Source organism: Citrobacter sp. SX206 (assembly GCF_024181025.1).
Taxonomy (GTDB): Bacteria; Pseudomonadota; Gammaproteobacteria; order Enterobacterales; family Enterobacteriaceae; genus Citrobacter; species Citrobacter youngae.
In genome coordinates, this window is sequence record NZ_CP049738.1 from 287,160 (window position 1) to 748,532 (window position 461,373).

General features: G+C 52.1%; 443 protein-coding genes, 7 tRNA genes, 4 rRNA genes, 1 other RNA gene, 7 pseudogenes and 1 riboswitch (2 of these 463 running past the window's edge). Of the genes and pseudogenes, 271 read left to right on the plus strand and 191 right to left on the minus strand.

Annotated elements, in window-relative coordinates; genetic code table 11:
• The 9 genes from livG to ugpQ all read left to right on the plus strand — a co-directional run.
• Positions 1–181 carry the final stretch of a high-affinity branched-chain amino acid ABC transporter ATP-binding protein LivG gene (gene livG, locus G8S19_RS01360; protein WP_061068754.1) on the plus strand. Its footprint begins 587 nt before the window's first position, so only the last 181 of its 768 coding nucleotides appear in the window; its start codon lies off the left edge, out of view; its stop codon occupies positions 179–181.
• Positions 182–198: 17 nt separating this feature from the next.
• Entirely contained in the window at positions 199–912 is a 714-nt protein-coding gene (livF, locus tag G8S19_RS01365) for a high-affinity branched-chain amino acid ABC transporter ATP-binding protein LivF (RefSeq protein ID WP_086523486.1), read from the plus strand.
• Between the two features lie 101 nt (positions 913–1,013).
• Positions 1,014–1,295: a hypothetical protein gene (locus G8S19_RS01370; RefSeq protein WP_061068753.1), complete on the plus strand. Its 282-nt coding sequence runs from the start codon at positions 1,014–1,016 to the stop codon at positions 1,293–1,295.
• A gap of 115 nt (positions 1,296–1,410) precedes the next feature.
• Complete coding sequence (locus G8S19_RS01375; protein ID WP_048213579.1) at positions 1,411–1,818, plus strand: hypothetical protein; 408 nt, start codon at positions 1,411–1,413, stop codon at positions 1,816–1,818.
• Positions 1,819–2,061: 243 nt separating this feature from the next.
• The gene (gene ugpB, locus G8S19_RS01380) at positions 2,062–3,378 is read left to right on the plus strand and encodes a sn-glycerol-3-phosphate ABC transporter substrate-binding protein UgpB (protein ID WP_016151119.1); all 1,317 of its coding nucleotides are present in this window, start codon (positions 2,062–2,064) and stop codon (positions 3,376–3,378) included.
• Between the two features lie 100 nt (positions 3,379–3,478).
• Positions 3,479–4,366 carry a sn-glycerol-3-phosphate ABC transporter permease UgpA gene (gene ugpA / locus G8S19_RS01385; RefSeq protein WP_003837841.1) on the plus strand — a complete coding sequence of 296 codons (888 nt, stop codon included), beginning with the start codon at positions 3,479–3,481 and terminating at the stop codon, positions 4,364–4,366.
• Positions 4,363–5,208, plus strand: a complete 846-nt coding sequence (gene ugpE, locus G8S19_RS01390; protein WP_003837843.1) for a sn-glycerol-3-phosphate ABC transporter permease UgpE — start codon at positions 4,363–4,365, stop codon at positions 5,206–5,208. Before ugpA ends, ugpE begins: the two co-directional genes overlap by 4 nt.
• Before the next feature lie 2 nt (positions 5,209–5,210).
• Entirely contained in the window at positions 5,211–6,281 is a 1,071-nt protein-coding gene (locus tag G8S19_RS01395) for a sn-glycerol-3-phosphate import ATP-binding protein UgpC (protein ID WP_016151118.1), read from the plus strand.
• Entirely contained in the window at positions 6,278–7,021 is a 744-nt protein-coding gene (gene ugpQ / locus G8S19_RS01400; protein WP_016151117.1) for a glycerophosphodiester phosphodiesterase, read from the plus strand. Before G8S19_RS01395 ends, ugpQ begins: the two co-directional genes overlap by 4 nt.
• On the opposite strand, the gene G8S19_RS01405 is transcribed toward ugpQ, so the two are convergent.
• Positions 7,018–7,458, minus strand: a complete 441-nt coding sequence (locus G8S19_RS01405) for a DUF2756 family protein (protein WP_003023456.1) — start codon at positions 7,456–7,458, stop codon at positions 7,018–7,020. The genes ugpQ and G8S19_RS01405 overlap by 4 nt on opposite strands.
• A 117-nt stretch (positions 7,459–7,575) precedes the next feature.
• On the opposite strand from G8S19_RS01405, the gene ggt reads away from it, so the two are divergent.
• Complete coding sequence (ggt, locus tag G8S19_RS01410) at positions 7,576–9,321, plus strand: gamma-glutamyltransferase (RefSeq protein WP_253685977.1); 1,746 nt, start codon at positions 7,576–7,578, stop codon at positions 9,319–9,321.
• Positions 9,322–9,384: 63 nt separating this feature from the next.
• Here the strand turns inward: ggt and yhhY are convergent, their stop codons facing one another.
• Entirely contained in the window at positions 9,385–9,873 is a 489-nt protein-coding gene (gene yhhY, locus G8S19_RS01415) for an N-acetyltransferase (RefSeq protein ID WP_253685979.1), read from the minus strand.
• A gap of 470 nt (positions 9,874–10,343) precedes the next feature.
• Between yhhY and G8S19_RS01420 the strand changes: the two genes are divergently transcribed.
• The 5 genes from G8S19_RS01420 (at position 10,344) to gntU (ending at position 15,430) form a co-directional block, all read left to right on the plus strand.
• Positions 10,344–11,381, plus strand: a complete 1,038-nt coding sequence (locus G8S19_RS01420) for an oxidoreductase (RefSeq protein WP_199969609.1) — start codon at positions 10,344–10,346, stop codon at positions 11,379–11,381.
• 123 nt (positions 11,382–11,504) lie between these two features.
• Complete coding sequence (gene yhhW, locus G8S19_RS01425; RefSeq protein WP_016151113.1) at positions 11,505–12,200, plus strand: quercetin 2,3-dioxygenase; 696 nt, start codon at positions 11,505–11,507, stop codon at positions 12,198–12,200.
• A gap of 222 nt (positions 12,201–12,422) precedes the next feature.
• Entirely contained in the window at positions 12,423–13,418 is a 996-nt protein-coding gene (gntR, locus tag G8S19_RS01430) for a gluconate operon transcriptional repressor GntR (RefSeq protein ID WP_003023473.1), read from the plus strand.
• A gap of 141 nt (positions 13,419–13,559) precedes the next feature.
• Positions 13,560–14,090, plus strand: coding sequence for a gluconokinase (gene gntK / locus G8S19_RS01435; RefSeq protein WP_003023475.1), 531 nt, complete (start codon positions 13,560–13,562; stop codon positions 14,088–14,090).
• Entirely contained in the window at positions 14,090–15,430 is a 1,341-nt protein-coding gene (gntU, locus tag G8S19_RS01440) for a gluconate transporter (RefSeq protein ID WP_003023477.1), read from the plus strand. Before gntK ends, gntU begins: the two co-directional genes overlap by 1 nt.
• 82 nt (positions 15,431–15,512) lie before the next feature.
• Here gntU and G8S19_RS01445 read toward each other — a convergent pair whose 3' ends face one another.
• Both G8S19_RS01445 and yhgN read right to left on the minus strand, forming a co-directional pair.
• Positions 15,513–15,959 carry a hypothetical protein gene (locus tag G8S19_RS01445; protein ID WP_116360411.1) on the minus strand — a complete coding sequence of 149 codons (447 nt, stop codon included), beginning with the start codon at positions 15,957–15,959 and terminating at the stop codon, positions 15,513–15,515.
• A 1,031-nt stretch (positions 15,960–16,990) separates the two neighbouring features.
• Entirely contained in the window at positions 16,991–17,584 is a 594-nt protein-coding gene (gene yhgN, locus G8S19_RS01450; RefSeq protein ID WP_003023480.1) for an NAAT family transporter YhgN, read from the minus strand.
• Between the two features lie 190 nt (positions 17,585–17,774).
• Here yhgN and asd point away from each other — a divergent pair, with 190 nt between their 5' ends.
• The 6 genes from asd (at position 17,775) to glgP (ending at position 28,523) form a co-directional block, all read left to right on the plus strand.
• The gene (gene asd, locus G8S19_RS01455) at positions 17,775–18,881 is read left to right on the plus strand and encodes an aspartate-semialdehyde dehydrogenase (protein WP_003837862.1); all 1,107 of its coding nucleotides are present in this window, start codon (positions 17,775–17,777) and stop codon (positions 18,879–18,881) included.
• A 273-nt stretch (positions 18,882–19,154) separates the two neighbouring features.
• Positions 19,155–21,341 carry a 1,4-alpha-glucan branching enzyme gene (gene glgB / locus G8S19_RS01460; RefSeq protein WP_253685981.1) on the plus strand — a complete coding sequence of 729 codons (2,187 nt, stop codon included), beginning with the start codon at positions 19,155–19,157 and terminating at the stop codon, positions 21,339–21,341.
• Positions 21,338–23,314 (plus strand): glycogen debranching protein GlgX, encoded by a 1,977-nt coding sequence (glgX, locus tag G8S19_RS01465; protein WP_253685983.1) that lies wholly within the window; start codon positions 21,338–21,340, stop codon positions 23,312–23,314. Before glgB ends, glgX begins: the two co-directional genes overlap by 4 nt.
• Positions 23,315–23,327: 13 nt before the next feature.
• Entirely contained in the window at positions 23,328–24,623 is a 1,296-nt protein-coding gene (gene glgC / locus G8S19_RS01470; protein ID WP_048213568.1) for a glucose-1-phosphate adenylyltransferase, read from the plus strand.
• Positions 24,623–26,056: a glycogen synthase GlgA gene (gene glgA, locus G8S19_RS01475; RefSeq protein WP_061068744.1), complete on the plus strand. Its 1,434-nt coding sequence runs from the start codon at positions 24,623–24,625 to the stop codon at positions 26,054–26,056. Before glgC ends, glgA begins: the two co-directional genes overlap by 1 nt.
• A gap of 19 nt (positions 26,057–26,075) precedes the next feature.
• Complete coding sequence (glgP, locus tag G8S19_RS01480) at positions 26,076–28,523, plus strand: glycogen phosphorylase (RefSeq protein WP_124021960.1); 2,448 nt, start codon at positions 26,076–26,078, stop codon at positions 28,521–28,523.
• 90 nt (positions 28,524–28,613) lie between these two features.
• Here the strand turns inward: glgP and glpD are convergent, their stop codons facing one another.
• The gene (gene glpD / locus G8S19_RS01485; RefSeq protein WP_048213565.1) at positions 28,614–30,122 is read right to left on the minus strand and encodes a glycerol-3-phosphate dehydrogenase; all 1,509 of its coding nucleotides are present in this window, start codon (positions 30,120–30,122) and stop codon (positions 28,614–28,616) included.
• A 197-nt stretch (positions 30,123–30,319) separates the two neighbouring features.
• Here glpD and glpE point away from each other — a divergent pair, with 197 nt between their 5' ends.
• The 3 genes from glpE (at position 30,320) to G8S19_RS01500 (ending at position 32,326) form a co-directional block, all read left to right on the plus strand.
• Positions 30,320–30,646, plus strand: coding sequence for a thiosulfate sulfurtransferase GlpE (glpE, locus tag G8S19_RS01490; protein WP_048213564.1), 327 nt, complete (start codon positions 30,320–30,322; stop codon positions 30,644–30,646).
• A 75-nt stretch (positions 30,647–30,721) separates the two neighbouring features.
• On the plus strand, positions 30,722–31,552 hold the full coding sequence (glpG, locus tag G8S19_RS01495) for a rhomboid family intramembrane serine protease GlpG (RefSeq protein WP_048213800.1): 831 nt from the start codon (positions 30,722–30,724) through the stop codon (positions 31,550–31,552).
• Between the two features lie 15 nt (positions 31,553–31,567).
• On the plus strand, positions 31,568–32,326 hold the full coding sequence (locus tag G8S19_RS01500) for a DeoR/GlpR family transcriptional regulator (RefSeq protein ID WP_003023499.1): 759 nt from the start codon (positions 31,568–31,570) through the stop codon (positions 32,324–32,326).
• 41 nt (positions 32,327–32,367) lie between these two features.
• On the opposite strand, the gene malT is transcribed toward G8S19_RS01500, so the two are convergent.
• On the minus strand, positions 32,368–35,073 hold the full coding sequence (gene malT / locus G8S19_RS01505) for an HTH-type transcriptional regulator MalT (RefSeq protein WP_048213563.1): 2,706 nt from the start codon (positions 35,071–35,073) through the stop codon (positions 32,368–32,370).
• A 627-nt stretch (positions 35,074–35,700) separates the two neighbouring features.
• On the opposite strand from malT, the gene malP reads away from it, so the two are divergent.
• A complete protein-coding gene (gene malP / locus G8S19_RS01510) occupies positions 35,701–38,094 on the plus strand; it encodes a maltodextrin phosphorylase (protein WP_253685985.1) in 2,394 nt (797 codons plus the stop codon).
• Between the two features lie 9 nt (positions 38,095–38,103).
• The gene (gene malQ / locus G8S19_RS01515; protein ID WP_126320136.1) at positions 38,104–40,191 is read left to right on the plus strand and encodes a 4-alpha-glucanotransferase; all 2,088 of its coding nucleotides are present in this window, start codon (positions 38,104–38,106) and stop codon (positions 40,189–40,191) included.
• A gap of 45 nt (positions 40,192–40,236) precedes the next feature.
• Here the strand turns inward: malQ and gntT are convergent, their stop codons facing one another.
• From gntT to gntX, 3 genes are all read right to left on the minus strand, one after another.
• On the minus strand, positions 40,237–41,553 hold the full coding sequence (gene gntT, locus G8S19_RS01520) for a gluconate transporter (RefSeq protein WP_032950402.1): 1,317 nt from the start codon (positions 41,551–41,553) through the stop codon (positions 40,237–40,239).
• Between the two features lie 368 nt (positions 41,554–41,921).
• Entirely contained in the window at positions 41,922–42,497 is a 576-nt protein-coding gene (nfuA, locus tag G8S19_RS01525) for a Fe-S biogenesis protein NfuA (protein WP_003023509.1), read from the minus strand.
• Positions 42,498–42,555: 58 nt separating this feature from the next.
• Positions 42,556–43,239 carry a DNA utilization protein GntX gene (gntX, locus tag G8S19_RS01530; protein ID WP_115642746.1) on the minus strand — a complete coding sequence of 228 codons (684 nt, stop codon included), beginning with the start codon at positions 43,237–43,239 and terminating at the stop codon, positions 42,556–42,558.
• 37 nt (positions 43,240–43,276) lie between these two features.
• Between gntX and bioH the strand changes: the two genes are divergently transcribed.
• Positions 43,277–44,047, plus strand: coding sequence for a pimeloyl-ACP methyl ester esterase BioH (bioH, locus tag G8S19_RS01535; protein ID WP_253685987.1), 771 nt, complete (start codon positions 43,277–43,279; stop codon positions 44,045–44,047).
• A 43-nt stretch (positions 44,048–44,090) separates the two neighbouring features.
• Here bioH and G8S19_RS01540 read toward each other — a convergent pair.
• From G8S19_RS01540 to greB, 6 genes and pseudogenes are all read right to left on the minus strand, one after another.
• Positions 44,091–44,846: pseudogene (locus tag G8S19_RS01540) on the minus strand (Rpn family recombination-promoting nuclease/putative transposase); the annotation flags it as partial.
• Between the two features lie 161 nt (positions 44,847–45,007).
• Positions 45,008–45,244: a [Fe-S]-dependent transcriptional repressor FeoC gene (gene feoC / locus G8S19_RS01545; RefSeq protein ID WP_003023516.1), complete on the minus strand. Its 237-nt coding sequence runs from the start codon at positions 45,242–45,244 to the stop codon at positions 45,008–45,010.
• Between the two features lie 11 nt (positions 45,245–45,255).
• A complete protein-coding gene (feoB, locus tag G8S19_RS01550; protein WP_253685989.1) occupies positions 45,256–47,574 on the minus strand; it encodes a Fe(2+) transporter permease subunit FeoB in 2,319 nt (772 codons plus the stop codon).
• 18 nt (positions 47,575–47,592) lie between these two features.
• Positions 47,593–47,820 carry a ferrous iron transporter A gene (gene feoA / locus G8S19_RS01555; protein ID WP_003023519.1) on the minus strand — a complete coding sequence of 76 codons (228 nt, stop codon included), beginning with the start codon at positions 47,818–47,820 and terminating at the stop codon, positions 47,593–47,595.
• Between the two features lie 374 nt (positions 47,821–48,194).
• Positions 48,195–50,528 (minus strand): Tex family protein, encoded by a 2,334-nt coding sequence (locus G8S19_RS01560; RefSeq protein WP_253685991.1) that lies wholly within the window; start codon positions 50,526–50,528, stop codon positions 48,195–48,197.
• A 117-nt stretch (positions 50,529–50,645) separates the two neighbouring features.
• Positions 50,646–51,119 (minus strand): transcription elongation factor GreB, encoded by a 474-nt coding sequence (greB, locus tag G8S19_RS01565; protein ID WP_079934290.1) that lies wholly within the window; start codon positions 51,117–51,119, stop codon positions 50,646–50,648.
• Positions 51,120–51,344: 225 nt separating this feature from the next.
• On the opposite strand from greB, the gene ompR reads away from it, so the two are divergent.
• Both ompR and envZ read left to right on the plus strand, forming a co-directional pair.
• The gene (ompR, locus tag G8S19_RS01570; protein WP_001157751.1) at positions 51,345–52,064 is read left to right on the plus strand and encodes a two-component system response regulator OmpR; all 720 of its coding nucleotides are present in this window, start codon (positions 51,345–51,347) and stop codon (positions 52,062–52,064) included.
• Positions 52,061–53,413 (plus strand): two-component system sensor histidine kinase EnvZ, encoded by a 1,353-nt coding sequence (envZ, locus tag G8S19_RS01575; protein ID WP_048213556.1) that lies wholly within the window; start codon positions 52,061–52,063, stop codon positions 53,411–53,413. Before ompR ends, envZ begins: the two co-directional genes overlap by 4 nt.
• Positions 53,414–53,524: 111 nt before the next feature.
• Here envZ and pckA read toward each other — a convergent pair whose 3' ends face one another.
• Complete coding sequence (gene pckA, locus G8S19_RS01580) at positions 53,525–55,147, minus strand: phosphoenolpyruvate carboxykinase (ATP) (protein ID WP_048213555.1); 1,623 nt, start codon at positions 55,145–55,147, stop codon at positions 53,525–53,527.
• A gap of 378 nt (positions 55,148–55,525) precedes the next feature.
• Here pckA and G8S19_RS01585 point away from each other — a divergent pair, with 378 nt between their 5' ends.
• On the plus strand, positions 55,526–57,244 hold the full coding sequence (locus G8S19_RS01585) for a DUF4153 domain-containing protein (protein WP_137346490.1): 1,719 nt from the start codon (positions 55,526–55,528) through the stop codon (positions 57,242–57,244).
• Between the two features lie 94 nt (positions 57,245–57,338).
• On the opposite strand, the gene hslO is transcribed toward G8S19_RS01585, so the two are convergent.
• The 4 genes from hslO to igaA all read right to left on the minus strand — a co-directional run bounded on the left by hslO (position 57,339) and on the right by igaA (position 61,520).
• Positions 57,339–58,217, minus strand: coding sequence for an Hsp33 family molecular chaperone HslO (hslO, locus tag G8S19_RS01590; RefSeq protein WP_005121631.1), 879 nt, complete (start codon positions 58,215–58,217; stop codon positions 57,339–57,341).
• A gap of 24 nt (positions 58,218–58,241) precedes the next feature.
• Positions 58,242–58,643 (minus strand): ribosome-associated heat shock protein Hsp15, encoded by a 402-nt coding sequence (hslR, locus tag G8S19_RS01595; RefSeq protein WP_048213553.1) that lies wholly within the window; start codon positions 58,641–58,643, stop codon positions 58,242–58,244.
• A gap of 10 nt (positions 58,644–58,653) precedes the next feature.
• Entirely contained in the window at positions 58,654–59,322 is a 669-nt protein-coding gene (yrfG, locus tag G8S19_RS01600) for a GMP/IMP nucleotidase (RefSeq protein ID WP_253685993.1), read from the minus strand.
• A 62-nt stretch (positions 59,323–59,384) separates the two neighbouring features.
• A complete protein-coding gene (gene igaA / locus G8S19_RS01605) occupies positions 59,385–61,520 on the minus strand; it encodes an intracellular growth attenuator protein IgaA (protein ID WP_124021954.1) in 2,136 nt (711 codons plus the stop codon).
• 322 nt (positions 61,521–61,842) lie between these two features.
• Between igaA and nudE the strand changes: the two genes are divergently transcribed.
• On the plus strand, positions 61,843–62,403 hold the full coding sequence (nudE, locus tag G8S19_RS01610) for an ADP compounds hydrolase NudE (RefSeq protein WP_048213799.1): 561 nt from the start codon (positions 61,843–61,845) through the stop codon (positions 62,401–62,403).
• A gap of 112 nt (positions 62,404–62,515) precedes the next feature.
• On the opposite strand, the gene mrcA is transcribed toward nudE, so the two are convergent.
• The gene (gene mrcA, locus G8S19_RS01615; RefSeq protein ID WP_048213550.1) at positions 62,516–65,068 is read right to left on the minus strand and encodes a peptidoglycan glycosyltransferase/peptidoglycan DD-transpeptidase MrcA; all 2,553 of its coding nucleotides are present in this window, start codon (positions 65,066–65,068) and stop codon (positions 62,516–62,518) included.
• Positions 65,069–65,188: 120 nt separating this feature from the next.
• Between mrcA and G8S19_RS01620 the strand changes: the two genes are divergently transcribed.
• The 12 genes from G8S19_RS01620 to trpS all read left to right on the plus strand — a co-directional run bounded on the left by G8S19_RS01620 (position 65,189) and on the right by trpS (position 75,360).
• Entirely contained in the window at positions 65,189–65,968 is a 780-nt protein-coding gene (locus G8S19_RS01620; RefSeq protein ID WP_253685995.1) for a DNA utilization protein HofM, read from the plus strand.
• Positions 65,968–66,507: a PilN domain-containing protein gene (locus G8S19_RS01625; RefSeq protein ID WP_253685997.1), complete on the plus strand. Its 540-nt coding sequence runs from the start codon at positions 65,968–65,970 to the stop codon at positions 66,505–66,507. The genes G8S19_RS01620 and G8S19_RS01625 overlap by 1 nt, the downstream gene beginning before the upstream one ends.
• Positions 66,491–66,958: a hypothetical protein gene (locus G8S19_RS01630; RefSeq protein ID WP_061068729.1), complete on the plus strand. Its 468-nt coding sequence runs from the start codon at positions 66,491–66,493 to the stop codon at positions 66,956–66,958. The genes G8S19_RS01625 and G8S19_RS01630 overlap by 17 nt, the downstream gene beginning before the upstream one ends.
• On the plus strand, positions 66,948–67,352 hold the full coding sequence (locus G8S19_RS01635) for a HofP DNA utilization family protein (RefSeq protein ID WP_075551437.1): 405 nt from the start codon (positions 66,948–66,950) through the stop codon (positions 67,350–67,352). Before G8S19_RS01630 ends, G8S19_RS01635 begins: the two co-directional genes overlap by 11 nt.
• Positions 67,264–68,502: a DNA uptake porin HofQ gene (gene hofQ / locus G8S19_RS01640; RefSeq protein WP_253685999.1), complete on the plus strand. Its 1,239-nt coding sequence runs from the start codon at positions 67,264–67,266 to the stop codon at positions 68,500–68,502. Before G8S19_RS01635 ends, hofQ begins: the two co-directional genes overlap by 89 nt.
• 404 nt (positions 68,503–68,906) lie before the next feature.
• Entirely contained in the window at positions 68,907–69,428 is a 522-nt protein-coding gene (gene aroK / locus G8S19_RS01645; RefSeq protein WP_003023552.1) for a shikimate kinase AroK, read from the plus strand.
• Between the two features lie 57 nt (positions 69,429–69,485).
• A complete protein-coding gene (aroB, locus tag G8S19_RS01650) occupies positions 69,486–70,574 on the plus strand; it encodes a 3-dehydroquinate synthase (RefSeq protein ID WP_048213545.1) in 1,089 nt (362 codons plus the stop codon).
• A 96-nt stretch (positions 70,575–70,670) separates the two neighbouring features.
• A complete protein-coding gene (damX, locus tag G8S19_RS01655) occupies positions 70,671–71,963 on the plus strand; it encodes a cell division protein DamX (RefSeq protein ID WP_061068727.1) in 1,293 nt (430 codons plus the stop codon).
• 117 nt (positions 71,964–72,080) lie between these two features.
• Entirely contained in the window at positions 72,081–72,917 is an 837-nt protein-coding gene (gene dam / locus G8S19_RS01660; protein WP_253686001.1) for an adenine-specific DNA-methyltransferase, read from the plus strand.
• Between the two features lie 17 nt (positions 72,918–72,934).
• Positions 72,935–73,612: a ribulose-phosphate 3-epimerase gene (gene rpe, locus G8S19_RS01665; protein ID WP_040231743.1), complete on the plus strand. Its 678-nt coding sequence runs from the start codon at positions 72,935–72,937 to the stop codon at positions 73,610–73,612.
• Positions 73,605–74,363, plus strand: coding sequence for a phosphoglycolate phosphatase (gene gph / locus G8S19_RS01670; protein WP_048213542.1), 759 nt, complete (start codon positions 73,605–73,607; stop codon positions 74,361–74,363). The genes rpe and gph overlap by 8 nt, the downstream gene beginning before the upstream one ends.
• The gene (gene trpS, locus G8S19_RS01675; RefSeq protein WP_101743303.1) at positions 74,356–75,360 is read left to right on the plus strand and encodes a tryptophan--tRNA ligase; all 1,005 of its coding nucleotides are present in this window, start codon (positions 74,356–74,358) and stop codon (positions 75,358–75,360) included. Before gph ends, trpS begins: the two co-directional genes overlap by 8 nt.
• Positions 75,361–75,430: 70 nt before the next feature.
• Here trpS and G8S19_RS01680 read toward each other — a convergent pair whose 3' ends face one another.
• From G8S19_RS01680 to tsgA (G8S19_RS01705), 6 genes are all read right to left on the minus strand, one after another.
• Positions 75,431–75,598, minus strand: a complete 168-nt coding sequence (locus G8S19_RS01680) for a YhfL family protein (RefSeq protein WP_048213798.1) — start codon at positions 75,596–75,598, stop codon at positions 75,431–75,433.
• A gap of 256 nt (positions 75,599–75,854) precedes the next feature.
• Positions 75,855–77,228, minus strand: a complete 1,374-nt coding sequence (cysG, locus tag G8S19_RS01685) for a siroheme synthase CysG (RefSeq protein ID WP_253686003.1) — start codon at positions 77,226–77,228, stop codon at positions 75,855–75,857.
• Between the two features lie 164 nt (positions 77,229–77,392).
• Complete coding sequence (nirC, locus tag G8S19_RS01690; protein ID WP_101743305.1) at positions 77,393–78,199, minus strand: nitrite transporter NirC; 807 nt, start codon at positions 78,197–78,199, stop codon at positions 77,393–77,395.
• Positions 78,200–78,474: 275 nt separating this feature from the next.
• The gene (gene nirD, locus G8S19_RS01695; protein WP_005121659.1) at positions 78,475–78,801 is read right to left on the minus strand and encodes a nitrite reductase small subunit NirD; all 327 of its coding nucleotides are present in this window, start codon (positions 78,799–78,801) and stop codon (positions 78,475–78,477) included.
• Positions 78,798–81,341 (minus strand): NADPH-nitrite reductase large subunit, encoded by a 2,544-nt coding sequence (nirB, locus tag G8S19_RS01700; RefSeq protein ID WP_101743306.1) that lies wholly within the window; start codon positions 81,339–81,341, stop codon positions 78,798–78,800. Before nirB ends, nirD begins: the two co-directional genes overlap by 4 nt.
• A 271-nt stretch (positions 81,342–81,612) precedes the next feature.
• Entirely contained in the window at positions 81,613–82,794 is a 1,182-nt protein-coding gene (gene tsgA / locus G8S19_RS01705) for an MFS transporter TsgA (RefSeq protein WP_048213538.1), read from the minus strand.
• Between the two features lie 264 nt (positions 82,795–83,058).
• On the opposite strand from tsgA (G8S19_RS01705), the gene ppiA reads away from it, so the two are divergent.
• From ppiA to G8S19_RS01730, 5 genes are all read left to right on the plus strand, one after another.
• Complete coding sequence (ppiA, locus tag G8S19_RS01710; RefSeq protein ID WP_003023595.1) at positions 83,059–83,631, plus strand: peptidylprolyl isomerase A; 573 nt, start codon at positions 83,059–83,061, stop codon at positions 83,629–83,631.
• Positions 83,632–83,737: 106 nt separating this feature from the next.
• The gene (locus tag G8S19_RS01715; protein WP_071887396.1) at positions 83,738–83,905 is read left to right on the plus strand and encodes a YhfG family protein; all 168 of its coding nucleotides are present in this window, start codon (positions 83,738–83,740) and stop codon (positions 83,903–83,905) included.
• Complete coding sequence (locus tag G8S19_RS01720; RefSeq protein ID WP_199954714.1) at positions 83,895–84,497, plus strand: putative adenosine monophosphate-protein transferase Fic; 603 nt, start codon at positions 83,895–83,897, stop codon at positions 84,495–84,497. Before G8S19_RS01715 ends, G8S19_RS01720 begins: the two co-directional genes overlap by 11 nt.
• A gap of 31 nt (positions 84,498–84,528) precedes the next feature.
• Positions 84,529–85,092: an aminodeoxychorismate synthase component 2 gene (pabA, locus tag G8S19_RS01725; RefSeq protein ID WP_124021948.1), complete on the plus strand. Its 564-nt coding sequence runs from the start codon at positions 84,529–84,531 to the stop codon at positions 85,090–85,092.
• Between the two features lie 85 nt (positions 85,093–85,177).
• Positions 85,178–86,395, plus strand: a complete 1,218-nt coding sequence (locus G8S19_RS01730) for an aspartate aminotransferase family protein (RefSeq protein ID WP_048213535.1) — start codon at positions 85,178–85,180, stop codon at positions 86,393–86,395.
• Between the two features lie 94 nt (positions 86,396–86,489).
• Here G8S19_RS01730 and G8S19_RS01735 read toward each other — a convergent pair whose 3' ends face one another.
• Together G8S19_RS01735 and crp are read right to left on the minus strand one after the other, a co-directional pair.
• Positions 86,490–88,577, minus strand: a complete 2,088-nt coding sequence (locus G8S19_RS01735; protein WP_253686600.1) for a YccS/YhfK family putative transporter — start codon at positions 88,575–88,577, stop codon at positions 86,490–86,492.
• A 51-nt stretch (positions 88,578–88,628) separates the two neighbouring features.
• Complete coding sequence (crp, locus tag G8S19_RS01740) at positions 88,629–89,261, minus strand: cAMP-activated global transcriptional regulator CRP (RefSeq protein WP_000242758.1); 633 nt, start codon at positions 89,259–89,261, stop codon at positions 88,629–88,631.
• Positions 89,262–89,567: 306 nt separating this feature from the next.
• Between crp and G8S19_RS01745 the strand changes: the two genes are divergently transcribed.
• The gene (locus tag G8S19_RS01745) at positions 89,568–89,972 is read left to right on the plus strand and encodes an OsmC family protein (RefSeq protein ID WP_043018552.1); all 405 of its coding nucleotides are present in this window, start codon (positions 89,568–89,570) and stop codon (positions 89,970–89,972) included.
• 98 nt (positions 89,973–90,070) lie between these two features.
• Here G8S19_RS01745 and G8S19_RS01750 read toward each other — a convergent pair whose 3' ends face one another.
• The 4 genes from G8S19_RS01750 to G8S19_RS01765 all read right to left on the minus strand — a co-directional run bounded on the left by G8S19_RS01750 (position 90,071) and on the right by G8S19_RS01765 (position 94,214).
• Positions 90,071–90,940: a phosphoribulokinase gene (locus G8S19_RS01750; RefSeq protein ID WP_048213534.1), complete on the minus strand. Its 870-nt coding sequence runs from the start codon at positions 90,938–90,940 to the stop codon at positions 90,071–90,073.
• 53 nt (positions 90,941–90,993) lie between these two features.
• Positions 90,994–91,212 (minus strand): YheU family protein, encoded by a 219-nt coding sequence (locus tag G8S19_RS01755; protein ID WP_101743234.1) that lies wholly within the window; start codon positions 91,210–91,212, stop codon positions 90,994–90,996.
• Positions 91,209–92,231, minus strand: coding sequence for a hydrolase (locus G8S19_RS01760; protein WP_253686005.1), 1,023 nt, complete (start codon positions 92,229–92,231; stop codon positions 91,209–91,211). The genes G8S19_RS01755 and G8S19_RS01760 overlap by 4 nt, the downstream gene beginning before the upstream one ends.
• An 81-nt stretch (positions 92,232–92,312) precedes the next feature.
• Positions 92,313–94,214, minus strand: coding sequence for an ABC transporter ATP-binding protein (locus G8S19_RS01765; protein ID WP_048213531.1), 1,902 nt, complete (start codon positions 94,212–94,214; stop codon positions 92,313–92,315).
• Positions 94,215–94,346: 132 nt separating this feature from the next.
• On the opposite strand from G8S19_RS01765, the gene kefG reads away from it, so the two are divergent.
• The 4 genes from kefG to slyD all read left to right on the plus strand — a co-directional run bounded on the left by kefG (position 94,347) and on the right by slyD (position 97,613).
• Positions 94,347–94,898 carry a glutathione-regulated potassium-efflux system ancillary protein KefG gene (gene kefG, locus G8S19_RS01770; protein ID WP_048213530.1) on the plus strand — a complete coding sequence of 184 codons (552 nt, stop codon included), beginning with the start codon at positions 94,347–94,349 and terminating at the stop codon, positions 94,896–94,898.
• Positions 94,898–96,703: a glutathione-regulated potassium-efflux system protein KefB gene (kefB, locus tag G8S19_RS01775; RefSeq protein WP_048213529.1), complete on the plus strand. Its 1,806-nt coding sequence runs from the start codon at positions 94,898–94,900 to the stop codon at positions 96,701–96,703. The genes kefG and kefB overlap by 1 nt, the downstream gene beginning before the upstream one ends.
• Positions 96,704–96,712: 9 nt before the next feature.
• On the plus strand, positions 96,713–96,913 hold the full coding sequence (locus tag G8S19_RS01780) for a YheV family putative zinc ribbon protein (protein WP_048213528.1): 201 nt from the start codon (positions 96,713–96,715) through the stop codon (positions 96,911–96,913).
• Positions 96,914–97,007: 94 nt separating this feature from the next.
• Positions 97,008–97,613, plus strand: a complete 606-nt coding sequence (gene slyD, locus G8S19_RS01785) for a peptidylprolyl isomerase (protein ID WP_003023634.1) — start codon at positions 97,008–97,010, stop codon at positions 97,611–97,613.
• Positions 97,614–97,810: 197 nt separating this feature from the next.
• Here the strand turns inward: slyD and G8S19_RS01790 are convergent, their stop codons facing one another.
• Positions 97,811–98,029, minus strand: a complete 219-nt coding sequence (locus G8S19_RS01790) for a protein SlyX (RefSeq protein ID WP_003023639.1) — start codon at positions 98,027–98,029, stop codon at positions 97,811–97,813.
• Between the two features lie 232 nt (positions 98,030–98,261).
• On the opposite strand from G8S19_RS01790, the gene fkpA reads away from it, so the two are divergent.
• The 11 genes from fkpA (at position 98,262) to bfr (ending at position 106,469) form a co-directional block, all read left to right on the plus strand.
• The gene (fkpA, locus tag G8S19_RS01795) at positions 98,262–99,080 is read left to right on the plus strand and encodes an FKBP-type peptidyl-prolyl cis-trans isomerase (RefSeq protein WP_048213527.1); all 819 of its coding nucleotides are present in this window, start codon (positions 98,262–98,264) and stop codon (positions 99,078–99,080) included.
• 167 nt (positions 99,081–99,247) lie between these two features.
• A complete protein-coding gene (locus G8S19_RS01800) occupies positions 99,248–99,970 on the plus strand; it encodes a transcriptional regulator (protein WP_003023643.1) in 723 nt (240 codons plus the stop codon).
• On the plus strand, positions 99,970–100,356 hold the full coding sequence (gene tusD, locus G8S19_RS01805) for a sulfurtransferase complex subunit TusD (protein WP_005121677.1): 387 nt from the start codon (positions 99,970–99,972) through the stop codon (positions 100,354–100,356). The genes G8S19_RS01800 and tusD overlap by 1 nt, the downstream gene beginning before the upstream one ends.
• Entirely contained in the window at positions 100,356–100,715 is a 360-nt protein-coding gene (gene tusC / locus G8S19_RS01810) for a sulfurtransferase complex subunit TusC (RefSeq protein ID WP_253686007.1), read from the plus strand. The genes tusD and tusC overlap by 1 nt, the downstream gene beginning before the upstream one ends.
• A gap of 7 nt (positions 100,716–100,722) precedes the next feature.
• Complete coding sequence (gene tusB, locus G8S19_RS01815; RefSeq protein WP_003023651.1) at positions 100,723–101,010, plus strand: sulfurtransferase complex subunit TusB; 288 nt, start codon at positions 100,723–100,725, stop codon at positions 101,008–101,010.
• Positions 101,011–101,135: 125 nt separating this feature from the next.
• Positions 101,136–101,510: a 30S ribosomal protein S12 gene (rpsL, locus tag G8S19_RS01820; protein ID WP_003023654.1), complete on the plus strand. Its 375-nt coding sequence runs from the start codon at positions 101,136–101,138 to the stop codon at positions 101,508–101,510.
• Between the two features lie 95 nt (positions 101,511–101,605).
• Positions 101,606–102,076 carry a 30S ribosomal protein S7 gene (gene rpsG, locus G8S19_RS01825; RefSeq protein WP_003023657.1) on the plus strand — a complete coding sequence of 157 codons (471 nt, stop codon included), beginning with the start codon at positions 101,606–101,608 and terminating at the stop codon, positions 102,074–102,076.
• Between the two features lie 96 nt (positions 102,077–102,172).
• Positions 102,173–104,287, plus strand: a complete 2,115-nt coding sequence (gene fusA, locus G8S19_RS01830; RefSeq protein ID WP_003023659.1) for an elongation factor G — start codon at positions 102,173–102,175, stop codon at positions 104,285–104,287.
• Positions 104,288–104,356: 69 nt separating this feature from the next.
• Entirely contained in the window at positions 104,357–105,541 is a 1,185-nt protein-coding gene (gene tuf / locus G8S19_RS01835) for an elongation factor Tu (RefSeq protein WP_003031109.1), read from the plus strand.
• A 185-nt stretch (positions 105,542–105,726) separates the two neighbouring features.
• Positions 105,727–105,921, plus strand: coding sequence for a bacterioferritin-associated ferredoxin (gene bfd, locus G8S19_RS01840; protein WP_003031111.1), 195 nt, complete (start codon positions 105,727–105,729; stop codon positions 105,919–105,921).
• 71 nt (positions 105,922–105,992) lie between these two features.
• Positions 105,993–106,469 carry a bacterioferritin gene (gene bfr, locus G8S19_RS01845; RefSeq protein WP_040232010.1) on the plus strand — a complete coding sequence of 159 codons (477 nt, stop codon included), beginning with the start codon at positions 105,993–105,995 and terminating at the stop codon, positions 106,467–106,469.
• On the opposite strand, the gene G8S19_RS01850 is transcribed toward bfr, so the two are convergent.
• Positions 106,466–106,933, minus strand: a complete 468-nt coding sequence (locus tag G8S19_RS01850; RefSeq protein ID WP_048213524.1) for an A24 family peptidase — start codon at positions 106,931–106,933, stop codon at positions 106,466–106,468. The two genes, bfr and G8S19_RS01850, sit on opposite strands and share 4 nt — an antisense overlap.
• A 380-nt stretch (positions 106,934–107,313) precedes the next feature.
• On the opposite strand from G8S19_RS01850, the gene rpsJ reads away from it, so the two are divergent.
• The 31 genes from rpsJ (at position 107,314) to arfA (ending at position 122,151) form a co-directional block, all read left to right on the plus strand.
• Positions 107,314–107,625: a 30S ribosomal protein S10 gene (gene rpsJ / locus G8S19_RS01855; protein ID WP_001181005.1), complete on the plus strand. Its 312-nt coding sequence runs from the start codon at positions 107,314–107,316 to the stop codon at positions 107,623–107,625.
• Between the two features lie 32 nt (positions 107,626–107,657).
• Positions 107,658–108,287: a 50S ribosomal protein L3 gene (gene rplC / locus G8S19_RS01860; protein WP_003031117.1), complete on the plus strand. Its 630-nt coding sequence runs from the start codon at positions 107,658–107,660 to the stop codon at positions 108,285–108,287.
• A 10-nt stretch (positions 108,288–108,297) separates the two neighbouring features.
• A complete protein-coding gene (rplD, locus tag G8S19_RS01865) occupies positions 108,298–108,903 on the plus strand; it encodes a 50S ribosomal protein L4 (protein ID WP_003031119.1) in 606 nt (201 codons plus the stop codon).
• Entirely contained in the window at positions 108,900–109,202 is a 303-nt protein-coding gene (gene rplW / locus G8S19_RS01870; protein WP_000617546.1) for a 50S ribosomal protein L23, read from the plus strand. The genes rplD and rplW overlap by 4 nt, the downstream gene beginning before the upstream one ends.
• A 17-nt stretch (positions 109,203–109,219) precedes the next feature.
• On the plus strand, positions 109,220–110,041 hold the full coding sequence (rplB, locus tag G8S19_RS01875; protein ID WP_000301869.1) for a 50S ribosomal protein L2: 822 nt from the start codon (positions 109,220–109,222) through the stop codon (positions 110,039–110,041).
• A gap of 16 nt (positions 110,042–110,057) precedes the next feature.
• Positions 110,058–110,336, plus strand: coding sequence for a 30S ribosomal protein S19 (rpsS, locus tag G8S19_RS01880; protein ID WP_001138115.1), 279 nt, complete (start codon positions 110,058–110,060; stop codon positions 110,334–110,336).
• A 14-nt stretch (positions 110,337–110,350) separates the two neighbouring features.
• On the plus strand, positions 110,351–110,683 hold the full coding sequence (gene rplV, locus G8S19_RS01885; protein ID WP_000448832.1) for a 50S ribosomal protein L22: 333 nt from the start codon (positions 110,351–110,353) through the stop codon (positions 110,681–110,683).
• A gap of 17 nt (positions 110,684–110,700) precedes the next feature.
• Entirely contained in the window at positions 110,701–111,402 is a 702-nt protein-coding gene (gene rpsC / locus G8S19_RS01890; protein WP_000529945.1) for a 30S ribosomal protein S3, read from the plus strand.
• A 12-nt stretch (positions 111,403–111,414) separates the two neighbouring features.
• Positions 111,415–111,825 (plus strand): 50S ribosomal protein L16, encoded by a 411-nt coding sequence (rplP, locus tag G8S19_RS01895; RefSeq protein WP_000941208.1) that lies wholly within the window; start codon positions 111,415–111,417, stop codon positions 111,823–111,825.
• A complete protein-coding gene (gene rpmC, locus G8S19_RS01900) occupies positions 111,825–112,016 on the plus strand; it encodes a 50S ribosomal protein L29 (protein WP_000644742.1) in 192 nt (63 codons plus the stop codon). Before rplP ends, rpmC begins: the two co-directional genes overlap by 1 nt.
• Positions 112,016–112,270: a 30S ribosomal protein S17 gene (gene rpsQ, locus G8S19_RS01905; protein WP_003031120.1), complete on the plus strand. Its 255-nt coding sequence runs from the start codon at positions 112,016–112,018 to the stop codon at positions 112,268–112,270. The genes rpmC and rpsQ overlap by 1 nt, the downstream gene beginning before the upstream one ends.
• A gap of 163 nt (positions 112,271–112,433) precedes the next feature.
• Entirely contained in the window at positions 112,434–112,805 is a 372-nt protein-coding gene (rplN, locus tag G8S19_RS01910; RefSeq protein ID WP_000613954.1) for a 50S ribosomal protein L14, read from the plus strand.
• Between the two features lie 10 nt (positions 112,806–112,815).
• Positions 112,816–113,130 (plus strand): 50S ribosomal protein L24, encoded by a 315-nt coding sequence (gene rplX / locus G8S19_RS01915; RefSeq protein WP_003031122.1) that lies wholly within the window; start codon positions 112,816–112,818, stop codon positions 113,128–113,130.
• A gap of 14 nt (positions 113,131–113,144) precedes the next feature.
• Positions 113,145–113,684: a 50S ribosomal protein L5 gene (gene rplE / locus G8S19_RS01920; RefSeq protein WP_003031123.1), complete on the plus strand. Its 540-nt coding sequence runs from the start codon at positions 113,145–113,147 to the stop codon at positions 113,682–113,684.
• 14 nt (positions 113,685–113,698) lie between these two features.
• Positions 113,699–114,004 (plus strand): 30S ribosomal protein S14, encoded by a 306-nt coding sequence (gene rpsN, locus G8S19_RS01925; RefSeq protein WP_003031125.1) that lies wholly within the window; start codon positions 113,699–113,701, stop codon positions 114,002–114,004.
• A gap of 30 nt (positions 114,005–114,034) precedes the next feature.
• Positions 114,035–114,427, plus strand: a complete 393-nt coding sequence (gene rpsH / locus G8S19_RS01930) for a 30S ribosomal protein S8 (RefSeq protein ID WP_003031127.1) — start codon at positions 114,035–114,037, stop codon at positions 114,425–114,427.
• A 12-nt stretch (positions 114,428–114,439) separates the two neighbouring features.
• On the plus strand, positions 114,440–114,973 hold the full coding sequence (gene rplF / locus G8S19_RS01935) for a 50S ribosomal protein L6 (protein ID WP_048213523.1): 534 nt from the start codon (positions 114,440–114,442) through the stop codon (positions 114,971–114,973).
• A gap of 9 nt (positions 114,974–114,982) precedes the next feature.
• On the plus strand, positions 114,983–115,336 hold the full coding sequence (gene rplR, locus G8S19_RS01940; protein ID WP_000358960.1) for a 50S ribosomal protein L18: 354 nt from the start codon (positions 114,983–114,985) through the stop codon (positions 115,334–115,336).
• Between the two features lie 14 nt (positions 115,337–115,350).
• Positions 115,351–115,854, plus strand: a complete 504-nt coding sequence (gene rpsE / locus G8S19_RS01945; protein ID WP_003031131.1) for a 30S ribosomal protein S5 — start codon at positions 115,351–115,353, stop codon at positions 115,852–115,854.
• A 3-nt stretch (positions 115,855–115,857) separates the two neighbouring features.
• Positions 115,858–116,037 (plus strand): 50S ribosomal protein L30, encoded by a 180-nt coding sequence (gene rpmD / locus G8S19_RS01950; RefSeq protein WP_001140434.1) that lies wholly within the window; start codon positions 115,858–115,860, stop codon positions 116,035–116,037.
• Positions 116,038–116,040: 3 nt separating this feature from the next.
• Positions 116,041–116,475, plus strand: coding sequence for a 50S ribosomal protein L15 (gene rplO, locus G8S19_RS01955; protein WP_003031132.1), 435 nt, complete (start codon positions 116,041–116,043; stop codon positions 116,473–116,475).
• Between the two features lie 7 nt (positions 116,476–116,482).
• Positions 116,483–117,814: a preprotein translocase subunit SecY gene (gene secY / locus G8S19_RS01960; protein WP_001118864.1), complete on the plus strand. Its 1,332-nt coding sequence runs from the start codon at positions 116,483–116,485 to the stop codon at positions 117,812–117,814.
• A 30-nt stretch (positions 117,815–117,844) separates the two neighbouring features.
• Complete coding sequence (rpmJ, locus tag G8S19_RS01965; RefSeq protein WP_000868187.1) at positions 117,845–117,961, plus strand: 50S ribosomal protein L36; 117 nt, start codon at positions 117,845–117,847, stop codon at positions 117,959–117,961.
• Positions 117,962–118,107: 146 nt separating this feature from the next.
• Complete coding sequence (gene rpsM, locus G8S19_RS01970) at positions 118,108–118,464, plus strand: 30S ribosomal protein S13 (protein WP_003031135.1); 357 nt, start codon at positions 118,108–118,110, stop codon at positions 118,462–118,464.
• Positions 118,465–118,480: 16 nt separating this feature from the next.
• Entirely contained in the window at positions 118,481–118,870 is a 390-nt protein-coding gene (rpsK, locus tag G8S19_RS01975; RefSeq protein WP_003031137.1) for a 30S ribosomal protein S11, read from the plus strand.
• Between the two features lie 33 nt (positions 118,871–118,903).
• The gene (gene rpsD, locus G8S19_RS01980; RefSeq protein WP_003031138.1) at positions 118,904–119,524 is read left to right on the plus strand and encodes a 30S ribosomal protein S4; all 621 of its coding nucleotides are present in this window, start codon (positions 118,904–118,906) and stop codon (positions 119,522–119,524) included.
• Between the two features lie 25 nt (positions 119,525–119,549).
• The gene (rpoA, locus tag G8S19_RS01985) at positions 119,550–120,539 is read left to right on the plus strand and encodes a DNA-directed RNA polymerase subunit alpha (RefSeq protein ID WP_003031139.1); all 990 of its coding nucleotides are present in this window, start codon (positions 119,550–119,552) and stop codon (positions 120,537–120,539) included.
• A 40-nt stretch (positions 120,540–120,579) separates the two neighbouring features.
• Positions 120,580–120,963 (plus strand): 50S ribosomal protein L17, encoded by a 384-nt coding sequence (gene rplQ / locus G8S19_RS01990; protein ID WP_001216370.1) that lies wholly within the window; start codon positions 120,580–120,582, stop codon positions 120,961–120,963.
• Between the two features lie 107 nt (positions 120,964–121,070).
• Positions 121,071–121,439, plus strand: coding sequence for a DUF1992 domain-containing protein (locus tag G8S19_RS01995; RefSeq protein ID WP_003845236.1), 369 nt, complete (start codon positions 121,071–121,073; stop codon positions 121,437–121,439).
• Positions 121,440–121,449: 10 nt separating this feature from the next.
• Complete coding sequence (zntR, locus tag G8S19_RS02000) at positions 121,450–121,875, plus strand: Zn(2+)-responsive transcriptional regulator (protein WP_048213521.1); 426 nt, start codon at positions 121,450–121,452, stop codon at positions 121,873–121,875.
• Between the two features lie 57 nt (positions 121,876–121,932).
• Entirely contained in the window at positions 121,933–122,151 is a 219-nt protein-coding gene (arfA, locus tag G8S19_RS02005) for an alternative ribosome-rescue factor ArfA (RefSeq protein ID WP_048213520.1), read from the plus strand.
• Here the strand turns inward: arfA and mscL are convergent.
• The 5 genes from mscL to def form a co-directional block, all read right to left on the minus strand.
• On the minus strand, positions 122,148–122,561 hold the full coding sequence (mscL, locus tag G8S19_RS02010; protein ID WP_135911303.1) for a large-conductance mechanosensitive channel protein MscL: 414 nt from the start codon (positions 122,559–122,561) through the stop codon (positions 122,148–122,150). The two genes, arfA and mscL, sit on opposite strands and share 4 nt — an antisense overlap.
• Positions 122,562–122,702: 141 nt before the next feature.
• Positions 122,703–124,079, minus strand: coding sequence for a Trk system potassium transporter TrkA (gene trkA / locus G8S19_RS02015; protein ID WP_003031153.1), 1,377 nt, complete (start codon positions 124,077–124,079; stop codon positions 122,703–122,705).
• A 21-nt stretch (positions 124,080–124,100) separates the two neighbouring features.
• Positions 124,101–125,390, minus strand: coding sequence for a 16S rRNA (cytosine(967)-C(5))-methyltransferase RsmB (gene rsmB / locus G8S19_RS02020; protein WP_124022084.1), 1,290 nt, complete (start codon positions 125,388–125,390; stop codon positions 124,101–124,103).
• A gap of 53 nt (positions 125,391–125,443) precedes the next feature.
• A complete protein-coding gene (fmt, locus tag G8S19_RS02025; protein ID WP_101743187.1) occupies positions 125,444–126,391 on the minus strand; it encodes a methionyl-tRNA formyltransferase in 948 nt (315 codons plus the stop codon).
• Positions 126,392–126,405: 14 nt separating this feature from the next.
• Entirely contained in the window at positions 126,406–126,915 is a 510-nt protein-coding gene (def, locus tag G8S19_RS02030) for a peptide deformylase (RefSeq protein WP_040232019.1), read from the minus strand.
• 129 nt (positions 126,916–127,044) lie between these two features.
• On the opposite strand from def, the gene dprA reads away from it, so the two are divergent.
• From dprA to G8S19_RS02060, 6 genes are read left to right on the plus strand one after another with little or no spacing between them, the layout of a single operon-like run.
• Positions 127,045–128,169: a DNA-protecting protein DprA gene (gene dprA, locus G8S19_RS02035; RefSeq protein WP_048213517.1), complete on the plus strand. Its 1,125-nt coding sequence runs from the start codon at positions 127,045–127,047 to the stop codon at positions 128,167–128,169.
• Complete coding sequence (gene smg / locus G8S19_RS02040; protein ID WP_005134083.1) at positions 128,141–128,614, plus strand: DUF494 family protein Smg; 474 nt, start codon at positions 128,141–128,143, stop codon at positions 128,612–128,614. The genes dprA and smg overlap by 29 nt, the downstream gene beginning before the upstream one ends.
• A gap of 26 nt (positions 128,615–128,640) precedes the next feature.
• Positions 128,641–129,183 (plus strand): type I DNA topoisomerase, encoded by a 543-nt coding sequence (locus G8S19_RS02045; protein WP_048213516.1) that lies wholly within the window; start codon positions 128,641–128,643, stop codon positions 129,181–129,183.
• 3 nt (positions 129,184–129,186) lie between these two features.
• Entirely contained in the window at positions 129,187–129,759 is a 573-nt protein-coding gene (tsaC, locus tag G8S19_RS02050; protein WP_048213515.1) for an L-threonylcarbamoyladenylate synthase type 1 TsaC, read from the plus strand.
• A 1-nt stretch (position 129,760) separates the two neighbouring features.
• Positions 129,761–130,582 carry a shikimate dehydrogenase gene (gene aroE, locus G8S19_RS02055; RefSeq protein WP_116361274.1) on the plus strand — a complete coding sequence of 274 codons (822 nt, stop codon included), beginning with the start codon at positions 129,761–129,763 and terminating at the stop codon, positions 130,580–130,582.
• Positions 130,579–130,836: a DUF1488 domain-containing protein gene (locus G8S19_RS02060; protein ID WP_116361273.1), complete on the plus strand. Its 258-nt coding sequence runs from the start codon at positions 130,579–130,581 to the stop codon at positions 130,834–130,836. Before aroE ends, G8S19_RS02060 begins: the two co-directional genes overlap by 4 nt.
• Here G8S19_RS02060 and G8S19_RS02065 read toward each other — a convergent pair.
• On the minus strand, positions 130,812–131,366 hold the full coding sequence (locus G8S19_RS02065) for a gamma carbonic anhydrase family protein (protein ID WP_048213512.1): 555 nt from the start codon (positions 131,364–131,366) through the stop codon (positions 130,812–130,814). The genes G8S19_RS02060 and G8S19_RS02065 overlap by 25 nt on opposite strands.
• 469 nt (positions 131,367–131,835) lie before the next feature.
• Here G8S19_RS02065 and G8S19_RS02070 point away from each other — a divergent pair.
• The 7 genes from G8S19_RS02070 (at position 131,836) to rrf (G8S19_RS02100) (ending at position 137,280) form a co-directional block, all read left to right on the plus strand.
• A 16S ribosomal RNA gene (locus G8S19_RS02070) occupies positions 131,836–133,375 on the plus strand.
• 71 nt (positions 133,376–133,446) lie between these two features.
• Positions 133,447–133,523, plus strand: a tRNA-Ile gene (locus G8S19_RS02075).
• Positions 133,524–133,634: 111 nt separating this feature from the next.
• Positions 133,635–133,710, plus strand: a tRNA-Ala gene (locus G8S19_RS02080).
• Between the two features lie 206 nt (positions 133,711–133,916).
• Positions 133,917–136,823 (plus strand): 23S ribosomal RNA (locus G8S19_RS02085).
• Between the two features lie 96 nt (positions 136,824–136,919).
• A 5S ribosomal RNA gene (rrf, locus tag G8S19_RS02090) occupies positions 136,920–137,035 on the plus strand.
• Positions 137,036–137,049: 14 nt separating this feature from the next.
• Positions 137,050–137,125 (plus strand) — tRNA-Thr (locus G8S19_RS02095).
• 39 nt (positions 137,126–137,164) lie between these two features.
• Positions 137,165–137,280, plus strand: a 5S ribosomal RNA gene (rrf, locus tag G8S19_RS02100).
• The 16S, 23S and 5S rRNA genes sit together here with 3 tRNA genes alongside, the layout of an rRNA operon.
• A 149-nt stretch (positions 137,281–137,429) precedes the next feature.
• Here rrf (G8S19_RS02100) and G8S19_RS02105 read toward each other — a convergent pair.
• From G8S19_RS02105 to G8S19_RS02135, 7 genes are all read right to left on the minus strand, one after another.
• Positions 137,430–138,188: an amino acid ABC transporter ATP-binding protein gene (locus tag G8S19_RS02105; protein WP_061068714.1), complete on the minus strand. Its 759-nt coding sequence runs from the start codon at positions 138,186–138,188 to the stop codon at positions 137,430–137,432.
• Between the two features lie 7 nt (positions 138,189–138,195).
• A complete protein-coding gene (locus G8S19_RS02110) occupies positions 138,196–139,299 on the minus strand; it encodes an amino acid ABC transporter permease (RefSeq protein ID WP_048213471.1) in 1,104 nt (367 codons plus the stop codon).
• A gap of 9 nt (positions 139,300–139,308) precedes the next feature.
• Entirely contained in the window at positions 139,309–140,490 is a 1,182-nt protein-coding gene (locus G8S19_RS02115; RefSeq protein ID WP_101741933.1) for an amino acid ABC transporter permease, read from the minus strand.
• Between the two features lie 69 nt (positions 140,491–140,559).
• Positions 140,560–141,585: an amino acid ABC transporter substrate-binding protein gene (locus tag G8S19_RS02120; RefSeq protein WP_199970434.1), complete on the minus strand. Its 1,026-nt coding sequence runs from the start codon at positions 141,583–141,585 to the stop codon at positions 140,560–140,562.
• Between the two features lie 460 nt (positions 141,586–142,045).
• Positions 142,046–142,267 carry a membrane protein gene (locus tag G8S19_RS02125; RefSeq protein WP_048213468.1) on the minus strand — a complete coding sequence of 74 codons (222 nt, stop codon included), beginning with the start codon at positions 142,265–142,267 and terminating at the stop codon, positions 142,046–142,048.
• Between the two features lie 269 nt (positions 142,268–142,536).
• Positions 142,537–145,650, minus strand: coding sequence for an efflux RND transporter permease subunit (locus G8S19_RS02130; RefSeq protein WP_115642772.1), 3,114 nt, complete (start codon positions 145,648–145,650; stop codon positions 142,537–142,539).
• An 11-nt stretch (positions 145,651–145,661) separates the two neighbouring features.
• The gene (locus tag G8S19_RS02135; RefSeq protein WP_101741930.1) at positions 145,662–146,822 is read right to left on the minus strand and encodes an efflux RND transporter periplasmic adaptor subunit; all 1,161 of its coding nucleotides are present in this window, start codon (positions 146,820–146,822) and stop codon (positions 145,662–145,664) included.
• A 412-nt stretch (positions 146,823–147,234) separates the two neighbouring features.
• On the opposite strand from G8S19_RS02135, the gene envR reads away from it, so the two are divergent.
• Entirely contained in the window at positions 147,235–147,891 is a 657-nt protein-coding gene (gene envR / locus G8S19_RS02140; protein WP_061068709.1) for an acrEF/envCD operon transcriptional regulator, read from the plus strand.
• Between the two features lie 53 nt (positions 147,892–147,944).
• Here the strand turns inward: envR and G8S19_RS02145 are convergent, their stop codons facing one another.
• The 12 genes from G8S19_RS02145 to G8S19_RS02200 form a co-directional block, all read right to left on the minus strand.
• Positions 147,945–148,109, minus strand: coding sequence for a DUF2556 family protein (locus tag G8S19_RS02145; protein ID WP_048213464.1), 165 nt, complete (start codon positions 148,107–148,109; stop codon positions 147,945–147,947).
• Positions 148,110–148,191: 82 nt separating this feature from the next.
• On the minus strand, positions 148,192–149,076 hold the full coding sequence (gene yhdJ / locus G8S19_RS02150) for an adenine-specific DNA-methyltransferase (protein WP_253686602.1): 885 nt from the start codon (positions 149,074–149,076) through the stop codon (positions 148,192–148,194).
• A gap of 87 nt (positions 149,077–149,163) precedes the next feature.
• Positions 149,164–149,460: a DNA-binding transcriptional regulator Fis gene (gene fis / locus G8S19_RS02155; protein ID WP_000462905.1), complete on the minus strand. Its 297-nt coding sequence runs from the start codon at positions 149,458–149,460 to the stop codon at positions 149,164–149,166.
• A gap of 25 nt (positions 149,461–149,485) precedes the next feature.
• A complete protein-coding gene (dusB, locus tag G8S19_RS02160) occupies positions 149,486–150,451 on the minus strand; it encodes a tRNA dihydrouridine synthase DusB (RefSeq protein ID WP_003025224.1) in 966 nt (321 codons plus the stop codon).
• Between the two features lie 360 nt (positions 150,452–150,811).
• Entirely contained in the window at positions 150,812–151,693 is an 882-nt protein-coding gene (prmA, locus tag G8S19_RS02165) for a 50S ribosomal protein L11 methyltransferase (protein ID WP_003025221.1), read from the minus strand.
• An 11-nt stretch (positions 151,694–151,704) separates the two neighbouring features.
• Positions 151,705–153,156 carry a sodium/pantothenate symporter gene (gene panF, locus G8S19_RS02170; protein WP_048213463.1) on the minus strand — a complete coding sequence of 484 codons (1,452 nt, stop codon included), beginning with the start codon at positions 153,154–153,156 and terminating at the stop codon, positions 151,705–151,707.
• Entirely contained in the window at positions 153,146–153,388 is a 243-nt protein-coding gene (locus G8S19_RS02175) for a YhdT family protein (RefSeq protein ID WP_048213462.1), read from the minus strand. The genes panF and G8S19_RS02175 overlap by 11 nt, the downstream gene beginning before the upstream one ends.
• 107 nt (positions 153,389–153,495) lie before the next feature.
• Entirely contained in the window at positions 153,496–154,845 is a 1,350-nt protein-coding gene (gene accC, locus G8S19_RS02180) for an acetyl-CoA carboxylase biotin carboxylase subunit (protein ID WP_003025213.1), read from the minus strand.
• A 10-nt stretch (positions 154,846–154,855) separates the two neighbouring features.
• A complete protein-coding gene (gene accB / locus G8S19_RS02185; RefSeq protein WP_005121378.1) occupies positions 154,856–155,326 on the minus strand; it encodes an acetyl-CoA carboxylase biotin carboxyl carrier protein in 471 nt (156 codons plus the stop codon).
• A 392-nt stretch (positions 155,327–155,718) separates the two neighbouring features.
• Positions 155,719–156,318 (minus strand): protein-methionine-sulfoxide reductase heme-binding subunit MsrQ, encoded by a 600-nt coding sequence (gene msrQ / locus G8S19_RS02190; protein ID WP_048213461.1) that lies wholly within the window; start codon positions 156,316–156,318, stop codon positions 155,719–155,721.
• Positions 156,319–157,323: a protein-methionine-sulfoxide reductase catalytic subunit MsrP gene (msrP, locus tag G8S19_RS02195; RefSeq protein ID WP_048213460.1), complete on the minus strand. Its 1,005-nt coding sequence runs from the start codon at positions 157,321–157,323 to the stop codon at positions 156,319–156,321.
• A 119-nt stretch (positions 157,324–157,442) separates the two neighbouring features.
• The gene (locus G8S19_RS02200; protein ID WP_172742026.1) at positions 157,443–158,417 is read right to left on the minus strand and encodes an MDR family oxidoreductase; all 975 of its coding nucleotides are present in this window, start codon (positions 158,415–158,417) and stop codon (positions 157,443–157,445) included.
• A 225-nt stretch (positions 158,418–158,642) separates the two neighbouring features.
• Here G8S19_RS02200 and csrD point away from each other — a divergent pair, with 225 nt between their 5' ends.
• The 8 genes from csrD (at position 158,643) to tldD (ending at position 171,088) form a co-directional block, all read left to right on the plus strand.
• Positions 158,643–160,583, plus strand: coding sequence for an RNase E specificity factor CsrD (gene csrD / locus G8S19_RS02205; protein ID WP_048213458.1), 1,941 nt, complete (start codon positions 158,643–158,645; stop codon positions 160,581–160,583).
• A 306-nt stretch (positions 160,584–160,889) separates the two neighbouring features.
• Entirely contained in the window at positions 160,890–161,933 is a 1,044-nt protein-coding gene (gene mreB / locus G8S19_RS02210) for a rod shape-determining protein MreB (protein ID WP_000913396.1), read from the plus strand.
• Positions 161,934–161,996: 63 nt separating this feature from the next.
• Positions 161,997–163,019, plus strand: coding sequence for a rod shape-determining protein MreC (gene mreC / locus G8S19_RS02215; protein ID WP_040234170.1), 1,023 nt, complete (start codon positions 161,997–161,999; stop codon positions 163,017–163,019).
• Complete coding sequence (gene mreD / locus G8S19_RS02220) at positions 163,020–163,508, plus strand: rod shape-determining protein MreD (protein ID WP_040234168.1); 489 nt, start codon at positions 163,020–163,022, stop codon at positions 163,506–163,508. It abuts the gene before it with no gap.
• 7 nt (positions 163,509–163,515) lie between these two features.
• Positions 163,516–164,109, plus strand: coding sequence for a nucleoside triphosphate pyrophosphatase (locus tag G8S19_RS02225; RefSeq protein WP_003025192.1), 594 nt, complete (start codon positions 163,516–163,518; stop codon positions 164,107–164,109).
• Entirely contained in the window at positions 164,099–165,568 is a 1,470-nt protein-coding gene (gene rng / locus G8S19_RS02230; RefSeq protein WP_253686010.1) for a ribonuclease G, read from the plus strand. Before G8S19_RS02225 ends, rng begins: the two co-directional genes overlap by 11 nt.
• A 111-nt stretch (positions 165,569–165,679) precedes the next feature.
• Positions 165,680–169,480 carry an AsmA2 domain-containing protein YhdP gene (gene yhdP, locus G8S19_RS02235; protein WP_253686012.1) on the plus strand — a complete coding sequence of 1,267 codons (3,801 nt, stop codon included), beginning with the start codon at positions 165,680–165,682 and terminating at the stop codon, positions 169,478–169,480.
• A gap of 162 nt (positions 169,481–169,642) precedes the next feature.
• Positions 169,643–171,088 carry a metalloprotease TldD gene (gene tldD, locus G8S19_RS02240; protein WP_003025183.1) on the plus strand — a complete coding sequence of 482 codons (1,446 nt, stop codon included), beginning with the start codon at positions 169,643–169,645 and terminating at the stop codon, positions 171,086–171,088.
• Positions 171,089–171,174: 86 nt separating this feature from the next.
• On the opposite strand, the gene aaeR is transcribed toward tldD, so the two are convergent.
• Positions 171,175–172,104, minus strand: a complete 930-nt coding sequence (aaeR, locus tag G8S19_RS02245) for an HTH-type transcriptional activator AaeR (protein WP_038634351.1) — start codon at positions 172,102–172,104, stop codon at positions 171,175–171,177.
• A gap of 184 nt (positions 172,105–172,288) precedes the next feature.
• Between aaeR and aaeX the strand changes: the two genes are divergently transcribed.
• From aaeX to aaeB, 3 genes are read left to right on the plus strand one after another with little or no spacing between them, the layout of a single operon-like run.
• Positions 172,289–172,492, plus strand: a complete 204-nt coding sequence (aaeX, locus tag G8S19_RS02250; RefSeq protein ID WP_003025177.1) for a p-hydroxybenzoic acid efflux pump operon protein AaeX — start codon at positions 172,289–172,291, stop codon at positions 172,490–172,492.
• A 7-nt stretch (positions 172,493–172,499) separates the two neighbouring features.
• Positions 172,500–173,432 carry a p-hydroxybenzoic acid efflux pump subunit AaeA gene (aaeA, locus tag G8S19_RS02255; RefSeq protein WP_003025174.1) on the plus strand — a complete coding sequence of 311 codons (933 nt, stop codon included), beginning with the start codon at positions 172,500–172,502 and terminating at the stop codon, positions 173,430–173,432.
• Positions 173,433–173,437: 5 nt separating this feature from the next.
• The gene (aaeB, locus tag G8S19_RS02260; protein WP_048213453.1) at positions 173,438–175,408 is read left to right on the plus strand and encodes a p-hydroxybenzoic acid efflux pump subunit AaeB; all 1,971 of its coding nucleotides are present in this window, start codon (positions 173,438–173,440) and stop codon (positions 175,406–175,408) included.
• A 40-nt stretch (positions 175,409–175,448) separates the two neighbouring features.
• Here aaeB and G8S19_RS02265 read toward each other — a convergent pair whose 3' ends face one another.
• The 3 genes from G8S19_RS02265 to xapA are packed head-to-tail and all read right to left on the minus strand — an operon-like array spanning position 175,449 to position 178,499.
• Positions 175,449–176,351: a LysR family transcriptional regulator gene (locus tag G8S19_RS02265; RefSeq protein ID WP_048213452.1), complete on the minus strand. Its 903-nt coding sequence runs from the start codon at positions 176,349–176,351 to the stop codon at positions 175,449–175,451.
• 58 nt (positions 176,352–176,409) lie between these two features.
• The gene (gene tsgA, locus G8S19_RS02270; protein WP_061068701.1) at positions 176,410–177,615 is read right to left on the minus strand and encodes an MFS transporter TsgA; all 1,206 of its coding nucleotides are present in this window, start codon (positions 177,613–177,615) and stop codon (positions 176,410–176,412) included.
• 50 nt (positions 177,616–177,665) lie between these two features.
• On the minus strand, positions 177,666–178,499 hold the full coding sequence (xapA, locus tag G8S19_RS02275) for a xanthosine phosphorylase (RefSeq protein ID WP_048213450.1): 834 nt from the start codon (positions 178,497–178,499) through the stop codon (positions 177,666–177,668).
• A 418-nt stretch (positions 178,500–178,917) separates the two neighbouring features.
• On the opposite strand from xapA, the gene G8S19_RS02280 reads away from it, so the two are divergent.
• Positions 178,918–179,202, plus strand: a complete 285-nt coding sequence (locus tag G8S19_RS02280) for a hypothetical protein (protein WP_048213449.1) — start codon at positions 178,918–178,920, stop codon at positions 179,200–179,202.
• 49 nt (positions 179,203–179,251) lie between these two features.
• On the opposite strand, the gene yhcN is transcribed toward G8S19_RS02280, so the two are convergent.
• Both yhcN and argR read right to left on the minus strand, forming a co-directional pair.
• Complete coding sequence (gene yhcN, locus G8S19_RS02285; RefSeq protein WP_005121357.1) at positions 179,252–179,518, minus strand: peroxide/acid stress response protein YhcN; 267 nt, start codon at positions 179,516–179,518, stop codon at positions 179,252–179,254.
• A 377-nt stretch (positions 179,519–179,895) separates the two neighbouring features.
• Complete coding sequence (gene argR, locus G8S19_RS02290; protein ID WP_003025162.1) at positions 179,896–180,366, minus strand: transcriptional regulator ArgR; 471 nt, start codon at positions 180,364–180,366, stop codon at positions 179,896–179,898.
• 436 nt (positions 180,367–180,802) lie between these two features.
• Between argR and mdh the strand changes: the two genes are divergently transcribed.
• Positions 180,803–181,738 (plus strand): malate dehydrogenase, encoded by a 936-nt coding sequence (gene mdh / locus G8S19_RS02295; RefSeq protein ID WP_040234161.1) that lies wholly within the window; start codon positions 180,803–180,805, stop codon positions 181,736–181,738.
• 142 nt (positions 181,739–181,880) lie between these two features.
• On the opposite strand, the gene degS is transcribed toward mdh, so the two are convergent.
• The 3 genes from degS to zapG form a co-directional block, all read right to left on the minus strand.
• Positions 181,881–182,948: an outer membrane-stress sensor serine endopeptidase DegS gene (gene degS, locus G8S19_RS02300; RefSeq protein WP_005121354.1), complete on the minus strand. Its 1,068-nt coding sequence runs from the start codon at positions 182,946–182,948 to the stop codon at positions 181,881–181,883.
• Between the two features lie 89 nt (positions 182,949–183,037).
• Positions 183,038–184,405, minus strand: coding sequence for a serine endoprotease DegQ (gene degQ / locus G8S19_RS02305; RefSeq protein WP_137364768.1), 1,368 nt, complete (start codon positions 184,403–184,405; stop codon positions 183,038–183,040).
• 168 nt (positions 184,406–184,573) lie between these two features.
• The gene (zapG, locus tag G8S19_RS02310) at positions 184,574–184,972 is read right to left on the minus strand and encodes a Z-ring associated protein ZapG (protein WP_048213446.1); all 399 of its coding nucleotides are present in this window, start codon (positions 184,970–184,972) and stop codon (positions 184,574–184,576) included.
• A 192-nt stretch (positions 184,973–185,164) separates the two neighbouring features.
• Here zapG and zapE point away from each other — a divergent pair, with 192 nt between their 5' ends.
• From zapE to sspB, 5 genes are all read left to right on the plus strand, one after another.
• The gene (gene zapE / locus G8S19_RS02315; RefSeq protein ID WP_142879354.1) at positions 185,165–186,292 is read left to right on the plus strand and encodes a cell division protein ZapE; all 1,128 of its coding nucleotides are present in this window, start codon (positions 185,165–185,167) and stop codon (positions 186,290–186,292) included.
• 218 nt (positions 186,293–186,510) lie between these two features.
• Positions 186,511–186,939: a 50S ribosomal protein L13 gene (gene rplM / locus G8S19_RS02320; RefSeq protein ID WP_003025141.1), complete on the plus strand. Its 429-nt coding sequence runs from the start codon at positions 186,511–186,513 to the stop codon at positions 186,937–186,939.
• A 15-nt stretch (positions 186,940–186,954) separates the two neighbouring features.
• Positions 186,955–187,347: a 30S ribosomal protein S9 gene (rpsI, locus tag G8S19_RS02325; protein ID WP_003025138.1), complete on the plus strand. Its 393-nt coding sequence runs from the start codon at positions 186,955–186,957 to the stop codon at positions 187,345–187,347.
• A 317-nt stretch (positions 187,348–187,664) separates the two neighbouring features.
• Positions 187,665–188,303, plus strand: coding sequence for a stringent starvation protein SspA (gene sspA, locus G8S19_RS02330; RefSeq protein WP_048213444.1), 639 nt, complete (start codon positions 187,665–187,667; stop codon positions 188,301–188,303).
• A 5-nt stretch (positions 188,304–188,308) separates the two neighbouring features.
• Entirely contained in the window at positions 188,309–188,806 is a 498-nt protein-coding gene (gene sspB, locus G8S19_RS02335) for a ClpXP protease specificity-enhancing factor (RefSeq protein WP_048213443.1), read from the plus strand.
• Positions 188,807–188,850: 44 nt separating this feature from the next.
• On the opposite strand, the gene dcuC (G8S19_RS02340) is transcribed toward sspB, so the two are convergent.
• Positions 188,851–190,218, minus strand: coding sequence for an anaerobic C4-dicarboxylate transporter DcuC (gene dcuC / locus G8S19_RS02340; RefSeq protein ID WP_048213442.1), 1,368 nt, complete (start codon positions 190,216–190,218; stop codon positions 188,851–188,853).
• 360 nt (positions 190,219–190,578) lie between these two features.
• Between dcuC (G8S19_RS02340) and nanR the strand changes: the two genes are divergently transcribed.
• From nanR to nanQ, 6 genes are all read left to right on the plus strand, one after another.
• Entirely contained in the window at positions 190,579–191,370 is a 792-nt protein-coding gene (gene nanR / locus G8S19_RS02345) for a transcriptional regulator NanR (protein WP_048213441.1), read from the plus strand.
• A 134-nt stretch (positions 191,371–191,504) separates the two neighbouring features.
• Positions 191,505–192,398, plus strand: coding sequence for an N-acetylneuraminate lyase (gene nanA / locus G8S19_RS02350; protein WP_116361149.1), 894 nt, complete (start codon positions 191,505–191,507; stop codon positions 192,396–192,398).
• A gap of 110 nt (positions 192,399–192,508) precedes the next feature.
• Positions 192,509–193,999: a sialic acid transporter NanT gene (nanT, locus tag G8S19_RS02355; RefSeq protein WP_061068696.1), complete on the plus strand. Its 1,491-nt coding sequence runs from the start codon at positions 192,509–192,511 to the stop codon at positions 193,997–193,999.
• 47 nt (positions 194,000–194,046) lie between these two features.
• Positions 194,047–194,736: an N-acetylmannosamine-6-phosphate 2-epimerase gene (locus tag G8S19_RS02360; protein ID WP_253686014.1), complete on the plus strand. Its 690-nt coding sequence runs from the start codon at positions 194,047–194,049 to the stop codon at positions 194,734–194,736.
• A complete protein-coding gene (nanK, locus tag G8S19_RS02365) occupies positions 194,733–195,602 on the plus strand; it encodes an N-acetylmannosamine kinase (RefSeq protein ID WP_115601390.1) in 870 nt (289 codons plus the stop codon). The genes G8S19_RS02360 and nanK overlap by 4 nt, the downstream gene beginning before the upstream one ends.
• A gap of 2 nt (positions 195,603–195,604) precedes the next feature.
• Positions 195,605–196,072, plus strand: a complete 468-nt coding sequence (nanQ, locus tag G8S19_RS02370) for an N-acetylneuraminate anomerase (protein WP_116361161.1) — start codon at positions 195,605–195,607, stop codon at positions 196,070–196,072.
• A gap of 67 nt (positions 196,073–196,139) precedes the next feature.
• Here the strand turns inward: nanQ and G8S19_RS02375 are convergent, their stop codons facing one another.
• The 5 genes and pseudogenes from G8S19_RS02375 to gltB all read right to left on the minus strand — a co-directional run bounded on the left by G8S19_RS02375 (position 196,140) and on the right by gltB (position 204,904).
• A complete protein-coding gene (locus G8S19_RS02375; protein WP_142879355.1) occupies positions 196,140–197,420 on the minus strand; it encodes a cytosine deaminase in 1,281 nt (426 codons plus the stop codon).
• The gene (codB, locus tag G8S19_RS02380) at positions 197,410–198,660 is read right to left on the minus strand and encodes a cytosine permease (protein WP_253686016.1); all 1,251 of its coding nucleotides are present in this window, start codon (positions 198,658–198,660) and stop codon (positions 197,410–197,412) included. Before codB ends, G8S19_RS02375 begins: the two co-directional genes overlap by 11 nt.
• Positions 198,661–198,782: 122 nt before the next feature.
• Positions 198,783–198,917: pseudogene (locus G8S19_RS22450) on the minus strand (DUF1016 domain-containing protein); the annotation flags it as partial.
• Between the two features lie 95 nt (positions 198,918–199,012).
• The gene (locus G8S19_RS02385; protein ID WP_253686018.1) at positions 199,013–200,431 is read right to left on the minus strand and encodes a glutamate synthase small subunit; all 1,419 of its coding nucleotides are present in this window, start codon (positions 200,429–200,431) and stop codon (positions 199,013–199,015) included.
• A 12-nt stretch (positions 200,432–200,443) separates the two neighbouring features.
• A complete protein-coding gene (gene gltB / locus G8S19_RS02390; protein WP_016151061.1) occupies positions 200,444–204,904 on the minus strand; it encodes a glutamate synthase large subunit in 4,461 nt (1,486 codons plus the stop codon).
• A gap of 684 nt (positions 204,905–205,588) precedes the next feature.
• Between gltB and G8S19_RS02395 the strand changes: the two genes are divergently transcribed.
• The 4 genes from G8S19_RS02395 (at position 205,589) to mtgA (ending at position 210,651) form a co-directional block, all read left to right on the plus strand.
• Entirely contained in the window at positions 205,589–206,518 is a 930-nt protein-coding gene (locus G8S19_RS02395) for a TIGR01212 family radical SAM protein (RefSeq protein ID WP_003839924.1), read from the plus strand.
• Between the two features lie 197 nt (positions 206,519–206,715).
• On the plus strand, positions 206,716–209,052 hold the full coding sequence (gene arcB, locus G8S19_RS02400) for an aerobic respiration two-component sensor histidine kinase ArcB (protein ID WP_048213431.1): 2,337 nt from the start codon (positions 206,716–206,718) through the stop codon (positions 209,050–209,052).
• A gap of 229 nt (positions 209,053–209,281) precedes the next feature.
• Entirely contained in the window at positions 209,282–209,935 is a 654-nt protein-coding gene (elbB, locus tag G8S19_RS02405; protein ID WP_048213430.1) for an isoprenoid biosynthesis glyoxalase ElbB, read from the plus strand.
• Entirely contained in the window at positions 209,932–210,651 is a 720-nt protein-coding gene (mtgA, locus tag G8S19_RS02410; protein WP_101741916.1) for a monofunctional biosynthetic peptidoglycan transglycosylase, read from the plus strand. Before elbB ends, mtgA begins: the two co-directional genes overlap by 4 nt.
• 11 nt (positions 210,652–210,662) lie before the next feature.
• Here the strand turns inward: mtgA and npr are convergent, their stop codons facing one another.
• From npr to G8S19_RS02465, 11 genes are all read right to left on the minus strand, one after another.
• Entirely contained in the window at positions 210,663–210,935 is a 273-nt protein-coding gene (npr, locus tag G8S19_RS02415) for a PTS phosphocarrier protein NPr (protein ID WP_003828770.1), read from the minus strand.
• Positions 210,932–211,786, minus strand: coding sequence for an RNase adapter RapZ (rapZ, locus tag G8S19_RS02420; protein WP_048213428.1), 855 nt, complete (start codon positions 211,784–211,786; stop codon positions 210,932–210,934). Before rapZ ends, npr begins: the two co-directional genes overlap by 4 nt.
• A 45-nt stretch (positions 211,787–211,831) precedes the next feature.
• Entirely contained in the window at positions 211,832–212,323 is a 492-nt protein-coding gene (gene ptsN / locus G8S19_RS02425; RefSeq protein WP_048213427.1) for a PTS IIA-like nitrogen regulatory protein PtsN, read from the minus strand.
• 83 nt (positions 212,324–212,406) lie between these two features.
• The gene (gene hpf / locus G8S19_RS02430; RefSeq protein WP_005121327.1) at positions 212,407–212,694 is read right to left on the minus strand and encodes a ribosome hibernation promoting factor; all 288 of its coding nucleotides are present in this window, start codon (positions 212,692–212,694) and stop codon (positions 212,407–212,409) included.
• 22 nt (positions 212,695–212,716) lie between these two features.
• Complete coding sequence (gene rpoN / locus G8S19_RS02435) at positions 212,717–214,150, minus strand: RNA polymerase factor sigma-54 (RefSeq protein WP_048213426.1); 1,434 nt, start codon at positions 214,148–214,150, stop codon at positions 212,717–212,719.
• A gap of 46 nt (positions 214,151–214,196) precedes the next feature.
• Complete coding sequence (gene lptB / locus G8S19_RS02440) at positions 214,197–214,922, minus strand: LPS export ABC transporter ATP-binding protein (RefSeq protein ID WP_048213425.1); 726 nt, start codon at positions 214,920–214,922, stop codon at positions 214,197–214,199.
• Between the two features lie 6 nt (positions 214,923–214,928).
• The gene (gene lptA, locus G8S19_RS02445; RefSeq protein ID WP_048213424.1) at positions 214,929–215,483 is read right to left on the minus strand and encodes a lipopolysaccharide ABC transporter substrate-binding protein LptA; all 555 of its coding nucleotides are present in this window, start codon (positions 215,481–215,483) and stop codon (positions 214,929–214,931) included.
• A complete protein-coding gene (lptC, locus tag G8S19_RS02450; protein WP_048213423.1) occupies positions 215,452–216,027 on the minus strand; it encodes an LPS export ABC transporter periplasmic protein LptC in 576 nt (191 codons plus the stop codon). Before lptC ends, lptA begins: the two co-directional genes overlap by 32 nt.
• Positions 216,024–216,590, minus strand: coding sequence for a 3-deoxy-manno-octulosonate-8-phosphatase KdsC (gene kdsC, locus G8S19_RS02455; protein ID WP_005121322.1), 567 nt, complete (start codon positions 216,588–216,590; stop codon positions 216,024–216,026). Before kdsC ends, lptC begins: the two co-directional genes overlap by 4 nt.
• A 20-nt stretch (positions 216,591–216,610) precedes the next feature.
• Entirely contained in the window at positions 216,611–217,597 is a 987-nt protein-coding gene (gene kdsD, locus G8S19_RS02460; protein WP_048213422.1) for an arabinose-5-phosphate isomerase KdsD, read from the minus strand.
• Between the two features lie 13 nt (positions 217,598–217,610).
• A complete protein-coding gene (locus G8S19_RS02465) occupies positions 217,611–218,588 on the minus strand; it encodes a calcium/sodium antiporter (RefSeq protein ID WP_048213421.1) in 978 nt (325 codons plus the stop codon).
• Between the two features lie 214 nt (positions 218,589–218,802).
• Between G8S19_RS02465 and mlaF the strand changes: the two genes are divergently transcribed.
• The 7 genes from mlaF (at position 218,803) to murA (ending at position 223,651) form a co-directional block, all read left to right on the plus strand.
• Positions 218,803–219,615, plus strand: a complete 813-nt coding sequence (mlaF, locus tag G8S19_RS02470) for a phospholipid ABC transporter ATP-binding protein MlaF (protein WP_048213420.1) — start codon at positions 218,803–218,805, stop codon at positions 219,613–219,615.
• 7 nt (positions 219,616–219,622) lie between these two features.
• On the plus strand, positions 219,623–220,405 hold the full coding sequence (gene mlaE, locus G8S19_RS02475; RefSeq protein WP_048213419.1) for a lipid asymmetry maintenance ABC transporter permease subunit MlaE: 783 nt from the start codon (positions 219,623–219,625) through the stop codon (positions 220,403–220,405).
• A gap of 4 nt (positions 220,406–220,409) precedes the next feature.
• Positions 220,410–220,967: an outer membrane lipid asymmetry maintenance protein MlaD gene (gene mlaD, locus G8S19_RS02480; protein ID WP_048213507.1), complete on the plus strand. Its 558-nt coding sequence runs from the start codon at positions 220,410–220,412 to the stop codon at positions 220,965–220,967.
• Between the two features lie 18 nt (positions 220,968–220,985).
• Positions 220,986–221,621 carry a phospholipid-binding protein MlaC gene (gene mlaC / locus G8S19_RS02485; RefSeq protein ID WP_253686020.1) on the plus strand — a complete coding sequence of 212 codons (636 nt, stop codon included), beginning with the start codon at positions 220,986–220,988 and terminating at the stop codon, positions 221,619–221,621.
• Positions 221,621–221,914 carry a lipid asymmetry maintenance protein MlaB gene (mlaB, locus tag G8S19_RS02490; RefSeq protein WP_101741914.1) on the plus strand — a complete coding sequence of 98 codons (294 nt, stop codon included), beginning with the start codon at positions 221,621–221,623 and terminating at the stop codon, positions 221,912–221,914. The genes mlaC and mlaB overlap by 1 nt, the downstream gene beginning before the upstream one ends.
• Positions 221,915–222,083: 169 nt before the next feature.
• Positions 222,084–222,338 (plus strand): BolA family iron metabolism protein IbaG, encoded by a 255-nt coding sequence (gene ibaG / locus G8S19_RS02495; protein WP_005121314.1) that lies wholly within the window; start codon positions 222,084–222,086, stop codon positions 222,336–222,338.
• Between the two features lie 53 nt (positions 222,339–222,391).
• Complete coding sequence (gene murA / locus G8S19_RS02500) at positions 222,392–223,651, plus strand: UDP-N-acetylglucosamine 1-carboxyvinyltransferase (protein WP_048213416.1); 1,260 nt, start codon at positions 222,392–222,394, stop codon at positions 223,649–223,651.
• A gap of 57 nt (positions 223,652–223,708) precedes the next feature.
• Here the strand turns inward: murA and sfsB are convergent, their stop codons facing one another.
• On the minus strand, positions 223,709–223,993 hold the full coding sequence (gene sfsB / locus G8S19_RS02505) for a DNA-binding transcriptional regulator SfsB (protein ID WP_048213415.1): 285 nt from the start codon (positions 223,991–223,993) through the stop codon (positions 223,709–223,711).
• 222 nt (positions 223,994–224,215) lie between these two features.
• Positions 224,216–225,187: an octaprenyl diphosphate synthase gene (gene ispB / locus G8S19_RS02510; protein WP_048213414.1), complete on the minus strand. Its 972-nt coding sequence runs from the start codon at positions 225,185–225,187 to the stop codon at positions 224,216–224,218.
• A gap of 258 nt (positions 225,188–225,445) precedes the next feature.
• On the opposite strand from ispB, the gene rplU reads away from it, so the two are divergent.
• The 4 genes from rplU to cgtA all read left to right on the plus strand — a co-directional run bounded on the left by rplU (position 225,446) and on the right by cgtA (position 228,314).
• Entirely contained in the window at positions 225,446–225,757 is a 312-nt protein-coding gene (gene rplU / locus G8S19_RS02515; RefSeq protein WP_003025032.1) for a 50S ribosomal protein L21, read from the plus strand.
• A gap of 19 nt (positions 225,758–225,776) precedes the next feature.
• Complete coding sequence (gene rpmA, locus G8S19_RS02520; protein WP_003025030.1) at positions 225,777–226,034, plus strand: 50S ribosomal protein L27; 258 nt, start codon at positions 225,777–225,779, stop codon at positions 226,032–226,034.
• Positions 226,035–226,160: 126 nt separating this feature from the next.
• On the plus strand, positions 226,161–227,126 hold the full coding sequence (locus tag G8S19_RS02525) for a DMT family transporter (protein WP_048213413.1): 966 nt from the start codon (positions 226,161–226,163) through the stop codon (positions 227,124–227,126).
• 15 nt (positions 227,127–227,141) lie between these two features.
• Positions 227,142–228,314 carry an Obg family GTPase CgtA gene (gene cgtA, locus G8S19_RS02530; RefSeq protein WP_003828732.1) on the plus strand — a complete coding sequence of 391 codons (1,173 nt, stop codon included), beginning with the start codon at positions 227,142–227,144 and terminating at the stop codon, positions 228,312–228,314.
• A gap of 98 nt (positions 228,315–228,412) precedes the next feature.
• Here the strand turns inward: cgtA and dacB are convergent, their stop codons facing one another.
• Positions 228,413–229,846, minus strand: coding sequence for a serine-type D-Ala-D-Ala carboxypeptidase (gene dacB / locus G8S19_RS02535; protein WP_253686022.1), 1,434 nt, complete (start codon positions 229,844–229,846; stop codon positions 228,413–228,415).
• Positions 229,847–230,094: 248 nt separating this feature from the next.
• Between dacB and greA the strand changes: the two genes are divergently transcribed.
• Positions 230,095–230,571, plus strand: coding sequence for a transcription elongation factor GreA (greA, locus tag G8S19_RS02540; RefSeq protein WP_003025019.1), 477 nt, complete (start codon positions 230,095–230,097; stop codon positions 230,569–230,571).
• 155 nt (positions 230,572–230,726) lie between these two features.
• On the opposite strand, the gene yhbY is transcribed toward greA, so the two are convergent.
• Positions 230,727–231,020: a ribosome assembly RNA-binding protein YhbY gene (gene yhbY / locus G8S19_RS02545; protein WP_003025016.1), complete on the minus strand. Its 294-nt coding sequence runs from the start codon at positions 231,018–231,020 to the stop codon at positions 230,727–230,729.
• A 125-nt stretch (positions 231,021–231,145) separates the two neighbouring features.
• Here yhbY and rlmE point away from each other — a divergent pair, with 125 nt between their 5' ends.
• From rlmE to glmM, 4 genes are all read left to right on the plus strand, one after another.
• On the plus strand, positions 231,146–231,775 hold the full coding sequence (gene rlmE / locus G8S19_RS02550; RefSeq protein ID WP_004106110.1) for a 23S rRNA (uridine(2552)-2'-O)-methyltransferase RlmE: 630 nt from the start codon (positions 231,146–231,148) through the stop codon (positions 231,773–231,775).
• A 99-nt stretch (positions 231,776–231,874) separates the two neighbouring features.
• A complete protein-coding gene (gene ftsH, locus G8S19_RS02555; protein ID WP_048213411.1) occupies positions 231,875–233,806 on the plus strand; it encodes an ATP-dependent zinc metalloprotease FtsH in 1,932 nt (643 codons plus the stop codon).
• A gap of 217 nt (positions 233,807–234,023) precedes the next feature.
• Positions 234,024–234,872 carry a dihydropteroate synthase gene (gene folP / locus G8S19_RS02560; protein WP_048213410.1) on the plus strand — a complete coding sequence of 283 codons (849 nt, stop codon included), beginning with the start codon at positions 234,024–234,026 and terminating at the stop codon, positions 234,870–234,872.
• Positions 234,865–236,202: a phosphoglucosamine mutase gene (glmM, locus tag G8S19_RS02565; RefSeq protein WP_124022166.1), complete on the plus strand. Its 1,338-nt coding sequence runs from the start codon at positions 234,865–234,867 to the stop codon at positions 236,200–236,202. Before folP ends, glmM begins: the two co-directional genes overlap by 8 nt.
• Positions 236,203–236,252: 50 nt before the next feature.
• On the opposite strand, the gene dcuC (G8S19_RS02570) is transcribed toward glmM, so the two are convergent.
• Both dcuC (G8S19_RS02570) and iadA read right to left on the minus strand, forming a co-directional pair.
• Positions 236,253–237,719, minus strand: coding sequence for a C4-dicarboxylate transporter DcuC (dcuC, locus tag G8S19_RS02570; RefSeq protein ID WP_253686024.1), 1,467 nt, complete (start codon positions 237,717–237,719; stop codon positions 236,253–236,255).
• Between the two features lie 10 nt (positions 237,720–237,729).
• Positions 237,730–238,863 (minus strand): beta-aspartyl-peptidase, encoded by a 1,134-nt coding sequence (gene iadA, locus G8S19_RS02575; RefSeq protein WP_101741909.1) that lies wholly within the window; start codon positions 238,861–238,863, stop codon positions 237,730–237,732.
• 148 nt (positions 238,864–239,011) lie between these two features.
• Here iadA and G8S19_RS02580 point away from each other — a divergent pair, with 148 nt between their 5' ends.
• The 3 genes from G8S19_RS02580 to G8S19_RS02590 all read left to right on the plus strand — a co-directional run bounded on the left by G8S19_RS02580 (position 239,012) and on the right by G8S19_RS02590 (position 240,501).
• Positions 239,012–239,905: a LysR family transcriptional regulator gene (locus G8S19_RS02580; protein ID WP_061068684.1), complete on the plus strand. Its 894-nt coding sequence runs from the start codon at positions 239,012–239,014 to the stop codon at positions 239,903–239,905.
• 167 nt (positions 239,906–240,072) lie between these two features.
• The gene (gene secG / locus G8S19_RS02585; RefSeq protein ID WP_006687886.1) at positions 240,073–240,405 is read left to right on the plus strand and encodes a preprotein translocase subunit SecG; all 333 of its coding nucleotides are present in this window, start codon (positions 240,073–240,075) and stop codon (positions 240,403–240,405) included.
• Positions 240,406–240,414: 9 nt separating this feature from the next.
• Positions 240,415–240,501, plus strand: a tRNA-Leu gene (locus G8S19_RS02590).
• 189 nt (positions 240,502–240,690) lie between these two features.
• Here the strand turns inward: G8S19_RS02590 and argG are convergent.
• Positions 240,691–242,034, minus strand: coding sequence for an argininosuccinate synthase (argG, locus tag G8S19_RS02595; RefSeq protein WP_005131837.1), 1,344 nt, complete (start codon positions 242,032–242,034; stop codon positions 240,691–240,693).
• 334 nt (positions 242,035–242,368) lie between these two features.
• Here argG and G8S19_RS02600 point away from each other — a divergent pair.
• The 12 genes from G8S19_RS02600 to mtr all read left to right on the plus strand — a co-directional run bounded on the left by G8S19_RS02600 (position 242,369) and on the right by mtr (position 256,239).
• Positions 242,369–242,445 (plus strand) — tRNA-Met (locus tag G8S19_RS02600).
• A 207-nt stretch (positions 242,446–242,652) separates the two neighbouring features.
• Positions 242,653–243,105 carry a ribosome maturation factor RimP gene (gene rimP, locus G8S19_RS02605; protein WP_003024996.1) on the plus strand — a complete coding sequence of 151 codons (453 nt, stop codon included), beginning with the start codon at positions 242,653–242,655 and terminating at the stop codon, positions 243,103–243,105.
• 28 nt (positions 243,106–243,133) lie between these two features.
• Entirely contained in the window at positions 243,134–244,621 is a 1,488-nt protein-coding gene (nusA, locus tag G8S19_RS02610; protein ID WP_043017784.1) for a transcription termination factor NusA, read from the plus strand.
• 24 nt (positions 244,622–244,645) lie between these two features.
• Positions 244,646–247,336: a translation initiation factor IF-2 gene (infB, locus tag G8S19_RS02615; RefSeq protein WP_048213393.1), complete on the plus strand. Its 2,691-nt coding sequence runs from the start codon at positions 244,646–244,648 to the stop codon at positions 247,334–247,336.
• Positions 247,337–247,482: 146 nt separating this feature from the next.
• Positions 247,483–247,887: a 30S ribosome-binding factor RbfA gene (rbfA, locus tag G8S19_RS02620; protein ID WP_003024988.1), complete on the plus strand. Its 405-nt coding sequence runs from the start codon at positions 247,483–247,485 to the stop codon at positions 247,885–247,887.
• Positions 247,887–248,831 (plus strand): tRNA pseudouridine(55) synthase TruB, encoded by a 945-nt coding sequence (gene truB, locus G8S19_RS02625; protein ID WP_048213392.1) that lies wholly within the window; start codon positions 247,887–247,889, stop codon positions 248,829–248,831. The genes rbfA and truB overlap by 1 nt, the downstream gene beginning before the upstream one ends.
• Before the next feature lie 273 nt (positions 248,832–249,104).
• A complete protein-coding gene (gene rpsO, locus G8S19_RS02630) occupies positions 249,105–249,374 on the plus strand; it encodes a 30S ribosomal protein S15 (RefSeq protein ID WP_000059465.1) in 270 nt (89 codons plus the stop codon).
• Between the two features lie 246 nt (positions 249,375–249,620).
• The gene (gene pnp, locus G8S19_RS02635; protein WP_047408353.1) at positions 249,621–251,753 is read left to right on the plus strand and encodes a polyribonucleotide nucleotidyltransferase; all 2,133 of its coding nucleotides are present in this window, start codon (positions 249,621–249,623) and stop codon (positions 251,751–251,753) included.
• A gap of 109 nt (positions 251,754–251,862) precedes the next feature.
• Complete coding sequence (gene nlpI / locus G8S19_RS02640) at positions 251,863–252,747, plus strand: lipoprotein NlpI (protein ID WP_040234121.1); 885 nt, start codon at positions 251,863–251,865, stop codon at positions 252,745–252,747.
• Positions 252,748–252,853: 106 nt separating this feature from the next.
• A complete protein-coding gene (yrbN, locus tag G8S19_RS02645; protein ID WP_010723222.1) occupies positions 252,854–252,934 on the plus strand; it encodes a protein YrbN in 81 nt (26 codons plus the stop codon).
• Entirely contained in the window at positions 252,927–254,849 is a 1,923-nt protein-coding gene (gene deaD, locus G8S19_RS02650) for an ATP-dependent RNA helicase DeaD (protein ID WP_124022161.1), read from the plus strand. Before yrbN ends, deaD begins: the two co-directional genes overlap by 8 nt.
• A gap of 145 nt (positions 254,850–254,994) precedes the next feature.
• On the plus strand, positions 254,995–256,239 hold the full coding sequence (gene mtr / locus G8S19_RS02655; RefSeq protein WP_124022160.1) for a tryptophan permease: 1,245 nt from the start codon (positions 254,995–254,997) through the stop codon (positions 256,237–256,239).
• Positions 256,240–256,326: 87 nt separating this feature from the next.
• Here the strand turns inward: mtr and G8S19_RS02660 are convergent, their stop codons facing one another.
• From G8S19_RS02660 to G8S19_RS02670, 3 genes are all read right to left on the minus strand, one after another.
• The gene (locus G8S19_RS02660; RefSeq protein ID WP_032938295.1) at positions 256,327–257,334 is read right to left on the minus strand and encodes an LLM class flavin-dependent oxidoreductase; all 1,008 of its coding nucleotides are present in this window, start codon (positions 257,332–257,334) and stop codon (positions 256,327–256,329) included.
• Between the two features lie 78 nt (positions 257,335–257,412).
• Positions 257,413–258,309: a U32 family peptidase gene (locus G8S19_RS02665; RefSeq protein ID WP_124022159.1), complete on the minus strand. Its 897-nt coding sequence runs from the start codon at positions 258,307–258,309 to the stop codon at positions 257,413–257,415.
• Entirely contained in the window at positions 258,300–259,295 is a 996-nt protein-coding gene (locus tag G8S19_RS02670; protein WP_115642792.1) for a peptidase U32 family protein, read from the minus strand. Before G8S19_RS02670 ends, G8S19_RS02665 begins: the two co-directional genes overlap by 10 nt.
• Positions 259,296–259,515: 220 nt before the next feature.
• Here G8S19_RS02670 and G8S19_RS02675 point away from each other — a divergent pair, with 220 nt between their 5' ends.
• Together G8S19_RS02675 and G8S19_RS02680 are read left to right on the plus strand one after the other, a co-directional pair.
• A complete protein-coding gene (locus G8S19_RS02675) occupies positions 259,516–260,040 on the plus strand; it encodes an SCP2 domain-containing protein (protein WP_061068678.1) in 525 nt (174 codons plus the stop codon).
• Positions 260,034–260,537 carry a GNAT family N-acetyltransferase gene (locus G8S19_RS02680; protein WP_003024966.1) on the plus strand — a complete coding sequence of 168 codons (504 nt, stop codon included), beginning with the start codon at positions 260,034–260,036 and terminating at the stop codon, positions 260,535–260,537. Before G8S19_RS02675 ends, G8S19_RS02680 begins: the two co-directional genes overlap by 7 nt.
• On the opposite strand, the gene G8S19_RS02685 is transcribed toward G8S19_RS02680, so the two are convergent.
• Entirely contained in the window at positions 260,524–260,832 is a 309-nt protein-coding gene (locus G8S19_RS02685) for a GIY-YIG nuclease family protein (protein ID WP_269149339.1), read from the minus strand. The genes G8S19_RS02680 and G8S19_RS02685 overlap by 14 nt on opposite strands.
• Positions 260,833–260,875: 43 nt before the next feature.
• On the opposite strand from G8S19_RS02685, the gene G8S19_RS02690 reads away from it, so the two are divergent.
• Both G8S19_RS02690 and G8S19_RS02695 read left to right on the plus strand, forming a co-directional pair.
• The gene (locus tag G8S19_RS02690; protein WP_048213383.1) at positions 260,876–261,304 is read left to right on the plus strand and encodes a YhbP family protein; all 429 of its coding nucleotides are present in this window, start codon (positions 260,876–260,878) and stop codon (positions 261,302–261,304) included.
• Positions 261,305–261,341: 37 nt separating this feature from the next.
• The gene (locus G8S19_RS02695; RefSeq protein ID WP_101741900.1) at positions 261,342–261,977 is read left to right on the plus strand and encodes an NAD(P)H-binding protein; all 636 of its coding nucleotides are present in this window, start codon (positions 261,342–261,344) and stop codon (positions 261,975–261,977) included.
• A gap of 93 nt (positions 261,978–262,070) precedes the next feature.
• Here G8S19_RS02695 and dolP read toward each other — a convergent pair whose 3' ends face one another.
• From dolP to G8S19_RS02715, 4 genes are read right to left on the minus strand one after another with little or no spacing between them, the layout of a single operon-like run.
• Positions 262,071–262,646: a division/outer membrane stress-associated lipid-binding lipoprotein gene (gene dolP, locus G8S19_RS02700; protein WP_048213381.1), complete on the minus strand. Its 576-nt coding sequence runs from the start codon at positions 262,644–262,646 to the stop codon at positions 262,071–262,073.
• A 9-nt stretch (positions 262,647–262,655) separates the two neighbouring features.
• A complete protein-coding gene (gene diaA, locus G8S19_RS02705) occupies positions 262,656–263,246 on the minus strand; it encodes a DnaA initiator-associating protein DiaA (protein WP_048213380.1) in 591 nt (196 codons plus the stop codon).
• Positions 263,247–263,280: 34 nt separating this feature from the next.
• Entirely contained in the window at positions 263,281–263,676 is a 396-nt protein-coding gene (locus G8S19_RS02710) for a YraN family protein (RefSeq protein WP_124022155.1), read from the minus strand.
• On the minus strand, positions 263,634–265,685 hold the full coding sequence (locus tag G8S19_RS02715; RefSeq protein ID WP_253686026.1) for a penicillin-binding protein activator: 2,052 nt from the start codon (positions 265,683–265,685) through the stop codon (positions 263,634–263,636). Before G8S19_RS02715 ends, G8S19_RS02710 begins: the two co-directional genes overlap by 43 nt.
• A gap of 63 nt (positions 265,686–265,748) precedes the next feature.
• Between G8S19_RS02715 and rsmI the strand changes: the two genes are divergently transcribed.
• Entirely contained in the window at positions 265,749–266,612 is an 864-nt protein-coding gene (rsmI, locus tag G8S19_RS02720; protein WP_003024942.1) for a 16S rRNA (cytidine(1402)-2'-O)-methyltransferase, read from the plus strand.
• A gap of 113 nt (positions 266,613–266,725) precedes the next feature.
• On the opposite strand, the gene G8S19_RS02725 is transcribed toward rsmI, so the two are convergent.
• The 8 genes from G8S19_RS02725 to garD form a co-directional block, all read right to left on the minus strand.
• A complete protein-coding gene (locus G8S19_RS02725; protein WP_048213375.1) occupies positions 266,726–267,499 on the minus strand; it encodes a DeoR/GlpR family DNA-binding transcription regulator in 774 nt (257 codons plus the stop codon).
• 111 nt (positions 267,500–267,610) lie between these two features.
• On the minus strand, positions 267,611–268,654 hold the full coding sequence (gatD, locus tag G8S19_RS02730; protein ID WP_137364784.1) for a galactitol-1-phosphate 5-dehydrogenase: 1,044 nt from the start codon (positions 268,652–268,654) through the stop codon (positions 267,611–267,613).
• Positions 268,655–268,698: 44 nt separating this feature from the next.
• On the minus strand, positions 268,699–270,072 hold the full coding sequence (locus G8S19_RS02735) for a galactitol-specific PTS transporter subunit IIC (RefSeq protein WP_253686028.1): 1,374 nt from the start codon (positions 270,070–270,072) through the stop codon (positions 268,699–268,701).
• Between the two features lie 4 nt (positions 270,073–270,076).
• A complete protein-coding gene (gatB, locus tag G8S19_RS02740; protein WP_003828616.1) occupies positions 270,077–270,361 on the minus strand; it encodes a PTS galactitol transporter subunit IIB in 285 nt (94 codons plus the stop codon).
• Between the two features lie 29 nt (positions 270,362–270,390).
• A complete protein-coding gene (gene gatA / locus G8S19_RS02745; RefSeq protein WP_253686030.1) occupies positions 270,391–270,855 on the minus strand; it encodes a PTS galactitol transporter subunit IIA in 465 nt (154 codons plus the stop codon).
• A gap of 14 nt (positions 270,856–270,869) precedes the next feature.
• Entirely contained in the window at positions 270,870–272,141 is a 1,272-nt protein-coding gene (gatZ, locus tag G8S19_RS02750) for a tagatose-bisphosphate aldolase subunit GatZ (RefSeq protein ID WP_061068671.1), read from the minus strand.
• A 133-nt stretch (positions 272,142–272,274) separates the two neighbouring features.
• A complete protein-coding gene (locus G8S19_RS02755; RefSeq protein ID WP_061068670.1) occupies positions 272,275–273,129 on the minus strand; it encodes a tagatose bisphosphate family class II aldolase in 855 nt (284 codons plus the stop codon).
• Between the two features lie 179 nt (positions 273,130–273,308).
• Positions 273,309–274,880 carry a galactarate dehydratase gene (gene garD, locus G8S19_RS02760; protein WP_253686032.1) on the minus strand — a complete coding sequence of 524 codons (1,572 nt, stop codon included), beginning with the start codon at positions 274,878–274,880 and terminating at the stop codon, positions 273,309–273,311.
• 411 nt (positions 274,881–275,291) lie between these two features.
• Here garD and garP point away from each other — a divergent pair, with 411 nt between their 5' ends.
• From garP to G8S19_RS02855, 19 genes are all read left to right on the plus strand, one after another.
• Positions 275,292–276,626, plus strand: coding sequence for a galactarate/glucarate/glycerate transporter GarP (gene garP / locus G8S19_RS02765; protein WP_253686034.1), 1,335 nt, complete (start codon positions 275,292–275,294; stop codon positions 276,624–276,626).
• A 15-nt stretch (positions 276,627–276,641) separates the two neighbouring features.
• On the plus strand, positions 276,642–277,412 hold the full coding sequence (gene garL, locus G8S19_RS02770; RefSeq protein ID WP_048213367.1) for a 2-dehydro-3-deoxyglucarate aldolase: 771 nt from the start codon (positions 276,642–276,644) through the stop codon (positions 277,410–277,412).
• Positions 277,413–277,440: 28 nt separating this feature from the next.
• On the plus strand, positions 277,441–278,331 hold the full coding sequence (gene garR / locus G8S19_RS02775; RefSeq protein WP_115642797.1) for a 2-hydroxy-3-oxopropionate reductase: 891 nt from the start codon (positions 277,441–277,443) through the stop codon (positions 278,329–278,331).
• Positions 278,332–278,396: 65 nt separating this feature from the next.
• Positions 278,397–279,542 carry a glycerate 2-kinase gene (garK, locus tag G8S19_RS02780; protein ID WP_253686036.1) on the plus strand — a complete coding sequence of 382 codons (1,146 nt, stop codon included), beginning with the start codon at positions 278,397–278,399 and terminating at the stop codon, positions 279,540–279,542.
• A gap of 32 nt (positions 279,543–279,574) precedes the next feature.
• Positions 279,575–279,951, plus strand: an RNA gene (gene rnpB / locus G8S19_RS02785) — RNase P RNA component class A.
• Positions 279,952–280,539: 588 nt separating this feature from the next.
• The gene (gene hdcC, locus G8S19_RS02790; protein WP_048213364.1) at positions 280,540–281,892 is read left to right on the plus strand and encodes a histidine-histamine antiporter; all 1,353 of its coding nucleotides are present in this window, start codon (positions 280,540–280,542) and stop codon (positions 281,890–281,892) included.
• 40 nt (positions 281,893–281,932) lie between these two features.
• Positions 281,933–283,069, plus strand: coding sequence for a histidine decarboxylase (locus G8S19_RS02795; protein ID WP_048213363.1), 1,137 nt, complete (start codon positions 281,933–281,935; stop codon positions 283,067–283,069).
• 212 nt (positions 283,070–283,281) lie between these two features.
• Positions 283,282–284,664: an amino acid permease gene (locus G8S19_RS02800; protein ID WP_048213362.1), complete on the plus strand. Its 1,383-nt coding sequence runs from the start codon at positions 283,282–283,284 to the stop codon at positions 284,662–284,664.
• On the plus strand, positions 284,661–285,929 hold the full coding sequence (gene hisS / locus G8S19_RS02805; protein ID WP_253686038.1) for a histidine--tRNA ligase: 1,269 nt from the start codon (positions 284,661–284,663) through the stop codon (positions 285,927–285,929). Before G8S19_RS02800 ends, hisS begins: the two co-directional genes overlap by 4 nt.
• A gap of 148 nt (positions 285,930–286,077) precedes the next feature.
• The gene (locus tag G8S19_RS02810; RefSeq protein ID WP_124021451.1) at positions 286,078–287,916 is read left to right on the plus strand and encodes an ATP phosphoribosyltransferase regulatory subunit; all 1,839 of its coding nucleotides are present in this window, start codon (positions 286,078–286,080) and stop codon (positions 287,914–287,916) included.
• Between the two features lie 674 nt (positions 287,917–288,590).
• Entirely contained in the window at positions 288,591–289,529 is a 939-nt protein-coding gene (tdcA, locus tag G8S19_RS02815; RefSeq protein ID WP_048213359.1) for a transcriptional regulator TdcA, read from the plus strand.
• 98 nt (positions 289,530–289,627) lie between these two features.
• Positions 289,628–290,617 (plus strand): bifunctional threonine ammonia-lyase/L-serine ammonia-lyase TdcB, encoded by a 990-nt coding sequence (gene tdcB / locus G8S19_RS02820; RefSeq protein ID WP_048213358.1) that lies wholly within the window; start codon positions 289,628–289,630, stop codon positions 290,615–290,617.
• Between the two features lie 22 nt (positions 290,618–290,639).
• Positions 290,640–291,971 carry a threonine/serine transporter TdcC gene (gene tdcC, locus G8S19_RS02825; protein ID WP_005131699.1) on the plus strand — a complete coding sequence of 444 codons (1,332 nt, stop codon included), beginning with the start codon at positions 290,640–290,642 and terminating at the stop codon, positions 291,969–291,971.
• Positions 291,972–292,002: 31 nt separating this feature from the next.
• On the plus strand, positions 292,003–293,211 hold the full coding sequence (tdcD, locus tag G8S19_RS02830) for a propionate kinase (protein ID WP_137376534.1): 1,209 nt from the start codon (positions 292,003–292,005) through the stop codon (positions 293,209–293,211).
• Between the two features lie 28 nt (positions 293,212–293,239).
• Positions 293,240–295,534, plus strand: a complete 2,295-nt coding sequence (gene pflB / locus G8S19_RS02835; protein ID WP_048213356.1) for a formate C-acetyltransferase — start codon at positions 293,240–293,242, stop codon at positions 295,532–295,534.
• Positions 295,535–295,547: 13 nt separating this feature from the next.
• Positions 295,548–295,943, plus strand: coding sequence for an enamine/imine deaminase (locus tag G8S19_RS02840; protein ID WP_048213355.1), 396 nt, complete (start codon positions 295,548–295,550; stop codon positions 295,941–295,943).
• A gap of 87 nt (positions 295,944–296,030) precedes the next feature.
• Positions 296,031–297,395 (plus strand): L-serine ammonia-lyase, encoded by a 1,365-nt coding sequence (tdcG, locus tag G8S19_RS02845; protein ID WP_061068663.1) that lies wholly within the window; start codon positions 296,031–296,033, stop codon positions 297,393–297,395.
• 283 nt (positions 297,396–297,678) lie between these two features.
• The gene (locus G8S19_RS02850) at positions 297,679–299,010 is read left to right on the plus strand and encodes an amino acid permease (RefSeq protein ID WP_048213353.1); all 1,332 of its coding nucleotides are present in this window, start codon (positions 297,679–297,681) and stop codon (positions 299,008–299,010) included.
• A 24-nt stretch (positions 299,011–299,034) separates the two neighbouring features.
• Complete coding sequence (locus tag G8S19_RS02855) at positions 299,035–300,345, plus strand: serine dehydratase subunit alpha family protein (protein ID WP_253686040.1); 1,311 nt, start codon at positions 299,035–299,037, stop codon at positions 300,343–300,345.
• Positions 300,346–300,399: 54 nt separating this feature from the next.
• Here the strand turns inward: G8S19_RS02855 and G8S19_RS02860 are convergent, their stop codons facing one another.
• Positions 300,400–300,549, minus strand: coding sequence for a hypothetical protein (locus G8S19_RS02860; protein WP_086523462.1), 150 nt, complete (start codon positions 300,547–300,549; stop codon positions 300,400–300,402).
• Positions 300,550–300,575: 26 nt separating this feature from the next.
• The gene (locus G8S19_RS02865; RefSeq protein ID WP_101742427.1) at positions 300,576–301,277 is read right to left on the minus strand and encodes a pirin family protein; all 702 of its coding nucleotides are present in this window, start codon (positions 301,275–301,277) and stop codon (positions 300,576–300,578) included.
• Positions 301,278–301,381: 104 nt separating this feature from the next.
• Between G8S19_RS02865 and yhaJ the strand changes: the two genes are divergently transcribed.
• Positions 301,382–302,278, plus strand: coding sequence for a DNA-binding transcriptional regulator YhaJ (gene yhaJ, locus G8S19_RS02870; protein ID WP_048213350.1), 897 nt, complete (start codon positions 301,382–301,384; stop codon positions 302,276–302,278).
• A gap of 37 nt (positions 302,279–302,315) precedes the next feature.
• Here the strand turns inward: yhaJ and G8S19_RS02875 are convergent, their stop codons facing one another.
• From G8S19_RS02875 to exuT, 11 genes are all read right to left on the minus strand, one after another.
• A complete protein-coding gene (locus G8S19_RS02875; protein ID WP_101742428.1) occupies positions 302,316–302,681 on the minus strand; it encodes a DUF805 domain-containing protein in 366 nt (121 codons plus the stop codon).
• A 457-nt stretch (positions 302,682–303,138) separates the two neighbouring features.
• On the minus strand, positions 303,139–304,125 hold the full coding sequence (gene yqjG / locus G8S19_RS02880; RefSeq protein WP_101742429.1) for a glutathionyl-hydroquinone reductase YqjG: 987 nt from the start codon (positions 304,123–304,125) through the stop codon (positions 303,139–303,141).
• Between the two features lie 71 nt (positions 304,126–304,196).
• Positions 304,197–304,589: a DoxX family protein gene (locus tag G8S19_RS02885; protein ID WP_048213347.1), complete on the minus strand. Its 393-nt coding sequence runs from the start codon at positions 304,587–304,589 to the stop codon at positions 304,197–304,199.
• 175 nt (positions 304,590–304,764) lie between these two features.
• A complete protein-coding gene (locus tag G8S19_RS02890; RefSeq protein ID WP_048213346.1) occupies positions 304,765–305,064 on the minus strand; it encodes a YqjK-like family protein in 300 nt (99 codons plus the stop codon).
• Positions 305,064–305,459 (minus strand): phage holin family protein, encoded by a 396-nt coding sequence (locus tag G8S19_RS02895; protein ID WP_048213345.1) that lies wholly within the window; start codon positions 305,457–305,459, stop codon positions 305,064–305,066. Before G8S19_RS02895 ends, G8S19_RS02890 begins: the two co-directional genes overlap by 1 nt.
• Positions 305,460–305,461: 2 nt before the next feature.
• Positions 305,462–305,767 carry a YqjD family protein gene (locus tag G8S19_RS02900; protein ID WP_003024832.1) on the minus strand — a complete coding sequence of 102 codons (306 nt, stop codon included), beginning with the start codon at positions 305,765–305,767 and terminating at the stop codon, positions 305,462–305,464.
• 33 nt (positions 305,768–305,800) lie between these two features.
• A complete protein-coding gene (locus G8S19_RS02905) occupies positions 305,801–306,169 on the minus strand; it encodes a DUF1090 domain-containing protein (protein WP_048213344.1) in 369 nt (122 codons plus the stop codon).
• Between the two features lie 148 nt (positions 306,170–306,317).
• Entirely contained in the window at positions 306,318–306,701 is a 384-nt protein-coding gene (gene mzrA, locus G8S19_RS02910; protein ID WP_048213343.1) for an EnvZ/OmpR regulon moderator MzrA, read from the minus strand.
• A gap of 3 nt (positions 306,702–306,704) precedes the next feature.
• Complete coding sequence (yqjA, locus tag G8S19_RS02915; RefSeq protein ID WP_005131462.1) at positions 306,705–307,367, minus strand: DedA family general envelope maintenance protein YqjA; 663 nt, start codon at positions 307,365–307,367, stop codon at positions 306,705–306,707.
• Between the two features lie 349 nt (positions 307,368–307,716).
• Positions 307,717–308,493: a transcriptional regulator ExuR gene (gene exuR, locus G8S19_RS02920; RefSeq protein ID WP_005131459.1), complete on the minus strand. Its 777-nt coding sequence runs from the start codon at positions 308,491–308,493 to the stop codon at positions 307,717–307,719.
• 134 nt (positions 308,494–308,627) lie between these two features.
• On the minus strand, positions 308,628–309,929 hold the full coding sequence (gene exuT / locus G8S19_RS02925; RefSeq protein WP_048213342.1) for a hexuronate transporter ExuT: 1,302 nt from the start codon (positions 309,927–309,929) through the stop codon (positions 308,628–308,630).
• 474 nt (positions 309,930–310,403) lie between these two features.
• Between exuT and uxaC the strand changes: the two genes are divergently transcribed.
• From uxaC to G8S19_RS02940, 3 genes are all read left to right on the plus strand, one after another.
• Positions 310,404–311,816, plus strand: a complete 1,413-nt coding sequence (uxaC, locus tag G8S19_RS02930; RefSeq protein WP_048213341.1) for a glucuronate isomerase — start codon at positions 310,404–310,406, stop codon at positions 311,814–311,816.
• A gap of 160 nt (positions 311,817–311,976) precedes the next feature.
• Entirely contained in the window at positions 311,977–313,464 is a 1,488-nt protein-coding gene (locus G8S19_RS02935) for a UxaA family hydrolase (protein ID WP_048213340.1), read from the plus strand.
• A 134-nt stretch (positions 313,465–313,598) separates the two neighbouring features.
• The gene (locus G8S19_RS02940; protein WP_048213339.1) at positions 313,599–314,153 is read left to right on the plus strand and encodes a YgjV family protein; all 555 of its coding nucleotides are present in this window, start codon (positions 313,599–313,601) and stop codon (positions 314,151–314,153) included.
• Between the two features lie 16 nt (positions 314,154–314,169).
• Here G8S19_RS02940 and sstT read toward each other — a convergent pair whose 3' ends face one another.
• The 4 genes from sstT to G8S19_RS02960 all read right to left on the minus strand — a co-directional run bounded on the left by sstT (position 314,170) and on the right by G8S19_RS02960 (position 318,467).
• On the minus strand, positions 314,170–315,414 hold the full coding sequence (gene sstT / locus G8S19_RS02945; RefSeq protein ID WP_101742431.1) for a serine/threonine transporter SstT: 1,245 nt from the start codon (positions 315,412–315,414) through the stop codon (positions 314,170–314,172).
• A gap of 242 nt (positions 315,415–315,656) precedes the next feature.
• Positions 315,657–316,625 carry a TerC family protein gene (locus tag G8S19_RS02950; RefSeq protein ID WP_199970366.1) on the minus strand — a complete coding sequence of 323 codons (969 nt, stop codon included), beginning with the start codon at positions 316,623–316,625 and terminating at the stop codon, positions 315,657–315,659.
• 270 nt (positions 316,626–316,895) lie between these two features.
• The gene (locus G8S19_RS02955) at positions 316,896–317,894 is read right to left on the minus strand and encodes a Gfo/Idh/MocA family protein (protein WP_101742432.1); all 999 of its coding nucleotides are present in this window, start codon (positions 317,892–317,894) and stop codon (positions 316,896–316,898) included.
• Positions 317,895–317,963: 69 nt separating this feature from the next.
• Positions 317,964–318,467, minus strand: a complete 504-nt coding sequence (locus G8S19_RS02960) for a M48 family metallopeptidase (RefSeq protein ID WP_101742433.1) — start codon at positions 318,465–318,467, stop codon at positions 317,964–317,966.
• Positions 318,468–318,551: 84 nt separating this feature from the next.
• Here G8S19_RS02960 and rlmG point away from each other — a divergent pair, with 84 nt between their 5' ends.
• On the plus strand, positions 318,552–319,688 hold the full coding sequence (rlmG, locus tag G8S19_RS02965; protein WP_115642805.1) for a 23S rRNA (guanine(1835)-N(2))-methyltransferase RlmG: 1,137 nt from the start codon (positions 318,552–318,554) through the stop codon (positions 319,686–319,688).
• A 54-nt stretch (positions 319,689–319,742) separates the two neighbouring features.
• Here rlmG and G8S19_RS02970 read toward each other — a convergent pair whose 3' ends face one another.
• From G8S19_RS02970 to ygjG, 3 genes and pseudogenes are all read right to left on the minus strand, one after another.
• Complete coding sequence (locus G8S19_RS02970; protein WP_253686042.1) at positions 319,743–321,761, minus strand: NADPH-dependent 2,4-dienoyl-CoA reductase; 2,019 nt, start codon at positions 321,759–321,761, stop codon at positions 319,743–319,745.
• A 145-nt stretch (positions 321,762–321,906) separates the two neighbouring features.
• Positions 321,907–322,308, minus strand: a pseudogene (locus tag G8S19_RS02975) (alpha-glucosidase); the annotation flags it as partial.
• Between the two features lie 70 nt (positions 322,309–322,378).
• Positions 322,379–323,758, minus strand: coding sequence for a putrescine aminotransferase (ygjG, locus tag G8S19_RS02980; RefSeq protein WP_167335587.1), 1,380 nt, complete (start codon positions 323,756–323,758; stop codon positions 322,379–322,381).
• Between the two features lie 430 nt (positions 323,759–324,188).
• On the opposite strand from ygjG, the gene G8S19_RS02985 reads away from it, so the two are divergent.
• Positions 324,189–325,709, plus strand: a complete 1,521-nt coding sequence (locus G8S19_RS02985; protein ID WP_101742437.1) for a PAS domain-containing methyl-accepting chemotaxis protein — start codon at positions 324,189–324,191, stop codon at positions 325,707–325,709.
• A 317-nt stretch (positions 325,710–326,026) separates the two neighbouring features.
• Positions 326,027–327,592, plus strand: a complete 1,566-nt coding sequence (locus G8S19_RS02990; protein ID WP_048213330.1) for a methyl-accepting chemotaxis protein — start codon at positions 326,027–326,029, stop codon at positions 327,590–327,592.
• Here the strand turns inward: G8S19_RS02990 and G8S19_RS02995 are convergent.
• Complete coding sequence (locus G8S19_RS02995) at positions 327,589–328,266, minus strand: PadR family transcriptional regulator (protein ID WP_005131432.1); 678 nt, start codon at positions 328,264–328,266, stop codon at positions 327,589–327,591. The two genes, G8S19_RS02990 and G8S19_RS02995, sit on opposite strands and share 4 nt — an antisense overlap.
• 238 nt (positions 328,267–328,504) lie before the next feature.
• On the opposite strand from G8S19_RS02995, the gene G8S19_RS03000 reads away from it, so the two are divergent.
• Positions 328,505–329,287: a siderophore-interacting protein gene (locus tag G8S19_RS03000; RefSeq protein WP_115601434.1), complete on the plus strand. Its 783-nt coding sequence runs from the start codon at positions 328,505–328,507 to the stop codon at positions 329,285–329,287.
• Here G8S19_RS03000 and G8S19_RS03005 read toward each other — a convergent pair.
• Positions 329,284–330,132: a helix-turn-helix domain-containing protein gene (locus G8S19_RS03005; RefSeq protein WP_371925574.1), complete on the minus strand. Its 849-nt coding sequence runs from the start codon at positions 330,130–330,132 to the stop codon at positions 329,284–329,286. The genes G8S19_RS03000 and G8S19_RS03005 overlap by 4 nt on opposite strands.
• 67 nt (positions 330,133–330,199) lie before the next feature.
• Here G8S19_RS03005 and cfa point away from each other — a divergent pair, with 67 nt between their 5' ends.
• Positions 330,200–331,354 carry a cyclopropane fatty acyl phospholipid synthase gene (gene cfa / locus G8S19_RS03010; RefSeq protein WP_048213327.1) on the plus strand — a complete coding sequence of 385 codons (1,155 nt, stop codon included), beginning with the start codon at positions 330,200–330,202 and terminating at the stop codon, positions 331,352–331,354.
• A gap of 90 nt (positions 331,355–331,444) precedes the next feature.
• Here cfa and G8S19_RS03015 read toward each other — a convergent pair whose 3' ends face one another.
• The gene (locus G8S19_RS03015; RefSeq protein ID WP_253686046.1) at positions 331,445–333,103 is read right to left on the minus strand and encodes a glycerone kinase; all 1,659 of its coding nucleotides are present in this window, start codon (positions 333,101–333,103) and stop codon (positions 331,445–331,447) included.
• 560 nt (positions 333,104–333,663) lie between these two features.
• Between G8S19_RS03015 and G8S19_RS03020 the strand changes: the two genes are divergently transcribed.
• Positions 333,664–334,761 (plus strand): glycerol dehydrogenase, encoded by a 1,098-nt coding sequence (locus G8S19_RS03020; RefSeq protein ID WP_005131422.1) that lies wholly within the window; start codon positions 333,664–333,666, stop codon positions 334,759–334,761.
• Between the two features lie 92 nt (positions 334,762–334,853).
• Positions 334,854–336,779: a dihydroxyacetone kinase operon transcriptional regulator DhaR gene (gene dhaR / locus G8S19_RS03025; protein ID WP_253686048.1), complete on the plus strand. Its 1,926-nt coding sequence runs from the start codon at positions 334,854–334,856 to the stop codon at positions 336,777–336,779.
• Here the strand turns inward: dhaR and G8S19_RS03030 are convergent.
• The 4 genes from G8S19_RS03030 to G8S19_RS03045 are packed head-to-tail and all read right to left on the minus strand — an operon-like array spanning position 336,757 to position 339,272.
• On the minus strand, positions 336,757–337,287 hold the full coding sequence (locus tag G8S19_RS03030; protein ID WP_124021440.1) for a cob(I)yrinic acid a,c-diamide adenosyltransferase: 531 nt from the start codon (positions 337,285–337,287) through the stop codon (positions 336,757–336,759). The genes dhaR and G8S19_RS03030 overlap by 23 nt on opposite strands.
• Positions 337,288–337,641 (minus strand): glycerol dehydratase reactivase beta/small subunit family protein, encoded by a 354-nt coding sequence (locus G8S19_RS03035; protein ID WP_124021439.1) that lies wholly within the window; start codon positions 337,639–337,641, stop codon positions 337,288–337,290.
• A gap of 16 nt (positions 337,642–337,657) precedes the next feature.
• On the minus strand, positions 337,658–338,821 hold the full coding sequence (dhaT, locus tag G8S19_RS03040; RefSeq protein WP_048213323.1) for a 1,3-propanediol dehydrogenase: 1,164 nt from the start codon (positions 338,819–338,821) through the stop codon (positions 337,658–337,660).
• A gap of 22 nt (positions 338,822–338,843) precedes the next feature.
• Positions 338,844–339,272: a heme-binding protein gene (locus tag G8S19_RS03045; RefSeq protein WP_061068649.1), complete on the minus strand. Its 429-nt coding sequence runs from the start codon at positions 339,270–339,272 to the stop codon at positions 338,844–338,846.
• Positions 339,273–339,665: 393 nt separating this feature from the next.
• Here G8S19_RS03045 and G8S19_RS03050 point away from each other — a divergent pair, with 393 nt between their 5' ends.
• The 5 genes from G8S19_RS03050 (at position 339,666) to G8S19_RS03070 (ending at position 344,619) form a co-directional block, all read left to right on the plus strand.
• Complete coding sequence (locus tag G8S19_RS03050) at positions 339,666–341,333, plus strand: propanediol/glycerol family dehydratase large subunit (RefSeq protein ID WP_101742441.1); 1,668 nt, start codon at positions 339,666–339,668, stop codon at positions 341,331–341,333.
• Positions 341,334–341,344: 11 nt separating this feature from the next.
• Positions 341,345–341,929 carry a propanediol/glycerol family dehydratase medium subunit gene (locus G8S19_RS03055; RefSeq protein ID WP_040230555.1) on the plus strand — a complete coding sequence of 195 codons (585 nt, stop codon included), beginning with the start codon at positions 341,345–341,347 and terminating at the stop codon, positions 341,927–341,929.
• Positions 341,930–341,931: 2 nt separating this feature from the next.
• Positions 341,932–342,360, plus strand: coding sequence for a diol dehydratase small subunit (locus tag G8S19_RS03060; protein ID WP_124021438.1), 429 nt, complete (start codon positions 341,932–341,934; stop codon positions 342,358–342,360).
• A gap of 10 nt (positions 342,361–342,370) precedes the next feature.
• Positions 342,371–344,182, plus strand: a complete 1,812-nt coding sequence (locus G8S19_RS03065; RefSeq protein ID WP_253686050.1) for a diol dehydratase reactivase subunit alpha — start codon at positions 342,371–342,373, stop codon at positions 344,180–344,182.
• 113 nt (positions 344,183–344,295) lie between these two features.
• Positions 344,296–344,619 (plus strand): DUF1889 family protein, encoded by a 324-nt coding sequence (locus G8S19_RS03070; RefSeq protein WP_001573898.1) that lies wholly within the window; start codon positions 344,296–344,298, stop codon positions 344,617–344,619.
• A 230-nt stretch (positions 344,620–344,849) separates the two neighbouring features.
• Here the strand turns inward: G8S19_RS03070 and G8S19_RS03075 are convergent.
• Positions 344,850–344,925 (minus strand) — tRNA-Ile (locus tag G8S19_RS03075).
• Between the two features lie 124 nt (positions 344,926–345,049).
• Between G8S19_RS03075 and mug the strand changes: the two genes are divergently transcribed.
• Positions 345,050–345,556, plus strand: a complete 507-nt coding sequence (gene mug, locus G8S19_RS03080; protein ID WP_048213266.1) for a G/U mismatch-specific DNA glycosylase — start codon at positions 345,050–345,052, stop codon at positions 345,554–345,556.
• A gap of 45 nt (positions 345,557–345,601) precedes the next feature.
• Here the strand turns inward: mug and rpoD are convergent, their stop codons facing one another.
• The 3 genes from rpoD to rpsU all read right to left on the minus strand — a co-directional run bounded on the left by rpoD (position 345,602) and on the right by rpsU (position 349,874).
• Positions 345,602–347,446 (minus strand): RNA polymerase sigma factor RpoD, encoded by a 1,845-nt coding sequence (gene rpoD, locus G8S19_RS03085; protein WP_048213265.1) that lies wholly within the window; start codon positions 347,444–347,446, stop codon positions 345,602–345,604.
• A gap of 232 nt (positions 347,447–347,678) precedes the next feature.
• Positions 347,679–349,424 carry a DNA primase gene (gene dnaG, locus G8S19_RS03090; protein ID WP_048213264.1) on the minus strand — a complete coding sequence of 582 codons (1,746 nt, stop codon included), beginning with the start codon at positions 349,422–349,424 and terminating at the stop codon, positions 347,679–347,681.
• Between the two features lie 234 nt (positions 349,425–349,658).
• Entirely contained in the window at positions 349,659–349,874 is a 216-nt protein-coding gene (gene rpsU / locus G8S19_RS03095) for a 30S ribosomal protein S21 (RefSeq protein WP_001144069.1), read from the minus strand.
• A 236-nt stretch (positions 349,875–350,110) separates the two neighbouring features.
• Here rpsU and tsaD point away from each other — a divergent pair, with 236 nt between their 5' ends.
• The gene (gene tsaD / locus G8S19_RS03100; protein ID WP_003024694.1) at positions 350,111–351,124 is read left to right on the plus strand and encodes a tRNA (adenosine(37)-N6)-threonylcarbamoyltransferase complex transferase subunit TsaD; all 1,014 of its coding nucleotides are present in this window, start codon (positions 350,111–350,113) and stop codon (positions 351,122–351,124) included.
• Between the two features lie 37 nt (positions 351,125–351,161).
• Here tsaD and ureG read toward each other — a convergent pair whose 3' ends face one another.
• From ureG to ttdA, 10 genes are all read right to left on the minus strand, one after another.
• A complete protein-coding gene (ureG, locus tag G8S19_RS03105; RefSeq protein WP_124021435.1) occupies positions 351,162–351,779 on the minus strand; it encodes an urease accessory protein UreG in 618 nt (205 codons plus the stop codon).
• 9 nt (positions 351,780–351,788) lie between these two features.
• Positions 351,789–352,460 carry an urease accessory protein UreF gene (locus tag G8S19_RS03110; protein ID WP_124021434.1) on the minus strand — a complete coding sequence of 224 codons (672 nt, stop codon included), beginning with the start codon at positions 352,458–352,460 and terminating at the stop codon, positions 351,789–351,791.
• Positions 352,460–352,918: an urease accessory protein UreE gene (gene ureE / locus G8S19_RS03115; protein ID WP_003024684.1), complete on the minus strand. Its 459-nt coding sequence runs from the start codon at positions 352,916–352,918 to the stop codon at positions 352,460–352,462. The genes G8S19_RS03110 and ureE overlap by 1 nt, the downstream gene beginning before the upstream one ends.
• An 8-nt stretch (positions 352,919–352,926) precedes the next feature.
• Positions 352,927–354,630, minus strand: a complete 1,704-nt coding sequence (gene ureC / locus G8S19_RS03120; RefSeq protein ID WP_124021433.1) for an urease subunit alpha — start codon at positions 354,628–354,630, stop codon at positions 352,927–352,929.
• The gene (locus G8S19_RS03125; RefSeq protein WP_124021432.1) at positions 354,623–354,943 is read right to left on the minus strand and encodes an urease subunit beta; all 321 of its coding nucleotides are present in this window, start codon (positions 354,941–354,943) and stop codon (positions 354,623–354,625) included. Before G8S19_RS03125 ends, ureC begins: the two co-directional genes overlap by 8 nt.
• A gap of 9 nt (positions 354,944–354,952) precedes the next feature.
• A complete protein-coding gene (locus G8S19_RS03130) occupies positions 354,953–355,255 on the minus strand; it encodes an urease subunit gamma (protein WP_003024678.1) in 303 nt (100 codons plus the stop codon).
• Positions 355,256–355,265: 10 nt separating this feature from the next.
• Complete coding sequence (locus tag G8S19_RS03135) at positions 355,266–356,090, minus strand: urease accessory protein UreD (RefSeq protein ID WP_197724099.1); 825 nt, start codon at positions 356,088–356,090, stop codon at positions 355,266–355,268.
• Positions 356,091–356,212: 122 nt separating this feature from the next.
• The gene (locus G8S19_RS03140) at positions 356,213–357,676 is read right to left on the minus strand and encodes an anion permease (RefSeq protein WP_124021430.1); all 1,464 of its coding nucleotides are present in this window, start codon (positions 357,674–357,676) and stop codon (positions 356,213–356,215) included.
• 48 nt (positions 357,677–357,724) lie between these two features.
• A complete protein-coding gene (gene ttdB, locus G8S19_RS03145) occupies positions 357,725–358,330 on the minus strand; it encodes a L(+)-tartrate dehydratase subunit beta (protein WP_101742461.1) in 606 nt (201 codons plus the stop codon).
• Positions 358,327–359,235, minus strand: coding sequence for a L(+)-tartrate dehydratase subunit alpha (gene ttdA / locus G8S19_RS03150; protein ID WP_116360749.1), 909 nt, complete (start codon positions 359,233–359,235; stop codon positions 358,327–358,329). The genes ttdB and ttdA overlap by 4 nt, the downstream gene beginning before the upstream one ends.
• A 212-nt stretch (positions 359,236–359,447) precedes the next feature.
• Between ttdA and G8S19_RS03155 the strand changes: the two genes are divergently transcribed.
• Complete coding sequence (locus G8S19_RS03155; protein WP_124021429.1) at positions 359,448–360,389, plus strand: LysR family transcriptional regulator; 942 nt, start codon at positions 359,448–359,450, stop codon at positions 360,387–360,389.
• A gap of 31 nt (positions 360,390–360,420) precedes the next feature.
• Here G8S19_RS03155 and plsY read toward each other — a convergent pair whose 3' ends face one another.
• Positions 360,421–361,038 (minus strand): glycerol-3-phosphate 1-O-acyltransferase PlsY, encoded by a 618-nt coding sequence (plsY, locus tag G8S19_RS03160; RefSeq protein WP_003024662.1) that lies wholly within the window; start codon positions 361,036–361,038, stop codon positions 360,421–360,423.
• Positions 361,039–361,144: 106 nt separating this feature from the next.
• Here plsY and folB point away from each other — a divergent pair, with 106 nt between their 5' ends.
• Both folB and bacA read left to right on the plus strand, forming a co-directional pair.
• Entirely contained in the window at positions 361,145–361,513 is a 369-nt protein-coding gene (folB, locus tag G8S19_RS03165; protein ID WP_003838117.1) for a bifunctional dihydroneopterin aldolase/7,8-dihydroneopterin epimerase, read from the plus strand.
• Positions 361,514–361,603: 90 nt separating this feature from the next.
• Positions 361,604–362,422, plus strand: a complete 819-nt coding sequence (gene bacA, locus G8S19_RS03170) for an undecaprenyl-diphosphate phosphatase (RefSeq protein WP_048213256.1) — start codon at positions 361,604–361,606, stop codon at positions 362,420–362,422.
• Positions 362,423–362,483: 61 nt separating this feature from the next.
• Here bacA and G8S19_RS03175 read toward each other — a convergent pair whose 3' ends face one another.
• Both G8S19_RS03175 and G8S19_RS03180 read right to left on the minus strand, forming a co-directional pair.
• A complete protein-coding gene (locus tag G8S19_RS03175) occupies positions 362,484–363,725 on the minus strand; it encodes a multifunctional CCA addition/repair protein (RefSeq protein WP_124021427.1) in 1,242 nt (413 codons plus the stop codon).
• Between the two features lie 61 nt (positions 363,726–363,786).
• Entirely contained in the window at positions 363,787–364,407 is a 621-nt protein-coding gene (locus tag G8S19_RS03180; RefSeq protein WP_048213254.1) for a TIGR04211 family SH3 domain-containing protein, read from the minus strand.
• Between the two features lie 241 nt (positions 364,408–364,648).
• On the opposite strand from G8S19_RS03180, the gene G8S19_RS03185 reads away from it, so the two are divergent.
• The 3 genes from G8S19_RS03185 to hldE all read left to right on the plus strand — a co-directional run bounded on the left by G8S19_RS03185 (position 364,649) and on the right by hldE (position 370,409).
• A complete protein-coding gene (locus G8S19_RS03185) occupies positions 364,649–365,950 on the plus strand; it encodes an inorganic triphosphatase (protein WP_124021426.1) in 1,302 nt (433 codons plus the stop codon).
• Positions 365,951–366,075: 125 nt separating this feature from the next.
• Entirely contained in the window at positions 366,076–368,916 is a 2,841-nt protein-coding gene (glnE, locus tag G8S19_RS03190; protein ID WP_253686052.1) for a bifunctional [glutamate--ammonia ligase]-adenylyl-L-tyrosine phosphorylase/[glutamate--ammonia-ligase] adenylyltransferase, read from the plus strand.
• A gap of 59 nt (positions 368,917–368,975) precedes the next feature.
• Positions 368,976–370,409 (plus strand): bifunctional D-glycero-beta-D-manno-heptose-7-phosphate kinase/D-glycero-beta-D-manno-heptose 1-phosphate adenylyltransferase HldE, encoded by a 1,434-nt coding sequence (hldE, locus tag G8S19_RS03195; protein WP_048213251.1) that lies wholly within the window; start codon positions 368,976–368,978, stop codon positions 370,407–370,409.
• A gap of 124 nt (positions 370,410–370,533) precedes the next feature.
• Here hldE and G8S19_RS03200 read toward each other — a convergent pair whose 3' ends face one another.
• The 3 genes from G8S19_RS03200 to G8S19_RS03210 all read right to left on the minus strand — a co-directional run bounded on the left by G8S19_RS03200 (position 370,534) and on the right by G8S19_RS03210 (position 373,137).
• Entirely contained in the window at positions 370,534–370,593 is a 60-nt protein-coding gene (locus G8S19_RS03200) for a type I toxin-antitoxin system Ibs family toxin (RefSeq protein WP_137346154.1), read from the minus strand.
• 210 nt (positions 370,594–370,803) lie between these two features.
• Complete coding sequence (locus tag G8S19_RS03205; protein ID WP_124021424.1) at positions 370,804–372,483, minus strand: flotillin family protein; 1,680 nt, start codon at positions 372,481–372,483, stop codon at positions 370,804–370,806.
• A gap of 24 nt (positions 372,484–372,507) precedes the next feature.
• Positions 372,508–373,137 (minus strand): OB-fold-containig protein, encoded by a 630-nt coding sequence (locus tag G8S19_RS03210; RefSeq protein WP_115601456.1) that lies wholly within the window; start codon positions 373,135–373,137, stop codon positions 372,508–372,510.
• A 260-nt stretch (positions 373,138–373,397) separates the two neighbouring features.
• Between G8S19_RS03210 and glgS the strand changes: the two genes are divergently transcribed.
• A complete protein-coding gene (gene glgS, locus G8S19_RS03215; RefSeq protein WP_086523459.1) occupies positions 373,398–373,604 on the plus strand; it encodes a cell surface composition regulator GlgS in 207 nt (68 codons plus the stop codon).
• Positions 373,605–373,637: 33 nt separating this feature from the next.
• Here the strand turns inward: glgS and ubiK are convergent, their stop codons facing one another.
• Positions 373,638–373,934 carry a ubiquinone biosynthesis accessory factor UbiK gene (gene ubiK, locus G8S19_RS03220; RefSeq protein WP_048213247.1) on the minus strand — a complete coding sequence of 99 codons (297 nt, stop codon included), beginning with the start codon at positions 373,932–373,934 and terminating at the stop codon, positions 373,638–373,640.
• Positions 373,935–374,066: 132 nt separating this feature from the next.
• Positions 374,067–374,216, plus strand: a riboswitch (FMN riboswitch).
• 106 nt (positions 374,217–374,322) lie between these two features.
• Here ubiK and ribB point away from each other — a divergent pair.
• The gene (gene ribB / locus G8S19_RS03225; RefSeq protein WP_048213246.1) at positions 374,323–374,976 is read left to right on the plus strand and encodes a 3,4-dihydroxy-2-butanone-4-phosphate synthase; all 654 of its coding nucleotides are present in this window, start codon (positions 374,323–374,325) and stop codon (positions 374,974–374,976) included.
• Between the two features lie 83 nt (positions 374,977–375,059).
• Here ribB and dsbI read toward each other — a convergent pair whose 3' ends face one another.
• The 4 genes from dsbI to zupT all read right to left on the minus strand — a co-directional run bounded on the left by dsbI (position 375,060) and on the right by zupT (position 379,650).
• On the minus strand, positions 375,060–375,737 hold the full coding sequence (dsbI, locus tag G8S19_RS03230) for a protein-disulfide oxidoreductase DsbI (protein ID WP_048213245.1): 678 nt from the start codon (positions 375,735–375,737) through the stop codon (positions 375,060–375,062).
• Between the two features lie 14 nt (positions 375,738–375,751).
• A complete protein-coding gene (locus tag G8S19_RS03235) occupies positions 375,752–376,420 on the minus strand; it encodes a thiol:disulfide interchange protein DsbA/DsbL (RefSeq protein WP_061068601.1) in 669 nt (222 codons plus the stop codon).
• A 23-nt stretch (positions 376,421–376,443) separates the two neighbouring features.
• Entirely contained in the window at positions 376,444–378,240 is a 1,797-nt protein-coding gene (locus G8S19_RS03240; RefSeq protein ID WP_253686054.1) for an aryl-sulfate sulfotransferase, read from the minus strand.
• 636 nt (positions 378,241–378,876) lie between these two features.
• On the minus strand, positions 378,877–379,650 hold the full coding sequence (zupT, locus tag G8S19_RS03245) for a zinc transporter ZupT (RefSeq protein WP_253686056.1): 774 nt from the start codon (positions 379,648–379,650) through the stop codon (positions 378,877–378,879).
• A 147-nt stretch (positions 379,651–379,797) separates the two neighbouring features.
• Between zupT and ygiD the strand changes: the two genes are divergently transcribed.
• Entirely contained in the window at positions 379,798–380,586 is a 789-nt protein-coding gene (gene ygiD, locus G8S19_RS03250; protein WP_253686058.1) for a 4,5-DOPA dioxygenase extradiol, read from the plus strand.
• Positions 380,587–380,629: 43 nt separating this feature from the next.
• On the opposite strand, the gene G8S19_RS03255 is transcribed toward ygiD, so the two are convergent.
• From G8S19_RS03255 to tolC, 3 genes are all read right to left on the minus strand, one after another.
• A complete protein-coding gene (locus tag G8S19_RS03255; protein ID WP_048213241.1) occupies positions 380,630–381,790 on the minus strand; it encodes a glutathionylspermidine synthase family protein in 1,161 nt (386 codons plus the stop codon).
• Between the two features lie 5 nt (positions 381,791–381,795).
• On the minus strand, positions 381,796–382,473 hold the full coding sequence (locus tag G8S19_RS03260) for a DUF1190 family protein (protein WP_003024591.1): 678 nt from the start codon (positions 382,471–382,473) through the stop codon (positions 381,796–381,798).
• Between the two features lie 157 nt (positions 382,474–382,630).
• Positions 382,631–384,124, minus strand: a complete 1,494-nt coding sequence (gene tolC / locus G8S19_RS03265; RefSeq protein WP_124021422.1) for an outer membrane channel protein TolC — start codon at positions 384,122–384,124, stop codon at positions 382,631–382,633.
• Positions 384,125–384,323: 199 nt separating this feature from the next.
• Here tolC and nudF point away from each other — a divergent pair, with 199 nt between their 5' ends.
• The 5 genes from nudF to parE are packed head-to-tail and all read left to right on the plus strand — an operon-like array spanning position 384,324 to position 388,729.
• A complete protein-coding gene (gene nudF, locus G8S19_RS03270; protein ID WP_040233966.1) occupies positions 384,324–384,956 on the plus strand; it encodes an ADP-ribose diphosphatase in 633 nt (210 codons plus the stop codon).
• Positions 384,953–385,375: a DUF1249 family protein gene (locus G8S19_RS03275; protein WP_124021421.1), complete on the plus strand. Its 423-nt coding sequence runs from the start codon at positions 384,953–384,955 to the stop codon at positions 385,373–385,375. Before nudF ends, G8S19_RS03275 begins: the two co-directional genes overlap by 4 nt.
• A 24-nt stretch (positions 385,376–385,399) precedes the next feature.
• Positions 385,400–386,227 carry a 3',5'-cyclic-AMP phosphodiesterase gene (gene cpdA / locus G8S19_RS03280; RefSeq protein WP_124021420.1) on the plus strand — a complete coding sequence of 276 codons (828 nt, stop codon included), beginning with the start codon at positions 385,400–385,402 and terminating at the stop codon, positions 386,225–386,227.
• Complete coding sequence (gene yqiA, locus G8S19_RS03285; protein ID WP_003024575.1) at positions 386,227–386,808, plus strand: esterase YqiA; 582 nt, start codon at positions 386,227–386,229, stop codon at positions 386,806–386,808. Before cpdA ends, yqiA begins: the two co-directional genes overlap by 1 nt.
• Before the next feature lie 28 nt (positions 386,809–386,836).
• Complete coding sequence (gene parE, locus G8S19_RS03290) at positions 386,837–388,729, plus strand: DNA topoisomerase IV subunit B (RefSeq protein WP_003024571.1); 1,893 nt, start codon at positions 386,837–386,839, stop codon at positions 388,727–388,729.
• Positions 388,730–388,836: 107 nt separating this feature from the next.
• On the opposite strand, the gene G8S19_RS03295 is transcribed toward parE, so the two are convergent.
• The 4 genes from G8S19_RS03295 to qseB form a co-directional block, all read right to left on the minus strand.
• On the minus strand, positions 388,837–389,151 hold the full coding sequence (locus G8S19_RS03295; RefSeq protein ID WP_003024557.1) for a putative quinol monooxygenase: 315 nt from the start codon (positions 389,149–389,151) through the stop codon (positions 388,837–388,839).
• 30 nt (positions 389,152–389,181) lie between these two features.
• Positions 389,182–389,763, minus strand: a complete 582-nt coding sequence (locus G8S19_RS03300; protein WP_003838153.1) for an NAD(P)H-dependent oxidoreductase — start codon at positions 389,761–389,763, stop codon at positions 389,182–389,184.
• A gap of 109 nt (positions 389,764–389,872) precedes the next feature.
• Positions 389,873–391,222, minus strand: coding sequence for a quorum sensing histidine kinase QseC (qseC, locus tag G8S19_RS03305; RefSeq protein ID WP_101742474.1), 1,350 nt, complete (start codon positions 391,220–391,222; stop codon positions 389,873–389,875).
• Positions 391,219–391,878 (minus strand): quorum sensing response regulator transcription factor QseB, encoded by a 660-nt coding sequence (gene qseB, locus G8S19_RS03310; RefSeq protein WP_253686060.1) that lies wholly within the window; start codon positions 391,876–391,878, stop codon positions 391,219–391,221. Before qseB ends, qseC begins: the two co-directional genes overlap by 4 nt.
• A gap of 152 nt (positions 391,879–392,030) precedes the next feature.
• Between qseB and G8S19_RS03315 the strand changes: the two genes are divergently transcribed.
• The 5 genes from G8S19_RS03315 (at position 392,031) to G8S19_RS03335 (ending at position 399,582) form a co-directional block, all read left to right on the plus strand.
• Positions 392,031–392,426: a YgiW/YdeI family stress tolerance OB fold protein gene (locus G8S19_RS03315; RefSeq protein ID WP_005123105.1), complete on the plus strand. Its 396-nt coding sequence runs from the start codon at positions 392,031–392,033 to the stop codon at positions 392,424–392,426.
• A gap of 118 nt (positions 392,427–392,544) precedes the next feature.
• Complete coding sequence (gene parC / locus G8S19_RS03320; RefSeq protein ID WP_253686062.1) at positions 392,545–394,803, plus strand: DNA topoisomerase IV subunit A; 2,259 nt, start codon at positions 392,545–392,547, stop codon at positions 394,801–394,803.
• A 196-nt stretch (positions 394,804–394,999) separates the two neighbouring features.
• Complete coding sequence (gene plsC, locus G8S19_RS03325) at positions 395,000–395,737, plus strand: 1-acylglycerol-3-phosphate O-acyltransferase (RefSeq protein WP_040233973.1); 738 nt, start codon at positions 395,000–395,002, stop codon at positions 395,735–395,737.
• A gap of 71 nt (positions 395,738–395,808) precedes the next feature.
• A complete protein-coding gene (gene ftsP, locus G8S19_RS03330) occupies positions 395,809–397,221 on the plus strand; it encodes a cell division protein FtsP (RefSeq protein WP_005123112.1) in 1,413 nt (470 codons plus the stop codon).
• Between the two features lie 189 nt (positions 397,222–397,410).
• Entirely contained in the window at positions 397,411–399,582 is a 2,172-nt protein-coding gene (locus G8S19_RS03335; protein WP_115642835.1) for a YgiQ family radical SAM protein, read from the plus strand.
• Between the two features lie 94 nt (positions 399,583–399,676).
• Here the strand turns inward: G8S19_RS03335 and G8S19_RS03340 are convergent, their stop codons facing one another.
• The 4 genes from G8S19_RS03340 to yqhD all read right to left on the minus strand — a co-directional run bounded on the left by G8S19_RS03340 (position 399,677) and on the right by yqhD (position 403,915).
• Positions 399,677–400,132, minus strand: coding sequence for an HIT family protein (locus G8S19_RS03340; protein WP_032937388.1), 456 nt, complete (start codon positions 400,130–400,132; stop codon positions 399,677–399,679).
• A 44-nt stretch (positions 400,133–400,176) separates the two neighbouring features.
• Positions 400,177–401,631 (minus strand): DASS family sodium-coupled anion symporter, encoded by a 1,455-nt coding sequence (locus tag G8S19_RS03345; protein WP_048213231.1) that lies wholly within the window; start codon positions 401,629–401,631, stop codon positions 400,177–400,179.
• Positions 401,632–401,819: 188 nt separating this feature from the next.
• Positions 401,820–402,647, minus strand: coding sequence for a 2,5-didehydrogluconate reductase DkgA (dkgA, locus tag G8S19_RS03350; RefSeq protein ID WP_048213230.1), 828 nt, complete (start codon positions 402,645–402,647; stop codon positions 401,820–401,822).
• 104 nt (positions 402,648–402,751) lie between these two features.
• Positions 402,752–403,915, minus strand: a complete 1,164-nt coding sequence (gene yqhD / locus G8S19_RS03355; protein WP_048213229.1) for an alcohol dehydrogenase — start codon at positions 403,913–403,915, stop codon at positions 402,752–402,754.
• 193 nt (positions 403,916–404,108) lie between these two features.
• Here yqhD and G8S19_RS03360 point away from each other — a divergent pair, with 193 nt between their 5' ends.
• Entirely contained in the window at positions 404,109–405,008 is a 900-nt protein-coding gene (locus tag G8S19_RS03360) for an AraC family transcriptional regulator (RefSeq protein ID WP_048213228.1), read from the plus strand.
• Positions 405,009–405,077: 69 nt separating this feature from the next.
• On the opposite strand, the gene yghB is transcribed toward G8S19_RS03360, so the two are convergent.
• Together yghB and metC are read right to left on the minus strand one after the other, a co-directional pair.
• Positions 405,078–405,737, minus strand: a complete 660-nt coding sequence (gene yghB / locus G8S19_RS03365; protein ID WP_048213227.1) for a DedA family general envelope maintenance protein YghB — start codon at positions 405,735–405,737, stop codon at positions 405,078–405,080.
• Between the two features lie 131 nt (positions 405,738–405,868).
• Positions 405,869–407,056 (minus strand): cystathionine beta-lyase, encoded by a 1,188-nt coding sequence (gene metC / locus G8S19_RS03370; protein ID WP_115642836.1) that lies wholly within the window; start codon positions 407,054–407,056, stop codon positions 405,869–405,871.
• A 251-nt stretch (positions 407,057–407,307) separates the two neighbouring features.
• Between metC and exbB the strand changes: the two genes are divergently transcribed.
• Together exbB and exbD are read left to right on the plus strand one after the other, a co-directional pair.
• Entirely contained in the window at positions 407,308–408,042 is a 735-nt protein-coding gene (gene exbB / locus G8S19_RS03375) for a tol-pal system-associated acyl-CoA thioesterase (RefSeq protein ID WP_048213225.1), read from the plus strand.
• 6 nt (positions 408,043–408,048) lie between these two features.
• Positions 408,049–408,474 carry a TonB system transport protein ExbD gene (gene exbD / locus G8S19_RS03380; RefSeq protein ID WP_048213224.1) on the plus strand — a complete coding sequence of 142 codons (426 nt, stop codon included), beginning with the start codon at positions 408,049–408,051 and terminating at the stop codon, positions 408,472–408,474.
• A gap of 75 nt (positions 408,475–408,549) precedes the next feature.
• Here exbD and G8S19_RS03385 read toward each other — a convergent pair whose 3' ends face one another.
• Both G8S19_RS03385 and G8S19_RS03390 read right to left on the minus strand, forming a co-directional pair.
• Complete coding sequence (locus tag G8S19_RS03385; protein WP_048213223.1) at positions 408,550–408,957, minus strand: hypothetical protein; 408 nt, start codon at positions 408,955–408,957, stop codon at positions 408,550–408,552.
• 1 nt (position 408,958) lies between these two features.
• Complete coding sequence (locus G8S19_RS03390) at positions 408,959–409,363, minus strand: hypothetical protein (RefSeq protein ID WP_137363721.1); 405 nt, start codon at positions 409,361–409,363, stop codon at positions 408,959–408,961.
• Between the two features lie 103 nt (positions 409,364–409,466).
• Between G8S19_RS03390 and G8S19_RS03395 the strand changes: the two genes are divergently transcribed.
• Positions 409,467–409,970 (plus strand): ESA_00282 family adhesion-associated protein, encoded by a 504-nt coding sequence (locus tag G8S19_RS03395; RefSeq protein WP_319026329.1) that lies wholly within the window; start codon positions 409,467–409,469, stop codon positions 409,968–409,970.
• Positions 409,971–410,047: 77 nt separating this feature from the next.
• Here the strand turns inward: G8S19_RS03395 and G8S19_RS03400 are convergent, their stop codons facing one another.
• Positions 410,048–411,088, minus strand: a complete 1,041-nt coding sequence (locus G8S19_RS03400) for an aldo/keto reductase (RefSeq protein WP_005123138.1) — start codon at positions 411,086–411,088, stop codon at positions 410,048–410,050.
• A 155-nt stretch (positions 411,089–411,243) separates the two neighbouring features.
• On the opposite strand from G8S19_RS03400, the gene yghX reads away from it, so the two are divergent.
• The 11 genes from yghX to hybG all read left to right on the plus strand — a co-directional run bounded on the left by yghX (position 411,244) and on the right by hybG (position 421,112).
• A complete protein-coding gene (gene yghX / locus G8S19_RS03405) occupies positions 411,244–412,131 on the plus strand; it encodes a YghX family hydrolase (protein ID WP_048213220.1) in 888 nt (295 codons plus the stop codon).
• A gap of 215 nt (positions 412,132–412,346) precedes the next feature.
• On the plus strand, positions 412,347–413,987 hold the full coding sequence (locus G8S19_RS03410; protein ID WP_048213219.1) for a methyl-accepting chemotaxis protein: 1,641 nt from the start codon (positions 412,347–412,349) through the stop codon (positions 413,985–413,987).
• 85 nt (positions 413,988–414,072) lie between these two features.
• Entirely contained in the window at positions 414,073–414,360 is a 288-nt protein-coding gene (locus G8S19_RS03415) for a DUF2623 family protein (RefSeq protein WP_048213218.1), read from the plus strand.
• A 188-nt stretch (positions 414,361–414,548) separates the two neighbouring features.
• Entirely contained in the window at positions 414,549–415,667 is a 1,119-nt protein-coding gene (gene hybO, locus G8S19_RS03420; protein WP_016154493.1) for a hydrogenase 2 small subunit, read from the plus strand.
• Between the two features lie 2 nt (positions 415,668–415,669).
• Positions 415,670–416,656, plus strand: coding sequence for a hydrogenase 2 operon protein HybA (hybA, locus tag G8S19_RS03425; protein WP_005123143.1), 987 nt, complete (start codon positions 415,670–415,672; stop codon positions 416,654–416,656).
• The gene (gene hybB, locus G8S19_RS03430; RefSeq protein WP_006688074.1) at positions 416,646–417,824 is read left to right on the plus strand and encodes a Ni/Fe-hydrogenase cytochrome b subunit; all 1,179 of its coding nucleotides are present in this window, start codon (positions 416,646–416,648) and stop codon (positions 417,822–417,824) included. Before hybA ends, hybB begins: the two co-directional genes overlap by 11 nt.
• The gene (gene hybC / locus G8S19_RS03435) at positions 417,821–419,524 is read left to right on the plus strand and encodes a hydrogenase 2 large subunit (RefSeq protein WP_003024476.1); all 1,704 of its coding nucleotides are present in this window, start codon (positions 417,821–417,823) and stop codon (positions 419,522–419,524) included. Before hybB ends, hybC begins: the two co-directional genes overlap by 4 nt.
• Positions 419,524–420,018 carry a HyaD/HybD family hydrogenase maturation endopeptidase gene (locus G8S19_RS03440; RefSeq protein WP_061068591.1) on the plus strand — a complete coding sequence of 165 codons (495 nt, stop codon included), beginning with the start codon at positions 419,524–419,526 and terminating at the stop codon, positions 420,016–420,018. The genes hybC and G8S19_RS03440 overlap by 1 nt, the downstream gene beginning before the upstream one ends.
• Positions 420,011–420,499 carry a hydrogenase-2 assembly chaperone gene (gene hybE, locus G8S19_RS03445; protein WP_005123148.1) on the plus strand — a complete coding sequence of 163 codons (489 nt, stop codon included), beginning with the start codon at positions 420,011–420,013 and terminating at the stop codon, positions 420,497–420,499. The genes G8S19_RS03440 and hybE overlap by 8 nt, the downstream gene beginning before the upstream one ends.
• Positions 420,492–420,833, plus strand: a complete 342-nt coding sequence (hypA, locus tag G8S19_RS03450; protein WP_003828349.1) for a hydrogenase maturation nickel metallochaperone HypA — start codon at positions 420,492–420,494, stop codon at positions 420,831–420,833. Before hybE ends, hypA begins: the two co-directional genes overlap by 8 nt.
• Positions 420,834–420,863: 30 nt before the next feature.
• Positions 420,864–421,112, plus strand: coding sequence for a hydrogenase maturation factor HybG (gene hybG, locus G8S19_RS03455; RefSeq protein ID WP_048213216.1), 249 nt, complete (start codon positions 420,864–420,866; stop codon positions 421,110–421,112).
• Between the two features lie 95 nt (positions 421,113–421,207).
• Here hybG and yghU read toward each other — a convergent pair whose 3' ends face one another.
• Complete coding sequence (yghU, locus tag G8S19_RS03460) at positions 421,208–422,074, minus strand: glutathione-dependent disulfide-bond oxidoreductase (protein WP_253686064.1); 867 nt, start codon at positions 422,072–422,074, stop codon at positions 421,208–421,210.
• A 217-nt stretch (positions 422,075–422,291) separates the two neighbouring features.
• On the opposite strand from yghU, the gene G8S19_RS03465 reads away from it, so the two are divergent.
• The 12 genes and pseudogenes from G8S19_RS03465 (at position 422,292) to G8S19_RS03520 (ending at position 437,494) form a co-directional block, all read left to right on the plus strand.
• Positions 422,292–424,580, plus strand: coding sequence for an FdhF/YdeP family oxidoreductase (locus G8S19_RS03465; protein ID WP_124021415.1), 2,289 nt, complete (start codon positions 422,292–422,294; stop codon positions 424,578–424,580).
• Positions 424,581–424,733: 153 nt separating this feature from the next.
• Positions 424,734–426,596, plus strand: coding sequence for a bifunctional glutathionylspermidine amidase/synthase (gene gss / locus G8S19_RS03470; protein WP_124021414.1), 1,863 nt, complete (start codon positions 424,734–424,736; stop codon positions 426,594–426,596).
• 466 nt (positions 426,597–427,062) lie between these two features.
• The gene (gene tssB, locus G8S19_RS03475; protein ID WP_003024448.1) at positions 427,063–427,560 is read left to right on the plus strand and encodes a type VI secretion system contractile sheath small subunit; all 498 of its coding nucleotides are present in this window, start codon (positions 427,063–427,065) and stop codon (positions 427,558–427,560) included.
• Positions 427,561–427,625: 65 nt separating this feature from the next.
• Positions 427,626–429,155, plus strand: a complete 1,530-nt coding sequence (gene tssC, locus G8S19_RS03480; protein WP_003024445.1) for a type VI secretion system contractile sheath large subunit — start codon at positions 427,626–427,628, stop codon at positions 429,153–429,155.
• A 23-nt stretch (positions 429,156–429,178) separates the two neighbouring features.
• Positions 429,179–430,186: pseudogene (tssK, locus tag G8S19_RS03485) on the plus strand (type VI secretion system baseplate subunit TssK); the annotation flags it as partial.
• Positions 430,187–430,233: 47 nt separating this feature from the next.
• A complete protein-coding gene (locus G8S19_RS03490; protein ID WP_253686066.1) occupies positions 430,234–430,674 on the plus strand; it encodes an SUMF1/EgtB/PvdO family nonheme iron enzyme in 441 nt (146 codons plus the stop codon).
• Positions 430,675–430,685: 11 nt separating this feature from the next.
• On the plus strand, positions 430,686–431,654 hold the full coding sequence (locus G8S19_RS03495; RefSeq protein WP_115642850.1) for a formylglycine-generating enzyme family protein: 969 nt from the start codon (positions 430,686–430,688) through the stop codon (positions 431,652–431,654).
• 42 nt (positions 431,655–431,696) lie between these two features.
• Positions 431,697–434,027 (plus strand): hypothetical protein, encoded by a 2,331-nt coding sequence (locus G8S19_RS03500; protein ID WP_124021407.1) that lies wholly within the window; start codon positions 431,697–431,699, stop codon positions 434,025–434,027.
• Positions 434,027–434,863 carry an SUMF1/EgtB/PvdO family nonheme iron enzyme gene (locus G8S19_RS03505; protein WP_253686068.1) on the plus strand — a complete coding sequence of 279 codons (837 nt, stop codon included), beginning with the start codon at positions 434,027–434,029 and terminating at the stop codon, positions 434,861–434,863. Before G8S19_RS03500 ends, G8S19_RS03505 begins: the two co-directional genes overlap by 1 nt.
• Before the next feature lie 6 nt (positions 434,864–434,869).
• Positions 434,870–435,718 (plus strand): STY4528 family pathogenicity island replication protein, encoded by an 849-nt coding sequence (locus G8S19_RS03510; protein ID WP_253686070.1) that lies wholly within the window; start codon positions 434,870–434,872, stop codon positions 435,716–435,718.
• A 134-nt stretch (positions 435,719–435,852) separates the two neighbouring features.
• Entirely contained in the window at positions 435,853–436,395 is a 543-nt protein-coding gene (locus G8S19_RS03515) for a hypothetical protein (RefSeq protein ID WP_253686072.1), read from the plus strand.
• Positions 436,358–437,494, plus strand: a complete 1,137-nt coding sequence (locus tag G8S19_RS03520; protein ID WP_253686074.1) for a hypothetical protein — start codon at positions 436,358–436,360, stop codon at positions 437,492–437,494. The genes G8S19_RS03515 and G8S19_RS03520 overlap by 38 nt, the downstream gene beginning before the upstream one ends.
• A gap of 104 nt (positions 437,495–437,598) precedes the next feature.
• Here G8S19_RS03520 and G8S19_RS03525 read toward each other — a convergent pair whose 3' ends face one another.
• The gene (locus tag G8S19_RS03525; protein WP_253686076.1) at positions 437,599–438,387 is read right to left on the minus strand and encodes a hypothetical protein; all 789 of its coding nucleotides are present in this window, start codon (positions 438,385–438,387) and stop codon (positions 437,599–437,601) included.
• Positions 438,388–438,548: 161 nt separating this feature from the next.
• Here G8S19_RS03525 and G8S19_RS03530 point away from each other — a divergent pair, with 161 nt between their 5' ends.
• The 7 genes and pseudogenes from G8S19_RS03530 to G8S19_RS03560 all read left to right on the plus strand — a co-directional run bounded on the left by G8S19_RS03530 (position 438,549) and on the right by G8S19_RS03560 (position 444,909).
• Entirely contained in the window at positions 438,549–439,301 is a 753-nt protein-coding gene (locus G8S19_RS03530) for a PFL_4669 family integrating conjugative element protein (RefSeq protein ID WP_253686078.1), read from the plus strand.
• Complete coding sequence (locus G8S19_RS03535) at positions 439,288–439,851, plus strand: hypothetical protein (RefSeq protein ID WP_253686080.1); 564 nt, start codon at positions 439,288–439,290, stop codon at positions 439,849–439,851. Before G8S19_RS03530 ends, G8S19_RS03535 begins: the two co-directional genes overlap by 14 nt.
• Positions 439,848–441,851: a DNA topoisomerase III gene (locus G8S19_RS03540; protein ID WP_253686082.1), complete on the plus strand. Its 2,004-nt coding sequence runs from the start codon at positions 439,848–439,850 to the stop codon at positions 441,849–441,851. Before G8S19_RS03535 ends, G8S19_RS03540 begins: the two co-directional genes overlap by 4 nt.
• Positions 441,852–442,149: 298 nt before the next feature.
• Entirely contained in the window at positions 442,150–442,779 is a 630-nt protein-coding gene (locus G8S19_RS03545; RefSeq protein ID WP_253686084.1) for a hypothetical protein, read from the plus strand.
• A 336-nt stretch (positions 442,780–443,115) separates the two neighbouring features.
• A pseudogene (locus G8S19_RS03550) lies at positions 443,116–443,366 on the plus strand (DUF3577 domain-containing protein); the annotation flags it as partial.
• The gene (locus G8S19_RS03555) at positions 443,365–443,826 is read left to right on the plus strand and encodes a hypothetical protein (protein WP_253686086.1); all 462 of its coding nucleotides are present in this window, start codon (positions 443,365–443,367) and stop codon (positions 443,824–443,826) included. The pseudogene G8S19_RS03550 and the gene G8S19_RS03555, both read left to right, overlap by 2 nt.
• 120 nt (positions 443,827–443,946) lie before the next feature.
• Positions 443,947–444,909, plus strand: coding sequence for a site-specific integrase (locus tag G8S19_RS03560; RefSeq protein ID WP_253686088.1), 963 nt, complete (start codon positions 443,947–443,949; stop codon positions 444,907–444,909).
• A 222-nt stretch (positions 444,910–445,131) separates the two neighbouring features.
• On the opposite strand, the gene G8S19_RS03565 is transcribed toward G8S19_RS03560, so the two are convergent.
• Positions 445,132–445,207: transfer RNA gene (locus G8S19_RS03565), tRNA-Phe, on the minus strand.
• A 105-nt stretch (positions 445,208–445,312) separates the two neighbouring features.
• Positions 445,313–446,020 (minus strand): DUF554 domain-containing protein, encoded by a 708-nt coding sequence (locus tag G8S19_RS03570; RefSeq protein WP_253686090.1) that lies wholly within the window; start codon positions 446,018–446,020, stop codon positions 445,313–445,315.
• Between the two features lie 469 nt (positions 446,021–446,489).
• Here G8S19_RS03570 and G8S19_RS03575 point away from each other — a divergent pair, with 469 nt between their 5' ends.
• Positions 446,490–448,625 (plus strand): ornithine decarboxylase, encoded by a 2,136-nt coding sequence (locus tag G8S19_RS03575; RefSeq protein WP_253686092.1) that lies wholly within the window; start codon positions 446,490–446,492, stop codon positions 448,623–448,625.
• Between the two features lie 52 nt (positions 448,626–448,677).
• Here G8S19_RS03575 and G8S19_RS03580 read toward each other — a convergent pair whose 3' ends face one another.
• The 4 genes from G8S19_RS03580 to mutY all read right to left on the minus strand — a co-directional run bounded on the left by G8S19_RS03580 (position 448,678) and on the right by mutY (position 452,666).
• Entirely contained in the window at positions 448,678–449,934 is a 1,257-nt protein-coding gene (locus G8S19_RS03580) for a nucleoside permease (RefSeq protein ID WP_142879079.1), read from the minus strand.
• A 210-nt stretch (positions 449,935–450,144) separates the two neighbouring features.
• Entirely contained in the window at positions 450,145–451,230 is a 1,086-nt protein-coding gene (gene mltC / locus G8S19_RS03585) for a membrane-bound lytic murein transglycosylase MltC (RefSeq protein WP_049001609.1), read from the minus strand.
• An 86-nt stretch (positions 451,231–451,316) separates the two neighbouring features.
• Positions 451,317–451,586, minus strand: a complete 270-nt coding sequence (locus G8S19_RS03590) for an oxidative damage protection protein (protein WP_003027126.1) — start codon at positions 451,584–451,586, stop codon at positions 451,317–451,319.
• 27 nt (positions 451,587–451,613) lie between these two features.
• Positions 451,614–452,666, minus strand: a complete 1,053-nt coding sequence (gene mutY, locus G8S19_RS03595) for an A/G-specific adenine glycosylase (RefSeq protein ID WP_253686604.1) — start codon at positions 452,664–452,666, stop codon at positions 451,614–451,616.
• Positions 452,667–452,826: 160 nt separating this feature from the next.
• Between mutY and trmB the strand changes: the two genes are divergently transcribed.
• From trmB to ansB, 4 genes are all read left to right on the plus strand, one after another.
• Entirely contained in the window at positions 452,827–453,546 is a 720-nt protein-coding gene (gene trmB, locus G8S19_RS03600; RefSeq protein ID WP_003027117.1) for a tRNA (guanosine(46)-N7)-methyltransferase TrmB, read from the plus strand.
• Positions 453,546–453,872: a YggL family protein gene (locus tag G8S19_RS03605; RefSeq protein ID WP_003027115.1), complete on the plus strand. Its 327-nt coding sequence runs from the start codon at positions 453,546–453,548 to the stop codon at positions 453,870–453,872. Before trmB ends, G8S19_RS03605 begins: the two co-directional genes overlap by 1 nt.
• Positions 453,873–453,921: 49 nt before the next feature.
• Positions 453,922–454,641 carry a DUF2884 domain-containing protein gene (locus G8S19_RS03610; RefSeq protein ID WP_048213199.1) on the plus strand — a complete coding sequence of 240 codons (720 nt, stop codon included), beginning with the start codon at positions 453,922–453,924 and terminating at the stop codon, positions 454,639–454,641.
• A gap of 188 nt (positions 454,642–454,829) precedes the next feature.
• A complete protein-coding gene (ansB, locus tag G8S19_RS03615; protein ID WP_253686094.1) occupies positions 454,830–455,876 on the plus strand; it encodes an L-asparaginase 2 in 1,047 nt (348 codons plus the stop codon).
• A 115-nt stretch (positions 455,877–455,991) separates the two neighbouring features.
• Here ansB and hemW read toward each other — a convergent pair whose 3' ends face one another.
• Genes hemW through G8S19_RS03640 form a run of 5 tightly spaced genes read right to left on the minus strand, consistent with a single transcriptional unit; the run spans position 455,992 to position 459,298 of the window.
• Positions 455,992–457,128 carry a radical SAM family heme chaperone HemW gene (hemW, locus tag G8S19_RS03620; protein ID WP_253686096.1) on the minus strand — a complete coding sequence of 379 codons (1,137 nt, stop codon included), beginning with the start codon at positions 457,126–457,128 and terminating at the stop codon, positions 455,992–455,994.
• Positions 457,121–457,714 carry an XTP/dITP diphosphatase gene (locus G8S19_RS03625; protein WP_115642890.1) on the minus strand — a complete coding sequence of 198 codons (594 nt, stop codon included), beginning with the start codon at positions 457,712–457,714 and terminating at the stop codon, positions 457,121–457,123. Before G8S19_RS03625 ends, hemW begins: the two co-directional genes overlap by 8 nt.
• A 7-nt stretch (positions 457,715–457,721) precedes the next feature.
• Positions 457,722–458,012 carry a DUF167 family protein YggU gene (gene yggU, locus G8S19_RS03630; protein WP_005123286.1) on the minus strand — a complete coding sequence of 97 codons (291 nt, stop codon included), beginning with the start codon at positions 458,010–458,012 and terminating at the stop codon, positions 457,722–457,724.
• Positions 458,009–458,575, minus strand: a complete 567-nt coding sequence (locus tag G8S19_RS03635) for a YggT family protein (protein ID WP_003825417.1) — start codon at positions 458,573–458,575, stop codon at positions 458,009–458,011. Before G8S19_RS03635 ends, yggU begins: the two co-directional genes overlap by 4 nt.
• An 18-nt stretch (positions 458,576–458,593) precedes the next feature.
• Positions 458,594–459,298: a YggS family pyridoxal phosphate-dependent enzyme gene (locus G8S19_RS03640; RefSeq protein ID WP_253686098.1), complete on the minus strand. Its 705-nt coding sequence runs from the start codon at positions 459,296–459,298 to the stop codon at positions 458,594–458,596.
• A 17-nt stretch (positions 459,299–459,315) separates the two neighbouring features.
• Between G8S19_RS03640 and G8S19_RS03645 the strand changes: the two are divergent.
• A pseudogene (locus tag G8S19_RS03645) lies at positions 459,316–459,441 on the plus strand (type IV pili twitching motility protein PilT); the annotation flags it as partial.
• A 516-nt stretch (positions 459,442–459,957) separates the two neighbouring features.
• Positions 459,958–460,377, plus strand: coding sequence for a DUF3828 domain-containing protein (locus tag G8S19_RS03650; protein WP_048213194.1), 420 nt, complete (start codon positions 459,958–459,960; stop codon positions 460,375–460,377).
• Positions 460,378–460,382: 5 nt separating this feature from the next.
• Here the strand turns inward: G8S19_RS03650 and G8S19_RS03655 are convergent.
• A pseudogene (locus G8S19_RS03655) lies at positions 460,383–460,553 on the minus strand (YggS family pyridoxal phosphate enzyme); the annotation flags it as partial.
• A gap of 17 nt (positions 460,554–460,570) precedes the next feature.
• Here G8S19_RS03655 and G8S19_RS03660 point away from each other — a divergent pair.
• Positions 460,571–461,373 carry the 5' portion of a type IV pilus twitching motility protein PilT gene (locus tag G8S19_RS03660; protein ID WP_253686100.1) on the plus strand. 178 nt of this gene lie beyond the right edge of the window, so only the first 803 of its 981 coding nucleotides appear in the window; its start codon is at positions 460,571–460,573; its stop codon lies off the right edge, out of view.

The following is a 461,373-nucleotide window of genomic DNA, read 5'->3' on the forward strand; positions in this document are numbered from 1 at the left end:
TGCTGAGCTGCGCGATCATCACGACACCACCATCCTGCTCATTGAGCACGACATGAAGCTGGTGATGGGCATTTCAGACCGTATTTACGTGGTGAACCAGGGGACGCCGCTGGCGAACGGGACACCGGAGCAGATTCGTAACAACCCGGACGTGATCCGCGCCTATTTAGGCGAAGCATAATGGTGGTGAGGCATAAGATGGAAAAAGTCATGTTGTCTTTTGACAACGTCAACGCCCACTACGGCAAGATCCAGGCTCTGCACGATGTCAGCTTGTATATCAACCAGGGTGAAATCGTGACGCTTATCGGTGCCAACGGTGCGGGGAAAACCACGCTGCTCGGGACGCTGTGCGGCGATCCTCGGGCAACAAGTGGGCGTATTGTCTTTGATGGTAAAGATATTACCGACTGGCAGACGGCAAAAATCATGCGTGAAGCGGTGGCGATTGTCCCGGAAGGGCGTCGCGTGTTTTCCCGTATGACGGTGGAAGAGAACCTGGCGATGGGTGGTTTCTTTGCCGAGAAAGGCCAGTTTCAGGAACGTATCAAGTGGGTGTATGACCTGTTTCCTCGCCTGCATGAGCGCCGTATTCAACGTGCGGGAACGATGTCCGGCGGCGAACAGCAGATGCTGGCGATAGGCCGTGCGCTGATGAGCCAGCCGAGGCTGCTACTGCTTGATGAACCGTCGCTGGGTCTGGCGCCGATTATCATCCAGCAGATCTTTAACACCATTGAGCAACTGCGCGAGCAGGGGATGACGATTTTCCTCGTCGAACAAAACGCCAACCAGGCACTGAAACTCGCCGACCGTGGGTACGTGCTGGAAAACGGCCACGTGGTGCTGGAAGATACCGGTGATGCATTGCTGGCTAACGAAGCGGTGCGTAGCGCTTATTTGGGCGGTTAACAGTTATCTAAATAGACAAGGGGCTCATCAGGCCCCTTTTTTATTGCGCTATGTTATTATTGATAATGATTATCAATAATAAAAATGAACATGGAGAAAGGATGACACGTTCAGGTGCCTGTATGGCTATTGGAAGTCTACTATTGGCCGGCTCATTCAGTGCGCAGGCAGTGAAAGAGCAAACTTTCGATCCGCGCGATCCTGCAATCTGGCAAGAAAAGCCGGTCAACCCGTCAGCACAATCCAATTCACCCTGCGAGGTATTCAGCAGTTCTGTGTGTCCGGGCTGGGAAGATGAAAAATCGGATATCCAGCGTGACCGTGAGCGGCGGGAACAGCAGCGTTTACAGAACGAATATGAACGCCGCTGGCGAAGAGAGTAAGACTGGAAAGGCAATCATTCATACCTGCAAGGATTGCGAGTTCTGTCCCAGCATTTGTGCACTATATTCTGTATAATCAATAGCTTGATTTATATTTTATATCAATGGTAATTGCATGAATGATTCACCGCATCAAACTAATGTGCAGCCCATGCCCGCAATTGATGGCGTCACGGTTTCCTTTAATGGGCTGAACTATCTGCGTCCAGAACTCCTGCTGGATTTTGTCAGTATTAGTCCATCACCATTGCTCGCCGTAACGCCTGTAGCGCTGCTGTATTCCTCTGTGGGCGTGCTTCAGCAAGTCGATTTGCGCAAGCTGCCGGTGGAAGTCTGTGGGCGCGTGGTTTATCCCATCTCTTCGCTGAAGCTTCCTGCATTACGGGGAAAACTCATCATCAACGCCCAGTCACGGCGACTCAAGTTTCTGGAAAGCCTGGTGGCGATATCTCCGGAAGATAACATTCATGGTATGCAGATCCTGGGTCTGGCGCTGGAATTCACGTTTGCACAGCCTGCCTGATCTTACCAGGGTGACAAAACCTTCTTTATTCACCGGGTAAAGCATACCGCTACCCGGCTTTGTTGTGCACCACTCCGCATTTTCCTGTCACTACGCTTTCACCGCCTTGCCATCTGTTTGTCGCCTTACTATCTTTTTTTTGTAATAAAAAAGTTATTTTTCTGTCATTCGAGCATGTCATGTTACCCCCGCGAGCATAAAACGCGTGATATCGCGCATCCGGCACAACAAGAGAGATAACCGATGATATCGTTACGACATACAGCTTTAGGACTGGCACTTAGCCTGGCGTTTGCAGGTCAGGCACTGGCGGTCACCACCATCCCATTCTGGCACTCAATGGAAGGCGAACTGGGTAAAGAAGTTGATTCTCTGGCGCAACGTTTTAATGCCGCCAATCCCGACTACAAAATTGTTCCGCAGTACAAAGGCAACTACGAGCAGAGCCTGAGTGCAGGAATTGCCGCTTTCCGTACCGGAAACGCGCCCGCGCTGCTACAGGTTTATGAAGTGGGTACAGCAACGATGATGGCTTCGAAAGCCATTAAACCGGTCTATGAAGTATTCAAAGAGGCTGGTATTAACTTCGATGAGTCTCAGTTCGTACCGACGGTATCCGGTTATTACACCGACTCTAAAAGCGGACATTTGCTTTCTCAACCGTTTAACAGCTCCACTCCGGTGCTGTACTACAACAAAGATGCCTTTAAAAAAGCTGGTTTAGACCCTGAGCAGCCGCCGAAAACCTGGCAGGACCTGGCGGAGTACACCGCGAAGCTGAAAGCGGCAGGCATGAAGTGCGGTTACGCCAGCGGCTGGCAGGGATGGATTCAGATTGAAAACTTCAGCGCCTGGAACGGTCTGCCGGTAGCAACCAAAAACAACGGTTTTGACGGTACTGACGCAGTGCTGGAGTTCAATAAACCGGAACAGGTAAAACATATCGCTCTGCTGGAAGAGCTGAACAAAAAAGGCGATTTCAGCTACTTCGGGCGTAAGGACGAATCCACTGAGAAGTTCTATAACGGGGATTGCGCCATTACCACCGCGTCTTCCGGTTCTCTGGCTGACATCCGCCATTACGCGAAATTCAACTATGGCGTCGGGATGATGCCGTACGATGCCGATGTGAAGGGCGCGCCGCAGAACGCCATTATCGGTGGAGCCAGCCTGTGGGTGATGCAGGGTAAAGACAAACCCACCTACGAAGGCGTGGCGAAGTTCCTCAACTTCCTGGCGAAGCCTGAAATTGCTGCCGAATGGCACCAGAAGACTGGCTATCTGCCGATCACCACCGCGGCCTACGATTTGACCCGTGAGCAGGGCTTCTATGAGAAGAATCCGGGGGCGGATATCGCTACGCGTCAAATGCTCAACAAGCCGCCGTTGCCGTACACCAAAGGGCTGCGTCTGGGCAACATGCCGCAGATCCGCACCATCGTGGATGAAGAGCTGGAAAGCGTCTGGACCGGGAAGAAAACCCCGCAGCAGGCGCTGGATGCCGCCGTTGAGCGTGGCAATCAGTTACTGCGTCGCTTTGAGCAATCGACCAAATCGTAATGTGAAATGCCGGGTGACGGCTGCGCCTTACCCGGCCTACAAATGCGCGTAGGCCGGATAAGCGTAGCGCCATCCGGCGCTGTTCAGGAATCAAACTTCCATGTCTTCATCCCGTCCGGTGTTCCGTTCGCGCTGGCTTCCCTATTTACTGGTGGCTCCGCAGCTGGTTATCACCGTTATTTTCTTTATCTGGCCTGCCGGTGAAGCGCTGTGGTACTCGCTACAATCCGTTGATCCGTTTGGTCTTTCCAGCCAGTTTGTCGGACTGGAAAACTTTGTCGCGCTGTTTCATGACCCGTACTACCTCGACTCATTCTGGACCACCATTAAGTTCAGTACGTTAGTCACGGTAAGCGGTCTGCTGGTGTCGTTATTTTTTGCGGCGTTGGTGAATTACGTGGTGCGCGGCAGCCGTTTTTACCAAACGCTGATGCTGTTGCCTTACGCCGTTGCGCCCGCCGTTGCTGCCGTATTGTGGATCTTCCTGTTTAACCCCGGGCGCGGGTTGATTACCCATTTTCTCGGTGAGTTTGGCTATGACTGGAACCATGCGCAAAACAGCGGTCAGGCAATGTTCCTGGTGGTGTTTGCGTCGGTCTGGAAGCAGATTAGTTACAACTTCCTGTTCTTCTTTGCCGCACTGCAGTCTATTCCTCGCTCGCTGATCGAAGCCGCCGCGATTGACGGTGCGGGGCCGGTTCGCCGCTTCTTTAAACTGGCGCTGCCGCTCATTGCCCCGGTGAGCTTCTTCCTGCTGGTGGTGAATCTGGTGTATGCCTTCTTTGACACCTTCCCGGTGATTGATGCTGCCACTGCAGGCGGGCCGGTACAGGCGACCACGACGCTGATTTATAAGATCTATCGCGAAGGTTTTGTCGGGCTGGATCTGGCTTCTTCCGCTGCACAATCGGTGGTGCTGATGTTCCTGGTCATTATTTTGACGGTGGTGCAGTTCCGCTATGTGGAAAGTAAGGTGCGTTACCAATGATTGAGAACCGTCGTGGGCTGACAATATTCAGCCATGCCATGTTGATTATGGGGATCATGGTGATCCTGTTTCCGTTGTACGTCGCGTTTGTCGCGGCGACGCTGGACAACAAAGCGGTGTTTGAGACGCCGATGACACTGGTTCCCGGCTCGCAACTGCTGGAAAACATGAAATACATCTGGGTCAACGGCGTGGGCGTCAACAGCGCGCCGTTCTGGCTGATGATGCTCAACAGTTTCATCATGGCGTTCAGCATTACGGTAGGGAAAATTACCGTCTCTATGCTCTCCGCATTCGCCATCGTCTGGTTTCGCTTTCCGCTGCGCAACCTGTTCTTCTGGATGATTTTTATCACCCTGATGCTACCGGTTGAGGTGCGTATTTTCCCGACGGTAGAAGTGATCGCCAATCTGAAGATGCTCGACAGCTATGCGGGTCTGACACTGCCGTTGATGGCATCTGCGACAGCGACTTTCCTGTTCCGTCAGTTCTTTATGACCCTGCCGGATGAACTGGTTGAGGCGGCGCGTATTGACGGCGCGTCACCAATGCGTTTTTTCCGCGATATCGTACTACCGTTGTCAAAAACCAATCTGGCGGCGCTGTTCGTTATTACCTTTATCTACGGCTGGAACCAGTATTTGTGGCCGTTGTTAATTATTACCGACGTCAATTTGGGCACTGCGGTGGCGGGTATCAAAGGCATGATTGCCACCGGTGAAGGCACAACGCAGTGGAACCAGGTAATGGCAGCCATGCTGCTGACGCTCATCCCTCCGGTAATCATCGTGTTAGCCATGCAGCGTGCCTTCGTACGTGGCCTGGTCGATAGTGAGAAATAAAAATGGCTGGTTTAAAACTACAGGCAGTAACCAAAAGCTGGGACGGCAAAACCCAGGTGATTAAACCGTTGACGCTGGACGTCGCGGACGGGGAATTTATTGTGATGGTTGGGCCATCCGGCTGCGGTAAGTCTACGCTGCTGCGGATGGTGGCCGGGCTTGAACGGGTAAGCGGCGGCGATATCTGGATTGATAATAAACGCGTCACCGAGATGGAGCCGAAGGATCGCGGCATTGCGATGGTCTTTCAAAACTATGCTCTCTACCCGCATATGAGCGTGGAAGAAAACATGGCCTGGGGGCTGAAAATCCGCGGGATGGGCAAGGAGCATATTGCTGAGCGGGTAAAAGAGGCGGCACGTATTCTCGAGCTGGGTGAGCTGCTCAAACGTCGTCCGCGCGAACTTTCCGGCGGCCAGCGCCAGCGCGTAGCGATGGGACGAGCGATTGTGCGTGACCCGGCGGTATTCCTGTTCGATGAGCCGCTTTCTAACCTTGATGCCAAGCTGCGCGTACAGATGCGTCTGGAGTTACAACATCTGCATCGCCGACTGAAAACCACCTCGCTGTACGTGACGCACGACCAGGTTGAAGCGATGACCCTCGCCCAACGGGTGATGGTGATGAACAAAGGCATTGCCGAGCAGGTAGGGACGCCGGTTGAGGTGTATGAAAAGCCTGCCAGCCGCTTTGTGGCGAGCTTTATCGGCAGCCCGGCGATGAATCTGCTCGACGGGCGCATCAGCGCTGCGGGTACCCATTTTGAGCTGGAGGGCGGCATGACGTTGCCCATCGGAAGAAGCGCCAGGGAGTGTATTGGGCGTAACATGACGCTGGGTATCCGCCCGGAGCATATTGCGCTAAGCTCGCAGGCTGAAGGCGGCGTGCCGCTGGTTGTCGACACGCTGGAAATGCTGGGTGCGGATAATCTGGCACATGGACGTTGGGGTGAGCAAAAGCTGGTGGTGCGGTTGGCGCATCAGCATCGCCCGACGGCAGGTAGCACGCTGTGGCTGCATCTGCCAGAAAATCATCTGCATCTTTTTGATGGCGAAACAGGACAACGTGTATGAGTAACTGGCCTTACCCCCATATTGTCGCCCATCGTGGCGGCGGTAAGCTGGCACCGGAAAATACCCTGGCGGCGATCGACGTGGGGGCGCGATACGGGCATACCATGATTGAGTTTGACGCTAAATTGTCGAAAGACGGTGAGATCTTCTTACTGCATGACGACAACCTGGAACGCACCAGCAACGGCTGGGGCGTGGCTGGCGAATTGAACTGGCAGGATCTATTGCGCGTGGACGCCGGCGGCTGGTTTAGCGGTGAGTTTAAAGGCGAACCGTTGCCGCTGCTCTCGCAAGTTGCTGAGCGCTGTCGCCAGCACGGCATGATGGCAAATATTGAGATCAAACCCACCACCGGGACGGGGGCGCTCACCGGGAAGGTCGTGGCGCTGGCCGCGCGGGAACTGTGGGCGGGAATGACGCCACCACTGTTGTCATCCTTTGAAATTGATGCGCTAGAAGCGGCGCAGCAGGCGGTGCCTGAACTGCCGAGAGGTTTGCTGCTGGATGAATGGCGCGAAGACTGGCGCGAGCTGACCACGCGGCTTGGCTGCGTCTCTATTCATCTTAATCATAAGCTGCTGGATGAGGCGCGCGTGGATGCGCTGCGCGATGCGGGGCTACGTATTCTGGTGTATACCGTCAACCGACCCCAGCGCGCGGCGGAACTGCTGCGCTGGGGTGTGGACTGCATCTGTACCGATGCCATTGATACGATTGGCCCGGATTTCCAGCCCTGTTAAGGCCCAATCGTTTTTAACGGAACGTTAGGCTGCGGCGTGCTGGAGGGCTTCAGCATGTCGCCGTTCTTTTTCTCCGACAGCATATGTTGCTTATTGAGCGAGCTGTCCGGATTACGGGTTCCACTCAACATCCCACCGTTACTGTTAGGCAGCATTTGCTGCTGTCCAGGATTCAACTCGCCCGGCTGAGACTGCAGCACGCGCTGGGTGTTCGTGTTGATTTGGTTTTCCATATGCTGTTGCTGCATGCGCGTCTGCGTTTGCAACTGCTGGTTGAGCATCCCTTTCTGCTGAATCTGCTGTGATTGCATTTGGGTTTGCATACGCTGCTGACTCGGGATCTGATAACCGGGTTGATTCGGGTTATTCATGGTGTTGATGGGCTGTGCAAAGCCAGCAAACGGCAAGAGCATGGCTAAAAGTAAGAGTCGTTTCATCGCTTTTCTCCTCTCGGGGATCGTTTAAGTTTACTCCTTTCTCGCCGTTACGATGATTATTTCAGAGTTATGCACCAGGCTTATTGGGGGCCGACCCCGTACATCTGGAGAATAACGATGATAAAACCGACGTTTTTACGCCGGGTAGCCATTGCTGCTCTGCTCTCAGGAAGTTGTTTTAGCGTGGCTGCCGCACCGGCTGCGCCACCGCCGGTATCCTACGGCGTTGAGGAAGATGTGTTCCATCCCGTTCGTGCTCAGCAGGGGATGGTGGCTTCCGTGGATGCTTTAGCCACCCAGGTTGGGGTGGATATTCTTAAACAGGGCGGGAATGCCGTTGATGCCGCCGTTGCCGTTGGCTACGCGCTGGCGGTGACGCATCCGCAGGCGGGCAATCTGGGCGGCGGTGGGTTCATGCTGCTGCGAACCAAAGACGGAAACACCACGGCGATTGATTTTCGTGAAATGGCCCCTGCTGGCGCGACCCGCGATATGTTCCTTGATGAGCAGGGTAACGCCGATGCGAAAAAGTCGCTGACGTCGCATCTGGCATCAGGTACGCCGGGTACGGTGGCGGGTTTCTCGCTGGCGCTGGAGAAATACGGCACGATGCCGCTGAACAAAGTCGTGCGCCCGGCAATGAAGCTGGCGGAAGAAGGCTTTGTGGTTAACGACGCGCTGGCTGACGATCTGAAAACCTATGGCAGCGAAGTGCTCCCTAATCACGAGAACAGCAAAGCCATTTTCTGGAAAGACGGCGAGCCGCTGAAAAAGGGCGACAAGCTGGTGCAAACGAACCTGGCGAAAAGCCTGGAGATGATTGCCGAGAACGGTCCGGATGCGTTTTATAAAGGGGCAATTGCCGATCAGATAGCCGGGGAAATGCAGAAAAACGGCGGGCTGATGACCAAAGAGGATTTAGCCAGCTATAAAGCCGTGGAGCGTACGCCGATTAGCGGCGACTATCGCGGATATCAGGTCTTCTCCATGCCACCGCCGTCCTCTGGCGGGATTCACATCGTGCAGATCCTCAATATTCTCGAAAACTTCGATATGAAGAAGTACGGGTTTGGCAGCGCTGATGCCATGCAGGTAATGGCTGAAGCGGAGAAATATGCCTACGCCGACCGCTCGGAGTATCTGGGCGACCCGGATTTTGTGAAGGTGCCGTGGCAGGCGCTGACCAACAAAGCCTATGCCAAATCGCTTGCCGATCAGATTGATATCAATAAGGCGAAGCCTTCCAGCCAGATCAAGCCCGGCAAGCTCGCGCCGTATGAAAGTAATCAGACCACCCATTTCTCGGTGGTGGATAAAGACGGTAATGCCGTGGCGGTGACGTATACGCTGAACACCACCTTCGGCACCGGGATTGTGGCGGGTAACACCGGCATTCTGCTTAATAACGAAATGGACGATTTTTCCGCCAAGCCGGGCGTGCCGAACGTTTATGGGCTGGTGGGCGGTGATGCTAACGCGGTTGGGCCGAAGAAGCGTCCGCTGTCATCAATGTCGCCGACTATCGTGGTAAAAGACGGGAAAACCTGGCTGGTTACCGGCAGCCCTGGTGGGAGCCGAATTATCACTACCGTGCTGCAAATGGTAGTCAACAGCATTGATTTTGGAATGAACGTCGCCGAAGCGACCAACGCGCCGCGTTTCCACCATCAGTGGTTGCCCGATGAACTGCGCGTTGAGAAAGGGTTTAGCCCGGACACCATTAAGCTGCTGGAGCAGAAAGGGCAGAAAGTCGCGCTGAAGGAAGCGATGGGCAGCACGCAGAGCATTATGGTAGGACCGGATGGCGCACTGTATGGCGCGTCCGACCCGCGTTCCGTGGATGATTTAACGGCGGGATACTGATGGTATTGCCGGGTCTGCCGTTGATGCAGGCCCGGCGAGTGCTTCCTGACGGTTTCTTACCCGTTATTTCACGCGCGCCATAAAGTAGGCATCAACATACTCACCGTTGCGCAGGCCGTATTTCTTACCGGTGCCTTCGATTTCAAAGCCGTACTTCTTATAGACTGCTACAGCAGGCTCATTATCAACAAATACCGTTAGCTCAATACGCTCGACACGTAGCCAGTTGTCGCACATGTCGATCATCGTGCGGATGAGGGCGCTGGCAACGCCGCGATTGTGCCACCGGGCATCCACGCAGATACCAAAATCGGCCACGTGGCTGCGGCGCGGGCGCTGAGCAACGTCGATGCAGAGATGTCCCACGACGATATCGTCAATGCAGGCAACCAGCTGTTTAACCCCGGCTTGCTCGGTTAGCCGCGCTTGCCACATTTCGAGGGAAGGATGAGGAACCTGTAGCGTGTTGTGGTACACCTCCGGCTGGGCGTGGATCTGACGAATTGCGTCGTAATCTTTCGGTTCAGCGTGGCGTATCACTATCTCACTCATTCCTTATCTCCTTCAGGGTTAATTGAGTCTTTACCCTCGCTGAGAAAGAAAATTCCGTCAACTGCATTTTTTTTGCAAAAAGAAGTAGACAAGTGCGAATGAGAATGATTATTATTGCTCTGCATTCAGGGGAACCCCTACGGAGAACCTGAAAGCACGACATTGCTCACATTGCTTCCAGTATTACTTTAGCCAGCTTTTGCTGGCTTTTTTTTTTGGGGTTTTGTTTCAGCCTGGCTTACTTGCCATTTTGTCCCCGGGAAGTGCTCGTGCTCCTCACGTACATTTAGTACGCTCCGGGCCCTGCGCGCTTGCCGTGAACAAACTGCCTGCGACGCCGACGGCCGATCTTGAGGCGTCTGCTTTTGTAGGCCGGATAAGGCAACGCCGCATCCGGCAAAGAATCCAACATTCAGTCTCCAGCCGCTTTGCGCTATGGTGTAGATAATCATCTTCAAAAGGACTGTCTCATGACCTTACACTGCGCATTTATTGGTTTTGGTAAAAGTACCACTCGCTACCATTTGCCGTACGTCCTCAACCGCAAAAATAGCTGGCATGTCGCGCACATCTACCGTCGCAGCGCCAAGCCGGAAGAGCAGGCGCCGCAGTATTCGCATATTCACTTCACCAGCGACCTCGACGAGATCTTAAACGATCCGCAGGTGAAGTTAGTGATCGTTTGTACCCATGCTGACAGCCATTTTGACTACGCCAAACGTGCGCTGGAGGCGGGTAAAAACGTGCTGGTTGAGAAACCGTTCACGCCGACGCTGGCAGAAGCAAAAGTGCTGTTCGAACTGGCGCAAAGCAAAGGGCTGACTGTTACGCCGTACCAGAATCGTCGTTTTGACTCCTGCTTCCTTACCGCCAAAAAGGCGATTGAGAGCGGCAAGCTCGGCGAAATTGTTGAGGTTGAAAGCCATTTCGATTACTACCGTCCGGTGGCGGAAACTAAGCCGGGATTGCCGCAGGACGGCGCATTTTATGGCCTGGGCGTACACACCATGGATCAGATTATCTCGCTGTTCGGCCGCCCCGATCATGTGGCCTATGACATCCGCAGCCTGCGTAATAAAGCGAACCCGGATGATACCTTTGAAGCGCAACTGTTCTACGGTGACCTGAAAGCCATTGTTAAAACCAGTCATCTGGTGAAAATCGACTATCCGAAGTTTATCGTTCACGGCACCAAAGGCTCGTTTGTGAAGTACGGCATCGACCAGCAGGAAACCAGCCTGAAGGCCAATATCATGCCGGGTGAGCCCGGTTTCGCTGCTGACGATTCCACCGGGGTATTGGAGTACGTCAACGATGACGGCCTGACGGTGAGAGAAGAGATGAAACCGGAAGTCGGGGACTATGGTCGCGTCTATGATGCGCTATACCAGACGCTGAACGCCGGTATGCCTAATTACGTCAAGGAATCTGAAGTTCTTACCAACCTGGAAATCCTCGAACGCGCCTTTGAACAGGCAACGCCTGCCACGATAACCCTCGCCAAATAGCGTTAAACGACTCCTCTGGGCTTGTTCATATTTTTTGAACAGAGGAGTCAATTTTCACCCTCTATGATCCCAGGCAGATTGAGTCCACACTTACTCCATCGAAAACATCTGGGGGTGAACACAATGATCTATTTACGCAAAGCTAACGACCGCGGTCATGCGAATCATGGCTGGCTCGATTCCTGGCATACCTTCTCTTTTGCCAACTACTATGACCCGAACTTTATGGGGTTCTCGGCACTGCGCGTGATTAACGATGACGTGATTGACGCAGGCCAGGGCTTTGGCACTCACCCCCATAAAGACATGGAAATCCTGACCTACGTGCTGGAAGGCGCGGTAGAACATCAGGACAGCATGGGCAACAAAGAGCAGGTTCCTGCCGGTGAGTTCCAGATTATGAGCGCCGGGACGGGGATCCGTCACTCGGAGTACAACCCGAGCAATACTGAGAAGCTGCATCTGTATCAGATCTGGATCATGCCGCAGGAAAACGGTATTACGCCGCGCTATGAACAGCGCCGTTTCGATGCCGCTCAGGGTAAACAACTGGTGCTGTCGCCTGATGCCCGCGATGGCTCGCTGAAAGTGTACCAGGATATGGAGCTGTACCGTTGGGCGTTACTGAAAGATGAGCAGTCGGTGCATCAGATTGCCGCTGAACGTCGCGTCTGGATCCAGGTCGTTAAAGGCAACGTCACCATTAACGGAACCAAAGCGACCACCAGCGATGGTCTGGCAATCTGGGATGAACAGGCAATTTCTATTCATGCCGACAGCGACAGCGAAGTGTTACTGTTTGACCTGCCGCCTGTATAAAAATACACGGCATCCTTCAAGCCGCATCTGTGTTGGCTTTCCTCGCTCACCCCGGTCGCGTACTTAATGTACGCTCCCGGGGATTCACTACGTCGCCGCCTTGATGCAACTCGAATGATTTTGTGTATTTCTCACAATAAAAACTCCTTTTTTTCTCTGCAAAGGTTCATGCACGTCCGTGGTAAACTGGGGGAATCTATCCCTTTTTAACGCTTCAGGACGATGAAAAAGAAAAGACCCGTACTTCAGGATGTAGCCGACCGCGTGGGCGTGACCAAAATGACGGTCAGTCGCTTTTTGCGTAACCCGGAGCAGGTCTCCGTGGCGCTGCGGGGCAAAATTGCCGCTGCACTTGATGAGCTGGGTTATATTCCCAATCGCGCTCCTGATATCCTTTCTAACGCTACCAGCCGTGCTATCGGCGTGTTGTTACCGTCTCTCACTAACCAGGTTTTTGCTGAAGTGTTACGCGGCATTGAGGCCGTCACCGACGCCCATGGTTATCAAACTATGCTTGCGCACTACGGCTATAAGCCAGAGATGGAACAAGAGCGCCTGGAATCGATGCTGTCGTGGAATATCGATGGTCTGATCCTCACCGAACGTAGCCATACGCCTCGTACGCTGAAAATGATTGAGGTCGCCGGTATCCCGGTGGTTGAGCTGATGGACAGCCAGTCCCCGTGTCTGGATATCGCCGTCGGTTTCGACAACTTCGAAGCCGCACGCCAGATGACTGCCGCTATCATCGCCCGCGGGCACCGTCATGTTGCCTATCTTGGCGCACGTCTTGATGAACGTACTATCATCAAACAGAGAGGCTACGAGCAGGCAATGCGCGATGCCAATCTGGTGCCGTACAGCGTGATGGTGGAACAGTCTTCTTCCTACTCATCCGGTATTGAACTCATCCGTCAGGCGCGGCGCGAATACCCGCAGCTCGACGGCATTTTCTGTACCAACGATGACCTGGCGGTAGGGGCGGCCTTCGAATGCCAGCGTTTAGGGCTGAAAATCCCGGATGACATGGCGATTGCCGGATTCCACGGTCACGACATCGGGCAGGTGATGGAGCCGCGTCTGGCGAGCGTGCTCACGCCGCGTGAACGGATGGGCAGCATTGGCGCTGAACGTCTGCTGGCGCGCATCCGTGGTGAAGCAGTCACACCTAAAATGTTAGATTTAGGTTTCACCTTGTCACCGGGCGGATCTATTTAAGCCAACAAGTTTGAAGTAGCTCACACTTATACACTTCGAGCACGAATGGATATTGCTTCTCTATTTATCCGGCTGGACAATGTTACCGATAACAGTTACCCGTAACAATTTCCAGATTCTTGTACCAGTGGGGGCAACGCTTTGAGCACGACTAATCATGATCACCACGTTTACGTTCTGATGGGCGTATCGGGCAGCGGTAAATCTGCTGTCGCCAGCGAAGTGGCGCATCAACTGCAGGCCGCGTTTCTTGATGGCGATTTTCTCCATCCGCGCAGCAACATCATGAAAATGGCTTCCGGTGAGCCACTCAACGATGATGACCGTAAACCGTGGTTACAGGCGCTGAATGACGCCGCTTTTGCGATGCAGCGTACCAACAAGGTTTCGCTGATCGTCTGTTCCGCTCTGAAAAAAGTCTACCGCGACCAGCTGCGCGACGGTAACCCGAACCTCTCTTTCATCTATCTGAAAGGGGATTTTGACGTTATCGAAAGCCGCCTGAAAGCGCGTAAAGGCCACTTCTTCAAAACGCAGATGCTGGTGACCCAGTTTGAAGCGCTGGAAGAACCGGGTGCAAATGAAAACGATGTACTGGTGGTCGATATCGATCAACCACTGGACGGTGTGGTCGCCAGCACCATTGAGGTTATTAACCAGGGCAGTAAGTAGTGAGTACATTAACGCTTGTTTTAACAGCAGTAGGGTCCGTTTTATTACTGCTGTTTTTAGTGATGAAGGCGCGTATGCACGCCTTCCTTGCTTTGATGGTGGTGTCTATTGGTGCAGGTCTCTTTTCCGGTATGCCGCTCGATAAAATCGCCGCGACTATGGAAAAAGGGATGGGAGGCACGCTCGGTTTCCTGGCGATTGTTGTGGCGTTGGGGGCGATGTTCGGCAAGATTTTGCATGAGACCGGCGCAGTCGATCAAATTGCCGTCAAAATGCTGAAATCCTTCGGCCACAGCCGCGCGCATTACGCGATTGGCCTGGCCGGTCTGATTTGCGCGCTGCCGCTGTTCTTTGAGGTGGCGATTGTGCTGCTGATCAGCGTGGCGTTCTCGATGGCGCGTCACACCGGTACCAACCTGGTTAAATTAGTCATTCCGTTGTTTGCAGGCGTAGCGGCGGCTGCGGCGTTTTTACTGCCGGGGCCAGCGCCGATGTTGCTGGCTTCGCAGATGCACGCTGACTTTGGCTGGATGATCCTGATTGGCCTGTGTGCCGCGATTCCGGGCATGATTATCGCCGGACCGCTGTGGGGCAATTTCATCAGCCGTTACGTTGAGCTAAACATTCCTGATGACATTACCGAGCCGCATCTGGGCGAAGGTAAAATGCCGTCCTTCGGCTTTAGCTTGTCGCTGATCCTGCTGCCGCTGGTATTAGTTGGTCTGAAAACCATCGCCGCGCGCTTTGTGCCGGTTGGTTCTTCAACTTACGAATGGTTTGAGTTTATCGGTCACCCGTTTACCGCGATTCTGGTTGCCTGTCTGGTGGCGATTTACGGTCTGGCGATTCGCCAGGGTATGCCAAAAGACAAAGTGATGGAGATCTGCGGTCATGCGCTGCAACCAGCGGGGATTATCCTGTTGGTGATTGGTGCAGGTGGCGTGTTTAAACAGGTGCTGGTTGATTCCGGCGTCGGTCCGGCGCTGGGCGAAGCGTTAACCGGAATGGGGCTGCCGATTGCCATTACCTGCTTCGTACTGGCGGCGGCGGTGCGTATCATTCAGGGTTCCGCGACTGTGGCCTGCTTAACGGCGGTCGGTCTGGTGATGCCGGTGATTGAACAGCTAAACTTCTCCGGCGCACAGATGGCGGCACTGTCTATTTGTATCGCAGGCGGCTCGATCGTGGTCAGCCACGTTAACGACGCCGGTTTCTGGTTGTTCGGTAAATTTACCGGCGCAACGGAAGCACAAACGCTGAAGACCTGGACGATGATGGAAACCATCCTCGGCACGGTCGGCGCAATTGTCGGTATGATTGCTTTCCAGCTGTTGAGCTGAGTCCTGTTGCCCGGTGGCGCTTGCGCTTACCGGGCCTGAATTCATTGCACACCGTAAGCCGGGTAAGCGTCACCCGGCTTTTTTACAGCATTACCATGCCTTCATCTGTTTTTAACCAGCGCGGCGCTTTCAGCGTGTCGGCGAAATAACCCACCAAATCCTGCAGCAAATCACCTGCTACTCGCTCCATATCATCAGAAAGCGTTTTGCTCATCAGCAAATGCGTCAAAAGCTGGCAGTAACGCCCCATCTGGTCTGGCTCAGGCTCGAAAAGGGGAAAACGGGTCGGGAATGTTTCTACCGTCAGACTGGCCTGCAGATGCTGCGGTACAGGCTCCGTTAAGGTCGGTTGCAATAACGCGAGACAGGCCGACAGACGTGCACAAATCGCCAGTTTTTCAACCGGGTCATGGCATTCAACCAGTCCTTCGACAAAACGCTCGCAGTTATCCGCCAGTTCGGTGAAGTCCGTGGCATGGCTAAAGGGCAGGGTAAATAAAGAGTGTGAAAAGAGAGGGGTAGTCGCCATAGGGCAGCCTCCAGTATGTTTTATTTAAACCACCACCGGAGAGGCTAATCTCGCGGGTGGCAGAATCGAGCGGAGTTAGCCTTACCGGTCATACTGGATACCGGCGCGTCTTGCGACGCCCCCGCTCGACCCGCCATTGAGACGAAATCGGTCGCACGACATAGAAGTATATGTCGCCAGTATGATTTTCAGAAGGCTAATTCTGACACCTGATTTTGCAGGTGCAGCGAGAAGATAAGGCTAATTCACGATGCTGACAAGAGGGCATTCCGGAAGGCGCTCCGCAGAAATGAAAATACGTTATATCAGCGACTTAAAAGCATAAGGAATACCTGAAATTACAGCGCAATGCCGTTCAGTTAAGCATGTAGGGTGAACATGTGATTATTGCTCAGGTTTCCGTTCACCTCAGTGGTGTCATTTCTTTGAAGCGCTGATACCCGTGAACGTGCAAGGGAGGCTCACCGCCGCCTCCCTTGCAACCCAGGCTCCCGGCGGGAAAATCGTCGCTGCGCGAGTTATTCGTCTTATTCCGTCTGCCTGTCGGGTCGGGGCCGAGCCTGCGTCCCTGCAGGCCGTCCCCTTTGCCCGCATCCTTGCGGGCAGACCCGGTCAGCCGTCAACGCCTCATCGATTTTCAGCCGGACCGGTGTCATCGCTTCAACGCTCTGACTTCCAGTTAAATTTGTTTTGCTGTCCAAACCTGTTCAAATAAAAACGCAGATGGTCAGGTGTGGGCTGGTCCGGCTGAAAATTGCCGACGTGTTTCCGTAAGGCCGGGAGAACCCGCAGGGATGCGGGTTCAGGGCGCGTTTTGCATGGACGCTGCCTCGCGCCCGGCCCGGTAGCCTGGAGGAATAAGTGGAGGGAACCACGAAGTGGCAATTTTCCTGCCGGGAGCCGGGATTGTTAAGGGGGCTGCGTAGCCCCCTTAACACGTTCACCTATGAAGAAACTCCAGAGAAGCAACGAACATAACGTGAACGGAACCGTTCTCCGGGTAACATGGTATTTGCTCCAAAAAGGAGAAATTACCCCTTCATCCACATCCGTACGCCATCGAGGAACATCTGGGTGGCCATCATCACCAGAATCAGCCCCATCAGGCGCTCCAGCGCGTTCACCCCTTTCTCCCCCAGCAGACGTAAAAACAGCGACGACTGCAACAGAATCACAAACGTACCGCCCCAGGCGATCAGCAGCGCAATCACCAGATGCCCCATCTGGTTCGGGTACTGATGCGACAACAGCATTAATGAGGCCAGGATTGTCGGACCGGCTACCAGCGGGATCGCCAGCGGCACGATAAACGGCTCTTCACCCGCCGGAAGCCCGGTGCTATTCCCGGTGGCGCTGGGGAAAATCATCTTAATGGCGATCAGGAACAAAATGATGCCCCCGGAAATCGACACGGTTTCCGCGCGCAGATTCAGAAATGCCAGAATTTTCTCGCCCGCAAACAGGAATATCAGCATCACCAACAGCGCAATGAACAGCTCGCGAATCATAATCGCGCGGCGGCGTTTTGGTTCGGTATGTTTCAATACGGACATGAAAATGGGCAGATTTCCGAGTGGATCCATAATCAGGATCAATAAAACTGCCGCTGAAATGATTTCATTCATAACTCAAATTCCCTGATAATTACCACGGACTTTCTGCTTGCTTGCGCAGCGGGATAAGTCGCATTACTGATGGCTTCGCTATCATTGATTAATTTCACTTGCGACTTTGGCTGCATTTTGTATGGTGAAGGATATGCCACCAGGACACTGGCATACATACACAGCACACATCTCTGCAGGAAAAAACGCTATGAAAAATGTTGGTTTTATCGGCTGGCGCGGTATGGTCGGCTCTGTTCTCATGCAACGCATGGTTGAGGAGCGTGACTTCGACGCCATTCGCCCTGTTTTCTTTTCTACTTCCCAGCTCGGGCAGGCGGCACCGACATTCGGTGGAACCGCGACCGGCACGCTTCAGGACGCTTTTGATCTGGATGCGCTGAAGGCGCTCGATATCATCGTGACCTGTCAGGGCGGCGATTATACCAACGAAATCTATCCAAAGCTTCGTGAAAGCGGTTGGCAGGGTTACTGGATTGACGCGGCCTCTTCGCTGCGTATGAAAGACGACGCCATCATTATTCTCGATCCGGTTAACCAGGATGTCATCACCGATGGCCTGAATAAAGGTATTAAGACCTTTGTCGGCGGTAACTGCACCGTTAGCCTGATGCTGATGTCCCTTGGTGGCCTGTTTGCCAATGACCTGGTCGACTGGGTCTCCGTGGCGACCTATCAGGCGGCTTCCGGCGGCGGCGCGCGTCATATGCGCGAGCTGTTGTCTCAGATGGGTCATCTGTATGGCCATGTGGCCGAGGAGCTGGCGACCCCTTCCTCTGCTATTCTCGACATCGAACGTAAAGTGACGACCCTGTCCCGTAGCGGTGAACTGCCGGTTGATAACTTTGGCGTACCGCTGGCCGGTAGCCTGATTCCGTGGATCGACAAACAGCTCGATAACGGTCAGAGCCGTGAAGAGTGGAAGGGACAGGCGGAAACCAACAAAATTCTCAACACGTCTTCCGTGATCCCGGTTGATGGTCTGTGCGTGCGCGTCGGCGCGTTGCGCTGCCACAGCCAGGCGTTCACCATCAAACTGAAAAAAGATGTGTCTATTCCGACCGTGGAAGAACTGCTGGCGGCGCACAACCCGTGGGCGAAAGTAGTACCAAACGATCGTGAAATCACCATGCGTGAGTTAACCCCGGCGGCCGTTACCGGCACGTTGACCACGCCAGTAGGTCGTCTGCGTAAGCTGAATATGGGACCGGAGTTCCTGTCAGCCTTTACCGTAGGTGACCAGCTGCTTTGGGGTGCTGCGGAGCCATTGCGCCGCATGTTACGTCAACTGGCGTAATGGTTTGTTAATGATCAAAGGGTGCTGAGTCACCCTTTTTTTTGCGTAATACAGGAGTAAGCGCAGATGTTTCATTTTTTACCAGGAGTAAGATAAAGCATTGGCTATTCTTTAAGGGTGACTTAGTACCGGAGGTATTAAGTTGTTGCCTGAAGGTGGGACGACGCAGAGAGGATGCACAATTGTGCTGCGCCGTTCAGGTCAAAAAAAGTGTCGCTACCTGATGTCGAAAATCAGTTGGAAGGGGTGACACCATAAAACAGGAAGACAACCATGTCCGTTCGTATCGATAGAGACGTGATTAATGCGCTAATTGCAGGCCATTTTGCGGATCCTTTTTCCGTACTCGGTATGCACCAAACTGACGCTGGACTTGAAGTCCGCGCCTTATTACCTGACGCCACCGAAGTGTGGGTGATCGAACCCAAAACCGGACGCAAAGTCGGCAAGCTGGATTGCCTCGACTCTCGTGGCTTTTTCTGTGCAGTACTTCCCCGCCGTAAAAATTTCTTTCGCTATCAGTTGGCCGTTGTCTGGCATGGACAGCAGAATCTGATTGATGACCCTTATCGTTTTGGCCCGCTGATCCAGGATATGGATGCCTGGCTGTTATCTGAAGGTACGCACCTGCGACCTTACGAAACGCTGGGTGCGCATGCGGATACCATGGATGGCGTCACCGGTACGCGCTTCTCCGTCTGGGCGCCTAACGCGCAACGCGTGTCAGTGGTGGGGCAGTTCAACTACTGGGATGGCCGCCGCCACCCGATGCGCCTGCGTAAAGAGAGCGGTATCTGGGAGCTGTTTATCCCCGGTGCCCAGCAGGGTCAGCTGTATAAATATGAGATGATCGATGCCAACGGTAAGCTGCGAATCAAAGCGGACCCTTACGCGTTTGAAGCGCAAATGCGCCCGGAAACCGCATCGCTTATCTGTGGTTTGCCGGAAAAAGTGGTGCAAAGCGAGGAGCGTAAAAAAGCCAACCAGTTTGATGCGCCGATTTCTATCTATGAAGTGCACCTGGGGTCATGGCGTCGTCATACCGATAACAACTTCTGGCTGAGCTACCGCGAGCTGGCGGATCAGCTGGTGCCTTATGCCAAGTGGATGGGCTTTACCCATCTCGAACTGTTGCCGATTAACGAACACCCGTTTGACGGCAGTTGGGGTTATCAGCCTACCGGCATGTACGCGCCGACCCGCCGTTTCGGCACGCGCGATGACTTCCGCTATTTTGTCAATGCCGCGCATCAGGCGGGGCTGAACGTCATTCTTGACTGGGTTCCGGGCCATTTCCCGTCGGACGACTTTGGTCTGGCACAGTTTGATGGCACTAATCTATACGAGCACAGCGACCCGCGTGAAGGGTATCACCAGGACTGGAACACGCTGATCTACAACTATGGTCGCCGTGAAGTCAGTAACTATCTGGTGGGCAACGCCCTGTACTGGATTGAGCGCTTTGGTATCGATGCGCTGCGCGTCGATGCCGTGGCATCGATGATTTATCGAGACTACAGCCGTAAAGAAGGGGAATGGGTTCCGAACGAATTTGGCGGTCGTGAAAACCTCGAAGCCATTGAGTTCTTGCGCAATACCAACCGTATTCTTGGCGAACAGGTGCCTGGTGCGGTGAGCATGGCGGAAGAGTCCACTGATTTTGCTGGCGTTTCAAGACCGCAGGACATGGGCGGTTTAGGGTTCTGGTATAAGTGGAACCTCGGCTGGATGCACGACACGCTGGACTACATGAAACTGGACCCGGTTCATCGTCAGTACCATCACGACAAGCTGACCTTCGGTATGCTGTACAACTACACCGAAAACTTTGTTCTGCCGCTGTCGCATGACGAAGTGGTACACGGTAAAAAATCCATTCTCGATCGCATGCCGGGAGACGCATGGCAGAAGTTTGCCAACCTGCGCGCCTACTACGGCTGGATGTGGGCCTTCCCGGGCAAGAAACTGCTGTTTATGGGCAACGAGTTTGCTCAGGGACGCGAATGGAACCACGACGCCAGCCTCGACTGGCACCTGCTGGAAGGCGGCGACAACTGGCACCACGGCGTACAGCGTCTGGTGCGCGATCTGAACCACACCTACCGTCATCACAAAGCGCTGCACGAGCTCGACTTTGACGCCTATGGCTTTGAGTGGCTGGTGGTGGATGACAACGAACGTTCGGTGCTGGCTTTCGTGCGTCGTGACAAGGTCGGCAATGAAATCATCGTGGTTAGTAACTTTACGCCTGTGCCCCGCCACGGCTATCGCTTCGGTATCAATCAGCCGGGGAAATGGCGTGAGATCCTCAATACCGATTCGATGCATTACCACGGCAGCAATACCGGCAATGGTGGGGCAGTGCACAGTGATGAAATCGCCAGTCATGGTCGTCGGCATTCACTGAGCCTCACGTTGCCGCCGTTGGCAACGATCTGGCTGGTTCGGGAGGGGGAATGACGCAACTGGCAACCGGCAACGCCACCCCCCATGGTGCAACGTATGACGGCCATGGTGTCAATTTCACACTCTTCTCGGCCCACGCTGAACGCGTTGAATTATGCGTATTTGACGAGGACGGTTGCGAACTCCGCTACGACCTGCCGGGGCGTAGCGGTGATGTCTGGCACGGCTATCTGGCCAACGCCCGGCCCGGTCTGCGCTATGGCTATCGCGTCCATGGCCCATGGCAACCGCAGCAGGGCCACCGGTTTAACCCAGCCAAGCTGCTGCTCGACCCTTGCGCGCGTCGGGTAGAGGGCGAGTTAAAAGATAACCCGCTGCTGCACGGCGGGCTAAATGAACCGGATCACCGTGATAACGCCGCCATCGCGCTGAAGGGCGTGGTGGTGTCCGACCATTATGACTGGGAGGATGATGCCCCGCCGCGCACGCCGTGGGGCAATACCGTGATTTACGAAGCGCATGTCAAAGGGCTGACGTATTTGCATCCTGACCTGCCGGAAGAAATTCGCGGAACCTACAAAGCGCTGGGGCATCCGGTAATGATCGACTATTTCAAGCGTCTCGGCATTACCGCGCTGGAGCTGCTGCCGGTGGCGCATTTTGCCAGCGAACCGCGACTTCAGCGGCTGGGCCTGTCGAACTACTGGGGCTACAACCCGGTGGCGATGTTCGCGCTGCATCCGGCCTATGCCTGCTCGCCAGAGAGTGCGCTTGATGAGTTTCGCGACGCGGTAAAAGCGCTGCACAAAGCGGGGATTGAGGTCATTCTCGATATCGTTTTGAACCACAGCGCCGAGCTGGATCTCGACGGTCCCGTCTTCTCGCTGCGCGGAATTGATAACCGTAGCTATTATTGGATCAGGGATGATGGCGATTACTACAACTGGACCGGTTGTGGGAACACCCTAAATCTGAGCCATCCTGGCGTTGTGGAATACGCATGTGAATGCCTACGTTACTGGGTTGAAACCTGCCATGTGGATGGTTTTCGCTTTGATTTGGCTTCCGTCATGGGGCGTACACCTGCGTTTCGTCAGGATGCGCCGCTGTTTACCGCGATCCAAAACTGTCCGCTGCTCTCACGCGCTAAGCTGATTGCGGAACCGTGGGATATTGGTGAAGGCGGGTATCAGGTGGGGAATTTCCCCCCTCCGTTTGCCGAGTGGAATGACCATTTCCGCGATGCGACGCGACGCTTTTGGCTCCAGCGTAATCTCTCGTTGGGCGAGTTTGCCGGGCGTTTTGCCGCATCCAGCGATGTGTTTAAACGCCAGGGTCGCAAACCCAGCGCCACGGTCAATCTGGTGACCGCGCACGACGGTTTTACGCTACGCGACTGTGTGTGCTTCACAAATAAGCACAATGAAGCGAATGGTGAGGAAAATCGCGACGGCACTAGCAATAACTACAGCGACAATCATGGTAAAGAAGGATTAGGCGGCACGCTGGACCTGATTGAACGGCGGCGCGACAGCGTTCATGCGCTGTTAACCACGCTGTTGCTCTCCCAGGGGACGCCGATGTTGCTGGCGGGCGATGAGCATGGTCATAGCCAGCACGGCAACAATAACGCTTACTGTCAGGATAACGCCTTAACCTGGCTGGACTGGCAGCAGGCAAACAGTGGGCTAACCACATTTACTGCCGCGCTGATTCATCTGCGCCGGCAAATACCCGCATTAACGGGTAATTGCTGGTGGGAAGAGGGCGATGGCAATGTTCGTTGGCTGAATAAGTACGCACAACCCTTAAGTGCGGATGAGTGGCAAAACGGCCCGAGGCAGATGCAAATCCAGCTTTCAGACCGTTTTCTGATTGCAATAAACGCCACGCTTGAGGTGACAGATATCGTTTTACCTGAAGGGGAATGGCACGCCATTCCCCCATTTGCCGGAGAGGATAATCCGGTGCTTACGGCTGTCTGGCAGGGACCTGCGCACGGACTGTGTGTGTTCCAGAGAAGATAAAAAGGAGTTAGTCATGGTGAGTTTAGAGAAGAACGATCGTGTAATGTTGGCGCGCCAGCTGCCATTAAAATCTGTTGCCCTGATCCTGGCCGGTGGCCGCGGAACCCGTCTGAAAGATTTAACCAACAAACGAGCCAAGCCTGCCGTGCACTTTGGCGGTAAGTTCCGCATTATCGATTTTGCTTTATCCAACTGTATTAACTCCGGGATCCGCCGTATCGGCGTGATCACTCAGTACCAGTCCCACACGCTGGTGCAGCATATTCAGCGCGGCTGGTCGTTCTTTAGCGAAGAGATGAACGAGTTCGTCGATCTGCTGCCTGCCCAGCAGAGAATGCAGGGTGAAAACTGGTATCGCGGCACGGCGGACGCGGTGACCCAAAACCTGGATATCATTCGACGCTATAAAGCGGAATATGTGGTGATCCTCGCGGGCGATCATATTTATAAGCAGGACTACTCACGCATGCTGATCGACCACGTCGAGAAAGGCGCGCGCTGCACCGTGGCCTGTATGCCTGTGCCGATCGAAGAAGCCAGCGCGTTTGGCGTGATGGACGTGGACGACACCGATAAAATTATCGAGTTCGTTGAAAAACCCGCCAACCCGCCAGCGATGCCTAACGATCCGACCAAATCGCTTGCCAGTATGGGGATCTACATCTTCAACGCCGATTATCTGTATGAACTGCTGGCGGAAGATGATCTCGATGAAAAATCCAGTCACGATTTTGGCAAAGACATCATTCCAAAAATCACCGAAGCTGGCATGGCATATGCGCATCCATTCCCGTTGTCCTGCGTGCAGTCTGACCCGGAGTCCGAACCGTACTGGCGCGATGTGGGGACGCTGGAAGCCTACTGGAAAGCGAACCTCGATCTGGCTTCGGTGACGCCTGAACTGGATATGTACGACCAGGACTGGCCAATCCGTACGCATATGGAATCGCTGCCGCCGGCGAAATTTGTTCAGGACCGTTCCGGTAGCCACGGAATGACGCTGAACTCGCTGGTTTCTGGCGGATGCATAATTTCAGGTTCGGTGGTGGTGCAGTCCGTTCTGTTCCCGCGTGTGCGGGTGAATTCATTCTGTAACATTGATTCGGCAGTGTTATTACCTGAAGTGTGGGTGGGACGTTCATGCCGCTTACGTCGTTGCATTATTGACCGCGCCTGCGTTATTCCTGAAGGCATGGTAATCGGTGAAAACGCGGAAGAAGATGCACGTCGTTTCTACCGTTCAGAGGAAGGTATTGTGCTGGTCACGCGTGAAATGCTGCGCAAACTGCAAATCAAACAGGAGCGATAATGCAGGTTTTACACGTTTGTTCAGAGATGTTCCCCCTGTTAAAAACCGGGGGACTGGCGGATGTTATTGGGGCGTTACCTGCGGCACAAATTGCGGACGGTGTGGATGCCCGCGTATTGCTTCCGGCGTTTCCTGATATTCGTCGCGGCATTCCCGATGCGCAGGTCGTGACGCGTCGGGATACCTTCGCCGGACGGATAACGCTGTTATTCGGACATTACAACGGCGTCGGCATTTATCTGATTGATGCGCCACATCTCTATGACCGTCCCGGGAGCCCGTATCACGATACGAACCTGTTTGCGTATACCGATAACGTGCTGCGTTTTGCGCTGTTGGGTTGGGTCGGCTGTGAAATGGCCTGCGGCCTTGATCCATTCTGGCGCCCGGATGTGGTGCATGCGCACGACTGGCACGCTGGCCTGGCGCCGGCGTATCTGGCGGCGCGCGGCCATCCGGCGAAATCGGTGTTCACCGTACACAACCTGGCGTATCAAGGCATGTTTTATGCAAAGCATATGGATGACATCCAATTGCCATGGTCGTTCTTTAATGTGCACGGGTTGGAGTTTAACGGCCAGATTTCGTTCCTGAAGGCCGGGTTGTACTACGCCGACCACATTACGGCGGTCAGTCCGACCTACGCGCGGGAAATTACCGAGGCGCAGTTCGCCTACGGCATGGAAGGTTTGTTGCAGCAGCGCCATCGCGAAGGGCGTCTTTCCGGCGTGCTGAACGGCGTTGATGAAAAAATCTGGAGCCCGGAAACCGATCTGCTGCTGGCGTCGCGCTATACGCGTGACACGCTGGAAGATAAGGCGGAGAACAAACGGCAGCTACAGATCGCGATGGGACTTAAGGTTAACGATAAAGTGCCGCTGTTTGCTGTCGTGAGTCGCCTGACCAGCCAGAAAGGGTTGGATCTGGTGCTGGAAGCGTTGCCGGGGTTGTTAGAGCAGGGCGGACAACTGGCGTTGCTCGGCGCGGGCGATCCGGTTTTACAGGAAGGTTTCCTCGCCGCGGCGGCGGAACATCCGGGGCAGGTGGGTGTGCAGATCGGCTATCACGAAGCCTTCTCGCACCGCATCATGGGTGGGGCCGATGTCATTTTGGTTCCCAGCCGTTTTGAACCGTGTGGCTTAACGCAGTTGTATGGACTGAAATACGGCACGTTGCCGCTGGTGCGACGTACCGGTGGGCTGGCTGATACGGTGTCTGATAGTTCGCTGGAGAACCTGGCGGACGGTATCGCCAGTGGGTTTGTATTTGAAGATAGTAATGCCTGGTCGCTGCTACGGGCGATCCGGCGTGCTTTCGTATTGTGGTCCCGGCCTTCGCTGTGGCGGTTTGTACAACGTCAGGCCATGACCATGGATTTTAGCTGGCAAGTCGCGGCGAAGTCATACCGTGAGCTTTACTATCGCTTGAAATAGTTATCCAGGAATCACCTATATGAATGCTCCATTTACTTATGCATCGCCCACACTCAGCGTAGAGGCACTTAAGCATTCTATTGCCTACAAGCTGATGTTCACGATTGGTAAAGACCCGGTCATTGCCAATAAACATGAGTGGCTGAACGCCACATTGTTCGCGGTGCGCGATCGTCTCGTGGAGCGCTGGCTGCGTTCTAATCGTGCGCAATTATCCCAGGAAACTCGTCAGGTCTATTACCTGTCTATGGAGTTCCTGATTGGCCGCACGCTTTCCAATGCACTGTTATCGTTGGGGATTTATGACGATGTCAAAAATGCGCTGGAAGGCATGGGGCTGGATCTTGAAGATCTGATCGACGAAGAAAACGACCCGGGTCTTGGCAACGGTGGCCTCGGGCGCCTGGCGGCCTGCTTCCTGGACTCGCTGGCAACGCTGGGACTGCCGGGACGTGGCTACGGTATTCGCTATGACTACGGCATGTTCAAGCAAAACATTGTTGATGGCCGACAGAAAGAGTCGCCGGACTACTGGCTGGAATACGGTAACCCATGGGAGTTCAAACGCCACAATACGCGCTACAAAGTGCGTTTTGGCGGGCGTATTCAGCAGGAAGGCAAGAAAACGCGCTGGATAGAAACTGAAGAGATCCTCGCGGTTGCCTACGACCAGATTATCCCCGGTTACGACACTGATGCCACCAACACGCTGCGCCTGTGGAATGCACAGGCCAGTAGCGAAATCAACCTTGGTAAATTCAATCAGGGCGATTACTTTGCGGCGGTGGAAGATAAAAACCACTCCGAGAACGTTTCCCGCGTGCTGTATCCGGATGACTCCACCTATTCGGGACGCGAGCTGCGCTTGCGTCAGGAGTATTTCCTGGTCTCCGCCACGGTGCAGGATATCCTGAGTCGTCATTACCAACTGCACAAAACCTACGACAACCTGGCGGACAAAATTGCTATTCACCTCAATGACACCCATCCGGTGCTGTCGATCCCTGAGCTGATGCGTCTGCTGATTGATGAGCACAAGTTTAGCTGGGACGATGCCTTTGAGGTGTGCTGTCAGGTCTTCTCGTATACCAACCATACGCTGATGAGCGAGGCGCTGGAAACCTGGCCGGTGGATATGCTGGGTAAAATTCTGCCGCGCCACCTGCAAATCATCTTTGAGATTAACGATTACTTCCTGAAAACGCTGCAGGAGCAGTATCCGAGCGATACGGGTCTGTTGGGGCGGACGTCGATCATCGATGAATCCAACGGCCGCCGGGTGCGTATGGCATGGCTGGCGGTGGTGGTGAGCCACAAGGTTAACGGCGTGTCGGAACTGCACTCCAACCTGATGGTACAGTCGCTGTTTGCTGACTTTGCGAAGATCTTCCCGACCCGCTTCTGCAACGTTACCAACGGCGTGACGCCGCGTCGCTGGCTGGCGCTGGCTAACCCGCCGCTCTCTGAGGTGCTGGATGAGAATATTGGCCGCACCTGGCGTACCGATCTCAGCCAGTTGAGCGAGCTTGAACAGCACTGTGATTTCCCGTTGGTGAACCAGGCGGTACGCCGAGCGAAGCTGGAGAACAAAAAACGTCTGGCCACGCTCATTGCCCAGCAGCTTAACGTGGTAGTGAATCCGAAATCGCTGTTTGATGTGCAGATCAAGCGTATTCACGAATACAAACGTCAGTTGATGAACGTGCTGCATGTGATCACTCGCTACAACCGCATTAAGGCCGATCCTGACGCTGAGTGGGTGCCGCGTGTGAATATCTTCGCCGGTAAAGCGGCTTCGGCCTATTACATGGCGAAGCACATCATTCATCTGATCAACGACGTCGCGAAAGTGATCAACAACGATCCGCAAATTGGCGATAAACTGAAAGTGGTGTTTATCCCTAATTACAGCGTTAGCCTGGCGCAGGTGATTATTCCTGCTGCCGATCTGTCTGAGCAGATTTCACTGGCCGGGACCGAAGCCTCCGGGACCAGTAACATGAAATTTGCGCTGAATGGCGCGTTGACCATCGGTACGCTGGATGGTGCCAACGTCGAGATGCTGGAACATGTGGGCGCAGAAAATATCTTTATCTTTGGTAATACGGCGGAAGAGGTTGAAGCCTTACGTAGTCAGGGCTACAAGCCGCGTGAGTATTATGAGAAAGACGAAGAGCTGCACCAGGTGCTGACGCAGATTGGCAGCGGCGTATTTAGTCCTGAGGAGCCGGGACGCTATCGCGACCTGGTGGACTCATTGATCAACTTTGGCGACCACTATCAGGTGCTGGCGGATTATCGCAGCTATGTTGATTGCCAGGATAAGGTTGATGAACTGTATCGTCATCCGGAAGAGTGGACCACCAAGTCGATGATTAATATCGCCAACATGGGCTACTTCTCGTCGGACAGGACGATCAAAGAGTACGCCGAAAACATCTGGCATATTGATTCGGTGCGGTTGTAAAACACGAGGCCGGGGGCGCTTCGCTTGCCCGGCCTACGTTTATGCACTTTTGTAGGCCGGATAAGGCGTCGCCGCCATCCGGCATTTTTATCAGGACGCCAGCGACAGCTGGTGCTTCTCAATGTATTCAGCCAGCCACTGGGTCATGCGTGACTGCTGCTCAGCGTTCAGCCACATACCTTCTTTCGTGCGACGCCACAACGCATCTTCCGCACGACGAACCCATTCGTGATCGACCAGATATTTCAGCTCGGCCTCATAAAACTCATGGCCAAAGTCTTCACCTAACTCGGCAAGCGAGGTGGCTTCGCCGATGACCCATTCGGTGTTGCTGCCGTAGGTGCGAGAATAATGGCGCGCCAGCGACTCGGTCAGGAACGGGTAGCGACGGCGCAGTTTGGCCGCGTAGTCTTCGCGATCGCCGCCAATGTCACCGCCTGGCAGAATGCACTCTTTGGTCCATGCAGGCCCAATGCCCTGATAGTACGACGCCAGTTTTTCCATCGCATGTTCAGCCAGCTTACGGTAGGTCGTCAGCTTGCCGCCAAAGACCGACAGCAGCGGCGCTTTGCCGTTTTCATCATGGATATCCAGCGTGTAATCACGGGTGATAGCCTGCGGCGAGTCGGACTCGTCGTCGCACAGCGGGCGCACGCCTGAGTAAGTCCAGACGATATCATCACGGCCCAGCTGTTTCTTAAAGTGCGCGTTGTAGACCTTCAGCAGGTAATTGATTTCACTCTCATCAATTTTCACCGCTTTTGGGTCGCCTTTGTATTCGACGTCGGTCGTCCCGATGATCGAGAATTCGTCCATCCATGGGATGACAAACACAATACGTTTATCTTCGTTTTGCAGGATGTAAGCCTGTTTCTGGGTATGGACGCGCGGCACCACGATGTGGCTGCCTTTAATCAGGCGAATACCGTACGGCGATGGCAGGTGCATGCCGTCGTCGAAGAACTCTTTCACCCACGGGCCGGTGGCGTTGACCAGACCGCGCGCCTGCCAGGTGTGCTTTTTGCCGGTATCGATATCTTCGGCTTCAACAATCCACAAACCGTTTTCACGGCGAGCGGAGGTGGCGCGCGTGCGGGTTAACACTTCTCCGCCTTTGCGTACGACCATTTGGGCATTTGCCAAAACCAGTCGTGCATCGTCTACCCAGCAGTCAGAATATTCGAAACCGCGCACAATCTCGGGTTTCATTACGGAATCCGCGCCAAAACGCAAACCGGTAGAACCTGGCAAACTGGTGCGTTTGCCCAGATGATCGTACATAAACAGACCAATACGGATCATCCACGCCGGACGCAGGTGCGGGCGATGGGGCAGACGAAAGCGCATTGGGAAGGCGATATGTGGTGCCATTTTCAACAGCACTTCACGTTCGGCCAGCGCTTCGCTCACCAGACGAAATTCGTAGTGTTCCAGGTAGCGCAGGCCACCGTGGATGAGTTTGGAGCTGGCGGAGGAGGTCGCGCAGGCTAAATCCTGTGCTTCCAGCATCAGTACGGATAATCCGCGTCCAGCGGCATCTGCCGCGATACCGGCACCGTTGATGCCTCCACCTATCACAATCAGATCTTTGGTTTCCATGCTGGCCTCTCGCACTTTCGTTATAGCTCATTAATGTTCGTTATCGAGCATAATAGCAAAGAATCGCGCCATTGGTAACATCGGATAAACAATTTACAGTGATACATATAACATTATGGTGTTTAACTGCCGTCGGGACGTACACTAAGAAGTAACATGTTCGAAAAGCGTCACCTGCTAATAAAGAAGAGAGAGCAATGGATCAGTTTGAATGTATTAATGTCGAAGAAGCGCATCAGAAGCTGCATCAGGGAGCTGCGGTGTTAGTGGATATCCGCGATCCGCAAAGCTATGCCATGGGGCACGCCCCGCAGGCGTTTCATCTGACGAACGACACGCTGGGGTCATTTATGCGTGAGCATGATTTCGACACCACCGTGTTGGTGATGTGTTATCACGGCAACAGCAGTAAAGGCGCGGCGCAATATCTTCTGCAGCAGGGTTATGACGCGGTTTACAGCGTTGACGGCGGCTTCGATGCCTGGCATCGACATTTTCCGGCAGAAGTGGCATACGGTTCGTAAGCTAACAAAGATGCAGCCTGAAACGGGCAGGATATATATACTGTCCTCTTTTGTGTGGATGAAGCGACAGCAACCATGTTGATGATTACCTCTTTTGCTAACCCCCGCGTGGCGCAGGCATTTGTTGATTATATGGCGACACAGGGCGTTATCCTGACGATTCAACAACATCAGCAAACGGATGTCTGGTTGGCGGATGAGTCCCAGGCTGAGCGCGTGCATGCTGAACTGGCGCGATTTCTGGAGAACCCGGGCGATCCGCGCTATCTGGCGGCAAGCTGGCAGTCAGGGCAGACCGACAGCGGTTTGCGCTATCAACGCTATCCGTTTCTTGCCACGTTGCGCGAACGTGCGGGTCCGGTGACCTGGGCGGTGATGGCCGCGTGTGTGCTGGTGTTTATCGCAATGAATGTGATGGGTGACCAGGCGGTTATGCTCTGGCTGGCATGGCCGTTTGATCCTACGCTGAAATTTGAATTCTGGCGTTATTTCACCCACGCGTTTATGCACTTCTCACTGATGCACATTCTGTTCAACCTGCTGTGGTGGTGGTATCTCGGCGGTGCGGTTGAAAAGCGTCTGGGCAGTGGAAAACTGATTGTTATTACCGTGATCAGCGCCCTGTTGAGCGGTTATGTTCAGCAGAAATTTAGCGGCCCGTGGTTTGGTGGATTGTCTGGCGTGGTATATGCGCTGATGGGCTACGTGTGGTTGCGCGGCGAGCGCGATCCGCAGAGCGGTATTTTCCTGCAGCGTGGTTTGATTATCTTTGCGTTGATGTGGATTGTTGCCGGCTGGTTTGATTTGTTCGGCATGTCGATGGCGAACGGCGCGCATATCGCCGGGCTGGCCGTCGGTCTGGCAATGGCATTTGCTGATACTATTCATGTGCGAAAACGAACGTAATTTCAGGGAACCATAATGAAGCAAACACAACGACATGACGCGATCATCGAACTGGTAAAAAAACAGGGATACGTCAGCACCGAGGAGCTGGTGGAGCATTTCTCCGTCAGCCCACAGACGATTCGCCGCGATCTCAACGATCTGGCCGATCAGAACATGATTTTGCGCCATCACGGCGGCGCGGCGCTGCCCTCCAGCTCGGTCAACACGCCATGGCATGACCGTAAAGCGACGCAGACGGCGGAAAAAGAGCGCATTGCCCGCAAAGTCGCCACGCAGATCCCGAATGGCTCCACGCTGTTTATTGATATCGGCACCACGCCGGAAGCGGTCGCTCATGCGCTGCTTAATCACAGCAACCTGCGCATTGTGACCAACAACCTCAATGTGGCGAATACGCTGATGGCAAAAGAGGATTTCCGCATTATTCTGGCCGGTGGCGAACTGCGTAGCCGTGACGGCGGTATTATGGGCGAAGCGACCCTCGACTTTATTTCACAGTTCCGTCTGGACTTTGGCATCTTAGGGATAAGCGGTATCGACAGCGATGGTTCGCTGCTGGAATTTGATTATCACGAAGTTCGCACCAAACGCGCCATTATTGAGAATTCACGTCATGTGATGCTGGTGGTGGATCATTCGAAGTTTGGGCGTAATGCGATGGTGAACATGGGCAGTATCAGCATGGTGGATGCAGTATATACCGACACGCTACCGCCTGCTGGCGTGATGCAGGTCATTGCTGACCATCATATCCAGTTAGAGTTGTGCTAAGCGGGTTCCAGGCCTGATACGCATAGCGCATCAGGCGTTAACTAAACGCCATACCCCATCATCTTCAGCAGTTTCTGCGCATGTTGCACCGCATCCTGGCGGTGCGCCACGCCGAGCTTTTGGTACAAATTGCGGATGTGCGTCTTAATGGTCGTCGCGGCAACAGCCAGCTCACCGGCAATCTGCTCGTTGCTGTAGCCAGAATAAATCAGACCGAGAACCTGCCATTCACGCTGGGTCAGCGGGCTGGTACGGATCAGCTCCGGGACGTCCGGGTGGGTGAGCAGGCGTTCAACGAATCCTTCATCAAAGTGGGCGAATTTGTGGCGGTGATGCTGGTTAATCTCGCGCAAAATACGCTGCGCACGATGCTGTTCAAGTTCCGGTAATGTGTTGAGCTGAATCAGCTGGCGTAACTGCTGCGCCATGGCCTCGCCTTCGATCACAAAGTGGCTGATGAACCCGGTGCGGTTCGCCAGTTGCAGGGCGTCGAGCAACACCCGCTGTGCGTCATTTTTGCGCCCCGCCTGCCAGTACAATTGATTAAGCAGCAGCAGGTTACGGTTCAGATCGCTCATCAGGCGCAGATTGCGCGCATTTTCATTCAACTCTTCCAGCACAATCTCAGCCGGTTCAAACTCGCCCAGCAGGATCTGCGCACGGGCGATGTTGCGCCACTGTCCTTGCAGGAAGTGGTTATTGGCGAATTCCGGTTTCGGCGTGTGGCGCAGCCAGTTGGCGGCTGAATTTTTGTCGCCGACCATTTGCCAGTAAATCACCCGGACTTTATCAGCGTTCGAGATCCAGTCGCTGTGATAGTGGCCATTACCCAGCAGGTTTTCCAGACGGTTGAGCAGGCTACGCGCGTTGTCCAGATCGCCACGCGCCAGCGAACACTGAACCTGCAGCGCCAGACACTGTAGCTGCTGCTGCGGCTGGAAGGTGGAAAGTAGTTCAATACCCGAGCGAGCAGACGCTTCCGCTTCGTCCAGGCGCGCCCATGCCCACAGGAGCTGCGCACGAATGCGCACCAGGAACTCGTGCATCGGCAGCTGTTCGAGGTGCTGCTCTTTGATCAGTTGGAACGCTTTTTCCTGGATTTCCCAGGCGGCCTGCAAAAAGCCCTGGGCAAACAAGATTTCACTTTGCTGAATAAGACTCCACAGGGCGTAATGCCAGACGTCATGATGGCGCGCCATTTGTTCGGTTTGCTGCATCAACGCCAGAGAACGCGTGAGGTCGCCCTTACAGTGCAGAACTTCGCCGTGTACCGAGGTGGCGACAATTCGGCTATAGAACCAGGCGATGGGTAATTCATCCAGCGCCAGTTTCGCCAGACGCTCGGCTTCATCAGGATTTCCGTCGTTAATCGCGACCTGCGCTCGCAGGGCGTTAAATTCAGCATGTAGCGTCTGTTCCATATCGCCTTTCATTTCCTGCTCAGCGCGCGCCAGCAGGGTATTCACCTCGCCGTAGCGGTGCTGGCTTTGCATCAGCCAGGCTTGCAGCAGAACCAGACGCGGATTTTCCAGCAGGCTTTCCCACGGCAGAGCTTTCAATGATTCTTCAAGTAATGCCAGTTCGCTGTGGTTAAACAGCCCCCACGCATGATTGAGCAGAATGTCGCGCAGCATATGGGCGTCGCCTGCCGCCAGCGCGTGGTGGATGGCTTCGGTCGGAAAACCTTGCGCCATCCAGCTTTCAGCGGCGGCGCGGTGTATTTCGGGAAGTTCGGTAGCTAACTCCCACTGGCAACGCTGGCGTAAAAAGCTGCCAAATAGCGGGTGATAGCTAAACCATTCGCCGACATCATCCATCCGCTGCAGGAATAATCCCTGGCGCTCAATTTCCTCCAGCCGCATTTGGCCGTTTTCTTCGCCCGTGACCCGAACAATCAGCGCATCGTTCATCGAGCGCAGGATGGCGCTTTTTAGCAGGAAATGGCGGGTTCCGATATCGACGCTGTCCAGGACTTCATCGACCAGATAATCGGATAAATGGCTGGCGTTGATACCGGCCAGACGTCGTGCCGACTGGTGGGCGGAATGGTTGTTCTGACGGGCAGATAAGGCGATCAGCTGTAACGCCGTGGCCCAGCCTGCAACGTCATCGCACATGCGGCTACTTTCCGCAGCCTCAATCGGGGAGGACAGGCGACGGTCAAAGAATTGTTTGGCTTCCTGGTGGTTAAACGCCAACTGCTGACTGCCGATTTCCAGCAGTTGATCGCGTACGCGCAGGTTGGCAATGCCCAGTTGCGGTAGGTTTCGCGACAGCACGACTAACGTCAGATTCTCCGGCTGATGGCGCAGGAAAAAACGCATCGCTTCGTGGATGGCTGGATTGGAGATCAGATGATAATCATCCACGACCAGATAGAGTGGACGATGCCACTCTGCCAGTTCAATGAACAACTGGGCAAACAGTGAAGTCAGGCTGGCATACTGGCGTTTTTGCACCATGGCTTCGCTGGTGGTGCAGTGCCCACCGGTCGCCTGTTGGATTGCCGCAATCAAATAGCTGGCGAAGCGCTCTTGCTGGTTATCGCCTTCATCCAGGGAATACCAGCCTAATTCGTTCTTCCCCGCCGCCCATTGTGAAACAAGCGTTGTTTTTCCATAACCAGCAGGACTTGTTATCAGGGCAAGCCTGAAATTGTTCGCGCCGGAAAGTTTAGCCAACAGGCGCTCACGAACCACCGTATGGTCGAGTCGAACCGGACGACTTAATTTAGACGGAATCAACATAAGTTAGTCACTTCACTGTGTGAATATGGGGGAAAACGATTTTTTTTGCGCTTCGTAATTAATAGATATAAGGTCGGCCAGAACGGGATTTATTGCAAGCTAAGCGGACTTTTTGTGTGTCTGATTTTGCACTATGTCACAAATCTATACATCTATTGCAATAATTGTTTTAAAGAGTCGCAACAGGCATGGTGACTGGATCCAGCGTTATTTTTACGGGGCGGAATAACTCCTCTTCTTTTATATGGTTACTGTGGTGATGAATAAAAGTCGATGAATTTTGTGCTCGACTTAAAACTTTCATGTGAAATATCTCAAGCAGAATGTGTATTTCAGGTTAGAAACTATTTCTCCGTTTACATATTTTTTCTAAATGTCATCTTCCTGTTTGATATTGTCTGGATAATCCCTTTTGATTAATGCGAAAACCGCGATGCATTTCAGGGGTATGCGCAGAGCCTGCGTATTTATCAGCCATAATACCCCTCGTAAAGTGGCGGCGATCACATTTTAACGCTCATCCCCGCTCCTCCTCCCTACCTAATCCCTGGCAGGATGAGGAAGGTCAACAACGAGCCTGGCAAACTAGCGATAACGTTGTTTATTACCTAAGGACCTGGAATCCCTATGTCACAGCCTACTTTCAACAAAGATCAATTTCAGGCTGCCCTGACGCGTCAGTGGCAGCGCTTCGGTTTATCGTCGGCTCACGAAATGACGTCGCGCCAGTGGTGGCAGGCCGTGAGTGGGGCGTTGGCTGAGTTACTCAGCGCCCAGCCTGCGGTGAAACCGGCAAAAAATCAGCGCCATGTTAACTATATCTCAATGGAGTTTTTGATTGGCCGTCTGACGGGGAACAACTTGCTCAACCTGGGCTGGTATCAGGCGGTGAGCGACGAGCTGAAAGCACACGACATCAACCTGACCGACTTGCTGGAAGAAGAAACCGATCCGGCGTTGGGGAACGGGGGGCTGGGCCGTCTGGCTGCGTGTTTCCTCGACTCGATGGCAACGGTTGACCAGTCGGCGACGGGCTATGGCCTCAACTATCAGTACGGCTTATTCCGTCAGTCATTTGTTGATGGGCAACAGATGGAAGCTCCGGATGACTGGCATCGCGGCAGCTACCCGTGGTTCCGCCACAACGAAGCGCTGGATGTGCAGGTAGGGATTGGCGGCAAGGTCAGCAAACAAGGCCACTGGGAGCCGGGATTCATCATCACCGGTCAGGCCTGGGATCTACCGGTTCTCGGCTACCGCAACGGCGTGGCGCAGCCGCTGCGTCTGTGGCAGGCCAGCCATGCGCATCCGTTTAACCTGACCAAATTTAACGACGGTGATTTCCTGCGCGCCGAGCAGCAGGGTATCGACGCTGAAAAACTGACCAAAGTGCTGTACCCGAACGACAACCACACGGCGGGTAAAAAGCTGCGCCTGATGCAGCAGTACTTCCAGTGCGCCTGCTCCGTAGCCGATATTCTGCGCCGCCATCATCTGGCGGGACGTAAACTGCACGAACTGGCCGACTACGAAGTTATTCAACTGAACGACACCCACCCGACTATTGCGATCCCTGAACTGCTGCGCGTGCTGATCGATAAGCACCAGATGAGCTGGGACGATGCGTGGACGATCACCAGCAAGACGTTTGCGTATACCAACCACACTTTGATGCCAGAGGCGCTGGAGTGCTGGGATGAGAAGCTGGTGAAAGCGCTATTACCGCGCCATATGCAAATCATCAAAGAGATTAACGACCGCTTTAAGACGCTGGTCGATAAAACCTGGCCGGGTGATGCTGAAGTCTGGGCGAAGCTGGCGGTGGTGCACAACAAACAGGTGCGCATGGCCAACATGTGCGTGGTCAGCGGCTTTGCGGTTAATGGTGTGGCGGCGCTGCACTCCGATCTGGTGGTGAAAGATCTGTTCCCGGAATATCACCAACTGTGGCCGAACAAATTCCACAACGTCACCAATGGGATTACCCCACGTCGCTGGATTAAGCAGTGCAACCCGGCGCTGGCTGCGCTGCTGGATAAATCGCTGAAAAAAGAGTGGGCCAACGATCTCGACCAGCTGATTAATCTGGAAAAATACGCTGACGACGCGAAGTTCCGTCAGCAGTATCGTGACATCAAGCTGGCGAACAAAGAGCGCCTGGTGAAGTTTATTAAAGCGCGTACCGGTATTGAAATAACGACTAACGCTATCTTTGATATTCAGATTAAACGTCTGCATGAGTACAAGCGTCAGCACCTCAACCTGCTGCATATTCTGGCGTTGTACAAAGAAATCCGTGAGAACCCGCAGGCAGATCGTGTGCCGCGCGTATTCCTGTTTGGTGCGAAAGCGGCTCCAGGTTACTACCTGGCGAAAAATATCATCTTCGCCATCAACCAGGTTGCACAAACTATCAATAACGACCCGAAAGTTGGCGACAAGCTGAAGGTCGTGTTCCTGCCGGATTACTGCGTCTCGGCGGCGGAAATGCTGATCCCGGCGGCAGATATCTCTGAGCAGATTTCAACCGCAGGGAAAGAGGCTTCCGGCACCGGTAACATGAAGCTGGCGCTGAACGGTGCGTTAACCGTCGGTACGCTGGATGGCGCAAACGTCGAAATCGCCGAAAAAGTGGGCGACGAGAATATCTTTATCTTTGGTCATACCGTGGAAGAGGTGAAGGTGCTCAAAGCCAAAGGCTACGACCCGGTGAAATGGCGTAAAAAAGACAAAGTGCTGGATGCTGTCCTGAAAGAGCTGGAAAGCGGGAAATACAGCGACGGAGACAAGCATGCCTTTGACCAGATGCTGCACAGTATCGGCAAGCAGGGCGGCGACCCGTATCTGGTGATGGCGGACTTTGCGGCTTACGTTGAAGCGCAGAAGCAGGTTGACGTGTTGTATCGTGACCAGGAAGCCTGGACCCGGGCAGCGATTCTGAATACTGCCCGTTGCGGCATGTTCAGTTCAGACCGCTCCATCCGCGATTATCAGGCGCGTATCTGGCAGGCGAAACGCTAAGGAATCGCGATGGAAAGCAAACGTCTGGATAATGCCGCGCTGGCGGCGGGGATCAGCCCCAATTACATTAACGCTCACGGCAAACCGCAGTCTATTGGCGCCGAAACCAAGCGGCGTTTGCTTGACGCCATGCATCGCACCACCGCTGCCACTCAGGTGGCGGTAACTCCGGTGCCGAATGTCATGGTTTATACCGCCGGTAAGAAAATGTCGCTGGCGGTTGAGGGAAGCGGAGAGTTTAGCTGGCTGCTGACCACTGAAGATGGCGTACAGCACAAAGGGCATGCCATCGGCGGCAAATCTTTTCACCTTCCGACGAAACTGTCGGAGGGCTATCACACGCTGACATTGACGCAGGGCGAGCTGCGCACCCACTGTCGTGTCATTGTGGCGCCAAAGCGCTGCTATGAACCGCAGGCGCTGCTGGAGGGGCAAAAACTGTGGGGCGCATGCGTTCAGCTCTACACCCTGCGTTCAGAGAAAAACTGGGGGATTGGCGACTTTGGCGATCTCCGCGCCATGCTGGTAGATGTGGCGCAACGCGGCGGCGCGTTTATCGGGCTTAATCCTATTCACGCGCTGTATCCGGCGAACCCGGAAAGCGCCAGCCCGTACAGCCCGTCATCACGTCGCTGGTTGAACGTCATATATATCGACGTCAACGCAGTGGAAGATTTTCATCTGAGCAAAGAGGCGCAAAGCTGGTGGCTGAAGCCCACAACTCAGCAAACCCTGCAACGTGCGCGCGATAGTGAGTGGGTTGATTATTCTGCTGTTACCGCACTGAAGATGACGGCGCTGCGCATGGCGTGGAAAAATTTCTCTGCACGTGACGATGAGCAGATGGCGGCATTTCGCCAGTTTGTGGCTCAGGAAGGAGTTAGCCTCTACTGGCAGGCAGCCTTTGATGCGCTGCATGCGCATCAGGTGAAAGAGGACGCATTGCGCTGGGGATGGCCGGTGTGGCCGGAAGCTTTCCAGTCAGTGGACTCGCCAGAGGTAAAACGCTTTTGCGAAGAACATCGTGACGATGTGGATTTCTACCTGTGGTTACAGTGGCTGGCGTATACCCAGTTTGCTGACTGCTGGAAAACCAGCCAGAGTTTTGCGATGCCGATTGGACTGTATCGCGACCTGGCGGTTGGTGTGGCAGAAGGTGGGTCAGAGACCTGGTGTGACCGTGAACTGTATTGTCTGAAAGCCTCAGTTGGCGCGCCGCCGGATATTCTTGGGCCGCTTGGGCAAAACTGGGGGCTGCCGCCGATGGATCCGCACATCATTACGGCACGCGCCTACGAACCGTTTATCGAACTGCTGCGCGCCAATATGCAGAACTGCGGCGCGCTGCGTATCGACCATGTTATGTCGATGCTGCGTCTGTGGTGGATCCCCTACGGTGAAACTGCCGATCACGGCGCTTACGTGCACTATCCGGTCGACGATCTGCTTTCAATTCTGGCGCTGGAAAGTAAACGTCACCACTGCATGGTAATTGGTGAGGATCTGGGTACCGTTCCCGTGGAGATCGTCAGCAAGCTGCGCGACAGCGGCGTGTACTCCTACAAAGTGCTTTATTTCGAGAATGACCATGAGAAAAACTTCCGTGCGCCGAAAGCGTACCCGGAACAATCAATGGCAGTCGCGGCGACGCATGACCTTCCTACGCTTAAAGGTTATTGGGATAGCGGCGATTTGACGTTGGGTAAGGCGCTGGGCCTGTACCCGGATGAAGTCGTGCTGCGGGGGTTGTATCAGGATCGGGAGCTGGCGAAACAGGGGCTGTTGGACGCGCTGCACAAATACGGCTGCCTGCCAAAACGTGCTGGTCACAAGGCGTCACTGATGTCGATGACGCCGATTCTTAATCGCGGCATGCAACGCTACATCGCTGACAGCAACAGCGCGTTGCTGGGCCTGCAACCGGAAGACTGGCTGGATATGGCTGAACCGGTCAACATTCCGGGGACCAGCGACCAGTACAAAAACTGGCGGCGTAAGCTCACCGCCACGCTGGAGCAGATGTTTGCAGATGAGGGCGTGAACAAGCTGATTAAGGATTTGGATAAGCGGCGAAAAGCAGCGGCGAAGAAGAAGTAAAGAAATTAAGCCGGGTAGGCGCTAGCGCCACCCGGCTTTTTTACATCAGATTGCCATATTTAACAGCAGGCACCCTACCAGGCCGCATACTGAAATAATGGTTTCCAGCATTGACCATGACTTGATGGTTTCACCGATAGTCAGGTTGAAGTACTCCTTGAACAGCCAGAAGCCAGGATCGTTCACGTGGGAGAAAATGACAGAACCGGAACCGACTGCAATAACCATTAGCTCAGGGCTTACGCCGGTCGTTGCAATTAGTGGTGCCACAATCCCGCCAGCGGTGATTGCCGCAACGGTTGCTGAACCCAGTGCGATACGCAGGACCGCCGCAATAGACCATGCCATCAGCAGTGGAGACACGTTAGAGCCATGCATCATTGAAGCGATGTATTTGTCCACGCCGCTATCAACCAGGACCTGTTTGAAGGCACCGCCACCACCGATAATCAACAGCATCATCGCGATGATTTTGATTGAGGACACCAGCGTGTCGTTAATCTGATCCATCGAACGTCCACGGTTCAGACCAAACGTGAACATAGCAATCAGCACCGCGATAAGCGTTGCCATAACCGGGTCACCGAGGAATTCTGCAACAGTCAGGAAAGCATGTCCTTTCGGCAGGATCATCTCTGCCACGGCGCGCATCGCCATCAGGATCACCGGGACCAGAGAGGTCCAGACGCTGACGCCAAAGCCTGGCATCTCTTCTTCAGTGAAGGTTTTCGCGCTGTACAGACCTTCCGGGATCGGCTTATCGATACCTTTCAGGAAACGTGCGTAAACAGGACCGGCGAGAATAACGGTCGGGATTGCCAGAATCGTACCAAACAGCAGGGTTTTACCCATATCTGCATGGAAAATAGTGGCGATAGCAGTCGGACCCGGGTGCGGCGGCAGGAAGCCGTGCGTTACGGACAGCGCGGCAGCCATCGGCACGCCAACGTACAGCAGCGGGATATTGGCAGCAGCGGCAATGGTGAACACCAGCGGCAGCATCAGTACGAAACCAACTTCGTAGAACAGGGCAAAACCAACGGTGAAGCCGGTTAATACTACCGCCCACTGAATATGTTTTTTGCCGAATTTAGCAATCAGGGTGGTTGCGATGCGCTGTGCGCCGCCGCAGTCCGCCAGCATTTTGCCCAGCATGGCGCCAAAACCCATAATCAGGGCGAGGCTGCCAAGGGTTCCGCCGACACCGGCTTTAATCGAACCAATGACTTTATCCAGTGGCATCCCTTGCATCAATCCGACAGCAAGCGCCACCAGGACGAGAGCGATGAAACCGTTCATTTTGAAACGGATCATCAGGAGGAGTAACAAGATTACACCGATAGCAACGATGACTAATGGCATGATTTACCTGGCCTTTACTTTGTTATGGGTAACGTCAGTGTTTAGATGACAAATTCAGATTGTCCCGACCGGGAACAGCGTATTCACAGCACCAATGCTGATTGCCCGTAAAACTAATCAGTTTCGCTGGCTGTTATGTGCGTCTTGGGTGCTGATACGAATGATACGGGTAACATACTGCGCTTGAGAATCACCTGGACAGGCAAAATTTAAATTATGAGAGGCTGGTCAAATTATGAGGGGGATTGTTGCAGGGTACGTGCAGAGAAATGTAAGGGCGTAGGCCGGATAAAGCGTTTACGCTGCTATCCGGCATCAATGCCCGATGGCGACGCGGATGCGTCTTACCGGGCCTACAAGTCTGGTCGCTAGTAGTAAGAGTGCTCGCCACGCTGGTGTTCGGTTAAATCGCGAACGCCTTTCAGTTCCGGGAATTCAGCCAGCAGCTGCTTCTCGATACCTTCTTTCAGCGTCACATCGACCATTGAACAGCCGTTACAGCCGCCGCCAAACTGCAGAATGGCGTAGCCTTCATCGGTGATTTCCATCAGAGAGACGCGACCACCGTGGCCTGCCAGCTGCGGGTTGATCTGCGATTGCAGCATGTACTCCACGCGTTCCATCAGCGGTGCATCATCGGCAACTTTACGCATTTTGGCGTTTGGCGCTTTCAGGGTCAGCTGGGAGCCTAACTGGTCGGTAACGAAATCGATTTCTGCATCTTCCAGATACGGTGCGCTCAGTTCATCAACATATGCGGTCAGCAGGTCAAATTTAATGGCGGTGTCGGTTGCTTCCACGGCGTCCGGCGGACAATAAGAAACGCCGCATTCAGCGTTAGGCGTGCCGGGATTAATCACAAATACGCGGATTTGTGTCCCTTCTTCCTGATTTGCCAGCAGTTTGGCAAAGTGCGCTTGTGCAGCATCGGAAATATGGATCATAGTAATGGCCTAATAGTTGACTATTTTACTTGGTTATAATACGCCCATCATCGAGGCTCTACAAGGTTCGACACAGGCACCATACCTGGACAGTCGCCGCGCCGTTGCGTAAAAGCAGCTGCGCGATTTCCGCGACGGTACTTCCGGTAGTGACGACATCATCCACAATAACCATATGGAGTCCCTGCACCGGCAATTCAAGGCGAAAGGCGTTTTTCAGGTTACGTTTACGCAATCGGGCGCTGAGATGGTGCTGTGTGGCGGTTGCCCGAACCCGCGATATGGTCCGGCTGTCCCAGTCGCAGCCCAGCCAGCGCGCCAGTGGGCGACACAGTAATTCGCTCTGATTAAACCCCCTGCGCCAGTGCCGTCGCTGCCAGAGCGGTACGCTGATGAGCCTGTCTGGCAGAGGAAGACCGCTGACGCGCCGTGCCTGCAATACCTCCAGCAACAGCAGACGTGCCAGCGCAGGGGCTATTTCGCTGTACCGTGAAAATTTAAGCTGGTGGATAAGCCCGCTTACTGGCGGAACATAATCGCTGACTGAAACCAGGCGCTGCCACGGCGGTGGTTTTTGTAGGCAACGACCACAGGGAAGCGAGGTGTGAATGGCCGGTAGCCCGCACTGTGGGCACAGGCTGTCATGCTGGCGTACTGCCCGTGTGCAGACAGAGCAAATTCCCCAATGCCCCAACCTCAGCGGCATTCGGCATAGCCAGCATAATCCTGGTACTGTTAGCATAGAGACATCCTTGTTAGCTAAAAGAGAACAGTAACTGATGAATGACATCTGGTGGCAGACCCAGGGTTCGGGAAATTGCCATCTTGTGCTGCTGCACGGATGGGGACTGAATGCAGAGGTGTGGCATTGCATAAGCGAGGAACTGAGCTCGCATTTCACGCTGCATCTTGTCGACTTACCGGGATTTGGCCGCAGCCAGGGTTTCGGCGCGATGTCGCTGGAAGAGATGGCTGAGCGAGTATTAAAACAGGCACCGGAGAAAGCTATCTGGCTCGGCTGGAGTCTGGGCGGGCTGGTCGCGAGTCAGGTAGCGTTAACCCATCCTGAGCGTGTTCAGGCGCTGGTGACCGTCGCGTCTTCCCCTTGCTTTAGCGCGCGGGATGAGTGGCCGGGTATCAAGCCAGAGGTGCTGGCAGGCTTCCAGCAGCAGCTGAGCGAAGATTTCCAGCGTACAGTGGAGCGTTTTCTGGCGTTGCAAACGATGGGCACGGAAACCGCACGTCAGGATGCGCGAGCGCTGAAGAAAACGGTGTTGGCATTACCCATGCCGGACGTCGAGGTACTTAATGGCGGGCTGGAGATCCTGAAAACGGTCGATTTGCGTGAGCCGTTGTGCTCGGTGGAAATGCCTTTCCTGCGGTTGTACGGCTATCTTGACGGGCTGGTTCCGCGCAAAGTCGTCCCAATGCTCGATGCCCTCTGGCCGCAGAGCGAGTCTTTGGTGTTTGCTAAGGCGGCGCATGCACCGTTTATCTCGCATCCCGCCGAGTTCTGTGCAGCACTGGTGGCGTTAAAACAGCGGCTATAAATCCGCTGTTTTGCCCGGTAGAATCATGCTGCCGGGCTGGGGATTAATGGCTGCACGTAGCCAGATCCTCAGCAGTCAGGCCGGTGATTCTGCAGATAGTCAGCGGGTCTATGCCATCAACCTGCATGGTTGTTGCAATGCGCAGAGCTTCCTCACGTTAGCCTTGTTGCAAACCCTCTCGTAACCCCTCTTGTAATCCCTCTCGTAACCCTTTCCTGTGACCTTCCTGAAGACCATTAAGGTGCCCTTCCTGACGTAATCTTTCGGCAATAGTCATCAACTTTTCCTTGTGTTGAGGTAAACGTTCGGCGACCTGGTGAATAAATTCGCTAAAACGCGCGGTGTCTCCGGCTTGCATCAGGTAATTAAACAGGGCTTTCAACTGGTTGTCATTAGCGTGTCCTTTAACAAGCAGGATGGCCAGTTTTTCTACCAGCCCCATCAAATCGCGTTTACGGATATGTTTTTGGATGAGTTCCAACAGCGCCATCCGGCGATGCTGCATAATCTCGTCATCGGACACAACGGTGATATCGATCAGTGGAAACGCGGTGCTATAAAGTTGTCTGGCGGACTCCGGGTCATCAAACTCGTCCAGCCAACAAAGTGAATAGGGGTATGGGCTTGCTGAACCATGATAAAAAAGCATGGGTATCACCAGCGGGAGTTTCTTGTGGCCTGCAGCCAAATGACGATGCATTACCGCAATAGCATAACGCATTAGCCGAAATGCCATGTGAGCATTGGCGCTGCTTTGATGTTCAATAATGGTGTAAATGTAACCATCACCTTCGCGGGTAGCTGGCTGGAGGATAGATCTTTTTTGCTGAAATAATGAAATCTATGTGGAATCCATTACGCAAAAAAGCCGGATATCTGCATAAACGAATTATCCGGCCTGGACGTTTGCACCATTTGTAGGCCGGATAAGCGTAGCGCCATCCGGCAAAGAGCATCTGATTAGCGTAAAGCCCACCATTCGCGCAGGCAGGCTTTGCCTTCCGGGCAACTCTTGCAGCTTCCGGAAAGACACCCGTCGGCATCCTCCTGAATCCGCACCGCTTTGCCCATTTTTTCTAACTGATTCAGCATGGCGTCAATCATCGGCTGCGGGGTGTGCAGCGTGTGGCTAATTTGTGTTGCCTCCATACGCCCCCGCAAAGCCAATAAGTCACGAACCTGAATAAGTGATGCCATTGTCGATAACCTTAGTGGCAATCGCCAGTGGTGCTGGAGCAGCAGGAACTTGCCGTTCTGTTGGTCGCCAGCAGTGCGAGGTCTACGCGGCTACGAGCTCGACGCAGCAGGCCCAGCAGCACGATGTTAAACAGGATGACCGCTAAAATGCACACCAGGCTGTAGGTCGGGTGTTCCTTGTAGCTGACCGTCTGATAAAACAGCGTCGACAGCGAATAAGCGATATTCAGCCCCCACAGAACCGAGAAGCCCATCCAGCCACGGCTGGATTCACGTGCGATAGCGCCCATCACTGAAATGCACGGCACATACAGCAGAACAAAGATCAGGTAGCTGTACGCGGCGGCGGCGCTGCCAAATTTCTCGCCCATCACGCCCATTGCGCCCGTCGCCATTTCGCCGTCGCCCTTGCTGGCTTCGATAGGGTTAGCCAGTACGCTCAGGCTGAAGGTGTCTTTCAGGCTTTGCCAGGTTTCATCCACCGCACCGAGCAACTCGTCGCCAAGATGGAAATCTGCCGGATTGAACTCTTCTTCCTGAATGTTTTCTGCGGTATAGAGCGTGTTCAACGTACCCACCACCACTTCTTTCGCCATCGCGCCGGTGAACAAACCTACGGTTGCCTGCCAGTTATCTTCGTGAACGCCAATCGGTTTAAACACAGGGGTAATAACGCGGCTAACGGAGGCCAGAGCAGAGTCGTTGATGTTGTCGACGATTTTCCCGCTCAGCGAGAAGCTGTTAAACGCGCTGAGGAAAATGCTGACGATGATGATGACTTTACCCGCACGCAGAACGAAGCCTTTCAGGCGTTGCCAGGTCTGAATGATCAGACTCTTGATGTGCGGCACGTGGTACACCGGCAGCTCCATCACGAACGGTGTTGCTTCACCACGCATGATGGTGTGTTTGAGCATCAGGCCGGTCAACACCGCCATCACGATACCCAGCACATACAGTGAGAAGACCGCCAGCGCGCCGTTCTGACCAAAGAACGCCGCGGCAAAGACGGCGAAAATCGCCAGACGTGCGCCGCAGGACATAAACGGCGCCATCATGATGGTCATCAGACGTTCACGCGGGGCGTCCAGCGTACGTGCGCCCATCACGGATGGTACGTTACAACCAAAGCCGACGATCAGCGGGACAAACGATTTGCCCGGCAGTCCCAGCGCCTGCATCAGACGGTCCATCACAAACGCGGCGCGCGCCATGTAGCCGGAGTCTTCAAGGAAGGAGAGGAACAGGTACATCATGCCGATTTGCGGTACCAGCGGCAGCACGGTGTTAATCCCGCCGCCAAGGCCCTGGGCCAGGAAGATAGTAAGCCAGTCCGGGAAGTGCAGCGTGTAGCCAATCCACTGAATACCATGAATAAAGAGCGCTACGGAGCCGACGTCAAACAACGGTTGCAGCGCGCCGCCGATGTTAATGGCGAGCAGGAACATCAAGTACATCACGAACAGGAAGATCGGTAGCCCGAGGAAGCGGTTGAGAACGATTTTATCTACCGCGGTGGTGAAACGGCTCGGTTCTGCCGTCAGAGTATTGCTGACGGTATCGCAGATAGCGGCAATACACTGATAGCGCGCATCGGCGATGTGTAGCGCCGGATCGTCCATAGTCTCGCTCAGGCGTGCGATGGAGGCATCGAGATTTTGCGCGGCGTCACCCGCATAGGCGCGGCTGTAGATATCGCCTTCCAGCATCTGCAGGCCCAGCCAGCGGCGCTGTTTGAGCGGCATATCTTTGGCCATCGCGTCGGCAAGAGAGTCCGCTTCCTGCAGCAACGGCTGGGCATAATGGACCAGCTCGACGGTGTCGTTTTCTTTGTAGCGGTCGATCGCCAGCTTCAGCGCTTCAATGCCGCGGGCGCGGGTGGAAACCAGCGGGACCACCGGGCAGCCAAGACGTGCTGAGAGGGCGTCGATATCAATACGGATTTGCTGCTTTTCAGCGATATCCAGCATATTTAACGCGACGATGCAGGGGATGCCCAACTCAAGCAGTTGCAACGTCAGGTAGAGGTTGCGTTCAAGGTTTGAAGCATCGACCACGTTGATCAACAGATCTGCGTCGCCGCTCAAAATATAGTGACAGGCAATCTGCTCATCGAGAGAGGTCTGGGATGAGATTGTCGTCAGAGAATAGGTGCCAGGTAAATCCACCAGTGTGACCTGATGGTCCGTTGTGGCGAAATGGCCTTCTTTACGCTCAACGGTAACGCCAGCCCAGTTGCCTACACGCTGGCGCGCGCCGGTGAGTTGGTTGAATAAAGTTGTCTTGCCGGAATTAGGATTACCAATTAAACCAATGGTTAGTTTTTTCATTTTTATAGACTCACTGTATTAACAGGAAACCGCTTCCACTTCTAATAACGCCAGATCTTTCTTACGCAATACCAGACTTACGCGACGCGTTTCGATATGGATAGGATCGCCGAGCGGGGCGACGCGTACCACGTTGAAGGAGGAGCCGGGCAGCATGCCAAGTGACAACAGTTTCTGACGATAAGCTGGGCTGATTTCACGGGCAAAGCCGGTAATTTTCCACGCACTGTCAGGAGTGAATTGCATAGGGACCTACTTATATCTCGCTAACTGGATGATTACCTCATGGGGCGACAGGGCGGCATGAGACCAGATGATTAGCCAACGTAAGGAAAGAGTAAATAATCAACAAAACAATGATAATGAGAATGGTTTCTATCATCAATAGAATAAATGTGACGGAATGTACAATTGGATAATAATTTGAGCCAATTTTGATATTCCTCAATATTTATTCTGGTTGGGAACGAATGGTTCGCGGAGGTAATTATTGAGAATCTTAATGTTTAATTAAGGTTTCATCTGTTAATAAAGTGATAAATATATTGTAGTGAAAAGCGGGGAATATATTAAATATGCCGGATAAGGTGTTGAAACCGTTATCCGGCACAAAGGTCACACTAGCGTTTTTTACCCATTGCCGCCGCCAGCGCATCCATCATGGCGCTGTTGCCCGCAGGTTGGGCGTCACGACCGCGAGGTTTCGCGGCTTTAGGGGCCGGACGATTGCCCTGAGCGCGATCGTTGTTCCCGCCGCCGCGACGCGCATTGGTTTCACCCGGCTGCTCGTCCAGACGCATGGTCAGCGCGATACGCTTGCGTTGCAGGTCAACTTCCAGCACTTTCACCTTCACAATGTCGCCCGCTTTCACCACGGTGTGTGGATCGTCGACGAACTTAGTCGACAATGAAGAGATATGCACCAGACCGTCCTGATGAACGCCGATATCGACAAACGCGCCGAAGTTGGTGACGTTGGTGACGGCCCCTTCCAGAATCATCCCCGGCAGCAGATCGTTCATGGTTTCGACACCATCGGCAAACTGTGCGGTTTTAAATTCAGGACGCGGGTCGCGGCCCGGTTTTTCCAGCTCTTTGATGATGTCGGTGACGGTCGGCACCCCGAAACGTTCATCGGTGAAATCGGCAGCTTTCAGATTGCGCAGTTCGTCGCTGTTGCCCATCAGGTCACGCAACGATTGCTCGGTGGCGGCCAGAATGCGTTCCACGATCGGGTAGGCTTCCGGGTGAACGGTGGAGGCATCCAGTGGGTTATCGCCATGGTTGATGCGCAGGAAGCCCGCGCACTGTTCAAAGGCTTTTGGCCCCAGACGGCTGACTTTCAGCAGTTGCTGACGGTTCTGGAACTGACCGTTCTCATCGCGCCAGGCGACGATGTTTTGCGCCATCATGCGCGTCAGGCCGGCCACGCGGGTCAACAGCGGAACGGAAGCGGTATTGAGATCGACGCCGACGGCGTTTACGCAGTCTTCCACCACCGCATCCAGCTTACGCGCCAACTGCGTCTGGCTAACGTCGTGCTGATACTGGCCCACACCGATGGATTTCGGATCGATTTTCACCAGCTCAGCCAGCGGATCCTGCAGACGACGGGCGATAGACACTGCGCCACGCAATGAAACGTCGAGATCCGGGAATTCCTGCGCCGCCAGCTCGGAAGCAGAGTAAACCGATGCCCCGGCTTCGCTGACGATCACTTTCTGTGCGGTGACTTTCGGGAACTGTTTCTGCACGTCGAGGAAGAAACGTTCGGTTTCACGCGACGCCGTACCGTTACCAATCGCCACCAGTTCAACGTTGTATTTTTCACACAGCGCCGCTACAGCAACGGCGGCTTTGGCGGCCTGACCGGTGTGTGGATAAATGGTGTCGGTCGCGACCAGCTTGCCGGTGCCGTCAACAACCGCCACCTTCACGCCGGTACGCAGACCGGGATCGAGGCCCATGGTGGCACGCAGACCCGCAGGCGCGGCCATCAGCAGATCGTGCAGGTTACGGGCGAAGACGTTAATCGCTTCATCTTCGGCACGTTCACGCACGGTGCCCATCAGCTCGGTTTCGAGGTGCATCAGCACCTTAATTCGCCATGTCCAGCTGACCACGCCTTTGCGCCAGCTGTCGGCTGGGGCGTTGTTCAGGCGCAGTCCCAGGTGATCCTGGATAATCTGCTCGCCGTGGCTCTCTTTTGGCGGCTCATCGAATTGCGGATCGGCATTCAGCGAAAGCTGAAGCACGCCTTCGTTACGGCCACGGAACATGGCCAGCGCACGGTGAGACGGCACGGTAGAGATCGGTTCGTGGTGATCGAAGTAGTCGCGGAACTTCGCGCCTTCCTCTTCTTTACCGCTTACCACGGTGGAGACCAGGTGGGCGTTTTTCCACAGGTAATCACGCACTTTCGCCAGCAGGGCGGCGTCTTCTGCGAAGCGTTCCATCAGAATGTAGCGTGCGCCGTCGAGTGCGGCTTTGGTATCCGCCACGCCGTTGTCGGCGTTGAGGTATTTAGCGGCTTCCGTTTCCGGGTCGTGAGACGGCTCGTTCCACAGCAGGTCTGCCAGCGGCTCAAGGCCTGCTTCAATGGCGATCTGCCCACGGGTACGGCGCTTAGGTTTGTACGGCAGATAGAGATCTTCGAGTTCGGTCTTACTTAACGTGCCGTTGATCGCTTTCGCCAGATCGTCGGTCAATTTGCCTTGCTCGCCGATAGATTTCAGGATTGCCTGACGGCGGTCTTCCAGTTCACGCAGATATCCCAGACGGGTTTCCAGATTACGCAGTTGCGTATCGTCCAGACCGCCGGTGATTTCCTTACGATAACGTGCGATAAACGGCACGGTGTTCCCTTCGTCAAGCAAGCGAACGGCAGCTTCTACCTGTTCAGCACGAGCCTGAATTTCACCTGCGATAATGCGGCAGAAAGAATCATTCATCATGGATAGCTTCGTCTATAGGATAAAAAATCAGGGGATAGTTATACGGATTGACTGGCAAAAATGCCAGTCATCTACGGGGGCTTCGGATTGTTCCGGTCTCATTTAACGTATTCAATCTCATTTAACGTATTCAATCTCATTCACGTACCAGTTGGCTTCCCCGCCAGGGGTGTTCACCACCGCGAGATCGCCGACCTCTTTTTTCAGCAGCGCCCGCGCCATCGGCGAATCGATAGAGATGTAATCTTTACGGCCGAAGATCTCATCGTAGCCGACAATGCGGAATTTGCGGATGTCGCCATCGTCATTTTCAATCTCAACCCATGCGCCAAAGAAGACTTTGCCTTCCTGCTGCGGGGAGTAATCGACGATTTTCAGATTCTCCATGCACTTGGTCAAATATCGGACGCGGCGGTCGATCTCACGCAGGCGCTTTTTATTATACTGGTAGTCGGCATTTTCGCTGCGGTCACCCAGACTTGCGGCCCAGGTAACTTTTTTGGTGACTTCCGGGCGCTCTTCACGCCAGAGATAATTCAGCTCTTGTTTGAGTTTTTCATACCCTTCACGGGTTATCAGGGGCGTTTTCATCTTATTGTTTTACCTTCGACTCTGTGATGATGCGCACAATTAGTATTACGCGAGCATATCAACAGAATAAATAATGTATTGCGAGAAACATTGTATACTTAAGCTGCTGTTTAATATGCTTTGTAACAATTTAGCCTGGAATTCATACCAGAATTCGCTGGTGACTCACGCTAGCTTTCTTAAGAATATACACTTAATTGTTGCGAACCTTTGGGAGTAATAACAATGCAAGAGAACTATAAGATTCTGGTGGTCGATGACGACATGCGCTTGCGTGCGCTTCTGGAACGTTATTTGACCGAGCAGGGCTTCCAGGTTCGAAGCGTCGCAAACGCTGAGCAGATGGATCGTCTGCTGACCCGTGAGTCTTTCCACCTGATGGTGCTCGATTTAATGCTGCCGGGAGAAGATGGCCTGTCTATTTGCCGTCGCCTGCGCAGCCAAAGCAACCCGATGCCGATCATTATGGTGACGGCGAAGGGCGAAGAAGTGGACCGTATCGTTGGACTGGAAATCGGCGCTGACGATTACATTCCGAAACCGTTTAACCCGCGTGAACTGCTGGCGCGTATCCGCGCTGTACTGCGTCGCCAGGCGAACGAACTGCCGGGCGCGCCTTCCCAGGAAGAAGCGGTCATTGCGTTTGGTAAGTTCAAACTGAACCTCGGTACGCGTGAAATGTTCCGCGAAGATGAGCCTATGCCGCTCACCAGCGGTGAATTTGCGGTGCTGAAAGCGTTGGTAAGCCACCCACGTGAACCGCTGTCCCGCGACAAGTTGATGAACCTCGCCCGTGGTCGTGAATATTCTGCGATGGAACGTTCTATCGACGTCCAGATTTCCCGTCTGCGTCGTATGGTGGAAGAAGACCCGGCGCACCCTCGTTATATTCAGACCGTATGGGGTCTGGGCTACGTCTTTGTTCCGGACGGTTCTAAAGCATGAGGCGAATGCGCTTCTCGCCACGAAGTTCGTTTGCTCGCACGTTATTGCTTATCGTCACCTTGCTGTTTGCAAGCCTGGTGACGACCTACCTTGTGGTGCTGAACTTCGCGATTCTGCCGAGCCTCCAGCAGTTTAATAAGGTCCTGGCCTACGAAGTCCGTATGCTGATGACTGATAAACTGCAACTGGAGGACGGTACGCAACTGGTAGTGCCACCTGCATTTCGTCGGGAAATTTACCGTGAGCTCGGTATTTCCCTCTATTCCAACGAGGCCGCTGAAGAAGCCGGTCTGCGTTGGGCGCAACACTATGAATTCTTAAGCCACCAGATGGCGCAGCAACTGGGCGGCCCGACGGAAGTCCGCGTTGAGGTGAACAAGAGCTCGCCGGTCGTGTGGCTGAAAACCTGGCTGTCGCCCAACATCTGGGTACGCGTGCCGCTTACGGAAATCCATCAGGGTGATTTCTCACCGCTGTTCCGCTATACGCTGGCGATTATGCTGCTGGCTATCGGTGGCGCGTGGCTGTTTATCCGTATTCAGAACCGACCGTTGGTGGATCTTGAACATGCTGCGTTACAGGTGGGGAAAGGCATTATTCCGCCGCCGCTGCGCGAGTACGGCGCCTCTGAGGTGCGCTCTGTTACGCGAGCCTTCAACCATATGGCCGCCGGCGTAAAACAGCTGGCCGATGACCGTACGCTGTTAATGGCGGGCGTGAGCCATGATTTACGCACCCCGCTGACGCGTATCCGTCTGGCGACGGAAATGATGGGCGAAGAAGACGGATACCTCGCGGAGTCCATCAATAAGGACATTGAAGAGTGTAATGCCATTATCGAACAGTTCATCGATTATCTGCGCACGGGTCAGGAGATGCCGATGGAGATGGCCGATCTGAACTCGGTATTAGGTGAAGTGATCGCGGCAGAAAGTGGTTACGAGCGTGAAATTGATACTGCATTACGCCCAGGCGTCATTCAGGTGAAGATGCACCCACTGTCTATCAAGCGCGCGGTTGCTAATATGGTGGTTAACGCCGCTCGCTACGGTAATGGCTGGATTAAGGTCAGTAGCGGTATGGAAGCGCATCGCGCCTGGTTCCAGGTCGAAGATGACGGGCCGGGTATCAAACCGGAACAGCGTCAACACCTGTTCCAGCCGTTTGTGCGCGGTGACAGCGCGCGTAGCACCAGCGGCACGGGCCTGGGACTGGCGATTGTACAGCGTATTATTGATAACCATAACGGTATGCTGGAAATTGGCACCAGTGAGCGAGGCGGGCTGTCGATACGCGCCTGGCTTCCGGTTCCATTCACGCGCACGCAGGGGACAACGAAAGACGCGTAGAAAAAAGGGAGGCTAAATGCCTCCCTTTTTATTTCGCTAACCGACTGATGTCGCTGCGCTTATCAGTTGCAGTAGGCCGGATAAGGCAAAGCCGCCATCCGGCACTTTTCGTTACAGCTTCGGTCCGGCGCTAACCAGCGCTTCGCCCGCAGGGGTGTCGGTGTACTTCTCGAAGTTCTCGATAAACAGTTTCGCCAGTGCGTTGGCTTTTTCTTGCCACTGCTCCGGGGATGCGTAGGTATTACGCGGATCGAGAATACGCGTATCCACACCCGGCAGCTCGGTTGGGATTGCCAGGTCAAACATCGGCAGACGGAACGTTTCCGCGTTATCCAGAGATCCGTTCAGGATGGCGTCGATAATCGCACGGGTATCTTTGATTGAGATACGCTTGCCGGTGCCGTTCCAGCCGGTATTCACCAGATAAGCCTGTGCACCAGCCGCCTGCATGCGTTTCACCAGTACTTCTGCGTACTGCGTTGGGTGCAGCGACAGGAATGCCGCGCCGAAACAGGCAGAGAAGGTTGGCGTAGGCTCAGTGACGCCACGCTCGGTGCCAGCCAGTTTGGCGGTAAAGCCAGACAGGAAGTGGTACTGGGTTTGGTCCGCCGTCAGGCGAGAAACCGGTGGCAGTACGCCAAATGCGTCGGCGGTCAGGAAGATGACTTTGGTTGCATGACCCGCTTTTGACACCGGCTTAACGATATTGTCGATGTGATAAATCGGGTAGGACACGCGGGTGTTCTCGGTTTTGGAACCATCATCGAAGTCGATAGAACCATCTTCGCGCACGGTGACGTTTTCCAGCAGGGCATCACGGCGGATTGCGTTGTAGATTTCCGGCTCAGCATCTTTAGACAGTTTGATGGTCTTCGCGTAGCAACCGCCTTCGAAGTTAAATACGCCGTCGTCATCCCAGCCGTGTTCGTCATCGCCAATCAGGCGGCGTTTCGGGTCGGTGGACAGCGTGGTTTTACCGGTACCGGACAGGCCAAAGAAGACCGCCACATCCCCTTTTTCACCGACGTTTGCCGAGCAGTGCATGGATGCAATGCCTTTCAGCGGCAGCAGGTAGTTCATGACGGAGAACATACCTTTCTTCATCTCGCCGCCGTACCAGGTGCCGCCAATCAGCTGGATACGCTCAGTCAGGTTGAAAGCCACGAAGTTTTCGGAGTTCAGACCCTGCTCTTTCCATTGTGGGTTGGTGCACTTAGCGCCGTTCATCACGATGAAATCCGGTTTGAAATCAACCAGCTCTTCGTCGCTCGGGCGGATGAACATATTTTTGACAAAATGTGCCTGCCAGGCGACTTCGGTAATGAAGCGCACGGAAAGACGGGTATCCGCATTAGCACCGCAGAAAGCATCAATGATAAACAGACGTTTGCCGGAGAGTTGATGGGTGACTAACCCTTTCAAATGCTGCCAGGTTTCCTGGGAAAGCGGTTTGTTGTCGTTCTTACCTTTACCTTTGTCGGACCACCAGAGTGTATCTCGTGTGGTGTCGTCACGGACAATGTACTTATCCTTTGGCGAACGTCCGGTAAAGATACCGGTATCAACTGCAACGGCGCCCAGATTCGTTAACACGCCACGCTCATAACCTTCCAGGTTTGGATCAAGTTCTTCCTGATAAAGCGTGTCGTAGTCTGGATTGTAAACGATATCCTGAACGTCATTGATACCATAAGCCTTGAGATCTTGCGGGGTTAAACTGTTGTTCACACGCATTTCACTGCTCCTTAGCCAATATGTATTACCTGGAATAGTAAGGTTTTTTAGGGATTGCTAACCGCGACAAGGCTCATAGATTTACGCATCCGGTGATTCCACGAATAACCGAATACGCTGCGACTCCTGTCACAAAGAGGCGGATATTATGGCAGGAAACCCTTTTTTGTTGTGGAAAATGTTCTTAAAACGTTAATAGAGAGTGTTTTTGGCGGGAATCTTGTGAGTGTAATCGCATTCATGTAAGAAAAAAACGTAACTCAAACATAAACAATATCGATTCACCTCGCGCAGCTGGGCTCCGAAATGGACCGACAAATACTCATATTTGTGAAGTTGATGCGATAATTAGATTTTCTCTTCTTTCTGGAAAACGACATGGACAGTGTTGAGCTTTCACCAACGACCCGCTGGGGCATGATCTTTATCGGACTGCTACAAGGGTGTGTGTGCTACCTGCTGATGGCGTATCTTGCGCCGCAGAACAGTGACTGGCTGTTCTACGGGATGCCCGTAACGATTGCGCTCTCCTCTGCGCTTTTGCTGACTGTCGTCTCATTTAAGCAACGTGCTCTATGGTGCTGGATGGCGTTGATCTGTGTGGTTGTGCTGGCGATGAGTGTGTGGCTGAAGTGGAGTGTGGCAGACAGTGACAGATGGCGGCAGGATGACATTTTTTTTGCCTACGGCTGGCGCTTACTGTTGATGGCGATGCTGGCTTTGCCGTGGATTCAATATCAACTTCACGCCCGTCGTGAACAGGCTCGCTATCCGCAGTTTTATACCTACCTGTGGCTTAACTCGCTGACGCTGCTGATCGCTTTTGTGGCCAACGGCCTGTTCTGGCTGGTGCTCCTGCTGTGGAGTGAAATGTTTCAACTGGTCGGAATCACCTTCTTCAACACGCTTTTCTTTGAGACTGACTGGTTTGTTTATTTGGCTTTAGGTCTGATCACCGCACTGGCAGTAGTGCTGGCACGTACGCAGTCGCGTCTGGTTGCTGCGGTGCAAAAGTTGCTGACGTTCCTTGCCACAGGTTTACTCCCGCTGGTTGCACTGTTAGCGCTGATGTTTATGCTGACCCTGCCTTTTAGCGGACTGGACGCTATCTCACAGCGCGTGTCAGCGGCTGGCCTGATGTCCACGTTGACGCTGATCTTCCTGTTGCTGATGGCCATTGTGCGCGAGCCGCACAAAGAGGCGTTACCTTATCCTGGCGCATTACGTTACTTGATTAACGCTTCACTGGTTGTTGCTCCTCTCTATATGCTGATTGCCGGTTGGGCCATGTGGCTGAGAATTCATCAGTATGGCTGGACGCCTGAGCGTTTGTATGGCGCATTGGTGGTCTTTGTATTACTGGTGTGGTCCCTCGGCTATCTGGTCAGTATTTTGCGCGCTGGAGGCAACCCGCTCGATATTCAGGGAAAGGTCATTCTTGGCGTTTCGCTCCTGACATTGGGCCTGTTGATTCTGCTGACGTCGCCGGTCATTGATGTCTGGCGTATTAGCGTCAACAGCCATATGGGGCGCTACTACAGCGGGAAAATTACGGCTGACCAGGTCAGTCTGTATATGCTGGATCACAGCGGAAAACCCGGTCGCGCCGCACTGGAAGCATTGCAAAAAGACGATGCATTCAACAAAGACAGCAAGCGCAGGCGTGATTTAAATGCCATCCTGCGGGGGCATCGCGATCCGGTAAATGAGCTGACGGCAACGCAGTTAGCGCCGAAGGTGATGATTGCACCGGGAAGCAAGAAGCCCGATGACGCGTTTTGGACGTTTTTAAAGGGGCAGCGCTACCGGATCGCCTCCTGTATTGAGCAGGATGCGTGTGTGTTGGTGGATCAGGATCTCAACGCGGATGGGCAGCCCGAGCAAGTATTGTATGCTTTTGGCGATGGGGAGAGCCTGGTCTTTGGCGTTAAGGAGAACAAATGGGTGTTGATCGCGACAGCCCGGCTACCGGAGGGATTCAATAAGGATCAACTGCTGCAGGCGCTGGCGAATCATCAACTGGATTCGGCTTCAAGAGTCTGGCGGGATATCACCATTAATGGCAAACGACTGCCGATGACTTATTACAATGAGTGAATCTGTTGCCGGATGGCGGCGCGAGCGCCTCATCCGGCCGACAAAAGTTTTACCGTAGGCCCGATAAGCGTTGCGCCACCGGGCAAAACGGGGATTAATGCACCTGTGGATCGGCAGGGGAGGCGTTGCTGCGGATCTCTGCAATATCCATGGCGTTAAACAGATAGTGGCTACCGCAATAATCGCAGTGCATATCGATTTCACCTTCTTCTGCCAGAATGCTGTCAACTTCTTCATCCGGCAGCGTTTTCAGAGCGCCCGCGCAGCGTTCGCGTGAACAGGTGCATTTGAACTCAACATCCTGAGGATCGTAGAGGGTGACTTCTTCTTCGTGGTACAAACGCCACAGAACTTCGTTGGCTGGCAGCGTCAGCAACTCTTCGGCTTTGATGGTTTCTGTCAGTGCGGCAAGGTGATCGAAATCATCTGCCTGTGCGTTTTGCGCTGGCATGACCTGCAACAGCATACCGCCAGCAGCAGGTTTACCGTCGACGTCGCCAGTGCGGATAAACAGACGCGTCGGCAGCTGTTCTGAACGCATGAAGTAATCTTCCAGGCAGGCCGCCAGCGTGTCACCTTCCAGACCGACCACGCCCTGATAGCGTTCGCCTTCTTCCGGTGTAATAGTGATCACCAGATAGCCGTTGCCAACCAGTGTTTTCAGATCGGCATCTTCAGGGATATCGCCTTGTATACGAGCCACGCCGCGCATCTGCTGGTTGTTGTTGCCGTTAATGACCGCCAGGCTCAACGGACCGTCGCCCTGCAGCTGTACGGTGATATCACCGGCAAACTTCAGCGTCGCGGTCAGCAGGCTGGTGGCAACCAGCAGCTCCGCCAGCACGGTTTTGACCGGCTGTGGGTAAGTATGATTTTCGAGGATCTGTTGCAGGGTTTGCGAAACGGTTACCAGTTCGCCGCGCACGGCAAAGTTTTCAAACAGATAACGATGTAATTGGTCATGTTGCGGCATAATCATCTCTCTTGCAGGTGACAGTCACTCGCTGTCGCCATGTTTAAATCGTAACAGGTCGCGGCGCTCTTTTTTGTCCGGTCGCCTGTCCGGGTGCGGCATGGTTAACGCGTTAAGTTTACGCGCCAGCGCCATTTTTTCGCGTTTTTCCACGCTTTCTGCGGTTTCTTCATACAGCATAACGGCTTCAGTTGCCGGGCGGCGCTGCTCGCTAATGGCTTTAATAATGACCGTTCGTTCGTCATTTCCCTGGCGCAGGGTGAGGGTGGCATTTAGCTCGACAATCTTACTCGGCTTGCTGCGCTGCCCGTTGTAATGCACCTTACCGCCTTCAACCATTTCGCGGGCGACTGCGCGCGTTTTATAAAAGCGTGCTGCCCACAGCCATTTATCCAGCCTGACTTCGACAGGGGGCTTCTCTTTCATGGCGTCTCCTTCACATCAGTGAGGGGATCAGTCGGCGGTAGTCATTCAGTGACGGATGGCGTGCGTACTGTTTTTCCGCTGTACCTGAGTCGGGATTGGTTACGCCGAAGCAGTAACGAATGCCGAATTGAGCAGCGGCGTCGAGAATTGGTTCGCTGTCGTCAATAAACAACGTCTTCTCTGCACTCATTCCCGTTTCTTCAGCGACAGCGTGCCATAACCGCTGATCCTCTTTGGGATAACCAAATGTGTGGGTGGAAAGTAATAAATCAAGGTGTGAGGCCAGACCGGTATGCTGAAGCTTCACCGCCAGGTTATGCGGATGCGCATTGGTGAGCAAAATACGACGTTTGCCGCTCGCTTTTAGGGCATCAAGGAACGGTACCGTATCTTCACGCAGTACGGCGCGTGGTCCCTGTGCGGTTGTCATGGCGCATATATCCAGACCCAGGCGTTCGCTCCAGTAATCCAGGCAGTACCAGTTTAGCGTATGCTGTACGGCATGATACTGCTGACGAATAAATTCCTGGGCTTCCTGGGGAGAGATACCCTGCTGCGCGCCGTAGGTTTCCGGCACCAGTTTTTGCCAGAAATAGTTATCGAATGCCAGATCGAGCAGCGTACCGTCCATATCCAGCAGAACGGTGTCGACGTCCTGCCAGGCAATATCTATGTGCATGGAAACTCCCCAGAGGAAAATAAGATGCGCGACAGGGTAGCATATTCCGTCGCGCGGGCGTGTTATCGAATCAGGCTTTCTGGGTCTTCAAGCAGCGTTGGATTCAGGCAACTCTCGTAATATTCCTGAATTTCCGCGATGCGCGAACGATGACGCTGGTAGCGTCTGAATGCCTGAACGCTGTTGTAGATAGCGCATCCCAGCATGGAGAGCATCAGCAGCGTGGTGCCAAGGTAACGCCATAAACCTGAACGATCCGGGATCCGGTGCAGGCCAATGTGCTGGGTACCGTTGGCGTCGGTCGAGATGTTGGTGACAATCCCTTCAGCGCGAAATGGCGTTTGCATCAACATCTGGGCAAGGCGCTGGAAAGCGTTCCATTGCTCTTGTGGCGGATAGTCGTACAACGAGGTCGCCGGCCAGGGCTGATCAACCAGGTCGCTGCCTTCGTCACTGATAATCAGGAAACCACCGGGGGCAGGGCTATTCAGTGCCTGAGCCGCCCGGGCGGTCTCGCGTGAAATGAACGGTGCCGTAGAAGTATTCACCAGGTTATCCAGTGATTCGGCGCTTACCGGGCGCAACAGCACATTCACACCATCCAGTTTCCCGGCGTTTGCTCGCTTAACCAGAGCGTTCCAGTCCTTACTGTTACCCAGGTTAACCAGGGCATTTTTCAGGCGTACGCATTCATCTTCGGCGGCACACAAATCGGCGGTTTTCAGGACAATATCGCCAAAATCATCCAGCAATACCATGCCGGACTTCTGAATGGCTGAGCGTAATGATGAGCTGACGCGAGAGTCATCGTCGGGTTTGGGATGCAGTTGGCGGCTAACGCTTTGGGTCAGTGCGGTCGCCTTATTGACCAGGTCTGACTCAGGCAGCGGCAGGGCGCGCGCGTCATTCCAGATAATCTGCGAACAATCAAATGGCATAAAAGGTGTCGCGGGTTGTGCGTTCCAGCTCCCCTGAGTGTGGATGTTACACATCCCTGTGCCACTCAGATGCAGCGTGTCGCCCACGCGAACGCCTGCCTTTTCCAGTTGCTTTACGCTGGTGGCCTCAACAGTTTGCGCCCCTTTCATCCAGGAAAGCGTAAGTTTAATTGGCATATCCAACGGGACCCAAAACAGCAGCATTAGCAATACCAGCAACGAACCGCCGGCAACGACGGCGCTGCGTAGCCAGTGTTGCAACGGGAAGTTTTTCACCTCGTCATGCAAAGATAAAAAACGCCCCTGGCGGACAACATGGCGATCCAGATAGATATCAATATCCGTTTGCTGGCCAAGGTCCTGTGCAATGTAAGGTTGCCAGTGTGGTGGATAAATCAGGTCAATAATACCCAGGGAGATATTATTAATTTGCTCCTGATCGTTTTCACCAAACAGCCCCCAGCGACGTGGAGTGCCACGCAGACAGTGGATTTCTCGTAGAGCCGTTTTAGACGGTGGTGCAAACAGGCCCCACAGGCCCGCAGCCAGCAGCAACACCGCGCCACCGGCGGTCCACGGTACGAACGTGTCTGGCATGATTAAACAGAAAAAGAACAGCAGGAATGAGGCAGCAATCAGTAACGCTTCGCGCAATCCCGACGGGCGGCTGAGAGCATATTCTTCATGCGTTTCCTGACGAATATTCAGCAGTTCAATCTGCTCGCTTTCTTCACCACGAATAGATGCCTGAGTAGACGCGGTGTGCTGTAGGGCGTAGCCGCGCGCTTCCTGCATATACTCTTTCAACGTATGACCGTTCAACGAGATAACCAGCGGCAGCGTATTGGTGTGGATCAGCTCAACGCTGTTTTCGTCATTGATGTATTGTTCCCAGAAGGGAGGCAAATGCACTTCGACGGAGTCGAGATAGTAGCGCCATTTATTCGGATCGTCGGTGGTGATGCCATAGCGCGTAATTGAATGCGTCAGTACGATGACGCTATTACTTTGGGCATTCAGGGTTAACGATACCGGTGCCGAACTGGCACCTGTTGGGCCAGGTACTTGCTGAATTTGACTGAGGTTTTCGAGATAGTTTTCGACCGCGCCACGTTCTTCGGGTGTTAGTTTACGCTTAGAGGCGTCAGAGAAGACGTTGCTCAACGGTAATTTTTGTTGTCTGAATTTTGATCTGAATCGCCACCCTGCAAGCAATGAGCAGGCCAGCAAAGCAGCTAAAAAAATCAGAATGGTGCTCATGCTTTCCCCATCTTACTTAGTCTGTCAGGCGTGGTCAGTCGCACCCTGTTCAATATTCGTGATTCTGTGGTTGGCTATCGGCAAGTGTGGAGTTGAACTTGAGCATCTTTAAGTACAGCCCAATAAATGCGAATAATAGCAAAATCACCAAAAACGGAATATCAGCAAATTCCTGGAGTTATTTCAACCTATTGACTTTTAATTTGAAATAGGGATTAACTTTTAGTACGTTACATAAATGTAAATAAACGGCAATTCACATTGCCGAAACCGTGCTGTATATCGCACAATAACCCCAGATTTCACAGCAAAGATCCTCATGATGAGCAAATCATTACAAAAGCCCACGATTTTGAAAGTGGAAACCGTCGCACAATCCCGGCTATTTAAAGTCGAAAGCGTGGACCTTGAGTTCAGCAACGGCGTACGTCGTGTTTATGAGCGTATGCGCCCATCCACGCGCGAAGCGGTAATGATTGTGCCGATTGTGGATGACCACCTGATCCTCATTCGCGAATATGCGGTCGGAACTGAATCCTACGAGCTTGGTTTTTCCAAAGGGTTAATCGATCCGGGTGAAAGCGTGTTTGAAGCGGCTAACCGGGAACTGAAAGAAGAAGTGGGATACGGTGCGAAGGACCTGACGTTTTTGAAAAAACTCAGCATGGCGCCTTCCTATTTCTCCAGCAAGATGAATATTGTGGTCGCTGAGGATCTTTATCCTGAGTCGCTGGAAGGTGATGAGCCCGAGCCATTGCCACAGGTGCGCTGGCCGCTGGCGCATTTGATGGATCTGTTAGAAGACCCTGACTTCCACGAAGCGCGTAATGTCAGTGCGCTGTTCCTGGTACGCGAATGGCTGAAAGGGCAGGGGCGGTTTTAATCGACATTGCCGGATGGTGGATGTCGCCTTATCCGGCCTACAAAATCCAGCAATATCAAATAATTGTGCCGAAAATGTAGGCCGGATAAGCGAAGCGTCATCCGGCAAAAGATTAGAACAACTCGTGCGTCTCACCATTATCAATAATGGTTGTCCCCACCTCATGTACCGCCTGTTGCGTTGGCTGAGTACCTTCAATGAAATACTCTGCACGGCTGTTACCGCCGTTTGCCAGTTGGCCGGTGCTACGATCGATATTGACCGTAACGATACCCGGTGGTGGTGTCAGCGGCTGCTCAGGAACACCTTCTAATACACTCTTCATGTAGGCATCCCATGCAGGCTGCGCACTCTTGGCACCGCCTTCGTAGCCGGAGATTTGGTCTTTGATCGCGCCGGATGCCGTCGTATGTCCGAGATCGCGGCGATGATCATCAAACCCGATCCATACCGAGGTCACCACCCCTGGGCCGTAGCCGGAGAACCATGCATCTTTCGAGCTGTTGGTTGTCCCGGTTTTCCCGCCGATGTCATGGCGCTGTAAATCGCGTCCTGCACGCCAGCCGGTTCCCATCCAGCCTGGTTCACCAAAGATATTGGTGTTCAACGCGCTCTTGATCAGGAAGGCCAGCGGCGTGTTGATGACGTGCGGTGCGTATTCTTGCGTGCCGCTTTGTGCGACCAGCGCCTGGTTAGCTTGCTCAAGCTGTGGCATTGGCACGGCGGCGTTTTGTTGTTCCTGAGATACCGCAACATCTTCAACGTTACTGTTTTCCAGCACGTTAGACTTCTGCGTATCGCCGTAAATTACCGGGATATCACATTCCGGGCAGGCAATTTTTGGCTTCGCCTCAAAGATAACGCCACCCATATCGCTTTCAATCTTACTGATGAAATACGGGTCGACCAGGAACCCGCCGTTTGCCATTACCGCGTAACCGCGAGCAACCTGCAGCGGAGTGAACGAGGCTGAGCCCAGCGCCAGTGATTCAGTATGCACAATATTCTGTGCCGGAAAGCCGAAACGCTGCAGATACTCTGCCGCGTAATCCACACCCATTGCGCGCATGGCACGAACCATCACCACGTTTTTCGACTGGCCGAGCCCCTGACGTAAGCGGATAGGGCCAGCATATTGCGGCGGTGAGTTTTTTGGCTGCCAGTCAGAACCTGCACCGGCATCCCAACGGGAAATCGGTACGTCATTCAGCATACTTGCCAGCGTCAGGCCTTTATCCATCGCGGCGGTATACAGGAAAGGTTTGATGTTAGAACCCACCTGGCGTAACGCCTGGGTGGCACGGTTAAACTTGCTCTGGTTGAAATCAAAACCCCCCACCAGTGCCAGCACTGCGCCGTTTTGCGGGTTAATCGAAACCAGTGCGGAGTTAACGTCCGGCACTTGCGCCAGCCACCAGGCATCTCCCACCTGGCGTACCCAGATTTGCTGGCCAGTCTGTACTACGTCGGTCACTTTACGCGGTGTTGGGCCTTGTTGAGTATCCGAACGATAAGGACGCGCCCAGCGCATACCTTCCATACGTAATGACACCGATGTTCCATCCGCCAACGCAGCGGTCGCTTCCTGTGGGTTGGCGCTGGTGACAACCGCGGGCAGCAGCGGGCCGTAGGTCGGTAGCGCTTTTAGCGTATCGGTGATTTTTTTGCTGTCCCAACTGCTTTCGCCCACTTTCCACAGCACGTTCGACGGGCCGCGGTAGCCGTGGCGCATGTCGTAATCCATCACGTTGTTGCGTACTGCCTGCTGAGCTGCCTGCTGTACTTTGCGTGTAATGGTGGTGGTGATGCGATACCCGTCTTCATAGGCTTTCTCACCATAACGGTTATACATCTCCTGGCGCACCATTTCAGACAGATACGGTGCAGAGAAAGCGATTTCCGGCGCGTGGTAGTTGGCGTCAATGGCCTCGCCTCGCGCCTGATCGTACTGGGCCTGGGTGATGTAGTTTTCGCTCAACATACGCGACAGTACAACGTTACGGCGCGCAGTTGCCCGGTCCATCGAATAGAGCGGGTTGAAGGTTGACGGCGCTTTTGGCAGACCGGCGATCACCGCGATTTCACTTAAGCTGAGTTGATCAACTGTCTTGCCGAAATAGACCTGCGCGGCAGCACCCACGCCATAGGCGCGATACCCCAGATAGATCTTGTTCAGATAAAGCTCGAGGATCTCGTCTTTACTCAGCAATTGCTCAATACGAATAGCCAGGAACACTTCTTTGATCTTACGCATCAGCGTACGTTCCGGACTCAGGAAGAAATTTCTCGCCAACTGTTGGGTAATGGTACTGGCCCCTTGTGAGGCGTGGCCGGAGAACAACGCGACGCTGGCCGCACGGAAGATCCCCACCGGGTCCACCCCGTGGTGCTCATAGAAGCGGCTGTCTTCTGTGGCGATAAAGGCTTTAACCATTACCGGCGGCATTTGATCCAGCGTAACCGGAATTCGACGTTTCTCGCCATATTGCGCGATGAGTTCGCCGTCAGCACTGTAAACCTGCATTGGGATCTGCAGACGCACATCTTTTAGCGTCGCGACGTCAGGTAATTGTGGCTCGATATAGCGATAGAGGCCATAGATCGAGCCTGCTCCCAGCAGGATGCAACATACTGCAAGGATTAATAAATACTTTACGAACTTCACTGGAGATTTCCCATTTAGTGGCATTTGGGCAGTTTATAAACAAACGCGCGGTAGTATAAAGGCAAGCCAGACGCATTGATATACCCGTTGAAGGAACGGGTGATAAGGAGATCATCAGCAATGGCTTTTCGTATATGGAAAATTGGTCTGCATATTCAGCAACATGATGCGCTGGCTGTCGCTATCGTTCGTGACGCATCCGGTTGGATCCTACAACGCTGGTGGCGTATGCCGCTGGCACATCAGGTTGTCGTCGATGGGCACATTCGTGAGCCGGAACAGCTTACTGCGGTGCTCCTGCCGTGGAGCCGTGAACTACCGCACAGGCACCATATTCACCTTTCTTTTCCTGCCAACAGGACGTTACAAAAAAAGTTACCCCGTCCAGCAATGACCCTACGCGAACCAGAGCAAACGGCATGGTTGTCTGGGGCAATGGCTCGCGAACTGGATATGGAGCCGGAAGCGCTGCAGTTTGATTATAGCGAAGACACGCTAAGCCCGGCGTTCAACGTGACGGCGGCACAAAGCAAAGAAATATCGGCACTCCTGACACTGATGCATCCCCTGAAAGTACAGGTTACGGCCATTACGCCGGATGCCAGCGCCTTGCAGCGATTAATTCCTTATTTACCCGTGCATCAATCGTGTCTGGCATGGCGTGACGATACCCAATGGCTCTGGGCGAGCCGCACGGCATGGGGACGTAAATCGACGGGGGAAATTGACGATATTGACGCGCTTGCCGCGGCATTATCTCTTTGCCCTGTGGATATTGCGCTATGTGACGCTGGTGGCTTTGATCCCTTTAATGCGGTGTCCGTCCGCCAGCCACCGATTCCAACGGAAAGCCACAATTTTGCTGTTGCGCTTGGGCTGGCGATGGGAGGTGTGTACTGATGACGGCGAACATCAATCTTTTGCCCTGGCGTCAGTCGCGGCGGTATGCCCGTCTGCAATGGTGGGGAGCATTATTGAGTGGATCTTTACTGGTTATTGTGGGTATCGCGTTGGGTTATTACGCACTTTCTCGGGTAGATAATCGGGTCGATTTACTGCTGGCTGATGCCGAAAAAAAGCGGGCTGAAACCCTGATAGCGCTCAAGCCGCGCCTGCAACAGCGTCAACAACAATGGCAGCAGGCGCAACAAAGAGAAAAACGGCGTGAACAGATGCGAAGCTGGCAGTCTGTTTTACAAGGGGTGGCCGAGTTGCTGCCAGAACAGGCGTGGTTAACAGGAATGACCTGGCAGCAGGATACGCTGGAGCTGACAGGGCTGACGCTGAACGTTGCTGCGCTTCATAGACTGGAGACGCAATTACGTAAACACCCTGGGTTTCAGTTGGGAAGCTCAGGGGAAACGCGACAAGATGCGCAGGGACACTGGCAGTTTCACTATCGTCTGATACGGAGTGTTATGCATGCAGGCGCTTTGTGATGGCTGGTTAGCGCAGACGCCGCGGTTTCGACTTTTGTGCTGGGGCGGCTGGATGTTGGTTCTGATCGCGGCTGCGCTGTTGTGCCTTTATCCTGTAGAGCAACAACGGAAAGCGCAGCAGGCAGCATTAGTCCGTCAACGCGTGGCGATTCAAGATCAATGGCGCAATCTGTATCTGCTGGCGTCATCGGTTGAACAACCCTTTTCTCCCTCTGAAGCGAGGCCGGTTCCTTTTTCCCCATTGGTATATCAAAGCTCTCTTACACGTCTGATCCACTGGCAGCCCTCCGTACGGGGAGGCGAACTGGCGCTGAAAACTGCGTGGGATGCAGTCCCACACGTGTTTGCCCTACTGGCGGAACAGGGAATGAGTACGAGTCAGTTTTCTCTTAGTGCAGAAGATGCTGATGTGTTGTTGACGATACACCTGGAGCGTCTGAATGATGACTAAGCGCTGGCTGTTCGCGTGTTTTAGCGTGCTGTTGTTGACCGGCATGCGCAATCCCTTTCAGCCGCCAGAGGATCTCTGCCGGATGGCTGAGTTGTCGGCATGGCGTTATCAGGGGGCGGTGATCCAGGGAGGACGCTCAATTGGTTTTATGCAGGATGGTCAACACAAATGGCGGAGGGTCGAGCAGCGAGATGTTCTGAATGGCATCTGGAGGGTATCTCAGGTGACAGCCCAAAGCGTAACTATCGACACAGGGAATGATTGTGAGCCATCACGGTGGCAGTGGCAACGACAAGGAGAGGCGAATGAAGCGGTGGATAGTCATCGTGCTGATGACCGTAATACCCAGCGTGCTGGCTGGGAAAGCACAAAACGTGACGCTGGTGGTCGATGATGTGCCCGTTGTACAGGTGCTGCAGGCGCTGGCGGTGCAGGAGAAGAAAAATCTGGTGGTGTCACCGGATGTTAGCGGTGTGCTGTCATTGCATCTGACGAATGTGCCCTGGAAACAGGCCTTGCAGACGGTGGTGAAAAGCGCCGGGCTGGTATTACGCCAGGAGGGTAATATTCTGCATGTGCATTCTGTTCAATGGCAGAGTGAAAATGCGGCCCGCCAGGAAAACGAGCGGGCACGGATTCAGGCCAGCTTGCCGCTGGAACATCGCAGCATCATTTTGCACTATGCCGATGCATCCGAGTTGGCCAAAGCCGGTGAAAAACTGCTGAGTACTAAAGGAAGTATAACGGTCGATAAACGTACCAACCGCTTACTGCTGCGAGACAATTCTGTTGCGCTAAACACACTGGAACAGTGGGTGGCGCAAATGGACTTGCCCGTTGAACAGGTCGAGCTGGCGGCGCATATCGTCACGATTAATGAAAAAAGTTTGCGTGAGCTGGGGGTTAAGTGGTCGCTGGCAGATGCACAATTGCCAGGGGCGGTGGGGAATGTCACCACGCTTGCCAGCGACCTTTCTGTGTCTACTGCAACATCGCGGGTGGGATTTAATATTGGCCGCATTAATGGTCGTTTGCTGGAGCTTGAGTTGTCCGCATTGGAGCAAAAACAGCAGCTCGACATCATTGCCAGTCCTCGATTACTGGCTTCTCATCTGCAACCTGCCAGTATTAAGCAGGGCAGTGAAATCCCGTATCAGGTCTCCAGCGGTGAAAGCGGCGCGACTTCCGTCGAATTTAAGGAAGCGGTGCTGGGGATGGAGGTAACGCCGACCGTGCTGCAGAAAGGGCGGATCAGACTGAAACTGCATATTAGCCAGAATGTCCCCGGGCAGGTGCTACAGCAAGCGGATGGCGAAGTGCTGGCCATCGATAAGCAGGAAATTGAAACCCTGGTGGAGGTTAAGAGCGGTGAAACGATCGCGTTGGGCGGGATTTTTTCACATAAAAATAAATCAGCAGCTGACAGTGTGCCGTTACTCGGCGACATTCCGTTGCTCGGTCATTTTTTTCGTCATGATGGTAAAGAAGATGAGCGGCGTGAGTTAGTGGTTTTTATCACGCCCAGACTGGTCCCAACAGAATAACTTATGCATGAAAACCCGTTGTTTTCGCGCTGAACACGTTTCAGGGATTTGACGTGCGGGTGTATTTAGCATACAAGGAGTACCGATTTGAGTGTCGGGACTTTTCTGTACTTATGCAGCAGTGAATACGCTTCGCCTTTCCGGTGGTGTGTCATAGGCTTATTTGGCGTCATTTGGCTACACGATACGTCATCAGGTCAGATGTTTGCAGGGTAGCATGCCTGCCACGACCAGAAATGCGTAAGGTTTGGTGATTTATTCAGTTGCCAAACCCGCTTGAGTATTGAGATAATTTTCAGTCTGACTCTCGCAATATCTTATGAGGTTTCAGTTCATGTCCTGCTGCGCTGGGTGTCTGCGAAGCGGGTTTACCATTAACGAATAGTCTTAGTAGTACCGAAAAAATGGCAGAGAAACGCAATATCTTTCTGGTTGGGCCTATGGGTGCCGGAAAAAGCACTATTGGGCGCCAGTTAGCTCAACAACTCAATATGGAATTTTACGATTCTGATCAAGAGATTGAGAAACGAACCGGAGCTGATGTGGGCTGGGTCTTCGATGTAGAAGGTGAAGACGGCTTCCGTGATCGCGAAGAAAAAGTCATCAACGAGTTGACGGAAAAACAGGGTATTGTGCTGGCAACTGGCGGTGGCTCTGTAAAATCACGTGAAACACGTAACCGTCTTTCCGCGCGTGGCGTCGTGGTCTATCTTGAAACGACAATTGAAAAACAGCTTGCACGTACTCAACGTGACAAGAAACGCCCGCTGCTGCAGGTAGAATCGCCGCCGCGTGAAGTTCTGGAAGCATTGGCCGATGAACGCAACCCTCTGTATGAAGAGATTGCCGACGTGACCATTCGCACCGACGATCAGAGCGCGAAAGTCGTAGCAAACCAGATTATTCATATGCTGGAAAGCAACTAATTCTGGCTGAATACACACTCGTCTGCGGGTACAAGTAACTAAGGTGGATGTCGCGTAATGGAGAGGATTACAGTCACTCTCGGGGAACGTAGTTACCCTATCACCATCGCGGCTGGTTTGTTTGATGAGCCAGCTTCATTCTTACCGCTGAAATCGGGCGATCAGGTTATGTTGGTGACCAACGAAACCCTGGCTCCCCTTTATCTCGATAAGGTTCGCGGCGTACTTGAACAGGCGGGTGTTAACGTTGATAGCGTTATCCTTCCCGATGGCGAGCAGTATAAAAGCCTGGCGGTGCTGGATACGGTCTTCACTGCGTTACTGCAAAAACCGCATGGTCGCGATACCACGCTGGTCGCACTTGGCGGCGGCGTGATTGGCGATCTTACCGGTTTTGCAGCAGCCAGCTATCAGCGTGGTGTTCGTTTTATTCAAGTCCCGACAACGCTGTTGTCGCAGGTTGACTCCTCCGTAGGCGGTAAAACCGCCGTAAACCATCCCCTCGGTAAAAACATGATTGGCGCGTTTTACCAACCTGCTTCCGTGGTGGTGGATCTCGACTGTCTGAAAACGCTTCCTGCGCGTGAATTGGCATCGGGCCTGGCGGAAGTGATCAAATACGGCATCATCCTTGACGGTGAATTTTTTAGCTGGCTGGAAGACAATCTGGATGCGTTGTTGCGTCTGGATGGTCCGGCAATGGCGTACTGTATTCGCCGTTGTTGTGAGCTGAAAGCAGAAGTTGTCGCAGCGGACGAGCGCGAAATGGGCTTACGTGCTTTACTGAATCTGGGACACACGTTTGGCCATGCTATCGAAGCTGAAATGGGTTATGGCAATTGGTTACATGGTGAAGCCGTCGCAGCAGGTATGGTAATGGCTGCCCGCACGTCAGAACGTTTGGGCCAGTTTACCTCCGCTGAAACGCAGCGCATTATTACGCTGTTGCAGCGCGCAGGTTTACCGGTGAATGGGCCGCGTGAAATGTCTACACAGGCTTATTTACCGCACATGCTGCGAGATAAAAAAGTGTTGGCGGGAGAGATTCGTTTAGTGCTTCCGCAGGCGATAGGGAAGAGTGAAGTGCGCGGCGGAGTGTCGCACGAGGTGGTTCTTAACGCGATTGCTGATTGCCAGCAGGCGTAACAACAAGAAAGGTCAGGCTTGCGTTGTAAAGCGTAAGTCTTTTAGCTTCAGGTTATGTGCAAAGTCGTAAGCATTAACCTTTGAGTGGGGTGTTAAATGGATGAATTCAAACCAGAAGACGAGCTGAAACCCGATCCCAGCGATCGTCGTACTGGTCGTTCTCGTCAATCGTCTGAACGCGATAATGAGCCGCAAATCAATTTTGATGATGTTGATCTGGATGCCGACGATCGCCGTCCTGCGCGGGCACGTAAAGAGCGTGATGAAGAGCAGGACATTGAAGAAGACTATGAATCTGATGACGATGTTGTGGATGAAGAACGTGTAGAACGTCGCCCACGCAAGCGTAAAAAAGCGGTCAGTAAACCAGCCTCCCGTCAGTACATTATGATGGGTGTGGGTGTTCTGGTACTGCTGCTGCTAATTGTCGGTATCGGTTCTGCGCTGAAGGCCCCCTCATCTTCCTCTTCCAGCGAGCAGGCTGCGTCTGGTGAGAAGAGCATCGATCTTTCTGGCAGCAATGCGACGGATCAGGCGAACACCACAATGCCTGCGACGGGTGCTGAGCAGACCGCTGGCAATACGCAGCAGGATGTTTCTCTGCCGCCGATTTCCTCTACCCCGACTCAAGGCCAGGCACCTGCCACAGCGGAAGGTCAGCAGCGCGTCGAAGTTCAGGGCGATCTGAACAATGCACTGACGCAGCCGCAAGGTCAGGCACAGGTTAACAACGTCGTAGTCAACTCTACGCTGCCAACTGAACCTGCTACCGTAGCACCAGTTCGCAATGGCAATGCAGGGCGTCAGACTGCGAAGACTGAGCCAGCAGAACGTACTGCAGTTGCACATCAGGAACGCAAACAGGCTGTTATTGAGCCGAAGAGCAAGCCGCAGACCACGGTAAAAGCGACGCCGACAGAGCCAAAACCTGTTGCCCAGGCGAAACCAACCGCAACTGCGCCGACGACCACAACCAAAGCGCCTGTGGTAACCGCTACGCCGAAAGCGACTGTTGAGCCGAAAGCAACCGCGACGACGCCAGCCCAGACTGCAACACCTGCACCAACGACAGCAACACCGGTTGCGGGTGGTGCGAAAAGTGCAGGGAACGTTGGCGCGTTAAAATCAGCGCCATCCAGTCACTACACGCTGCAGCTCAGCAGTTCCTCTAACTACGACAACCTGAATGGTTGGGCGAAGAAAGAGAACCTGAAGAACTACGTGGTGTACCAGACGACGCGTAACGGTCAACCGTGGTATGTTCTGGTGACGGGCGTGTATGCGTCTAAAGAAGATGCAAAACGTGCAGTGTCTACGTTACCCGCCGACATTCAGGCGAAAAACCCGTGGGCAAAACCGCTGCACCAGGTTCAGGCCGATTTGAAGTAAGATAGGATATGTTCTGCAATGGTTTGCTGTTTCGCCCAATTGCGGGACAAAGACTAAAGCGCAGGATGCTGTCGGAGCTTTCTCCACAGCCGGAGAAGGTGTAATTAGTTAGTCAGCATGAAAAAAAATCGCGCTTTTTTGAAATGGGCAGGGGGGAAATATCCCCTGCTTGATGACATCAAACGGCATTTACCTCAGGGTGAATGCCTGATTGAACCCTTCGTGGGTGCAGGGTCGGTGTTTCTCAACACCGACTTTTCTCGTTATATTCTTGCCGATATCAACAGCGACCTTATCAGTCTCTATAACATCGTGAAGACGCGTACCGATGAGTATGTGCAGGCTTCACGTGAGCTGTTTATGCCTGAAACGAATCAGGCTGAGGTGTACTACCAGTTCCGGGAAGAATTTAATGCCTGCCAGGACCCGTTCCGACGTGCAGTGCTGTTCTTATATCTCAACCGTTTTGGCTATAACGGGTTATGCCGTTATAACCTGCGTGGTGAGTTTAACGTCCCCTTTGGTCGTTATAAAAAACCTTACTTCCCGGAAGCCGAGTTGTACCATTTTGCTGAAAAAGCGCAAAATGCAGAGTTCCATTGCCTCTCCTATGAAGAGTGCATGGATCGCGCGGATAGCAACTCTGTGGTCTACTGTGACCCGCCATATGCACCGCTCTCGGCGACGGCAAATTTCACCGCGTATCATACCAACAGCTTTAGCCCGAAAGAGCAGGCGCATCTGGCCGAGATGGCAGAAAAGCTGGTCAGTAAGCAGATCCCGGTGTTAATTTCGAATCATGACACGCCGGATACCCGCGAATGGTATCGAGCGGCGAAACATTTTCAGGTCAAAGTGCGGCGCAGTATAAGCAGCAACGGCGGCACACGTAAAAAGGTGAACGAACTGCTGGCACTATACAAACCAGGAGTCGCAACGCCTGCGGAAAAATAATTCTCAAGGAGAAGCTGATGAAACAGTATTTGATTGCCCCCTCAATTCTGTCGGCTGATTTTGCCCGCCTGGGTGAGGACACCGCGAAAGCGCTGACCGCGGGTGCTGATGTCGTTCACTTCGACGTCATGGACAACCACTACGTGCCGAACCTGACCATCGGCCCGATGGTACTGAAATCGCTGCGTAAATATGGCATCACCGCTCCGATTGATGTTCATCTGATGGTGAAGCCCGTTGATCGTATTGTCCCGGACTTCGCCGCCGCTGGCGCCAGCATCATTACTTTTCACCCGGAAGCCTCCGAGCATGTTGATCGCACTTTACAGCTGATCAAAGAGCATGGCTGTAAAGCGGGGCTGGTGTTCAACCCGGCAACACCGCTGAGTTATCTGGACTACGTCATGGATAAGCTCGACGTGATCCTGCTGATGTCCGTTAACCCAGGCTTTGGTGGACAGTCCTTTATCCCGCAAACGCTGGATAAGCTGCGCGAAGTGCGCCGTCGCATTGATGAATCTGGCTATGACATCCGTCTGGAAGTGGACGGCGGCGTTAAGGTGAACAACATTGGTGAAATCGCGGCTGCCGGTGCGGATATGTTTGTCGCAGGCTCTGCTATTTTCGACCAACCAGACTACAAAAAAGTCATTGATGAAATGCGCAATGAACTGGCGAAGGTAAGTCATGGATAAATTTCAGGACATTCGGGGCGTAGCATTTGACCTCGACGGTACGCTGGTTGACAGTGCGCCGGGATTAGCCGCAGCGGTGGATATGGCGCTGTATGCGCTGGAACTGCCGGTTGCCGGAGAAGAACGCGTTATCACCTGGATTGGTAACGGTGCAGACGTACTGATGGAGCGCGCGCTGGCGTGGTCTCGTCAGGAGCGCGCGACATTACGTAAAACGATGGGTAAACCGCCCGTTGATGATGATATTCCCGCTGAGGAACAGGTCCGGATTTTGCGTAAGCTGTTCGACAGATACTACGGCGATGTCGCAGAAGAGGGGACATTCCTGTTCCCTGATGTTGCCGACACGCTGGGCGCGCTGCATGCGAAAGGATTGCCGCTGGGTCTGGTGACCAACAAACCGACCCCGTTTGTCGCGCCATTACTCGAAGCATTAGATATCGCCAAATACTTTAGCGTGGTCATCGGTGGTGACGACGTGCAGAATAAAAAACCGCATCCGGATCCGCTGCTGCTGGTGGCAAGCAAGCTTGGCATCAAGCCTGAGCAAATGCTCTTCGTAGGGGATTCACGCAATGATATTCAGGCGGCAAAAGCTGCTGGCTGTCCGTCCGTTGGCCTGACCTATGGCTACAACTACGGTGAGTCGATCGCGCTGAGCCAGCCCGACGTTATTTACGACCGTATTAATGAACTACTGCCCGCTCTCGGGCTTCCGCATAGCGAAAATCAGGAATCAAAAAATGACTAAGCCCATCGTTTTTAGTGGCGCACAGCCCTCAGGTGAATTGACCATTGGCAACTATATGGGTGCGCTGCGTCAGTGGGTGAGCATGCAGGATGACTACCATTGCATCTACTGCATCGTTGACCAACATGCTATCACCGTTCGTCAGGACGCTCAGCAGTTGCGTAAAGCAACGCTGGATACGCTGGCGCTGTACCTGGCATGCGGTATCGATCCTGAAAAAAGCACCATTTTCGTCCAGTCTCATGTGCCGGAACACGCACAGTTAGGTTGGGCGCTGAACTGCTACACCTATTTCGGTGAGCTGAGCCGTATGACCCAGTTCAAAGATAAATCCGCACGCTATGCGGAGAACATCAACGCCGGGCTGTTTGATTACCCGGTGCTGATGGCGGCGGATATTCTGTTGTATCAGACCAACCAGGTACCGGTTGGTGAAGATCAGAAACAGCATCTGGAACTGAGCCGTGATATCGCTCAACGTTTTAACGCCCTGTACGGCGATATCTTTAAAGTGCCTGAGCCGTTTATTCCGAAATCCGGTGCGCGCGTCATGTCGCTGTTGGAGCCGACGAAGAAAATGTCCAAGTCGGATGACAACCGCAATAACGTGATCGGCTTGCTGGAAGATCCGAAATCAGTGGTTAAGAAAATCAAACGCGCGATGACCGACTCGGAAGAGCCGCCTGTTGTTCGTTACGATGTGAAAGAAAAAGCGGGCGTCTCCAACCTGCTGGATATCCTCTCTGCCGTTACTGGCCAGAGCATTCCTGAGCTGGAACAGCACTTTGAAGGCAAAATGTATGGTCATCTGAAAGGTGAAGTCGCAGAAGCTGTCTCCGGCATGCTGACGGAGCTTCAGGAGCGCTATCACCGTTTCCGTAACGATGAAGCCTTCCTGCAGAAAGTGATGAAAGAGGGCGCGGAAAAAGCCAGCGCGCGTGCCTCTGTTACGCTGAAAGCCGTGTATGAGGCTATTGGCTTTGTTGCCAAGCCGTAATACTTTTTGCATTGCTGAAAAAACCGGGAATTTCCCGGTTTTTTTGTATCTGCGCAAAGAGATTTATTGATTATTCAGCCACTGCGCCGCAACCGCCAATCATTTTAGAAATTGAAATAGCCGGGTGCAGCAGGTAATCATACGAGCAGGTTTTATTACGGTTTTCAATATGACCCGTACAAGCGGTCAACGTCGTCAGAATCCCTGCCACAAGGGCAATTTTTGCAATCTTAAGCATAACGAAATCCTTGTAGATATAACTATTTATATATATGAAAAAAATGGAAAAAATCCATTTTCCGCCGGTGAAAATATCAAGTAATGGAACAAGGAGGTAGTCCAGATAAGGACTACTCAAAGACAAGGAAATATGCTTTGAAAAACAGGTGAGAAATAAAAACGGCAGTCAGGAAAGAGATTCCAGGACTGCCGTTTGTGTTAATTAGCGGAACGATTTCAGAACGGTATACCGTTGGTTATTTCGCTGATGTGAATCAATGGTTCGAGAACCAGTTCAGCTTATCGCGTAATCCCACTACACGACCCACGATAATCAGCGCCGGGCTTTCAACCTGTTTTGCCAGTTCACCGAGCTGTGTCAGCACACCACTGACGACGCGCTGTGTTACGGCAGTACCATTCTCGACCAGAGCAACCGGCATATCGGCTTGCATACCAAACTCGATGAGTTTTTCCTGAATCGTTGCCGCCTGATTCAGTCCCATATAGAACACCAACGTTTGTTTCTCTGCTGCCAGGTTCTCCCAGTCCAGCTCACCGCCTGTTTTCAGGTGCCCGGTGACCAGGCGTACGCTCTGCGCATAATCGCGATGAGTCAGTGGGATACCGGAATAAGCAGAACAGCCAGAAGCCGCTGTAATGCCTGGCACGACAGAGAATGGAATACCGGCATGACACAGGGTTTCCAGCTCTTCGCCACCGCGGCCAAAGATGAATGGGTCACCGCCTTTCAGTCGCACCACGCGCTTGCCTTGTTGCGCTTCACGCAGCAGGATCTGGTTGATCTCTTCCTGCGGAACGCAGTGATAACCCGCACGTTTGCCTACGAACACACGATCTGCATCGCGGCGTACGAGGTTCATGATGTCGTCAGAAACCAGACGGTCATATACCACAACATCAGCTTGCTGGATCTGCTGTAGCCCTTTCAGCGTCAGCAGGCCGGCATCGCCAGGACCGGCGCCAACCAGCACCACTTCACCACGATGGTCCAGAGGTTCACTGAGCAACTGCTCGGTGGTTTCCTCGATGGCTTTCTGATCGCTATTCGCAAGCGACTGCGCCAGGCGGTCGTTAACGAACAATTTTTCCCAGAAGCGGCGACGTTCACCCATGCTGGCAAACTGTTGCTTCACCCGGGAGCGCAACTTGCCGGCATATTGTGCGACCTGGCCCAAATGCTGAGGCAACACGGATTCGAGTCTTTCACGCAGCAGGCGGGCAAGAACAGGGGATGTACCGCCTGAGGAGACCGCCACCATCAGCGGAGAGCGGTCGATAATGGAGGGCATGATAAAACTGGCCGCTTTTGGCGCATCGACCACGTTACAGAAAATACGGCGTGTCTCTGCGGCATTGCTGACGCTAAGATTAACGGCATCGTCGTCAGTAGCGGCGATAGCCAGCCAGCAAGAGTCGAGCAGGGCTTCATCGAATGGCCCCTCAACCAGCGTCAGCATGCCTTCATTTGCCCATACGGTGAACTGCGGAATAAACGCCAGCGCATTAACCGTTAAACGGGCGCCAGCTTCCAGCAGTAACCGCGCTTTGCGTTCTGCGACATCACCACCGCCGACGATCAAGCAGTCGCGGTCACGTAGTTGACAAAATATAGGCAAATGGTCCACGACATTACCCCTTAATTAATTATTGGCAGCAGCCTCAGAATCTACCCATTAGGCTATCTTATTTGTCAGTTTGCCCCTGGGCAGTGCTCACAATCCTCACGTACTGCATGTACGTTCCGGTTGTTCCGCGCTGTCCGTGTTCAAACTGCCTGCATCGAATACGCCTACTGGGCAAGATTTTCAGCTTGATTGATTTTTGCCGGAGCCGGACGCTCCGATTTTGGCGTAGCATACCAATAACCCAATCCCATGAATACGACACCGGACAAAGTATTACCGAGTGTCACCCACAGAAGGTTATGACCAATTCCGGACAGGGTATAAGCTTCGCTGTGATGGCCAAACCAGGAAAGGGCAAACAGCGTCATATTGGCAACGGAGTGTTCATAGCCGGACGCGATAAACGCCAGCAGACACCACCAGATAGCGAGGAATTTTGCCGCGCCTTCGGTACGGATTGCCATCCATATTGCCAGACAAACCAACCAGTTACACAGTGCGCCTTTAAAGAACAGCACCGTTGCAGGCGCGGTGGTTTTCGCCAGCGCGACCGAATGGACGATGCTGGTATCGACCGGCAGCAGACTGCCGCCTCCCCAGCTATAAAGCAGGGCGACAAACACGGATCCGACCAGATTTCCCAACCAGGTTTGCGGCAGGATAGCCCACATTTGGCCGTGGCTGATGGTGCCCGCTTTGACGCCGAGCGTCAGGAACATGGTGTGACCGGTAAACAGCTCTGAACCGGCAATAATAACCAGCGTTAAGGCGATACCAAAGGTTGCACCCATCACCAGCGGACGCACGGACGGGTCAAGCAGATTACCGAGCGTAAAAATAAGAATGATGCCGAGGCCAACGTAGGCCCCCGCCATTGCCGAACTGACCCAGAATCCGAGCGGGTTATTAGCCGACAGGCGTGCGATGCGCGCAGCGTTAGCTGCACACTTATTGATAGTGTCTGTGAACATGTGTTGATTATCCTTTTCTCACTTCATCCTTTGCACTGCGTCTTTGTTGGCTACTGAGTTACTCGTCTCGTCCTGAGACTCGCCCTTACGGGCCGTCGCTGTGCGACGTTCAAATCTGTTCCTGACAGATTTGTCGCTCACCCCAGTCACATAGTGAACTATGCTCCTGGGGGTTTGCTCAGTTGCCGCCGCGATGCAGCACAAATGATTTTGTGATAACAATTACAATGAAAAAAATACAAAAAAGGGGAGGCGTTGCGCCTCCCAAAAATTAATTAACCGCGCAGTTGTACCGTGCCGTCTTTCACTCGCGCTTCGTAATGTTTCACGGAGAATTGTTCGTCTTCCATGCACAGCCCATCGCTTAAACGAAAGCGTTGTTTCTTCAGCGGACTGGCGACCCACAATTCGCCCTGATGTTCAGCAATCAACCCACGCGACAGTACGCTGGACTCAAAGAATGGGTCGATATTGCTGATCGCAAACACCTGATCGCTGTGATACGGGCGGAAAATAGCAACCTGCTCAGTACCTAACAGGGCGCAGACGCCTGTCGCAGGCAGAATGTCATCGATTTTGCAGATGTTTTTCCACTGGCTCATGCGTTTTCCTCCACCAGAGTCACCGGAATACGCTCATAAGGCGTAGCCGGACGATGTTGTTCGCGCTCAGGTACAACCTGAACATTCGGATCGCGTTGATCGCTGTTGATAAAGTGTTTAAAGCGAACCTGTGCGGATGGGGTGTTAACGGTTTCTGTCCACTCGCAGACCACCGCTTCACGCAGACGAGCCATCTCTTCTTCCAGGTGCTGGTTCAACCCCAGTTTGTCGTCGATGATGACTGATTTCAGATACTCGATGCCACCTTCCAGGTTATCTAACCACGGTGCAGTACGGGTCAGTTTGTCCGCAGTACGGATGTAGAACATCATAAAGCGGTCAAGGTACTTGAGCAGCGTTTCACGATCGACATCGGCCGCCAGCAGGTCTGCATGACGCGGTTTCATCCCGCCGTTACCACAAACGTACAGGTTCCAGCCTTTCTCAGTGGCGATGATACCCACGTCTTTGCCCTGAGCTTCCGCACATTCGCGGGTACAACCGGAGACGCCGAATTTCATTTTGTGCGGGGTACGAATGCCTTTGTAGCGATTTTCCAGCTCCACGCCGAAACCGACGCTATCGCCGACGCCATAACGACACCAGGTGCTACCGACGCAGGTTTTCGCCATACGCAGTGCTTTGGCGTACGCATGACCGGTTTCAAAGCCCGCTTCAATCAGCTGACGCCAGATTTCCGGCAGGTCATCTTTCTGCGCGCCGAACAGACCGATACGCTGAGAACCGGTGATTTTGGTGTATAGGTTAAATTCGCGCGCAATACGACCGACAGCCACCAGGCCTTCCGGGGTAATTTCACCGCCCGCAGAGCGCGGGATCACGGAGTAGGTACCGTCTTTTTGGATATTGGCCAGGAAGTTGTCGTTGGTGTCCTGCAGCGGCGTGTGCTGTGGTTTGAGGATGTACTCATTCCAGCAGGACGCCAGCAGGGAACCGACGGTAGGTTTGCACACTTCACAGCCGTAACCTTTACCGTGTTTAGCCAGCAACTCTTCGAAAGTTTTAATGCCTTCTACGCGGATCAGGTGGAACAGTTCCTGACGTGAATACGGGAAGTGTTCACACAGGTTGTTATTCACTTCGATACCCTGTTTCGCCAGTTCGGCGTTCAGAACCTGCGTCACCAGCGGGATACAACCGCCGCAGCCGGTACCGGCTTTGGTTTCGGCTTTCAGCGCCGCAACGGTGTGACAACCTTTGTTGATAGCGGCAATCAGCATGCCTTTGGTGACGTCAAAACAGGAACAAATCTGCGCGCTGTCCGGCAGTTTATCCACGCCGATAGACGGCTTACCGCTGCCCGCGTGTGCTGGCAGAATCAGTGAGTCCGGGTTTTCTGGCAGTTCGATGGCGTTCAGCACCAGCTGTAGCAGGTTGCCGTAATCGCTGGTATCACCGACCAGAACCGCACCCAGCAGGGTTTTGTTATCTTCACTAACGATGAGGCGTTTGTAGACTTCTTTGCTTTCGTCGAGGTAAACATAGCTACGCGCTCCCGGTGTACGACCGTGCGCATCGCCAATCCCGCCGACATCCACGCCGAGCAGCTTCAGCTTGGCGCTCAGGTCCGCGCCTTCAAAAGCGTTTTCGGTTTCGAGAATATGGTCAACGGCAACCTGTGCCATTTTGTAGCCCGGGGCCACCAGACCATACACGCGGTTGTTCCAACTGGCGCATTCGCCAATCGCATAGATATCCGGGTCAGAGGTCTGGCAAGAATCGTTGATCACGATCCCGCCGCGCGGCGCGACGTCCAGGCCGCACTGAGTTGCCAGTTTGTCGCGTGGACGAATACCGGTAGAGAAGACGATGAAATCAACTTCCAGTTCGCTACCGTCGGCAAAACGCATGGTTTTGCGCGCTTCGGTGCCTTCCTGGACGATCTCTTTGGTGTTTTTGCTGGTGTGCACACGCACGCCCATGCTTTCAATTTTGCGACGTAACTGCTCGCCACCCATATGATCCAGCTGTTCAGCCATCAGCATCGGGGCGAATTCAATGACGTGAGTTTCAACGCCGAGGTTTTTCAGGGCACCAGCGGCTTCCAGACCCAGCAGGCCGCCACCGACAACGGCGCCGCGTTTGCTACGGCGCGCGCAAGATTCAATGGCGTTGAGGTCTTCAATGGTACGGTAAACGAAGCAGTCCTGGGTTTCCGAACCTTTAATCGGTGGGATCCACGGGTAAGAGCCCGTCGCCATGATCAGCTTATCGTAATAGACCGTACGACCTGCGCTGGAGTGGATTACCTTCTCCTGGCGGTTGATGGTAATTGCGCGTTCGCCCACTAACACCTTAACGCCGTGCTTCTCATAGAATCCTTCACGCACCAGAGAAAGCTCTTCGGCGGTGTGGTGGGAGAAGTAGGAAGACAGGTGTACACGGTCGTACGCTTTGCGGGGTTCTTCACAGAAGACGGTAATATCAAAATTGGCAGCGTCGGATTTATCAAGAAGATCCTCAATAAAGCGATGGCCGACCATACCATTACCGATAATAGCGAGTCTGACTTTGCTCATTTTTGCCTCGATTTCTTTTCTATTACTGCCTACCTTAACGATTCAGCAACCGCACTTATTGATACAAATCAAATTCGGCCTTATATACTCCTTAAGGGGTATATGACTGATTTAACTGCATTTTTATAAGTTACGGAATTAACTGGCTTTTCGTGTTTGTATAAAAAGCGCACAATTTAAGGGGTTTTTGTAAGAATTGGCCTACATGACCAGTGAAAGGAAGAGGGCGCGAGAGTGTGCCGGATAGCACAGATATCATCCGGCAGTGAGATTAATGCGTGGCTGGCGCGTTATGCTGGCGATGACGCGTGACGAACCCAAGAATAAAGCACATCACGAATACGACGGCATACAAACCGTTCGCCGTCTGCAATGCCGCCAGCGGGCCGCTGTGCGCCACAATAGGACCGGTGACCACGAAGGTGAGCATAGTACCGATGGTGCCGCAGGTCAGAACGAAGTTAACCAGTTTTGGTGAGGCGACCTTCGTCTGCTGTGAGCCGAGGGTAATAATGGTGGTATAAATCGCGCTGGAGAAGAAGCCCAGCGTCAGAATGAACCACGGCATATGTTCCGGCGTACCCGTGATAAACAGATACATCAGCACGGTGGCCAGACCCGCCAGTACGGTCAGGATGCGTTGCAAATCGAAGAAACGCAGAATGAAGCTAAACGCCCACATGCCAACCATGTAAGACATCCAGAAGTCGCTGACCAGTTTACCTGCGTCGTTCAGGCTCATACCCAGGCTTTTGGCGTATTCCGGAACCCAGGAGATAAAGCCCAACTGACCGAGGATGTAGCACAGCGCGGCGATCGCCAGGAACAGCACACCAATCCCCCATTTTTCTTTCACTACCGGCGCGTCCGGTTGCTGCGCGTGTTTACCCAGTGCCGGGAATTCACAACCGAAGGTCAGCAGGAAAATAGCGACGTAGACCAGGCCGATGCAGGCATAGACCCAATACCACTCGATGCTACGTGCTAACAGATATGCTGCCACCATTGGGAAAATCATGCCTGCCATGCTGAAGAAGGAGTCGGTAAACAGCAGGCGGGAACCGCGCTGGCGACCTTCGTACATCTGGGTCACCAGGAATGTACCAATCGACATGGTGATACCACTCACCACACCCAGCACAAACATGGCCGCAGAGAACAAGGCCAGGCTGTGGCTGAGCATCAGTCCGGCGACCGCCAGGACCATCAGGATGAAGCCAAAACGCAATTGCGTTTTCAGCGGCACGATTTCCATCAGCCAGGCATTCAGAAAAATAGAGATCAGGATACCTGCATTCAGGAAGGTGAAAGTGTTACTCATACTGGAAACGGGCAAATGGAAATAGTCTGCGATGTTTCCCATCACCATCCCGGTGACAATGACCAACGCACCTGTCAGGGCGTAGGAGAGAAAGCTAATCCATGTGAGCTTAATGCGATTGCTGTTAGTCATGACTGGCCTGTATAGAAGTGTAAGGCGCATTAACGGCGCCGTGAGCGGGCAGATTTTAGGCGTTTTAGTGATGTATTTAAATGTTTTTTGGTAATTACTGAGTCTGTTACATTTTTGTATGTGATCGTGATCACATAGGTATTTACGGCTATGAGGTTACATTTGTTTCAAGTACGTAAAATTAGGTAAAGGGATGGCCTTGTTCATGAAGGCTCTTTAGAATCAATCCACTTGCTTCATTTCTGCTCTTGTTAAGGAATTCTCATGCTCAAATCGACTCTGGCGGCTGTTGCAGCTGTTCTCGCTCTTTCTGCTCTCTCTCCCGCAGCGCTGGCAGCGAAAGGGGATCCGCATGTCCTGCTGACAACCTCTGCTGGTAACATTGAGCTGGAGCTGAACAGTCAGAAAGCCCCGGTTTCAGTGCAAAACTTTGTCGATTATGTCAACAGCGGTTTCTATAACAACACTACGTTCCACCGTGTGATCCCTGGCTTCATGGTGCAGGGTGGTGGTTTTACCGAGCAGATGCAGCAGAAGAAACCTAACCCGCCAATCAAGAATGAAGCCGATAACGGACTGCGTAACACCCGTGGCACGATTGCTATGGCGCGCACTGCGGATAAAGACAGCGCGACCAGCCAGTTCTTTATCAACATTGCGGACAATGCATTCCTCGATCACGGCCAGCGTGATTTTGGCTACGCTGTCTTTGGTAAAGTTGTGAAAGGTATGGATGTCGCGGATAAGATCTCTCAGGTTCAGACCCACGATGTCGGTCCTTACCAGAATGTTCCGTCAAAACCGATTGTTATCCTTTCAGCCAAAGTCCTGCCGTAATCGTATTTTGCGCGGGCAGCGCTTGCCCGCGTTCTCTCCCTTCTCTGCGTAACCCGAAATTGCTGCTTATACTTGTGGCAAGTGTCGGCTCATTCAGGGAGGTCACGTGAAAAAACTCACCGATAAACAAAAGTCCAGGATCTGGGAACAACGGCGAAATGCCAATTTCCAGGCAAGCCGGCGACTGGAAGGCGTGGATATTCCACGGGTTACTCTGAGCGCTGAAGACGCCCTGGCGCGTCTTGAAGAATTGCGGAGGCACTATGAGCGATAAATTCGGTGATGGACGTGACCCCTATTTATATCCGGGCCTGAATGTCATGCGTAACCGGCTGGGGGTTCATCAGGCGCAGCGTCTGGCGCAGGCAGCTTATGAGTTGACGGCGCTGCGCGCGGCAACTATCGAATTGGGCCCGCTTAAACGGGGTTTGCCGCATCTGTGTGCTATTCATCGCCAACTCTATCAGGATATTTTTGACTGGGCGGGACATCTGCGAGAAGTCGATATCTACCAGGGCGATACCCGCTTTTGCCATTTCGCTTATATCGAGAAAGAGGGCAATGCACTGATGCAGGACCTGGAAGATGAGTCCTGGCTGGTGGGATTACCGGAAGACAAGTTTGTCGACCGCCTCGCACACTACTACTGTGAAATTAATGTGCTGCACCCGTTTCGCATCGGCAGTGGTCTGGCGCAGCGTATTTTCTTCGAACAGTTGGCGATTCATGCCGGGTATATACTCAACTGGGAGGGCATCCAGGTTGAGGAGTGGAACCAGGCAAATCAAAGCGGTGCCATGGGGGACCTGTCCGCACTGCAGGCGATATTTCGTAAAGTGGTAAGCGAAGCCCTGGAAACTGAGTAGAATAGCGCGGTTCTTCTGTACCGGAGCCGCCATGATCCTGCTTATCGATAACTACGATTCTTTTACCTGGAACCTGTATCAATACTTCTGCGAACTGGGCGCAGATGTCCTTGTCAGGCGCAACGACGCGCTGACGCTGGCGCAAATTGATGCGCTGAATCCGCAGAAAATAGTGATTTCCCCGGGACCCTGTACGCCGGATGACGCCGGTATTTCGCTGGAGGTTATTCGCTATTTCGCAGGGAAGATCCCTCTGCTGGGTGTTTGTCTGGGCCATCAGGCGATGGCGCAGGCCTTTGGCGCGACCGTGGTGCGGGCGGCGAAAGTGATGCATGGTAAAACGTCGCCGATTACGCATAACGGGCAGGGCGTTTTTCAGGGGCTCGCCAATCCATTAACGGTAACGCGCTACCATTCGTTGGTGGTCGCACCTGAGACGTTGCCTGAGTGCTTTGAGGTGACCGCCTGGAGTGAAACGCAGGAGATCATGGGTATTCGCCACCGGGAGTGGGATATGGAAGGGGTGCAGTTTCACCCGGAGAGTATTCTCAGCGAACAGGGGCATCAGCTGCTGGCTAATTTCCTCAACCGGTGATTTGTGGTTGCTATTCAGTGATTTTTTATTCATATTTTGTGATTATAATTTCACTAGCATTTCTGCTTAACAGGGTGGTAATGACATGGCAACTGAACAAACTGCAATTACACGCGCGACATTCGATGAAGTGATTCTGCCGATTTATGCACCGGCTGAGTTTATCCCTGTAAAAGGGAAAGGGAGTCGAGTATGGGATCAACAGGGTAAAGAGTACGTTGATTTCGCGGGTGGTATTGCAGTTACCGCGTTAGGGCATTGCCATCCGGCGCTGGTTGAGGCGTTAAAAACTCAGGGCGAAACCCTGTGGCATACCAGCAATGTTTTTACCAACGAACCGGCGTTGCGCTTAGGCCGTAAAATCATTGATGCAACCTTCGCCGAACGCGTACTGTTCATGAACTCCGGTACCGAAGCTAACGAAACCGCCTTTAAGCTGGCGCGCCACTATGCCTGCGTGCGCCATAGCCCGTTCAAAACCAAGATTATTGCCTTCCATAACGCGTTTCACGGTCGTTCGCTGTTTACCGTATCCGTCGGCGGGCAGCCGAAATACTCCGACGGCTTTGGACCCAAACCGGCGGATATCATCCATGTACCGTTTAACGATCTGCATGCGGTCAAAGCGGTGATGGACGATCATACCTGTGCGGTGGTGATCGAACCTATTCAGGGCGAGGGTGGCGTTACTGCGGCAACGCCGGCATTCCTGCAAGGTTTGCGTGAACTTTGTGATCAGCACCAGGCATTGTTGGTATTTGATGAAGTACAGAGCGGAATGGGGCGTACCGGCTCACTGTTTGCCTATATGCACTACGGCGTGACGCCGGATATCCTGACCAGCGCCAAGGCGCTCGGCGGCGGCTTCCCGGTGAGCGCGGTACTGACCACCCAGGAGATTGCCTCCGCGTTCCACGTGGGTTCACACGGCTCCACATACGGCGGTAACCCGCTGGCCTGCGCGGTTGCGGGAGCTGCGTTTGATATCATCAACACGCCGGAAGTGCTGGAAGGTATTCAGGCCAAACGTCAGGCGTTTGTTCAGCATTTGCAGAAAATTGACCAACAGTTCGACATTTTCAGTGATATTCGCGGGATGGGATTGCTGATTGGCGCCGAACTTAAGCCGCAGTTTAAAGGCCGGGCGCGTGATTTCTTGTACGCCGCGGCGAATGAAGGCGTGATGGTACTGAATGCCGGGCCGGACGTGATGCGTTTTGCGCCGTCGCTGGTGGTGGAGCAGGCTGATATTGATGAAGGGATGCAGCGCTTCGCGCAGGCCGTGGCGAAAGTGGTGGGTTGATGGATTGCCGGATGGCGCTACGCTTATCCGGCCTACGAATCACACCTTACCCCGTAGGCCGGATAAGGCGTTACGCCGCCATCCGGCAACTCTCTTAACCCTTCATATCCCGCAGTCGGCGGCTCAGCCAGATCCCGTGATGCGGTCGCTGACGCCATGCTACCGACGAAATGGTGTGCATGGTATTCAGATGCCCCAATATCCGCTGTAGGTGCTGCTCAAGGGTGCTTAAAGGCCCATGGGACAGCATCTCTGGCGCCTCGAGAATATTCACATCGCCGGAGCTTCCGGGGCCGTCATATTCCAGCCGCTGCTGACAGCGCTGGATCGCAATTTCGCAGGATTCCAGATACCGCTGCGCCAAATCCGGCGTCAGCATCGTATGTTCCCTTGCCAGCGTAGTCATTGCGTTGATGTGTTCGACGATGAACTGGCTATGCGTAACCCACAGTTTCATGTCCGCCAGATAGTGCGAGTTGAACCCAGGCTCCTGCATCGCCTGGTTAAGTGAGTTGAACAGCGTGTTATGCGCCTGGTTGACCCGCATGCGTTGATACGCCAGCGGTGTGGCCTGGGGATCGTTGCTCAGGATCAGGCGAATGGCCTCCTGATCGGCTTCTAACGCATCGTGGGCGTTTTTACGCAGTAAACCGCTCTGCCACTGCGGCCACAGCCAGAGCATCCCGCCAAAAGCGATCAGGCAGCCAGTGATCGTATCGATAAACCGCGGCACGATAAACTGTTCCCCGTTCAGCGTCAGCAGTTGCAGGGTATATACCGCGGTGACCGTAAAGCCGACGGTAGCCCAGCCGTAGTTTTTGCGGATGGTCAGATAACTCACCAGGGTTATCAGCAGCATGCCTGCCAGCGTGTAACCTTCCTGAATATGAAAGTGCAGCGTGACGCCAGCGATCACCAGGCCGACGAGCGTCCCTACTGAACGGTGTAAAATACGTACCCGGGTTGCCCCGTAGCCATTTTGCGTGACGAACAGGATTGTCATCAAAATCCAATAGGGTTTTGGCAGGTGTAAGGCGCTGCCCATCAGGCTGGCAATGCTCAACATGACGCTGATGCGTCCGGCATTACGCAGCGCAGGGGATTTCAACGACAAATAGCTTTTCAGGGCAGGGATCAGCGGCAGCCGACGCTGCTTGTCAGCCATTAAATCACGGGCATACAGTGGTCGCTGGGTGCGTAGCACACGGGCAATACGGCTGAAGTGCCAGTAGCAAAATTGACCTACCGGATTGTCCGGATGCTGGTTGGCGATTTTCTCCAGCGTGCCAATCTGCTTTTCCATTGAGAAACGGGTCGGTAAGCGGTGATATAAAATATCATCGGCCAGTACGCGAAGGCGTTCGGCGACGGTGCGCGCATTCCAGCGAATCACCTGTTCGGCGTGGCTACGTTCAACCAGCTTTTGCACTTCTTCCGGCTGGTGGAGGCTAACGGAAATATGTTCCTGTAAATCGAGCGCCTCCTGAAAGGCACGTAGCAGGCGCTTATAATCGTTGTTGCGATGCGCCGACAGCATATGCATTTGCTGATAGCACTGGGTAATTAAATCCACCGCTTTTTGTTGGCGCACCAGCAGGGGAGGAAGCGCTTTTTCGGGATCGGCATGCTGGGTCAGCATGCTGTACTTGGCCTCACAGTAATCGGCTAATTCGCGGTACAACAAACTGAGCGATTCACGCAGCGGCTGCTCGCGCCACATCCAGAACCAAAACCAGTTGAACAGGCCGTACCACAATGTGCCCAGCGCGTAGATCAGCAGTGGCTCCCAGACGGGCATGTTCCCGGCCAGGCTGAGCGTGAAAATTGCCGCGATAAGCGAGGCAGGTAGTAGTCGCGCATGCAGAGGGCCTAATTCTGCGGTTACACCAAGAATTAGCGTCAGGCCGGTGAGGATCAGCGGCAGCGGTATATCTTTTGCCAGCAGTAACTGCATGATCAGACTGCATCCGGCAAACAAAGACGCGCCAATCACTAAGCGTTTGAAAAAGCGCTTATGCGGGGTATCAAGACCGGCAATATTGCAGCAGGCAGGGACGAGGGAGAATAAGAGCCCCAGATGAAGCTGACCAATGATAAGGCCGACAGCCACAGGTAAACATAGCACCAGCGTCTGTCGTAGTGCGTAGTTGATCTCGGGGTGATAAATCAGTCTTCGCCACATCGGAGCAAACAAAAATGGCGCATTACTACGTAACACGCCATGTCGATGGGATTAACGCGTGCCGTAGACGACGATGGTCTTACCATGCGCGGAGATCAGATTCTGATCTTCCAGCATTTTCAGGATACGACCAACGGTTTCACGGGAACAGCCAACGATCTGGCCAATTTCCTGGCGGGTAATTTTAATCTGCATGCCGTCCGGGTGAGTCATTGCGTCAGGCTGTTTCGCCAGATTCAGCAGAGTCTGGGCGATACGACCAGTTACGTCGAGGAAGGCAAGGTTGCCTACTTTTTCAGACGTTACCTGCAGACGACGAGCCATCTGAGAAGACAGACGCATCAGAATATCTGGGTTGACCTGGATTAATTGGCGAAATTTTTTGTAGGAAATTTCAGCGACTTCACATGCGGTTTTGGCACGTACCCAGGCGCTACGTTCCTGGCCTTCTTCGAAGAGGCCTAATTCACCAATAAAATCGCCCTGATTCAGATAAGAGAGGATCATTTCTTTCCCTTCTTCATCTTTGATCAGCACTGCCACTGAGCCTTTAACGATGTAATACAACGTTTCCGCTTTTTCACCCTGGTGAATCAGCGTGCTCTTCGATGGGTACTTATGAATATGGCAATGAGACAAGAACCATTCGAGAGTCGGGTCTGTTTGCGGTTTGCCAAGCACCATGCGCGGTTATCCTCTGTTATAAGCTGTCTCCAGAGCCAAAAAACAACCTGTCTCTGGGTTTGCAAAAATGTGCTTCCCGCTACCTGGGAAGGGGGCTGTCAATACGTGCGACGGCCTGTAATGTGATGTCCTCTGCATACATGCAGTACGTCAATGTATTACTGTAGCATCCTGACTGTTTTAGCATAGCTTTCGCCGTGTGTCTCCTGGTGTCTCGCTTCAGCATGACGCAGGTCGCCTTCCATTGCGAGAATTGTTATGTACGCGTAATCTGTCAGGAAAATTGAAACATTGGAGTTACGAAATATGCAAGCGCGTGTAAAGTGGGTTGAGGGGTTAACCTTCCTCGGTGAGTCCGCCTCAGGCCACCAAATTTTGATGGACGGTAACTCTGGTGATAAAGCGCCGAGCCCGATGGAAATGGTCTTAATGGCTGCGGGCGGTTGCAGCGCAATTGATGTGGTGTCGATCCTGCAAAAGGGGCGTCAGGATGTGACCAACTGCGAAGTGAAGCTGACCTCCGAGCGTCGTGATGAAGCGCCGCGCCTGTTCACCCATATCAACCTGCATTTCATTGTAACGGGTAACGACCTGAAAGATGCGTCTGTGTCTCGCGCAGTTGACCTCTCGGCGGAGAAGTATTGTTCCGTAGCGCTGATGCTGGAAAAGGCGGTGAACATTACCCATTCTTATGAAGTCGTTGCCGCGTAATTGCTGATGCCGGATGGCGGCGTTGCCTTATCCGGCCTACAGGATGATGTTGAGTCGTAGGCCGGATAAGCGAAGCGCCATCCGGCGCTTTCCACATATCACTCTATCTTTTTACCTTCCATCAGTCGCTGGACCAGCGGTAGCATAATCAATTCCATCGCCAGACCCATCTTGCCGCCCGGCACGACCAACGTATTGATATGCGAAATGAATGAGCCCTGCAGCATGGCCAGTAGCCAGGGATAATCGATGCCTTCCAGATTACGAAAATGAATCACGACAAAGCTTTCATCCAGTGACGGAATGCTCCTGGCGGCAAAGGGATTAGAGGTATCGACGGTCGGTACGCGTTGGAAGTTAATATGCGTGCGGGAAAACTGTGGGGTGATGTAATTGATGTAATCGTCCATTGAGCGCACCACCGAGTCCATTACCGCTTCACGTGAATGCCCGCGTTCGCTGGTATCGCGGGTCAGCTTCTGGATCCACTCCAGGTTTACGATCGGCACCACGCCAACCAGCAGATCGACATGCCGGGCCACGTTTTGCTGTGGGGTGACAACGCCACCGTGCAGTCCCTCATAGAACAGGACATCCGTCGGTTCAGGCAGCGGCTGCCAGGGCGTAAATGTCCCCGGAACCTGATTCCACGGTACGGCCTCATCGTAGGTGTGCAGATATTTACGCGACTGACCTTTGCCCGTCTGGCCGTATTCAATAAAGGTTTGCTCCAGCAGACCGAAGTCGTTAGCTTCGGGGCCGAAATAGCTGATATGCCGCCCGGCATCGCGTGCTTTGCGAATCGCCATGTCCATTTCCGGACGGGTATAGCGATGAAAACTGTCACCTTCCACCTCGGCGGCGCGCAGATTTAACTGCGCGAAAATTTTACGAAACGCAAGGCTGGTGGTGGTGGTCCCCGCGCCGCTGGATCCTGTTACCGCAATCACCGGATGTTTGGCAGACATAACAACTCCATGAAATGGTTGTAATTATAGTAAAGTCGGCCGGCGGCTACGGGTTACTCGTGAATCTGCTTCCTCGGCATAATGTTGACCGTTTCATGCAGTTCGGACCACACCAGCACGGCCTCACCTGATTGTAGTTGGCGTTTGACGTCGGCGACTTTTTGTTCGAGCGAGCGTTCATGTTCACCATAATCGGTGCCTTCGCGCAAGACAAAGCTTTCAATCAGATTGTCCAGCGAGTCCGGGGAGATGTCTTGCCAGGGGATGATCATGATGACGCCTCCAGATACGTTGTCAGCCAGTCCGGGATTCTGGATTCCAGCCACATCTCCGGATGGCGTATCGTACCACCAATGAATCCGACATGGCCGCCGTGTTCGGTGAGCTGATATTCCACCTGTGAGGGCAGATTTTCCGGTTCAAGGATCACATGACTATCCATAAACGGATCGTCCTTGGCATGAATAATCAGCGTGGGTTTGGCTATCTGATTAAGCAGCGGCATGGCGCTACACTGACGGTAATAGTCTATCGCATCGGCGAAACCGTGAATTTTGGCGGTGATCAGATCGTCAAAATCGCGAATGCGACGCAGAGATTTCAACTGGGCCAGACTCACCGGCAGCGAGCCAGGATAAGCCTCAAGCTTACGCGAGGCATTGGCTTTCAACAGGTTAAGCAGGTAGCGCTGATAGACCTTGGAGAATCCTTTGTCCATATGGTAACTACAGGCTTCCAGCACGAAAGGCGCGGAGACGATAACCGCGGCATCAATGGGGATCGTGTTCCCTTCTTTTGCCAGCAGGCAGGCCAGCATGTTTCCACCGAGCGAATAGCCAACCGCAGCGGTGGGTACACGACCGAACTCACGCTCCAGCCAGTGTAAAAACCAGGTGCCGTCTTCTGTTTCACCAGAGTGATAAATACGATTCAGGCGATTTGGCTCGCCGCTACAGCCACGAAAATGCATCACCACGCCCAGCCAGCCGCGCTTTTGTGCTGCTTCAATCAGGCCGTGGGCGTACGGGCTGTTCAGGCTGCCTTCCAGACCGTGAAAAACCACCAGGCGCGGCTTGTGTTTCGCCTGTTGCGGATCTTCGCTCCATGCCAGATCGACGAAATCGCCGTCGGGCAATTCCAGACGCTGCCAGTGGGCATCGAACTTCACCTTGCGGCGAATTAAACGCGGCAGCATCGTCTGTAAATGACGGTTACTGATACCGCGCATCGGGCGGAATTCTCGCGAATCGTCGGTAGGTGGGGTCATTTCTGTGGACGTGATTTCAACCATAACACCAGAGCAATTAATAATCGGAAAGAATAACTATACCGTGCGCAGCGCGTGCGGGTTAGCCAATATGTGATTTTGTGCTTACTCGGCCAGCATCTGCTCAAGCTGCTCCTGCGCGTCCAGCCAGGCCATCTCACACTCTTCCAGCCCGGACTTCGCGCTTGCCTGTTGTTGCAGACATGCCGTGAGCTCAGCTTTACGGCTTTGGTCGTACAGTTCGCTGTCGCCGAGTTTCTCTTCCGCCTGTGCCAGCTGTGCGTGCAGTTTCTCCATCTCTTTTTCCAGACGAGTAATCTCTTTACGCAGCGGTTGCGTCAGGGTGCGCAGTTCCGCTTCGCGACGCTTCTGGTCTTTACGCGCCTGGGCGCTGTTAACGCTCTCTTTCGCCGGTTCGTCGCCCTGGCTTTCCTGTTTTTGCACATCGCTCAGCCACTGCTGATAATCCTCCAGATCGCCGTCAAACGGCTCGACTTTCTTGTCGTGTACCAGATAGAGGTCGTCGGTGGTGGAGCGAATCAGGTGACGGTCGTGCGAAACCACGACCAGCGCGCCTTCAAAATCGATCAGCGCTTCGGTCAGCGCCTGACGCATATCTAAATCCAGGTGGTTGGTCGGTTCATCGAGCAGCAGTAGGTTCGGGCGCTGCCAGACGATCAACGCCAGCACCAGACGCGCTTTTTCGCCACCGGAGAAGCGACGGGTTTCTTCGCTGACTTTATCGCCCTGGAAGCCGAATCCGCCGAGGTAGTCTCGCAGTTTCTGCTCAAGCTCCTGCGGCGCCATGCGCGCCAGGTGCTGGATAGGCGATTCATCGGCGCGTAAAAACTCCAGCTGGTGCTGAGCGAAGTAGCCCAGCTTGATGCCTTTCGCCAGGCCAATCTCGCCGCTGATGGGGGCCAGTTCGCCGGCCAGCAGCTTAATCAGCGTTGATTTACCCGCACCGTTGCGGCCTAACAGGCCGATGCGAGAACCCGGCACCAGATTCAGTTTGATAGAGTCGAGGATTGTGCGATCACCGTAGCCAGCACTCACTTTTTCCATTTTCAGCAGCGGATTAGGCAGGCTTTCAGGTTCACGGAAGCTGAAATGGAACGGGTTATCGACATGGGCTGGAGCGATAAGCTCCATACGCTCCAGCATTTTGATACGGCTCTGCGCCTGCTTTGCTTTGGTGGCTTTAGCACGGAAACGATCGATATAGCTTTGCAGATGCGCCACACGCTCCTGCTGGCTTTCGTACATGGCCTGTTGCTGCGCGAGGCGGGTCGCACGCTGGATTTCAAACGCGCTGTAGTTGCCGGTGTACTCGAACATGGTTTGTTGTTCGATATGGATAATTTTATCCACCACCGGATCGAGGAAGTCGCGGTCGTGGGAGATCAAAATCAGCGTGCCCTGATAGCTTTTCAGCCATCTTTCCAGCCAGATCACCGCGTCGAGATCGAGGTGGTTGGTCGGTTCATCGAGCAGCAGCAGGTCTGAACGGCAAATCAGCGCCTGTGCCAGGTTGAGACGCATACGCCAGCCGCCGGAGAAGTCGCTGACCGGGCGCTCGAGCTGCTCGTTAGAGAAACCGAGGCCGTGCAGCAGGCTGGCGGCGCGTGAACGTACGGTCCAGGCGTCAATGGCATCCAGTTTTCCATGGACGGTGGCAATGGCGTGTCCATCGTTACGTTCATTGGCATCGTTTAACTGGGCTTCCAGTTGGCGATATTCGCGGTCGCCATCAATCACGTATTCCAGCGCAGGCTGTGGTAACGCAGGCGTTTCCTGATTCACCCATGCGAGCTGCCAGTTTCCCGGGAACGTAAATCCGCCGGCGTCAGCGCTGATTTCATTTTTCAGCAATGCCAGCAGGGTAGATTTACCGCAGCCATTTTTACCCACCAGGCCAACCTTCTGCCCGGGATTAATGGTGGCCGTGGCATTGTCCAGCAAGACGCGCACGCCGCGACGAATTTGTAACGATGAGAAAACAATCATAAGGCGCCGTATGTTCAGACTATGTTAATTTATCATTATGATAATGTAATGTGTGGGCCGTTTGCCGCACCGAGGCGCAATGGTAGCCCAAAACGCCGAAAATAGACAAAAGACAAAACCGGGAGGGGGATGATGTCCCAGCCAGCGAAAGTGTTGCTGCTGTATGCCCATCCGGAATCTCAGGACTCGGTCGCGAACCGGGTTCTGCTTAAACCGGCCATACAGCTCAGTAATGTTACCGTGCACGACCTATACGCGCACTATCCCGATTTTTTTATCGATATTTCTCACGAGCAGGAACTGCTGCGTGAGCATGATGTGATTGTTTTTCAGCATCCGCTTTACACCTATAGCTGTCCGGCGCTGTTAAAGGAGTGGCTTGACCGCGTACTGAGCCGCGGGTTTGCCAGTGGCCCCGGAGGGAATCAACTGGCGGGAAAGTACTGGCGGAGTGTGATCACTACCGGCGAACCGGAAAGCGCCTACCGCTATGACGCGCTAAACCGCTATCCGATGAGTGATGTGCTGCGCCCTTTCGAGCTAACGGCAGGAATGTGCCGGATGCACTGGATGAGCCCCATCATCGTTTACTGGGCCAGACGGCAAACGAAGCAGGAGCTGGACAGCCATGCGAAAGCGTATGGTGACTGGCTGGCGAATCCGATCCCTGTGGGAGGCCGCTGATGGAGGGTTCTGATTTATTGACTGCAGGAGTGCTGTTCCTTTTCGCGGCGGTGGCTGCGGTGCCGTTGGCATCGCGGCTGGGTATTGGACCGGTGTTGGGTTATTTGCTGGCGGGGATCGCTATTGGCCCATGGGGACTTGGATTCATCAGCGATGTGGATGAAATTCTGCACTTCTCCGAGCTGGGCGTGGTCTTCCTGATGTTCATCATCGGGCTGGAACTTAACCCGGCCAAACTATGGCAATTGCGGCGTTCAATTTTTGGTGTCGGTGCCGCGCAGGTGTTACTTAGCGCGCTTGTCCTGGCAGGGTTATTGATGCTCACTGACTTTTCCTGGCAGGCGGCAGTGGTTGGCGGCATTGGTCTGGCGATGTCATCGACCGCAATGGCGTTACAGCTGATGCGGGAAAAAGGGATGAACCGCAGCGAATCCGGACAACTGGGCTTTTCGGTGCTGTTGTTCCAGGATCTGGCGGTGATCCCGGCGTTGGCGCTGGTTCCGCTGTTAGCAGGATCAGCCGATGAACATTTTGACTGGATCAAAGTGGGCATGAAAGTGTTGGCTTTTGCTGGCATGTTGATTGGCGGACGCTATCTGCTGCGTCCTGTATTTCGCTTTATTGCGGGGTCCGGCGTGCGGGAAGTGTTCACCGCTGCGACGCTGCTGTTGGTGCTGGGTTCTGCTTTATTTATGGATGCGCTGGGGCTGTCGATGGCGCTGGGAACGTTTATCGCTGGCGTGCTGCTGGCGGAAAGCGAATACCGACATGAACTGGAAACGGCGATTGATCCCTTTAAAGGGCTTTTGCTCGGGTTATTTTTCATCTCTGTGGGGATGTCACTTAACCTTGGCGTGCTTTATACCCATATTTTGTGGGTAGTGGCGAGCGTGATAGTACTGGTCATCGTGAAGACGCTGGTGCTCTATGTGTTGGCGCGGCTGAACGGCATGAGAAGCTCGGAGCGGATGCAATTTGCGGGGGTGCTAAGCCAGGGTGGAGAATTTGCCTTCGTGCTTTTTTCAACAGCATCTTCCCAGCGGCTGTTTCAGGGCGATCAAATGGCACTTTTGCTGGTAACCGTCACGCTGTCGATGATGACCACGCCACTGCTGATGAAGCTGATTGATAAATGGCTCTCCCGCCAGTTTAACGGCCCGGATGAAGAAGATGAAAAACCCTGGGTGGAAGACGATAAGCCGCAGGTGATTGTGGTGGGGTTTGGGCGCTTTGGTCAGGTCATCGGTCGCCTGTTAATGGCCAATAAGATGCGTATTACCGTTCTGGAACGGGATATTAGTGCGGTGAATCTGATGCGTAAATATGGCTATAAAGTCTATTACGGCGATGCCACACAGGTGGAGCTTTTACGTTCCGCTGGCGCAGAGGCGGCGCAGTCTATTGTGATCACCTGCAATGAACCTGAAGACACGATGAAGCTGGTGGAATTGTGCCAACAACATTTTCCGCATTTGCATATTCTTGCGCGAGCGCGCGGACGTGTAGAGGCGCATGAGTTATTACAGGCAGGTGTCACGCAGTTTTCCCGTGAAACTTTCTCGAGCGCACTGGAACTGGGGCGCAAAGCGCTGGTGTCGTTGGGGATGCATCCGCATCAGGCGCAGCGTGCCCAGTTGCATTTTCGTCGACTCGATATGCACATGCTACGGGAATTGATCCCAATGCACACCGATACGGTGCAAATCTCTCGTGCCAGAGAGGCCCGACGCGAGCTGGAGGAGATTTTCCAGCGGGAGATGCAGAAAGAACGGCGCCAGCTGGATGGCTGGGATGAATTTGAGTAGAGGATAACCATGGCAATTCGTAAACGTTTTATTGCAGGCGCAAAATGTCCGTCCTGCCAGGCGCAGGATTCGCTGGCGATGTGGCGTGAAAATAATATCGATATTGTTGAGTGTGTTAAGTGCGGTCATCAGATGCGCGAGGCTGATAAACAGGCCCGCGAGCACGTTCGCAAAGAAGAGCAAGTGATCGGGATTTTTCATCCGGACTAGCGATATGCCGCAGCTTTTTTTAAGCTAGAGGGTACACGGGTGCAGAATTCCGCTACAATCTGCGCCACTATTCTTTCCATGCTCAGGAGATATCATGAAAGTAGCAAAGGACCTGGTGGTCAGCCTGGCCTATCAGGTACGTACAGAAGACGGTGTGTTGGTTGATGAGTCTCCGGTGAGTGCACCGCTGGACTACCTGCATGGTCACGGTTCCCTGATTTCTGGCCTGGAAACAGCGCTGGACGGTCATGAAGTTGGCGATAAATTCGACGTTGCTGTAGGCGCAAACGACGCTTACGGTCAGTATGATGAAAATCTGGTGCAGCGCGTTCCTAAAGACGTCTTCATGGGCGTTGACGAACTGCAGGTTGGCATGCGTTTCCTGGCTGAAACTGACCAGGGGCCGGTACCGGTAGAAATTACCGAAGTGGAAGACGACCACGTTGTGGTTGACGGTAACCACATGCTGGCTGGCCAGAATCTGAAATTCAACGTCGAAGTTGTCGCGATCCGCGAAGCGACCGAAGAAGAACTGGCTCACGGCCACGTTCACGGTGCGCACGGTCACGACCACGATCATGACCACGGTCATGACGGTTGCTGCGGTGGTCACGGTCACGACCATGGTCACGAGCACGGCGGCGAAGGCTGCTGCGGCGGTGGCGGTAAAGGTAACGGCGGCGGTTGCGGTTGCCACTAATACCCTTCGTCTTTCAACTCACAGCGGTGTTGGCTGCGCTTTCAAATCCCGGTCGCATAGTTATCTATGCTCCCAGGACTTCCTCAAGCTTGCCGCCTTGCTGTGATTTGAAATTCTTTGGGTATATGTGAGTAGATCCGATAAGCGTTATCGCCTTCGGACACAAAAAGCGGGGATATCCCCGCTTTTTTTACGTCTCAATAATGTGGCGGAGGGGTCTCTTCAGACTGCGACGCGATGTGGGACGGTTGCGTTGCTTTGAGCTTTTCCGTCAGCAGACGCAGATGGTCGCGCAGTTTGGCCATTTCCAGTTCATGCGCGGTCACCGTCACGTTGAGCTCTTCAATGGTTATCTCCTGAAATGCCAGGCGACTTTCCAGTTCAGCCAGGCGAGTTTCCATTGTTGTATCCTGCATGATTCACCTCTTTCTTTTTTCTCCGGCAGATCGCGGACTGCGGCGAATTCTACTTAACTTTGCCTGTTTGCACAGCACTCAATCTTCGGTAACGAAACTAATTTAAACAAAAAGAGTCTGAAAAGTGGTGATAATAGGGCGTGCCTGTATGTTGATTTGTTCTGCAACGCTTTATAGTACATTTTTATGTTAGTTAACCCTGGGGTGAGATGCCCCGGCCCTGGAGATATGGATGAAATCACTGTTTAAAGTAACGCTGCTGGCGACCACAATGGCTGTTGCTCTGCATGCCCCGATCACCTTCGCTGCTGATGCTGCGAAACCAGCCGCTACTGCTGACAGCAAAGCAGCATTCAAGAATGACGACCAAAAAGCCGCTTACGCGCTGGGCGCGTCCCTGGGTCGTTATATGGAAAACTCCCTGAAAGAACAGGAAAAACTGGGCATCAAACTGGATAAAGATCAGTTGATCGCGGGTGTTCAGGATGCGTTTGCAGATAAGAGCAAACTGTCTGACCAGGAAATCGAACAAACTCTGCAGGCATTTGAAGCGCGCGTGAAGAGCTCCGCTCAGGCAAAAATGGAAAAAGACGCGGCTGACAACGAAGCCAAAGGTAAAGTATACCGCGAGAAATTTGCTAAAGAGAAAGGCGTTAAAACCTCTGCCACTGGCCTGGTCTACAAAGTAGAGAAAGAAGGTACCGGTGCCGCTCCGAAAGACAGCGATACCGTGGTTGTTAACTACAAAGGTACGCTGATCGATGGTAAAGAGTTTGATAACTCTTATACCCGTGGTGAGCCGCTCTCTTTCCGTCTTGACGGCGTGATCCCGGGCTGGACTGAAGGCCTGAAAAACATCAAGAAAGGCGGCAAAATCCAGTTGGTTATCCCACCGGATCTGGCATACGGTAAAACTGGCGTTCCGGGCATCCCGGCAAACTCCACGCTGGTCTTTGATGTTGAGCTGTTAGATATCAAACCGGCACCAAAAGCCGATGCGCAGCCAGAAGCTGCACCGGCTGATAAAGCTGCAGACAGCAGCAAAAAGTAAGAGAACAAAAACCGCCGCCCACAGGGCGGCGGTTTTTTATTATCGACAGGATATAATTAATACTGGAAAGCGCCTTGTGCGCTGTATTACTTTAGATGCCCCTATAATAGTGATGAGCCTGCCCTGACAACATAACGACAGGCTCCTGAAAAGGAGTGCTTTTTTTCATGTCCAGGTCGCTTTTAACCAACGAAACCAGTGAGCTAGATTTACTGGATCAACGTCCTTTCGATCAAACCGACTTCGATATCCTTAAATCCTATGAAGCGGTAGTGGACGGGTTGGCGATGCTCATTGGTTCCCATTGTGAAATCGTATTGCACTCTTTGCAGGATTTGAAATGCTCGGCCATTCGCATCGCTAACGGTGAACACACGGGCCGTAAAATTGGCTCGCCGATTACCGACCTTGCGTTGCGTATGCTGCATGATATGACGGGTGCGGATAGCAGCGTGTCGAAGTGTTATTTCACACGCGCGAAAAGCGGTGTCTTGATGAAGTCGGTGACGATTGCCATTCGCAACCGTGAGCATCGCGTGATTGGTCTGCTGTGCATCAACATGAACCTTGATGTTCCTTTCTCGCAGATAATGAATACCTTTATCCCACCGGAGACCCCGGAAGTGGGATCAGCCGTGAACTTCGCGTCCTCAGTCGAAGATCTGGTGACGCAGACGCTGGAGTTCACCATTGAAGAAGTGAACGCCGATCGTAATGTCTCCAACAATGCCAAGAATCGTCAGATTGTCCTGAATTTGTATGAGAAAGGCATCTTCGATATTAAAGATGCGATCAATCAGGTCGCCGATCGTCTGAACATCTCTAAGCACACGGTCTACCTCTATATTCGCCAGTTCAAAAGCGGTGATTTCCAGGGGCAAGATAAGTAATGCGTTTTGCCATCATGGTAACCGGGCCCGCCTACGGCACACAGCAAGCGAGTAGCGCATTGCAATTTGCGCATGCGCTACTCGAAGAAGGACACGAGTTGTGTAGCGTTTTCTTTTATCGTGAGGGCGTGTATAACGCGAACGTTCTGACATCGCCCGCCAGTGATGAATTTGATTTAGTTCGAGCCTGGCAAAAGCTTCACCAACAGCATGGTGTGGCGCTGAATATCTGTGTTGCGGCAGCCTTGCGGCGTGGTGTTGTTGATGAGACTGAAGCAACACGGCTAGGGTTGTCTGGTGCTAATTTACAATCAGGATTTACTCTCAGCGGTCTTGGATCGCTGGCTGAAGCATCCCTGACGTGCGATCGCGTGGTGCAGTTTTAATGAAACGTGTTGCCTTTGTTTTTTCTACTGTGCCGCACGGCAGCGCATCCGGCCGCGAAGGACTGGATGCTTTACTGGCGACATCTGCATTAACGGAAGACCTCGGCGTGTTTTTTATCGGCGATGGCGTTTTTCAAATCCTCCAGGGACAACAACCGGATGCCGTGCTGGCGCGAGACTATATCGCGACCTTCAAACTGTTAGGGTTGTACGATATCGATCAATGTTGGCTCTGCGCTGCCTCATTACGCGAGCGGGGCTTTCAGCAGGGGAGTAATTTTGTGATCGATGCGACAGCGCTTGAACCGGAAGATTTACGCCGTGAGTTAGGCAACTATGACGTCATTTTAAGGTTTTGAGACTCCCATGCTGCACACACTACATCGCTCCGCGTGGCTTACCGATTTCTCCTCTCTTCTTCGTCTGATTGATAAAGACGATGAACTTTTATTGCTCCAGGATGGCGTGACGGCAGCAATCGAAGGAAGCCGTTTCCTTGAAAGTCTGCAAAATGCCTCCATTAAGGTCTATGTACTGGAAGAAGACATTAAGGCTCGCGGGTTGAGTGGTCAAATTTCAGACAGTGTCGTCAGGGTTAGCTATACTGACTTCGTCAGACTTACGGTGAAGCATCCCAGCCAGATGTCCTGGTAATTGTGGGATCGTTGTATATTTCTTGACACCTTTTCGACACCGACCTAAAATTCTGCGTCCTCATATTGTATGAGGTCGTTTTATTACGTGTTTACGAAGCAAAAGCTAAAACCAGGAGCTATTTAATGGCAACAGTTAACCAGCTGGTACGCAAACCACGTGCACGCAAAGTTGCAAAAAGCAACGTGCCTGCGCTGGAAGCATGCCCGCAGAAACGTGGCGTATGTACTCGTGTATATACTACCACTCCTAAAAAACCGAACTCCGCACTGCGTAAAGTTTGCCGTGTTCGTCTGACTAACGGTTTTGAAGTGACTTCCTACATCGGTGGTGAAGGTCACAACCTGCAGGAGCACTCAGTGATCCTGATCCGTGGCGGTCGTGTAAAAGACCTCCCGGGTGTTCGTTACCACACCGTTCGTGGTGCGCTTGACTGCTCCGGCGTTAAAGACCGTAAGCAATCACGCTCCAAGTATGGCGTGAAACGTCCTAAGGCTTAATGGTTCTCCGTTAAGTAAGGCCAAACGTTTTATATTAATGTCAAACTAAACTCTTAGAGTTTTGGACAATCCTGAATTAACAACGGAGTATTTCCATGCCACGTCGTCGCGTCATTGGTCAGCGTAAAATTCTGCCGGATCCGAAGTTCGGATCAGAACTGCTGGCTAAATTTGTAAATATCCTGATGGTAGATGGTAAAAAATCTACTGCCGAAACTATCGTATACAGCGCGCTGGAGACCCTGGCTCAGCGTTCTGGTAAAAACGAACTGGAAGCTTTCGAAGTAGCTCTCGAAAACGTGCGCCCGACTGTCGAAGTTAAGTCTCGCCGCGTTGGTGGTTCTACTTATCAGGTACCAGTTGAAGTCCGTCCGGTCCGTCGTAATGCTCTGGCAATGCGTTGGATCGTTGAAGCTGCTCGTAAACGCGGTGATAAATCCATGGCTCTGCGCCTGGCGAACGAACTTTCTGATGCTGCAGAAAACAAAGGTACTGCAGTTAAGAAACGTGAAGACGTTCACCGTATGGCAGAAGCCAACAAGGCGTTCGCACACTACCGTTGGTAATCCCTTCGGAGTTTTAGTCACCAGGCGGGCGCTTCTAGTAAGCAGCCCGCTTTGGGCTACTTAAATTGAACGCCTAAAAGATAAACGAGGAATCAAATGGCTCGTACAACACCCATCGCGCGCTACCGTAACATCGGTATCAGTGCGCACATCGACGCCGGTAAAACCACTACTACCGAACGTATTCTGTTCTACACCGGTGTAAACCATAAAATCGGTGAAGTTCATGACGGCGCAGCCACCATGGACTGGATGGAGCAGGAGCAGGAGCGTGGTATTACTATCACCTCCGCAGCGACTACTGCATTCTGGTCTGGTATGGCTAAGCAGTACGAACCGCATCGCGTAAACATCATCGACACCCCGGGGCACGTTGACTTCACAATCGAAGTAGAACGTTCCATGCGTGTGCTTGATGGTGCAGTAATGGTTTACTGCGCAGTTGGTGGTGTTCAGCCTCAGTCTGAAACCGTATGGCGTCAGGCAAACAAATATAAAGTTCCGCGCATTGCGTTCGTTAACAAAATGGACCGTATGGGTGCGAACTTCCTGAAAGTTGTTGGTCAGATCAAAACCCGTCTGGGCGCGAACCCTGTTCCGCTGCAGCTGGCAATTGGCGCTGAAGAAGCGTTCACCGGTGTTGTTGACCTGGTGAAAATGAAAGCCATCAACTGGAACGAAGAAGATGCAGGCGTAACCTTCACTTATGAAGATATCCCGGCTGACATGCAGGAACTGGCTGAAGAATGGCACCAGAACCTGATCGAGTCCGCTGCGGAAGCTTCAGAAGAGCTGATGGAGAAATACCTGGGTGGTGAAGAACTGACTGAAGAAGAGATCAAAAAAGCTCTGCGTCAGCGTGTTCTGAACAACGAAATCATCCTGGTAACCTGTGGTTCTGCGTTCAAGAACAAAGGTGTTCAGGCGATGCTGGATGCGGTAATTGATTACCTGCCATCCCCAGTCGACGTACCTGCGATCAACGGTATTCTGGACGACGGTAAAGATACTCCTGCTGAGCGTCATGCTAGCGATGACGAGCCGTTTGCTGCTCTGGCATTCAAAATCGCTACCGACCCGTTCGTGGGTAACCTGACCTTCTTCCGCGTGTACTCTGGTGTGGTTAACTCCGGTGACACCATCCTGAACTCCGTGAAAACTGCACGTGAACGTTTCGGCCGTATCGTACAGATGCACGCTAACAAACGTGAAGAGATCAAAGAAGTTCGCGCGGGCGATATCGCTGCTGCTATCGGTCTGAAAGACGTGACCACTGGTGACACTCTGTGTGACCCGGATCACCCGATCATTCTGGAACGTATGGAATTCCCTGAGCCGGTAATTTCCATCGCGGTAGAACCGAAAACCAAAGCTGACCAGGAAAAAATGGGTCTGGCTCTGGGCCGTCTGGCTAAAGAAGACCCGTCATTCCGCGTATGGACTGACGAAGAATCTAACCAGACCATTATCGCTGGTATGGGTGAGCTGCACCTCGACATCATCGTTGACCGTATGAAGCGTGAATTCAACGTTGAAGCGAACGTCGGTAAACCTCAGGTTGCTTACCGTGAAGCGATTCGCGCGAAAGTTACCGATATCGAAGGTAAACACGCTAAGCAGTCTGGTGGTCGCGGTCAGTACGGTCATGTTGTTATCGACATGTACCCGCTGGAGCCGGGTTCAAACCCGAAAGGCTACGAGTTCATCAACGACATCAAAGGTGGTGTAATTCCTGGCGAATACATCCCGGCCGTTGATAAAGGCATCCAGGAACAGCTGAAATCTGGCCCGCTGGCTGGTTACCCGGTTGTTGATCTGGGCGTGCGTCTGCACTTCGGTTCTTACCATGACGTTGACTCCTCTGAGCTGGCGTTTAAACTGGCCGCTTCTATCGCCTTCAAAGATGGCTTTAAGAAAGCGAAACCAGTTCTGCTTGAGCCTATCATGAAGGTTGAAGTAGAGACTCCGGAAGAGAACACCGGTGACGTAATCGGTGACTTGAGCCGCCGTCGTGGTATGCTTCGTGGTCAGGAATCCAACGTCACTGGCGTTGTTATCCATGCTGAAGTTCCGCTGTCTGAAATGTTCGGATATGCAACCCAGCTGCGTTCTCTGACCAAAGGCCGTGCTTCTTACTCCATGGAGTTCCTGAAGTACGACGATGCGCCGAACAACGTTGCTCAGGCCGTTATTGAAGCCCGTGGTAAATAATCCACAGGATTAAAACCTAAGTCCCGTGCTCTCTCCATAGGGGAGAGCACTATAGTAAGGAATATAGCCGTGTCTAAAGAAAAATTTGAACGTACAAAACCGCACGTTAACGTCGGCACCATCGGCCACGTTGACCACGGTAAAACTACCCTGACCGCTGCAATCACTACCGTACTGGCTAAAACCTACGGCGGTGCTGCTCGTGCATTCGACCAGATCGATAACGCGCCGGAAGAAAAAGCTCGTGGTATCACCATCAACACTTCTCACGTTGAATATGACACCCCGACTCGCCACTACGCACACGTAGACTGCCCGGGCCACGCCGACTATGTTAAAAACATGATCACCGGTGCTGCGCAGATGGACGGCGCGATCCTGGTTGTTGCTGCGACTGACGGCCCGATGCCGCAGACTCGTGAGCACATCCTGCTGGGTCGTCAGGTAGGCGTTCCGTACATCATCGTGTTCCTGAACAAATGCGACATGGTTGATGACGAAGAGCTGCTGGAACTGGTAGAAATGGAAGTTCGTGAACTTCTGTCTCAGTACGATTTCCCGGGCGACGACACTCCGATCGTTCGTGGTTCTGCTCTGAAAGCGCTGGAAGGCGAAGCAGAGTGGGAAGCGAAAATCATCGAACTGGCTGGCTTCCTGGATTCTTACATCCCGGAACCAGAACGTGCTATCGATAAGCCGTTCCTGCTGCCAATCGAAGACGTATTCTCCATCTCCGGTCGTGGTACCGTTGTTACCGGTCGTGTAGAACGCGGTATCATCAAAGTTGGTGAAGAAGTTGAAATCGTTGGTATCAAAGAGACTGCCAAGTCTACCTGTACTGGCGTTGAAATGTTCCGCAAACTGCTGGACGAAGGCCGTGCTGGTGAGAACGTTGGTGTTCTGCTGCGTGGTATCAAACGTGAAGAAATCGAACGTGGTCAGGTACTGGCTAAGCCGGGCTCTATCAAGCCGCACACCAAGTTCGAATCTGAAGTGTACATTCTGTCCAAAGACGAAGGCGGCCGTCATACTCCGTTCTTCAAAGGCTACCGTCCGCAGTTCTACTTCCGTACTACTGACGTGACTGGTACCATCGAACTGCCGGAAGGCGTAGAGATGGTAATGCCGGGCGACAACATCAAAATGGTTGTTACCCTGATCCACCCGATCGCGATGGACGACGGTCTGCGTTTCGCAATCCGTGAAGGCGGCCGTACTGTTGGTGCGGGCGTTGTTGCTAAAGTAATGAGCTAATTATTGATTAATTAGCTTTGAGCTTAAAAAGGGCGCTTCGGCGCCCTTTTTGCTGCCTGCAATTTAGTAGCTGTCATATTTATTCGCATTTTTTATTCATTCTCCCGCCGCGTAAATAACGTTGCGCTATTGTAATCATAACTATTCTCATTTACACTTTGCACAGAAATTGAACGGGAGCGATCATGTACGTTTGTTTGTGTAATGCGATAAGTGATAAAAAAATACGTCAGGCTGTTCGCCAGTTTCACCCTCAGTCCTTTCAGCAATTACGTAAATTTATTCCTGTAGGAAATCAATGCGGTAAGTGCATTCGTGCTGCTCGTGAAGTCATGCAGGATGAATTAACGCAAATGCCAGAATTTAAAGAGATCGCCTAAGTCACACTCTTTTTTTTGACATCCCTGTAGCCCCATCTACGCTCTAAGAGTGGAAGCGGAGGGACTATAAAATGAAAGGTGATGTTAAAATCATAAATTATCTCAATAAACTATTGGGAAATGAGCTTGTCGCGATCAACCAGTATTTTCTCCATGCTCGTATGTTTAAAAACTGGGGACTGACTCGCCTCAATGATGTTGAGTACCATGAATCTATCGATGAGATGAAACACGCTGATAAATATATTGAGCGTATTTTATTCTTAGAAGGTCTCCCAAACTTACAAGATCTAGGTAAGTTGGGGATTGGTGAAGATGTTGAAGAGATGCTGCAATCTGATCTTCGACTCGAGCTTGATGGTGCGAAAGATTTACGCGAAGCCATTGCTTACGCCGATAGCGTTCATGACTATGTTAGTCGGGACATGATGATTGAGATCCTGACCGAAGAAGAAGGGCATATCGATTGGCTCGAAACGGAGTTGGATCTGATTGGAAAACTTGGATTGCAAAACTATCTGCAATCGCAAATTAAGGTCAGCGACTAACCGCCCTGTATCAGATTTAGCCAGCCAACAACAAAACCCGCAGCCGCCAGATATGGCCCAAAAGGCAGCGGGTTTTTTAGTTTCTTTTTTCCATGCGTTATAAATGCTACACCTGTCATGCAGCAAGCCAGCCCGGCGGCAAGTAAGATCAACAGAGGTAATGAGTCCCATCGATGCCACGCGCCAAGTGCGGCGAGAAATTTTACGTCTCCATAGCCTAATCCTTCTTGATGCCATGCCAGGCGGTATCCCCAATAGAACAGAGAAAATACACCATACCCTGCAATGGCTCCCCAAAGTGCATCGGACAACTGTGTGGGGTTGCAACATTGATGAAAAAGAAGACCACTCCAGAGAAGAGGGCAGGTGAATTTGTCGGGCAATAGGCCAGTACGCAAATCCTGAACCCCAAGCAGTCCGGATAGAGAGATATAAATCAGCAAAAAGGGAAGTTCAGTATTCATGTCTCAATCCGATGCGAGAAAGAGCTAACTATCAGGCAAGTAGCGCTAACTGCACAACGCCCGAATATCCATTTTGCTGGCGTCTTTCCAGGGAATTTGCGCCGCGTAAAAGCGTATACAATCAGAGTGGAATAGCACTCGCATCTGCGTAAGAGTGATTAATTTCTACGCGGCACTTGCTTAAGACTGAGATTTACGTATAATGCGCGGGCTTGTCTAATATTGACAGCGGTTCGATATGAGCCACCGGTACTGCGAAAGCAATACCAGACAATGTTCCCAATCGGGGAACTCTGTAAGAACGGTTACACTCTCCCATCAATCGTAATGGGTTTGAGGAGTAACTATTTCGTCTATAAAATAATTGGAGCTCTGGTCTCATGCAGAACCAAAGAATCCGTATCCGTTTGAAAGCGTTTGATCATCGTCTGATCGATCAATCAACCGCGGAAATCGTCGAGACTGCCAAGCGCACTGGTGCGCAGGTTCGTGGTCCGATCCCGCTGCCGACCCGCAAAGAGCGTTTCACCGTTCTGATCTCCCCGCACGTCAACAAAGACGCGCGTGATCAGTACGAGATCCGTACTCACAAGCGTCTGGTTGACATCGTTGAGCCAACTGAAAAAACCGTTGATGCTCTGATGCGTCTGGACCTGGCTGCCGGTGTAGACGTGCAGATCAGCCTGGGTTAATCAGGTCATCGAGCGATTGAGAGGTTGATACAATGATTGGTTTAGTCGGTAAAAAAGTGGGTATGACCCGCATCTTCACTGAAGATGGCGTATCTATCCCAGTAACCGTTATCGAAGTTGAAGCAAACCGCGTTACTCAGGTTAAAGATCTGGCTAACGATGGCTATCGCGCTGTTCAGGTTACCACCGGTGCTAAAAAAGCTAACCGCGTAACTAAGCCGGAAGCTGGCCACTTTGCTAAAGCTGGCGTAGAAGCTGGCCGCGGCCTGTGGGAGTTCCGTCTGGCAGATGGTGAAGAATACACCGTTGGTCAGAACATTAGCGTTGAACTGTTTGCTGACGTTAAAAAAGTTGACGTAACCGGTACCTCTAAAGGTAAAGGTTTCGCTGGTACCGTTAAGCGCTGGAACTTCCGTACCCAGGACGCTACTCACGGTAACTCCTTGTCTCACCGCGTTCCGGGTTCTATCGGTCAGAACCAGACTCCGGGCAAAGTGTTCAAAGGCAAGAAAATGGCAGGTCAGCTGGGCAACGAACGTGTAACCGTTCAGAGCCTGGACGTAGTACGTGTTGACGCTGAGCGCAACCTGCTGCTGGTTAAAGGTGGTGTTCCGGGTGCGACCGGTTGCGACCTGATCGTTAAACCAGCTGTGAAGGCGTAAGGGGATAGCAATGGAATTAGTATTGAAAGACGCGCAGAGCGCGCTGACTGTTTCCGAAACTACCTTCGGTCGTGATTTCAACGAAGCGCTGGTTCACCAGGTTGTTGTTGCTTATGCAGCTGGTGCTCGTCAGGGTACTCGTGCTCAGAAGACTCGTGCTGAAGTAACTGGTTCAGGCAAAAAGCCGTGGCGCCAGAAAGGTACCGGCCGTGCGCGTTCAGGTTCTATCAAGAGCCCGATCTGGCGTTCAGGTGGCGTGACCTTCGCTGCTCGTCCACAGGACCACAGTCAAAAAGTTAACAAAAAGATGTACCGCGGCGCGCTGAAAAGCATTCTGTCCGAACTGGTACGTCAGGATCGTCTGATCGTTGTCGAATCATTCTCTGTAGAAGCGCCTAAAACTAAGCTGCTGGCACAGAAACTGAAAGACATGGCTCTGGAAGATGTGCTGATCATCACCGGTGAGCTGGACGAAAACCTGTTCCTGGCTGCGCGCAACCTGCACAAGGTTGACGTACGCGATGCAACTGGTATCGACCCGGTTAGCCTGATCGCCTTCGACAAAGTCGTAATGACTGCTGATGCTGTTAAGCAAGTTGAGGAGATGCTGGCATGATTCGTGAAGAACGTCTGCTGAAAGTGCTGCGCGCACCGCACGTTTCTGAAAAAGCGTCTACTGCGATGGAAAAAACTAACACCATCGTTCTCAAAGTTGCTAAAGACGCGACCAAAGCAGAAATCAAAGCTGCTGTGCAGAAACTGTTTGAAGTCGAAGTCGAAGTCGTTAACACCCTGGTAGTTAAAGGGAAAGTTAAACGTCACGGACAGCGTATCGGTCGTCGTAGCGACTGGAAAAAAGCTTACGTCACCCTGAAGGAAGGCCAGAATCTGGACTTCGTCGGCGGCGCTGAGTAAGTCGGAGGAGTAATACAATGGCAGTTGTTAAATGTAAACCGACATCTCCGGGTCGTCGCCACGTTGTTAAAGTGGTCAACCCAGAGCTGCACAAGGGCAAACCTTTTGCTCCGCTGGTTGAAAAAAACAGCAAATCCGGTGGTCGTAACAACAATGGCCGCATCACCACTCGTCACATCGGTGGTGGTCACAAGCAGGCTTATCGTATTGTTGACTTCAAACGCAACAAAGACGGTATCCCGGCAGTTGTTGAACGTCTTGAGTACGATCCGAACCGCTCCGCGAACATCGCGCTGGTTCTGTACAAAGACGGTGAACGCCGTTACATCCTGGCCCCTAAAGGCCTGAAAGCTGGCGACCAGATTCAGTCTGGCGTTGATGCTGCAATCAAAGCAGGTAACACCCTGCCGATGCGCAATATCCCGGTTGGTTCTACCGTTCATAACGTAGAAATGAAACCAGGTAAAGGCGGTCAGCTGGCACGTTCCGCTGGTACTTACGTTCAGATCGTTGCTCGTGATGGTGCTTATGTCACCCTGCGTCTGCGTTCTGGTGAAATGCGTAAAGTCGAAGCAGACTGCCGTGCAACTCTGGGCGAAGTTGGCAATGCTGAGCATATGCTGCGCGTTCTGGGTAAAGCAGGTGCTGCACGCTGGCGTGGTGTTCGTCCTACCGTTCGCGGTACTGCGATGAACCCAGTCGACCACCCACATGGTGGTGGTGAAGGTCGTAACTTTGGTAAGCACCCGGTAACTCCGTGGGGCGTTCAGACCAAAGGTAAGAAGACCCGCAGCAACAAGCGTACTGATAAATTCATCGTACGTCGCCGTAGCAAATAATTTTAGAGGATAAGCCATGCCACGTTCTCTCAAGAAAGGTCCTTTTATTGACCTGCACTTGCTGAAGAAGGTAGAGAAAGCGGTGGAAAGCGGAGACAAGAAGCCCCTGCGCACTTGGTCCCGTCGTTCAACGATCTTTCCTAACATGATCGGTTTGACCATCGCTGTCCATAATGGTCGTCAGCACGTTCCGGTATTTGTTTCCGACGAAATGGTCGGTCACAAACTGGGTGAATTCGCACCGACTCGTACTTATCGCGGCCACGCTGCTGATAAAAAAGCGAAGAAGAAATAAGGTAGGAGGAAGAGATGGAAACTTTAGCTCAACATCGCCATGCTCGTTCTTCTGCTCAGAAGGTTCGCCTTGTTGCAGACCTGATTCGCGGTAAGAAAGTGTCGCAGGCCCTTGATATTCTGACCTACACCAATAAGAAAGCGGCTGTACTGGTTAAGAAAGTCCTGGAATCTGCCATTGCTAACGCTGAACACAACGATGGCGCTGACATTGACGATCTGAAAGTTACGAAAATTTTCGTAGACGAAGGCCCGAGCATGAAGCGCATTATGCCGCGTGCAAAAGGTCGTGCAGATCGCATCCTGAAGCGCACCAGCCACATTACTGTGGTTGTGTCCGATCGCTGAGACTCTGGAGACTAGCAATGGGTCAGAAAGTACATCCTAATGGTATTCGCCTGGGTATTGTAAAACCATGGAACTCAACCTGGTTTGCGAACACCAAAGAATTCGCTGACAACCTGGACAGCGATTTTAAAGTACGTCAGTACCTGACTAAGGAACTGGCGAAAGCGTCTGTATCTCGTATCGTTATCGAGCGTCCGGCTAAGAGCATCCGTGTGACCATTCACACTGCTCGCCCGGGTATCGTTATCGGTAAGAAAGGCGAAGACGTAGAAAAACTGCGCAAAGTCGTAGCGGATATTGCTGGCGTTCCTGCTCAGATCAATATCGCCGAAGTGCGTAAGCCTGAACTGGACGCAAAATTGGTTGCTGACAGCATCACTTCTCAGCTGGAACGTCGCGTTATGTTCCGTCGTGCTATGAAGCGTGCTGTACAGAACGCAATGCGTCTGGGCGCTAAAGGTATCAAAGTTGAAGTTAGCGGCCGTCTGGGCGGCGCGGAAATCGCACGTACCGAATGGTACCGCGAAGGTCGCGTACCTCTGCACACTCTGCGTGCTGACATCGACTACAACACCTCTGAAGCGCACACCACTTACGGTGTAATCGGCGTTAAAGTGTGGATCTTCAAAGGCGAGATCCTGGGTGGTATGGCTGCTGTTGAACAACCGGAAAAACCGGCTGCGCAACCTAAAAAGCAGCAGCGTAAAGGCCGTAAATAAGGAGCGTCGCTGATGTTACAACCAAAGCGTACAAAATTCCGTAAAATGCACAAAGGCCGTAACCGCGGTCTGGCTGCTGGCGCGGATGTTAGCTTCGGCAGCTTCGGTCTGAAAGCTGTTGGCCGTGGTCGTCTGACTGCCCGTCAGATCGAAGCAGCACGTCGTGCTATGACCCGTGCAGTTAAGCGTCAAGGTAAGATCTGGATCCGTGTATTCCCGGACAAACCGATCACTGAAAAGCCGCTGGCAGTGCGTATGGGTAAAGGTAAAGGTAACGTGGAGTATTGGGTTGCCTTGATTCAGCCGGGTAAAGTCCTGTATGAAATGGACGGCGTACCGGAAGAGCTGGCCCGTGAAGCATTCAAGCTGGCAGCAGCGAAACTGCCGATTAAAACCACCTTTGTAACTAAGACGGTGATGTAATGAAAGCAAAAGAGCTGCGTGAGAAGAGTGTTGAAGAGCTGAACACCGAGCTGCTGAATCTGCTGCGTGAGCAGTTCAACCTGCGTATGCAGGCTGCAAGTGGCCAGCTGCAACAGTCTCACCTGTTGAAGCAAGTGCGTCGTGATGTCGCACGCGTTAAGACTTTACTGACTGAGAAGGCGGGTGCGTAATGACCGATAAAATCCGTACTCTGCAAGGTCGCGTTGTTAGCGATAAAATGGAGAAATCCATTGTTGTTGCTATCGAACGTTTTGTGAAACACCCGATCTACGGTAAATTCATTAAGCGTACGACCAAACTGCACGTACATGACGAGAACAACGAATGCGGTACTGGTGACGTGGTTGAAATCCGCGAATGCCGTCCGCTGTCCAAGACCAAGTCCTGGACGCTGGTTCGCGTTGTAGAGAAAGCCGTTCTGTAATACAGTAGGCATTCTCAACGAATAAACGGCTCAGCGATGAGCCGTTTATTTTTTCTACCCATATCGTTGAAGCGGTGTTATAATGCCGCGCCCCCGATATGGGGCTTTTTTAACGACCTGATTTTCGGGTCTCAGTAGTAGTTGACATTAGCGGAGCACTAAAATGATCCAAGAACAGACTATGCTGAACGTCGCCGACAACTCCGGTGCACGTCGCGTAATGTGTATCAAGGTTCTGGGTGGCTCGCACCGTCGCTACGCAGGCGTCGGCGATATCATCAAGATCACCATCAAGGAAGCAATTCCGCGTGGTAAGGTCAAAAAAGGTGATGTGCTGAAGGCGGTAGTGGTGCGCACCAAGAAGGGTGTTCGTCGCCCGGACGGTTCTGTCATTCGCTTCGATGGAAATGCATGCGTTATTTTAAACAATAACAGCGAGCAACCTATCGGTACGCGTATTTTTGGGCCGGTAACTCGTGAACTTCGTAACGAGAAGTTCATGAAAATTATCTCTCTGGCACCAGAAGTACTCTAAGGAGCGAATCATGGCAGCGAAGATCCGTCGTGATGACGAAGTTATCGTGTTAACCGGTAAAGATAAAGGTAAACGCGGTAAAGTTAAGAATGTCCTGTCTTCCGGCAAGGTCATTGTTGAAGGTATCAACCTGGTTAAGAAACATCAGAAGCCGGTTCCGGCCCTGAACCAACCAGGCGGCATCGTAGAGAAAGAAGCAGCTATTCAGATCTCTAACCTTGCTATCTTCAACGCGGCAACCGGCAAGGCTGACCGTGTAGGCTTTAGATTCGAAGACGGCAAAAAAGTCCGTTTCTTTAAATCTAACAGCGAAACTATCAAGTAATTTGGAGTAGTACGATGGCGAAACTGCATGATTACTACAAAGACGAAGTAGTCGCTAAACTCATGACTGAGTTTAACTACAATTCTGTCATGCAAGTCCCTCGGGTCGAGAAGATCACCCTGAACATGGGTGTTGGTGAAGCGATCGCTGACAAGAAACTGCTGGATAACGCAGCAGCTGACCTGACAGCAATCTCCGGTCAAAAACCGCTGATCACCAAAGCACGCAAATCTGTTGCAGGCTTCAAAATCCGTCAGGGCTATCCGATCGGCTGTAAAGTAACTCTGCGTGGCGAACGCATGTGGGAGTTCTTTGAGCGCCTGATCACTATTGCTGTTCCACGTATCCGTGACTTCCGTGGCTTGTCCGCTAAGTCTTTCGACGGTCGTGGTAACTACAGCATGGGTGTCCGTGAGCAGATCATCTTCCCAGAAATCGACTACGATAAAGTCGACCGCGTGCGTGGTTTGGATATTACCATTACCACTACTGCGAAATCTGACGAAGAAGGCCGTGCTCTGCTGGCTGCCTTTGACTTCCCGTTCCGCAAGTAAGGTAGGGTTACTGAATGGCTAAGCAATCAATGAAAGCACGCGAAGTAAAGCGCGTAGCTTTAGCTGATAAGTACTTCGCAAAACGCGCTGAACTGAAAGCTATTATCTCTGATGTGAACGCGACCGACGAAGATCGTTGGAACGCAGTTCTCAAGCTGCAGTCTCTGCCGCGTGATTCCAGCCCGTCCCGTCAGCGTAACCGCTGCCGTCAAACAGGTCGTCCGCATGGCTATGTGGGCAAGTTCGGGTTGAGCCGTATCAAACTGCGTGAAGCCGCCATGCGCGGTGAAGTACCAGGCTTGAAAAAGGCTAGCTGGTAATTACCAATTGAATCACGGGAGTAAAGACAGATGAGCATGCAAGATCCGATCGCGGATATGCTGACCCGTATCCGTAACGGTCAGGCCGCGAATAAAGCTGCGGTCACCATGCCTTCCTCCAAGCTGAAAGTGGCAATTGCCAACGTGCTGAAGGAAGAAGGTTTTATTGAAGATTTTAAAGTTGAAGGCGACACCAAGCCGGAACTGGAACTTACTCTCAAGTATTTCCAGGGTAAAGCTGTTGTAGAAAGCATTCAGCGTGTCAGTCGCCCAGGTCTGCGCATTTATAAGCGTAAAGACGAGCTGCCGAAAGTTATGGCTGGCATGGGTATCGCAGTTGTTTCTACCTCTAAAGGTGTTATGACTGATCGTGCAGCGCGCCAGGCTGGTCTTGGTGGCGAAATTATCTGCTACGTAGCCTAATCGGAGGAAAAAATGTCTCGTGTTGCTAAAGCACCGGTCGTTATTCCTGCCGGCGTTGATGTAAAAATCAACGGTCAGGTTATTACGATCAAAGGTAAAAACGGCGAGCTGACTCGTACTCTCAACGATGCTGTTGCAGTAAATCATGCAGATAATGCACTGACCTTCGGTCCGCGTGATGGTTACGCAGATGGATGGGCTCAGGCTGGTACCGCGCGTGCCCTGCTGAACTCAATGGTTGTCGGTGTTACCGAAGGCTTCACTAAGAAGCTTCAGCTGGTTGGTGTAGGTTATCGTGCAGCGGTTAAAGGGAATGTAGTAAACCTGGCTTTAGGTTTCTCTCACCCAGTTGACCATCAGCTGCCTGCGGGAATCACTGCAGAATGTCCGACTCAGACTGAGATCGTGCTGAAAGGCGCTGATAAACAGCTGATCGGTCAGGTTGCAGCAGATCTGCGCGCCTACCGTCGTCCTGAGCCTTATAAAGGCAAGGGTGTTCGTTACGCCGACGAAGTCGTGCGTACCAAAGAGGCTAAGAAGAAGTAAGGTAACACTATGGATAAGAAATCTGCTCGTATCCGTCGTGCGACCCGCGCACGCCGCAAGCTCCAGGAGCTGGGTGCAACTCGCCTGGTGGTACATCGTACCCCGCGTCATATTTACGCACAGGTAATTGCACCGAACGGTTCTGAAGTTCTGGTAGCTGCTTCTACTGTAGAAAAAGCTATCGCTGAACAATTGAAGTACACCGGTAACAAAGACGCTGCTGCAGCTGTAGGTAAAGCTGTTGCTGAACGCGCTCTGGAAAAAGGCATCAAAGATGTATCCTTTGACCGTTCCGGGTTCCAATATCATGGTCGTGTCCAGGCACTGGCAGATGCTGCCCGTGAAGCTGGCCTTCAGTTCTAAGGTAGAGGTGTAAGATGGCTCACATCGAAAAACAAGCTGGCGAACTGCAGGAAAAGCTGATCGCGGTTAACCGCGTATCTAAAACCGTTAAAGGTGGTCGTATTTTCTCCTTCACAGCTCTGACTGTAGTTGGTGATGGTAACGGTCGCGTTGGTTTTGGTTACGGTAAAGCGCGTGAAGTTCCAGCAGCGATCCAGAAAGCGATGGAAAAAGCCCGTCGCAATATGATTAACGTCGCGCTGAACCACGGCACCCTGCAGCACCCGGTTAAGGGTACTCACACGGGTTCTCGTGTATTCATGCAGCCGGCTTCCGAAGGTACCGGTATCATCGCCGGTGGTGCAATGCGCGCCGTTCTGGAAGTCGCTGGAGTTCGTAACGTTCTGGCTAAAGCGTATGGTTCCACTAACCCGATTAACGTGGTTCGTGCAACTATCGATGGTCTGGAAAATATGAAATCTCCGGAAATGGTCGCTGCCAAGCGTGGTAAATCCGTTGAAGAAATTCTGGGGAAATAAACCATGGCAAAGACTATTAAAATTACTCAAACCCGCAGTGCAATCGGTCGTCTGCCGAAACACAAGGCAACGCTGCTTGGCCTGGGTCTGCGTCGTATTGGTCACACCGTAGAGCGCGAGGATACTCCTGCTGTTCGTGGTATGGTCAACGCGGTTTCCTTCATGGTTAAAGTTGAGGAGTAAGAGATGCGTTTAAATACTCTGTCTCCGGCCGAAGGCTCTAAAAAAGCGGCTCGCCGCCTGGGTCGTGGTATCGGTTCTGGCCTCGGTAAAACCGGTGGTCGTGGTCACAAAGGTCAGAAGTCTCGTTCTGGCGGTGGCGTACGTCGCGGTTTCGAGGGTGGTCAGATGCCTCTGTACCGTCGTCTGCCGAAATTCGGCTTCACTTCACGTAAAGCAGCGATTACAGCCGAAGTTCGTCTGTCTGACCTGGCTAAAGTTGAAGGCGGTGTTGTAGACCTGAACACGCTGAAAGCAGCCAACATTATCGGTATCCAGATCGAGTTCGCGAAAGTGATCCTGGCTGGTGAAGTCACTACTCCGGTAACTGTTCGTGGCCTGCGTGTTACTAAAGGCGCTCGTGCTGCTATCGAAGCTGCTGGCGGTAAAATCGAGGAATAAGTAGCAGATGGCTAAACAACCGGGATTAGATTTTCAAAGTGCCAAAGGTGGCTTAGGCGAGCTGAAACGCAGACTGCTGTTTGTAATCGGCGCGCTGATTGTGTTCCGTATTGGCTCTTTCATTCCGATCCCTGGTATTGATGCCGCTGTACTTGCCAAACTGCTTGAGCAACAGCGAGGCACCATCATTGAAATGTTTAACATGTTCTCTGGTGGTGCACTCAGCCGTGCTTCTATCTTTGCTCTGGGGATCATGCCGTATATTTCGGCGTCGATCATTATCCAGCTGCTGACGGTGGTTCATCCAACGCTGGCAGAAATTAAGAAAGAAGGGGAGTCTGGTCGTCGTAAGATCAGCCAGTACACCCGTTACGGTACTCTGGTGCTGGCTATATTCCAGTCGATCGGTATTGCTACCGGTCTGCCGAATATGCCTGGTATGCAGGGCCTGGTGATGAACCCAGGCTTCGCATTCTATTTCACCGCTGTTGTAAGTCTGGTTACAGGGACGATGTTCCTGATGTGGTTGGGTGAACAGATTACTGAACGTGGTATCGGCAACGGTATCTCAATCATTATCTTCGCCGGTATTGTCGCGGGACTCCCGCCAGCCATTGCCCATACTATCGAGCAAGCGCGTCAAGGCGACCTGCACTTCCTCGTGTTGCTGTTGGTTGCAGTATTAGTATTCGCAGTGACGTTCTTTGTTGTATTTGTTGAGCGTGGTCAACGCCGCATTGTGGTAAACTACGCGAAACGTCAGCAAGGTCGTCGTGTCTATGCTGCACAGAGCACACATTTACCGCTGAAAGTGAATATGGCGGGGGTAATCCCGGCAATCTTCGCTTCCAGTATTATTCTGTTCCCGGCGACCATCGCGTCATGGTTCGGGGGCGGGACTGGTTGGAACTGGCTGACAACAATTTCGCTGTATTTGCAGCCTGGGCAACCGCTTTATGTGTTACTCTATGCGTCTGCAATCATATTCTTCTGTTTCTTCTACACGGCGTTGGTTTTCAACCCGCGTGAAACAGCAGATAACCTGAAGAAGTCCGGTGCATTTGTACCAGGAATTCGTCCGGGAGAGCAAACGGCGAAGTATATCGATAAAGTAATGACCCGCCTGACTCTGGTTGGTGCGCTCTACATTACCTTTATCTGCCTGATCCCGGAGTTCATGCGTGATGCAATGAAAGTACCGTTCTACTTCGGTGGGACCTCACTGCTCATCGTTGTTGTCGTGATTATGGACTTTATGGCTCAAGTGCAAACTCTGATGATGTCAAGTCAGTACGAGTCTGCATTGAAGAAGGCGAATCTGAAAGGCTACGGCCGTTAACAGTCGCCCGAGAAGTTACGGAGAGTAAAAATGAAAGTTCGTGCTTCCGTCAAGAAATTATGCCGTAACTGCAAAATCGTTAAGCGTGATGGTGTCATCCGTGTGATTTGCAGTGCCGAGCCGAAGCATAAACAGCGCCAAGGCTGATTTATTCGCATATTTTTCTTGCAAAGTTGGGTTGAGCTGGCTAGATTAGCCAGCCAATCTTTTGTATGTCTGTGCGTTTCCATTTGAGTATCCTGAAAACGGGCTTTTCAGCATGGTGCGTACATATTAAATAGTAGGAGTGCATAGTGGCCCGTATAGCAGGCATTAACATTCCTGATCAGAAACATGCTGTGATCGCATTAACTTCGATCTACGGCGTCGGCAAGACCCGTTCTAAAGCCATTCTGGCTGCCGCGGGTATCGCTGAAGATGTTAAGATCAGTGAGCTGTCTGAAGAACAAATCGACACGCTGCGTGACGAAGTTGCCAAATTTGTCGTTGAAGGTGATCTGCGCCGTGAAGTTAGCATGAGCATCAAGCGCCTTATGGATCTTGGTTGCTATCGCGGTTTGCGTCATCGTCGTGGTCTCCCGGTTCGCGGTCAGCGTACCAAGACCAACGCACGTACCCGTAAGGGTCCGCGCAAACCGATCAAGAAATAATCGGGGTGATTGAATAATGGCAAAGGCACCAATTCGTGCACGTAAACGTGTAAGAAAACAAGTCTCTGACGGCGTGGCTCATATCCATGCTTCTTTTAACAACACCATCGTTACCATTACTGATCGTCAGGGTAACGCACTGGGTTGGGCAACAGCCGGTGGTTCCGGTTTCCGTGGTTCTCGCAAATCCACTCCGTTTGCAGCTCAGGTTGCAGCAGAGCGTTGCGCTGAAGCCGTAAAAGAATACGGTATCAAGAATCTGGAAGTTATGGTCAAAGGACCGGGTCCAGGTCGCGAATCTACTGTTCGTGCTCTGAACGCCGCTGGTTTCCGCATCACTAATATTACTGATGTGACTCCGATCCCTCATAACGGTTGTCGTCCGCCGAAAAAACGTCGCGTATAACGCTGTCGTTTCTAGGATTGTTGGAGAAAGAAAATGGCAAGATATTTGGGTCCTAAGCTCAAGCTGAGCCGTCGTGAGGGCACTGACTTATTCCTTAAGTCTGGCGTTCGCGCGATCGATACCAAGTGTAAAATTGAACAAGCTCCTGGCCAGCACGGTGCGCGTAAACCGCGTCTGTCTGACTATGGTGTGCAGTTGCGTGAAAAGCAAAAAGTTCGCCGTATCTACGGTGTGCTGGAGCGTCAGTTCCGTAACTACTACAAAGAAGCAGCGCGTCTGAAAGGCAACACCGGTGAAAACCTGTTGGGTCTGCTGGAAGGTCGTCTGGACAACGTTGTATACCGTATGGGCTTCGGTGCCACTCGTGCAGAAGCACGTCAGCTGGTCAGCCATAAAGCAATTATGGTAAACGGTCGTGTTGTTAACATCGCTTCTTATCAGGTTAGTCCGAATGACGTTGTTAGCATTCGTGAGAAAGCGAAGAAGCAGTCTCGCGTGAAAGCCGCTCTGGAGCTGGCTGAGCAGCGTGAAAAGCCAACCTGGCTGGAAGTTGATGCTGGCAAGATGGAAGGTACGTTCAAGCGTAAGCCGGAGCGTTCTGATCTGTCTGCGGACATTAACGAACACCTGATCGTCGAGCTTTACTCCAAGTAAAGCTTAGTACCAAAGAGAGGACACAATGCAGGGTTCTGTGACAGAGTTTCTAAAACCGCGCCTGGTAGATATCGAGCAAGTGAGTTCGACGCACGCCAAGGTGACCCTTGAGCCTTTAGAGCGTGGCTTTGGCCATACTTTGGGTAACGCACTGCGCCGTATTCTGCTCTCATCGATGCCGGGTTGCGCGGTGACCGAGGTTGAGATTGATGGTGTACTACATGAGTACAGCACCAAAGAAGGCGTTCAGGAAGATATCCTGGAAATCCTGCTCAACCTGAAAGGGCTGGCGGTGAGAGTTCAGGGTAAAGATGACGTTATTCTTACCTTGAATAAATCTGGCATTGGCCCTGTGACTGCAGCCGACATTACCCATGATGGGGATGTCGAAATCGTCAAGCCACAGCACGTGATCTGCCACCTGACCGATGAGAATGCATCTATTAGCATGCGTATCAAAGTTCAGCGCGGTCGTGGTTATGTGCCGGCTTCTACCCGAATTCATTCGGAAGAAGATGAGCGCCCAATCGGCCGTCTGCTGGTCGACGCATGCTACAGCCCTGTAGAGCGTATTGCCTACAATGTTGAAGCAGCGCGTGTAGAACAGCGTACCGACCTGGACAAGCTGGTCATCGAAATGGAAACCAACGGCACAATCGATCCTGAAGAGGCGATTCGTCGTGCGGCGACCATTCTGGCTGAACAACTGGAAGCTTTCGTTGATTTACGTGATGTACGTCAGCCGGAAGTTAAAGAAGAGAAACCAGAATTCGATCCGATCCTGCTGCGCCCTGTTGACGATCTGGAATTGACTGTCCGCTCTGCTAACTGCCTCAAAGCAGAAGCTATCCACTATATCGGTGATCTGGTACAGCGTACTGAGGTTGAGCTTCTTAAGACGCCTAACCTTGGTAAAAAATCTCTTACCGAGATTAAAGACGTGCTGGCTTCCCGTGGACTGTCTCTGGGCATGCGCCTGGAAAACTGGCCACCGGCAAGCATCGCTGACGAGTAACCGGATCACAGGTTAAGGTTTTACTGAGAAGGATAAGGTCATGCGCCATCGTAAGAGTGGTCGTCAACTGAACCGCAACAGCAGCCATCGCCAGGCTATGTTCCGCAATATGGCAGGTTCACTGGTTCGTCATGAAATCATCAAGACGACTCTGCCGAAAGCGAAAGAGCTGCGTCGCGTAGTTGAGCCGCTGATTACTCTTGCCAAGACTGATAGCGTAGCTAATCGTCGTCTGGCATTCGCCCGCACTCGTGATAACGAGATCGTGGCAAAACTGTTTAACGAACTGGGCCCGCGTTTCGCGAGCCGCGCCGGTGGTTACACTCGCATTCTGAAGTGTGGTTTCCGTGCAGGCGACAACGCGCCGATGGCATACATCGAGCTGGTTGATCGTTCAGAGAAAACAGAAGCTGCTGCAGAGTAATCTGTAGTAACGTAAAAAAACCCGCCTCGGCGGGTTTTTTTATATCCGTCATATCCCCACTTATCTACAATATCTGTACTCTTTTTGTTCATCCCCTGGAGTGTTGTATGTGGTTACTGGACCAGTGGGCAGAGCGCCATATTATTGATGCACAATCTAAAGGTGAGTTTGATGATTTACCGGGAACGGGCGAACCGCTGACTCTTGACGATGACTCCCATGTCCCGCCTGAACTCCGAGCCGGATACCGTTTATTAAAAAATGCAGGTTGCCTCCCTCCTGAGCTCGAGCAACGCAGAGAAGCAATACAGCTGCTTGAAATACTCGCGGGGATCCGCAAAGATGATCCAAGTTATCCGGAGGTGAGCCGAAGACTGTCGCTGCTGGAACTTAAACTTCGGCAGGCTGGACTCAGCACCGAGTTTTTGCGCGGTGACTACGCAGATAAGCTGCTAAAAAAGATCAACGATGAATAGCGGAGAGAGCATGTACCGAATTGGTGAAATAGCGAAACTGGCTGACGTGACGCCAGATACTATCCGCTACTATGAAAAGCAGCAGATGATGGAGCATGAAGTGCGTACTGAAGGCGGATTTCGCCTCTATACAGAAAGCGATCTTCAGCGCCTGAAGTTTATTCGTTATGCCCGCCAGCTTGGTTTCACTCTGGAGTCGATCCGCGAATTGCTTTCGATCCGTGTTGATCCCGAACACCATACCTGTCAGGAATCAAAAGGGATCGTCCAGGAAAGACTGCAAGAAGTCGAAGCACGTATTGCCGAACTTCAGACGATGCAGCGGTCTCTGCAGCGATTGAATGATGCATGCTGCGGCAAGGCACATAGCAGCGTGTACTGCTCTATTCTTGAAGCTCTTGAGCAAGGCGCCAGTGGAACAATATCAGGCTGTTGATTTCTTGAACTGCCGGGTCTACACTCGCGGCGTAAATTACTACAAACTGGAGATATTATGAGTCGTTATCAGCACACCAAAGGGCAGATAAAAGACAACGCCATTGAGGCGCTTCTGCATGACCCACTGTTCAGACAGCGCGTTGAGAAGAATAAAAAAGGTAAAGGTAGTTATCTGCGTAAAGGTAAACATGGCAATCGGGGTAACTGGGAGGCCAGTGGCAAGAAAGTGAATCACTTTTTTACCACTGGCCTTCTGGTTTCAGTGAGTGCTTAAGAACGGTTATTTTGTTCTTTCAGCAGGTCACGAATTTCACTCAGCAATACTTCTTCTTTCGAGGGAGCTGGCGGTGCAGTCGGCTCTTCCGCTTTTTTACGATTCAGTTTGTTGATCAGTTTGATTGCCATAAAGATAGCAAACGCCACAATAATGAAATCAAATACGTTCTGAATAAATACACCGTAATGCATAACGACAGCCGGGATGTCTCCCTGCGCATCGCGTAATGTCAAAGCAAACTGTTTAAAATCGATCCCACCAATTAACAACCCCAGTGGCGGCATGATGATATCGGCAACCAGCGATGAAACAATCTTACCGAATGCCGCACCAATAATGACACCCACTGCCAAATCGACAACATTCCCGCGCATCGCGAATTCGCGAAACTCTTTAATAATGCTCATTTTATTCTCCCTATGCAGCTGACGTTTATAAGTTTAACAAATGTTTAGGCAATTTCCATTTATGTATTGCCGAAAGGAAAATTTATTAGACCATGAAATATAAAGGGAAATAAAAAGGGCGCTGTATTCGCGCCCAAATTATTACAGGAAGAAAGGACTTGGCTGGAATAGTCGCTCGACGTCAGTAATAAACTTTTTGTCTGTCAGGAACATGATAACGTGATCACCCTGCTCAATACGCAGGTTGTCATTGGCTATCATCACGTCGTTACCTCGCACTACCGCACCAATAATGGTACCGGGTGGAAGTTTAATTTCATCAATTGAGCGTCCCACAACCCGAGATGTTGTTTCATCCCCGTGTGCGACGGCTTCAATGGCTTCCGCGACGCCACGGCGTAGTGAAGAAACGCCGACAATGTCAGCTTTACGTACGTGACTGAGCAGCGCGGAGATGGTCGCCTGCTGTGGTGAAATAGCAATATCGATCACGCTACCTTGCACCAGATCGACGTATGCTCTGCGTTGGATTAACACCATCACTTTCTTGGCACCCATCCGTTTGGCAAGCATCGCCGACATGATATTCGCTTCATCATCGTTGGTCACTGCGATAAACAGATCAACTTGATCAATATGTTCTTCAGCCAGCAGCTCTTGATCCGAGGCATCACCGAAAAAGACGATCGTATTTTGCAATTTCTCCGCAAGCTCGGATGCCCGTTGCTGATTGCGCTCGATCAGTTTGACGCTGTAATCTTTTTCCAGACGTCGGGCCAGACCAGCACCGATATTACCGCCACCCACTAACATAATACGCTTGTAGGGTTTTTCCAGACGCTGCAGTTCACTCATTACGGCGCGAATATGCTGTGATGCCGCAATAAAGAACACTTCATCACCCGCTTCAACGATCGTAGAACCTTGTGGACGGATTGGTCGATCATGACGGAAAATCGCCGCAACGCGGGTATCGATGTGTGGCATATGTTCACGCATTGTCGACAGTGCATTGCCGATCAATGGTCCGCCGTAATAGGCTTTTACTACTGCCAGACTGACTTTACCTTCGGCAAAATTGACTACCTGTAATGCACCCGGATATTCAATCAGTCGATAAATGCTATCGATAACCAGTTGCTCCGGCGCAATCAGGTGATCGATAGGTACCGCATCGGATTGGAATAGCTTGTCCGCATCACGAACATAATCCGGTGAACGAATACGGGCGATGCGATTAGGCGTATTAAACAGTGAATAAGCTACCTGGCAGGCAACCATATTTGTTTCATCTGAGCTGGTTACGGCAACCAGCATATCGGCATCGTCGGCCCCAGCTTCACGCAGTACGCGAGGATGTGAACCGTGCCCTTGCACGACGCGGAGATCAAACTTGTCCTGCAGGCTGCGCAGGCGTTCACCATTGGTATCGACTACCGTGATATCGTTGTTTTCTCCGACCAGGTTTTCAGCCAGCGTACCGCCAACTTGCCCTGCGCCCAGAATGATAATTTTCATCAGTCGCGACCCGTTATCTCATCACTTTTTGATTAGCTTAGCGTAAAAGAAGCCATCGCCATCTTCCGCACCTGGTAAATTCTGACGTCCGGGTTTTTCCGGCGTACCGGTTTCGCTTAATACCGCATCCGGCGTGCGTGCCAGGAAGGCGGTAATTTGCTGCTGGTTTTCTTCTGGCAGGATAGAGCACGTTGCATAAACCAGCGTGCCGCCAGGTTTAAGATGTAACCAGGTTGCATTCAGGATCTCGGCCTGCAATTGGGCAAGTTCGGCAATATCCCGGTCGCGGCGCAGCCATTTGATATCCGGATGGCGACGAATCACCCCGGTGGCAGAACACGGAGCATCCAGCAAAATACGGTCAAACTGTTGTTCGCCACACCATTGTTGTGGATATCGACCATCACCCTGTTTTACGGTTGCATTCATGCCGAGGCGTTTCAGATTGTCGTAAACGCGCGATAAGCGTTTCTCATCGACATCGACGGCCATCACGTTAGCTTGCGGAGCAACTTCCAGAATGTGCGTCGTTTTACCGCCCGGCGCGCAGCACAGGTCGAGGATCTGTTCACCGTTCTCCGGCAACAGATAAGTTACACATCCTTGAGCTGAAGCATCCTGGACGGTTACCCAGCCTTCATCAAAGCCTGGGAGGGCGTGTACAGGAGCCGGCGTTTCCAGACGCACTGCATCCGGATAATCCGGATGTGGGAAGCCGGTTAATCCTGCTTCGCTAAGCAGGTCCAGCCAGGCGTCGCGCGTATGGTGGTTACGATTGACACGCAGCCACATCGGTGGTCGCTGATTATTGGCTTCAAGAATAGCTTCCCACTGCTGTGGATAGGCATTTTTGATACGCTTAACCAGCCATGAAGGGTGTAAAAAACGCAGTTCGCTTTGCGCAAATTCGGTGAGCAACTCTTCCTGGCGGCGCTGAAACTGGCGTAATACACCGTTAATTAGCCCTTTCAACTGAGGTCGTTTGATAATGACTGCACCTTCGACGGTTTCAGCAAGCGCAGCATGTGGTGGAATACGGGTATGCAGTAGCTGGTAGAAGCCCACCATGATCAGATAGTGAACGGTGCGCTGTTTGCCCGTCATTGGACGTTCCATCAGCTGCTGGATCATCCACTCCAGTTGGGAGAGCGTGCGTAATACGCCGAAGCAAAGTTCCTGCAACAGCGCCTTATCTTTGTCGGCTACTTTTTGCTGCATGGCGGGCAGTACGTTACTCAACGATTGGCCCTTTTCGACAACCTGTTCGACAGCCTGGGCCGCCATACTGCGTAAATTAAGATGTTTTTTCATAAGCGCAAAAATAAAAATGCCCGGAGGCTCCGGGCTTTAAAAGAGATGAACCGTCAGATCAGACGATTCCCGGGCACAAACCACTCCCGACGCGAATTGAGCAGATCCTGTGCGCTCATCGCTTTCTTACCGGCAGGCTGTAAAGCGATGAGATTCAGGATGCCGTCGCCTGTTGCGACCTGGATGCCCTGCTTTGTCGCCTCGAGGATGGTGCCTGGTGCAGACTGTGTGTTCACAGCAATAACAGAAGCTTGCCAGACTTTCACCGGCTGACCGTCGATTTCTAGCCAGCTCATTGGCCACGGATTAAAGGCACGAATGCAACGTTCCAACTGAGCAGCAGAAAGCGACCAGTCGATACGTGCCTCTTCTTTGCTGAGTTTTTCTGCATGTGTCACCAGAGATTCATCCTGAACAACTGGTTTTATTGTGCCAGCAGCAAGCTGTTTTAGCGTTTCAATCAGCCCCTGAGGCCCCAAATCTGCCAGTTTATCGTATAACGAACCGCTGGTATCTTCCGCCGTAATCGGGCAAGACAGCTTAAGCAGCATATCTCCGGTGTCGAGGCCAACATCCATCTGCATGATGGTTACACCTGTTTCGGTGTCGCCTGCCCACAATGAACGCTGGATCGGTGCGGCCCCACGCCAGCGTGGAAGCAGAGAACCATGAACGTTGATGCAACCCAGACGCGGCATGTCCAGTACGGCTTTTGGCAGAATCAGGCCATATGCCACCACCACCATTACATCAGCGTGCAGATCAGAAACCAGTTGTTGGTTTTCCTGGGGACGAAGAGATACAGGTTGGAAAACGGGTATCCCTTTTTCTTCCGCCAGCACTTTTACCGGGCTGGGCATCAGCTTTTTACCACGTCCCGCAGGGCGGTCCGGTTGGGTAAACACCCCAACGACGTTATGTCCAGAAGACAACAGCGCGTCGAGATGACGCGCTGCAAAGTCAGGTGTACCCGCAAAAATAATACGTAGTGAGTCTGACACGTTGATTCTTGTCCTTAAGCTCGGGCGTTCAGGCGGTCGAGTTTTTCAACTTTCTGACGAATACGTTGTTGCTTCAACGGAGACAGATAATCGATAAACAGTTTACCGACCAGGTGATCCATTTCATGTTGGATGCAGATAGCCAACAGGCCATCGGCCTCCAGTTCAAAAGGCTTACCGTCGCGATCGAGCGCACGAATTTTTACTTTTTCAGCGCGCGGTACTAATGCACGTTGTTCAGGAATAGACAGGCAGCCTTCTTCAATGCCCGTTTCACCGTCTTTTTCCAGCAACTCTGGGTTAATGAGTACCAGACGCTCGTCACGGTTTTCAGAGACATCAATAACAATGATGCGCTGATGAATATCGACCTGTGTTGCGGCCAGACCGATACCTTCTTCGGCGTACATCGTTTCGAACATATCATCAACGATACGCTGAATTTCTGCATTCACTTCTTCAACCGGCTTTGCGACTTTGCGAAGACGCTCGTCCGGAATATGTAACACTTGCAAAACTGACATAGTTATCCAGAGTTGTGTTCAGGAATTGGAAAGATTATTACCTCTATTCTAGACAAAACCCGCTCTGATTGACAGCATCAGTGACCAATCGCAAAGATTGCCAGGACTGCTTGTGGCAGGGGAACAGGGATGACCCATATTGAGATTTGGTTACGTTTAGCACAAGTGAATGAACTGTATGGTGATGAGATGGTGCGCACTGCTCGCTGGCTTATCGCTCAACCGAGTATTAACAATACGGTACTTCGGCATGCAGGGTTCACTCCTCGCCAGGTCGAACGTTTTCTGGCCTTTTCTGAACAGTCACTGGAAAAAACGCTGCGTTGGCTTGAGTTACCCCATCATCATCTGGTTTTTGCCGACAGCAAGTATTTTCCGCCGCAACTGCGTGCTATTGAGGATTACCCTGGCGTACTTTTCATTGCTGGCCGCCCTGAGTGTCTTCACTCATTTCAAGTTGCTGTTGTCGGCAGTCGGCAGTACTCCTGGTATGGCGAACGATGGGCGCGGTTGTTCTGCGAAAAGCTTTCAGCATGTGGTGTGACGATCACTAGCGGACTGGCTAAAGGGATTGACGGTGTGGCGCATACTGCAGCGATAAACACACACGGGGCCAGTATTGCGGTACTGGGAAATGGTTTGGAAACTATATATCCACGGCGACATGTTCGTCTTGCCGAAAGTTTGATAGAGGCCGGAGGTGCTCTGGTGTCCGAGTTTCCTTTGGATATGCTCCCTTTACCGCGTAATTTTCCCCGACGAAATCGCATTATTAGTGGTCTAAGTAAGGGAGTACTGGTTGTTGAAGCGGCACAGCGTAGTGGCTCATTAGTCACTGCACGCTGTGCGCTGGAACAAGGACGGGAGGTTTTTGCTTTGCCTGGACCGATAGGGAGTCCGGGAAGTGAAGGTCCCCATTGGCTCATTCAGCAGGGAGCCATGCTTGTGACGGCACCAGAGGAAATACTGGAAAGTTTGCAATATGGGCTGCAATGGCTGCCAGATGAGCCTGAAAAATCAATTTATTCGCCGGATCACGAAGAGGTGGCATTGCCATTTTCAGAGCTCCTGGCTAACGTAGGAGATGAGGTAACACCTGTTGACGTCGTCGCTGAACGTGCCGGCCAACCTGTGCCAGAGGTAGTGGCTCAACTGCTCGAACTGGAGTTAGCAGGATGGATCGCAGCTGTACCCGGCGGCTATGTCCGATTGAGGAGGGCAAGCCATGTTCGACGTACTAATGTATTTGTTTGAGACATATATCCATAACGAAGCTGAGCTGCGTGTGGATCAGGACAAACTGGAACGGGATCTTACCGACGCTGGTTTTGATCGTGAAGACATCTACAACGCGTTACTGTGGCTGGAAAAGCTTGCTGATTATCAGGACGGCCTTGCAGAACCTATGCAGCTTGCATCAGATCCCCTTTCTGTACGTATTTATACTGCAGAAGAGTGCGATCGGCTGGATGCGAGCTGTCGGGGGTTCCTGCTATTCCTGGAGCAGATTCAGGTGCTAAACCTCGAAACGCGAGAAATGGTGATAGAGCGCGTACTTGCGCTGGATACGGCTGAGTTTGATCTGGAAGACCTGAAGTGGGTGATCCTGATGGTTCTGTTCAACATTCCAGGCTGCGAAAATGCCTATCAGCAAATGGAAGAATTACTCTTTGAAGTGAATGAAGGTATGCTGCATTAATCAATCTTCATTCAGTATGAGTTGTTATGGCTAAATCAGCACTGTTTACGGTGCGTAAAAACGAGCCCTGCCCACAATGTGGGGCTGAACTGGTTATTCGTTCCGGGAAACACGGCCCGTTTCTTGGTTGCTCACACTATCCAGAATGCGATTATGTCCGTCCGCTGAAATCATCTGCGGACGGACATATAGTCAAAGTTCTGGAGGGTAAATTCTGCCCTGCATGTGGCGCTGAACTGGTGCTGAGGCAGGGACGATTCGGTATGTTTATTGGGTGCAGTGATTACCCTGCCTGCGATCACACTGAGCTTATCGATAAGCCTGATGAAACCGCAGTAGTGTGCCCCCAATGCCAGACGGGCCACTTGGTTCAGCGGCGTTCACGTTATGGCAAAACCTTCTACTCCTGCGATCGCTATCCGGAGTGTCAGTTTGTCATTAACTTCAAACCGTTAGCGGGAGAGTGTCCAGAGTGCCACTATCCGCTACTCATCGAAAAGAAAACCGCGCAGGGTGCGAAGCATTTCTGTGCCAGTAAACAATGTGGAAAGCCGATCCCGGCGGAATAAAAAGTGAATAAAAACCTGCCTACGGACCCCATCGCTGCCGCGATAGAGGTTCTGCAACAAGAAAATGTCATCGCTTATCCAACAGAAGCCGTTTTTGGTGTCGGTTGCAATCCTGACAGCGAAACGGCGGTAATGCGTCTGTTGGAACTCAAACAACGTCCAATTGATAAAGGTTTGATTTTGATTGCAGCAAGCTTTGATCAACTCAAACCGTATATTGATGACAGTATGCTCACCGATGCTCAACGTGAAGCAGTTTTCGCTCGCTGGCCTGGCCCTGTCACTTTCGTTTTCCCGGCTCCTGCGACAACGCCGCGTTGGCTAACCGGTCGTTTTGATTCGCTCGCCGTGCGCGTCACGGATCACCCGCTGGTGGTTGCATTGTGCCAGGCTTATGGCAAGCCATTAGTTTCTACCAGTGCCAATCTGAGTGGACTGGCACCCTGCAGAACGGTAGAGGAAGTACGAGCGCAGTTCGGGGAAGATTTTCCAGTGGTTGAAGGTAATACCGGCGGACGTTTGAATCCCTCGGAAATCAGAGATGCTTTGACGGGTGAACAGTTTCGACAGGGGTAATATGAAAGAAGCCTATGCTGTTTTTGGTAATCCGGTAGCACACAGCAAATCGCCTTTTATTCATCAGCAATTTGCAGAGCAGCTGAAGATTGATCACTCTTATGGTCGGGTGTTGGCGCCGATCAATAACTTTGTGAATACGCTCAATGCCTTTTTTGCTGATGGGGGGAAAGGGGCTAATGTTACCGTTCCTTTTAAAGAAGAGGCTTTTGCGCGTGCTGATGAACTAACAGAGCGGGCATCGCTGGCTGGGGCGGTCAATACTCTAAAACGGCTGGAGGATGGGCGTTTACTGGGTGATAACACCGATGGTATCGGCCTGCTTAGCGATCTTGAGCGTTTGTCTTTCATTCATCCCGGGTCTCGTATCCTGTTGATTGGGGCTGGTGGAGCGTCCCGTGGCGTGTTGCTGCCTCTCCTGTCTATGGATTGCGCGGTGACTATTGTTAATCGCACCGCCTCACGTGCTGAAGAATTGGCGCAGATCTTCTCCCATACCGGCAGCGTTCAGGCGGTAGGAATGGATGAGCTGGATAATTACACCTTCGATCTGATCATCAACGCAACGTCCAGTGGTATTAGCGGTGATGTTCCAGCCATTCCTGCATCGCTTATTCATTCTTCGGTTTATTGCTACGACATGTTCTATCAAAAGGGGAATACTCCGTTCCTTTCCTGGTGCGTATCGCATGGTGCAAAACATTGTGCTGATGGTTTGGGAATGCTGGTGGGGCAAGCGGCACATGCTGTTTTGCTCTGGCATGGTGTACTACCGGAGATTGAGCTTGTGATTAAAACACTGCAACAGGAACTTTCTGCATGAATCAGGCGATTCAATTCCCTGATAGGGAAGAGTGGGTGGCGGATATTAATTCCGTCGTCTTCCCGGCGATGGTTCATGGTATGCAGCTAAAATGTGCCATAAAAGGAGAGACGCTGGCGCATCGCTTTGGCGGCGACACGCCTGAACAGTGGCTTGAAACTTTTCGCGAATATCGCTGGGATCTGGAAGAAGAGGCTGAAGCATTGATCCAGACCCAGCAGGAAGATTCTCAAGGTTGGGTCTGGTTATCCTGACCTAAATACTCATCTTTCCACTTCACGTAGTTGTCAGCAGAATACTGTAGGCCTGCTTTCTCTTCATCAGTTAGTGGGCGGATTTGTTTAACCGGGCTTCCCAGATACAGATATCCGCTTTCCAGGCGTTTGTTTTGTGGAACCAGGCTCCCAGCCCCAATCATAACGTCGTCTTCTACGACTACGCCATCCAGCAGAATCGATCCCATACCGACTAAAACGCGGTTGCCAATGATGCAACCGTGTAGCATGACTTTATGACCAACCGTAACGTCCTCACCCACGATCAGTGGATTACCCTGCGGATTAGACGTGGATTTATGCGTGACATGGAGAACGCTGCCGTCCTGGATGTTTGTACGGGCACCAATTTGTACATAGTTAACGTCGCCACGAATGGCAACCAGTGGCCAAATCCCGACATCATCAGCCAGACGAGCATCGCCAATGACAACACTACTACTATCGATCATGACGCGTTTGCCGATCTGTGGGAAAAGATCCTTATAAGGACGCAGTACATCAGACATGTTTACCTCAATGAAAATAGGGCGGTAATGAAGACTTTGGTTGGATTATTGAGACTGTGCAAGTGGTTTAGCTATCAAAAATCAGCCAAATTGCACAGGAATGTAGCGAAAGGAGTGAAAAACAAGCATTCGGCAAAAAAGATCCAAAAAACACTTGTGCTAAAAAATGGGATCCCTATAATGCGCCTCCATCGACACGGCGGATGTGAATCACTTCACACAAACAGCCGGGCCGGTTGAAGAGAAAAACCTGAAAATGAGGGTTGACTCTGAAAGAGGAAAGCGTAATATACGCCACCTCGCGACAGAGCGCTAAAGCGCGTCGCAACTGCTCTTTAACAATTTATCAGACAATCTGTGTGGGCACTCGAAGATACGGATTCTTAACGTCGCAAGACGAAAAATGAATACCAAGTCTCTGAGTGAACACGTAATTCATTACGAAGTTTAATTCACGAGCATCAAACTTAAATTGAAGAGTTTGATCATGGCTCAGATTGAACGCTGGCGGCAGGCCTAACACATGCAAGTCGAACGGTAGCACAGAGAGCTTGCTCTTGGGTGACGAGTGGCGGACGGGTGAGTAATGTCTGGGAAACTGCCCGATGGAGGGGGATAACTACTGGAAACGGTAGCTAATACCGCATAACGTCGCAAGACCAAAGAGGGGGACCTTCGGGCCTCTTGCCATCGGATGTGCCCAGATGGGATTAGCTAGTAGGTGGGGTAACGGCTCACCTAGGCGACGATCCCTAGCTGGTCTGAGAGGATGACCAGCCACACTGGAACTGAGACACGGTCCAGACTCCTACGGGAGGCAGCAGTGGGGAATATTGCACAATGGGCGCAAGCCTGATGCAGCCATGCCGCGTGTATGAAGAAGGCCTTCGGGTTGTAAAGTACTTTCAGCGAGGAGGAAGGCGTTGTGGTTAATAACCGCAGCGATTGACGTTACTCGCAGAAGAAGCACCGGCTAACTCCGTGCCAGCAGCCGCGGTAATACGGAGGGTGCAAGCGTTAATCGGAATTACTGGGCGTAAAGCGCACGCAGGCGGTCTGTCAAGTCGGATGTGAAATCCCCGGGCTCAACCTGGGAACTGCATCCGAAACTGGCAGGCTAGAGTCTTGTAGAGGGGGGTAGAATTCCAGGTGTAGCGGTGAAATGCGTAGAGATCTGGAGGAATACCGGTGGCGAAGGCGGCCCCCTGGACAAAGACTGACGCTCAGGTGCGAAAGCGTGGGGAGCAAACAGGATTAGATACCCTGGTAGTCCACGCCGTAAACGATGTCGACTTGGAGGTTGTGCCCTTGAGGCGTGGCTTCCGGAGCTAACGCGTTAAGTCGACCGCCTGGGGAGTACGGCCGCAAGGTTAAAACTCAAATGAATTGACGGGGGCCCGCACAAGCGGTGGAGCATGTGGTTTAATTCGATGCAACGCGAAGAACCTTACCTACTCTTGACATCCAGAGAACTTGGCAGAGATGCTTTGGTGCCTTCGGGAACTCTGAGACAGGTGCTGCATGGCTGTCGTCAGCTCGTGTTGTGAAATGTTGGGTTAAGTCCCGCAACGAGCGCAACCCTTATCCTTTGTTGCCAGCGATTCGGTCGGGAACTCAAAGGAGACTGCCAGTGATAAACTGGAGGAAGGTGGGGATGACGTCAAGTCATCATGGCCCTTACGAGTAGGGCTACACACGTGCTACAATGGCGCATACAAAGAGAAGCGACCTCGCGAGAGCAAGCGGACCTCATAAAGTGCGTCGTAGTCCGGATTGGAGTCTGCAACTCGACTCCATGAAGTCGGAATCGCTAGTAATCGTGGATCAGAATGCCACGGTGAATACGTTCCCGGGCCTTGTACACACCGCCCGTCACACCATGGGAGTGGGTTGCAAAAGAAGTAGGTAGCTTAACCTTCGGGAGGGCGCTTACCACTTTGTGATTCATGACTGGGGTGAAGTCGTAACAAGGTAACCGTAGGGGAACCTGCGGTTGGATCACCTCCTTACCTTAAAGAAACGTTCTTTGTAGTGCTCACACAGATTGTCTGATGAAAATTAGCAGTAAGAAAATCTCTGCAGGCTTGTAGCTCAGGTGGTTAGAGCGCACCCCTGATAAGGGTGAGGTCGGTGGTTCAAGTCCACTCAGGCCTACCAAATTCGCTGCCGTGCTGCGTTGCGGCGACGCTCGCATACTTCAGTATGCTTCGTGTCACCACGCCTTGCCCGACACCGAATTAACGGTAACAGAGAAAACAGTTTTACGATGGGGCTATAGCTCAGCTGGGAGAGCGCCTGCTTTGCACGCAGGAGGTCTGCGGTTCGATCCCGCATAGCTCCACCATCTTTACTGCAAAAACACAAGAAAACTTCAGAGTGTACCTGAAAAGGTTCACTGCGAAGTTTTGCTCTTTAAAAATCTGGATCAAGCTGAAAATTGAAACGACACACTGTTTCATTTCTCCGTAATAAGAAATGAAAAATGGTGTGTTCGAGTCTCTCAAATTTTCGCAACACGGTGGTGTTTTACGAAACATCTTCGGGTTGTGAGGTTAAGCGACTAAGCGTACACGGTGGATGCCCTGGCAGTCAGAGGCGATGAAGGACGTGCTAATCTGCGATAAGCGTCGGTAAGGTGATATGAACCGTTATAACCGGCGATTTCCGAATGGGGAAACCCAGTGTGTTTCGACACACTATCATTACGTGAATACATAGCGTAATGAAGCGAACCGGGGGAACTGAAACATCTAAGTACCCCGAGGAAAAGAAATCAACCGAGATTCCCCCAGTAGCGGCGAGCGAACGGGGAGCAGCCCAGAGTCTGAATCAGCTTGTGTGTTAGTGGAACGGTCTGGAAAGTCCGACGGTACAGGGTGATAGTCCCGTACACCAAAATGCACAGGTTGTGAACTCGAAGAGTAGGGCGGGACACGTGGTATCCTGTCTGAATATGGGGGGACCATCCTCCAAGGCTAAATACTCCTGACTGACCGATAGTGAACCAGTACCGTGAGGGAAAGGCGAAAAGAACCCCGGCGAGGGGAGTGAAAAAGAACCTGAAACCGTGTACGTACAAGCAGTGGGAGCCTCTTTATGGGGTGACTGCGTACCTTTTGTATAATGGGTCAGCGACTTATATTCTGTAGCAAGGTTAACCGAATAGGGGAGCCGAAGGGAAACCGAGTCTTAACTGGGCGTTAAGTTGCAGGGTATAGACCCGAAACCCGGTGATCTAGCCATGGGCAGGTTGAAGGTTGGGTAACACTAACTGGAGGACCGAACCGACTAATGTTGAAAAATTAGCGGATGACTTGTGGCTGGGGGTGAAAGGCCAATCAAACCGGGAGATAGCTGGTTCTCCCCGAAAGCTATTTAGGTAGCGCCTCGTGAACTCATCTTCGGGGGTAGAGCACTGTTTCGGCTAGGGGGTCATCCCGACTTACCAACCCGATGCAAACTGCGAATACCGAAGAATGTTATCACGGGAGACACACGGCGGGTGCTAACGTCCGTCGTGAAGAGGGAAACAACCCAGACCGCCAGCTAAGGTCCCAAAGTCACAGTTAAGTGGGAAACGATGTGGGAAGGCACAGACAGCCAGGATGTTGGCTTAGAAGCAGCCATCATTTAAAGAAAGCGTAATAGCTCACTGGTCGAGTCGGCCTGCGCGGAAGATGTAACGGGGCTAAACTGTGCACCGAAGCTGCGGCAGCGACACTATGTGTTGTTGGGTAGGGGAGCGTTCTGTAAGCCGTTGAAGGTGTGTCGTGAGGCATGCTGGAGGTATCAGAAGTGCGAATGCTGACATAAGTAACGATAATGCGGGTGAAAAACCCGCACGCCGGAAGACCAAGGGTTCCTGTCCAACGTTAATCGGGGCAGGGTGAGTCGACCCCTAAGGCGAGGCCGAAAGGCGTAGTCGATGGGAAACAGGTTAATATTCCTGTACTTGGTGTTACTGCGAAGGGGGGACGGAGAAGGCTATGTTAGCCGGGCGACGGTTGTCCCGGTTTAAGCATGTAGGCGGAGGTTCCAGGTAAATCCGGTACCTTTTTAACGCTGAGGTGTGATGACGAGGCACTACGGTGCTGAAGTAACAAATGCCCTGCTTCCAGGAAAAGCCTCTAAGCATCAGGTAACACGAAATCGTACCCCAAACCGACACAGGTGGTCAGGTAGAGAATACCAAGGCGCTTGAGAGAACTCGGGTGAAGGAACTAGGCAAAATGGTGCCGTAACTTCGGGAGAAGGCACGCTGATATGTAGGTGAAGTGATTTACTCATGGAGCTGAAATCAGTCGAAGATACCAGCTGGCTGCAACTGTTTATTAAAAACACAGCACTGTGCAAACACGAAAGTGGACGTATACGGTGTGACGCCTGCCCGGTGCCGGAAGGTTAATTGATGGGGTTATCCGTAAGGAGAAGCTCTTGATCGAAGCCCCGGTAAACGGCGGCCGTAACTATAACGGTCCTAAGGTAGCGAAATTCCTTGTCGGGTAAGTTCCGACCTGCACGAATGGCGTAATGATGGCCAGGCTGTCTCCACCCGAGACTCAGTGAAATTGAACTCGCTGTGAAGATGCAGTGTACCCGCGGCAAGACGGAAAGACCCCGTGAACCTTTACTATAGCTTGACACTGAACACTGGTCCTTGATGTGTAGGATAGGTGGGAGGCTTTGAAGTGTGGACGCCAGTCTGCATGGAGCCAACCTTGAAATACCACCCTTTAATGGCTGGTGTTCTAACGTGGACCCGTAATCCGGGTTGCGGACAGTGTCTGGTGGGTAGTTTGACTGGGGCGGTCTCCTCCTAAAGAGTAACGGAGGAGCACGAAGGTTAGCTAATCCTGGTCGGACATCAGGAGGTTAGTGCAAAGGCATAAGCTAGCTTGACTGCGAGAGTGACGGCTCGAGCAGGTGCGAAAGCAGGTCTTAGTGATCCGGTGGTTCTGAATGGAAGGGCCATCGCTCAACGGATAAAAGGTACTCCGGGGATAACAGGCTGATACCGCCCAAGAGTTCATATCGACGGCGGTGTTTGGCACCTCGATGTCGGCTCATCACATCCTGGGGCTGAAGTAGGTCCCAAGGGTATGGCTGTTCGCCATTTAAAGTGGTACGCGAGCTGGGTTTAGAACGTCGTGAGACAGTTCGGTCCCTATCTGCCGTGGGCGCTGGAGAATTGAGGGGGGCTGCTCCTAGTACGAGAGGACCGGAGTGGACGCATCACTGGTGTTCGGGTTGTCATGCCAATGGCATTGCCCGGTAGCTAAATGCGGAAGAGATAAGTGCTGAAAGCATCTAAGCACGAAACTTGCCCCGAGATGAGTTCTCCCTGAGACTATAAGTCTCCTGAAGGAACGTTGAAGACGACGACGTTGATAGGTCGGGTGTGTAAGTGTAGCGATACATTGAGCTAACCGATACTAATGAACCGTGAGGCTTAACCTTACAACGCCGAAGATGTTTTGGCGAAGAGACAGACATCAGATTCAGCTTGATTACAGATGACATCAGAACGCAGAAGCGGTCTGATAACAGAATTTGCCTGGCGGCTGTAGCGCGGTGGTCCCACCTGACCCCATGCCGAACTCAGAAGTGAAACGCCGTAGCGCCGATGGTAGTGTGGGGTCTCCCCATGCGAGAGTAGGGAACTGCCAGGCATCAAATTTAGTGTGCTGATATGGCTCAGTTGGTAGAGCGCACCCTTGGTAAGGGTGAGGTCCCCAGTTCGACTCTGGGTATCAGCACCAGTTTTTCGGGTTAAAGTTTGGCACTTAGTAAAGAATTTGCCTGGCGGCTGTAGCGCGGTGGTCCCACCTGACCCCATGCCGAACTCAGAAGTGAAACGCCGTAGCGCCGATGGTAGTGTGGGGTCTCCCCATGCGAGAGTAGGGAACTGCCAGGCATCAAATAAAAGCGAAAGGCCCAGTCGAAAGACTGGGCCTTTTTGCTTTTTTAACGTATCAGGGAAAATAGGCCGGATACGCGTAAACGCTTTACCCGGCCCACGAGGTTGATATTTCTGTCGGTCTGATACGTGCAGGCAATTGGGCGTTAATGTATAACCTGCGATAAAAAGGCACGGGTTCGTTCGGATTTAGGATGGGCAAAAAATTCATCTGGAGGCGCCTGTTCGACAATCTCTCCAAGATCCATAAAGATCACCCGATCCGCTACCGTGCGGGCGAACCCCATTTCATGTGTTACACACAGCATTGTCATTCCCGATTGCGCCAGGCCAATCATCGTATCCAGCACTTCCTTTACCATTTCGGGATCTAACGCTGACGTGGGTTCGTCAAACAGCATGATTTTGGGTTTCATACACAGCGAGCGCGCAATAGCGACACGCTGTTGCTGACCACCGGAAATTTGCCCGGGATATTTATGTGCATGTTCAGCAATGCGGACCCGCTCAAGGTAGTGCATTGCCAGCACTTCGGCTTCTTTCTTCGGCATCTTTTGCACCCAAATAGGAGCCAGTGTGCAGTTTTGCAGAACCGTTAAATGAGGGAAGAGATTAAAGTGCTGAAAGACCATGCCAACTTCCTGTCTGACACGTTCGATATTGCGGATATCTTCGTTGAGCTCGATTCCATCCACGACAATACGCCCTTGCTGATGTTCTTCCAGATGGTTAATACAGCGAATAGTCGTCGATTTTCCGGAACCAGAAGGCCCGCACAATACGATACGTTCTCCCTGTTTTACCTGCAGGTTGATATTTTTCAGGACATGAAACTGCCCATACCATTTGTTGACGTTTTCCAGCGTAATCATCGCGTCAGTGGACGGCATTACTAGTTGGCTCATAAATTCCTCAGTGCGGTGTACGCCCGGTGTTAAAACGTTTTTCCAGATGCTGGCTATAACGCGACATGCTGAAACAGAAAACCCAGTAAATCAGTGCAGCGAAAACATATCCTTCTGTCGACATTCCCAGCCAGGCCGGGTCGACAGTTGCTTGCTGGACGCTGCTAAAGAGATCAAACAGGCCGATGATAATGACCAGGCTGGTATCCTTGAATAGCGCGATGATGGTATTGACCAGGCCGGGAATGACCAGCTTCAGCGCCTGGGGAAGAATAACCAACCCCTGCGTTTTCCAGTACCCAAGCGCCAGTGATTCAGCCGCTTCATATTGACCTTTTGGTAAGGCCTGTAATCCTCCGCGTACCACTTCAGCAACATAGGCTGACTGGAAGAGAATGACACCAACCAGTGCCCGAATAAGTTTGTCGATAGTTGTACCCTCCGACATAAATAGCGGGAGCATGACTGAGGACATAAACAGGACGGTTATAAGCGGCACACCACGCCAGAACTCAATGAAAATGACCGATAAAACACGCACGATCGGCATATGAGAACGGCGGCCTAACGCCAGTAAAATGCCCCACGGAAGCGCGCCTGCAATACCCACGGATGCGATGATAAGCGTCAGTGTTAATCCACCCCACTGGCGAGTTTCTACGCGCTCAAGCCCGAAAAAACCCCCGTACATTAGCCACCAAACCACCACTGGATAAATGACGGCCCAGACGGCGATATAGCGGCCACGGTGAGGGATGATTTTCAAGAACATCGGGATGAAGGAAAGCAGACCAATAATCAGAGCCAGATTGACGCGCCAGCGTTGATCGTGTGGATACAGTCCATACATAAATTGCCCGAAGCGTTCATGGATGAAAACCCAGCAAGCCCCTGCTTTTGTACAATCGGCCCGGCTAGAACCGACCCAGTTGGCCTGCAGGAATGCCCAGTTCAACAGCGGGGGAAGGAACGACCAAATAAGCCACACGCATAGCAATGTGAGCAGGCTGTTTGACCAACTAGAGAACAGGTTTTTACGTACCCAAAATAGAATGCGACTTGCCTGGTTACTGCTCGGGCGCGCGGGGCGAGACAGCAGTGCTTTTGTCATCATGGCTCCTTAGCGCTCAATCAGTGCGATGCGGCGGTTATAAATATTCATCAACAGAGAAATGCTCAGGCTGATGATCAGGTACACCGACATGGTGATGGCGATAGTTTCGATGGCCTGTCCTGTTTGATTGAGCACAGTACCGGCAAACAATGACACCATATCCGGATAGCCAATGGCGGCTGCGAGAGAGGAGTTCTTGACGATATTCAGATACTGGCTGGTCAATGGGGGAATGATGACGCGCAGCGCCTGTGGGATGATCACCTGGCGCAGCGTTACCGGATTTGGCAGGCCCAGCGAGCGTGCTGCTTCATGTTGGCCATAAGGAACAGCCTGAATCCCCGCCCGGATAATTTCAGCAATAAACGCTGAGGTATACACCGAAAGCGCCAGCGTCAGGGCAGCCAGTTCGGGAATAAGCACCATACCGCCACGGAAGTTAAACCCGCGTAGTTCAGGGATATCCCAGTGCAGCGCCGCACCGAAAATCCAATGTGAAATCATCGGTAGAAACACGATTAGCATCAGGGCTGTTGGCCATGTTCGGCGCAACTGGCCTGTTTTGGTCTGGTGCATTTTGTTGAAGCGAAATAACCCAATGGTGATGATGACGGCAAGCATGATTGCGGCACAGAAGGTAATCAGGCCTTCTCCCATCTGTGGTGCCGGAATGTAGAGCCCGCGATTGCTCAGAAAGACCAGATCCAGGGCACTAACAGCCTGCCGCGGTCCGGGCAAATTCCGCAATACGGCAAAATACCAAAAGAAGATCTGCAGCAATGGCGGGATATTGCGGAACGTTTCGATATAAATCGTAGAGAGCTTTCGTAGTAACCAGTTATCCGACAGCCGTGCCAACCCGAGAAAAAAGCCGAGAAATGATGCGAAAACAATGCACAACGCAGAGACTAATAGCGTATTAAGCAGACCGACGATAAAGACGCGGCCATATGTATCGCCTTGCTCGTAATCAATCAGATGCTGGACGATACCAAATCCGGCACTGCGTTCGAGAAAAGAAAATCCCGAGGTAATACCGCGACTGCTCAGGTTATTAATGGTGTTATGAATGAGATAGATCGCAATGCTAACGACCGCAATCACAGCGAGTATTTGAAATAACCAGGCGCGGACCGCAGGGTTAGAAAAGGATAACGATCCTTTTACGTTTGAGCGGCGATGGGACATAAGAAAACCTCGGTAACTATGACTCTGGGCTGAGCGCCGCAGTTGCGGCGCTCGTTGCATCACTGCGCATTAGCGCACGGGTGGTGCATACTGAATGCCACCGTTATTCCAGAGGTTGTTCTGCCCACGCTTGATCTTCAGCGGGCTTTCCGATCCAACGTTACGCTCAAAGATCTCCGAGTAGTTACCTACCTGCTTGATAATGTTGTAAGCCCATTTGTTATCAAGTTTCAGATCCTTGCCATAATCCCCCTCTTTACCTAGCAGGTGCGCCATATCCGGTGTTGCAGGATTTGCCGCTTTTTCGTCAACATTTTTCGAGTTAACCCCCATCTCTTCGGCGTTCAGCATAGCGAACAACGTCCAGCGAACAATCGAGAACCACTCGTCGTCACCACGACGCACGACTGGCCCCAGTGGCTCTTTAGAAATAACTTCTGGCAGTACAATCCATTCTGCGGGGTTGCTCAGTTTGATCCGCAGGGCGTACAACTGAGACTGGTCGGAGGCAAGCGTATCGCAGCGCCCTGATTCGAGAGCTTTAGCGGACTCATCAGAACGGTCAAAGGTGACAGGGGTATACTTCATTTTATTGGCTTTAAAGTAGTCGGCCACATTCAGTTCAGTATCTGTTCCTGCCTGAATACAAACCGTTGCGCCATCCAGCTCTTTAGCGCTCTTCAGGCCCGCTTTATTGTGGGTAAGAAAACCGATGCCGTCGTAATACGTTACGCCAGTGAAAGACATTCCCATTCCGGCATCGCGAGAAGAGGTCCATGTGGTATTACGGGAAAGCATATCGACCTCACCAGACTGTAACGCGGTGAAGCGTTCTTTGGCTGTGAGTGGGGTATATTTTACTTTGCTGTCATCACCAAATACGGCAGCGGCAACGCCACGACATACATCGACATCAATACCTGAGAACTTACCGCTTGCATCAGCGTAAGAAAAACCAGGCAGGCCATCACTGATACCACATTGCACAAAACCCTTTTTCTGTACGGCATCGAGAGTTGCGCCGGCATGTGCCTGATTTGTAACCGCAAGCAGCACGCCGGCCGCAGCCAGGCTGGCTATTATCATCTTTTTCATAGAGCATCCTGTGTGGAGGAATTATTGTTATGGAAACGTTCTTAAAACGTCTTTTACCTGTCTGTGGCTATGGCCATACTCTTCTAAGCAAAGGTAGTGCCAGGTTTTTGCGCACGATTATTCGACGCAATATGCAGAGTGTAGACAGGAAAGAATAAATGCAGCGCCCTGAAGTGGTGCAAAATTGAAACGTAAGCCACATTTCGGCGCAAAAAATTTAAAAATAAGACAGGACGCATGATAACGATTTCGGGCGTGAATATCCGTAGCGTGAGAATAATGAAAGGGATGTGCGTTATAACGAAGAATACAGAAAATGCTAATTTGAGTTCATGGATATGTGAAGCGAATCTATAATAATTTTATTTTATGAATGATGCCATGAACTAACATTTTGTCTTATATTAAGATTTAATTCGTATTGCTAAAAGCGCGGTAACGGCCGCGCTTTTATGATTTTTTATTTCGTCAAGGCAACTATCCCAAGCGTCAAGCCGGCAACAGCGGCTGCACCACCGGCTATCGCTCCTGCAGTTTCCCAGTTATCCTGCGTGGTGCCTTTCATACAGGTATTGGTATGAACCAGACGCCCTTGATCGTCATAGACAGGCACACAAGGGGAATCGTGTGCACAGCCAGCCAGTAATGCGGTAAGCAGTGCAACGGGTATTAATCTTTTCATGGTGTTACCTCAAAAATAAGCGTTTCGCTAATTGAGCAAAGGTAAACGCTCAGCCATCTGCGAACTCGACTGCTATTTTACCACTGCTTAAAAAAAGACTGACATGAGGAATAATCTCAATTCATGTGGATTGTAAAAATAATGGATAAAATGGGGCACCTGAAAGTTTGTTCTGCAATGCTTCAGCAAAATTAAATGTCTATCTCATTAATAAATAAAGAACTCATCATCATGTAAAAAGGCGTCTATGGACGCCTTTATTTTACAAATTATTCGTGGTGCCGGCTAAAACGCCGTTTAACGACAACGAAGAAGACGGGAACGAAGAAGATCGCTAACAATGTTGCGGTGAGCATCCCCCCCATAACACCGGTACCAACAGCATTCTGCGCACCGCTACCTGCACCATGGCTGATAACCAGAGGCATAACCCCCAGAATAAACGCCAGGGATGTCATCAGGATTGGACGAAGACGCATGCGCGATGCCTCCAGAGTGGCTTCTATCAATCCTTTGCCCTCTTTATCCATCAGGTCTTTGGCAAATTCGACGATCAGGATGGCGTTCTTCGCCGAGAGGCCAATAGTGGTTAACAGACCCACCTGGAAGTAGACGTCGTTATTCATCCCACGCACTGATGCAGCTAACAGTGCGCCTACCACACCGAGCGGTACAACCAGCATGACGGAGAAGGGAATCGACCAACTCTCATACAACGCGGCCAGGCAAAGGAAGACGACGATTAGCGAGATGGCATAAAGTGCAGGTGCCTGGTTACCCGACAGTCGTTCCTGATAAGACATACCCGTCCAGTCATGACCAATACCGTTTGGCAGCTTTTCTGCGAGGCTTTCCATTAGTGCCATTGCTTCACCCGTACTTCGACCCGGCGCGGCTTCCCCCAGTATTTCCATCGATGGCATGCCGTTGTAACGCTCCAGGCGCGGTGAGCCGTAAACCCAATGCGATGCGCTGAACGCAGAGAACGGAACCATTTCGCCATTGGCACTGCGGATATACAGATTACTGATGTCCGTTGGCAGCATGCGGTATTTAGCATCCGCCTGAACGTACACTTTCTTCACTCGGCCGCGGTCAATAAAGTCATTGACGTAATAGCCGCCCAACGATGCAGAGATGGTCTCGTTAATGTCCGACAGCGAAACGCCCAGTGCTTGTGCTTTCTCCTGATCGACATCCAGTTTGAACTGAGGGGTATCTTCCAGGCCGTTCGGACGCACGCGGACTAACAAATCTGGGTGTTTAGCCACCATACCCAGCAGTTGGTTACGGGCTTGCGTTAATGCCGTATGTCCCAGACCGCCCTGATCGATCAGCTCGAAGTCGAAGCCGGTTGCAGTACCCAATTCAACAATCGCCGGCATGTTGAAGGGGAAGACCAGGCCATCGCGGATTTGGCTGAAGGCGCGAGTGGCGCGTGCAATAACCGCTTCGGCGCTGTTTTCCTCTCCGCTACGCTCATCCCAGGGCTTGAGGCTGACGAACGCCAGACCTGAGTTTTGTCCCTGACCGCTGAAGCTAAAGCCGTTAACCGTGAAGACGCTTGCGACGTTAGCTTTCTCATTGTTCAGATAATACTGGGTGACCTGATCCAGCACTTTCTGGGTGCGCTCTTGTGTTGCCCCCGCCGGGAGCTGAATCATAGTCATAAATACGCCCTGATCTTCTTCCGGCAGGAAGGAGGTCGGCAGACGCATAAACAGCACCGCCATTCCGATCACGATGATCAGGTAGACAACCAGGTAACGCCCGGTTTTACGCACAATACCGCTGACACTATTGGTGTAGTGGTTGACGCTGTGATCGAATTTGGCATTAAACCAGCCAAAGAAACCGCTTTTTTTCTCGTGATGTTCAGCCGATACCGGCTTCAGCAGCGTTGCGCAAAGCGCGGGAGTCAGGATCAGCGCGACCAGAACAGAAAGCGCCATGGCGGAAACAATGGTGATGGAGAACTGCCGGTAGATAGCACCTGTCGACCCACCAAAAAAGGCCATCGGGATAAAGACCGCAGACAGCACCATAGCGATGCCGACCAGCGCTCCCTGAATTTGTGACATGGATTTTTCCGTCGCCTCTTTAGGCGGCAGATTATCTTCCATCATCACACGTTCGACGTTTTCCACTACCACTATCGCATCATCGACCAATAGACCGATGGCGAGCACCATCCCGAACATCGTCAGGGTGTTTATTGAGTAGCCAAACGCGGCAAGTACGGCAAATGTGCCTAACAATACGACGGGGACAGCGATGGTTGGAATGAGCGTTGCCCGGATGTTCTGCAGGAACAAATACATGACCAGGAACACCAGCACGATCGCCTCAAACAGCGTTTTTACCACTTCGTGGATGGAGATGGTCACAAACGGCGTGGTGTCGTACGGATAGACCACCTTCATTCCCTGCGGGAAGAACGGTTGCAACTCAGCCAGTTTGGCTTTGATAGCGTTAGCGGTATCCAGCGCGTTTGCCCCGGTTGCCAGCTTAATACCGAGGCCGGACGCAGGCTTACCGTTAATACGCGCCACCACGTTGTAGTTCTCACCACCCAACTCGATCCGTGCAACGTCCTTCAGGTGAACAACTGAACCATCGCTGTTTACGCGTAAAGTGACTTTGCCGAACTCTTCAGGATCTTTCAGTCGCGTTTGCGCAATGATAGAAGCGTTAAGCTGCTGGTTAGGTAATGCTGGCGTACCGCCTAACTGACCTGCGGCGATCTGATCGTTCTGGACCTTCAACTGATTGATCACATCAACCGGCGTAAGTTGGTACTTGTTCAGCAAGTTCGCATCCAGCCAGATGCGCATAGCATACTGTGCACCAAACAGCTGTACGTCACCCACGCCATTAAGACGACTGATTGAGTCTTTAACGTTAGAGGCAACGTAGTCGGAAATATCATCCTGTGTGGTTTGCGGGTTATCAGAAACAAACCCCGCGACCATTAAAAAGCTGCTGCTGGATTTCTCAACGCCGATCCCCTGCTGCTGGACTTCCTGCGGCAGTAAAGGTGTGGCGAGCTGCAGTTTATTTTGCACCTGAACCTGGGCGATATCGGGGTCGGTACCGGACTGGAAGGTCAGCGTGATGGTCACACTTCCAGCGGAATCGCTGGTGGAGGACATATACATCAGGTTATCGATACCGTTCATATTCTGTTCGATAACCTGCGTAACAGTATCTTGTACCGTCTGCGCATCCGCACCTGGATAGGTTGCGGTAATAGCGACCGCAGGAGGTGCAATGGTTGGGTACTGCGCCACGGGGAGCTGCATGATTGCCAGAGCACCCGCCATCATCAGAATGATGGCCAGTACCCAGGCAAAGATAGGACGCCTGATAAAAAAGTTAGCCATGTCCGGTTACCTTATTGGGCTTTCGTGGCAGAGATTTCGGTGTCGGCAGTTGCTTTAACCTGGACGCCAGGGCGTGCTTTCTGTAAGCCGCTCACGATAACTTTGTCACCCGGTTGCAGACCTTCGCTGATGAGCCACTTGTCGCCAATGGCTTGTGCGGCAACAACGGCGCGAGACTCAACCTGACTTTTATCGTTAACGACCATCACGGTGGCATCGCCGCGAGGCGTACGCGTTACCCCCTGCTGCGGAACGAGAATGGCATTTGGCTGAACACCTTCATCAATGCGCGCACGCACGAACATGCCCGGCAGCAGCGTGTGCTGCGGGTTAGGGAAGACGGCCCTGAGGGTGATGGATCCGGTACTTTCATCAACCGTCACGTCAGAAAATTGCAAAGAGCCTTTCAGCGGGTACGACTGACCATTTTCCATCACCAGTTCGACGGTACTGCTGGCGCTGTCTTTATGCAGGCTCCCTTGCTCAACTGACTGTTTGAGGCGCATAAAGTCATTGCTGGACTGCGTTACGTCGACGTAAATAGGATCAAGCTGTTGAACGGTAGCAAGCTCAGTCGCCTGGCCATTCGTGACTAATGCGCCTTCGGTGACGTTAGATTTACCGATCCGTCCGCTAATGGGCGATGTCACTTTGGTGTAGGCCAGGTTAATACGTGCGCTTTCGACCGCGGCTTTTGCTGCGATTACGGAAGCATCGGCCTGGCGGGCATCAGCAATGGCCTGATCGTACTCTTGCTGGCTGATGTACTTAGTGCCTACCAGCGGAACATAACGTTTTACCGTTAAATGCGCGATAGCTGCCGCCGCTTCACTCTTTGCCAGCTCGCCTTTGGCGCTGTCATAGTCAGCCTGGTAAGTCGCGGGGTCGATCTGATAAAGCGACTGACCGGCTTCAACATCGCTTCCCTCAGTGAAATTCCGTTTAAGTACAATCCCGCTAACCTGAGGACGGACTTCTGCGATACGAAATGCCGTTGTGCGCCCGGGTAATTCGGTCGTCACGGCTAAGGGCGCCTTTTCGACGACATGGACAGTCACCTGCGGCTCTGCGGGATGAGCTTGTGTTTCTCCCTGATCGTTACAACCGGCGAGTAATGCAGCGGAGATGATGATGAATGAGGGCAGGAGTGAAAACCTGGCATTTTTCGTCATTTCTATTCCTTAAAAAACCGAACGCTCGTTATTAACCGGGTAACGCAGAGGCGATAACGCGCACAAGAAAAATAATAGTTGGCTATCCTACAAATTATTAGCTTGCGATGTAAGCAATACTTATTTATGGGCGCGGCACACGGCACATAAAAACAAAAAAAGATTAATCCTCTGCTGTTTTATTATGGTGTTAATAGCAATACTATGATGCGCATAAATACATATTGAAATAAGTATTTGGTTGGTGAATGTATTTAAGGTTTTTATATGCTTTGTTTATTCGTGTGCAATGTCAGCAATTAACGCTTTTAGACCTCGTCTAAATAAACGCTAAGTGATACATTTATTTCGTTTAGCAAATATTAGATAAGAAAGTTAATCATTCTCCACTCTACTCCGGACAGTCGGAACCATGGCCAGAAGAACGAAAGCTGATGCTCTCAAAACGCGGCAGCACCTGATTGAAACAGCGATAGCGCAGTTTGCCGCGCGCGGCGTAAGCAATACGACGCTCAACGACATTGCTGATGCGGCCAACGTTACGCGGGGAGCGCTCTATTGGCATTTCGAAAATAAAACGCAGCTTTTTAATGAGCTTTGGTTACAGCAGCCGCCCTTGCGCGATCTTATTCAGGAGCGGCTCGTGGGCCGTTGGGGAGATAACCCACTACAGCGGCTACAAGAAAGATTAGTTGTGGGTTTGCAATATATTGCTGAGAATCCTCGACAGCAGGCATTAATGCAGATTTTATATCATAAATGTGAATTCCATAATGATATGATATCGGAACAGACTATTCGTGAAAAAATTGGTATCAACCATCTGGGTATGCGCATTGCCTTGCAGAAATGTATGGACGATGGGCTTATCGCAACCAGCCTTGATTTAGACGTTATAATAATTATTCTTCATGGGAGTTTTAGTGGCATTGTTAAGAACTGGCTCATTAATCCAATGAGTTATGATCTTTATAAACAAGCGCCAGTATTAGTTGATAATGTATTAAAAATGTTAAGCCCTGATGGCTGCATGCTGCAATTGATTCAGGGTGAGGATCAGGCTGGCTAGTTTCTGCCGCCATGGACTGACGGCAGTTGCAGAACGGTAAGTCACCGGACGTACTATTCGAGGTCGATACAGTTGACCAGCTTGAGGGGATTTACTGAGTTCATATTCCGGCACTTATCGTGCTCTGTTGTCATCAACTCTATCCACTGAATGAGTAGCGCATCAAAAAGAAAAACAAAGACAGCAAAAACAACCAGCCACCAATACTTGCGAATCATTACCAAATCCTGTGTATTCATGCCCAAGCGTGCAGGGAATATACACGAAATCTAAAAGCTGAAAAGCAGACTTACAATGCTTTTACTTTGCTGAAATTCCACCGCTCTTTTCCGGTAATCGACTCTTTTTAGACAGGTTTTTCGTCTTGCGCTTTTTCACCTTTGCAAGCTCATTCTCTGAAAAATGAGAACCAATACTCAATCTTCTGAGCCCCATTTTTACGTATTCGGCATTGATTTCAATCCCGACAAACTTGCGACCTAATTCCATGGCAGTGGCACCGGTTGTGAAGCTACCGGCAAACGGATCCAGCACTTTGTCATCTGGGTTGGAGGAAGCCAGAATGATGCGCTCCAGCAGGGCTTTGGGTTTCTGCGTGGGGTGGTTTTCGTATTCATCCATCAGGTAGCGAACACGTGGAAACTCCCAGACATTACCGGGTACTTTTTTATGATTGTAGGGCTGAGGTGGGTTTTTTCTGTAGTCTATTAGCGCGCGTTTCGCCCCGGTTTTCGCTTCAACCAAAATATCATCACGGTTAAATGTATAACTTTTTGGGTCTTTGACCATCATCAGGATCGGTTCATACATGGAGCCAAAGTACTTTTTGGCCTGTACCCCTGAGCTATCATAGGCCCACACAATACGGCTCTTGATGGTAAAAAGCTGTCGACATTTGAGGTCGATGTACGGCATGTTCTCCGTACTGTTCATGATGTACATGGTGCCTTGTGGCTTTAATATTCGATGGCATTCATCAATGCACTCGAACAGCGAGGCCAGAAAGCTCTCTTCGTCCCAGGATTCTACCAACCCGTCAAAGTCTTTCCCGATGTTATAAGGTGGGTCGGCAAAGATCAGATCGATGCTTTCAGACGGCAGCTTTTTCAGTTCAGTCAGCGCATCACCCTGGATTATCTTTTTTGATTCATCACCAAAGTAGACAGGTTCACATCTCGCTTTCATCACCAAAGCCTCCGCGTGACGCGAATAAAAAAGGCGCTTCCCCATGCCGAGTAGCGCCTTTTAAAACAAACATTTCGCTGATTAGTATCAGTTCATGCCGTATTTTTTCAGTTTTTTACGCAGCGTACCACGGTTGATGCCCATCATCAGGGCAGCACGGGTCTGGTTACCGCGGGTGTATTGCATCACCATGTCCAACAGGGGCTGTTCTACTTCAGCCAGTACCAGCTCATAGAGATCGTTAACATCCTGACCATTCAATTGAGCAAAATAGTTCTTCAGTGCCTGTTTAACCGAGTCACGCAGGGGCTTTTGAGTTACCTGGTCCTGAGAGTTAACGGTAGAAACGGTCAGTACGTCAGAATTTACGCGTTGTTCGAACATAGTTCTGTCAGCTCTTTATTTCTGTTTACGCAAAATTTTCGAAGTATGCCTCCAACGCCGCCAGCTGTTCGCTGGAGTCTTCAATGGCGTTGAATGTGCGCCGAAACTGGTCATCCGGAGCGTGTTCCTGGAGATACCAGGATACGTGTTTACGCGCAATTCGGTACCCTTTTGCCTGACCATAAAAGTCGTGCAATTCCCGAACATGCGCACAAAGCAAGCGCTTCACCTCTGCCAGAGGCAGCGGGGGCAGCAGCTCCCCAGTGTCCAGATAATGCTGGATTTCCCGAAAGATCCAGGGTCTTCCCTGAGCTGCACGTCCTATCATCAGGGCATCCGCCCCCGTATAGTCGAGTACAGCTCTGGCTTTATGCGGGTCAGTAATGTCGCCATTCGCGATAATCGGAATGGAAACTTTCTGCTTAACTGCCCGAATACTGTCGTACTCAGCATCTCCATTGAACAAACAGGCGCGGGTGCGTCCATGAATGGTCAGAGCCTGAATGCCACAGTCTTCAGCCAGTTGGGCAATCTCTACGCAGTTACGGTGTTCCGGAGCCCAGCCGGTGCGAATCTTGAGTGTGACAGGAACGTCCACTGCATTGACGACCTCGGTTAGTATCGATTTCACTAAATCCGGGTACTGCAAGAGGGCTGAACCTGCGAGCTTGCGATTCACTTTTTTAGCCGGACACCCCATATTGATATCAATAATCTGGGCGCCGCTTTCCACGTTAATACGTGCGGCATCAGCCATCTCAACAGGATCGCTACCGGCAATTTGCACCGTGCGAATTCCTGGCTCATCAACGTGCACCATACGTAAACGAGATTTGTCGCTTTCCCAAACCTGCGGGTTAGAAGACATCATCTCGGATACCGTCAATCCTGCTCCCATCTCATAGCACAGCGTCCTGAATGGTCTGTCAGTGATGCCAGCCATAGGTGCTGCGATCAGGCGATTTCTGAGCTGGTATTGTCCGATGCGCATGAGTTAAGAAATGACCATACTGTGACTGCAAGGCGGCGTATATTACGCATTTTTTGCATGAGATGAAAGGCCAAACTTTGACCAATCCACTGAGGTGGATCAATGAATTGCTGACTAAGTACACAGTTTCAAATTAAAAGCTTTAATAATCATTTGGATACGTAGTTGCGCTAATTTATCATCCGTTTATAAATTCCGAAAACTTCTCTTTTTTTATTGCGCTCAGGCTCAGGACATCAGGATAAAAAGCTGTTTTTGTGTACAAATAGTGACTTTGTAATGCGATCTCGCTCTCATTTCCGCAAATCATTTTGCGAAAACGAAAGCGATTTTGGGGTTAGCGATAGTAACGCGTGACGATTATTTTTTCTGACCGGTAATACGGCACCACTCTTCTTTTTCGATGACCGGATCGAGTGTAAAGAGATCGGCATAGGCCTCACAGACGCTTTCCGCCTGGCTGGCAAGAATGCCCGAAAGCCCCAGTAGACCGCCCTCAACGGGCAGTACGCTGATTAACGGCGCCAGTTCACGTAATGGGCCCGCGAGGATGTTGGCGACCACCACGTCGGCTTTCATGGCTTCTGGCTGGTCTTTCGGCAGATAAAGCTCCAGACGCTCAGAAACGCCATTACGCTGGGCGTTATCACGGCTGGCCTGAATCGCTTGTGGATCGATATCCACGCCGATGGCTTTCGCTGCGCCCAGTTTCAATGCCGCAATGGCCAGAATGCCGGAGCCGCAGCCAAAGTCGATAACCGTTTTGCCGTTAAGATCGAGACCGTCCAGCCATTGCAGACACAGAGAAGTAGTAGGGTGAGTACCAGTACCAAACGCCAGACCCGGGTCCAGCATTACATTGACGGCATTCTCATCCGGGACATCGCGCCAGCTCGGGCAAATCCACAGGCGTTCGCCAAAGCGCATCGGATGGAAGTTATCCATCCATTCGCGTTCCCAGTCTTTATCTTCAAGCTGTTCGATTTTATGCGCGAAGCCTTCACCCAGCAGCGGATGCTGCTCCAGAATGGCAACGACTTCTTTCATGTCGGTTTCTGCGTCGAACAAGCCGATAACATCGGTATCGCCCCACAGGCGAGTCTCGCCCGGCAGAGGCTCGAACACCGGCGTATCATGCGTATCCTGGAAAGTGATGGAAACGGAGCCCGCTTCCATCAGTGCATCGCTTAACTCTTCTGCGTTAGCACCCGTTGTGTTCAGTTTCAGTTGGATCCATGGCATGGCAAAACTCTTTATTTATCAGTAGTCAATATGGCAGCTTGCGGGACGGTAGAACCGAAACGGTTTCCGACCAGGAAAGCCAGCAAACTTATCAGCAACGAGGGCACGATCGGATGGAAGCCCAGGTACTGAACGTTAAAGGTAGCAAGTACGGCATACAACACGCCGCCGACAATCATCGCGCTCAATGCGCCAGTCGCGTTTGCTCGCTCCCAGTACAGGCCCAGCACCAGCGGCCACAGGAAGACCGCTTCCAATCCGCCAAACGCCAGCAGGTTGAGCCAGATAATCATCTCTGGCGGTTTCCAGGCGGCCAGCAGCAGTAACGCGCCGAGCAGCAGGGTAATCACGGCCGACATGCGTTTCAGCCGGGTTTCGTTTTTCAACTGTTCCGGACGAAGGTTCAGGTACAGATCCTTAATGATCGTAGCGGAACTTTGCAGCAATTGGGCATTGATCGTTGACATGATCGCGGCCATGGGTGCCGCGAGGAAGATCCCGGCAGCTACCGGTGGCAACACTTTGACCATCAGGGTCGGGATCACCAGATCCGGTACCGTCAGGTCAGGGATCACCGCACGTCCCAACGCACCCGCCAGATGCATGCCAAACATCAGGATCGCCACCACGATGGTGCCGATGATAATCCCACGGTGTACCGCTTTACTGTCTTTATAGGAGATACAGCGTACCGCCGTATGCGGCAGTCCAATCACGCCGAAACACACCAGTACCCAGAATGAGGTCATAAACGTGGGTGACAGAATGTCATCCGCGCCCTGCGGTGAGACCAGTTTCGGATCGATGGTTTGCAGGGTTACTACCGCATTGCTAAGGCCGCCGGCGGCATGAACGACGCCGACCAGCAGAACGATAGTCCCAATCAGCATTACCATGCCTTGCATGGTGTCGTTCAGTACGCTGGCGCGAAATCCGCCGAATGCCGTATATAAAGCGATACTGACGCCAAAGATCAGCAGACCGGTTTCGTAAGGAATACCCGCAGCCGTTTCCAGCAAACGTGCGCCGCCAATAAACTGTACGGTCATTGCTCCGACAAACGCGACCAGCAGGCTAAGACTTGCCAGCCACACCAGTAGACGGCTCTGGTAGCGGGCAAACAGCATGTCGTTAAGGGTAACGGCATTATAACGGCGCGCCAGAATGGCGAATTTCTTCCCGAGGATCCCCAAAGAGAGCCAGACGGCAGGCAACTGGATCATCGCCAGTAATACCCATCCCAATCCGTATTTATAAGCCGCGCCAGGGCCGCCAATAAACGAACTGGCGCTAATGTAGGTTGCCGTTAGCGTCATGGCTAACACGACCCCGCCCATCGAGCGGCTGCCGAGGAAATATTCGTTCAGGAAAGTACCGGTCGATCTCTTACGCATAGCGTAAACAGAGAGACCGAAGACCACCAACAGATAGGCGACCAGCGGCAAAATAACTTCAAGCTGCATCGTCATCCTCCAACGGAATGTCGCGATAGATAAACTTCACCATCGCCCAGCACAGTACGATGAAAACCAGCGGCGTTAGCAGGCAGGCCATTTCGAACCAGTGCGGTAAGCCGGTAAAACCGAGCGTGGAATCTGGTAAGTAAGCGGTTACTAACCATGTGGCAAGATATAAAAGGGTCAGCCACAGCGCCCAGCGCGCCTCTTTATGGGCCTGAACAAAACGAGCGTCCATTTTTTGTCCCTTGTGGATAAAGAAAGCGGGGATTGTACCTTATGGCGCGTTCGGGAGGGGAGAAAAACAAAAGGCCGGAATTTCCGGCCTTTTCGGTTAACGCATGCTTACTTTTCCTGAAGTCCGAGTTTTTTCTCCAGATAGTGGATATTGGTTCCACCATGCTGGAAGTGCTCGTCATTCATGATGCGGATCTGCAGATCAACGTTGGTTTTGATACCGTCGATGATCAGTTCCTGCAATGCGTTTTTCATACGGGCGATCGCTACGTCGCGGTTTTCGCCGTAGCAAATCAGCTTACCGATCATTGAGTCATAGTACGGAGGTACAGTGTAGCCTGCGTAAATATGAGACTCCCAGCGCACACCAAAGCCACCCGGCGCGTGGAAACGCGTGATTTTACCCGGGCTTGGCAGGAAGGTGTTCGGGTCTTCGGCGTTGATACGGCATTCTACCGCATGGCCTTTAACCACAACTTCATCCTGCTTGATGGACAGCGGTTGTCCTGCCGCGATACGCAGCTGCTCTTTGATCAGGTCAACGCCGGTGATCATTTCGGTTACCGGGTGTTCAACCTGAATACGGGTGTTCATCTCAATGAAGTAGAACTCGCCGTTTTCGAACAGGAACTCGAAAGTACCTGCCCCGCGATAGCCGATATCAACGCACGCTTTGGCGCAACGCTCGCCGATGTAGCGACGCAGTTCCGGGGTAATACCCGGCGCAGGTGCTTCTTCGACGACTTTCTGGTGACGACGCTGCATGGAGCAGTCACGTTCAGCCAGATAAATCGCGTTACCCTGACCGTCAGCCAGCACCTGAATTTCGATGTGGCGTGGGTTTTCCAGGTACTTCTCCATGTAAACCATGTCGTTGTTGAAAGCCGCTTTCGCTTCCGCTTTGGTCATGGAGATGGATTGTGCCAGTTCGGCATCGCTGCGCACGACGCGCATACCGCGACCGCCGCCGCCGCCGGAGGCTTTGATGATAACCGGGTAGCCGATACGTTTAGCATGAGCGCGGTTAGCGTCCATGTCATCGCCCAGCGGGCCGTCAGAGCCTGGAACGGTCGGTACGCCAGCTTTCTTCATCGCGGTGATCGCGGACACTTTGTCGCCCATCAGGCGGATAGTGTCGGCTTTCGGGCCGATGAAGATAAAACCAGAACGTTCTACCTGTTCAGCGAAGTTGGCGTTCTCAGAGAGGAAGCCATAACCCGGGTGGATTGCCACTGCGCCGGTGATTTCAGCGGCGCTAATGATTGCCGGGATGTTCAGATAGCTTTTTACGGACGCAGCCGGGCCAATACAGACCGTCTCATCCGCCAGCAATACGTGTTTTAAATCGCGATCCGCGCTTGAGTGCACGGCGACAGTCTTGATGCCCAGTTCTTTACAGGCACGAAGAATACGCAAGGCAATCTCGCCGCGGTTAGCGATGACAATTTTATCCAACATGTTCGCCTCGTTATTCGATGACGACCAGCGGCTCGTCAAATTCTACCGGTTGACCACTTTCTACCAGAATCGCTTTCACTACGCCGGATTTGTCGGCTTCGATCTGGTTCATCATTTTCATGGCTTCAACGATGCACAGGGTATCGCCCGCATTCACTTTCTGGCCGATTTCGATGAACGCTTTAGCATCCGGGCTCGGGGTGCGGTAGAACGTACCAACCATTGGGGAGCGTACGATGTGACCACTGATTTCCGCTGCTGCCGGCGCTTCCATACTTGGAGTGGCAGTTTGTGCGACAGCGTTAGACAGAGCTGGCTGCTGCATCACTGGTGCAGCATAAGCCTGTTGCATCATTGGAAAACTTGCAGCTGGCGCTGCACGGCTGATGCGTACAGACTCTTCGCCTTCAGAAATTTCCAGTTCGGAGATGCCTGATTCTTCAACCAGCTCGATCAGTTTTTTAATCTTACGAATATCCATGAGTGGGTTCCGTACTCTTTGTTTAGTGAGATTGTGACAGGCGTTTTACCGCCGTCTGTATAGCATTTTTATAACAGTGAGTGACAAGATGCCACGCATCTCAGGCGTTGCACTGCGTGCTGCGGCCATTATATGAGATTGCCAGACTTGTTAGTCATTGTGCGGCTATCTTCTGCCATTTTCGGGTAAAAGACAAAATATACCTTCAATATGCGATTGTCACCCTTTCTGCGCTGTAAAAACGCTACCGGGGAGAGCAAAGGCGCACATTATAACTATTTCGTAGCAATTGGCAGCTAAATACTGGTCTTATCAGGGAAGATAATCAACCGCTGGCATGTAAAGAACATGGGTTCGTCTGTGTTTTGCAACGTACTGCACATATCGTGTAACTACCGCCACCACTGGCGAAACTTCTTGTAGCGGCAGGCTAACAGCACCGCTGCAAGTGCGGCATAAATAATCGGTTGCGGAGAGATAATTTTTACCGACCACAAATAATGTATGGGTGCCAGGATCGCCACAAGATAGACGAAGTTGTGCAGATACTGCCAATATTTACCCAGTTTTCGCTGGGCTGCCTGTGTAGAGGTCAAGGCGAGGGCGAATAAAATGACCCAGCTGAAAATACCCAGCATCAAATAAGGTCGAGTAGTAAGTTCCCGCCCCAGCAATGCCAGGTTATTAATGCCTAATTCCAGTAGCGCATAGCTGGTTAAATGTAACGTCGCCCAGGCGAAACACCATAGCCCTAACAGGCGACGAGTGCGTATCAATAATGGCTGTTTAGCGTAGCGCGCCAACGGCGCCACCAGCAAGGTAGCCAGTAGGAATTTCAGAGCTGTCCGACCGGTAAAGTGCTGAATGTCTTTGACCGGATCGGCGCTCAGTCCCCCATGATTTACCGCCCAAAATAGCCAGAGAAACGGTAAAAGTCCGGTAAGGTGCAGGCAAACTTTCAGCCAGGTAATCTGTTTTGCAGTCAGGCGCACTTAAAAATTCTCCCGCAGATCGAGACCTCGGTACAGGGAAGCGACTTCCTTTGCATAGCCGTTAAACAGCAACGTGGGCTGGCGCTGTACATCCAGTATGCCGCCCGCGCCGATGAAGCGTTCAGTCGCTTGTGACCAGCGGGGATGATCGACATGAGGATTCACATTGGCATAAAAACCGTATTCATCGGACGCAGCCATATTCCAGGTGGTTGGCGGGCGTTCACGCGTCAGTTTAATACTGACGATCGACTTAATGCCTTTAAACCCGTATTTCCATGGCACCGTTAAGCGAATAGGGGCACCATTTTGTGGTGGAAGTGCCTTGCCATACACGCCCACTGTAAGCAGCGTGAGCGGGTGCATGGCCTCATCCAGACGTAGCCCTTCAACATAAGGATATTTTAACCCACCGCCAATAAAGCGATCTTTCTGTCCCGGCATCTCTTCAGGGGCATAACGTGTTTCGAACGCGACATATTTTGCATTGCTGGTGGGTTCAACCAGCGCTAACAGTTTATGTAAAGGAAAACCAATCCACGGTACGACCATCGACCAGGCTTCAACACAGCGCATTCGATATATACGCTCTTCCAGTGGGAAGCGGGTGGTTAAGGCATCATGATCGAGCGTCAACGGTTTAGCGACTTCACCGCTGATTTTCAGCGTCCAGGGATCGGTTTTCAGACTGCCGGCATTGGCTGCAGGATCGGCTTTGTCGAGGCCGAATTCGTAGAAGTTGTTATAGCCAGAAACCTTATCTTCTGGTGTTAAAGGAAGTGTATTTTGCCAGGCTGCCGGCTTGGTGAAATCAAGGGGTTTACCGGCAGGCGCGGGCGGACGGTCATTGCCTTTAAACCAGCTCAGAAGATCGGCCTCGGCAGAAAAGGGCAAAGACAAAGCGGCGGCGCTGATACCCAGCGCTTTCAGCACCTGGCGGCGCTGCATAAAAAAAGCCGACTCGGCTGTTACATCGGCTTCAGTGAATGGACGTATTTTCTTCATAACGGACTCCCGACATACGCGCAAAGGCTCATACTGGCGCGTAGTTACTATGGCAGGGAGTCCGTCAATGTGCAGAGAAATTTAGTTAATTAAATGTAAATTTGTATCTGCAAATTGTTTTATTTCACTTTCACCAGCGTACGGCCCTGCACCTGGTTATTGATGATGGCATCGGCGAACTTCGGCGCATCGGCAAGCGTGATTTCTGTCGCTGCCTGGGTAAAGAACGACTCTGGCAGGTCGTTAACCAGACGTTGCCAGGCCTGTGCACGACGATCCGGAGGCGTCATCACGGAGTCGATGCCCTGTAAGCGCACGTTGCGCAGAATAAACGGCATCACCGTGGTGGGTAGCGCAAAACCGCCAGCCAGGCCACAGGCGGCAACGCAGCCGCCATAGTTCATCTGCGCCAGTACTTTTGCCAGCACTTTGTCGCCAACGGTATCAATGGCACCCGCCCACAGTTGCTTTTCCAGCGGACGAGATTCAGCAAACTCATCACGACCCAGAATGCGGTTGGCTCCCAGGCTTTTCAGGTAGTCGTGGGTGCTTTCGCGGCCCGATACTGCCGCAACCTGGTAACCCAGTTTGTGCAGCAGCGCAACGGCAGTACTGCCTACGCCACCGCTGGCACCAGTGACGACGATTTCGCCGTCTTCCGGGCGGATACCGGCATCTTCAAGCGCCATGACGCACAGCATGGCAGTAAAACCGGCGGTACCGATGACCATGGATTTGCGACCGTCCAGTCCTTTTGGCAGCGCAACCAGCCAATCGCCTTTCACACGAGCGCGTTCGGCCAGTCCCCCCCAATGATTCTCACCCACGCCCCATCCGGTCAGTAAGACTTCCTGACCTGCATGAAAACGAGGATCTTCACTTGTGCGTACGGTTCCGGCGAAATCGATACCAGGAATCATCGGAAAATTGCGGATAATTTTACCCTTACCGGTGATGGCGAGGGCATCTTTATAGTTCAGGCTCGACCAGTGAACATCCACCGTCACATCGCCTTCAGGTAGCTGATTTTCGTCGAGGGGTTGAACGGATGCGAGGGTTTTTCCGTCCTGCTGTTCTAAGATCAAAGCCTGCATAACCTGTCCTCAATTCGTATAGTGGATTGGAAAATTATCTGTGAAGACTATACTCGCTAATTAAAACATGATGCCGATTCTGCGCAATAAATTGCCAGATATACCTGATTTGGTAGTATGCCCACATTATTTGTGTAAATTGACGGATTTCGCGTTCAGTTTTGCATTTTCGTGTCGCTTTTTCACTTTCACACCTGATTCATCACTGTCGGAGTTAACACAAGGATGCGATTAACGACGAAATTTTCAGCCTTTGTCACGCTGCTTACCGGGTTAACGATTTTCGTGACGCTGATAGGTTGCTCGCTGAGTTTCTATAACGCTATTCAATATAAGTTCACCACCCGCGTCCATGCCGTCGCGACGGCGATCGATACCCATCTGGTCACCAGGGATGTCGTGTCCTTAACGCCGCAAATTGATGAACTGATGATTTCGGTTGATATCGTCCGTATTGAATTGCTTCAGGATGACCGCGTTGTTTATAGCCATTCCCGAACCAGTAGCTACCGCCCGGCGGGGACGAATAACCTTTATCGCAATCTCACCGTGCCATTGGTCAAGCATCCGGGGATGTCGCTGCGTATGGTTTACCAGGATCCGATGGGCAACTATTTCCATTCGTTGATGACTACGGCACCGCTCACGCTATCGATAGGCTTTATTATCCTGATGCTGTTTTTGTCGGTGCGCTGGCTTCAACGTCAACTTTCCGGACAGGAATTACTGGAGATTCGTTCAACGCGGATCCTCAACGGTGAACGCGGGCCAAACGTGCGGGGAACGGTCTATGAGTGGCCAGCGCGTACCAGTAGTGCGCTCGACATGCTACTGACCGAAATTCAAAATGCTCGTGAGCAGCGCAGCCGCCTGGATACGCTGATTCGTTCCTATGTCGCGCAGGATACAAAAACGGGGCTGAGCAACCGCTTGTTCTTTGATAACCAACTGGCAACGCTGCTGGAAGATCAGGAAAAAGTCGGCTCGCATGGTGTGGTGATGATGGTTCGTTTGCCGGACTTTACGCTGCTACGCGAGAGCTGGGGCATTACCCAGGCGGAAGAACAAATTTCAACGCTTATCAATTTGTTGTCTACTTTTATGATGCGCTATCCGGGCGCACTGTTAGCGCGTTACCACCGAAGCGATTTTGCCATCCTGCTGCCACACCGCACGTTAAAAGAAGCGGAAAGTATCGCGGGGCAACTCTTAAAGGCGGTGGATGCACTTCCGGCTAACAAAATGATCGATCGTGCCGATATGGTTCATATTGGCATTTGTGTCTGTCGCAGCGGTCAGTCGACTGAACAAGTTATGGATCACGCTGAAGCCGCCACCCGGAATTCAGTATTACAAGGCGGGAACAGTTGGTCGGTGTATGACGACTCTCTGCCGGAAAAAGGCCGGGGCAATGTGCGCTGGCGAACGCTGATTGAACAGATGCTCAGTCGGGGCGGACCGCGAATTTATCAAAAACCTGCCGTAACGCGTGAAGGGCGGGTGCACCATCGCGAGCTGATGTGCCGTATTTTCGATGGCAGCGAAGAGGTTATTTCGGCGGAATATATGCCGATGGTGCTGCAATTTGGTCTGGCGGAAGAGTATGACCGTCTGCAAATCAGCCGTTTGATCCTGTTGTTGGGGTACTGGCCGCAGGAAAGCCTGGCGATGCAGACGACGGTTGAATCGCTCATTCGCCCACGTTTTCAGCGTTGGTTGCGAGATACTCTGATGCAGTGCGAAAAATCGCTACGTAAACGCATAATTATTGAACTTGCTGAGGCGGATGTTTGTCAACACATCAGCCGGTTACAACCGGTTATCCGATTGATGGATGCGCTTGGCGTACGTATTGCCGTTACGCAGGCCGGTTTAACGTTGGTGAGTACCAGTTGGATCAAAGAGCTGAATGTCGAATTGTTGAAGCTTCATCCCAGTCTGGTGAGAAACATTGATAAGCGAACGGAAAATCAGCTGCTGGTTCAAAGCCTGGTAGAGACGTGTACCGGAACGCCAACGCAGGTTTATGCCACGGGCGTACGTTCGCGCAGCGAGTGGCATACCCTGACAGAACGTGGAGTCGCGGGTGGGCAGGGTGATTTTTTTGCCGCATCACAGCCACTTGACACAAACGTGAAAAAATATTCGCAAAGATACTCGGTTTAACCTGCCGTTTAATTTGTTTTCACGTAGAATAACGCGCGCTGTGCCTTCTGGGGGTGTGCTTGTCTGCTCGCCAGGTTGTAACAGCAAACATGCAGGTGAATGACCTTTGACAGGTTGCAAACAAAAGCGAGGACTGCTGCTGAGTTTTTCAGCCCTGATGGACTCAGGCCGGTTTTGTAACAAAGGAAACGAACTGCACTAATTTTCACCGTAGCAGATGATTTTTGCGCCTTGTCGCTGCTGCGTGTGGTTGGTAAAGTAAGCGGATTTTGTTTTCCGCCCCAGCTTTCAGGATTATCCCTTAGTATGTTGAAAAAATTTCGTGGCATGTTTTCCAATGACCTGTCCATTGACCTGGGTACCGCGAATACCCTTATTTATGTAAAAGGACAAGGCATCGTATTGAATGAGCCTTCCGTTGTGGCCATTCGTCAGGATCGTGCCGGTTCGCCGAAAAGCGTGGCTGCAGTAGGTCATGATGCGAAGCAGATGCTGGGTCGTACGCCGGGCAATATCGCTGCAATTCGCCCAATGAAAGATGGCGTTATCGCTGACTTCTTCGTGACTGAAAAAATGCTCCAGCACTTTATTAAACAAGTGCACAGCAATAGCTTCATGCGCCCAAGCCCGCGCGTACTGGTGTGTGTACCGGTTGGAGCAACTCAGGTTGAACGCCGTGCCATCCGTGAATCCGCTCAGGGTGCAGGTGCACGTGAAGTGTTCCTGATCGAAGAGCCGATGGCGGCAGCGATCGGTGCGGGCCTGCCAGTTTCTGAAGCAACCGGCTCAATGGTTGTCGATATCGGTGGTGGTACCACAGAAGTCGCCGTTATCTCTCTGAACGGCGTAGTTTACTCCTCCTCCGTGCGTATTGGTGGTGACCGCTTCGACGAAGCCATCATTAATTATGTTCGCCGTAACTACGGCTCTCTGATCGGTGAAGCTACCGCGGAACGTATTAAGCACGAAATCGGTTCTGCTTATCCTGGCGACGAAGTACGCGAGATCGAAGTTCGCGGTCGTAACCTGGCAGAAGGTGTTCCACGTGGCTTTACCCTGAACTCTAACGAGATCCTTGAAGCGCTGCAGGAACCCCTGACCGGTATCGTAAGCGCGGTGATGGTTGCACTGGAACAGTGTCCGCCAGAACTGGCGTCTGACATCTCAGAACGCGGTATGGTCCTGACCGGCGGCGGTGCGCTGCTGCGTAACCTTGACCGTCTGTTAATGGAAGAGACCGGTATTCCAGTTGTTGTTGCCGAAGATCCGCTGACCTGTGTGGCTCGCGGTGGCGGTAAAGCACTGGAAATGATCGATATGCACGGCGGCGACTTGTTCAGCGAAGAGTAATCGGATGCAGGAAGGGTAGCCCTGGGTTGCTCTTCCGCTCTGATGCGAGAATACGCATAGACTATGAAGCCAATTTTTAGCCGTGGCCCGTCGCTACAGATTCGCCTTATTCTGGCGGTGCTGGTGGCGCTCGGCGTTATTATTGCCGACAGCCGCCTGGGTACGTTTAGTCAAATCCGAACGTACATGGATACCGCCGTCAGTCCTTTCTACTTTATCTCTAATGGTCCCCGTGAATTACTCGACGGCGTGTCGCAAACGCTGGCTTCTCGTGACCAACTCGAACTTGAAAACCGGGCGTTGCGTCAGGAACTGCTGCTGAAAAACAGTGAACTGCTGATGCTGGGGCAATATAAACAGGAGAACGCGCGTTTGCGTGAGCTGCTGGGATCGCCGCTGCGCCAGGACGAACAAAAAATGGTGACGCAGGTCATCTCAACGGTTAACGATCCTTACAGCGATCAGGTGGTGATCGACAAAGGGAGTGTTAACGGCGTTTATGAAGGTCAGCCAGTCATCAGCGATAAAGGCGTAGTGGGCCAGGTTGTTGCGGTGGCCAAACTGACCAGCCGCGTACTGCTGATTTGTGACGCGACGCATGCACTGCCAATCCAGGTATTGCGTAACGATATTCGCGTGATCGCTGCCGGTAACGGCTGCACGGACGATCTTCAGCTTGAACACCTGCCGGCTAATACTGACATTCGCGTTGGCGATGTGCTGGTTACCTCCGGTCTGGGTGGGCGTTTCCCTGAAGGCTATCCAGTCGGTGTCGTTTCCTCTGTGAAGCTGGATACCCAGCGCGCATACACCGTGATTCAGGCGCGCCCGACGGCGGGTTTACAGCGTCTGCGCTATCTGCTGCTGCTGTGGGGAGCCGATCGTAATGGTGCTAACCCGATGACGCCAGAAGAAGTGCACCGTGTAGCTAATGAACGTCTGATGCAAATGATGCCGCAAGTCCTGCCGGCACCGGATGCCATGGGGCCTCCTGCGCCAGTTCCTGCTCCGGCGACAGGTGTAACGCCGGTTCCTGCAACAACCACGCCGTCACAACCTGCTCCGCGTAAGCCGGGAGGGCAGTAAGTGGCAAGCATCCGTCACCAGGGACGTTGGGTCATTTGGCTCTCGTTCCTAATTGCATTTCTGCTGCAAGTCATGCCCTGGCCGGACGAGATCCTCGTTTTCCGGCCGAACTGGGTGCTGCTCATTCTGCTGTACTGGATCCTGGCGCTGCCGCATCGCGTAAATGTGGGCACAGGATTTATCGTGGGTGCCATACTGGATCTCATTAGCGGCTCTACGCTTGGTGTGCGGGCATTGTCGATGAGTATCATTGCTTATCTGGTCGCACTGAAATTTCAGCTCTTCCGTAACCTCGCGCTCTGGCAGCAGGCGCTGGTAGTTATGTTGTTGTCACTGGTCGTGGATATTATTGTTTTCTGGGCCGAGTTTTTAGTGATCAACGTCTCTTTCAGACCTGAAGTGTTCTGGAGTAGTGTAGTAAATGGTGTGCTTTGGCCATGGCTATTCTTACTGATGCGTAAAGTCCGTCAGCAGTTTGCGGTGCAATAAGGTTGATATGAATACTCTGTATCTTGCTTCAGGTTCTCCACGTCGTCAGGAGTTGCTCACTCAGCTTGGTGTTACGTTTGAACGACTGATCCCTGGGATTGAAGAACAGCGGCACCCGCAGGAAAGCGCCCAGCAGTACGTTTCGCGTCTGGCGCGCGAAAAAGCGCAGGCTGGTGTAGCGCTGGCACCGCGCGATTTGCCGGTATTGGGTGCGGATACCATCGTTATCCTTAATGGCGAAGTGCTGGAAAAACCGCACGACGCTGCCCACGCCGCAGCAATGCTGCGCAAACTGTCGGGCAAAACGCATCAAGTTATGACGGCCGTGGCACTGGCCGATTGCCAGCACAGTCTGGACTGCCTGGTAGTGACGGAAGTGACATTCAGAGCACTAACCGATGAGGACATCGCGGGTTATGTTGCCAGCGGTGAACCAATGGATAAAGCAGGTGCATACGGTATTCAAGGGTTGGGTGGCTGTTTTGTCAGGAAGATAAATGGCAGCTATCACGCCGTAGTCGGCTTACCGCTGGTAGAAACGTATGAGTTGCTGACCAATTTTAACGCACTGCGTGAGAAAAGGGATAAACATGACGGCTGAATTGTTGGTAAACGTAACGCCATCGGAAACTCGGGTGGCTTACATTGGTGGCGGTATTCTGCAGGAAATTCATATTGAACGTGAGGCGCGACGCGGAATCGTAGGCAATATCTACAAAGGTCGTGTAAGTCGTGTGCTTCCGGGTATGCAGGCGGCTTTTGTAGATATTGGACTGGATAAAGCCGCATTTCTTCACGCTTCTGACATCATGCCGCACACCGAATGCGTGGCGGGTGAAGAACAAAAACAGTTCACCGTACGCGACATTTCTGAACTGGTGCGCCAGGGTCAGGATCTGATGGTGCAGGTGGTAAAAGATCCTTTGGGAACGAAGGGCGCACGCCTGACGACGGACATCACGCTTCCTTCCCGTTATCTCGTTTTTATGCCGGGGGCCTCGCATGTTGGCGTATCCCAACGTATCGAAAGCGAAACGGAACGCGAACGTCTGAAAAAAGTGGTGGCGGATTACTGCGATGAGCAGGGTGGCTTCATCATTCGCACGGCGGCAGAAGGCGTATGCGAAGAGGATCTGGCCTCGGATGCTGCCTACCTGAAGCGCGTCTGGACAAAAGTCATGGAGCGTAAAAAGCGCCCGCAAACGCGCTACCAGATGTACGGTGAACTGGCACTGGCACAGCGCGTGTTGCGTGACTTTGCTGATGCCCAGCTTGACCGCATCCGCGTCGACTCCCGTCTGACCTATGAGGCGTTACTGGAATTTACGGCGGAATATATCCCGGAGATGACCAGCAAACTGGAACATTACAGCGGACGCCAACCGATTTTCGATCTCTTCGACGTTGAGAATGAAATCCAACGTGCGCTGGAGCGTAAGGTTGAGCTGAAATCCGGCGGCTATTTGATCATCGACCAAACCGAAGCGATGACTACCGTCGACATCAACACCGGCGCATTTGTTGGGCATCGTAATCTCGACGACACTATCTTTAATACTAATATTGAAGCAACGCAGGCTATCGCACGTCAGCTGCGTCTGCGTAATCTGGGCGGCATAATCATTATCGATTTTATCGACATGAATAATGAAGATCACCGCCGCCGGGTGCTGCACTCTCTGGAGCAGGCGCTGAGCAAGGATCGCGTAAAAACCAGCATTAACGGTTTTTCACAGCTGGGTCTGGTAGAGATGACACGTAAGCGCACGCGTGAAAGCGTGGAGCATGTGCTGTGTAACGAGTGCCCAACCTGCCACGGACGTGGCACGGTGAAAACGGTCGAAACCGTATGTTATGAAATCATGCGTGAAATCGTCCGCGTGCACCATGCTTACGACTCCGATCGTTTCCTGGTGTATGCGTCTCCGGCAGTGGCTGAAACCCTGAAAGGGGAAGAGTCGCATGCGCTGGCGGAAGTGGAAATCTTTGTCGGCAAACAGGTCAAAGTACAAGTCGAACCGCTCTATAACCAGGAGCAGTTTGACGTGGTAATGATGTAAATCGTGTAGTGGCACCCGCGCATGTAGGCCGGATAAGGCACAAACGCCGCTATCCGGCAATATTCACTCAAGGGGTGTGAGTCACATTTTTTGGCAGACAAGGAGAGGCGCGTGAGGCGATTGCCGGGGATTTTACTGCTCACTGGAGCCGCATTCGTTGTCATCGCAGCGCTGCTGGTCAGTGGGCTGCGCCTTGCTCTACCGCATCTCGATAGCTGGCGTCCGACCATTCTGGGCAAGATCGAATCTGCCACCGGTATGCCCGTTTCCGCCAGCCAGCTTTCTGCTAACTGGCAAAATTTTGGCCCTACGCTCGAAGCTCGCGATATTCATGCACAGCTGAAAGACGGTGGCGAATTCTCGGTAAAGCGTGTCACGCTGGCGCTGGATGTCTGGCAAAGTTTGCTGCACATGCGCTGGCAGTTTCGTGATCTCACCTTCTGGCAACTGCAGTTGCGCACCAATACACCGATCCAGCGCGGCGATAGCGGCGACGGGATTGAAACCGGCCACATCAGCGATCTGTTCCTGCGCCAGTTTGATCATTTTGATCTTCGCGACAGCCAGGTTAGTTTTTTGACCCTGTCAGGCCAGCGTGCGGAACTGGCGATCCCTCAGCTAACCTGGTTGAACGGTAAAAACCGGCATCGTGCTGAAGGCCAGGTCAGCCTCTCCAGCCTGACCGGGCAGCACGGTGTTATGCAGGTGCGTATGGATCTGCGTGATGATGACGGCCTGCTGAATAATGGTCGAGTCTGGCTGCAGGCTGACGACATCGACGTTAAGCCGTGGTTGGGAAAATGGATGCAGGACAATGTTGCGCTGCAAACTGCGCGCTTTAGCCTGGAAGGCTGGATGACGCTCAACAAAGGCGAAATCTCTGGTGGCGATGTCTGGTTGAAAAAGGGCGGCGCAAGCTGGAAGGGAGAGAGCAACATCCACACGCTGTCCGTCGATAACCTGACTGCGCATATCAGCCGTGAGCACTCCGGTTGGTTGTTCGCTATCCCGGATACGCGCATCACGATGGATGACAAACCCTGGCCGAGTGGGGCATTAACGCTGGCCTGGTTTCCCGGGCAGGAAGTGGGGGGCGCCAATAATAAGCGCAGCGACGAATTACGTATTCGCGCCAGTAACCTGGAGCTAGCCGGGTTAGAGGGGCTACGCCCGATGGCCGCTAAGTTATCTCCGGCATTGGGTGATATCTGGCGGGCCACGCAACCGAGCGGCAAGATAAATGTGTTGGCGTTGGATATCCCATTACAGGCGACCGAAAAAACCCGTTTCCAGTCCTCGTGGACCGATCTGGCCTGGAAACAGTGGAAGCTGCTGCCGGGGGCAGAACATTTCTCCGGTACATTGTCTGGCAGCGTGGAAAATGGCGCATTAACGGCCTCCATGAAGCAGGCAAAAATGCCGTATGAAACCGTCTTTCGTGCCCCGCTGGAGATAGAAGATGGCGTGGCAACGCTCAGTTGGCTGAAGAATGAAAATGGTTTTCAGCTAGACGGGCGCAATATTGACGTTAAAGCGAAAGCGGTACATGCGCGCGGCGGTTTTCGTTATCTGCAACCAACCGGTGATGAACCGTGGCTGGGGATTCTGGCGGGGATTAGCACTCACGATGGCTCCCAGGCCTGGCGCTATTTCCCGGAAAATCTGATGGGAAAAGAGCTGGTTGATTATCTCAGTGGGGCAATTCAGGGCGGTGAGGCGGATAACGCAACACTGGTTTATGGCGGTAACCCACATCTGTTCCCGTATTTGCATAACGAAGGTCAGTTCCAGGTGCTGGTGCCGCTGCGTAATGCAAAATTTGCCTTCCAGCCGGACTGGCCCGCACTGACTGACCTCAATATTGAACTGAACTTCATTAACGATGGCCTGTGGATGAAGACGGATAGCGTCAATTTAGGGGGGGTAAAAGCCACTAACCTGACGGCAAATATCCCTGACTACGCAAAAGAAAAACTGCTGATTGATGCCGACATCAACGGGCCGGGCAAAGCGGTTGGGCCTTATTTCGACGAAACACCGCTGAAAGAGTCGCTTGGTGCCACGCTGGAACAGCTGCAAATTGACGGTGATGTGAGTGCTCGCTTACATCTTGATATCCCGTTAGATGGTTCGCTGGTTACGGCCAAAGGCGACGTGAACCTGCGTAATAACAGTCTGTTTATCAAGCCGCTCGATAGCACGCTGAAGAATTTGAACGGTAAATTCAGCTTTATCAACGGCGATCTCAAGAGTGAGCCGATGACGGCGAACTGGTTTAATCAGCCGCTGAACGTCGACTTCTCCACCACCGAAGGGGCGAAAGCCTATCAGGTAGCCGTGAACCTGCAAGGCGACTGGCAGCCAACCCGCATGGGGATTTTACCAGCGCAGGTCAACGATGCCTTAAGCGGCAGTATGGCGTGGAACGGTAAGGTTGGCATTGACCTGCCATATCATGCCGGAGCGACCTACAACATTGAGCTAAAAGGCGACCTGAAAAATGTAAGCAGTCACTTACCTGCTCCGTTAAACAAAGTCGCCGGTGAGTCGCTACCGGTTAATGTTAAGGCAGATGGTAACCTGCGCAGCTTCGATCTGACCGGTAACGCCGGAAGCAAGAACCACTTTAACAGCCACTGGTTGCTGAATCAGAAACTGACGCTTGACCGCGCAATCTGGACTTCGGAAAGCCGTACCGTGCCAGCGCTTCCTGACCAGCAGGGCATCGAACTTAATCTTCCGCCCATGGACGGTGCGCAATGGCTGGCATTGTTCCAGAAAGGCGCGGCAGATAACGTCGGAAGTAATGCGAACTTCCCGCAGCGTATTGCGGTGCGCACGCCTTCTTTATCCCTGGGCGGCCAGCAGTGGAATAACCTGAGCATTGTGTCTGAACCTGGGCTTAATGGTACCAGCGTACGGGCACAGGGGCGTGAGATTAACGCCACATTGGCTATGCGCAATAATGCTCCGTGGCTTGCCAATATCAAGTATCTGTATTACAACCCGAACGCTGCAACGTCATCGCCAAATACAACGCCAGCCTCGCCGTTCTCTGCTATCAGTAACGTCAGTTTCCGTGGCTGGCCGGATGCGCAGATACGCTGCGAAGAGTGCTGGATGTGGGGGCAAAAGTATGGGCGCATTGATGCCGATGTCGCGATAAAAGGTGACACATTAACGTTGAGCAATGGTCTGTTGGATACCGGGTTTGCCCGGCTGACCGCCGATGGCGAATGGGTCAATGTGCCGGGCAAGGAGCGTACGTCACTGAAAGGAAAGCTGAATGGCAACAAGATTGATTCAGCCGCGGGTTTCTTTGGCGTATCTACCCCGATTCGTAACTCTTCCTTTAACGTCGAGTACGATCTGCACTGGCGTAATCCGCCCTGGGATCCGGATGAAGCTTCACTGAATGGGATTTTGCGTACCCGTTTGGGCAAAGGTGAATTGACTGAACTTAGCACCGGACATGCGGGACAACTGTTACGTCTGCTGAGTTTTGATGCGCTATTGCGTAAACTGCGTTTTGATTTTAGCGATACGTTCAGCGAAGGTTTTTACTTTGACTCTATCCGCAGTACGGCGTGGATCAAAGACGGTGTGATGCACACTGATGATACGCTGGTGGATGGCCTGGAAGCTGACATCGCCATGAAAGGTTCGGTGAATCTGGTGCGTCGCGAACTGGATATGGAAGCCGTTGTCGCACCTGAAATTTCTGCCACCGTTGGGGTGGCCGCGGCGTTTGCCGTCAACCCAATTGTCGGCGCGGCGGTATTTGCCGCCAGTAAAGTTTTGGGACCGCTGTGGAGCAAAGTTTCAATTCTGCGCTATCGCATTACCGGTCCGGTCGATAAGCCACAGATCAACGAAGTTCTGCGCCAGCCGCGCAAAGAAAGCCAGCAATGATTTGACGGGGGCGAGTAATTGCCCCAATCTCAACATAGAACTTCTACCGCAGTCCGTAGGCCGGATAAGGCGTTTACGCCGCCATCCGGGCATTGAAGCGCCTGATGGCGACGCTGGCGCGTCTTATCAGGCCTACAACAGTAACTAATGAGTAGCAAAACGATGAGTCTGAACCTGGTAAGTGAACAATTGCTAGCGGCGAATGGCCTGAAACATCAGGATCTGTTTGCCATCCTGGGCCAACTGGCCGAACGCCGTCTTGATTACGGCGATCTCTATTTTCAGTCGAGCTATCACGAATCCTGGGTTTTAGAAGACCGCATCATTAAAGATGGTTCTTACAATATCGATCAGGGCGTTGGCGTGCGCGCCATCAGCGGCGAAAAAACCGGGTTTGCCTATGCAGACCAGATTAGCCTGCTGGCGCTGGAGCAAAGTGCTCATGCCGCGCGTACTATCGTGCGCGACAGCGGTGATGGCAAAGTAAAAACGCTGGGGGCGGTAGAGCATCAGGCGCTTTATACCTCAGTAGATCCCCTGCAGAGCATGAGCCGCGAAGAGAAGCTGGATATTCTGCGCCGCGTAGACAGCGTGGCGCGTGCCGCCGACAAGCGTGTGCAGGAAGTGACGGCGAGCCTGACCGGTGTGTATGAACTGATTCTGGTGGCGGCGACCGACGGTACACTGGCCGCTGACGTCCGTCCTCTGGTGCGTTTGTCCGTAAGCGTACAGGTTGAAGAGGATGGCAAACGCGAGCGTGGCGCCAGCGGTGGCGGCGGTCGTTTTGGCTATGACTATTTCCTTGGCGACCTCGATGGCGAAGTTCGTGCTGACGCATGGGCGAAAGAGGCCGTACGCATGGCGCTGGTCAATCTCTCTGCGGTAGCCGCGCCTGCCGGTACGCTGCCGGTGGTACTCGGCGCTGGCTGGCCGGGCGTTCTGCTGCATGAAGCGGTCGGTCATGGTCTGGAAGGTGACTTTAACCGCCGTGGCACGTCGGTATTCAGCGGTCACATGGGTGAACTGGTGGCGTCAGAATTGTGTACAGTGGTGGATGATGGCACGATGGCGGATCGTCGTGGGTCGGTAGCTATCGATGACGAAGGTACGCCGGGTCAGTACAACGTGCTGATTGAAAACGGCATTCTGAAAGGCTACATGCAGGACAAACTCAATGCGCGCCTGATGGGCGTGGCGCCAACGGGTAACGGTCGTCGTGAATCTTACGCGCATCTGCCGATGCCGCGTATGACCAACACCTATATGCTGCCGGGGAAATCCACGCCGCAGGAAATCATCGAATCCGTTGAGTACGGTATTTATGCGCCTAACTTCGGCGGTGGCCAGGTGGATATCACCTCCGGTAAATTCGTGTTCTCTACCTCCGAAGCGTATCTGATTGAAAACGGTAAAGTGACCAAACCGGTGAAAGGCGCGACGCTGATAGGCTCCGGTATCGAAGCAATGCAGCAGATTTCGATGGTGGGTAACGACCTGAAACTGGATAACGGCGTGGGTGTTTGCGGTAAAGAAGGACAGAGTCTGCCGGTTGGCGTGGGCCAGCCGACGCTGAAGGTGGATAACCTGACCGTAGGTGGCACCGCGTAACATCATGATTCAGGCCCGATAAGCACTAGTGCTATCGGGCATCTTGCCAGATACGGCGTCAACGCCTTATCTGGCCTGGACTCTTTTTATTTCTCTTTTCCCCGACCGTACATTCCCTGAAACAGCTGCGCCACATCGACGAAATAGTCTGTCAGATAGTTAATCACCACCTGCACCTTGAGCGGCAGCTTATCCTTTTCGGTATACAGCGCATACACCGGACGCGGATCCGACTGGTAGCGGGGGAGCAGGATCTCCACTTCGCCACGATTGATCTCATTGATCACCCACATCAGCGGTACATAGGCAATGCCCGCGCCTGCGGCCAGCCAGCGCACCAATGTCATCGGATCGTTGGTCACAAAACGTCCCTCTGGGATCAGACGGGTAGAAATCCCCTCCGGGGCAATTAATTCGAACTCATTATCCGGACGAACGCTGTATTCCAGCCACGAATGATTGCTGAGATCGGCGGGTTTCTCCGGGACACCAAACTGGGCGAGATAACTTTTTGCCGCGCAGACCACCATCGGCATAGCCCCCAGACGACGCGAAAAAAGGCTGGAGTCCTGCAGGGCACCCACGCGGATAACCACGTCCAGACCGTCGGCAATCAGGTCGGGTGCCGGTATTCCCGTCACCAGATTTACCGTCAGCCCAGGATACTCTTTGAGCATTTTTGCGGTCAGTCCGGCGAGGACATTTTGTGCCATGGTTGAAGAACAACCAATGCGCAGCGTGCCAATGGGCGTGTTGTTAAAAGCATACAGTTGCTCGTGAACATCCTGCGCTTCGTGCAGCATCCGGCGGCAGCCCTGATAATAAATTTTACCGGCTTCAGTTAGCCCAATGCTACGCGTGCTGCGGTTTAGCAGCTTGACCTGTAGCTCATCTTCCAGTTTTGAGACCGTCTGGCTTATCGATGAAACGCTCATTTGTAGCTGTCTTGCGGCGGCGGTGAAGGAGCCCAGTTCGACAACTTTGGCGAACACCGACATACGTTTTAATCGTTCCATTGTTCACTCTGGCTTAAAAGTGATTTAGATCACATAATATAGATAACAGCATAACAGTTACGTTAATATATTATTATTCAAATAACGGCTATGTCGCTCTCGCCTGGCTCATCCTTGCCCTTCTCTGCGGTGACATACGCTAGAAAATCTATCATCTGCACTCTCTTACGTTACCAAGGTCAACATGAGTCTGTTTCCCGTTATCGTGGTGTTTGGTCTGTCCTTCCCACCGATTTTTTTCGAATTACTTTTGTCACTGGCGATTTTCTGGCTGGTGCGCCGGGTGCTTGTTCCGACTGGCATCTATGATTTTGTCTGGCATCCGGCTCTGTTTAACACTGCGCTGTATTGCTGTCTGTTCTATTTAATAACGCGCCTGTTCGTTTGAGGTTGAAGTGAAAACACTAACAAGAAAACTCTCCCGCACGGCCATTACCGTGATACTGGTCATTCTGGCCTTCATCGCTATTTTCCGCGCATGGGTGTTCTACACCGAGTCGCCGTGGACGCGTGATGCGCGTTTCAGCGCCGATGTCGTCGCGATTGCGCCGGATGTTGCGGGGCTTATTACCAACGTTAACATCCATGATAACCAACTGGTGAAAAAGGATCAGATCCTGTTCACCATCGACCAGCCACGCTATAAGAAAGCCCTTGAGCAGGCCGAAGCTGACGTCGCTTATTATCAGGTTCTGGCGCAGGAAAAACGCCAGGAGGCCGGTCGTCGTAACCGACTGGGCGTGCAGGCTATGTCTCGCGAAGAGATCGACCAGTCAAACAACGTCCTGCAAACCGTATTACACCAGCTTGCAAAAGCACAAGCGACCCGCGACCTGGCAAAATTAGATCTGGAACGTACCGTTATCCGTGCGCCTGCAGACGGATGGGTGACTAACCTGAACGTCTATAGCGGTGAATTTATTACGCGCGGCTCCACGGCGGTGGCACTGGTAAAACAGCACTCATTCTATGTACTGGCGTATATGGAAGAGACCAAACTGGAAGGCGTTCGCCCAGGGTATCGCGCTGAAATCACCCCGCTTGGCAGTAATAATGTGCTGAAAGGCACCGTTGATAGCGTGGCGGCTGGCGTAACGAATGCCAGCAGCACGCGGGACGCAAAGGGTATGGCGACCATTGATTCCAATCTTGAATGGGTGCGTCTGGCGCAGCGCGTGCCGGTGCGAATTCGTCTTGATGAGCAGCAGGGAACCTTGTGGCCTGCCGGGACGACGGCGACCGTCGTCATTACCGGCAAGCAGGATCGCGATGCCAGCCAGGAATCTTTCTTCCGTAAAATGGCACACCGCCTGCGCGAGTTTGGTTAATCGCGATGGGTATTTTCTCCATTGCCAACCAGCATATCCGCTTTGCGGTAAAACTGGCCTGCGCGATTGTACTGGCGCTGTTCGTTGGCTTTCACTTCCAGCTTGAGACCCCTCGCTGGGCGGTACTGACCGCAGCCATTGTGGCGGCAGGCCCGGCCTTTGCCGCTGGCGGAGAACCTTATTCAGGCGCTATCCGCTATCGCGGCATGTTGCGTATTGTCGGGACATTTATCGGCTGTATTGCCGCACTGATCATTATCATCAGCATGATCCGCGCCCCGCTATTGATGATCCTGGTGTGTTGTATCTGGGCCGGTTTTTGTACCTGGATCTCTTCACTGGTAAAGATCGAAAACTCCTATGCCTGGGGGCTTTCGGGTTACACGGCTCTGATTATCGTCATTACCATTCAGGCGGAGCCTCTGCTGACGCCACAATTTGCGCTTGAACGCTGCAGCGAGATTGTGATGGGGATTGTCTGCGCTATCATCGCCGACCTGCTCTTTTCGCCCCGTTCAGTGAAACAGGAGATAGATGTCGAGTTAGACAGTCTTCTGGTGGCGCAATATCAGCTTATGCAACTGTGTATAAAGCATGGCGATAGCGAAGAGGTGGACAAGGCCTGGGGCGCTTTAGTTCGTCGTACGGCGGCGCTTGAAGGTATGCGCAGCAACCTGAACATGGAATCCTCACGCTGGGTGCGCGCCAATCGTAGACTCAAGGCATTGAATACGCTGTCGCTCACACTCATCACGCAGTCCTGCGAAACCTATCTTATTCAGAATACGCGACCAGAACTGATTACAGATACCTTCCGCGAGTTGTTTGATACGCCGGTTGAAACGGTGCAGGACGTACATAAACAATTGAAGCGGATGCGCCGCGTGATTGTCTGGACCGGTGAGCGTGATACGCCAGTGACGATCTATAGCTGGGCCGGCGCGGCGACGCGCTACCTGCTGTTGAAACGCGGTGTGGTCAGCAATACCAAAATTAGCGCTATTGAAGAAGAGATCCTGCAAGGCGAACCGGTGGTGAAGGTGGAATCCGCCGAACATCACCATGCGCTGGTCAACTTCTGGCGTACTACGCTGTCCTGTGTGCTGGGAACCTTATTCTGGTTGTGGACCGGCTGGACATCAGGTAGCGGCGCGATGGTCATGATAGCAGTCGTCACCTCGCTGGCCATGCGTTTGCCTAACCCCCGCATGGTGGCCATCGACTTTATCTATGGCACGCTGGCAGCATTGCCGCTGGGGGCGCTCTATTTTCTGGTGATTATCCCCAATACCCAGCAAAGCATGTTGTTGCTGTGTCTGAGTCTGGCGGTGCTGGGATTCTTTCTGGGTATTGAGGTGCAGAAGCGGCGTCTGGGCTCAATGGGGGCGCTGGCGAGCACCATTAACATTATCGTGCTTGATAACCCGATGACGTTCCACTTTAGTCAGTTCCTCGACAGTGCACTGGGGCAGATTGTTGGCTGCGTATTGGCGTTTATCGTTATTCTGTTGGTGCGGGATAACTCGCGTGACAGAACAGGTCGTGTGTTGCTTAACCAGTTTGTGTCGGCAGCGGTCTCCGCAATGACCACCAATGTCGTGCGCCGTAAAGAAAACCACCTTCCGGCGTTGTATCAGCAGCTGTTTTTACTGATGAACAAATTCCCCGGTGATCTGGCAAAGTTCCGCCTGGCACTGACGATGATTATTGCTCACCAGCGTTTACGTGATGCGCCTGTACCGGTAAACGACGATTTATCGGCGTTTCATCGCCAGCTTCGCCGTACCGCCGATCAAGTTATTTCTGCAGTCAATGATGACAAACGCCGACGCTACTTTGGCCAGTTGCTGGAGGAGCTTGATATCTACCAGGAAAAATTAACGCTTTGGGAAGCCCCGCCTCAGGTGACGGAGCCAGTGAAACGACTCACGGGAATGTTGCACAAATACCAGCATGCGCTGACCAGCAATTCATAACTCATCTAACCGGAAGAGGATATCTCTTCCGGTTTCAGTTTTACCGCCCCTGTAATGTCATGATAAACGCGTTCATTAATGTGGAGAGCTGTTCGTCGTACCAGTAGGCATAAAGATCGGCTGGAATAGGGTCATTCAACGGTAAGAAACGAACGCCTGGCCAGTGGATCAATCCGCAGGTTTCTGGCAGCAAAGAGAGACCAATTCCTGCGCTAACCAGCGCCAGCGCTGTTTGCGGTTCGTTAACCTGGTGGGTAATCAGAGGATAAAATCCTACCTCAACACAGCGGTCATGTACCTGACGGGCGAAATTGCTTTGATTGAATGAAAGCGAAATGATGGGGCGTTCAGCGAGCATCGCCAGTGAGACGCTTTGGTGTTGGCAGAGAGGATCGTGTTCAGGTACGGCGAGAGCAACCGCTTCGCGGGAAATCAATTGGCTACGAATATTCGTCTCGGATTGGGGCAGTACGTTCCGGCTAATCGCAATATCAATCGTCCGGGCATGCAAGGCTTCAATTTGCTGATGTTGGGAAAGCTCCTGCAAACTCCAGTTTACGTACGGCTGTTGCTTCTTAAAGTCCTTTAGACGTGTCAGCAGCGTTCCCCACAATGCGCTACCGACTATCCCAATGTTGAAATGCTGATGTTCGCTACGGCCAATCTGTCGCACATAATTGAGGGATTGATCGGTGGTACTCAGGATACGATCGACTTCCGTTTTCAATACCTGCCCGGCTCGCGTGAGAACCACTTTACGGCTGGTACGTTCAAATAGCGTCGTTTCAAGGATCTCTTCCAGTTCTTTAATCTGCATACTCAACGGCGGTTGAGAGATGTTTAACCGGGCCGCGGCCCGGCCAAAGTGCAGCTCGTCAGCGAGAACCTGAAAATAACGCAATGTTCGAAGACGAATTCGGCTATTGGCCTGGAGATCAATCATGCTGGTTACGCGTAAGAGAGGGAGAGAAACGGCATCATGCCGTCCTCCCCAAAGCTTGTCAAACCGCAGCGGATGGCGGGCGGGCGAGACGCTCGGCCTGGCTGCAGGTGACAGCGATAACCAGCGTCAGCAGTAACACACAATAGGCGACAGTTGACGTATTCACCGCCCCCTGCAGACCAAAGTGGCTGTTTACCATGGAGGAGACGCTGGCAAACAGTAGCGTGCCCACTGTGCCGCACGTCAACAAGGCGGAGATCAAGGTTGGTGAACTGCGACTCACCTGCAGTGAACCATAGCTCATCAGGCCGGAGAATAAACCGGAGTTAAAGAAACCAAACACGCCGCACGCTATCAGAATCAGCGTGGTATTGTTGCTGTTGGCAATCAGCGCAATAGAGACCAGACCAATGCTTGCGCAGATCAGCAGGAAAGTGCGCAGTTTCATCCATTTCACGGTGAACTGATTCAGGAACAGGCCAATGGCTTTCGTCACCCAATACACAGTAGTGAATAGCGCGGCATCCTGCGCCTGAAGTGTAAAACGCGATTGCAGGTAGCCCGGTGTCCACATGGTAAAAATGGGTTCAGCCAGCAGGAAAGCAAAGAGAGTAAAACAGATCAAATAGACAGAGATCCCCCAGGGTTCTGACTCTTCCGTTTTCTCGTGTTGCTGCGGCTGCGCAGCCTCTGTCGATGGGAAGCGACAACGCAGGGTAAGTGCCAACATCAACGCGCCCAGACCGCCCATAATCCCATACATCGCAATCCAACTGGCACCCAGTTTAAACATCCAGGCTAACAGTAAGGAAAGGGTTGCTCCGGCAAAGCTGAAAAAGAAATCGGTAAAAATCAGGCTGGAAGAGCGGCTCTTTTCATCGGGATTAATACGGACCACCAGATAACTGCCGATGGTCATAAACACGCCCCCGCAGGCACCAATTCCGGCCACTGCAACGCTAAACAGCGTTAAGGTTGGTTGGATAAAAAGTACTACGCTGATAATCACGGTGAGCGTTGCAGCAATAACTAATGGTTTTTTCAGCCCCCATTTTTTCATCAGAATGCCGCCAAGCATAATAGGCACAAACATTCCGATGTTCATCAGAGTAAAGACCTGCCCGATAAAGCTGGGGTCTTTATGAAAAGCGGCACAAAGTGGCCCAAGCACAATCCCCAGTGTCGACACCAGTGCGCCAACAAAGTAATAGCTCAGGTACGAAACGGCATTGAGATTTGCGCGAGAAAACTGATTGTCTGGCATAACTTTTCTCCAGACGGAGCAGGGCGACCTGTCCGTCTACGGAACCACGATCAGGCGTACTGCTTGAGGAACTGGCTGATCAAACGAATAAAATCTTCGGTTACCATGGCAGCGCATTTCAGCGTTTGTTCATGGGAAAGCTCAACATCACTGAGACCTTCAGCCATATTTGTGATGGCTGAAACGGCCAGTACTTTCAGGCCACAGTGGCGTGCAGCTATCACTTCCGGTACCACCGACATACCGACGACATCGCCGCCCATACGCTGCATCATGCGAATCTCCGCAGCCGTCTCAAAATTAGGTCCAGGATAAGAGACAAAAACCCCTTCATGAAGCGTGATACCCAACTGCTCTGCGGCACCGTGAAGCTGCTGGCGCAGTTCGCGATCGTATGCGTTAGCGAGGCTAAAGAAGCGAGGACCAAAGCGTTCATCGTTCGGCCCGACAAGTGGGGTAGATGGCATGGTGTTGATGTGATCGTTGAGGGCGACCAGACTACCTGCAGGAATATCTACGTTCAGCGAACCCGCGGCGTTGGTACAGAATAAAAATTCGCAGCCCAACAGTTTAAAGGTACGTACGGCATGGGTCATGATGCCCATTCCCAGCCCTTCATAAAAATGCCCACGTCCCTTCATGCAGATGAGGTCGATACCATAAAGCGTTCCCATCACCACTTCCCCGGCATGGCCGATTACGGTGCTGACCGGAAACCCAGGCAATTGTTGATATGAAAGCGTGGTTTTATTTTCCATGCGATCGGCAAGAGCCCCCAGACCTGACCCAAGTATCAGAGCGATACGTGGATGAAAATTGGGTTTTGCAGAACGCAGAATTTCAGCCGCTTCATACGGGGTATCGTTGACAACAGACATGGACATATCGACTCCAGAGACTATTCAGTTGCATGCATTTTGTGGAGGCTTCAATTACAAATCCAATATGATAAATGCGGTTATTGATATGATTTTTATATTGAAAAAATCAGATAAATATCGGATCTATTATTTTTCAGAAAGTTATGGCCAACCTGTTTCATACTGTTTCCGAAACGCAGTCATAGGATTGCACAAAAATGTGATGTATCTCTCTTTGTCTAAACGATGAACAGTTCATTCCTGACGTATTACGCACACTGAGGCAGGGCTATACTTAAGACGAGTATTTAGCTGGGGGTGGTAAACGATGCCTGGACCGCAGGAATATAAAATTTTGCTGGCGGGATAGGGGAAACAGGTTGAGGAAGACCCTGCATATCGGTGGTCTGTGGAGTAACTGGCGTCGGGATGGTGGCTATAGATGAATATCTATACGTTTGATTTTGACGAGATTGAAAATCAGAGTGATTTCTACCGTGAGTTTGCACGTACATTCGGTCTGGCCCGGGAAAAGGTGGTTGATTTAGATTCTTTGTGGGAGGTTGTGGTTGGGGAAATCTTGCCTTTACCTCTGGAAATCGAATTTGTTCATTTACCGGATAAGTTACGCAGGCGATATGGCGCGCTGATTTTACTGTTCGATGAAGCAGAAGAAGAGCTCGAAGGACAGTTACGCTTTAACGTTCGTCACTCAAAACAGGTATAAAAAAGCCCCCGGCAGGCGGGGGCAAGTCGTCGGACTAGACGACGAGGGTTTATTTGTACAATTCTGCGGTTGCATGCCAGTGAGCACCTTCACGGAGTTCAGTGACACGATAGCTGCTGGCGCCCGCTTTTTCTGCTTTAGCGGCGATTGCCTGACGCATATCCATTGGTGAGCTACCGATCTGAGATACAGAGATGGTACCCATGGATTGCAGATTCTGTGCTTCTTGCGAGTTCACCTGATTAACAGCGGCGCTTGCACCGAAAGAGAGAACTGAGAGAAGGCTTAAAGTTGCAACAGTGGTTTTGATTTTCATGATACTTACCTCGTCGAATTCTTTTACTAGGGGTCTTTGTTTCGTGACCCTCATCACAAAATCAAGTATACACTAATCACGCGATAAATTAATACCACGCTAATTGTTTCTATGGTAATCAAGTGTTAAAAAAATTATTTTTTATAACTATATGGAATTAAAAATACAGGTTAGAACTTATTTTTGAAAATAAAATCAATAAATTCATTAGGATATGATATTTTGCAAATTGTGCGTTTTTGATTGGGATCATTCACTGTGTGAATGTATTTTGGCGGTGAAACGCACTATTTGTTAAATGTTCGGTAGTGGAAAGTTGAGAAGGGGAGCAGAAAAGAGAGATTTTTCCCCGCCACAGGGCGTGACGGGGAAGGGGATTACAGTTCTTGTTCAAACAGTTCCAGAATGGCTTCGTACAGGTCTTTGACCGTAAAACCTTTGGCCGGTGTGGTGAAGATGGTATCGTCACCAGCAATCGTTCCAAGAATACCTTCTGCTTTACCCAGTGAATCCAGCAGGCGGGCAATTAGCTGCGCAGCGCCTGGGCTGGTATGAATAACGACAACGGCATCGTTGTAGTCGATATCCAGCACCAGATTTTTCAACGGGCTTGACGTTGTCGGGACTCCCAGCTCTGCAGGCAGACAGTACACCATTTCCATTTTCGCATTGCGGGTACGCACGGCACCAAACTTGGTCAGCATGCGTGAAACCTTGGACTGGTTGATATTATCAAAGCCCTGATCCTGCAACGCGAGGACGATTTCGCCCTGAGAGCTGAATTTTTCTTCTTTAAGCAGCGCTTTAAACGCCTTTACTAATTCTTCTTGTTTTGCCGAGCTTCGCATAAGTCACCCGTAATATGGCGGTAGAAACAACATTATTGTGCATACAGATGAATTTTTATGCAAACGGTCTGCCTCGTTCAAGGCTGAAATAATGTTATGAAAGAGCGGAATTTTATCAAATTTCGTTATCAAGAAACATGCCTGTGTCACGGCTCGCAAATAAGATTAAAAGTAAATTAAATGTTATCAAATTGATGTTGTTTTGAGATGGCTGTAGGGTATATTGTCAGCACCTGTTGGAAAGTTGCTCTACTGTGCGAGTGGTTTTGAATTACGTAACTTAGGTTTTATTTTACGTAAGTTAAATGCATAAAAGCCAAATTTGCGTGACTACGCATTCTTGACGCGTGGTTATTGAATTCGTTGGATTTGTGAATTAAGGTCGCCGCCGCGGAGCAATAGACATTTTGCTTATCAATATAATAAGGAGTTTAGGATGAAAGTTGCAGTCCTCGGCGCTGCTGGTGGTATCGGTCAGGCGCTAGCATTACTGTTAAAAACCCAACTGCCTTCAGGTTCAGAACTCTCCCTGTACGACATCGCTCCAGTAACGCCTGGTGTGGCCGTTGATTTGAGCCATATCCCTACTGCTGTGAAAATCAAAGGCTTCAGCGGTGAAGATGCGACCCCTGCACTGGAAGGTGCTGACGTGGTGCTGATTTCTGCGGGTGTTGCACGTAAACCAGGTATGGACCGTTCTGACCTGTTTAACGTGAATGCTGGCATCGTGAAGAATCTGGTGCAGCAGGTTGCTACAACTTGCCCGAAAGCGTGTATCGGTATCATCACTAACCCAGTGAACACGACCGTTGCTATTGCTGCTGAAGTGCTGAAAAAAGCAGGCGTATACGATAAGAACAAACTGTTTGGCGTAACTACGCTGGACATCATCCGCTCCAACACCTTTGTGGCGGAACTGAAAGGCAAGCAGCCTGGCGACGTTGAAGTCCCGGTTATCGGTGGACACTCTGGTGTGACCATTCTGCCGCTGCTGTCACAAATCCCTGGTGTAAGCTTCACTGAACAAGAAGCGGCCGACCTGACCAAACGTATCCAGAACGCGGGTACTGAAGTTGTGGAAGCAAAAGCCGGTGGCGGGTCTGCAACCCTGTCTATGGGTCAGGCTGCAGCACGTTTCGGTCTGTCACTGGTTCGCGCGCTGAGCGGCGAAAAAGGTGTGGTGGAATGTGCTTACGTTGAAGGCGATGGCCAGTATGCTCGCTTCTTCTCTCAGCCGCTGCTGCTGGGCAAAAATGGCGTAGAAGAACGTCAGTCCATCGGTAAACTGAGCGCGTTCGAACAAAGCTCGCTGGAAGGCATGCTGGATACGCTGAAGAAAGATATCACGCTGGGCGAAGAGTTCGTTAAATAACTCTTTTCGGTAGGCCTGATAAGACGTTTTGCGTCGCCATAAGGCATACAGATGCCGGATGCGGTGTAAACACCTTATCTGGCCTACAAGCCCATCGAAATGTTAAAAAAACCGGATGATTTCCGGTTTTTTTATATCCGCGTTAGTTCGTCGCCGGATATTCCTGAATCGTGACCTGCAGCGTCAACTGCTTGTCATCGCGCATCACGACCACGGAGATAACCGAACCGGGGCGAATCTCAGCGACCTGATCCATGGTCTCCAGCGCTGATACTGCCGGTTTATTATTTACCGAAATGATGAGGTCGTTGACCTGAATTCCGGCCTGGGCCGCCGGGCCATCCGGTGCCACTTCGTTCACGACAATCCCCTGAATTTGATCCATGCCGCTACCTTGTGCATGCAGCGGTGCAATTTCACGCCCGCTGATGCCGATGTAGCCACGAATAACGCGCCCGTCGCGGATCAGCTTATCCATGATTTTCGTCGCCAACTGAAACGGAATGGCAAAGCCAATCCCTTCCGGCGTTTCACCATCATTGCTTTTATCAAACGACAGTGTGTTAATCCCCATCAACTCACCCAGAGAGTTAACCAGCGCACCGCCAGAGTTACCATGGTTAATGGAGGCATCCGTTTGCAGGAAGTTTTGCCGGCCCGTTGGGTTCAGGCCAATACGCCCCGTGGCGCTGATGATCCCCTGAGTGATGGTTTGCCCAAGGTTGTACGGGTTACCAATGGCAAGCACGACATCACCAATATGCGGTACACGTTTGTTATTAATCGGGATCGTCGGCAACCCGCCTGCTGCGTTGATTTTCAGCACCGCAAGGTCGGTTAAGGTATCGGAGCCAACAAGCAGCGCTTCAAAGACACGCCCATCCTGCAATGCGACGATGATTTGGTCGGCATCATTAATGACGTGCTTGTTGGTAATGATATAGCCGCGCTGATCCATGATCACGCCTGAACCGAGCGTGCGGATCTCAAGCTGGTTATGCGTCGTGCTGTTCATACTGCGGTTGTACACGTTGACCACGGCAGGCGCAGCACGGCGAACTGCCGGGTTATAGCTGGCAGGTGTTTCATCTGTGCTGTCGAACTGTGGTGCGGTAAGCGTATTAATTTTGCGCAGAGAGGGCATCGCGGCCAGCAGAATGGCGCCGACGATTAAACCAATCGCGACCGAACGTAAAAGCTTCACAAACATGATGGCGGCGTCATTAAAAAAGGGAACGGCAGCAGCATATCACGAGTTTACCGGACATCACATGGGGGGCTGATGTCCGGTTGTCCAGGTTAACGCAAAAGCAGGTAAATACTCTCGTTTCCACGAACGACCTGCAGAGCAATGATTGACGGTTTCGTTTCCAGCACTTTACGCATTTCGGCAATCGAGTTCACCCGATCGCGGTTAACGGCGATGATGACGTCATCTTTATGCAGGCCGGCCTGTGCGGCTGGGCTACTTTTTTCAACGTTATCAATTCGAATACCTTTGGCACCGTCTTTTAGCTGCCCGTCGCTGAGCGTGGCCCCTTGCAACGCCGGTGCAATCATTTCCGCACTGGCGGAAGATGATGTACTGGTATCCAGCGTCACTTCAACTTCCAATGGTTTACCGTTACGCAGCAGGCCCAGTTTGACTTTGGTCCCCGGTTCGGTTGTCGCAATACGTGACCGCAGTTCGGCGAAACTACTGAGCGGTTTGCCGTTAAGACTGGTAATAACATCACCGGATTTCACGCCCGCTTTTGCGGAACCTGAGTTAGGCAGAACTTCGCTGACAAACGCGCCACGTTGTACATCCAGTTTGAATGCTTTAGCGATGTCAGCGGTCATTTCAGTACCTTTAATACCCAGCAGGCCGCGTTTGATTTCGCCAAACTGCATTAACTGCTGCGCCAGCGTACGCGCCATGTTACTGGGGATAGCAAAGCCGATCCCAATGCTGCCGCCGCCAGGCGCCAGAATGGCGGTATTGATACCAATCAGCTCACCGTTGAGGTTGAGCAACGCACCGCCAGAGTTACCGCGGTTAATAGACGCATCGGTCTGAATAAAGTTTTCCAGACCTTCCAGGTTCAACCCGCTACGACCCAAAGCCGATACGATGCCGGAGGTGGCAGTTTGCCCCAAACCAAACGGGTTACCCACGGCTACCGCGAAATCACCCACGCGGAGTTTGTCGGAGTCGGCAATGGCAATTTGCGTCAGGTTGCTGGGATGTTGAATTTGCAGCAGAGCGATGTCGCTCTGATCGTCGCTGCCGATAAGCTTAGCGTCGAACTCGCGGCCATCGTTCAGCTGAACGCTAATTTTCTGTGCCTGATTAATAACGTGGTTGTTGGTCAGAACATAGCCTTTGGCAGCGTCAATAATGACCCCGGAACCTAACCCTTCAAAAGGTTGGGAAGGTTGATCGGGCAGTTCATCACCAAAAAACTTTTTGAACTCTTCCGGGACTTTCTGCCCCTGAGTGGCGGTACCTTCGACTCTCACGCTAACCACGGCTGGTAACACTTTTTCCAGCATCGGGGCGAGGCTGGGAAGCGCTGCCTGTCCGGGGACCTGACCGGGAATCGACGCAATGGCCTGGAATGGCGCCGAGAGAGTTAACCCGACACTTAACGCTAATGCACTCAACAGCTGGGTTTGTTTTTTCATGGATCCTGCTCTCGTACCTTGAGTAAACGGAAGATGATTCAAAACAGTTTGATGTTATTGAATTTTCGGTTTGGTCACAATGAGGCTAACGACTAAATAATAGCTGGGACGGGAAGAGAAGCAGAGGGCGCAATTGCTGCGCCCCATAAATTTCTTAACGATGTGCAGTTAGTCGCGCTTTGCGCCACTACGCAGCAGGCCGGAAGCCCCTTCGGAATAGTCACGCGGCATCTGAACCGGCGCCTGATCGTTACCCGCTTCAGACTCAGCCAGACGATTGCGGAATGGGTTATTTTCCGCTGACATGCCCGGCAGCAGGTTGCTGGAGCTTTTCGCCATATGCTGGTAGATCTGACGATAATCGTCCGCCATGTTATCCAGCAATTCAGCGCTGCGGGCAAAGTGGCTCACCAGCTCTTCGCGGTACTCTTCCAGTTCAGCTTTGTTCTTTTCCAGTTCGTACTGTAATGCCTGCTGTTGGCGTAATTTACGATTACCAAAACGCATGGCTACAGCACCAATAATGATACCGACGACTAACCCAATTAGCGCATATTCCCAGGTCATGAACATCTCCCGTTGTCTTTTGTTTCCGTAGGGTGTTGGCTTTAGGCTCCATGCCTGCGCCTGATTATGCCACTATAACCGCTAATCCCGTAGAAGTGGAATCCCGTGTTTATATCACGTAATGTAGAACGGCCTTTTTTTCGTCAATCGTGAGCGACGGCACATCGATTCTCAAGGAATAACAATAACATCATGCAAAGCCTTTCCCCGACATCGCGATACCTGCAGGCCCTTAACGACGGCAGCCATCAACCCGACAACGTACAACAAGAAGCGGTGAATCGACTGGAAACGATTTACCAGGAGCTCACGACGATTACGCCTCCAGCGGCGCAGGAGAGTGGACTGATGGCCCGCTTTGGTAAATTGCTGGGTAAGCGTGAGCCGAAGGAAAACACGCCGGTGCGTGGTCTGTATATGTGGGGGGGCGTAGGGCGTGGAAAAACCTGGCTGATGGATCTGTTCTACCATAGCCTGCCGGGCGGACGTAAACAGCGTTTGCACTTTCACCGTTTTATGCTGCGCGTCCATGAAGAGCTTACCGCCCTGCAGGGGCAGAGCGATCCGCTGGAAATCATTGCCGACCGTTTTAAGGCCGAAACGGACGTGCTGTGCTTTGACGAGTTTTTTGTTTCTGACATCACCGATGCCATGCTGCTCGGCGGTCTGATGAAGGCGCTGTTTGCCCGTGGCATTACGCTGGTCGCGACCTCCAATATTCCGCCAGATGAACTGTATCGTAACGGTTTGCAACGTACGCGCTTCCTTCCCGCTATCGAAGCCATTAAACAGTATTGCGACATCATGAACGTGGACGCCGGCGTTGACTACCGGTTACGTACGTTAACTCAGGCACACTTATGGCTGGCCCCGCTTAATGATGAAACGCGGCGGCAGATGGATAAGCTCTGGCTGGCCTTGGCGGGCGCGAAAGGTGATCACGCGCCGACGCTGGAGATTAACCACCGCCCGATGCAGACGCTGGCCGTTGAGAACCAGACGCTGGCGGTATCGTTCACTACGTTGTGCGTCGATGCTCGCAGTCAGCACGATTACATCGCCTTGTCGCGCCTGTTCCACACGGTGCTGCTGTCTGATGTACCGGTCATGACGACGCTGATGGAGAGTGAGGCACGACGCTTTATCGCGCTGGTGGATGAGTTCTACGAACGCCACGTTAAGCTGGTGGTCAGCGCCGCAGCGCCTTTATATGAAATCTACCAGGGCGAGCGCCTGAAGTTTGAATTCCAGCGTTGTTTGTCGCGTTTGCAGGAGATGCAAAGCGAGGAGTATCTGAAGCGGGAACATTTAGCTGGTTAAACCTGCCGCAAATCACATAAAGGGGTCGATCTTTGACCCTGACTTCTCTATAATCTTGCGACCCCACGTTACGAGAGAGTTTTTTTCCCAAAACTTTCTATGCGCCGGCATAGGCTATTCGAAGGGGTAGGTTTGCTGGACAATGTCGTGTGAACCTCAACTGACAAAACGTTTGGGTGTTCACCAACGTGTAACTTATTTATTTGGGTAAGCTTTTAATGAAAACTTTTACAGCTAAACCAGAAACCGTAAAACGCGACTGGTATGTTGTTGACGCGACCGGTAAAACTCTGGGCCGTCTGGCTTCCGAACTGGCTCTGCGCCTGCGCGGTAAGCACAAAGCGGAATACACTCCGCACGTAGATACCGGTGATTACATCATCGTTCTGAACGCTGACAAAGTTGCTGTAACCGGCAACAAGCGTACTGACAAAGTGTACTATCACCACACCGGCCACATCGGTGGTATCAAACAAGCGACCTTTGAAGAGATGATTGCTCGCCGTCCTGAGCGTGTGCTTGAAATCGCGGTTAAAGGCATGCTGCCAAAAGGCCCGCTGGGTCGTGCTATGTTCCGTAAACTGAAAGTTTACGCTGGCAACGAGCACAACCACGCGGCACAGCAACCGCAAGTTCTTGACATCTAATCGGGATTATAGGCAATGGCTGAAAATCAATACTACGGCACTGGTCGCCGCAAAAGTTCCGCAGCTCGCGTTTTCATCAAACCGGGTAGCGGTAAAATCGTAATCAACCAACGTTCTCTGGAACAGTACTTCGGTCGTGAAACTGCCCGCATGGTAGTTCGTCAGCCGCTGGAACTGGTCGACATGGTTGAGAAACTGGATCTGTACATCACTGTTAAAGGTGGTGGTATCTCTGGTCAGGCTGGTGCGATCCGTCACGGTATCACCCGCGCTCTGATGGAGTACGACGAGTCCCTGCGTGGCGAACTGCGTAAAGCTGGCTTCGTTACCCGTGATGCTCGTCAGGTTGAACGTAAGAAAGTCGGTCTGCGTAAAGCACGTCGTCGTCCTCAGTTCTCCAAACGTTAATTGTACTCTGCTCCGGCAGACGACAATTTGCGAAAAAACCCGCTTCGGCGGGTTTTTTTATGGTTATTTTCTCCGCGTAGAACCACGGTAATTCGCTGATTGCCACCTCTTTTTCCCCATTTCCAGAATCGACTCACCACAAAGGTCACAAAATCTGGTAAACTATCATCCAATTTTCTGCCCAAATGTCCGGTATCGCTCATTTTTTGTTTGTATTTTGAACAGTAATGGCTTTCCCGAATCTGGGTGACATCACTTCTGGCTGGTCACATAGTGGCTGGTAGCAGTAAAAATTCTGAATATACCTGGAGGTTTTCATGGCTGTCGCTGCCAACAAACGTTCGGTAATGACGCTGTTTTCTGGTCCTACTGACATCTATAGCCATCAGGTCCGCATTGTGCTGGCTGAGAAAGGTGTTAGTTTCGAGATTGAGCACGTGGAGAAGGATAATCCACCGCAGGATCTGATCGACCTCAACCCGAATCAGAGCGTACCGACACTGGTGGATCGTGAGCTGACCCTGTGGGAATCTCGCATCATTATGGAATACCTGGATGAGCGTTTCCCGCATCCTCCGCTGATGCCGGTTTACCCGGTTGCGCGTGGTGAGAGCCGCCTGTACATGCAGCGTATTGAAAAAGACTGGTACACGCTGATGAACGTCATCGTGAACGGTTCCGCATCTGAAGCCGATGTTGCACGTAAACGTCTGCGTGAAGAGCTGCTGGCAATTGCCCCAGTCTTTGGTCAAAAACCGTATTTCCTGAGCGATGAGTTCAGCCTGGTCGATTGCTACCTGGCGCCGCTGCTGTGGCGTTTACCGCAGCTGGGTATTGAATTCAACGGTGCAGGTTCGAAAGAACTGAAAGGGTATATGACCCGCGTCTTTGAACGTGACTCTTTCCTGGCTTCTCTGACTGAGCCTGAACGTGAAATGCGTCTGGGCCGGGGTTAACCTGTATGGATTTGCCACAGTTAACGCCACGCCGTCCGTATCTGCTGCGCGCATTCTATGAGTGGTTGCTAGACAACCAGCTCACGCCGCACCTGGTGGTGGATGTGACGCTCCAGGACGTGCAGGTTCCGATGGAATATGCACGTGACGGGCAAATTGTTTTGAATATTGCGCCGCGTGCCGTGGGCAATCTGGAACTGGCAAACGACGAAGTGCGCTTTAACGCGCGCTTTGGCGGCGTGCCGCGCAACGTTTCCGTACCACTGGCGGCGGTACTCGCGATCTATGCCCGTGAAAACGGCGCAGGAACGATGTTTGAACCTGAAGCGGCCTATGACGAAGATGTCGACAGCCTCAATGATGACGATGTCGCGCCTGAGAGCGAAAACGAAACGGTGATGTCGGTGATTGATGGCGATAAACCGGATAATCACGATGACGATCCTGACGACACACCGCCGCCTCCTCGCGGTGGGCGTCCGGCGCTACGCGTAGTGAAATAATCAAACAGGCCCTTGCGGGCCTGTTTTGCATTCTGCGTCAGATATCAATAAAACAGCGCGATAGTGGCAATCATATTGACCACAAATCCTATCGCCATTGGGATGGCTGTCCGTTTTACTACCTCAAAAGGCGACACGCCAGCAATACCGGATGTCACGACAATCACAGCGGTAATCGGTGAAACCGCACGTGCCAGCGTGGTGGCGAAGTGCATCGGCATAATCATCACAACCGCAGGAATATGCAGCCCCGCAGCAATATCCGGGATCAGACTGGCGAATGACATAAACGGTGCATTCCCGGATCCCATCACAATTGCGCAGGCGGCGATAACCACGGCCATAATGATCATCACACCGATACCGCCAAGCCCGGAGTGTTCCGCACCTTTAATCACCGCATCGACGGTGCCGATAGTGGTTAAACCCTTGGCAAAGATCTCACCGGCCACCACCAGTGTGACGACGTTGGCAAACTGTGTTCCCATGCCGTCAAAAAACGCCTGCACATCATCCATAGTCTCACGCAGATTATGTTTATGAAAAAACTCCACAAACATGGTCAGCGACAAACTCATTAGCATCACCACCACCAGATTCAACTCTGCCTGCATTAATCCCATATGCGCCAGCAACAGCGAGCCCAACATCAGGAGCAGCGGCATCACCGGTAAAATGGCGTAATAGAGTGGCGGCACATCTTCCAGCGTCTTTTGTTCATTGAAGCCTGTGCTGTCTGGTTGTGTTTTTTGATCAAACCGGCGTTGAACGAAGAAGTGTGCGATGGCGACGGCGATGATGACGCAGGATGCGACAGGAAGTTGGTAGTGGAAGAAATAAGTGGCTATTTTCATCCCCGCAACCTGTGCGGCGAAAATTGAGTTAGTTTCCAGAATGCCCCATTCAATCGACATCGAAGTGGCAATGACCGCTACCGCGGATAAACGGCTCACGCCCAGGCTGACCAGCGTTGGGAAGAGCGTAACCATCAGCAGCATGCCCAATCCGGAAGCACTGGTGATGAACTGTGCCATGATTTGACCAATTACATACGTCGCGGCAAGCACAATATAGGGTGAGTGGATGTGCTTAAGTGGGCGGCTCAACAGGCTGACCATTGCCCGGCTGGCTCCCATTCTGTCCATATAGCGGGCATAACCGCCCACCGCCATGATGGATAACCCCAGTCCGGCCGCCCGGTTTGAAAGCATACGAAGAATTTCATTATAAATATCGACCAGCAGATAACCGCTGCTTTTGTCGCTGGCGACCAGTGCGCCGTACCCCAACCAGACGCCGCAGATCATCAGGAAGATCCCGGCTGCTGCCAGTACTACCTGTGGTTTGTAGTTTTTGAGGATCAGGTAACCCATCGTTAATAAAACGATGACAGAGATAATAATGCCGAACATTTTTTCACTCCATGCCAGAGAAGAAGATAAATCCGGTAATAACGCTGTTTTAAATGCGGATGTTATATTTTTTCTGGCATGTGTTTTGGAGTGGACATCGTGTTTTTATAATCGAGATTTGGTTATTTTTCGTTTTAAAATAGTGGCTTATGATTTATTTTAAAGATGATATTCGCAGATTTCATAAAGTTAGTTTTATCCCATGGTAATAAAAAACTGTCCGCTCAATCATTCATATTTAAATATATGAATTTTATATATCATCGGTATGAGCATATCCCCCACAGACCACCATTTCACCCTGCTTTCGATCCTGTGTTACGATGAACTCGCTGTTATTTGTCACCACGACTTAGCTGAATGGACCCTATGAACGCATTTGATTCGCAAGCTGAAGACTCTCCATCCACCATTGGCCGTAGCTTACGCAGCCGCCCGCTGGCGCGTAAAAAACTGTCTGAAATGGTTGAGGAAGAACTTGAACAGATGATTCGCCGTCGGGAATTTGGCGAAGGGGAACAGTTGCCGTCAGAGCGAGAACTGATGGCTTTTTTCAATGTTGGCCGTCCTTCTGTACGAGAAGCGCTGGCGGCGTTAAAGCGTAAAGGTCTGGTGCAAATTAACAACGGTGAACGCGCCCGCGTTTCACGTCCTTCGGCCGATACGATTATCAGCGAACTGTCCGGCATGGCGAAAGATTTCCTCTCACATCCTGGTGGTATTTCCCATTTTGAGCAGCTGCGATTGTTCTTTGAGTCCAGCCTGGTGCGTTATGCCGCAGAGCATGCCACTGACGAGCAAATCGACAGACTGGCGAAAGCACTGGAGATCAACAGTCAGTCGCTGGAAGACAATGCGCTCTTCATCCGTTCAGATGTTGACTTCCACCGTGTGCTGGCAGAGATCCCGGGCAACCCCATCTTTATGGCGATCCATGTTGCGCTGTTAGACTGGTTAATAGCTGCCCGTCCGGCCGTCGCCGATCAAGAATTGTATGAGCACAATAACGTGAGTTATCAGCAGCATATCGCTATTGTCGACGCGATTCGCCAGCGCGATCCTGAAGAAGCAGACCGCGCACTGCAAGAACATCTCAATAGCGTTTCCGCAACCTGGCACGCCTTCAGCAAAAGTAAAAAATTGCGTAAGTAATCGCGATCCTGACGATCTTTTAGTGAAGCAGATCGCACTATAAGCGTTCTGTATTGTATTGCTGCTTATTTGATCTGGTATAACAGGTATAAAGGTATGTAGTCAGACAACACTAATCATCTTCAGAGGTCGTTATGGCAAGAAATTTAAAAGGCGTAATGCCAGCGTTATTAACTCCATTCGATAACCAGCAGAAACTGGACACCGAGAGCTTGCGCCGTCTGGTGCGTTTTAACATTGGGCAGGGCGTTGATGGGCTCTATGTCGGTGGCTCAACGGGTGAGGCCTTTGTCCAAAACCGCGCTGAAAGAGAGCAGGTGCTGGAAATTGTTGCTGAAGAAGCGAAAGGTAAAGTGACCTTAATTGCCCACGTTGGCACGGTGAGCACTGAAGAGAGCCAGCAGCTGGCGAGCGCTGCGCATCGCTACGGATTTGATGCGGTTTCGGCCGTTACGCCGTTTTACTATCCGTTCAGCTTTGAAGAGCACTGCGATCACTACCGCGCAATTATTGATTCCGCCGATGGCTTACCGATGGTGGTCTATAACATCCCGGCACTGAGCGGCGTAAAACTGACGCTGGATCAGATCAACACGTTGGTGACGTTGCCGGGCGTTGGCGCGCTGAAGCAAACCTCAGGCGATCTCTATCAAATGGAACAGATCCGCCGCGCTCACCCCGATCTGGTGCTTTACAACGGCTATGACGAGATCTTCGCTTCTGGGTTGCTGGCCGGTGCGGATGGTGGGATTGGCAGTACTTACAACATCATGGGATGGCGTTATCAGGGAATTGTGAAAGCGCTCAAAGAAGGCGATATCCGGGCTGCACAAAAGCTGCAAACCGAGTGCAATGAGGTTATCGATCTGCTCATCAAGGTTGGCGTATTCCGCGGTCTGAAAACGGTACTGCACTATATGGATGTGGTTTCTGTACCTCTGTGCCGTAAACCGTTCGCTCCGGTAGATGAACAATATTTGCCAGAACTGAAAGCGCTGGCGAACCAACTGCTGGCGGAAAAATCGTAACCGCGGGTCGCCGGGGGCGCTTCGCTTGCCCGGCCTGGATTTTTCGACCGTAGGCCGGATCGGGCAAAGCCGCCATCCGGCTCAACAACAAAGATCGTCGGGAGAGTAAAATGAGTACTTCTACCCAGAGCATCCCGTGGTATCGCCATCTCAATCGGGCACAATGGCGGGCATTTTCCGCCGCCTGGCTGGGGTATTTGCTTGATGGTTTTGATTTTGTATTAATCGCCCTTGTACTGACCGAAGTACAAGGCGAATTCGGACTGACGACGGTGCAGGCGGCCAGTTTGATCTCCGCCGCCTTTATCTCCCGCTGGTTTGGCGGGTTAATGCTGGGTGCGATGGGTGATCGTTATGGACGTCGCCTGGCAATGGTCACCAGCATCATTCTGTTCTCAGTGGGGACGCTGGCCTGTGGCTTCGCGCCAGGCTACACCACCATGTTTATCGCCCGCCTGGTAATCGGTATGGGAATGGCAGGTGAGTACGGTTCCAGCGCGACTTATGTTATTGAAAGCTGGCCTAAACACCTGCGAAATAAAGCCAGCGGCTTCCTGATTTCTGGTTTCTCCGTTGGCGCGGTGATCGCTGCGCAGGTCTACAGCCTGGTGGTTCCGGTCTGGGGATGGCGTGCGCTGTTCTTCATCGGCATTCTGCCGATTATCTTTGCCCTCTGGCTGCGTAAAAATATTCCGGAGGCAGAGGACTGGAAAGAAAAACACGCAGGTAAAGCGCCAGTGCGCACTATGGTGGATATTCTCTACCGGGGCGAGCATCGGGTAATTAATATTCTGATGACGATCGCCGCTGCAACCGCGCTGTGGTTCTGCTTTGCTGGCGACCTGCAAAATGCGGCTATCGTGGCGGTCCTCGGCCTGATATGTGCGTTTATTTTCATTAGCTTTATGGTGCAAAGCAGCGGTAAACGTTGGCCGACGGGTGTGATGCTGATGGTTGTCGTGCTGTTCGCATTTCTCTACTCGTGGCCGATTCAGGCGCTGCTGCCAACGTATTTGAAAACTGAACTGATGTATGACCCTTCAACGGTTGCCAGGGTCCTGTTCTTTAGTGGCTTTGGTGCGGCGGTTGGCTGCTGCGTCGGTGGTTTCCTTGGCGACTGGCTGGGTACCCGCAAGGCTTATGTGTGCAGTCTGCTGGCTTCGCAGTTGCTGATTATCCCTGTGTTTGCGATTGGCGGGGCCAACGTCTGGGTTCTGGGTTTGCTACTGTTTTTCCAGCAAATGCTTGGGCAGGGGATCTCCGGGATCTTACCAAAACTTATTGGTGGTTATTTCGATACCGACCAACGTGCCGCGGGACTGGGGTTCACCTACAACGTAGGGGCACTTGGTGGGGCACTGGCACCGATCATCGGGGCGCTGATTGCACAACGTCTGGATCTGGGCACAGCGCTGGGATCGCTCTCTTTCGGCCTGACATTTGTGGTGATCCTGTTGATTGGCCTTGATATGCCGTCTCGTGTACAGCGTTGGCTGCGGCCTGAAGCACTACGTACACATGATGCCATTGATGGTAAACCGTTTAGTGGAGCCGTGCCGTTTGGCGGCGATAAAAGCACCATGGTGAAATCAAAAAGTTAATCCGCTTGCCCGGCGTTGAGCCGGGCAAGATTCGAAAGGGAAGATGTATGTCGTTACTTGAGCTACTGGATAAAAAGATTGCCGCTGATGGCGGACTGATTGTCTCCTGCCAGCCCGTTCCTGACAGCCCGCTGGATAAACCTGAAATTGTCGCCGCCATGGCGCTGGCAGCCGAGCAGGCTGGTGCGGTGGCGCTGCGTATTGAAGGCGTGGAAAACCTGCAGGCGACCCGGGCGGTCGTTTCGCTGCCAATTATAGGTATTCTGAAACGCGATCTTGCTGACTACCCGTTACGCATCACTGCATTTTTAGGTGATGTCGATGCGTTGGCGCAGGCGGGAGCTGACATTATAGCGATTGATGGTACAGACCGCGTGCGTCCTGTTCCCGTCGCCGCACTGTTGGCACGAATTCATCAACATCACTGTCTGGCCATGGCCGACTGTTCGTCGCTGGAAGACGGCCTGGCCTGCCAGCAACTCGGCGCGGAAATTATTGGTACGACGCTGTCGGGTTATACGACACCAGAAACACCAGATGAGCCTGATCTGGCGCTGGTGAAAGCGTTACGTGATGCCGGGTGTCGGGTGATTGCCGAAGGACGTTATAACACGCCAGCACAAGCAGCTGAAGCCATGCGCCACGGGGCCTGGGCGGTGACAGTGGGTTCTGCTATTACCCGACTGGAACACATTTGCCAGTGGTACACCACGGCGATGAAAAAGGCCGCGCTATGACCACCCTGGCGATTGATATCGGCGGTACTAAACTGGCCGCTGCACTGGTTGATGGTCGCCTGCAAATGCGTGACCGTCACGAACTTCCGACACCCGCCAGCAAAACACCACAAGCGCTGCGAGCTGCACTGGAAGCGCTGATTGAGCCGTTGCTGGCACAGGCTCAGCGCGTGGCGATTGCCTCAACCGGCATCATCCGTGAGGGCGCGCTCCTGGCACTGAATCCATTAAATCTGGGGGGATTGATGCATTTCCCGCTGGTGCAAACGCTGGAGTCATTCACCGGTCTACCGACGTTGGCGGTGAATGACGCACAGGCCGCTGCGTGGGCTGAATATCATGCACTTGGCGGGAAATACCACGATATGGCGTTTATTACTGTATCGACCGGTGTTGGTGGCGGCGTGGTTAGCAACGGAAAGTTGTTAACCGGAGCCGGGGGGCTGGCGGGGCATGTAGGTCATACACTGGCGGACCCGTATGGTCCGCAATGTGGTTGTGGACGAGTGGGGTGCGTGGAGGCTATCGCTTCTGGCCGTGGGATTGCAGCGGCAGCCGAAGGCTCACTTGCTGGATGTGATGCAAAAACTATTTTTAGCCGGGCCAGACAAGGGGATGAACAGGCGTGTCAATTGATCCAGCGATCGGCATGCACGTTGGCACGTCTGATTGCCGATGTGAAGGCGACAACCGACTGCCAGTGCGTTGTTATTGGCGGAAGCGTCGGGTTGGCTGAAGGTTATCTGGCGCAGGTGAAAGCCTGGCTGGCACAGGAACCCGCGACTTATCACGTGAAATTACTGGCGGCACATTACCGTCATGACGCTGGACTACTGGGGGCCGCGCTGTTGGCCCAGGGAGAATGATGATGATGTCAGGGGATTTACAGTCTCAGCTTTCTGCTGGATTGCATCCAGTATTGCAGCAGGCATTAACGCAGGCTGTTGCGGCAAAACCGCAGGATAAAGCACCGGGGCGCTATGAGCTGCAAGGTGAGAATGTCTTTATGAACGTCATGCAGTTTGTTACGCAACAACCGGAGCAAAAGAAAGCGGAGTTGCACGAGCAATATATTGATATTCAGGTACTGCTGGCGGGTGAAGAACGTATTCTGTTTGGTATGACGGGGTCTGCCCGGCAGTGTGAAGAGATGCATATTGCAGAGGATTATCAGCTGTGCGGTGAGATTCATGATGAACAGGCCATTACGCTCATCCCTGGTACGTTCGCAATTTTCATGCCCGGTGAACCACATAAACCGGGCTGTGTGGCGGGGACTCCAGCGGAAATCAAAAAAGTGGTTGTGAAGGTGCGCGCCAGTTTGTTAGCTGCCTGACAGAAAATATTTCGCCATAAGTTTTTGCCGCAGGCTGTGAGTCTGCGGCTATTTCCGAAAAGAAAATCTAGCGCTTAAACGTTACTGCTTCCGGCTGCGTCAGATGCAGCGTGGTCTGGCTTGGCACTGTCTCGGCAATAACCCGCCCATGGCGAATTGAATAACGTGCAGGTGTCTGGCGGCGAACCGCATCAAATCCATTTTCTGCAGGTAAAATCACCAGGTTAGCGGAATTCCCAATACTTAAACCGTAGTCCTGTAAGTGTAGGGTTTTCGCGCTGTGGGTGGTGATGAGATTTAGCCCATCATTGATTTGTCCGTACCCCATCAACTGACACACATGTAATCCCATATGCAGAACTTGCAGCATATTCGCGGTTCCCAATGGGTACCACGGGTCAAAAACGTCATCATGGCCGAAGCAGACGTTGATGTCCGCTTCCAGCATCTCCTTGACGCGGGTGATGCCACGGCGCTTAGGATAGGTGTCAAAACGTCCTTGCAGGTGAATATTCACTAGCGGATTCGCGACGAAGTTAATACCTGACATTTTTAACAGACGGAAAAGGCGGGAAGCATATGCGCCGTTGTAGGAATGCATCGCTGTGGTGTGGCTGGCTGTCACGCGCGATCCCATGCCATCGCGATGTGCCAGCGCCGCGACGGTTTCAACAAAGCGCGATTGCTCATCATCAATCTCGTCACAGTGCACATCGATAAGTCGGTCATACTTCTGTGCCAGGGCGAAAGTTTTGTGCAGCGACTCTACGCCATATTCACGCGTGAATTCAAAGTGAGGAATTGCGCCAATGACGTCGGCACCCAAACGCACAGCTTCTTCTAGCAGCGCTTCGCCGTTGGGATAAGAAAGAATACCTTCCTGTGGGAACGCCACAATCTGCAGCTCCACCCACGGTGCCACTTCTTGCTTCACTTCCAGCATGGCTTTCAGCGCCGTCAGCGTAGGATCGGAAACGTCTACGTGAGTTCGGACATACTGGATGCCGTTGGCCATCTGCCACTTGAGAGTCTGCATGGCGCGGGTCTTCACGTCTTCGTGGGTGAGCATCGCCTTGCGTTCGGCCCAGCGCTCAATACCTTCAAACAACGTACCCGATTGGTTCCAACTGGGCTCCCCTGCAGTTTGCGTGGTGTCCAGATGGATATGTGGCTCAACGAACGGTGGAATGGCCAGCCCGCCTTCAGCATCAAGCACCTTGCCCTGTGGCGCAGATGCTGTTTCCTGGGGATCAATACGGCTAAAACGCCCGTTTTCAATCGTGATTTGCCACAATCCTTCACGCCCCTGCAGACGGGTTTGAGTTAGAGTGATGGTGTTATTCTGCATGGCTGACCTCCGGGGATTTAGCAAGGCTGCGATTGAAAAGTGGGTTCAGCAGGATATAGCTGAATACGCCGCCAAGTACGGCGTTGACCGGCACAATACCGGGAATATAGTGACCTGCGGCAATGCCTAATGCAACGGACAAGATAGCTATCCAGTTGACGGGAATAAACTGTGCTGTGTTGAAGTTGGTGTACCGGCGGTGGTTTAACAGATAATCGGCAATAATCACTCCGCCAATAGGCGGGATGGCCGCCGACAGGAATGTCAGCCAGCCGACAAAGTTATTGTAAAGCCATAATGCGCACAGTGTGCCGATAATACCGTTGGCCACGGACAATGTGCGGCTGGAAAGGCCGGTAATATTGGCAAATCCCAGACCGGAGGCGTACAGCGCGTTGTCATTGGTTGTCCAGATATTCAGGCCGAGAACGATGATCGCGGGCAGCAGCAGTCCCTGGGCAATCATCACGTCAGAGATATCCGCCTGTCCTACCGCGGCGGCTCCGGCGGCTCCGAAGATAAACATCAGCGAGTTGCCAAGGAAAAACGCCACCATGGCGATCAGCACTGCGCCTTTGGCGTTGCGACCAAAGCGAACGAAGTCGGCGGTTAATGTTCCTGCGCTGACAAACGATCCGACGACCAGCGCCAGTGCTGTGGAAAAATTCAGCGGTGTCTGCGGCACAATTGCTTTTAAATGATCCAATCCCCCCACATCGCTCACTGCCAGCCAGACAGAGTAACTGCCAAGAACGACGATGGCGGGGACGGCGATGATGGACAAAATGGTGAGTGCCGAGATACCAAAGAAGATGGTCATGGTCATCAGCAGACCGGAAACTGCAATCAGGATGTTGACGTCAATTCCCGTCGCTTTACCCACCGGGATGGCGAACATTGCCACGCCGACGCCAAACCAGCCCACCTGTGTGCCGCCTAGTAGCATTGAGGGAAGCCATGAACCTTTTATGCCAAATGAGTAACGTGCGAGGAGGTGGGTAGAGAGACCTGTTTTTGCGCCAATATAACCGAGAAATGCAGTGTAAATACCGAGGAGAAGATTACCGAAGAGAACTGCCAGGAAGAAATCATTATAGGAAAGACCGGTACCGAGTGTGCCACCGGTCCACATACTGGCGGAAAAAAATGTAAGCCCCAACATGACAAATGTTAGTGGAACCACGCCTTTCCGCGCTGCCAGAGGGACGGGGCCCTGGCTATAATTGTTGTCCTGCGACACAACGCCTCCTTGAATTTTGCCCAAAAAATCCGCCGCATCATATACAGTTCTCAGAATAAAGCAAACGATTACGTATAATCTTTACATGGTTATTATTTATGGTGTTGATGATTGCGTTGATTTTTGGGCTCGACATTTTTAACCGATAAGAAGCGGACAAACGCCGACCAGGGTAGTGGAAAAGATTAAGTCAGTTACGCCAAATGGTAAGATTCTGCAGACACTGTCTGCGGAATTTCAATGTACTGAATATACAGCTGTATTTGTGAGCGGCTTTCGAAAAATGATTCCGCATGTATTTAGTGGAGGAATATTGGCTCCCCATCCATCAGCGTCAGGGGAGCCAGAAGTATTACACTTCCAGGTAATTCAGGATCCCGTCTGCCGCTTTACGACCTTCGGCAATCGCGGTGACCACCAGATCCGAACCGCGCACGATGTCGCCACCGGCGAAGATTTTCGGGTTGCTGGTCTGGAAAGCGTTGTCGCTACGTTCCGGGGCAATGATGCGGCCCTGTGAATCCAGTTCGACGCTGTGCTCTTTCAACCATTCCATGCTGTGCGGGCGGAAACCAAACGCCAGGACCACGGCATCAGCCGGAACAACGTGCTCGGAGCCAGCGACGATCTCCGCACGGCGACGTCCCTTCGCATCCGGTTCGCCCATTTCAGTGCGCGCCATTTTCACGCCGCACACTTTCCCGTTGGCATTCACTTCCACACCTAACGGCTGGACGTTGAACTGGAACTCGACGCCTTCTTCGCGCGCGTTTTTCACTTCGCGTTTCGAACCCGGCATGTTCTCTTCGTCGCGACGATAGGCGCAAATGACGTCTGCAGCATTCTGGCGAACCGAAGTGCGCACGCAGTCCATCGCGGTATCGCCACCGCCGAGTACGACGACGCGTTTGCCTTCCATGCTGATGTATGGCTCGTTGCTGCTTTCGCCAAAACCCATCAATTGCTTGGTATTAGCAATCAGGAACGGCAGGGCATCAAACACGCCCTCAGCGTCTTCGTTTTCCAGCCCGCCGCGCATCGACTGATAGGTTCCTACGCCAAGGAACACGGCGTCGTAATCCTTCAGCAAATCGTTGAGCTGCACATCACGGCCCACTTCCACGTTGAGTTTGAACTCAATGCCCATGCCGGTGAAGATTTCACGGCGACGGGTCATGACCTCTTTTTCCAGCTTGAAGGCTGGGATACCGAAGGTCAGCAAGCCGCCGATTTCCGGGTGACGGTCAAATACTACCGCTTTCACGCCGTTGCGGGTCAGCACATCGGCACAGGCCAGGCCCGCTGGCCCCGCGCCGATAATCGCCACGCGCTTGTCCGTCTGGCGAACGCCGGTCATATCCGGACGCCAGCCCATCTCGAAGGCTTTATCGTTGATATAGCGCTCGATGTTGCCGATAGTTACCGCGCCAAACTCATCGTTCAGCGTACAGGAACCCTCACACAGACGGTCCTGCGGACACACGCGCCCGCAGACTTCCGGCAGGGTGTTGGTCTGATGTGACAGCTCAGCCGCTTCAAAAATACGTCCCTCATTCGCCAACTTCAGCCAGTTCGGGATGTAGTTATGCACCGGGCACTTCCACTCGCAGTACGGGTTACCGCAGGACAGGCAGCGATCTGCCTGTGCTTTGGCTTGGCCTTCGGAAAACGGCTCGTAAATCTCGATAAACTCGATCTTGCGGATCTTCAGCGGCTTCTTCGGCGGATCAACACGCTGCAGGTCGATAAATTGGTATACGTTCTGACTCATTGCTGCTACCCCTTACTGCGCCTGCACACGCAGCTCTGCTGCGCTACGACTACGGTGACCCAACAGTGCTTTCACATCACTGGATTTTGGTTTTACCAGCGCGAATTTCGCCGAGAATGCTGGCCAGTTCGCCAGGATCTCTTCGCCGTGAGAAGAGCCGGTATGCTGTACGTGCTCGGTAATCAGGCCGCGCAGGTGCTCTTCGTGGATCGCCAGCGAGTCCACGCTCAGCACTTCGACCAGTTCCGGGTTTACGCGTTTGCGGAATTCACCGTCTTCGTCGAGCACGTAGGCGAATCCGCCGGTCATGCCCGCGCCGAAGTTAACGCCGGTTTTGCCGAGAATACAGACGATGCCGCCGGTCATGTATTCACAGCCGTTGTCGCCAATTCCTTCAACCACGGTGATTGCGCCGGAGTTACGCACCGCAAAGCGCTCACCCGCACGACCTGCCGCGAACAGGCGACCACCGGTGGCGCCATACAGGCAGGTGTTACCGATGATGCTCGCCTCATGGCTACGGAAAGCTGAGCCAACCGGAGGACGTACCGCCAGCAGACCGCCCGCCATGCCTTTACCGACATAGTCGTTGGCATCGCCGGTCAGATACAACTCCACGCCGCCCGCGTTCCACACGCCAAAGCTCTGGCCTGCAGTACCGCTGAAGTGCGCTTTGATCGGGTCAGACGCCAGCCCCTGATCGCCATGCGTCTGAGCGATATAGCCCGACAGCGATGCGCCGACGGAACGGTCGGTGTTGCGGATATCGAACCAGAAGGTTTTGCTCTGGCGCTCGTCGACGAACGGCTTCGCCTGCTGTAACAACTGGGCGTTCAGCACGCCATTATCAAACGGCGGGTTGTTCTCGGTGCAATGCAGCGCTTTACCAGGATGCGGTTCGGCTGTTTCCAGCAGACGAGACAGCTCCAGCTTCTGCTGCTTGGCGGTGAAGCCATCCAGCTCTTTGAGCAGGTCGGTGCGACCAATCAGATCCACCAGGCGGGTAACGCCCAGCGAGGCCATCAGCTCGCGCACTTCACGGGCGATAAATTCAAAGTAGTTGGTCACTTTAAACGGCAGGCCGTGATAGTGGTTCTTACGCAGTTTCTCATCCTGAGTTGCAACACCGGTTGCGCAGTTGTTCAGGTGGCAAATACGCAGATATTTACAGCCCAGCGCCACCATCGGGCCGGTACCGAAGCCAAAGCTTTCTGCACCCAGAATTGCCGCTTTAATGATATCGACGCCGGTTTTCAGACCGCCATCGACCTGCAGACGAATCTTGTGACGCAGACCGTTAGCCACCAGCGCCTGCTGGGTTTCCACCAGGCCGAGTTCCCACGGACAGCCCGCATATTTCACGGAGGAGAGCGGGCTTGCGCCAGTGCCGCCATCGTAGCCAGCAATGGTGATCAGATCCGCATAGGCTTTCGCTACGCCAGTGGCGATGGTACCAACGCCTGGTTCGGAAACCAGTTTCACCGAGATCATCGCCTTCGGGTTGACCTGTTTCAGGTCGAAAATCAGCTGCGCTAAATCCTCGATAGAGTAGATATCGTGGTGCGGCGGCGGGGAGATCAGCGTCACGCCCGGTACGGAATAGCGTAGTTTGGCGATGTACGGGGTGACTTTATCACCCGGTAACTGACCACCTTCGCCAGGTTTCGCGCCCTGAGCGACTTTAATCTGAATGACATCGGCATTGACCAGGTATGCCGGGGTTACGCCAAAGCGACCGGAAGCAACCTGCTTAATCCGTGACACTTTATTGGTGCCATAGCGCGCCGGGTCTTCGCCGCCTTCACCGGAGTTCGAATTGCCGCCGATGCTGTTCATGGCTTCGGCCAGCGCTTCGTGTGCTTCCGGGCTTAATGCGCCGATAGACATGGCGGCGGTATCAAAGCGTTTAAACAGTTCGGTCGCGGGTTCTACTTCGCTAATGCTTACGGCTTCATCGCCAGGCGTAATCGCCAGCAGATCGCGCAGCGTAGCCGCCGGACGCTCATTAACCAGCTTGGCGTATTCCTGATAGTCGCTGTACTCGCCGCTTTGTACCGCCTGCTGCAGAGTGCGTACCACGTCCGGGTTGTAGGCGTGGTATTCGCCGCCGTGGACGTACTTCAGCAAACCGCCCTGGCTGATAGGTTTACGCGCCAGCCATGCATGTTTGGAGAGGTTCAGCAGATCCTGCTGGAAGTCGGTAAATCCTGCGCCGCTGATGCGGCTAACCACGCCCTGGAAGCACAACGCAACCACATCATCGTGCAGACCGACGGCTTCAAACAGCTTCGAGCAGCGGTAAGAGGCAATGGTCGAGATGCCCATTTTGGACATGATTTTGTACAGACCTTTGTTGATGCCGTTACGGTAGTTCAGCATCACGGTCCGGTAATCTTTGGCAATCGCCTGAGTGTCGATCAGACGTCCCAATGTTTCATACGCGAGATACGGATAAATGGCCGTCGCGCCAAAGCCGAGCAGGACGGCAAAATGGTGCGGATCGCGGGCACTGGCGGTTTCAACGATGATGTTGGCGTCGCAGCGCAGGCTTTGTTCTACCAGACGCGTTTGCACTGCGCCCACGGCCATCGGCGCCGGAACCGGCAGACGATTTTTAGCGATGTTGCGGTCAGAGAGTACCAGCAGCACCGTGCCGTTGCGCACCATCTGTTCCGCCTTATCGCACAATGCTTTGACGGTCTCTTCGAGCGTAGTTTCGGTCGCGTCAAAGGTGATATCCAGACGGTCAGCGCGATAATGCTCCTCTTTCATGGTGGTGAGCTGGGTGAAATCGGAGTACAGCAGGATCGGCGATTTAAAGCTCAGGCGGTGTGCCTGACCTTCAGCTTCGCAGAAGACGTTCATCTCACGACCGATGCTGGTGGCCAGCGACATGACGTGCGCTTCACGCAGCGGGTCGATCGGCGGGTTAGTCACCTGCGCGAACTGCTGGCGGAAGTAGTCATAAATGATGCGCGGCTGGCTGGAGAGTACGGCAAACGGGGTATCGTCACCCATTGAACCGACCGCTTCCTGGCCATTTTCGCCGAGCACGCGGATCACGGAATCCAGCTCTTCAGCGCTGTAGTTAAACTGTTTCTGATAGCTGGCGAGGGTGTCATCGTCCAGTTCACGGCTGCCGACCTGATCGTCAGCCAGGTCTTCGAACGGCACCAGACGGCGGACGTTTTTCTCCATCCACTCTTTGTATGGGTGACGGCTTTTCAGGTCATCATCGGTTTCGGCGGAGTGGAGAATGCGCCCGCTGCGAGTATCGATAACCATCAGCTCGCCAGGGCCGACGCGGCCTTTCTCTACCACTTCATCCGGCTGATAATCCCAGATCCCGACTTCAGAGGCGCAGGTAATCAGCTTGTCTTTGGTGATGACGTAGCGTGCCGGACGCAAGCCGTTACGGTCAAGGTTACAGGCGGCAAAGCGGCCGTCGGACATGACGATGCCCGCCGGGCCGTCCCACGGTTCCATGTGCATGGAGTTAAAGTCAAAGAACGCGCGCAGCTCCGGATCCATATCCGGGTTGTTCTGCCATGCCGGTGGAACCAGTAAGCGCATGGCACGGATGATGTCCATCCCGCCTGCCAGTAGCAGTTCCAGCATGTTATCCATCGAACTGGAGTCTGAGCCGGTTTCGTTAACAAACGGCGCGGCGTCGTGCAGATCCGGGATCAACGGGGTCTGGAACTTATAGGTACGGGCGCGCGCCCATTGGCGGTTGCCGGTGATGGTGTTGATTTCACCGTTGTGCGCCAGATAGCGGAACGGCTGCGCCAGCGGCCAGCGCGGTACGGTGTTGGTGGAGAAGCGCTGGTGGAACAGGCAGATGGCCGATTCCAGACGCAGGTCTGCCAGGTCCAGGTAGAAGCGCGGCAGATCCGCCGGCATACACAGACCTTTATAGATATTGACCAGGTTCGACAAGCTACAGACGTAGAAATCTTTGTCTTGCAGGAGGCGTTTTTCGATACGACGACGCGCGATGAACAGGCGACGCTCCATATCACGCGGACGCCAGCCCGCAGGGGCGTTAACAAAAATTTGCTCGATACGAGGCAGGGAGGAGAGCGCAATTTCACCGAGAACACCTTCGTTGGTCGGCACGTCGCGCCAGCCGACAATCGACAGGGTCTCCTGCTGTAATTCTTCTTCAACAATGCGACGAGAAGCCGCAGCCAGTTCAGGGTCTTTATTTAAAAAGATCATGCCGACGGCGTAGTTTTTGGCTAAACGCCAGCCGCGCTCTTGCGCCACGATGCGGAAAAAGCGGTCAGGTTTTTGTAACAGCAGGCCGCAACCATCGCCGGTTTTTCCATCGGCAAGAATTGCGCCACGGTGCTGCATACGGGCCAGTGCGTGTATGGCGGTACGCACTACCTTGTGGCTAGGTTCGCCTTCTATGTGGGCGATCAGGCCGAAACCACAGTTATCCCTCTCAAGGGATTTATCGTACAACATATCAGTGAACCTCCCCAGGCTCTGAGGGATTCCCATCTGGACCGTTGCGCACGGGCACACCAAGAGCATGGCGACGGGGTTTGCGTGTCATACGCTTACCTCGCATTCGCCCTCTTTATCCTTTTCGCACAGGTCAAACAAGTTTGAGGACTTGCTTCAGAGGGAATCTCAATTACTGCATAAATATGATGAGCAGACTGCTCATCCAGAAAGCTTCCAGCGGATTTCCAAGTTATCGGGAATCCACACACAGGTCAAATGGCAATCTTATTTATGCAAAAATGTGCTATAGGGCAATTAACTTTATGAAAATGTTGAAATAAAAGGATTTTTTACATTGATTTAACCTAAGAGGAATCCCCCTGGAAGTGTGATCTGTCTCACTGTCAGAAAGGCTGGATATCCCTCGTCCTCCCTTTATTTATCGAGATGACTGGCATTTTATGCTGGTTTTTAGAGTTCAGGCGTCTTAAAGATACTGTTTTTACGCTCAGAGTATAAGAAGATAAAAAAAACCGCTGAATATAAGGAAAAGTAATTAGATTTTGAGTGAATGAAATTTCAATTATTTTGATTTGTTATGCAATAAATAAAGGCTCGCCAGGGCGATTGATCCAGGTCATCGCCGACTGGGGCAAAAAATGGCAGGCTTTGGCCTCTTTTCAAGGCGCGGTCTACCAGATTATGCAGTTACAGAAATTAGTCAATATGTTTGGTGGGGATCTTTCTCGCCGTTATGGGCAAAAGGTTCATAAACTCACGCTGCACGGCGGCTTTAGCTGTCCAAATCGTGATGGCACCATCGGACGTGGCGGATGTACTTTCTGTAATGTCGCCTCGTTTGCCGATGAAACTCAGCAGCATCATTCCATTGCCGAGCAACTTGAGCATCAGGCGCAGTTGGTCAATCGCGCCAGACGCTATCTGGCCTATTTCCAGGCCTATACCAGCACCTTTGCTGAAGTACAGGTGCTGCGTTCGATGTACCAACAGGCGGTTAGTCAGGCCAGCATCGTCGGGTTATGCGTTGGCACGCGCCCCGACTGCGTGCCGGATGCGGTACTCGATCTGCTTTGCGAGTATAAAGACCTGGGCTATGAGGTATGGCTGGAACTTGGTCTGCAAACCGCGCATGACAAAACCCTGCACCGTATTAACCGCGGTCATGATTTTGCCTGCTACCAGAACACCACGCGACTGGCGCGTGAACGCGGGCTGAAAGTGTGTTCACACCTGATTGTCGGCCTGCCTGGTGAAGGGCAAGCGGAATGCCTGCAAACCATGGAGCGTGTGGTGGAGACGGGTGTTGACGGTATTAAGCTGCATCCGCTGCATATTGTGAAAGGCAGTACGATGGCGAAAGCCTGGGAAGCCGGGCGGCTGAACGGAATTGAACTGGACGATTATACGGTTACCGCCGGAGAGATGATCCGCCATACGCCGCCAGAGGTGATTTATCATCGCATTTCTGCCAGCGCGCGTCGCCCAACGCTGCTGGCACCGCTATGGTGTGAAAACCGCTGGACCGGGATGGTTGAACTGGATAAGTACCTTAATGAGCACGGCGTGCAAGGCTCGGCGCTGGGTACGCCGTGGGTGCAGCCGGGGATCTAACCCTCCGTAGTCATGTAGGCCTGAAAGCTGCGCGCCATCAGGTGGCCCGGCGCACATTGCCGGATGGCGGCTATGCCTTATCCGGCCTACCGCCTACCCAGTCATTTCACCGATAACCCCCGCATTTCTTGCACAATCTTCAACGTCACGCTGAGAATTGAGTATTATTGTGCCAAGTTGTCGTGAAGGAACCCTCTATGAAGCAAATTCGTATGCTGGCGCAATACTATGTCGACCTGATGATGAAGTTAGGTCTGGTGCGCTTTTCGCTGCTGTTGGCGCTAGCTTTGGTTGTGTTGGCAATTGTGGTGCAGATGGCTGTCACCATGGTGCTGCATGGCCAGGTAGAAAGCATTGATGTCATCCGTTCTATCTTTTTTGGCCTGTTAATTACCCCCTGGGCCGTCTACTTCCTTTCTGTGGTGGTGGAGCAACTGGAAGAGTCCCGGCAACGCTTGTCACGACTGGTACAAAAGCTGGAAGAGATGCGCGAGCGCGATCTCAAGCTCAATGTGCAGTTGAAAGATAATATTGCCCAGCTCAACCAGGAAATTGTCGAGCGCGAAAAAGCCGAAGCGGAGCGCCAGGAAACGTTCGAACAACTGAAGGTTGAAATCAAAGAGCGCGAAGAAGCGCAGATCCAGCTCGAGCAACAATCTTCATTTTTACGTTCTTTCCTTGATGCTTCACCGGATCTGGTTTTTTATCGCAATGAAGATAAAGAATTTTCCGGCTGTAACCGTGCTATGGAGCTGCTGACCGGTAAGAGCGAAAAGCAACTGGTGAATCTAAAGCCGGCTGATGTGTATTCGCCAGAGGCGGCTGAAAAGGTGATTGAAACCGACGAGAAGGTATTCCGTCATAACGTCTCGCTCACCTATGAACAGTGGCTGGACTACCCGGATGGGCGCAAAGCCTGCTTTGAAATTCGTAAAGTGCCTTACTATGACCGCGTAGGTAAGCGACATGGCCTGATGGGCTTTGGGCGCGATATTACCGAGCGGAAGCGTTATCAGGACGCGCTTGAGCGCGCCAGCCGTGATAAGACCACTTTCATTTCCACCATCAGCCACGAGCTGCGCACTCCGCTTAACGGCATTGTCGGCTTAAGCCGGATCCTGTTGGATACAGATTTAACCGCTGAGCAGGAAAAATATCTCAAAACTATCCATGTTTCCGCCGTGACGCTGGGGAATATTTTCAACGATATTATTGACATGGATAAGATGGAGCGGCGTAAAGTCCAGCTCGATAACCAGCCTGTTGATTTCACCAGTTTTATGGCGGATCTGGAAAACCTCTCCGGCTTGCAGGCGCAACAAAAAGGATTGCGCTTTGTGCTTGAGCCGACGCTACCGCTGCCACATAAGGTCATCACCGACGGAACGCGTTTGCGCCAGATTCTGTGGAATCTGATCAGCAACGCCGTGAAGTTTACTCAGCAGGGGCAGGTGACCGTACGGGCGCGCTATGACGAGGGAGACATACTGCATTTTGAGGTGGAGGATTCCGGGATCGGTATTCCACAGGATGAGCAGGATAAAATTTTCGCCATGTACTATCAGGTGAAGGACAGCCATGGTGGTAAACCGGCAACGGGAACCGGGATTGGACTGGCCGTCTCGAAGCGTCTGGCGAAAAACATGGGCGGTGATATTACGGTTTCCAGCCAGGCCGGAAAAGGCTCCATCTTTACGCTAACCGTGCATGCTCCTGCCGTGGCAGAAGAAATTGAAGATGCTTTTGAAGACGATGAAATGCCGTTACCAGCCCTGAATGTGCTGCTGGTGGAAGACATTGAACTGAACGTTATTGTTGCGCGTTCGGTGCTGGAAAAGCTGGGCAACAGCGTGGATGTCGCCATGACCGGGAAAGCCGCGCTGGACATGTTCAAACCGGGTGAATATGACCTGGTGCTGCTGGATATTCAGCTACCGGATATGACCGGTCTGGATATCTCACGCGAACTGACGCAAAAATACGCCCGTGAAGATCTGCCGCCGCTGGTGGCTCTCACCGCCAACGTACTGAAAGATAAAAAAGAATATCTGGATGCAGGAATGGACGACGTGCTGAGTAAGCCGCTGTCAGTTCCGGCGTTAACCGCCATGATCAAAAAATACTGGGATACCCGAAACGAAGAGGAGAGCACTGTGACGTCTGAAGAAAGCAGTAAATCGCAAGCGCTGTTAGATATTCCCATGTTGGAACAATACCTCGAACTGGTCGGGCCGAAGTTGATCACCGACGGTCTGGCGGTGTTTGAGAAAATGATGCCAGGATATTTGAGCGTGCTGGAGTCTAATCTGACTGCCCGTGATAAAAAAGGCGTGGTTGAGGAAGGCCATAAAATTAAAGGTGCAGCCGGATCTGTCGGTCTGCGCCACCTGCAACAGTTGGGTCAGCAAATTCAATCACCCGACCTTCCTGCTTGGGAAGATAACGTGGCTGAATGGATTGAAGAGATGAAGCAGGAGTGGCAGCACGACGTGGCGGTGTTAAGAGCCTGGGTTGCGAGCGTGGAAAAAAAATGACCCCGGCTTGACCGGGGTGCGCGAATACTGCGCCAACACCAGGGAAATCGTGGCTGCGCCGTAAATTATTATCATTGTTTACAAGGGCGCAGCCCTAATTTTCAGGCCGCACGCAGTTAAGATAGCAAATCTTAAATAATTTGTTACATGAATCAGTTAAATGTGTGAAGCGTGGCATTCTAATCAGAATTATTAATATGCTTCAGTCAGTTGCGAAAGGAGTATCACGATGAAAAAAGTTGGCGTAGTGCTCAGCGGATGTGGCGTGTATGACGGTGCAGAAATTCACGAAGCCGTACTCACGCTGCTGGCTATTGCCCGCAATGGCGCTCAAGCTATCTGCTTTGCCCCAGATAAACAGCAGGCGGATGTGATTAATCATCTGACGGGCGAGCCGATGCCGGAAACGCGCAATGTCCTGATTGAAGCTGCGCGTATTACGCGTGGTGATATTCGCCCCCTGGCCCAGGCGGTCGCAACGGAGCTGGATGCGCTAATTGTGCCTGGCGGGTTTGGCGCAGCAAAAAATCTGAGCAATTTTGCCAGCCAGGGCAGTGAGTGTCGGATTGATAGCGACTTAGCTGCTCTGGCGAAGGCGCTGCATCAGGCCGGTAAACCTCTTGGATTCATGTGTATTGCTCCTGCTATGTTACCTAAGATTTTTGACTTCCCGCTGCGTCTGACCATTGGCACTGACATCGATACAGCGGAAGTACTGGAAGAGATGGGCGCTGAACATGTGCCTTGCCCGGTCGATGACATTGTGGTTGATGAAGATAATAAAGTTGTCACCACGCCTGCTTACATGCTGGCGCAGGATATCGCTCAGGCGGCGAGTGGGATCGACAAACTGGTCTCGCGTGTTCTGGTACTGGCTGAATGAGAAAAGGGGCTACCGCCTTTCTGCGACGTCTGTTTCTGCGGGCGGTTATTGTCCTCGCCGTGTTTTGGGGCGGGGGTATAGCGCTCTTCAGCGTGATGCCCGTTCCTTTCTCAGCGGTGATGGTTGAACGGCAGCTTGGTGCCTGGATACAGGGTAATTTCGGCTATGTGGCGCATTCTGACTGGGTCAGTATGGATGAGATATCACCGTGGATGGGGCTGGCGGTCATTGCTGCTGAGGACCAGAAATTTCCCGATCACTGGGGATTTGATGTCTCAGCGATAGAGAAAGCGCTGGCGCATAACGAACGTAATGAAAACCGTATTCGGGGCGCTTCGACGTTATCGCAACAAACGGCAAAAAACCTCTTTTTGTGGGATGGGCGTAGCTGGGTGCGCAAAGGGCTCGAGGCCGGGTTAACGCTGGGGATAGAAACCGTCTGGAGCAAGAAACGAATCCTGACGGTTTATTTGAATATTGCGGAGTTTGGCGATGGAGTATTCGGTGTAGAGGCTGCATCACAGCGCTATTTCCGTAAACCCGCCAGCCGTCTTAGCCCGTCTGAAGCGGCATTGCTGGCGGCGGTGCTGCCCAATCCGTTACGTTTTAAGGCGAGTGCGCCTTCCGGCTATGTACGCAGTCGTCAGGCGTGGATCATGCGCCAAATGCGCCAGCTGGGCGGTGAGTCGTTTATGCGTGAAAATAAGCTGTATTAGTCGATGCTGCCCTAATCTTCATCAAACCCCGAATTAAACAGCGCAATCACGGCTGCCAGAGCCTCAACCTCCTGCGGACCTGTGGCTTCAACTTCTATCTGGCGTCCTTTGGCGGAATCCAGCATCAGCAGAGCGATAACACTGTTTGCCTCGGCTTCCGTCCCTTCATCATTACGCAGCAGAACTTCTGCTTCAAAACCCTGCATTAGCTCAAACAGTTTCATTGCCGGCCGGGCATGCATGCCCAGCTTATTCGTGATTTCAACAGTTTGCTTCACGGTCATGATTTGCGTTTTTCCAACGTACGATGGCGTGACTGCACGTTTTTACCGCGTGAGCGGAAGTAGTCTGCCAGTTGCTCTGCAATATACACCGAACGGTGTTTCCCGCCGGTACAGCCGATGGCTACAGTGAGGTAGCTGCGGTTGTTGGTCTCCAGCATGGGTAACCATAGCTCAAGATAGCTGCGAGTCTGGTAGATAAAATTGTGTACTTCTGTGTGTCTGTCGAGGAAGGCCGCGACGGGCCTGTCCAGACCGGTCATCGGACGTAGCTTTGGATCCCAGTGCGGGTTAGGCAGGAAACGGACATCAAAGACGTAATCCGCATCAATAGGGATTCCGTGTTTAAAGCCAAAGGACTCAAATACCATCGTTAATTCACGTTCACGTTTGCCCAGCAGTCGGGTACGTAACATTTCCGCCAGCTCGTGCACAGACATTTCAGAGGTGTCTACGATCAGGTCAGCGCGTGAACGCAACGGCTCCAGTAAATCGCTTTCTTTATCGATAGCGCTTTCCAGAGACAAGTTCTTGCTGGACAGCGGGTGTAAACGGCGCGTATCGCTGTAGCGGCGAATTAGCGTGTTACGGTCGGCATCAAGGAACAGCAGTTGCGGTGAGAAGCCTTCAGGCAGGTTACTCATGGCCTGCTCAAAAATCTCCGGGGATTCGGGCATGTTGCGCACATCAATGCTGACAGCCGCAGATATCTGGCGATCGGCGAGGGTTCGAGCCAGTTCGGGCAACAACACGACGGGAAGGTTATCCACGCAGTAAAAACCCATATCTTCCAGCGCACGCAGGGCGACAGACTTACCTGACCCTGAACGACCGCTGACGATCATCAGTACCATGTACTGTTTCTCCTCACAACGACAGAAAAGGATGCCATTGGGTTGTTATGCTTCATCCTGTCCACCTTCGGTGTCAGTGATGATTTGATACAACTCCTGGTCACTCTGTGCGGCGCGCAGGCGACGACAGATGGTTTTATCTGCCAGGCGTTTGGCAACCAGTGACAATGTATGCAAATGCGTCTTGGTTTGGTCCGCCGGGACCAGCAGGGCGAAAAGCAGATCGACGGGTTGATTATCAATGGCATCGAACGCGATTGGCGTTTCAAGTTGAACAAATACACCAACCGCACGCAGGGTGTCTTCTTCCAGCTTTCCATGCGGAATGGCAATACCATTGCCAATACCGGTACTGCCCATTTTTTCGCGCGTCAGAATGGCTTCAAATACCACCTGAGGAGGCAAGCTGAGTTGTTTGGCCGCCAGTTCACTGATGATTTCCAGTGCGCGTTTCTTGCTTTGGCAGTGAACGGCCGCGCGCGTACATTCCTGGTTAAGAACATTGCTCAGTTGTAGAGTCGTATCGTTATTTGTCATAATTTCACCTAAGCGCTAACTGTACAAATGGCCCGTTGTGCTGCACAACAGGCCGTCCTGCACCCGCTAACTGCCCGGACAAGTTAGTGCTGTTTCAGTTTATCTTTATGTTTTGTTAACTGCCGAGCCAGTTTATCAATTAAACCGTCAATGGCGGCGTACATATCCTGACCTTCCGCGCTGGCATGAATTTCGCCACCGTTCACATGCAGTGTTGCATCCGAGATGTGTGTGACCTTCTCCACTTTCAACACAATATAGACCTGATTAATCCGGTCGAAATATTGCTCAAGCTTGGCAAACTTTGTGGTGACAAAGTCGCGCAGGGCCTCAGTGATTTCGACGTTATTTCCAGTGATGTTGAGCTGCATAGTGTCTTCCTTATCGGTTGGGTCAAACCAGCTGTTTGCGCTGGTTAGACGGCGGAATGGATAAAGACTCTCGGTACTTCGCAACGGTGCGGCGTGCCACCATGATACCTTGTTCTGACAGCATAGAGGTTAACTTGCTGTCACTCAGCGGTTTCGCGGGGTTTTCCGCAGCAATTAATTTCTTCACCAATGCGCGGATAGCTGTAGAAGAGGCTTCGCCTCCACCTTCAGTGTTAACGTGACTGGAGAAGAAATACTTCAATTCAAAAATGCCGCGCGGACTGTGCAGATACTTTTGCGTGGTCACTCGGGAAATGGTCGATTCATGCATCTCGACGGCCTGGGCGATATCGGCCAGAACCATCGGTTTCATATACTCTTCGCCTTGCTCAAAGAAGGCTTGCTGTTGCTCAACGATACAGCGGCTAACGCGCAATAGCGTGTCATTGCGGCTTTCCAGACTTTTAATCAGCCATTTTGCATCCTGCAGGTTGCTACGAATGAACTGGCTGTCAGCATCATTGCGCGCGTTATTGCACAGGGCGGCGTAGTGTTGGTTGATCTGTAAACGCGGAATGCTGTCACTGTTGAGTTCGACTACCCAGCGATCGTTATGCTTACGCACCAGCACATCCGGGATGACGTACTCTGGTTCACCGGTCTGGATAGATTGTCCAGGTCTTGGGTCAAGCGACTGGATAAGATTGACGGCTTCTTTCAGCACATCTTCTTTCAGTCGGGTTACGCGCATCAGGGTGCGGAAGTCGTGGTTGGCGAGCAGATCAAGGTGATCGCTGATGATCAGGCGTGCTTCTTCCAGCCACGGCGTGACTTTATCAAACTGTGAAAGTTGGATCAGTAAGCAGTCGCGGAGATCTTTGGCTGCTACGCCCACGGGATCAAAACGCTGAACGCGTTTAAGCACGGCTTCGATTTCATCGATACCGATGTCGTCATCGCCCATGCTGTCGAGAATGTCGTCCAGCGTGACGGTGAGATAGCCCGTTTCGTCGACTGCATCCACAATTGACGTGGCAATAGCACGATCGGTATCTGAGAATGGGGTCAGTTCCACCTGCCACATCAGGTAATCTTGCAGCGATTGCGTGGTTTCACCCTGATACACAGGCAGTTCGTCGTCAATGTAATCCCCGCTGGTGCCAGACGGCGTCCCTGCGGTGTAAATCTCATCCCAACTGGCATCCAGCGGCAGCTCTTCTGGCATCTCTTTTTGTTCGAGTGCGTCAGCCGTATCGAGGGATTCGCTATCCTGCTTTTCCTGGGTATCAATTTCGTCGTGAAGATCGGTTTGCTCGAGCAGTGGGTTACTTTCCAGCGCTTGCTGAAGTTCTTGCTGAAGTTCCAGCGTGGACAACTGCAACAGACGGATAGCCTGTTGTAGCTGAGGCGTCATCGCCAGTTGTTGGCTAAGCCTGAGTTGCAAACCTTGCTTCATGTTCAGAGTTGTTGTCTCCTGCGGTGACGTGAAGTCTACTACCCTATCAGAGTCTGAAGTCTTCCCCAAGGTATACGCGTTTAACGTGCTCGTCCTGCAGGATTTCTGTCGGCGTACCGTGTGCAATCAGGTGTCCCTGGCTCACAATGTAGGCGCGCTCACAAACAGCCAGCGTTTCGCGCACGTTATGGTCGGTAATCAGCACGCCAAGCCCGCTGTCGCGCAGGTGTTCAATAATACGTTTGATATCAATGACGGAAATTGGGTCAACACCGGCAAAGGGTTCATCCAACAGGATAAATTTAGGATTAGCGGCCAGTGCGCGGGCGATCTCCACACGGCGGCGTTCCCCACCGGAGAGTGCCTGTCCAAGGCTGTCACGCAGATGTTCGATATGGAATTCTTCCATCAGCTCATTGGCGCGATCTTCACGCTGCTCGCTGGAAAGATCGTCACGAATTTGCAGTACCGCCATCAGGTTATCAAATACGCTCAGGCGACGAAAAATAGAGGCTTCCTGCGGTAAGTAGCCGATACCGCGACGGGCACGCGCATGCAGGGGTAACAGACTGATATCTTCGTCATCAATGATAATGTTGCCCGCATCGCGCGGGACAATGCCGACAACCATGTAAAAGGTTGTTGTTTTGCCCGCACCGTTAGGGCCGAGCAGACCGACGATCTCCCCGGAGTTGACGGTCAGGCTGACATCTTCCACCACACGACGGCCTTTGTAGGCTTTTGCAAGATTCTTTGCAGTTAATGTTGCCATAACGAATCAGTTACCTTTTTTCTCTGCCGGAGCCTTGGTCTTGTTTTTGTCCTGCAATTGCGACGGAACCAGAACGGTGGTGACGCGTTTGCCTTTCTCACTGAAGGCCTGCATTTTCTGTTCTTTTACCAGATAGGTGATCTTATCGCCCGTGATGTTGCTATCGAGTTGTTCCAGATAAGCCTTACCGGTAAGGACGACGAAATCTTTTGCCAGCTCATAGTGCATCTGTGAGGCGCGGCCTTTAACCGGTTTACCATTGTCCTGCATCTGGTAAAAGGTCGCCGGATTGCCATAACCGTCAATCACTTCTTTACCGTCTTCACCGCCCGGACGCGTGACGACGACCTTATCGGCATTAATTTTGATCGTGCCCTGAGTCACGATGACATTGCCGGTAAACGTCACCACGTTGCCCTGCATATCCAGAGACTGCTGGTCCGATTCAATGTGGATCGGCTGCTCGGTATCGCCAGTGACGGCGAATGCCGGAATGCTGGCGGCCAGAAGTGAGCTGGCAAGCACAAGATTAAGGCTGAGTTTGTTTGTTTTGGATTTCATATGAGGTTCTAACCTTTTCAATCAGCTCGGCGTTCTTGCTGCGTAAGTTGCCGCGCATCTTCAGTCCGCTGGAGTTAAATGTTGTTCCATACAACGTGACCAGATCATCGGAAGTGACATCTTGCGTCACAAGGTTGATCTGCGCGTTATCGGTAGTAATTCTGCGTAGTTGAGAGTCAGGCACCAGCGCGTTAACCTCAACATGGCCATACAGGTACAGCATCCGATCGTTGGTCAATTTGGCTTTATCGGCCTTGATTGACCAGGTCGGTACTTTGTCCTTATCAAACGTGGTTAACACCGGTTGAGTGAACCACGAAACTGCTTGATCTGAATAATATTCAACGTGTTGCGCGATCAAATGATAGCTCAGCGCGCCCTCAGGGCTGTACACGACGGTGTCGGTATGCTCGCTCTTATAGGTTGGCTCGTTGTTATTAACGACAACCTGAGCGGTGTCGTCTTTGTCTGCCAGGTTAATACCAATCATCACAAGGACAGCCAGCGACAGTAGAATGATAACCCAACGTCTGGTTTTGCTCATATCGATTGCCCTTTGGCCTCATCCAGTTTGCCCTGCGCCAGCAGTAATAAGTCGCAGACTTCGCGCACTGCGCCGCGTCCCCCGTCGATACGGGTGACGTAATCGGCCCGCGGGATCAGCAACGGATGAGCATCCGCTACCGCTACGCTTAATCCCACTTTTGCCATCACCGGCCAGTCGATCAGATCATCGCCAACATACGCCACATTCTCAGGCGCGATCGCCAGTTTGCTAAGCAGATCGCCAAAGGCAACCAGTTTGTCCGACTGCCCCTGATACAGATGTGTGATCCCTAATGTGGCACAGCGATCTTCTACAAGTTTAGCCTTTCGTCCGGTAATAATGGCAACCTCAATGCCGGAAGTGAGCGCGCAGCGAATTCCGTAGCCATCGCGGACGTTAAACGCCTTCAGCTCTTCACCGTTGTTGCCCATATAAATCAGACCATCAGACAGTACGCCATCCACATCAAGGATCAGCAGACGGATGTTTTCTGCCCTGGTGATGACGTCAGTGCTGACGGGTCCATAACAGGTCGCAAGCGACGCACCTGCTTTACTCATTTTCGTTATCCTTGAGTTTCTTACACTACACCTGCACGCAGCAGATCATGCATATGTAACACACCCAGTAACTGGTCGCCATCAGCAACCATTACCGAGGTGATATGGCGGGACTGCATTAAGTTCAGGGCATCAACGGCAAGAATCCCTGGACGCACGCGAATGCCCCCAGGGGTCATCACATCCGCAATACCTAACTGGCGTACATCAACGCCCATATCGAAGACACGACGTAAATCGCCATCCGTAAAGATGCCGTCAATCTTCATCGCGTCATCGCAAATGACGGTCATGCCGAGGTTTTTCCGCGTGATCTCCAGTAAGGCGTCACGCAGGCTGGCGCTTTTGGTCACATGCGGGATTTCGTCTCCCGTATGCATAATATCGTTAACGCGCAGTAAAAGCTTACGCCCCAATGCGCCACCAGGATGAGATAACGCAAAATCTTCTGCGGTGAAGCCGCGTGCTTTTAGTAACGCAACGGCAAGCGCATCGCCCATCACCAGCGTTGCGGTCGTGCTGCTGGTCGGTGCCAGACCTAATGGGCAGGCTTCTTTGGGCACTTTAACACACAGATGGACATCTGCTGCACGCGCCATACTGCTTTCCGGACGACCCGTCATGCAGATAAGGGGGACATGCAGGCGTTTTAACACCGGAATTAACGCTGCAATCTCATTAGATTCACCGGAGTTAGAAATGGCAATCACGACGTCCTGCGGTGACACCATACCCAGATCGCCATGTGCGGCTTCGCCAGGATGCACAAAAAATGAGGGCGTGCCGGTACTGGCAAACGTAGCGGCCATTTTGCGCCCGATATGCCCTGATTTTCCCATTCCCATCACCACGACTTTGCCCGGGCAACTGAAAATCTTTTCACAGGCGAGGGTAAAGTTCTGGTTGATGTACTGATCAAGCTCCGCCAGGCCTTCACGTTCAATTGTCAGGACTTCCTTGCCTGCTTGCTGAAAGTCAAAACCCGGTTGCAACTCTAAGTGCGACATAATGCGTTTCCAGTTATCCAACGAGAAGTGGCGATAACCAATACAGCATCGCCAGCCATATGATAAAACCGCTGGTCAGAAGCGCCCCTGCGCCACGACCAATCTGGCGCGGACGTCGCCAGCAGAGTAATGCAAAAATAACGCTCACCAGCAGCATGACGCTGTAGTCCCGGACGAAGGCCATCGGGTTGACCTCGCCCGGTGTAATCAGTGCAGGTAACCCAAGAACGATAACAATATTAAAAATGTTAGCGCCGATGATGTTACCGACGGCAATATCGCTTTCACCTTTACGCAAACCTGCAATGGCGGTTGCCAGTTCTGGCAGGCTGGTACCAATGGCGACGACCGTCAAACCGATAGTAAGCTCGCTCATGGCAAAGTAATTTGCCAGTACAGTGGCGTTATCAACCACCATACGCGTTGCCATTGGCATAATGATCAGCGCTATCCCCAGCCATAAAAATGCGACAGGCAATCCGCCTTCGCGAGGCAGTTCCGCAACTTGCTCCCGAGTCAGGCTGTCATTGCCCTGGCGTTCTGCCAGACGGGCGATTTTAACAATGAATAGCAGCCATAGCACGGCCAGAAGCAGAAGAAAGAGGCCATCACTGCGGCTTAACTGCCCGTCATACAGAACGGACGCGGCCAAAATGCTTACCAGCAACATTAACGGTAATTCACGACGCAGAACATCGGAATGCACGGTAAAAGGATGAATGAGTGCTGACAGGCCTAAAATAAGAAGAATATTGGTGATGTTGGAGCCGATGGCGGTACCGACGGCTAAATCGAGCTGCCCATTCATTGATGCCGCAACAGAGACAATAATCTCAGGTAGGGATGTGCCGATGCTGACGACCGTCATTCCAATAATGATGGGGGGGATACCGAAGGTGCGGCATAAAATAGATGCAGCAAATACCAGACGGTCGGCACCGTAGACCACCAGAAGTAAACCAATTATTAACAGTGCCGTCGCTAAAAGCATCTAAAGTCCTTTCTTCAGGTATACTCGCCGGTCCACTTGAAGGATCTTCTGGAAGCCGTAACGAATTCTTAATTTTGACTTTATGCGGCTAAAAAGTAAAACAAATGCCAGCTTTCGCTAACCAGGACAGGCAATAATCTGTAAATATGTCGAGTTCAGGGCTAAATTGAGCGCCAACTCTTCGATCAACGAGGCAATAGTAAAGGATGAATCAATGGGTCAGTCTGTGGCGAATCTAGTCGATATGCGCGATGTCAGCTTTTCCCGAGGTGACCGCTGCATCTTTGATAATATTTCCCTGACGGTGCCGCGCGGTAAGGTGACGGCGATCATGGGGCCATCAGGCATCGGCAAAACGACGCTGTTACGTCTGATTGGCGGGCAGATCCCGCCAGATAAGGGCGAAATCCTGTTTGACGGCGAAAACGTCCCAGCCATGTCTCGTTCACGTTTGTACACCGTGCGTAAGCGCATGAGTATGCTGTTTCAGTCCGGGGCGCTGTTTACCGACATGAACGTGTTTGACAACGTCGCTTATCCACTGCGTGAGCATACGACGCTGCCCAAGGCGTTGCTCAAGAGCACGGTGATGATGAAGCTGGAAGCTGTCGGCCTGCGTGGTGCGGCAAAACTCATGCCTTCTGAATTATCCGGGGGGATGGCGCGACGTGCGGCATTAGCACGCGCCATTGCGCTGGAGCCAGATCTCATTATGTTTGATGAACCGTTCGTCGGTCAGGATCCTATCACCATGGGTGTGCTGGTGAAGCTGATTTCAGAACTGAACAACGCGCTGGGCGTCACCTGCGTGGTGGTCTCTCATGATGTGCCAGAGGTACTGAGTATTGCGGATTACGCCTATATTATGGCGGACAAAAAGATAGTGGCCTACGGTAGTGCTCAGGCACTACAAGAAAATGCCGATCCGCGCGTGCGTCAGTTCCTCGATGGTATTGCCGATGGGCCGGTTCCGTTCCGCTACCCAGCGGGCGACTACCACACCGATTTACTCAAAACAGGGAGTTAAGCCACCCATGTTGTTAAATGCGCTGGCATCACTCGGACATCGGGGAATAAAAACCCTCAGGACGTTCGGGCGAGCCGGATTAATGTTGTTCAATGCGGTAGTCGGCAAGCCGGAGTTTCGCAAACATGCGCCGCTGCTGATCCGCCAGCTCTATAATGTCGGTGTCCTGTCGATGCTGATCATTATCGTTTCTGGCGTGTTCATCGGGATGGTGCTGGGATTGCAGGGATACCTGGTCCTGACAACCTACAGCGCAGAAACCAGTCTCGGTATGCTGGTGGCGCTGTCCTTGCTGCGAGAACTGGGGCCGGTTGTTGCGGCGCTGCTGTTCGCCGGGCGAGCCGGATCGGCGTTAACCGCGGAAATCGGCCTGATGCGGGCAACCGAACAGCTTTCCAGCCTGGAAATGATGGCGGTTGATCCTCTGCGTCGAGTGGTCTCTCCGCGTTTTTGGGCGGGTGTCATTTCATTGCCGCTGCTGACGATTATTTTTGTCGCCGTGGGGATCTGGGGTGGTTCACTGGTTGGCGTAAGCTGGAAAGGTATTGATGCCGGCTTTTTCTGGTCGGCTATGCAAAATGCCGTCGACTGGCGTCTGGATCTGGTCAACTGTTTGATTAAGAGCGTGGTGTTCGCCATTACGGTCACCTGGATTGCATTGTTCAATGGTTATGATGCGATTCCGACCTCCGCCGGAATTAGCCGGGCTACGACACGCACCGTTGTGCACGCCTCTCTTGCCGTTCTGGGGCTGGATTTTGTGCTGACCGCACTGATGTTTGGGAATTGAGTTCATGCAAACGAAAAAAAATGAAATTTGGGTTGGGGTATTCCTGCTGGTTGCGCTGCTGGCGGCGCTATTTGTCTGCCTGAAAGCGGCTAATGTGACCTCCATGCGTACTGAACCAACCTACACGGTTTATGCGACCTTTGATAATATCGGCGGCCTGAGAGAGCGCTCTCCCGTGCGGATTGGTGGGGTTGTTGTGGGGCGAGTTTCGGATATCTCGTTAGATCCCAAAACTTACCTGCCACGCGTAACGCTGGACATCGAATCGCGCTTTAACCATATCCCGGACACCAGCTCGCTGAGCATCCGCACCTCTGGTCTGCTGGGTGAGCAGTATCTGGCATTAAACGTGGGTTTTGAAGATCCTGAGCTGGGAACGTCTATCCTCAAAGATGGCAGTACGATTCAGGACACGAAATCTGCGATGGTGCTGGAAGATATGATTGGTCAATTCCTCTACAACAGCAACAGTAAAGGTGATGACAATAAGAATTCTGGCGATGCGCCAGCCGCAACTGAAGGCAATAATGAAGCCACTACGCCTGCGGGCGCAACGAAATAATCTCAGGAGAATCGACGTATGTTTAAACGATTGATGATGGTGGCTATGCTGGTCATTGCCCCACTTAGCGTGGCAACCGCAGCGGACCAGACTAACCCGTATAAACTGATGAATGAGGCGGCGCAGAGAACTTTCGATCGTCTGAAAAACGAGCAACCTAAAATTCGTTCCAACCCGGACTATCTGCGTCAGGTTGTCGATCAGGAACTGCTGCCTTATGTGCAGGTTAAATATGCTGGCGCGCTGGTACTGGGTCGTTACTACAAAGATGCCACTCCCGCTCAGCGTGACGCCTATTTCGCCGCATTCCGTGAATATCTGAAGCAGGCTTACGGTCAGGCGCTGGCGATGTACCACGGTCAGACCTATCAGATCGCGCCGGAACAGCCGCTGGGTGATGCGACGATTGTGCCTATCCGCGTAACCATCATCGATCCAAACGGACGTCCGCCGGTGCGTCTGGATTTCCAGTGGCGTAAAAATTCTCAGACCGGTAACTGGCAGGCGTATGACATGATCGCCGAAGGCGTAAGTATGATCACCACTAAGCAAAATGAGTGGAGCGACCTGCTGCGCACGAAAGGTATTGATGGCCTGACCGCGCAGCTGAAATCTATCTCTCAGCAGAAAATCACCCTGGAAGAGAAGAAATAATGACGCAGTCACTCACCTGGACGCGTGAAGGTGACAAGCTGACGCTCGCGGGAGAGCTGGATCAGGACGTGTTAAATCCGTTATGGGATGCACGTATTGAGGCGATGAAAGGGGTCACCTGCATCGATCTGAGCCAGGTTTCCCGGGTTGATACCGGTGGTCTGGCATTGCTGTTGCATCTGGTTGACCAGGGCAAGCAACAGGGGAATCGCGTTTCGCTTACCGGTGTTAACGATAAGGTTTACACCCTGGCACAGCTTTACAATTTGCCTGACGACGTCCTTCCGCGTTAATTTTTGTAGGCCGGATAAGGCCTTGTGCCGCCATCCGGCAAAACCCCTGAAGGGGATCTGCCGCCAAAGCCTTGTCTGATTTATCAGCGAGGCTTTTTGCTTATTTATGACAGCGCCACTTTGCTCTAAGATGTTGGGCTGTTTTCACTATCTGACGAATGAAGAGCCCATGGAAAATAATGAAATTCAGAGCGTGCTGATGAACGCACTCTCCCTCCAGGAAGTCCACGTTTCTGGTGACGGCAGTCACTTTCAGGTTATTGCCGTGGGTGAGATGTTTGACGGCATGAGCCGGGTAAAGAAGCAGCAATCGGTCTATGGCCCATTGATGGAGTATATTGCGGATAACCGCATTCATGCTGTGTCGATTAAAGCGTTTACCCCAGCGGAATGGGCGCGCGATCGCAAACTTAACGGTTTTTGAGCTACGGGTGATATGCCGGTAGCGAAGATGAATTCTTAACAGAGAACAGAATAATGGATAAATTCCGTGTTCAGGGGCCAACCAAGCTCCAGGGCGAAGTCACAATTTCAGGCGCTAAAAATGCCGCACTGCCGATCCTGTTTGCGGCGCTGCTGGCTGAAGAACCTGTAGAAATTCAAAACGTCCCAAAACTGAAGGACGTAGATACCTCCATGAAACTGCTGAGCCAGTTGGGGGCGAAAGTAGAGCGTAATGGGTCTGTGCACATTGATGCGCGTGACGTTAACGTCTTCTGTGCACCGTACGATCTGGTGAAAACCATGCGTGCGTCTATCTGGGCATTGGGGCCACTGGTCGCTCGCTTTGGTCAGGGTCAGGTTTCTCTGCCGGGCGGCTGTACTATCGGCGCGCGCCCGGTTGACCTGCACATTACCGGTCTGGAGCAGTTAGGTGCCACCATCAAGCTGGAAGAAGGCTATGTGAAGGCGTCCGTTGATGGCCGCCTGAAAGGCGCGCACATCGTGATGGACAAAGTAAGCGTCGGTGCGACGGTCACTATCATGTGCGCGGCAACGCTTGCCGAAGGCACGACCATCATCGAAAACGCCGCACGTGAGCCGGAAATTGTGGATACCGCGAATTTCCTGATTGCGCTGGGTGCGAAGATCACAGGGCAGGGTACCGACCGTATCACCATTGAAGGCGTTGAACGCCTCGGCGGCGGGGTGTATCGCGTTCTGCCTGATCGTATTGAAACCGGGACGTTCCTGGTGGCGGCGGCGATTTCTCGCGGCAAAATTATCTGCCGTAATGCGCAACCAGACACACTGGATGCTGTTCTGGCGAAGCTGCGTGATGCCGGTGCGGATATCGAAGTCGGTGAAGACTGGATTAGCCTCGACATGCACGGCAAACGCCCTAAAGCGGTTAATGTGCGCACTGCGCCACATCCGGCTTTCCCGACCGACATGCAGGCCCAGTTCACGCTGTTGAACCTGGTGGCCGAAGGGACAGGCTTCATTACGGAAACCGTGTTTGAGAACCGCTTTATGCACGTGCCTGAACTGAGCCGTATGGGGGCTCACGCGGAAATCGAAAGCAATACTGTGATTTGTCACGGCGTTGAAACGCTCTCCGGTGCACAGGTAATGGCGACCGATCTGCGCGCGTCAGCAAGTTTGGTGTTAGCGGGATGTATCGCTGAAGGCACAACGGTTGTTGACCGCATTTATCACATCGATCGCGGCTATGAGCGCATCGAGGATAAATTGCGTGCGCTGGGCGCAAACATAGAGCGCATTAAAGGCGAGTAATCGCCTACGCGTGTTGTAACCCCCAGGATCGTTGATCCGGGGGTTGCTGTTTCACCACTACTCAAGACGCTTTTTTTCTTTCCGTACTCTCATCATCCGCGTTCTGTCGATGAATTCATGCGTCCTGGTGTCATGGTAGCGTGACGGCCAAATTACCCACGGGTCTGTTCCCAGTGCTCTCGCGATAATCAATTCACCTTTCGGCCATGGCCGGGTTAACGCATTTGCCAGCGTTGATGAACTCAAGCCATTCTTACGTGACTCAGCGGCCATTGACGTGCCTTTCTTACGTAGCCCCGCGATGATGTCAGCCGGATGCCAGTCAATGAATTTGCTTTCCATAGTTCCACATCTCCTTTGGTTAACCAGTTACGGTTTCACAATCAGCCTGTGGAGTTACTATACGCCTCGAGAACGAATGTTCTAAAATGTTCTCGTAAAGTGCTTACATATTCAGAATATGTCAAGGTCATACATGTTGTTTGATTGTTTTTGTGATTTTTTGAGAGCTTATAAGAACATCCCGTGTGCTGCACGGGATGCTGGGAAGCGAGACGAGGGAAATTAACGGTCGCGCTGTACGGCGATATGCGCCAGGCCAATCAGGGCTTCTTTCCACGGAGTATCTGGAAGTACCTGAAGCGCCGCGATGGCTTTATCGGCTTCTTCTTCTGCACGTTGACGGGTCCATTCCAGTGATCCGCAAGCGTTCATTGCTTCCAGAACCGGCTCCAGAAGGTGGCGACCATTACCTTGCTCAATCGCCTGGCGAATCATTTGCGCCTGCTCAGGAGTGCCGTGACGCATCGCATGCAGTAGCGGTAGCGTAGGTTTACCTTCGTTGAGGTCATCCCCGACGTTTTTACCCAACTGCTCGCCATCTGCGCTGTAATCCAGTAAATCGTCGATAAGCTGGAAAGCGGTGCCAAGGTAACGGCCATAATCCTGCAGGCCTTTCTCTTGCTCATCGCTACAACCTGCAAGGATACCTGAACATTGGGCCGCGGCTTCAAACAGACGAGCCGTCTTGCTGTAGATAACACGCATATAGTTTTCTTCGGTGATATCCGGGTCATTGACGTTCATTAACTGCAGGACTTCGCCTTCAGCAATAACGTTGACCGCTTTAGACATCACTTCCAGCACTTTCAGCGAACCGAGGCTGGTCATCATCTGAAAGGCGCGGGTATAGATAAAATCGCCGACCAGAACGCTGGCCGCATTACCAAAGGCTGCATTCGCCGTGGCTTTCCCACGGCGCATATCGGATTCATCCACTACATCGTCATGAAGCAGGGTCGCGGTGTGGATAAACTCGATTAAGGCAGCGATCGTGACGTGGGCATTTTCCTGATAACCAACAGCGCGCGCCGCGAGTACAGCGATCATTGGACGAATGCGTTTTCCGCCGCCGCTCACGATGTAGTACCCCAATTGATTGATCAACTGGACGTCGGAATTGAGCTGTTCAAGGATTGTCGCATTGACCCCCGCCATATCTTGCGCGGTTAACTCATTGATTTTTTCTAAATTCATCGCAAAAGCCGGGCTTCTCGCCCCGATTACCTCACTATTTGAGAAGGTAACGTCGGGTTTAGGGTTAGAAATATATGCTGATTGTACTGAAAAAACGCCGCAGATAAACGTTACGGTACACGTTGTGTTTTTTTTCTTCATGTATTGACGGTAGCACTTGTCAAAGGCTCGCGTTTTGCGTAATATTCGCGCCCTATTGTGAATATTTATAGCGCACTCTGAATCATCAAAAAGGTGTGCGCGGAAGCGGAGTTTTTTATGTACGCGGTTTTCCAAAGTGGTGGTAAACAACACCGAGTAAGCGAAGGTCAGACCGTTCGCCTGGAAAAGCTGGACATCGCAACTGGCGAATCTGTTGAGTTCGCTGAAGTTCTGATGATCGCAAACGGTGAAGAAGTCAAAATCGGCGTTCCTTTCGTTGATGGCGGCGTTATCAAAGCTGAAGTCGTTGCTCACGGTCGTGGCGAGAAAGTTAAAATTGTTAAGTTTCGTCGTCGTAAACACTACCGTAAGCAGCAGGGCCATCGTCAGTGGTTCACTGATGTGAAAATCACTGGCATCAGCGCTTAAGTTAAGGGGAGCAGATTAAATGGCACATAAAAAGGCTGGCGGCTCGACTCGTAACGGTCGCGATTCAGAAGCTAAACGTCTGGGCGTAAAACGCTTCGGCGGTGAAACAGTTCTGGCTGGTAGCATCATCGTTCGTCAACGTGGTACTAAATTCCACGCTGGCTCCAACGTTGGTTGCGGCAAAGACCACACTCTGTTTGCTAAAGCAGACGGTAAAGTGAAATTTGAAGTGAAAGGCCCGAAAAACCGTAAATTCATCAGCATCGTTGCTGAATAAGTTTTTCGCGTCCCGGTAACGGATAAAAGCCCCGCAACACGTTGCGGGGCTTTTTACATTCGACGGCCGGTAAATACGCTCGTCGCGCGTGACAACCCGGAAACGAGCCCTTGCAGGGAATACGGCATGAAGCAGCAGGCAGGCATTGGTATTCTGTTAGCACTCACAACGGCAGTATGTTGGGGGGCCTTGCCAATAGCAATGAAGCAAGTGCTGGAGGTGATGGAGCCTCCTACCGTGGTGTTTTACCGTTTTTTAATGGCAAGTATTGGCCTTGGCGCTATTCTTGCGGTTAAAAAAAAGCTCCCTCCATTGCGTATTTTTCGCAAAGCGCGTTGGCTGGTACTGCTGGCTATCGCTACCGGTGGGCTGTTCGGTAACTTCATTCTGTTTAGTTCATCCTTGCAATATTTGAGCCCAACGGCTTCGCAGGTTATCGGTCAACTGTCACCGGTTGGCATGATGATCGCCAGCGTCTTTATCCTGAAGGAGAAGATGCGCGGCACGCAGATTATTGGCGCTATTATGCTTCTGAGCGGATTGGTGTTGTTTTTTAATACCAGTCTGATCGAAATTTTTACCCGGCTGACCGATTACACCTGGGGTGTGATCTTTGGTGTCGGTGCCGCGACGGTTTGGGTGTGTTATGGGGTCGCGCAAAAGGTGTTATTGCGCCGCCTGGCATCACCGCAGATCCTGTTTTTGCTGTACACTTTATGTACGATAGCGTTGTTGCCGCTGGCTAAACCCGGTGTAATAGCGCAACTCAGCGACTGGCAGCTGGCATGCCTCGTGTTCTGCGGCCTGAATACGCTGGTAGGATACGGTGCCCTTGCGGAAGCAATGGCTCGCTGGCAGGCGGCGCAGGTGAGCGCCATAATTACGCTCACGCCGCTGTTTACGTTGTTATTTTCAGATTTATTATCACTGGCCTGGCCCGATTTCTTCGCCAGACCGATGCTAAACCTTTTAGGTTATCTCGGTGCGTTTATCGTGGTTGCGGGCGCGATGTATTCCGCCATTGGTCATCGAATTTGGGGCGGTTTACGTAAGCATGAAACGGTGGTTTCGCAACCCCGCTCAGGCGAATGATTTACGGAGAGTAAAATGAAGTTTGTTGATGAAGCATCGATTCTGGTCGTTGCAGGCGATGGCGGTAACGGTTGTGTCAGCTTCCGCCGCGAAAAATACATCCCAAAAGGCGGTCCGGACGGTGGTGACGGTGGTGATGGCGGTGACGTCTGGCTGGAAGCCGACGAAAACCTGAACACGCTGATCGATTACCGTTTTGAAAAATCATTCCGTGCGGAACGTGGTCAGAATGGCGCGAGCCGTGATTGCACCGGTAAGCGTGGTAAAGATGTCACGATTAAAGTGCCTGTCGGTACGCGTGTTATCGATCAGGGCACGGGCGAAACTATGGGCGACATGACCAAACACGGTCAGCGTCTGATGGTCGCTAAAGGCGGCTGGCACGGTCTGGGTAACACCCGTTTTAAATCGTCGGTCAACCGTACCCCGCGTCAGAAAACGATGGGTACACCTGGCGATAAGCGTGACCTGATGCTGGAGCTGATGCTGCTGGCAGACGTGGGTATGCTGGGTATGCCAAACGCCGGTAAATCGACGTTTATCCGTGCAGTGTCTGCGGCGAAACCGAAAGTGGCGGATTATCCGTTCACCACGCTGGTACCGAGCCTCGGCGTTGTGCGTATGGACAACGAAAAGAGCTTCGTGGTTGCCGACATTCCGGGTCTGATTGAAGGCGCGGCTGAAGGCGCTGGTCTTGGTATCCGCTTCCTGAAGCACCTGGAGCGTTGCCGCGTGTTGCTGCACCTCATTGATATCGATCCGATTGACGGTTCCGATCCGGTAGAAAACGCCCGTATCATTATTGGCGAACTGGAAAAATACAGTCAGGATCTGGCGTCTAAACCACGCTGGTTAGTGTTCAACAAAATTGATTTGATGGACAAAGCTGAAGCGGAAGAAAAAGCGAAAGCCATCGCTGAAGCGCTGGGCTGGGAAGGTAAATATTACCTGATCTCTGCTGCCAGCCAGCTGGGTGTGAAGGATCTTTGCTGGGATGTAATGACCTTTATCATTGAGAACCCAATCGTTCAGGCTGAAGAAGCGAAACAGCCGGAGAAAGTTGAGTTCATGTGGGATGATTATCACCGCCAGCAGCTCGCTGAAGTCGAAGACGAAGCGGAAGATGACTGGGATGATGATTGGGACGAAGACGACGAAGAAGGCGTTGAGTTCATTTACAAGCGTTAATCCCAATAAAAACCCCGGCCATGTTGCCGGGGTTTTTGTTTCCAGGACGCGCTGTAGGCCGGATAAGGCGCGTTTGCGCCGCCATCCGGCAAACATACTCAGTTATTTTGATATATATCTTTGTACAGCCGACTCTCGAAGCGCACCAGTGGAATACGTCGGTTGCGCTGGTCTGCAGGCTCTACCGCATAGCCAGACAGATACTGCACGAACGCCATGCGTTGCCCGCTGGCGGTGGTGATGAACCCCGCGAGGTTGTACACCCCTTGAAGTGAGCCTGTTTTCGCTGAAACCTTACCATCAACACCAGCCTGATGCAGGCCTGCACGGTATTGCAGGGAGCCATCGTGCCCCGCCAGCGGCAGCATAGTGATAAAGTTCAGCTCGTCATCGTGTTGAGCGATATATTGCAGCACCTGCATCATGGTGGCGGGGGCAATCAGGTTATGGCGAGAGAGGCCAGAGCCGTCGGCAATAATCGTGTTGCCAATATCGATGCCCGCCTGCTGACGCAGGATCTGACGTACGGCATCTGAACCTGCCCGCCAGGTGCCCGGTACGTTAAATCGCGCATGGCCAATCATGCGAAAAACGGTGTCGGCAATCATGTTGTCTGATTTTTTCAGCATAATCTTAAGCAGATCATGCAACGGTGCTGATTGTTTGCTGGCGACTACGGTTCCCGGTTCGTTGACCTGCGTCTGGCGCAGCAGAGTACCGCTGTAAGTGATCCCTGCTTGTTTTAGCTCATCTTTGATAATCGCCCCGGCATAGCTGGCTCCGTCCTGAATGGCGAACGCCAGCGGCAGCGGATCGGCTCGTTGGGGCAGGCATCCGGTCAGCGTATAGCGGTTGAGATCGCCGGGAACCACATCCAGTTCACAATATTGCGCTTCCGCAGAACCTCGGGCGAGAGTACGCACCTGGCTGAACATGGTGACCGGGTAATAAGATGCCACGCGAATAAAGGCGAGATCGTTGGGTTTTTGCGCGCTGTAGAGTGAAACAGAGAAACAGTTACGATCGACAATGGCTGCTGCGGGCGGTGCGCTAAAACACTGCGTCATGTCGTTCCAGGGCCAGCCAGGGGCTTTATCATGACTGGCGAAAATAGAGGTGTCGATCAGGACATTTCCGGCAATTTGCGTCACGCCTGATTTTTTCAGGGTTGCCACCATATTGCGGATATCCTGACGTTTTAGCGTCGGATCGGCACCAAATCGCGCCACTAAGTCACCTTTTAATACCCCGCCTTCCACGTTGCCTTTCGTCTCAAGCGTGGTGGTAAAACGAAAGTCCGGCCCGAGCTGAATCAATGCCGCCAGCGCGGTGATCACTTTCTGGGTACTGGCGGGGAGTGCCATCTGCTGGCTATGAAAATCAATAGCAGGAGCAGGAGCGCCAACCTTCTGTACCATAAGGGCGAGGTTGGCCCCGGCAGGGAGTTGATTGATATACTCGTCGACGTTCGCAGCCTGAACGCTGAACGCTATACTGGCAGTCAATCCAATGGTAAATCTGGAAAATCGCATAATCTCGCGCTAACAACCTGGAAACAGGCCGTCATACTACGGCGCAACGCCCCAAAAAGTAAACGATGACCCATAGGGAACTCCAGGGTAAAATGAACATCAAATGGAGAATTGTAGCTGACCTGGGACCTCGTGCCCCGGGTCGGTATTTTTTTGCTTCTGACTCTGGCATGGCGTATGCCAGGGTGGGCTTAGCAGCCGGGGTGAGGACAACCACCCCCTACAGGAATGTTCAAGAGGTATAACAAATGCAAGCTATCCCGATGACCTTACGTGGTGCTGAAAAACTGCGCGAAGAACTGGATTTTCTTAAATCTGTGCGTCGCCCTGAAATTATTGCCGCGATCGCGGAAGCGCGTGAACACGGTGACCTGAAAGAGAACGCGGAGTATCACGCGGCGCGTGAACAGCAGGGATTCTGCGAGGGTCGCATTAAAGATATCGAAGCCAAACTGTCTAACGCGCAGGTTATTGACGTCACTAAAATGCCAAATAACGGCCGCGTTGTGTTCGGTGCGACGGTTACCGTTCTGAATCTTGATAACGATGAAGAGCAGACCTGGCGCATTGTGGGCGATGATGAGGCCGATTTTAAACAAAACCTGATTTCGGTGAACTCACCTATTGCTCGTGGCCTGATTGGTAAAGAGCAGGATGACGTGGTGGTTATCAAAACGCCGGGCGGCGAAGTTGAGTATGAAGTGACGAAGGTCGAATACCTGTAAGAATTTCCCAATACTCAAGATGTTGATGTATTGTAAAGAAAGGAAAAAGGCCGCATAGCGGCCTTTTATCAACGAAGAGAGCGTGGCATTTTGCTCTCCTGCTAGCGGAAATTCCCGCGTTTTACACAAACTTCGTGTTCAACTTTGGGATATTCTTAGCGTGGCAGCGAGATTTTACGTTCTTTAGTCGGGCGATACAGTACCAGCGTTTTGCCGATGACCTGTACATTGCAGGCGCCGGTTTCGCGTACGATAGCTTCCACGATCAAGGTTTTAGTATCGCGATCTTCCGAGGCGATTTTCACCTTGATAAGCTCATGGTGCTCTAACGCTTGTTCAATCTCGGCCAGTACCCCTTCGGTCAAACCATTATTGCCAAGCATAACTACAGGCTTGAGCGGATGTGCCAGACCTTTCAGGTGCTGTTTTTGTTTAGTACTCAGATTCATCGTATATTTTTGCTTACGTTGGGATTGAAAACGGGTCATTCTACCGCCATCTCCCATATATCGCCAAATAGCTGTGTAGATATTTACACCATTGGTTACGATGAACTGCCCGATGGGAAAGTGAAATGACAGGTAAAAAGCGTTCTGCCAGCTCGAGTCGCTGGCTTCAGGAACACTTTAGCGATAAATATGTTCAACAGGCACAGAAAAAGGGGTTACGTTCCCGTGCCTGGTTTAAACTTGATGAAATACAGCAAAGTGACAAAATTTTTAAACCGGGGATGACGATTGTTGACCTCGGCGCTGCACCCGGTGGCTGGTCGCAATATGCGGTTACGCAGATCGGAAACAGCGGCCGCATTATCGCTTGCGATCTTTTACCTATGGATCCAATCGTTGGTGTGGACTTCCTTCAGGGCGACTTTCGTGATGAATTAGTCCTGAAAGCGTTACTTGAGCGTGTAGGTGACAGTAAAGTACAAGTTGTCATGTCTGATATGGCGCCAAATATGTGTGGAACACCGGCGGTGGATATTCCCCGGGCCATGTATCTGGTTGAACTGGCACTTGGAATGGCTCGTGATGTATTAGCGCCAGGTGGTAGTTTTGTAGTGAAGGTGTTCCAGGGCGAAGGCTTCGATGAGTATCTAAGAGAGATTCGCTCCCTGTTTACGAAGGTCAAAGTTCGTAAGCCGGACTCTTCTCGCGCCCGTTCGCGTGAAGTGTACATTGTAGCGACCGGGCGTAAACCATAACCGGTAGATTTCAAACGAAAGTTTGAAAGACACTGGATATAGAGTATCCTGACGCTGTTTTTAACACAGTTGTAATATGAGGTTAATCCCTTGAGTGACATGGCGAAAAACCTAATACTCTGGCTGGTCATTGCCGTTGTGCTGATGTCAGTATTCCAGAGCTTTGGGCCCAGCGAGTCTAATGGCCGTAAGGTTGATTACTCTACCTTCCTGCAAGAGGTCAATCAGGACCAGGTTCGTGAAGCGCGTATCAACGGACGTGAGATTAACGTTACCAAGAAAGATAGTAACCGTTACACGACCTACATTCCGGTTAACGATCCGAAGCTGCTTGATAACCTGCTGACCAAAAACGTCAAGGTTGTTGGTGAGCCGCCTGAAGAGCCGAGCCTGCTGGCTTCTATCTTCATTTCCTGGTTCCCAATGCTGCTGCTGATTGGTGTCTGGATCTTCTTTATGCGTCAAATGCAGGGCGGTGGTGGCAAAGGTGCCATGTCGTTCGGTAAGAGCAAAGCGCGCATGTTGACCGAAGATCAGATCAAAACCACTTTTGCTGATGTCGCGGGTTGTGACGAAGCGAAAGAAGAGGTCGCTGAACTGGTTGAATACCTGCGCGAACCGAGCCGTTTCCAGAAGCTGGGCGGTAAGATCCCGAAAGGCGTCCTGATGGTTGGTCCTCCGGGTACAGGTAAAACCCTGCTGGCAAAAGCCATCGCGGGTGAAGCGAAGGTTCCATTCTTCACAATTTCCGGTTCTGATTTCGTGGAAATGTTCGTTGGTGTGGGCGCATCTCGTGTGCGTGACATGTTCGAACAAGCCAAGAAAGCGGCACCGTGTATCATCTTCATCGATGAAATCGACGCCGTAGGTCGCCAGCGTGGCGCTGGTCTGGGTGGCGGTCACGATGAACGTGAACAGACGCTGAACCAGATGCTGGTTGAGATGGACGGCTTCGAAGGTAACGAAGGTATTATCGTTATCGCGGCAACTAACCGTCCGGATGTTCTTGACCCTGCGCTGCTGCGCCCAGGCCGTTTTGACCGTCAGGTTGTGGTGGGGCTGCCAGACGTTCGCGGTCGTGAACAGATTCTGAAAGTGCATATGCGTCGCGTACCGCTGTCTCCGGATATCGATGCGGCAATCATTGCTCGTGGTACGCCTGGTTTCTCCGGTGCGGATCTTGCGAACCTGGTGAACGAAGCGGCACTGTTTGCAGCGCGTGGTAACAAGCGTGTTGTATCGATGGTTGAGTTCGAGAAAGCGAAAGACAAAATCATGATGGGTGCGGAACGTCGCTCCATGGTGATGACGGAAGCGCAGAAAGAATCTACCGCGTATCACGAAGCTGGCCATGCAATCATCGGTCGCCTGGTGCCGGAGCACGATCCGGTGCACAAAGTGACGATTATTCCGCGCGGTCGTGCGCTGGGTGTCACCTTCTTCCTGCCTGAAGGCGACGCAATTAGCGCCAGCCGTCAGAAACTGGAAAGTCAGATCTCCACGCTGTACGGCGGTCGCCTGGCGGAAGAGATCATCTACGGTGCTGAACATGTTTCTACCGGTGCGTCCAACGACATTAAAGTCGCGACGAATCTGGCGCGTAACATGGTCACTCAGTGGGGCTTCTCTGACAAACTGGGGCCGTTGCTGTACGCGGAAGAAGAAGGCGAAGTGTTCCTCGGTCGTTCTGTTGCGAAAGCAAAACATATGTCCGATGAAACCGCGCGTATTATCGATCAGGAAGTGAAATCACTGATTGAGCGCAACTATGACCGTGCTCGCCGTCTGCTGAACGATAACCTGGACATTCTGCACTCGATGAAAGATGCGCTCATGAAATATGAGACCATCGATGCACCGCAGATTGATGATCTGATGGCTCGCCGCGATGTGCGCCCGCCAGCGGGTTGGGAAGAGTCTGGTTCATCTAACAACTCTGGCAACAATGGCACCCCGAGTGCACCGCGTCCGGCTGAAGAGCCGCGTACGCCGAACCCGGGCAACATGTCAGAGCAGTTAGGCGACAAATAAGTTATCGTCATCTGATGACCATGTTTTAATTGAAAACCCTGGGGCTTGCTCCGGGGTTTTTTTATTTATCAACTTATACCCAATGAATTTCGAATTGCATCAAGGCGGCGACGCAGGGAATCCCCTGGAGCGTACATCAGTACGTGACTGGGGTGAGCGAGGAAAGCTAATGCAGATGCAATTCGAAATTCATTGGGTATATACCAGGGATAACACTATGAAACTCTTTGCTCAGGGATCTTCGCTGGATCTCAGCCATCCCCACGTCATGGGGATTTTAAACGTCACACCAGACTCTTTTTCTGATGGCGGGGCGCACAACTCTCTGGTTGAGGCGGTAAAACACGCAAATCTGATGATTAACGCAGGGGCGACTATCATTGATGTGGGTGGTGAGTCTACGCGACCGGGAGCGGCGGATGTTAGCGTGGAAGAAGAACTGCAGCGAGTGATCCCGGTGGTGGAGGCAATTGCTCAACGTTTTGAAGTGTGGATTTCGGTAGATACCTCAAAACCAGAGGTCATTCGTGAGTGCGCCAGAGTGGGCGCACATATCATTAATGACATTCGCTCACTCTCGGAGCCGGGCGCGCTGGAAGCTGCGGCAGAAACTGGATTGCCGGTTTGCCTGATGCATATGCAGGGGCAGCCGAAAACTATGCAGGAAGCACCGAAGTATGAGGATGTATTTGCTGAGGTAAATCGTTACTTTGTTGAGCAAATAGCACGTTGTGAACGGGCCGGAATCACAAAAGATAAATTGCTACTCGACCCAGGATTCGGATTCGGTAAAAATCTTACTCACAACTACACATTGCTGGCACGTCTGGCGGAATTTCATCATTTTAATCTGCCGCTGCTGGTAGGGATGTCACGAAAATCAATGGTTGGCCAATTGCTCAATGTGGGTCCATCTGAGCGTTTGAGCGGCAGCCTTGCATGCGCGGTCATTGCCGCAATGCAGGGAGCGCAGATTATTCGTGTCCATGACGTCAAAGAAACCGTAGAAGCGATGCGTGTGGTGGAAGCCACATTGTCTGCAAAGGAAAACAAACGCTATGAGTAATCGTAAATATTTTGGCACCGATGGGATTCGTGGTCGTGTAGGCGACGCTCCAATCACTCCTGACTTTGTGCTCAAGCTGGGCTGGGCGGCAGGAAAAGTGCTGGCACGTCATGGTTCACGCAAAATCATTATCGGTAAAGATACGCGTATTTCCGGCTATATGCTGGAGTCCGCGCTGGAAGCGGGCCTGGCTGCCGCGGGGTTGTCAGCTTCTTTCACCGGCCCCATGCCAACACCTGCCGTTGCTTATCTGACGCGTGCTTTCCGTGCTGAAGCCGGGATTGTTATCTCCGCTTCTCACAACCCATTTTATGACAACGGGATTAAATTCTTCTCCATCGACGGGACCAAACTGCCGGATGCAGTTGAAGAAGCAATTGAAGCGGAGATGGAAAAAGCAATCACCTGCGTGGATTCGGCCGAACTGGGTAAAGCCAGTCGTATTGTCGATGCTGCCGGTCGTTATATTGAGTTCTGCAAAGGCACATTCCCGAATGAACTGAGCCTGAACGAGCTTAAAATTGTGGTGGACTGCGCTAACGGTGCAACGTACCACATTGCGCCAAATGTACTGCGCGAGCTGGGTGCTAACGTCATTGCGATTGGCTGTGAACCGAACGGCGTGAACATCAATGAAGAAGTCGGCGCGACCGATGTTCGTGCGCTGCAGGCGCGCGTAATCGCGGAAAAAGCCGATCTGGGTATTGCGCTGGACGGCGATGGCGACCGCATCATTATGGTTGACCATGAAGGTAATAAGGTCGATGGCGATCAGATCATGTACATCATCGCCCGTGAAGCTCTGCGTCAGGGACAGCTGCGTGGTGGTGCGGTAGGTACACTGATGAGCAACATGGGCCTCGAGCTGGCGCTGAAACAGCTGGGTATTCCGTTTGCCCGTGCGAAAGTTGGCGACCGCTATGTGCTGGAAAAAATGCAGGAAAAAGGCTGGCGTATCGGTGCCGAAAACTCTGGTCATGTGATCCTGCTGGACAAAACCACTACCGGTGACGGCATCGTGGCGGGCCTGCAGGTGCTTGCGGCGATGGTGCGCAACCATATGAGTTTGCACGACCTGTGCAGCGGTATGAAAATGTTCCCACAGCTGCTGGTTAACGTACGTTACACCGCAGGTAGCGGCGATCCGCTGGAACATGAAAGCGTGAAAGCGGTGATGGCAGAGGTTGAAGCGGCACTGGGTAACCGTGGACGCGTACTGTTGCGTAAGTCGGGCACTGAGCCATTAATCCGTGTGATGGTTGAAGGTGAAGACGAAGCACAGGTTACGGAGTTTGCGCACCGCATTGCGGATGCAGTGAAAGCCGTTTAACCCTTTCCGTAAAGTGTAAGAGCCGGAGTCTGAGAGACTCCGGCTTTTTTTTACTGTACTGCCAGCGGCTGTTTACGTCGGCGCTGCCAGAAGTAGCCACCGACCATCAATAGCACGAGGACGCTCAGCCACGGGAGAACCGCCAACAAGTGCCCGGATCGGGCGAATGTCAGCGCAATCATCAGCAGCCATCCTCCCAGCATCGGAATTGCGGTGCGTTTAACGATATCCACCGGTGATACACCTGCGATCCCGGCGATGGCGATAATCACGCCGGCAATAGGCGACAATGTCCGTCCAATGCCCGCTGAGATCTGAATCGGTAGCATCATAACCGCCACGTCGCTGCCGATATGGCGGCTGATATCCGGCACCATCGGGGCGAAGGAGAAAAATGCTGCATTTCCGGAGCCCATCAACGCTGAAATCGCAAAGGTGATTAGCGTCATCAGCAAGATTATGGAAGCTGCGCTGAGGCCAAATTCTCCTGAGAGTGACAGCAGCGCATCAACCGCACCAATCGCTTTCAGACCGGCGGAGAAGACTTCACCGGCGATAATCAGCGTGACTACCGTGGCAAACACACTGCCCATGCTGTCGAAGACTTTTTGTACGCCAGCCATCACGTCGCGAGCTTTACGATGGCGGCAATATTCGCAAATCAGGGTAATGGCCAGGCTTATCAGTACGGCGGTATCGAGCGTAATTTTGAGTGAGCTGAATACTAAATCACTGCACACCAGCATCAACACCAGCGGTAACATCGGCAGGAATAGCCAGGCAACCGGCGCTTCAGCTTCTTCGGTTGAGGTTAATGTCTGCATTTGCTGCGCGGTATTGTCATCGCTCTCCCGGCGATCGAAAAAGCGTTGTACAACAATATGCAGCAGGGCGATGAACAGAATAACGGGGACAACGATCGGTAACTGATCCTGAACAAAATAGTTAACTCCCTCGATACCCGCCGTTTTAGCGGCGAGAACTGAGTTCCCGGAACCCGGGCCAAATTCAACGGCACAGGTACTGGCGATAACTGCAGCAACGGCGGCGCGGCTGCAGCCAAGACGGGTCAGCAGGGGGTAAAGCGTTGCCATCAATAGCAGACCCAGTCCGGTGGCGCTACTGATAAATAGCGACAGAAATTGGCCCAGCAGCAAGGCCAGCCCTAGCAGCAGGTAAGGGGAGTTCAGACGTTGCAAGGGGCGGGATGTGACGCGCACCAGCACCTGACTTGCGCCAATGGCCGACATATAGGTGGCAAAGCCACCTATCAGCATGATTTGTAGCCCGAGACCGCCGAGACGCACGCTCAGGGTGTCGCGAATAAACTCAAAGGCGTCAAAGGGGCCAAATCCGGTGCTCTTTTTTACCAGACTACTGAGCGTGGTCATCCCGCTAAAATGCGCGACAAGCAGTAGTACGATCCCGGTTAAGAGCAACACCGACTGAGGGTGGTACTTTTTCAGGATCAGACGTCCGGCAAAAATGATGGCGAGTAGCGCCAGTAATAATGACATTCTCGCCCCCTTACTCGAAGTTGCCGGTAACCAGACACTCACCATCACGCAGTAGCGGCTTTCCAGCGGCAAACAGGTGGGCCAGTGAGAGGTCGTCATTGAGCACGCAAATATCAGCACGTTCTCCTGCGCAAAGTACGCCGCCAGAAATACCCAGTGAGCGTGCGACGTTCGCCGTCAACATCGCGATCGCCTGAGACACTGGAATACCGACATCAATCAGACGAGGCAGCAGGTTGAGGTTGCCAGCTACCGGCGCGGCGCTTAACCCTTCTACGATGCCTTGCGCATTAAAGCGCGGCACGCTGCCATTGCCATCAGAGCTAATGGTGATGCGATCGGCCGGAACCTGTGATTCCAGCGCGTGGAGAATCGCTTGCTCCTGGGGCATAAATCGACTGCCGCCAGACGTCACGTCGATATGGCCACCGCGATGTGCGAAAGCGATAGCCTGTTCGAACAATGCTTCTGTCCTCGCGACATGCGTCGGTGAAATGTGATGAATTGGAATACCGGCATCACACAGTTCCATCAGCTGTGACATCCCTTCCGGCAGATTGCCCAGGTGTACGTGCAGCAACCCTTTTTTTCCGGCCAGCAGTGAAGCCACGCGGATATCACTGACTATCCTCAATAATTCCTGGAAAGAGGGGTAAGAGCCACGGTGGTCGGCGAGGGCGATTTTGACACCCAGGATTGCCGGGATAAATGCCATATCATCGCGAATGGATCGTGTAATTGTCGGGCTGGGTACCGCGTAGGCTCCGGTATGCATATACGCACGCAGGCCTTCCAGATTGAGGGACTGCATTTTGGCGTAAAGATCTTTCGGGGAGCGGGATATCGCATCAGTACCCAGCACGCCGACGACCGTCGTAATACCGGCCTGAATCAGATCGCGCAGCTTGACGGCTGGCGTCCGGCTGGCAAAGCCGGCTTCACCGCCGCCGCCGGTAAGATGAACATGCTGATCGATAATTCCGGGAATTACCCACTTACCGCGGCAATCGATGACCTCTTTGACACCATCAAAGAGTGCAATATCTTTTTCAACAGCCACAATGCGATCGGCATGTATGAGCAGGGAACAGAGGCCTAAATCCTCCGGAGAAAAAACGCGGGCATTGGTCAGTAAAGTAAACATATCGGTCCTGTCAAACGTCGAGGGTGAGAGTCGGCAGGTGAAACAGAATATTGTTGTTATGATGCCCACATTAAAGCCATTACTATAACTGTGACTATTGCCGATTTGTCATCGGTGGATACGGTTATGGCATGATGGGGAATGAGACGTGGATTCGAAGTGGTTAGAAGATTTTCTGGCGTTGAGCCAGTATGGGAATTACTCCCAGGCAGCGATACAGCGGCATATCACCCAACCCGCGCTAAGCCGACGTATAAAGGCTCTGGAGGAGATGTTGGGGGTCCCGCTGTTTGACCGCACCACGACGCCCGTTACACTAACCTGTTATGGCGAACGCTTTGAACCTTATGCCAGGCACGTCCTCAGCACGTTAACAGAGGCGCGCCACGAGCTGTCGGCGATGATGCCAGCAACGGACAATACGCTGGTAATGGTTAGCCTGCATACGCTGTCGGTGAATATCTTGCCGGATATGATCAACTATTTGCGCCAAAGTGAACCGCAATTAAACTTCACGGTAAATGCCAGCATCCAGGGGATTGATAATCACTTTAATGCCCTGATAAACCGGCAAATTGATATGCTGGTGACGTACGATTTACCCTCTTCACAACCGGGGCTGGAGATTGCCGGAGGGCTGAAACGTTCTTTATGGCGATATGAGCGTTTTATCCCGGTGGTTTCTGCGCAACTCGCGGACAAACTGGATGATCCGCATACCGCGATCCCCTGGCTATGCTACAGCGACTATACCTTTGTCAGACGTATTATTGATCCGGCAGAACAACGAGTGCGCCCACGGTTGAAAAAAGTGTTTGAGACTGGGCTAAGCGAAACAATACGAGAAATGGTACTGCGCCATATGGGAATGGCATGGTTACCTGAATCAATGGTGGCTGAGGAGCTGGTGAATCAGGAGATCATTCAGTGTTGGCCAGAAAATTCGGATCTGGTTTGTGAGATCCCAATTGTTGTTTGGGCAAACCTTGACGATCAGCGGTCAGTAATGCAGCGATGCTGGGATAAGTTGCTGCGTTTTTGATTGATGTGGCGATTTTTTCCGCACTTGATACAATGCTAACAAATTGCCCTTGCGAAGGTTATTCGCTTTGGTTAGTATTCACACCCGCTTCAGTGGGAAACAGTAAATATTCCCGCTTTAATGGTCGAAGCATTGTACGCGGCAACTCCGCAAGGAACAGGTTGATTATGCACGAAGCTCTTTTAGTAGTTTTCCTTATTGTGGCAATTGGCCTGGTAGGCTTGATCATGCTGCAGCAAGGCAAAGGCGCTGATATGGGAGCCTCTTTTGGCGCAGGCGCTTCTGGTACACTGTTTGGTTCAAGTGGTTCTGGCAACTTCATGACCCGTATGACAGCTGTGTTAGGAACTCTGTTCTTCATTATCAGTCTGGTGCTGGGTAACATGAACAGCAATAAGACCAATAAAGGGAGTGAGTGGGAAAATCTGAGCGCACCGGCGAAAACCGAGCAAACTCAGCCAGCTGCTCCGGCTCAGCCGACCAGCGATATCCCGCACTAAGTATTCTGTACCGAGGTGGTGGAATTGGTAGACACGCTACCTTGAGGTGGTAGTGCCCTAACGGGCTTGTGGGTTCGAGTCCCATCCTCGGTACCAAATTCCGAAAAAAGACGCTGAAAAGCGTCTTTTTTTTCGTCTGTCATTTGTGGCTGTAGGCCTGATAAGCGTAGCGCCATCAGGCGTTGTAATAATGTCGGATGGCGGCGTAAACGCCTTATCAGGCCTACATCTCTCATATTCCGCGTATAAAAAAGGCCGCTTTCGCGGCCTTAAGACGATGAATGATTATTTCGCCTTGTTTTCCAGATTCTCAACCTGCGGCAGGCCGGTTGCGGAAGAGGCGGTGAGCAGGCCAGACTGCGCGTAGCCAAACAGCTTCTCGCGGGTATCGGTGATATCCAGATTACGCATAGTCAACTGACCGATACGATCGTCTGGCGAGAATACCGAATCACCTTTCTCCATGGTCAGACGTTCTGGCTTGTAGGTCAGGTTGTCAGACACGGTGTTGAGGATTGAATAGTCGTTACCGCGACGCAGTTCCAGCGTGACTTCACCGGTGATCTGGCTGGCAACCCAACGCTGCAGACCATCACGCAGCATCAGCGCCTGAGAGTCGAACCAGCGGCCCTGATACAGCAGACGACCCAACTGGCGACCATGTGCGTGATACTGCTCAATGGTGTCTTCGTTGTGAATACCGGTCAGCAGACGCTCGTAGGCGATGTGCAGCAGTGCCATCCCCGGGGCTTCATAGATACCGCGGCTTTTTGCTTCAATGATACGGTTTTCAATCTGGTCGCTCATACCCAGACCATGACGGCCGCCGATACGGTTGGCTTCCAGCATCATCTCAACGTCGTCGCTGAAGGTCTTACCGTTCAGGGCAACCGGATGGCCTTGTTCAAAACGCACGGTCACTTCTTCTGCCGGGATCTTCACGCTCTCATCCCAGAACTTCACGCCCATAATCGGGTTGACGATTTTGACGCTGGAGTTCAGGAACTCGAGGTCTTTAGCTTCGTGGGTCGCGCCGAGCATATTGGAGTCGGTGGAATACGCTTTTTCGACAGACATCTTGTAGTCGAAACCACAGGCAATCATAAATTCGGACATCTCATGGCGACCGCCGAGTTCGTCGATGAAGTCGGTATCCAGCCATGGTTTGTAAATCTGCAGTTCGGCGTTGGTCAGCAGGCCGTAACGATAGAAACGTTCAATATCGTTCCCTTTATAGGTGCTACCGTCACCCCAGATATTTACGCCATCTTCTTTCATGGCAGCAACCAGCATGGTGCCGGTGACTGCACGACCCAGCGGGGTGGTATTGAAATAGGTCAGTCCGCCGGTGGTGTTGTGGAATGCACCGCACTGAATGGCAGCGATCCCTTCGGCAACCAGCTGCTTACGGCAATCTACCAGGCGAGCATTCTCAGCACCATATTCCATTGCACGGCGAGGGATGGCGTCATAGTCATCCTCATCCGGCTGGCCCAAATTCGCAGTATATGCATATGGGACAGCCCCTTTTTGTCGCATCCACAGCAGTGCTGCACTGGTGTCCAGGCCGCCGGAAAAAGCGATACCAATACGTTGACCTACCGGGAGATGCTTGAGAATCGTCGTCATAAAATAAAACCCTGCTTGATAGACTGGTGAAGAGGTCGGCTTATTATACTAATTGCATTTTTATGCAAAATAAATGAGTTTTCATTTAATCATCTTTTCTGGGTGACAGGAAGAGTTTAGTGATAATTTCGTTAAATAACGGCGTGGATGGCATATTTATCTTGCTGAACATCCACGGGCCAGCATTCATTGATTTGCATAGTCGTAACAAGGTTGACATAACGCATAGTGAATCAATATACTGTGCGCAGATTTTACGTCCCGTCCTCGGTACCAAATCCCAGCAGTATTTGCATTTTTTACCCAAAACGCGTAAAATTTGCCACGTTTCAGGCGCGGGGTGGAGCAGCCTGGTAGCTCGTCGGGCTCATAACCCGAAGGTCGTCGGTTCAAATCCGGCCCCCGCAACCACTTTCCCTTAGAGTTCTTTTTCAAATATACTGTGAAGACTTAGGCCTTCGTAGCTGGATTTGAAAAAAATTCTTTCGGAAGGTTTTCCGAACCGCAGGTGCGGTTATAGGGTTCAGTTATCTAAAGCCCCGATTTATCGGGGTTTTTTGTTATCTGACTACAGAATAACTGGGCTTTAGGCCCTTTTTTTATGTCTTGGGGGTGGGCTTGTCCACATTAGAGCAAAAATTAACAGAGATGATTACAGCGCCGGTTGAAGCCCTGGGCTACGAACTGGTCGGCATCGAATTTATTCGCGGTCGCACATCCACACTGCGCATCTATATTGATAGTGAAGATGGCATCAATGTTGATGATTGTGCTGATGTGAGCCATCAGGTAAGCGCCGTGATGGATGTCGAAGACCCAATCACCGTTGCCTATAACCTGGAAGTCTCCTCTCCGGGTCTCGACCGTCCTCTGTTCACAGCTGAACACTACGTGCGTTTCCTGGGTGAAGAAGTCACGCTGGTTCTTCGTATGGCGGTACAAAACCGTCGTAAATGGCAGGGCGTTATCAAAGCGGTGGACGGTGAGATGATCACGGTCACAGTCGAAGGCAAAGATGAAGTGTTCGCGCTGAGTAATATCCAGAAGGCGAACCTGGTTCCCCACTTTTAACAGTCTGGATTGAGGTGAAAAGCCCGCGATGAACAAAGAAATTTTGGCTGTTGTTGAAGCCGTATCCAACGAAAAAGCGCTGCCACGCGAGAAAATTTTTGAAGCGCTGGAAAGTGCGCTGGCTACAGCAACAAAGAAAAAATATGAGCAAGAGATCGACGTTCGCGTAGAAATCGATCGTAAAAGCGGTGATTTCGATACCTTCCGTCGTTGGGTAATCGTAGAAGAAGTTACTCAGCCGACCAAAGAAATTACGCTGGAAGCGGCACGCTTCGAAGACGAAAGTCTGAACGTGGGCGAATATGTTGAAGATCAGATTGAATCTGTCACCTTTGACCGTATCACTACCCAGACCGCGAAACAGGTTATTGTACAGAAAGTACGTGAAGCTGAACGTGCAATGGTTGTTGATCAGTTCCGCGAGCACGAAGGCGAAATCGTTACTGGCGTGGTGAAGAAAGTAAACCGCGACAACATTTCTCTGGATCTGGGCAGCAATGCTGAAGCCGTGATCCTGCGTGAAGACATGCTCCCGCGTGAAAACTTCCGCCCAGGTGACCGTATTCGTGGCGTTCTGTACTCTGTACGCCCGGAAGCGCGCGGTGCGCAACTGTTCGTAACTCGTTCCAAACCGGAAATGCTGGTTGAACTGTTCCGCATTGAAGTGCCAGAAATTGGCGAAGAAGTGATCGAAATTAAAGCGGCTGCTCGCGATCCAGGATCGCGTGCGAAAATCGCCGTTAAGACCAACGACAAGCGTATTGATCCGGTCGGCGCGTGTGTTGGTATGCGCGGTGCGCGCGTTCAGGCGGTTTCTACCGAACTGGGCGGCGAGCGTATTGATATCGTCCTGTGGGATGATAACCCGGCGCAATTCGTGATTAACGCAATGGCGCCAGCAGACGTCGCTTCTATCGTGGTGGATGAAGACAAACACACCATGGATATCGCGGTTGAAGCCGGTAACCTGGCGCAGGCGATTGGACGTAATGGTCAGAACGTCCGCCTGGCTTCACAACTGAGCGGTTGGGAACTCAACGTGATGACCGTTGATGACCTGCAGGCGAAGCATCAGGCAGAAGCACATGCAGCCATTGACACCTTCACCAAATATCTCGATATCGATGAAGATTTCGCGACCGTTCTGGTGGAAGAAGGTTTTGCGACGCTGGAAGAACTGGCCTACGTGCCAATGAAAGAGCTGCTGGAAATCGACGGCCTGGATGAACAGACCGTTGAAGCGCTGCGCGAGCGTGCTAAAAACGCACTGACCACTCTGGCACTGGCCCAGGAAGAAAGCCTCGGTGATAACAAACCGGCTGACGATCTGCTGAATCTGGAAGGATTGGATCGTGAGATGGCCTTCAAACTGGCTGCCCGTGGTGTTTGTACGCTGGAAGATCTCGCTGAACAGGGCATTGATGATCTGGCTGATATCGAAGGGTTGACCGACGAAAAAGCCGGTGAGCTGATTATGGCTGCCCGTAATATTTGCTGGTTCGGCGACGAAGCGTAATAAACTGTAGCAGGAAGGAACAGTATGACAGATGTAACCGTAAAAACACTGGCTGCAGAGATACAGACCTCCGTGGATCGCCTGGTACAGCAATTTGCTGATGCAGGTATCCCGAAGTCTGCTGACGACTCTGTATCCGCACAAGAGAAACAAACCTTACTGGCGCACCTGAACCGTGAAAACGGCTCAGCGCCGGATAAGTTGACATTGCAGCGTAAAACGCGCAGTACTCTCAATATTCCAGGTACCGGTGGGAAAAGTAAATCGGTACAAATCGAAGTCCGCAAGACACGCACCTTTGTGAAACGCGATCCGCAAGAGGCTGAACGCCTTGCCGCGGAAGAGCAGGCGCAGCGTGAAGCGGAAGAGCAAGCCCGTCGTGAGGCAGAAGAAGCTGCCAAACGCGAGGCGCAACAAAAAGCCGAACGTGAGGCCGCAGAACAAGCTAAGCGTGAAGCCGCTGATAAAGCGAAACGTGAAGCTGCGGAAAAAGACAAAGTGAGCAATCAACAGACCGACGATATGACTAAAACCGCCCAGGCCGAAAAAGCCCGCCGTGAAAATGAAGCCGCTGAACTGAAGCGTAAAGCGGAAGAAGAAGCACGTCGCAAGCTTGAAGAAGAAGCGCGCCGCGTAGCGGAAGAAGCTCGCCGTATGGCGGAAGAAAATGAGAAAAATGGTGTGAATAACGCTGAACCTGTTGAAGATACCAGCGATTATCACGTCACCACTTCCCAGCACGCTCGCCAGGCTGAAGACGAGAACGATCGTGAAGTCGAAGGCGGCCGTGGTCGTACTCGCAGCACGAAAGCAGCGCGTCCGGCGAAGAAAGGCAACAAACACGCTGAATCTAAAGCTGACCGTGAAGAAGCGCGTGCCGCGGTTCGCGGTGGTAAAGGCGGTAAGCAGCGTAAAGGTTCCGCTCTGCAGCAGGGCTTCCAGAAGCCAGCTCAGGCCGTTAACCGTGACGTTGTGATCGGTGAAACCATCACCGTTGGCGATCTGGCGAACAAAATGGCAGTTAAAGGCTCTCAGGTCATCAAAGCGATGATGAAACTGGGCGCAATGGCGACCATTAACCAGGTCATCGACCAGGAAACCGCACAGCTGGTTGCCGAAGAGATGGGCCACAAAGTTATCCTGCGTCGTGAAAACGAGCTGGAAGAAGCGGTAATGAGCGACCGTGATACCGGCGCTGCGGCTGAACCGCGCGCACCGGTAGTCACCATCATGGGTCACGTTGACCATGGTAAAACGTCTCTGCTGGACTACATTCGTTCCACGAAAGTGGCCTCTGGCGAAGCAGGCGGCATTACTCAGCACATCGGTGCGTACCACGTTGAAACTGACAACGGTATGATCACCTTCCTGGATACCCCGGGTCACGCCGCGTTTACCTCCATGCGTGCTCGTGGTGCTCAGGCAACGGATATCGTTGTTCTGGTTGTTGCAGCAGACGACGGCGTGATGCCGCAGACTATCGAAGCAATCCAGCACGCGAAAGCGGCAGGTGTGCCGGTAGTGGTTGCAGTCAACAAGATCGATAAACCAGAAGCGGATCCTGATCGCGTTAAAAACGAACTGTCCCAGTACGGCATCATGCCGGAAGAGTGGGGCGGCGAGAGCCAATTCGTTCACGTTTCTGCGAAAGCGGGTACCGGTATCGATGAGCTGCTGGACGCTATCCTGCTGCAGGCCGAAGTACTGGAACTGAAAGCTGTGCGTAAAGGTATGGCGAGCGGTGCGGTTATCGAATCCTTCCTGGATAAAGGTCGTGGTCCGGTTGCTACCGTACTGGTGCGTGAAGGTACGCTGCACAAAGGCGACATCGTACTCTGTGGCTTCGAATACGGTCGCGTTCGTGCGATGCGTAACGAATTGGGTCAGGAAGTCCTGGAAGCAGGTCCATCCATTCCGGTGGAAATCCTCGGTCTGTCCGGTGTTCCGGCTGCAGGTGACGAAGTTACTGTCGTTCGTGACGAGAAGAAAGCCCGTGAAGTTGCACTGTATCGTCAGGGCAAATTCCGTGAAGTTAAACTGGCTCGTCAGCAGAAATCTAAACTTGAAAACATGTTCGCTAACATGACTGATGGTGAAGTTCACGAAGTGAACATCGTCCTGAAAGCCGACGTGCAGGGTTCTGTCGAAGCGATTTCTGACTCTTTACTGAAACTGTCTACCGACGAAGTCAAAGTGAAGATCATTGGTTCTGGCGTAGGTGGTATCACCGAAACCGACGCGACTCTGGCAGCGGCATCCAACGCGATTCTGGTTGGCTTCAACGTCCGTGCTGATGCATCTGCACGTAAAGTTATCGAATCTGAAAGCCTGGATCTGCGTTACTACTCCGTCATCTATCATCTGATCGACGAAGTGAAAGCAGCGATGAGCGGCATGCTGTCTCCGGAGCTGAAACAGCAGATCATTGGTCTGGCTGAAGTGCGTGATGTGTTCAAATCACCGAAATTCGGCGCTATCGCAGGCTGTATGGTTACCGAAGGTACGATTAAACGTCACAACCCAATCCGCGTACTGCGCGACAACGTGGTTATCTATGAAGGTGAGCTGGAATCCCTGCGCCGCTTCAAAGATGATGTCAACGAAGTCCGTAACGGCATGGAATGTGGTATCGGCGTTAAGAACTACAACGACGTTCGCGTTGGCGATATGATCGAAGTGTTCGAGATCATTGAGATCAAACGTACCATCGCATAATCTTCGTCGTCTTTTGGGCCGCAACTTGCAGCCCAAAATCCTGAGAAGATGATTAAGCGTAGGCCGGGTAAGCGAAGCGCCACCCGGCAAGAAATTTAAAAAGGGGCTTATTGCCCCTTTTTTGTCTTTATTCTGGAGAATTTATTATGGCGAAAGAATTTGGTCGCCCGCAGCGCGTCGCGCAGGAGATGCAGAAAGAAATCGCACTCATCCTGCAGCGCGAAATCAAAGACCCACGCGTGGGCATGATGACTACCGTGTCTGGTGTTGAGATGTCCCGTGATCTGGCGTATGCCAAAGTATTCGTGACGTTCCTGAACGACCAGGACGAAGCTGCCGTTAAAAATGGTATTAAGGCGCTGCAGGAAGCTTCTGGTTTTATCCGCTCTCTGCTGGGTAAAGCCATGCGTCTGCGTATCGTGCCGGAACTGACCTTCTTCTACGACAACTCGTTGGTCGAAGGGATGCGCATGTCCAACCTGGTGACCAGCGTGGTGAAACATGACGATGAGCGTCGTGTGAACCCAGCGGACGACAGCAAGGAGGACTGATGAGTCGTCCTCGTCGTCGTGGTCGCGACATTCACGGTGTTCTGCTGCTGGACAAACCGCAAGGCATGTCCAGCAATGACGTACTGCAAAAAGTAAAGCGCATCTACAATGCCAACCGCGCGGGACATACCGGCGCGCTGGATCCGCTGGCGACAGGCATGCTGCCGATTTGCCTCGGTGAAGCGACGAAGTTTTCACAGTATTTGCTGGATTCTGATAAACGCTATCGTGTGGTTGCCCGTCTGGGCCAGCGTACTGACACCTCGGATGCTGATGGGCAAATCGTGCAGGAACGTCCGGTAACCTTCACCGCTGAGCAGCTTGCAAGCGCGCTGGAGACTTTCCGCGGCGATATCGAGCAGATCCCGTCAATGTATTCGGCGCTGAAGTATCAGGGTAAGAAGCTGTACGAATATGCGCGTCAGGGCATTGAAGTGCCGCGTGAAGCGCGCCCGATTACCGTCTATGAGCTGCTGTTTATTCGCCACGAAGGTAACGAGCTGGAGCTGGAAGTTCACTGCTCCAAAGGCACCTATATTCGCACCATCGTTGACGATCTCGGTGAGAAGCTGGGCTGCGGCGCGCACGTAACGTATCTGCGTCGTCTGACGGTCAGCAAGTATCCGGTGGATCGTATGGTCACGCTGGAGCATCTGCGTGAACTGGTTGAGCAGGCAGAACAGCAAAATATTCCGGCGGCGCAGTTGCTTGATCCTTTGCTGATGCCAATGGACAGTCCGGCATCAGACTATCCGGTAGTTAATTTACCTTTAACATCGTCGGTTTACTTTAAAAATGGTAATCCGGTACGGACGTCAGGTGCGCCGCTGGAAGGACTGGTGCGCGTGACGGAAGGTGATGAAGGCAAGTTTATCGGCATGGGGGAGATGGACGATGAAGGTCGTGTCGCCCCCCGTCGCCTGGTGGTTGAGTATCCTGCATAGCGCTCTCTGTCTTGCGATAAAAGGGCGCTGCGAGTAGAATACTGCCGCTTAACGTCGCGTGAATTGTTTAACAATCTGCGTGGCGTATACACAAAATCATTCAAGCTGCATCAAGGCGGCAAGTCTGAGAATCCTCAGGAGCTTACTCAGGTAAGTGACTGAGGTGAGCGGACGCAGCCAACGCAGAGTCAGCTTGAAGGATGAAGTGTATACACTGGGATAGCTGAATTAGAGATCGGCATCCTTTCATTCTTAACACTTTGGAGTTTTAAAATGTCTCTAAGTACTGAAGCTACCGCTAAAATCGTTTCTGAGTTTGGTCGTGATGCAAACGACACCGGTTCTACCGATGTTCAGGTTGCTCTGTTGACTGCACAGATTAACCACCTGCAGGGCCACTTTGCAGAGCACAAAAAAGATCACCACAGCCGTCGTGGTCTGCTGCGCATGGTTTCTCAGCGTCGTAAACTGCTCGACTACCTGAAACGTAAAGATGTTGCACGTTACACCGCGCTGATCGAGCGTCTGGGTCTGCGTCGCTAATTCTTTCGAGTTTCAGAAAGAGGGGGCCTTCATGGCCCCTTTTTTCCAGCAGATGGCAGCAATTCGCTGGAAACTAATGTATTGTTGCTATGAATGATCTTCCGTTGCAGAGGTTCGCGCGGCTAATGAGAGGCTTTACTCATGCTTATGGGTTAGGGTTGTCATTAGTCGCGAGGATGCGCAGAAGATCGGGTATTAACGATGGCGCAAAATGTGCCGTCAAAAAAATAGAGAAAGGATATTATTTTGCTTAATCCGATCGTTCGTAAATTCCAGTACGGTCAGCATACCGTTACGCTGGAAACCGGCATGATGGCGCGTCAGGCGACTGCCGCTGTTATGGTTAGCATGGATGACACCGCGGTATTCGTTACCGTTGTTGGCCAGAAAAAAGCGAAACCAGGCCAGGACTTTTTCCCGCTGACCGTTAACTATCAGGAGCGTACCTACGCTGCTGGCCGTATCCCGGGTAGCTTCTTCCGTCGTGAAGGCCGTCCGAGCGAAGGCGAAACCCTGATCGCGCGTCTGATTGACCGCCCGGTTCGCCCGCTGTTCCCGGAAGGCTTCGTTAACGAAGTTCAGGTTATCGCGACCGTTGTTTCCGTTAACCCGCAGGTTAACCCGGACATCGTGGCAATGATTGGTGCATCTGCTGCGCTGACGCTGTCTGGTATTCCATTCAACGGCCCGATCGGTGCTGCACGTGTTGGTTACATTAATGACCAGTACGTACTGAACCCGACTCAGGACGAACTGAAAGAAAGCAAGCTGGACCTGGTTGTTGCGGGTACAGAAGCTGCCGTACTGATGGTTGAATCCGAAGCTGAACTGCTGAGCGAAGACCAGATGCTGGGCGCTGTGGTGTTCGGTCACGAACAGCAGCAGGTCGTGATTCAGGCTATCAACGAGCTGGCGAAAGAAGCTGGCAAACCGCGTTGGGACTGGCAGCCAGAAGCCGTCAACGAAGCGCTGAACGCACGCGTTGCCGCACTGGCAGAAGCTCGCCTGAGCGATGCTTACCGCATCACTGACAAACAAGAGCGTTATGCTCAGGTTGACGTAATCAAATCTGAAACCATCGCGACTCTGGTGGCTGAAGACGAAACCCTGGACGCTAACGAACTGGGTGAAATCCTGCACGCTATCGAGAAAAATGTTGTTCGTAGCCGCGTACTGGCAGGCGAGCCGCGCATCGATGGCCGTGAAAAAGATATGATCCGTGGTCTGGATGTGCGTACTGGCGTTCTGCCGCGTACCCACGGTTCCGCACTGTTCACCCGTGGCGAAACTCAGGCGCTGGTTACTGCGACCCTGGGCACCACTCGTGATGCACAGAACCTCGACGAACTGATGGGCGAGCGTACTGACAACTTCCTGTTCCACTACAACTTCCCTCCGTACTGCGTAGGTGAAACCGGTATGGTCGGTTCTCCGAAGCGTCGTGAGATTGGTCACGGTCGTCTGGCGAAACGTGGCGTACTGGCAGTGATGCCGGAACTGGATAAATTCCCGTACACCGTGCGTGTGGTTTCTGAAATCACCGAATCTAACGGTTCTTCTTCTATGGCTTCCGTATGTGGCGCTTCCCTGGCGCTGATGGACGCAGGCGTGCCAATTAAAGCCGCCGTTGCGGGTATCGCGATGGGGCTGGTGAAAGAAGGCGACAACTATGTTGTTCTGTCTGACATCCTGGGCGACGAAGACCACCTGGGCGATATGGACTTCAAAGTGGCGGGTTCCCGCGACGGTATCTCTGCACTGCAGATGGATATCAAAATTGAAGGTATCACCAAAGAAATCATGCAGGTTGCTCTGAACCAGGCTAAAGGTGCGCGTCTGCACATCCTGGGTGTGATGGAACAAGCGATCAACGCACCGCGTGGCGATATCTCTGAATTTGCTCCGCGTATCCACACCATCAAGATCAGCCCGGACAAGATCAAAGACGTTATCGGTAAAGGCGGTTCTGTTATCCGTGCTCTGACCGAAGAAACCGGCACCACCATTGAAATCGAAGATGATGGTACCGTGAAGATTGCTGCGACCGACGGCGAAAAAGCGAAATATGCTATCCGTCGTATCGAAGAGATCACCGCAGAGATCGAAGTAGGCCGTATCTACAATGGTAAAGTGACCCGTATCGTTGACTTTGGCGCATTCGTTGCCATCGGTGGCGGTAAAGAAGGCCTGGTACACATCTCTCAGATCGCTGATAAGCGCGTTGAGAAAGTGACCGATTACCTGCAGATGGGTCAGGAAGTACCGGTCAAAGTTCTGGAAGTTGATCGCCAGGGCCGTGTACGTCTGAGCATTAAAGAAGCAACTGAGCAGTCTCAGCCTGCAGGCGAACCGGAAGCTCCGGCAAGCCAGGGCGAGTAAGGTTGCCATTGCCCTCCATGAGAGCGGAGGGCCTTTAACCCGGCAGGATGCCTTGTTAGCAACCGGGGAACCTGGACGTTCATTCAATCGTTGTCTTCGGGAGTGGGAAATGAAGCCTTTTTTGCGCTGGTGTTTCGTTGCGACAGCACTCACGCTGGCTGGATGCAGTAATTCCACCTGGCGTAAGAGTGAAGTCCTCGCAGTACCATTGCAACCGACTTTGCAGCAGGAAGTGATTCTGGCACGTATGGAACAAATTCTTGCCAGTCGGGCTTTAACCGATGACGAACGCGCACAGCTTTTATATGAGCGCGGAGTGTTGTATGATAGTCTCGGTCTGAGGGCACTGGCGCGAAATGATTTTTCACAAGCGCTGGCAATCCGACCAGATATGCCTGAAGTATTCAATTACTTAGGTATATATTTAACGCAGGCAGGCAATTTTGATGCTGCCTATGAAGCGTTTGATTCTGTACTTGAGCTTGATCCAACTTACAACTACGCGCACTTAAATCGCGGTATCGCATTGTATTACGGCGGTCGCGACAAGTTAGCGCAAGATGATCTGCTAGCGTTTTATCAAGACGATCCCAATGATCCTTTCCGTAGTCTGTGGCTTTATCTCGCCGAGCAGAAGCTCGATGAGAAGCAGGCTAAAGAAGCGTTAAAGCAACGCTTTGAGAAATCGGATAAAGAGCAATGGGGATGGAACATTGTCGAGTTCTACCTGGGCAACATTAGCGAAGCAACGCTGATGGAACGCCTGAAGGCGGACGCAACGGATAACACCTCGCTCGCTGAGCATCTCAGTGAAACCAACTTCTATTTAGGTAAGTACTACCTAAGTCTGGGGGATTTGGACAACGCTACGGCATTGTTCAAACTGGCGGTGGCTAACAACGTTCATAACTTTGTTGAGCACCGATACGCATTGTTGGAATTATCGCTCCTGGGCCAGGACCAAGATGACCTGGCAGAATCGGACCAGCAATAGCTGACGTACACATCAGCCCGTAATCTTTTTTGATTGCCATCACCTTCACGGGTGAGGGCGTTGTTGTTCGTTAATACACCTACTTTGAGCCGGTTCACACTTTTCAATGAAAATTGCAGATCAATTTCATGATGAGTTATGTAGACTGGCCGCCATTAATTTTGAGGCACACGTACTACATGGCTGAATTCGAAACCACTTTTGCAGATCTGGGCCTGAAGGCTCCTATCCTTGAAGCCCTTAACGATCTGGGTTACGAAAAACCATCTCCAATCCAGGCAGAGTGCATTCCGCATCTGCTGGGCGGTCGCGATGTTCTGGGTATGGCCCAGACAGGTAGCGGCAAAACTGCAGCGTTCTCTTTACCGCTGCTTAACAATCTTGATCCTGAGCTGAAGGCACCTCAGATTCTGGTGCTGGCACCGACCCGCGAACTGGCGGTTCAGGTTGCAGAAGCCATGACGGATTTCTCTAAACACATGCGCGGCGTGAACGTGGTTGCCCTGTACGGCGGCCAGCGTTATGACGTGCAATTACGTGCCCTGCGTCAGGGACCACAGATCGTCGTCGGTACGCCGGGCCGTCTGCTGGATCACCTGAAGCGCGGGACTCTGGATCTCTCTAAACTGAGCGGTCTGGTACTGGACGAAGCAGACGAAATGCTGCGTATGGGCTTCATCGAAGACGTTGAAACCATCATGGCGCAGATCCCGGAAGGTCATCAGACCGCTCTGTTCTCGGCGACTATGCCGGAAGCGATTCGTCGTATTACCCGCCGCTTTATGAAAGAGCCGCAGGAAGTACGCATTCAGTCCAGCGTTACCACGCGTCCTGACATCAGCCAGAGCTACTGGACTGTATGGGGCATGCGTAAAAATGAAGCGCTGGTGCGTTTCCTGGAAGCAGAAGATTTTGATGCGGCGATTATCTTCGTTCGTACCAAAAATGCGACCCTGGAAGTGGCAGAAGCGCTGGAACGTAGCGGTTATAGCAGCGCTGCACTGAACGGCGACATGAACCAGTCCCTGCGTGAGCAGACTCTGGAACGTTTGAAAGATGGCCGCCTGGATATTCTGATTGCAACCGACGTTGCGGCCCGTGGCCTGGACGTTGAGCGTATCAGCCTGGTTGTTAACTACGACATCCCGATGGATTCCGAGTCTTACGTTCACCGTATCGGCCGTACTGGTCGTGCGGGTCGTGCTGGCCGTGCGCTGCTGTTCGTTGAGAACCGTGAGCGTCGTCTGCTGCGTAACATCGAACGCACCATGAAGCTGACGATTCCGGAAGTAGAACTGCCGAACGCAGAACTGCTGGGCAAACGCCGTCTGGAAAAATTCGCCGCTAAAGTACAGCAGCAGCTGGAAAGCAGCGATCTGGATCAGTACCGTGCTCTGCTGGCGAAAATGCAGCCGGAAGAAGAGCTGGATATCGAAACGCTGGCAGCCGCACTGCTGAAAATGGCTCAGGGCGAACGTCCGCTGATCCTGCCGCCAGATGCGCCGATGCGTCCGAAACGCGAATTCCGCGACCGTGACGATCGTGGTCCGCGTGACCGCAACGATCGTGGCCCGCGTAATGACCGTGGTGGTGAAGATCGCCCGCGTCGTGAACGTCGTGACGTTGGCGATATGCAGCTGTACCGCATTGAAGTGGGCCGTGATGACGGTGTTGAAGTCCGTCATATCGTTGGTGCTATTGCTAACGAAGGTGATATCAGCAGCCGTTATATCGGTAACATCAAGCTGTTTGCTTCCCACTCCACCATCGAGCTGCCGAAAGGTATGCCGGGCGACGTGCTGCAGCACTTTACCCGTACTCGCATCCTGAACAAGCCGATGAATATGCAGCTGGTTGGCGATGCCGTTCCACACACCGGTGGTGAACGTCGTGGCGGTGGCCGTTTCAGCGGCGAGCGTCGTGAAGGTGGTCGTGGCGAAGGTCGTGGTTTCAGCGGTGAGCGTCGTGAAGGCGGTCGTGGCGATGGTCGTCGTTTCAGCGGCGAACGTCGTGAAGGCAACCGTGGTCCGCGTCGTGACGATTCTTCTGCTCCGCGTCGTGATGACTCCGCTGGTCGTCGTCGTTTCGGCGGTGACGCATAAGCCTCACGGTATAAAAGCGTAAAGTAATATATACAGCCCCGATCTCAACAATCGGGGCTTTTTTTATTTCATTTGTACTCGTGTACTGGTACAGTGCAGCACATTGAGATGTAGTCACAATATAAATGACTGGAGAGATGGCTAAATGGCAACACTAACCACCACCCAAACATCACCTTCGTTGCTCGGCGGCGTGGTGATTATCGGCGGCACCATTATTGGCGCGGGGATGTTTTCTCTGCCAGTGGTCATGTCCGGGGCGTGGTTTTTCTGGTCAATGGCAGCGCTGATCTTCACCTGGTTCTGCATGCTGCACTCCGGGCTGATGATCCTTGAAGCTAACCTCAATTACCGCATTGGTTCCAGCTTTGACACCATCACGAAAGATCTGCTGGGCAAAGGCTGGAACGTGGTGAACGGCATCTCGATTGCTTTCGTTCTCTATATTCTGACCTACGCGTATATCTCAGCGAGCGGGTCGATTCTGCATCACACCTTCTCGGAGATGTCGCTGAATGTTCCGGCGCGCGCGGCGGGTCTTGGCTTTGCGCTGTTGGTGGCATTTGTGGTGTGGTTAAGCACCAAAGCGGTTAGCCGCATGACGGCGATTGTGCTGGGTGCGAAGGTAATTACCTTTTTCCTGACCTTCGGCAGTTTATTGGGACACGTTCAGCCCACAACGTTGTTTAACGTGGCGGAAAGCAATGCTTCTTATACGCCGTACCTGCTGATGACGCTGCCGTTTTGCCTGGCGTCGTTCGGCTACCACGGTAACGTCCCGAGCCTGATGAAGTACTACGGTAAAGATCCGAAAACCATTGTGAAGTGTCTGGTGTATGGCACGCTGCTGGCGCTGGTGCTGTATACCGTATGGTTACTGGGAACGATGGGGAATATTCCACGTCCGGAGTTTATCGGTATTGCGCAGCAGGGCGGTAACATTGATGTGCTGGTACAGGCGCTGAGCGGCGTACTGAACAGCCGCAGCCTGGATCTACTGTTAGTGGTGTTCTCTAACTTTGCGGTGGCGAGTTCATTCCTCGGCGTCACGCTCGGTCTGTTTGACTATCTGGCGGATCTGTTTGGCTTTGATGACTCGGCAATGGGGCGTTTTAAAACGGCATTGCTGACGTTTGTGCCGCCAATTGTGGGTGGATTGCTGTGGCCGAACGGTTTCCTGTACGCCATTGGCTATGCAGGACTCGCGGCAACCATCTGGGCTGCCATTGTTCCGGCGCTGCTGGCCCGTAAATCCCGCGAGCGTTTCGGTAGCCCGAAATTCCGCGTCTGGGGCGGCAAACCGATGATTGCGCTGATCCTGGTATTTGGTATCGGCAACGCGATTATCCATATTCTGTCGAGCGTTAATTTGTTGCCTGTATACCAGTAAAACCGTTGCCCGGTGGCGCTGCGCTTACCGGGCCTACAGTACCGTGTAAGCCGGATAAGGCGTAGCCGCCATCCGGCACAAACCGCGCTACCCCAACAATTCCTGCTTCACATCCATCGCCAAATCAAACGAATGAAGACGTGCCTGATGATCAAAAATCTGGCCGTTAACCATAATTTCATCGGCCTGGGTTTCACGCAAAATGGCATCAAGACCGTGACGCACTTTTGCCTTATCACCAACCAGCGACATGCTCAGCGCCTGTTGTACGCCGTACTGTTCAGAAGCGGACCACAGCTGATGCATATTCTCTACCGGCGGTGGTAGCTGGCCGGTTTCGCCACGACGCAGTTTCACAAACGCCTGCTGCATCGAGGTGAAAAGAAACTCGGCGTCGCGATTGCTGTCAGCGGCAATGATGTTGATGCACACCATCGCATACGGCTTTGCCAGCCGCGCTGAGGGTTTGAACTGGGTGCGATACAGATGCAGCGCCTGATGCAGCATATCCGGAGCAAAGTGTGAGGCGAAGGCAAACGGCAGGCCGAGCTGGGCTGCCAACTGTGCGCTGTACAGGCTGGAGCCCAATAACCAGACCGGGATCTGCTCGCCGTAGCCGGGAACCGGGCGCACATGAGGGTTAGGATCGCGGGCGTCGAACCAGTCCACCAGTTCAGCTACGTCGCGTGGGAAGTTATCGATATCACCGCTCATGTGGCGGCGCAGCGCACGCATCGTTGGCTGATCGCTCCCCGGCGCGCGGCCAAGCCCAAGATCGATGCGTCCCGGATACAGCGTATTCAGGGTACCGAACTGCTCGGCGATCACCAGCGGCGAATGATTAGGCAGCATAACGCCACCGGAACCGAGATGCAGTGTGGTGGTATTGGCAGCCAGATAGCCAATCAGCACTGAAGTTGCCGCGCTGGCGATACCGACCATGTTGTGATGTTCTGCCAGCCAGTAGCGGTGGTAGCCGCGCTTTTCGGCCAGTCGGGCGAGATCAAGCGAGTGTGTGAAGGCCTCTTTTGCCGAAGAACCTTCAGGGATCGGTGCCAGATCCAGCACCGAGAACGGAATAGTTTTGTCAGTCATAACGGCTCACTTTGTTACCGGTTAATCTTTTAATACTGCATTAAAATTTGATTACCGTTGTTAACAAAGTGAGCTTTTTTACGCCCGCAGCTCCAGACCAGCCAGTCGCTTCCAGTAGCCATTGCAGTCACTGTGGGCGGCAAGAGGTAATGGGGCCGTGCCATTTTCATTGGCGCGGAAGGCGTCGAGCATGGCGAATGTTTCAGTGCCTGAAGGGGACAGACGCACAATATCAACCAGACCCTGCATCGATGTCAGCTCGTTGCCGAGGTTGTAGACATAGCCGCTCATGGTCTGGATCCCGTTGAGGACAAAGACCTGCTGATTCTCCTGCGACAGCACATCGCGTCCGTTCGGGTATTTGATGCAGCAGGTTTCACATTCGTCTTTGGGACGATCTTCAGAGCGTGCGGTAAAGCAGCGGGCGGAGTATGCCAGCGGCAGATGCCCGTAGCTCAGCACCTCTACTTCAAACTGATTGCGAATACCCAGCTCATCACACTGGTTGAGCAGGTTTACCAGCCAGTCGCGGGACAACTCTACCGGCATACACCAGCGCACCATGCCCTGCTTGAGCAGTAAACGCAGGGTTACCGCGTTGTAGCAGTTGAGCGCATGCCCGGCGACAAACGGCAGCTTACGCTCGGCGCACATGTTTACCACGCCGAGATCGCTGGCTTCCAGCAGGAAGTCGCCATTTTCAACATAGCGCTTCAGTTCTCCCAGCTCAGAGGAAGCTTGCACCAGCGCCAGCGTCGACAGCACCACCTGTTTACCGCTGCCCGCGAGTGATTTCGCCATATCCAGCCAGTCGCCCACTTTGGTGGCGCGACGTTTACTGCATACCGCTTCGCCAAGATAGATAACGTCGGCCTGGCTTACGGCGGCCTGCTGATAAAAATCTTCCAGCGTTTCTTTCGGCCAGTACCACAGCACCGGCCCTAAGGAATATTTCATTGCTTCTCTCACTGCCATTTACGGTGATACGCGCCAAGCGTGGTCTGCGTGCCTTCGGACATTGAACCGAGCGTTTCCATCCACGCGTCCTGCGGGGCGTAGTTTTGCGGGTCGGCCATACAGCGGTCGATCGCCTGACGCCACACTTTCGCCACCTGGCTGACATAAGCCGGGCTGCGCTGACGTCCCTCGATTTTGACCGAAGCAATATTGGCGGCCAGTAAGTCGGGCAGCAGTTCCAGCGTGTTCAGACTGGTAGGCTCTTCCAGTGCATGATAGCGTTCGCCATCAACCAGATAGCGGCCTTTGCATAACGTCGGATAACCGGCGTTTTCTCCATCCTGATAGCGATCGATCAGAACTTCGTTTAGGCGGGATTCCAGCCCTTGCGGGGTCTGTTGCCAGCGCACAAAGCGAGCAGGGGAGCAGGCACCCACGGTGTTTGGCGATTCGCCTGTCAGATAAGAAGATAAGTAGCAACGACCTTCTGCCATAATGCACAGACTGCCGAAGGCAAACACTTCTAACGGAACTGGGGTTACGCGGGCTAATTGCTTCACCTGATGAATCGACAGCACGCGTGGCAGTACGACCCGCGCAACGTCAAAGTTGCGATGGTAGAAATTAATTGCCTCTTCGTTAGTCGCAGATGCCTGAACGGAGACATGGCGCTCAATATGGGGATAGCGCTCTGCGGCATACTCAAGCATGGCGAGGTCGGCGAGGATCAGCGCATCCGCCCCCAGTTGCGCTGCCATATCAACGGCACGCTGCCAGCGTACATACCCATCCGGATGGGCAAAGGTGTTAATCGCAATGTGCAGCTTACGGCGGTGCTGATGAACGAAACTCACCGCTTCCTGCAATTTTTTCTCGGTAAAATTAAGGCCGGCGAAATGACGGGCGTTGGTATCATCTTTCAGCCCGATGTAGACAGCATCAGCGCCGTTCTCGATGGCCGCCTTAAGCGCCGGGAGGTTTCCGGCAGGGCAGAGCAGCTCCATAATTTATCCTGAACGTTGCGCCATGTCGGGCGCAGAAATGTTAACGAAGAGGGATTTTAGTTAACCTTGCTGAGACAATTTTTGATTTGAGGCAGTTAAAGTCGTATTGGTGACACCAATAAAGAGGTAACAATTTCGTAGCGAATTGTTGATTTATGCCGCTATGTCGTTTATTTGATATGGCAAAATAGCAGGACTATTGAAACAGGGAGTAAAGCTCGTGTTGGATAAACTGCGTTCACGCTTAGTACATTTAGGTCCTTCTCTGATGAGTGTACCGGTTAAACTGACGCCCTTTGCGCTGAAGCGCCAGGTTCTGGAGCAGGTCCTGAGCTGGCAGTTTAGTCAGGCGCTGGCCGATGGGGAGCTGGAGTTTCTCGACGGTCGCTGGCTGAGCATTCATGTGCGTGACATCGGCCTTAAATGGTATACCTCTGTTCAGAACGATAAACTGATCGTCAGCCAGAATGCAGATGCGGATGTCAGTTTTAGCGCCGATGCCAGCGATCTGCTGATGATCGCGGCGCGTAAACAGGATCCGGATACGCTTTTCTTCCAGCGTCGCCTGGTGATTGAAGGTGATACAGAATTAGGGCTGTATGTTAAAAATCTGATGGACGCCATCGAACTGGAGCAGATGCCGAAAGCGTTACGTGTCATGCTGCTGCAGTTGGCGGATTTTGTTGAGGCGGGTATGAAAACGTCGCCAGAAACCAAACAGACCTCGGTAGGTGAGCCATGCTGATTCGAGTTGAGATTCCCATTGATGCCCCTGGTATTGATGCATTGCTGCGCCGTTCATTTGAGAGCGATGCGGAAGCAAAATTAGTCCACGACCTGCGTGAAGATGGTTTCTTAACGCTGGGTTTGGTTGCTACCGATGATGAAGGTCAGGTAGTGGGTTACGTCGCGTTCAGCCCTGTCGATGTGCAGGGTGAAGATCTGCAATGGGTCGGCATGGCGCCGCTCGCGGTGGATGAAAACTACCGGGGACAGGGCCTGGCGCGTCAACTGGTCTATGAAGGACTCGATTCCCTGAACGAGTTTGGCTACGCCGCGGTGGTTACGCTGGGCGATCCGGCACTGTACAGCCGCTTTGGCTTTGAGCTGGCAGCGCATCATGACCTGCGTTGTCGCTGGCCGGGCACCGAAAGCGCGTTCCAGGTTCATCGCCTGGCGGATGATGCGCTGGAGGGCGTGACGGGCCTGGTGGAATACCACGACCACTTCAATCGTTTTTAACATGCGGGGCTTGCAGGCTGCTCAGTAGAGCCTCAAGCCCTTCGCCTTCTACAAGGCGCTCTTTCTGACGCTTTGTGAGCTGTTTGACGCGATACTCTATGCGCAGGGCCAGCGAACGGTCGCCAACCTGCGCCGCAAATGCCAACGTGAGTTCCCCCTTTCCACGTAGCGCCTTCGCGCCTTTCCCACTTTGATGCTGCTTATAGCGGCGCTGCACATCGGTGGTTATTCCGGTGTATAAGGCGTTGTCAGCGGTACGGATCAGGTACAGATACCAGGGTGTCATTGTCACCATCGACGTGATAATTTTCAGGCCTACAGTATAAAAGAGAACAGAAATGGAAACACTGACTGCGGTGTCTCGCTGGCTGGCAAAACAGCACGTCGTGACCTGGTGTGTACACCATGAAGGTGAATTGTGGTGCGCTAATGCGTTTTACCTGTTTGATGCGCAGAAGATGGCATTCTATGTGCTGACCGAAGATAAAACGCGCCATGCGCAGATGTCGGGACCGTGTGCACCGATTGCCGGCACGGTAAATGGTCAGCCCAAAACGGTCGCCCTGATTCGTGGCGTGCAGTTTAAGGGGGAAATTCGCCGTCTTGAAGGGCAGGAGAGTGAAACCGCGCGTAACGCCTACAACCGCCGTTTCCCCATCGCCAGAATGTTGCCAGCGCCCGTGTGGGAGATTCGACTGGATGAAGTCAAATTCACTGACAACACGCTGGGCTTCGGTAAAAAGATGCACTGGCTACGTGATCTATAGTTAAAAGAGTGATTGAAGCGTCAGGGGAAAATAAACGATGAGCCAGGTATTAATAACCGGTGCAACGGGTCTGGTGGGTGGACATTTATTACGGATGCTACTGAATGAACCCCGGATCAATGCCATTACGGCGCCGACGCGTCGACCGCTGGCTGATACGGTTGGCATCTATAATCCCCACGATCCGCAGCTAACCGATGCTCTGGCGCAGGTTACCGATCCGGTCGATATTGTCTTTTGTTGTCTGGGAACGACCCGACGTGAAGCGGGCAGCAAAGAAGCATTTATCCACGCTGACTATACGCTGGTAGTGGATACAGCTCTGACGGGGTGTCGGCTGGGGGCACAGCATATGCTGGTGGTGAGTTCGATGGGCGCTAATGCCAATTCACCGTTTTTTTATAACCGGGTGAAAGGTGAAATGGAGCAGGCGCTGATCGCGCAGAATTGGCCCCGGCTGACGATTGCCCGGCCTTCAATGCTACTGGGTGATAGGGACAAACAGCGGGCGAATGAGATGTTTTTAGCACCGTTGTTCAGGCTGCTGCCGGGTAACTGGAAGTCGATTGAAGCGCGCGATGTTGCGCGGGCAATGTTGGCAGAAGCGCTGGCGCCTGGGCATGAAGGGGTTTCGATCCTGACCTCTTCCGAGTTACGCGAAAGGGCTAAATAAAATGTCGGATGGCGCTGACGCTTATCCGACCTACAAACGATAACGTCCTGTAGGCCGGATAAGACGCCCATGCGTCGCTATCCGGCATCAGTATTACTTAATAAACGTAAAGGCCGTCGTGACGCGTTTCACGCCGCTTACCCGGCTGGCGATGTCTGCCGCTGCCTTCGCTTCGCGTTCGGTCACCAGACCTAACAGGAACACTTCTCCATTCTCGGTCGTGACTTTCACGTTAGAGGATTTCACCTGATCGCTGGTCAGTAACTGGGAACGTACTTTGGTGGTTATCCAGGTATCGTTGGACGCATCGCCCAGACCGATTGGCTGGCCCTGACGGATCTCATTAAAGACCTCAGTCGTACCTTCTACGCCCATCGCAATCTGTTTTGCTCGTGCAGACAGTTCGCTATTCGGCGACTGACCGACCAGCAGCACTTTACCCTGATATGCGCTCACGTTGATTCGCGCTTCTTTCTTGATCTGGGCATCTTTCGACAACGCCGTATTGACGCGTAATTCCAGGGTCCCATCATCTACCTGGGTGCCGACACTGCGAGGATCCGTCGCGGCTTTGGTGCCGACAGCAGCAGTTCCGACAACGGCAGCAGCGACACAGCCTTGCAACAGCAATGCTGAGAGAACGACGGCGAGCGGCGAAAATGCCTTCATGTGTACTCCTTAATCATCCTGGTGAGGGAAAAGCGTGTTATCAATGAGATCGCAAAGGCAATTGACCGTCAGCATATGCATTTCCTGAATGCGGGCGCTGTGGTGTGACGGGATGCGGATTTCAACATCCTGTGGCCCCAACAACCCGGCCAGCTCCCCTCCGTCATAACCGGTCAACGCAACGATCGTCATGTCGCGCGTAACGGCTGCTTCAACGGCTTTTACGATATCGCGGCTATTACCACGCGTAGAGATTGCCAGCAGAACATCTCCTGCATGTCCCAGCGCACGGACTTGTTTTGCATAAACTTCGTCGTGCAGGCGATCGTTGGCAATCGCAGTTAAGACCACATTATCAGTGTTTAGTGCAATCGCAGGTAAACTTGGGCGTTCTGTTTCAAAACGATTGATCATGCTGGCAGCAAAATGCTGTGCGTTGGCAGCGGACGTCCCATTACCACAACAGAGAATTTTGTTGCCATTGAGCAGGGACTGAACCAGCGTCATGGCGGCACGGGAGATCGCATCCGGAAGTGCTTCAGCCGCAGCTATCTGAGTTTGAATGCTTTCTGTAAAGCAGACTTTAATTCTATCTAACACGCTAATCCTTAAGAACCAGGCTCTGAATCTTCAACTATGAGCGGTCGTTGAACGCGTCCTTAAACCACTCAACATCATTTCCGGTGAAGGCTAACACATCGAACCGGCAATCCACAGTATCAAAACTCCCATTGTGGCGCGCAAGCCACAAGCGGGCGGTCTGTAATAATTTGTGTTGTTTGCTCCGGGTCACACTCGCCGCTGCGCCGCCAAACTGGGCCGAGCGCCGATAGCGAACCTCAACAAAGACGGTGGTGTTGCCTTCACGCATTATCAGGTCGATTTCGCCGCTACGCTCACGCACGTTAGCGGCGATAAAATGCAGTCCCTTGCTTTGCAGCCAGTCACGCGCGGTGGATTCCCACGCGTCACCGGTCTGTTTACTCGTTAGCTGGCGGGGACGACTTGTCCTTGCTGGTATTTGAGCCATGATAACTTCCTGTTAATCACACAATCCGGCGTTGCGGTTAAGGCCCCGGTGTTGCCGTTAATTTCGAAACCCTGTACCTGACGCATTTGCGAGAAGTGGTTGGCAAGTGACCAGGCATCGACGCCCATCGCATACATACGTGCCAGTGAGTAGTCGTTACGAACCGCGCCAAGCGCCTGCTGCATGAGAGTAGCGTTAGCACCTGCCAGCATCGGTATTTCGCTGTACTGCAAGCCTTCCATCTCCAGACGGAAATCCGGGCCAGCAGTTCCCTGCGCGCTACGGGAGCTGGCGTACAGCGTCGCTCCGCTCTGGCTGCCGTTGCGCATAGCGATCATCGGCTTAATAAAGGCAATTTCTTCCGGCGTCGCCAGAATATACACGGCATCAACACGACCGCTGCCGCCGGTTATCTGCGCATCTGTAGGCGCAGCCGGTATCGTCAGACCGCCAATCGTCACGCCAGGTTGCGCAGGTACAGAGGAGGCCACCGGGCTGCCAGTCAGGGAAATTCCCGAACCGCCGTTGACGCCCATTTTCAGCTCGGCGGTGGAGCCGAACTTCTGCTGCAGCACCATGCCGCCGCCCAGTTTTTGCCATTCCTGAGCAAAGGCATTGGCAACGCGATCGCCTAACGAACTCCGCGGGATCAACAGCAGTGGTGCTTGTTTTCCTTGTTCACGGATGTGGCGTGCGGCATCGCGCGCTTCATCTTCTGGCGACAAAGCGAAGTAGCAGACGTTCGGCAGGTTTTTCACCGACTCCGGCTGATTAAGCGCCAGCACATTTAATGGCGTGTTGCTTTTCATCAGCTCTTCAACATTGTTTTTCAACAGCGGACCAACCACGATGCTGGCGCCATCCTGCTGAACCTGAGTCAGGATCTGATTCAGCGGCTGTGACGACGTGTCGTAGATTTTCAGCTCTGCAGACGGATTCGCCGGTGCGCTGGCGGTGGTTGGCTGAGCGGATGCTGCGGGCTGCGCAGCAGGTGTTTCTGGCTGAGCTGGCGTCTCGTTGGTCAGATCGCTTACTGACGCCTGAGAAGGGCTGGCAACACCGTCAGTCGTTTGCGGCTGTTCCGTGGTCGTCGCAGCAGTTGTATCCACAGCAGGCGCAGCTACAGCAGGGGCCGATACGGGTTGAGTACCCATATTTTTCGCCGCTTCAAAGCCTTGCTGAATAGTCCGGCCAAATACAGCGGCCTGACCGTTCAGCGGCAGCAGCAGCGCAATTTTGCTGGTGGAGGCGGGCTTAAAGCTCTGCACGTTAACCAACTGCGTTGGCAGCATTTTTGCGCCCGGGTTTTGCGGATAACGTTTCTGCCAGTCAGCAATACCGGCTTTCATCATGTCCGGATCGTTACGGTTATCGAACCAGACGCGCTGGAGATCCAGCCAGCCTTGCAGCACGTTTTCATCCGCATTGATGACCAGCGCCTGCGCTTGTTCCTGGGTCATGGATGACAGCGCCTGCCATGTGGCATCGATGTTTTTCTGCTTAGCATTCGCGGGCAGCAGCGGTTCCTGGGCGATCAGGGCGCGCAGTAGCGTCAGTGATGGGCGCCCCTGGTTGACGTCGATTTGCGCCTGCCAGTATCTGGCCTGCTGGTTTTGATCGAAATCGGCAGGAGTGAGTTTATCCAGCAGGGCCTGAGCGCCAGCGATATCTTTCTGCGCGAGCTTGATCTCGACGGCCAGCAGCGACTGCTCACGACGCTGAGTATCGCTGAGTTTCTGCGGTAGCTGGTTGAACAGCTCGATAGCCTGCTGGCTCTTGCCTTCTTTCAGCAGTGCACGAATGGCGAGTAATTGCCAGTTGGTCTTGCTATCATCTGAGCTTTGCTGCATTTGTTGCAGATAAAAGCCGGAATCAGCCTGCGCAGTGCCCTGCATATGGGCTGCACTCTGGTCTGGCGCCTGGGTGCCACAGCCTGCGAAAATCAGTGCAGCCAGAATGACTGGCAGCGCGCGCGCGGCTTTCAAACGAGAAAATGTTGAGGGTACCATACTGTATCCAGTGATATTTTTTTACTCAATGCTCAATATTAAATCGGCAATACGGACGACACAATGAAACAACACGAATCGGCGGATAATTCTCAAGGCCAACTCTTTATTGTACCTACTCCTATAGGAAATTTGGCTGATATTACCCAACGAGCGCTCGAAGTTTTACAAGCCGTTGATTTGATTGCCGCTGAAGACACCCGTCATACAGGATTGTTGTTACAACATTTCGCGATAAACGCCCGTTTGTTTGCGTTGCACGATCACAATGAGCAACAAAAAGCGGAAACGCTGGTGGCGAAACTCAAAGAAGGGCAAAACATTGCGCTGGTTTCCGATGCCGGAACGCCGCTGATTAACGATCCTGGCTACCATCTGGTGCGCACCTGTCGCGAAGCGGGGATCCGCGTTGTTCCCCTGCCTGGTCCTTGTGCGGCGATTGCTGCCCTGAGCGCTGCTGGTCTGCCTTCAGACCGTTTCTGCTACGAAGGCTTCCTGCCTGCGAAATCCAAAGGCCGCCGTGATGCGATGAAAGCCATTGAAGCTGAACCGCGTACGCTTATTTTTTATGAATCTACCCATCGCTTGCTGGATAGCCTGGAAGACATGGTTGCCGTTTGGGGCGAATCCCGTTACGTGGTACTGGCGCGCGAGCTGACCAAAACCTGGGAAACCATTCACGGCGCACCGGTTGGCGAGCTGCTGGCGTGGGTCAAGGAAGATGAAAATCGTCGCAAAGGCGAAATGGTGCTGATTGTTGAAGGGCATAAAGCGCAAGAAGACGATCTGCCTGCCGATGCGCTGCGGACCCTGGCGCTGCTGCAAGCCGAACTGCCGCTGAAAAAGGCCGCCGCGCTGGCTGCTGAAATCCACGGCGTGAAAAAGAATGCGCTGTACAAACACGCGCTGGAACAGCAGGGAGAGTAAGAGAGGCTGGATTAATCGCCAGCTTGTCGGAAGAACGCGCTGAAAGCGTTGCAGCAAAAAGGAAAGTTGCAACGCGTTGGTGCGAAGAAAAGCGGGATGTGGCGGGTAAAAAACTAAACGATCAGTAACTCAACGCCTGTTTTAGCCAGCGCTGATTTGTCCTGCTTGCTGATGCTATCGTCGGTTATCACGCAATTAATCTTCTCCATCGGCAATACCTGATTAAAGCCACGGCGATTGAACTTTGTCGCGTCCAGCACCGCGATGACCTTATGTGCGGCAGCTGCCATGACGCTGCTAATGGAGTAGCCTTCGTTAAATGTCGTAATGCCATTTGTGGCATCAATCCCATCGGCACCCACAAACATCAGGTCAGCGCTGATCCCTTGTAGGGAACGTTCAGCGATAGTGCCATGCATTGAATGCGTTTTATGGCGCACGGTTCCACCGCAGACGACCAGCGTAATGTCTTTGTTTTCCGACAACGTGAATGCGGCGGGTAGGCTATTGGTAATAACGGTGATATTACTTTTTCGGTTTAACGCCTCCGCGATAAGCAAGGTGGTGCTTCCGCTATCGAGAATGACGGTCATGCCTTCTTCGACCATTGCGGTCGCGGCCTGGGCGATCCTTTTTTTCGGATCGCTGGCAAGTTGATACCGCTCTTCCAATATCACTTCCTGATTGTCGCCTTCAGCCAGGTGGCTTCCTGGTTTTGCCGCTCCGCCGTGAAAACGGGTGACAAGACCTTTCTCCTCTAATAACCGCAGGTCGGCGCGAATAGTCACTTCAGAAATACCAAAGGTATTCGAAAGGTCCATTACCAGCACGCTGCCTTGCGTATTAATCAGGTCGACAATTTTGTTCCTTCTCTCAAATGAGTTCATATTGATTTACCTGATAATTTAACTATCACTAGTTTAATCGAAGGATTGCGAAAGGTGAACGCTAAATTTCGAAAGGAAATGTGAGCCAGCGCAGGTTGCTGGCTCGTGAGGTCAGGCAAATTTGAGCAGAATTTTTCCCTGCATCGGTGCGCCATTGAGTGATGTTACCGCTTTGGCAAAACTGTCAGCATCGCCGCTATGGGCAATTAACGGCTCCAGCTGTAAACGTTTTTCGGTCAGCAAGCGTGCAGCGGTTTCCCACTCCTCTCCTGGCCATGGGCTGGAGTAGTTCATCCAACTGCCGAGAATCGTTAATTCCTTACGCAGTATTTGGCCAAATACACTGGAAGTCAGCGTCAGGTCCTGATGCAATGTACCCACTAACGCTACCTGTGCGCGAGGGCCTGCAATTTCTACAGACAGGGCTACGGTTTGTGGTGTTCCTGCTGTCTCCAGTACAAGCTGATCGAACTGCATATCGGCCAGTGCAGAATAGATTTCCGCCGCGGCCATCTCCCGGCTATTGAATACGTGAGTGGCTCCCAACTCTTTCGCTAACGTCAATTTTTGTGGGTTGATATCAATTGCCGTGATGCTTTTGGCGCCGAGTTCGCGGGCGCATTGCAGTGCCAGTAAACCGATAGTACCCGCGCCCACAATAATCACGTTTTTACCTTCACAACCCTGCGCCAAATGAAACGCATGCAGGCCGACGGTGATGGGTTCAATGAACGCGCCATCTTCAATCGGCATATCTGAAGGCAGGCGGAAAAGATTAGCGCGTTTCACCACCACATATTCTGCGTTGCCGCCTTCGCTACGTGAACCGACAAACTGATACTGCTTACACAACGAAAAGTAACCACGCTCACACTGAGGACAGTGGAAGCAGGGGAGCAGCGGCACGCAGGCAACGGCGTCGCCTGGTTGCATATCAGTAACGCCAGTGCCGTAGGATTCAACATAACCGCTAAATTCATGACCCAGCGTTATTGGGTAATAATGCGCACCATGAGAGAAAATACGCGGGATATCAGAACCGCAAAGTCCTGAACTAACCACCCTGACCAATACATCGTTATCGGCTTGCAGTTGGGGCATGGGACGTTCTTCAACGCGTACGTCTCCCTCAGCGTGAATAACCACTGATTTCATAAGAGTCTCCAGAAATGTGAAGGGGAGCAAATGCTCCCCAGAAATTAAGATGTGGGCTGGCTTTCTGAGATAGCGGCTGCTTTTTCGGCGGCGACGAAATTACGTGCCCGGTGCCAGGTCAATAGCACACCTGCGAAGTAAATGATGGCAATAACTGCAAACGCCACGACGTTTTGCCAGGTAAAGAGCTGAATCAGTAACCAGGTGATCGGCGAGCCCCCCTGGTCCAGAGAGGCGACCATTCCACCTGCTTTCAGTGCCCCGGCGTTGGCGGCAAGCTGAGTGTGTAAGCCGATGGTCTGGGTGGCGATCCACAAGGTGATGCCCATGATGATGACGCCAGAGATCAGCGTGCGGAACAAGTTCCCCTGATGAACGGCTACCGCCATGGCAACAAAGAAACCAATGGTCGCGAGATCGCCGAAGGGCAGTACCTGATTACCTGGGACCAGCACGGCAATCAGGATGGTCAGCGGGATAAAGATCAGACTGGCAGAAACTACCGACGTATGACCGAGAAGCAGCGCAGGGTCCAGACCAATTAAGAACTCCTGACCGCCAAATTTTGCCTGCAGGCGTTTGCGGGCATGCTTCGCGATAGGTGTTAAGCCATCCATAATCGGTTTAATCACGCGTGGCATCAGCAGCATCACGGCAGCCGTTTTCACGGCCAGTTGCAGGACGCCTTTCACGTCATATCCTGCCAGCATACCGATAACCAGACCCATAACGAAGCCGACGGTAACCGGCTCGCCAAAAGGTCCGAAGCGTTTCTGTACATCGTCTGCACTGAAGTGAATACGATTCAGACCCGGGATTTTTTCAATGATCGTATCAACCAGGACCGCTATTGGCCCCAGATAGGCTGATGAGCCGTGTGGGATGGCAATACCTTCGAGACCGAAAAAGTCGCGCGTGTCTTTCGCAAACCAGTCGCCAAGTTTGTAGACAAATGCGGCGTGAACAACCACGCCGAGAATGCCCAGCCAGTATGAACCGGTTGCCAGATGCAACATGGCGCCGGTAAACGTCATATGCCAGATATTCCAGATGTCGACGTTCACCACGCGGGTCATGCGGGTAACCAGCATCAGGATATTCACACCAATGGCGACAGGAATCGCAATTAGCGCAATTTGCGAAGCCCAGGTCATTGGTGATGAACCCGGCCAACCAACATCAATGACATGCAGGTTGATTTGAAACTGCTCCGCCATTGCTTTTGCGGCAGGCCCGATAGAATCCAGCATCAGGCCAATAACCAGACCAATGCCGACGAAGCCGATCCCAATATGCAGACCAGATTTAAAACAATCCCCGAGCTTCATCCCCAATAGTTTTGAGAAGATGATGATCACGAGCGGCAGCATAACCGTTGGACCTAAATCGAGGATATAACGCATTATTTCGCTAAACATGGCGTTACCCCACGAGGATAGTCAGTATTTTTTGCTGCAACGCTTCGATACCTACGCCTGAAACAAAAGGCATGCCGTGGACCACAGGGATATCGCCAAAAGTACGGTCAACACGGGCGGTGGTACAGATAAGATCTGCTCCATCCATATAGGTTTCGATTTCCGTTACCCGGCACTGAACCAGGTCGAGTTGGATATTGTTGGCTTCACACAATTCTTTAATTTCTTCTGCTGCCATTGTTGAAGTTGCTACAGCACCGCCACAAGCCACAATTACTTTACGTTTCATAGGGTATTCCTTTTATTATCAGTTTTTTATCAAGCCTGGGCGCAAGGCTCAGACTCAAGGATTTTTTCCCGAAAGAGCATTGCCAGTTCAGCATCTGGCGCATTCAATAATGCTTCAATGGTGTTCGGGTTTTGCAGCTCACTAAACAGACGACGCAGGAGCTTCAGCTGCGCCGTCGGGTTTTCAACGATTAAGGCAATAATTAAAGAGACCGCTATCTCTTCATCATCATCTGCCTGCTGAAAGTTGACAGGCGTCTCTGGGCGAATCAGATAGATAGCTGGCGATTTCGCATGAACGGCTTCACAGTGCGGGATCGCAACGGCATGATGTTCCAGCGCGATTCCAGTTGGAAAGGTTGCTTCACGCTCAATCAGGGCCTGCGGGTAGCTTTCATGCACGACCCCTTTGGCCAGCATCTCTTCCCCAATGTGCACCAGCGCATGCTGACTCGAGCTAAAGTTAATTCCGGTTCGGACAAAGAGTTGGCTCATATATTCTCCAGATTTCAGGCGATAACTGGCGCGCAGCCAAAGCGATAGGCACGCAGAACGTCCTGGATTTTGTCGATAATCAGATTATGTGGTGTAGCCGTGAGCGTTCCTTCTGACAGGCGCTCAAACTGCACGGGCATAAACTGGCTAATTAGCCCCAGCGGTAATGCCACACCGTTCAGGTTGGCAATTAACTTTTCTACGCTTTGACGAATGCGCGGATGAGGCCAGTAGTAGCGAATACGGTCAGACAAGCTGAAGTGAATATCGACCATCGCCTGGCTCCAGGTTGGACGATAGTATTTTTTCCAGTAGTCCGGCTCATTCAGCATGACTTCATCAATCACCTCCAGCACCCGGCTCCGTTGTTCCGGAGAGATCAGCTCATTTTCCATTTGTGCCAGCGCAAAAATAGCTTCGCGAAGGGCGAAAGTCAGCGCGGGACCGACTTTCAGAATCGCATAGTGGTCACGTACCAGGTCACGATAGGCCTGACGGGTTTGATAATCTGTGGAGTGCGCCTCGTAGACCATCGGCGTCTCTTTGATCCAGGCGGAAAGCGCTTGTGCGGCTTGTGGTTGATAGTGAATGATCTGTGTGTGATCAAACTCTACGCCTGGCTGGACGACAATGGCGATCACACGGGTTAATGCTTCTTCAAGCCCTAATGCGCGAAAAGCGACCTGGTGTGTTTCCAGAGTACGGGCAGCATCTTCTTCGCGGGTAACATGTACGGTACCAATAGTACTGGCTTCTCCGCCAGGTACAGGAACTTCTGTCCCTATAACGTAAGTTAATTGGCGTTTCTGTTCTTCAGTGGCTGTTGCTTCTGCGGCCTGGCATAACACAGCGGCGCGCTCGGCGACAACCATTGGATCCAGCGGTGTGGGATCGTCAGCACAGGACATAGAGGCATCAAGATGGATTTTACTGAATCCAGCGGCGACATAAGCTTTAATTAAATCTACGGATTTCGCCATTGCCTCTGCTGCCGGTTCATTTTGCCAGCAGTTAGGACCGAGGTGATCGCCCCCGAGAATCAGTCTTTCACGAGGGAAACCGACTTGTTCTGCAATGTTATACACAAAGTCACGGAAATCGGCAGGCTTCATCCCGGTATAGCCGCCAAACTGATTTACCTGATTAGATGTCGCTTCGATCAGCACTTTACTGTCTGTATTGAGATCAAAACGTAATGCGGATTCAATCACCAGCGGATGGGCTGAACAAACAGAACAAATGCCCAAATGTTCACCCGCTTTATGACGAGAGATTATTTCTTTCACTTCTATCTCCGATATCTTTTGTTTATCTTCATAATATTTTTGGATTGAAGGCAAAGGGTAAAAGCATCTTTCGTGATCCAGCTTTAAAAACAAACCTTTGTCAGCACCCGTGCAATTCAAATTAATGAAGGACTTACAGCTTTCCTTCGCAGCCGCAGTCGGCAATGACTTTACGTACCACCTCTTTCATCGCTGTTTTTGCTGGCACCATGTAGTGCCGTGGATCGTTCGCATCGATGTGGGCGCTCAGGTAGTTTTTGAGTGCGTCAGCAAAGGCGATTTTGAGTTCGGTAGCGACGTTGACTTTGCAGATCCCGAGAGTGATTGCGCGTTTAATATCCTGAGGGGGCAGGCCGGAAGCGCCATGTAAAACTAAAGGAATATCAACGCATTGACGAATTTCTGCTAACCGTTCAAAGTCCAGTTTTGGTTCTGCGGTGTACAAGCCATGGGCAGTGCCAATGGCGACTGCCAGTGAGTCGATACCTGTTTTTTCTACGAACTCTCGAGCCTGCTCAGGGTGGGTATAAAGTGCATCCTTGCCATCCACGATCAGATCATCTTCTTGCCCGCCCAGGCGTCCCAGTTCTGCTTCAACGCTGACGTCATAGCGGTGGCAGTAATCCGTCACGCGTTTGACTAACGCGATGTTATCGGTAAACGGTAAATGGGAGCCGTCGATCATGACAGAGCGAATCCCTGCGGAGACTTTCGCTTCAATATCGCTGACGCTTTCATGGTGATCGAGATGAATTGCCAGGGGGTGGTTCCAGCTTCTGGCCAGCTCGCTGGCGATAGCGACTATATTACCTACACCAGCGTAGCTAAAAGTACCTGGCGTTCCGGCGACGATCAACGGAGAACGTAGCTCGGCAGCCGTTTCCACGACAACCTGTAAGGTCTCGAGATTGTGGATGTTAAACGCGGGGACGGCGTAGCCTTCTTGTTGAGCCTTCTTCAGCATCGTTTTGCTTGAAATGATAAACATACTTCCTCCGAAGTCTTTCGATTTCTTTCTTCGAAATAAAGTATAGGGTTTCGTAATGTTTTTTTGTGATTTCGATCTGAAAAATGAAAGTTTCGAAAGTAATGGGAGGGTTGCGAAAGTTTATGCCAAAAAAAAGAGCATGCCCGTAGACATGCTCCTGAAGAAAAAACAGTGAAAAATCAGGTTACCGGTGCCGGGTTAAATACCGCCAGCTGGTTATGTAATCCCCACTGATCTGAGAAGGTTTTCTTACGACCGCTGGCCACGTCGAGAATGAACTTGAATAGCTTTAACCCTACTTCTTCGATGGTTTCTTCTCCGGTCGCGATGGTGCCTGCGTTGATGTCCATCAGGTCAAACCAACGATTAGCCAGTTCAGTTCGCGTCGCCATTTTTATCACCGGCACGGCCATCAGACCGTACGGCGTACCGCGACCGGTGGTGAACACCTGCACGGTAATGCCGGAAGCAACCTGCTGCGTACCACAGACAAAATCGCTTGCCGGGGTGGCGGCATAAATCAGGCCGCGCCTGGTTGGACGCTGACCCGGCGACAATACTTCGACAATCGCGCTCTTGCCTGACTTGGCAATAGAACCCAGCGCTTTTTCCACCACGTTTGCCAGACCGCCTTTCTTGTTACCCGGAGAGGGGTTAGCGCTGCGGTCAGTTTTTCCCATATCGAGATAGTTGTCGTACCAGGCCATCTCTTCGAGCAGACGCTTGCCCACCTCTTCGTTAACTGCCCGTGGGGTCAGAAGATGGATCGCATCGCGGACTTCGGTCACTTCCGAGAACATCACGGTCGCACCGCAGCGAACTAGCAGGTCGGAGGCATAACCTACCGCCGGGTTGGCCGTTACGCCAGAAAACGCATCGCTGCCGCCGCATTGCATGCCGACAACCAGTTCTGATGCCGGACAGGTTTCGCGCTGGCGCTGATTGAGCTTTGCCAGGTGGCGCTCAGCGACCTGCAAAATGTCTTCTACCATGGATTTAAAGCCAACGTGTTTTTCATCCTGCAGGCTGACGATACTGGCGCTGTCTACCGGAATACTTTTCACATCGTGAGTACCTTCCAGCAGGCGCTCAGGCTGGAGTTTTTCGCAGCCAAGGCCGATGACCATTACTTCACCGCCGAAGTTCGGGTTCAACGCAATATTATGGATTGTACGAATCGGCACGATGGCGGCTGGGGCATTGATCGCCACGCCGCAGCCGTACAAGTGATTGAGCCCCACCACGCCGTCGACGTTCGGATATTTGGGCAGCAGATCGCGCTCAATGATTTTCACTACATAGTCCACCACGCCCGCCACACAGTGCACGCTGGTGGAGATGCCGAGCAGATTCTTGGTGCCGACGCTGCCGTCAGCATTGCGGTACCCTTCGAAGGTATACCCCTCCAGCGGCGGCAGCGGTTCCGGGACTTTGGTTGCCAGCGGTAATGTTTCCAGCGGCGGGGCTTTTGGTAGTTCAACCATCGATTCATCGATCCAACTACCGCGGGGGATATTGCGAACGGCATAGCCTATCACTTCGCCATAACGCACGATTTCGCCGTGAACAGGAATGTCCACGAGCGCCACTTTATGACCCTGGGGAATATGTTCAATTAGCTCCAGTCCATCCGGAAAACGTGTCCCGGCTTTCAGACCATTGTCATTGACAATAATCGCCACATTATCTGTGTCGTGAACTTTAATATAAAACGCCGTTGGCGATTCTTGTCTAATTTCGATGTCGGCCATTGTCCAGTATTCTCCAGCCAGGTGGTGATAATAATTGTATGGGTGTTGTTATATTGCAGCTAATTAAAAGCAATAAAAACTTGGTATTGTGAAATAAGAATGTCAGGAGATTAAATCTGAGAATGTGACCATGATCACTTAAACTCAGGTACATCATGCTGCCAGAGGTGGCAATACGTAAATGTGTGCATTAGCGCCCATGCTTATGTGCATTTGCCCAGGATAATATTCTAACGCATTTTCTTTAGTGAGCATTTGCACAATGATTAACCTTGTCGTGCTGATTATACTAAATCACGGTTTCATAGCACCTGATAAATTATTGCGTATTTTTATTGGTGGTAATTAATTCTTAAAAATGCCTGCCGAATAATAAAAGACATGTACCCGAGGTAACCTGAGGTAAATAGTATGATACTGGATACGGTGGTAGAGAAAAAGAAAGGTACGCACACTCGTTATTTAATATTGCTGATAATCTTTATTGTTACCGCCGTTAACTACGCGGACCGTGCGACGTTGTCTATTGCCGGTACGGAAGTGGCGAAAGAGTTGCAGCTCAGCGCCATCTCAATGGGTTACATTTTCTCCGCCTTCGGCTGGGCTTATCTGTTGATGCAAATCCCCGGCGGCTGGCTGCTCGATAAGTTCGGCTCGAAGAAAGTCTACACTTACAGCCTGTTTTTCTGGTCGCTGTTTACCTTCCTGCAGGGATTCGTGGATATGTTTCCGCTGGCCTGGGCGGGTATTTCAATGTTCATCATGCGTTTCATGCTGGGCTTCTCGGAAGCGCCGTCCTTCCCGGCGAACGCCCGTATTGTGGCGGCCTGGTTCCCGACGAAAGAGCGCGGTACGGCATCCGCAATTTTTAACTCCGCACAATATTTCTCTCTGGCGCTGTTTTCGCCGCTGCTGGGCTGGCTGACCTTCGCCTGGGGTTGGGAGCACGTCTTTACCGTGATGGGCGTTATCGGTTTTGTGCTCACCGGCCTGTGGGTAAAGTTTATTCATAACCCAACCGATCACCCGCGTATGTCGCAGGAAGAGCTGAAGTTTATCTCTGACAACGGCGCGGTTGTGGATATGGATCACAAGAAGCCGGGCGCTGCGGCATCTGGCGGTCCTAAGCTGCATTATATCAAGCAGTTGCTGACTAATCGCATGATGCTTGGGGTGTTCTTCGGACAGTATTTTATCAATACCATCACCTGGTTCTTTCTGACCTGGTTCCCGATCTACCTGGTGCAAGAAAAAGGCATGTCGATTCTGAAAGTGGGTCTGGTGGCGTCGATTCCTGCGCTGTGCGGATTTGCCGGTGGCGTGCTCGGCGGTGTGTTCTCTGATTATCTGATTAAACGCGGCTTCAGCATCACCCTGGCACGTAAGCTGCCGATTGTGCTCGGAATGTTGCTCGCGTCGACCATTATTCTGTGTAACTACACCGATAACACTACCCTGGTCGTCGCGCTGATGGCGCTGGCGTTTTTCGGCAAAGGCTTCGGCGCGCTGGGTTGGCCGGTGATCTCCGATACCGCACCGAAAGAAATCGTCGGTCTGTGCGGGGGGGTATTTAACGTATTTGGCAACGTCGCTTCCATCGTCACCCCGCTGGTGATTGGTTATCTGGTGAGCGAGCTGCTCTCATTTAATGCTGCGCTGATGTTTGTAGGATGCTCGGCGCTGATGGCGATGGTTTGCTACCTGTTTATTGTCGGTGACATTAAACGTATGGAATTGCAGAAATAAACAAAGGTATAGGCGATGAATAACACGATTTTTCCGAATAAGTTTAAAGCGGCCCTCGCGGCGCAACAGATTCAGATTGGCTGCTGGTCTGCATTAGCCAACCCAATCAGTACCGAGGTTTTAGGCCTGGCAGGTTTTGACTGGCTGGTGCTGGATGGCGAACACGCGCCGAACGATATCTCGACGTTTATCCCGCAATTGATGGCGCTGAAAGGTAGCGCCAGCGCGCCAGTCGTGCGCGTACCGACCAACGAGCCGGTGATTATCAAGCGCCTGCTGGATATTGGGTTTTACAACTTCCTGATCCCGTTCGTTGAGACACAAGAAGAGGCGGTGAACGCCGTGGCATCGACCCGCTATCCGCCGGAAGGTATTCGCGGCGTGTCCGTCTCCCATCGCGCCAATATGTTTGGCACCGTACCGGACTACTTTGCGCAGTCGAATAAGAACATCACCATCATCGTGCAGATCGAAAGTCAGCAGGGCGTTGATAACGTTGACGCTATCGCGGCGACCGAAGGCGTAGACGGTGTCTTCGTCGGCCCAAGCGATCTGGCTGCGGCGCTAGGCCACCTCGGCAATGCGTCGCATCCTGATGTGCAGAAAGCTATCCAGCACATTTTTGCCCGCGCGAAAGCACATGGCAAACCAAGCGGCATTCTGGCCCCGGTAGAGGCGGATGCGCGTCGTTATCTGGAGTGGGGCGCGACCTTTGTTGCTGTTGGCAGCGACCTTGGCGTGTTCCGTTCAGCCACGCAGAAACTGGCTGATTCTTTTAAGAAATAACCACCATCGACAGTAGAGAGATAAAGACATGACAATGAAAGTTGGTTTTATTGGCCTCGGTATCATGGGTAAACCAATGAGTAAAAACCTCCTCAAGGCAGGTTACTCGTTGGTGGTTGCTGACCGTAACCCGGAATCCATTGCACAAGTCATTGCCGCTGGTGCAGAAACCGCCGCCACGGCGAAAGATATTGCTGAACAGTGCGACGTGATCATCACCATGCTGCCGAACTCTCCGCATGTTAAGGAAGTGGCGCTGGGTGAAGGCGGAATTATTGAAGGGGCGAAACCGGGCACAGTGCTTATCGACATGAGCTCCATTGCACCGTTGGCCAGCCGTGAAATCAGCGAGGCGCTGAAAGCGAAAGGCGTGGATATGCTGGATGCGCCGGTCAGCGGCGGCGAGCCAAAAGCGATTGATGGCACGTTGTCGGTGATGGTTGGCGGTGATAAAGCGATTTTCGACAAGTACTACGATCTGCTGAAAGCGATGGCAGGCTCCGTGGTGCATACCGGTGACATTGGCGCGGGTAACGTCACTAAGCTGGCGAACCAGGTGATTGTGGCGCTGAACATTGCCGCGATGTCTGAAGCGCTGACGCTGGCGACCAAAGCGGGTGTGAACCCGGATCTGGTGTATCAGGCGATCCGTGGCGGATTGGCGGGAAGCACCGTACTGGACGCGAAAGCGCCGATGGTCATGGACCGCAACTTTAAGCCGGGTTTCCGTATTGACCTGCATATCAAAGATCTGGCCAATGCGCTGGACACTTCTCATGGGGTTGGCGCGCAGTTGCCGCTGACTGCAGCAGTCATGGAGATGATGCAGGCGCTGCGTGCAGATGGGATGGGCACCGCCGATCACAGCGCGCTCGCATGCTACTACGAAAAACTGGCGAAAGTGGAAGTCACACGCTAACAAGAAGGGCGCGGATGTGCGCCCTGTATTTCTTGCCTTGCGCGGCACAGTCAGGCTACATAACTATGAAAATCGTAATTGCCCCAGACTCTTATAAAGAAAGTCTATCTGCCACTGAGGTCGCTCAGGCAATAGAAAAAGGATTTCGGGAAATATTTCCCGATGCGCAATATGTTTCAGTTCCGGTGGCCGACGGCGGCGAAGGAACGGTCGAAGCCATGATTGCCGCCACGCAAGGGAGTGAATATTCCGCGTGGGTGACGGGGCCGCTGGGTGAAAAAGTGAATGCCTGCTGGGGCATGTCCGGTGACGGTAAAACCGCGTTTATCGAAATGGCTGCAGCCAGCGGCCTGGCGTTGGTTCCTCCTGAAAAACGCAATCCATTAGTGACAACGTCTTGTGGTACCGGAGAGTTGATTTTGCAGGCGCTGGAAAGCGGTGCGAAAAGTATCATTATCGGCATTGGCGGTAGCGCGACCAATGACGGCGGCGCGGGTATGGTGCAGGCACTGGGAGCAAAACTCTGTGATGCCAACGGTACTGAAATCGGTTACGGCGGCGGTAGCCTGATTTGCCTCAATACCATCGATGTTTCGGGGCTGGATCCGCGCTTAAAAACCTGTTCAATCCGTGTTGCCTGTGATGTGACGAATCCTCTGACGGGCGATACTGGCGCATCCCGCATCTTTGGGCCTCAGAAAGGGGCGACTGAGGAGCACATTGTCGAGCTGGACCGCAATCTTTCCCACTATGCCGATATCATTAAAAAATCGCTCAGGGTGGATGTGAAAGACGTACCTGGCGCGGGAGCGGCTGGTGGTATGGGGGCCGCGTTAATGGCTTTTTTAGGCGCGGAGCTGCGCAGTGGTATCGAGATTGTGACTCAGGCGCTCAATCTGGAAGAACATATTCACGATTGTACGCTGGTGGTCACCGGTGAGGGACGTATCGACAGCCAGAGTGTACATGGCAAAGTGCCGGTGGGCGTGGCGAGCGTCGCGAAGAAGTACCATAAACCAGTAATTGGTATTGCCGGTAGCCTGACACGCGATGTGGACGTGGTACACCAATATGGCATTGATGCGGTGTTTAGCGTATTAACCCGGATCGGCACGCTGGAGGACGCTTTCCGCGGGGCATCGGATAATATTTACCGCGCTTCAAGGAATATCGCTGCCACGCTGGCGATCGGAATGCGTAGTGCGGGGTGACAAAGGCGCACGAACCCTCTATACTGCGCGCCGAAGCTGACCAGACAGTCGCCGCTTCGTCGTCGTCCTCTTCGGGGGAGACGGGCGGAGGGGAGGAAAGTCCGGGCTCCATAGGGCAGGGTGCCAGGTAACGCCTGGGGGGGAAACCCACGACCAGTGCAACAGAGAGCAAACCGCCGATGGCCCACGCAAGTGGGATCAGGTAAGGGTGAAAGGGTGCGGTAAGAGCGCACCGCGCGGCTGGTAACAGTCCGTGGCACGGTAAACTCCACCCGGAGCAAGGCCAAATAGGGGTTCACAAGGTACGGCCCGTACTGAACCCGGGTAGGCTGCTTGAGCCAGTGAGCGATTGCTGGCCTAGATGAATGACTGTCCACGACAGAACCCGGCTTATCGGTCAGCTTCACTCTTTATAGAACCCCGCTTCGGCGGGGTTTTTGCTTTGTGAGACAGAATAGATGAATGACTGTCCACGACGCTATGCTCAAAAGAACGCGGCTTATCGGATAGCTTCACTCTTTATAGAATCCCGCTCCGGCGGGGTTTTTGCTTTGTGTGGCGTAGCCCACAGGAAGTCATCATTCTGTCCGTTGTAACATAAATTATGTTCTCTCCTTTGAATTGCCATCTTCTACTTTATTCATATCAGAAATACCCGTTTTTGGCGTGATAAACAGGGTGTCTTTAAATTACTCATGATCTTTAACATTAAAGCAATACCATCAACAAAAAATTACATTATTAATAAATGATCGTCGTGATTTTTTTCTGATTATTTTAGTGTCGCCTTTTCTTTATTCAGGTCGAATAAAAGGGGACAGAGTCAATTACTAATAAAATGGTTAAAAAGTGAGCGGAAAAACCGCTCAAAAAAAATTGATTCATTATTATTTTTGATTGTTGTCACAATAATGGACATTTCTATTCATAACAATGACCCACGAATTCAGTACGAATTTCCACTTATTGCAAAATTTTAAATTAATAGGAAACCATTATGGGAACAGTAAGCTCAGGCTCTGCTCATAAAATGGGAGTCATTGCCCTAACGTTAGTGACTGCATCAAATATGATGGGGTCTGGCGTATTTATGTTGCCAACTAATCTCGCAGGCATAGGCTCCATCTCAATATGGGGATGGGTATTTACCATCATCGGTGTTATTGCACTTGCATTAGTTTTCGCTAAAACCAGTTTAATTACACCTCGTACCGGCGGTATCGTTGCTTATGCCAGTGATGCCTTCGGCCCATTCATTGGGTTTCAGACAACAATGTGCTATTGGATCAGCGCATGGGTAGGTAACGTTGCATTATTGGTCGCAGGTGTCGGCTATCTCAGTTTCTTTTTCCCGGAGCTTAAAAATCCAACTTACGGTTGTATTGCCGCAATTATTATTCTGTGGGCATTTGTTTTCCTTGCTAGTTTTGGTGCCAAAGTTGCGGGGCGGGCACAATCCTTTACCGCAACCTGTGGGTTAATCGTAATATTAGGCGTAGGATTTATTGGGTGGTTCTGGTTTAACCCGTCGCTCTATACTGAAGTTTATAATGGAACGGGACATAGTGATTCCTCGGCAATTATTTCTGCTGCGTCGATTGCGCTATGGGGCTTCCTTGGTATTGAATCTGCAGTCGTTTCTACCGGTCAGGTCGAAGATCCAGAACGCACGGTTCCTCGGGCTACCGTTATGGGGTTATTAATCGCTTCCGTATGCTATGTTGGTAGCTGCACCGTTATTATGGGGTTGGTACCACATAATGTTCTGGTAGATTCAGCCGCACCTTTTGCTGATGCCGCACGCTATATGTTCGGTAATACGGCAGGGAACATTGCTTCCGCACTGAGCATCATTGCCTGCTTTGGCTCAATTTCAGGTTGGTTGATACTTCAGTCAGAAGGCCCGCGCGCAGGTGCTCAACAAGGACTTTTCCCGAAATTCTTTGAAGAAACCAACAAGCAAGATGTCCCGATGAAAAGCCTCGTTTTTACCGGTGTATTAATGAGTATTGTCTTGCTTCTGACGGCATCTCCGAATCTGGCGAAACAATTCCAGGCTGTAATCTTAATGTCGGTATTTGCTTCTCTTCTGCCATATATGTACGCCCTGATTTCGCTTCCAATTATCCTTGTTTCAAAGAAAGCCAATCGTGGAAGATCGTTTATGTTTTACTGCACGTTGGTTGTTATTGGCATGATTTACTGCATTTTTGCTTTGCTTGGTTCTGGCAGCGACTCCATATTCTGGGGCATCTTGATGATGATGGTAACCATTCCATTGTTCTCATTTGTTGCTGCCGGGCGTAGTAAGAAAGGTCAGGATATTCTTTATTTAGATAAACGTATCTAAACGTATCCAACTGTATTGGTTTTATCCACGGGAGTTTAAAATGACATTATCTATTGTCGATCAGAATAAGCTAGATGCTTTTTGGTCATATTGCGTAAAAAATCAGTATTTTAATATAGGTTATCCGGAGTCAGCCGACTTCGATTACACGATACTGGAACGGTTTATGCGTTTCTCCATAAATAATTGTGGTGACTGGGGGGAGTATTGCAATTATTTGCTGAACTCGTTTGATTTTGAAAAAGAAGTAATGGAGTATTTCGCCAGTATTTTCAAAATCCCATTTGAAGAAAGCTGGGGTTACGTTACCAATGGGGGAACTGAAGGCAATATGTTTGGCTGCTATCTGGGGCGTGAACTGTTTCCAGAAGGTACGCTTTATTACTCGAAAGATACTCATTATTCCGTTGCGAAAATTGTTAAGTTGTTGCGCATTAAATCAAGTCTGGTGGAATCACAGCCGAATGGTGAGATGGACTATGATGATTTGATTCGTAAAATTCAACGCGATAACGAAGAACATCCGATTATTTTTGCAAATATCGGCACAACCGTTCGTGGCGCTATTGATAATATTGCTGAGATCCAACAACGGATTGGTCAACTGGGTATCAAACGTGACGATTATTATCTACACGCTGATGCTGCGTTGAGCGGTATGATTTTGCCGTTTGTGAACGATCCGCAGCCTTTTAACTTCGCTGATGGTATTGATTCTATTGGCGTTTCAGGTCACAAAATGATTGGTTCGCCTATTCCCTGCGGCATCGTGGTAGCGAAAAGGAAAAACGTTGACCGGATTTCTGTCGAAATTGATTACATCTCTGCACACGATAAAACCATTTCTGGTTCTCGTAACGGCCATACACCGCTAATGATGTGGGAAGCTATTCGCAGCCATTCCTGGAGCGACTGGCAACGCCGCATTGAACATAGCCTGAATATGGCGCAGTACGCAGTCGATCGCTTACAGGCTGCTGGTATTGATGCCTGGCGCAATAAAAACTCTATTACCGTGGTTTTCCCTTGTCCGTCAGAAGCCGTCTGGAAGAAGCACTGTCTGGCCACCTCCGGTGACATCGCTCACCTGATTACCACTGCGCACCACCTTGACTCCAGCAAGATTGATGAGCTGATTGACGATGTGATTGCTGACCTGAACCAGCAGGCCGCATGAAGAAAGGGCAGTGATAATCATCACTGCCCTCAGGGGCGGCGCAACCGATGCCGAGACCAATCATTATCGGTTGCGTCTATCAGGCTCTGTTCTTACAGAGCCTTCAACGAGATTAACGCTTTACCGATGGGTTGTAACGACAAACTTTGGCCCTGGACATGCGCGGGAGGAGTCCCGTTCATCTCACTATGATCTATTAAATGAGGACTGGCATGGATAAATGTTGCGCGAAGACAAACCAAATGGGTCTGCTTGCGCTGACCATGATGACAGCATCAAATATGATGGGTAGCGGTGTGTTTATGCTGCCTGCCACGCTTGCGAGAATAGGTTCAATCTCTGTCTGGGGATGGGGACTCGCGTTTTTAGCGATTGCTGCCCTGGCACTCATTTTCTGCAAAATGAGTGAGTTATTTCCGCGCAATGGCGGCATCATAGCCAGTATTACTGCCAGCTTTGGCCCCTTTATCGGCCTACAAATGACATTGTTCTATTGGTTGTCAACGTGGATTGGCAACTGCGCGCTGCTGTTAGCCGGCGTGGGATATCTCTCTTTCTTCTTCCCGGTATTACACAACCCACTTTATGGTACGACAGCATGCATAGTGCTGCTTTGGTGCTCTGTTCTTTGGGGACTACGTGGAGCGAAACGGGTTGGCTATATGCAAATGTTCACGGGCAGCTGCATGGTGCTGGTGATCCTCAGCATCGGCGTCATGGGCTGGGGACATTTTGACGTTGCGCGTTATCAGGCAGCCTGGAATCTTAGTGGCGTCAGTGATCATCAGGCAATCATTAACGCGGCAACTATCTCATTATGGGGTTTTCTGGGCATTGAATCTGCATCTGTCTCGTTTAGCCAAGTGAAAAACCCACGCCGCACAATACCTCTGGCCACCTTGTTAGGGCTGGGGCTCGCTGGGTTATGTTATGCCAGTTCAACCAATGTCATGATGGGGCTACTCCCCCATGATGTGCTGATGAACTCCTCCTCTCCTTTTGCCGACAGCGCAAAAGCAATGTGGGGAAGTACGGTTGGGGCGATTATTTCAGCCATGGTCGTTATCGCTTGCCTCGGGGCGATGCCTGGTTGGCAAATCCTGCAAACTGAAGTGCCCAGGGCTGCGGCGGAAGATAATTTACTCCCTGCTTTTTTTGCCCGTACTAACCGCCATGGTGTTCCCTGGTGTGGGTTGATTTTTACTGCAGCGCTGATGACTGCGCTCCTGCTATTCACATTGTCGCCAAATCTGCAGAACCAGTTCCAGAGCGTGATTACATTGGCCATCTCTGCCAGCTTACTCCCCTATGCATTTGCTGCAGTATCACTGCCGGTCATGATAGTTGTTCATCGCCGGGGAGGTGATGCCAGTTTCTGGAGTTATTGCTGCCTCAGCCTGGTTGCGTTGAGCTTTATTGCACTGGCGCTAATGACAGAGAGTGCCTCTACCGTGGTATGGGGCATTATTTTACAGATGATCACCATCCCTCTTTACCTTCTTTATGTTGCCCGGCGCCATCGTCTGAACAAGGGTGTCCCGCAGCACAATTTGACTGAACAATCTTTTTCTTTATTAAGCAAGGAGTTGTCATGAGCAAAATTCAGGCTATACGAGGTATGCGCGATGTGCTGCCTGACGAAACACCAATGTGGCAGTGGCTGGAGCGTAAATTACATCAAATGGCGTTTCGTTATGGATACCAGGAAATGCGTCTGCCGCTCCTGGAGCCCGTTGCGCTCTTTGAACGTGCGGTGGGTGAAGCGACCGATATCGTCTCAAAAGAAATGTACGATTTTACCGATAAAAGCGGTGAGCATATTACCTTGCGTCCGGAAGGGACCAGCGGATGTATGCGTGCGGTCCTGGAAAATAACATGTGTTACAACAAGTCACAGCGTTTGTGGTATCAGGGACCGATGTTTCGTTACGAGCGTCCGCAAAAAGGGCGGTTACGCCAGTTCACGCAGTTTGGCGTCGAAGCCTTCGGAATGTCCGGTGCCGATGTTGATGCTGAACTGATCTTTATGGTGCGCGATCTATTTGAAGATTTAGGCATATCACAGAACGTCCGGCTGGAAATTAACTCATTAGGGACGCCGGAAGAACGCCAGGCACATCGCAGGGAACTGGTGAGTTGGTTTACTCAACATAGAGACTTGTTGGACGAAGACAGCATCAAGCGTCTGGACGTAAACCCTCTGCGTATCCTCGATAGTAAAAACCCTGAAATGCAAGAAATGATAGAGAACGCACCTCGTTTACTGGATTTTCTGGAGGATGATTCACAGCGGCATTTCAATACGTTGCGGACTCTGCTCGACAATGCCAATATAACCTATCACATTAATCCACGCTTGGTGCGCGGGTTGGATTACTATTCACGCACTGTTTTTGAATGGATTACCGATGACTTAGGTTCTCAGGGGACAGTCTGCGGTGGTGGTCGTTATGATGGTCTGGCTGAGTTATTTAATGGTAAGAAATTGCCCGCCTGTGGGTTTGCCATAGGTATCGAGCGATTGTTGCTTCTGCTGCAGACTGTTTATGACGGTCTGAATCCTCAGTGGCAATTCCATCCTGACGTTGTGATTACCAGCGAGCTGGAGGATGGGGGCATACAGGTGCAAGTGCTGGCTTGCGCGCTTCGTCGAGACTTGCCTGGTTTACGTGTCCTCACTGATTGTAGCGGTACCAAACTTAAACGACAGCATCAAAATGCCCTTAAGAGCGGTTGTCGTTTTATTCTGACCATTAATGCTGATCAACAAATTCGTCTTTGGGATTTACAAAATAACCAGCAAAATTTACTAGCGATTCAAGATATTGCATTACGACTTGATGAGCTTAACCAGAAATAAGTGAACTGGGCTATCAAAAGGTCATCTTGTTGTCTTTTGGTAGCTCCTGTAAGATTCTCTAGAAATCCTAATATATTAACAGACGTGGCTTATGCACTAATAAAAAACACTATTTAGCCAACTTAAATATTATTTAAACATTATTCCTATGCCACGAAAAAACCGATTATTTATCGATGGAATTCCTCACCTCGTGCAATTGTGCGGGCATAATGATGAAACTATTTTTAAAGGTGAAGAAGATTACCAGTATTTTTATCAATGCGTCGATACTGCAATGAGTATCTATGCGGTAAGATTACATGCGTATTCACTTTCATCAAAGAAAATATTTTTATTTCTGTCCGCTCCTGATAAAGAATGCCTCGGGCGTTTTATGCAATATATCGCCAAAGGTTACACCCACTACTTCAACCACCGTCACCAACGCCATGGCACGCTTTGGGATAGTCGATACAATTGCTGCCCCGTCGAACCCAACGCCTATTTCTTACTGACAAAAAAATACGTTGAATGCCATTGCGTGGATGAAACTCCGCATCATAGTTTTGCTGATTCCCCCGAAGTGCGGATCACTCCCCATGAAGAGTACCTGCGCCTCGGAGAAAATGCGGCGCAGCGTTCCGGTGCCTACCAGCGCTTTTGCCTGGGGATGATTGTTCCGGCAGTCATTACGCGTATTGAGTCATCACTGGCGCAAAACTGCCTACTGGCAACGACACCTTACTCTCAGTCGCTGGAAGAAAAATATCAGCGGAATCTGCGGCCGCGAAAAAGTGGTCGTCCACGTAAGCATTACCAGAACCCCGCCGCGGACTGGGAGTGGCTGGAAAAAAAAGCGGAGTATTTATTGCAGCAGTATTGCTACAAGGAGATCCGCATGCCGCTTCTTGAAAGGCTGGAAGAAAACGCTACGAGGTCTTTTTCCGGTGAAAGTGATGAGCTAATGCTTAATCATCAGGCGTTATTTCGCGGTGATGGAACGATGGGCTGTCTACGGCTTTTATCGCAATATCAGAATTTACAAATTGGCACACGATTATGGTATCTGGGGGCAATGTTCCGCCGTCAGAACCAGCAGAACATCAGCCAATTTCATCAATTGGGCGTGGAAGCGTTTGGCTATCCAGATATTGGCATTGAGATTGAACTCATTTCCTTACAGTACGATTTTTTCAAATCGCTACAACTGTTGCCGTTTGTCGAACTCAAAATCAATACATTAGGCAATGTCGAAGAGTTCACTCAATTTCGCCGTCACTTGCAGCAATACTATCAGTCGCTGGCATCACTGCTTAATGCCAGACAGTTAGCTTGCCTGGAGCAACATCCTGAGCGCTTACTGAGTGATAAAGATAATTTGATGCTGCGGCTGGCAGAAAAGGCACCGCAACTTGAAGCATGCCTGTCATTACAATCCCGTCAGCGTTTTACGCACCTTTGCGACTCACTGACTGCACTGAATATCCCTTTTACCCACGATAAAAATCTCTTCCCCGTAAATGACTATAACGACCAGCTTTTTGAATGGTATGCGGATTCGTTGCATCACAATAAATTACTGTGTCGGGGCGGGCGTTACGACAATAGCGCCAGTCGGCTAATTGGGCATCCTGTCTCTGCATGCGGCTTCGCTTTCATGCTGGAACCGATTATGCAGTTGCTTACCGCTACGAAAAAAAGCAGCGATTATGCTAAGCATGTCGATGTTGTCATCATACCCAGCCAGGAACGGGCACGGGATCAGGCAATACTACTTGGCCGCCGGCTCAGGCGTAATTTCCCGCATTTGAGCATTGTCAATGACTGCTCCACGCTACGCTTATCGACCCGGCAGAAGAACGCGCAACGCCAGGGAGCACGTTTTATTTTGCTTATAGACGGCAGCGACAATGAGGTCACTTTTTGTGATGAAGAAAACCATTGCTGGGTGCAAATCCCCCTTCATGAAGTGACAGCGCATTTAAGTATGGCGTTAATGATGTAACCCGGTGGCTCGCAATGAGAAGTGGCCTTCCCTTTATTGAAGGGGATAACGTTCTTTATCTGGTAAAAGGTACTGGTGGATATTTCCCGTTTTGTGACAACCAACACAAAACGCTGTGCGATACGTTTCTCTCGAGAATAAATGAACGCAATCGATCGCCATCACAAAATTACTCGCTGATAAATCGCACAAAATCAGTGTTAATACAATGTTGCATATGATAATTTTATGTGTGATTTGGTTTAAATATTAATAAATGCAATGTTTCTTTACAAACAAATAAGGCGAAAAAATGTGATGCATGGCGTTATTTATTCATGGTTACAATTAAAATATAATTAAATTTGATAAGTTGCTTATTAAATTTAAGCATCATTTTGCCGGATAATTGCTCTGTAATTGATTGAAATATAGCCTTTCACGATTTTTGGAAATAGCGGGAAAAACAGGTGTGTTATTGCCATAAAATTCCGTTATCCCCCCATCTTTTTTTGATTAAAGTCAGGTTAAAGTGAGATCGTGTTTTTGTAATTTGTTGATTATAAAGAGTTTTATTGTTTAATAATAATCTTACAAAATGTAAGTGAAGGGGATTTGTGAGTGGTCGCACATATCCTCGATTGCTTAATTTGGTACACTTCCTGCCGTCAACAAAGTAATTAACGCAGGTCGATATGAATACTATTACTCTCCCTAAAACACAGCATTTAGTGGTCTTTCAGGAAGTCATTAGAAGTGGTTCTATCGGCTCGGCTGCAAAAGAATTAGGTTTAACTCAACCCGCTGTCAGCAAAATCATTAACGATGTTGAGGCTTATTTTGGCATTGAGTTAGTCGTACGTAAAAATACCGGTGTGACACTGACCCAGGCAGGTCAGGTGATGCTTTCATGGTCTGAATCCATTACCCGCGAAATGAAAAACATGGTTGATGAGATGAACAGCATGACCAGCAACGCGGTCGTTGATGTGTCGTTTGGCTTCCCTTCACTGATCGCCTTTACCATCATGTCCGGCATGATAAAAAAATTTAAAGAGGTGTTCCCGAAAGCGCAGGTTTCCATGTATGAGGCTCAGCTCTCCTCTTTCTTACCTGCGGTACGCGATGGGCGTCTGGATTTCGCCATTGGTACGCTAAGTGATGAGATGAAACTGCAGGACCTCCATGTTGAGCCGCTTTTTGAGTCAGAGTTTATTCTGGTGGCCAGTAAGTCCCGAACATGCACCGGCATCACCTCGCTGAGCGCGTTGAAAAACGAACAGTGGGTGTTGCCACAAACGAATATGGGTTACTACAGCGAACTTCTCACCACGTTACAAAATAATGGCATCAGCAGTGAAAACATCGTTAAAACAGACTCCGTTGTCACGATTTATAATCTTGTTCTCAATGCTGATTTCTTAACAGTAATTCCCTGTGATATGACCGCCCCATTTGGTTCAGACCAGTTTATTACTATCCCGGTAGAAGAAGCCTTACCGGTTGCACGTTATGCCGCCGTTTGGTCTAAAAATTATCGAATAAAAAAAGCAGCATCTATTTTGGTTGAATTAGCCAAAGAATATTCATCATATAATTCTTGTAGGCGAAAGCAATTAATTGAAATTGATTAAAGATTGAACTTGTTTTAATGAGAAATTAACGCCATCGGTCTATATCAGACGTTGGTCACGGCTATCTATTTACTTTAATACCCAGGTAAGAGGTTCTAATGCACATTACATACGATCTCCCAGTTGCAATTGAAGATATCCTCGAAGCGAAAAAAAGACTGGCGGGGAAAATTTATAAAACGGGAATGCCTCGCTCTAACTATTTTAGTGAACGTTGCAAAGGGGAAATTTTCCTCAAGTTTGAAAACATGCAGCGTACCGGTTCATTTAAAATCCGTGGCGCTTTTAACAAGCTCAGTTCCTTAACTGAAGCAGAAAGAATGAAGGGTGTGGTGGCTTGCTCTGCAGGTAACCATGCGCAGGGCGTTTCTCTCTCCTGCGCTATGCTCGGTATCGACGGCAAAGTGGTGATGCCAAAAGGCGCGCCGAAGTCTAAAGTGGCGGCAACCTGCGATTATTCCGCAGAAGTTGTGCTGCACGGCGACAACTTCAACGACACCATCGCGAAGGTCAGCGAGATTGTGGAAACGGAAGGCCGTATCTTTATTCCGCCATACGATGACCCGAAAGTTATTGCGGGCCAGGGAACGATTGGCCTGGAAATTTTAGAAGATCTGTACGATGTCGATAACGTGATTGTACCAATTGGCGGTGGCGGACTGATTGCGGGTATTGCCGTAGCAATTAAATCTATCAACCCAACAATTAGAATTATTGGTGTGCAGTCTGAAAACGTTCACGGCATGGCGGCATCTTTCCACGCTGGAGAAATAACCACGCACCGAACGACCGGCACCCTGGCGGATGGTTGTGACGTCTCTCGCCCGGGTACTTTAACGTATGAAATTGTTCGTGAGTTGGTGGATGACATTGTCCTGGTCAGCGAAGATGAAATTCGCAACAGCATGGTGGCATTAATTCAGCGAAATAAAGTTGTGACTGAAGGTGCCGGTGCGCTGGCATGCGCAGCATTATTAAGCGGGAAATTAGATAGCTATATCCAGAACAGAAAAACAGTCAGCATTATTTCTGGCGGTAATATCGACCTTTCTCGTGTATCTCAAATTACTGGTTTAGTTGACGCTTAATATACTTCGTTGAGGATAGGATATGAGTACTACTGATAGCATTGTATCCAGCCAGACAAAACAGTCGTCCTGGCGCAAATCGGACACCACCTGGACACTGGGTTTATTTGGTACAGCCATCGGCGCAGGGGTGCTGTTCTTCCCTATCCGCGCAGGTTTTGGCGGACTGATCCCCATTCTGATCATGCTGGTGTTAGCATACCCCATCGCCTTCTATTGCCACCGTGCGCTGGCACGCCTGTGTCTTTCCGGTTCTAATCCTTCCGGTAACATCACAGAAACGGTTGAAGAGCACTTTGGTAAAACGGGCGGCGTGGTTATCACGTTCCTCTACTTCTTTGCGATTTGTCCGCTGCTGTGGATTTATGGCGTCACCATTACCAACACCTTTATGACCTTCTGGGAAAACCAGCTGCAGATGCCCGCGTTAAACCGTGGCTTCGTGGCACTGTTCCTGCTGCTGTTGATGGCATTCGTCATCTGGTTCGGTAAAGATCTGATGGTTAAAGTGATGAGCTACCTGGTATGGCCGTTTATCGCCAGCCTGGTGCTAATCTCTCTGTCACTGATTCCTTACTGGAACTCTGCGGTTATCGATCAGGTTGATCTCAGCAATATCGCACTGACTGGCCATGACGGCATCCTGGTTACCGTATGGCTGGGTATTTCCATCATGGTGTTCTCTTTCAACTTCTCGCCAATCGTTTCTTCCTTCGTGGTCTCTAAACGCGAAGAGTATGAGAAAGATTTCGGTCGCGAATTTACCGAGCAGAAATGTTCCAAAATCATCTCCCGCGCCAGTATGCTGATGGTTGCCGTGGTTATGTTCTTCGCCTTTAGCTGCCTGTTTACGCTGTCTCCGGCAAATATGGCGGATGCGAAAGCACAGAACATTCCAGTACTGTCTTACCTGGCGAACCACTTCGCGTCACTGTCCGGTACGAAGTCCACCTTCGCGACCGTTCTGGAGTACGGTGCTTCTATCATCGCCCTGGTCGCTATCTTCAAATCTTTCTTCGGCCACTATCTGGGTACGCTGGAAGGTCTGAACGGTCTGGTGCTGAAGTTTGGTTACAAAGGCGATAAAACGAAAGTTTCCGTCGGCAAACTGAACACCATCAGCATGATCTTCATCATGGGCTCCACCTGGGTTGTGGCTTACGCCAACCCGAACATCCTGGACCTGATTGAAGCAATGGGCGCGCCGATTATCGCCTCACTGCTCTGCCTGCTGCCGATGTATGCCATCCGTAAAGCGCCGTCACTGGCGAAATACCGTGGCCGTCTGGATAACGTGTTTGTTACCGCGATTGGTCTGCTGACCATCCTGAACATTGTCTACAAACTGTTTTAATCCTTAAGCTCAGGATGAGCGGAGTAGTGAAATGAATGAGTTTCCGGTAGTACTGGTTATTAACTGTGGTTCATCCTCCATTAAATTCTCAGTGCTGGATGCAGCAAACTGTGATGTTTTAATGGCGGGAATTGCAGACGGTATTAACTCTGAAAATGCGTTCATAGCAATTAATGGAGGAGAGCCAGCTAAGCTGGCTCACCACAGCTACGAAGACGCATTAAAAGCCATTGCCGTTGAACTGGAGAAACGTAATTTAATGGACAGCGTGGCCTTAATTGGCCACCGCATTGCCCACGGCGGAAATATCTTTACCGAATCAGCCATTATTACTGATGAAGTTATCGAAAATATCCGCCGGGTATCGCCTTTAGCGCCTTTACATAATTATGCGAACTTAAGCGGAATCGAATCTGCTCAGCACCTTTTCCCAGGCGTGCAGCAGGTTGCGGTATTTGATACCAGCTTCCACCAGACGATGGCGCCTGAAGCGTATATGTACGGTTTACCGTGGAAATATTTTGAGGAGCTGGGCGTTCGTCGTTACGGCTTCCACGGCACGTCGCATCGCTATGTTTCTCAACGTGCGCATGAGCTGCTTGAGCTACCGCACGATGATTCTGGCCTGGTTGTGGCTCACCTCGGGAATGGGGCGTCTATCTGTGCGGTGCGTAATGGACAGAGCGTGGATACCTCGATGGGGATGACGCCGCTGGAAGGCCTGATGATGGGGACACGCAGCGGTGATGTGGACTTCGGTGCGATGGCGTGGATCGCCAGTGAAACCAACCAGACGCTAAGCGACCTTGAACGCGTAGTGAATAAGGAATCTGGCCTGCTGGGTATTTCCGGTTTGTCGTCCGACTTACGTACGCTGGAAAAAGCCTGGCACGAGGGACATGAGCGTGCGCAACTGGCGATTAAAACGTTTGTGCATCGTATCGCGCGTCATATCGCCGGGCATGCCGCATCGCTGCATCGTCTTGATGGGATTATTTTCACCGGTGGAATAGGTGAAAACTCGGTATTAATTCGCCGCCTGGTGATTGAGCACCTTGCTGTTTTAGGTGTGAATATCGACAGTGAAATGAATAGTCTGCCAAATTCCCATGGCGAAAGAATTATCTCCAATAAAGATGCTCATGTTATTTGTGCGGTTATTCCCACGAATGAAGAGAAAATGATTGCGCGTGATGCCATTGCGTTAGGCAAAATTAATACACCAGTAGAATTTGCATAATTAATTTTCAGCAGAGAGATTATTTTTCATGAAGGTAAATATCGATACCAGCGATATGCTGTATGCCGAAGCCTGGAATGGCTTTAAAGGTACGGACTGGAAAGAAGAAATTAATGTCCGTGATTTTATTCAGCACAACTATACACCTTATGAAGGGGATGAATCTTTCCTCGCCGAAGCCACGCCTGCGACCACAGCATTGTGGGAAAAAGTCATGGCGGGCATCCGTATTGAAAACTCGACGCATGCGCCGGTTGATTTTGATACCAATATTGCGACGACAATTACCGCACACGATGCGGGTTATATTGAACAGGAACTGGAAAAAATCGTCGGTCTGCAAACGGATAAGCCACTCAAGCGTGCTCTGCATCCGTTTGGCGGCATCAACATGATCAAAAGCTCTTTTGATGCTTATGGCCGTGAAATGGATGCTGATTTTGAGTACCAGTTTACTGAACTGCGTAAAACCCATAACCAGGGTGTATTCGACGCCTACTCTCCGGATATGCTGCGCTGCCGTAAATCCGGCGTGCTGACCGGTCTGCCGGACGGCTATGGTCGTGGCCGTATCATCGGTGACTATCGCCGCGTCGCGCTGTACGGTATCCGCTACCTGGTGCGCGAGCGTGAACTGCAGTTTGCCGATCTCCAGTCGAACCTGGAGTGGGGGCAGAATCTTGAAGCCACGATTCGCCTGCGTGAAGAGCTGTCTGAACATCGCCGCGCCCTGCTGCAAATGCAGGAAATGGCGGCGAAATATGGCTGCGATATCTCCCGCCCGGCGCGTAATGCGCAGGAAGCGGTGCAGTGGGTGTACTTTGCTTATCTGGCTGCGGTGAAATCGCAGAACGGCGGCGCGATGTCGCTGGGTCGCACCGCATCGTTCCTCGACATCTACATTGAGCGCGATTTCAAAGCGGGAATTTTAGACGAGCAGCAGGCGCAGGAGCTGATCGACCACTTCATTATGAAGATCCGTATGGTACGCTTCCTGCGTACGCCGGAATTCGACACCCTGTTCTCAGGCGACCCTATCTGGGCGACCGAAGTTATCGGCGGTATGGGGCTGGATGGCCGCACGCTGGTGACGAAAAACTCGTTCCGCTACCTGCATACGCTGCACACTATGGGCCCGGCACCTGAGCCGAACCTGACGGTGCTGTGGTCTGAACAGCTACCGATAGCCTTCAAAAAATATGCTGCCCAGGTGTCTATCATCACCTCGTCTTTACAGTACGAAAACGACGATTTGATGCGTGCCGACTTTGACAGCGATGACTATGCCATTGCCTGCTGCGTCAGCCCGATGGTTATCGGCAAACAAATGCAGTTCTTCGGGGCGCGTGCCAACCTCGCCAAAACGTTGCTGTACGCAATCAACGGCGGTGTGGATGAGAAGCTGAAAATCCAGGTCGGGCCGAAAACGGCACCGCTGATGGATGACGTGCTGGACTACGACACGGTGATGGAGAGCCTGGACCACTTTATGGACTGGCTGGCCGTGCAGTACATCAGCGCGCTGAACATCATCCACTACATGCACGACAAGTACAGCTACGAAGCTTCGCTGATGGCGCTGCACGATCGTGATGTCTATCGCACGATGGCCTGCGGCATGGCGGGTCTGTCCGTAGCGGCGGATTCTCTGTCGGCTATTAAGTACGCCCGCGTGAAACCGATTCGCGATGAAAACGGCCTGGCAATTGATTTCGAAATCGAAGGCGACTATCCGCAATACGGCAACAACGACGAGCGCGTGGACAGCATTGCCTGCGACCTGGTCGAACGCTTTATGAAGAAAATTAAGGTGTTGCCAACTTACCGTAACGCGGTGCCGACGCAGTCCATCCTGACCATCACTTCCAACGTAGTGTACGGACAGAAAACCGGTAACACGCCGGACGGACGTCGCGCAGGTACGCCGTTTGCGCCAGGGGCGAACCCGATGCATGGCCGCGATCGTAAAGGTGCGGTGGCGTCGTTAACCTCGGTCGCCAAACTGCCGTTTACCTATGCCAAAGACGGTATCTCGTACACCTTCTCCATTGTGCCGGCAGCGCTGGGCAAAGAGGACAGCGTACGTAAAACCAACCTGGTCGGTCTGCTGGACGGTTACTTCCATCATGAAGCGCATGTGGAAGGCGGGCAGCATCTGAACGTTAACGTCATGAACCGTGAAATGTTGATGGATGCCATTGAGCACCCGGAAAACTATCCGAACCTGACGATCCGCGTGTCTGGCTATGCGGTGCGCTTCAACGCGCTGACCCGCGAACAGCAGCAGGATGTTATTTCACGTACTTTCACCCAGGCGCTCTGACGCCGGAGGGACTATGAGAAAAGTTATTGCAACCGAATGTGCGCCAGGGGCGATTGGGCCTTACGTACAGGGTGTGGATCTGGGCAGCATGGTATTGACGTCAGGTCAAATCCCGGTGTGTCCACAGACCGGTGAAGTGGCGGAAAACGTAGCCGATCAGGCGCGTCAAAGCCTGGAGAACGTGAAAGCGATTGTCGAGTCTGCAGGTTTGAAAGTGAGCGATATCGTGAAGACCACCGTTTTCGTTTCCGACCTGAACGACTTCGCCACCATCAATCAGGTGTACCAGCAGTTCTTTGATGAGCACAAGGCTATCTATCCTACGCGCAGCTGCGTGCAGGTCGCTCGCTTACCAAAGGATGTGAAGCTGGAGATTGAAGCCATCGCCGTACGTGGCGACATGCTGTAATCCCTTGCGGGGCGATCTCAGGATCGCCCCGATCCTTAATGAGTGTGAAACCTGGTCTTCACTGAACGGCAATCCGAGGGTGTGGATATGATTAGCGCATTCGATATTTTCAAGATTGGCATTGGACCTTCCAGCTCCCATACCGTGGGGCCAATGAATGCAGGTAAAAGCTTTATTGATCTGTTGGTCAGCAGCGGGGAACTTCCCAGGGCCACACATATTGTGGTCGATCTTTATGGATCGCTTTCCCTGACCGGAAAAGGTCATGCGACAGATGTCGCCATCATGATGGGGCTGGCCGGTAACAGTCCGCAAAACGTTAATATAGATTCAATCGCTGGTTTTACTCAGGAAGTAGCCCGTACCGGACGTTTACCGGTGGCAGAGGGCACGCATATTGTCGATTTCTCCCCAGACGAAAATATTCTCTTTCACGCCGAAACGCTGCCGCGCCATGAAAATGGTATGCGTATCACCGCGTGGAACGGCAGCGAGACGCTGTTAAGCAAAACCTATTACTCCGTCGGCGGTGGTTTTATCGTTGAAGAGGAGCAATTTGGTCAGGCGCATGATGTTGAAGCACACGTGCCCTACAATTTTCATTCCGCCAGCGAACTGCTGAAACTGTGTGAGCGCAACGGGCTATCTGTTTCCGGCCTGATGATGCAAAACGAACTGGCGATGCGCAGCAAAGAAGAAATCGATGCTGGCTTTGCTGCCATTTGGGACGTCATGCATGCCGGGATTGAGCGCGGCATGAATACCGAAGGTGTGCTTCCGGGCCCGCTTAATGTACCGCGTCGCGCCGTGGCACTGCGTCGGCTGCTGGTTTCCAGCGACAACCTGTCCAGCGACCCGATGAACGTCATTGACTGGATCAACATGTTCGCGCTGGCCGTGAGCGAAGAAAACGCCGCCGGGTGTCGGGTGGTGACCGCACCGACCAACGGTGCATGCGGGATTATTCCCGCCGTCCTGGCCTATTACGACAAGTTCCGCCGTCCGGTGAATGCCAACTCCATCGCCCGTTATTTGCTGGCCGCGGGGGCGATAGGTGCACTGTATAAGATGAATGCCTCGATTTCGGGTGCCGAAGTCGGCTGCCAGGGGGAAATTGGCGTAGCCTGTTCAATGGCGGCTGCCGGGCTGACAGAGTTGCTTGGCGGTAGCCCGTCTCAGGTGTGTATTGCGGCGGAAATCGCTATGGAGCATAACCTGGGCCTTACCTGCGATCCGGTGGCCGGGCAGGTGCAGATTCCGTGTATTGAACGTAATGCGATCAACGCAGTGAAAGCCGTCAATGCCGCCCGCATGGCGCTACGTAGGACGTCAGAGCCACGCGTTTCGCTCGATAAAGTGATCGAGACCATGTATGAGACGGGCAAAGACATGAACGACAAATACCGTGAAACTTCACGTGGAGGCCTGGCTATCAAAGTGATTTGCACTTAACTGAATTTGTGTTTATTTCTCCTTTGGGCGCACTTGAGTGCGCCCTTTTTTTTGTTGTGATCTGCTTCAAAAATAGAAAATAATTCCATTTTGTAAATATAAAATAGAATAATTTTATTAAACATCATGAAATGAAGGGGTATTTATGTGAAGTTTTTCTCTGACCCTCGGCGTATGATTTCTCCATTCTAACGAACTCGCCTGCACGACTCGTACCGCGTATCGCATTGATGCGGAACGGAAAAATAATAAAACCTTACCCTACATTTTGAGCGAGATTTTTATGGAAACGGCAACGAATAACAGCGTAATACTCGACGCATCAGCGCCTGCGCGTCGGGCGGGAATGACCGAAAGCGAATGGCGGGAAGCTATTAAGTTCGACAGCACGGATACCGGCTGGGTCATTATGAGTATCGGTATGGCGATTGGTGCGGGGATTGTTTTTCTTCCTGTCCAGGTCGGGTTGATGGGGCTGTGGGTGTTCTTGCTGTCCTCTATCATTGGCTACCCAGCCATGTATCTGTTCCAGCGCCTGTTTATTAACACGCTGGCGGAATCTCCAGAATGCAAAGACTACCCGAGCGTAATCAGCGGCTATTTGGGTAAAAACTGGGGCATCCTGTTAGGCGCATTATATTTTGTGATGCTGGTAATCTGGATGTTCGTCTACTCCACGGCTATCACTAACGATAGCGCCTCTTATCTGCACACTTTTGGCGTTACTGAAGGTTTACTGTCCGACAGCCCGTTCTATGGCCTGGTGCTGATTTGCATCCTGGTGGCTATCTCGTCACGCGGAGAAAAACTGCTGTTTAAAATCTCCACCGGCATGGTGCTGACCAAGCTGCTGGTGGTGGCTGCGCTTGGTGTATCGATGGTGGGAATGTGGCATTTGTATAACGCGGGCTCACTGCCGCCGATGGCGCTGCTGATCAAAAACGCAATTATCACGCTGCCGTTTACCCTGACTTCAATTCTGTTTATTCAGACGCTAAGCCCGATGGTTATTTCGTACCGCTCTCGTGAGAAATCGATTGAGGTGGCACGCCATAAAGCTCTGCGTGCTATGAACATCGCATTCGGTATTCTGTTTGTCACCGTCTTTTTCTACGCCGTTTCCTTCACGCTGGCGATGGGGCATGACGAAGCGGTTAAAGCCTATGAGCAGAACATTTCCGCTCTGGCGATTGCTGCGCAGTTTATCAGTGGTGATGGTGCAGGTTGGGTGAAAATCGTCAGCGTTATCCTGAACATTTTCGCCGTGATGACCGCCTTCTTCGGTGTTTACTTAGGCTTTCGTGAAGCGACTCAGGGGATCGTAATGAACGTGCTGCGCCGCAAAATGCCAGCCGAGAAAATCAACGAAACCCTGGTTCAGCGCGGCATTATGGTTTTCGCCATCCTGCTGGCCTGGAGTGCAATTGTGCTCAATGCGCCGGTGCTGAGCTTTACCTCTATTTGTAGCCCAATCTTCGGCATGGTGGGCTGCTTGATCCCGGCATGGCTGGTCTACAAAGTTCCTGCATTGCACAAATACAAAGGCGCCTCTCTGTACCTGATTATCGTCACCGGCCTGTTGTTGTGCGTTTCTCCGTTCCTGGCATTTTCCTGAGTTATCTGAGCAAGGGTTGTTGTTATGTTTGAGACTACATTGAATCCATTATGGGATAGTTTTATTCGCGCGGTGCAGGAAGAAGTAAAACCTGCGCTGGGTTGTACTGAACCTATCTCTCTGGCTCTGGCGGCGGCCGTCGCTTCTGCTGAGCTGGACGGCGCGGTGGAACGCATTGATGCGTGGGTCTCACCAAACCTGATGAAAAACGGCATGGGCGTTACCGTGCCGGGTACCGGAATGGTCGGGTTACCTGTCGCGGCAGCGCTGGGTGCGCTGGGGGGAAATGCCCGTGCCGGTTTAGAGGTACTGAAAGACGCGTCGCCACAAGCGATTGCTGATGCGAAAACGATGCTTAACGCAGGGAAGGTTGCTGTGATGCTGCAGGAGCCTTGCGAGGACATCCTCTTTTCCCGAGCGAAGGTTTACGGTGCTGAAGGATGGGCGTGCGTGACGATTGTCGGCGGTCATACCAACATTGTACACATCGAGACCAATAACGGCGTGGTGTTCACAACAGAACAGAACGCTGAGGAAGAGAAGCAAGAGTCACCGCTGGCGGTACTGTCTCACACATCGCTGGAAGAGATTCTGGCGTTCGTAAACGCGGTACCGTTTGAGTCAATCCGCTTTATTCTTGATGCGGCAAAACTGAACGGTGCGCTGTCTCAGGAAGGACTGCGCGGCAACTGGGGCTTGCACATCGGAACTACGCTGGAGAAGCAGTGCGCACGTGGTCTGCTGGCGAACGATCTCTCCACTGCCATTCTTATTCGTACCAGCGCGGCATCGGATGCGCGAATGGGCGGGGCGACGCTGCCGGCGATGAGCAACTCCGGTTCTGGTAATCAGGGGATTACCGCCACCGTCCCAGTGATGGTGGTAGCTGAGCATTTTGGCGCAGATGAGGAGAAACTGGCGCGTGCGCTGATGCTGTCTCACCTGAGCGCTATTTACATCCATCATCAGCTTCCGCGTTTGTCTGCGCTGTGCGCGGCAACCACGGCCGCAATGGGCGCCGCGGCGGGGATGGCATGGATCGTGGATGGTCGCTACAACACCATCGCGATGGCGATCAGCAGCATGATTGGCGACGTGAGTGGGATGATTTGCGATGGCGCCTCGAACAGTTGCGCAATGAAAGTCTCTACCAGTGCGTCAGCAGCCTGGAAAGCGGTACTCATGGCGCTGGACGATACCGCAGTGACGGGGAATGAAGGCATTGTGGCGCATAACGTGGAGCAATCTATCTCTAACCTGTGTGCGCTGGCGTGTCGTTCGATGCAGGAAACCGACAAGCAGATCATTGAGATCATGGCCAGTAAGGCACATTAATCTTCAGGCCGGGTAAGGCGGAGTCGTCACCCGGCCTAAGTCAAAGCCGCCTTTTCAGGCGGCTTCTTCGTCTTCCAGCCGTAGCTCGGCATCGGCCACAATCGCTTCCAGCTCTGTCAGCATTTCTTCATAGCCGAAGGGAACTGTCTCCCGTTTTTCCGGCGCAGCCTGCGGCTGGCGTTTTTTTGATGACTTCTTGCTCAATAGTCGTACTCCCTTGATTCCAATGACTATACGGGCAAATCTATCAGCAAAGCGCGCAATGGGGTATCGGCAACTAACGTTATGTTAGTTTCATCACGAATAAATGCGCCATCACCGCAGGTAAGCGCCTCTTTTTCGGCACCTGAAGTGACCGCGTGGAACGTGCCATGGATCGACTGCAAATACGCGCGAGGTCCATGTAACTGAAAACTCAGTGATTCACCTTTTTGCAACTCAACATGATGTACCCAGACCTGCTGGCGAAGATGCAGGCTACCCTGTTCACCGTCAGGTGAAGCAAGCAGTTGATGTTTGCCGGCATTCAGCGTCGCTTTTTGCACGCAGGTGTTTTCGCGCTGCGGGCAGGCGTCCAGCCATAGCTGCATTCTGGTCAGGGGCTTATCTTTGCTGATATTGTGCTCGCTGTAGCTGATCCCAGGTTGCGTAGCGAGCAGTAACACCTCTCCGGCTTTGGCCTGAATATGGTTACCTTCGCTGTCGCGATACTCTGCTTCCCCTTCGAGGATCAGATTGACGATATCAACCTTTGGATAGGTACGTGGCTGGAAAGAGGCCCCCGGTGCCAGAACTTCCTGGTTCAGAACACGCAGCGAGGCATAACCCAGCAGTTTAGGATCAAAATAGTGTCCAAAGGAGAAGGTATAACGGGCCTGCAGCCAGCCGTAGTCTGCTTGCCCGCATTGTTTGGCTGTACGGGTAGTAATCATAGTTCTTGACCTCTCTTTACTTCCTTTTATGTTAAATGGCTAGACGCTGCATTGTTAGCCAGATATTCTGCCCGGTATGTTCAAATTTCCTGAATGAGAACGAGATGGCCAAAGAACGGGCTTTAACGCTTGAAGCGTTACGCGTCATGGACGCAATAGACAGGCGCGGCAGCTTTGCCGCCGCGGCAGATGAACTGGGACGCGTACCTTCCGCCCTCAGCTACACCATGCAGAAACTGGAAGAAGAGCTGGACGTGGTGCTGTTTGACCGCTCAGGTCACCGCACAAAATTTACCAACGTCGGGCGTATGCTGCTTGAACGTGGCCGCGTGTTGCTGGAGGCTGCGGATAAGCTGACTACCGATGCTGAAGCACTGGCCCGTGGTTGGGAAACGCATCTGACGATTGTCACTGAAGCGTTGGTGCCAACGGCGGCATTCTTCCCGCTTATCGACCGCCTTGCCGGAAAGGCGAACACGCAGCTTTCCGTCATCACTGAAGTGCTGGCCGGGGCGTGGGAGCGTCTGGAGCAGGGCAGAGCGGATATCGTGATTGCGCCGGATATGCATTTCCGCTCATCCTCAGAAATTAACTCGCGCAAGCTGTACTCGCTGATGAACGTCTATGTGGCGGCGCCGGATCACCCGATCCACCAGGAGCCGGAACCGTTGTCAGAAGTCACTCGTGTGAAATACCGGGGCATAGCGGTGGCGGATACTGCCCGTGAGCGCCCGGTGCTGACAGTTCAGCTTCTCGATAAACAACCACGCCTGACGGTGAGTACGATAGAAGATAAACGCCAGGCGCTGTTGGCTGGACTTGGCGTGGCGACGATGCCATACCCGCTGGTGGAAGCGGATATTGCGGCTGGCCGGCTGCGTGTGGTTAGCCCGGAATCGACAAACGAAATAGATATCATCATGGCCTGGCGTCGGGACAGTATGGGCGAAGCGAAGTCCTGGTGTTTGCGGGAAATCCCCAAGCTGTTTGCCGGGAAATAAGAAATACGCCCCTTCAACGGAAGGGGCGTATTTAAATTCAGGACAACTGTTTGGGGTCAACGCCGAAGCGGTTGCTCCCCGGTGTGCCGTTTTGACAGTTGAAAATAATGATGACCAACCAGCCGACGATCGGGATCAGCAGCACCAGTAGCCACCAGGCTGAACGGTCGGTGTCATGTAAACGCCGGAACTGTACCGCCCACCACGGTATAAAAACCAGAATTGCATAAATCGTTGTTAATACGCCTTCTCCCCCGGTGCGTTGCCAGCCAAACATCCTGTCTAACACGCTCAGCACGAACGTAAAGATGATGTTGACCAAAATAAACATCCAGTACTCTTTGCGCCGTGCACGACCACCAAAACCAAAGTAGTTCTTTAATACGTTTAAATACCAATCCATTTTCGCCTCGTTCTGCGTTCAATTACTTGTTTTTAAAGCAATCAAATTAAGAATAGCTGCGAATGGAATGCTGGTAAATGTTTGTAGTATTAATTATTTGGCCTGCAGATGGGTAATGCTATTCAGTTAACGCCTCAGTTTCAGAAAGTATCGCCTGTGTGGGTAGAAGTTATGAATATGCTCTCTCAGAGAAAGGGTTCCGTTCACCTCATGTTCATAGTTTCTCTGAAACACCGATTCCTGTGAACGTGTAAAGGGCGTTCTCCGCCACGCCCTTTACATTCCCGCCGGGAGCCTGGGTTGCAAGGGAGGCGGCGGTGAGCCTCCCTTGCACGTTCACGGGTATCAGCGCTTCAGAAAAGTGATACCGCTGAGGTGAACGGAACCCTGAGTCGAAATCTCATGTTCTGCAGAATGCTTAACTGACAAGCATTCCCCCCAAGGAGACCTGTGTAAATTATGCAAAACGGCTGTCACGTCCATGAGGTTCGCTGAGGTCCTGCCACGGGCCGATTGAAATAATGCCGGTCGGGTTGATCGTTTTGTGGCTACGGAAGTAGTGATTGCGGATGTGATCGAAATTGACGGTCTCCGCAATGCCTGGCATTTGGTAGATATCACGCAGAAAACCGTACAGATTCAGGTAGTCACTGATGCGGTGTTTGTCGCACTTGAAGTGGGTGACATAAACCGGATCAAAACGTACCAGCGTGGTCCACAGGCGAATATCGGCCTCGGTTAGCTGGTCGCCGGTCAGGTAGCGATGCTGACCCAGGATCTGCTCCAGCCGCGCCAGCGATTGAAAGACTTTTTCTACGGCGTCGTCGTAAGCTTCCTGGCTGGTGGCAAACCCGGCTTTATATACGCCGTTATTGACGTTGTCATAAATCCAACCGTTCAGATCGTCAATTTTACTTTGCAGAGTCGGTGGATAGTAATCCCCGGCTTTCGCGCCCAGCGCATCAAACGCAGTGTTAAACATGCGGATGATTTCTGCAGATTCGTTGCTCACGATGGTGTGATTTTTTTTATCCCACAGCACCGGAACCGTTACCCGGCCGCTGTAGTGCGGATCGGCGTGTAAATACAGTTGATAGAGAAACTCGTGCTGGTAAAGCGTATCGCCGGTGGCCGCTGGGAAGTTGTCATCAAAGGTCCAGCCGTTTTCCAGCATCAGCGGATTGACAACGGAAACGGAAATAAACGGTTCCAGCCCTTTGAGTTTACGCAAAATCAGCGTGCGATGCGCCCACGGACAGGCCAGAGAAACGTACAGGTGATAACGATCTTTTTCGGCGGCGAAGCCACCTTCACCCGTTGGGCCTGGGGCGCCATCCGCGGTGAGCCAGTTACGGAAAGCCGATGCAGAGCGTTGAAATTTCCCCCCGGTTGATTTGGTGTCGTACCAGGTGTCATGCCAGACGCCGTCAATGAGTTGTCCCATAATTTTCGCTCCTCAGATAGCAAAAGCGAGGAGATATCTCCTCGCTTTTTGATGTGTTCAGTATAGTTTGCTTACCACTTTTTATTCAGTACGCGGTCAATACTGAATGCGCCCGGACCGGTGATAGCCAGCAGCAGGAAGCCGCCTGAGATGGTCAGGTTTTTCATAAACATCAGAGAGTTCACACCTTCCGCAAAGTTGCTGTGGAAGAGGAATGCCGTCAGCAGCGTGAAGCCTGCGGTGAACAGCGCGGTAGTACGGGTCAGGAAACCGAACAGAATTGCCAGACCGCCGCCAAACTCAAGCAGAATCACCAGCGGCAACATAAATCCTGGGACGCCCATGGCTTCCATGTACTGTTGGGTACCCGCATATCCGGTGATTTTTCCCCAACCTGCGGTAATAAACAGGATTGGCATCAGAATGCGCGCTACCAGTACACCAACATCTTCTAATTTCTTCATCATACTCTCCAGGAAACCACTCAGGCGGCTTATTGTGTTTTTTTGTGCAACGACGCCGCAGAGGGCGTCATTGCTGTCGATGAAGAGAATAATAAACGTGGCTAATGAGAATTGTTAGCAAGGAAAACTGTCAGAAATTTTCAAAAAATTTGAGGTTAGGTGGAAGGTGAGGGGATCAGCCGCGCAACTGCTGTTGTCTGATGGTCGATTTCACCAGACGCCAGATGCTCCAGGCGCTAAAGCCGCGTTTGGCCCAGCGTACCAGCAGGTTCGGATTACGGATGGTGCGAACCGCCATAATACTGCTCCCGACTAACACCCAACCACGCAGGTTCAACAGCGTTTTCCAGCCGCGATCGTAGACTTCAGTAGCCTCCAGCCAGTCGCGGCGAGTGGCTGACAGATCCAGCCGTTGCTGCTGGATCTGTCCAAGCAGTTGCGCCTTACGCTGTAGACGTTCGACTTTACTGCTCATTAAGCATCATCCTCCAGGGCCTTCCTGTCGTTAGCGAGTTCATTGCGCGTATGGCGCAGCAGCGTTGTTTTACGCGCTTTTCGCAACGTCCATAGCCCACCGATAAGTGCTAAAAGCAACAGCACAACGGTAGTGGCAATCATGGCGTTCAGGCGATATTGAGGGTCGATGGCCCAGATGATAAGCACCATCAGGCTCATCAGACCAAACGCCGCAAACAGCATGGTCAGCCCAAGCATCAGCAGGATCTGGATGAGATTGGCTTTTTCCTCTTCCAGCTCAACGACGGCCAACCGCAGCCGCGTCTCTACGATCTCAACAAAAATCGTCAGGACCCGTTGTCCAATCCCCAGGACGCTTTTGCCTGGACCTTGTGCGTGTTGAGAGTCAGCCATTGTTAGCGGCGCGACAGCAGTACACCAAGCACCACACCGACCGCAGCGCCAATGCCGACGCCTGTCCATGGGTTTTCGCGCACATAGTTGTCGGCTTTAGCGGCCGCTTCACGGGTTTGCTTAGCAATCACATCGCTGGTCTCGCTCAGACGATGGCGGCTCTCGCGCAGCGCATGTTCGGCTTTGCTGCGAATTTTACTCATCTCTTCCTTCGACTTATCGCCAGAGGAGCTCAGTACTTCTTCGAGCGTATCCGCAAGGGATTTCAGTTCAGCGCGCAGATTTTCCGTAGCGTTATCTTTTGACATAGTTTTCTCCAGGTGAGTGGGTAGTTACCTTACTTAGTAATCGCGGGTCTCAAGTTCTTTCAGCTCTTTCTGAGCTTCTGCAAGCTTACGTTCGCGTTTTGCGATTTTATCCGCATCGCCTTTTTGCTTAGCTTCGGCTAAATCACGCTGACGTTCGGCTATCTCATTTTTCTGCTCTGCGATTTTTTTCTGGTGATTCGCGCGCAGTTTGCTGTCAGTACAGTTTGCCCGAACTTCACTAAGCGCTTTGTTTAACCCATTGATGCGGCTCTGATTATTGTGCTTTTCGGCATAACTAATTTCCCGCTGAATATCTTGTTCTTTTTCCTGACAGAGGGTGGACGCGTAGCTGCCGGCGCTGAGTGCGAAAAGGCTAATGGCCAAAGCGATGCGGTATTTCATTCTTGAACCTTCCATTGTGATGCGACCCGATGTTTTGTGGTCGATGCTCCAGAATAATAAAGCTGTAGGTCATAACTTCAGTTTATTAATCATAGGCACTAAACGGTGAAATCACCAAAGTGAGTGATCTAATTCAGATTCCTGGAGATTAACCAAAGCGGTGCGGTGTATCCCGTAAACGAGATAACCACTGCACTGCCTGATTGTCATCATCCTGTTGAGCGATAACGAAGCCGTGTGGCAACGTTCGGTCCAGCACGACCTTTGCGGCTGCGCTCTGCGCGCTGGAATCAAAGGTGATCAGCAGCGCGTCATTTTGCGGAGTAATGCTTTTAAAGCGAATGCCGTTGGCGTCCAGGTGATGCCAGATAGAGAAGCCATCAGGCATGCTGGCTCCCTGGTTTACAGCACGAATGGCAAGCGTTGACTCCTGCTGGCGGATGACCGACCAGGTCAGGAGCAACGCGCCGATAAACAACATAAAGGTGGTGGACCAGGCCAGTCGTCGGATCGTTATGCGTGATTTCAGCATAATTTACCCTCGGTTCCCGTATTTCTTTTTCCAGAGTACAACCAGTGAACCGGCCAGGCCAACCACCAGTAATACGACAGGAAGCAGCATCAGGCAAGACATCAACTGATCTTCATACTTAAGAAAAACAGGTGTTTTGCCCAGTAGATAGCCTAGCGTGGTCAGAATCAGTACCCACAATAGCCCGCTCATCCAGTTGAAGAACTGAAAACGTGCATTATTCAGGCCTGACAGCCCGGCAATGGTCGGCAGTAATGTTCTGACGAACGCAATGAAGCGACCGACCAACAGCGCGGATAAGCCATGCTTGTGGAAAAGATGATGCGCGCGTTGGTGATAATGAGCCGGAAGATGTGAAAGCCAGTTCTGCACAGTGCGGGTATTACCCAACCATCGGCCCTGAATATAGCTGAGCCAACAACCGAGGCTGGCTGCGGTGGTGAGTAGCAGTACCGTTTGCGGAAAACCCATTGCGCCTTTGGCAATAAGAACGCCGACCAGTACCAGCAAACTGTCACCAGGTAAAAAGGCCGCGGGTAGCAACCCATTTTCCAGAAACAAAATTGTAAACAGTACAAAATACAGCATACCAATCATGGAAGGATTGGCCAGAGTTTCAAAATCCTGAGCCCATAAAGCATTCAATAATTGAGTCAGTAGTTCCATTCAATATTCCTGGAGAATCGGTTGTTGTCATGCCGGTTTTCTGGAGTTTGTAACGCCGCAATTTTATTGGTGTTTTTTACATGGTTCGCGGTCTGACACAAATTCACGGCCTGAACTATTCCCTGTAAAGTTGTGAAGTAAGCAAGCTCTCAAACATAAAAATTCAAATAGCATCTAATTGTAACAAAGGTCAACGTTGTCCGTTATATAAATTACGGTGGTTGAACTCTGATTTTGCTGATCGCAAGGAAGTGAGGCGAGAGGATTTACACAGGCTGACACTTTATACCTAATGCTTACTGAGTGTCAGAAACAGGCGCTGTTATCGCGCCTGTGAAAGTCAGAACGTTTATTTTGTGCTGTTTGCCGCTGTATCCAGATGAACGACCGGATTTTCCGTGAAAAGGTAACGATCCGCGTTGAACTCGAAATCATCGCTGGTTTCGTTAAACAGCATCTGTTTCGTGTTCTCAAGGTGCTGCCACATCGCCAGCTTGGCTGCATGCGGATCTTTGCGAATTAATGCCCGCAGGATCTGGTCATGGTCATCACACCAGTTGTCTACCGTGCGCAGATCAATGTGATCGTGCAATTTCTTCCAGTAGGGGTTGTGAACGCGCTGAGTCCACATTTTTTCAACAATGGCGGCCAGAGCTGAGTTTTGCGTCGCTAGCGCGACCTGAACATGGAACTGCAGGTCCCATTCGGAGTCACGAAAGCTTTTTTCGTTGCGCGACTTCTCCTGGATTTCCATCAGTTTCATGATGTCCTGCTTGGTCACCTGGGTGGCGGCAAACTCGGCGATGTTGCTCTCAATAAGCTGACGCGCTTGCAGCAATTCAAAAGGACCGTAGCTGGCGAATTCCAGACCTTCGTCGGGAGCAACATAATGTTTGGGTTGGTTAGAGATGACGTGGATACCTGATCCTTTACGCACCTCAACGTAGCCTTCAACCTCGAGCATGATAATCGCTTCACGAACCACGGTACGGCTGACATTCTTTTCATCGGCAATAAAGCGCTCGGCGGGAAGTTTATCGCCCACCAGATAGACGCCTTGCTCGATGCGTTCTTTTAGATCGGCAGCAAGTTGTTGGTACAAACGTCGTGGTTCAGTGATTTCCATATGCACTCCAGGCATGATACAGCAGACTATATTTGTTATACCACTTTTGCGATGGCGGCTCTACTCGCACCGACAAAAAAGCCGCCAGTTAACTGGCGGCTCTGCATTATATACCTATGACGACTAGCGTCAGGTTAATTTTGCGTAGCGGGAGAGCCGGTTTGCGGACCTGAATCAATCTCGCTTGCCGATTTGTTCTGCAGTACCGTCCAGATGACTAACGCACCGAGCAGGTCGAATACTGCCAGTACGGCGAACAGCGGGCTAAAGCCGATGGTATCAGCCAGGGCGCCAACGACCAGGGCAAACAGAGTACTCGCCAGCCAGGCTGACATCCCCGTCAGGCCGTTAGCTGTCGCGACCTCATTGCGGCCAAATACGTCAGAAGAGAGCGTAATCAGCGCGCCAGACAGTGCCTGGTGAGCAAAACCACCGACACACAGCAGGGCAATAGCAATATACGGGCTGGTAAACAGACCAATCATCCCTGGGCCAATCATCAGCAGTGCACCCATGGTGACGACCATTTTACGGGACACGATCAGGTTTACGCCGAACCAGCGCTGGAACAGTGGCGGTAAGTAACCCCCGATGATACAGCCCAGGTCAGCGAACAGCATTGGCATCCACGCGAACATCGCGATCTCTTTCAGGTTAAAGCCGTAGACTTTAAACATGAACAGCGGGATCCAGGCGTTGAATGTCCCCCAGGCTGGTTCTGCCAGAAAACGTGGCAGTGCGATACCCCAGAACTGGCGGTTACGCAGGATCTGGCCAAGCGACATTTTCTTCGCTGTGCTGTTTTTATGCTGTGATTCCTGACCGTTAAGGATGTAATCACGCTCTTCGTCAGACAGTTTTTTCTGGTCGCGCGGGTGCTTATAGAAGACAAGCCAGGACATCGCCCAGATGAAGCTCAGGGCACCAGAAATAATGAACGCCATCTGCCAGCTGTGCATGACGATAGCCCATACGACCAGCGGCGGAGCGATCATCGCGCCAATAGAAGAGCCGACGTTAAAGTAACCTACGGCAATCGAACGCTCTTTTGCCGGGAACCATTCTGAACTGGCTTTCAGACCCGCAGGGATCATCGCGGCTTCTGCGGCACCGACTGCGCCTCGTGCCAGTGCCAGTCCACCCCAGCTACCAGCCAGAGCCGTGGCACCACAGAAGACGGCCCACAGAACGGCGAACATCGCGTAGCCTACTTTGGTGCCGAGCACATCCAGCACGTAGCCAGCAACGGGTTGCATTACGGTGTAAGCAGCAGAATACGCTGCGATGATATAGGAATACTGTTGAGTGGAGATGTGTAACTCTTCCATCAGAGTTGGCGCAGCTGCCGCCACAGTGTTACGTGTCAGGTAACCCAGCACGGTGCCAAGCGTCACCAGTGCGATCATGTACCAACGTAACCCTTTAATTTTACGCATGTAAAACCTCATCGTTTTGTTATGTCCGCTAACGAGCGGTCATCTTCCAGTCCAGGGCGGAGGATGTTCTTTTACGAAGGGCGTGACCGAAAAAAAACCGGCACTGCCCCGAACTTTGCCATGTCAATGATTGTGCTAATTCGGTTTCCGTACCGGTCAATCCGATGGCGGACCATCGGTAATTTGCATTCCGTCGGCTTATGTATCGCGACGGCAAAAAGATAACTTGTCATACAGCTTTAAAAGGTGAGTGCCATCACAAAAGTGTGAATCTTCGTGTGGTCATTAATTCGATTCAGCAAAGCCAGTGCTGGCGCGGCTTGCCGTGAGTTTCACCTCTTTGAGAGTAATTTTTTTGTCATCATTTGTTGATCTAACTCACGAAAATATCTTCAGCGCATGGAAATTGGTGTGATAACTTTGACAACATCAAAACATAAGCAATCTGACGCACTCGCTGAGAGGAAGACGATAATGACCCCGTTTATGACTGAAGATTTCCTGCTGGATACCGAATTTGCCCGCCGTCTGTATCATGATTACGCTAAAGACCAGCCAATCTTCGACTACCACTGCCATTTGCCGCCGCAACAAATCGCGGATAACTACCGTTTTAATAACCTGTATGACATCTGGCTGAAAGGTGATCACTACAAGTGGCGCGCCATGCGCACTAACGGCGTCGCTGAACGCTTGTGTACCGGTGATGCGTCCGATCGCGAGAAGTTTGATGCATGGGCCGCGACGGTCCCACACACCATCGGTAACCCGCTCTACCACTGGACGCATCTTGAACTGCGTCGCCCATTTGGTATTACAGGTAAGCTGTTGTCTCCTGCAACTGCCGATGAAATCTGGAATCAGTGCAACGAATTGCTGGCGCAGGATCGGTTTTCCGCACGTGGAATCATGCAGCAGATGAATGTGAAAATGGTCGGCACCACCGATGACCCGATCGATTCTCTGGAGCATCACGCAGCGGTCGCGAAAGACAGCACCTTTGCTATCAAAGTGCTGCCAAGCTGGCGTCCGGATAAAGCCTTCAACATTGAACTGGCGACCTTTAACGATTACATGGCGAAGCTCGGTGAAGTGTCCGACACCGAGATCCGCCGCTTTACCGACCTGCAAACCGCGCTTACTAAACGTCTTGATCACTTTGCTGCGCACGGCTGTAAAGTCTCCGACCATGCGCTGGATGTGGTGTTGTTTGCCGAGTCTAACGAAGCTGAACTGGATAACATCCTGGCGCGTCGTCTGGCGGGTGAAACCCTGAGCGAGCATGAAGTTGCCCAGTTCAAAACTGCCGTACTGGTGTTCCTTGGCGCTGAATACGCACGTCGCGAATGGGTGCAGCAGTACCACATTGGCGCACTGCGAAATAACAACCTGCGTCAGTTCAAACTGCTGGGCGCGGATGTCGGTTTCGACTCCATTAACGATCGTCCGATGGCTGAAGAACTGTCCAAACTGCTAAGCAAGCAGAATGAACAGAACCTGCTGCCGAAAACCATCCTGTACTGCCTGAACCCGCGCGATAACGAAGTGCTGGGCACCATGATCGGTAACTTCCAGGGCGAAGGTATGCCGGGCAAAATGCAGTTCGGTTCCGGCTGGTGGTTCAACGACCAGAAAGACGGGATGGAACGTCAGATGACCCAACTGGCACAGCTCGGTCTGCTGAGCCGTTTTGTGGGTATGCTGACTGATAGCCGCAGCTTCCTGTCTTACACGCGCCATGAATACTTCCGCCGTATTCTGTGCCAGATGATTGGCCGTTGGGTTGCCGCCGGTGAAGCACCTGCCGACATCCAGCTGCTGGGTGAGATGGTGAGAAATATTTGCTTCAACAATGCGCGTGATTACTTCGCCATTGAACTGAACTAAGAGCCTATCCATTAGGCTATTTTACTTGCCAGTTTGAACCTGGGCAGTGCTCAAAATCCTCACGTACTGCGTGTACGCTCCGGTTTTTGCGCGCTGTCCGTGTCCAAACTGGCTGCGACAATATACGCCTACTGAGATAGGCTCTAAGGTCCGGGTTGATATGCAATACATCAAGATCCATGCGCTGGATAACGTCGCGGTAGCGCTCGCTGATTTGGCTGAAGGGACGGAAGTTACCGTTGATGGTCAGGTCGTCACCCTGCGCCAGGCGGTGACTCGCGGTCATAAATTCGCTTTACGCGATATTGCGAAAGGCGAAAACGTCATTAAATACGGTTTGCCAATCGGCCATACGCTGGCGGACGTTGCGGCGGGTGAGCATATTCATGCTCATAACACGCGCACCAATCTGAGCGACCTGGACACGTATCGCTACCAACCTGATTTCCAGCCGGAAGTCGCGCAACCTGCCGATCGCGATGTGCAGATTTATCGTCGCGCGAACGGTGACGTTGGGGTGCGTAATGAACTGTGGATCCTGCCAACCGTAGGCTGCGTCAACGCCATGGCGCGCCAGATGCAGAACCGTTTCCTGAAAGAAACGAATGACGCTGACGGTATCGACGGCGTGCATCTCTTCAGCCACACCTACGGCTGCTCGCAGCTTGGCGATGACCACATCAACACTCGCACCATGCTGCAAAACATGGTGCGTCACCCGAATGCGGGGGCGGTGCTGGTGGTTGGCCTCGGTTGTGAAAACAACCAGGTGGATGCTTTCCGCGAAACGTTAGGGGAGTATGATCCTGACCGCGTTCACTTTATGGTCTGCCAGCATCAGGAAGACGAAGTGGAAGCAGGGATTGAACATCTCCATCAGCTGTACAACGTGATGCGTAACGATAAGCGCGAGCCGGGTAAGCTCGGCGAGCTGAAGTTTGGTCTGGAATGTGGCGGATCTGACGGCTTGTCCGGGATCACCGCTAACCCGATGCTGGGACGTTTCTCTGACTACGTGATCGCCAACGGCGGGACTACCGTGCTGACTGAAGTTCCGGAGATGTTCGGTGCCGAGCAGCTATTAATGGACCACTGCCGCGATGAAGAAACCTTCGGTAAGCTGGTGACCATGGTCAATGACTTCAAGCAATACTTCATTGCTCACGACCAGCCGATCTACGAGAACCCATCGCCGGGGAACAAAGCGGGTGGTATCACCACGCTGGAAGATAAATCACTGGGCTGTACACAGAAAGCGGGTTCCAGCAAAGTTGTCGATGTACTACGCTACGGTGAACGCCTGAAAACGCCTGGTCTGAATCTGTTAAGTGCTCCGGGTAATGACGCCGTTGCGACCAGTGCGCTGGCGGGGGCGGGCTGCCATATGGTGTTGTTCAGTACCGGGCGCGGTACACCGTACGGCGGTTTTGTACCGACGGTGAAAATCGCGACCAACAGCGAGCTGGCCGCGAAGAAAAAGCATTGGATCGATTTTGATGCCGGGCAGCTAATCCACGGTAAAGCGATGCCGCAATTGCTGAACGAGTTTGTCGATACCATCGTTGAGTTTGCTAACGGCAAGCAAACCTGCAATGAGCGCAACGATTTCCGGGAACTCGCGCTGTTTAAGTCGGGAGTGACGCTGTAATAAATCCCTGATGGTGCCTGCAGGTCTGCGCAAACCGTAGGCCTGATAAGCGTAGCGCCATCAGGCACAAACCGTTGCCGGATGCTGGCGAACGCGCCTTATCCGGCCTACAAAATGGAGTTGGGGTTGCTTGCATGACCGCGTATTGGCTGGCCCAGGGCGTAGGTGTCATCGCCTTTCTGATCGGTATTACCACTTTTTTTAATCGTGACGAGCGCCGGTTCCGGCTACAGCTCGCCGTCTATAGCGCCACCATTGGCGTGCATTTTTTCCTGATGGGGGCCTGGCCCGCGGGAATGAGCGCTGAGCTTAATACCATCCGCACGCTCGTCTCAATGCATACCCGCAAACTGTGGGTAATGACCGTTTTTATTGTCCTCACGCTGGTTCTTGGGTTGGCAAAATTGCAGCATGCTATGGAGCTACTGCCTATTATTGGCACGCTTGCCAGTACCTGGGCACTGTTTCGTTGCAAAGGGCTAACCGTGCGCTGTGTGATGTGGTGTGCAACCGCCTGCTGGGTTGTTCATAATTTCTGGTTAGGATCGATTGGCGGGACGATGATCGAAGGCAGCTTTCTGGTGATGAACGGCCTGAACATTATCCGCTTTCGGCGGATGCAAAAGCGCGGAATTGATCCGTTCAAAATTGAAAAAAGCGTACAGCAAGATAACCCCTCCGCCCGCTGACGGAGGGGAGAAACGATTAGCCGCGCAGGGCGTTGTTTGCCAGACGTTCGTCTTCAGCCTGGCAGGCTGCTGCGGTAAACAGCACGTCAGTAGAAGAGTTCAGCGCCGTTTCACAGGAATCCTGCAATACACCGATGATAAAGCCAACGGCAACTACCTGCATGGCGATGTCATTCGGGATACCGAACATATTGCACGCCAGCGGGATCAGCAGCAGGGAGCCTCCTGCGACGCCTGACGCGCCGCAAGCACACAGCGATGCCACCACGCTCAGCAACAGCGCCGTCGGTAAATCAACCGGGATCCCCAGCGTATTCACCGCCGCCAGCGTCAGTACGGTAATGGTGATCGCCGCGCCCGCCATATTGATGGTGGCGCCCAGCGGGATAGATACCGAGTAGGTGTCACGGTCCAGATTCAGCTTCTCACACAGCGCCATATTCACCGGAATGTTGGCGGCAGAGCTGCGGGTAAAGAAAGCGTACACGCCGCTTTCGCGCAGACAGGCCAGCACCAGCGGATACGGGTTACGGCGAATTTTCCAGAATACCAGCAGCGGGTTGACCACCAGCGCCACCAGCAGCATACAGCCGACCAGCACGGTCAGCAGTTGAGCGTAGCCCCACAGCGTGGCAAAACCGGTGGTTGCCAGCGTGGAGGAGACCAGACCGAAGATGCCGATCGGGGCGAAACGAATCACCAGCTTCACCATAAAGGTGACGGCGTTGGACATATCATTGACCAGATTTTTGGTCGTTTCATTACCGTGGCGCAGCGCAAAGCCCAGACCGACGGCCCAGACCAGAATACCGATATAGTTGGCGTTAACCAGGGCATCAATGGGGTTAGAAACCATGCTCATCAGCAGGCTACGCATTACTTCAACAATGCCGGACGGCGGCACGATATCGCCAGCGCTGCTGGAAAGGTGCAGTGTCGACGGGAAGGCGAAGCTGAAAACGACGGCCGCTAACGCGGCTGAAAACGTTCCGAGCAGGTAGAGGAACAGAATCGGGCGGATATTGGTTTTTTGCCCGTGTTGGTGGTTGGCGATAGAGGCCATGACCAGCATCAGAACCAGAATTGGCGCGACGGCTTTTAATGCGCCGACGAACAGCGTACCCAGCAGACCAACGGCTTCTGCCGCAGGTTTTGACACCAGTGCGAGTAAAATCCCTAGTACCAGGCCAATCAAAATTTGTTTAACCAGGCTCCCTTGCGCCAAACGCGAGAGTAGCCCCGATGAACGTTGCGTAGTCATGTCGTGATCCTTTCATTGTGTTGTTGCTCATCCATCCTGCGCTCTTACGACGCATCTTTCTGGATGTAACAAAGTGTTTGCGCGGTTGAGTATAAGGAAAGATAACGCTTCGGGAAGAGAAATATCCTGGATTCCCCGTTGAGATCATATTTTATAACTTTGAATTAACATTGTTTTGACATGATGAACAAAAAGCCCGACGCACATAGTGTGCCGTCGGGCTTTTCAGCTAGCAGATAACGTTACTGTATTTGCTGCTTTTTATCGTGCTGGTGGTTGACCCACGCGTTCACAATCAGCGTTACAAACAGAATACCGAACACTACGCCTAACGAAATAGCGATCGGGATATGGTAGAAATCGACGATCAGCATCTTGATACCGATAAACACCAGGATGATCGACAAACCATATTTCAGCATCGAGAAACGCTCCGCCACACCTGCCAACAGGAAGTACATCGCACGCAGCCCCAAAATAGCAAACAGGTTCGAGGTCAGCACGATGAACGGGTCGGTGGTAACGGCAAAGATAGCCGGAATACTGTCGACGGCGAAAATCACGTCGCTCAGCTCAACCAGAATCAACACCAACATCAGCGGCGTGACAAACAGCAGACCGTTTTTACGCACGAAGAATTTTTCATCTTCGATGGTATCGGTCATGCGTAAATGGCCGCGCAGCCAGCGTACTAACGGTCTGTCGCCGATACCGGAGGCATCTTCTTTCGCCAGCGCCATCTTCACGCCGGTAAACAGCAGGAACGCGCCGAACACGTACAGCAGCCACTCAAACTGGGTGATAAGCCAGCTGCCGGCGAAGATCATGATCGTACGCAGAACAATTGCTCCCAGCACGCCATACACCAATACCCGGCGCTGCAATGCAGGGGGGACGGAGAAGTAGCTGAACAGCATCAGCCAGACAAAGACGTTATCTACTGCCAGCGATTTTTCAATTAAATAGCCGGTAAGGAACGCCAGCGCCTGCGGGTCGGCAACGGCGCGGCCCTGAGTCTCAGCCAGGTACCACCAGAATGCCGCGTTAAACAGCAACGACAACGTTACCCAGACGATTGACCAGGCCGCGGCCTGCTTCATCGACATCGTATGTGCGCCACGACGACCCTGTAGCAGCAGATCGATGGCCAGCATAATGACCACCACAACAGCGAAGCCACCCCATAACAACGGTGTGCCGACAGTATTCATTTTATTTCCCCATGCATAAAAAAACGGCCAACGCCGAATGACGTTAGCCGCTGCTTTTTATGCATAGACCTTGCCATTCGGCAAGGTCTCACTTACAACAACAAAGGAATACGATGGCGTATTCCTTTGTTATCGCCCGGTGACCGGATGTGGTTTTTCACACATCGTAATGACGATCAACCGACAACGAAGTTACTCCCCTTTGCGGGTTACAAAATATTACAGGCCATGTTTTCAGTCAATGGCCTGCAACATTCCATTTACACACTTTTACGCAGTCAGCGGGATTACCGTTTCGTCTGCCGGGAAAACCACGCCGGTCTGGCGGCGAATTTCCGTTTGCAGTTTAGCGGTGATACGACTGACGGCCAGTGCCGGGTGATCCACTTCGCCGGATTCAACCAAATGGGCAAACGCCTCTGCCTCATACAGCATAGTATTGATGTGCTGAGGCACCGTAAGATCCTGCGTTTTGCCCCCGCGCGGAATAAAGCACACTTTCTGACACTCGGAAATTTTCTCGACAACCAGTGACCCTGATTCGCCCTGAATTTCGCTGGCCAGTACGGAATCACTGACTTTCGAGTGCTGCAACGTGACGCTAAAATCGCCGTAATTGAGTACGACCACGCCGTGGGCATCCACGCCGCTTTCCAGTAGGCTGGCGCTGGCCTGAACGCTCTGTGGTTCGCCCCACAGCGCAACCGCCGAGGCCAGGCAGTAAAAACCGATATCCATAATCGAGCCATTGGAGAACGCCGGATTAAACGTATTGGGATTTTCACCGTCGAGATAGCGTTGGTAACGCGAGGAGTACTGGCAGTAATTGATAAACGCTTTTCTGATTCTTCCAACTTTGGGAAGAGATTCCTGTAACAGCAGGAAGTTAGGCAGGCTGGCGGTCTTAAATGCTTCAAACAGCACCACCTGGTTTTCACGCGCGCAGGCGATAGCGGCTTCGGCTTGCGCCAGGTTTGAGGCCAGCGGTTTCTCGCAAATGACATGCTTTTTGTGCTGTAGAAACAGCGTTGTCTGCGGGAAGTGCAGAGAGTTCGGACTGGCAATGTAAACGGCATCAATCGCGTCGCTTTGCGCCATGGCCTCCAGCGAGGTAAACAGATGCTCGACGGGGTAATCGTTGGCGAAGGTCTGCGCCTGCTCAAGGCTACGGGAATAGACTGCGGTTAACTTATACTTGCCGGTTTCATGGGCGGCATCGACAAACTGGCGGGTGATCCAGTTTGTGCCAATTACTGCGAAACGTATCATAAAGGCCTTCAGGCTGCGAAAAGGGATCCTTGCGTCAATTTAGCATGCCCTGAAGACAAAGCCAGTGCGCTACGGCGCAGTTTGCTTTAACGATTGTTGCGTTAACCACAGGCGGGTATCGAACTCCAGTTGGTGATACTGAGGCTCCATATGGCAGCAGAGCTGGTAAAACGCTTTGTCGTGCTCTTTTTCTTTCAGATGCGCCAGTTCATGCACGACGATCATGCGTAAAAAGGGTTCGGGGGCATTGCGAAAAACGGTCGCCACGCGGATCTCCGCTTTAGCCTTTAGCTTACCGCCCTGCACGCGGGAGACGGCGGTATGCATCCCCAGCGCATTTTTCAGCACGTGTATCTTACTGTCATACATGACTTTATTCAGCGGCGGGGCGTTTCGCAGAAACTGATTTTTCAGATCCTGGGTATATTGCCAGAGCGCTTTGTCGGTCGCGAAGTCATGCGTACCCGGATAGCGCTTCTCCAGCACCGCCCCCAGACGCTGTTCAGCAATCAGCGTACGAACCTGGGAAAGTAAATTCTCCGGGTAGCCTTGCAGATAGGTCAACTGACTCATTAGTGCCCCATATAAAGTATAAAAAGTGTATACTCACGCACCCTTTTCAGGGATACGCCGAAATTTTACCATTCAGGAGGGCCGATGAGCCACATAGACAACGGTTTCCGTTCGCTGTCACTTAAACGTTTCCCGGAGACGGATGACGTTAACCCGCTGCTGGCGTGGGAAGCTGCAGATGAATATCTGCTGCAACAGCTGGACGATACCGAGATTAGCGGCCCGGTGCTTCTCCTGAATGATACTTTCGGCGCGCTGGGCTGTGCGCTGGCGGAACATACGCCGTATAGCATTGGCGACTCTTATCTCAGCGAGCTTGCCACACGCGAGAACCTGCGTCACAACGATATTGCCGAGTCGAGCGTCAAATTCCTCGACAGTACCGCTGAATATCCGCAGGCGCCGGGCGTGGTGCTGATTAAGCTGCCAAAAACCATGGCGCTGCTGGAACAGCAACTGCGCGCGCTGCGTGAAGTGGTGACGCCACAAACGCGCATCATCGCGGGCGCGAAGGCGCGCGATGTGCATACCTCGACGCTGGAGCTGTTCGAAAAAGTGTTGGGGCCAACCACCACGACGCTGGCGTGGAAAAAAGCCCGTCTGATCAACTGTACGTTCAGCAAACCTGAGCTGGCCGCTGCCTCGCAAACGTTGAGCTGGAAGCTGGAAGGCACCGACTGGACCATCCACAACCACGCCAACGTCTTCTCCCGTACCGGGCTGGACATCGGCGCGCGCTTCTTTATGGAACATCTGCCGGAAAACCTGGAAGGCGAGATTGTCGATCTCGGTTGTGGCAACGGCGTGCTGGGCATGACGCTGCTGGCGAAGAATCCAGAAGCCAGCGTGGTGTTTGTTGATGAATCACCGATGGCGGTCGCTTCCAGCCGTCTTAACGTGGAAACCAACCTGCCGGACGCGCTGGATCGCAGCGAATTTATGATTAATAACGCGCTCTCCGGCGTAGAACCGTTCCGCTTCAACGCGGTGTTCTGCAACCCTCCATTCCACCAGAAGCATGCGTTGACCGATAATATCGCCTGGGAGATGTTCCACCACGCGCGCCGCTGCCTGAAAATCAATGGTGAACTGTACATCGTGGCCAACCGCCACCTCGACTACTTCCATAAGCTGAAGAAGATTTTCGGCAACTGCGTGACCATCGCCACCAATAATAAATTCGTGGTGCTGAAAGCGGTCAAAACCGGTCGTCGCCGCTAATCGCGTGTGCCGGATAGCAGCTAACGCCTTATCCGGCCTACGAAAGACGTGACGTTAAATTTCCAGTGCCAGTCGGGTGCCTTGTGCAATAGCGCGTCGGGCATCCAGTTCCATTGCCACATCGCAGCCGCCGATCAGATGCACCGTTTTACCTGCCGCGTGCAGCGGATCGACCAGTTCACGGCGTGGCTCTTGTCCGGCGCAAATCACCACGTGATCCACATTCAGGATCTGTAGCTCGCCGTTGATCATCACGTGTAACCCGTCATCATCGATCTTCTGATAGCTCACCGCCGGGATCATTTTTACGCCGCGTGAAAGCAGGGTAGCACGGTGGATCCATCCCGTTGTTTTGCCTAAACCTTGCCCTGGTTTACTGGCTTTACGCTGCAACATCACTATCTGGCGTGGGCTGCGGGGTAGATGTGGGCCTTCCGGACGTAAACCGCCGGGCTGTTGCAGACTGGTGTCGATTCCCCATTCCACGCAGAACTCGGCAATGTTCTGGCTGGTGGGATCGCCAGGCTGGCTCAGATACATGGCGGTATCAAAACCGATCCCGCCACAGCCAACGATCGCCACGCGTTTACCCACTGGCGTCTTATCGCGCAGGACGTCGAGATAGCTCAGCACTTTAGGGTGATCGATCCCCTCGATCGGCGGCATGCGCGGCTCGATCCCGCTGGCGAGGATCACTTCGTCGAAGGTGTGCAGATCGCGTGCGCTGACAAAGTGATTCAGTTTCAGGGTCACGCCAGTCACGTCGATCATCCGGCGGTAGTAGCGCAGGGTTTCATAGAATTCTTCCTTGCCGGGGATCTGTTTGGCGATATTAAACTGCCCGCCAATCTCGCCATATGCGTCAAACAGCGTAACGTGATGCCCGCGCGCGGCGGCATTAATGGCGAAGGCGAGACCCGCAGGGCCCGCGCCGACCACCGCCAGATTTTTCGGCTGAGTGGCCGCAACGATCGGCATTTTGGTTTCATGGCAAGCGCGCGGATTGACCAGGCAAGAGGTGACTTTGCCGACGAAGATCTGATCCAGGCAGGCCTGGTTACAGCCGATACAGGTATTGATCTCATCCGCTCGTCCGGTTTGCGCTTTTGACAGCAGTTCGGCATCGGCGAGGAACGGGCGAGCCATCGACACCATATCGGCATCGCCACGGGCCAGAATATCATCGGCGACTTGAGGATCGTTAATGCGGTTGGTGGTGACCAGTGGGATCGTCACATGCCCTTTCAGCTTTCGCGTCACCCAACTAAACGCGCCGCGCGGTACCGGGGTCGCGATAGTGGGAATGCGTGCCTCATGCCAGCCAATACCGGTGTTAATAATGGTGGCGCCTGCAGCTTCTATCGCCTGTGCAAGCTGGACGGTTTCGTCGAAGGTTCCGCCGTTTTCCACCAGGTCGAGCATCGACAGGCGGAAGATAATGATAAAGTCATTGCCGGCGCGCTGGCGTACCGCCCGTACCACCTCAACGGCAAAACGCATGCGGTTGGCATACTCGCCGCCCCATTCATCATTACGCTGATTGGTGCGCAGAGTCAGGAATTCGTTGATCAGATACCCTTCGGATCCCATCACTTCCACGCCATCGTAGCCCGCTTCCCGCGCCAGTTGGGCGCAATGGGCAAAATCTTCAATCAGTTGCAGCACTTCATCGTGCGTCAGCTCATGCGGCGTAAAGCGGTTAATAGGGGCCTGAATGGCTGAAGGCGCAACCAGATGCGGTTGATAGCTGTAGCGACCAGTGTGCAGGATTTGCAGGGCGATTTTCCCGCCTTCATCGTGAACCGCATCGGTAATGACGCGATGGTGTGCGAGCTGGCTGGTGTCGTTCAGCATCGCCCCGCCTTCCATACCCACGCCCGATAACGCGGGCGCAATTCCTCCGGTCACAATCAGGGCTACGCCGTGACGAGCGCGTTCAGCATAGAACGCGGCCAGCCGTTCTGCACCATCAGGATACTCTTCCAGACCGGTATGCATTGAACCCATCAGCACGCGGTTTTTAAGCGTGGTGAATCCCAAATCGAGCGGGGCGAACAGCGACGGATAGCTCATAAAGGTGTCCAGTATGTAAAATTATTGTTATGTGGTCGGATGAGTTACTAATTTAGCCGTCGCCGCGTAAAAGGGAAAAGGGGAATGCCGTGATTGTGATGGGATTCAAAAAAGAGGCTCTCCTTTTCAGGAGAGCCAATCGACGTTACTGCTGTTTAAGAAAATCGTTATACAGCATGTAGAGATGCGCGGCGCTCCAGGAGAAGTTAGGTGCGCCCTGCTGTGCGCCGGTCAACGGGTTGTAGTTTTCCTGAATTGGACCTTCTGCCGTCAGCCCTTTGGCATGCTGGAAGAAAGTATCGGCCAGTTTTAATGCTTCAGCGCGATAGCCATAACGCGCCATCCCTTTTAGCCCGAACCAGAACTGATCCACCCAGACGCGTCCGCGCCAGTATATGTCCGCGCCGAAGGCTGGATTGGTCAGTGCTGCGGTGCCAAGTGGGACATATGTGTTGAACTCTTTCGGATCGAGCATCACGCTAACTACCGCATCCGCATGGGATTGTGTGGCCGCACCGTTAAACAGCGGTGACCAGCCTTCCGGTCCTTAACCGGCCTACAAAGGAGGTCCTTTAGTAGACCGGATAAGATACGTTAGTATCGCCATCCGGCAGTGGTTACACCTGCTCCACGCTCACCCGTAATGCGGCCAGGGCTTTGCGGGTTGATCGCAATACCAGTTCGCATTGCTCGATCGTTAATGTTAACGGCGGTTCGATACGGATCGTCTTCGCGTTATTCAGTGTTCCGGCGACCAGCACTCGCTGACGGAACATTTCACTGGCAAAGCTGTAGCCAATCTCATTATCGACAAACTCAATCGCCATCAGCATGCCTTTGCCGCGAACGTCGTGTACCAGATCCGGATATTCACGCGCCAGATGACGGAAACCATCCAGCAACATATCGCCTTTCTGCTCTGCCTGAGCGGGTAAATTTTGCTCCAGCAGGACGTTAATGGTCGCCAGCGCCGCCGCGCATGAGAGCGGGTTGCCACCGAATGTGGTGGTATGCAGGAAAGGATTGTCGAACAGGACGGAGAACACTTCTTCAGTGGCAATGGTCGCGCCAATTGGCATTACGCCACCCCCAAGCGCCTTGGCCAGACACAGAATGTCAGGCTGCACGTTTTCATGTTCGCAGGCGAACATCTTGCCGGTGCGCCCCATGCCGGTTTGCACTTCGTCGAGGATCATCAGCGCGCCAAACTCATCGCAAAGTTTACGTACCGCGGTTAAATACCCTTGCGGCGGCAGGATCACGCCTCCTTCCCCCTGGATTGGCTCCAGAATCACGGCGGCAACATCGTCGCCGGTCTTTTTGCATTCGCTCAGGACGGTGCGCATGGCATCAATATCGCCAAAAGGAACATGGCGGAAGCCCGGCAGCAGCGGCATAAACGGTTTGCGGAAGGTTGATTTAGCGGTGGCGGATAGCGACCCCAGCGATTTACCGTGGAAGGCTCCGCTGGTGGCAATAAATGTAAATTTACCGCGCGGCGATTGATACGCTTTCGCCAGTTTTAGCGCCGCTTCAACCGACTCGGTCCCACTGTTACTGAAGAAACTGTATTTCAGCTTTCCGGGAGCCAGTGCAGCAAGCGTTTTTGCCAGCATGGCCCGTAATGGGTCAAGTAATTCCTGGCTGTGCAGAGGTTGTTTCGCGAGTTGATTCTGTACGGCGGAGACCACTACTGGATTACGGTGCCCCACGTTGAAAATTCCAAAACCTCCCAGGCAATCGACAAACTCCTGTCCCTGGGTGTCGACAAGCGTATTCAGGCTTCCCGCTTGCCACTCTACGGCTCCGTAATCCCCGCCGGCAGTTACAGATTTTCTATACTCTAAGAACCCCGGATTGACATGCTCTTTGAAGTAATCAATCACCTCTCGGTTTAGTGCTTTCATTTCCTCATGATCAAGCGTTCGCTTCTCGATGAGATTCAGTGCGTGTGCGCTGCAGGCCAGAGCCGATGCGCTGGAAGGTAACCTGTTCAAAATATGCTCCCGGAGCTCGCGTATCACATGATACTGAATTAAGTATTGCAGGGATTGCGCCATCCCGACGCGCTTAACGAAAATCGGGATAAACACCAGGGAAGATCTTGCTTGTACAACATTTAATCTCAAACATTAACATTTGCTGGCATTTTGCCCAGGTTTACGCGCGTAAAACCGACGAGAAAAACGCGTTATTGCGCTAAAAGTGGGCGAGAATTGCACTATTGCGGTGCGCTGAGTGAAGGTGCGTTGAATAGTTACGCAATGAAAGTATTTTAAATCAATGAATTAGAAAACATACAAATTTTGAGGTTTAATCGCAAATTGCGATCTAAATCAAATTTAACAACTAAAGTTAAAAAGATTAGCGCCGAAATAACATAAGCCGAAAGAGTTAACAACCAGATAACCTGCACAGGACGCAACCATGTCTTCTCATCCCTACGTTAGTCAGCAAAATACACCGCTGGATGATGATATCACCCTCATGTCGACCACCGATTTACAAAGCTATATCACCCATGCGAACGATACCTTTGTTCAGGTCAGCGGCTATCAACTGAATGAATTGCTTGCTCAGCCGCACAACCTGGTTCGTCACCCGGACATGCCGAAAGCGGCGTTTGCGGATATGTGGTACACCCTGAAACAGGGGGAACCGTGGAGCGGTATTGTGAAAAACCGGCGGAAGAATGGCGATCACTACTGGGTGAGGGCCAATGCGGTGCCGATGGTGCGGGAAGGACGCGTAACCGGGTATATGTCGATCCGTACCCGGGCGACGGAAGCGGAAATCGCGGCGGTCGAACCTTTATATAAAGCACTCAATGAAGGCCGTTGTCATCGGCGCGTCCATAAGGGGCTGGTGGTACGTAAAGGCTGGTTGGGTAAACTCCCGTCGCTTCCGGTTCGCTGGCGGGTACGCAGTGTCATGGCTTTTATGTTTGTCATCCTGGCAACTGCGCTACAGCAGATGGGCTCTGAATGGCCGCAACTGTTGGTGAGCGCGCTGGTGATGATGCTGGCGACGGTTATTTTCGAATGGCAGATTGTGCGTCCCATTGAGAATGTTGCCCAGCAGGCACTGAAAGTCGCGACCGGTGAGCGCAACAGCGTGACCCATCTTAACCGTAGCGATGAACTGGGTCTGATGCTACGGGCGGTGGGGCAGCTAGGGTTAATGTGCCGTTGGCTTATTCATGACGTGTCGAGTCAGGTCAGCTGTGTGCGTAACGACAGTGAAACGCTGGCGAAAGGCAGCGATGATTTAAACAAGCATACGCAGCAGACGGTAGAAAATGTGCAGGAAACGGTCACCACCATGAATCAGATGGCGGCATCGGTGAAGCAAAACTCTGCGACAGCAGCGGCGGCTGACAAGCTGTCTATTGCCGCCAGCAGCGCAGCGACACAGGGCGGTGAGGCGATGGATACAGTCATTAAAACAATGGACGATATTGCCAACAGCACCCAACGGATCGGCACTATCACGACCCTGATTAACGATATCGCCTTCCAGACAAATATTCTGGCGCTGAATGCGGCGGTTGAAGCGGCCAGGGCTGGTGAACAAGGAAAAGGATTTGCGGTGGTGGCCGGAGAGGTACGCCATCTTGCCAGTCGTAGTGCAAGCGCAGCAAATGACATCCGTAAACTGATTGATGCCAGCGCCGACAAGGTGCAGTCTGGCTCCGATCAGGTTCATGCCGCAGGGCGGACAATGGATGATATTGTGGCGCAGGTCCAGAATGTGACGCAGTTGATTGCTCAAATCAGCCATTCAACGCTGGAGCAGTCAGATGGTCTTTCCAGCCTGACCCGTGCCGTAAATGAGTTGAGCAATATTACGCAGAAAAATGCCGAACTGGTCGAAGAGAGCGCGCAGATTTCAGCAATGGTGAAACATCGTGCCGGTCGCCTGGAAGATGCGGTGACCGTGCTGCATTAATTCTCACCCTATCCCATTTTCCCGCCAAACGCTTATCGTCCCCGGTAGGCGTTTTTGTAATGATTTTGTTAATCATATATTAAATAATACCACTTTGGTATTACGATTCTATTTTCCTTATTCCGTTCTGACCGCGAGTGTCCTGTTTTTAAATATTGTTAAATATCGCTTATATAACGATCGGTCTTGCTTTATTCATCGTCAAAAACTATTTCGTAACATTGATGAAAATTAAAAAACGATCAATATCATAAAGTTAGGTGAGTGTTGACCGATAAGGATTTCTGTCTGAAGAAAACTGTCTCCAGGGAGAAAATATGTTCTTGCATAACGTAAAGATTCGCTCGAAATTATTTATCGCGTTTGGTTTGTTTATTGTACTGATGATGGTGAGTTCGGGCCTTTCGCTGTTGAGTCTGGATCGTAGTAACAGTGGGATGCAGAACATCATTACCAATGACTATCCGATTACGGTAAAAGCCAATCTGCTCATTGATAATTTTCAGGAGTTTGTCAGTACTCAACAATTGATGTTATTGGATGAGGAAGGCAAATGGACCCAGGCGTCCCAGAAAAAGCTCGATACCATCAGCCAGCAAATTTCTGCTCTGCTGGATGCGCTGAGTGCTGCACCTCTCAATGATGCATCCAAAAAAATTGTTGCGGATATCCGCGATGTGCGTGAGCAGTATCTGGCTTCCCGATTCCGCATTCTGCAGGCGCTGCAGAATCACGATCGCTCCGGTGCGATGCACGAGATGATGACCCGCACGGTGAATGTGCAGCAGGCGTATAAAGCAAAAGTGCAGGAATTGATCGCCATTGAAGATGCCCAGATGCAGAAGGCGGGCGCTCAGGTGGAATATGATTTCCACACCAATCGCGCGCTGTTGATTACTCTGGCGCTGATAAGCATTGCCGCCGGTTGTGTGATGGGGTGGTATATTGTGCGCTCAATTACCCGACCTCTTAATGAAGCCGTGCAGTTTGCCGAGGCGATTGCGCAGGGCGACCTTACTCGCAACATCAGTATGGAACAGAAGGATGAGACCGGTGTGCTGCTGCAAGCGCTGATGGCAATGAAAACCCGACTGTTAGAGATTGTCGAGGAAGTGCAAAACGGCTCCGAAAATATCTCTGCGGCGGCGGCGCAGATTGTCGCGGGTAATCAGGATTTGGCTGCGCGTACCGAAGAACAGGCAAGCTCGGTAGAACAGACTGCGGCGTCAATGGAACAAATTACCGCGACGGTCAAAACGACGGCAGACCATACCCATGAAGCGACGAAGCTGTCTACGGGAGCGGCGGCGGTGGTGAAAAACAACGGTGAGATGATGAATCAGGTGACGCAGAAAATACGCGTGATTAATGAAACCTCTAACCGTATGTCAGAGATTATCAACCTGATAGATTCGATTGCTTTTCAAACCAATATTTTGGCGCTGAATGCGGCTGTCGAAGCGGCGCGCGCCGGTGAGCATGGACGTGGTTTCGCGGTAGTAGCCGGAGAAGTGCGTCAACTGGCGCAAAAAAGCGCATCGTCTGCCAGTGAGATCCGCAATCTGATTGAAGACTCCACCAGTCAAACCCGGGAAGGACTGGTGCTGGTTGAAAAAGCCAACGCGTTGATCAATGGAATGGTCACTAACGTTGAAGAAATGGATGTGATATTGCGGGAAATCGGTCAGGCCAGCCGCGAGCAGACGGACGGTATTTCGCAGATTAACAGTGCGATTGGCCTTATCGACACCACCACGCAACAGAACTCCTGTCTGGTAGAGGAGTCCGTTGCGGCAGCGGCGTCATTAAACGAACAGGCATTACACTTAAAAGAGATGATTAAAGTGTTCCGCGTACGTAAAGAGGACGCGCAGCCTGCTTAATCAAGCTGGGTGATGTCCAGTGATGCGCGATCGATAATACCGATGATCTTCTTGATTTGCGCTTCGCTGGTGTCACCGTGATTGACCCGCAGATCCAGCACGGCTTTAAAATTCTCCAGTGCTCTTTTCATCTGTGGATTCTTGCGTAATTCAAAGCCGACACAGCGTGCTTTAATACGTTCGTGGATATGTTCCAGATGTTCCTGGTTCTCTTCCAGCCATTGCAGGCCTTGCTCGGTGATTGTGATTTGCTTACGTCCGCCTTCCTCGTCACGGATGGCGATAAGCGACTGATCCTGCAAGAAATCCAGTGTCGGATAAATCACGCCCGGGCTTGGGGTGTAATTACCCTGAGTCAATGTTTCAATGGCTTTGATTAGCTCATAACCGTGACTGGCATCGCGGGTCAAAATATCGAGAATCACCAGCCGTAATTCGCCGTGGCCGAAGAAACGCTGACGTCGACCGCCACCGCCGCCGCGACCGTGGCGGTGTCCGCAGCCATGCTCATGATGGTGTTCTTTGTTACAGCCTTCGTGATGACGTTCTTCACCTTTACAGCAACCTTCGTGGTGTTCGCTGTGATGACCTTCGTGGCGATGTCCTTCACCCTTACAGCAGCCTTCGTGCTGGTGTTCTGCATGTTTGCAGCACCCTTCATGATGATCTTGCATCATTCATCTCCTGATGTTATTTAGATATATCTAATTTATATCTAAACTTTTTCTATTTGCAAGTGCATGCAGGAATATTAATTTAATTCATTGATTTATATATATTTATTTTTTGTTTCGCGTTTGGGGTGCGCTATCCATACTCTATCAAAAAAGTTCTTGCAATATTCTCAATTAGCAATCATTATCATTTAAAATTTATTTAGATATATCTAATCTCTGTCACGAAGGCGAAAAAATGACAAATAACACTCCACGCTATCCACAGCGCGTTCGCAATGAGCTGCGCTTCCGTGAACTGACCGTCCTGCGGGTTGAACGTATCAGCGCGGGTTTCCAGCGCATTGTACTGGGCGGTGACGCTCTGGATGGTTTTAGCTCACATGGTTTTGACGACCACACCAAGGTCTTTTTCCCTGAGCCGGGCAGTCACTTTGTGCCGCCCGTAGTGACGGATGAGGGGATTGTCTGGCCGGAGGGTGTGCGTCCGGTATCCCGTGATTACACGCCGTTGTATGACCAGGCACGCCATGAACTGGCGCTGGATTTTTATATCCACGACGGCGGCGTGGCGAGTACGTGGGCGATGAATGCGCGTGAAGGTGACAAATTGACGATTGGCGGACCGCGTGGCTCGCTGGTGGTACCAGAAGATTATGCGTACCAGGTCTACGTGTGTGATGAATCTGGAATGCCTGCACTACGTCGTCGGCTAGAGGCGATCGGTCGTTTAGCGGTACGTCCAAACGTGACGGCGCTGGTTAGCGTACACGATGCAGCGTATCAGGATTATTTCGCTCATCTCGACGGTTTTACGATTCAGTGGTTTGTCGGCCATGACGAACAGGCAGTGAATGATCAGCTTTCACAGCTGACCGTACCTGCACAGGATTATTTCATTTGGATAACTGGCGAAGGAAAAGTGGTGAAAAACCTGAGCGCCCGCTTTGCTACTGAGGCTTTCGATCAGCAGTTGGTGCGTGCCGCGGCTTACTGGCATCAACGTCGGAACGTTAATTAATAATGTGACGGTGAAACGCCAAACGCCTGGCGGAATGCATAACTAAACGCTGCGGTGCTTGAATATCCCACATCGAGCGCCACGGCGGTTACGCTTTTATTTTTCTTCAGCATGAGTACAGACTCCAGAATTCGCATTTTTTGCTTCCAGACGCTGAAGGGTAATCCGGTTTCTTTTTTGAAATGACGCGAAAAGGTACGGGCAGACATACCCAAATGTTGTGCCCAATACTCTACTGAATGTTCCAGCGCCGGTGACGCTTGTATTGTTCGGCACACATGGGTTAATTCACGATCCTGCGGCCAGGGTAATACAAAGGCGACCTCTGGTAATTGCAGAATAATGTCAACCAGCACACTGACCAGTTTGCCTTCTTTTGACTGGCTATCATAATGGCCTGAAATTGAATTCGTGGCGTAATGAATAAACTCTCTGGCGAAATCACTGATCGCCACGACTTTACACTCATGGATACTTTCTTCGAGAAAACCCGGTGTAATATCCAGATTCTCTAAATGCACATCATCCAGCGCCCAAACTGCATGCTCAGTATTATTGGGGATCCAGATGCCGTAATGCGCGGGGATTATCCAGCACTTGCCGGCGACATCAATGCGCATACTGCCTTTGCGGGCAAAATGAAACTGCATAAAAGCGTGTGAGTGCTGCGGAACATGGTGGTTGGCTTCCAGGACATAAGAGCGAAAGTAAACGTCCTGCGGCAGTTCTGCCATGGAATCGTCCGGGAAGGAATTCCAATGTTTTTGCGCGAGAGTTTCCATAAATAAATCGTCAATGCTCCCGGTGGTGTGGCCGCTGTTCGATAGATCTTGTCCGCAAATCATAATACATACATTCTTTTTTCCATAATAATCTTGCGTAATAATTAATAGCCCACTTTTGGTAAATACCATGAACACGCTTTGTTCAGATGCTGTCATCGTCAATGAAACAAATGATAACTGGACCCGAATGGGAAAAGAGCTGCTCCAGCAAGCAGATATTCAGATCAATGGTTCCCGCCCCTGGGACATTCAACTTCATCATGCCGGTTTCTTTAAACGGGTGCTGCAACAAGGCTCCCTGGGGCTTGGCGAAAGCTATATGGAAGGCTGGTGGGACTGTGAACGCCTCGATGTTCTGTTTTGCAAAATTCTGAAAGCAAAACTCGACCAGCAAATGCCGGGAAATCTGAAAGATATATTACGTATTGCCAGCGCCCGCCTGTTTAATTTGCAGTCTCGCAGTCGTGCGTGGATTGTCGGTAAAGAACACTACGATATTGGCAACGATCTCTTTGCACTCATGCTGGATCCCCACATGCAATATTCCTGTGGCTACTGGAAAGAGGCAACCACTTTAGAAGACGCGCAAAACGCCAAATTAAAAATGATTTGCGAGAAGCTGCAACTGAAACCGGGTATGCGTTTACTCGATATTGGTTGTGGCTGGGGCGGGCTGGCCGAATATGCGGCGCGTCATTACGGCGTGGCGGTAGAAGGCGTCACTATCTCGAAAGAGCAGCAAAAAATGGCGCAGCAGCGCTGTGAAGGGCTGGACGTTAATATTCTGCTGCAGGATTATCGCGACCTCGATAAACACTACGATCGTATTGTCTCCGTGGGGATGTTTGAACACGTAGGGCCGAAAAACTACGACACCTATTTCAGCATCGCCGACCGTTGTTTAAAACCGGATGGGCTGTTCCTGTTACATACTATTGGTAGCAATAAAAAAGGGATGAGCGTCGATCCGTGGATCAATAAATATATTTTCCCGAATGGCTGCTTACCGGCGATTTCTCATATTGCTGAAGCGAGCGAGTCGCGATTCGTGATGGAAGACTGGCATAACTTTGGCAGTGACTATGATAAAACGCTGATGGCCTGGCATGCGCGGTTTAATCAGGCGTGGCCGGAGCTGTCATCGCGTTATTCCGCGACTTTCAGAAGGATGTTCAATTATTACCTGTGCGCTTGTGCTGGTGCGTTCCGCGCCAGAGATATTGAGCTGTGGCAAGTACTGTTTAGCCGGGGCGTAGAAGGCGGGATCCGCGTTTATCGTTAACGTTCCGCCGGATGTCGGCGTTGCCTTATCAGGCCTACAAAGCTTTGCACTCGTAGGCCTGATAAGCGCAGCGCATCAGGCACTTATGGCTTATCCCAACTCACTCTCTGCCAGTGCTTTAAACACCATCGCTACGGCGTGCGCGCCGGGGTCCATATTGCCCAGCAGGCTTTCGCCGCTGAGATACGATGCGCGGCCCGCATTGGCTTTGCTCGACAGACAGGTACGTTCTGCGCCTGCCTGTGCGGCGTCAAAAGCGGCTTGCAGGTTTTGCGGTTGTGCCAGCAGAGACGTCAGTGCGGGTTGCAGCGCGTCAATCATCGTACGGTCACCTTCGTCTGCACCACCGTAGAACTTCATCTGCGCCAGGCCCGTATTCAGCGCCTCGGCAACGTTAGCCCCTTGTTCGAGTTTCTGCCCGGCGGCGGTAAAGAAGATGGACATCAGTACGCCGCTGGACCCGCCCATCACCACGGTCAGGCGTTCGCCGATCAGGGCGAACAGCGTGGCAAGGTTATCCAGTGGCAGTCGCTGACGATGCAGCAGGTCAGCGATTTCACGTGCACCAGCGGCAAAAGTTGAACCCGTATCACCATCGCCTACTTTGGCATCCAGCGCGTTGAGGTGTGTTTCCAGATCGGAAAGCGTTCCGGTGACCTGCTCAATAATCCCGGCAACCAGCGTGTTGGCTGAGGGCTGAAATTCGACACGCGCGCTGCGCTGCGATGACGGCACACAGTTGATTTCGCGTGGTGGGACCGGGGTTGGCCAGCTGCTGGTTTCTACTTCGGTTAACAGTGCTTTTTCGATGCTCTCTTCCAGTACGATGGCGGTCAGCGAGAAACCTTTCATATCCAGGGCGGTGACCAGCGAGGCCGGGCCAATCAGCCAGTCGATACGCGGATGCAGTGGGCTGTTTGCCAGTTCCCGAGTGATAATAGCCATTTCAGCAACGGACACGCCGCCCAGGTTATTAATCATTACTGCCAGACGGCCGGTTTCGGGCAGTGCCGCCAGCAGTTTATCCACCATCAAATTCACCACCTGCGCACTGTTTTGCGTGTCGATAACCGAAGCACCTGGTTCGCCGTGAATGCCCATGCCCAGTTCAGCATGGCCCGCATGATGGCGCGGTGCGGCGTCGGTTTCCTGCGGCAGGTGACAACTGGAAATGGCGACGCCCAGGCTGAAGGTGTTACTTGCTGCATACTGCGCTTCACGCAGGACGGTAGCGAGGTTGTAGCCGCGTTCAGCGAAATAGCCTGCGATTTTATGCACCAGGATGGTTCCCGCAATGCCGCGTGGGTGTTTGTTATCAGGCAGGGAGATGTCGTCGCCAACAATCAGCATTTCAACGTTGTAACCAAGGCGACGGGCTTTCTCGGCGGCGAGACCGAAATTAAGACGGTCACCGGTGTAATTTTTAACGATCAATAAACAGCCCGCCTCACCGGTCACCGCCTGAATGGCGGTCAGTACCGCATCCACGCTCGGGGAGGCGAAAACGTCGCCGCAAACCGCAGCGGTGAGCATGCCTTTACCGATAAAACCAACGTGCGCAGGTTCGTGTCCCGAACCGCCGCCAGAAATGACCGCCACGTTATCTTTGTTGAGATCGCGACGTACCACGATGCGAATAGCCGGATCGCTTTCCAGACGCGCCAGATTGTTCCACGGACTGGTGATAATCGTACCGTCGATGACGTCGTTAACGAGTTGGGTACGCTGATTAAAAAAGAATTGAGACATAACGGCTCCTCGAGGTTGAGTGTAAGACAAACCCCCGAATGCATTGTCATGGTGCGGAGGCGATGGGGAGATTCTGGCGGAGTCAGCGTGGAAAAAAACAGCGGCAAAATGGGTTTCATTACGGAACGTAATTGTTATTTTTTGTTCCGTAATGGAACGCATTTGTGAGATGAACGATCACAATGCGAGCCCGCTCGACTTTTTTATCGCCTTTTCAGTGCTGGCCACACCGCACAGTAAACGTTTTGTTACTGCTTTTAACGGCGTCAGAGAGGGGCAAAGGGAATTTGATTTTCGCGTTCTGCAAGGATTTGTCGGAAAATGAACGGATCGGGATCGCAAACCTTAGTATTTTCAGGGTTAACCGTTTCAATATGGAACGCATGTCATTTTTATCTGTTTCATATCAGAACAAAAAGACGAATGATTTTTTTGTTCCCGCCTCGCCATACAGTTATTGCATCGCTCCGGTCTCCCGTTTTCGCCGTTCGCAATAGGCTAAACAGGTTAACGCCAGGGCTCACCATGTAAAAACATGTACTTATTTGAGGATGAAAGGAATGCTAAAAGTTATTCAATCTCCAGCCAAATATCTCCAGGGTCCTGACGCTTCTACCTTATTTGGTCAATACGCTAAAAATCTGGCAGACAGCTTTTTCGTGATTGCAGATGACTTCGTCATGAAACTGGCGGGAGACAAAGTACTCAATGGCCTGCACAGCCACGGTATTAGTTGCCACGCGGAACGCTTCAATGGCGAATGCAGCCATGTTGAAATTAATCGCCTGATTGCCATTCTGAAGCAGCACGGTTGCCGTGGTGTGGTTGGGATTGGCGGTGGGAAAACGCTGGATACAGCCAAAGCGATCGGTTACTACCAGAAACTGCCGGTGGTGGTGATCCCAACTATCGCCTCAACTGATGCGCCAACCAGTGCGCTGTCTGTTATCTATACCGAAGCCGGTGAGTTCGAAGAATATCTGATCTACCCGAAAAACCCGGATATGGTTGTCATGGATACGGCAATTATCGCCAAAGCGCCGGTACGTCTGCTGGTAGCCGGGATGGGCGATGCGCTCTCGACCTGGTTTGAAGCAAAAGCGTGTTTTGATGCCAGAGCGACCAGCATGGCGGGAGGACAGTCCACGGCGGCGGCCCTGAGCCTGGCGCGCTTGTGCTATGATACGTTGCTGGCAGAAGGTGAAAAGGCTCGCCTGGCGGCGCAAGCTGGCGTGGTGACCGATGCTCTGGAACGTATCGTGGAAGCGAACACCTATCTCAGCGGCATCGGCTTTGAAAGCAGTGGTCTTGCGGGTGCACACGCCATCCATAATGGCTTCACCATTCTGGAGGAGTGTCACCATTTGTACCACGGTGAAAAAGTGGCGTTTGGTACGCTGGCGCAACTGGTGCTGCAGAACAGCCCGATGGAAGAGATCGAAACGGTGCTGAATTTCTGCCAGAAAGTAGATCTGCCGGTAACGCTGGCGCAAATGGGCGTGAAAGACGGCATCGACGCTAAGATTATGGCCGTTGCGAAAGCCACCTGCGCGGAAGGTGAAACCATTCACAATATGCCGTTCCCGGTGACGCCTGAAAGCGTCCATGCCGCTATTCTGACGGCAGACCTGCTGGGACAGCAGTGGCTGGCACGTTAATCAGACGTCGGTAAGCCTTTTATTTGGCATCTTCTCCCCCTCTGGCAGTCTCTGCCGGAGGGGTTGTCTATGGTAAAACAGCGGAAATGGATATGACGGCGCACACTCATGGCATCGGGAAGGAAGTCTCTTCGGTCATTGCTCAGTCATGGCATCGTTGCAGCAAGTTTATGCAGCGGGAAACCTGGCAGGCACCGCATCAGGCACAGGGACTGACTTTTGCGTCGATTTGTCGCCGTAAGACTGCGCTACTGACGATTGCTCAGGCTGCGCTGGAAGATGCCTGGGAGTTTATGGATGGACGTCCGTGCGCACTGCTGATTCTGGATGAATCGGCTTGTATTCTCAGCCGGTGCGGCGATCCGCAGACGGTGGAACAGCTGGCGGAACTTGGCTTTCGTGACGGTAGCTACTGTGCAGAAAGCATTATCGGCAGTTGTGCGCTATCGCTGGCAACGATGCCAGGGCAGCCGACAAAAACCTCTGGCGATCAGCATTTTAAGCAGGCGCTGCATCCGTGGTCGTTCTGCTCGACGCCGGTCTTCGATAACCATGGTCGACTGTTTGGCTCTATTTCTTTGTGCTGTCTGGTAGAGCATGAGTGCGTTTCTGATTTGTCCCTGACGCTGGCGATTGCCAGAGAAGTCGGCAACTCTTTGCTGACTGATAGCCTGCTGGCCGAATCTAACCGCCATCTGAATCAGATGTACGGACTGCTGGAAAGCATGGATGATGGCGTGATGGCGTGGAACGAGCAGGGCGTTCTGCAATTTCTTAATGCCCGTGCCGCTTTGCTTTTACATCTGGATGCACAGGCCAGCCAGGGTAAAAACATTAATGACTTGCTCAATCTGCCCATGCTGCTGCGCCGGGCGATCAAACATGCCCGCGGCCTGAATCACGTCGAAGTCACCTTTGAAAGTCAGCATCAGTTTGTTGATGCCGTCATTACCCTGAAGCCGATTGTTGAAGAGCAGGGCAACAGCTTTATTCTGCTGCTGCACCCGGTCGAACAAATGCGCCAACTGATGACCAGCCAGCTCGGAAAAGTCAGCCACACCTTTGAACAGATGTCGACGGATGACCCGGAAACCCGTCGGCTGATCCATTTTGGTCGCCAGGCGGCGAGAGGGAGTTTCCCTATTCTGTTGTGTGGTGAAGAGGGAGTGGGTAAAGAGCTATTGAGCCAGGCTATTCACAATGAAAGTGAACGTGCCAGCGGGCCGTATATCGCCGTGAACTGCCAACTGTATGCCAACAGCGTGCTGGGGCAGGATTTTATGGGCAGTGCGCCAACCGATGATGAAAACGGTCGGCTGAGCCGCCTTGAACTGGCGAACGGCGGTACGCTGTTTCTGGAAAAAATTGAGTATCTGGCACCAGAGTTGCAATCCGCGTTGTTGCAGGTTATCAAGCAGGGCGTATTGACCCGCCTTGATGCCCGCCGCCTGATCCCGGTAGATGTCAAAGTGATTGCTACTACCACGGTTGATCTCGCCAACCTGGTGGAGCAAAACCGCTTTAGCCGCCAACTGTATTACGCGTTACACTCCTTTGAAATTGTTATTCCACCGCTGCGGGCACGGCGTAACAGCATTCCGGCGCTGATTCATACACGCTTAAATAGCCTGAAAAAACGCTTTTCATCCAGCCTGAAGCTGGACGATGACGCGCTGGCGCAACTGGTGGCCTACTCGTGGCCGGGCAATGATTTTGAACTCAACAGCATTATCGAAAATATCGCCATTAGTAGCGACAATGGCCATATTCGCCTGAGTAATCTGCCGGATTATCTGTTTGCCGAACGTCCGGGTCTGGAAGCAGCATCTTCACTGCTGCCAGCCAGCCTGACGTTTACCGCCATCGAAAAAGAGGCGATTATCCATGCCGCCCGCGTCACCAGCGGACGTGTGCAGGAAATGTCGCAACTGTTGAATATTGGCCGCACAACCTTGTGGCGCAAGATGAAGCAGTACGACATCGATGCCAGCCAGTTTAAGCGCAAACATCTGGAGTAGTTTCTTCGATTCTGGCCATCGAAAACAGCGCATCTGACAGACGATTGATATAACGCTTAAGCTCATCACGCAGCGTCAACGTTCTGTCCATGGCGATGAGGAGTCGCTCCAGCCGACGCGCCAGCGTGCGCGCAACGTGTAGCTGTGCCGATGCGAGGTTTTTCCCCGGAATAACAAACTCTTTTAGCGGACCGCTTTGCGTCATATTGCGATCAATAAGCTGCTCCAACGCCTGAATATCCTCGGGACTAATCGTCTGCGTTAAGCGAGCAAGACCCTTCTCATCGCTGGCAAGTTCCGCGCCGAGCACAAACAGCGTCTTCTGGATGGTATGTAAATCCTGGCGAAGCTCTGCCAGTCGCGTGCTGGCGTAGCAGACGCCAAGCTGGGAAATCAGTTCGTCCACGGTGCCATAGGCATTCACGCGGATATCGTCTTTGTCGATACGGCTGCCGCCAAACAGCGCGGTTGTGCCCTTATCACCAGTGCGGGTATAGATACGGTACATTTATGTTATCTCGCTGAAAGGAAGCACTTTGACCAGTTGACCGGCATTGGCGCCAAGCGTGCGGATCTGCGCCATTCCGGTGGCGATATGACCACGGATCAGCGCCCGATCCTCGGGCAACTGGGCGTGGGTTAAAGCAATATCACCCGTGGCGTTAAGACCAAGACCGACACGCAGCGCGGAGCTTTTGGCCGCAAGTTTGCTCAACGCCAGCGCACAGTCATTCTCGTCGCAACAGACCGTCCGGCATGGGACGCCTTGCTCTTCCAGTCCCCAGCACAGTTCATCAAGCGCGCGGGTATCCTGCCAGCGTGGGTGATAAAACAGATGTACGCCCGGTGATGAAAGTGACATTGCGCCCCCTGTACTATCAGAATGCCTGACGGAAGATCTCGGCAATTTCTTTCTCGTTCCCTTTGCGCGGGTTAGAGAAGGCGTTGCCGTCCTTCAGCGCCATTTCCGCCATGTACGGGAAATCGGCTTCTTTGACACCCAGATCGCGCAGATGCTGCGGAATGCCGATGTCAGCAGAGAGACGAGCAATGGCGTGAATGGCCAGTTCGGCGGCATCCATGGTGGAAAGTCCGTCAGTGTTTTCGCCCATAAACTCAGCGATATCGGCAAATTTTTCCGGGTTAGCGATCAGGTTATAGCGCGCCACGTGCGGCAGCAGTACGGCATTCGCCACGCCGTGCGGCATGTCGTACAGACCGCCAAGCTGATGCGCCATCGCGTGAACGTAGCCGAGATTGGCGTTGTTGAAGGCCATACCTGCCAGCAGCGAAGCATAGGCCATATTTTCACGGGCTTTCAGGTTGCTGCCCAGCGCTACGGCCTGACGTAAATTACGCGCGATCAGGCGGATCGCCTGGATAGCGGCGGCATCGGTGACCGGGTTGGCATCTTTGGAAATATAGGCTTCCACGGCGTGGGTCAGGGCGTCCATCCCGGTGGCGGCGGTCAGCGGGGCGGGTTTACCGAGCATCAGCAGCGGGTCATTAATGGAAACCGACGGCAGGTTACGCCAGCTGACGATCACGAATTTCACTTTGGTTTTGGTATTGGTCAGCACGCAGTGGCGGGTGACTTCGCTGGCCGTACCGGCAGTGGTATTCACCGCGACAATCGGCGGCAGCGGGTTGGTCAGGGTTTCAATCCCGGCATAGCTGTAGAGATCGCCTTCGTGCGTGGCTGCGATACCGATACCTTTACCGCAGTCATGCGGGCTACCGCCGCCGACAGTAACGATGATATCACACTGCTCTTTACGAAAGACCTCCAGACCGTCGCGCACGTTGGTATCTTTAGGGTTCGGCTCTACGCCGTCAAATACGACCACCTCAATCCCGGCTTCACGCAGATGTGCCAGCGTTTTATCTACTGCACCGTCTTTTATCGCCCGCAGACCTTTATCGGTGACCAGCAGCGCTTTTTTTCCGCCTAATAGTTTGCAACGTTCGCCGACAACGGAAATAGCATTTGGGCCAAAAAAGTTAACATTCGGCACAAGGTAATCAAACATACGATAGCTCATAATATACCTTCTTAGATTTAAATTATAATTCAGAGAAACAATTCAATGCGGTCTCAGCCAATAATCTATCTTGTTCCACAGTGCCGCCACTAACGCCGACGGCACCAATTAATTGACCGTCAAATACAACAGGTAAACCGCCACCAAAAATAACGATTCGCTGTTGGTTGGTGAGCTGTAAACCATATAGAGAAGCACCTGGTTGTACTGCATCGGTAATTTCATGGGTGCCCTGCCGCAGACAGCAGGCGGTCCAGGCTTTATTGAGAGAAATATCACAACTGGTGACAAACGCCTCGTCCATGCGCTGCATCAGTAGCGTGTTTCCGCCGTGGTCGACCACGGAAAAGACCACCGGAACGTTGATTTCAATCGCTTTTGCCTCGACGGCAGTCGCCATTTTCTTTGCGGCCGCCAGCGTAATGGTGGCGATTTGTTGGCTCTTATTCACAGTATCTCCTGACAAGGTTGTAGGGCTGAGGTCGCAAAAAATATCGCGCTACAGCTATTTTTTCTCATTGGGTTTTCTGTATTTTCTCGCGACGCGTTATTAAGTCAATAGTGTGGATTTTTCTAAAATATTAATTTAATTCCCTGCGTTCGGCATTTGTTGATAATGATCATTTAAGCGCGTCACAATTCTTTATGGATATTCCTGTTGACCGTTTCAATATGAAACGCTGACATTTAAATATGTATCAAATTGGAACGTAATTAATTTTATTTTTTTATCGGCCTGCTCATTTAAAGTTCGGCTATTGCTGATAAAGGCGATTGCTGGGGGGATAGAGCACCAGCGATACAGCCTGGCGTCCCTATTATTTATCTTTTGAGTCTATAAACTATGAGAAGATCAAAACGATTCGAAGTCCTTGCGAAGCGCCCTGTAAATCAGGATGGGCTTATTGGCGAATGGCCGGAAGAAGGTCTGATCGCCATGGAAAGTCCCTACGATCCAGCCTCTTCTGTGAAGGTGGAAAAGGGTCGTATCGTTGAACTGGACGGCAAGCGCCGCGCCGAGTTCGACATGATTGACCGCTTTATTGCCGACTACGCGATAAACGTGGCTGAAACCGAGCGTGCCATGCAGCTCGACGCACTGGAGATCGCCAGAATGCTGGTGGATATCCACGTCAGTCGCGAAGAGATCATTGCCATTACCACCGCTATTACCCCGGCGAAAGCGGTGGAGGTGATGGCGAAAATGAACGTGGTAGAGATGATGATGGCGCTGCAAAAAATGCGCGCCCGACGCACCCCCTCTAACCAGTGCCACGTGACCAACCTGAAAGATAATCCGGTGCAGATTGCCGCCGATGCCGCTGAAGCGGGGATTCGTGGTTTTTCCGAGCAGGAAACGACGGTCGGGATTGCCCGCTATGCGCCGTTTAACGCCCTTGCGCTGTTGGTCGGTTCTCAGTGTGGTCGCCCTGGCGTACTGACACAATGTTCTGTTGAAGAGGCTACTGAGCTGGAGCTGGGAATGCGTGGGTTAACCAGCTACGCCGAAACGGTGTCGGTCTACGGAACGGAATCGGTATTCACTGACGGCGACGATACGCCATGGTCAAAAGCGTTTCTCGCCTCGGCCTATGCGTCCCGCGGCCTGAAGATGCGCTATACCTCCGGTACCGGTTCGGAAGCCTTGATGGGCTATTCCGAAAGTAAATCGATGCTGTACCTGGAGTCGCGCTGCATTTTTATCACCAAAGGCGCGGGTGTACAGGGGCTGCAAAACGGCGCGGTTAGCTGTATCGGCATGACGGGCGCAGTGCCGTCGGGGATCCGCGCGGTACTGGCGGAAAACCTGATTGCGTCGATGCTCGACCTTGAAGTGGCCTCGGCTAATGACCAGACCTTCTCACACTCCGATATTCGCCGTACCGCCCGCACCCTGATGCAGATGCTGCCCGGCACCGACTTTATCTTCTCTGGCTATAGCGCCGTCCCCAATTACGACAACATGTTTGCCGGTTCTAACTTCGATGCTGAAGACTTCGATGATTACAACATACTGCAACGTGACCTGATGGTTGACGGCGGCCTGCGCCCGGTAACCGAAGAAGAAACCATCGCTATCCGTAACAAGGCGGCGCGGGCTATCCAGGCGGTATTCCGCGGACTGGGCCTGCCGACTATCAGTGATGAGGAAGTGGAGGCTGCCACCTACGCTCACGGCAGCAAAGACATGCCTGCGCGCAATGTGGTGGAAGATCTGGCGGCAGTGGAAGAGATGATGAAGCGCAACATTACCGGGCTGGATATCGTCGGGGCGCTAAGCGGTAGCGGATTTGAAGATATCGCCAGCAATATTCTCAATATGTTGAGACAGCGCGTGACCGGTGATTACCTGCAAACATCGGCCATTCTGGATCGTCAGTTCGACGTCGTCAGCGCCGTCAACGACATCAATGATTATCAGGGACCCGGCACCGGCTATCGCATCAGTGCCGAACGCTGGGCAGAAATTAAAAATATTGCGGGCGTGGTTCAGCCCAGCTCGATTGAATAAGGCGGTACACCGTGGAATGCACAACTGAACGTAAGCCCGTTTTTACCTTGCAGGTCAGTGAAGGCGAGGCGGCAAAAGCAGACGATCGCGCTGATGAAGTGGTGATTGGCGTCGGGCCGGCCTTTGGCAAGCACCAGCATAAAACCCTGATTGATATGCCGCACAACGCGATTCTGAAAGAGCTGGTGGCAGGGATTGAAGAAGAGGGGCTGCATGCGCGAGTGGTGAGAATTCTGCGCACCTCTGATGTCTCTTTTATGGCGTGGGATGCGGCGAACCTCAGTGGCTCCGGCATCGGGATTGGCATCCAGTCGAAAGGGACCACGGTGATTCATCAGCGTGATTTACTGCCCCTGAGTAACCTTGAACTCTTCTCTCAGGCCCCGTTGCTGACGCTGGAAACCTATCGCCAGATTGGAAAGAACGCTGCGCGCTATGCACGCAAAGAGTCGCCCTCGCCGGTTCCGGTGGTCAATGACCAGATGGTGCGCCCCAAATTTATGGCCAAAGCCGCGCTGTTTCACATTAAAGAAACCAAGCATGTGGTGCAGGATGCTGCGCCTGTCACGCTGCATATTGCATTAGTAAGGGAATGACAATGAACGACAACATCATGACCGCGCAGGATTATCCTTTAGCTACCCGCTGCCCGGAGAAAATCCTGACCCCCACCGGGAAACCGCTAACCGATATCACCCTTGAGAATGTGCTGGCGGGACATGTAGGGCCGCAGGATGTGCGTATTTCTCAGCAAACGCTGGAGTATCAGGCGCAGATTGCCGAACAGATGCAACGTCACGCCGTGGCGCGCAACTTCCGCCGCGCGGCCGAACTGATTGTCATCCCGGATACCCGCATTCTGGAAATCTACAACGCGCTACGTCCGTTTCGCTCTTCATTCGCGGAGCTACAGGCGATCGCTGATGAGCTGGAACATACCTGGCACGCGACGGTGAACGCCGGATTTGTGCGTGAGTCGGCAGAGGTGTATCAGCAGAGAAACAAGCTGCGTAAAGGCAGCCAGTGACGGAGGGAATATGCCGTTAATCGCAGGGATTGATATCGGCAACGCCACCACGGAAGTGGCGTTGGCGCAGCATGACCGGTTTATCGCCAGCGGGATTGTCGCGACCACGGGCATGAAAGGAACGCGGGACAATATTGCCGGGGTGGTCGCTTCCCTGCAGCAGGCGCTGGAAAAAACGCCATGGTCGCTTAAAGATGTGGCAAAAATCTGTATCAATGAAGCCGCACCGGTGATTGGCGATGTGGCGATGGAAACCATCACGGAAACCATCATTACCGAATCAACGATGATAGGGCATAACCCACAAACGCCCGGCGGCGTTGGCGTGGGAATGGGAACCACCATTGCTGTGCAGAAGCTGGCGGCATTGAGTGAGGATCGATTTGCTCAGGGCTGGATCCCATTGGTGGGTGAGGTAATGGATTTTCTCGAGGCAGTTTGGCTCATTAATGAGGCACTGGATCGCGGAATCAACGTGGTGGCGGCCATCCTGAAAAAAGATGATGGCGTGTTGGTGAATAATCGCCTGCGTCGGCCAATGCCGGTGGTTGATGAAGTCACCCTGCTGGAGAAGGTGCCGGAAGGCGTGCTGGCGGCGGTGGAAGTGGCGGCCCCGGGACAGGTGGTGCGGGTGCTGTCGAATCCTTACGGTATCGCTACCTTCTTTGCCCTGACGCCGGAGGAAACACAAACCATCGTCCCTATTGCCAGAGCGCTGATTGGTAACCGCTCCGCCGTGGTGCTAAAAACCCCGCAGGGCGATGTGCAATCAAGAGTGATCCCGGCGGGTAAGATCTTTATCCGTGGTGAAAAGCGCGGCGGTGAAGCCGACGTAGCGCAAGGTGCGCAGGCCATTATGCAGGCGATGAACGCCTGCGCGCCCGTGCGCGATATTGGTGGGGAAGCTGGTACGCACGCAGGCGGCATGCTGGAGCGAGTGCGAAAGGTGATGGCCTCGCTGACTGGTCATGATATGAACGCGGTGCATATTCAGGATCTGTTGGCGGTTGATACGTTTATTCCGCGCAAGGTGCAGGGCGGCATCGCCGGGGAGTGTTCGATGGAAAATGCTGTCGGCATTGCGGCGATGGTGAAATCCGATCGTTTACAAATGCAGGCTATTGCCAGCGAGTTGAGCGCGCGATTAAACACCTCCGTTGAAGTAGGAGGGGTAGAGGCCAATATGGCCGTGACAGGTGCGTTAACGACGCCTGGATGTGCTGCACCGCTGGCGATCCTCGATTTAGGCGCAGGTTCCACTGATGCAGCCATCATCAATAGCGAAGGGACAGTAAAGGCGGTACATCTGGCCGGTGCGGGTAATATGGTCAGCCTGTTGATTCAGACGGAGCTGGGTCTGAGCGATCCGTTTCTGGCCGAGGAAATAAAAAAATACCCGCTGGCGAAAGTAGAGAGCCTGTTCAGTATTCGTCATGAGAACGGTGCGGTGGAGTTTTTCCGCGAACCGCTCAGCCCATCAGTATTCGCCAAAGTGGTGTATCTGAAAGATGGCGAGCTGATCCCGGTAGATAACCAGACTTCGCTGGAAAAAATTCGTCTGGTGCGACGTCAGGCCAAAGAGAAGGTTTTTGTGACCAACTGCCTGCGTGCATTGCGCCAGGTGTCTCCCGGCGGATCCATTCGCGATATCTCTTTCGTGGTGCTGGTGGGCGGTTCCTCGTTGGATTTCGAAATCCCACAGATGATTACCGACGCGCTGGCGCATTACGGGGTTGTCGCCGGACAGGGCAACATTCGTGGTACCGAAGGGCCGCGTAATGCGGTGGCAACCGGGCTGGTTTTGGCCGGAATGGCGAATTAATTGTGCAGAAAACAGCCGCCGCAAGCGTTTAGCTGCGGGGTAAATCAAATAAAGGCAACGTTCTCTTTGATATCCCGGCGGAGTTGGGTACATAGTATAAATGTGTCTCTCACGTGGTTAATTTTAAGGATAAGAGCATGCCAACAGCAATTGAGAAAGCATTGGATTTTATTGGTGGTATGAACACTTCGGCGTCAGTACCCCATTCAATGGATGAAAGTACCGCTAAGGGAATCCTAAAGTATTTGCATGACTTAGGTGTGCCAGCGAGTCCGGAAGTTGTAATGGCACGGGGTGAGCAGGAGGGATGGAATCCTGAGTTCACGAAAAAAGTAGCCGGATGGGCAGAAAAAGTCGCCTCCGGTAACCGTATCCTTATCAAGAATCCAGAGTATTTTTCGACCTATATGCAGGAGCAGCTCAAAGAACTCGTGTGAGCTGACTATCGAATAAAACGCTAACGGACGTTTCCATCTCTGATGGTAGCGTCCTAATGGCATGCCAGCAATATGGGCTGGCGTATCGCATGATATACCTTATTCCCCGCGTGGCGTGTTCCCAGAGACCATTACACATCCCGAACTACTCAATTATTGGTTTGCCAACAATTGAATATATTTCCCATAACAAAAAGGACCTGCGATTTCTCGCAAGTCCTTGTTTTATTTGGTGGCCCCTGCTGGACTTGAACCAGCGACCAAGCGATTATGAGTCGCCTGCTCTAACCACTGAGCTAAGGGGCCGTGGCGGTGGATTATAAAGTAACTCCGCGTTGCAATCCAGACATAAGCGTACGGATGCTGTTTTTATAAACAATGTATTTTCAGTCCGTTATACTTGTCCCTTGATGTATTGTTCGGAGTAATTATGGTTAAGGACATACTGGCACCGGGGCTGCGGGTAGTATTTTGCGGCATCAATCCGGGGCTCTCTTCTGCGGGTACAGGATTTCCCTTTGCGCATCCCGCGAATCGCTTCTGGAAGGTTATCCATCAGGCGGGATTTACCGATCGCCAGCTTAAACCTGAAGAGGCACAGCATCTGCTGGATTTCCGCTGCGGCGTGACTAAGTTTGTCGACAGACCAACGGTACAAGCCAATGAAGTGAAGCTACAGGAAATGCGTAGCGGCGGTCGTCTGCTTATTGAGAAAATAGAAGAGTATCAGCCAGCCGCGCTCGCAATCCTCGGTAAGCAGGCCTTTGAGCAGGGCCTTAGCCAGCGTGGGGCGCAGTGGGGGAAGCAGACGTTGACCATTGGCGCGACGCAATTATGGGTATTGCCGAATCCCAGCGGGTTAAGCCGGATCACGCTGGATAAACTGGTGGAAGCGTATCGGGAAGTGAACGACGCCCTGCTCAGGCGGGGACTATAAAGAAAAACGCCACCTTGCGGTGGCGTTTATGCTTATGTGGCGAGATTAATCGTCGAGGAAGCTACGCAGTACTTCAGAGCGGCTCGGGTGACGCAGTTTACGCAGCGCCTTCGCTTCGATCTGACGGATACGTTCACGGGTAACGTCGAACTGTTTACCCACTTCTTCCAGCGTGTGGTCAGTGTTCATATCGATACCGAAACGCATACGCAGAACTTTCGCTTCACGAGCGGTCAGGCCAGCCAGAACGTCATGCGTTGCGGCACGCAGGCTCTCGGTGGTCGCGGAGTCCAGCGGTAGCTCGAGGGTGGTATCCTCGATGAAATCACCCAGATGCGAATCTTCATCGTCGCCGATCGGCGTTTCCATGGAGATAGGCTCTTTCGCGATCTTCAACACTTTACGGATCTTATCTTCCGGCATCAGCATGCGTTCAGCCAGTTCTTCCGGCGTCGGCTCGCGGCCCATCTCTTGCAGCATCTGACGGGAGATACGGTTGAGCTTGTTAATGGTCTCAATCATATGCACCGGGATACGGATGGTACGCGCCTGATCCGCGATCGAACGGGTGATCGCCTGACGGATCCACCAGGTTGCGTAGGTGGAGAACTTGTAACCACGACGGTATTCAAACTTATCAACCGCTTTCATCAGACCGATGTTACCTTCCTGAATCAGATCCAGGAACTGCAGGCCACGGTTGGTGTATTTTTTAGCGATAGAGATAACCAGACGTAAGTTCGCTTCAACCATCTCTTTTTTCGCACGGCGGGCTTTCGCTTCACCGATGGACATGCGACGGTTGATATCTTTAACCTGCTCGATGGTCAGGCCGGTTTCTTCTTCAATCTGCTGCAGTTTCTGCAGGCCGCGGTGAACGTCATCTGCCACATCGTGCAGTTTTTCAGACCACGGCTTGTTCATCGCGATTGCCGCGTTGAACCAGGTTTCGCTGGTTTCGTTGCCAGTAAACAGGGTGATGAAGTTTTTCTTCGGCATTTTGCACTGCTCAACGCAGAGCTTCATGATCAGACGTTCCTGAGTACGCACGCGGTCCATCATGACGCGCATGCTGTTTACCAGGTAGTCGAACTGCTTCGGTACCAGGCGGAACTGTTTGAACACTTCGGACAGCTTCTGAATTTCTTCCTGCGCGGCTGCATGGCTGCGGCCTTTCGCTTTGATAGTGTCGCGGGTGATTTCGTACTGAGTACGCAGTTCACCGAATTTTTCACGCGCTAATTCAGGGTCGATGCTGTTGTCGTCATCGCTGCTGTCGTCGTCTTCTTCTTCATCTTCGTCTTCATCGTCGTCCATCTCTTCCTGAGAGAGTTCAGAACCGACGTGCGTCGCCGTTGGCGCCATGTCTTCTTCCGCGTTCGGATCGACAAAGCCGGTGATCAGATCGGAAAGACGTGCTTCTTCAGCTTCAACGCGATCGTACTGCTCAAGCAGGTAGGTGATAGCTTCCGGGTATTCGGCAACGGAGCATTGAACCTGGTTAATCCCGTCTTCGATGCGTTTAGCGATGTCGATTTCGCCTTCACGGGTTAACAGTTCAACGGTACCCATTTCACGCATGTACATGCGGACCGGGTCAGTTGTACGACCGATTTCGGACTCAACGCTGGACAGAACCTGGGCAGCCGCTTCTTCCGCGTCTTCATCGGTGCTGTTGGAGGTTTCAGCAAGCAGCAGATCATCGGCATCAGGTGCTTCTTCCATCACCTGAATACCCATGTCATTGATCATTTGGATGATGTCTTCGATTTGATCTGAATCGACGATATCTTCCGGCAGATGGTCATTGACCTCGGCATAGGTCAGATAGCCTTGCTCCTTACCACGTTGGACAAGAAGCTTCAGCTGTGACTGCGGGTTTTGCTCCATAAGACGGTATCCACACTTAATTCGTTTGATTGGTGTTGGGCGGTAAAACCGCCAACGGCAAAACGAGGGCATACTTATATTTTGCCGCTGCCTCTCCGTGCGGCTGTCGGGGGCTTCCCGATCGATATTCGGCAGTTAAGCCGTTAAATACTTCATCTTTCACGTTGTCTCTGCGTTAGCTGCGTTCGTTTACTTGCTGCCTTGATACAACGCGAATGATTTTGTCTTTCTCTTATTTCCTGGCCAGTTCCTGGTTCAGCGTCCAGAGTTCCCGGCGTTCTTCGCTGCTTAAACCGTGTGTGCGCTCACGAGCTATCAACTCTTCCTGGCGCAGTTCAAGCATCGAATCAAACATATGGTTGAGTGAGTCGGTGAAGGTTTTTTCTGCGATATCTTTATCTGCTATATCGTCCCACATCGACAGTTTTTCAAGGGTTGCAGCATCATTTGTACCGCGATAGTGCTCTAAAAGTTGTCCGGTGGTCAGACCTGGCTGAGCCAGACAAGTGTTGACCAGTTCTCTGAATAAGCCAAGTCCAGGCAGCTTATTGCTATCCAGTGCGCCTAACGGTGGAACCAGCGGGGCGAGCTCCGGGTTTTGCACCAGTAACCCTATAAGTATACGCATGGTCGTACGTTTTAGCTGTGGAACCGGGCGGGAAGCCCCATTTTCTGCCAGTTTTGGCATTAAACGTTCAAGCTGGCTGTCATCCAGAATGCCGAGCTTGTTTCCCAACTCCTGTCGCAGGTAAATGCGCAACGTTTCGCCTGGTACCTGAGTAATCAGCGGTAATGCCAGCGTGCTGAGCTGTGCGCGTCCGTCTGGGGTACTCAAATCCACCTGCGGCAACAGGCTGTTAAATAAAAACGCAGAGAGCGGCAGCGCCTGCTCCATCCGGGCTTCAAAGGCCTCTTTCCCTTCTTTACGCACCAGCGTATCGGGATCTTCGCCGTCAGGTAAAAACATAAAGCGTAGCTGGCGTCCGTCTGTCATATAGGGCAGTGCGGTTTCCAGCGCGCGCCATGCTGCGTCGCGCCCGGCGCGGTCGCCGTCGTAACAGCAAATTACATTGTTCGTCGCGCGGAACAACAGCTGAATGTGATCGGCGGTGGTGGATGTCCCAAGGGATGCCACGGCGTAGTTAATGCCGTATTGCGCCAGCGCCACCACATCCATATAGCCTTCTACCACTAACAGGCGCTGCGGATCGGCGTTATCCTGCTGGGCTTCATAAAGGCCATACAGCTGGCGACCTTTATGGAAAATATCGGTTTCCGGGGAGTTCAGATACTTCGGCAGGGCATCGCCCAGCACGCGTCCACCAAAACCAATGACCCGACCACGTTTGTCGCGGATGGGGAACATCACCCGTTCGCGAAAGCGATCGTAACTGCGTCCCTGATCGTTGGTAACCAACATCCCCGCATCGACCAGCGATTTGCGATTCTCAGCATTACCGCCAAACCGTTTCAGGACGTTGTCCCAGCCGGGGGGCGCAAAACCAATAGCAAAACGGGTGATAACGTCGCTACTTAATCCTCGCTTTTCCAGGTACTGGCGCGCAGGGGTAGCGGCGGGCTGCATCAAAGACTGTTGATAAAAAGTGTTCAGGCCGTCCATCAATTGATAAAGGCTTTGCCGTTGATGGCGCTCTATCTGACTGGGGCCACTGCCTGCTTCATAGGGCACTTCAAGGTTGTGCATTGCGGCCAGTTCTTCGACGGTTTCCACAAACTCGAGCTTGTCGTAGTTCATGAGAAAGTCGACGGCGTTGCCGTGCGCGCCACACCCAAAGCAGTGATAAAACTGTTTTTCACCGTTTACGGTGAAAGAGGGGGTTTTTTCGTTATGGAACGGACAGCACGCGTGATAATTTTTGCCCTGCTTTTTCAGCTTTACCCGCGCGTCGATGAGATCGACGATGTCGGTTCTTGCCAGCAGGTCATTGATAAATACGCGTGGAATTCGTCCAGCCATATGCCCCTTTTATACACTTCATCCTTCAGCCTGCCTCTGTGTTGGCTGCGCTCGCTCACCCCTGTCACTTACTTATGTAAGCTCCGGGGCTTCACTCACTTGCCGCCTTGATGCATACTGAATGATTTTGTGTATATGCCAATGCATAAACGAAAATAAGCCGCGCATTCCTTCCGGAAGCACGGCCTTACAACTACAACTCAGTCTGAATTGAGAGCTTTGGCTCTCAATAGATTAGTACAGACGAGTGCGGCGTGCGTTTTCGCGAGCCAGTTTCTTCGCGTGACGTTTCACAGCAGAAGCTTTAGCGCGCTTACGTTCGGTAGTCGGTTTTTCATAGAACTCACGACGACGAACTTCCGCCAGAACACCTGCTTTTTCGCATGAACGCTTGAAGCGACGCAGTGCTACGTCGAACGGCTCGTTTTCACGTACTTTAATTACCGGCATGTAACTCTCACCTTTAATAAATTCGGTTTGCCGCTGGCATCAACGCCAGCTTATTTCAAAATGGTGCGGAATTTTACTGCAATTGCTGCTGCTTTGTAAAGCACCGACGCGATTTTGAAAGGGACTTTTATAAGGACAAGGAGTATACACGAGCGGAACTCCTGGGGCGAACAAAGTTTTACATCAACCCGCATTGGTCCTACACTGCGCGGTAATAGAGCGAGGTAAAACAAGTCATGCGTGTACTGGGTATTGAAACATCCTGCGATGAAACCGGCATCGCCATTTACGACGATGAAAAAGGTCTTTTAGCCAACCAATTGTATAGTCAGGTGAAATTACACGCTGACTACGGCGGCGTAGTGCCAGAACTGGCCTCGCGCGATCACGTACGTAAAACCGTACCGCTGATCCAGGCCGCGCTGAAAGAGGCGGGACTGACGGCAAAAGAGATTGATGCGGTAGCGTATACCGCAGGTCCTGGTTTGGTTGGCGCGCTGCTGGTTGGCGCAACCGTAGGACGTTCGCTGGCGTTCGCCTGGGGCGTACCAGCAATTCCTGTGCACCATATGGAAGGGCATCTGCTGGCGCCGATGCTGGAAGATAATCCCCCTGCGTTCCCGTTCGTCGCGCTGCTGGTTTCTGGTGGTCACACGCAGCTTATCAGCGTCACCGGTATCGGTCAGTATGAATTACTCGGCGAATCGATTGATGATGCTGCTGGCGAAGCGTTCGACAAAACCGCCAAGCTGCTGGGGCTGGATTACCCTGGAGGTCCAATGCTGTCAAAGCTTGCCTCGCAAGGCGTTGAAAAACGCTTTGTCTTCCCGCGCCCGATGACCGACCGTCCGGGGCTGGATTTCAGCTTCTCCGGGCTGAAAACCTTTGCCGCGAATACCATTCGTAATAACGAAAATGACGATCAGACGCGCGCAGATATCGCCCGAGCCTTTGAAGATGCGGTAGTTGATACGCTGATGATCAAGTGCAAACGCGCGCTGGATCAAACCGGTTTTAAACGTCTGGTGATGGCGGGGGGCGTGAGCGCGAACCGTACGCTGCGCGCAAAATTGGCCGAGATGATGCAAAAACGTCGTGGCGAAGTATTTTACGCGCGTCCGGAATTTTGTACCGACAACGGGGCGATGATCGCCTACGCGGGCATGGTGCGTTTTAAAGCAGGCGCAACGGCGGATCTTGGCGTAACCGTGCGCCCACGCTGGCCGCTGGCGGAATTACCGGCGGCGTGATTTTTTGCCCGGTGGCGCAATGTTACCGGGCAAGACGCTACATCCGCAGCATTCCCTTCTCTTCCAGAAACGCGATAATTTTTTCCAGACCCTCTCCGGATTTTAAATTACTGAACGTCCACGGACGCTCGCCGCGCATACGTAGGGTATCGCGTTCCATCACCTCCAGCGAGGCGCCGACGTAAGGGGCCAGATCGGTTTTATTGATAACCAGAAAATCGGATTTAGTGATCCCCGGGCCTCCCTTACGCGGGATCTTCTCGCCTTCGGCAACGTCGATCACATAGATTGTCAGATCCGCTAATTCCGGACTGAAGGTGGCGCTCAGGTTATCGCCGCCGCTTTCCACAAAAATCAGATCCAGATTGCCGAATTTCTCGCTCAGCGCCTCTACGGCAGCCAGATTCATCGACGCATCTTCGCGGATGGCGGTATGCGGGCAGCCGCCGGTTTCCACACCGACGATCCTGTCTGGCTCCAGTGCGCCCGCCTCGGTGAGAATGCGCTGATCTTCTTTGGTGTAGATATCGTTGGTGACTACCGCCAGTTGATAGCTGCTGCGCATAGATTTGCATAACGCTTCCAGCAGCGCCGTTTTGCCGGAACCGACCGGGCCGCCAACGCCTACGCGCAGGGGATGCTTGCTGTTACTCATTTTTTCTCCTCAGGAGCGGAATAATCGGGAATATTGGGTTTCATGCCGGGCAGACGCGATAGCGGCCAACGGCGTAGCGGAGCCGAGACTGGCGTCAGGCGTCGCCAGCGCCTGTGCCAGACCCTGCGCATAGCGATCGCAGAGCGCAATAATCAAACGCTGGGCCGCCTGTTGTCCAAAAGGAACCAGCTTGACGCCAGCCATCACAGCGCTCTCAATCCAGCTGTAGCCGAGGCTTAACGCCAGCTCGGTCAGGGGAATTCTCCACCGCACGGCCAGCCAGGCCATGCCGCAAAGCTGGCTGTCGGCGAAGAGAGTGCGCCACTCTCGCGAGCAATCCGCCTCCCAGTCGGTGACCAGCCGCGTAAACGCCGCGCCCCGACTGCGTTCTTCATCCCGCAGTTCGCGGGTTTCCCGGCAGGCCAACAGGTAAGCGCTCCAGCGGCGTGCGGCATCGAGATCGTCCTGCTCGCAGGCGCGATACAGTCTCGCCAGCAGCGGTAGGTCGACGGTAAAAAAGTTTTGCTCCATCTGTTGAATTTGCCAGTAAGAGAAGTCATCGACGCTTTTCACCCAGCCAATCTCCACCGCCCACTCCAGACCCTGGGACCAGGTAAACGACCCCACCGGGAGTGCGCTGCTGGCAAGCTGCATCAGACGCAGCTGTTGGGTGTTATGCATCAGTGCGCATGGCCGTGATGATGCCCGTGTGATTCACTGGCATAAGCGCCTGCTTCCGGTTCAAACGGTAGTTGAGCGAACGTCACCTCGAGGTTGAACTGACGCAGCATGGCGTCCAGCACATGATCGTGGTGGTAACGCAGTTCATCCGGCAGAATTTGCAACGGAACGTGGCGATTGCCGAGGTGATAACAGGCTTTGGCGAGCAGGAAAGGATCGGCGCAGCGCACCACGGAAACCGACTCCGGCGCGGCGATCACTTCGATCACCTCGCTGCCATCGTCGGTGGTCAGCAGGTCGCCACCGCGTAACAGCAAACCGCGCGGTAGCATCAGCCCGGCTTCGCGACCGTCGTTCAGCGCCACTCTGGCACGACTTTTTACCCGCATATCAATGGGTAGCGTGACGCTTGCGGTGACGCGGTGAGCGTGGTCAAGGCGTTGGGTCAGGTAGATCATCGTCACTCCTAAAACAGAAAATAGCGTTGTGCCATCGGCAAAACGTTTGCCGGTTCGCTGGTAATCAGTTCGCCATCAATACGCACCTCGTAGGTCTGAGCATCGACGGTGATATTGGGTTGCAGGTCGTTGTGGATCATGTTGGCCTTTTTCACTGTTCTGCAGCCTTTAACGACGGCGATGGCGCTTTGCAGGTTGAGCTGCTGCGCGATGTTTTGCGCATCAGCGGCCTGCGAAATAAAGGTCAGCCGGGTGTGATGCCGCGCTGCGCCAAGTGCGCCGAACATCATGCGGTAATGCACCGGCTGTGGGGTGGGAATCGAGGCATTGATGTCGCCCATCGGCGCACAGACGATCATCCCGCCTTTAACGATCGTCGCCGGTTTTACGCCAAAGAATGCCGGTGACCACAGCACCAGATCGGCCAGTTTGCCAGGCTCAACGGAGCCGACTTCATGGGCGATACCGTGGGTTAGCGCCGGATTGATGGTGTATTTGGCGACGTAGCGTTTAATGCGCAGGTTGTCGTTGTCACCGGTTTCTTCTGCCAACGGGCCACGCTGAACCTTCATGCGGTGCGCCACCTGCCAGGTGCGCAGGATCACTTCGCCCACGCGCCCCATTGCCTGTGAATCGGACGAGGTCAGGGAAAAGGCGCCAATGTCATGCAGCACATCTTCGGCAGCGATCGTTTCCCGGCGAATGCGTGATTCGGCAAAAGCCACGTCTTCGGCGATATCCGGATCGAGATGGTGGCAAACCATCAGCATGTCGAGATGCTCGTCGATGGTGTTGATGGTATAGGGCAGCGTCGGGTTCGTAGAGGAGGGCAGGATATTCGGATGCGCGCAGGCGGTGATGATATCCGGTGCATGACCGCCGCCCGCGCCTTCGGTGTGAAAAGTATGAATGGTGCGATCGCCAATCGCCGCCAGCGTATCTTCCACGAAACCGGACTCATTGAGCGTGTCGCTGTGCAGCGCGACCTGGATGTCCATCTCGTCGGCCACGGTCAGTGCGCAGTCGATGGCGGCAGGCGTGGCGCCCCAGTCTTCATGGATTTTCAGGCCAATGGCGCCCGCGGTGATTTGCTCGCGCAGGGCGTCAGGATTTGAGCCGTTACCTTTGCCCAGTAAACCGATGTTAACCGGTAACGTGTCTGCCGCCTGCAGCATGCGAGCGATGTACCACGGACCCGGCGTACAGGTGGTGGCGTGAGTGCCCGCGGCCGGACCGGTGCCGCCGCCGATCATCGTTGTCACACCGGAAACCAGCGCCTCTTGCGCCTGCTGTGGGCAGATCCAGTGAATATGCGTATCCACGCCGCCTGCGGTGACGATCTTGCCTTCCCCGGCGATGACTTCAGTTCCCACGCCTATCGGGATCGTAACGTTGGGCTGAATATCGGGATTACCTGCCTTGCCGATGGCGAAGATCCTGCCGGCTTTGATACCGATATCCGCTTTCACGATCCCCCAGTGATCGACGATCAGCGCGTTGGTTATTACCAGATCCACACATGCATCGGTGCGCATTTGCCCCTGGCCCATGCCGTCGCGGATCACTTTGCCGCCGCCGAATTTGACCTCTTCGCCGTAGGTGGTGAAGTCTTTTTCCACTTCGATCCACAGGTCGGTATCCGCCAGGCGCACTTTATCGCCGGTGGTTGGGCCAAACATGTCGGCGTACGCCTGCCGGGAAATGTCACTCATTATCTGCCTCCAGCGCGCCCATCACTTCGCTGCGAAAACCCACGATCCTTTGTGCGCCAGCAACGCGCACCAGTTCGACTTCGCGTTTTTGTCCGGGCTCAAAACGCACCGCTGTGCCCGCAGCAATGTTCAGACGAAAGCCGCGTGCGGCCAGCCTGTCAAAGTGCAGCGCCGGGTTCACTTCGAAAAAGTGATAGTGCGATCCCACCTGGATAGGCCTGTCGCCATGATTTTCCACCACGATCGTGCAGATCTCCCGCCCCTGATTAAGCGCGATATTGCCTTTTGCGATCTGATATTCACCTGGGATCATTGCCGCTCCTTAGACGATCGGATTGTGGACAGTGACCAGCTTCGATCCGTCCGGAAAGGTGGCTTCAACCTGAATATCCGGGATCATTTCCGGTACGCCTTCCATCACCTGATCGCGGCGCAGCACGTGACGCCCGTCCTCCATCAGCGCGGCCACAGTTTGCCCGTCGCGCGCCCCTTCCATGATGAAAGCGCTAATCAGCGCCACCGATTCCGGGTAGTTCAGCTTCAGCCCGCGGGCCAGACGACGTTCCGCCACCAGTGCGGCGGTAAACAGCAACAACTTATCTTTTTCTCTGGGGGTCAGTTCCATAAGGGTTCTCTTAGGTTTGCCAGATTCGCGGGAGTACGGGCACTTTGTGTGTCAGTAGCGGGCGCAAAAACTGCCAGATGTCACGCATAACGCGTTGAACAACCAGGTTGTCGTTAGCAAGAAAACGGATTGTCAGCAGCGAGTCGTTAAGTGTTGCCCCGGCGTAATCGCCAAGCGCCATAAGCCGCTCCCGCGTGCCCTCCAGCATGTGTTCGTTGGCCGGATAACACAGCAACGTGCCGACCCAGGGATGATGCGCGACGCCGCTCAGATTCCCCTCCTGCAATATCAAGCGTTCTATCAGCAGCGGCTGCCCATCTCGCCACACTTCCAGGCGATTTTGCAGCATGCCGTGGCTGAAAGTTTCCTGCATAACCGGTCGGCCAAGACACAGCAGATCCCAGGCCAGCAAGCGGCTCTCTGATGCGATGTGAAATACAGACTGAATAACAGCATTGGCACCGGGAAAGAGGATTGTATCCTGCGGCAGCCACTCCAGCGTGGCGTGCGAGGCGAGGGTAAAGTGCTGGCGCAGCAACGCTTGTGGCCCTCGGCTGCGATAAAACTTGCCCGCGCCGGGCTGGGTGATTAACGCATGGCTGTTTTCGTCGAGCGTGACGGCAATATGAAGCTCGTCCCCGCCAACGATCCCCGCAGGTGGATGCAGCAAATAGAGGTGACAGACCTCCTCTTCCGGGTAAAACGGACGCTGAACCGTCAATGGACCATGATGACGCGCCGAGGCGAGCACCGTTTTGTGCCCGGTGCGGGTAAAATGCAGATCCAGTTCGGCCTGCCAGCCCCGTGTGAGTGTCTCGTGCGCAACCGTGTCCAGAGCGTTTCCCTTATCAGCATGAGGGTGTTTGCATACAAAAAAGTATGCCTCAGCGCATCGGGAAAAGGGTCATATGAGAAGCTTATGGAAAAAGGGGCGACAATACGCCGCCCCAATGGGGTTTACAGTAAAACGAGGGGCATCCAGAGCAGACCGGTGATCACCAGCAGCACGAGGAAAATCAGGCCAAAAATAGCGCCGAGCCGCCAGTAATCCACCGTCGGCAAATAGCCGCTGCCGTAGTAGATAGGGCTGGGACCGGTGGCGTATGGGGTCAGAATGCTGCCCAGACCAATGGCGGCGCCGACCATCAGGCAGAAGACCGGTAATGGGATTTCCGGCATTGCCAGCGCGGCGGCAATCATCATTGGCGCGAGGGCAGAGGTATAGGCCGTGGCGCTGGCAAAGAAGTAACGCAGCAGATAGAACACCACGATCAGCGCTACCATCACCATCACCGGCGAATAGCCACTCAGCCCGTTTGCCAGCAGCTTGCCGAACCAGGTAATAAAACCGGTGTTATTGAGCCCGGTGGCCAGCGTGATCAGCGAGGCCAGCCAGAAAAAGACGTTCCATGCGGCTTTATTGCTGACGATGTCATCCCAGCTAATGATGCGTAGTACCAGCATCAACGCCACCACGCTGTATCCGACCATTGCGGCGTCAATGTAGTCGCCACCGAAGATCCACAGCACTAACGCGCCGACCATCAGCACCAGCATCTTTTTCTCGCGAGCGCAGAGCGGTCCCATCGCTTTTAGCTCTGTATCCGCCCAACGTGGAACCTGATCGCCGGATTTCAGCACCGGTGGATACAGCACGTACGCCAGCCACGGCACGATCAGCACCAGTAAAATGCTCAGCGGCAGCATGCCTAAGAACCAGTCGCCCCAGCTCAGCGCCGTGTGGGACGCGCCTTTCATCAGGCCGATCAACAGCAGGTTCGGTGCCATCGCCGTTAAGAAAATAGCGCTGGTAACGCAGTCAGCGACAATGCCCATCCACATGATGTACGAGCCAATGGAGCGTGAACTGGCGCTATTGGGCTGCGAGTTATACAGCGGCGGCAGGTTGCGGATAATCGGGTAGATTATTCCGGCTCCGCGCGCGGAGTTGGAAGGCGTGACGGGAGCGAGGATAAGTTCGGAGAACATCACCGCATAGCCGAGAAATAACGTCCGGTGCCCCATCTTTTTCACCAGCATCAGCGCGATTCGCCGACCAAGGCCGGTTTTCTCATAGCCGGTACCAAACATAAAGGCCGCGAAGATCAGCCAGATAACCGAGTTTGAAAAGCCCGATACCGCCCAGGACAGCGATTTGGCGGTAAATTTAAAACCGTCCTGCGCGAGTTGCTCCGGGCTGAACAGCAGCCACGGCGAAAGGACGGCGATGATCGAAATGCCAATCATCGCCACCACCGCGCCCGGTACAGGTTCCAGAATAAGCCCGACAATCACACCGGTAAAGACGGCAAAATAGAGCCAGGTGTGACTCTCAAGACCGGTGGGGACGGGCAGAACAGCAATAATGGCGATGACCACCAGCGGAGCCAGGTATCGCCACCAACCAGCTAAAGGTGCCATTGTTGTATCCCTGCGAAGAGGGAGAGGCGTTACGCCCCTCCGGGAGGGTTATTTGATGTAGTGCACGTGCTCGCAGATTTCTTCGACGATAGGATCGCGACGTTCAGCGAACAGCTTTTTGTTTTCGGCAATCAGGTTATTACCGTGGGTATCGATGGAAACGATCAGCGGGCCGAACTCTTTTACCCGGCATACCCACAGAGATTCCGGCATGCCGAGTTCGGTCCAGTGTACCTCTTCAATTTCTTCAACCTGAGTTGCCGCCACGACCGCACAGCCAGCCGGGAAGATGACGTGCAGCGCTTTGAACTGTTTACAGCCTTCTTCCGTCAGCGGTCCCATGCCGCCTTTGCCGACCACCAGCTTGACGCCCGTCTGCTCGATAAAGTCTTTCTCAAACGCTTCCATACGCATGCTGGTAGTTGGGCCGACGGAGACCATCTCCCATTTTTCACCGTTCTTACGGACGATCGGGCCCGCATGGAAAATGGCTTTGCCGTTCAGGTCATAAGGAATCGGGCGCTTCAGTTCGATCAGGCGGCGGTGGCAAACGTCACGGCAGGTCACCAGCGTGCCGCTCAGGTAAATGACATCGCCAACGCGAATGTCAGCCAGATCTTCGGCTTTGATCGGGGTTGTGAGGATCTTTTTCATAACGCGCTCCGGGTGTGAGACAGGTTTTCGAAGGAGAGGTCGGCATGAACCAACAGCGTGCCGCGACGATGCGCCCAGCAGCCGGTAGAGACGGCAACGCCGATAGTTGACGGGTGGCGCGCGGCGGATTCGATATGTACGCCCATCACTGAGCTATTCCCGGTCAACCCTTGCGGCCCAATGCCCAGACGGTTAAGCCCTTCTTCCAGGCGCAGTTCCAGTTCGGCCGCTTTTGGGTTTGGATGGCGTGATCCGATTGGGCGCAGCACCGCTTTACGAGAAAGCACGGCAGCGGTTTCTACAGAGGTGGCAATACCCACGCCCACCAGTACCGGCGGACAGGCGTTGACTGCCAGCGTGGAGATATTTTCGAAGACAAATTTCACCACGCCTTCATAGCCTTCAGAAGGCATTAACACTTTCGAGCGCCCCGGCAGCGTACAGCCGCCGCCTGCCATGTAGACTTCGATTTCCGCGTCATCGTTATCAGGGATGATGTCCCAGGTGACCCACGGCACACCGGTGCCGGTATTTTTTCCGGTATTCACTTCGTCAAAAATCTCAACCGCGTTATGGCGCAGCGGCGCTTTTACCGTGGCGTCTTCAACGGCCTGTTTCAGAATGCTTTGCAGTTCGCCGAGGTGTGGAAAACGGGAACCGACCTTCACAAAAAACATGATTTCACCGGTGTCCTGACAGGCCGGACGATTCAGGTCGATAGCTTTCTGCATGTTGTCAAACATGGTGTGGTAGATGATTTTACCCATCTTTGATGTTTCGCCTTCACGCAGCTGTTTTAATTTATCCACAACATCGTCAGGCATGCGGGTAGAAATCATGGCGGTAAAGTCGGCGACAATGTTCGTCAGCGTAGTTATCGCATGTTGGTTATTTTGATTGCTCATCTTATTAACTCCAGTTCTTTTATTTGTCTGGAAATAAATTCTCCGTCACAAACTACCACTAAAAATGTGGTTTTATATTATTTGGCACTGTGAATATCTAATTAACAGTTCGTGAATGATGTCCAGATAAGGCAATAAAAATTGCGCCAGGGCAGGGTTTAATACGTATGGGAGAATTACACTGCGGTTAATCACATTACGGATTACCGATCATGCTGAACACGTATCCCCTGGCGAAAGACCTGCAGGTGCTGGTTGAAATTGTGCATAGCGGCAGTTTCAGCGCCGCCGCTGCGACGCTGGGGCAGACGCCAGCGTTTGTGACGAAACGCATTCAGATCCTTGAGTCTACGTTGGGGACGACGCTGCTAAGCCGCTCTGCGCGTGGCGTAGCGCTCACGGAGAGTGGTCAACGTTGCTATGAACATGCGCAGGCGATCCTCGCAGGTTATCAGCATCTGGTCGATGACGTTACGCAACTCAAAACGCGTCCGGCAGGGATGATTCGTATCGGCTGTAGCTTTGGTTTTGGGCGCAGTTATATTGCACCAGCAATTACCGAATTGATGCACAGCTATCCTGAATTACAGGTACATTTTGAACTTTACGATCGGCAAATTGATTTGGCGCAGGATAATATCGATTTGGATATTCGTATCAATGATGAAATTCCTGATTATTATATTGCTCATTTGTTAACGAAAAATAAAAGGATATTATGCGCAGCGCCGGAGTATTTACAAAAATACTGTGAGCCGACGACGTTACAGGAATTAATTCGGCATGATTGTCTGGTCACCAAAGAACGGGATATGACTCACGGGGTGTGGGAACTGGATAACGGCCAGGAGAAAAAGTCGGTTAAGGTGGCGGGACATCTTTCCTCTAACAGCGGTGAGATTGTGCTGCAGTGGGCGCTGCAGGGAAAAGGGATCATGCTGCGTTCTGAATGGGACGTACAACCGTTTCTGGCTAGCGGTGAACTGGTGCGGGTGCTACCGGACTATGCGCAAAGCGCCAATATCTGGGCGGTTTATCAGGAGCCGTTGTATCGCAGCGTGAAGCTTCGCGTGTGCGTGGAGTTTCTGGCGACGTGGTGTCAGAACCGATTAGGCAAACCGGTGGAGGGGTATCACATCCCCGAGGCCGGATAAGACGCCGACGCGTCGCTATCCGACAATAAAATCACTCGGGGTCTTTTTCGCGTTTTTTCTTTAGCTTGGTCCAGATCTTCGGCTCCTGACGACGCCACAGACGCTGAATGTTGTCATGGTGACGAAGCAGAATTAAGCACGACAACATGGACACCGGGAAAGTGAACTGGGGATTGAACCACCAGACGTAAAAAGGGGCGATCAGCGCACTGACGATAGCGCCTAACGACGAATAGCCGCTTAACAGGACGGTTAGTAGCCAGGTTCCGGCCATCACGCCGGTTAAGTCCCAGCCAATCGGCGCAATTGCGCCAAAGGCGGTGGCAACGCCTTTTCCACCTTTAAAGCCGAAAAATACCGGCCAAATGTGTCCCAGACAGGCGGCGATTGCGATCAATCCCAGCCAGAAGGGGCTGACGCCTAGCGCATAGGCACCCCAGACGGGTAACATACCTTTCAGGACGTCGAAAATCAGTACCGCGACGGCGGCTCCCTTGCCACCGATGCGCAGCACGTTTGTCGCGCCCGGATTCCCAGAGCCGCTGTCGCGCGGGTCCGGCAATCCAGCAAGGCGGCATACCAGAATAGCACTGGAAATTGAGCCACAGAGGTACGCGAAGATAATCATTCCAGGCGCGATTGCACTCATAAGCTGTTCCGTTTTGAAAATGTCGTGTAAAACGCTACTTCTGTGGATAATACGCATATTTCGCCGGAAGTGGTATCCGGGTTAGCCAAAAAGCAGGCAGGTCGTGATGGATATTGTATTTATAGAGCAACTTTCTGTAATCACCACTATTGGTGTTTACGACTGGGAACAAACGATCGAACAACGGTTGGTGTTCGATATCGAAATGGCATGGGATAACCGCAAATCAGCTAAAAGCGATGATGTGGCTGATTGCCTGAGCTATGCTGATATTGCTCAAACGGTTGTTAATCATGTGGAAGGTGGGCGTTTTGCGCTGGTAGAACGTGTGGCGGAAGAGGTGGCGGATTTGCTACTTAACCGCTTTAATTCTCCGTGGGTGCGCATCAAGCTGAGCAAACCTGGTGCGGTGGCCCGTGCGGCAAACGTCGGGGTCGTCATTGAGCGTGGCAATAATCTGAAAGAAAATAATTAATTTAATAATTTCTAAATCAAACGGGTATAAAAGAGTCCTGACGTCGGCTCTTTTTTGCCGTGCTTTTTCTCTTTCGTTAGGGGTTTATTGATGAGTGATATGCACTCGCTGCTGGTGGCGGCAATTTTGGGTGTGGTCGAAGGGCTGACGGAGTTCCTACCCGTTTCCAGTACCGGCCATATGATAATTGTTGGCCACTTGTTAGGTTTTGAGGGCGATACCGCAAAAACGTTTGAAGTCGTGATCCAACTGGGTTCCATTCTGGCGGTAGTGGTGATGTTCTGGCGACGTCTGTTTGGTTTAATTGGCATTCACTTTGGCAAGGCCCCGCATGAAGGTACTGGTAAAGGTCGGCTGACGCTGGGGCATATCCTGTTGGGGATGATTCCAGCCGTTGTCCTTGGGCTGGTCTTCCACGACACCATCAAGTCACTGTTTAATCCGATCAACGTGATGTATGCGCTGGTGGTGGGGGGCGTGCTGCTGATTGTCGCAGAGTGCCTGAAACCGAAAGAGCCGCGCGCGCCGGGTCTGGATGATATGACATATCGCCAGGCGTTTATGATTGGCTGTTTTCAGTGTCTCGCGCTGTGGCCGGGTTTTTCTCGTTCCGGTGCGACGATTTCTGGCGGTATGCTGATGGGGGTGAGCCGTTACGCGGCCTCTGAATTCTCTTTCCTGCTGGCGGTGCCGATGATGATGGGCGCGACGGCGCTGGATCTCTACAAGAGCTGGTCGTTCCTTAGCGCATCAGATATCCCAATGTTTGCCGTCGGCTTTGTGACCGCGTTTATTGTGGCGCTGGTGGCGATCAAAACCTTTCTGCAGCTGATTAAGCGTATCTCGTTCATTCCGTTTGCGATTTACCGCTTTGTTGTGGCGGCTGCCGTTTACGTCGTGTTCTTCTGATGACTTACCGTGGTGCCGGATGGCGGCGTTTCGCCTTATCCGGCCTACGGGTGATATCCGTTCAGGCGGTGGGTTTAGGACACCGCTTCTCCTTCCAGTTGGCCACCGCCGCGATGCGACGTCGGGTCAGTTCTTCACGAATTGCCTGACCTTTGAATCCCGCTTCCACGACATCTTTCGTGGGTACCGCCTGCGCAACCTGCCAGGCTTCGCGCAACAGCCTGCCTTGCGGGTAATCCGCCGCTTCAAAACCGGTTCGCCCACGCACGTCGGCCTCACTGGTCAGGGCGATTTGCTCCACGCGCTGCGGTTTGCGCCACGCATCGATGGAATCAAACAGCTTAACGATGGTTTTCGGTTGCAGGATCGGGAAGGTATGAATCAGGTCGTGGAACTCGGCTACCAGTTTGGCTAAGTCGCGGATGTCATTCGGCACGCGCAGGCGCTGACACAGTTGCTCGACCAGCTTAACGCCCGCCGGACCGTGGCCGTGGTGGCGCGGCCATAGCGCTTTAGGCGTTAATGCTTTACCGAGATCGTGACACAGCGTGGCGAAACGTACGTCGACCTCCGGACTTAACATGGCTGCCATCGACAGCGTCATCAGCGTGTGAATACCGGTATCAATTTCCGGATGCCACTGCGCGGGCGCGGGAACGCCGAACAGAGCATCTACTTCCGGGAACAGCACGCGCAGGGCATCGCAATCGCGCAGGACCTGAAAAAATACCTGTGGGTTGCGGGTGGTTAAGGCGCTTTCTGTCTCTTTCCACACGCGTTCTGGCGTCAGGTGTTCCAGCTCTCCAGCGGCGGCCATGTTGCGCATCAGCGTCATGGTTTCATCAGCAACACGAAAGCCAAGGTGCGCATAGCGAGCAGCAAAGCGCGCCACGCGCAGAACGCGCAGTGGATCCTCGCTAAAAGCCGGGGAAACATGACGCAGCAGGCGGTTTTCCAGATCGTCGCGTCCGTTATACGGGTCGATAATCTCCCCGTTGTCATCGCGGGCCATTGCGTTGATGGTCAGGTCGCGCCGCTGAAGATCGGCTTCCAGCGTCACATCTGGCGCGGCATAACAGGTGAATCCGGTGTAACCTGAGCCCGATTTTCGTTCGGTGCGCGCCAGCGCATACTCTTCCCGGGAGTGTGGGTGGAGAAACACGGGGAAATCGCGGCCTACCTGCTGATAGCCCGCGTCAAGCATCTCCTGCGGCGTGGCACCGACAACGACCCAATCTTTATCTTTAATCGGTAGCCCTAATAACGCATCCCGAACAGCACCACCGACCAGATAAATCTTCACGCCACTTTCCTTTTGAAAAAAACATCCCTTAATCATATGTCAGTGTGGCGGAGAAGGCGATTCAGTTCATCCAGCGATCTTTGCGTTTACGGCTTGGGATCATGTGCGGCAGAACCAGACCGAGCAGCAGACCAAGACCCAGCACGCCGCCGCCATACATAAACCATTGCATGATGATAGTACGCTGTTTGTCATCAAGCTGAAGGTTGGCTGCGCTTACCTTCTTTTGCGCCACGATAAGCTCGTTCTTCAGCTTCTGGTTTTCTTCCTTCAACCCGTCGATCACGCTGTCGCTTTGCGATACTTTTTGCTGCATATCGGCGGTACGCTGATTCCATGTGGTATCGATATTATTGAGCTTATCGGTCAGTGTTTTAACCTGGTTTTCCAGATCGGGTACACGGGTACGCAGGCTTGGCGTACTGTTCAGCTCTTTCAGTGGGATCCAGGCGGTACGTCCGGTGCTGTCTTTCACCTGGGCGTAGTTGGTGTTGGCATCGGTCTGTAATAGCGTGACTTCCTCGCCGGCGTTAACCGTACCCACGAGGCGATAATTATCTCCCGGACCGCTGCGGACCCAGGTGTTCAGTTCGTCAGAGACATAGCGCTTCTCTTCGGCATGAGAGACTGCAGTGGCGCTAAGTGCGAGTAAAGTTAATCCAATCAGGCGTAATTTTGGCATCAGGCTGTCGTTATTGTCATAGAAAGTGGAACGATAGTAGTGGCATCAGTGTCTCTACGCAAAGCATTCGACATCAATCGGAATCATCTGTGTCCTTTTTGCCACCACCCGAAACTTTTACGCCCGTCAAATTGCTCGTTGCATGGCAATTTGGCGCAAAATACTATCTACTGACCATAAAGAACGAACTTAGTTCGCAGTCAGTTTTCTCAACTGTGACATAACCCATAAGTACAAGACCATGGCCCAGGAAATCGAATTAAAATTTATCGTTAATAGTGACGCTGTAGATGCGCTGCGTGAACGTTTGAATACGCTGGGGGGAGAGCATCATGCGCCCAGCCAGTTGCTGAATATTTACTACGAAACGCCGGATGCGTGGTTGCGTGGTCACGATATGGGGCTGCGTATTCGCGGTGAAAACGGTCATTACGAAATGACCATGAAAATTGCCGGACGCGTGACGGGCGGACTGCACCAGCGGCCGGAATATAACGTTGCACTAAACGCGCCTGAGCTGGATCTCACCTTGTTCCCAACGGAAGTCTGGCCTGATGGCGAGCTGCCCGCTGAACTTGCTTCTCAAGTGCAGCCGTTGTTCAGCACCGATTTTTACCGTGAGAAATGGTTGGTTGATGTTGATGGCAGCCGGATTGAAATGGCCCTCGATCTGGGGGAAGTGAAAGCGGGCGAGTTTGCAGAACCTATCTGTGAGCTTGAACTTGAACTGCTAAGCGGCGATACCCGTGCGGTACTGAAGCTGGCAAACCAGCTGGTTTCGCAAACCGGTTTACGCCAGGGCAGTTTGAGCAAAGCAGCGCGCGGTTATCATTTGGCCCAGGGGAATGCGCTGCGCGAACTCAAACCGACGCGGATTTTGAAGGTTCCGGCGAAGGCGAGCATTGAGCAGGGGCTGGAAGCGGCGCTGGAGCTGGCATTATCACAGTGGCAGTATCACGAAGAGCTGTGGGTACGCGGCGTGAAAGGGGCGAAAGCCGAGGTGCTGGCGGCAATGGGTCTGGTGCGTCACATACTGATGCTGTTTGGCGGTAATGTGCCACGAAAAGCGAGCGCTCACTTACGTGATTTGCTGACCCAATCGGAAGCGATCATTGCGTCGGACGTTTCTGCTATTTCGGCGGTTTACAGTACGCAAACGGCAATGGCCAAGCTGGCGCTGACCGAATGGCTGGTGACCAAAGGATGGCAGCCGTTCCTGGAGGCGAAGGCGCAGGGCAAAATTGCCGACTCCTTTAAGCGCTTCTCTGATACCCATCTTTCACGCCATGCCGCTGAGCTGAAAACCGCTTTTGCGCAGCCGTTGGGCGATCAGTACGCCGATCAGCTTCCACGTTTGACGCGCAACATTGATAGCATGCTGATGCTGGCGGGATACTACGACGAAAATGTCGCATCGGAATGGATCGCTACTTGGCAGGGCTTACGTCGTGCCATTGCGGCCAACCAATATATTGAAATTGAACACTTCCGTAACGAGGCGATTGCACTGGAACCGTTCTGGCTGCACAGCGGAAAACGATAATCAGGGCCGAGGCCGGGATGCCTGATGGCGCTGCGCTTATCAGGCCTACGCGATGTGTGTAACTGTCATGTAGGTCGGATAAGGCGAAAAGACGCATCCGGCACCATTCAAAGGATAACCCGTAAATGAAGCAGCTCTCTTCACCGTTACAGCAGTACTGGCCGACCGTTGTTGAGCGGCTGCCAGCAGCAATATCTGAGTCCTCGCTTAGCGTTCAGGCGAAGTCAGTACTCACATTCAGTGATTATGTCCGTGACAGCATTATTGCCCATCCCGAATGGCTGGCTGAGCTGGAAAGCGCTCCACCCCTGGCGGATGAATGGCAACACTATGCCAACTGGTTACAGCAAGCATTGGCTGACGTTAGTGACGAAAACACACTGATGCGTGAGTTACGCCTGTTTCGCCGTCGCATTATGGTGCGTATCGCCTGGGCACAGACGCTGTCGCTGGTGACCGAAGAGAGTATTTTGCAGCAGTTAAGCCATCTGGCTGAAACGCTGATTATTGCCGCTCGAGACTGGTTGTATGACGCCTGCTGTCGTGAGTGGGGAACGCCCTGTAGTTCTGAAGGTGTTGCGCAGCCGCTGCTGATTTTAGGCATGGGGAAACTGGGCGGTGGCGAGCTGAATTTTTCCTCCGATATCGACCTGATTTTTGCCTGGCCGGAACACGGCAGCACACAGGGTGGGCGCCGCGAGCTGGATAACGCCCAGTTCTTTACCCGTATGGGCCAGCGGCTTATCAAAGTGCTGGATCAGCCCACAATGGATGGGTTTGTCTATCGGGTGGATATGCGTTTACGCCCGTTTGGCGACAGCGGCCCGCTGGTGCTGAGCTTCTCCGCGCTGGAGGATTATTACCAGGAACAAGGGCGCGACTGGGAACGCTATGCGATGGTTAAAGCCCGCATTATGGGCGATGCCGACGGCACATACGTCAGCGAGCTTCGTGCCATGCTGCGGCCTTTTGTCTTCCGTCGCTATATTGATTTCAGCGTGATCCAGTCGCTGCGTAACATGAAAGGGATGATTGCGCGTGAAGTGCGCCGTCGTGGCCTGAAAGACAACATTAAGCTGGGGGCGGGCGGCATTCGTGAAATCGAATTTATCGTGCAGGTATTCCAGCTGATTCGCGGTGGGCGCGAGCCATCGCTGCAATCCCGCTCGCTGTTACCGACGCTTAGCGCCATCAATGCGCTGCACTTGCTGTCTGATACCGACGCGGAACAACTGCGCGCAGCCTATCTCTATTTACGCCGCCTGGAAAACCTGCTGCAAAGCATCAATGATGAACAGACCCAAACGCTGCCAGGCGATGAACTGAATCGCGCGCGACTGGCGTGGGGGATGAACGTTGATGACTGGCAGCAATTAACCGATGTGCTGGCCAATCATATGGACAACGTACGCCGGGTATTTAACGAGCTGATTGGCGATGACGAGGCCGAAACCCAGGAAGAGTCGCTCTCAGAACAGTGGCGTGAATTGTGGCAGGACGCCTTACAGGAAGATGACACCACGCCAGTGCTGACGCATCTGGCGGATGAAGATCGGCGGCGCGTGCTGTCTCTGATTGCTGATTTCCGCAAAGAGCTGGATAAACGCACCATTGGCCCACGCGGACGACAGGTGCTGGATCATTTAATGCCGCATCTGCTGAGCGATGTCTGTACGCGTGACGACGCCTCAGTCCCGCTGTCACGCATCACACCGCTGCTGGTGGGTATTGTGACTCGCACGACCTATCTGGAACTGCTGAGCGAATTCCCCGGGGCGCTGAAGCATTTGATTTCGCTCTGTGCGGCCTCGCCGATGGTCGCCAGCCAGCTGGCGCGGTATCCGTTGTTGCTCGATGAACTGTTGGATCCGAATACCCTGTATCAACCTACCGCGACGGACGCCTACCGTGATGAGCTGCGCCAGTATTTGCTGCGTGTGCCGGAAGATGACGAAGAGCAGCAACTGGAGGCACTGCGCCAGTTTAAGCAAACGCAGCTACTGCGTATTGCCGCGGCTGATATCGCCGGTACGCTGCCGGTGATGAAGGTGAGCGACCATTTAACCTGGCTGGCGGAAGCGATTATTGATGCGGTAGTCCAGCAGGCGTGGACGCAGATGGTTGCTCGCTACGGGCAACCGACTCATCTTGGCGAACGTGAGGGGCGCGGTTTTGCCGTCGTCGGCTATGGCAAACTGGGCGGCTGGGAACTGGGCTACAGTTCGGATCTTGATTTGATCTTCCTGCATGATTGTCCGATGGACGTGATGACGGACGGTGAGCGTGAGATTGATGGGCGACAGTTCTATCTGCGTCTGTCGCAGCGCATTATGCACCTTTTCAGCACCCGCACCTCGTCCGGTATTTTGTACGAAGTGGATGCGCGGCTGCGTCCATCCGGCGCGGCGGGAATGCTGGTGACATCAACCGACGCTTTCGACGATTACCAGCGCAACGAAGCCTGGACATGGGAGCATCAGGCGCTGGTGCGTGCTCGTGTGGTATATGGCGACCCGCAGTTGACCTCTCAGTTTGATGCGATTCGTCGCGATATCATGACCCTCGTCCGTGATGGGAAAACCTTGCAGACCGACGTGCGTGAAATGCGTGAGAAAATGCGCGCCCATTTGGGCAATAAGCATCGGGATCGTTTTGATATTAAAGCGGATGAGGGTGGCATTACAGATATTGAATTTATTACGCAATATCTGGTGCTGCGCTATGCGCATGAAAAACCGAAGCTGACGCGCTGGTCGGATAACGTGCGCATTCTGGAATTGCTGGCGCAAAACGACATTATGGATGAGCAGGAAGCGCTGGCGCTTACCCGCGCTTATACAACGCTGCGCGACGAACTTCACCATCTTGCCCTGCAGGAACTTCCGGGCCATGTAGCGGCGGAACACTTCAGCGCTGAACGTACGCTGGTGCGTGACAGCTGGCAGAAGTGGCTGGTTGCCGAGTGAAGTGTGCTATTATCGCGCGCAAATTTTAAGACCCTCAGAGAATCTCTCAGGAGACAGGAATGAAAGTAACGCTGCCAGAGTTTGAACGTGCAGGAGTCATGGTTGTCGGTGATGTGATGCTGGATCGCTACTGGTACGGCCCTACCAGCCGTATTTCACCTGAAGCGCCGGTTCCGGTGGTGAAGGTCGATACCATCGAAGAACGTCCCGGTGGCGCAGCAAACGTGGCGATGAACATTGCCTCTCTGGGCGCAAATTCTCGTCTGGTGGGTTTGACTGGTATCGACGACGCGGCGCGTGCGCTGAGCAAAACGCTGGCGGATGTGAACGTAAAATGCGACTTCGTTTCCGTGCCGACGCATCCGACAATCACCAAACTACGCGTACTTTCCCGTAACCAGCAGTTGATTCGCCTGGATTTCGAAGAAGGTTTTGAAGGCGTAGATCCGCAACCGCTGCACGAGCGTATTAATCAGGCGCTGGGTTCTATCGGCGCTCTGGTGCTCTCTGACTACGCCAAAGGCGCGTTGGCAAGCGTGCAGCAAATGATTGCTCTGGCGCGTAAGGCTGGCGTGCCGGTGCTTATCGATCCGAAAGGGACCGATTTTGAACGTTACCGCGGCGCAACGCTGCTAACGCCGAACCTGTCTGAGTTTGAAGCGGTCGCCGGTAAATGCAAAAGCGAAGATGAACTGGTTGAGCGCGGCATGAAAGTGATTGCTGATTTCGACCTTTCCGCACTGCTGATTACCCGTTCAGAACAGGGGATGACGTTGCTGCAACCGGGCAAATCGCCACTGCATATGCCGACGCAGGCGCAGGAAGTGTATGACGTGACCGGTGCGGGCGATACGGTAATCGGTGTGCTGGCGGCGACGCTGGCGGCGGGTAATTCGCTGGAAGAGGCGTGCTATTTTGCTAACGCTGCAGCCGGTGTCGTGGTCGGTAAACTGGGAACCTCCACCGTTTCTCCGATTGAACTGGAAAACGCCGTGCGTGGTCGGGCTGATACTGGTTTTGGCGTGATGAGCGAATCTGAGCTGAAACAGGCCGTCGCCAGCGCCCGCAAGCGCGGTGAGAAAGTGGTGATGACTAACGGCGTGTTCGACATCCTGCATGCGGGCCATGTCTCCTATCTGGCAAATGCGCGCAAGCTGGGCGATCGCCTGATCGTGGCGGTAAACAGCGATGCGTCGACCAAACGTCTGAAAGGCGAAACGCGTCCGGTCAACCCGCTGGAACAGCGCATGATCGTGTTGGGCGCGCTGGAATCCGTCGACTGGGTGGTCTCTTTTGAAGAGGATACGCCGCAGCGTCTGATCGCTGGCATCCTGCCGGATCTGCTGGTCAAAGGCGGCGACTATAAGCCAGAAGATATTGCGGGCAGCAAAGAGGTATGGGCCAACGGCGGAGAAGTGCTGGTGCTGAACTTCGAAGATGGTTGTTCGACGACCAATATCATCAAGAAGATCCAGAAAGACAGCGATAAATAACAAATGCTGGAAACGGGTCAAACTTTTCGTTTCTGTGCGTTTCCCGCTGTTGACGCTGCTGTTTTTTCGACCTAAAGTACAGGAATAAGGGTGAGAGGGGATTTCTCCCCCCTCTGATTGACTGTTAGTAAGCGTGGAAACTTAACAGTAACAGCACAACCAGTATGATGACTCGCTTCATCATAACCCTTTCCTTATTAAAGCCCCTTCTTCGAGAGGGGCTTTCTCGTTGCAGCCCCTTGCTGACCAAGCGATTGTTAGTGAGCGACCTGACAGGCGCAAGGGCTTTCTCCCGCAGGTTTTTTATTGCTGGAGCATCCACGCAAAACGGCGCGCCAGAATAAAAAATCCCCGGCTTTATGGGCCAGGGACGGGGGACATAAGGCAGAAGTCGTTATTCTTCTTTTATCGTTGTCTGATGGTTAACGTCGACTGTTGTCGTGGCGTTTAACGGAGTGGTAAGCGCATTTAGCGAACCGCCGGACAAACCAATTTCATTTAACAGCGAGTCAATCAGCGGCGCTTGTGTACGATAGGCAAGGGCGGCTGATAATGCCTGCTCAGCCAAATTTCCACCGCTTACGTTACCTGCGTTCACTTCACCGACGGCGCCACCACGATTCAGGCCATCAACCTGGATAATCTTGATTCCGTCGATAGACTTCATTGGCTCAACGGATTTCTCAATAACCGCTGGCAGAGACTGCAACAGAGCCAGCTTAAATTTCAGGCTGGTCTGTTCGTCGGAAAGCACGTTGATGGCATCGTTGAGCGCACGCTGGGCTTCGGCTTCTGCGAGACCTTTTTTGCGCGTCGCTTCGGCCAGTTCAACAATTGCCGCCGCCTGCAATTCTGCGGCTTCTTTTTCGGCTTTTGCCCGCACGGTCAATTCAACGGCCTGGGTTTCTGCATCCTGCGCCGCGGCGATCAGCGCGACCTGTTTGGCACGATCCGCTTCTGCGGTCTGGCGGGTGGTTTCTACGTTCTGCTGGGCGCGAACCGCTTCGGCCAGGGCATCGTTAGCTCGCGCTTCAGCCTGAGACTGTTGCTCGGACTTGGCAGCAATGGCGATGGACTTGGTTTGGTTGGCTATCTCCGTTGCCTGCTGCTGTTCGATCTCTTTGATACGAACTTCACGCTCGGCCTCGACTTTTCTGGATCGCACCGCCTGCTCGCGCTCGATTTCTGTTTCCTGAATCTGGCGTTCGGCAAGGATACGCGTCTGTTCAGCTTCACGATGACGTTCGGCTTCGAAGGCGGCGATTTTGGCGTTTTGCTCGGCCGTGCGGGTTTTCACCTGCTGCTCCTGCTCGAGCGTCATGAAGGCTTCCTGCTGTTCGATCTCCAGCTTGCGCGACAGCGCATCACGGTTTTTCTCACGTACCGCAACTTCAACGTCCTGTTCGACTTCGTTACGTTCGCGGCGACGGCGTTCTGTTTCCTGGGTCAGCTTGGTCAGACCCTCGGCATCAAAGGCGTTATTCGGGTTGAAATGGACTTTTTCGGTCTGGTTAAAGTTGGTGAGTGAAACGCTCTCCAGTTCCAGGCCGTTTTTGGACAGGTCTTCCGCGACGGTATTTTGTACGCCCTGAACGAAGTTTTCACGCGTATCCTGCAGTTCATGCATGGTCATCTGCGACGCAGTGGCACGCAGGGCATCGACAAACTTATCTTCTATTAGCACACGTAAATCCTCTGGTGACAGCGTCCGCTGCCCCAGGGTCTGTGCGGCGGTAGCAATCCCTTCAATAGACGGTTTTACACGCACGAAAAAGGCGACGACGACATCCACACGCATACGGTCTTTAGTGATGAGGCTGTCGACAGTCGAACGGCTCACCTCAAGTTTGAGGGTGTTCATGTTGATAGGAATAATTTCGTGGAAGATGGGCATGACAATTGCGCCACCGCTCATCACCACCTTTTGCCCGCCAAGTCCGGTACGTACAAACGCCTGTTCAGCTGACGCGCGGCGATACAGGCGGGCAAAGATAATCCCGATAATTAATAAAACGACCACCGCCACAATAGCGGTAAACATCCATGAAGGTAACATGCCAAAAACATCATCCATTGTGTTATTCCCTTAAAGTAAAAATTACAAAACATTTGGCCAGGGGTTTAGCTCGGCCAGGTAACGCGTTGCGGAGAGTCGGCAGATAATCAGCACCTTGTCTCCTTTTTTGAATTCTTTGCCTGCTTCAGGCTCTAGTAGCACATAGTGGGTCTGCCCGAACTTATCGGTAAATTTCCCTTCGCATGGGGTTCCGGCACTTGCGGAATGTCCGGTAATAATCGCCATGCTGCCGATAAACTCATCTTCTGCGAGAGCGGTGGTTTCATCCCGTGGCAGCCAGGGAGCAATGATTTTTCCGCTGTAATGCACGGCGAAGACGGCAAGAATAAAACTCAGCGGAGCAAGCAGCAGGTTGCTGAGCGGAGCTTGCCACAGTGTGACCGAACCATGTTGAAGAAGGATGCCGAAGAGTCCAAAGAAGCCAGCGAGTAAGCACAGCACGATCAGTGCGGGAATACGTCCGATATTCAAATAGTGCAGCGCTTGTCCAATATTGCCTGAAGTCAGGGCATCGTAGTGATCGAGATGCGCATCCAGTGCGCCCGAAAGGAAGTGCCCGAAAACAAGAGAGATGACTTCCAGTAAGCCAATCAGCAGGACAAATGAAATAGCAAACAGGTAGGGTCCGTTATAATCCGTGAATAAAACCAACTTTCTTCCTCCTGCGACCGCGTTCCCTGATAGTGTCAAAAGTAATGGTTTCACCTCTTACTTTTACATGACGTTACAATAACATGCGTCCTCCTGGTCTTGAATCCGAAAAGAGGCTCATCCCCCTCTTAGATTTCGTAGGAAACTGTGAAGCTGAAGGTTTTTTTGCGCACAATATGTGCAGAATATCTTCGCATCCAGGGAAATACTGAAATCAGAAAAAGCATATGGCCTTAGCAGATATTCAATAACTGGAGGGTATGCTCATGAACAGCAGTATGTATTCAATGAATAATTTCGATTTCCTGGCCCGAAGTTTTGCCAGGATGCAGGCTGAGGGCCATCCCGTTGATATCCAGGCGATAACTGGGAATATGGATGAAGAACACCGTAGCTGGTTTTGCAAACGCTATGCACTTTACTGCCAGCAGGCGACGGAGGCCAGGAAGCTGGAACTGGAACACTAACAGAGAAACGGGCCTTGCGGCCCGTTGTCGTTTTTACTCTTGCGGATCGACTGATGGGATCGCCGGGGCAGGCTTAACTTCTGCCGTTGTTTCACGCGATTCCAGCTCAGTCAGGCGTTGCTCAAGCAGCGCCAGCTTCTCACGAGTACGCAGCAAAACCTGAGTCTGTACATCAAACTCTTCACGGCTTACCAGATCCAGACGGGTCAGCTGTGACTGAAGCGTTTGACGAATTTTCTTCTCGACGTCTTCGCCAAACTCGCGGATCCCTTTCGGCATCGACTCGTGAACCTGACGAGCAATCTGCTCAATTTTTTTCGGGTCAATCATTGTGGTTTCCCTGAACTGGTACGTGTTGCTGCATATTGTAGTGCGAACTGGCACAGGCATAAACCAGAATTGTGTGAAGCTAAGACGAGCAAAGGCGTTGATGAAGGTAATCAATAGCGTTATAGTTAACTCGCTTATTCTCAGGGCGGGGCGAAATTCCCCACCGGCGGTAAATCAACTGATGTTGAAAGCCCGCGAGCGCTTTTCGTGAATGCGAAAAGGTCAGCAGATCCGGTGTAATTCCGGGGCCGACGGTTAGAGTCCGGATGGGAGAGAGTAACGATCCAGTCGGGCATGGACCCGCTCACGTTATTTTTTTGCCGCTTTGACGGCACTCCTAAGACTGCCCTGATTCTGGTAACCATAAATTTAGTGAGGTTTTTTTACCATGAATCAGACGCTACTTTCCTCTTTTGGTACGCCTTTCGAACGTGTTGAACATGCGCTTGCTGCACTGCGTGAAGGACGCGGTGTGATGGTGCTTGACGATGAAGACCGTGAAAACGAAGGTGATATGATTTTCCCGGCAGAAACCATGACCGTTGAACAGATGGCGCTGACCATCCGTCACGGTAGCGGTATTGTTTGCCTGTGCATTACTGAAGACCGACGCAAACAGCTCGATCTGCCGATGATGGTGGAAAATAACACCAGCGCTTATGGTACGGGTTTTACCGTGACCATTGAAGCTGCAGAAGGTGTGACTACCGGTGTTTCCGCAGCAGACCGTGTCACTACAGTTCGCGCGGCGATTAAAGATGGCGCTAAACCTTCCGATCTGAATCGCCCGGGTCACGTTTTCCCGCTGCGTGCTCAGGCTGGCGGTGTGTTAACTCGCGGTGGCCACACCGAAGCCACCATCGATCTGGTGACGCTGGCTGGTTTTAAACCGGCTGGTGTGCTGTGCGAATTGACTAATGATGATGGCACCATGGCGCGTGCGCCACAGTGCATTGAGTTTGCCGGCAAGCACAATATGGCTGTAGTCACTATCGAAGATTTAGTGGCTTATCGTCAGGCGCACGAGCGCAAAGCCAGCTAATAGACTATTACCACGTTAGTTGTGGTAAGCATAAAAAACCGAAGCCGTCTTCCTGGCTTCGGTTTTTTTGTTTCTTGCTCCAATTATTTGGTTCTGGTCAGTTTTAAAGCCCAGGCTCCACTCATTATCACCAGCAGTAGTAAACATAAACCAAAGGCCAGCAAACAGGCCTGTGCCATGTTCATAAAATGCCACGGCGGGAGCAGATACCAGCCTTCAGACTGTTGGTATAGATCGATAAACCACTTTTGCGTACTGCTGAGCGCTACGCCATCGGGAACCACGGGGGCGTCATAGCCGCAATCTCCTGTGGGCTTAAACCACTCCGGAGCCCAGTTTGCCAGCGGCAAATTGAAAGGGAATATCGGATCGGTGGAACATCCCTGGACGCCAAACAGCGAGTCCGGATCCGGGTTATGTACAGCATAATGAATGCCGTTAAGTTTGATGGAGAACTTAATGCCCATGATGCTGCCATAAAATGCCGCGATGCAGCCAATAAGCTTCAGAGCAACATTTTTGGGATTTATTGCCGCGATCAATCCACCGAAAACCATCACAAACATGGCGAAGCGAATGTAGACACACTGCTCGCAGGGAGCCATATAGAGATAGATTTGAAAGAATGAGTGCGCCAGTATTATTAACCCGCCCATCGCGCACGCCATCAGTAGCCACAGAAAGCGCCGTTCCTGCCATCTCACCAGCGTATCAACTGGCGTGGTACGTAAGTCCCGCCAAAATCCTTTTATGAAAGCCATAGCCTGGTCCCTGTTTATTTTGTCGCCAGCTCTCTGACAAGCTCAGCCATGGAGTCAATGGATTTGATACTTTTGGTGTAGATCAGGTATTTACCGTTAACGACGTAAGCCGGAACCCCCTGAATTTTGGCGACGTCGTATGCCGCTTTCCATTTCTCCAGCGTTTGCTGAACGGTGGGATCTTGCAGCGCGGCGTCAAAATCTGTCTGGCTCATGCCTGCAGCATCCAGACCTGTTTTAATGAATGCGGCCGGATCTTTACCATCTGACCAGCGCTCTTTCTTGTCGTGGTAAGCAGCGTAATAAGCGAATTTCGCTTTTTTGAACTGCGATTTGGCATCAAATAATGAAATCCCTGCGGCCTGATCTTTAGCAATCATTACTGCAAAAACTTCACTGGCCTGTTTACCATATTCCCCTTTGGTTTCCAGATGAAATGGTGTGAAGGTGACGAGATCGGCCACTTTTTCAGAAACCGGGCCAGTCACGGCTTTATCATATTTGTAACAGAACGGACAGGCGTAGCTAAATACTTTGATTAACGTTTTATCAGCATTCGGAATCGGTTTCTCTAAAACCATATAATCAGTGCCTTCTGTAAAAGCGGAGGCGGCAAACGACGTGGCAAGCGCTGCAGTTAATATCACGCTTTTAAATAATGAAGTAATCCATTTAGATGACATAATTAATCCTTAATCTAACGCGATTATTTAAATATGTGTTGTGGGCGGACCAGTAATGCACGGTAGTGAGTTTGGTTTGGCTTATCTGAAAGGACATCAATCTCAACTTTGACTTCTTTGGTCTTGTAGTCAATTTCATTGATTTTGCCAATGGTTGGTTGCCCAACGTCAAATAAATTAATTGAACCACCAAAGCCAAACATGGTGTCACGGTCTTTCTGATATTCGATAACCGAGGTGATGGGACTATAGAAGTCGTAACCGCGATCTTTGCCGTATTCCCAGATTTGCTGAACGGTACCTTTTTTCTCGTCAATTTTATATTCGACGAAACGGGAATATTTCATCGTCGGCAATGCTGGTTGTTCGAGCCCACGACCATCGCCGTTGTCAAAGATGGTTAATGTCCCTTTGCTCGAGAGCCATGCGGTGTGCTGTGTATAAGTAAAATCGAAATCGGTGTTTTCGCACTTGCCGTTTTCGTCACATTTTAGCGCGTTGCCTTTACCATCAACCGGTTTTAACAGCTTGCTTGCCAGCGCCTTATTCCAGCCTTTCGACGGAGCGAGGATCCATTTCACCTGTTTATCGCGACCGATTTTAACGACGCCCTGATGGCGGGAAGAGATAATAATGGAGTCATCTTTGGCATCATAGGCAATGGAGTTAACGTGCGCCCAGTTACGACCTGCACCCACCCCGAGGGCGTCACCGTAAGGTGTATCTGGCTCCAGTTTCGCCTGTTGACCGGCATGAGCGAGGTCAACGTTGACGCATACCGCGCCTGCGTCCAGTGCACCCAGAAGCGCATCACGCATCGGATCGAGTATTTTTGTCAGATCCCACACGTCAACCACACGGCCGGACTTGTCTACTTCAATTATCTGATCACGGATGGTTTGCACATGGATGCCATCTTCTTTGCGATAATCGCGTTTGCCCACGCGAAGCAGCACGGTGTCGTTGATTGTTTCGATCGATTCATGCGATGCGTCAAGGAATCCGCGCGGTAGCTTATGATCGGCCAGAATCTGCCCCATCATATCGAATTCGTACCAATGCTGACCCTGAACGGCTGTGAAGGTGCCGCGCGGCGTTTCCCGGATACCCATCAAGTAACCGCGCTTATTGATATCCATGTCATGGCCATCGTAGAAGGTATCTTGATCCAGCCACCAACGATATTCACCTTCCGTATCGACGATAAAGGTGAAGGGGGCAATGTCAAAGGGTAATGCCCCGCCCGCAGGACCCGCATCCAGGATGCCGGCATTTTTATCTTTTTCGCCATGCCAGTGGAATTCCGCCCCTTGTGCCGTGAAGGTATGGGTATTCACCAGATAGAGACGGTCTTCAAAACCAGGCGCTACCTTAATCACTTTCGTTTGCTGTAAATCGGAAATTGAACGGTTATCCATGTAGTGATTAACGATGGTGGACGTTTGCACCACATAATCATCCTTCATGGCTTTGCCATTTTCTTTATATTCAACGGTGACCTTATTAGCAAACTTTTGATAAAGACCAAAAATAGGCACGCCGTCATAGGTTGCTAACGATTCTTTGCCAACAGTATAAGTAACAGGAACTCCTTTCTCGCCTTTGCCATGAACGGTGACTTTAACATCTGAGATAACGTGACTGTCTAATTCCACTAACGCGGTAAGCGGGGCGTTTCCATAAGGATCAACGACTATTGCGCCCAGTTTTCCTGCGGGTTGGGCGGGTTGAAAACCCGCGGCAAAAGAGTTTCCGACTGTTAATCCAAACGTCAGTGCCAGAGTGCCTGCGAGAAGCGTTTTTCGATATTGTATAAACATGGATATATCTCCTTATATTACCTATAAATATAATTATGCTGAATATATTATGTTTTCATAGTGTCGATAAAATATAAAATGGTGTTACTGATTCAACTATTATGGTGAATATATTAATATTGATAAAATGTATTATTTGTGGAAATTATTTTTTATTATTTCCGATAGTATGAGTGAGATATTCTGAGAACAATATTTATTATTGCGTAGTGTGATCTTGTCGACATTGTTTTATTTTCTATAGCGAGTTTGACTATTGGCTTAGCCGCTGGTTTATATGATCGAAATCATATATTTGTTTCTGGAATATGCCACTATAGGAGTATGTCAGAATAAGCTTGTGTAAAATTTTAACGTTAAATGTTTAATGATGTTAAATGTTAAGGGTAAAAGAATGTTTATTGCCTGGTATTGGATCGTATTAATTGCATTCGTTGCATTGGGTTATTATTGCCATATGAAGCGTTATTGCCGGGCATTCCGGCAAGACAGAGACGCATTGCTCGAGGCGCGAAACAAACTCTTTCGTCGCTCTGGTGAAGATAACAGCGTGATTAAGGAACAGGAATAGTCCTTCACGTTCTGCTATGGATGAGCGGATGCTGTAAATGAGCAGGGTGGCATCCGCCCTCTGGATTATCCGATTCCCATGGACTGGAGGATGACGAGGCTTAACCCCATCACCGACATTCCGCACAGGACCCCATAGCTGGGATTATTATTTGGGTCGATCTCTTTTGCCAGTGGCATCAATTCATCGACTGACAGCGCCACCATAATTCCGGCGACCGCGGCCATAATTGCTGCCATCACCACGGGCGAAATCAAACTGCCCAGAATTAACCATGCCAGTACCCCACCTAATATTTCCGTCATTCCCGAGATCCCGGCCCAGAATATAGCGGTACGTTTGGAGCCCGTGGCTGCATAGACCGGACCTGCAACGGCTAATCCTTCAGGAATATTGTGTAATGCGACGGCAAGCGCGATACCAAAGCCCAGTTCGAGGTTGCTGCTGGCGGTAACAAAAGTTGCAATCCCTTCCGGGAAGTTGTGCAGGCTGATACCCAGAGTTAATAAAATCGCAGTACGCTTAATGGAACCGGGTAACGGTTGTGTGGTTTTTTGGACTAAATCCTGAGGGTGAGCGTGCGGCAGCAAACGATCCAGGCCAAAGTAGCCCAGCAAACCAACGATAAACATCCCGTAACCCAGCACCGGCGACATTCCCTCTGCTGCCAGTGCGGCTGGCAACATTTCCATCAGGGAGATCAGCAACATGATACCTGCGGCAAAACCCAGAGAAAACGCGAGAACGCGGTTAGAGGGTTTTTGTCCCAGCACGCCGAGAAATGCACCGATAAATGTGGCGGCGCCTGCCAGTAAGGTCAGAAGTAAAGGTACTGACATCGACAAATAAAACTCCTTATCAATCTGCTGTTCGGGGCGGATCGTCAAAATAACTGATGATCTTCATCATGGTTATCTGAGTTCTTCATCAACCGAAAAAGCGTATTGTGGTGATATCAAAATGACTCCCTCAGTAAGGATATCATCATGTCTTCAACTCGTATGCCAGCATTGTTTTTGGGACACGGCAGCCCAATGAATGTTCTGGAAGATAACGTTTATACCCGTGCCTGGCAGCAACTGGGGGAAACGTTGCCGCGCCCGAAAGCGATTGTTGTGGTATCGGCACACTGGTTTACACGCGGTACTGGCGTAACCGCGATGGAAGCACCTAAAACTATCCACGATTTTGGTGGTTTCCCGCAGGCACTGTATGACACGCATTATCCGGCCCCGGGCTCGCCAGAACTGGCACAGCATCTGGTTGACTTGCTTGCTCCTGTGCCCGTCGCCTTAGACAAAGAAGCGTGGGGTTTTGACCACGGTTCATGGGGTGTGCTAATCAAGATGTACCCGAACGCAGATATCCCGATGGTGCAGTTGAGTGTCGATAGCACCAAACCTGCGGCGTGGCATTTTGAAATGGGCCGTAAGCTGGCAGCGTTGCGCGATGAAGGCATTATGCTGGTGGCCAGTGGCAACGTAGTGCATAACCTGCGTACAGCACGCTGGTATGGTGAGAATACACCATACCCGTGGGCGACCTCATTTAACGATTATGTTAAAGCCAACCTGACATGGCAGGGACCGGTTGAACAGCACCCGCTGGTTAACTATATGGATCATGAAGGCGGATCGCTGTCGAACCCAACGGCGGATCACTATCTGCCGCTGCTGTATGTCCTCGGCGCGTGGGATGGCAAAGAGCCGGTGACGATTCCTGTTGATGGGATTGAGATGGGTAGCCTGAGTATGTTGTCAGTACAGGTGGGATAAAAACGTAGGCCCGGTAAGCATTAGCGATACCGGGCACAACGAATTACTCGACAAAAATATGCGGATAGAAGCGCGAGAGATCCTGGGTGATCAACGCTCTGTCTTCGCGAATGCCGATCCCGGCAGGTTGATCGTTAATCAGCCAGCTGCCGATCAGCATATAGCTGTCGCCAAACTTCGGTAGCTGATGGAACTGCTGCACGATCATGCCTTCTTCACCGTATGGCCCTTCCACGGCTTCGATCGTTTTACCGTTCTCAATGATGGAAACGTTAGCGCCTTCACGCGAGAAGATCGGTTTCACGACAAACTTATCCATCTGCGGATAGTCGTCTTCGGCGAAGTACGCCGGCAGAAGATTCGGATGGTTCGGGAACATTTCCCACAGCAGCGGTAACAACGCTTTGTTGGAGATAATGCTTTTCCAGGCCGGTTCCAGCCAGCGGACGCCAGCGTCTTCCAGCTTGGTGGAGAACATTTCACGCAGCATAAACTCCCACGGATAGAGCTTGAACAGATTGGCGATCACCTGGTCCTGCATGTCCGTGAACTGACCTTTTTCACCGAGCCCGATATCCTCGACATAGAGAAATTCAGTGGCAATTTCAGCCTCAGCCGCGCAATCCTGCAAATACTGGATCGTTCCACGATCTTCGACCGTATCGCGACAGCAGGTCAGATGCAGCAACTGAAAACCGTACTGCTCGCGCAGCGCAGTGAAACGTTCGATCAGCTTTTCCTGCAGGCTGTTGAACTGATCGCTGCCTTCCGGCAGGTTGCCCGCATTAAGCTGATCTTCCAGCCAGATCCACTGGAAAAAGGCGGCTTCGTACAATGAGGTTGGCGTATCGGCGTTGTTTTCTAAAAGCTTAGGTTCACCGGTACCGTCCCACGCCAGATCGAGACGGGAATAGAGCGACGGTTGCTGTGTCAGCCAGGACTGGCGGACAAAGCCCCAGGTATGCTTTGGAATGCGAAACTTGGTCATCAGCTCATCGCTGGCAATGACCTTTTCCACCACTTTGAGGCACATCTGATGCAGCTCTGCGGTGACCTCTTCCAGCTTTTCGACCTGAGCAAGCGTCAGCTTATAGTACGCGTCTTCACACCAGTACGGCTCGCCGTACATGGTGTGAAAGTTGAAACCGTATTCGGTGGCCTTATCGCGCCAGTCCGGGCGCTCAACAATACTGACTCTTTCCATGACGATCAGCCACCCATCGAACGTGTGGTGGTGCCGCTTGCGCTACGCTGCATGGTGCTCTGTTTGGCGACTGACTCACCAAATCCGCCGCGGGTTACGGTAGAGGTGGTGGCAGGTTTCGGTGCCATGGCGGTTTTTGGTACGGTCATGGTGCGGCCCGGCGTTGCTGCGCCGTAGTTTTTGCCGCTGGCGTCAGTATATTTGCCGTATGCAGGGCTGGCCGGGTTTTTCGAGCTGAACAGCGGTTGCTGAGCGCCCATTCCGCCGCCCATCAGTCGGCCCATCATGTAGCCTGCCATCAGCGGCATCCAGAAGCTGCCGCTGCTTTGATTCTGCGCCTGAGCCTGGCCTTCGCCGGTCGGTGCCATGCCCGCCTGCGCAGGTGCCTGCTGGCACTGGCCTTCGCCGAATTCAGCAATACAGTCTTCACGCGTGGCGTATTTTGGCGCGGTGCGTTCAGCTTCTTTCAGCGCGTTGTTAAACGCGGTGGTGCATTCGGCGCTTTTACCCGGATTCGCCGCAGAGCAGTCGTCCGCGTTCTGATAAAGCGAAACCGTTTCGTCACTCTTTTCACAGCCCGCGAGCATAAACACTGCGGTAACTGCCAGGGCGACAGGAGTCAGGTGGCGCGCGCTCCAGCTTTTGCGGAACGAGGCATGATGTATCGATTTTGTCCGTTTCATTTTTGTCTTCCAGGACCCAGTGGTAAACACAGTAAATAATGCTCAGGATAGAGGATGACTGGTCGAAATTGAAGCGGGAAGAGGCGAGAATGCGCAGGAAGGGGCAGATCTTTACGTTGCCTTACGTTCAGACGGGGCCGAAGCCCCGTCTACAGCATCAATTACGGAACGGGTTGTTGCCGTTACTGCTGCTGGTTGTACGTGCTGTTGCCGGTTTGACCGCTGGTGCCGCACTGTTGGCAGTATAACCATCTGCTGCGGCGTCTTGCTGGGTGTTTTCCGGCGCAACGGCGTCAGGCGCGGTGGAAATAGGTTTACCCAGCGTATTGTTCAACGCCACCAGATCCTGCTCGTTAAGCGTACCGAGCGCAGACTTGATGTTTAACTGGTTGATCAGATAGGTATAACGCGCATTTGCCAACTGCTGCTTAGCGTTGTACAGCGTGGTAGTAGCATCCAACACGTCCACAATGGTACGTGTACCTACAGAATAGCCGGCTTCCATCGCATCCAGGGAGCTTTGGGCAGAGACAACCGCTTGTTTGTACGCATTAATGCTACTGATAGACGCATTAATGTTGTTGAATGATGAACGAACGGTCTGTACTACGCTGCGGTGCGCGCTTTCCAGTTGCTCACTGGCGCCAACAAAGTTGTACTGCGCTTGTTTCACCTGCGAGTTAACCATCCCGCCCTGGTACAGCGGCAGCGAGAAGTTCAGACCAATTTTATTTTGACCTTCATTGCTATCGTCATAGCGTGTACCTGCATCACTGGCACGAGTTTTAGATCCGCTGTAAGAGGTATCAGAAACACCAGTAGAGGCGGTTAAACCCAGCGTCGGCAGATGACCGTCCTGTGCCAGACGAATTTGCTCACGCGCCAGATCCTGGCTTAAACGTGCCTGCAATAACGTCAGGTTGCGGTTTTCTGCTTCTTTCAGCAGTGAATTCACCGCCTGCGGTTTGTTGGTTTTAAAGCCATCAACATTCAGCGAAGCCAGTTCCGGGTAGTAGTTGCCGGTGACCTGACGCAGCTGTTCAACGGCGTTGTCCAGGTTGTTACGCGCGGTAACTTCATTCGCCAACACGGTATCGTACTGTGAACGGGCGTTCTGTACGTCAGTGATAGCAACCAGGCCAACGTTAAAACGCTGGGTCGTCTGATCTAACTGACGATAAACGGCGTCTTTTTGTGCCTGGGTATAAGAGAGCACGTCAATCGCGTTCAATACGTTAAAATAGGCCGTGGCGGTATTCAGGATCAGCGTTTGCTGATCGGTCTGATAGGTCACGTCCTGGATGCCCGCTGATTTTTCTTGCAGCGTCAGGGCACGCCATTTTGACATATCGAACAGCGTCTGAGTCAATTGTAATGACGCGCTGGTGGCGTTGGAGTTGATACCATTTGAATCACGGTAGCCATTGCTGTAGGTGTAATCGGCACCTAAGCCCAGTTGCGGCAGTAAAGGACTACGCGCTTCGTTAATTTTTTCGAATGCAGCATCGCGATCGGCGGCGGATTTACGCAATTCCGGGTTGCTCAGGCGTGCTTGCTGATAAACCTGCATCAGGTTTTCTGCCTGGCTCAGAGTACTGAACCCCGACAGGCTCAGGCCGATAAGGATGGGGAGCAATTTCTTCATTTGCATTCCTTGTTGTGAAGCAGTATTTAGCGCTGATCAAATTGTAAAAATAATTGCTGATTCTAGCAGAATCCGCCACTTCAAAAAGTTGGCGTTACGTGCCATACGGCGTTAATTTGCATCAATTTAACACAAGGGCGCTCAAACAGCAGTCAAACGACCTTGAAATTCACATTTTAATCACTATTGGTACCAGGACAGCACAATGCGTAAACCAGACAACTTGCCAATGACATTCACTAAAAATGATGTAGAAATTATTGCACGAGAAACACTATACCGCGGTTTTTTTTCACTGGATCTTTATCGCTTCCGTCATCGCCTGTTTAACGGTGGTATGAGCGGTGAAGTGAAGCGTGAAATTTTTGAGCGCGGACACGCGGCAGTCTTGCTACCCTTTGACCCTGAGCGGGATGAAGTTGTGTTGGTCGAACAAATCCGCATCGCGGCCTATGACACCAGCGAAACGCCGTATCTACTGGAAATGGTAGCCGGAATGATTGAAGAAGGCGAAACCGTTGAAGATGTGGCTCGCCGTGAAGCAATGGAAGAAGCCGGACTGGACGTTAAACGTACGAAACCCGTGCTGAGTTATCTGGCAAGCCCTGGCGGCACCAGTGAGCGCCTGTCTATTTTGGTAGGTGAAGTGGACGCTTCGACCGCAAATGGTATCCACGGTCTGGCGGATGAAAACGAAGATATTCGTGTTCATGTGGTGAGTCGGGAACAGGCTTATCAATGGGTAGAAGAGGGGATAATCGACAACGCGGCTTCTGTCATCGCCTTGCAATGGTTACAGCTGCACTATCAAGAGTTAAAAACTGAGTGGAAAAAATGAAGCGTTACACACCTGACTTCCCTGAAATGATGCGCCTGTGCGAAACCAATTTTTCGCAGTTGCGCCGCCTGTTGCCACGCAATGATGCAGCCGGTGAAACAGTGAGCTATCAGGTAGCAAACGCACAATATCGGTTAACGATCGTTGAATCGACCCGATACACTACGCTTGTCGCGATCGAACAAACGGTGCCGGCTGTCACTTACTGGAGCCTGCCGTCATTGACCGTGCGTCTGTATCATGACGCAAGGGTGGCTGAAGTGTGTTCAAGTCAGCAGATCTTTCGCTTCAAAGCGCGGTATGATTATCCAAATAAAAAGTTGCATCAACGCGACGAAAAGCATCAAATTAATCAGTTTTTGGCCGACTGGTTACGGTACTGTTTAGCACATGGAGCGATGGCGATTCCGGTTTATTAGCGTCGTGAAACCTAAGGACACCATTTGGAAAGCCTGTTAACCCTTCCTTTGGCTGGTGAGGCCAGAGTCAGGATCTTACAAATTACAGACACTCACCTGTTTGCCGAAAAGCATGAAACCTTACTGGGTGTGAACACCTGGGATAGCTACCAGTGCGTACTGGATGCCATACATGCAGAGTCGCCTGAGTACGATCTGATCGTTGCGACTGGGGATTTGGCGCAGGATCAATCCGCTGCGGCCTATCAGCATTTTGCTGAGGGCATCGCAAGCTTTCGTGCGCCCTGCGTTTGGCTACCGGGCAATCACGATTTTCAGCCGGCAATGTACAGTGCGCTGCAGGATGCGGGAATTTCCCCTGCCAAGCGTGTTTTCATCGGCGAACAGTGGCAAATTTTGCTGCTCGACAGCCAGGTGTTCGGCGTTCCCCACGGTGAATTAAGTGAATTCCAGCTCGAATGGCTGGAGCGTAAACTTGCTGATGCACCAGAGCGTAATACCTTGTTGCTTCTGCATCATCATCCTCTGCCTGCGGGCTGTAGCTGGCTCGATCAGCATAGCCTGCGCAATGCCGCTGAGCTGGATAACGTGCTGGTGAACTATCCGCGCGTGAAATATCTGCTGTGCGGGCATATTCATCAGGAACTGGATCTGGACTGGAACGGACGCCGCCTGCTGGCGACGCCGTCGACCTGCGTGCAGTTTAAGCCGCACTGTTCCAACTTCACATTGGATACCATCAGCCCCGGCTGGCGGACGCTGGAGCTTTTTGCTGACGGGACGTTGCAGACTCAGGTACGTCGTCTGCAGGGTAATCGGTTCCACCCTGATACCGCTTCAGAAGGCTACTGATGTCTACGCTTCTCTATCTTCACGGATTTAACAGTTCTCCTCGCTCGGCGAAGGCGTGCTTGCTGAAAAACTGGCTGGCGGAGCATCATCCGCATGTAGAGATGATCGTGCCGCAGTTGCCGCCGTATCCGGCCCAGGCCGCAGAGATGCTGGAATCGATCATTCTTGAACATGGCGGAGAGTCGCTGGGGATTGTCGGCTCCTCATTAGGAGGCTATTACGCCACCTGGCTGTCGCAATGTTTTATGCTGCCGGCAGTGGTGGTGAACCCTGCTGTACGGCCTTATGAACTGCTGGTCGACTATCTCGGTCAAAACGAGAACCCCTACACGGGGCAGCAATATGTGCTAGAGTCACGCCATATTTACGATCTTAAAGTCATGCAGATTGACCCGCTGGAAGCGCCGGATTTGATCTGGCTGCTTCAACAAACGGGCGATGAAGTGTTGGACTACCGCCAGGCGGTGGCGTATTACGCCTCCTGCCGTCAGACAGTTATTGAGGGCGGAAACCACGCATTCACGGGCTTCGAAGATTATTTCAACCCGATTGTCGATTTCCTTGGACTGCACAGTTTCTGACGATCAATTCGAATTGCTTATTTAAACCATGACGCAAACTTATAACGCTGATGCCATTGAGGTACTCACTGGGCTTGAGCCGGTACGCCGTCGCCCTGGGATGTACACCGATACGACCCGTCCGAACCATCTTGGACAGGAAGTGATTGATAACAGTGTGGATGAAGCACTGGCGGGCCACGCGAAACGCGTGGACGTGATCTTACATGCCGACCAGTCTCTGGAAGTCATTGATGACGGACGCGGCATGCCAGTAGACATTCACCCTGAAGAGGGTGTTCCGGCGGTTGAGCTGATCCTCTGTCGTCTGCACGCGGGCGGCAAGTTCTCCAACAAGAACTACCAATTCTCCGGGGGTCTGCACGGTGTGGGTATCTCCGTTGTTAACGCCCTGTCCAAACGTGTGGAAGTGAACGTACGCCGCGACGGACAGGTATACAACATCGCGTTTGAGAATGGCGATAAAGTGCAGGATTTACAGGTTGTCGGTACCTGCGGCAAACGCAATACCGGGACCAGCGTGCACTTCTGGCCGGATGAAAGCTTCTTTGACAGCCCGCGTTTTTCTGTTTCGCGCTTAACGCACGTACTGAAAGCCAAAGCGGTACTGTGCCCGGGCGTTGAGATCACCTTCAAGGATGAGGTCAACAACAGCGAACAGCGCTGGTGCTACCAGGATGGTCTGAATGACTATCTGAGCGAAGCGGTAAATGGCCTACCGACGCTGCCGGAAAAACCGTTTATCGGTAATTTCAGCGGTGAAACAGAAACCGTGGACTGGGCGCTGCTCTGGCTGCCGGAAGGCGGTGAGCTGCTGACCGAAAGCTATGTGAACCTGATCCCAACTATGCAGGGCGGGACGCACGTCAACGGTCTGCGTCAGGGTCTGCTGGATGCGATGCGCGAGTTCTGCGAATACCGCAATATTTTGCCGCGCGGCGTGAAGTTGTCGGCGGAAGATATCTGGGATCGCTGCGCCTACGTGCTGTCGGTAAAAATGCAGGATCCGCAGTTTGCCGGACAAACCAAAGAACGCCTCTCTTCGCGTCAGTGCGCGGCGTTTGTTTCAGGCGTGGTGAAAGATGCCTTCAGCCTGTGGCTGAACCAGAACGTACAGTCAGCCGAACTGCTGGCTGAGATGGCGATTTCCAGCGCCCAGCGTCGTCTGCGTGCGGCGAAAAAAGTGGTGCGTAAAAAGCTGACCAGTGGTCCGGCTCTGCCGGGGAAACTGGCGGACTGTACCGCGCAGGATCTTAATCGCACCGAACTGTTCCTCGTCGAAGGTGACTCGGCGGGTGGATCGGCCAAACAGGCGCGCGATCGTGAATATCAGGCGATCATGCCGCTCAAAGGTAAGATCCTCAATACCTGGGAAGTCTCTTCCGATGAAGTGCTGGCTTCGCAGGAAGTGCACGATATTTCGGTGGCGATCGGTATCGATCCGGACAGCGACGATCTGAGCCAGTTGCGTTACGGTAAGATCTGTATCCTGGCGGATGCGGACTCCGATGGTCTGCACATCGCCACGCTGCTATGCGCACTGTTTGTGAAACACTTCCGCACGCTGGTGAAACACGGTCACGTGTACGTGGCGCTGCCGCCGTTATACCGTATCGACCTCGGTAAAGAGGTGTATTACGCGCTGACGGAAGAAGAAAAAGCGGGCGTACTGGAGCAATTAAAGCGCAAGAAAGGTAAGCCGAACGTGCAGCGCTTTAAAGGACTGGGTGAAATGAACCCGATGCAGTTGCGCGAAACCACGCTGGATCCGAACACTCGTCGCCTGGTGCAGCTCATTATCGATGATGAAGACGATCAGCGTACCAACGCAATGATGGATATGCTGCTGGCCAAGAAGCGTTCTGAAGACCGTCGTAACTGGTTGCAAGAGAAAGGTGACCTTGCGGATCTCGAAGGCTAATTGCATGTAGAAAAGCCGGAGAGGGGCGTAAAATGCCTTATCCGGCTCTCATCTGACGAAGCGATTATATGCCGGATAGCAAAGCCTCATCCGGCAAATCGACAACCTTAAATACCCGATTCCAGAATACGGATATTCATGTCCAGCACGTCGCCTTTCACGGCTTCGCTGTAGGCTTTCATATGCGGGGTCTGCAAATGCGCTTCAAGGTGCGCGATGCTTTCCCACTGTTCAACCATCACGATTGAGTCTGGTGCTGTGGTCTGAAAACTCACACCTGCTGCATGATCGACCATTGGCGCATAGCCGTGGCAGCCTTCTTCTTTCAGTACAGTCGGAACGATTTTAGCAAACTGATCCAGTACCGCCTGGCGGTGATGTTGACCTGGACGTGTACGGATTTCTGCAATAACGGTAAGCATGGTTAACTCCTTCTAATTCCAGGTGACTAGTTAACCAAAAATTTCGGTCAGATGCTTGCGATATTCTGCGATATAACGTGGAACATCTGGCATTTTAATCACGTCATTGGTGATAAAGGTCGGCAGCGCTTCCATTCCCAGGAACTGGTTTGCTTTATGGAACGGGAGATAGACGCCATCAACACCAACGCCATGGAAGAACTGGTCTTTTTCAGTGAAGGCTTCCATTGGCGCGTTCCAGGTCAGGGACAGCATGTATTTTTTGCCCTGAATCAGCCCGCCTGAGCCGTATTTTTTAGAGGCATCTGAACGTGTACGACCATCGCTGGCATACAGCGTACCGTGACCTTCGGTAAACACATCATCGATGTATTTTTTCACGGTCCACGGTGCACCCATCCACCAGCCCGGCATTTGCCAGATAACCGCATCGGCCCAGACAAAATTCTGCACTTCTGTTTTTACGTCATAATCGCTGTCCGCGCGTACGACTTTAACATCATGCCCGAGGTCGCGCAGGATACCGTCCGCGACCTCGGTCAGGGTGTCGTTTAACTGACCGTTAGAGTGGCCGAATTTTTTCGCACCATTGATAATCAGAATGTTGCTCATTTTGTGTCCTCAAGGAAATACGTTTGAGGACGATTTTACCCCCACGGGTGGTGCGGTGAAATTAGCAAAATGTGCAAAGTCTTTTGCATTACTAGCAATAATGCGGTCTTTACCAGCTGATTTTGGCCTCAAACCCGCCTTGCGGAGCATTACCAAACGAGGCAGACATCCCGTGTAAGGTCGCTATACGACGAACGATCGACAGGCCCAGACCACTACCGGTAACACTTTGTCCCGGCGGACGATAAAAGCGTTCACCGATGTGCGTCAGGATTTCCGGCGCAACGCCAGGCCCGTTATCCTTGACGCTGAAATTGCGGGCATTGAGCGTCACTTCCACAATGCTTCCCTGTGGGCTGTAGCGAATCGCATTATCCAGCAGATTACGGACCATCAGGCTGAGTAACAGCGGTTGTCCCGTGTGCGTGATGTGGTGCGCGTTAATCTGCAACCGCACATCGATGTGCGCCTGCTGTGCCGGATGGTAGATATCCATCACCGCGGATTGCAGAAGCTCCTCCAGCGAGATTTCCGCCACATCCTGAAGATTGTCGAGGGAGTCGAGGCGCGAAAGCGTCAGGAGCTGATCAACCAGTCGGGTAGCGCGGTCAATTCCCGTCTGCATCTGCATTAACGCTTTTTGTCGTGCCTGCGGATCATCGTCGGACAACTGCGCGACTTCGGTCTGTACCTTCAGTGCCGTCAACGGACTGCGCAGTTCGTGGGCGGCATCAGAGGTAAAGCGCCGTTCGCGAACCATCATCGAATGTGTGCGGATAAACAGTTGATTGAGCGACTCAACCAGTGGGCGAACCTCGCCAGGAATACCTTTCAGGCTCAGTGGTTCTTCAGATTCCGGATCCCGCACACGTAAAGCCTGCGCCAGCTTTTTTAGCGGCTTAAGTTCAAGGCTTAACAGGACAATCAGGATCAGCAGCATCAGCGGCAGGGCGACCAGCCACGGCACCAATTGGGCCGTCACGATCGCCAGGGCCATATCTTCGCGATATTCCCACTCCTGACCGACCACGATCCGGTACTTTTTATCCGCTGAAGTTAGCCAGATAAAGCGCCATTTATCGTTATCACCGTTCAGATAACCATCGTCAAACCCTTCCCGACGATAGCTATAGGGAATGTACTGACCATTGTCACCATCATGAAGAACCATTTTTCCATCCGGCGTGTAGACCGCAAAGGTCAGTACATCGTCGTCAATATGGCCATGTTTGAACTTTTTCGGTGTCTGCGCGATGCGCTCAGAAGCTTTTAGTTCATCAAGATCCAGCGTGACCAGCCGTTTGGCAAACAGCATCAGCTGCGTGTCAAACATCTCGTCAACGTTATCGGTGGTTTGTTTCCAGGCGACAAAACTGGAAATCAACCAGGTTACCAAAACCAAAATGATAAATATAAGCGTAAGTCTGATGCGTAGACTCAGGCGTTGTGTGAGTTTCATGCGTCACCCAGGGTGTAGCCAATGCCATGTACCGTGCGGATAAAGTCGCTGCCGAGCTTACGGCGCAAGTGATGGACGTGGACCTCCACCGCATTACTGGAGACGTTTTCATCCCAGTTATACAGTTTTTCTTCAATCAGCTTGCGGGGCAGGACGCGCCCTTTGTTACGCATCAGCAGTTCCAGCAGCGCGAACTCTTTTGGCTTAAGCGATAACAGCTCACCCGCGAACGTGGCGACCAGCGCGCCAGGATTAAGCGTTACCTGACCATGGCGCAGTTCGCTGGTGGCCTGGCCGCTGGCGCGGCGTACCAATGCTTCCAGTCGGGCGGCAACTTCGATCAGCGCAAAGGGTTTACACAGATAGTCATCCGCGCCCAGGCGCAGACCTTCCACGCGTTCTGTCAGCGCGTCACGAGCGGTAAGAATCAGCACCGGCTCCTGCTTCCCGTTGGCTCGCCATTCGCGCAGGATATCGCGCCCGTCTATGCCTGGCAGCGTCAGGTCGAGGATCACCGCATCATAAGGGGCGCTGTACAGTGCTTCTTTCCCCTGGCGACCCTCGGTAAACCAGTCGATGCTGAAACCCATTTTACTCAGACCTGTTTTCAGGCCGTCGCCAATCAGCGTGTCATCTTCTACCAGTAAAATACGCATATGTTCTTCCCTGCGGTCGCTCTCATTACCGTCAAGTAAACCTGTGGCTACAGCCTCTGTACAGTAAAAAAAGTATCTTTTTTTGCCTTAAGAACTTGTTAAGGATTAACTTATTTAATAGTCGTAAACCAACATGAAAGGGAGACATGACGATGAAAAAATTAGCTGCAATGGTTGCCGTAATGGCACTGTGTTCCGCACCTGTTCTGGCAGCGCAGCAGGGCGGCTTCTCTGGACCGACGACGACAACACAAAGCCAAAATGGCGGCTTTGTTGGCCCAAACGGTAGCAGCACGACGGTAGAAAGCGCCAAATCGCTGCGTGATGACACCTGGGTTACCCTGCGCGGGAACATCGTTGAGCGTATTTCCGACGACCTGTATGTGTTTAAAGATGCAACCGGCACAGTGAACGTAGATATCGACCACAAACGCTGGAACGGCGTGACCGTCACGCCGCAGGATGTGGTTGAAATCCAGGGTGAAGTGGATAAAGACTGGAACTCCGTTGAAATCGACGTGAAACAGATTACCAAAGTTGCCAAATAATCCTCATCAGGGCCGCAGTCGCGGCCCTTTTCTTTGTGACTCAACACGCCAGATGGGGTAGTATCTGCGGCAATATTGCCCTTCAATAGAGGGGTACAAAGTTGAGGAACCACGATTAATGAGCGATATGGCAGAGCGCCTGGCGCTGCATGAATTCACGGAAAACGCCTATCTGAACTATTCCATGTACGTCATCATGGACAGGGCGTTACCGTTTATTGGTGATGGTCTGAAACCTGTTCAGCGTCGCATCGTTTACGCGATGTCCGAACTGGGGCTGAATGCCAGCGCCAAATTTAAAAAATCCGCCCGTACCGTCGGTGACGTATTGGGTAAATACCATCCGCACGGCGACAGCGCCTGCTATGAAGCGATGGTGCTGATGGCCCAGCCCTTCTCTTACCGTTATCCGCTGGTTGACGGGCAGGGGAACTGGGGGGCACCAGACGATCCGAAATCCTTCGCCGCGATGCGTTACACGGAATCCCGCCTGTCTAAATATGCGGAAGTCCTGCTGGGTGAACTCGGTCAGGGCACGTCAGACTGGGTGCCAAACTTCGACGGTACCATGCAGGAGCCGAAAATGCTGCCTGCGCGTCTGCCGAATATTTTGCTAAACGGCACGACCGGGATTGCCGTGGGTATGGCGACGGATATTCCACCGCATAACCTGCGTGAAGTGGCCAAAGCGGCAATTACGCTGATTGAGCAGCCGAAAACGACGCTGGATCAACTGCTGGATATCGTACAGGGGCCGGATTACCCGACCGAAGCGGAGATTATTACGTCGCGTGCGGAGATTCGTAAGATTTACGAAAACGGACGCGGTTCCGTACGTATGCGTGCGGTATGGACGAAAGAAGACGGCGCGGTGGTGATTTCCGCGCTGCCGCACCAGGTCTCCGGCGCAAAAGTACTGGAACAGATTGCGGCTCAAATGCGCAATAAAAAGCTGCCGATGGTCGATGACCTGCGCGACGAATCGGATCACGAAAACCCGACTCGTCTGGTGATTGTCCCGCGGTCGAATCGCGTAGATATGGAACAGGTGATGAACCATCTGTTTGCTACCACCGATCTGGAAAAAAGCTACCGTATTAACCTGAACATGATCGGTCTTGACGGTCGTCCGGCGGTGAAAAACCTGCTGGAGATCCTCACCGAATGGCTGGCGTTCCGCCGCGATACCGTGCGCCGTCGCCTGAACTATCGCCTGGAGAAAGTACTCAAACGTCTGCACATTCTTGAAGGTTTGCTGATAGCGTTCCTCAATATTGACGAAGTAATCGAAATTATTCGTCATGAAGATGAACCTAAACCCGAGCTGATGTCGCGGTTTGGTATTTCAGAAACTCAGGCGGAGGCCATTCTTGAGCTGAAATTACGCCACCTTGCCAAACTGGAAGAGATGAAAATCCGCGGTGAGCAGGACGAACTGGCGAAGGAGCGCGATCAACTGCAGGGCATTCTGGCCTCTGAACGCAAAATGAGTAACCTGCTGAAGAAAGAACTGCAGGCTGATTCGGATGCCTATGGTGACGATCGCCGTTCTCCACTGCGCGAGCGTGAAGAAGCGAAGGCGATGAGCGAGCATGACATGCTGCCGTCTGAGCCGGTGACTATTGTGCTGTCCCAGAGTGGCTGGGTGCGTAGCGCGAAAGGCCACGACATCGATGCGCCAGGCTTAAGCTATAAAGCGGGCGACAGCTTTAAGTCGGCGGTGAAGGGTAAGAGCAACCAACCGGTGGTGTTCGTTGACTCAACCGGGCGTAGTTATGCTATCGACCCAATTACGCTGCCGTCGGCGCGTGGTCAGGGGGAGCCGTTGACCGGGAAGCTCACGCTGCCACCGGGCGCGACGGTTGAGCATATGCTGATGGAAGGCGACGATCAGAAGCTGCTGATGGCATCTGATGCCGGTTACGGTTTTGTCTGCACCTTCAATGACCTGGTCGCGCGTAACCGTGCGGGCAAGGCATTGATTACGCTACCGGAAAACGCGCATGTTATGCCGCCGGTGGTGATTGAAGATGAAACCGATATGCTGCTGGCGATTACCCATGCGGGCCGCATGTTGATGTTCCCGGTGAGCGATTTGCCGCAGTTGTCGAAAGGCAAAGGGAACAAGATAATCAATATTCCTTCTGCGGAAGCTGCGAAAGGCGAAGATGGTCTGGCACAACTCTACGTGCTGCCGCCGCAAAGCACGCTGACTATCCACGTCGGGAAACGCAAAATTAAACTGCGCCCTGAAGAGCTACAGAAGGTAACCAGCGAGCGTGGTCGTCGCGGTACGCTCATGCGCGGTCTGCAACGCATCGACCGTGTTGAGATTGACTCGCCTCGACGCGCCAGTCACGGCGACAGTGAAGAATAACGCCAGCGTCTGGCTCTCCCTGTTTTCGCACAGGGAGAGCTTGTTTTAAAAATTCCCGTGAAACCGTTGTTTATTCGTGCGTTGCGATTAACAATACGCTTTTCCAGAGAGCCACTCTTAACAATGCCCTAACCTGATGCAGTATTCGGAATCAGGTGACGTAGAATGCCAGGCTCTTAGGCCTTTAGAGGTTGTTATGCTATATATTTTTCGTTTAATTATTACTGTTATTTACTGCATTTTGGTCTGTATTTTCGGTTGCATATACTGTCTGTTCAGCCCAAGAAATCCAAAACACGTTGCGACGTTCGGCCATATGTTTGGTCGCCTGGCTCCCCTGTATGGCCTGAAGGTCGAGTGTCGCATGCCGCCTGACGCGAAGAACTATGGTAATGCTATCTATATTTGTAACCACCAGAATAACTATGACATGGTTACCGCAGCGAATATCGTTCAGCCACCGACGGTCACAGTAGGTAAAAAAAGCCTGTTGTGGATCCCTTTCTTCGGACAACTGTACTGGCTCACCGGTAATCTGTTGATCGACAGAAATAACCGCGCCAAAGCGCACAGCACTATTGCGGCGGTGGTGAACCACTTTAAAAAGCGTCGTATCTCTATCTGGATGTTCCCTGAAGGAACGCGTAGCCGCGGTCGCGGTCTGCTGCCGTTTAAAACCGGTGCGTTCCATGCGGCAATTGCTGCGGGTGTCCCGGTTATCCCTGTTTGCGTTTCAACGACCTCTAATAAGATCAAATTGAACCGACTCAATAATGGGCTGGCGATTGTAGAGATGCTGCCGCCGGTGGATATCAGTCATTTTGGTAAAGATCAGGTTCGTGAACTGGCAGCGCATTGCCGCACGCTGATGGAACAAAAAATCGCAGAACTCGATAAAGAAGTTGCTGAGCGGGAAGCTGCCGGTAAGGTTTGATTCGCTCATTTCGGGTTTGTTACAGGAAATGATTTCCTGCGTGTTAATCGCCAGTTTTTCATGGAGCTTATATGTCATTCAGTCGGCGTCAGTTCATTCAGGCATCGGGGATCGCACTGTGTGCAGGTGCTGTCCCGCTGAAGGCTAATGCTGCCGGTCAGCAACAACCGCTACCTGTTCCCCCCCTGCTGGAGTCCCGTCGGGGACAGCCGCTATTTATGACGCTGCAACGTGCGCACTGGTCGTTTACGCCGGGCACGCGCGCACCCGTCTGGGGTGTTAACGGGCGCTACCTGGGGCCGACAATCCGCGTCTGGAAAGGTGATGACGTCAAGCTTATCTACAGCAACCGTCTGACAGAAAATGTCTCAATGACCGTTGCCGGGTTACAGGTCCCAGGTCCTCTTATGGGGGGGCCGGCGCGTATGATGTCGCCTAATGCGGACTGGGCGCCCGTGCTGCCGATTCGCCAGAGTGCTGCAACCTTGTGGTATCACGCCAACACGCCAAATCGCACTGCCCAGCAGGTCTATAACGGCCTTGCCGGGATGTGGCTGGTTGAAGATGAAGTGAGTAAATCACTGCCGATCCCTAACCACTACGGCGTGGATGATTTTCCAGTCATTATTCAGGATAAGCGTCTGGATAACTTCGGTACGCCAGAATATAGCGAACCGGGCAGTGGGGGGTTTGTGGGGGATACTCTTCTGGTCAACGGGGCGCAAAGTCCGTATGTCGAAGTGTCCCGCGGCTGGGTGCGTTTGCGTTTGCTGAATGCCTCAAATTCGCGTCGTTATTTGCTGAAAATGAGCGATGGTCGTGCGCTGCATGTTATCTCAGGCGATCAGGGGTTTTTACCCGCGCCGGTTTCGGTGAAGCAGCTATCGTTGGCGCCAGGCGAGCGTCGTGAGATTCTGGTCGATATGACCAACGGTGATGAAGTTTCGATTACCTGCGGCGAGGCGGCCAGTATTGTCGACAGGATCCGTGGTTTCTTTGAACCTTCCAGTATCCTGATCTCCACGCTGGTACTGACTCTGCGACCAACCGGCCTTCTGCCGCTGGTAACGGATAGCCTGCCAATGCGTCTGTTACCCACCGAAATTTTGAGCGGCTCGCCGATTCGCAGCCGTGATATTAGCCTTGATGACGATCCCGGAATCAATGGCCAACTGTGGGATGTCAATCGCATGGACATCACGGCGCAGCAGGGATCCTGGGAGCGCTGGACGGTGCGTGCAGATATGCCGCAGTCGTTCCATATTGAAGGCGTCTCTTTCCTGATCCGTAATGTGAATGGCGCGATGCCGTTCCCGGAAGACCGTGGCTGGAAAGATACCGTCTGGGTTGATGGGCAAGTGGAGTTGCTGGTCTATTATGGGCAGCCTTCCTGGGCGCATTTCCCGTTCTACTTCAACAGCCAGACGCTGGAAATGGCAGACCGTGGTTCTATTGGCCAGATGCTGGTGAATCCGGCACCGTAATAGATATTCCTGTGCCGGGTGGCGGCTTCGCCTAACCCGGCCTGGACCGTGCGAAAGCACAGGAACGGTCAGCGTAGCGCCAGCAGAGATGAAATTTAACATCCTTACAATACTCCTTCATTTCCCTTGTTGATCCAGCGTATAATCCCCGGCCTTTGATTATTTTTTTACCATTTTTTTGGAAGCATTATGAGCGCAATATCCCTGATCCAACCGGACAGAGACCTTTTCTCCTGGCCGCAGTACTGGGCCGCCTGCTTTGGGCCGGCACCATTTTTGCCGATGTCACGCGACGAAATGGATCAACTTGGCTGGGATAGCTGCGACATCATTCTGGTTACCGGCGATGCGTACGTCGATCACCCGAGCTTCGGCATGGCTATTTGCGGCCGTATGCTGGAAGCGCAGGGCTTTCGCGTGGGGATCATCGCCCAACCGGAGTGGAACAGCAAAGATGACTTTATGCGTCTGGGCAAACCTAACCTGTTCTTCGGCGTAACCGCAGGCAACATGGACTCGATGATCAACCGTTATACCGCCGATCGCCGACTGCGCCATGACGATGCCTATACGCCGGACAACGTGGCGGGTAAACGCCCGGACCGTGCGACGTTGGTTTATACCCAGCGCTGTAAAGAAGCCTGGAAAGATGTGCCGGTTATTCTCGGCGGTATTGAAGCCAGCCTGCGCCGTACTGCGCATTACGATTACTGGTCAGATACCGTACGCCGTTCCGTGCTGGTGGATTCAAAAGCTGACATGCTGATGTTTGGCAACGGCGAACGCCCATTGGTGGAAGTCGCACACCGTCTGGCGATGGGCGAAACCATTGATCAGATCCGCGACGTGCGTAATACCGCGATTATGGTTAAAGAAGCGCTGCCGGGCTGGAGTGGAGTGGATTCCACACGTCTGGATATGCCCGGGAAAATTGACCCCATCCCCCATCCGTATGGCGAAGACTTACCGTGTGCTGATAACAAACCGGTCGCACCGAAAAAACAAGAAGCGAAAGCGGTAACCGTACAGCCGCCGCGTCCGAAGCCGTGGGAAAAAACTTACGTACTGTTACCGTCTTTCGAGAAAGTGAAGGGCGACAAAGTTCTGTACGCCCATGCGTCGCGTATTCTGCATCACGAAACGAACCCAGGATGCGCGCGTGCGCTGATGCAAAAGCATGGCGATCGCTATATTTGGGTTAACCCGCCAGCGATCCCGTTGTCGACTGAAGAAATGGACAGCGTCTTTGCTCTGCCGTACAAGCGCGTACCGCATCCGGCGTACGGTAACAGCCGTATTCCCGCCTATGAGATGATCCGTTTCTCGATCAATATCATGCGTGGCTGTTTTGGTGGTTGCTCGTTCTGTTCGATCACCGAGCACGAAGGGCGCATTATCCAGAGCCGTTCCGAAGATTCGATCATCAATGAGATCGAAGCCATTCGCGATACCGTTCCGGGCTTTACCGGCGTGATTTCCGATCTCGGCGGTCCAACTGCAAACATGTATATGCTGCGCTGTAAGTCTCCGCGTGCAGAACAGACCTGTCGTCGTCTGTCCTGCGTTTACCCGGATATCTGCCCGCATATGGATACTAACCACGAACCGACGATTAATCTCTACCGCCGCGCGCGTGATCTGAAAGGCATTAAAAAGATCCTTATCGCATCCGGGGTGCGTTATGACATCGCCGTGGAGGACCCGCGCTATATTAAAGAGTTGGCAACTCACCATGTGGGTGGCTACCTGAAGATTGCGCCGGAGCATACAGAAGAAGGCCCATTGTCGAAGATGATGAAGCCGGGTATGGGCAGCTACGACCGCTTTAAAGAGTTATTCGATACCTACTCTAAACAGGCCGGTAAAGAGCAGTACCTGATCCCCTATTTTATCTCTGCGCACCCGGGTACGCGTGATGAGGATATGGTGAATCTGGCTCTGTGGCTGAAACAGCGTCGTTTCCGTCTGGATCAAGTGCAGAACTTCTACCCATCACCGCTGGCAAACTCTACAACCATGTATTACACCGGGAAAAACCCGTTGGGCAAAATTGGTTATAAGAGTGAAGATGTGGTAGTGCCAAGAGGTGATAAACAGCGCCGTCTGCATAAAGCACTGCTGCGTTACCATGATCCTGCTAACTGGCCGTTAATCCGTCAGGCGCTGGAAGATATGGGGAAAAAGCATCTGATTGGCGGTCGTCGCGAATGTCTGGTTCCGGCCCCGACGCTGGAAGAGATGCGTGAAGCACGTCGTCAGAACCGCCATACCCGTCCGGCACTGACCAAGCATACGCCAGTCGCGCACCAGCGTCAGACACCTGCGGCGAATAAAAAACGCGGGAAAGTCGCGGGGCGCTAATCTGTCTTGCCCGGTAGTGAAATGCTTACCGGGCCAGACAGACCGTAGGCCGGATAAGGTGCTTGCACCGCCATCCGGCAGACATGCTCAGTATTTATGCCTCACGAATTCTGGCCGCTAATGCGGCCAGTTTTGCATCATCCGCCCGTTCATGATCGTGTGATGACAGATACCCTTCATACTGCTCGAAAAATTTAGTCTGCCGGGACTCAATCGGTTTCCAGTGCGTCAAATCACCTGTGCCATGCATAGGGCTGAGCTTACTGTGCACATGATCCACGCCAAACCCTTCGAAAAACATCCCCGTACGACTGACATCCGGGAAAGCCTTATCCAGTTTTTTCGCCACCTTTTGGGTCGCCAGCATCAGGTCTGCCAGCGCCTGTGGCGGCATATCAAATGCATAGCTTGGGTAGTGCTTTTTCGGGATCACCACGGTAAAACCGTCGGTGTTTGGGAAAATCGACAGAAAGGCCAGGTGATGCTCGTCTTCCCAGACTTTATGGCAGGGCGCTTTACCTTCAACAATTTGACAGAAAATACAGGTCATTCCTTTTCTCCGTAGATAAGACGTTTCGTCAGGACGCAGTGAGTTTAGTACAGACCCAGCATCTTCCACCACATCAGCCCTACAGTGATAAAGACGGCTTGATTGAACAGGCTGATGATGAATCCCGTTCGCCACCAGACTCCCGTCGGTACGTACCCGGCACCAAACAGAATCGGCCCGCGAGCGTGAGTGTACTGAGTGAGGGAACAGTACAGGCTGCTGGTGAAGGCCAGCATCAACGCCGTAGGGGCAGCGGGAATGTTCAAATGCAGGCCGACGCCGAGGAAAACGGCATACAGCGCCGCAATCTGCGCATTACCGCTGGCAAAAAAGTAGTGGGTATAAAAGTACGCGGCGTTGAGCAGCAGCAGGACAACCACCCAACTGGTTCCATGCATAGTACTGCTCAGGCTATCGCCAATCAGGTTGCCAAACCAGGTGGTAAAACCCAGTTTTTTCAACTGATTTGCCATCATCAATAGTGCGGCAAACCAGATCAGTGTATCCCACGCACCTTTCTCGCTTTTGACATCTTCCCAGCTCAGAACGCCGCTGAGCAGCAAGATGGATAAACCAACAAATGAGGCGGTGGTGGCGTCGACGCCCAGCGTATCACCAAAAATCCACAGTACCAGCAGGACGCCGACGGTCGCCAGCATCAGCCATTCCCCGCGTGACATACGGCCCATTTCCGCCAGTTCTTTACGCGCCAGATTAGGGGCATCCGGCGTGTGTTTAATTTCCGGGCGCACAATCCAGTAGACCAGTAATGGAACCAGCAGTAAGGAAACCAGGCAAGGCAGCAATGCCGCCATAAACCAGCTGCCCCAGGTCAGAGTGACCCCCGCATTGGCCGCCAGCTTCACTGCCAACAGGTTGCCGGTATATCCGGTCATAAAGAGCGCGGCGGTGACGTCGTTGACGTTGCCAATACAGGTGATAAGAAAGGTGCCGATTTTACTGCGGGATTCATCTTCCGGGTTCGAGTGGAAACTGCGCGCCAGGGAGTCGGCAATGGGATAGATGACGCCGCCGCAGCGGGCCGTGTTGCTTGGCATTGCGGGGGAAAGTATCAGGTCCGCAAACGCCAGTCCGTAGGCGAGTCCCAGCGTGCGCTTGCCGAGCAGGCGGATCATCTGCAGCGCAATACGTCGTCCGAGGCCCGTTTTGATAAACCCGCGGGCAATCATAAAGGCGACGACAATCAGCCAGATCAGAGAACTGTTCAGTTCGCTCAGTGCGGTGGTAATAGCGCCGCTGGCGGTTTTATCCCCGGCAGCATAAGCGAGGGCAAAAACGGTAATACCGATAATGCCGACTGCGCCAATAGGCAGAACTTTTGCCACGATAGAAGCAATGGTAGCAACGAAGATAATGGCTGAATGCCAGGCTGGCGCACTTAACCCACTGGGTGGGGTAAGCTGCCAGAGCCCGGCAGAAATAAATAGTATAAGAATCAATGGGAGCCATTTGACGCCTTGCTGTGTTTTTTCCGCCATGGTCACGCACCTATAGATATTTGTGATGTGTTCATTAAATCAATATTATTACTGAATAATTAGTAAGTTATATTGCGTAATGCTGCACGTGGATGTGCCATAAATACATCAATAGTTGCGCGTTTATTGTTTCTTAATATTTCGACAGGAGAAAAGCCCGACGGGAATGCCGGGCTGGAGAGGAGAGATTAACCGCCGAACTGATCCGGGTCAGGGCCAAGGCGTTTACCTTGATCGAGTTTTGCTATTTCACCGAGTTCATCTTTGTCCAGGCGGAAGTCCCAGACATTGAAGTTCTCGGCGATACGGGCAGGGGTGACGGATTTCGGGATCACTACCAGGCCGCTATCCAGATGCCAGCGAATGACGACCTGCGCCGGTGATTTGCCATATTTTTCAGCGAGGTCGCGAATGATCTTTTGATCAAATACGTCTTTGCCGCCCTGCGCCAGCGGGCTCCAGGATTCGGTCTGGATTTTATGTGTGGCGTTCCAGGCGTGCAACTGGCGCTGTTGCATCAGTGGATGCAGTTCTATCTGGTTAATCACCGGCGGGACACCTGTTTCATCCATCAGGCGCTGGAGATGATTGATCTGAAAGTTGCACACGCCGATGCTCTTAATCAGCCCCTCTTTTTGCAGGTCGATCATGTTTTCCCACGCTTCAACGTAGTGATCGATCGCCGGAACAGGCCAGTGCATCAGGTAGAGATCGAGGTAATCGAGCTGGAGTTTCTCCATGCTTTCGAGCAACGCTTCCCGTGGGCGTTTCTGATCATCATTCCACAGCTTGGTGGTAATGAATAACTCTTCGCGCGGTACGCCAGCATCGCGTATTGCTTTGCCGACACCTTCTTCGTTTTTGTACGCCGCAGCGGTATCAATTGAGCGATACCCTACTTCCAGCGCTTTATGAATGGCGGTGATGACTTCTTCGTTGCTTGCCTTCCAGACCCCCAGGCCCAGTTGCGGCATGACGTTACCATCCTGTAGTTTGATAATGGTTGGAGTGGTCATAATTCCTCCCCTTAATGACTGTCACCGGAACATACTCCGGTGACATAGGTGTGACTTAAGCCTGGTATAAATAGCCAAAAACGAAAGTCGGAGGTTAAAAAACCTTAGCGGGCAGCTTCGTAAATCCGGCGGCTGACGTCCAGCGTAATGTCCTGATGTTCACCCAGTTTCGTGCCGCCATGCGCTTGCAGTTTTTCCAGCAGTGCCGGGATGGAACTGCCATCCAGACCGTAGTCAGACAGGCGAGTCGGTACACCCATTTGTTCGAAGAATTGACGGGTGGCGGCAATCGCGGCATCAATGCGCTGGTCTTCGGAGCCTTCGGTGATATTCCAGATGCGTTCTGCGTATTGCAGCAGTTTGGCACGCTTGGTATCGCGTTTTTCATTCCACAATGCAGGCAGGACGATTGCCAGTGTCTGAGCGTGGTCAAGTCCGTGCATTGCCGTCAGTTCGTGACCCAGCATATGGGTTGCCCAGTCCTGCGGTACGCCTGCGCCAATCAGTCCGTTCAGCGCCTGAGTGGCTGCCCACATGACGTTCGCACGCACATTGTAGTTTTCCGGCTCCTGCAATGCTTTCGGACCGTCTTCTATCAGCGTCAGCAGAATGCCTTCGGCGAAGCGATCCTGAATTTTCCCGTCTACCGGATAAGTCACGTATTGTTCTACAGTATGAACAAAAGCATCTACCACGCCGTTGGCAACCTGACGTGGCGGCAGAGTATAGGTGTAAACCGGATCGAGTACAGCAAATACCGGCTGGACAAACGGGGTCATGAAGGCCAGTTTGTCGCCAGTCGTTTTGCGCGAAATTACCGCGCCAGAGTTAGATTCGGAGCCAGTTGCCGGCAGAGTTAATACGGAGCCCATTGGAACGGCGCTTTGTACGTCGTTACCGCGTGTTTCCAGAATGCGCCATGGGTCAACACCGTCAGCGTAATGTGCTGCTGCGGCGATGAATTTTGTGCCATCCAGAACAGAACCGCCGCCTACCGCCAGCAGGAATGTCACCTTCTCATCACGCACGATTTTTACCGCGTTCATCAGCGTTTCATAAGACGGGTTCGGCTCAATACCGCCAAATTCCAGCACGTCCAGGCCTTTCAGTGCATCCTGAACCTGTGCCAGAACGCCGGTTTTTTTCACGCTACCACCGCCGTAGGTAATCAGTACGCGAGCATCCTGTGGGATTTGGTCGCGCAGTTCTGCAATCGCGCCTTTACCAAACAGAATGCGGGTTGGGGTATGGAGATTAAAGTTGTTCATTGCTCGTTACCTTGTGTGGGTAAAAAAGAGGGGAGGCGAGTGCCTGCCTGATGGTGAACATTGTGGTCGTCAGAAGCGTTCCTCTCAATGCTCATTTCTGCCAATGTCTTGCCCATTTCTACAGACTACTGGAGAAAATGGATAAAAGTCCGCACTATATCAGGGTTGCAAATCAATGATGAAATGGTGCCCTATGAACCGTGATGAGATCTGTCTCCTGCTGACAGATAAAATTAAACAGCTGAAAAATAATGAAAATAAATTAAATGATCTGCTGCCTGATATTCGCTTACTGTACGGCTCTGAACCTGGGGTGCGCACACCAGTGATGTATCAGCCTGGCATTATATTTCTCTTTTCAGGATATAAAATTGGTTATATCAACGAGCGTGTCTTTCGCTATGATGCCAACGAATACTTACTGCTCACAGTACCTTTACCCTTTGAATGTGAAACGTATGCGACACCGGACGTTCCGTTGGCTGGTATCCGCCTGAACGTCGATATCCTGCAATTGCAGGAATTGCTGATGGATATTGGTGAGGATGAGCTGTTCCAGCCTGCAATGGCGGCAAGCGGGATCAATTCGGCGACGCTATCCGATGAAATTCTCTGTGCTGCGGAACGCCTGCTGGATGTGATGGAGCGGCCATTGGATGCACGTATTCTGGGAAAACAGATTATTCGTGAGATCCTCTACCACGTACTGACCGGGCCGCGTGGTGGCGCGTTATTGGCGCTGGTCAGTCGCCAGACGCATTTCAGTTTGATAAGCCGTGTGCTGAAGCGAATTGAAACCAAGTACACCGAAAATCTCAATGTTGAGCAATTGGCGGCAGAGGCCAATATGAGCGTGTCGGCGTTCCATCATAATTTTAAATCGGTGACCAGTACTTCACCGTTGCAGTATCTGAAGAGCTATCGATTGCATAAAGCGCGGATGATGATGATTCATGACGGGATGAAAGCCAGCGCGGCGGCCATGCGCGTAGGTTATGAGAGTGCATCGCAGTTTAGTCGGGAGTTCAAACGTTACTTTGGCGTCACGCCAGGAGAAGATGCAGCCAGAATTCGGATGATGCAGGGGGGGTGATTTCTTGTCGGCCTTAACGCTGCGCGCCATCAACGAAATGCCGGAGTGACTCCGGCATACGGCTAATACTCAGGCGCTACAGTATTTTTTTTTAATCACCACGAACAGCGTTCCCAGCAGACCTGCGGTTAACAGGGCAACAGGCAGGATCATTAAAAAGGTCATCACCTGATCTTCGTGGCGTTTAACAAACGGGATCATGCTGAGCGCATAGCCGAAACTGGTGACCACAGTTACCCACAGCAGCCCGCTCAGCCAGTTAAAAAACTGGAAGCGACGGTTAGGCAGCCCTGAAATCCCCGCCATGGTTGGCAGTAAGGTACGTACAAACGCCAGGAAACGTCCGGCGAGTAGTGCCATCAACCCGTGTTGGTCAAACATACAGGTAGCACGCTGATGATATTTTTCAGGTAATTGTGCCAGCCAGCCTTTTACCGTCCGCGTGTTGCCCAGCCAGCGCCCCTGAATGTAGCTCAGCCAGCAACCGAGACTGGCAGCGGCAGTCAGAATCGCTATGGTAGGTAAAAAACTCATCACGTCCTGAGCAATCAGCGCTCCTGCCAGTAATAGCAGGCTGTCACCGGGCAAAAAGGAGGCGGGCAGCAGGCCATTTTCTAAAAACAGTGTGGCGAACATCACGAAGTACACCACGCTCACGACGTGTGGGTCCGCCAGCGCGGCAAAATCGTGTTGCCAAAGCGCGGAGATAATATCTTGAATGACTACCATGGACTTTCCTGTGGAACAGCGTTTATGAGTGGATTGTACTCCTGAATTGTCCGGGATGCCTTGATCCCGGACGCAACAATTGCAGACTTTTCCACCAGAAGTGTCTGCATATATGTCCATCTGCGGCAATGTTACTCGATTCGGGCAAATCCTGCGGCTAAATCGGCAATCAGATCGTCAACATTCTCTAAACCGATATGCAAACGGATGAGCGTTCCGCTGAAGTCCACTTTGCCTTGCGGACGGATTGCCGCGATATGTTCCGGTTGGTTAGCCAGAATCAGTGATTCAAAACCGCCCCAGGAATAGGCCATGCTGAACAGGCTGAAGTGATCCAGGTACGCAGACAGTTCTTCATTATTTAGCTTCTTATTCAGAACAAATGAGAACAGACCGCTGCTACCGGTAAAGTCACGTTTCCAGAACTCGTGTCCCTTGCTGCCGGGAAGTGCCGGGTGATTCACGCGGGCAACCTGCGGATGGGCAGACAGCCACTCGGCGACTTTTAAACTGCTTTCATGGTGTTGGCGCAGGCGAACGCTTAACGTCCGCAATCCACGGCTGGTCATATAGGCGGTATCGGCGTCCAGCATTTGTCCCATCAGATAGGCGTTTTCACGCAGTTGATCCCAGCAACGGGCATTGGATACCGCTGTCCCAGCCATGCCGTCGGAATGACCAATCAGATATTTCGTCCCTGCCTGAATTGAGATATCGATACCGAAATCCAGCGCGTTGAACAACACGCCCGCAGCCCAGGTGTTATCAATCATGATGATCGCGTCAGGCACTACGCTTCTGACGGCGGCAACAATGGCTGGAACATCATGAACTTCCATGGTGACAGAACCTGGAGATTCAAGAAAAACGACTTTAGTGTTCGGCTGTATATGCTTCACAATATCCGCGCCAATCAGCGGATCGAACCAGCCGGTTGTCACGCCAAGCTTGCCCAGCACCTTAGTGCAAAAATCCTGGCTGGGTTCATAGGCGGTGTTGGTCATCAGCACATGATCGCCTTGTTCAACAAAGGCAAGGATGGTGTTGGCAACGGCTGCTGCACCGCAGGGGAACAGGGCGCAACCGGCCCCGCCTTCCAGTTCACACATCGCTTCCTGCAGTGAGAAATGCGTCAGCGTGCCGCGACGGCCATAGAAAAGGGCACCGTTTGCGCGGTTATGCGTCGCCTGTTTTTTCGCCTCAACGGTGTCGAATACCAGTGAAGACGCGCGCTGGATCACGCTATTTACCGAACCCAGCGTGTATTTTTTACTACGCCCGGCGTGAACGAGTTTGGTCTCAAGCTGCTTATCTGCCATGTTGTATTACCTATTTTTATACGTCTGGATGTCTAAACTAGCATGAATCTCATCTGCCGCGTCCTGCAGAACAGCCATAAAGTACAAAATATTCTCAAATCGATTTCTGGTGACTTTTTTACTGCGTGAGCGCAAGGAAAAGAAACCAAAGGTGCGGCACTATGTAAATAGTAATGAGAACGACTATCAATTCGACGTCGTTTTGATATGATTACGCTCAGATTTTGTGATTTGCGTCCTGGAGATACAGAGTGGGTAATAATTTGATGCAGACGGACCTTTCCGTCTGGGGTATGTATCAGCACGCCGATATCGTGGTTAAGTGCGTGATGATTGGGCTGATTTTGGCGTCAGTGGTCACCTGGGCTATCTTCTTTAGTAAGAGCCTTGAGTTCTTTACGCAGAAGCGCCGTCTTAAGCGTGAACAGCAAATGCTGGCAGATGCCCGCTCTTTAGATCAGGCAAGTGAGATTGCCGCTGGATTCGATGGCAAAAGCCTGGGCGCTCTGTTGATTAACGAAGCACAGAACGAGCTGGAACTGTCAGCAGGCAGTGATGACAACGAAGGGATCAAAGAGCGTACCGGTTTCCGTCTGGAACGTCGCGTTGCCGCCGTTGGCCGTCAGATGGGGCGGGGTAATGGATACCTGGCAACCATCGGGGCTATCTCTCCATTTGTCGGGTTGTTTGGTACAGTATGGGGCATCATGAATAGCTTCATCGGTATCGCACAAACCCAAACCACCAACCTGGCTGTTGTTGCTCCAGGTATTGCAGAAGCACTGTTAGCAACCGCGATCGGTCTGGTCGCGGCAATCCCTGCTGTTGTTATCTACAACATTTTTGCTCGTCAGATCGGCAGCTATAAAGCGATGCTGGGCGATGTCGCGGCGCAGGTACTGTTGCTGCAAAGTCGTGACCTGGACCTGAGTGCAAGCGCGTCTGCACACCCGGTACGTGCTGCGCAGAAATTACGTGTAGGATAATGTTCCATGGCAATGAGCTTTAATGAAAACCTGGACGATAACGGTGAAATGCATGACATCAACGTGACGCCGTTTATCGACGTCATGCTGGTATTGTTGATCATCTTTATGGTGGCAGCGCCACTGGCAACCGTGGATGTGAAGGTCAATCTCCCTGCATCCACCAGTACGCCGCAACCGCGTCCGGAAAAACCGGTTTACCTGTCAGTAAAAGCCGATAACACCATGTTTATTGGTAACGATCAGGTCACCGATGAGACGATGATTAACGAGTTAAACGCGCTAACTGAAGGCAAGAAAGACACCACCATCTTCTTCCGGGCAGATAAAACCGTCGACTACGAAACTATGATGAAGGTTATGGATACGTTGCACCAGGCGGGTTACCTGAAGATTGGTTTGGTCGGTGAAGAGACCGTGAAAGCCAAATAATCCTTGTTGCCGGGCACAGGTTTGACCTTACCCGGCAAGCTTCTCCTGACATCACTCCTCTGCAAGTCTTTTGCCTTATCTGTTCTCGTCCAACGCCACCGTAGTGATTTTTGTGGGCTCATAGTTCCCATCGGATAGCTTGCGGGTCAGGCGCAGTGTGGCAGTTTCACGTGCAAGCAGATGCTGGTATGTGCTTTCCAGACGGGCCATTATTTTGTCCCGCAATTCTGGTTGCTGAGCGATGATGGCCTCGATAGTGGCACCGTAAATCTCTTCTTTGGCTTGCAGTGCGTAGATTTCATGACGATTTTGCCATTTCATCCGCACCAGTGCGGCGGGTATAGAAACCATCTCTTGAGCAAGGCTTTCCAGCGTCGTGTTTTTATTGGCTATCAACACAGACAGATTTTGTTTTAAGACAAACTCATCGCTTTTGTGGTTATCTAAAGCCAAATAAACATTATTATCTTCAACATCTTTCATTTTATTTCTCTTCCAGAGAATAAAAAATAGGATCGTTGGTTTCGCGAGTAATTAAATTAAGCCAAATTTTGTTGCCTTGTTCATTTATCATGGCTGTTTTTTTGGCCAAAATTTTACTTAATTCCTGGGCGTTAATGTCGCCTTCCGCCTGTAATGAATTGAGCAGACGAGTAAATGACTCAATTTTTGCGGCGCGGAAAAGGCGCTCTTTTAAATGACGATCGCACTCTTCAAATAACATATTCCGGGACTGGCCGGTAGCTACGGAGCTAATCAAAATTTCTGATTCGTAATCACTTAGTTTTATCTTTCCCTGAGTCAAATTTTCACTATTTTCTGTGGTATTTGTATTGTCCGGGGTTGCGGATAAATGAAAACGAGAGGGAACAAGATGCTCGGGAAGCATGTTGAAATATCCTTTGCTGCCAATAATATGATGTTTTTAATAAGGTAGGCCGCGTTGACAATAGCATGGGGTAATTTTAAAATCAAAAAAAATGGAGCCCGCTATGAACAGTATATTTTATTCTGTTATTACCCTGCTATTGCTTACCTGCGGGGTACTTTTGCTAATGCGTAGTGCAAATAAAAACCGTTATGCAGAAGATGTTAACGCACAGCGCCAGCCGGAAATGCTAAGTAAAGAAGAGGGAGAAGATCATTTTTCTGCCCTGATGAATTCGATTACTCCGGTATGGTATTGGCGAGTCAATCACGAATATATTGATTTTATCCACTCCACAGTCAAGAGGATGACAATGGTGGAGCTGAATGAAACGCCCGGGCTCTTTGACGCGCAGCGGCGCTGTAGCGATCTTAACTCTGCGGTTTATAAGTATTATGACAATATTAAAAAGCGCTGCCTCAGCGGGGAGAAAGTCCCGCACGCCGATCTGGATGTGCTTAACTTGCGGCAGTGCTTCAGGGAGTTCAGCCTGGAAGCCTATCCTGCACTTGTCGCACTGGTATGGCCGGAATACCAGCGTCCGTTGATTAAAGAGGACGAGGTGTGAGGCGAGATTTACTTGCCACTCTCATCAGCAGGCCATTAAGGCCGGGTAGGACTACACCCGGCGTAATGTTCAGATCGTTATTTGTCTGATGAGGCCTGCCACAGATTGAGCTTGCCGTCCGCGACATGTTTATCAATCTGTGCCAGTTCTTCGGCGCTGAATGTCAGGTTTGCCAGTGCCTGAACGTTCTCTTCCAACTGCTCAGGTCGGCTGGCACCAATTAATACCGATGTGACCCGGTTATCTTTTAGTAGCCAGCTTAACGCCATTTGCGCCATCGACTGCCCACGTTGTTGGGCCATCTCATTGAGCAAACGCAGACTGTTAAGATTTGCTTCCGTCAGCATATTTTCCGTCAGCCCACGGACTTTTTTCCCTTCACGCTGCATGCGGGAACCATCAGGAATACCGTTGAGGTATTTCCCTGTCAGGAGCCCCTGCGCCAATGGGGTGAAGGCAATACAGCCCATCCCGTTGGATTCCAGCGTATCCAGCAATCCGCTGCTGTCTACCCAGCGGTTAAGCAGGTTGTAGGATGGCTGGTGGATAAGCAGCGGAATTTTCCATTCCCGCAGCAGTTCGGCCATCTTCTGCGTGCGCTCTGGCGAATAAGATGAGATACCGACATACAGTGCTTTGCCACTTTGCACAGCATGGGCCAGCGCGGAAGCGGTCTCTTCCATTGGCGTATTTTCATCAACGCGGTGCGAATAGAAGATATCGACGTAGTCGAGACCCATGCGCTTGAGGCTCTGGTCGAGGCTGGCCAGCAGATACTTGCGTGAGCCGCCAGAACCGTAAGGCCCCGGCCACATGTCGTAACCCGCTTTGGTCGAGATGATCAATTCATCACGATATTGTGCAAAATCCTCGCGCAGCAATCGACCAAAATTCTCTTCAGCACTGCCCGGAGGTGGCCCGTAGTTATTGGCTAAATCAAAATGAGTGATCCCTAAATCAAATGCTTTTCGCAGCAGTGCTCGTTGTGAATCCAGAGCGTGAACGTGTCCAAAACTGTGCCATAAACCCAGCGACAGCGCGGGCAGGCGCAAGCCGCTGCGCCCACAGTAGCGATAGAGCATTTGCTCATAACGTTCAGGATTGGCAAACCAGGCCATGAGATCTCCTTAGTGCAGGTGAATTTCAAAACAACGTTTCTATTCTAGCGGGTTCGTGGTGAATATCCCGTTCACCAGGTCACATTGGGATGAAAAACTGGGCAAAAACAGACCGCTGTGCTTTGCTTAAAAAAACATCACTCAGGAGTGCGACCATGCCGCGTCTGACTGCTAAAGACTTTCCGCAGGAGTTACTCGATTACTATGACTATTACGCCCATGGCAAAATTACGAAACGCGAGTTTCTGAATCTGGCGGCGAAATATGCGGTAGGTGGCATGACGGCACTGGCGCTATTCAATTTGCTGAAACCGAACTATGCCCTGGCAACGCAGGTAGAATTTACCGATCCCGATATTCTGGCAGAATACATTACCTATCCATCGCCTGATGGGCATGGTGATGTGCGAGGTTATCTGGTGAAACCCGCGAAGGTGACGGGGAAGGTTCCGGCGGTGGTAGTGGTACATGAGAATCGTGGGCTGAATCCGTATATTGAGGATGTAGCACGGCGGGTGGCGAAGGCGGGTTATATTGCGCTGGCACCCGATGGATTAAGTTCACTGGGCGGTTATCCCGGCAATGATGATAAAGGCCGGGAATTACAGCAGCAGGTTGATCCCGTTAAGCTGATGAATGATTTTTTTGCCGCTATTGAGTTTATGCAGCGTTATTCGATGGCGACAGGAAAGGTGGGGATCACCGGATTTTGCTACGGTGGTGGTGTGGCGAATGCAGCGGCTGTTGCTTTCCCTGAACTGGCATGTGCGGTGCCCTTTTATGGTCGTCAGGTTCCTGCTTCTGATGTCCCTAAAATTAATGCGCCTTTATTATTACACTATGCAGAACTAGACACACGAATTAATGAAGGCTGGCCCGCTTATGAAGCTGCACTCAAAGTGAATAAGAAAATCTATCAAGCATATATCTATCCCGGTGTTAATCATGGTTTTCATAACGATTCGACACCCCGTTATGATAAAGCAGCTGCTGATTTAGCCTGGGAACGCACTCTTGCCTGGTTTGATAAATATTTGTTATGAAAAACAACGCATTACTTGCAGCTTTAGGTTAATTATCTGAATAATAATGCTACCTAATTTCATTAACATTCATATTGATATGACCAGCAGGGATAATAGATAGACTTAAAAAAGTAAAAAAATAAAGAACGTATTATATCTTCTTCATTGCCTGCCGATAACAAGGGGAAGTATCGCCTGATGGCGAATTCCTCATCAATGGCAAGGAAATTATTATGTATTTGCTGAAAAACTTCACTATTCGTATTGTCATGCTGGCGATACTGGGACTTTTTTGCCTGCTCTGGTCGGGCGTGGGTTTATTCAGTCTTCATGCTTTATCAAAAATATCAGAAGGCAACGATATTGACCGTCATCTTGTCAAACAGATGACGGTACTGAGTCAGGGGAACGATCAGTACTTTCGCTTTGTGACACGCCTGAGCCGTGCTGTGGATGTCAAAATTGGTGGTGAAACGCCTGATTTTGCACCTGCCCAGCAATCGCTGGATAATCTGAGCCAAAAGCTCCAGGAGATGAAAACATTGTCTCCAGGACCGATGGACCCGGAAATTTCAGCAACAGTGCTGGCCAAGTGGCAAGCTTTGCTGGATAAAGGCGTGATACCGCAAATGCAGCTGGCGCAGCAGGGCTCGCTTACGGCGTTTTCGGAACATGCCAGCACGATTACGCCCGCACTGAGCCGTGAATTTGGTGCCAGCGCTGAGCTGTTTAATACCACCGCCGGAAAGAGACTTGATGCGACGCGTATCATGGTAGACGGTAAAACGTCGATCATTCGGACACTGATTATTACTGCCGTTATCCTCGGGATTGCCCTCCTGTTCTTCACCGATCGTTACCTCGTTACCATGATGGTGAAACCTCTCGGTCGCATTCGCTTGCAGTTCCGCCAGATTGCCCAGGGCGATCTCAGCCATCCAATTGAAGATTTTGGGCGTAACTGCGTGGGCCAACTGGTCCCTTTATTGTGCGCAATGCAGGACAGCCTGCGTGAAGCCGTAAGTACGATTCGTTCAGGCAGTGACAACATCTGGCGAGGCGCTACGGAAATTTCTACCGGCAATAATGATCTCTCTTCCCGTACTGAGGAGCAGGCCGCGGCGCTGGAAGAGACCGCTGCCAGCATGGAGCAACTGACCGCCACGGTAAAACTTAACGCCGAAAATGCGCGTGAGGCCAGCCAACTCGCCGATACGGCGACAGAAACGGCAGGTAAAGGCAGCTCGCTGGTTTCAGAAGTGGTTGAGACGATGGACGGTATTGCCGCCAGCTCTAAACAGATCGCAGAAATTACCTCTGTCATTAATAGCATTGCTTTCCAGACCAACATTCTGGCGCTCAACGCCGCCGTTGAAGCGGCCAGGGCTGGTGAACAGGGACGTGGTTTTGCCGTGGTAGCAGGGGAAGTACGTAATCTCGCCAGCCGTAGCGCCGGTGCGGCAAAAGAGATTGAGACATTAATCGGTGAATCGTCGCGTCGTGTCGAACAGGGCGCTCGTCTGGTTAAAGAGACGGGATTAACCATGGAAGCGATTCTGCGCGGTGCCACCGAAGTGACCGTTATCATGAAACAAATTGCCTCTGCTTCTGAAGAGCAGAATAAAGGTATCTCGCAGGTTAGTGTTGCGATCACGCAGATGGATAGCGTGACGCAACAGAATGCCGCGTTGGTAGAACAAGTATCCGCTGCGGCAGTGGCGCTGGAACGGCAAACGGAAGAGCTACAACGCTCGGTGCAACAGTTCCGCCTGTCTGCGAATGATGTGCAATACGCCGCTGCCAATACCGCTTCCCCTTCCACAGAAAGCAGAACCTCTGCAGCACCTAAAACGGACGAGTGGGTGTCCTTTTAATCTGGCACAAAAAAGTGCGTGATACCTCTGGCCTTTGCTTAAAAAATCGCTATATAATTTGTTATATAGCGATTGGAGGTTATGCATGGACAACCATTTTGGAAAGGGCCTGATGGCCGGATTGAACGCCTCAAGTGCGGACAGTGCTCGTTCAGTGGCGAATTTTTGTTCAGATTATAAACGCGGTTTTGTTCTGGGTTTTTCACATCGAATGTTTGAAAAAACGGGTGACCGACAGCTCAGCGCATGGGAAGCGGGGATCCTGACGCGTCGTTACGGGCTGGATAAAGAGATGGTGATGGATTTCTTCAAAGAGAACCAGTCGAGTACAACAATTCGGTTTTTCATGGCCGGCTATCGGCTCGAAGCTTGATCCAAAAGGGGTATTATCTTGCTTTAATTAATTACACTATTGACCTACGCCTTCGTTTTGTTGCTCCGCCGAAGTATTATAATGCACATAACCATATAAAAAGTGTGGTAATGGCGCGCCGATCGCAATATGCAACATGCGAATGGTGCAAAATAAAAGCCAGGTCTTCGCAACGGAATAACAATAAAATGACTGGAGATAATTCTCTCATCAATTCGAACGGCATCAATCGCCGTGATTTCATGAAGCTTTGTGCAGCACTGGCCGCTACTATGGGGCTCAGCAGCAAAGCCGCCGCAGAAATGGCCGAATCAGTTTCTCGTCCTCAGCGCCCGCCGGTTATCTGGATTGGTGCTCAGGAGTGTACGGGTTGTACTGAATCGCTGCTTCGTGCGACACACCCTACAGTGGAAAACCTCGTTCTGGAGACTATCTCTCTTGAATATCATGAGGTGCTCTCTGCCGCCTTTGGCCACCAGGTCGAAGAGAACAAACATAACGCTCTGGAGAAGTACAAAGGGCAATATGTTCTGGTGGTAGATGGTTCTATACCACTAAAAGATAATGGTATTTATTGCATGGTTGCCGGTGAGCCAATTGTGGATCACATCCGCAGAGCGGCCGAAGGTGCAGCAGCTATCATCGCTATCGGCTCTTGTGCCGCATGGGGTGGTGTGGCTGCCGCTGGCGTGAACCCAACGGGTGCAGTCGGCTTGCAAGAAGTTCTGCCAGGCAAAACCATCATCAACATCCCAGGCTGTCCGCCTAACCCGCATAACTTCCTCGCCACGGTCGCGCATATCATCACTTACGGTAAGCCGCCGAAGCTGGATACCAAAAACCGTCCGACATTCGCCTATGGCCGTTTGATTCACGAACACTGCGAACGTCGCCCGCACTTTGATGCCGGTCGTTTTGCTAAAGAGTTCGGCGATGAAGGCCATCGTGAAGGTTGGTGCCTCTATCATCTGGGCTGTAAAGGGCCAGAAACGTACGGCAACTGCTCAACATTGCAATTCTGCGACGTTGGCGGCGTGTGGCCGGTAGCTATTGGTCATCCTTGCTACGGCTGTAACGAAGAAGGCGTCGGTTTCCATAAAGGCATTCACCAACTCGCCCATGTGGAAAACCAAACCCCGCGTTCAGAGAAGCCTGATGTCAACATGAAAGAAGGCGGCAACATTTCAGCTGGGGCTATTGGGCTGCTTGGCGGCGTAGTAGGACTGGTTGCCGGCGTCAGCGTGATGGCGGTACGTGAACTGGGGCGTCAGCAGAAGAAAGATAACGCTGACTCACGGGGAGAATAACCGTGAACAGACGTAACTTTATTAAAGCAGCCTCCAGCGGGGCATTGCTGTTGGGCGCCGCGCCGTCCATCAGCCATGCGGCTGCAGAAAACCGTCCGCCGATCCCGGGTTCTCTTGGGATGCTTTATGATTCGACGCTGTGCGTAGGCTGCCAGGCCTGCGTCACCAAGTGTCAGGATATCAACTTCCCGGCGCGTAACCCGGAAGGCGAGCAAACCTGGTCGAACAACGACAAATTGTCACCGTACACCAACAACATCATCCAGGTGTGGCGTAGCGGAACAGGCGTTAACAAAGACCAGGAAGAAAATGGTTACGCATACATTAAGAAACAGTGCATGCACTGTGTCGATCCAAACTGCGTCTCCGTTTGCCCGGTCTCCGCGCTGAAGAAAGACCCGAAAACCGGCATCGTCCACTATGACAAAGATGTCTGTACCGGCTGCCGTTACTGCATGGTCGCCTGTCCGTACAACGTCCCTAAATACGACTACAACAACCCGTTTGGTGCGCTTCATAAATGTGAACTGTGTAACCAGAAAGGCGTTGAACGTCTGGACAAAGGCGGTTTGCCGGGATGTGTTGAAGTGTGTCCTGCCGGTGCAGTGATTTTTGGTACCCGTGAAGAGCTGATGGCTGAGGCGAAAAAACGTCTCGCACTGAAGCCTGGCAGCGAATACCACTATCCGCGTCAGACAGTGAACGCTGGTGATACTTATTTGCATACGGTACCGAAGTACTATCCGCACCTGTACGGTGAAAAGGAAGGCGGTGGTACGCAGGTTATGGTGCTGACGGGTGTTCCTTACGAGGATTTGGATCTGCCAAAACTGGATGATCTTTCAACCGGTGCGCGTTCCGAACATGTTCAACATTCCCTGTACAAGGGCATGATTTTACCCCTGGCTGCGCTGGCGGGCTTAACCGTGCTGGTTCGTCGTAACACGAAAAACGACCATCACGATGGAGGAGACGATCATGAGTCATGATCCTAAACCGCTGGGCGGAAAAATAATCAGCAAACCGGTCATTATTTTTGGGCCGCTTATCGTCCTGTGTATGCTCCTGATCGTGAAACGTCTGGTCTTCGGATTGGGTTCAGTCTCCGATCTGAACGGCGGTTTCCCGTGGGGCGTATGGATCGCGTTTGACCTGTTGATTGGTACTGGCTTTGCGTGCGGCGGTTGGGCGCTGGCGTGGGCGGTGTATGTTTTCAACAGAGGACAATACCATCCACTGGTACGTCCGGCGTTGCTGGCAAGCCTGTTTGGTTACTCGCTGGGTGGTTTGTCGATCACCATTGACGTCGGTCGTTACTGGAACCTGCCGTACTTCTACATTCCGGGTCACTTCAACGTGAACTCGGTACTGTTCGAAACGGCGGTCTGTATGACCATCTATATCGGCATCATGGCGCTGGAATTTGCGCCAGCTCTGTTTGAACGTCTGGGGTGGAAAGTTTCTCTCAAGCGTTTGAATAAAGTGATGTTCTTTATTATTGCCCTCGGCGCGCTGCTGCCGACCATGCACCAGTCTTCAATGGGTTCATTGATGATTTCTGCGGGCTATAAAGTACATCCGCTCTGGCAAGCTTATGAAATGTTGCCGCTTTTCTCGGTATTAACCGCCTTTATAATGGGCTTCTCGATCGTCATTTTTGAAGGCTCACTGGTACAAGCGGGTCTGAAAGGTAACGGTCCGGACGAGAAAAGTCTGTTCATTAAGCTGACGAATACCATCAGCGTGCTGCTGGCGATTTTCGTGGTCCTGCGCTTTGGCGAGTTGATCTACCGCGACAAGCTGTCGTATGCGTTTGCAGGCGATCTTTACTCCGTGATGTTCTGGATTGAAGTCGTGCTGATGGTCTTCCCGCTGGTGGTGCTGCGCGTCACTAAGCTGCGCAATGACTCGCGCATGCTGTATCTGTCTGCGCTGAGCGCATTGCTGGGTTGTGCGACATGGCGTCTGTCCTACTCGCTGGTGGCATTCAATCCTGGTGGTGGCTACCACTACTTCCCGACCTGGGAAGAACTGTTGATTTCTATTGGTTTTGTGGCTATTGAGATTTGTGCATACATCGTACTCATTCGTCTACTGCCGATACTTCCTCCTTTAAAACAAAACGATCAAAATCGTCATGAGGCGAGCAAAGCATGAGCCAGAGAATTACTATTGATCCGGTAACCCGTATTGAGGGTCATTTACGCATCGACTGCGAAATCGAAAATGGCGTGGTATCTAAAGCATGGGCTTCCGGTACCATGTGGCGCGGCATGGAAGAGATCGTGAAAAATCGCGATCCGCGCGATGCCTGGATGATTGTGCAGCGTATTTGTGGTGTTTGCACCACGACTCACGCTATCTCTTCCGTTCGTGCAGCTGAAAGCGCGCTGAATATTGATGTTCCGGTAAACGCACAGTACATCCGTAACATCATTCTGGCCGCGCACACCACGCATGACCATATTGTTCACTTCTATCAGCTGTCTGCGCTGGACTGGGTGGATATCACTTCTGCGCTGAAAGCCGATCCAGCGAAAGCATCTGCCATGCTGAACGGCGTGTCCTCCTGGCACCTGAACAGCGCAGAAGAGTTCACCAAGGTTCAGAACAAGATCAAAGATCTTGTTGCCAGCGGTCAGTTAGGCATTTTTGCTAACGGTTGCTGGGGTCACCCGGCAATGCAGCTGCCGCCGGAAGTGAACCTGATTGCGGTCGCTCACTATCTGCAGGCGCTGGAATGCCAGCGTGATGCCAACCGCGTTGTGGCGCTGTTGGGCGGTAAAACGCCGCACATCCAGAACCTGGCGGTAGGTGGGGTTGCTAACCCGATTAACCTCGACGGTCTTGGCGTGCTGAACCTTGAACGCCTGATGTACATCAAGTCTTTCATTGATAAGCTGAGCGACTTCGTTGAGCAGGTTTACAAGGTAGATACCGCGGTTATTGCTGCATTCTATCCTGAGTGGCTGGAGCGTGGTCAGGGCGCGGTTAACTATCTGAGTGCGCCGGAATTTCCGACTGACGGTAAAAACGGCAGCTTCCTGTTCCCGGGTGGTTACATTACTAATGAAGATCTGTCGACCTATCGTCCGATCACCTCTCACTCCGATGAGTATCTGATCAAAGGGATTCAGGAGAGTGCGAAACACGCGTGGTACAAAGACGAAGCGCCGCAGGCTCCGTGGGAAGGCACAACGGTTCCTGATTACACCGGTTGGTCAGATGACGGCAAGTACTCCTGGGTTAAAGCGCCGACCTTCTACGGGAAAACGGTTGAAGTGGGTCCGCTGGCTAACATGCTGTGTAAACTGGCGGCCAAACGCGAGTCTACCCATGCCAAGCTGAATGAAATCATCGCGATTTACACCAAGCTGACCGGTAAAACTATCGAAGTGTCGCAGCTGCACTCTACGCTGGGTCGTATTATTGGCCGTACCGTTCACTGCTGTGAACTGCAGAACGTTCTGCAGGATCAGTACAACGCGCTGATCGTGAACATCGGTAAAGGCGACCACACCACCTTCGTGAAACCGGATATCCCGGCAACGGGCGAATTCAAAGGTGTCGGTTTCCTCGAAGCGCCGCGCGGTATGCTGTCTCACTGGATGGTGATTAAAGATGGCATTATCAGCAACTACCAGGCGGTTGTTCCGTCAACCTGGAACTCTGGCCCACGTAACTTTAATGATGAAGTGGGACCGTATGAGCGCTCGCTGGTAGGAACGCCGATTGCCGATCCAAACAAACCGCTGGAAGTGGTTCGTACCATTCACTCCTTCGACCCTTGTATGTCATGTGCGGTGCATGTGGTGGACGTTGACGGGAACGAAGTGGTCTCAGTTAAGGTTCTGTAATGCGGATATTAGTCTTAGGGGTTGGCAATATTTTGCTGACCGACGAAGCCATCGGAGTACGTATCGTTGAGGCATTAGAGCAACGGTACATCCTGCCAGACTTTGTTGATGTTCTGGACGGTGGTACGGCTGGGATGGAGCTTCTCGGCGATATGGCGAACAGAGATCATCTGATCATTGCTGACGCCATTGTGTCGAAGAAAAACACGCCAGGAACGATGATGGTTCTGCGGGATGAAGAGATCCCGGCGCTGTTTACCAACAAAATCTCACCGCACCAGCTTGGCCTGGCCGACGTTTTGTCGGCCCTGCGTTTCACCGGCGAGTTTCCGAAAAAGCTGACGTTAGTCGGCGTTATTCCGGAATCGCTGGAGCCGCATATCGGGCTAACGCCAACGGTCGAAGCGATGATTGAACCTGCGCTTGAGCAGGTTCTTGCCGCGCTGCGCGAGTCTGGCGTTGAAGCTATTCCACGGGAGAAGGCACATGTCTGAGGAGTTCTTAGGCTTTCAGACAGCCCCGAAGCAGCAAATTCAGGCCGCGTTTGAAGAGGTTGCCCGGCGTTCGATGCACGATCTTTCTTTCCTGCATCCGAATATGCCGGTATATGTCTCTGATTTTACGCTGTTTGAAGGACAGTGGACGGGGTGTGTTATCACACCCTGGATGCTCAGCGCGCTGATTTTCCCCGGGCCGGATCAGGTCTGGCCGGTGCGTAAAGTCAGCGAAAAAATCGGGTTGCGTCTGCCGTATGGCGAAATGACCTTTACCGTGGGTGAACTGGAGGGTGTATCGCAATACCTCTCCTGTTCGCTGATGTCGCCGCTTTCGCACAGCATGTCTGCGCAAGAAGGTGTGCGCCTGACTGACGATTGCGCACGAATGCTGTTATCGCTGCCGGTAAGCGATCCAAATGCGCCGCAGCTCAACCGCCGCGCGCTGCTGCTGGGTCGTCGGAACTGCGAAAATGCATGAGCTGTCCCTTTGTCAGAGCGCGGTTGAGATTGTTCAACAGCAGGCAGAGCAGCACGGTGTCAAACGTGTAACCGGCGTTTGGCTGGAAATCGGGGCGCTCTCCTGCGTTGAAGAGAGCGCCGTGCGTTTCAGTTTCGACATCGTCTGTCAGGGGACGCTGGCCCAGGGTTGTGAGCTGCATATTGATTACAAACCCGCCCAGGCGTGGTGCTGGGATTGCAGTCAGGTCGTAGAGATCACCCAGCATGATGCGCAGTGTCCTCTCTGTCAGGGCGATCGTCTGCGGGTAGATGCTGGCGATTCACTGAAAGTGAAAAGTATTGAAGTCGAATAGCCCATAGGTTGCTATGGGGCGGAGTCAGATATGTGTATTGGAGTCCCTGGTCAGGTTCTGGCCGTTGGTGAAGATATTCACCAGCTTGCGCAGGTTGAAGTGTGCGGCATCAAGCGTGATGTCAATATTGCCCTGATATGTGAAGGCGAGCCTGCCGAACTGGTCGGGCAATGGGTGCTGGTGCACGTAGGGTTCGCCATGAGCATCATTGATGAAGATGAAGCTAAATTCACATTGGATGCACTTCGCCGCATGGAGTATGACGTCACCAGCGCTTGATTTTATGCCGGATGGCGGCGCAAACGCCTTATCCGGCCTACGCCAGGGCGTCTTTGTAGGCCTGATAAGACGCCCCGGCGTCGCCATCAGGCATTTTAAGCCTGTCGCTTATCTTCAGTATTGGTATCGAAGTCGCTGGCGTCATGGCGTTCATGAAGCTGCTCGTTCAGCGGTCCGTTAGTGCGATTTACAATACGGCCCCGCTTTACTGCCGGACGTGCCGCAATCTCTTTTGCCCAGCGCTGCACGTGCTTGTAGCTTGCTGCATCAAGGAACTCTGCCGCTTCGTACACGTTACCCAGAACCACATTGCCAAACCATGGCCAGACCGCCATATCGGCAATGGTGTATTCATCTCCGGCGACAAACTGATGCTGTGCTAACTGTTTATCCAACACGTCGAGTAAGCGTTTGGCTTCCATGGTGAAGCGGTTGATCGCGTACTCAATCTTCACTGGCGCATAGTTGTAGAAGTGGCCAAAGCCACCGCCGAGGAATGGGGCTGCGCCTTGTAGCCAGAATAACCAGTTCAGCGTTTCGGTGCGTTTTGGTAAATCCTGCGGCAGAAAATAGCCATACTTTTCCGCCAGATAGAGCAGGATTGCGCCAGATTCGAATACGCGAACCGGTGGGTTTTGCGAGTGATCGCGTAGCGCCGGGATCTTCGAGTTCGGATTCACCTCCACAAAGCCGCTGGAAAACTGATCGCCATCGCCGATGCGGATGATCCAGGCATCGTATTCCGCGCCCTTCACGCCCTGCGCCAGCAGCTCCTCCAGCATAATTGTCACTTTCTGCCCGTTTGGCGTACCCAACGAATAGAGCTGCAGCGGATGCTTGCCAACTGGCAGCGTTTTCTCGTGTGTAGCGCCGGAAACAGGGCGATTGATATTGGCGAATGCGCCGCCGTTCGATTTTTCCCACGTCCAGACTTTCGCGGGCTGATAGGTATTGTCTGACATAGTGACCTGCCTTCTGAGTGGTTGTTTGATGCAGTGTAGCAGCCAGGTAGAACTCAATTTAACAGATTGGGACTTTATGCCGTTTTGTGCTGAAAGGGGAAGATAAATCTAACCCGTTCATTGTACCTGGCCCGTACTCCATGAAGAGGAAATCAATGTTGGACGGAAATTGCTACCGTATTCACCATCAAAAATTGGCGGTGAATAAGCAGTAATAATGAAAAAGGGTGTTCCAGGAGTAAGCGGTTATCAGGGCCCGGCGGGTGGGTGGGGCGCGGTAAAAGCCGTCACTGCTTCGTTGTTTTCGCAAAAGGCTGTCGCCCGCGACATTATCGCGATGTTTAAAATGAACCAGGTGAAAGGGTTCGACTGTCCGGGCTGTGCATGGCCGGACCCTGGCCATCGGGCACCGATGGAGCTGTGCGAAAATGGCGTTAAGGCGGTCTCCTGGGAGACAACCAGCAAGAAAGCGTCACCGGAATTTTTCAGCCGTCATCCGGTTTCTACGCTCTGGCACTACAGCGATTATGAACTGGAAAATATCGGTCGTTTGACGCATCCAATGAAATACGATGCAGCGTCCGATACCTGGCAGGCGGTGGATTGGGATATCGCCTTCCAGGAAATCGGCGAGCGTCTGCGCAGTTATGATTCAGCCCAGCAGGTTGAGTTTTACACTTCTGGCAGAACGTCAAATGAGGCGGCGTTCCTGTATCAGTTGTTTGCCCGCGAATATGGCAGCAGCAACTTCCCTGATTGCTCAAACATGTGCCACGGACCGACCAGCGCAGGGCTAACGCCGGCCATTGGCCTTGGAAAAGGAACCGTTGAACTCGATGATTTTGACCACTGCGATCTGGTGATTTGTATCGGGCATAACCCTGGCACTAACCATCCACGTATGCTCACCACGCTGCGCGATGTTGCCAGACGCGGGGCTAAGATTATCTCCATCAATCCGCTGACCGAAAGAGGGCTTGAGCGCTTTAGTTTTCCGCAAAGTCCGAAAGAGATGTTCACCGGCCAGGCGACGGCGCTGAGCCACGACTACTACCAGGTCAAAATGGGCGGTGACGCCTCGCTGCTTAAAGGCATCATGAAGGCGCTGATCGAAATGGATGAAGCGCGGATCTTACTGGATCAGCAGCCAACGCTCGATCATGCGTTTATCGATGAGCACACCGCCGGATATGCCGCGCTGTATGATGACTTACGCCAGCGTAGCTGGGCGGAGCTGGAACAGGACTCGGGACTGACGCGCAGTCAGATGGAAGATCTGGCGCACAGTTACAGTAAATCCCGCGCCACGATTGTTTGTTATGGTCTGGGCATCACCCAACATAAAAACGGCACTGAGAACGTCCAGCAACTGGTAAACCTGTTGCTGCTGAAAGGCAATATAGGTAAGCCTGGGGCGGGGATCTGCCCGTTGCGCGGTCATTCTAACGTGCAGGGTGACCGTTCGGTGGGGATCAACGAGGCAGCATCAGAAGATTTCCTGCAACGCCTTGAGACGTATTTTTCTATCCGTGTACCGCGCAAACATGGCCGCTCCAGCGTGGAAAGTATTCGCGCCATCGAGCGGGGCGATGCAAAAGCGCTCATCTGCATGGGCGGCAATCTGGCGGTGGCGATGCCACAGCCGCAGCGTACTTTTGCGGCGATGAAAAAGCTGGATCTGCAGGTTCACGTTGCGACCAAACTGAACAGATCGCACCTGCTGCTGGCAAAACATAACTACCTGCTCCCCGCGCTGGGCAGAACCGAGCGCGATCTGCAGGCGACGGGCATTCAGTCGGTGACCGTCGAAGACTCGATGTCGATGGTCCACGCGTCCTGCGGGGCACTGAAACCGGCCTCCCGCTGGCTAAAATCAGAGCCCGCGATTGTGGCGGGCATAGCACGCGCCACGTTGCCTCTTTCGCCGATCAACTGGGAAGCGTTAACCGGGGACTACGCGTTGATCCGTGACGCCATTGAAGCCGTGATCCCGGCGTTCCACGATTACAACGCGCGTATTGCTGAACCGGGCGGATTTCGTATGGATACCCCTGCATCGCGCCGTGAATGGCGAACGGTAAATGGCAAAGCCAACTTTATCGTCAGCCATCAGCGGGCGGTAGAGCGGGAAAATCAGCCTGCTGATGCGCTGGTTCTGGCGACGCTACGTAGCCACGATCAGTACAACACCACGATTTATGGTCTGAACGATCGCTATCGCGGCATTACCGGTCGTCGGGATGTGGTGTTTTTAAGCGCCGAAGAAGCGATGAGCCGCGGTCTGAGCCAGGGTGATGTGGTCAACGTTCAGGCGCTGGACGACAACGGTCAGCCCTGCGCGGATCGCATCATGTACGGCTTAACGGTGGTGATTTACAACATGGCGGCGGGCTCAATTGGCGCGTATCTACCTGAAGCGAATGTCCTGCTCTCGTTGGACGCGGTAGATACACAAAGTTTGACTCCGGCCTATAAAAGCGTACCGGTCACCCTGACCAAAGCGTAGTTCCTGCTGTGAATTTTTCGCCTCTGAGCGCCAGCAGCTGCGTTGAGGTGTATGATGATGTCGACCTCTGTCCGGTTAGTGTCGCAGAGCAGGCAACCAGAGCGAAAAATTCACGCCAACCTGCTCAGGCTGTATTGTTTTGAGGTAAGGTGCATGAGCAAAGGAACGACCAGTCAGGATGCCCCATTCGGGACATTATTGGGCTACGCCCCAGGCGGCGTAGCAATCTACTCTTCAGATTACAGCTCCCTTGACCCACGGGACTACGACGATGATGCGGCATTTCGCAGCTATATCGACGACGAATACATGGGCCACAAATGGCAGTGCGTAGAGTTCGCACGCCGCTTTCTTTTCCTAAACTATGGCGTGGTCTTCACCGATGTAGGCATGGCCTGGGAGATTTTCTCCTTACGCTTCCTGCGTGAAGTGGTAAATGACAATATCCTGCCGTTACAGGCATTTCCCAATGGTTCACCCCGCGCACCGGTAGCAGGCGCGTTGCTTATCTGGCAAAAAGGCGGCGAATTTAAAGATACCGGGCATGTGGCGGTCGTTACCCAGTTGCTGGAAAACAAAATCCGTATTGCCGAACAGAACGTGCTCCATACGCCGCTGCCTCCCGGACAGCAGTGGACCCGTGAACTGGAGATGGTGGTTGAAAACGGTTGCTACACCCTGCGGGATACCTTTGACGACACCACCATACTTGGCTGGATGATCCAGACCGAGGATACCCGTTACAGCCTGCCGCAGCCGGAGATCGCCAATGACTCGCTGAAAATTGGCGGCGCACGTCTGGAAGATAACGGACAGTTTGACGGTAAATGGCTGGATGAACAGGATCCGCTGCAAAAAGCCTACGTGCTGGCGAATGGGCATGTGATTAATCAGGATCCGCATCAGTACTTCACCATTACCGAGAGTGCCGAGCAGGAGCTGATCAAAGCCACCAACGAGCTGCACCTGATGTATCTGCACGCGACTGACAAAGTGCTGAAAGACGACAACTTGCTGGCGCTGTTCGATATCCCGAAAATCCTCTGGCCGCGCCTGCGCCTTTCCTGGCAGCGTCGTCGGCATCATATGATTACGGGTCGTATGGATTTCTGTATGGATGAACGTGGACTGAAGGTGTATGAGTACAACGCCGATTCCGCCTCGTGCCATACCGAAGCTGGCTTGATTCTCGAAAGATGGGCCGAGCGGGGCTACACAGGGCAGGGACACAACCCGGCTGAAGGGTTGATCAACGAACTGGCAGGTGCCTGGAAGCACAGCCGCGCACGTCCGTTTGTCCACATCATGCAGGATAAGGATATCGAAGAAAACTATCATGCGCAGTTTATGCAGCAGGCGCTGCGTCAGGCCGGGTTTGACAGCAAAATTCTGCGTGGCCTCGATGAGCTACGTTGGGATGATGCTGGTCAACTGATTGACGGTGACGGTCGCCTGGTGAACTGTGTCTGGAAAACCTGGGCGTGGGAAACCGCGATTGAGCAGGTGCGAGAGGTCAGTGAAACGGAGTACGCCGCGGTACCAATTCGTACCGGGCATACGAATCAGGAAGTGCGTTTAATCGACGTGTTGCTGCGCCCGGAAGTGCTGGTCTTCGAGCCTCTGTGGACGGTGATCCCTGGCAACAAAGCGATTTTGCCGATTCTGTGGCAATTGTTCCCGCACCACCGCTATCTGCTTGATACCGATTTCACTGTTAATGATGAGCTGGCGCAAACCGGTTATGCGGTGAAACCTATTGCAGGACGTTGTGGCAGCAACATCGATCTGGTGAGTCATCAGGAAGAGCTGCTGGATAAAACCAGCGGTAAGTTTGCCGAGCAGAAGAACATTTATCAGCAGCTTTGGTGTCTGCCAAACATTGCCGGTAAATATATTCAGGTTTGTACCTTCACCGTAGGCGGTAACTACGGCGGTACCTGCCTGCGCGGCGATGAGTCGCTGGTGATTAAGAAAGAGAGCGATATCGAGCCGCTGATTGTGGTGAAGGAAGAGTAATCTTTTGGCATGTTCTTGATTGAAATACGAAAAGCTGGAGTATATCTCCGGCTTTTTTATTTATAGTTAAATTGGTGCTGATTAACTTTAAATAAGTTTCGTGATGTATATATATGGGCTTAAATATTTTTAAGGCTAATGTCTTATAACTTAAATGCATTCGTTTAATGAATGTATTCACCAATGATTAATTTTCGTCGCTTGTATCAGATAAATATTTTATTGATTTTAATTTTAAATAATAAACACTAATGTGTTATTTGGCTGATTAGTGATATCGATCATGTTTTCTCCCGTGGAATATATCGGATTCCGACTGCGTACTAATTATAATCATTAATTGTCATTAACAGTCATTATTGACTGCCCACAGAAATGACGTTGTAAGAAACACGTTGAGCGATTAGAAAATGCTCCGTCAGGAAATGCACAATATCGGCAGGAATCGCCGGTCTGAGAGGGACGTATGGGTGACAGTTTTCAGAATGAAGTGCCGACGGCACGCGTTAATATCAAGTTAGATTTACATACCGGAGGCGTGCAAAAAAAGGTTGAATTGCCGTTAAAACTTTTGACCGTGGGGGATTTCAGTAATGGTAGAGAACAACGACCATTATCGGAGCGCGAAAAGGTTGATATTAATAAGAATAATTTTAATGATGTGTTAGCTAAGTTCTCACCAGTAGTTAATTTGAGTGTTAAAAATACGTTGGCTGGTGATGACAGAAAGGACGATATTAACCTTACCTTTAAAAATATCCGCGATTTCGAACCCGAACAGGTCGCAAGAAATATCCCACAATTACGCGTTTTGTTAGCTATGCGTAACTTACTGCGTGACCTGAAATCTAACTTACTCGATAACGCCGCTTTTCGTCGCGAGCTGGAAATCATCCTTAAAGATCCGGACTTGAGTCAGGAATTGCGTGATGAACTGGCAACGATGATGCCGGAAGAGATTTAAGGCTATACAGGGTTTCCTCCGCTAAATCGGCAGGAATAGTAAAGGATCATAAAAGGAATATGTTGATGTCTGTTCAGGAACATACCTCTTCAGTCGCCACCACCACGACCAGTGAACGTAGCGTTTATCAATCCCTCTTTGACAAAATTAATCTTGCCCCGGTTTCGACATTAAAAAACGTCGATGCGTGGCAGAGCGATGAAGCGCTATCTGATGCCGCTCCGGCTGAACGCGTGACCGCTGCGATTCAGGTTCTGGTCTCATGTCTGGCGGATGCTGCGCAGCCCCTGGAACGTCTGGATAAAACGCTGCTCGATGAGCAGATTGCTCGCCTGGATAAGCAAATTAGCGACCAGGTTAATGAAGTTATGCACCATGCTGAATTTCAAAAACAAGAATCGCTCTGGCGTGGTTTGCATTCGATGATCACCGGCATCGATTTTCGCCGAAATGTCCGTGTAGAAATGATGGATATCAGCAAGGATGCGCTGCGTGATGATTTTGACGACGCGCCGGAGCTTATCCAGAGTGGGTTATACCGCCATGTTTATATTGAAGAATATGATCAACCAGGCGGCGAACCCATTGCGGCAATGATTTCAGCGTACGAATTTGATAACAGTCCGCAGGATATTGCACTGCTGCGCAATATTTCTGGCGTGTCGGCTGCTTGCCATATGCCGTTTATTGGTGCCGTGGGGCCGAAATTCTTCCTGAAAGAAAATATGGAAGAAGTCGCGGCCATAAAAGACATCAATGATTATTTCGAACGTGCTGAATACATCAAGTGGAAAGCATTTCGTGATAGCGATGATTCACGCTACATCGGGCTGACTATGCCGCGTGTGCTGGGTCGCCTGCCGTATGGCCCAGATACGGTGCCGGTACGCAGTTTTAACTATGTTGAAGAAGTTAAGGGGCCGGATCACGAAAAATATTTGTGGACCAGTGCCTCTTTCTCTTTCGCTGTGAACATGGTGAAAAGTTTTATCAAGAATGGCTGGTGCGTCCAGATCCGTGGGCCACAGGCGGGCGGCGCGGTTAAAGATTTGCCTATCCATTTGTACGATTTAGGTACAGGTAATCAGGTGAAAATCCCGTCTGAGGTAATGATTCCGGAAACCCGCGAGTTTGAATTCGCCAACCTCGGTTTTATTCCGCTTTCTTATTATAAGAATCGTGATTACGCCTGCTTCTTCTCTGCTAACTCGGCTCAAAAACCTGCACAGTTTGATACTCCGGAAGCGACGGCTAACAGTCGGATTAACTCACGTCTGCCGTATATCTTCCTGCTTTCTCGTATCGCTCACTACCTGAAAATCCTGCAGCGAGAAAACATTGGCACGACTAAAGATCGCCGTCTGCTTGAGCTTGAACTTAACAACTGGCTGCGCAGTCTGGTAACCGAAATGACCGATCCTGGCGATGATTTACAGGCATCACACCCGCTGCGTGATGGGCGTGTCGTGGTGGAGGATATTGAGGATAACCCCGGTTTCTTCCGCGTGCGCCTGTACGCTATTCCGCATTTCCAGGTTGAAGGTATGGACGTCAGTCTGTCGTTAGTTTCACAAATGCCTAAGTCGAAATCTTAACGACGCAGCGCACAGGAGGTGCGATGAAGATCTATCGTCCGTTATGGAGCGAGGGGGCCTTTCTGGCTCCCCAGCAGTTTCAGCAACAGACTCGTTGGGATGCCTATGTCGCTGACGTTGTGGCTCACATGTCACTTTCATCACCGTGGGGCGTCATCAGCGCGGAGTTTGACGAAAGTGCGCTAACGGTTTCCCGTTTGAATCCCGTTAATCTGGTGGTGCGCTTCCCTGACGGTACGTTAGTGGATACAGGTATTTCAGATAACCTGCCTCCGGCGTGTGATTTATCGCACCTTACTGGTTACAACAGCGTTGATATCGTGCTGGCATTGCCGCTGCTTTCGGCTAATGGCGGTAACCTTTCATCAGGCAACGGCGTTAGCCGCCCGTGTCGCTGGCAGCAGGAATGGCTGCCAGTGCAGGATCTCGCAGGCCAGGAGCAGACTGATATGGCGGTGCTGCGGCATGCTATTACCCTCCGGTATGCCCACGACGATAACAGCGCTTATCTCACCTGTCCGGTAGCTTGCCTTATTCGTAATGCTCAGGGGCAATGGGAATTAGGGCACGATTTTTTACCACCCTCGCTTTCACTCTCAGCGAGCCCCTCATTAATCAATTCGCTCGGTGATTTGGTACACCGTATCCAGGCCCGTTGCCGCCGTCTGATGGCCTTGCGCCGTGAAAGTAATGAACGAATGGCGGATTTTGCGGTAGCAGACGTTTCATTGTTTTGGCTGCTGAATGCGCTTAATAGCTCGGAGCCTGTTCTGAAAGAAATGCTGCAAAACCCAGGTCGTCACCCCGAGCTTTTGTGGCGGGAGTTGGCGCGGTTAGCCGGCAGCCTGCTGACCTTTTCATTAGAAAATGATGTCAGCGTTGTACCTCCATACCAGCACGCAAATCCGCAGCAGGTATTCCCGCCACTGTTTGCACTGCTGGTGGAACTACTGGAAGCCAGCCTGCCATCTCGCGTTGTCGCGATTGAACTGACGCAGGAGCGACAGTTCTGGTATGGCGCTCTGTCGGATACAGCGAACACAGCGTTGAGCACATGCTCTATAGCCGGGGTAAATATGTGGTGGCGCCCACCGATGACGGCACGATACGTATAGAAAACCGCAAGGGCATCAACATTGCCACTGAGCTGGATACTGAAGAGTATGCCAAAAAGACAGGCTCAACCCTCAAGTGGCTATCCCCGCTTCCACGTGATTTCCGTCCCCCCAATCCGCTGGGGATTTACGACATGGCCGGAAACGGCTGGGAGTGGATGAAGGACTGGTATGACCCGGAATACTACAGCCATTCGCCGGTAAAAGACCCGCAGGGCCCGGAGCAGCCGGTATTCAAAGACCCGGACGGGTACTACACGCGGGTGCTGCGCAGCCAGGACTTCTCAGGGCCGGGGCGCGGACTGACCATGGTGCGCTATAAAGCGGACCCTGAAAGCAGACCATATCTGCCAACCGACAAAACCGTGCGCTGCGCCGTTAACCACCCGAGTCCGGTGAAGTGAGGTCTGTGATAATGAAAAACGACAGGTTGTGGCTGTGCGCCATTGCGATAGTCGCAGCAGCTGGCTGCGATCAAAACCCCGCCTCAGTCAAACCCCTGCACAGTGCGGAAGACCAGGCCCGGCTGCAGGAGTTTGTGGCGCAGATAAAGTCAGAGCAGGTATTTGTGGAAGGCGGTGAATATCTGATGGGGGATTTTGGCGAAGAATATGGCGTGGAAAAACTGCAGTACGACGGGCATAAAGACAGCAAGCCTTTGCACAGGGTGGAGTTAAGCAGCTATTCGCTGAGTAAGTTTAAAACCAGCAACCAGCAGTACCAGTTTTATCTGGCCTGGAATGGCCTGAAGGGCCGGGAGGTCAAGGGGCGTTTGAGCGGGAGGGACTGGAATGACAGGAGACGGATCCCGGATACGCCAGCCCGCGTGGACTGGAACGAAGCGGAGCGGTACTGTGCGTGGCTGGGAGGGGTAACGGGCCTGCCGTTCTCGCTGCCGACGGAGGCGCAGTGGGAATACGCGGCGCGTAGCCGGGGTAAATATGTGGTGGCGCCCACCGATGACGGCACGATACGTATAGAAAACCGCAAGGGCATCAACATTGCCACTGAGCTGGATACTGAAGAGTATGCCAAAAAGACAGGCTCAACCCTCAAGTGGCTATCCCCGCTTCCACGTGATTTTCGTCCCCCCAATCCGCTGGGGATTTACGACATGGCCGGAAACGGCTGGGAATGGATGAAGGACTGGTATGACCCGGAATACTACAGCCATTCGCCGGTAAAAGACCCGCAGGGCCCGGAGCAGCCGGTATTTAAAGACCCGGACGGGTACTACACGCGGGTGCTGCGCAGCCAGGACTACTCAGGGCCGGGGCGCGGGCTGACCATGGTGCGCTATAAAGCGGACCCTGAAAGCAGATCATACCGGCCAAGCGACAAAGCCGTGCGCTGTGCAGTGAACCACCCGAGTCCGGTGAAGTGATAATTTATTAATTTATGCATCTGAATAATCAGGGAAAAGATTATGAGCGGTTCAAACACGCCAGCAGCAGATCATCAAACGAGTAAGGTTGAGTCAAATGTAAAAATTGTGATTGTCAAATCTTGTCAATGCTATTTCAGGATTGACAAATTACAATTGATTTTTATTGATGAAGCGGATGCCAGCGTGTTTGAAGTTGCTATGAGCAAACTGAGCGACCTGGTAAATAAACAACATATTGCAAAAAATAAATACTCTCAGGCTATTGAAAAATATGGTGTGCAGTTAAAGGATACTGCCAATAAGGACAGGTTGCCCGAACTGGAAAATGAAATATCAAAGGCTGAAGGTGAGCTACAAACGGCAACTAAAAATCTACAGCAGGAGTTGGGGGATTTCAATGAACAAAGTGGGTATAAACCTATAGTTGAGCTAATACCCATTGAAGATATTAAGAAGCGAGCTTTTGGTCGATTTTATTCATATGTTAAAGAAGAAGACTATAAGAAGTTTGAAACAAAATTCACAGTGATTTCCGTGGATGATTTTAGTGGTGATAATATTTTCACCAAAGATGAAGATAATAATATTATTGGTATCGATATAAAATCTTTATCAGAGAAGTTGAAAACAGCCAAGGAGAAGATTAAACAAATGATGGATCGCACAATGACTGTCGGTGCAAACATCAAATTTGAGAAGACATTAACAGAATGGGCCGAGGTATGGAACGATAAAAAGTATAAGCACACGGGTGAATATATTGATGTTTCTGCGGGTGCTCAATTTATGCGTTTGACAGCGAATGCCTCCACGCTTAATAGCTGGGACCCTGATACCGGACAAGTGAAAATAAAAGGTGAGGCTCAAGCTGAATTAACCGTTTTCTCTGGAAAAGTAAACTCCACACTTTTTGTTCCCGACCGGACCGGCTGGCCGCTTAAATTTATGATTAATGATAAGGAAGAAGCCAATATTGGTGTCCTGAGGGCAAAAATAGAAGGGAAATTGACCGGGTATGTTGGCGCATCAGCCAAGATAGAAGCCAATCTGCAGTTTGTGACATACAACCAAAAACAGTTGCTAATGGGGAATCGCACCAAAAGTTCAACATTTGTTGAACGAAAAGAAGGCGTAAAAGTTAAGGGCAATAAAGGCAAAGCAAAAAAAGGACTGGAAGTAAAAGCGGAAGCCTTTGGTGGTGCTAAAGTTGGCGCCAGTTTAGGTGGAACATTACAGTGGCTGAAACCCTTTACTTCACTGGTGGCGGAAATCCCGGCCATGTTAAAAAAATTAGGTCTTGAACCAGACTTAATGCTTGACGCCTCGGCAATGGATAAATTAATTCAACTGCAAAATCAAAAAGAAAAGAATAAAAAGAAAGAAGAGCATTTAGGTGATTTCCAGGATTTTGGTTCGCTTAAAGTCGGTGGCGAGGTTCAGTTAGGCGCTGGGGCCAGCGGTGAGTTTAGGGTTCGTTTTGTTAAAGGAAGATTCAGGTTCCATATGCATGGCAGTTTGTGTTTGGGCCCCGGCGCGAAGGGACTTGTGGAGGGTGAGATTACTCCCGAGCTGTTTATGGAATTCGCCGTATGGGTTATCTATCAACTCTATGGCATGGACTATAAGCACTGGGTGATTATTGAGGAGGAGGCGTTTAATGCCTTGTGGTATATTTTATTGATGGATAAGGAGAAAAAATACAAAGAGTATTATGATAAGATGAAGGCTGATTTTGATGATGTTCTCAAAGATTTCTCTGGGTTTATTAAATCAACGTTTACAGAAATTATGACGGCAAGAGACCAGTCGGCAAAGCGCAATAAATTTGCGCTTAAAATTAATAGCAACCCTGGCAATGTATATCTTTATTCGCCTGAGGCAAAAGGTGCTACCCTGTATCTCCTGACCTTAGACGGCGCCTACGATCGTATTGATATCAATAACCAGGGTGATGGTATTATCCCGGATACCAACCATGAACGAAAAAAAGCGGTATTGTTTATTTTGTCCAGTATTCAAACCAAACGGGAGTGGAAAAAGGTGTTGACGCGTATTACTGCAACGGGAACGGTGTATCCCGGTAATGAGGACGCGATTGTAAAAATGGCGCAAAAGAATATCCGGATATTCCTGCAGACGGGCATTGATAGTGATGACGAGCTGGATAATATCATCGATAAACTAGAGTTGCGAGATTTCGATGAACTGGTGTCGCGTTTAAAGGAAAAACCAACCTACGGTTATTCTTTTTCGCCAAATTGCAGCAAACAATACAAATTACATTGTGATGATAATCCATTTTATAGGTCACTGTGCCATTTTGTGCCGGTTGATCCTCAGTATCAGCAAAAATGGGAGAGTAACGATTAATGGAAAAAAAACGAATTTATAAATATAGCCTGGCGTTGTTGCTGTTGCTGAGCGGTTGCGATAAACCGGAGCCTGCGGCGCAGGATAACGCTGAATTAGCACACTACCTGCAACGCATCACCGGCGATCTGGTGTTTATTCCGGGCGGCACGTTCTGGATGGGGGATTTTTGCTCCCGCACGCACGGTGAGGGGGCGCGCTGTTCACCGGAAAAAGATACCAAACCCGTGCATGAAGTGACGCTGAACAGCTATTCCATCGGTCGTTTCAAGGTGACCCATGAGGATTACGCTTTTTATCTGAAAATGGCGGGATTACCTGCCCAGCAGTTTGATAAAGAATGGCGGAATAAAATCCTGGCGGACATGACCCATTTTAAAAACAGTCCGGCGGTGGTGTCATGGACTGAGGCCGAGAATTACTGCCGCTGGCTGAAAAAGAAGACGGGGCTGCCGTTTTCCCTGCCGACGGAAGCGCAGTGGGAGTACGCGGCGCGTGACCGGGGTCAGTATATTCTGGTGGCAACGGATGACGGCGACTGGCGTGAGGATGAGAAAACCGGGCGGGGGGAAAACTACGCCACCAGCGAGGACCGGCAGGCTACGGAAGAGGCGACCGGCGTGGAAAGTTCCTTGGTGCGTTATGCCGTCGATCGCTATCCGCCGACCCCCGGCGGGCTGTACGGCATGGCAGAGAACGGCTACGAGTGGGTGAGCGACTGGTATGACCCGGACTATTACGCGAAATCTCCGCGCCAGGATCCGCAGGACCCGGAGAAGGGCGTCATCCTGGATGAAGATAATGGGCAATACATGAAGGTCCGCCGCGGAGGTTAGCTGAGCTTGTGCAAACGTGTCAGAGATAAATCCGGGCGTATTCGTGGGAATATTTATGCCCAGCACGATGAGCCGCTGGGGTTGTTTGACGCGGAATATTTCGATCCTGGTTGGCTTGATGCTGTTGCTGATGCCTGCCGACACACCAATAAAACGATACGCCTGACAGCGCTGGCCGTTTTGCAGGATATCAAATCCGATAGCCGTATGCGTCACCGACACTCACGTGTTGCGCTGATAGAAGCCCGGTTATCCGCGCCACAAACTCCGCGGGAAATGGTGTTATCACGGCAGAAGAAAATCCCCAGTTCTGAAACCGAACCAGGTCAAAATACACAGAGTTCGGAATCCGAACTTGGCGTTCTAAAAGGGGATATTTTACCGGGTTCGGATTCCGAACTAAGCCGGAAGTCAACGGATGGCGGCTTAGTTCGAAAATCGAACCGTTACGTACGTAGTTTTACACAGAGTGTAAAAGATACGTACGTAGGGAGCGAAAGTCGGTTGTCATGGCCGACGGTGGTAATCGAACGGCTGAACACGACTGACCGGGGTATGCTGGAGCAACAACTTAGTGCGTTATCTGACGGACTGGGACAGCGGATGTTGGACGATCTGGCTGGCCGTATGAAAGCGACAGAGGTCAGGAATGTCACGGCCTACCTGCTGGCGAATCTGAAGCGGGCAAGGGAAGGGCAGTTTAACGTTGGTGATACGGGGGCAGTACATCCGCCTGCAAAGCCAAAATCGGTTGTAGTGCCACCATCTGCTGGGAAAAAAGAGGTCAAACGTGCCCGAAGAGAGTTTGTATCCGGTGTGATGGCTGAGATCCGGGAGCATTATTTCAGGTCATAATATGAACAGTATTGACAGTGTTGACAGTGTTGACAGTGTCAACAGTGGTAGTTGTTGAGCTTTACCTCGGGATGTATCATTCCAAAGACTGCTGTGAAATGACGACGTACATAATATATTTATAAGGAAAAAAAGTGAGTAATTCGACCAAATATCATTGGACTGAGGAATATCATGACACTTTGAAGGATATGAATCCTAATGATGCAATTAAAGATGTCGAGAGTATGAGTGATCATGACGTACTATATAGAGTTAATATGCGAAAGTTTCAACAGGACTATATAGCGGATTATCTTGAGTATTTATGGGAACTCAGCCCTAAGGATTTCTGGCGTCATATTGAAATTATGTTTTCCGATGAAACAGAACTTCTATTATCTGATAATATGAATTTTGTTTCTATTTTATGTAATGAAGTTGCCCCTGTGTCAGTAATAAATAGTGTTGTGAAATATACTGTGGATAAATGGATTTGTGATGGATTCGAGACGATTAATGAATCTTTATATAAGGATGTTTTATCTGAAATAATCCAAGAGCAAAATAAACTTTCAATTTCAGGTATTAAATTAATAGATATCTACCCTAGTGATCAATCAGGAATGGATGAGTTAGAGAAAGCATTCAATGAAATAATTGGTAGAGAAATACGAAACTCCTATAAAAATTGGTGATATCATGGTTCAATACAACTCATTCACGATTGATTATATCTCTGGGGTAATTAATTGTCTTGATATAGAGTTAGATAATGATGGGAATGCCATTATTTTTCCTGATGATGTGTCTGTTGATAAGTTGAGTGCCTTGAAAGAACATTTCAGTTCTATATGGGAGAGGGCGAATAGTGCTATAGATATATGTGTTCAAAAGCATGATGCTAAGATTCAATCTGGAATGTTCGGGTTGGTTAATGATTTTAAAAAGGCAATGCAGATTGGTTTTTTAATATCGGATCGTGTCGTATTAATTGATTACTTATATGAAAGAATATTAAATAGAAAAGATTTGGCGAAAGTTAATATTCCTCATTTATGCACTGTCGTTACTGAGCTCGCTAGCTTACTACCTCTTGCTCAGACTGGTCGTGTCGTTATTATACCCTCTCCTTTTCAGTGGCATGAAGAATCGAAGAGAATGATGGTCGAATGCATTAAAAATGATGTAGAGATTAATGTAAATATTATGTCATTTATTAACTTGTGGTCGATTACTAAAAAATGCAACTTACACCCTTATACGATTGCTGAATCTAAAGATAACTATGATGAATTGATGTCAGTCAATATTACATCTAGTAAAATACTAACAAAAACCTCATTAGATTATGCATACAAAGGTCTGTTAGGCGCTCTTCTAACAGAAAGTATGTTAGTGAAAGAGGGGTTTGTTACTATGGATAGTATTTCTCTTTCTGACTTTCAAGAGATAGTGCAATCTGAAAAGAAATTTCATTATGAATTTCTTAATAAAATAACCTCTGGAGGAGAAATTGATCTTAATGAAGTCGCTAATGATATAGAAGATGCTATTGCTGAAGAGATAAAAAATGCAGATAAAAATGTATTGAAAAAATATCTTCCCCAAGCAATTGCGGCCTCTTCTATCGGTAGTTATGGCTTGGCTTATTTTTGTGCTGCGTCCTTGCCTCTGACTGCAATGGGGTCGGTGCTGGGTATTTCTTCTACGATTCTTGGGTTATTAAATAGAAATAGTGAAAATAATGATCCTATTGTTAAAGTTTTTTGCGAGTTGAGAAAGCATGGGTTTTAGCTTACGCGAAAAAATAATATCAAATATAATTGAAATGGTTATGTAGGTAAAGTTAATGGGGTGTTCTATGGGCGATATGATTTTTATTGCCCATATATTTTGAACTATTTATTATTCGGAGTTTTTTTATGTTCGTCAAGTAAGTCAAGACATAACTCTGCACAAATGATTGCATGTTCAGCAGCATCTTGCTCGATGGCTAGAATATTATGCGCAGCACTATTCCCCTCCTCCCTTAAACTATCGGCTATATAAAAAAGATGATGCTCAAATTTTTCTACATCAATATGTTTGTATACATTATTTCTGTCTATATCTTCCCTTTTCTTTTTATTGTTCCTGATCTCTGGTACTAATAGATCTTCAAGCCTTTTTGCTAATGAAGGTATTTTGTTTTCCTTATCAGATTTATCCGTGTTATAAGGGTTTTTTATTCTCCATATTTTTTGAGTCTCAATATCAATTATCTTTCTACAGACGATACCAACAGCATCCCACGCGCTAATTTTGAAACAACTTTTGGCTTGGGTCAGAAGATCATATGGTGACGTAACTGGAGGGGATTCGAAATATTGGGGTGGTTCAATAGGTGGAATATCAAAATCAATAATAATATCGTCATTTTCCGATAGTGTGAGTGTTTTGTTAGCATAACTTTCAAGTTTAGATTCTTGGGTAATCTTATCATTATTGATTGAAATATTTGCGGTGACGTAATTTTTACAATGGTCACAGTAGGTTGCAACTGAGAAAGCGTGAAAACAAAATGTCTTCCACTCATCATGATGAAAAATATCGTACGCCAAAGCACTATTTTCAGAACTGATTGCTAAAGCTACAAAACTTTGTTTTTGACTGCACTTTGGGCAAGTTGCATTAAAATTCAATTTCATTATTCAAAACCCCATGTAAAGAAACATGCTCGACCATCTTTACTGTAACTGATATCTATCCGTGAGGAATTAGTTATTATTTGTTTATGGTTTTTTATTGTGATCAGTTTCAAAAATCCCTGACTATTTCCATTTCGTACCCCCTTATCGGATGGATTCCTATGTCAGACAAGTCAGAAAAGAAAGCCGGTGCACTGTATTCTGAGTTGCGCATCGAGCTACACACTCAATACGCCATTAGCACCTGGAGCGGGCGACCAGCCTCGGATGGTAAGCCTTCTCTCATCGGAATGCCGCTATTTTTCCGGCTCATTTCCCGGATTAACCGCGATTCACTGACGGATAATCCGTGGGCAGATGCGGCCCTGGTGGAAGTGGAAACACTGCTGGAGACAGCCAGCCAACAGCTCCAGACATGGCTGAACGATATTGATGCCCTGATGGCAATGCTGCCTGCTAACGCTTCTGTTTCCGGGGTCACCTCTACCGCACCGCTGAATATCGGCGTTCACAGCCATACTCCTCTGGGATACCGCTGCGTTTATCTCCTTGTTGGATTCGACCAGCTTATTCTGCGTGTCTTTCAGGCTCACCATTACGGTCTGATGTCGCTGAAAGAGCGCAAAGCCTGGCTACATCGCGGTAGCCATCAAATTCGCCGTATCTTCTCGGTTGCCCTGCGTTACCGTTCTCAACCCGTTACCCGCCAGGATATTGCCTCAAATAATGATGTTGCCCGACAGGCTATCGAACAATTGGGGGATCTGGACAGGGCGATCCTGCTGGGAACCCGACGTTCTCGCTTTTCTCCGACAGTAAGCGCCGAAAGTATTAAGGCGCTGAAAGCCGCTTTCAAACGTCAGTCACGCAAGGACAAAGAAACAAAGCAGGAGGTGCCGGATGATCAGCAATAAAACTGCTTTTACTGGGTTGTTCATCCTGAGTACCTGCCTGAGTGGCTGTGCGAGTGTTGACAGTGTCAACAGTGCGATAAACCAGATTAGTAGTGGGATATTCTCAGTCGGTTCCGCACCTGCAGACAATGGTCCGGTAGTGTTGTCGAAAGGCATACCGCAGGCCAGCCACAAAATAGCGCAGGAATACCGTTTTCCTGTTGACGTTGATACGGCAGCGGCGCGGGTAAAACGCTACTACGGATTTATCTCGGCTGAAGAAGTGGCGCAGCTGCGTAACAACGGTACGCAAAGTGGAGGATGGACTGCCGCTTCAGCAGTCGATGGGGCATGGGTATGGGATGGGCAACCCGGGAGCTATTACAAAATGGGCCGTGACTGGGGAAGTGAGAATTCCAGCGACAGCATTCAGGTCGAGCTGGAGAAAAACGGTTCCGGTAGCCGCATGTATATCACCTTTCGTTCCGGTCTGGTCTCTCATGCCACGGCGGCGTACACCTGCAAATTATTTGAGAATATGAAGGGCGTAGCGGAAGGGACGACTCGATGAGGCTATTTTTGTGTGAAAAGCCCAGTCAGGGACGGGATATCGCTGCGGTACTCGGTGCGACAAAGAAAATGCCGGGCCATCAGACCGGAAACGGTGTGTGTGTGACCTGGGGTTTTGGTCACCTGCTGGAACAGGCCAGTCCGGACGCCTATGGTGAACAATTCGGTGTGCCGTGGCGTACTGACGTGTTGCCGGTATTGCCGACAGCGTGGCAAATGCAGATTAAACCTGATGCCGCAGCCCAGTTTGCCATCATCCAGAAACTACTGAAACAGGCTGATACGGTAGTGATCGCCACCGATGCGGATCGGGAAGGCGAGGTGATTGCCCGTGAAATCCTCGATTACTGTCACTATCAGGGGAAGGTTGAGCGGTTATGGCTCTCGGCGCTGGACGAGGCCAGCGTTCGCGCTGCGCTGACGGCGATAAAACCAGGCAGTGAAACGCAACCGTACTATCTGGCCGGATTGGGCCGTGCCCGGGCTGACTGGCAAATCGGCATGAATCTGACGCGTCTGTATTCGGTAAAGGCCCGGGAGAACGGCTATGGCAGCGTGTTATCCGTGGGGCGGGTACAGACTCCGACGCTCAACCTGATTGTGGAGCGGGATCGCGATATTGCGCAGTTTGTTCCGAAACCTTACTGGAATGTTGCGGCACAGCTGGCTGCGGGAGGGCTCGCATTTCAGGCGCAATGGGTGCCCGCGACAGCGTATTGTGACGAGGAAAAACGCTGTATCAACCCAACAGCGGCGCAGCAGGTGGTCCAGCTTTGCCAGAAAACCGGGCAGGCGAAGGTGACAGACGTGGAAACTAAAAGGGAAACCGAATCCGCGCCGTTGGCATTCGATCTCGGTACGTTACAGCAAGCCTGTTCCCGCCGTTTTGGCTATGGTGCTCAGCAGGTTCTGGATATCGCCCAGGCTCTGTATGAAACCCACAAAGCGACGACATATCCTCGTACTGACTGTGGCTATTTGCCGACATCAATGCGTGGAGAAATCGGGCAGGTGATGGCCTCGGTACAGCAAAGCGATCCTGCTTTATCTGCGATTATCTCGAGGCTTGATGTACAGCATGTTTCCCGCATCTGGAATGATAAAAAGATCACCGCACACCACGGCATCATCCCTACAAAGCAGCCTTGTGATCTGGCGAAAATGAGTGAGCAGGAGCGCAACGTTTACCAGCTTATCCGGCTGCATTATATGGCTCAGTTCCTGCCAAACCATGAAGTGGATGCCACTCGGGTTTCGCTGAATTGTGGTGGGCAGTTATTTAAGGCCAGCGGTAAGGTTGTAGTGGTTGCTGGCTGGAAGAGCCTGTTTGGTAAAGATGCTGAAGAGGATACAGACGCTGCTGGTGACAAAGCCCGATTGCCTGCAATGGCTAAAGGGAGTGCATGTCAGGTCACCGGCGCGGAAGCAAAACCACAGCAGACAAAACCGCCTGAGCATTATACGGAAGGGACGTTAATTGCGGCGATGAAGAATGCGGCGCAGTTTGTTACCGATCCGCGTCTTAAAAAGATCCTCAAAGAGAACGCAGGGTTGGGAACGGAAGCGACCCGGGCTGGCGTGATTGAAACGCTCCTGAAACGTGTCTTTGTGGTGAAGAAGGGCAAACACCTGCTGGCGACACCTATAGCTGGTGATCTGATGGATGTGTTACCGGCACAGCTTAAAGATCCGGGAATGACGGCGCTTTGGGAACAGTCTCTGGATTATATCGCTGAAGGGCGGATGTCGCTGGATGACTTTATGGCAAAACAATCAGCCTGGACAACGCAACTGGTGGCAAAGGGGCGGCAGCAGACGGTGAAGATCACGTTGCCGCCGTCTCCACCGTGCCCGGTTTGCGGTGGGGCGACTCGTCAGCGCACAGGGAAATCAGGCACATTCTGGGGATGCGCCAGCTACCCTGATTGCAATGGGATTGTGAACGTTGGGGCGAAGAAGCCCGCTCGTCGGCGGAAAAGTCCGGCAAAGAAAAGTGTCTGACTGGCTTTATGTTTTTGGTTGGAAGCGTGGCGTGAATTTGCTATTTTGCTGATGGCTTTGAAGTACCCCGCGACTGCGGTAATCCGATTTTTCGTTCCTACAGGCGGACGACTGGACAGTATAGCGACCCATTTTGTTACCTGGATGAGGTTGTAAGGCGTGACCCTCCGTGAAATTACACGTCGGCCAAAAAAGGCTCTGGCCCGGAGAAGTGACATTGACGATGAACCCGTGGTACAGGTTCAGAGGCTCGATACCAGGATGGGATTGGGCCTTTTTGTTTATAACGAGGTGGATCATGGAACGTTTGATAAAATCAAATTTACTAAAGGCTGATTTGATTGAAATTGATAAGCAATTTCAATCTGGTGGCATTAAAGGTATGACCGGAATCATACTCTTGAAACACTCATTTTTAACAATATCAAATGTCGTTGATTTTGAGAATACCATCCGAACTGTATATCGCCATCATCGTGGGCTATCAGAAATATATAAAAATTCAGAGGATGGGTATCTTTTTGTAAAATACTTAAGAAATAAGTTTATCGGGCATGTACAAAATGAGCTTTTAACAAAATCTATAGAGTGGAAACCTGAAATTAGGTATGTTTTGGATAAGCTTGATAATCCTGAAGTGATGTATGTGCTTAATCTATGGGTGCTGGAAACCGCCATTAACACGTATGTAAAGGAAGATGAGGCTAGAACTCATTATATATTTGAATCTGAAACGGATTTAATGTACCCGCCAGATATGGAGCGGTTTCTTTTATTTTTAGCCAAGGTCATTAAGTCTGCTATTGACTATTTAGATGCGCTAGGTGTGGCTTTGAACAGCGATTTGGCTATTCAAGATAATACAGAAGTTAATCTGGATTATTGGATGGTAGCAGGGAAGACAGAATTTCAACGTATTAAAAAATGATGCAATACCTTTACTTTTTTACATTGCTTTTTTGGGGGAAGTTGTGAACAATTATTACTCTTACCCCGTTGTCACCGACAACAGCCAATGTCCCGGTAATCTGAGAGGGACGCCTTCGGGTGATTGCCAGCCAAAATCGTCGTGACCTGAGAGACGATGCCTTCGGGCGGTAACCTTGCTTAACCTTTGAAAGCAGGGATCGCGGCAGCGATAAAGGTATACTTCAACCACAGACCGTCAGCGTCATACATTCGTGTATATCTGTCTGACACCCCAGCGGGAAAACATCCGACTGGGATGTTTCTCCGTCTATCGAATTTTTCCAGGAGAAACATCATGTCTACAGCATCTAAAACCACCACCGCTAAAGCTAAAAAAACAGTGCCAGCAAGAATGCCCCGGCTCCAGTTCCTGCTCAATCAGCAGCTCCGGCACCGATACAATCCAAACCACAATCCAGCTACTTTAATTTGCATATTGATGGGCTGGGTTACCTGAGCAATATTCGCGAAATTAATACCGCTACGGGTTCATTTCTGAGCTGTACGATTAACGCGTTACATGGCTCAACTGAAAAACCGGATTATGGCTACAACCCTCGACCAGATTCATCTGTTACTCACCATCCCTTTCAGCTCCACCACCGATTTTACGGTGTTAGCCGGGCACTGCGAAAACTTTGCTGAGGCTCTGATCGAATGCGATGACCCGGTGCTGAAAATGGCGCTCTGTGGCAGGATCAACACCTGCCTGACGTTGCTACAGCCCACACTGCTTGAACCTGTTCCTCCCCATCTCGTTGAAAGTCTCACTGTTGATACTCTTCCTGCCTGTTCTTCTGGTTTCGGGCCTGAATGCACAGAGGTTTGCCAGTATTGCCTCGCTCTGACGCAAACACTCTCCGGGCAGGGGTTCTCCTCTGAAACGGAGAAATACCTTAGCTGGCTATTGTTCGACCTGATCCATCACTTCGTAGCGGAAATAAAAGCCCCACGCTGGATACGCACTGCTGAGGGGGTGAAGTTTATCGATGAGGTAGCCGCATGATGTACCAGGACAAGGGACGCTGTTGGATGAGTTGGCATCTGACACTTGCCAGTAAGATTTTTACAGGCGATAACAATCCTGAGGATGACTTGTTACTTATTGTTATATAAGGATATTCTTATGGATGGTATTTCCTTTGGGCTTCTTACTGAACAGTATTTTTACAGCAAATCATTACGACCGGCGACGGAGTGGAGCTACCAGAAAGTGGTTCGCTCATTCGAAGGATTCACATCGTTTAATCCGACTAAGATCGATCACCTGACGGTGCTGAAATGGCGTCATACGGTGCTGAATGACCATAACTGCGCGACCCGAACGTGGAATAACAAAGTTGCCCACATGCGGGCGTTGTTTAATTTTGGCATCAAGCAGGGGCTTTTGCCGCAGACTGAAAATCCCTTCAATGGCGCGGTTGTTCGCCCTGGCACGAAAAAGAAGAAGACGCTGACACAGACGCAAATGGACGCGATGTACCGACTGATGGAACAACATCTGGACGCTGAGACAGGGAAGGGGAACAGCTGCATGTTCAATGGTCGCAGAAATGCGCTACTCCCGGCGTGGTTCTGGCTGACGGTGGTAAATGTTTTTCGTTATACCGCGATACGGCAAAACCAGCTTCTGCATATCCGGCTGGGCGATATCAATCTTGAGGAGAAGTGGATTGATCTGAATATCGAGGGAGCGAAAAACCATCGCGAGCATCGGGTTCCGATTGTTTCGTCGTTGTATCCATCGCTGGAGGAACTGGTGAGAAAAGCCGGTGAGGCAGGGATGGAACCGGGTGATCAGGTGTTCAATGTGGGTTGGTTCGACCTGATGAGAAAAAGTAAGTACCCGGAGGTGATGAACGAGTACCCGCTGAGAGCGTTCTTCCGGCGCTTATCACGGGAGTGTAAGTTTACGATTACGCCGCATCGGTTCCGCCATACGGTAGCAACACACATGATGAAATCACCTGAACGTAATTTGTACGCGGTGAAGAAACTGCTGGGCCATGTCAGCATCACATCGACGCTGGAATACATTGACGAAAGTGTTGATAGTCTGCGGGATATACTCGAAACCGAATTGATGTAGTGAGAATGGATTCAGGAATGGTGTCAAACGCTTACATTATTTGACATTGAAATGATTTCTTGCAAATATCAGACGCGAAAAAAACAGACTTGCTACAACAAGTCTGTTTCTCAAGAGCCTATTTTCAACAGCAAGTAACAGCGTTACATCGTGTTTTTACTGGCTCGTCTTCGTGTCCGTCAGTATTGCATCTTGCAAATCTGACCAACCGGCTTTGAATAGTGGTGCCCGGACTCGGAATCGAACCAAGGACACGGGGATTTTCAATCCCCTGCTCTACCGACTGAGCTATCCGGGCAACGAGGCGCATTAAACCCGATTCACTTCGTTTCGTCAACGAAATTTCTTCAAATCAATGCAGACTGCACAATCTATCACCACATTGCTGGTATTGCACGCATTCTCAGGCAAAAAATGCCGTCCATGCTGCGGAAAGCGGCATTGCCAGCAGCAGGGCGGGAAGCATATTCACCACCGCAAACATTTTGATTCCGCAAATACGTAGACCCGTCGCCAGCAACAGCAGTCCGCCTACCGCGCTGAAATCGGCCATCATGGCGGGCGTCGTCAGGGGGAAAATCAGTGTGGCGCAGGTGGCAAGCGTTAGCTGGATTGCCAGCATCGGCACGCAAATTGCCGATACCGCGATTCCTAATGAACAGGCAAAAATGATGGCCGTGAAGAAATCCAGAAATGACTTGGCGATTAAAATATTAGGATCGCCGGTCATCCCTTCATGGATCGCCCCGAATATCCCGGTCCCGCTGGCGCAAAACAGCACGATGATGGCCACATAGCTTTGGATAAAGGATTCGTGTGTTGCATTGACATCCGATTTGGTGAAAAGCTGTTGCGCTTTGGCAACCGCGGCATTGATTCCTTTTTCCAGATGGCAGAATTCGCCAATTAATGCACCGACCAGCGTCGCCAGAACCATCACCGGCAAGTTAGCGCATTTGATAACCAGCAGGATACCAATCCCCAACGAGCACAACCCGAATATTGAGGTCATTGAGATCCGAATACGTTCGGGTAAGTGCTGGCTGAGCAGCGCGCCAAGAACGCCACCGAGTAAAATGGCGCTGGCATTAATAAAGGGTCCGATTACCACGTTAGCTCCTGCATACCTATTATCGTATTGATGTTAAAGGCAATTACCTAGGTGAAATTATGTTTCAGATTGCATTATTATGCCGCTATTTTCAGACGAAATGTTTGTTTATCTGTGAGGTTTAAGCACAGGATTTTATCTTGCGCCTGTAGGTGAAAGGTGCCATGATTGCGCGAATTTTCTCCTGTCTGAATGGGGCTGCCTGGGATGACATTACTCCCCCTACATCGCCTTCAATATCGCCTTTTTGCGCGACGTTTGCCCCTTCCTGCGACTTATCTATACTCTCCCACCATGCGGTGAGGGCAGCGCACGCTCACTGCAGGATAACAGTAAAATCAGAGGCTATCTGCTTTTACTGATGTCTGGCGGTCGGGGCTGGTGACCAGTTTGACCTGTCATTTCGTGGGGCATAGCAATGCGGCTTTGCCCGGGACTTTTGATTCTCCCGATACGGGTTTTTGCGCTTATGAAATCAATGAATATTGCCGCCAGTGGTGAACTGGTTTCCCGTCTGTCTACTCATCGCAAGGTGGTGACGCTGGACAGTACCGATTTTACTGACGTCGCGGCAGTCGTCATTACCGTTGCGGACAGCCGCAGTGGGATCCTGGCTTTGCTGAAACGCACTGGTTTTCATATACCGGTGTTTTTGTTCGCAGAGTCTGATGTCGATGTACCTGCGGGCGTTAACGCGGTGATTCGCGGTCAGGCTCAGGACTGGCTGGAGCTGGAGTCTGCTGCCTGTCAGTATGAGGAAGAGTTGCTGCCGCCGTTCTATGACACGCTTACCCAGTATGTCGAAATGGGGAACAGCACGTTTGCCTGCCCGGGGCACCAGCACGGTGAGTTTTTTAAGAAGCATCCGGCGGGTCGACATTTCTACGAGTTCTTTGGCGAGAACCTGTTTCGCGCGGATATGTGCAACGCTGACGTTAAGCTGGGAGATCTGCTGATTCATGAGGGATCAGCGAAACATGCGCAGAAATTTGCCGCGAAAGTTTTCCACGCGGATAAAACCTACTTTGTGCTGAACGGGACTTCTGCGGCGAATAAAGTGGTGACCAATGCGCTGCTGACGCGCGGCGATCTGGTGTTGTTTGATCGCAACAACCATAAGTCCAACCACCACGGCGCGCTGATCCAGGCAGGCGCGACGCCGGTTTATCTGGAAGCAGCGCGTAATCCGTTTGGCTTTATTGGCGGCATTGATGAGCGCTGCTTTGATGAGGCGTATCTGCGCCAGCAACTGCGTGAAGTTGCGCCGCACAAGGCTGACCAGCCGCGCCCGTTTCGTCTGGCTATCATTCAACTCGGTACCTATGACGGTACGATCTACAATGCCCGGCAGGTGATCGACAAGATCGGTAGCCTGTGCGATTACATCCTGTTTGATTCTGCCTGGGTTGGCTACGAGCAATTTATCCCGATGATGGCCGATGGGTCACCGCTGCTACTGGAGCTCAATGCTGACGATCCGGGGATCTTTGTCACCCAGTCGGTACACAAACAGCAGGCCGGATTCTCGCAAACCTCGCAGATCCACAAAAAGGATAACCATATTCGTGGTCAGGCGCGATTCTGCCCGCACAAGCGTCTGAACAATGCGTTTATGCTGCATGCTTCCACCAGTCCGTTTTACCCGCTGTTTGCGGCGCTGGATGTGAACGCCAAAATCCATGAGGGCGAGAGCGGTCGTCGGCTATGGGCGGAGTGTGTGGCGCTGGGGATCGAGGCCCGTAAAGCGATACTTACCCGCTGTAAGCTGATTCAGCCGTTTATTCCCCCGGTAGTCGATGGCAAACCGTGGGAAAGCTATCCGACGCCGGTGATTGCCAGCGAGCGCCGCTTCTTTAGCTTTGAACCGGGTGCTAAATGGCATGGTTTTTCCGGCTACGCGCGCGACCAGTACTTCGTTGATCCCTGCAAGCTGTTGTTAACTACTCCGGGCATTGATGCGCAAACCGGGCAATATACTGAGTTTGGTATTCCGGCGACGATTCTGGCGCATTACCTGCGTGAAAACGGCATTGTTCCGGAGAAATGTGACCTTAACTCGATTCTGTTCCTGCTGACCCCGGCAGAAAGCACCGGGAAACTGGCGCAACTGGTGGCGATGCTGGCGCAGTTTGAGCAGCATATTGAGGACGATACGCCGCTGGCAGATGTGCTGCCCACCATCTTCAACAAGTATCCGGTACGCTATCGGGATTACACGCTGCGTGAACTGTGTCAGGAGATGCACGATTTATATGTCAGCTTCGATGTGAAGGATCTGCAAAAAGCGATGTTCCGCCAGGAGAGTTTGCCTGCCGTGGCGATGAACCCGCAGGATGCGAACCGCGCCTTTATCCGTGGTGATGTGGAACTGGTGCGTATTTGTGATGCCGCAGGTCGCGTTGCGGCAGAAGGTGCGCTGCCTTATCCTCCGGGCGTGCTGTGCGTGGTACCGGGTGAAGTCTGGGGCGGGGCGGTGCAACGTTATTTCCTGGCGCTGGAAGAGGGCGTAAACCTGCTGCCGGGCTTCTCACCGGAGCTGCAAGGTGTTTACAGTGAAACGGATGCCGACGGTATTAAGCGTTTGTATGGATATGTTGTGAAGTAAGCGCAAAAAAAGCGGGTTACCTTTTGGCAACCCGCTTTTCTCTGCGTAAACGTTAGTGTGCGATAGTCTGCGTGCCAGTCGGAACGCGTACGTGTTTGTATTTAAACAGCGCCACGAAGGCAAAAGCCAGTACCAGCGAGTAGCCAGCGAAGATCAGCCACACGGTCTGCCAGTCGGTAATACCGTTCAGCGTATAGTATTCAACCACTTTACCGCTCACCAGACCGCCAAGAATACAGCCGAAGCCGTTGGTCATCATCAGGAACATACCCTGTGCGCTGGCGCGGATTTCAGGGCGAACCTCTTTCTCCACGAATACCGAGCCTGAGATGTTGAAGAAGTCGAAGGCGCAGCCGTAAACAATCATCGACAGAACCAGCAGCACGGTACCGAACGGTGTCGGATCGCCGTAGGCAAACAGGCCGAAGCGCAACATCCACGCCACAATACTGATAAGCATCACGTTCTTAATACCGTAACGGCTCAAGAAGAACGGGATGGTCAGGATAAACAGCGTCTCGGAAATCTGCGAGATCGACATCATCACCGAGGCGTGTTCAACGATGAAGCTACCGGAGAACAGCGGGTTGTTATCGAAGCTGTGCAGGAAGGTATTACCGAACATATTGGTAATCTGCAGCTCAGCGCCCAGCATCATTGAGAAGATAAAGAAAATCGCCATACGCTTGTTTTTAAACAGCGCGAAAGCATCCAGGCCCAGCATGGACGACCAGCTCTGGTTTTTCTGCTGGTTAGCCACCGGAATATGCGGCAACGTCAGCGTGAACAGCGCCAAAACAACGGACAGCGTCGCACCGATATACAGCTGCATATGACTCAGCTCGAAGCCGGAGAAGCTCACGCCCCACATCGCCATAATAAAGCCAATGGTGCCCCAGATACGGATTGGCGGGAAGTCTGTAACGATATCCATCCCGGCTGACTGCAGGCGATAGTAAGAGATGGTGTTGATTAACCCCAGCGTTGGCATATAGGCCAGAGAGTTAAGCAAGATTACAAAGAACATGGCGCCTGGGGTGGTGACTTCGGCTGCGGCGAACAGCGTTGCTGCGCCGACCAGGTGACAAATGGCGTACACCCATTTCGCACTGATCCATTTGTCGGCCACGATCCCTAACAGCGTAGGCATAAACACGGCGGCGATCCCCAGCGAGCTATACACTGCGCCAATGGATGCACCATCGAATTTTAGGGTGACAAACATATAGGAGCCGAGGGTAGTGAGCCAACTACCCCATAAGCAGAACTGCAGAAACGAGAGCACTTTCAGCTGCAGCTTAAGATTCATGTTAATTTCCTCACACCGTGATGCGGATGAATGTTTTAAAAGGCACATTTGCCGGGGCTTGATGATGTGATTCTATCAACGAGAGACACTCTTTTTTTGTTACCTGTGACAAATATTTGCAAACAATTTCTGATTGCAAAGCAAAAGAGTGATGGGGTTAACACTTTACCCTCTTCCGGGCCCCGTTTACCGGGGCAGAAGAGGGATATATTAGCGGCGTCGATATGATTTTTGGGCGGAATTGACCTTGTAAAGGTATCGGCGTGATTCAGCAGACGGATGTCGGGTGGTCAGCGTTTGATAAACGTCCCCCGGGGTCATGCTGTTGATAATATTCGCAGCCTGAATTTTATCGTTCGAGAAAACGCGCAGCACGCTGCCCGCACCGCCGTTATACGCCGTGATCACCGCGTAGCGTCGGGACGTTGGATTATCAATGCCGCCTAAATAGACATTGTTGAGCATAGCCAGATAGGCGGTACCGGTATCAATGTTGCTGGCCGGGTCAAACAGGAAGCTACGGCTCGGTGTGCCGGAGCGCCCTTGCGAGCGAAACACATCTTTCCCGGCGCTGTGCTGTACCACCTGCATCAGTCCCAGCGCATCGGCATGGCTGACCGCATACGGGTTAAATGAGGATTCGGTTTGCATGATGGCCAGAATCAGCGACTCATCGACGCCATACTTACGCGAAGCCTGACGCACCATGCCGACGTATTTATGTGCGCGCTTATCAAGGTGGTTCGGTACCAGGTTGATGGTCACGCTATAGATGATGCGAATACCGTTGCTGCGGCTTTTCAGGCGTGTTTTCAGCAGATAGTCAGCGAAATTGGTGGCGCGTCCCTCCCAACGAATGGGCTGGCCGGTATTATCGACCACCTGCCCGTACAGGAACGGCTCTTTGGAAATCTTGATGTCGTCGACATCGGAATAGAGATCGATAGAACCCGGATCATCCCCCATCAGCAATGTCTTGATAATCGCCCGACGCAGGTGTCCGGCGGGATCTGTCCCGGCAATGGTCTCGACGGTTATCGTACCGTCATCAAAGTTGATATGGCTGCGGGTTTGATACTGATCGGTATACTTTACGTAGTCCTTCGGACCCGCAATCAGCACTTCCTTAAACCCCCACAGATTCTCAATGTTATGGGCAAATTGCCCCATCAGAATATCAAAACCGTTGGTATCCTTGACCCAGGCTTCGTTATAAGAATCGCCTTTTTTGGTCGAACTGGAACAGGAGATGAGCAACGGCGCAATAACGGCAAGCGCGAGAAATTTTTTCATCATTCCGGGAGTGCGTGTTGTGTTTGTTATTTGCAAGGACCAGATTAAATCGTAGGCCGGATAAGCGCAGCGCCATCCGGCAACGGTTCTTAAGACTCTGGTGTATAGCCTTCAATATGCACATCTTTGCCTTCAAACAGGAAGTTGATCATCTCCTGCTCAAGCAGCTTACGATGCTCAACGTTCATCATATTGAGCTTCTTCTCGTTAATCAGCATGGTTTGCTTATGCTGCCATTGCGCCCATGCTTCTTTAGAAATCTCGTTGTAGATGCGTTTCCCCAGATCGCCCGGGTACAGCTGAAAATCCTGGCCTTCTGCTTCGCGTTGCAGGAAAGTGCAAAAAATCGTTCTGCTCATAAAAAATCCTCTCTATCGACCGGTACGTTAAACGTGTGTACCGGCACGTAATTGCTGTAACAAACGCTCCACGGGAGCCGCCAGTCCGACCGACGGCGGTTGCGCTAAGTTATACCAGAGCGCGTTGCCTTCATCCATGCATGAGCCCAATGAAGACACAGGAAGCCACATAGGCACAATGTCTAAGTGGAAATGACTAAAGGTATGGCGAAACGCATTAAGTTGGGTCAGATTATCTGCGTTAATTTGCCGTTGCGCCAGCCAGTTGCGCAGTCCATCTTCGTCGTCAAACTGTGGAAAACAGTATAAACCACCCCATAAGCCGCTGGGTGGTCGCTGTGCGAGCAGCACTTCGTCATCATGCTGCATCAGTAAAAAATAGCCCGTTCGTTCCGGCAGCGTCTGTTTCGGTTTTTTACCCGGGTATAACGCCCAGCTTGCATTGGCGCTGGCCATACAGCCATTTTCCAACGGACACAGCGAACATTTAGGTTTTGAGCGCGTACAAACCATGGCGCCTAAATCCATCATTGCCTGATTAAAACGCGCAACACCCTGGGCCGGCGTAACTTGCTCGCTCAGCTCCCACAGCTTCTTTTCGATCTCTTTTTTACCCGGCCAGCCGCTTACAGCATAACAGCGAGCCAGCACGCGTTTGACGTTACCGTCGAGAATCGGAAAATGCTGACCCAGAGAGAGGGAAAGGATCGCGCCTGCGGTTGAGCGACCGACGCCTGGCAGAGCAGCCACCTCATCAAAAGTTTGCGGAAATATACCGCCATGCATCGTCACAACCTGCTGCGCGGCTTTATGCAGATTACGCGCTCGGGCGTAATAGCCAAGGCCGGTCCATAAATGCAAGACTTCATCCAGCGGCGCATGGGCTAAATCGCTTACCGTTGGGAAGCGCGCCATAAAGCGCTCAAAATAAGGGATAACGGTCGCAACCTGAGTTTGTTGCAGCATCACCTCAGAGAGCCATACTTTGTAAGGCGTCTTATCAATTTGCCAGGGCAGCGTTTTCCGCCCGTATTTGTCGTACCAGCTCAACACCTGAGCCGAGAATTGAGACGCTTGCATGATTACCGTTTCATTATTGCCGGGGGCAAGATTGCAGCACAGCGGCAACGGGGTGTAAACCGGAACTTTCCGCTGCTCACTTTCTTCCTTTACTTGCATCCGGCAACTAACTTTGGATAATGCCCGTTTTCAGAACTCAAACACAGCAGACTAAACTTTTATGAAGAACGACGTCATTTCACCGGAATTTGATGAAAACGGCCGCCCTCTGCGCCGGATTCGTAGTTTTGTTCGTCGCCAGGGGCGACTGACGAAAGGGCAGGAACACGCGCTGGAAAACTACTGGCCGGTGATGGGCGTTGAGTTCAGCGAAGAGCCTGTAAATTTCGCAGAACTGTTTGGCCGTGATGCGCCAGTCACGCTGGAAATCGGTTTTGGTATGGGAGCGTCGCTGGTCGCAATGGCGAAAGCGCGTCCGGAACAGAATTTCCTCGGCATTGAGGTTCACTCGCCGGGCGTTGGTGCGTGTCTGGCTTCAGCCCATGAAGAGGGTGTCGAGAACCTGCGCGTCATGTGCCATGATGCCGTTGAAGTCCTGCATAAAATGATTCCTGACAATTCTTTATCTATGGTTCAGCTGTTTTTCCCTGACCCGTGGCATAAAGCACGTCATAATAAACGCCGTATCGTTCAGGTACCGTTTGCTGAGCATATCTTAAGTAAGCTGAAGCTGGGCGGCGTATTCCACATGGCAACCGACTGGGAAGCGTATGCGGAACATATGCTGGAAGTGATGTCCTCCATTGACGGGTATAAAAACCAGTCCGAGAGTAACGATTATGTACCGCGCCCACAATCGCGCCCGGTAACCAAATTTGAACAACGTGGTCATCGTCTTGGCCACGGCGTATGGGACTTAATGTTCGAGAGGGTGAAATAATGGCAAAGAACCGTAGCCGTCGTCTGCGTAAAAAGATGCACATCGAAGAATTCCAGGAAGTAGGATTTTCGGTTGCATGGCGTTTCCCGGAAGGTACATCTGGAGAGCAGGTCGATCAAATCGTTGATGACTTTATCAATGAAGTTATCGAACCGAACAAGCTGGCTTTTGACGGCAGCGGCTATCTGGCCTGGGAAGGTCTGATCTGTCTGCAGGAAATCGGCAAATGCACCGAAGAACACCAGGCAATCGTGCGTAAGTGGCTGGAAGAGCACAAACTCGAAGAAGTGCGTACCAGCGAACTTTTCGATATTTGGTGGGACTAAGTAGCACAGGGTCGGCAAATGCCGGCCCGATTTGTCTTGAGGGAAAGATATGATGCGCAAAACGCTGCTGGCGGCGGTCCTGACGTTCACGGCGATGGCCGCACATGCAGATTACCAGTGCAGCGTCACCCCGCGTGACGATGTGATTTTGAGCCCACAAACGGTGCAGGTGAAGGGCGAGAACGGCGACCTGATTATTACCCAGGCCGGCGATGTCACCTTTAACGGTAAACAGTACAACCTGAACGCCGCACAGCGTGAGCAAGCCAAAGATTATCAGGCGGCGTTGCGTAGCAGCCTGCCGTGGATTGACGAAGGTGCCAGAGCGCGCGTAGAGAAAGGTCGCGTGGCGCTGGATAAAATCATCGCCAAAGAGGTCGGTGAAAGCAGCAACATGCGTGGCCGCTTAACCAAGCTGGATGCGCAATTGAAAGAGCAGATGAACCGCATCATCGAGCATCGAACTGATGGCCTGACCTTCCATTATAAGGCGATTGATCAAGTCCGCGCGGACGGACAACAGCTGGTTAATCAGGCGATGGGCGGTATTTTGCAGGACAGCATCAACGAAATGGGTGCCAAAGCCGTGCTCAAAGGCGGTGGTAACCCGCTGCAGGGCGTGCTCGGTAGCCTTGGTGGCTTGCAAACCTCAATTCAGAACGAATGGAAGAATCAGGAACAAGACTTCCAGCAGTTTGGCAAAGATGTTTGTGCCCGCGTCGTGACGCTGGAAAACGATCGTAAAACGCTGGTTAGCACTCTGAAATAATCTTCACCTCTGTTTAACGGCGCAGAAACATTCTGCGCCGTTTTATTTTGTACTTTTCTGTTTTTTTGATATCCATCTCTAAGAATAACAATTTGATGGAGATATAAATCTGGTTAATTGGATCTCGTCACATTATTCATCTGTGAGATAGACATAATGCTGCAAATTCAAGTAACTGGAGAAATAACATGGAGTTTTTCAAGAGAACGGCACTTGCCGCACTGGTTATGGGTTTCAGCGGCGCGGCGCTTGCACTGCCAAACATCACCATTTTAGCGACCGGCGGGACGATTGCTGGTGGCGGTGATTCCGCGACAAAATCTAACTACACGGCAGGCAAGGTTGGCGTAGAAAATCTGGTTGAGGCCGTACCTCAGTTGAAAGATATCGCCGTGGTTAAAGGTGAGCAGGTGGTGAATATCGGCTCCCAGGATATGAATGACGACGTCTGGTTAACGCTGGCGAAAAAGATTAATACCGAGTGTGATAAAACCGACGGCTTCGTGGTAACGCATGGTACGGATACCATGGAAGAAACCGCCTATTTCCTCGACCTGACCGTCAAGTGCAACAAACCGGTGGTACTGGTAGGTGCGATGCGTCCGTCTACGGGGATGAGCGCTGATGGCTCGTTCAACCTGTATAACGCCGTGGTAACCGCCGCAGATAAAGCCTCTGCCAACCGCGGTGTGCTGGTGGTGATGAACGACACCGTTATGGATGGTCGCGACGTGACCAAAACCAATACCACTGACGTAGCTACCTTCAAATCCGTTAACTACGGCCCGTTGGGTTACATTCATAACGGTAAAATCGACTACCAGCGTACGCCTGCGCGTAAGCACACTACATCCACGCCGTTCGATGTTTCTAAGCTGACCGAACTGCCGAAAGTTGGGATTGTTTACAACTATGCTAACGCCTCCGATCTGCCGGCAAAAGCGCTGGTAGATGCGGGTTACGCAGGGATCGTTAGTGCGGGTGTAGGTAACGGTAACCTGTATAAAACCATTTTCGATACGCTGGCAACTGCCGCGCATAAAGGAACCGTTGTCGTACGTTCATCCCGTGTACCGACTGGTGCTACTACCCAGGATGCTGAAGTTGATGATGCGAAATATGGCTTTGTCGCGTCTGGTTCGCTGAACCCGCAAAAAGCGCGTGTTCTGTTGCAGCTGGCGCTGACGCAGACCAAAGATCCTAAGCAGATTCAGGAAATGTTTAATCAGTATTAATGGCTGAAGGTGGCTGCGCTTATCGACCTGACCCTGTAGGCCTGATAAGCGCAGCGCCATCAGGCAATTTGCCGGATGCGGCTCAAAGCCTTATCCGGCCTGGATCGTTACCGTATTACTCCGCCAGAAACAGCTCCAACAGAGAATTCAAAAACAGCTTACCGTGTTGAGTAATCTGCCAGTATTCATCGCATTCACTCAGGTAGCCCTGGGAAATAGCCTCATCGATCTGTCGACGAATAACGTCCTCGGTAAGCCCGGTATATTGTGTGAACTCCGCGCGAGGTGCGGCCTCAAGCAACCGGAAACGGTTCATAAAGAACTCGAACGGCTTATCGGCTTCGGCGACATCACGCTGGCTTTCGAGATAACGCCCTTGCATGTAGCCACGCGGATGCCGCGTTTTTGTGGTACGCAGAATGCGCCCGTCCGGGAACGTAATTTTGCCGTGCGCGCCGCAGCCAATACCGAGATAGTCGCCAAAACGCCAGTAATTAAGGTTGTGCTGACACTGATAGCCTGGCTTCGCATAGGCTGAGGTTTCGTACTGCTGATATCCCGCGGCGGTCAGTAGCTGGTGGCCTTGCTCAAAAATATCCCACAGCGCATCATCGTCCGGTAAAACAGGCGGTCGGGAACCGAACAGCGTGTTGGGTTCGATGGTCAACTGATACCAGGAAAGATGCGGTGGATTGAGCGCGATGGCCTGCTGTAAATCGCCCAGCGCCTCTTCCAGCGTCTGATCCGGCAAACCATGCATCAGGTCGAGGTTAAAGCTGCGTAGCCCCAGACCACTCGCCAGGTGTGCTGCTCGTTTGGCTTCTTCCGGCCCGTGAATACGTCCCAGACGCTCGAGTTTGGCGGAGCTAAAGCTCTGTACGCCAATCGAGATACGGTTGACGCCAGCGCGTTGATAATCAACAAAGCGATCGGCTTCCACCGTCCCGGGATTCGCCTCCATGGTGATTTCTGCATCTGCGGCCAGATTCAGCCGTGCGCGCACGCCGTCGAGCAGCGTTTGCATTGCCGGGCCAGAAAGCAGGCTCGGCGTACCACCACCGATAAAAATCGTCTTTACTTCACGTCCCTGAGCGTGTGCAACCTCAGAATCAAGATCGCTCAGCAGGTGCTGAACATAGTCGTCATGAGGAACCTCGCCCTTAAGTGCATGCGAGTTAAAGTCGCAGTACGGGCATTTCTGCACGCACCACGGGATGTGAATATAAAGACTTAGCGGCGGAAGGTTAACCATTACGCAGGGCATCCAGCAGCAGCTTCAGTGCCTGTCCGCGGTGGGAAATCGCACTTTTTTCTTCGCGGGTCAGCTCAGCAGCTGTTTTTCCTTCGGACGGCACAAAAAAGATTGGGTCGTAACCAAAACCACCGTTTCCGGCCGGTTCACGGGTAATCACGCCCGGCCAGCTTCCGTGGCACACTAAAGGCGTGGGATCGTCCGCATGGCGCATATACACCAGCACGCAGTGGAATTGCGCCTGACGCTGGTCATCCGGGACATCCCGCAGGGTGTACAGCAGTTTTTCCAGGTTCTGCTGATCGGTCGCATCTTCGCCGGAATAGCGGGCTGAATAGATACCCGGCGCGCCGCCAAGGGCATTTACTGCCAGACCTGAGTCATCAGCAATGGCTGGCAAACCCGTAATTTGTGCGGCATGACGCGCCTTCAGAATGGCGTTCTCAATAAACGTCAGCCCGGTCTCTTCTGCAGAATCAACACCCAGATCCGTTTGGGCAACAACATCAAGACCGAAATCACTCAGAAGAGAGGCGAGTTCACGCACTTTACCGGCATTGCCGGTCGCGAGGACAACTTTTTGCATGGGATACCTAATCAGTTAGCGCCGCAATTTCGGGCGGGATCTGTTGCGGATGAATAATTTTAACCTGTTTATGGCGGCCAAGCTCGCCCTTCTCAATAACGACCTGGCTTTTCGCTACGCGGAACTGTTTGCCGAGAAACTTCACCAGATGGCTGTTGGCTTGTCCATCAACCGGCGGGGCGGTAATGGCGACTTTTAGCTCGTCGCCATGTAAACCCACAATGCTGTCACGGCTGGCTTTCGGCTGAATATAGAGCCGTAAAACCAGACCGTCGTCGCAGGGTGTAACGGCACTCATAGCGCCATCCACAGCCCCGGCAGCAGCATGTTGCCTGTCGCCTGTAACACTTCCGCGATCCCCATGTTAATGACATAGAGCAGCAGAACCAGAATCATTGGGGAGAAATCGATCCCGCCCATGCCTGGAAGTATGCGACGAATAGGACGCAGCAGCGGATCCGCCAGTTGGATCAGCACGTACTCCACCGGGCTGCGGCCCTGGCTGACCCAGCTCATAATCGCCATCACCAGCAGTACCCAGAAAATCAGCAGTCCGATGGTTTTCAGGACAATCAGCACGGCGGCGATCCAGATGATCGGCTGGAACGTCACCACCTTAAACAGCACGATGGCTTTGATAAAGCTGAGAACGAGCGCGACTAATGCTGATGCGCTGTCGATCGGTCCCATCGGGGGGATAATGCGGCGTAACGGCCCAATAATGGGCTGAGTGATTTTCACAATAAACTGCGAGAACGGGTTGTAGAAATCGCAGCGAGACCATTGCATCCACACGCGCAGTAGCAGCGCCATGGTATACAGCTCAATTACCGTTGAGAGCAGGAAGGTCAACGTATTCATGGTGTTCCTTAGTTTTCCTTATTTTTTAGTGTAATCACGAGCACCAAAAATGGCAGTGCCGATGCGCACCATCGTGCTACCCGCCGCGATAGCGGCATCCATATCATCAGACATCCCCAGCGAGAGCGTATCGATATTTGGGTAGCGTGTTTTCAACCCGGCAAATGCTACAGCCATTTGCTGTGCAACTTCAAACTGCCTTACATAATCTGACTCAGGAGCGGGAATAGCCATCAAACCACGCAGGGTAATGCGCGGCAGCACAGCGACTTCAGCGGCCAGGGCATCAAGCTCTGCCAGCGGAATCCCTGACTTACTGTTCTCATCGCTGATATTAATCTGGATCAGCACATTCAGCGGCGGCAGGTTTGCCGGGCGCTGTTCGCTCAGACGGGCAGCGATACGTAGACGGTCGATCGTATGGCACCAGTCAAAATGTTCTGCGACCAGACGACTTTTGTTGGACTGCAGCGGGCCGATAAAGTGCCACTGCAGATCGTTGACGCCTTTTTCCTGAAAGTAGCGGATTTTATCCACCCCTTCCTGGACATAGTTTTCACCGAAGGCTCGCTGCCCTGCGGTAATGGCTTCTTCGATGGCGCTCGCAGGTTTGGTTTTGCTGACTGCAAGCAACGTAACTTCTTCTGAAGACCGCCCGCAACGCGTCGCGGCGGCTGAGATTTTGTCCCGGACATGTGCCAGGTTATGCGCGATATCGTTCATTTTCCGAGGATGTTCATATGAATATGGAAGAAATAGTGGCCCTTAGTGTAAAGCATAACGTGTCGGATCTACACCTGTGCAATGCATGGCCTGCGCGTTGGCGCAGGCGTGGAAAAATCGAAAACGCGCCATTTACCACGCCTGGTGGGACTGTGGATGTGCTGAGTACAAAATGTGAGTCTGTAGGAGGATGTAAACAGATTTAACAAATAGAATTTTTAATTCGTTTTTATTTAGCTCAGGCTTGCTTTAATTTAAAGGTTTAAAGTAATAAAAATAGGTGTGAAATTATATCTCTAATGAAATTAAGCCATTGCATAATTGATGGGGTAAATATTGTTACTGATTTTATAACTAAACGATAATACACATTGCAAATATAAGTTTGGGACATGGTGATGATGTCAATAAATGGAGTTAGAAGCATTTAATGTTCATGCTAATGGTTCGCTTTGTGATATTTCATATTCTTCGTTTATAAATGAAGTGTTGTAAATGTGGAATAAAGAAGCCGCTATAAATTTTGTTAGACATAATGCTTATCCACACGCTACGGGTTATTGTGCCAGGGCAGTAACAGCAGCTATCGAACATGGCGTCTACCCCGGACCTGGTTATCGTAAAAGTCAGTCTTCGTATAAATTATATAGGCACAACTGATGAAGCGATTAATATTATTTACTTTTCTATTCTCATCATTTGCTATGGCAGAAATAGTTCCTGCTGATACGCAAGCATTAAAATTCAATACCTGGTATATAAAGCAGATTGCTCATAATGTCATCCCAGTTGCAGATAACCCGACGGCATTAGAGCCTTTCGTTAGTATTGATACATTGAATAAATTAAAACAAGCTTATATGAATAATGAGCTTGAAGAGGATTATTTTCTAAAGGTTCAGGATTTTGCAGATGAAGACTGGAGTAAGCATATTAGTATTGATCTGACTATAACTGATCCTATTTGTACCAATGTCTATTTGACATTTGGAACAGGTGAGTCATCTCAAAAAGTCATTGACTGCATGGTAGAAGAAAATGGTGTATGGAAAATCAAGAGCGTGGCTACTCGCCATTAGTTATTGTTTTCACCAATTGAAAATAATCCTGCGGTAATGGCTTCTTCGATGGCGCTCGCAGGTTTGATTTTGCTGACTGCAAGCAACATAACTTCTTCTGAAGACCACCCGCAACGCGTCGCGGCGGCTGAGATTTTGTCCCGGACATGTGCCAGGTTATGCGCGATATCGTTCATTTTCCGAGGATGTTCATATGAATATGGAAGAAATAGTGGCCCTTAGTGTAAAGCATAACGTGTCGGATCTACACCTGTGCAATGCATGGCCTGCGCGTTGGCGCAGGCGTGGAAAAATCGAAAACGCGCCATTTACCACGCCTGACGTAGAGAATCTGCTGATGTGCTGGCTCAGTGAGCAACAACAGGTACAGTGGCGGGAGCAAGGGCAGGTTGATTTTGCCGTTACCCTGACGGACTCCCGGCGGCTGCGCGCCAGCGCATTTGCCCATCAGCAAGGAACGTCACTGGCGCTAAGACTGCTACCGCTGGATTGTCCTCATTTAGACGATCTCCAGACTCCCGAGGCCATACCTGAACTGCTGCGCAGTGAAAATGGGTTAATTCTGGTGACAGGTGCCACCGGCAGCGGTAAATCTACGACCCTGGCGGCGATGGTGGAGTATCTTAATCAGCATATTGAGGGACACATTCTGACGCTGGAAGATCCTATTGAATACCGCTACGCCAGCCAGCGTTGTCTCATTCAACAGCGGGAGGTGGGCGTACACTGCGTCTCTTTCGCCGCCGGTTTGCGCGGTGCGTTACGCGAAGATCCCGACGTTATTTTGCTGGGCGAGCTGCGCGACGTGGAAACCATTCGGCTGGCATTAACGGCGGCGGAGACCGGACATCTGGTGCTGGCAACGCTACACACGCGTGGGGCTGCACAAGCCATTGCGCGGCTGGTGGATTCCTTTGCTGCATCAGAGAAAGATCCGGTGCGTAATCAACTGGCAGACAGCCTGCGGGCGGTTCTTTCGCAAAAACTGGAGGAGGA

Excerpts from the sequence above, each read along its gene's own strand:
- murA (WP_048213416.1), top strand. The coding sequence starts at position 222,392 with ATGGATAAATTCCGTGTTCAGGGGCCAACCAAGCTCCAGGGCGAAGTC.
- G8S19_RS03560 (WP_253686088.1), top strand. The coding sequence starts at position 443,947 with ATGGATGGTATTTCCTTTGGGCTTCTTACTGAACAGTATTTTTACAGC.
- hybE (WP_005123148.1), top strand. The coding sequence starts at position 420,011 with ATGTCTGAGGAGTTCTTAGGCTTTCAGACAGCCCCGAAGCAGCAAATT.
- ggt (WP_253685977.1), top strand. The coding sequence starts at position 7,576 with ATGATAAAACCGACGTTTTTACGCCGGGTAGCCATTGCTGCTCTGCTC.
- tdcB (WP_048213358.1), top strand. The coding sequence starts at position 289,628 with ATGCACATTACATACGATCTCCCAGTTGCAATTGAAGATATCCTCGAA.
- hldE (WP_048213251.1), top strand. The coding sequence starts at position 368,976 with ATGAAAGTAACGCTGCCAGAGTTTGAACGTGCAGGAGTCATGGTTGTC.
- G8S19_RS02115 (WP_101741933.1), bottom strand. The coding sequence starts at position 140,490 with ATGTCCCATCGCCGCTCAAACGTAAAAGGATCGTTATCCTTTTCTAAC.
- argG (WP_005131837.1), bottom strand. The coding sequence starts at position 242,034 with ATGACGACGATTCTCAAGCATCTCCCGGTAGGTCAACGTATTGGTATC.
- G8S19_RS01750 (WP_048213534.1), bottom strand. The coding sequence starts at position 90,940 with ATGTCTGCCAAACATCCGGTGATTGCGGTAACAGGATCCAGCGGCGCG.
- G8S19_RS03650 (WP_048213194.1), top strand. The coding sequence starts at position 459,958 with ATGAAGCGATTAATATTATTTACTTTTCTATTCTCATCATTTGCTATG.
- tusB (WP_003023651.1), top strand. The coding sequence starts at position 100,723 with ATGCTGCACACACTACATCGCTCCGCGTGGCTTACCGATTTCTCCTCT.
- G8S19_RS02375 (WP_142879355.1), bottom strand. The coding sequence starts at position 197,420 with ATGCAGAATAACACCATCACTCTAACTCAAACCCGTCTGCAGGGGCGT.
- G8S19_RS02680 (WP_003024966.1), top strand. The coding sequence starts at position 260,034 with ATGCTGATTCGAGTTGAGATTCCCATTGATGCCCCTGGTATTGATGCA.
- G8S19_RS03580 (WP_142879079.1), bottom strand. The coding sequence starts at position 449,934 with ATGAATCTTAAGCTGCAGCTGAAAGTGCTCTCGTTTCTGCAGTTCTGC.
- kdsC (WP_005121322.1), bottom strand. The coding sequence starts at position 216,590 with ATGAGTAAAGCAGGTGCGTCGCTTGCGACCTGTTATGGACCCGTCAGC.
- G8S19_RS02960 (WP_101742433.1), bottom strand. The coding sequence starts at position 318,467 with ATGAGTCAGTTGACCTATCTGCAAGGCTACCCGGAGAATTTACTTTCC.
- G8S19_RS03400 (WP_005123138.1), bottom strand. The coding sequence starts at position 411,088 with ATGGCCTGGTTTGCCAATCCTGAACGTTATGAGCAAATGCTCTATCGC.
- tdcG (WP_061068663.1), top strand. The coding sequence starts at position 296,031 with ATGATTAGCGCATTCGATATTTTCAAGATTGGCATTGGACCTTCCAGC.
- gntX (WP_115642746.1), bottom strand. The coding sequence starts at position 43,239 with ATGCTAACAGTACCAGGATTATGCTGGCTATGCCGAATGCCGCTGAGG.
- G8S19_RS01730 (WP_048213535.1), top strand. The coding sequence starts at position 85,178 with ATGGCAACTGAACAAACTGCAATTACACGCGCGACATTCGATGAAGTG.
- nanR (WP_048213441.1), top strand. The coding sequence starts at position 190,579 with ATGGACCCTATGAACGCATTTGATTCGCAAGCTGAAGACTCTCCATCC.
- garR (WP_115642797.1), top strand. The coding sequence starts at position 277,441 with ATGACAATGAAAGTTGGTTTTATTGGCCTCGGTATCATGGGTAAACCA.
- G8S19_RS01395 (WP_016151118.1), top strand. The coding sequence starts at position 5,211 with ATGGCTGGTTTAAAACTACAGGCAGTAACCAAAAGCTGGGACGGCAAA.
- arfA (WP_048213520.1), top strand. The coding sequence starts at position 121,933 with ATGAGTCGTTATCAGCACACCAAAGGGCAGATAAAAGACAACGCCATT.
- gatA (WP_253686030.1), bottom strand. The coding sequence starts at position 270,855 with ATGAGCCAACTCTTTGTCCGAACCGGAATTAACTTTAGCTCGAGTCAG.
- aaeX (WP_003025177.1), top strand. The coding sequence starts at position 172,289 with ATGAGTCTGTTTCCCGTTATCGTGGTGTTTGGTCTGTCCTTCCCACCG.
- exuR (WP_005131459.1), bottom strand. The coding sequence starts at position 308,493 with ATGGAAATCACTGAACCACGACGTTTGTACCAACAACTTGCTGCCGAT.
- mreB (WP_000913396.1), top strand. The coding sequence starts at position 160,890 with ATGTTGAAAAAATTTCGTGGCATGTTTTCCAATGACCTGTCCATTGAC.
- G8S19_RS03315 (WP_005123105.1), top strand. The coding sequence starts at position 392,031 with ATGAAAAAATTAGCTGCAATGGTTGCCGTAATGGCACTGTGTTCCGCA.
- rpmC (WP_000644742.1), top strand. The coding sequence starts at position 111,825 with ATGAAAGCAAAAGAGCTGCGTGAGAAGAGTGTTGAAGAGCTGAACACC.
- arcB (WP_048213431.1), top strand. The coding sequence starts at position 206,716 with ATGAAGCAAATTCGTATGCTGGCGCAATACTATGTCGACCTGATGATG.
- mlaB (WP_101741914.1), top strand. The coding sequence starts at position 221,621 with ATGACGCAGTCACTCACCTGGACGCGTGAAGGTGACAAGCTGACGCTC.
- gph (WP_048213542.1), top strand. The coding sequence starts at position 73,605 with ATGGATAAATTTCAGGACATTCGGGGCGTAGCATTTGACCTCGACGGT.
- G8S19_RS03240 (WP_253686054.1), bottom strand. The coding sequence starts at position 378,240 with ATGTTTATACAATATCGAAAAACGCTTCTCGCAGGCACTCTGGCACTG.
- G8S19_RS03180 (WP_048213254.1), bottom strand. The coding sequence starts at position 364,407 with ATGCCAAAATTACGCCTGATTGGATTAACTTTACTCGCACTTAGCGCC.
- rsmI (WP_003024942.1), top strand. The coding sequence starts at position 265,749 with ATGAAACAACACGAATCGGCGGATAATTCTCAAGGCCAACTCTTTATT.
- rpsO (WP_000059465.1), top strand. The coding sequence starts at position 249,105 with ATGTCTCTAAGTACTGAAGCTACCGCTAAAATCGTTTCTGAGTTTGGT.
- tolC (WP_124021422.1), bottom strand. The coding sequence starts at position 384,124 with ATGCAAATGAAGAAATTGCTCCCCATCCTTATCGGCCTGAGCCTGTCG.
- G8S19_RS01445 (WP_116360411.1), bottom strand. The coding sequence starts at position 15,959 with ATGGCGACTACCCCTCTCTTTTCACACTCTTTATTTACCCTGCCCTTT.
- nusA (WP_043017784.1), top strand. The coding sequence starts at position 243,134 with ATGAACAAAGAAATTTTGGCTGTTGTTGAAGCCGTATCCAACGAAAAA.
- ttdB (WP_101742461.1), bottom strand. The coding sequence starts at position 358,330 with ATGAAAAAGATCCTCACAACCCCGATCAAAGCCGAAGATCTGGCTGAC.
- ureE (WP_003024684.1), bottom strand. The coding sequence starts at position 352,918 with ATGATCTACCTGACCCAACGCCTTGACCACGCTCACCGCGTCACCGCA.
- yghB (WP_048213227.1), bottom strand. The coding sequence starts at position 405,737 with ATGGTAGTCATTCAAGATATTATCTCCGCGCTTTGGCAACACGATTTT.
- G8S19_RS03030 (WP_124021440.1), bottom strand. The coding sequence starts at position 337,287 with ATGTACCGTATCTATACCCGCACTGGTGATAAGGGCACAACCGCGCTG.
- G8S19_RS02990 (WP_048213330.1), top strand. The coding sequence starts at position 326,027 with ATGTTCTTGCATAACGTAAAGATTCGCTCGAAATTATTTATCGCGTTT.
- ugpQ (WP_016151117.1), top strand. The coding sequence starts at position 6,278 with ATGAGTAACTGGCCTTACCCCCATATTGTCGCCCATCGTGGCGGCGGT.
- G8S19_RS02940 (WP_048213339.1), top strand. The coding sequence starts at position 313,599 with ATGACCGCGTATTGGCTGGCCCAGGGCGTAGGTGTCATCGCCTTTCTG.
- G8S19_RS03155 (WP_124021429.1), top strand. The coding sequence starts at position 359,448 with ATGCTGAACACGTATCCCCTGGCGAAAGACCTGCAGGTGCTGGTTGAA.
- rplW (WP_000617546.1), top strand. The coding sequence starts at position 108,900 with ATGATTCGTGAAGAACGTCTGCTGAAAGTGCTGCGCGCACCGCACGTT.
- nanT (WP_061068696.1), top strand. The coding sequence starts at position 192,509 with ATGAGTACTTCTACCCAGAGCATCCCGTGGTATCGCCATCTCAATCGG.
- G8S19_RS03110 (WP_124021434.1), bottom strand. The coding sequence starts at position 352,460 with ATGCATAACACCCAACAGCTGCGTCTGATGCAGCTTGCCAGCAGCGCA.
- ugpA (WP_003837841.1), top strand. The coding sequence starts at position 3,479 with ATGTCTTCATCCCGTCCGGTGTTCCGTTCGCGCTGGCTTCCCTATTTA.
- glgC (WP_048213568.1), top strand. The coding sequence starts at position 23,328 with ATGGTGAGTTTAGAGAAGAACGATCGTGTAATGTTGGCGCGCCAGCTG.
- def (WP_040232019.1), bottom strand. The coding sequence starts at position 126,915 with ATGTCAGTTTTGCAAGTGTTACATATTCCGGACGAGCGTCTTCGCAAA.
- aroK (WP_003023552.1), top strand. The coding sequence starts at position 68,907 with ATGGCAGAGAAACGCAATATCTTTCTGGTTGGGCCTATGGGTGCCGGA.
- fusA (WP_003023659.1), top strand. The coding sequence starts at position 102,173 with ATGGCTCGTACAACACCCATCGCGCGCTACCGTAACATCGGTATCAGT.
- aroE (WP_116361274.1), top strand. The coding sequence starts at position 129,761 with ATGAAAGAAGCCTATGCTGTTTTTGGTAATCCGGTAGCACACAGCAAA.
- rpsK (WP_003031137.1), top strand. The coding sequence starts at position 118,481 with ATGGCAAAGGCACCAATTCGTGCACGTAAACGTGTAAGAAAACAAGTC.
- hybG (WP_048213216.1), top strand. The coding sequence starts at position 420,864 with ATGTGTATTGGAGTCCCTGGTCAGGTTCTGGCCGTTGGTGAAGATATT.
- ansB (WP_253686094.1), top strand. The coding sequence starts at position 454,830 with ATGGAGTTTTTCAAGAGAACGGCACTTGCCGCACTGGTTATGGGTTTC.
- zapE (WP_142879354.1), top strand. The coding sequence starts at position 185,165 with ATGCAAAGCCTTTCCCCGACATCGCGATACCTGCAGGCCCTTAACGAC.
- G8S19_RS02810 (WP_124021451.1), top strand. The coding sequence starts at position 286,078 with ATGCCACGAAAAAACCGATTATTTATCGATGGAATTCCTCACCTCGTG.
- nanK (WP_115601390.1), top strand. The coding sequence starts at position 194,733 with ATGACCACCCTGGCGATTGATATCGGCGGTACTAAACTGGCCGCTGCA.
- malP (WP_253685985.1), top strand. The coding sequence starts at position 35,701 with ATGTCACAGCCTACTTTCAACAAAGATCAATTTCAGGCTGCCCTGACG.
- trmB (WP_003027117.1), top strand. The coding sequence starts at position 452,827 with ATGAAGAACGACGTCATTTCACCGGAATTTGATGAAAACGGCCGCCCT.
- rpsC (WP_000529945.1), top strand. The coding sequence starts at position 110,701 with ATGGGTCAGAAAGTACATCCTAATGGTATTCGCCTGGGTATTGTAAAA.
- rplR (WP_000358960.1), top strand. The coding sequence starts at position 114,983 with ATGGATAAGAAATCTGCTCGTATCCGTCGTGCGACCCGCGCACGCCGC.
- G8S19_RS01500 (WP_003023499.1), top strand. The coding sequence starts at position 31,568 with ATGAAGCAAACACAACGACATGACGCGATCATCGAACTGGTAAAAAAA.
- cgtA (WP_003828732.1), top strand. The coding sequence starts at position 227,142 with ATGAAGTTTGTTGATGAAGCATCGATTCTGGTCGTTGCAGGCGATGGC.
- mlaD (WP_048213507.1), top strand. The coding sequence starts at position 220,410 with ATGCAAACGAAAAAAAATGAAATTTGGGTTGGGGTATTCCTGCTGGTT.
- hemW (WP_253686096.1), bottom strand. The coding sequence starts at position 457,128 with ATGGTTAACCTTCCGCCGCTAAGTCTTTATATTCACATCCCGTGGTGC.
- rplU (WP_003025032.1), top strand. The coding sequence starts at position 225,446 with ATGTACGCGGTTTTCCAAAGTGGTGGTAAACAACACCGAGTAAGCGAA.
- dhaT (WP_048213323.1), bottom strand. The coding sequence starts at position 338,821 with ATGAGCTATCGTATGTTTGATTACCTTGTGCCGAATGTTAACTTTTTT.
- rapZ (WP_048213428.1), bottom strand. The coding sequence starts at position 211,786 with ATGGTACTGATGATCGTCAGCGGTCGTTCAGGGTCAGGTAAGTCTGTC.
- G8S19_RS02110 (WP_048213471.1), bottom strand. The coding sequence starts at position 139,299 with ATGACAAAAGCACTGCTGTCTCGCCCCGCGCGCCCGAGCAGTAACCAG.
- G8S19_RS01755 (WP_101743234.1), bottom strand. The coding sequence starts at position 91,212 with ATGATCATCCCCTGGCAAGACATCTCCCCGGACTCGCTGGACAATCTG.
- plsC (WP_040233973.1), top strand. The coding sequence starts at position 395,000 with ATGCTATATATTTTTCGTTTAATTATTACTGTTATTTACTGCATTTTG.
- exbD (WP_048213224.1), top strand. The coding sequence starts at position 408,049 with ATGGCAATGAGCTTTAATGAAAACCTGGACGATAACGGTGAAATGCAT.
- glnE (WP_253686052.1), top strand. The coding sequence starts at position 366,076 with ATGAAGCAGCTCTCTTCACCGTTACAGCAGTACTGGCCGACCGTTGTT.
- glgX (WP_253685983.1), top strand. The coding sequence starts at position 21,338 with ATGACGCAACTGGCAACCGGCAACGCCACCCCCCATGGTGCAACGTAT.
- folP (WP_048213410.1), top strand. The coding sequence starts at position 234,024 with ATGAAACTCTTTGCTCAGGGATCTTCGCTGGATCTCAGCCATCCCCAC.
- G8S19_RS02175 (WP_048213462.1), bottom strand. The coding sequence starts at position 153,388 with ATGGACGCTCGTTTTGTTCAGGCCCATAAAGAGGCGCGCTGGGCGCTG.
- G8S19_RS03605 (WP_003027115.1), top strand. The coding sequence starts at position 453,546 with ATGGCAAAGAACCGTAGCCGTCGTCTGCGTAAAAAGATGCACATCGAA.
- lptC (WP_048213423.1), bottom strand. The coding sequence starts at position 216,027 with ATGAGCAAAACCAGACGTTGGGTTATCATTCTACTGTCGCTGGCTGTC.
- G8S19_RS01620 (WP_253685995.1), top strand. The coding sequence starts at position 65,189 with ATGGCTTTTCGTATATGGAAAATTGGTCTGCATATTCAGCAACATGAT.
- gntT (WP_032950402.1), bottom strand. The coding sequence starts at position 41,553 with ATGCCATTAGTCATCGTTGCTATCGGTGTAATCTTGTTACTCCTCCTG.
- feoA (WP_003023519.1), bottom strand. The coding sequence starts at position 47,820 with ATGCAATTCACTCCTGACAGTGCGTGGAAAATTACCGGCTTTGCCCGT.
- G8S19_RS03235 (WP_061068601.1), bottom strand. The coding sequence starts at position 376,420 with ATGTCATCTAAATGGATTACTTCATTATTTAAAAGCGTGATATTAACT.
- G8S19_RS02660 (WP_032938295.1), bottom strand. The coding sequence starts at position 257,334 with ATGACTGACAAAACTATTCCGTTCTCGGTGCTGGATCTGGCACCGATC.
- aaeR (WP_038634351.1), bottom strand. The coding sequence starts at position 172,104 with ATGGAACGATTAAAACGTATGTCGGTGTTCGCCAAAGTTGTCGAACTG.
- G8S19_RS01995 (WP_003845236.1), top strand. The coding sequence starts at position 121,071 with ATGTGGTTACTGGACCAGTGGGCAGAGCGCCATATTATTGATGCACAA.
- G8S19_RS02525 (WP_048213413.1), top strand. The coding sequence starts at position 226,161 with ATGAAGCAGCAGGCAGGCATTGGTATTCTGTTAGCACTCACAACGGCA.
- bacA (WP_048213256.1), top strand. The coding sequence starts at position 361,604 with ATGAGTGATATGCACTCGCTGCTGGTGGCGGCAATTTTGGGTGTGGTC.
- nanQ (WP_116361161.1), top strand. The coding sequence starts at position 195,605 with ATGATGTCAGGGGATTTACAGTCTCAGCTTTCTGCTGGATTGCATCCA.
- crp (WP_000242758.1), bottom strand. The coding sequence starts at position 89,261 with ATGGTGCTTGGCAAACCGCAAACAGACCCGACTCTCGAATGGTTCTTG.
- G8S19_RS03205 (WP_124021424.1), bottom strand. The coding sequence starts at position 372,483 with ATGGATGATGTTTTTGGCATGTTACCTTCATGGATGTTTACCGCTATT.
- npr (WP_003828770.1), bottom strand. The coding sequence starts at position 210,935 with ATGACCGTGAAGCAAACTGTTGAAATCACGAATAAGCTGGGCATGCAT.
- glpE (WP_048213564.1), top strand. The coding sequence starts at position 30,320 with ATGGATCAGTTTGAATGTATTAATGTCGAAGAAGCGCATCAGAAGCTG.
- G8S19_RS01720 (WP_199954714.1), top strand. The coding sequence starts at position 83,895 with ATGAGCGATAAATTCGGTGATGGACGTGACCCCTATTTATATCCGGGC.
- G8S19_RS02465 (WP_048213421.1), bottom strand. The coding sequence starts at position 218,588 with ATGCTTTTAGCGACGGCACTGTTAATAATTGGTTTACTTCTGGTGGTC.
- G8S19_RS02850 (WP_048213353.1), top strand. The coding sequence starts at position 297,679 with ATGGAAACGGCAACGAATAACAGCGTAATACTCGACGCATCAGCGCCT.
- G8S19_RS03260 (WP_003024591.1), bottom strand. The coding sequence starts at position 382,473 with ATGAAACGGACAAAATCGATACATCATGCCTCGTTCCGCAAAAGCTGG.
- yghU (WP_253686064.1), bottom strand. The coding sequence starts at position 422,074 with ATGTCAGACAATACCTATCAGCCCGCGAAAGTCTGGACGTGGGAAAAA.
- rplO (WP_003031132.1), top strand. The coding sequence starts at position 116,041 with ATGCGTTTAAATACTCTGTCTCCGGCCGAAGGCTCTAAAAAAGCGGCT.
- G8S19_RS03410 (WP_048213219.1), top strand. The coding sequence starts at position 412,347 with ATGTATTTGCTGAAAAACTTCACTATTCGTATTGTCATGCTGGCGATA.
- accB (WP_005121378.1), bottom strand. The coding sequence starts at position 155,326 with ATGGATATTCGTAAGATTAAAAAACTGATCGAGCTGGTTGAAGAATCA.
- ompR (WP_001157751.1), top strand. The coding sequence starts at position 51,345 with ATGCAAGAGAACTATAAGATTCTGGTGGTCGATGACGACATGCGCTTG.
- G8S19_RS01635 (WP_075551437.1), top strand. The coding sequence starts at position 66,948 with ATGATGACTAAGCGCTGGCTGTTCGCGTGTTTTAGCGTGCTGTTGTTG.
- G8S19_RS02695 (WP_101741900.1), top strand. The coding sequence starts at position 261,342 with ATGAGCCAGGTATTAATAACCGGTGCAACGGGTCTGGTGGGTGGACAT.
- mreC (WP_040234170.1), top strand. The coding sequence starts at position 161,997 with ATGAAGCCAATTTTTAGCCGTGGCCCGTCGCTACAGATTCGCCTTATT.
- hdcC (WP_048213364.1), top strand. The coding sequence starts at position 280,540 with ATGGGAACAGTAAGCTCAGGCTCTGCTCATAAAATGGGAGTCATTGCC.
- glgB (WP_253685981.1), top strand. The coding sequence starts at position 19,155 with ATGTCCGTTCGTATCGATAGAGACGTGATTAATGCGCTAATTGCAGGC.
- G8S19_RS03385 (WP_048213223.1), bottom strand. The coding sequence starts at position 408,957 with ATGAAAGATGTTGAAGATAATAATGTTTATTTGGCTTTAGATAACCAC.
- nirB (WP_101743306.1), bottom strand. The coding sequence starts at position 81,341 with ATGAGCAAAGTCAGACTCGCTATTATCGGTAATGGTATGGTCGGCCAT.
- asd (WP_003837862.1), top strand. The coding sequence starts at position 17,775 with ATGAAAAATGTTGGTTTTATCGGCTGGCGCGGTATGGTCGGCTCTGTT.
- G8S19_RS02900 (WP_003024832.1), bottom strand. The coding sequence starts at position 305,767 with ATGTCAAAAGATAACGCTACGGAAAATCTGCGCGCTGAACTGAAATCC.
- G8S19_RS02985 (WP_101742437.1), top strand. The coding sequence starts at position 324,189 with ATGTCTTCTCATCCCTACGTTAGTCAGCAAAATACACCGCTGGATGAT.
- G8S19_RS03035 (WP_124021439.1), bottom strand. The coding sequence starts at position 337,641 with ATGTCACTTTCATCACCGGGCGTACATCTGTTTTATCACCCACGCTGG.
- tusC (WP_253686007.1), top strand. The coding sequence starts at position 100,356 with ATGAAACGTGTTGCCTTTGTTTTTTCTACTGTGCCGCACGGCAGCGCA.
- G8S19_RS01585 (WP_137346490.1), top strand. The coding sequence starts at position 55,526 with ATGGACAGTGTTGAGCTTTCACCAACGACCCGCTGGGGCATGATCTTT.
- damX (WP_061068727.1), top strand. The coding sequence starts at position 70,671 with ATGGATGAATTCAAACCAGAAGACGAGCTGAAACCCGATCCCAGCGAT.
- gatD (WP_137364784.1), bottom strand. The coding sequence starts at position 268,654 with ATGAAATCAGTGGTTATTCACGCTGAGGGAGACGTACGCGTTGAAGAA.
- rpsH (WP_003031127.1), top strand. The coding sequence starts at position 114,035 with ATGAGCATGCAAGATCCGATCGCGGATATGCTGACCCGTATCCGTAAC.
- G8S19_RS02105 (WP_061068714.1), bottom strand. The coding sequence starts at position 138,188 with ATGAGCCAACTAGTAATGCCGTCCACTGACGCGATGATTACGCTGGAA.
- rpsQ (WP_003031120.1), top strand. The coding sequence starts at position 112,016 with ATGACCGATAAAATCCGTACTCTGCAAGGTCGCGTTGTTAGCGATAAA.
- degS (WP_005121354.1), bottom strand. The coding sequence starts at position 182,948 with ATGTTTGTGAAGCTTTTACGTTCGGTCGCGATTGGTTTAATCGTCGGC.
- nirD (WP_005121659.1), bottom strand. The coding sequence starts at position 78,801 with ATGAGCCAGTGGAAAAACATCTGCAAAATCGATGACATTCTGCCTGCG.
- zupT (WP_253686056.1), bottom strand. The coding sequence starts at position 379,650 with ATGTCAGTACCTTTACTTCTGACCTTACTGGCAGGCGCCGCCACATTT.
- G8S19_RS01630 (WP_061068729.1), top strand. The coding sequence starts at position 66,491 with ATGCAGGCGCTTTGTGATGGCTGGTTAGCGCAGACGCCGCGGTTTCGA.
- slyD (WP_003023634.1), top strand. The coding sequence starts at position 97,008 with ATGAAAGTAGCAAAGGACCTGGTGGTCAGCCTGGCCTATCAGGTACGT.
- G8S19_RS01405 (WP_003023456.1), bottom strand. The coding sequence starts at position 7,458 with ATGAAACGACTCTTACTTTTAGCCATGCTCTTGCCGTTTGCTGGCTTT.
- dcuC (WP_048213442.1), bottom strand. The coding sequence starts at position 190,218 with ATGTTCGGCATTATTATCTCTGTCATCGTTTTATTAACGATGGGTTAC.
- ftsH (WP_048213411.1), top strand. The coding sequence starts at position 231,875 with ATGGCGAAAAACCTAATACTCTGGCTGGTCATTGCCGTTGTGCTGATG.
- G8S19_RS03440 (WP_061068591.1), top strand. The coding sequence starts at position 419,524 with ATGCGGATATTAGTCTTAGGGGTTGGCAATATTTTGCTGACCGACGAA.
- rplQ (WP_001216370.1), top strand. The coding sequence starts at position 120,580 with ATGCGCCATCGTAAGAGTGGTCGTCAACTGAACCGCAACAGCAGCCAT.
- pflB (WP_048213356.1), top strand. The coding sequence starts at position 293,240 with ATGAAGGTAAATATCGATACCAGCGATATGCTGTATGCCGAAGCCTGG.
- G8S19_RS03500 (WP_124021407.1), top strand. The coding sequence starts at position 431,697 with ATGAGCGGTTCAAACACGCCAGCAGCAGATCATCAAACGAGTAAGGTT.
- glmM (WP_124022166.1), top strand. The coding sequence starts at position 234,865 with ATGAGTAATCGTAAATATTTTGGCACCGATGGGATTCGTGGTCGTGTA.
- ispB (WP_048213414.1), bottom strand. The coding sequence starts at position 225,187 with ATGAATTTAGAAAAAATCAATGAGTTAACCGCGCAAGATATGGCGGGG.
- yrfG (WP_253685993.1), bottom strand. The coding sequence starts at position 59,322 with ATGCACATAGATATTGCCTGGCAGGACGTCGACACCGTTCTGCTGGAT.
- G8S19_RS02735 (WP_253686028.1), bottom strand. The coding sequence starts at position 270,072 with ATGTTTAGCGAAATAATGCGTTATATCCTCGATTTAGGTCCAACGGTT.
- rplP (WP_000941208.1), top strand. The coding sequence starts at position 111,415 with ATGTTACAACCAAAGCGTACAAAATTCCGTAAAATGCACAAAGGCCGT.
- dolP (WP_048213381.1), bottom strand. The coding sequence starts at position 262,646 with ATGAAGGCATTTTCGCCGCTCGCCGTCGTTCTCTCAGCATTGCTGTTG.
- G8S19_RS03255 (WP_048213241.1), bottom strand. The coding sequence starts at position 381,790 with ATGGAAAGAGTCAGTATTGTTGAGCGCCCGGACTGGCGCGATAAGGCC.
- malT (WP_048213563.1), bottom strand. The coding sequence starts at position 35,073 with ATGTTGATTCCGTCTAAATTAAGTCGTCCGGTTCGACTCGACCATACG.
- prmA (WP_003025221.1), bottom strand. The coding sequence starts at position 151,693 with ATGCCATGGATCCAACTGAAACTGAACACAACGGGTGCTAACGCAGAA.
- zapG (WP_048213446.1), bottom strand. The coding sequence starts at position 184,972 with ATGACCTGGGAATATGCGCTAATTGGGTTAGTCGTCGGTATCATTATT.
- G8S19_RS02875 (WP_101742428.1), bottom strand. The coding sequence starts at position 302,681 with ATGGATTGGTATTTAAACGTATTAAAGAACTACTTTGGTTTTGGTGGT.
- truB (WP_048213392.1), top strand. The coding sequence starts at position 247,887 with ATGAGTCGTCCTCGTCGTCGTGGTCGCGACATTCACGGTGTTCTGCTG.
- G8S19_RS01370 (WP_061068753.1), top strand. The coding sequence starts at position 1,014 with ATGACACGTTCAGGTGCCTGTATGGCTATTGGAAGTCTACTATTGGCC.
- tsaD (WP_003024694.1), top strand. The coding sequence starts at position 350,111 with ATGCGTGTACTGGGTATTGAAACATCCTGCGATGAAACCGGCATCGCC.
- rlmE (WP_004106110.1), top strand. The coding sequence starts at position 231,146 with ATGACAGGTAAAAAGCGTTCTGCCAGCTCGAGTCGCTGGCTTCAGGAA.
- ptsN (WP_048213427.1), bottom strand. The coding sequence starts at position 212,323 with ATGACAAATAACGATACGACTCTACAACTGAGCAATGTTCTTAACCAG.
- G8S19_RS02890 (WP_048213346.1), bottom strand. The coding sequence starts at position 305,064 with ATGAGCAGTAAAGTCGAACGTCTACAGCGTAAGGCGCAACTGCTTGGA.
- iadA (WP_101741909.1), bottom strand. The coding sequence starts at position 238,863 with ATGTTTACTTTACTGACCAATGCCCGCGTTTTTTCTCCGGAGGATTTA.
- G8S19_RS01680 (WP_048213798.1), bottom strand. The coding sequence starts at position 75,598 with ATGCTTAAGATTGCAAAAATTGCCCTTGTGGCAGGGATTCTGACGACG.
- G8S19_RS02145 (WP_048213464.1), bottom strand. The coding sequence starts at position 148,109 with ATGATTCGCAAGTATTGGTGGCTGGTTGTTTTTGCTGTCTTTGTTTTT.
- rpsI (WP_003025138.1), top strand. The coding sequence starts at position 186,955 with ATGGCTGAAAATCAATACTACGGCACTGGTCGCCGCAAAAGTTCCGCA.
- ugpE (WP_003837843.1), top strand. The coding sequence starts at position 4,363 with ATGATTGAGAACCGTCGTGGGCTGACAATATTCAGCCATGCCATGTTG.
- msrP (WP_048213460.1), bottom strand. The coding sequence starts at position 157,323 with ATGAAGAAAATACGTCCATTCACTGAAGCCGATGTAACAGCCGAGTCG.
- rplN (WP_000613954.1), top strand. The coding sequence starts at position 112,434 with ATGATCCAAGAACAGACTATGCTGAACGTCGCCGACAACTCCGGTGCA.
- G8S19_RS02130 (WP_115642772.1), bottom strand. The coding sequence starts at position 145,650 with ATGGCTAACTTTTTTATCAGGCGTCCTATCTTTGCCTGGGTACTGGCC.
- yhgN (WP_003023480.1), bottom strand. The coding sequence starts at position 17,584 with ATGAATGAAATCATTTCAGCGGCAGTTTTATTGATCCTGATTATGGAT.
- hpf (WP_005121327.1), bottom strand. The coding sequence starts at position 212,694 with ATGCAGCTCAACATCACTGGAAATAACGTCGAAATCACTGAGGCCCTG.
- yqhD (WP_048213229.1), bottom strand. The coding sequence starts at position 403,915 with ATGAACAACTTTAATCTCCATACCCCAACCCGCATTCTGTTTGGTAAA.
- G8S19_RS01735 (WP_253686600.1), bottom strand. The coding sequence starts at position 88,577 with ATGTGGCGAAGACTGATTTATCACCCCGAGATCAACTACGCACTACGA.
- G8S19_RS03610 (WP_048213199.1), top strand. The coding sequence starts at position 453,922 with ATGATGCGCAAAACGCTGCTGGCGGCGGTCCTGACGTTCACGGCGATG.
- mug (WP_048213266.1), top strand. The coding sequence starts at position 345,050 with ATGGTTAAGGACATACTGGCACCGGGGCTGCGGGTAGTATTTTGCGGC.
- rplM (WP_003025141.1), top strand. The coding sequence starts at position 186,511 with ATGAAAACTTTTACAGCTAAACCAGAAACCGTAAAACGCGACTGGTAT.
- rplX (WP_003031122.1), top strand. The coding sequence starts at position 112,816 with ATGGCAGCGAAGATCCGTCGTGATGACGAAGTTATCGTGTTAACCGGT.
- G8S19_RS02970 (WP_253686042.1), bottom strand. The coding sequence starts at position 321,761 with ATGAGCTATCCGTCGCTGTTCGCCCCGCTCGATTTGGGATTCACCACG.
- garL (WP_048213367.1), top strand. The coding sequence starts at position 276,642 with ATGAATAACACGATTTTTCCGAATAAGTTTAAAGCGGCCCTCGCGGCG.
- G8S19_RS02840 (WP_048213355.1), top strand. The coding sequence starts at position 295,548 with ATGAGAAAAGTTATTGCAACCGAATGTGCGCCAGGGGCGATTGGGCCT.
- G8S19_RS03635 (WP_003825417.1), bottom strand. The coding sequence starts at position 458,575 with ATGAATACGTTGACCTTCCTGCTCTCAACGGTAATTGAGCTGTATACC.
- rpsE (WP_003031131.1), top strand. The coding sequence starts at position 115,351 with ATGGCTCACATCGAAAAACAAGCTGGCGAACTGCAGGAAAAGCTGATC.
- gss (WP_124021414.1), top strand. The coding sequence starts at position 424,734 with ATGAGCAAAGGAACGACCAGTCAGGATGCCCCATTCGGGACATTATTG.
- dam (WP_253686001.1), top strand. The coding sequence starts at position 72,081 with ATGAAAAAAAATCGCGCTTTTTTGAAATGGGCAGGGGGGAAATATCCC.
- G8S19_RS02265 (WP_048213452.1), bottom strand. The coding sequence starts at position 176,351 with ATGATTGATCTCCAGGCCAATAGCCGAATTCGTCTTCGAACATTGCGT.
- hisS (WP_253686038.1), top strand. The coding sequence starts at position 284,661 with ATGAGCAAAATTCAGGCTATACGAGGTATGCGCGATGTGCTGCCTGAC.
- G8S19_RS02710 (WP_124022155.1), bottom strand. The coding sequence starts at position 263,676 with ATGGCTCAAATACCAGCAAGGACAAGTCGTCCCCGCCAGCTAACGAGT.
- envR (WP_061068709.1), top strand. The coding sequence starts at position 147,235 with ATGGCCAGAAGAACGAAAGCTGATGCTCTCAAAACGCGGCAGCACCTG.
- infB (WP_048213393.1), top strand. The coding sequence starts at position 244,646 with ATGACAGATGTAACCGTAAAAACACTGGCTGCAGAGATACAGACCTCC.
- nlpI (WP_040234121.1), top strand. The coding sequence starts at position 251,863 with ATGAAGCCTTTTTTGCGCTGGTGTTTCGTTGCGACAGCACTCACGCTG.
- folB (WP_003838117.1), top strand. The coding sequence starts at position 361,145 with ATGGATATTGTATTTATAGAGCAACTTTCTGTAATCACCACTATTGGT.
- glgA (WP_061068744.1), top strand. The coding sequence starts at position 24,623 with ATGCAGGTTTTACACGTTTGTTCAGAGATGTTCCCCCTGTTAAAAACC.
- nanA (WP_116361149.1), top strand. The coding sequence starts at position 191,505 with ATGGCAAGAAATTTAAAAGGCGTAATGCCAGCGTTATTAACTCCATTC.
- garP (WP_253686034.1), top strand. The coding sequence starts at position 275,292 with ATGATACTGGATACGGTGGTAGAGAAAAAGAAAGGTACGCACACTCGT.
- G8S19_RS01780 (WP_048213528.1), top strand. The coding sequence starts at position 96,713 with ATGGCAATTCGTAAACGTTTTATTGCAGGCGCAAAATGTCCGTCCTGC.
- qseC (WP_101742474.1), bottom strand. The coding sequence starts at position 391,222 with ATGAAACTCACACAACGCCTGAGTCTACGCATCAGACTTACGCTTATA.
- yhaJ (WP_048213350.1), top strand. The coding sequence starts at position 301,382 with ATGGCCAAAGAACGGGCTTTAACGCTTGAAGCGTTACGCGTCATGGAC.
- bfr (WP_040232010.1), top strand. The coding sequence starts at position 105,993 with ATGAAAGGTGATGTTAAAATCATAAATTATCTCAATAAACTATTGGGA.
- fkpA (WP_048213527.1), top strand. The coding sequence starts at position 98,262 with ATGAAATCACTGTTTAAAGTAACGCTGCTGGCGACCACAATGGCTGTT.
- G8S19_RS02755 (WP_061068670.1), bottom strand. The coding sequence starts at position 273,129 with ATGTTTATCATTTCAAGCAAAACGATGCTGAAGAAGGCTCAACAAGAA.
- G8S19_RS03185 (WP_124021426.1), top strand. The coding sequence starts at position 364,649 with ATGGCCCAGGAAATCGAATTAAAATTTATCGTTAATAGTGACGCTGTA.
- G8S19_RS02060 (WP_116361273.1), top strand. The coding sequence starts at position 130,579 with ATGAATCAGGCGATTCAATTCCCTGATAGGGAAGAGTGGGTGGCGGAT.
- G8S19_RS03540 (WP_253686082.1), top strand. The coding sequence starts at position 439,848 with ATGAGGCTATTTTTGTGTGAAAAGCCCAGTCAGGGACGGGATATCGCT.
- plsY (WP_003024662.1), bottom strand. The coding sequence starts at position 361,038 with ATGAGTGCAATCGCGCCTGGAATGATTATCTTCGCGTACCTCTGTGGC.
- tdcC (WP_005131699.1), top strand. The coding sequence starts at position 290,640 with ATGAGTACTACTGATAGCATTGTATCCAGCCAGACAAAACAGTCGTCC.
- G8S19_RS01765 (WP_048213531.1), bottom strand. The coding sequence starts at position 94,214 with ATGATTGTTTTCTCATCGTTACAAATTCGTCGCGGCGTGCGCGTCTTG.
- rbfA (WP_003024988.1), top strand. The coding sequence starts at position 247,483 with ATGGCGAAAGAATTTGGTCGCCCGCAGCGCGTCGCGCAGGAGATGCAG.
- feoC (WP_003023516.1), bottom strand. The coding sequence starts at position 45,244 with ATGGCATCACTTATTCAGGTTCGTGACTTATTGGCTTTGCGGGGGCGT.
- yghX (WP_048213220.1), top strand. The coding sequence starts at position 411,244 with ATGCCGCGTCTGACTGCTAAAGACTTTCCGCAGGAGTTACTCGATTAC.
- dsbI (WP_048213245.1), bottom strand. The coding sequence starts at position 375,737 with ATGGCTTTCATAAAAGGATTTTGGCGGGACTTACGTACCACGCCAGTT.
- G8S19_RS03360 (WP_048213228.1), top strand. The coding sequence starts at position 404,109 with ATGAACCGTGATGAGATCTGTCTCCTGCTGACAGATAAAATTAAACAG.
- envZ (WP_048213556.1), top strand. The coding sequence starts at position 52,061 with ATGAGGCGAATGCGCTTCTCGCCACGAAGTTCGTTTGCTCGCACGTTA.
- ugpB (WP_016151119.1), top strand. The coding sequence starts at position 2,062 with ATGATATCGTTACGACATACAGCTTTAGGACTGGCACTTAGCCTGGCG.
- tssB (WP_003024448.1), top strand. The coding sequence starts at position 427,063 with ATGGGTGACAGTTTTCAGAATGAAGTGCCGACGGCACGCGTTAATATC.
- dusB (WP_003025224.1), bottom strand. The coding sequence starts at position 150,451 with ATGCGCATCGGACAATACCAGCTCAGAAATCGCCTGATCGCAGCACCT.
- G8S19_RS02360 (WP_253686014.1), top strand. The coding sequence starts at position 194,047 with ATGTCGTTACTTGAGCTACTGGATAAAAAGATTGCCGCTGATGGCGGA.
- ttdA (WP_116360749.1), bottom strand. The coding sequence starts at position 359,235 with ATGAGCAATCAAAATAACCAACATGCGATAACTACGCTGACGAACATT.
- rpsS (WP_001138115.1), top strand. The coding sequence starts at position 110,058 with ATGCCACGTTCTCTCAAGAAAGGTCCTTTTATTGACCTGCACTTGCTG.
- yhhW (WP_016151113.1), top strand. The coding sequence starts at position 11,505 with ATGATCTATTTACGCAAAGCTAACGACCGCGGTCATGCGAATCATGGC.
- rpmJ (WP_000868187.1), top strand. The coding sequence starts at position 117,845 with ATGAAAGTTCGTGCTTCCGTCAAGAAATTATGCCGTAACTGCAAAATC.
- degQ (WP_137364768.1), bottom strand. The coding sequence starts at position 184,405 with ATGAAAAAACAAACCCAGCTGTTGAGTGCATTAGCGTTAAGTGTCGGG.
- G8S19_RS03340 (WP_032937388.1), bottom strand. The coding sequence starts at position 400,132 with ATGACCTGTATTTTCTGTCAAATTGTTGAAGGTAAAGCGCCCTGCCAT.
- feoB (WP_253685989.1), bottom strand. The coding sequence starts at position 47,574 with ATGAAAAAACTAACCATTGGTTTAATTGGTAATCCTAATTCCGGCAAG.
- glpD (WP_048213565.1), bottom strand. The coding sequence starts at position 30,122 with ATGGAAACCAAAGATCTGATTGTGATAGGTGGAGGCATCAACGGTGCC.
- G8S19_RS02955 (WP_101742432.1), bottom strand. The coding sequence starts at position 317,894 with ATGATACGTTTCGCAGTAATTGGCACAAACTGGATCACCCGCCAGTTT.
- G8S19_RS03005 (WP_371925574.1), bottom strand. The coding sequence starts at position 330,132 with ATGATTTGCGGACAAGATCTATCGAACAGCGGCCACACCACCGGGAGC.
- G8S19_RS03000 (WP_115601434.1), top strand. The coding sequence starts at position 328,505 with ATGACAAATAACACTCCACGCTATCCACAGCGCGTTCGCAATGAGCTG.
- rng (WP_253686010.1), top strand. The coding sequence starts at position 164,099 with ATGACGGCTGAATTGTTGGTAAACGTAACGCCATCGGAAACTCGGGTG.
- G8S19_RS02995 (WP_005131432.1), bottom strand. The coding sequence starts at position 328,266 with ATGCAAGATCATCATGAAGGGTGCTGCAAACATGCAGAACACCAGCAC.
- metC (WP_115642836.1), bottom strand. The coding sequence starts at position 407,056 with ATGGCAGATAAGCAGCTTGAGACCAAACTCGTTCACGCCGGGCGTAGT.
- argR (WP_003025162.1), bottom strand. The coding sequence starts at position 180,366 with ATGCGAAGCTCGGCAAAACAAGAAGAATTAGTAAAGGCGTTTAAAGCG.
- pckA (WP_048213555.1), bottom strand. The coding sequence starts at position 55,147 with ATGCGTGTGAACAACAGTTTAACCCCGCAAGATCTCAAGGCTTATGGT.
- rpsN (WP_003031125.1), top strand. The coding sequence starts at position 113,699 with ATGGCTAAGCAATCAATGAAAGCACGCGAAGTAAAGCGCGTAGCTTTA.
- rpe (WP_040231743.1), top strand. The coding sequence starts at position 72,935 with ATGAAACAGTATTTGATTGCCCCCTCAATTCTGTCGGCTGATTTTGCC.
- tldD (WP_003025183.1), top strand. The coding sequence starts at position 169,643 with ATGAGTCTGAACCTGGTAAGTGAACAATTGCTAGCGGCGAATGGCCTG.
- rplE (WP_003031123.1), top strand. The coding sequence starts at position 113,145 with ATGGCGAAACTGCATGATTACTACAAAGACGAAGTAGTCGCTAAACTC.
- yggU (WP_005123286.1), bottom strand. The coding sequence starts at position 458,012 with ATGAGTGCCGTTACACCCTGCGACGACGGTCTGGTTTTACGGCTCTAT.
- G8S19_RS03415 (WP_048213218.1), top strand. The coding sequence starts at position 414,073 with ATGGACAACCATTTTGGAAAGGGCCTGATGGCCGGATTGAACGCCTCA.
- G8S19_RS02885 (WP_048213347.1), bottom strand. The coding sequence starts at position 304,589 with ATGAAGAAATTAGAAGATGTTGGTGTACTGGTAGCGCGCATTCTGATG.
- G8S19_RS01625 (WP_253685997.1), top strand. The coding sequence starts at position 65,968 with ATGACGGCGAACATCAATCTTTTGCCCTGGCGTCAGTCGCGGCGGTAT.
- greA (WP_003025019.1), top strand. The coding sequence starts at position 230,095 with ATGCAAGCTATCCCGATGACCTTACGTGGTGCTGAAAAACTGCGCGAA.
- livF (WP_086523486.1), top strand. The coding sequence starts at position 199 with ATGGAAAAAGTCATGTTGTCTTTTGACAACGTCAACGCCCACTACGGC.
- ibaG (WP_005121314.1), top strand. The coding sequence starts at position 222,084 with ATGGAAAATAATGAAATTCAGAGCGTGCTGATGAACGCACTCTCCCTC.
- ygiD (WP_253686058.1), top strand. The coding sequence starts at position 379,798 with ATGTCTTCAACTCGTATGCCAGCATTGTTTTTGGGACACGGCAGCCCA.
- G8S19_RS03295 (WP_003024557.1), bottom strand. The coding sequence starts at position 389,151 with ATGCTTACCGTTATTGCAGAAATCCGTACACGTCCAGGTCAACATCAC.
- gatB (WP_003828616.1), bottom strand. The coding sequence starts at position 270,361 with ATGAAACGTAAAGTAATTGTGGCTTGTGGCGGTGCTGTAGCAACTTCA.
- rpoA (WP_003031139.1), top strand. The coding sequence starts at position 119,550 with ATGCAGGGTTCTGTGACAGAGTTTCTAAAACCGCGCCTGGTAGATATC.
- rpoD (WP_048213265.1), bottom strand. The coding sequence starts at position 347,446 with ATGGAGCAAAACCCGCAGTCACAGCTGAAGCTTCTTGTCCAACGTGGT.
- yhdJ (WP_253686602.1), bottom strand. The coding sequence starts at position 149,076 with ATGAAAGCGAGATGTGAACCTGTCTACTTTGGTGATGAATCAAAAAAG.
- uxaC (WP_048213341.1), top strand. The coding sequence starts at position 310,404 with ATGACCCCGTTTATGACTGAAGATTTCCTGCTGGATACCGAATTTGCC.
- G8S19_RS03395 (WP_319026329.1), top strand. The coding sequence starts at position 409,467 with ATGAACAGTATATTTTATTCTGTTATTACCCTGCTATTGCTTACCTGC.
- G8S19_RS03300 (WP_003838153.1), bottom strand. The coding sequence starts at position 389,763 with ATGAGCAACATTCTGATTATCAATGGTGCGAAAAAATTCGGCCACTCT.
- G8S19_RS03015 (WP_253686046.1), bottom strand. The coding sequence starts at position 333,103 with ATGTCTCAATTCTTTTTTAATCAGCGTACCCAACTCGTTAACGACGTC.
- rpsL (WP_003023654.1), top strand. The coding sequence starts at position 101,136 with ATGGCAACAGTTAACCAGCTGGTACGCAAACCACGTGCACGCAAAGTT.
- tdcA (WP_048213359.1), top strand. The coding sequence starts at position 288,591 with ATGAATACTATTACTCTCCCTAAAACACAGCATTTAGTGGTCTTTCAG.
- G8S19_RS03505 (WP_253686068.1), top strand. The coding sequence starts at position 434,027 with ATGGAAAAAAAACGAATTTATAAATATAGCCTGGCGTTGTTGCTGTTG.
- malQ (WP_126320136.1), top strand. The coding sequence starts at position 38,104 with ATGGAAAGCAAACGTCTGGATAATGCCGCGCTGGCGGCGGGGATCAGC.
- G8S19_RS03065 (WP_253686050.1), top strand. The coding sequence starts at position 342,371 with ATGCCGTTAATCGCAGGGATTGATATCGGCAACGCCACCACGGAAGTG.
- rpsD (WP_003031138.1), top strand. The coding sequence starts at position 118,904 with ATGGCAAGATATTTGGGTCCTAAGCTCAAGCTGAGCCGTCGTGAGGGC.
- mzrA (WP_048213343.1), bottom strand. The coding sequence starts at position 306,701 with ATGCTGAAATCACGCATAACGATCCGACGACTGGCCTGGTCCACCACC.
- rplD (WP_003031119.1), top strand. The coding sequence starts at position 108,298 with ATGGAATTAGTATTGAAAGACGCGCAGAGCGCGCTGACTGTTTCCGAA.
- G8S19_RS03050 (WP_101742441.1), top strand. The coding sequence starts at position 339,666 with ATGAGAAGATCAAAACGATTCGAAGTCCTTGCGAAGCGCCCTGTAAAT.
- xapA (WP_048213450.1), bottom strand. The coding sequence starts at position 178,499 with ATGTCCATGTCTGTTGTCAACGATACCCCGTATGAAGCGGCTGAAATT.
- G8S19_RS02795 (WP_048213363.1), top strand. The coding sequence starts at position 281,933 with ATGACATTATCTATTGTCGATCAGAATAAGCTAGATGCTTTTTGGTCA.
- G8S19_RS02715 (WP_253686026.1), bottom strand. The coding sequence starts at position 265,685 with ATGGTACCCTCAACATTTTCTCGTTTGAAAGCCGCGCGCGCGCTGCCA.
- rpmD (WP_001140434.1), top strand. The coding sequence starts at position 115,858 with ATGGCAAAGACTATTAAAATTACTCAAACCCGCAGTGCAATCGGTCGT.
- G8S19_RS02865 (WP_101742427.1), bottom strand. The coding sequence starts at position 301,277 with ATGATTACTACCCGTACAGCCAAACAATGCGGGCAAGCAGACTACGGC.
- mlaF (WP_048213420.1), top strand. The coding sequence starts at position 218,803 with ATGGGTCAGTCTGTGGCGAATCTAGTCGATATGCGCGATGTCAGCTTT.
- tssC (WP_003024445.1), top strand. The coding sequence starts at position 427,626 with ATGTCTGTTCAGGAACATACCTCTTCAGTCGCCACCACCACGACCAGT.
- mlaC (WP_253686020.1), top strand. The coding sequence starts at position 220,986 with ATGTTTAAACGATTGATGATGGTGGCTATGCTGGTCATTGCCCCACTT.
- hslO (WP_005121631.1), bottom strand. The coding sequence starts at position 58,217 with ATGCCGCAACATGACCAATTACATCGTTATCTGTTTGAAAACTTTGCC.
- aroB (WP_048213545.1), top strand. The coding sequence starts at position 69,486 with ATGGAGAGGATTACAGTCACTCTCGGGGAACGTAGTTACCCTATCACC.
- igaA (WP_124021954.1), bottom strand. The coding sequence starts at position 61,520 with ATGAGCACCATTCTGATTTTTTTAGCTGCTTTGCTGGCCTGCTCATTG.
- G8S19_RS03390 (WP_137363721.1), bottom strand. The coding sequence starts at position 409,363 with ATGCTTCCCGAGCATCTTGTTCCCTCTCGTTTTCATTTATCCGCAACC.
- yhcN (WP_005121357.1), bottom strand. The coding sequence starts at position 179,518 with ATGAAAATCAAAACCACTGTTGCAACTTTAAGCCTTCTCTCAGTTCTC.
- G8S19_RS03625 (WP_115642890.1), bottom strand. The coding sequence starts at position 457,714 with ATGCAAAAAGTTGTCCTCGCGACCGGCAATGCCGGTAAAGTGCGTGAA.
- G8S19_RS02670 (WP_115642792.1), bottom strand. The coding sequence starts at position 259,295 with ATGGAGCTGCTCTGCCCTGCCGGAAACCTCCCGGCGCTTAAGGCGGCC.
- qseB (WP_253686060.1), bottom strand. The coding sequence starts at position 391,878 with ATGCGTATTTTACTGGTAGAAGATGACACGCTGATTGGCGACGGCCTG.
- ubiK (WP_048213247.1), bottom strand. The coding sequence starts at position 373,934 with ATGATTGACCCGAAAAAAATTGAGCAGATTGCTCGTCAGGTTCACGAG.
- mtr (WP_124022160.1), top strand. The coding sequence starts at position 254,995 with ATGGCAACACTAACCACCACCCAAACATCACCTTCGTTGCTCGGCGGC.
- glgP (WP_124021960.1), top strand. The coding sequence starts at position 26,076 with ATGAATGCTCCATTTACTTATGCATCGCCCACACTCAGCGTAGAGGCA.
- rplB (WP_000301869.1), top strand. The coding sequence starts at position 109,220 with ATGGCAGTTGTTAAATGTAAACCGACATCTCCGGGTCGTCGCCACGTT.
- yhhY (WP_253685979.1), bottom strand. The coding sequence starts at position 9,873 with ATGAGTGAGATAGTGATACGCCACGCTGAACCGAAAGATTACGACGCA.
- mdh (WP_040234161.1), top strand. The coding sequence starts at position 180,803 with ATGAAAGTTGCAGTCCTCGGCGCTGCTGGTGGTATCGGTCAGGCGCTA.
- G8S19_RS01745 (WP_043018552.1), top strand. The coding sequence starts at position 89,568 with ATGCAAGCGCGTGTAAAGTGGGTTGAGGGGTTAACCTTCCTCGGTGAG.
- bfd (WP_003031111.1), top strand. The coding sequence starts at position 105,727 with ATGTACGTTTGTTTGTGTAATGCGATAAGTGATAAAAAAATACGTCAG.
- G8S19_RS03345 (WP_048213231.1), bottom strand. The coding sequence starts at position 401,631 with ATGGCGGAAAAAACACAGCAAGGCGTCAAATGGCTCCCATTGATTCTT.
- secY (WP_001118864.1), top strand. The coding sequence starts at position 116,483 with ATGGCTAAACAACCGGGATTAGATTTTCAAAGTGCCAAAGGTGGCTTA.
- G8S19_RS02200 (WP_172742026.1), bottom strand. The coding sequence starts at position 158,417 with ATGCAGGCTTTGATCTTAGAACAGCAGGACGGAAAAACCCTCGCATCC.
- G8S19_RS03530 (WP_253686078.1), top strand. The coding sequence starts at position 438,549 with ATGTCAGACAAGTCAGAAAAGAAAGCCGGTGCACTGTATTCTGAGTTG.
- G8S19_RS03140 (WP_124021430.1), bottom strand. The coding sequence starts at position 357,676 with ATGGCACCTTTAGCTGGTTGGTGGCGATACCTGGCTCCGCTGGTGGTC.
- pabA (WP_124021948.1), top strand. The coding sequence starts at position 84,529 with ATGATCCTGCTTATCGATAACTACGATTCTTTTACCTGGAACCTGTAT.
- hybB (WP_006688074.1), top strand. The coding sequence starts at position 416,646 with ATGAGTCATGATCCTAAACCGCTGGGCGGAAAAATAATCAGCAAACCG.
- trkA (WP_003031153.1), bottom strand. The coding sequence starts at position 124,079 with ATGAAAATTATCATTCTGGGCGCAGGGCAAGTTGGCGGTACGCTGGCT.
- sspB (WP_048213443.1), top strand. The coding sequence starts at position 188,309 with ATGGATTTGCCACAGTTAACGCCACGCCGTCCGTATCTGCTGCGCGCA.
- rpsU (WP_001144069.1), bottom strand. The coding sequence starts at position 349,874 with ATGCCGGTAATTAAAGTACGTGAAAACGAGCCGTTCGACGTAGCACTG.
- G8S19_RS02125 (WP_048213468.1), bottom strand. The coding sequence starts at position 142,267 with ATGAAAAGATTAATACCCGTTGCACTGCTTACCGCATTACTGGCTGGC.
- mutY (WP_253686604.1), bottom strand. The coding sequence starts at position 452,666 with ATGCAAGCGTCTCAATTCTCGGCTCAGGTGTTGAGCTGGTACGACAAA.
- mtgA (WP_101741916.1), top strand. The coding sequence starts at position 209,932 with ATGAGAAAAGGGGCTACCGCCTTTCTGCGACGTCTGTTTCTGCGGGCG.
- ppiA (WP_003023595.1), top strand. The coding sequence starts at position 83,059 with ATGCTCAAATCGACTCTGGCGGCTGTTGCAGCTGTTCTCGCTCTTTCT.
- zntR (WP_048213521.1), top strand. The coding sequence starts at position 121,450 with ATGTACCGAATTGGTGAAATAGCGAAACTGGCTGACGTGACGCCAGAT.
- garD (WP_253686032.1), bottom strand. The coding sequence starts at position 274,880 with ATGGCCGACATCGAAATTAGACAAGAATCGCCAACGGCGTTTTATATT.
- rpsJ (WP_001181005.1), top strand. The coding sequence starts at position 107,314 with ATGCAGAACCAAAGAATCCGTATCCGTTTGAAAGCGTTTGATCATCGT.
- G8S19_RS02685 (WP_269149339.1), bottom strand. The coding sequence starts at position 260,832 with ATGGTGACAATGACACCCTGGTATCTGTACCTGATCCGTACCGCTGAC.
- nirC (WP_101743305.1), bottom strand. The coding sequence starts at position 78,199 with ATGTTCACAGACACTATCAATAAGTGTGCAGCTAACGCTGCGCGCATC.
- sspA (WP_048213444.1), top strand. The coding sequence starts at position 187,665 with ATGGCTGTCGCTGCCAACAAACGTTCGGTAATGACGCTGTTTTCTGGT.
- yqiA (WP_003024575.1), top strand. The coding sequence starts at position 386,227 with ATGTCTACGCTTCTCTATCTTCACGGATTTAACAGTTCTCCTCGCTCG.
- smg (WP_005134083.1), top strand. The coding sequence starts at position 128,141 with ATGTTCGACGTACTAATGTATTTGTTTGAGACATATATCCATAACGAA.
- rlmG (WP_115642805.1), top strand. The coding sequence starts at position 318,552 with ATGAGCCACATAGACAACGGTTTCCGTTCGCTGTCACTTAAACGTTTC.
- ftsP (WP_005123112.1), top strand. The coding sequence starts at position 395,809 with ATGTCATTCAGTCGGCGTCAGTTCATTCAGGCATCGGGGATCGCACTG.
- G8S19_RS03465 (WP_124021415.1), top strand. The coding sequence starts at position 422,292 with ATGAAAAAGGGTGTTCCAGGAGTAAGCGGTTATCAGGGCCCGGCGGGT.
- dcuC (WP_253686024.1), bottom strand. The coding sequence starts at position 237,719 with ATGTCATTATTACTGGCGCTACTCGCCATCATTTTTGCCGGACGTCTG.
- rplV (WP_000448832.1), top strand. The coding sequence starts at position 110,351 with ATGGAAACTTTAGCTCAACATCGCCATGCTCGTTCTTCTGCTCAGAAG.
- aaeB (WP_048213453.1), top strand. The coding sequence starts at position 173,438 with ATGGGTATTTTCTCCATTGCCAACCAGCATATCCGCTTTGCGGTAAAA.
- G8S19_RS03545 (WP_253686084.1), top strand. The coding sequence starts at position 442,150 with ATGGAACGTTTGATAAAATCAAATTTACTAAAGGCTGATTTGATTGAA.
- garK (WP_253686036.1), top strand. The coding sequence starts at position 278,397 with ATGAAAATCGTAATTGCCCCAGACTCTTATAAAGAAAGTCTATCTGCC.
- yhbY (WP_003025016.1), bottom strand. The coding sequence starts at position 231,020 with ATGAATCTGAGTACTAAACAAAAACAGCACCTGAAAGGTCTGGCACAT.
- accC (WP_003025213.1), bottom strand. The coding sequence starts at position 154,845 with ATGTTGGATAAAATTGTCATCGCTAACCGCGGCGAGATTGCCTTGCGT.
- rpmA (WP_003025030.1), top strand. The coding sequence starts at position 225,777 with ATGGCACATAAAAAGGCTGGCGGCTCGACTCGTAACGGTCGCGATTCA.
- tdcD (WP_137376534.1), top strand. The coding sequence starts at position 292,003 with ATGAATGAGTTTCCGGTAGTACTGGTTATTAACTGTGGTTCATCCTCC.
- dkgA (WP_048213230.1), bottom strand. The coding sequence starts at position 402,647 with ATGACCACTCCAACCATTATCAAACTACAGGATGGTAACGTCATGCCG.
- greB (WP_079934290.1), bottom strand. The coding sequence starts at position 51,119 with ATGAAAACGCCCCTGATAACCCGTGAAGGGTATGAAAAACTCAAACAA.
- kefB (WP_048213529.1), top strand. The coding sequence starts at position 94,898 with ATGGAGGGTTCTGATTTATTGACTGCAGGAGTGCTGTTCCTTTTCGCG.
- gntR (WP_003023473.1), top strand. The coding sequence starts at position 12,423 with ATGAAAAAGAAAAGACCCGTACTTCAGGATGTAGCCGACCGCGTGGGC.
- nfuA (WP_003023509.1), bottom strand. The coding sequence starts at position 42,497 with ATGATCCATATTTCCGATGCTGCACAAGCGCACTTTGCCAAACTGCTG.
- yrbN (WP_010723222.1), top strand. The coding sequence starts at position 252,854 with ATGAAAATTGCAGATCAATTTCATGATGAGTTATGTAGACTGGCCGCC.
- G8S19_RS02905 (WP_048213344.1), bottom strand. The coding sequence starts at position 306,169 with ATGAAATACCGCATCGCTTTGGCCATTAGCCTTTTCGCACTCAGCGCC.
- ribB (WP_048213246.1), top strand. The coding sequence starts at position 374,323 with ATGAATCAGACGCTACTTTCCTCTTTTGGTACGCCTTTCGAACGTGTT.
- fis (WP_000462905.1), bottom strand. The coding sequence starts at position 149,460 with ATGTTCGAACAACGCGTAAATTCTGACGTACTGACCGTTTCTACCGTT.
- exuT (WP_048213342.1), bottom strand. The coding sequence starts at position 309,929 with ATGCGTAAAATTAAAGGGTTACGTTGGTACATGATCGCACTGGTGACG.
- rsmB (WP_124022084.1), bottom strand. The coding sequence starts at position 125,390 with ATGAAAAAACATCTTAATTTACGCAGTATGGCGGCCCAGGCTGTCGAA.
- G8S19_RS02690 (WP_048213383.1), top strand. The coding sequence starts at position 260,876 with ATGGAAACACTGACTGCGGTGTCTCGCTGGCTGGCAAAACAGCACGTC.
- G8S19_RS03060 (WP_124021438.1), top strand. The coding sequence starts at position 341,932 with ATGAACGACAACATCATGACCGCGCAGGATTATCCTTTAGCTACCCGC.
- yqjA (WP_005131462.1), bottom strand. The coding sequence starts at position 307,367 with ATGGAACTACTGACTCAATTATTGAATGCTTTATGGGCTCAGGATTTT.
- G8S19_RS01420 (WP_199969609.1), top strand. The coding sequence starts at position 10,344 with ATGACCTTACACTGCGCATTTATTGGTTTTGGTAAAAGTACCACTCGC.
- tsgA (WP_048213538.1), bottom strand. The coding sequence starts at position 82,794 with ATGACTAACAGCAATCGCATTAAGCTCACATGGATTAGCTTTCTCTCC.
- G8S19_RS02665 (WP_124022159.1), bottom strand. The coding sequence starts at position 258,309 with ATGGCAGTGAGAGAAGCAATGAAATATTCCTTAGGGCCGGTGCTGTGG.
- rpoN (WP_048213426.1), bottom strand. The coding sequence starts at position 214,150 with ATGAAGCAAGGTTTGCAACTCAGGCTTAGCCAACAACTGGCGATGACG.
- mlaE (WP_048213419.1), top strand. The coding sequence starts at position 219,623 with ATGTTGTTAAATGCGCTGGCATCACTCGGACATCGGGGAATAAAAACC.
- dhaR (WP_253686048.1), top strand. The coding sequence starts at position 334,854 with ATGACGGCGCACACTCATGGCATCGGGAAGGAAGTCTCTTCGGTCATT.
- rplC (WP_003031117.1), top strand. The coding sequence starts at position 107,658 with ATGATTGGTTTAGTCGGTAAAAAAGTGGGTATGACCCGCATCTTCACT.
- G8S19_RS03575 (WP_253686092.1), top strand. The coding sequence starts at position 446,490 with ATGAAATCAATGAATATTGCCGCCAGTGGTGAACTGGTTTCCCGTCTG.
- parC (WP_253686062.1), top strand. The coding sequence starts at position 392,545 with ATGAGCGATATGGCAGAGCGCCTGGCGCTGCATGAATTCACGGAAAAC.
- G8S19_RS02065 (WP_048213512.1), bottom strand. The coding sequence starts at position 131,366 with ATGTCTGATGTACTGCGTCCTTATAAGGATCTTTTCCCACAGATCGGC.
- G8S19_RS01375 (WP_048213579.1), top strand. The coding sequence starts at position 1,411 with ATGAATGATTCACCGCATCAAACTAATGTGCAGCCCATGCCCGCAATT.
- mltC (WP_049001609.1), bottom strand. The coding sequence starts at position 451,230 with ATGATGAAAAAATTTCTCGCGCTTGCCGTTATTGCGCCGTTGCTCATC.
- ureC (WP_124021433.1), bottom strand. The coding sequence starts at position 354,630 with ATGAGTGACATTTCCCGGCAGGCGTACGCCGACATGTTTGGCCCAACC.
- dprA (WP_048213517.1), top strand. The coding sequence starts at position 127,045 with ATGACCCATATTGAGATTTGGTTACGTTTAGCACAAGTGAATGAACTG.
- G8S19_RS03525 (WP_253686076.1), bottom strand. The coding sequence starts at position 438,387 with ATGAAATTGAATTTTAATGCAACTTGCCCAAAGTGCAGTCAAAAACAA.
- G8S19_RS02225 (WP_003025192.1), top strand. The coding sequence starts at position 163,516 with ATGAATACTCTGTATCTTGCTTCAGGTTCTCCACGTCGTCAGGAGTTG.
- hybO (WP_016154493.1), top strand. The coding sequence starts at position 414,549 with ATGACTGGAGATAATTCTCTCATCAATTCGAACGGCATCAATCGCCGT.
- G8S19_RS03130 (WP_003024678.1), bottom strand. The coding sequence starts at position 355,255 with ATGGAACTGACCCCCAGAGAAAAAGATAAGTTGTTGCTGTTTACCGCC.
- nudF (WP_040233966.1), top strand. The coding sequence starts at position 384,324 with ATGCGTAAACCAGACAACTTGCCAATGACATTCACTAAAAATGATGTA.
- glgS (WP_086523459.1), top strand. The coding sequence starts at position 373,398 with ATGCTCATGAACAGCAGTATGTATTCAATGAATAATTTCGATTTCCTG.
- G8S19_RS01800 (WP_003023643.1), top strand. The coding sequence starts at position 99,248 with ATGTCCAGGTCGCTTTTAACCAACGAAACCAGTGAGCTAGATTTACTG.
- G8S19_RS02135 (WP_101741930.1), bottom strand. The coding sequence starts at position 146,822 with ATGACGAAAAATGCCAGGTTTTCACTCCTGCCCTCATTCATCATCATC.
- panF (WP_048213463.1), bottom strand. The coding sequence starts at position 153,156 with ATGCAGCTTGAAGTTATTTTGCCGCTGGTCGCCTATCTGTTGGTGGTC.
- G8S19_RS02120 (WP_199970434.1), bottom strand. The coding sequence starts at position 141,585 with ATGAAAAAGATGATAATAGCCAGCCTGGCTGCGGCCGGCGTGCTGCTT.
- G8S19_RS02280 (WP_048213449.1), top strand. The coding sequence starts at position 178,918 with ATGAATATCTATACGTTTGATTTTGACGAGATTGAAAATCAGAGTGAT.
- G8S19_RS03020 (WP_005131422.1), top strand. The coding sequence starts at position 333,664 with ATGCTAAAAGTTATTCAATCTCCAGCCAAATATCTCCAGGGTCCTGAC.
- glpG (WP_048213800.1), top strand. The coding sequence starts at position 30,722 with ATGTTGATGATTACCTCTTTTGCTAACCCCCGCGTGGCGCAGGCATTT.
- deaD (WP_124022161.1), top strand. The coding sequence starts at position 252,927 with ATGGCTGAATTCGAAACCACTTTTGCAGATCTGGGCCTGAAGGCTCCT.
- G8S19_RS03640 (WP_253686098.1), bottom strand. The coding sequence starts at position 459,298 with ATGAACGATATCGCGCATAACCTGGCACATGTCCGGGACAAAATCTCA.
- G8S19_RS01790 (WP_003023639.1), bottom strand. The coding sequence starts at position 98,029 with ATGCAGGATACAACAATGGAAACTCGCCTGGCTGAACTGGAAAGTCGC.
- G8S19_RS03335 (WP_115642835.1), top strand. The coding sequence starts at position 397,411 with ATGAGCGCAATATCCCTGATCCAACCGGACAGAGACCTTTTCTCCTGG.
- G8S19_RS02855 (WP_253686040.1), top strand. The coding sequence starts at position 299,035 with ATGTTTGAGACTACATTGAATCCATTATGGGATAGTTTTATTCGCGCG.
- rplF (WP_048213523.1), top strand. The coding sequence starts at position 114,440 with ATGTCTCGTGTTGCTAAAGCACCGGTCGTTATTCCTGCCGGCGTTGAT.
- G8S19_RS02950 (WP_199970366.1), bottom strand. The coding sequence starts at position 316,625 with ATGAATACTGTCGGCACACCGTTGTTATGGGGTGGCTTCGCTGTTGTG.
- G8S19_RS02725 (WP_048213375.1), bottom strand. The coding sequence starts at position 267,499 with ATGAACTCATTTGAGAGAAGGAACAAAATTGTCGACCTGATTAATACG.
- G8S19_RS02045 (WP_048213516.1), top strand. The coding sequence starts at position 128,641 with ATGGCTAAATCAGCACTGTTTACGGTGCGTAAAAACGAGCCCTGCCCA.
- trpS (WP_101743303.1), top strand. The coding sequence starts at position 74,356 with ATGACTAAGCCCATCGTTTTTAGTGGCGCACAGCCCTCAGGTGAATTG.
- secG (WP_006687886.1), top strand. The coding sequence starts at position 240,073 with ATGCACGAAGCTCTTTTAGTAGTTTTCCTTATTGTGGCAATTGGCCTG.
- G8S19_RS01560 (WP_253685991.1), bottom strand. The coding sequence starts at position 50,528 with ATGATGAATGATTCTTTCTGCCGCATTATCGCAGGTGAAATTCAGGCT.
- G8S19_RS03590 (WP_003027126.1), bottom strand. The coding sequence starts at position 451,586 with ATGAGCAGAACGATTTTTTGCACTTTCCTGCAACGCGAAGCAGAAGGC.
- dnaG (WP_048213264.1), bottom strand. The coding sequence starts at position 349,424 with ATGGCTGGACGAATTCCACGCGTATTTATCAATGACCTGCTGGCAAGA.
- G8S19_RS03555 (WP_253686086.1), top strand. The coding sequence starts at position 443,365 with ATGGCTACAACCCTCGACCAGATTCATCTGTTACTCACCATCCCTTTC.
- G8S19_RS02895 (WP_048213345.1), bottom strand. The coding sequence starts at position 305,459 with ATGGCTGACTCTCAACACGCACAAGGTCCAGGCAAAAGCGTCCTGGGG.
- G8S19_RS02395 (WP_003839924.1), top strand. The coding sequence starts at position 205,589 with ATGCAGTTACAGAAATTAGTCAATATGTTTGGTGGGGATCTTTCTCGC.
- tusD (WP_005121677.1), top strand. The coding sequence starts at position 99,970 with ATGCGTTTTGCCATCATGGTAACCGGGCCCGCCTACGGCACACAGCAA.
- lptA (WP_048213424.1), bottom strand. The coding sequence starts at position 215,483 with ATGAAATCCAAAACAAACAAACTCAGCCTTAATCTTGTGCTTGCCAGC.
- G8S19_RS03125 (WP_124021432.1), bottom strand. The coding sequence starts at position 354,943 with ATGATCCCAGGTGAATATCAGATCGCAAAAGGCAATATCGCGCTTAAT.
- G8S19_RS03495 (WP_115642850.1), top strand. The coding sequence starts at position 430,686 with ATGAAAAACGACAGGTTGTGGCTGTGCGCCATTGCGATAGTCGCAGCA.
- G8S19_RS01760 (WP_253686005.1), bottom strand. The coding sequence starts at position 92,231 with ATGGTTGAAATCACGTCCACAGAAATGACCCCACCTACCGACGATTCG.
- yqjG (WP_101742429.1), bottom strand. The coding sequence starts at position 304,125 with ATGGGACAACTCATTGACGGCGTCTGGCATGACACCTGGTACGACACC.
- G8S19_RS02935 (WP_048213340.1), top strand. The coding sequence starts at position 311,977 with ATGCAATACATCAAGATCCATGCGCTGGATAACGTCGCGGTAGCGCTC.
- tsgA (WP_061068701.1), bottom strand. The coding sequence starts at position 177,615 with ATGCCAGACAATCAGTTTTCTCGCGCAAATCTCAATGCCGTTTCGTAC.
- hofQ (WP_253685999.1), top strand. The coding sequence starts at position 67,264 with ATGAAGCGGTGGATAGTCATCGTGCTGATGACCGTAATACCCAGCGTG.
- ureG (WP_124021435.1), bottom strand. The coding sequence starts at position 351,779 with ATGAGTAACAGCAAGCATCCCCTGCGCGTAGGCGTTGGCGGCCCGGTC.
- hypA (WP_003828349.1), top strand. The coding sequence starts at position 420,492 with ATGCATGAGCTGTCCCTTTGTCAGAGCGCGGTTGAGATTGTTCAACAG.
- bioH (WP_253685987.1), top strand. The coding sequence starts at position 43,277 with ATGAATGACATCTGGTGGCAGACCCAGGGTTCGGGAAATTGCCATCTT.
- hybC (WP_003024476.1), top strand. The coding sequence starts at position 417,821 with ATGAGCCAGAGAATTACTATTGATCCGGTAACCCGTATTGAGGGTCAT.
- G8S19_RS03535 (WP_253686080.1), top strand. The coding sequence starts at position 439,288 with ATGATCAGCAATAAAACTGCTTTTACTGGGTTGTTCATCCTGAGTACC.
- sfsB (WP_048213415.1), bottom strand. The coding sequence starts at position 223,993 with ATGGAAAGCAAATTCATTGACTGGCATCCGGCTGACATCATCGCGGGG.
- csrD (WP_048213458.1), top strand. The coding sequence starts at position 158,643 with ATGCGATTAACGACGAAATTTTCAGCCTTTGTCACGCTGCTTACCGGG.
- parE (WP_003024571.1), top strand. The coding sequence starts at position 386,837 with ATGACGCAAACTTATAACGCTGATGCCATTGAGGTACTCACTGGGCTT.
- hslR (WP_048213553.1), bottom strand. The coding sequence starts at position 58,643 with ATGAAAGAGAAGCCCCCTGTCGAAGTCAGGCTGGATAAATGGCTGTGG.
- G8S19_RS02800 (WP_048213362.1), top strand. The coding sequence starts at position 283,282 with ATGGATAAATGTTGCGCGAAGACAAACCAAATGGGTCTGCTTGCGCTG.
- sstT (WP_101742431.1), bottom strand. The coding sequence starts at position 315,414 with ATGACTACGCAACGTTCATCGGGGCTACTCTCGCGTTTGGCGCAAGGG.
- nudE (WP_048213799.1), top strand. The coding sequence starts at position 61,843 with ATGAGCAAATCATTACAAAAGCCCACGATTTTGAAAGTGGAAACCGTC.
- lptB (WP_048213425.1), bottom strand. The coding sequence starts at position 214,922 with ATGGCAACATTAACTGCAAAGAATCTTGCAAAAGCCTACAAAGGCCGT.
- elbB (WP_048213430.1), top strand. The coding sequence starts at position 209,282 with ATGAAAAAAGTTGGCGTAGTGCTCAGCGGATGTGGCGTGTATGACGGT.
- G8S19_RS02385 (WP_253686018.1), bottom strand. The coding sequence starts at position 200,431 with ATGAGTCAGAACGTATACCAATTTATCGACCTGCAGCGTGTTGATCCG.
- dacB (WP_253686022.1), bottom strand. The coding sequence starts at position 229,846 with ATGCGATTTTCCAGATTTACCATTGGATTGACTGCCAGTATAGCGTTC.
- mscL (WP_135911303.1), bottom strand. The coding sequence starts at position 122,561 with ATGAGCATTATTAAAGAGTTTCGCGAATTCGCGATGCGCGGGAATGTT.
- G8S19_RS03275 (WP_124021421.1), top strand. The coding sequence starts at position 384,953 with ATGAAGCGTTACACACCTGACTTCCCTGAAATGATGCGCCTGTGCGAA.
- gltB (WP_016151061.1), bottom strand. The coding sequence starts at position 204,904 with ATGTTGTACGATAAATCCCTTGAGAGGGATAACTGTGGTTTCGGCCTG.
- kefG (WP_048213530.1), top strand. The coding sequence starts at position 94,347 with ATGTCCCAGCCAGCGAAAGTGTTGCTGCTGTATGCCCATCCGGAATCT.
- G8S19_RS01850 (WP_048213524.1), bottom strand. The coding sequence starts at position 106,933 with ATGAATACTGAACTTCCCTTTTTGCTGATTTATATCTCTCTATCCGGA.
- cfa (WP_048213327.1), top strand. The coding sequence starts at position 330,200 with ATGAACACGCTTTGTTCAGATGCTGTCATCGTCAATGAAACAAATGAT.
- kdsD (WP_048213422.1), bottom strand. The coding sequence starts at position 217,597 with ATGTCGCACTTAGAGTTGCAACCGGGTTTTGACTTTCAGCAAGCAGGC.
- rpsG (WP_003023657.1), top strand. The coding sequence starts at position 101,606 with ATGCCACGTCGTCGCGTCATTGGTCAGCGTAAAATTCTGCCGGATCCG.